At 69.0% G+C, this 457,928-nt stretch carries 415 protein-coding genes, 1 tRNA gene and 1 pseudogene (1 of these 417 cut by a window edge); 153 read left to right on the top strand and 264 right to left on the bottom strand.

Going from position 1 to position 457,928, the window contains the following annotated elements:
• The 9 genes from hemB to hemE all read right to left on the bottom strand — a co-directional run.
• Positions 1 to 403, bottom strand: the beginning of a protein-coding gene (hemB, locus tag ASD65_RS14685; RefSeq protein ID WP_082561800.1) for a porphobilinogen synthase. 575 nt of this gene lie to the left of the window's left edge; 403 of the gene's 978 nt are visible here — the first part of the coding sequence; it begins with the start codon at positions 401 to 403; its stop codon lies beyond the left edge, outside the window.
• An 8-nt stretch (positions 404 to 411) separates the two neighbouring features.
• Positions 412 to 1,212 (bottom strand): uroporphyrinogen-III synthase, encoded by an 801-nt coding sequence (locus ASD65_RS14680; RefSeq protein ID WP_056223776.1) that lies wholly within the window; start codon positions 1,210 to 1,212, stop codon positions 412 to 414.
• Positions 1,209 to 2,207, bottom strand: a complete 999-nt coding sequence (gene hemC / locus ASD65_RS14675; RefSeq protein WP_056223775.1) for a hydroxymethylbilane synthase — start codon at positions 2,205 to 2,207, stop codon at positions 1,209 to 1,211. The genes ASD65_RS14680 and hemC overlap by 4 nt, the downstream gene beginning before the upstream one ends.
• A gap of 37 nt (positions 2,208 to 2,244) precedes the next feature.
• Entirely contained in the window at positions 2,245 to 2,922 is a 678-nt protein-coding gene (hemQ, locus tag ASD65_RS14670; RefSeq protein WP_056223774.1) for a hydrogen peroxide-dependent heme synthase, read from the bottom strand.
• Positions 2,923 to 2,979: 57 nt separating this feature from the next.
• The gene (locus ASD65_RS14665) at positions 2,980 to 3,264 is read right to left on the bottom strand and encodes a hypothetical protein (protein WP_056223773.1); all 285 of its coding nucleotides are present in this window, start codon (positions 3,262 to 3,264) and stop codon (positions 2,980 to 2,982) included.
• Complete coding sequence (locus ASD65_RS14660; RefSeq protein WP_056223772.1) at positions 3,248 to 3,655, bottom strand: phage holin family protein; 408 nt, start codon at positions 3,653 to 3,655, stop codon at positions 3,248 to 3,250. The genes ASD65_RS14665 and ASD65_RS14660 overlap by 17 nt, the downstream gene beginning before the upstream one ends.
• A gap of 1 nt (position 3,656) precedes the next feature.
• Complete coding sequence (locus tag ASD65_RS14655; protein ID WP_056223771.1) at positions 3,657 to 4,052, bottom strand: hypothetical protein; 396 nt, start codon at positions 4,050 to 4,052, stop codon at positions 3,657 to 3,659.
• Positions 4,053 to 4,153: 101 nt separating this feature from the next.
• A complete protein-coding gene (locus ASD65_RS14650) occupies positions 4,154 to 5,626 on the bottom strand; it encodes a protoporphyrinogen/coproporphyrinogen oxidase (RefSeq protein WP_056223770.1) in 1,473 nt (490 codons plus the stop codon).
• A complete protein-coding gene (gene hemE / locus ASD65_RS14645; RefSeq protein ID WP_056223769.1) occupies positions 5,623 to 6,672 on the bottom strand; it encodes a uroporphyrinogen decarboxylase in 1,050 nt (349 codons plus the stop codon). Before hemE ends, ASD65_RS14650 begins: the two co-directional genes overlap by 4 nt.
• A 73-nt stretch (positions 6,673 to 6,745) precedes the next feature.
• Between hemE and ASD65_RS14640 the strand changes: the two genes are divergently transcribed.
• Positions 6,746 to 8,080 (top strand): glutamyl-tRNA reductase, encoded by a 1,335-nt coding sequence (locus tag ASD65_RS14640; protein ID WP_056225002.1) that lies wholly within the window; start codon positions 6,746 to 6,748, stop codon positions 8,078 to 8,080.
• A 7-nt stretch (positions 8,081 to 8,087) separates the two neighbouring features.
• Here the strand turns inward: ASD65_RS14640 and ASD65_RS14635 are convergent, their stop codons facing one another.
• Genes ASD65_RS14635 through ASD65_RS14620 form a run of 4 tightly spaced genes read right to left on the bottom strand, consistent with a single transcriptional unit; the run spans position 8,088 to position 15,380 of the window.
• Positions 8,088 to 8,909: an ABC transporter ATP-binding protein gene (locus tag ASD65_RS14635; protein ID WP_056223768.1), complete on the bottom strand. Its 822-nt coding sequence runs from the start codon at positions 8,907 to 8,909 to the stop codon at positions 8,088 to 8,090.
• On the bottom strand, positions 8,906 to 9,877 hold the full coding sequence (locus tag ASD65_RS14630; RefSeq protein WP_056223767.1) for an ABC transporter ATP-binding protein: 972 nt from the start codon (positions 9,875 to 9,877) through the stop codon (positions 8,906 to 8,908). The genes ASD65_RS14635 and ASD65_RS14630 overlap by 4 nt, the downstream gene beginning before the upstream one ends.
• A complete protein-coding gene (locus ASD65_RS14625) occupies positions 9,874 to 12,630 on the bottom strand; it encodes an FtsX-like permease family protein (RefSeq protein WP_056223766.1) in 2,757 nt (918 codons plus the stop codon). Before ASD65_RS14625 ends, ASD65_RS14630 begins: the two co-directional genes overlap by 4 nt.
• Positions 12,627 to 15,380 carry an FtsX-like permease family protein gene (locus ASD65_RS14620; protein ID WP_056223765.1) on the bottom strand — a complete coding sequence of 918 codons (2,754 nt, stop codon included), beginning with the start codon at positions 15,378 to 15,380 and terminating at the stop codon, positions 12,627 to 12,629. The genes ASD65_RS14625 and ASD65_RS14620 overlap by 4 nt, the downstream gene beginning before the upstream one ends.
• Before the next feature lie 271 nt (positions 15,381 to 15,651).
• On the opposite strand from ASD65_RS14620, the gene ASD65_RS14615 reads away from it, so the two are divergent.
• Positions 15,652 to 16,218, top strand: coding sequence for an HhH-GPD-type base excision DNA repair protein (locus tag ASD65_RS14615; protein ID WP_056223764.1), 567 nt, complete (start codon positions 15,652 to 15,654; stop codon positions 16,216 to 16,218).
• 3 nt (positions 16,219 to 16,221) lie between these two features.
• Positions 16,222 to 16,650 carry a DUF1801 domain-containing protein gene (locus tag ASD65_RS14610; protein ID WP_056223763.1) on the top strand — a complete coding sequence of 143 codons (429 nt, stop codon included), beginning with the start codon at positions 16,222 to 16,224 and terminating at the stop codon, positions 16,648 to 16,650.
• 74 nt (positions 16,651 to 16,724) lie between these two features.
• Here the strand turns inward: ASD65_RS14610 and ASD65_RS14605 are convergent, their stop codons facing one another.
• Both ASD65_RS14605 and ASD65_RS14600 read right to left on the bottom strand, forming a co-directional pair.
• Complete coding sequence (locus ASD65_RS14605; RefSeq protein WP_056223762.1) at positions 16,725 to 19,445, bottom strand: choice-of-anchor D domain-containing protein; 2,721 nt, start codon at positions 19,443 to 19,445, stop codon at positions 16,725 to 16,727.
• 152 nt (positions 19,446 to 19,597) lie between these two features.
• Positions 19,598 to 22,369: a choice-of-anchor D domain-containing protein gene (locus ASD65_RS14600; protein ID WP_235566727.1), complete on the bottom strand. Its 2,772-nt coding sequence runs from the start codon at positions 22,367 to 22,369 to the stop codon at positions 19,598 to 19,600.
• A gap of 142 nt (positions 22,370 to 22,511) precedes the next feature.
• On the opposite strand from ASD65_RS14600, the gene ASD65_RS14595 reads away from it, so the two are divergent.
• The gene (locus ASD65_RS14595) at positions 22,512 to 25,394 is read left to right on the top strand and encodes an ATP-binding protein (protein WP_056223760.1); all 2,883 of its coding nucleotides are present in this window, start codon (positions 22,512 to 22,514) and stop codon (positions 25,392 to 25,394) included.
• Between the two features lie 7 nt (positions 25,395 to 25,401).
• Here the strand turns inward: ASD65_RS14595 and ASD65_RS14590 are convergent, their stop codons facing one another.
• Both ASD65_RS14590 and ASD65_RS14585 read right to left on the bottom strand, forming a co-directional pair.
• Entirely contained in the window at positions 25,402 to 26,223 is an 822-nt protein-coding gene (locus ASD65_RS14590) for an ABC transporter permease (RefSeq protein ID WP_156378888.1), read from the bottom strand.
• The gene (locus tag ASD65_RS14585) at positions 26,220 to 27,236 is read right to left on the bottom strand and encodes an ATP-binding cassette domain-containing protein (RefSeq protein ID WP_056223759.1); all 1,017 of its coding nucleotides are present in this window, start codon (positions 27,234 to 27,236) and stop codon (positions 26,220 to 26,222) included. Before ASD65_RS14585 ends, ASD65_RS14590 begins: the two co-directional genes overlap by 4 nt.
• 204 nt (positions 27,237 to 27,440) lie before the next feature.
• Between ASD65_RS14585 and ASD65_RS14580 the strand changes: the two genes are divergently transcribed.
• Positions 27,441 to 28,844, top strand: a complete 1,404-nt coding sequence (locus ASD65_RS14580) for a Cpe/LpqF family protein (RefSeq protein WP_162248512.1) — start codon at positions 27,441 to 27,443, stop codon at positions 28,842 to 28,844.
• 90 nt (positions 28,845 to 28,934) lie between these two features.
• On the opposite strand, the gene ASD65_RS14575 is transcribed toward ASD65_RS14580, so the two are convergent.
• The 5 genes from ASD65_RS14575 to ASD65_RS14560 form a co-directional block, all read right to left on the bottom strand.
• Positions 28,935 to 30,320, bottom strand: coding sequence for a glycine--tRNA ligase (locus ASD65_RS14575; RefSeq protein ID WP_056223757.1), 1,386 nt, complete (start codon positions 30,318 to 30,320; stop codon positions 28,935 to 28,937).
• Between the two features lie 206 nt (positions 30,321 to 30,526).
• On the bottom strand, positions 30,527 to 30,943 hold the full coding sequence (locus tag ASD65_RS14570) for a type II toxin-antitoxin system VapC family toxin (RefSeq protein ID WP_056223756.1): 417 nt from the start codon (positions 30,941 to 30,943) through the stop codon (positions 30,527 to 30,529).
• Positions 30,940 to 31,197 (bottom strand): ribbon-helix-helix protein, CopG family, encoded by a 258-nt coding sequence (locus tag ASD65_RS18835; RefSeq protein WP_082561798.1) that lies wholly within the window; start codon positions 31,195 to 31,197, stop codon positions 30,940 to 30,942. The genes ASD65_RS14570 and ASD65_RS18835 overlap by 4 nt, the downstream gene beginning before the upstream one ends.
• Positions 31,198 to 31,236: 39 nt before the next feature.
• Complete coding sequence (locus ASD65_RS14565) at positions 31,237 to 32,565, bottom strand: alpha-hydroxy-acid oxidizing protein (RefSeq protein ID WP_056223755.1); 1,329 nt, start codon at positions 32,563 to 32,565, stop codon at positions 31,237 to 31,239.
• A gap of 9 nt (positions 32,566 to 32,574) precedes the next feature.
• Positions 32,575 to 33,807 carry an FAD-dependent monooxygenase gene (locus ASD65_RS14560; protein ID WP_056223754.1) on the bottom strand — a complete coding sequence of 411 codons (1,233 nt, stop codon included), beginning with the start codon at positions 33,805 to 33,807 and terminating at the stop codon, positions 32,575 to 32,577.
• Between the two features lie 70 nt (positions 33,808 to 33,877).
• Between ASD65_RS14560 and ASD65_RS14555 the strand changes: the two genes are divergently transcribed.
• The 4 genes from ASD65_RS14555 (at position 33,878) to ASD65_RS14540 (ending at position 36,306) form a co-directional block, all read left to right on the top strand.
• Complete coding sequence (locus tag ASD65_RS14555) at positions 33,878 to 34,774, top strand: TetR/AcrR family transcriptional regulator C-terminal domain-containing protein (RefSeq protein ID WP_056223753.1); 897 nt, start codon at positions 33,878 to 33,880, stop codon at positions 34,772 to 34,774.
• A gap of 76 nt (positions 34,775 to 34,850) precedes the next feature.
• The gene (locus ASD65_RS14550) at positions 34,851 to 35,189 is read left to right on the top strand and encodes an ArsR/SmtB family transcription factor (RefSeq protein ID WP_056223752.1); all 339 of its coding nucleotides are present in this window, start codon (positions 34,851 to 34,853) and stop codon (positions 35,187 to 35,189) included.
• Position 35,190: 1 nt separating this feature from the next.
• The gene (locus ASD65_RS14545; protein ID WP_056223751.1) at positions 35,191 to 35,835 is read left to right on the top strand and encodes a dihydrofolate reductase family protein; all 645 of its coding nucleotides are present in this window, start codon (positions 35,191 to 35,193) and stop codon (positions 35,833 to 35,835) included.
• 9 nt (positions 35,836 to 35,844) lie between these two features.
• A complete protein-coding gene (locus ASD65_RS14540) occupies positions 35,845 to 36,306 on the top strand; it encodes an SRPBCC domain-containing protein (RefSeq protein ID WP_056223750.1) in 462 nt (153 codons plus the stop codon).
• A gap of 36 nt (positions 36,307 to 36,342) precedes the next feature.
• Here ASD65_RS14540 and ASD65_RS14535 read toward each other — a convergent pair whose 3' ends face one another.
• The 4 genes from ASD65_RS14535 to menC form a co-directional block, all read right to left on the bottom strand.
• Complete coding sequence (locus ASD65_RS14535; protein ID WP_235566726.1) at positions 36,343 to 36,696, bottom strand: cupin domain-containing protein; 354 nt, start codon at positions 36,694 to 36,696, stop codon at positions 36,343 to 36,345.
• 28 nt (positions 36,697 to 36,724) lie between these two features.
• Positions 36,725 to 36,883, bottom strand: a complete 159-nt coding sequence (locus ASD65_RS19085; RefSeq protein ID WP_156378887.1) for a hypothetical protein — start codon at positions 36,881 to 36,883, stop codon at positions 36,725 to 36,727.
• Positions 36,884 to 37,115: 232 nt separating this feature from the next.
• Positions 37,116 to 38,030 (bottom strand): hypothetical protein, encoded by a 915-nt coding sequence (locus ASD65_RS14530; RefSeq protein WP_056223748.1) that lies wholly within the window; start codon positions 38,028 to 38,030, stop codon positions 37,116 to 37,118.
• A gap of 3 nt (positions 38,031 to 38,033) precedes the next feature.
• Entirely contained in the window at positions 38,034 to 39,167 is a 1,134-nt protein-coding gene (gene menC, locus ASD65_RS14525) for an o-succinylbenzoate synthase (protein WP_056223747.1), read from the bottom strand.
• A gap of 470 nt (positions 39,168 to 39,637) precedes the next feature.
• Here menC and ASD65_RS14520 point away from each other — a divergent pair, with 470 nt between their 5' ends.
• Complete coding sequence (locus ASD65_RS14520) at positions 39,638 to 42,115, top strand: helix-turn-helix transcriptional regulator (protein ID WP_162248511.1); 2,478 nt, start codon at positions 39,638 to 39,640, stop codon at positions 42,113 to 42,115.
• 20 nt (positions 42,116 to 42,135) lie between these two features.
• Here the strand turns inward: ASD65_RS14520 and ASD65_RS14515 are convergent, their stop codons facing one another.
• The 3 genes from ASD65_RS14515 to ASD65_RS14505 form a co-directional block, all read right to left on the bottom strand.
• The gene (locus ASD65_RS14515) at positions 42,136 to 43,086 is read right to left on the bottom strand and encodes a class C sortase (protein WP_200948678.1); all 951 of its coding nucleotides are present in this window, start codon (positions 43,084 to 43,086) and stop codon (positions 42,136 to 42,138) included.
• Between the two features lie 4 nt (positions 43,087 to 43,090).
• On the bottom strand, positions 43,091 to 45,262 hold the full coding sequence (locus tag ASD65_RS14510) for a DUF6923 family protein (protein WP_162248510.1): 2,172 nt from the start codon (positions 45,260 to 45,262) through the stop codon (positions 43,091 to 43,093).
• Between the two features lie 132 nt (positions 45,263 to 45,394).
• On the bottom strand, positions 45,395 to 46,912 hold the full coding sequence (locus tag ASD65_RS14505; protein ID WP_056223744.1) for a SpaH/EbpB family LPXTG-anchored major pilin: 1,518 nt from the start codon (positions 46,910 to 46,912) through the stop codon (positions 45,395 to 45,397).
• A 406-nt stretch (positions 46,913 to 47,318) separates the two neighbouring features.
• On the opposite strand from ASD65_RS14505, the gene ASD65_RS14500 reads away from it, so the two are divergent.
• Complete coding sequence (locus tag ASD65_RS14500; protein WP_056223743.1) at positions 47,319 to 47,906, top strand: hypothetical protein; 588 nt, start codon at positions 47,319 to 47,321, stop codon at positions 47,904 to 47,906.
• Between the two features lie 162 nt (positions 47,907 to 48,068).
• Here ASD65_RS14500 and ASD65_RS14495 read toward each other — a convergent pair whose 3' ends face one another.
• The 3 genes from ASD65_RS14495 to ASD65_RS14485 form a co-directional block, all read right to left on the bottom strand.
• Positions 48,069 to 53,696, bottom strand: coding sequence for a DUF5979 domain-containing protein (locus ASD65_RS14495; RefSeq protein WP_056223742.1), 5,628 nt, complete (start codon positions 53,694 to 53,696; stop codon positions 48,069 to 48,071).
• Positions 53,697 to 53,918: 222 nt separating this feature from the next.
• Positions 53,919 to 54,827 (bottom strand): cyclase family protein, encoded by a 909-nt coding sequence (locus tag ASD65_RS14490; RefSeq protein WP_056223741.1) that lies wholly within the window; start codon positions 54,825 to 54,827, stop codon positions 53,919 to 53,921.
• Between the two features lie 74 nt (positions 54,828 to 54,901).
• A complete protein-coding gene (locus ASD65_RS14485; RefSeq protein WP_056224990.1) occupies positions 54,902 to 55,615 on the bottom strand; it encodes a GNAT family N-acetyltransferase in 714 nt (237 codons plus the stop codon).
• A 106-nt stretch (positions 55,616 to 55,721) separates the two neighbouring features.
• On the opposite strand from ASD65_RS14485, the gene ASD65_RS14480 reads away from it, so the two are divergent.
• Both ASD65_RS14480 and ASD65_RS14475 read left to right on the top strand, forming a co-directional pair.
• Positions 55,722 to 57,125 carry an MFS transporter gene (locus tag ASD65_RS14480; RefSeq protein WP_056223740.1) on the top strand — a complete coding sequence of 468 codons (1,404 nt, stop codon included), beginning with the start codon at positions 55,722 to 55,724 and terminating at the stop codon, positions 57,123 to 57,125.
• Between the two features lie 43 nt (positions 57,126 to 57,168).
• Positions 57,169 to 58,764, top strand: a complete 1,596-nt coding sequence (locus tag ASD65_RS14475) for a peptide MFS transporter (RefSeq protein ID WP_082561795.1) — start codon at positions 57,169 to 57,171, stop codon at positions 58,762 to 58,764.
• 123 nt (positions 58,765 to 58,887) lie between these two features.
• On the opposite strand, the gene ASD65_RS14470 is transcribed toward ASD65_RS14475, so the two are convergent.
• Positions 58,888 to 59,589 carry a TetR/AcrR family transcriptional regulator gene (locus ASD65_RS14470; RefSeq protein WP_056223739.1) on the bottom strand — a complete coding sequence of 234 codons (702 nt, stop codon included), beginning with the start codon at positions 59,587 to 59,589 and terminating at the stop codon, positions 58,888 to 58,890.
• Between the two features lie 185 nt (positions 59,590 to 59,774).
• On the opposite strand from ASD65_RS14470, the gene ASD65_RS14465 reads away from it, so the two are divergent.
• The 5 genes from ASD65_RS14465 to ASD65_RS14445 all read left to right on the top strand — a co-directional run bounded on the left by ASD65_RS14465 (position 59,775) and on the right by ASD65_RS14445 (position 66,721).
• Positions 59,775 to 61,433: an amidohydrolase gene (locus ASD65_RS14465; protein ID WP_056223738.1), complete on the top strand. Its 1,659-nt coding sequence runs from the start codon at positions 59,775 to 59,777 to the stop codon at positions 61,431 to 61,433.
• Between the two features lie 46 nt (positions 61,434 to 61,479).
• On the top strand, positions 61,480 to 63,120 hold the full coding sequence (locus tag ASD65_RS14460; RefSeq protein ID WP_056223737.1) for an ABC transporter substrate-binding protein: 1,641 nt from the start codon (positions 61,480 to 61,482) through the stop codon (positions 63,118 to 63,120).
• 48 nt (positions 63,121 to 63,168) lie between these two features.
• Entirely contained in the window at positions 63,169 to 64,125 is a 957-nt protein-coding gene (locus tag ASD65_RS14455) for an ABC transporter permease (protein WP_056223736.1), read from the top strand.
• Positions 64,126 to 64,211: 86 nt separating this feature from the next.
• On the top strand, positions 64,212 to 65,042 hold the full coding sequence (locus ASD65_RS14450) for an ABC transporter permease (RefSeq protein WP_235566725.1): 831 nt from the start codon (positions 64,212 to 64,214) through the stop codon (positions 65,040 to 65,042).
• Positions 65,039 to 66,721, top strand: a complete 1,683-nt coding sequence (locus ASD65_RS14445; protein WP_056223735.1) for a dipeptide ABC transporter ATP-binding protein — start codon at positions 65,039 to 65,041, stop codon at positions 66,719 to 66,721. Before ASD65_RS14450 ends, ASD65_RS14445 begins: the two co-directional genes overlap by 4 nt.
• Before the next feature lie 78 nt (positions 66,722 to 66,799).
• On the opposite strand, the gene ASD65_RS14440 is transcribed toward ASD65_RS14445, so the two are convergent.
• The 5 genes from ASD65_RS14440 to ASD65_RS14420 all read right to left on the bottom strand — a co-directional run bounded on the left by ASD65_RS14440 (position 66,800) and on the right by ASD65_RS14420 (position 71,361).
• Positions 66,800 to 67,567 (bottom strand): IclR family transcriptional regulator domain-containing protein, encoded by a 768-nt coding sequence (locus ASD65_RS14440; protein WP_056223734.1) that lies wholly within the window; start codon positions 67,565 to 67,567, stop codon positions 66,800 to 66,802.
• A gap of 30 nt (positions 67,568 to 67,597) precedes the next feature.
• Complete coding sequence (locus tag ASD65_RS14435) at positions 67,598 to 68,767, bottom strand: thiolase family protein (protein ID WP_056223733.1); 1,170 nt, start codon at positions 68,765 to 68,767, stop codon at positions 67,598 to 67,600.
• A gap of 1 nt (position 68,768) precedes the next feature.
• A complete protein-coding gene (locus tag ASD65_RS14430) occupies positions 68,769 to 69,431 on the bottom strand; it encodes a 3-oxoacid CoA-transferase subunit B (RefSeq protein ID WP_056223732.1) in 663 nt (220 codons plus the stop codon).
• A gap of 2 nt (positions 69,432 to 69,433) precedes the next feature.
• The gene (locus ASD65_RS14425) at positions 69,434 to 70,192 is read right to left on the bottom strand and encodes a 3-oxoacid CoA-transferase subunit A (RefSeq protein ID WP_056223731.1); all 759 of its coding nucleotides are present in this window, start codon (positions 70,190 to 70,192) and stop codon (positions 69,434 to 69,436) included.
• A 164-nt stretch (positions 70,193 to 70,356) separates the two neighbouring features.
• Positions 70,357 to 71,361 (bottom strand): acyl-CoA thioesterase, encoded by a 1,005-nt coding sequence (locus ASD65_RS14420; protein WP_235566724.1) that lies wholly within the window; start codon positions 71,359 to 71,361, stop codon positions 70,357 to 70,359.
• An 89-nt stretch (positions 71,362 to 71,450) separates the two neighbouring features.
• On the opposite strand from ASD65_RS14420, the gene ASD65_RS14415 reads away from it, so the two are divergent.
• Positions 71,451 to 72,206: an IclR family transcriptional regulator gene (locus tag ASD65_RS14415; RefSeq protein WP_056223730.1), complete on the top strand. Its 756-nt coding sequence runs from the start codon at positions 71,451 to 71,453 to the stop codon at positions 72,204 to 72,206.
• A 20-nt stretch (positions 72,207 to 72,226) separates the two neighbouring features.
• On the opposite strand, the gene ASD65_RS19240 is transcribed toward ASD65_RS14415, so the two are convergent.
• Positions 72,227 to 72,403 (bottom strand): hypothetical protein, encoded by a 177-nt coding sequence (locus ASD65_RS19240; protein WP_200948677.1) that lies wholly within the window; start codon positions 72,401 to 72,403, stop codon positions 72,227 to 72,229.
• 253 nt (positions 72,404 to 72,656) lie between these two features.
• On the opposite strand from ASD65_RS19240, the gene ASD65_RS14410 reads away from it, so the two are divergent.
• Positions 72,657 to 73,841: a 4-hydroxybenzoate 3-monooxygenase gene (locus tag ASD65_RS14410; protein WP_056223729.1), complete on the top strand. Its 1,185-nt coding sequence runs from the start codon at positions 72,657 to 72,659 to the stop codon at positions 73,839 to 73,841.
• 38 nt (positions 73,842 to 73,879) lie between these two features.
• On the opposite strand, the gene pcaC is transcribed toward ASD65_RS14410, so the two are convergent.
• From pcaC to ASD65_RS14355, 11 genes are all read right to left on the bottom strand, one after another.
• Positions 73,880 to 74,281, bottom strand: coding sequence for a 4-carboxymuconolactone decarboxylase (gene pcaC, locus ASD65_RS14405; RefSeq protein ID WP_056223728.1), 402 nt, complete (start codon positions 74,279 to 74,281; stop codon positions 73,880 to 73,882).
• On the bottom strand, positions 74,278 to 75,039 hold the full coding sequence (locus ASD65_RS14400; RefSeq protein ID WP_056223727.1) for an alpha/beta fold hydrolase: 762 nt from the start codon (positions 75,037 to 75,039) through the stop codon (positions 74,278 to 74,280). Before ASD65_RS14400 ends, pcaC begins: the two co-directional genes overlap by 4 nt.
• Complete coding sequence (locus tag ASD65_RS14395; protein WP_235566723.1) at positions 75,036 to 76,430, bottom strand: lyase family protein; 1,395 nt, start codon at positions 76,428 to 76,430, stop codon at positions 75,036 to 75,038. Before ASD65_RS14395 ends, ASD65_RS14400 begins: the two co-directional genes overlap by 4 nt.
• Positions 76,420 to 76,980, bottom strand: coding sequence for a protocatechuate 3,4-dioxygenase subunit alpha (gene pcaG / locus ASD65_RS14390; RefSeq protein WP_056223726.1), 561 nt, complete (start codon positions 76,978 to 76,980; stop codon positions 76,420 to 76,422). The genes ASD65_RS14395 and pcaG overlap by 11 nt, the downstream gene beginning before the upstream one ends.
• Entirely contained in the window at positions 76,980 to 77,795 is an 816-nt protein-coding gene (pcaH, locus tag ASD65_RS14385; RefSeq protein ID WP_056223725.1) for a protocatechuate 3,4-dioxygenase subunit beta, read from the bottom strand. Before pcaH ends, pcaG begins: the two co-directional genes overlap by 1 nt.
• 94 nt (positions 77,796 to 77,889) lie before the next feature.
• Positions 77,890 to 78,657: an IclR family transcriptional regulator gene (locus ASD65_RS14380; RefSeq protein WP_056223724.1), complete on the bottom strand. Its 768-nt coding sequence runs from the start codon at positions 78,655 to 78,657 to the stop codon at positions 77,890 to 77,892.
• 111 nt (positions 78,658 to 78,768) lie between these two features.
• Positions 78,769 to 80,034: an ABC transporter substrate-binding protein gene (locus tag ASD65_RS14375; protein WP_156378886.1), complete on the bottom strand. Its 1,266-nt coding sequence runs from the start codon at positions 80,032 to 80,034 to the stop codon at positions 78,769 to 78,771.
• A gap of 2 nt (positions 80,035 to 80,036) precedes the next feature.
• Complete coding sequence (locus tag ASD65_RS14370; RefSeq protein WP_156378956.1) at positions 80,037 to 81,131, bottom strand: branched-chain amino acid ABC transporter permease; 1,095 nt, start codon at positions 81,129 to 81,131, stop codon at positions 80,037 to 80,039.
• A gap of 17 nt (positions 81,132 to 81,148) precedes the next feature.
• The gene (locus ASD65_RS14365; protein ID WP_056223721.1) at positions 81,149 to 82,030 is read right to left on the bottom strand and encodes a branched-chain amino acid ABC transporter permease; all 882 of its coding nucleotides are present in this window, start codon (positions 82,028 to 82,030) and stop codon (positions 81,149 to 81,151) included.
• A gap of 3 nt (positions 82,031 to 82,033) precedes the next feature.
• Positions 82,034 to 82,744 (bottom strand): ABC transporter ATP-binding protein, encoded by a 711-nt coding sequence (locus ASD65_RS14360; protein ID WP_056223720.1) that lies wholly within the window; start codon positions 82,742 to 82,744, stop codon positions 82,034 to 82,036.
• Positions 82,731 to 83,513 carry an ABC transporter ATP-binding protein gene (locus ASD65_RS14355; protein WP_056223719.1) on the bottom strand — a complete coding sequence of 261 codons (783 nt, stop codon included), beginning with the start codon at positions 83,511 to 83,513 and terminating at the stop codon, positions 82,731 to 82,733. The genes ASD65_RS14360 and ASD65_RS14355 overlap by 14 nt, the downstream gene beginning before the upstream one ends.
• Positions 83,514 to 83,847: 334 nt before the next feature.
• Between ASD65_RS14355 and ASD65_RS14350 the strand changes: the two genes are divergently transcribed.
• The 3 genes from ASD65_RS14350 (at position 83,848) to ASD65_RS14340 (ending at position 86,758) form a co-directional block, all read left to right on the top strand.
• Complete coding sequence (locus ASD65_RS14350; RefSeq protein ID WP_082561792.1) at positions 83,848 to 84,714, top strand: IclR family transcriptional regulator; 867 nt, start codon at positions 83,848 to 83,850, stop codon at positions 84,712 to 84,714.
• A 42-nt stretch (positions 84,715 to 84,756) separates the two neighbouring features.
• Positions 84,757 to 85,875: a 5-methyltetrahydropteroyltriglutamate--homocysteine S-methyltransferase gene (locus tag ASD65_RS14345; RefSeq protein WP_056223718.1), complete on the top strand. Its 1,119-nt coding sequence runs from the start codon at positions 84,757 to 84,759 to the stop codon at positions 85,873 to 85,875.
• Positions 85,876 to 86,092: 217 nt separating this feature from the next.
• The gene (locus ASD65_RS14340) at positions 86,093 to 86,758 is read left to right on the top strand and encodes a GntR family transcriptional regulator (protein WP_056223717.1); all 666 of its coding nucleotides are present in this window, start codon (positions 86,093 to 86,095) and stop codon (positions 86,756 to 86,758) included.
• Positions 86,759 to 86,815: 57 nt separating this feature from the next.
• Here ASD65_RS14340 and ligM (ASD65_RS14335) read toward each other — a convergent pair whose 3' ends face one another.
• Complete coding sequence (ligM, locus tag ASD65_RS14335) at positions 86,816 to 88,222, bottom strand: vanillate/3-O-methylgallate O-demethylase (protein ID WP_056223716.1); 1,407 nt, start codon at positions 88,220 to 88,222, stop codon at positions 86,816 to 86,818.
• Positions 88,223 to 88,445: 223 nt separating this feature from the next.
• Between ligM (ASD65_RS14335) and ASD65_RS14330 the strand changes: the two genes are divergently transcribed.
• From ASD65_RS14330 to ASD65_RS14310, 5 genes are all read left to right on the top strand, one after another.
• Positions 88,446 to 89,201, top strand: coding sequence for a PIG-L deacetylase family protein (locus tag ASD65_RS14330; protein WP_056223715.1), 756 nt, complete (start codon positions 88,446 to 88,448; stop codon positions 89,199 to 89,201).
• Positions 89,198 to 89,920: a 4-carboxy-4-hydroxy-2-oxoadipate aldolase/oxaloacetate decarboxylase gene (locus tag ASD65_RS14325; protein WP_056223714.1), complete on the top strand. Its 723-nt coding sequence runs from the start codon at positions 89,198 to 89,200 to the stop codon at positions 89,918 to 89,920. Before ASD65_RS14330 ends, ASD65_RS14325 begins: the two co-directional genes overlap by 4 nt.
• Entirely contained in the window at positions 89,907 to 90,986 is a 1,080-nt protein-coding gene (locus ASD65_RS14320; RefSeq protein WP_235566722.1) for a 4-oxalomesaconate tautomerase, read from the top strand. The genes ASD65_RS14325 and ASD65_RS14320 overlap by 14 nt, the downstream gene beginning before the upstream one ends.
• Before the next feature lie 43 nt (positions 90,987 to 91,029).
• Entirely contained in the window at positions 91,030 to 91,983 is a 954-nt protein-coding gene (locus ASD65_RS14315; protein WP_056223713.1) for a VOC family protein, read from the top strand.
• Between the two features lie 122 nt (positions 91,984 to 92,105).
• Positions 92,106 to 93,311, top strand: coding sequence for a CynX/NimT family MFS transporter (locus ASD65_RS14310; protein ID WP_082561790.1), 1,206 nt, complete (start codon positions 92,106 to 92,108; stop codon positions 93,309 to 93,311).
• A gap of 5 nt (positions 93,312 to 93,316) precedes the next feature.
• Here ASD65_RS14310 and ASD65_RS14305 read toward each other — a convergent pair whose 3' ends face one another.
• Positions 93,317 to 94,249 (bottom strand): LysR family transcriptional regulator, encoded by a 933-nt coding sequence (locus ASD65_RS14305; protein ID WP_056223712.1) that lies wholly within the window; start codon positions 94,247 to 94,249, stop codon positions 93,317 to 93,319.
• 83 nt (positions 94,250 to 94,332) lie between these two features.
• Between ASD65_RS14305 and ASD65_RS14300 the strand changes: the two genes are divergently transcribed.
• From ASD65_RS14300 to ASD65_RS14290, 3 genes are all read left to right on the top strand, one after another.
• On the top strand, positions 94,333 to 95,373 hold the full coding sequence (locus ASD65_RS14300; RefSeq protein WP_056223711.1) for a YeiH family protein: 1,041 nt from the start codon (positions 94,333 to 94,335) through the stop codon (positions 95,371 to 95,373).
• A gap of 80 nt (positions 95,374 to 95,453) precedes the next feature.
• Positions 95,454 to 96,371 carry a MarR family winged helix-turn-helix transcriptional regulator gene (locus tag ASD65_RS14295; RefSeq protein ID WP_056223710.1) on the top strand — a complete coding sequence of 306 codons (918 nt, stop codon included), beginning with the start codon at positions 95,454 to 95,456 and terminating at the stop codon, positions 96,369 to 96,371.
• Between the two features lie 117 nt (positions 96,372 to 96,488).
• The gene (locus ASD65_RS14290; protein WP_056223709.1) at positions 96,489 to 98,414 is read left to right on the top strand and encodes an FAD-binding monooxygenase; all 1,926 of its coding nucleotides are present in this window, start codon (positions 96,489 to 96,491) and stop codon (positions 98,412 to 98,414) included.
• 127 nt (positions 98,415 to 98,541) lie between these two features.
• Here ASD65_RS14290 and ASD65_RS14285 read toward each other — a convergent pair whose 3' ends face one another.
• Positions 98,542 to 99,012: a MarR family winged helix-turn-helix transcriptional regulator gene (locus ASD65_RS14285; protein WP_056223708.1), complete on the bottom strand. Its 471-nt coding sequence runs from the start codon at positions 99,010 to 99,012 to the stop codon at positions 98,542 to 98,544.
• A gap of 105 nt (positions 99,013 to 99,117) precedes the next feature.
• Between ASD65_RS14285 and ASD65_RS14280 the strand changes: the two genes are divergently transcribed.
• The 5 genes from ASD65_RS14280 (at position 99,118) to ASD65_RS14260 (ending at position 104,274) form a co-directional block, all read left to right on the top strand.
• The gene (locus ASD65_RS14280; RefSeq protein ID WP_056223707.1) at positions 99,118 to 100,065 is read left to right on the top strand and encodes an SDR family oxidoreductase; all 948 of its coding nucleotides are present in this window, start codon (positions 99,118 to 99,120) and stop codon (positions 100,063 to 100,065) included.
• A gap of 28 nt (positions 100,066 to 100,093) precedes the next feature.
• The gene (locus ASD65_RS14275; RefSeq protein WP_056223706.1) at positions 100,094 to 100,981 is read left to right on the top strand and encodes an amidohydrolase family protein; all 888 of its coding nucleotides are present in this window, start codon (positions 100,094 to 100,096) and stop codon (positions 100,979 to 100,981) included.
• Position 100,982: 1 nt separating this feature from the next.
• Positions 100,983 to 102,152, top strand: a complete 1,170-nt coding sequence (locus ASD65_RS14270) for an acyl-CoA dehydrogenase family protein (RefSeq protein WP_056223705.1) — start codon at positions 100,983 to 100,985, stop codon at positions 102,150 to 102,152.
• Positions 102,153 to 102,189: 37 nt separating this feature from the next.
• The gene (locus ASD65_RS14265; RefSeq protein WP_056223704.1) at positions 102,190 to 102,642 is read left to right on the top strand and encodes a MaoC family dehydratase; all 453 of its coding nucleotides are present in this window, start codon (positions 102,190 to 102,192) and stop codon (positions 102,640 to 102,642) included.
• A gap of 108 nt (positions 102,643 to 102,750) precedes the next feature.
• A complete protein-coding gene (locus ASD65_RS14260) occupies positions 102,751 to 104,274 on the top strand; it encodes an acyl-CoA synthetase (RefSeq protein ID WP_056223703.1) in 1,524 nt (507 codons plus the stop codon).
• Between the two features lie 6 nt (positions 104,275 to 104,280).
• On the opposite strand, the gene ASD65_RS14255 is transcribed toward ASD65_RS14260, so the two are convergent.
• From ASD65_RS14255 to ASD65_RS14230, 6 genes are all read right to left on the bottom strand, one after another.
• Entirely contained in the window at positions 104,281 to 105,090 is an 810-nt protein-coding gene (locus ASD65_RS14255; RefSeq protein ID WP_082561788.1) for a PaaX family transcriptional regulator, read from the bottom strand.
• A gap of 41 nt (positions 105,091 to 105,131) precedes the next feature.
• On the bottom strand, positions 105,132 to 105,932 hold the full coding sequence (locus ASD65_RS14250; RefSeq protein WP_056223702.1) for an ABC transporter ATP-binding protein: 801 nt from the start codon (positions 105,930 to 105,932) through the stop codon (positions 105,132 to 105,134).
• A complete protein-coding gene (locus ASD65_RS14245; protein ID WP_056223701.1) occupies positions 105,925 to 106,749 on the bottom strand; it encodes an ABC transporter permease in 825 nt (274 codons plus the stop codon). The genes ASD65_RS14250 and ASD65_RS14245 overlap by 8 nt, the downstream gene beginning before the upstream one ends.
• Positions 106,746 to 107,546: an ABC transporter permease gene (locus tag ASD65_RS14240; protein WP_156378885.1), complete on the bottom strand. Its 801-nt coding sequence runs from the start codon at positions 107,544 to 107,546 to the stop codon at positions 106,746 to 106,748. The genes ASD65_RS14245 and ASD65_RS14240 overlap by 4 nt, the downstream gene beginning before the upstream one ends.
• A gap of 79 nt (positions 107,547 to 107,625) precedes the next feature.
• Positions 107,626 to 108,615 (bottom strand): ABC transporter substrate-binding protein, encoded by a 990-nt coding sequence (locus ASD65_RS14235; protein WP_056223700.1) that lies wholly within the window; start codon positions 108,613 to 108,615, stop codon positions 107,626 to 107,628.
• Between the two features lie 222 nt (positions 108,616 to 108,837).
• Positions 108,838 to 109,824: an ABC transporter substrate-binding protein gene (locus ASD65_RS14230; RefSeq protein WP_056223699.1), complete on the bottom strand. Its 987-nt coding sequence runs from the start codon at positions 109,822 to 109,824 to the stop codon at positions 108,838 to 108,840.
• A gap of 144 nt (positions 109,825 to 109,968) precedes the next feature.
• Between ASD65_RS14230 and ASD65_RS14225 the strand changes: the two genes are divergently transcribed.
• The 5 genes from ASD65_RS14225 to ASD65_RS14205 all read left to right on the top strand — a co-directional run bounded on the left by ASD65_RS14225 (position 109,969) and on the right by ASD65_RS14205 (position 114,066).
• Positions 109,969 to 110,781, top strand: a complete 813-nt coding sequence (locus tag ASD65_RS14225; protein WP_056223698.1) for an IclR family transcriptional regulator — start codon at positions 109,969 to 109,971, stop codon at positions 110,779 to 110,781.
• Positions 110,782 to 110,854: 73 nt separating this feature from the next.
• Complete coding sequence (locus ASD65_RS14220; RefSeq protein WP_200948675.1) at positions 110,855 to 112,057, top strand: cytochrome P450; 1,203 nt, start codon at positions 110,855 to 110,857, stop codon at positions 112,055 to 112,057.
• A 10-nt stretch (positions 112,058 to 112,067) separates the two neighbouring features.
• The gene (locus ASD65_RS14215; RefSeq protein WP_056223697.1) at positions 112,068 to 112,391 is read left to right on the top strand and encodes a 2Fe-2S iron-sulfur cluster-binding protein; all 324 of its coding nucleotides are present in this window, start codon (positions 112,068 to 112,070) and stop codon (positions 112,389 to 112,391) included.
• Positions 112,392 to 112,393: 2 nt separating this feature from the next.
• Positions 112,394 to 113,626 (top strand): NAD(P)/FAD-dependent oxidoreductase, encoded by a 1,233-nt coding sequence (locus ASD65_RS14210; protein WP_162248509.1) that lies wholly within the window; start codon positions 112,394 to 112,396, stop codon positions 113,624 to 113,626.
• Positions 113,623 to 114,066, top strand: a complete 444-nt coding sequence (locus tag ASD65_RS14205) for an HtaA domain-containing protein (protein WP_056223696.1) — start codon at positions 113,623 to 113,625, stop codon at positions 114,064 to 114,066. The genes ASD65_RS14210 and ASD65_RS14205 overlap by 4 nt, the downstream gene beginning before the upstream one ends.
• Positions 114,067 to 114,139: 73 nt before the next feature.
• On the opposite strand, the gene ASD65_RS14200 is transcribed toward ASD65_RS14205, so the two are convergent.
• Genes ASD65_RS14200 through ASD65_RS14170 form a run of 7 tightly spaced genes read right to left on the bottom strand, consistent with a single transcriptional unit; the run spans position 114,140 to position 121,531 of the window.
• Positions 114,140 to 115,081, bottom strand: a complete 942-nt coding sequence (locus tag ASD65_RS14200; protein WP_056223695.1) for a PDR/VanB family oxidoreductase — start codon at positions 115,079 to 115,081, stop codon at positions 114,140 to 114,142.
• Between the two features lie 25 nt (positions 115,082 to 115,106).
• Positions 115,107 to 115,925, bottom strand: coding sequence for an ABC transporter ATP-binding protein (locus ASD65_RS14195; RefSeq protein ID WP_056223694.1), 819 nt, complete (start codon positions 115,923 to 115,925; stop codon positions 115,107 to 115,109).
• Between the two features lie 5 nt (positions 115,926 to 115,930).
• Entirely contained in the window at positions 115,931 to 116,698 is a 768-nt protein-coding gene (locus ASD65_RS19080) for an ABC transporter permease (RefSeq protein WP_056223693.1), read from the bottom strand.
• A gap of 2 nt (positions 116,699 to 116,700) precedes the next feature.
• A complete protein-coding gene (locus ASD65_RS14185; protein ID WP_235566721.1) occupies positions 116,701 to 117,531 on the bottom strand; it encodes an ABC transporter permease in 831 nt (276 codons plus the stop codon).
• Positions 117,528 to 119,249: a dihydroxyacetone kinase family protein gene (locus ASD65_RS14180; protein ID WP_056223692.1), complete on the bottom strand. Its 1,722-nt coding sequence runs from the start codon at positions 119,247 to 119,249 to the stop codon at positions 117,528 to 117,530. Before ASD65_RS14180 ends, ASD65_RS14185 begins: the two co-directional genes overlap by 4 nt.
• A 29-nt stretch (positions 119,250 to 119,278) precedes the next feature.
• A complete protein-coding gene (locus tag ASD65_RS14175; RefSeq protein ID WP_056223691.1) occupies positions 119,279 to 120,274 on the bottom strand; it encodes an ABC transporter substrate-binding protein in 996 nt (331 codons plus the stop codon).
• Between the two features lie 51 nt (positions 120,275 to 120,325).
• A complete protein-coding gene (locus tag ASD65_RS14170; protein ID WP_056223690.1) occupies positions 120,326 to 121,531 on the bottom strand; it encodes a cytochrome P450 in 1,206 nt (401 codons plus the stop codon).
• 153 nt (positions 121,532 to 121,684) lie between these two features.
• On the opposite strand from ASD65_RS14170, the gene ASD65_RS14165 reads away from it, so the two are divergent.
• Positions 121,685 to 122,236 (top strand): MarR family winged helix-turn-helix transcriptional regulator, encoded by a 552-nt coding sequence (locus tag ASD65_RS14165; protein ID WP_056223689.1) that lies wholly within the window; start codon positions 121,685 to 121,687, stop codon positions 122,234 to 122,236.
• A 10-nt stretch (positions 122,237 to 122,246) separates the two neighbouring features.
• On the opposite strand, the gene ASD65_RS14160 is transcribed toward ASD65_RS14165, so the two are convergent.
• The 11 genes from ASD65_RS14160 to ASD65_RS14110 all read right to left on the bottom strand — a co-directional run bounded on the left by ASD65_RS14160 (position 122,247) and on the right by ASD65_RS14110 (position 133,502).
• Complete coding sequence (locus tag ASD65_RS14160) at positions 122,247 to 122,708, bottom strand: HtaA domain-containing protein (RefSeq protein ID WP_156378883.1); 462 nt, start codon at positions 122,706 to 122,708, stop codon at positions 122,247 to 122,249.
• A gap of 21 nt (positions 122,709 to 122,729) precedes the next feature.
• Positions 122,730 to 124,214: an aldehyde dehydrogenase family protein gene (locus ASD65_RS14155; protein WP_056223687.1), complete on the bottom strand. Its 1,485-nt coding sequence runs from the start codon at positions 124,212 to 124,214 to the stop codon at positions 122,730 to 122,732.
• 54 nt (positions 124,215 to 124,268) lie between these two features.
• Positions 124,269 to 125,198: a sugar phosphate isomerase/epimerase family protein gene (locus ASD65_RS14150; protein WP_056223686.1), complete on the bottom strand. Its 930-nt coding sequence runs from the start codon at positions 125,196 to 125,198 to the stop codon at positions 124,269 to 124,271.
• 18 nt (positions 125,199 to 125,216) lie between these two features.
• A complete protein-coding gene (locus tag ASD65_RS14145; RefSeq protein WP_056223685.1) occupies positions 125,217 to 125,999 on the bottom strand; it encodes an SDR family NAD(P)-dependent oxidoreductase in 783 nt (260 codons plus the stop codon).
• 73 nt (positions 126,000 to 126,072) lie between these two features.
• Positions 126,073 to 126,894, bottom strand: a complete 822-nt coding sequence (locus tag ASD65_RS14140) for an SDR family NAD(P)-dependent oxidoreductase (protein ID WP_056223684.1) — start codon at positions 126,892 to 126,894, stop codon at positions 126,073 to 126,075.
• Between the two features lie 14 nt (positions 126,895 to 126,908).
• Entirely contained in the window at positions 126,909 to 127,937 is a 1,029-nt protein-coding gene (locus tag ASD65_RS14135) for a sugar ABC transporter substrate-binding protein (protein WP_056223683.1), read from the bottom strand.
• A 106-nt stretch (positions 127,938 to 128,043) separates the two neighbouring features.
• Complete coding sequence (locus tag ASD65_RS14130) at positions 128,044 to 129,027, bottom strand: ABC transporter permease (RefSeq protein ID WP_056223682.1); 984 nt, start codon at positions 129,025 to 129,027, stop codon at positions 128,044 to 128,046.
• A gap of 1 nt (position 129,028) precedes the next feature.
• Positions 129,029 to 130,561 carry a sugar ABC transporter ATP-binding protein gene (locus ASD65_RS14125; protein ID WP_056223681.1) on the bottom strand — a complete coding sequence of 511 codons (1,533 nt, stop codon included), beginning with the start codon at positions 130,559 to 130,561 and terminating at the stop codon, positions 129,029 to 129,031.
• Positions 130,558 to 131,625: a zinc-dependent alcohol dehydrogenase gene (locus ASD65_RS14120; RefSeq protein WP_056223680.1), complete on the bottom strand. Its 1,068-nt coding sequence runs from the start codon at positions 131,623 to 131,625 to the stop codon at positions 130,558 to 130,560. Before ASD65_RS14120 ends, ASD65_RS14125 begins: the two co-directional genes overlap by 4 nt.
• Positions 131,626 to 131,661: 36 nt before the next feature.
• Positions 131,662 to 132,624 carry a transketolase family protein gene (locus tag ASD65_RS14115; RefSeq protein ID WP_056223679.1) on the bottom strand — a complete coding sequence of 321 codons (963 nt, stop codon included), beginning with the start codon at positions 132,622 to 132,624 and terminating at the stop codon, positions 131,662 to 131,664.
• Positions 132,624 to 133,502, bottom strand: a complete 879-nt coding sequence (locus ASD65_RS14110; protein WP_082561785.1) for a transketolase — start codon at positions 133,500 to 133,502, stop codon at positions 132,624 to 132,626. Before ASD65_RS14110 ends, ASD65_RS14115 begins: the two co-directional genes overlap by 1 nt.
• A gap of 231 nt (positions 133,503 to 133,733) precedes the next feature.
• Between ASD65_RS14110 and ASD65_RS14105 the strand changes: the two genes are divergently transcribed.
• The 8 genes and pseudogenes from ASD65_RS14105 to ASD65_RS14075 all read left to right on the top strand — a co-directional run bounded on the left by ASD65_RS14105 (position 133,734) and on the right by ASD65_RS14075 (position 140,736).
• Positions 133,734 to 135,209: an aldehyde dehydrogenase family protein gene (locus ASD65_RS14105; protein ID WP_235566720.1), complete on the top strand. Its 1,476-nt coding sequence runs from the start codon at positions 133,734 to 133,736 to the stop codon at positions 135,207 to 135,209.
• Between the two features lie 160 nt (positions 135,210 to 135,369).
• Positions 135,370 to 135,912, top strand: coding sequence for a MarR family winged helix-turn-helix transcriptional regulator (locus ASD65_RS14100; protein ID WP_056223677.1), 543 nt, complete (start codon positions 135,370 to 135,372; stop codon positions 135,910 to 135,912).
• A gap of 282 nt (positions 135,913 to 136,194) precedes the next feature.
• Positions 136,195 to 137,070 carry a methylenetetrahydrofolate reductase gene (locus ASD65_RS14095; protein WP_056223676.1) on the top strand — a complete coding sequence of 292 codons (876 nt, stop codon included), beginning with the start codon at positions 136,195 to 136,197 and terminating at the stop codon, positions 137,068 to 137,070.
• Between the two features lie 11 nt (positions 137,071 to 137,081).
• A pseudogene (locus ASD65_RS19455) lies at positions 137,082 to 137,194 on the top strand (formyltetrahydrofolate deformylase); the annotation flags it as partial.
• 8 nt (positions 137,195 to 137,202) lie between these two features.
• Positions 137,203 to 138,012: a formyltetrahydrofolate deformylase gene (gene purU / locus ASD65_RS14090; protein WP_082561784.1), complete on the top strand. Its 810-nt coding sequence runs from the start codon at positions 137,203 to 137,205 to the stop codon at positions 138,010 to 138,012.
• 60 nt (positions 138,013 to 138,072) lie between these two features.
• Complete coding sequence (ligM, locus tag ASD65_RS14085; RefSeq protein WP_056223675.1) at positions 138,073 to 139,482, top strand: vanillate/3-O-methylgallate O-demethylase; 1,410 nt, start codon at positions 138,073 to 138,075, stop codon at positions 139,480 to 139,482.
• Positions 139,483 to 139,564: 82 nt separating this feature from the next.
• A complete protein-coding gene (locus ASD65_RS14080) occupies positions 139,565 to 140,146 on the top strand; it encodes a PadR family transcriptional regulator (protein WP_056223673.1) in 582 nt (193 codons plus the stop codon).
• A 53-nt stretch (positions 140,147 to 140,199) separates the two neighbouring features.
• Positions 140,200 to 140,736, top strand: coding sequence for a MarR family winged helix-turn-helix transcriptional regulator (locus ASD65_RS14075; RefSeq protein WP_056223671.1), 537 nt, complete (start codon positions 140,200 to 140,202; stop codon positions 140,734 to 140,736).
• A 25-nt stretch (positions 140,737 to 140,761) separates the two neighbouring features.
• On the opposite strand, the gene ASD65_RS14070 is transcribed toward ASD65_RS14075, so the two are convergent.
• The 10 genes from ASD65_RS14070 to ASD65_RS14020 form a co-directional block, all read right to left on the bottom strand.
• Entirely contained in the window at positions 140,762 to 141,952 is a 1,191-nt protein-coding gene (locus tag ASD65_RS14070) for an MFS transporter (protein WP_056223665.1), read from the bottom strand.
• A 3-nt stretch (positions 141,953 to 141,955) separates the two neighbouring features.
• On the bottom strand, positions 141,956 to 143,203 hold the full coding sequence (locus tag ASD65_RS14065) for a 2-hydroxyacyl-CoA dehydratase family protein (protein WP_056223663.1): 1,248 nt from the start codon (positions 143,201 to 143,203) through the stop codon (positions 141,956 to 141,958).
• Positions 143,200 to 144,252 carry a 2-hydroxyacyl-CoA dehydratase family protein gene (locus ASD65_RS14060; RefSeq protein ID WP_056223661.1) on the bottom strand — a complete coding sequence of 351 codons (1,053 nt, stop codon included), beginning with the start codon at positions 144,250 to 144,252 and terminating at the stop codon, positions 143,200 to 143,202. Before ASD65_RS14060 ends, ASD65_RS14065 begins: the two co-directional genes overlap by 4 nt.
• Positions 144,249 to 145,493 carry a CaiB/BaiF CoA transferase family protein gene (locus ASD65_RS14055; protein WP_056223659.1) on the bottom strand — a complete coding sequence of 415 codons (1,245 nt, stop codon included), beginning with the start codon at positions 145,491 to 145,493 and terminating at the stop codon, positions 144,249 to 144,251. The genes ASD65_RS14060 and ASD65_RS14055 overlap by 4 nt, the downstream gene beginning before the upstream one ends.
• Entirely contained in the window at positions 145,490 to 146,623 is a 1,134-nt protein-coding gene (locus ASD65_RS14050) for a CapA family protein (RefSeq protein ID WP_056223658.1), read from the bottom strand. Before ASD65_RS14050 ends, ASD65_RS14055 begins: the two co-directional genes overlap by 4 nt.
• Positions 146,620 to 147,420, bottom strand: a complete 801-nt coding sequence (locus ASD65_RS14045; RefSeq protein ID WP_056223656.1) for an amino acid ABC transporter ATP-binding protein — start codon at positions 147,418 to 147,420, stop codon at positions 146,620 to 146,622. The genes ASD65_RS14050 and ASD65_RS14045 overlap by 4 nt, the downstream gene beginning before the upstream one ends.
• The gene (locus ASD65_RS14040) at positions 147,417 to 148,328 is read right to left on the bottom strand and encodes an amino acid ABC transporter permease (protein WP_056223654.1); all 912 of its coding nucleotides are present in this window, start codon (positions 148,326 to 148,328) and stop codon (positions 147,417 to 147,419) included. Before ASD65_RS14040 ends, ASD65_RS14045 begins: the two co-directional genes overlap by 4 nt.
• Before the next feature lie 31 nt (positions 148,329 to 148,359).
• The gene (locus tag ASD65_RS19335) at positions 148,360 to 149,259 is read right to left on the bottom strand and encodes a transporter substrate-binding domain-containing protein (RefSeq protein WP_082561781.1); all 900 of its coding nucleotides are present in this window, start codon (positions 149,257 to 149,259) and stop codon (positions 148,360 to 148,362) included.
• 264 nt (positions 149,260 to 149,523) lie between these two features.
• The gene (locus ASD65_RS14025; protein ID WP_056224930.1) at positions 149,524 to 150,438 is read right to left on the bottom strand and encodes a serine hydrolase; all 915 of its coding nucleotides are present in this window, start codon (positions 150,436 to 150,438) and stop codon (positions 149,524 to 149,526) included.
• 180 nt (positions 150,439 to 150,618) lie between these two features.
• The gene (locus tag ASD65_RS14020) at positions 150,619 to 152,601 is read right to left on the bottom strand and encodes a M13 family metallopeptidase (protein ID WP_056223650.1); all 1,983 of its coding nucleotides are present in this window, start codon (positions 152,599 to 152,601) and stop codon (positions 150,619 to 150,621) included.
• Positions 152,602 to 152,697: 96 nt separating this feature from the next.
• Between ASD65_RS14020 and ASD65_RS14015 the strand changes: the two genes are divergently transcribed.
• Together ASD65_RS14015 and ASD65_RS14010 are read left to right on the top strand one after the other, a co-directional pair.
• Positions 152,698 to 154,038 carry an MATE family efflux transporter gene (locus ASD65_RS14015; protein ID WP_056223648.1) on the top strand — a complete coding sequence of 447 codons (1,341 nt, stop codon included), beginning with the start codon at positions 152,698 to 152,700 and terminating at the stop codon, positions 154,036 to 154,038.
• A 74-nt stretch (positions 154,039 to 154,112) separates the two neighbouring features.
• Positions 154,113 to 154,646: a hypothetical protein gene (locus ASD65_RS14010; protein ID WP_056223646.1), complete on the top strand. Its 534-nt coding sequence runs from the start codon at positions 154,113 to 154,115 to the stop codon at positions 154,644 to 154,646.
• On the opposite strand, the gene ASD65_RS14005 is transcribed toward ASD65_RS14010, so the two are convergent.
• The gene (locus ASD65_RS14005; protein WP_082561933.1) at positions 154,637 to 155,338 is read right to left on the bottom strand and encodes a TrmH family RNA methyltransferase; all 702 of its coding nucleotides are present in this window, start codon (positions 155,336 to 155,338) and stop codon (positions 154,637 to 154,639) included. The two genes, ASD65_RS14010 and ASD65_RS14005, sit on opposite strands and share 10 nt — an antisense overlap.
• Before the next feature lie 205 nt (positions 155,339 to 155,543).
• Here ASD65_RS14005 and ASD65_RS14000 point away from each other — a divergent pair, with 205 nt between their 5' ends.
• Together ASD65_RS14000 and ASD65_RS13995 are read left to right on the top strand one after the other, a co-directional pair.
• A complete protein-coding gene (locus ASD65_RS14000) occupies positions 155,544 to 156,866 on the top strand; it encodes an Nramp family divalent metal transporter (RefSeq protein ID WP_082561780.1) in 1,323 nt (440 codons plus the stop codon).
• A 38-nt stretch (positions 156,867 to 156,904) separates the two neighbouring features.
• The gene (locus ASD65_RS13995; RefSeq protein ID WP_056223645.1) at positions 156,905 to 157,540 is read left to right on the top strand and encodes a metal-dependent transcriptional regulator; all 636 of its coding nucleotides are present in this window, start codon (positions 156,905 to 156,907) and stop codon (positions 157,538 to 157,540) included.
• Positions 157,541 to 157,569: 29 nt separating this feature from the next.
• On the opposite strand, the gene ASD65_RS13990 is transcribed toward ASD65_RS13995, so the two are convergent.
• A complete protein-coding gene (locus tag ASD65_RS13990) occupies positions 157,570 to 157,866 on the bottom strand; it encodes a helix-turn-helix domain-containing protein (protein ID WP_056223643.1) in 297 nt (98 codons plus the stop codon).
• A gap of 66 nt (positions 157,867 to 157,932) precedes the next feature.
• Between ASD65_RS13990 and map the strand changes: the two genes are divergently transcribed.
• Positions 157,933 to 158,709, top strand: a complete 777-nt coding sequence (gene map / locus ASD65_RS13985) for a type I methionyl aminopeptidase (RefSeq protein WP_056223641.1) — start codon at positions 157,933 to 157,935, stop codon at positions 158,707 to 158,709.
• Positions 158,710 to 158,741: 32 nt separating this feature from the next.
• Here the strand turns inward: map and ASD65_RS13980 are convergent, their stop codons facing one another.
• Entirely contained in the window at positions 158,742 to 159,713 is a 972-nt protein-coding gene (locus ASD65_RS13980; protein ID WP_056223639.1) for an SDR family NAD(P)-dependent oxidoreductase, read from the bottom strand.
• A 75-nt stretch (positions 159,714 to 159,788) separates the two neighbouring features.
• Between ASD65_RS13980 and ASD65_RS13975 the strand changes: the two genes are divergently transcribed.
• Entirely contained in the window at positions 159,789 to 160,598 is an 810-nt protein-coding gene (locus tag ASD65_RS13975; protein ID WP_056223637.1) for an HAD-IIA family hydrolase, read from the top strand.
• Between the two features lies 1 nt (position 160,599).
• On the opposite strand, the gene ASD65_RS13970 is transcribed toward ASD65_RS13975, so the two are convergent.
• Complete coding sequence (locus tag ASD65_RS13970; protein ID WP_082561779.1) at positions 160,600 to 161,577, bottom strand: winged helix-turn-helix transcriptional regulator; 978 nt, start codon at positions 161,575 to 161,577, stop codon at positions 160,600 to 160,602.
• 132 nt (positions 161,578 to 161,709) lie between these two features.
• Between ASD65_RS13970 and ASD65_RS13965 the strand changes: the two genes are divergently transcribed.
• From ASD65_RS13965 to ASD65_RS13955, 3 genes are all read left to right on the top strand, one after another.
• Positions 161,710 to 163,434: a class I adenylate-forming enzyme family protein gene (locus ASD65_RS13965; RefSeq protein ID WP_235566719.1), complete on the top strand. Its 1,725-nt coding sequence runs from the start codon at positions 161,710 to 161,712 to the stop codon at positions 163,432 to 163,434.
• Between the two features lie 65 nt (positions 163,435 to 163,499).
• Positions 163,500 to 164,681 (top strand): thiolase family protein, encoded by a 1,182-nt coding sequence (locus ASD65_RS13960; protein ID WP_056223633.1) that lies wholly within the window; start codon positions 163,500 to 163,502, stop codon positions 164,679 to 164,681.
• A gap of 14 nt (positions 164,682 to 164,695) precedes the next feature.
• Complete coding sequence (locus ASD65_RS13955; RefSeq protein WP_056223632.1) at positions 164,696 to 165,925, top strand: acetyl-CoA acetyltransferase; 1,230 nt, start codon at positions 164,696 to 164,698, stop codon at positions 165,923 to 165,925.
• Positions 165,926 to 166,002: 77 nt separating this feature from the next.
• On the opposite strand, the gene ASD65_RS13950 is transcribed toward ASD65_RS13955, so the two are convergent.
• A complete protein-coding gene (locus ASD65_RS13950) occupies positions 166,003 to 166,965 on the bottom strand; it encodes an NAD(P)H-dependent flavin oxidoreductase (protein WP_056224915.1) in 963 nt (320 codons plus the stop codon).
• Between the two features lie 129 nt (positions 166,966 to 167,094).
• On the opposite strand from ASD65_RS13950, the gene ASD65_RS13945 reads away from it, so the two are divergent.
• From ASD65_RS13945 to ASD65_RS13935, 3 genes are read left to right on the top strand one after another with little or no spacing between them, the layout of a single operon-like run.
• Positions 167,095 to 167,868, top strand: a complete 774-nt coding sequence (locus ASD65_RS13945; protein ID WP_056223631.1) for an SDR family oxidoreductase — start codon at positions 167,095 to 167,097, stop codon at positions 167,866 to 167,868.
• Positions 167,868 to 169,088, top strand: coding sequence for an acyl-CoA dehydrogenase family protein (locus tag ASD65_RS13940; RefSeq protein WP_056223628.1), 1,221 nt, complete (start codon positions 167,868 to 167,870; stop codon positions 169,086 to 169,088). Before ASD65_RS13945 ends, ASD65_RS13940 begins: the two co-directional genes overlap by 1 nt.
• Positions 169,085 to 170,134 (top strand): phosphotransferase family protein, encoded by a 1,050-nt coding sequence (locus ASD65_RS13935; RefSeq protein ID WP_056223627.1) that lies wholly within the window; start codon positions 169,085 to 169,087, stop codon positions 170,132 to 170,134. Before ASD65_RS13940 ends, ASD65_RS13935 begins: the two co-directional genes overlap by 4 nt.
• 6 nt (positions 170,135 to 170,140) lie before the next feature.
• Here the strand turns inward: ASD65_RS13935 and ASD65_RS13930 are convergent, their stop codons facing one another.
• Both ASD65_RS13930 and ASD65_RS13925 read right to left on the bottom strand, forming a co-directional pair.
• Entirely contained in the window at positions 170,141 to 171,061 is a 921-nt protein-coding gene (locus ASD65_RS13930; protein ID WP_156378880.1) for a winged helix-turn-helix transcriptional regulator, read from the bottom strand.
• Between the two features lie 9 nt (positions 171,062 to 171,070).
• Positions 171,071 to 172,543: a class I adenylate-forming enzyme family protein gene (locus ASD65_RS13925; protein ID WP_056223623.1), complete on the bottom strand. Its 1,473-nt coding sequence runs from the start codon at positions 172,541 to 172,543 to the stop codon at positions 171,071 to 171,073.
• Between the two features lie 106 nt (positions 172,544 to 172,649).
• On the opposite strand from ASD65_RS13925, the gene ASD65_RS13920 reads away from it, so the two are divergent.
• The 4 genes from ASD65_RS13920 to ASD65_RS13905 are packed head-to-tail and all read left to right on the top strand — an operon-like array spanning position 172,650 to position 176,921.
• The gene (locus tag ASD65_RS13920; RefSeq protein WP_082561777.1) at positions 172,650 to 173,102 is read left to right on the top strand and encodes a PaaI family thioesterase; all 453 of its coding nucleotides are present in this window, start codon (positions 172,650 to 172,652) and stop codon (positions 173,100 to 173,102) included.
• Between the two features lie 53 nt (positions 173,103 to 173,155).
• Positions 173,156 to 174,847 carry an aldehyde dehydrogenase family protein gene (locus tag ASD65_RS13915; protein WP_056223621.1) on the top strand — a complete coding sequence of 564 codons (1,692 nt, stop codon included), beginning with the start codon at positions 173,156 to 173,158 and terminating at the stop codon, positions 174,845 to 174,847.
• Positions 174,844 to 176,295 carry a carotenoid oxygenase family protein gene (locus ASD65_RS13910; RefSeq protein ID WP_056223619.1) on the top strand — a complete coding sequence of 484 codons (1,452 nt, stop codon included), beginning with the start codon at positions 174,844 to 174,846 and terminating at the stop codon, positions 176,293 to 176,295. Before ASD65_RS13915 ends, ASD65_RS13910 begins: the two co-directional genes overlap by 4 nt.
• Positions 176,296 to 176,348: 53 nt before the next feature.
• Complete coding sequence (locus tag ASD65_RS13905) at positions 176,349 to 176,921, top strand: YdeI/OmpD-associated family protein (protein WP_056223618.1); 573 nt, start codon at positions 176,349 to 176,351, stop codon at positions 176,919 to 176,921.
• A 115-nt stretch (positions 176,922 to 177,036) separates the two neighbouring features.
• Here ASD65_RS13905 and pyrE read toward each other — a convergent pair whose 3' ends face one another.
• Complete coding sequence (pyrE, locus tag ASD65_RS13900; protein WP_056223613.1) at positions 177,037 to 177,615, bottom strand: orotate phosphoribosyltransferase; 579 nt, start codon at positions 177,613 to 177,615, stop codon at positions 177,037 to 177,039.
• An 80-nt stretch (positions 177,616 to 177,695) separates the two neighbouring features.
• Here pyrE and ASD65_RS13895 point away from each other — a divergent pair, with 80 nt between their 5' ends.
• Positions 177,696 to 178,541, top strand: a complete 846-nt coding sequence (locus tag ASD65_RS13895) for an exodeoxyribonuclease III (protein WP_056223611.1) — start codon at positions 177,696 to 177,698, stop codon at positions 178,539 to 178,541.
• Between the two features lie 9 nt (positions 178,542 to 178,550).
• On the opposite strand, the gene ASD65_RS13890 is transcribed toward ASD65_RS13895, so the two are convergent.
• Positions 178,551 to 179,216: a winged helix-turn-helix transcriptional regulator gene (locus ASD65_RS13890; RefSeq protein ID WP_162248508.1), complete on the bottom strand. Its 666-nt coding sequence runs from the start codon at positions 179,214 to 179,216 to the stop codon at positions 178,551 to 178,553.
• Positions 179,217 to 179,276: 60 nt separating this feature from the next.
• Between ASD65_RS13890 and ASD65_RS13885 the strand changes: the two genes are divergently transcribed.
• The gene (locus ASD65_RS13885; RefSeq protein ID WP_056223608.1) at positions 179,277 to 180,008 is read left to right on the top strand and encodes a DUF899 family protein; all 732 of its coding nucleotides are present in this window, start codon (positions 179,277 to 179,279) and stop codon (positions 180,006 to 180,008) included.
• A 33-nt stretch (positions 180,009 to 180,041) separates the two neighbouring features.
• On the opposite strand, the gene ASD65_RS13880 is transcribed toward ASD65_RS13885, so the two are convergent.
• The 3 genes from ASD65_RS13880 to ASD65_RS13870 are packed head-to-tail and all read right to left on the bottom strand — an operon-like array spanning position 180,042 to position 181,792.
• Positions 180,042 to 180,608 (bottom strand): hypothetical protein, encoded by a 567-nt coding sequence (locus ASD65_RS13880; protein WP_056223606.1) that lies wholly within the window; start codon positions 180,606 to 180,608, stop codon positions 180,042 to 180,044.
• A gap of 26 nt (positions 180,609 to 180,634) precedes the next feature.
• Entirely contained in the window at positions 180,635 to 181,348 is a 714-nt protein-coding gene (locus ASD65_RS13875; protein ID WP_056223604.1) for a winged helix-turn-helix transcriptional regulator, read from the bottom strand.
• Between the two features lie 6 nt (positions 181,349 to 181,354).
• Positions 181,355 to 181,792, bottom strand: coding sequence for a VOC family protein (locus ASD65_RS13870; RefSeq protein ID WP_056223598.1), 438 nt, complete (start codon positions 181,790 to 181,792; stop codon positions 181,355 to 181,357).
• A 150-nt stretch (positions 181,793 to 181,942) separates the two neighbouring features.
• Between ASD65_RS13870 and ASD65_RS13865 the strand changes: the two genes are divergently transcribed.
• Complete coding sequence (locus tag ASD65_RS13865; RefSeq protein ID WP_056223595.1) at positions 181,943 to 183,229, top strand: sensor histidine kinase; 1,287 nt, start codon at positions 181,943 to 181,945, stop codon at positions 183,227 to 183,229.
• Positions 183,226 to 183,888 carry a response regulator gene (locus tag ASD65_RS13860; RefSeq protein ID WP_056223593.1) on the top strand — a complete coding sequence of 221 codons (663 nt, stop codon included), beginning with the start codon at positions 183,226 to 183,228 and terminating at the stop codon, positions 183,886 to 183,888. Before ASD65_RS13865 ends, ASD65_RS13860 begins: the two co-directional genes overlap by 4 nt.
• Before the next feature lie 73 nt (positions 183,889 to 183,961).
• On the opposite strand, the gene ASD65_RS13855 is transcribed toward ASD65_RS13860, so the two are convergent.
• A complete protein-coding gene (locus ASD65_RS13855) occupies positions 183,962 to 184,540 on the bottom strand; it encodes an NADPH-dependent FMN reductase (RefSeq protein ID WP_056223592.1) in 579 nt (192 codons plus the stop codon).
• A 179-nt stretch (positions 184,541 to 184,719) separates the two neighbouring features.
• Between ASD65_RS13855 and ASD65_RS13850 the strand changes: the two genes are divergently transcribed.
• Both ASD65_RS13850 and ASD65_RS13845 read left to right on the top strand, forming a co-directional pair.
• Entirely contained in the window at positions 184,720 to 185,604 is an 885-nt protein-coding gene (locus ASD65_RS13850; protein WP_056223589.1) for an ABC transporter ATP-binding protein, read from the top strand.
• Complete coding sequence (locus ASD65_RS13845; protein ID WP_056223587.1) at positions 185,601 to 186,734, top strand: ABC transporter permease; 1,134 nt, start codon at positions 185,601 to 185,603, stop codon at positions 186,732 to 186,734. The genes ASD65_RS13850 and ASD65_RS13845 overlap by 4 nt, the downstream gene beginning before the upstream one ends.
• 54 nt (positions 186,735 to 186,788) lie before the next feature.
• On the opposite strand, the gene ASD65_RS13840 is transcribed toward ASD65_RS13845, so the two are convergent.
• The 3 genes from ASD65_RS13840 to ASD65_RS13830 all read right to left on the bottom strand — a co-directional run bounded on the left by ASD65_RS13840 (position 186,789) and on the right by ASD65_RS13830 (position 188,356).
• Positions 186,789 to 187,166: a VOC family protein gene (locus ASD65_RS13840; protein ID WP_056223585.1), complete on the bottom strand. Its 378-nt coding sequence runs from the start codon at positions 187,164 to 187,166 to the stop codon at positions 186,789 to 186,791.
• Between the two features lie 69 nt (positions 187,167 to 187,235).
• On the bottom strand, positions 187,236 to 187,703 hold the full coding sequence (gene rraA, locus ASD65_RS13835) for a ribonuclease E activity regulator RraA (protein ID WP_056223583.1): 468 nt from the start codon (positions 187,701 to 187,703) through the stop codon (positions 187,236 to 187,238).
• Between the two features lie 104 nt (positions 187,704 to 187,807).
• Complete coding sequence (locus ASD65_RS13830; RefSeq protein ID WP_082561776.1) at positions 187,808 to 188,356, bottom strand: ArsR/SmtB family transcription factor; 549 nt, start codon at positions 188,354 to 188,356, stop codon at positions 187,808 to 187,810.
• 57 nt (positions 188,357 to 188,413) lie between these two features.
• Here ASD65_RS13830 and ASD65_RS13825 point away from each other — a divergent pair, with 57 nt between their 5' ends.
• Genes ASD65_RS13825 through ASD65_RS13810 form a run of 4 tightly spaced genes read left to right on the top strand, consistent with a single transcriptional unit; the run spans position 188,414 to position 192,838 of the window.
• Entirely contained in the window at positions 188,414 to 189,844 is a 1,431-nt protein-coding gene (locus tag ASD65_RS13825) for an MFS transporter (protein ID WP_056223581.1), read from the top strand.
• Between the two features lie 57 nt (positions 189,845 to 189,901).
• Complete coding sequence (locus ASD65_RS13820; protein WP_056223579.1) at positions 189,902 to 191,026, top strand: type III polyketide synthase; 1,125 nt, start codon at positions 189,902 to 189,904, stop codon at positions 191,024 to 191,026.
• On the top strand, positions 191,023 to 191,718 hold the full coding sequence (locus ASD65_RS13815; RefSeq protein ID WP_056223577.1) for a methyltransferase domain-containing protein: 696 nt from the start codon (positions 191,023 to 191,025) through the stop codon (positions 191,716 to 191,718). Before ASD65_RS13820 ends, ASD65_RS13815 begins: the two co-directional genes overlap by 4 nt.
• Positions 191,711 to 192,838 carry an FAD-dependent oxidoreductase gene (locus tag ASD65_RS13810; RefSeq protein WP_056223574.1) on the top strand — a complete coding sequence of 376 codons (1,128 nt, stop codon included), beginning with the start codon at positions 191,711 to 191,713 and terminating at the stop codon, positions 192,836 to 192,838. The genes ASD65_RS13815 and ASD65_RS13810 overlap by 8 nt, the downstream gene beginning before the upstream one ends.
• A gap of 4 nt (positions 192,839 to 192,842) precedes the next feature.
• On the opposite strand, the gene ASD65_RS13805 is transcribed toward ASD65_RS13810, so the two are convergent.
• The 8 genes from ASD65_RS13805 to ASD65_RS13770 form a co-directional block, all read right to left on the bottom strand.
• The gene (locus tag ASD65_RS13805; RefSeq protein ID WP_056223572.1) at positions 192,843 to 193,250 is read right to left on the bottom strand and encodes a VOC family protein; all 408 of its coding nucleotides are present in this window, start codon (positions 193,248 to 193,250) and stop codon (positions 192,843 to 192,845) included.
• A gap of 22 nt (positions 193,251 to 193,272) precedes the next feature.
• The gene (locus ASD65_RS13800; RefSeq protein ID WP_056223570.1) at positions 193,273 to 193,701 is read right to left on the bottom strand and encodes a helix-turn-helix domain-containing protein; all 429 of its coding nucleotides are present in this window, start codon (positions 193,699 to 193,701) and stop codon (positions 193,273 to 193,275) included.
• Positions 193,702 to 193,779: 78 nt separating this feature from the next.
• A complete protein-coding gene (locus ASD65_RS13795) occupies positions 193,780 to 194,613 on the bottom strand; it encodes a UbiA family prenyltransferase (protein ID WP_235566718.1) in 834 nt (277 codons plus the stop codon).
• A 114-nt stretch (positions 194,614 to 194,727) separates the two neighbouring features.
• Entirely contained in the window at positions 194,728 to 196,935 is a 2,208-nt protein-coding gene (locus ASD65_RS13790) for an ATP-dependent Clp protease ATP-binding subunit (protein WP_082561775.1), read from the bottom strand.
• A 98-nt stretch (positions 196,936 to 197,033) separates the two neighbouring features.
• Positions 197,034 to 198,710 carry a SulP family inorganic anion transporter gene (locus ASD65_RS13785; RefSeq protein ID WP_082561930.1) on the bottom strand — a complete coding sequence of 559 codons (1,677 nt, stop codon included), beginning with the start codon at positions 198,708 to 198,710 and terminating at the stop codon, positions 197,034 to 197,036.
• Between the two features lie 46 nt (positions 198,711 to 198,756).
• Positions 198,757 to 199,761 (bottom strand): GlxA family transcriptional regulator, encoded by a 1,005-nt coding sequence (locus tag ASD65_RS13780; RefSeq protein WP_056223569.1) that lies wholly within the window; start codon positions 199,759 to 199,761, stop codon positions 198,757 to 198,759.
• 232 nt (positions 199,762 to 199,993) lie between these two features.
• The gene (locus ASD65_RS13775; protein ID WP_056223566.1) at positions 199,994 to 201,193 is read right to left on the bottom strand and encodes a glycosyltransferase family 4 protein; all 1,200 of its coding nucleotides are present in this window, start codon (positions 201,191 to 201,193) and stop codon (positions 199,994 to 199,996) included.
• Positions 201,194 to 201,197: 4 nt separating this feature from the next.
• Complete coding sequence (locus ASD65_RS13770; protein WP_056223564.1) at positions 201,198 to 202,427, bottom strand: glycosyltransferase; 1,230 nt, start codon at positions 202,425 to 202,427, stop codon at positions 201,198 to 201,200.
• 125 nt (positions 202,428 to 202,552) lie between these two features.
• On the opposite strand from ASD65_RS13770, the gene ASD65_RS13765 reads away from it, so the two are divergent.
• From ASD65_RS13765 to ASD65_RS13740, 7 genes are all read left to right on the top strand, one after another.
• A complete protein-coding gene (locus ASD65_RS13765) occupies positions 202,553 to 203,158 on the top strand; it encodes a hypothetical protein (protein ID WP_056223562.1) in 606 nt (201 codons plus the stop codon).
• An 87-nt stretch (positions 203,159 to 203,245) separates the two neighbouring features.
• A complete protein-coding gene (locus tag ASD65_RS13760; protein ID WP_082561774.1) occupies positions 203,246 to 205,018 on the top strand; it encodes a SulP family inorganic anion transporter in 1,773 nt (590 codons plus the stop codon).
• A gap of 9 nt (positions 205,019 to 205,027) precedes the next feature.
• Positions 205,028 to 205,699, top strand: a complete 672-nt coding sequence (locus ASD65_RS13755; protein ID WP_056223561.1) for a GAP family protein — start codon at positions 205,028 to 205,030, stop codon at positions 205,697 to 205,699.
• A 30-nt stretch (positions 205,700 to 205,729) separates the two neighbouring features.
• A complete protein-coding gene (locus ASD65_RS13750) occupies positions 205,730 to 206,164 on the top strand; it encodes a DUF6325 family protein (RefSeq protein ID WP_056223559.1) in 435 nt (144 codons plus the stop codon).
• Entirely contained in the window at positions 206,161 to 206,508 is a 348-nt protein-coding gene (locus ASD65_RS13745) for an SHOCT domain-containing protein (RefSeq protein WP_056223557.1), read from the top strand. The genes ASD65_RS13750 and ASD65_RS13745 overlap by 4 nt, the downstream gene beginning before the upstream one ends.
• A 30-nt stretch (positions 206,509 to 206,538) precedes the next feature.
• Positions 206,539 to 206,703, top strand: coding sequence for a hypothetical protein (locus tag ASD65_RS19075; RefSeq protein WP_156378879.1), 165 nt, complete (start codon positions 206,539 to 206,541; stop codon positions 206,701 to 206,703).
• A 5-nt stretch (positions 206,704 to 206,708) separates the two neighbouring features.
• A complete protein-coding gene (locus tag ASD65_RS13740; RefSeq protein WP_200948718.1) occupies positions 206,709 to 207,605 on the top strand; it encodes a formylglycine-generating enzyme family protein in 897 nt (298 codons plus the stop codon).
• A gap of 59 nt (positions 207,606 to 207,664) precedes the next feature.
• Here ASD65_RS13740 and ASD65_RS13735 read toward each other — a convergent pair whose 3' ends face one another.
• The 6 genes from ASD65_RS13735 to ASD65_RS13710 form a co-directional block, all read right to left on the bottom strand.
• The gene (locus ASD65_RS13735; protein ID WP_056223552.1) at positions 207,665 to 209,302 is read right to left on the bottom strand and encodes a SulP family inorganic anion transporter; all 1,638 of its coding nucleotides are present in this window, start codon (positions 209,300 to 209,302) and stop codon (positions 207,665 to 207,667) included.
• Positions 209,299 to 210,258 carry an HAD family hydrolase gene (locus ASD65_RS13730; RefSeq protein ID WP_056223550.1) on the bottom strand — a complete coding sequence of 320 codons (960 nt, stop codon included), beginning with the start codon at positions 210,256 to 210,258 and terminating at the stop codon, positions 209,299 to 209,301. Before ASD65_RS13730 ends, ASD65_RS13735 begins: the two co-directional genes overlap by 4 nt.
• 29 nt (positions 210,259 to 210,287) lie before the next feature.
• Positions 210,288 to 212,384: an ABC transporter ATP-binding protein gene (locus tag ASD65_RS13725; protein ID WP_056223548.1), complete on the bottom strand. Its 2,097-nt coding sequence runs from the start codon at positions 212,382 to 212,384 to the stop codon at positions 210,288 to 210,290.
• Positions 212,381 to 214,108, bottom strand: a complete 1,728-nt coding sequence (locus tag ASD65_RS13720) for an ABC transporter ATP-binding protein (RefSeq protein WP_056223546.1) — start codon at positions 214,106 to 214,108, stop codon at positions 212,381 to 212,383. Before ASD65_RS13720 ends, ASD65_RS13725 begins: the two co-directional genes overlap by 4 nt.
• A 189-nt stretch (positions 214,109 to 214,297) precedes the next feature.
• Positions 214,298 to 215,458, bottom strand: coding sequence for an AI-2E family transporter (locus tag ASD65_RS13715; protein ID WP_082561773.1), 1,161 nt, complete (start codon positions 215,456 to 215,458; stop codon positions 214,298 to 214,300).
• A gap of 35 nt (positions 215,459 to 215,493) precedes the next feature.
• A complete protein-coding gene (locus tag ASD65_RS13710) occupies positions 215,494 to 218,091 on the bottom strand; it encodes a LuxR C-terminal-related transcriptional regulator (RefSeq protein WP_156378878.1) in 2,598 nt (865 codons plus the stop codon).
• Positions 218,092 to 218,227: 136 nt separating this feature from the next.
• Here ASD65_RS13710 and ASD65_RS13705 point away from each other — a divergent pair, with 136 nt between their 5' ends.
• The 4 genes from ASD65_RS13705 (at position 218,228) to ASD65_RS13690 (ending at position 219,937) form a co-directional block, all read left to right on the top strand.
• The gene (locus tag ASD65_RS13705; RefSeq protein ID WP_156378877.1) at positions 218,228 to 218,440 is read left to right on the top strand and encodes a hypothetical protein; all 213 of its coding nucleotides are present in this window, start codon (positions 218,228 to 218,230) and stop codon (positions 218,438 to 218,440) included.
• A 102-nt stretch (positions 218,441 to 218,542) separates the two neighbouring features.
• Entirely contained in the window at positions 218,543 to 218,929 is a 387-nt protein-coding gene (locus ASD65_RS13700) for an SHOCT domain-containing protein (RefSeq protein ID WP_056223540.1), read from the top strand.
• 229 nt (positions 218,930 to 219,158) lie between these two features.
• The gene (locus ASD65_RS13695; RefSeq protein WP_056223538.1) at positions 219,159 to 219,575 is read left to right on the top strand and encodes a DUF6325 family protein; all 417 of its coding nucleotides are present in this window, start codon (positions 219,159 to 219,161) and stop codon (positions 219,573 to 219,575) included.
• Between the two features lie 23 nt (positions 219,576 to 219,598).
• Positions 219,599 to 219,937 (top strand): SHOCT domain-containing protein, encoded by a 339-nt coding sequence (locus ASD65_RS13690; RefSeq protein WP_056223536.1) that lies wholly within the window; start codon positions 219,599 to 219,601, stop codon positions 219,935 to 219,937.
• An 84-nt stretch (positions 219,938 to 220,021) separates the two neighbouring features.
• Here ASD65_RS13690 and ASD65_RS13685 read toward each other — a convergent pair whose 3' ends face one another.
• Positions 220,022 to 222,388: an arylsulfatase gene (locus tag ASD65_RS13685; RefSeq protein ID WP_056223534.1), complete on the bottom strand. Its 2,367-nt coding sequence runs from the start codon at positions 222,386 to 222,388 to the stop codon at positions 220,022 to 220,024.
• Positions 222,389 to 222,519: 131 nt separating this feature from the next.
• On the opposite strand from ASD65_RS13685, the gene ASD65_RS13680 reads away from it, so the two are divergent.
• Positions 222,520 to 222,867: a VOC family protein gene (locus tag ASD65_RS13680; protein WP_056223532.1), complete on the top strand. Its 348-nt coding sequence runs from the start codon at positions 222,520 to 222,522 to the stop codon at positions 222,865 to 222,867.
• A 5-nt stretch (positions 222,868 to 222,872) separates the two neighbouring features.
• Here the strand turns inward: ASD65_RS13680 and ASD65_RS13675 are convergent, their stop codons facing one another.
• Entirely contained in the window at positions 222,873 to 225,227 is a 2,355-nt protein-coding gene (locus ASD65_RS13675; protein ID WP_056223530.1) for an arylsulfatase, read from the bottom strand.
• Positions 225,228 to 225,300: 73 nt separating this feature from the next.
• Positions 225,301 to 226,389 carry an AI-2E family transporter gene (locus ASD65_RS13670; protein ID WP_235566717.1) on the bottom strand — a complete coding sequence of 363 codons (1,089 nt, stop codon included), beginning with the start codon at positions 226,387 to 226,389 and terminating at the stop codon, positions 225,301 to 225,303.
• A gap of 123 nt (positions 226,390 to 226,512) precedes the next feature.
• Here ASD65_RS13670 and ASD65_RS13665 point away from each other — a divergent pair, with 123 nt between their 5' ends.
• Complete coding sequence (locus ASD65_RS13665) at positions 226,513 to 227,337, top strand: mechanosensitive ion channel family protein (RefSeq protein WP_056223527.1); 825 nt, start codon at positions 226,513 to 226,515, stop codon at positions 227,335 to 227,337.
• Positions 227,338 to 227,349: 12 nt separating this feature from the next.
• Here ASD65_RS13665 and ASD65_RS13660 read toward each other — a convergent pair whose 3' ends face one another.
• On the bottom strand, positions 227,350 to 228,066 hold the full coding sequence (locus ASD65_RS13660; protein WP_056223525.1) for a potassium channel family protein: 717 nt from the start codon (positions 228,064 to 228,066) through the stop codon (positions 227,350 to 227,352).
• A gap of 56 nt (positions 228,067 to 228,122) precedes the next feature.
• The gene (locus ASD65_RS13655; protein WP_056223523.1) at positions 228,123 to 229,205 is read right to left on the bottom strand and encodes a DUF998 domain-containing protein; all 1,083 of its coding nucleotides are present in this window, start codon (positions 229,203 to 229,205) and stop codon (positions 228,123 to 228,125) included.
• Positions 229,206 to 229,253: 48 nt separating this feature from the next.
• Here ASD65_RS13655 and ASD65_RS13650 point away from each other — a divergent pair, with 48 nt between their 5' ends.
• Positions 229,254 to 230,624: a DUF2252 domain-containing protein gene (locus tag ASD65_RS13650; protein ID WP_056223521.1), complete on the top strand. Its 1,371-nt coding sequence runs from the start codon at positions 229,254 to 229,256 to the stop codon at positions 230,622 to 230,624.
• Between the two features lie 75 nt (positions 230,625 to 230,699).
• Here the strand turns inward: ASD65_RS13650 and ASD65_RS13645 are convergent, their stop codons facing one another.
• The 4 genes from ASD65_RS13645 to ASD65_RS13630 form a co-directional block, all read right to left on the bottom strand.
• The gene (locus ASD65_RS13645) at positions 230,700 to 232,334 is read right to left on the bottom strand and encodes a fucose isomerase (RefSeq protein ID WP_056223518.1); all 1,635 of its coding nucleotides are present in this window, start codon (positions 232,332 to 232,334) and stop codon (positions 230,700 to 230,702) included.
• A complete protein-coding gene (locus tag ASD65_RS13640) occupies positions 232,331 to 233,848 on the bottom strand; it encodes an FGGY-family carbohydrate kinase (protein WP_056223517.1) in 1,518 nt (505 codons plus the stop codon). Before ASD65_RS13640 ends, ASD65_RS13645 begins: the two co-directional genes overlap by 4 nt.
• 116 nt (positions 233,849 to 233,964) lie before the next feature.
• Positions 233,965 to 234,954 carry a LacI family DNA-binding transcriptional regulator gene (locus ASD65_RS13635; RefSeq protein ID WP_056223515.1) on the bottom strand — a complete coding sequence of 330 codons (990 nt, stop codon included), beginning with the start codon at positions 234,952 to 234,954 and terminating at the stop codon, positions 233,965 to 233,967.
• A gap of 98 nt (positions 234,955 to 235,052) precedes the next feature.
• Positions 235,053 to 237,620: a GH116 family glycosyl-hydrolase gene (locus ASD65_RS13630; RefSeq protein ID WP_056223514.1), complete on the bottom strand. Its 2,568-nt coding sequence runs from the start codon at positions 237,618 to 237,620 to the stop codon at positions 235,053 to 235,055.
• Positions 237,621 to 237,846: 226 nt separating this feature from the next.
• Between ASD65_RS13630 and ASD65_RS13625 the strand changes: the two genes are divergently transcribed.
• The 5 genes from ASD65_RS13625 (at position 237,847) to ASD65_RS13605 (ending at position 244,035) form a co-directional block, all read left to right on the top strand.
• Positions 237,847 to 238,980: a glycoside hydrolase family 172 protein gene (locus tag ASD65_RS13625; RefSeq protein WP_056223512.1), complete on the top strand. Its 1,134-nt coding sequence runs from the start codon at positions 237,847 to 237,849 to the stop codon at positions 238,978 to 238,980.
• Positions 238,981 to 238,993: 13 nt separating this feature from the next.
• Positions 238,994 to 240,163 carry a DUF4185 domain-containing protein gene (locus tag ASD65_RS13620; RefSeq protein ID WP_056223510.1) on the top strand — a complete coding sequence of 390 codons (1,170 nt, stop codon included), beginning with the start codon at positions 238,994 to 238,996 and terminating at the stop codon, positions 240,161 to 240,163.
• Between the two features lie 71 nt (positions 240,164 to 240,234).
• Positions 240,235 to 241,770, top strand: coding sequence for a DUF4185 domain-containing protein (locus ASD65_RS13615; RefSeq protein WP_200948673.1), 1,536 nt, complete (start codon positions 240,235 to 240,237; stop codon positions 241,768 to 241,770).
• Between the two features lie 51 nt (positions 241,771 to 241,821).
• A complete protein-coding gene (locus ASD65_RS13610; protein WP_056223506.1) occupies positions 241,822 to 243,435 on the top strand; it encodes a DUF4185 domain-containing protein in 1,614 nt (537 codons plus the stop codon).
• A gap of 129 nt (positions 243,436 to 243,564) precedes the next feature.
• The gene (locus tag ASD65_RS13605; protein ID WP_056223504.1) at positions 243,565 to 244,035 is read left to right on the top strand and encodes a hemerythrin domain-containing protein; all 471 of its coding nucleotides are present in this window, start codon (positions 243,565 to 243,567) and stop codon (positions 244,033 to 244,035) included.
• Positions 244,036 to 244,045: 10 nt separating this feature from the next.
• Here ASD65_RS13605 and ASD65_RS13600 read toward each other — a convergent pair whose 3' ends face one another.
• The 15 genes from ASD65_RS13600 to ASD65_RS13530 all read right to left on the bottom strand — a co-directional run bounded on the left by ASD65_RS13600 (position 244,046) and on the right by ASD65_RS13530 (position 262,405).
• Positions 244,046 to 245,818, bottom strand: coding sequence for an ABC transporter ATP-binding protein (locus ASD65_RS13600; protein ID WP_082561772.1), 1,773 nt, complete (start codon positions 245,816 to 245,818; stop codon positions 244,046 to 244,048).
• Positions 245,815 to 247,554 (bottom strand): ABC transporter ATP-binding protein, encoded by a 1,740-nt coding sequence (locus ASD65_RS13595; protein ID WP_056223500.1) that lies wholly within the window; start codon positions 247,552 to 247,554, stop codon positions 245,815 to 245,817. Before ASD65_RS13595 ends, ASD65_RS13600 begins: the two co-directional genes overlap by 4 nt.
• 108 nt (positions 247,555 to 247,662) lie before the next feature.
• On the bottom strand, positions 247,663 to 248,529 hold the full coding sequence (locus ASD65_RS13590; RefSeq protein WP_056223498.1) for a carbohydrate ABC transporter permease: 867 nt from the start codon (positions 248,527 to 248,529) through the stop codon (positions 247,663 to 247,665).
• Complete coding sequence (locus tag ASD65_RS13585; RefSeq protein ID WP_235566716.1) at positions 248,529 to 249,467, bottom strand: carbohydrate ABC transporter permease; 939 nt, start codon at positions 249,465 to 249,467, stop codon at positions 248,529 to 248,531. The genes ASD65_RS13590 and ASD65_RS13585 overlap by 1 nt, the downstream gene beginning before the upstream one ends.
• Before the next feature lie 83 nt (positions 249,468 to 249,550).
• Entirely contained in the window at positions 249,551 to 250,903 is a 1,353-nt protein-coding gene (locus ASD65_RS13580; RefSeq protein WP_056223495.1) for an ABC transporter substrate-binding protein, read from the bottom strand.
• A 315-nt stretch (positions 250,904 to 251,218) separates the two neighbouring features.
• The gene (locus ASD65_RS13575; RefSeq protein WP_056223493.1) at positions 251,219 to 252,385 is read right to left on the bottom strand and encodes a DUF4185 domain-containing protein; all 1,167 of its coding nucleotides are present in this window, start codon (positions 252,383 to 252,385) and stop codon (positions 251,219 to 251,221) included.
• A 141-nt stretch (positions 252,386 to 252,526) separates the two neighbouring features.
• Positions 252,527 to 253,393, bottom strand: coding sequence for a dihydrodipicolinate synthase family protein (locus tag ASD65_RS13570; RefSeq protein WP_056223491.1), 867 nt, complete (start codon positions 253,391 to 253,393; stop codon positions 252,527 to 252,529).
• Positions 253,394 to 253,473: 80 nt separating this feature from the next.
• The gene (locus tag ASD65_RS13565) at positions 253,474 to 254,736 is read right to left on the bottom strand and encodes an ABC transporter substrate-binding protein (RefSeq protein ID WP_056223489.1); all 1,263 of its coding nucleotides are present in this window, start codon (positions 254,734 to 254,736) and stop codon (positions 253,474 to 253,476) included.
• Positions 254,737 to 254,805: 69 nt separating this feature from the next.
• A complete protein-coding gene (locus tag ASD65_RS13560) occupies positions 254,806 to 257,487 on the bottom strand; it encodes an alpha-L-rhamnosidase (protein WP_056223487.1) in 2,682 nt (893 codons plus the stop codon).
• Positions 257,484 to 258,305 carry a carbohydrate ABC transporter permease gene (locus tag ASD65_RS13555; protein WP_056223484.1) on the bottom strand — a complete coding sequence of 274 codons (822 nt, stop codon included), beginning with the start codon at positions 258,303 to 258,305 and terminating at the stop codon, positions 257,484 to 257,486. Before ASD65_RS13555 ends, ASD65_RS13560 begins: the two co-directional genes overlap by 4 nt.
• Positions 258,305 to 259,255 (bottom strand): carbohydrate ABC transporter permease, encoded by a 951-nt coding sequence (locus ASD65_RS13550; protein WP_056223482.1) that lies wholly within the window; start codon positions 259,253 to 259,255, stop codon positions 258,305 to 258,307. Before ASD65_RS13550 ends, ASD65_RS13555 begins: the two co-directional genes overlap by 1 nt.
• Positions 259,252 to 259,941, bottom strand: coding sequence for a GntR family transcriptional regulator (locus tag ASD65_RS13545; protein ID WP_056223480.1), 690 nt, complete (start codon positions 259,939 to 259,941; stop codon positions 259,252 to 259,254). Before ASD65_RS13545 ends, ASD65_RS13550 begins: the two co-directional genes overlap by 4 nt.
• 129 nt (positions 259,942 to 260,070) lie before the next feature.
• Positions 260,071 to 260,481 carry an MmcQ/YjbR family DNA-binding protein gene (locus ASD65_RS13540; protein WP_056223478.1) on the bottom strand — a complete coding sequence of 137 codons (411 nt, stop codon included), beginning with the start codon at positions 260,479 to 260,481 and terminating at the stop codon, positions 260,071 to 260,073.
• 71 nt (positions 260,482 to 260,552) lie between these two features.
• Positions 260,553 to 261,410 (bottom strand): siderophore-interacting protein, encoded by an 858-nt coding sequence (locus ASD65_RS13535; protein ID WP_056223476.1) that lies wholly within the window; start codon positions 261,408 to 261,410, stop codon positions 260,553 to 260,555.
• A 2-nt stretch (positions 261,411 to 261,412) separates the two neighbouring features.
• Positions 261,413 to 262,405 (bottom strand): ABC transporter substrate-binding protein, encoded by a 993-nt coding sequence (locus ASD65_RS13530; RefSeq protein WP_162248507.1) that lies wholly within the window; start codon positions 262,403 to 262,405, stop codon positions 261,413 to 261,415.
• 100 nt (positions 262,406 to 262,505) lie between these two features.
• Between ASD65_RS13530 and ASD65_RS13525 the strand changes: the two genes are divergently transcribed.
• Genes ASD65_RS13525 through ASD65_RS13515 form a run of 3 tightly spaced genes read left to right on the top strand, consistent with a single transcriptional unit; the run spans position 262,506 to position 265,395 of the window.
• Positions 262,506 to 263,540 carry a FecCD family ABC transporter permease gene (locus ASD65_RS13525; RefSeq protein WP_056223472.1) on the top strand — a complete coding sequence of 345 codons (1,035 nt, stop codon included), beginning with the start codon at positions 262,506 to 262,508 and terminating at the stop codon, positions 263,538 to 263,540.
• Positions 263,537 to 264,610, top strand: a complete 1,074-nt coding sequence (locus ASD65_RS13520; RefSeq protein WP_200948672.1) for a FecCD family ABC transporter permease — start codon at positions 263,537 to 263,539, stop codon at positions 264,608 to 264,610. The genes ASD65_RS13525 and ASD65_RS13520 overlap by 4 nt, the downstream gene beginning before the upstream one ends.
• Positions 264,607 to 265,395: an ABC transporter ATP-binding protein gene (locus ASD65_RS13515; RefSeq protein WP_056223470.1), complete on the top strand. Its 789-nt coding sequence runs from the start codon at positions 264,607 to 264,609 to the stop codon at positions 265,393 to 265,395. Before ASD65_RS13520 ends, ASD65_RS13515 begins: the two co-directional genes overlap by 4 nt.
• 9 nt (positions 265,396 to 265,404) lie before the next feature.
• Here ASD65_RS13515 and ASD65_RS13510 read toward each other — a convergent pair whose 3' ends face one another.
• From ASD65_RS13510 to ASD65_RS13480, 7 genes are all read right to left on the bottom strand, one after another.
• Positions 265,405 to 266,985 carry an MFS transporter gene (locus tag ASD65_RS13510; RefSeq protein ID WP_056223468.1) on the bottom strand — a complete coding sequence of 527 codons (1,581 nt, stop codon included), beginning with the start codon at positions 266,983 to 266,985 and terminating at the stop codon, positions 265,405 to 265,407.
• A 127-nt stretch (positions 266,986 to 267,112) separates the two neighbouring features.
• Positions 267,113 to 267,589 carry a heat shock protein transcriptional repressor HspR gene (locus ASD65_RS13505; RefSeq protein WP_056223466.1) on the bottom strand — a complete coding sequence of 159 codons (477 nt, stop codon included), beginning with the start codon at positions 267,587 to 267,589 and terminating at the stop codon, positions 267,113 to 267,115.
• 113 nt (positions 267,590 to 267,702) lie between these two features.
• Positions 267,703 to 268,686: a DnaJ C-terminal domain-containing protein gene (locus ASD65_RS13500; protein WP_056223464.1), complete on the bottom strand. Its 984-nt coding sequence runs from the start codon at positions 268,684 to 268,686 to the stop codon at positions 267,703 to 267,705.
• 17 nt (positions 268,687 to 268,703) lie between these two features.
• Entirely contained in the window at positions 268,704 to 269,291 is a 588-nt protein-coding gene (locus tag ASD65_RS13495; protein WP_056223463.1) for a nucleotide exchange factor GrpE, read from the bottom strand.
• Positions 269,292 to 269,298: 7 nt separating this feature from the next.
• Positions 269,299 to 271,164 (bottom strand): molecular chaperone DnaK, encoded by a 1,866-nt coding sequence (gene dnaK / locus ASD65_RS13490; RefSeq protein WP_056223461.1) that lies wholly within the window; start codon positions 271,162 to 271,164, stop codon positions 269,299 to 269,301.
• 168 nt (positions 271,165 to 271,332) lie between these two features.
• Positions 271,333 to 271,983 carry a response regulator transcription factor gene (locus ASD65_RS13485; RefSeq protein WP_056223458.1) on the bottom strand — a complete coding sequence of 217 codons (651 nt, stop codon included), beginning with the start codon at positions 271,981 to 271,983 and terminating at the stop codon, positions 271,333 to 271,335.
• Positions 271,971 to 273,713: a sensor histidine kinase gene (locus tag ASD65_RS13480; protein ID WP_162248506.1), complete on the bottom strand. Its 1,743-nt coding sequence runs from the start codon at positions 273,711 to 273,713 to the stop codon at positions 271,971 to 271,973. Before ASD65_RS13480 ends, ASD65_RS13485 begins: the two co-directional genes overlap by 13 nt.
• 201 nt (positions 273,714 to 273,914) lie before the next feature.
• On the opposite strand from ASD65_RS13480, the gene ASD65_RS13475 reads away from it, so the two are divergent.
• The 3 genes from ASD65_RS13475 to ASD65_RS13465 all read left to right on the top strand — a co-directional run bounded on the left by ASD65_RS13475 (position 273,915) and on the right by ASD65_RS13465 (position 278,236).
• On the top strand, positions 273,915 to 275,360 hold the full coding sequence (locus ASD65_RS13475) for an MFS transporter (protein ID WP_082561925.1): 1,446 nt from the start codon (positions 273,915 to 273,917) through the stop codon (positions 275,358 to 275,360).
• Positions 275,361 to 275,483: 123 nt separating this feature from the next.
• Entirely contained in the window at positions 275,484 to 276,041 is a 558-nt protein-coding gene (locus ASD65_RS13470; RefSeq protein ID WP_056223454.1) for a hypothetical protein, read from the top strand.
• Positions 276,042 to 276,160: 119 nt separating this feature from the next.
• A complete protein-coding gene (locus tag ASD65_RS13465; RefSeq protein WP_056223453.1) occupies positions 276,161 to 278,236 on the top strand; it encodes a vWA domain-containing protein in 2,076 nt (691 codons plus the stop codon).
• Between the two features lie 24 nt (positions 278,237 to 278,260).
• Here ASD65_RS13465 and ASD65_RS19330 read toward each other — a convergent pair whose 3' ends face one another.
• Positions 278,261 to 278,836, bottom strand: coding sequence for a MarR family winged helix-turn-helix transcriptional regulator (locus ASD65_RS19330; protein ID WP_235566714.1), 576 nt, complete (start codon positions 278,834 to 278,836; stop codon positions 278,261 to 278,263).
• Positions 278,837 to 278,957: 121 nt separating this feature from the next.
• On the opposite strand from ASD65_RS19330, the gene ASD65_RS13455 reads away from it, so the two are divergent.
• A complete protein-coding gene (locus ASD65_RS13455; protein WP_056223451.1) occupies positions 278,958 to 279,890 on the top strand; it encodes a MarR family winged helix-turn-helix transcriptional regulator in 933 nt (310 codons plus the stop codon).
• Positions 279,891 to 279,986: 96 nt separating this feature from the next.
• Here ASD65_RS13455 and ASD65_RS13450 read toward each other — a convergent pair whose 3' ends face one another.
• The 3 genes from ASD65_RS13450 to ASD65_RS13440 all read right to left on the bottom strand — a co-directional run bounded on the left by ASD65_RS13450 (position 279,987) and on the right by ASD65_RS13440 (position 282,774).
• Positions 279,987 to 280,964: a hypothetical protein gene (locus ASD65_RS13450; RefSeq protein WP_156378876.1), complete on the bottom strand. Its 978-nt coding sequence runs from the start codon at positions 280,962 to 280,964 to the stop codon at positions 279,987 to 279,989.
• A 61-nt stretch (positions 280,965 to 281,025) separates the two neighbouring features.
• Positions 281,026 to 281,997, bottom strand: coding sequence for an alpha/beta hydrolase (locus ASD65_RS13445; protein ID WP_056223447.1), 972 nt, complete (start codon positions 281,995 to 281,997; stop codon positions 281,026 to 281,028).
• A gap of 126 nt (positions 281,998 to 282,123) precedes the next feature.
• Positions 282,124 to 282,774: a TetR/AcrR family transcriptional regulator gene (locus ASD65_RS13440; protein WP_056223445.1), complete on the bottom strand. Its 651-nt coding sequence runs from the start codon at positions 282,772 to 282,774 to the stop codon at positions 282,124 to 282,126.
• A gap of 68 nt (positions 282,775 to 282,842) precedes the next feature.
• Here ASD65_RS13440 and ASD65_RS13435 point away from each other — a divergent pair, with 68 nt between their 5' ends.
• Complete coding sequence (locus ASD65_RS13435) at positions 282,843 to 283,727, top strand: alpha/beta hydrolase (RefSeq protein ID WP_056223443.1); 885 nt, start codon at positions 282,843 to 282,845, stop codon at positions 283,725 to 283,727.
• A 2-nt stretch (positions 283,728 to 283,729) separates the two neighbouring features.
• Here the strand turns inward: ASD65_RS13435 and dcd are convergent, their stop codons facing one another.
• From dcd to ASD65_RS13400, 7 genes are all read right to left on the bottom strand, one after another.
• Complete coding sequence (gene dcd / locus ASD65_RS13430) at positions 283,730 to 284,335, bottom strand: dCTP deaminase (RefSeq protein WP_056223440.1); 606 nt, start codon at positions 284,333 to 284,335, stop codon at positions 283,730 to 283,732.
• A gap of 175 nt (positions 284,336 to 284,510) precedes the next feature.
• A tRNA-Gly gene (locus tag ASD65_RS13425) sits at positions 284,511 to 284,584 on the bottom strand.
• Positions 284,585 to 284,690: 106 nt separating this feature from the next.
• Positions 284,691 to 285,686, bottom strand: coding sequence for a dihydroxyacetone kinase subunit DhaK (locus tag ASD65_RS13420; RefSeq protein WP_056223438.1), 996 nt, complete (start codon positions 285,684 to 285,686; stop codon positions 284,691 to 284,693).
• A 30-nt stretch (positions 285,687 to 285,716) separates the two neighbouring features.
• Positions 285,717 to 286,361: a dihydroxyacetone kinase subunit DhaL gene (dhaL, locus tag ASD65_RS13415; RefSeq protein WP_056223436.1), complete on the bottom strand. Its 645-nt coding sequence runs from the start codon at positions 286,359 to 286,361 to the stop codon at positions 285,717 to 285,719.
• The gene (locus tag ASD65_RS13410) at positions 286,358 to 287,098 is read right to left on the bottom strand and encodes an HAD-IA family hydrolase (RefSeq protein WP_056223434.1); all 741 of its coding nucleotides are present in this window, start codon (positions 287,096 to 287,098) and stop codon (positions 286,358 to 286,360) included. The genes dhaL and ASD65_RS13410 overlap by 4 nt, the downstream gene beginning before the upstream one ends.
• Before the next feature lies 1 nt (position 287,099).
• Complete coding sequence (locus ASD65_RS13405) at positions 287,100 to 287,960, bottom strand: class II fructose-bisphosphate aldolase (protein ID WP_056223432.1); 861 nt, start codon at positions 287,958 to 287,960, stop codon at positions 287,100 to 287,102.
• 36 nt (positions 287,961 to 287,996) lie between these two features.
• The gene (locus ASD65_RS13400) at positions 287,997 to 288,905 is read right to left on the bottom strand and encodes an SDR family NAD(P)-dependent oxidoreductase (protein WP_056223430.1); all 909 of its coding nucleotides are present in this window, start codon (positions 288,903 to 288,905) and stop codon (positions 287,997 to 287,999) included.
• Between the two features lie 207 nt (positions 288,906 to 289,112).
• Between ASD65_RS13400 and ASD65_RS18830 the strand changes: the two genes are divergently transcribed.
• A complete protein-coding gene (locus ASD65_RS18830; RefSeq protein WP_082561768.1) occupies positions 289,113 to 290,282 on the top strand; it encodes a flavin reductase in 1,170 nt (389 codons plus the stop codon).
• Between the two features lie 34 nt (positions 290,283 to 290,316).
• Here ASD65_RS18830 and ASD65_RS13390 read toward each other — a convergent pair whose 3' ends face one another.
• The 9 genes from ASD65_RS13390 to ASD65_RS13350 all read right to left on the bottom strand — a co-directional run bounded on the left by ASD65_RS13390 (position 290,317) and on the right by ASD65_RS13350 (position 301,021).
• Complete coding sequence (locus ASD65_RS13390; RefSeq protein ID WP_056223428.1) at positions 290,317 to 292,053, bottom strand: helix-turn-helix domain-containing protein; 1,737 nt, start codon at positions 292,051 to 292,053, stop codon at positions 290,317 to 290,319.
• Positions 292,054 to 292,122: 69 nt separating this feature from the next.
• A complete protein-coding gene (locus ASD65_RS13385; RefSeq protein ID WP_056223426.1) occupies positions 292,123 to 293,040 on the bottom strand; it encodes an SDR family NAD(P)-dependent oxidoreductase in 918 nt (305 codons plus the stop codon).
• Positions 293,037 to 294,221, bottom strand: a complete 1,185-nt coding sequence (locus ASD65_RS13380; RefSeq protein ID WP_056223424.1) for a branched-chain amino acid ABC transporter permease — start codon at positions 294,219 to 294,221, stop codon at positions 293,037 to 293,039. The genes ASD65_RS13385 and ASD65_RS13380 overlap by 4 nt, the downstream gene beginning before the upstream one ends.
• Positions 294,221 to 295,126 (bottom strand): branched-chain amino acid ABC transporter permease, encoded by a 906-nt coding sequence (locus tag ASD65_RS13375; RefSeq protein ID WP_056223422.1) that lies wholly within the window; start codon positions 295,124 to 295,126, stop codon positions 294,221 to 294,223. Before ASD65_RS13375 ends, ASD65_RS13380 begins: the two co-directional genes overlap by 1 nt.
• Positions 295,126 to 295,929 (bottom strand): ABC transporter ATP-binding protein, encoded by an 804-nt coding sequence (locus ASD65_RS13370; RefSeq protein WP_056223420.1) that lies wholly within the window; start codon positions 295,927 to 295,929, stop codon positions 295,126 to 295,128. The genes ASD65_RS13375 and ASD65_RS13370 overlap by 1 nt, the downstream gene beginning before the upstream one ends.
• Positions 295,926 to 296,750, bottom strand: coding sequence for an ABC transporter ATP-binding protein (locus tag ASD65_RS13365; RefSeq protein ID WP_056223418.1), 825 nt, complete (start codon positions 296,748 to 296,750; stop codon positions 295,926 to 295,928). Before ASD65_RS13365 ends, ASD65_RS13370 begins: the two co-directional genes overlap by 4 nt.
• 58 nt (positions 296,751 to 296,808) lie before the next feature.
• Positions 296,809 to 298,110, bottom strand: a complete 1,302-nt coding sequence (locus ASD65_RS13360) for an ABC transporter substrate-binding protein (RefSeq protein ID WP_056223416.1) — start codon at positions 298,108 to 298,110, stop codon at positions 296,809 to 296,811.
• Between the two features lie 52 nt (positions 298,111 to 298,162).
• A complete protein-coding gene (locus ASD65_RS13355) occupies positions 298,163 to 299,905 on the bottom strand; it encodes a CocE/NonD family hydrolase (protein ID WP_082561765.1) in 1,743 nt (580 codons plus the stop codon).
• 18 nt (positions 299,906 to 299,923) lie between these two features.
• Positions 299,924 to 301,021, bottom strand: coding sequence for an LLM class flavin-dependent oxidoreductase (locus ASD65_RS13350; protein WP_056223413.1), 1,098 nt, complete (start codon positions 301,019 to 301,021; stop codon positions 299,924 to 299,926).
• A gap of 188 nt (positions 301,022 to 301,209) precedes the next feature.
• On the opposite strand from ASD65_RS13350, the gene ASD65_RS13345 reads away from it, so the two are divergent.
• On the top strand, positions 301,210 to 302,136 hold the full coding sequence (locus tag ASD65_RS13345; protein ID WP_056223410.1) for an alcohol dehydrogenase catalytic domain-containing protein: 927 nt from the start codon (positions 301,210 to 301,212) through the stop codon (positions 302,134 to 302,136).
• A gap of 3 nt (positions 302,137 to 302,139) precedes the next feature.
• Here ASD65_RS13345 and ASD65_RS13340 read toward each other — a convergent pair whose 3' ends face one another.
• On the bottom strand, positions 302,140 to 303,231 hold the full coding sequence (locus ASD65_RS13340) for an LLM class flavin-dependent oxidoreductase (RefSeq protein WP_162248505.1): 1,092 nt from the start codon (positions 303,229 to 303,231) through the stop codon (positions 302,140 to 302,142).
• Between the two features lie 213 nt (positions 303,232 to 303,444).
• Here ASD65_RS13340 and ASD65_RS13335 point away from each other — a divergent pair, with 213 nt between their 5' ends.
• Positions 303,445 to 304,251 carry an SDR family oxidoreductase gene (locus ASD65_RS13335; RefSeq protein ID WP_162248504.1) on the top strand — a complete coding sequence of 269 codons (807 nt, stop codon included), beginning with the start codon at positions 303,445 to 303,447 and terminating at the stop codon, positions 304,249 to 304,251.
• Between the two features lie 66 nt (positions 304,252 to 304,317).
• Here the strand turns inward: ASD65_RS13335 and ASD65_RS13330 are convergent, their stop codons facing one another.
• Genes ASD65_RS13330 through ASD65_RS13315 form a run of 4 tightly spaced genes read right to left on the bottom strand, consistent with a single transcriptional unit; the run spans position 304,318 to position 310,155 of the window.
• On the bottom strand, positions 304,318 to 305,169 hold the full coding sequence (locus ASD65_RS13330) for an alpha/beta hydrolase (RefSeq protein ID WP_056223407.1): 852 nt from the start codon (positions 305,167 to 305,169) through the stop codon (positions 304,318 to 304,320).
• Positions 305,170 to 305,189: 20 nt separating this feature from the next.
• Entirely contained in the window at positions 305,190 to 306,272 is a 1,083-nt protein-coding gene (locus ASD65_RS13325; protein WP_056223405.1) for a phosphotransferase family protein, read from the bottom strand.
• Positions 306,269 to 307,492: an acyl-CoA dehydrogenase family protein gene (locus ASD65_RS13320; RefSeq protein ID WP_056223403.1), complete on the bottom strand. Its 1,224-nt coding sequence runs from the start codon at positions 307,490 to 307,492 to the stop codon at positions 306,269 to 306,271. The genes ASD65_RS13325 and ASD65_RS13320 overlap by 4 nt, the downstream gene beginning before the upstream one ends.
• A complete protein-coding gene (locus tag ASD65_RS13315) occupies positions 307,489 to 310,155 on the bottom strand; it encodes a family 78 glycoside hydrolase catalytic domain (protein WP_056223401.1) in 2,667 nt (888 codons plus the stop codon). The genes ASD65_RS13320 and ASD65_RS13315 overlap by 4 nt, the downstream gene beginning before the upstream one ends.
• Before the next feature lie 93 nt (positions 310,156 to 310,248).
• Here ASD65_RS13315 and ASD65_RS13310 point away from each other — a divergent pair, with 93 nt between their 5' ends.
• On the top strand, positions 310,249 to 311,106 hold the full coding sequence (locus ASD65_RS13310; protein ID WP_082561763.1) for an aldo/keto reductase: 858 nt from the start codon (positions 310,249 to 310,251) through the stop codon (positions 311,104 to 311,106).
• A gap of 93 nt (positions 311,107 to 311,199) precedes the next feature.
• Here the strand turns inward: ASD65_RS13310 and ASD65_RS13305 are convergent, their stop codons facing one another.
• The 4 genes from ASD65_RS13305 to ASD65_RS13290 form a co-directional block, all read right to left on the bottom strand.
• Positions 311,200 to 312,486 carry an ABC transporter substrate-binding protein gene (locus ASD65_RS13305; RefSeq protein ID WP_056223397.1) on the bottom strand — a complete coding sequence of 429 codons (1,287 nt, stop codon included), beginning with the start codon at positions 312,484 to 312,486 and terminating at the stop codon, positions 311,200 to 311,202.
• A 63-nt stretch (positions 312,487 to 312,549) separates the two neighbouring features.
• Positions 312,550 to 313,371 (bottom strand): carbohydrate ABC transporter permease, encoded by an 822-nt coding sequence (locus tag ASD65_RS13300; RefSeq protein ID WP_056223395.1) that lies wholly within the window; start codon positions 313,369 to 313,371, stop codon positions 312,550 to 312,552.
• Positions 313,368 to 314,276 (bottom strand): carbohydrate ABC transporter permease, encoded by a 909-nt coding sequence (locus ASD65_RS13295; RefSeq protein WP_056223393.1) that lies wholly within the window; start codon positions 314,274 to 314,276, stop codon positions 313,368 to 313,370. Before ASD65_RS13295 ends, ASD65_RS13300 begins: the two co-directional genes overlap by 4 nt.
• 194 nt (positions 314,277 to 314,470) lie before the next feature.
• The gene (locus ASD65_RS13290) at positions 314,471 to 315,268 is read right to left on the bottom strand and encodes an SDR family oxidoreductase (RefSeq protein ID WP_056223391.1); all 798 of its coding nucleotides are present in this window, start codon (positions 315,266 to 315,268) and stop codon (positions 314,471 to 314,473) included.
• A 272-nt stretch (positions 315,269 to 315,540) separates the two neighbouring features.
• Here ASD65_RS13290 and ASD65_RS13285 point away from each other — a divergent pair, with 272 nt between their 5' ends.
• The 4 genes from ASD65_RS13285 to ASD65_RS13270 all read left to right on the top strand — a co-directional run bounded on the left by ASD65_RS13285 (position 315,541) and on the right by ASD65_RS13270 (position 319,729).
• Positions 315,541 to 316,218, top strand: a complete 678-nt coding sequence (locus tag ASD65_RS13285) for a FadR/GntR family transcriptional regulator (RefSeq protein WP_235566712.1) — start codon at positions 315,541 to 315,543, stop codon at positions 316,216 to 316,218.
• Positions 316,218 to 316,991 (top strand): hypothetical protein, encoded by a 774-nt coding sequence (locus ASD65_RS13280; protein WP_056223386.1) that lies wholly within the window; start codon positions 316,218 to 316,220, stop codon positions 316,989 to 316,991. The genes ASD65_RS13285 and ASD65_RS13280 overlap by 1 nt, the downstream gene beginning before the upstream one ends.
• Before the next feature lie 88 nt (positions 316,992 to 317,079).
• Positions 317,080 to 318,078, top strand: a complete 999-nt coding sequence (locus ASD65_RS13275; protein ID WP_200948671.1) for a zinc-dependent alcohol dehydrogenase — start codon at positions 317,080 to 317,082, stop codon at positions 318,076 to 318,078.
• 46 nt (positions 318,079 to 318,124) lie between these two features.
• Entirely contained in the window at positions 318,125 to 319,729 is a 1,605-nt protein-coding gene (locus ASD65_RS13270) for an AMP-binding protein (protein ID WP_056224880.1), read from the top strand.
• A gap of 13 nt (positions 319,730 to 319,742) precedes the next feature.
• Here the strand turns inward: ASD65_RS13270 and ASD65_RS13265 are convergent, their stop codons facing one another.
• Entirely contained in the window at positions 319,743 to 320,408 is a 666-nt protein-coding gene (locus tag ASD65_RS13265; RefSeq protein WP_056223383.1) for a GntR family transcriptional regulator, read from the bottom strand.
• Positions 320,409 to 320,527: 119 nt separating this feature from the next.
• Between ASD65_RS13265 and ASD65_RS13260 the strand changes: the two genes are divergently transcribed.
• Complete coding sequence (locus tag ASD65_RS13260; protein WP_056223381.1) at positions 320,528 to 321,499, top strand: C-terminal binding protein; 972 nt, start codon at positions 320,528 to 320,530, stop codon at positions 321,497 to 321,499.
• A 19-nt stretch (positions 321,500 to 321,518) separates the two neighbouring features.
• Positions 321,519 to 322,376 carry a fumarylacetoacetate hydrolase family protein gene (locus ASD65_RS13255; protein WP_056223379.1) on the top strand — a complete coding sequence of 286 codons (858 nt, stop codon included), beginning with the start codon at positions 321,519 to 321,521 and terminating at the stop codon, positions 322,374 to 322,376.
• Positions 322,377 to 322,451: 75 nt separating this feature from the next.
• On the opposite strand, the gene ASD65_RS13250 is transcribed toward ASD65_RS13255, so the two are convergent.
• On the bottom strand, positions 322,452 to 324,035 hold the full coding sequence (locus ASD65_RS13250) for a carboxylesterase/lipase family protein (protein WP_082561761.1): 1,584 nt from the start codon (positions 324,033 to 324,035) through the stop codon (positions 322,452 to 322,454).
• A gap of 116 nt (positions 324,036 to 324,151) precedes the next feature.
• Positions 324,152 to 324,991, bottom strand: a complete 840-nt coding sequence (locus ASD65_RS13245; protein ID WP_056223375.1) for a ribokinase — start codon at positions 324,989 to 324,991, stop codon at positions 324,152 to 324,154.
• A gap of 128 nt (positions 324,992 to 325,119) precedes the next feature.
• On the opposite strand from ASD65_RS13245, the gene ASD65_RS13240 reads away from it, so the two are divergent.
• From ASD65_RS13240 to ASD65_RS13185, 12 genes are all read left to right on the top strand, one after another.
• Positions 325,120 to 326,811 carry an ABC transporter transmembrane domain-containing protein gene (locus ASD65_RS13240; protein ID WP_056223373.1) on the top strand — a complete coding sequence of 564 codons (1,692 nt, stop codon included), beginning with the start codon at positions 325,120 to 325,122 and terminating at the stop codon, positions 326,809 to 326,811.
• A 5-nt stretch (positions 326,812 to 326,816) separates the two neighbouring features.
• Positions 326,817 to 328,568 (top strand): ABC transporter ATP-binding protein, encoded by a 1,752-nt coding sequence (locus ASD65_RS13235; protein WP_156378873.1) that lies wholly within the window; start codon positions 326,817 to 326,819, stop codon positions 328,566 to 328,568.
• A gap of 199 nt (positions 328,569 to 328,767) precedes the next feature.
• Complete coding sequence (locus ASD65_RS13230) at positions 328,768 to 329,709, top strand: LLM class flavin-dependent oxidoreductase (protein WP_082561760.1); 942 nt, start codon at positions 328,768 to 328,770, stop codon at positions 329,707 to 329,709.
• A 177-nt stretch (positions 329,710 to 329,886) separates the two neighbouring features.
• Entirely contained in the window at positions 329,887 to 330,960 is a 1,074-nt protein-coding gene (locus ASD65_RS13225; protein WP_056223366.1) for a zinc-binding dehydrogenase, read from the top strand.
• A gap of 2 nt (positions 330,961 to 330,962) precedes the next feature.
• Complete coding sequence (locus tag ASD65_RS13220; RefSeq protein ID WP_056223365.1) at positions 330,963 to 332,405, top strand: aldehyde dehydrogenase family protein; 1,443 nt, start codon at positions 330,963 to 330,965, stop codon at positions 332,403 to 332,405.
• A 143-nt stretch (positions 332,406 to 332,548) separates the two neighbouring features.
• Entirely contained in the window at positions 332,549 to 333,385 is an 837-nt protein-coding gene (locus ASD65_RS13215; RefSeq protein WP_082561758.1) for an ABC transporter ATP-binding protein, read from the top strand.
• Entirely contained in the window at positions 333,382 to 334,257 is an 876-nt protein-coding gene (locus ASD65_RS13210) for an ABC transporter permease (protein WP_056223363.1), read from the top strand. The genes ASD65_RS13215 and ASD65_RS13210 overlap by 4 nt, the downstream gene beginning before the upstream one ends.
• 46 nt (positions 334,258 to 334,303) lie before the next feature.
• Positions 334,304 to 335,473 carry an acyl-CoA dehydrogenase family protein gene (locus tag ASD65_RS13205; protein WP_056223362.1) on the top strand — a complete coding sequence of 390 codons (1,170 nt, stop codon included), beginning with the start codon at positions 334,304 to 334,306 and terminating at the stop codon, positions 335,471 to 335,473.
• Entirely contained in the window at positions 335,470 to 336,660 is a 1,191-nt protein-coding gene (locus ASD65_RS13200; protein ID WP_056223360.1) for a thiolase family protein, read from the top strand. Before ASD65_RS13205 ends, ASD65_RS13200 begins: the two co-directional genes overlap by 4 nt.
• A gap of 11 nt (positions 336,661 to 336,671) precedes the next feature.
• Positions 336,672 to 337,436, top strand: coding sequence for an SDR family NAD(P)-dependent oxidoreductase (locus tag ASD65_RS13195; RefSeq protein ID WP_056223358.1), 765 nt, complete (start codon positions 336,672 to 336,674; stop codon positions 337,434 to 337,436).
• Positions 337,433 to 338,692 carry an acyl-CoA dehydrogenase family protein gene (locus ASD65_RS13190; protein WP_056223356.1) on the top strand — a complete coding sequence of 420 codons (1,260 nt, stop codon included), beginning with the start codon at positions 337,433 to 337,435 and terminating at the stop codon, positions 338,690 to 338,692. The genes ASD65_RS13195 and ASD65_RS13190 overlap by 4 nt, the downstream gene beginning before the upstream one ends.
• On the top strand, positions 338,685 to 339,857 hold the full coding sequence (locus tag ASD65_RS13185; protein WP_235566708.1) for an acyl-CoA dehydrogenase family protein: 1,173 nt from the start codon (positions 338,685 to 338,687) through the stop codon (positions 339,855 to 339,857). The genes ASD65_RS13190 and ASD65_RS13185 overlap by 8 nt, the downstream gene beginning before the upstream one ends.
• Positions 339,858 to 339,918: 61 nt before the next feature.
• Here ASD65_RS13185 and ASD65_RS13180 read toward each other — a convergent pair whose 3' ends face one another.
• The 10 genes from ASD65_RS13180 to ASD65_RS13135 are packed head-to-tail and all read right to left on the bottom strand — an operon-like array spanning position 339,919 to position 350,849.
• A complete protein-coding gene (locus ASD65_RS13180) occupies positions 339,919 to 341,463 on the bottom strand; it encodes an AMP-binding protein (RefSeq protein WP_056223354.1) in 1,545 nt (514 codons plus the stop codon).
• Positions 341,460 to 342,506 (bottom strand): acyl-CoA dehydrogenase family protein, encoded by a 1,047-nt coding sequence (locus ASD65_RS13175; protein WP_056223352.1) that lies wholly within the window; start codon positions 342,504 to 342,506, stop codon positions 341,460 to 341,462. The genes ASD65_RS13180 and ASD65_RS13175 overlap by 4 nt, the downstream gene beginning before the upstream one ends.
• On the bottom strand, positions 342,490 to 343,740 hold the full coding sequence (locus tag ASD65_RS13170) for an acyl-CoA dehydrogenase family protein (protein ID WP_082561757.1): 1,251 nt from the start codon (positions 343,738 to 343,740) through the stop codon (positions 342,490 to 342,492). The genes ASD65_RS13175 and ASD65_RS13170 overlap by 17 nt, the downstream gene beginning before the upstream one ends.
• A complete protein-coding gene (locus tag ASD65_RS13165) occupies positions 343,733 to 345,661 on the bottom strand; it encodes an acetate--CoA ligase family protein (protein ID WP_056223348.1) in 1,929 nt (642 codons plus the stop codon). Before ASD65_RS13165 ends, ASD65_RS13170 begins: the two co-directional genes overlap by 8 nt.
• Positions 345,658 to 346,467 carry an enoyl-CoA hydratase/isomerase family protein gene (locus ASD65_RS13160; protein WP_082561756.1) on the bottom strand — a complete coding sequence of 270 codons (810 nt, stop codon included), beginning with the start codon at positions 346,465 to 346,467 and terminating at the stop codon, positions 345,658 to 345,660. Before ASD65_RS13160 ends, ASD65_RS13165 begins: the two co-directional genes overlap by 4 nt.
• Positions 346,468 to 346,479: 12 nt before the next feature.
• Positions 346,480 to 347,610 (bottom strand): thiolase C-terminal domain-containing protein, encoded by a 1,131-nt coding sequence (locus ASD65_RS13155; RefSeq protein WP_056223343.1) that lies wholly within the window; start codon positions 347,608 to 347,610, stop codon positions 346,480 to 346,482.
• Positions 347,607 to 348,026 carry a Zn-ribbon domain-containing OB-fold protein gene (locus ASD65_RS13150; RefSeq protein WP_200948670.1) on the bottom strand — a complete coding sequence of 140 codons (420 nt, stop codon included), beginning with the start codon at positions 348,024 to 348,026 and terminating at the stop codon, positions 347,607 to 347,609. Before ASD65_RS13150 ends, ASD65_RS13155 begins: the two co-directional genes overlap by 4 nt.
• Positions 348,023 to 348,988, bottom strand: a complete 966-nt coding sequence (locus tag ASD65_RS13145) for a MaoC/PaaZ C-terminal domain-containing protein (RefSeq protein WP_156378872.1) — start codon at positions 348,986 to 348,988, stop codon at positions 348,023 to 348,025. The genes ASD65_RS13150 and ASD65_RS13145 overlap by 4 nt, the downstream gene beginning before the upstream one ends.
• Positions 348,871 to 349,782 carry an SDR family NAD(P)-dependent oxidoreductase gene (locus ASD65_RS13140; protein ID WP_056223339.1) on the bottom strand — a complete coding sequence of 304 codons (912 nt, stop codon included), beginning with the start codon at positions 349,780 to 349,782 and terminating at the stop codon, positions 348,871 to 348,873. The genes ASD65_RS13145 and ASD65_RS13140 overlap by 118 nt, the downstream gene beginning before the upstream one ends.
• Positions 349,779 to 350,849 (bottom strand): MBL fold metallo-hydrolase, encoded by a 1,071-nt coding sequence (locus tag ASD65_RS13135; RefSeq protein ID WP_056223337.1) that lies wholly within the window; start codon positions 350,847 to 350,849, stop codon positions 349,779 to 349,781. The genes ASD65_RS13140 and ASD65_RS13135 overlap by 4 nt, the downstream gene beginning before the upstream one ends.
• Positions 350,850 to 350,977: 128 nt before the next feature.
• Between ASD65_RS13135 and ASD65_RS13130 the strand changes: the two genes are divergently transcribed.
• Positions 350,978 to 351,895 (top strand): LysR family transcriptional regulator, encoded by a 918-nt coding sequence (locus tag ASD65_RS13130; RefSeq protein WP_056223336.1) that lies wholly within the window; start codon positions 350,978 to 350,980, stop codon positions 351,893 to 351,895.
• Here ASD65_RS13130 and ASD65_RS18825 read toward each other — a convergent pair.
• The 7 genes from ASD65_RS18825 to ASD65_RS13095 are packed head-to-tail and all read right to left on the bottom strand — an operon-like array spanning position 351,778 to position 358,728.
• The gene (locus tag ASD65_RS18825; protein ID WP_082561752.1) at positions 351,778 to 352,737 is read right to left on the bottom strand and encodes a LysR family transcriptional regulator; all 960 of its coding nucleotides are present in this window, start codon (positions 352,735 to 352,737) and stop codon (positions 351,778 to 351,780) included. The two genes, ASD65_RS13130 and ASD65_RS18825, sit on opposite strands and share 118 nt — an antisense overlap.
• A 56-nt stretch (positions 352,738 to 352,793) precedes the next feature.
• The gene (locus tag ASD65_RS13120; protein WP_056223332.1) at positions 352,794 to 353,948 is read right to left on the bottom strand and encodes an acyl-CoA dehydrogenase family protein; all 1,155 of its coding nucleotides are present in this window, start codon (positions 353,946 to 353,948) and stop codon (positions 352,794 to 352,796) included.
• Positions 353,945 to 354,991: a CaiB/BaiF CoA transferase family protein gene (locus ASD65_RS13115; RefSeq protein ID WP_056224867.1), complete on the bottom strand. Its 1,047-nt coding sequence runs from the start codon at positions 354,989 to 354,991 to the stop codon at positions 353,945 to 353,947. Before ASD65_RS13115 ends, ASD65_RS13120 begins: the two co-directional genes overlap by 4 nt.
• On the bottom strand, positions 354,988 to 355,752 hold the full coding sequence (locus ASD65_RS13110; protein WP_056223330.1) for a crotonase/enoyl-CoA hydratase family protein: 765 nt from the start codon (positions 355,750 to 355,752) through the stop codon (positions 354,988 to 354,990). The genes ASD65_RS13115 and ASD65_RS13110 overlap by 4 nt, the downstream gene beginning before the upstream one ends.
• A complete protein-coding gene (locus ASD65_RS13105; RefSeq protein ID WP_235566704.1) occupies positions 355,749 to 356,768 on the bottom strand; it encodes an NAD(P)H-dependent flavin oxidoreductase in 1,020 nt (339 codons plus the stop codon). The genes ASD65_RS13110 and ASD65_RS13105 overlap by 4 nt, the downstream gene beginning before the upstream one ends.
• On the bottom strand, positions 356,765 to 357,508 hold the full coding sequence (locus ASD65_RS13100) for an enoyl-CoA hydratase/isomerase family protein (protein ID WP_268778144.1): 744 nt from the start codon (positions 357,506 to 357,508) through the stop codon (positions 356,765 to 356,767). Before ASD65_RS13100 ends, ASD65_RS13105 begins: the two co-directional genes overlap by 4 nt.
• Positions 357,509 to 357,564: 56 nt before the next feature.
• Positions 357,565 to 358,728, bottom strand: coding sequence for a thiolase family protein (locus ASD65_RS13095; protein WP_056223328.1), 1,164 nt, complete (start codon positions 358,726 to 358,728; stop codon positions 357,565 to 357,567).
• Positions 358,729 to 358,980: 252 nt separating this feature from the next.
• Here ASD65_RS13095 and ASD65_RS13090 point away from each other — a divergent pair, with 252 nt between their 5' ends.
• The gene (locus tag ASD65_RS13090) at positions 358,981 to 360,063 is read left to right on the top strand and encodes an ABC transporter substrate-binding protein (RefSeq protein ID WP_056223326.1); all 1,083 of its coding nucleotides are present in this window, start codon (positions 358,981 to 358,983) and stop codon (positions 360,061 to 360,063) included.
• 348 nt (positions 360,064 to 360,411) lie between these two features.
• Here ASD65_RS13090 and ASD65_RS13085 read toward each other — a convergent pair whose 3' ends face one another.
• From ASD65_RS13085 to ASD65_RS13065, 5 genes are all read right to left on the bottom strand, one after another.
• Positions 360,412 to 361,476 (bottom strand): ABC transporter substrate-binding protein, encoded by a 1,065-nt coding sequence (locus ASD65_RS13085; protein ID WP_056223324.1) that lies wholly within the window; start codon positions 361,474 to 361,476, stop codon positions 360,412 to 360,414.
• Positions 361,477 to 361,719: 243 nt separating this feature from the next.
• A complete protein-coding gene (locus ASD65_RS13080; protein WP_056223322.1) occupies positions 361,720 to 362,337 on the bottom strand; it encodes a J-domain-containing protein in 618 nt (205 codons plus the stop codon).
• 37 nt (positions 362,338 to 362,374) lie between these two features.
• Positions 362,375 to 364,087 carry a long-chain-fatty-acid--CoA ligase gene (locus tag ASD65_RS13075; RefSeq protein ID WP_235566702.1) on the bottom strand — a complete coding sequence of 571 codons (1,713 nt, stop codon included), beginning with the start codon at positions 364,085 to 364,087 and terminating at the stop codon, positions 362,375 to 362,377.
• Between the two features lie 64 nt (positions 364,088 to 364,151).
• Entirely contained in the window at positions 364,152 to 365,027 is an 876-nt protein-coding gene (locus ASD65_RS13070) for an EamA family transporter (protein WP_156378869.1), read from the bottom strand.
• A 30-nt stretch (positions 365,028 to 365,057) separates the two neighbouring features.
• Positions 365,058 to 366,305, bottom strand: a complete 1,248-nt coding sequence (locus tag ASD65_RS13065; protein ID WP_327042349.1) for a serine hydrolase domain-containing protein — start codon at positions 366,303 to 366,305, stop codon at positions 365,058 to 365,060.
• A gap of 131 nt (positions 366,306 to 366,436) precedes the next feature.
• On the opposite strand from ASD65_RS13065, the gene ASD65_RS13060 reads away from it, so the two are divergent.
• Together ASD65_RS13060 and ASD65_RS13055 are read left to right on the top strand one after the other, a co-directional pair.
• Positions 366,437 to 366,748, top strand: a complete 312-nt coding sequence (locus ASD65_RS13060) for a DUF2470 domain-containing protein (protein WP_056223319.1) — start codon at positions 366,437 to 366,439, stop codon at positions 366,746 to 366,748.
• A gap of 42 nt (positions 366,749 to 366,790) precedes the next feature.
• The gene (locus ASD65_RS13055; protein ID WP_056223317.1) at positions 366,791 to 367,444 is read left to right on the top strand and encodes a biliverdin-producing heme oxygenase; all 654 of its coding nucleotides are present in this window, start codon (positions 366,791 to 366,793) and stop codon (positions 367,442 to 367,444) included.
• Positions 367,445 to 367,522: 78 nt separating this feature from the next.
• Here the strand turns inward: ASD65_RS13055 and ASD65_RS13050 are convergent, their stop codons facing one another.
• Positions 367,523 to 368,887 carry an ATP-dependent DNA helicase gene (locus tag ASD65_RS13050; protein WP_056223315.1) on the bottom strand — a complete coding sequence of 455 codons (1,365 nt, stop codon included), beginning with the start codon at positions 368,885 to 368,887 and terminating at the stop codon, positions 367,523 to 367,525.
• 93 nt (positions 368,888 to 368,980) lie between these two features.
• Here ASD65_RS13050 and ASD65_RS13045 point away from each other — a divergent pair, with 93 nt between their 5' ends.
• Positions 368,981 to 370,096 (top strand): hypothetical protein, encoded by a 1,116-nt coding sequence (locus tag ASD65_RS13045; protein ID WP_235566699.1) that lies wholly within the window; start codon positions 368,981 to 368,983, stop codon positions 370,094 to 370,096.
• Between the two features lie 89 nt (positions 370,097 to 370,185).
• On the opposite strand, the gene ASD65_RS13040 is transcribed toward ASD65_RS13045, so the two are convergent.
• Positions 370,186 to 372,162 (bottom strand): cytochrome c oxidase assembly protein, encoded by a 1,977-nt coding sequence (locus ASD65_RS13040; protein WP_056223311.1) that lies wholly within the window; start codon positions 372,160 to 372,162, stop codon positions 370,186 to 370,188.
• A 150-nt stretch (positions 372,163 to 372,312) separates the two neighbouring features.
• Positions 372,313 to 372,600 carry an HU family DNA-binding protein gene (locus ASD65_RS13035; protein WP_056223309.1) on the bottom strand — a complete coding sequence of 96 codons (288 nt, stop codon included), beginning with the start codon at positions 372,598 to 372,600 and terminating at the stop codon, positions 372,313 to 372,315.
• 340 nt (positions 372,601 to 372,940) lie between these two features.
• Here ASD65_RS13035 and ASD65_RS13030 point away from each other — a divergent pair, with 340 nt between their 5' ends.
• Positions 372,941 to 374,230, top strand: coding sequence for an MFS transporter (locus ASD65_RS13030; RefSeq protein ID WP_056223307.1), 1,290 nt, complete (start codon positions 372,941 to 372,943; stop codon positions 374,228 to 374,230).
• A gap of 8 nt (positions 374,231 to 374,238) precedes the next feature.
• On the top strand, positions 374,239 to 375,795 hold the full coding sequence (locus tag ASD65_RS13025) for a carboxylesterase/lipase family protein (RefSeq protein WP_056223306.1): 1,557 nt from the start codon (positions 374,239 to 374,241) through the stop codon (positions 375,793 to 375,795).
• 265 nt (positions 375,796 to 376,060) lie between these two features.
• Here the strand turns inward: ASD65_RS13025 and rpsN are convergent, their stop codons facing one another.
• The 4 genes from rpsN to ASD65_RS13005 all read right to left on the bottom strand — a co-directional run bounded on the left by rpsN (position 376,061) and on the right by ASD65_RS13005 (position 378,418).
• Positions 376,061 to 376,366: a 30S ribosomal protein S14 gene (gene rpsN, locus ASD65_RS13020; RefSeq protein WP_056223303.1), complete on the bottom strand. Its 306-nt coding sequence runs from the start codon at positions 376,364 to 376,366 to the stop codon at positions 376,061 to 376,063.
• A 2-nt stretch (positions 376,367 to 376,368) separates the two neighbouring features.
• Complete coding sequence (rpmG, locus tag ASD65_RS13015; protein WP_018173550.1) at positions 376,369 to 376,539, bottom strand: 50S ribosomal protein L33; 171 nt, start codon at positions 376,537 to 376,539, stop codon at positions 376,369 to 376,371.
• Entirely contained in the window at positions 376,539 to 376,775 is a 237-nt protein-coding gene (gene rpmB, locus ASD65_RS13010) for a 50S ribosomal protein L28 (RefSeq protein WP_056223301.1), read from the bottom strand. The genes rpmG and rpmB overlap by 1 nt, the downstream gene beginning before the upstream one ends.
• Positions 376,776 to 377,020: 245 nt before the next feature.
• Positions 377,021 to 378,418 carry an FAD-binding oxidoreductase gene (locus ASD65_RS13005; protein WP_056223299.1) on the bottom strand — a complete coding sequence of 466 codons (1,398 nt, stop codon included), beginning with the start codon at positions 378,416 to 378,418 and terminating at the stop codon, positions 377,021 to 377,023.
• 171 nt (positions 378,419 to 378,589) lie between these two features.
• Between ASD65_RS13005 and ASD65_RS13000 the strand changes: the two genes are divergently transcribed.
• Positions 378,590 to 379,216: a TetR/AcrR family transcriptional regulator gene (locus ASD65_RS13000; protein WP_082561750.1), complete on the top strand. Its 627-nt coding sequence runs from the start codon at positions 378,590 to 378,592 to the stop codon at positions 379,214 to 379,216.
• Between the two features lie 10 nt (positions 379,217 to 379,226).
• Here the strand turns inward: ASD65_RS13000 and ASD65_RS12995 are convergent, their stop codons facing one another.
• The 12 genes from ASD65_RS12995 to ASD65_RS12940 form a co-directional block, all read right to left on the bottom strand.
• Positions 379,227 to 379,892: a DNA-3-methyladenine glycosylase gene (locus ASD65_RS12995; RefSeq protein ID WP_056224846.1), complete on the bottom strand. Its 666-nt coding sequence runs from the start codon at positions 379,890 to 379,892 to the stop codon at positions 379,227 to 379,229.
• The gene (locus tag ASD65_RS12990) at positions 379,889 to 381,322 is read right to left on the bottom strand and encodes a hypothetical protein (RefSeq protein ID WP_056223294.1); all 1,434 of its coding nucleotides are present in this window, start codon (positions 381,320 to 381,322) and stop codon (positions 379,889 to 379,891) included. The genes ASD65_RS12995 and ASD65_RS12990 overlap by 4 nt, the downstream gene beginning before the upstream one ends.
• Positions 381,312 to 382,154: a TIGR03943 family putative permease subunit gene (locus tag ASD65_RS12985; protein WP_082561749.1), complete on the bottom strand. Its 843-nt coding sequence runs from the start codon at positions 382,152 to 382,154 to the stop codon at positions 381,312 to 381,314. Before ASD65_RS12985 ends, ASD65_RS12990 begins: the two co-directional genes overlap by 11 nt.
• A complete protein-coding gene (locus ASD65_RS12980; protein WP_056223292.1) occupies positions 382,147 to 383,166 on the bottom strand; it encodes a permease in 1,020 nt (339 codons plus the stop codon). The genes ASD65_RS12985 and ASD65_RS12980 overlap by 8 nt, the downstream gene beginning before the upstream one ends.
• Positions 383,153 to 383,569 (bottom strand): Fur family transcriptional regulator, encoded by a 417-nt coding sequence (locus ASD65_RS12975; RefSeq protein ID WP_056223290.1) that lies wholly within the window; start codon positions 383,567 to 383,569, stop codon positions 383,153 to 383,155. Before ASD65_RS12975 ends, ASD65_RS12980 begins: the two co-directional genes overlap by 14 nt.
• A 121-nt stretch (positions 383,570 to 383,690) precedes the next feature.
• Positions 383,691 to 384,557 (bottom strand): metal ABC transporter permease, encoded by an 867-nt coding sequence (locus ASD65_RS12970; RefSeq protein ID WP_056223287.1) that lies wholly within the window; start codon positions 384,555 to 384,557, stop codon positions 383,691 to 383,693.
• Positions 384,554 to 385,366, bottom strand: a complete 813-nt coding sequence (locus tag ASD65_RS12965) for a metal ABC transporter ATP-binding protein (RefSeq protein WP_056223285.1) — start codon at positions 385,364 to 385,366, stop codon at positions 384,554 to 384,556. Before ASD65_RS12965 ends, ASD65_RS12970 begins: the two co-directional genes overlap by 4 nt.
• The gene (locus ASD65_RS12960; protein ID WP_056223282.1) at positions 385,363 to 386,346 is read right to left on the bottom strand and encodes a metal ABC transporter solute-binding protein, Zn/Mn family; all 984 of its coding nucleotides are present in this window, start codon (positions 386,344 to 386,346) and stop codon (positions 385,363 to 385,365) included. Before ASD65_RS12960 ends, ASD65_RS12965 begins: the two co-directional genes overlap by 4 nt.
• A gap of 276 nt (positions 386,347 to 386,622) precedes the next feature.
• Complete coding sequence (locus ASD65_RS12955) at positions 386,623 to 387,954, bottom strand: dihydrolipoamide acetyltransferase family protein (protein WP_056223279.1); 1,332 nt, start codon at positions 387,952 to 387,954, stop codon at positions 386,623 to 386,625.
• A gap of 26 nt (positions 387,955 to 387,980) precedes the next feature.
• Positions 387,981 to 388,946, bottom strand: coding sequence for an alpha-ketoacid dehydrogenase subunit beta (locus ASD65_RS12950; protein WP_056224842.1), 966 nt, complete (start codon positions 388,944 to 388,946; stop codon positions 387,981 to 387,983).
• A gap of 47 nt (positions 388,947 to 388,993) precedes the next feature.
• On the bottom strand, positions 388,994 to 390,124 hold the full coding sequence (locus tag ASD65_RS12945) for a thiamine pyrophosphate-dependent dehydrogenase E1 component subunit alpha (protein WP_056223277.1): 1,131 nt from the start codon (positions 390,122 to 390,124) through the stop codon (positions 388,994 to 388,996).
• A 4-nt stretch (positions 390,125 to 390,128) separates the two neighbouring features.
• Positions 390,129 to 391,271: a histidinol-phosphate transaminase gene (locus ASD65_RS12940; RefSeq protein WP_056224840.1), complete on the bottom strand. Its 1,143-nt coding sequence runs from the start codon at positions 391,269 to 391,271 to the stop codon at positions 390,129 to 390,131.
• Between the two features lie 69 nt (positions 391,272 to 391,340).
• Here ASD65_RS12940 and ASD65_RS12935 point away from each other — a divergent pair, with 69 nt between their 5' ends.
• On the top strand, positions 391,341 to 391,733 hold the full coding sequence (locus ASD65_RS12935; protein ID WP_056223275.1) for a phage holin family protein: 393 nt from the start codon (positions 391,341 to 391,343) through the stop codon (positions 391,731 to 391,733).
• Here ASD65_RS12935 and ASD65_RS12930 read toward each other — a convergent pair.
• Together ASD65_RS12930 and ASD65_RS12925 are read right to left on the bottom strand one after the other, a co-directional pair.
• Entirely contained in the window at positions 391,687 to 393,072 is a 1,386-nt protein-coding gene (locus ASD65_RS12930; protein WP_056223273.1) for a hypothetical protein, read from the bottom strand. The genes ASD65_RS12935 and ASD65_RS12930 overlap by 47 nt on opposite strands.
• A complete protein-coding gene (locus tag ASD65_RS12925) occupies positions 393,069 to 393,362 on the bottom strand; it encodes a hypothetical protein (RefSeq protein ID WP_056223271.1) in 294 nt (97 codons plus the stop codon). The genes ASD65_RS12930 and ASD65_RS12925 overlap by 4 nt, the downstream gene beginning before the upstream one ends.
• A gap of 114 nt (positions 393,363 to 393,476) precedes the next feature.
• Here ASD65_RS12925 and ASD65_RS12920 point away from each other — a divergent pair, with 114 nt between their 5' ends.
• Together ASD65_RS12920 and purB are read left to right on the top strand one after the other, a co-directional pair.
• Positions 393,477 to 393,983 (top strand): low molecular weight protein-tyrosine-phosphatase, encoded by a 507-nt coding sequence (locus ASD65_RS12920; RefSeq protein ID WP_200948668.1) that lies wholly within the window; start codon positions 393,477 to 393,479, stop codon positions 393,981 to 393,983.
• A gap of 14 nt (positions 393,984 to 393,997) precedes the next feature.
• Positions 393,998 to 395,371 (top strand): adenylosuccinate lyase, encoded by a 1,374-nt coding sequence (purB, locus tag ASD65_RS12915; RefSeq protein WP_056223269.1) that lies wholly within the window; start codon positions 393,998 to 394,000, stop codon positions 395,369 to 395,371.
• 130 nt (positions 395,372 to 395,501) lie between these two features.
• On the opposite strand, the gene ASD65_RS12910 is transcribed toward purB, so the two are convergent.
• Positions 395,502 to 395,840 carry a hypothetical protein gene (locus tag ASD65_RS12910; protein ID WP_056223267.1) on the bottom strand — a complete coding sequence of 113 codons (339 nt, stop codon included), beginning with the start codon at positions 395,838 to 395,840 and terminating at the stop codon, positions 395,502 to 395,504.
• Positions 395,837 to 396,526, bottom strand: coding sequence for a hypothetical protein (locus ASD65_RS12905; protein ID WP_056223266.1), 690 nt, complete (start codon positions 396,524 to 396,526; stop codon positions 395,837 to 395,839). Before ASD65_RS12905 ends, ASD65_RS12910 begins: the two co-directional genes overlap by 4 nt.
• A gap of 106 nt (positions 396,527 to 396,632) precedes the next feature.
• On the opposite strand from ASD65_RS12905, the gene ASD65_RS12900 reads away from it, so the two are divergent.
• The gene (locus ASD65_RS12900; RefSeq protein ID WP_056223264.1) at positions 396,633 to 397,364 is read left to right on the top strand and encodes a sulfurtransferase; all 732 of its coding nucleotides are present in this window, start codon (positions 396,633 to 396,635) and stop codon (positions 397,362 to 397,364) included.
• 43 nt (positions 397,365 to 397,407) lie between these two features.
• On the opposite strand, the gene ASD65_RS12895 is transcribed toward ASD65_RS12900, so the two are convergent.
• The 11 genes from ASD65_RS12895 to ASD65_RS12845 form a co-directional block, all read right to left on the bottom strand.
• Complete coding sequence (locus tag ASD65_RS12895; RefSeq protein WP_056223262.1) at positions 397,408 to 397,620, bottom strand: putative acetyltransferase; 213 nt, start codon at positions 397,618 to 397,620, stop codon at positions 397,408 to 397,410.
• Positions 397,617 to 399,089 (bottom strand): SDR family NAD(P)-dependent oxidoreductase, encoded by a 1,473-nt coding sequence (locus ASD65_RS12890; RefSeq protein WP_056223260.1) that lies wholly within the window; start codon positions 399,087 to 399,089, stop codon positions 397,617 to 397,619. Before ASD65_RS12890 ends, ASD65_RS12895 begins: the two co-directional genes overlap by 4 nt.
• Before the next feature lie 54 nt (positions 399,090 to 399,143).
• Positions 399,144 to 400,190: an alpha/beta hydrolase gene (locus ASD65_RS12885; protein ID WP_056223258.1), complete on the bottom strand. Its 1,047-nt coding sequence runs from the start codon at positions 400,188 to 400,190 to the stop codon at positions 399,144 to 399,146.
• Between the two features lie 77 nt (positions 400,191 to 400,267).
• Entirely contained in the window at positions 400,268 to 403,063 is a 2,796-nt protein-coding gene (locus ASD65_RS12880; protein WP_056224834.1) for an FAD-binding and (Fe-S)-binding domain-containing protein, read from the bottom strand.
• Between the two features lie 5 nt (positions 403,064 to 403,068).
• The gene (locus tag ASD65_RS12875; RefSeq protein ID WP_056223256.1) at positions 403,069 to 403,848 is read right to left on the bottom strand and encodes a glucosamine-6-phosphate deaminase; all 780 of its coding nucleotides are present in this window, start codon (positions 403,846 to 403,848) and stop codon (positions 403,069 to 403,071) included.
• Complete coding sequence (locus tag ASD65_RS12870) at positions 403,848 to 404,696, bottom strand: carbohydrate ABC transporter permease (RefSeq protein ID WP_056223253.1); 849 nt, start codon at positions 404,694 to 404,696, stop codon at positions 403,848 to 403,850. Before ASD65_RS12870 ends, ASD65_RS12875 begins: the two co-directional genes overlap by 1 nt.
• Positions 404,693 to 405,637 carry a carbohydrate ABC transporter permease gene (locus ASD65_RS12865; protein ID WP_162248502.1) on the bottom strand — a complete coding sequence of 315 codons (945 nt, stop codon included), beginning with the start codon at positions 405,635 to 405,637 and terminating at the stop codon, positions 404,693 to 404,695. The genes ASD65_RS12870 and ASD65_RS12865 overlap by 4 nt, the downstream gene beginning before the upstream one ends.
• 19 nt (positions 405,638 to 405,656) lie before the next feature.
• Positions 405,657 to 406,973 carry an ABC transporter substrate-binding protein gene (locus ASD65_RS12860; RefSeq protein WP_056223249.1) on the bottom strand — a complete coding sequence of 439 codons (1,317 nt, stop codon included), beginning with the start codon at positions 406,971 to 406,973 and terminating at the stop codon, positions 405,657 to 405,659.
• 43 nt (positions 406,974 to 407,016) lie between these two features.
• The gene (locus ASD65_RS12855; RefSeq protein ID WP_056223247.1) at positions 407,017 to 407,709 is read right to left on the bottom strand and encodes a PIG-L deacetylase family protein; all 693 of its coding nucleotides are present in this window, start codon (positions 407,707 to 407,709) and stop codon (positions 407,017 to 407,019) included.
• A complete protein-coding gene (locus ASD65_RS12850) occupies positions 407,706 to 408,689 on the bottom strand; it encodes a GNAT family N-acetyltransferase (RefSeq protein WP_200948667.1) in 984 nt (327 codons plus the stop codon). Before ASD65_RS12850 ends, ASD65_RS12855 begins: the two co-directional genes overlap by 4 nt.
• 122 nt (positions 408,690 to 408,811) lie before the next feature.
• On the bottom strand, positions 408,812 to 409,672 hold the full coding sequence (locus ASD65_RS12845; RefSeq protein WP_056223245.1) for a MurR/RpiR family transcriptional regulator: 861 nt from the start codon (positions 409,670 to 409,672) through the stop codon (positions 408,812 to 408,814).
• A 146-nt stretch (positions 409,673 to 409,818) separates the two neighbouring features.
• Between ASD65_RS12845 and ASD65_RS12840 the strand changes: the two genes are divergently transcribed.
• A complete protein-coding gene (locus tag ASD65_RS12840) occupies positions 409,819 to 410,718 on the top strand; it encodes a BadF/BadG/BcrA/BcrD ATPase family protein (RefSeq protein WP_056223243.1) in 900 nt (299 codons plus the stop codon).
• Entirely contained in the window at positions 410,711 to 411,655 is a 945-nt protein-coding gene (gene murQ, locus ASD65_RS12835) for an N-acetylmuramic acid 6-phosphate etherase (protein ID WP_056223241.1), read from the top strand. The genes ASD65_RS12840 and murQ overlap by 8 nt, the downstream gene beginning before the upstream one ends.
• Before the next feature lie 6 nt (positions 411,656 to 411,661).
• On the opposite strand, the gene ASD65_RS12830 is transcribed toward murQ, so the two are convergent.
• From ASD65_RS12830 to ASD65_RS12820, 3 genes are read right to left on the bottom strand one after another with little or no spacing between them, the layout of a single operon-like run.
• Positions 411,662 to 412,588, bottom strand: a complete 927-nt coding sequence (locus tag ASD65_RS12830; protein ID WP_056223239.1) for a nucleoside-diphosphate sugar epimerase — start codon at positions 412,586 to 412,588, stop codon at positions 411,662 to 411,664.
• Positions 412,589 to 412,616: 28 nt separating this feature from the next.
• Positions 412,617 to 413,027: a DUF4345 family protein gene (locus ASD65_RS12825; protein WP_056223237.1), complete on the bottom strand. Its 411-nt coding sequence runs from the start codon at positions 413,025 to 413,027 to the stop codon at positions 412,617 to 412,619.
• Positions 413,024 to 413,821, bottom strand: a complete 798-nt coding sequence (locus ASD65_RS12820) for an NAD(P)H-binding protein (RefSeq protein WP_056223236.1) — start codon at positions 413,819 to 413,821, stop codon at positions 413,024 to 413,026. Before ASD65_RS12820 ends, ASD65_RS12825 begins: the two co-directional genes overlap by 4 nt.
• Positions 413,822 to 413,971: 150 nt before the next feature.
• Between ASD65_RS12820 and ASD65_RS12815 the strand changes: the two genes are divergently transcribed.
• Entirely contained in the window at positions 413,972 to 414,943 is a 972-nt protein-coding gene (locus ASD65_RS12815; protein WP_056223234.1) for an AraC family transcriptional regulator, read from the top strand.
• A gap of 104 nt (positions 414,944 to 415,047) precedes the next feature.
• Here the strand turns inward: ASD65_RS12815 and ASD65_RS19235 are convergent, their stop codons facing one another.
• Positions 415,048 to 416,934, bottom strand: coding sequence for an LPXTG cell wall anchor domain-containing protein (locus ASD65_RS19235; protein ID WP_056223232.1), 1,887 nt, complete (start codon positions 416,932 to 416,934; stop codon positions 415,048 to 415,050).
• Between the two features lie 252 nt (positions 416,935 to 417,186).
• On the opposite strand from ASD65_RS19235, the gene ASD65_RS12805 reads away from it, so the two are divergent.
• Together ASD65_RS12805 and ASD65_RS12800 are read left to right on the top strand one after the other, a co-directional pair.
• Positions 417,187 to 418,173 (top strand): aldo/keto reductase, encoded by a 987-nt coding sequence (locus ASD65_RS12805; protein WP_056224829.1) that lies wholly within the window; start codon positions 417,187 to 417,189, stop codon positions 418,171 to 418,173.
• Between the two features lie 137 nt (positions 418,174 to 418,310).
• Positions 418,311 to 418,865 carry a HutD/Ves family protein gene (locus ASD65_RS12800; RefSeq protein WP_056223231.1) on the top strand — a complete coding sequence of 185 codons (555 nt, stop codon included), beginning with the start codon at positions 418,311 to 418,313 and terminating at the stop codon, positions 418,863 to 418,865.
• An 84-nt stretch (positions 418,866 to 418,949) separates the two neighbouring features.
• On the opposite strand, the gene ASD65_RS12795 is transcribed toward ASD65_RS12800, so the two are convergent.
• The 3 genes from ASD65_RS12795 to ASD65_RS12785 form a co-directional block, all read right to left on the bottom strand.
• Complete coding sequence (locus tag ASD65_RS12795) at positions 418,950 to 419,606, bottom strand: cation diffusion facilitator family transporter (protein WP_056223229.1); 657 nt, start codon at positions 419,604 to 419,606, stop codon at positions 418,950 to 418,952.
• Between the two features lie 40 nt (positions 419,607 to 419,646).
• Positions 419,647 to 419,982: a Cd(II)/Pb(II)-sensing metalloregulatory transcriptional regulator CmtR gene (cmtR, locus tag ASD65_RS12790; RefSeq protein WP_056223227.1), complete on the bottom strand. Its 336-nt coding sequence runs from the start codon at positions 419,980 to 419,982 to the stop codon at positions 419,647 to 419,649.
• Between the two features lie 80 nt (positions 419,983 to 420,062).
• On the bottom strand, positions 420,063 to 421,160 hold the full coding sequence (locus ASD65_RS12785; protein WP_056223225.1) for a serine hydrolase domain-containing protein: 1,098 nt from the start codon (positions 421,158 to 421,160) through the stop codon (positions 420,063 to 420,065).
• Positions 421,161 to 421,250: 90 nt separating this feature from the next.
• Between ASD65_RS12785 and ASD65_RS12780 the strand changes: the two genes are divergently transcribed.
• Positions 421,251 to 422,060, top strand: coding sequence for an HAD family hydrolase (locus tag ASD65_RS12780; protein ID WP_200948666.1), 810 nt, complete (start codon positions 421,251 to 421,253; stop codon positions 422,058 to 422,060).
• A gap of 32 nt (positions 422,061 to 422,092) precedes the next feature.
• Here the strand turns inward: ASD65_RS12780 and ASD65_RS12775 are convergent, their stop codons facing one another.
• The 3 genes from ASD65_RS12775 to dnaB form a co-directional block, all read right to left on the bottom strand.
• Positions 422,093 to 423,322: an amidohydrolase gene (locus ASD65_RS12775; protein WP_056223221.1), complete on the bottom strand. Its 1,230-nt coding sequence runs from the start codon at positions 423,320 to 423,322 to the stop codon at positions 422,093 to 422,095.
• Between the two features lie 218 nt (positions 423,323 to 423,540).
• The gene (locus tag ASD65_RS12770; protein WP_056223219.1) at positions 423,541 to 424,788 is read right to left on the bottom strand and encodes an alpha/beta fold hydrolase; all 1,248 of its coding nucleotides are present in this window, start codon (positions 424,786 to 424,788) and stop codon (positions 423,541 to 423,543) included.
• A 61-nt stretch (positions 424,789 to 424,849) separates the two neighbouring features.
• Positions 424,850 to 426,217 (bottom strand): replicative DNA helicase, encoded by a 1,368-nt coding sequence (gene dnaB / locus ASD65_RS12765; protein WP_056223217.1) that lies wholly within the window; start codon positions 426,215 to 426,217, stop codon positions 424,850 to 424,852.
• A 629-nt stretch (positions 426,218 to 426,846) separates the two neighbouring features.
• On the opposite strand from dnaB, the gene ASD65_RS12760 reads away from it, so the two are divergent.
• Both ASD65_RS12760 and ASD65_RS12755 read left to right on the top strand, forming a co-directional pair.
• The gene (locus tag ASD65_RS12760; protein WP_056223214.1) at positions 426,847 to 427,770 is read left to right on the top strand and encodes a hypothetical protein; all 924 of its coding nucleotides are present in this window, start codon (positions 426,847 to 426,849) and stop codon (positions 427,768 to 427,770) included.
• Positions 427,771 to 427,854: 84 nt separating this feature from the next.
• On the top strand, positions 427,855 to 429,141 hold the full coding sequence (locus tag ASD65_RS12755) for an LPXTG cell wall anchor domain-containing protein (protein ID WP_082561744.1): 1,287 nt from the start codon (positions 427,855 to 427,857) through the stop codon (positions 429,139 to 429,141).
• Between the two features lie 115 nt (positions 429,142 to 429,256).
• Here ASD65_RS12755 and rplI read toward each other — a convergent pair whose 3' ends face one another.
• From rplI to rpsF, 4 genes are all read right to left on the bottom strand, one after another.
• Complete coding sequence (gene rplI, locus ASD65_RS12750; RefSeq protein WP_056223211.1) at positions 429,257 to 429,709, bottom strand: 50S ribosomal protein L9; 453 nt, start codon at positions 429,707 to 429,709, stop codon at positions 429,257 to 429,259.
• Between the two features lie 9 nt (positions 429,710 to 429,718).
• Positions 429,719 to 429,976 (bottom strand): 30S ribosomal protein S18, encoded by a 258-nt coding sequence (gene rpsR, locus ASD65_RS12745; RefSeq protein WP_056223209.1) that lies wholly within the window; start codon positions 429,974 to 429,976, stop codon positions 429,719 to 429,721.
• Between the two features lie 77 nt (positions 429,977 to 430,053).
• Positions 430,054 to 430,563: a single-stranded DNA-binding protein gene (locus tag ASD65_RS12740; protein WP_056223207.1), complete on the bottom strand. Its 510-nt coding sequence runs from the start codon at positions 430,561 to 430,563 to the stop codon at positions 430,054 to 430,056.
• Between the two features lie 5 nt (positions 430,564 to 430,568).
• The gene (gene rpsF, locus ASD65_RS12735) at positions 430,569 to 430,955 is read right to left on the bottom strand and encodes a 30S ribosomal protein S6 (RefSeq protein WP_056223205.1); all 387 of its coding nucleotides are present in this window, start codon (positions 430,953 to 430,955) and stop codon (positions 430,569 to 430,571) included.
• Between the two features lie 181 nt (positions 430,956 to 431,136).
• Between rpsF and ASD65_RS12730 the strand changes: the two genes are divergently transcribed.
• Both ASD65_RS12730 and ASD65_RS12725 read left to right on the top strand, forming a co-directional pair.
• Positions 431,137 to 432,174, top strand: a complete 1,038-nt coding sequence (locus ASD65_RS12730) for a hypothetical protein (protein WP_056223203.1) — start codon at positions 431,137 to 431,139, stop codon at positions 432,172 to 432,174.
• Positions 432,171 to 433,346, top strand: coding sequence for a hypothetical protein (locus ASD65_RS12725; protein WP_056223201.1), 1,176 nt, complete (start codon positions 432,171 to 432,173; stop codon positions 433,344 to 433,346). Before ASD65_RS12730 ends, ASD65_RS12725 begins: the two co-directional genes overlap by 4 nt.
• Here ASD65_RS12725 and ASD65_RS12720 read toward each other — a convergent pair.
• The 11 genes from ASD65_RS12720 to ASD65_RS12670 form a co-directional block, all read right to left on the bottom strand.
• The gene (locus ASD65_RS12720; RefSeq protein ID WP_235566697.1) at positions 433,337 to 434,059 is read right to left on the bottom strand and encodes a TMEM175 family protein; all 723 of its coding nucleotides are present in this window, start codon (positions 434,057 to 434,059) and stop codon (positions 433,337 to 433,339) included. The two genes, ASD65_RS12725 and ASD65_RS12720, sit on opposite strands and share 10 nt — an antisense overlap.
• A gap of 81 nt (positions 434,060 to 434,140) precedes the next feature.
• On the bottom strand, positions 434,141 to 435,808 hold the full coding sequence (locus ASD65_RS12715; protein ID WP_056223199.1) for an ABC transporter ATP-binding protein: 1,668 nt from the start codon (positions 435,806 to 435,808) through the stop codon (positions 434,141 to 434,143).
• A complete protein-coding gene (locus ASD65_RS12710; protein WP_056223197.1) occupies positions 435,808 to 436,800 on the bottom strand; it encodes an ABC transporter permease in 993 nt (330 codons plus the stop codon). The genes ASD65_RS12715 and ASD65_RS12710 overlap by 1 nt, the downstream gene beginning before the upstream one ends.
• Before the next feature lies 1 nt (position 436,801).
• A complete protein-coding gene (locus ASD65_RS12705; protein WP_056223195.1) occupies positions 436,802 to 437,890 on the bottom strand; it encodes an ABC transporter permease in 1,089 nt (362 codons plus the stop codon).
• Between the two features lie 92 nt (positions 437,891 to 437,982).
• Complete coding sequence (locus ASD65_RS12700) at positions 437,983 to 439,620, bottom strand: ABC transporter substrate-binding protein (protein ID WP_056223193.1); 1,638 nt, start codon at positions 439,618 to 439,620, stop codon at positions 437,983 to 437,985.
• Between the two features lie 117 nt (positions 439,621 to 439,737).
• Positions 439,738 to 441,069 (bottom strand): glycosyltransferase, encoded by a 1,332-nt coding sequence (locus ASD65_RS12695; RefSeq protein WP_056223190.1) that lies wholly within the window; start codon positions 441,067 to 441,069, stop codon positions 439,738 to 439,740.
• Between the two features lie 157 nt (positions 441,070 to 441,226).
• Positions 441,227 to 441,622 carry a DUF779 domain-containing protein gene (locus ASD65_RS12690; RefSeq protein WP_056223188.1) on the bottom strand — a complete coding sequence of 132 codons (396 nt, stop codon included), beginning with the start codon at positions 441,620 to 441,622 and terminating at the stop codon, positions 441,227 to 441,229.
• A 128-nt stretch (positions 441,623 to 441,750) separates the two neighbouring features.
• A complete protein-coding gene (exaC, locus tag ASD65_RS12685; protein ID WP_056223186.1) occupies positions 441,751 to 443,301 on the bottom strand; it encodes an acetaldehyde dehydrogenase ExaC in 1,551 nt (516 codons plus the stop codon).
• 152 nt (positions 443,302 to 443,453) lie between these two features.
• Positions 443,454 to 444,779, bottom strand: coding sequence for a GAF domain-containing protein (locus ASD65_RS12680; RefSeq protein WP_056223184.1), 1,326 nt, complete (start codon positions 444,777 to 444,779; stop codon positions 443,454 to 443,456).
• Positions 444,780 to 444,857: 78 nt separating this feature from the next.
• Positions 444,858 to 446,285, bottom strand: a complete 1,428-nt coding sequence (locus tag ASD65_RS12675) for a CCA tRNA nucleotidyltransferase (RefSeq protein ID WP_056223182.1) — start codon at positions 446,283 to 446,285, stop codon at positions 444,858 to 444,860.
• Positions 446,286 to 446,322: 37 nt separating this feature from the next.
• A complete protein-coding gene (locus tag ASD65_RS12670; RefSeq protein WP_056223180.1) occupies positions 446,323 to 447,846 on the bottom strand; it encodes a DUF7059 domain-containing protein in 1,524 nt (507 codons plus the stop codon).
• A 101-nt stretch (positions 447,847 to 447,947) separates the two neighbouring features.
• Between ASD65_RS12670 and ASD65_RS12665 the strand changes: the two genes are divergently transcribed.
• The 5 genes from ASD65_RS12665 to ASD65_RS12645 all read left to right on the top strand — a co-directional run bounded on the left by ASD65_RS12665 (position 447,948) and on the right by ASD65_RS12645 (position 453,969).
• Positions 447,948 to 450,293: a DUF6049 family protein gene (locus ASD65_RS12665; RefSeq protein WP_156378868.1), complete on the top strand. Its 2,346-nt coding sequence runs from the start codon at positions 447,948 to 447,950 to the stop codon at positions 450,291 to 450,293.
• On the top strand, positions 450,290 to 451,906 hold the full coding sequence (gene murJ / locus ASD65_RS12660; protein ID WP_056223178.1) for a murein biosynthesis integral membrane protein MurJ: 1,617 nt from the start codon (positions 450,290 to 450,292) through the stop codon (positions 451,904 to 451,906). The genes ASD65_RS12665 and murJ overlap by 4 nt, the downstream gene beginning before the upstream one ends.
• Before the next feature lie 105 nt (positions 451,907 to 452,011).
• Positions 452,012 to 452,965 carry a thioredoxin-disulfide reductase gene (gene trxB, locus ASD65_RS12655; protein WP_056223176.1) on the top strand — a complete coding sequence of 318 codons (954 nt, stop codon included), beginning with the start codon at positions 452,012 to 452,014 and terminating at the stop codon, positions 452,963 to 452,965.
• A gap of 85 nt (positions 452,966 to 453,050) precedes the next feature.
• Complete coding sequence (gene trxA, locus ASD65_RS12650) at positions 453,051 to 453,374, top strand: thioredoxin (RefSeq protein ID WP_056223174.1); 324 nt, start codon at positions 453,051 to 453,053, stop codon at positions 453,372 to 453,374.
• A gap of 178 nt (positions 453,375 to 453,552) precedes the next feature.
• Positions 453,553 to 453,969 (top strand): YciI family protein, encoded by a 417-nt coding sequence (locus tag ASD65_RS12645; RefSeq protein WP_056223172.1) that lies wholly within the window; start codon positions 453,553 to 453,555, stop codon positions 453,967 to 453,969.
• 1 nt (position 453,970) lies between these two features.
• On the opposite strand, the gene ASD65_RS12640 is transcribed toward ASD65_RS12645, so the two are convergent.
• Positions 453,971 to 454,318 carry a hypothetical protein gene (locus ASD65_RS12640; protein WP_056223170.1) on the bottom strand — a complete coding sequence of 116 codons (348 nt, stop codon included), beginning with the start codon at positions 454,316 to 454,318 and terminating at the stop codon, positions 453,971 to 453,973.
• 44 nt (positions 454,319 to 454,362) lie between these two features.
• Between ASD65_RS12640 and ASD65_RS12635 the strand changes: the two genes are divergently transcribed.
• The gene (locus ASD65_RS12635; protein ID WP_056223168.1) at positions 454,363 to 455,637 is read left to right on the top strand and encodes an RNA polymerase sigma factor; all 1,275 of its coding nucleotides are present in this window, start codon (positions 454,363 to 454,365) and stop codon (positions 455,635 to 455,637) included.
• Here the strand turns inward: ASD65_RS12635 and ASD65_RS12630 are convergent.
• Both ASD65_RS12630 and ASD65_RS12625 read right to left on the bottom strand, forming a co-directional pair.
• Positions 455,634 to 456,581 carry a ParB/RepB/Spo0J family partition protein gene (locus ASD65_RS12630; RefSeq protein WP_056223167.1) on the bottom strand — a complete coding sequence of 316 codons (948 nt, stop codon included), beginning with the start codon at positions 456,579 to 456,581 and terminating at the stop codon, positions 455,634 to 455,636. The genes ASD65_RS12635 and ASD65_RS12630 overlap by 4 nt on opposite strands.
• A complete protein-coding gene (locus ASD65_RS12625) occupies positions 456,581 to 457,531 on the bottom strand; it encodes a ParA family protein (protein ID WP_056223165.1) in 951 nt (316 codons plus the stop codon). Before ASD65_RS12625 ends, ASD65_RS12630 begins: the two co-directional genes overlap by 1 nt.
• Between the last annotated feature and the right edge of the window lie 397 nt (positions 457,532 to 457,928).

Below are 457,928 nucleotides of genomic sequence, written 5' to 3'. Positions count from 1 at the left end.
CGAGCACTCCGCAGTGTCCGTGGTCGGTGAATTCGTCCAGACACAGGTCGGTCTGCACGACGAGCGCGTCGCCCACCTCGGCGACGAGCGCCTCCGTCGCGACGTTCAGGATGCCGCGGGGATCGTCCGCGCCCGACCCGCGCGCATCGCGCACGGCGGGCACGCCGAACAGCATGATGCCGCCGATGCCGGCGGCCGCGGCATCCGTCGCCGATCGACGCAGCGAATCGAGGGTGTGCTGCTGGACGCCGGGCATCGAGGAGATCTCGACGGGCTCGGCGATGCCCTCCCGCACGAACGCGGGAAGGATCAGCTGCGCCGGATCCAGGCGCGTCTCTCGGACGAGGCGACGCACGGCGGGACTCTGCCGCAGGCGCCGCGGTCGATGGGTCGGGAAGCTCACCGTGGACCTCAGACCGAGAACTCGTCCGACGCGTGCGGCAGCGAGAAGCTCGAGACCGCGTGGATGAGCGCGTCCACGGTCTGTCGCTCGGCGACGACGTCCACGCTGAGACCCGCACGGCGCGCATCCTTGGCGGTGCGGGGTCCGATCGCAGCGATCACGGTGGATTCCGGGATGTCGGGGAACTGCTCGTGCACCTGCTCGGCGACGGATCCGCTCGTCACCAGGATGGCGTTGATGCGCCCCGAGTTCACGTCGTGCGCGATCTTCTCGGTGACCGGCACCCCCACCGTCCGGTACGCGACGACGCTGCGCACCCGATGGCCGGCGTCGATCATCATGCGCGTCAGCACCGGCTTGGCGATCTCACTGCGCAGGGTCAGGATGTCGCGGGGCTCCGGTTCGAGGGCGATCAGCTGCTCGGCCATGCCGGCCGCGGAGTTGTCGCGCTCGGGGATGAGGTCGACGCGGTAGCCCATCGACTGCAGCGCGGCGGCGGTCGTCTCGCCCACGGCGGCGACACGGGTCGTCGGCGGCACCACCGCGCGATACGCGTAGAGCACGTCGGCGGTGGTCGCGCTGGTCACGGTGAGCCACTGGAACGCGCCGGCCGCGAGGTCGGCGAGTGCCTGCTCGAGGGAGGCCTGATCGTTCGTCGGCGCGAAGTTGATGAGCGGGGCCACGACCGGCACGGCTCCTTGCGAGCGCAGCGTGGCCGCGACACCGTCGCCCCATGGTCCACCGCGTGGCACGAGGACGCGCCAGCCGGCGAGGGGCTTGGGTACTGCGTTGTGGGGTGCTGTGTTCATGGGGTCGACTCTCGTGGCACGATGTCGGCCGCCCCACGTTCGAGCAGCCGACGGGCGACATCGGACCCGGCGCGCGCAGCACGCGCGATCGGGTTCGCGCCATCGGCAGCATTCGCGCCATTGCTGCTGCCTGGTTCCCGAGCATACCCCGGGCCGAGAGCGAACGTCCTGTCCGCTGCGATGCGGTGCAGACCGTCCAGGGTGTAGACGACCGCCTGCAGGTGAAGTTCCTCTCCGATCACCTCTGCGTGGGCGCCGACCGGTGCATGGCATCCGGCCTCCAGGACCGTCAGGACCGTGCGCTCGGCCGTGATCGCCACCCGGGTCGGCTCGTCGTCCAGCAGGGCGACGGCTGCGGCGAGCTCGGCCGGGGCATCCTCGCGGATCTCCACCGCCAGCGCGCCCTGTCCCGGCGCGGTCGGCCAGGCCGCCAGCTCCAGCGACTCGAACCGCAAGTCGTCGTGGGCGACGCCGAGCCGCGCGAGTCCGGCGGCCGCGAGGATGACGGCATCCAGCTCGCCGTCCCGCACGCGCCCCAGCCGCGAGTCGACGTTGCCGCGCAGATCCTGCACGACGACCCGCGGGTTGCGGCGGCGCAGCTGTGCCGCCCGGCGCGGAGAGCCGGTGCCGACGAGGGCACCCTCCGGCAGAGCATCGATCGGCGTCCCGTCGCGCGTGACGAGCACGTCGCGGGCGTCCTCACGAGTCGGGGTCGCGGCGATCACCAGTCCGGGCGGCTGCGCCGTGGGCAGGTCCTTGAGCGAGTGCACCAGCAGGTCGCACTCCCCCGCCAGCAGCGCCTCCCGCAGCCGCGTCGCGAACACGCCGGTGCCGCCGAGCGAGGCGAGGGAGGCACGCGACACGTCGCCCTCGGAGACGATCGGGACGAGCTCGACAGGACGTCCGGATGCCGCAGCCAGAGCATCCGCGACATGGCCGGACTGCGCCATTGCCAACGCGCTGCGACGCGTGCCCAGGCGGAGCGCGCTCGTCATCGCCGCACCGGGGGCCGGGAGTCCCGTCGCGAGGTCGTCACTGGAGCACCTCGGGGATCTCGTGCAGCTCGAGGCGGCGGCCGGTGTAGAACGGGACCTCCTCGCGCACGTGGCGGCGCGCGTCGGTGTAACGCAGGTCGCGCATCAGGTCTACGAGGTCGCCGAGGTCATCGGCTTCCAGCGGAAGGATCCACTCGTAGTCGCCGAGCGCGAACGATGCCACCGTGTTGGCGGTGACGGTCTCGAACGCGGCGCCGCGGCGGCCGTGCTCGGCGAGCATGCGGCGGCGGTCCTCCTCGGGAAGGAGGTACCACTCGTAGCTGCGCACGAACGGGTAGACGCACAGCCACTCCCGCGCCGGAACCCCGCGCAGGAAGCCGGGGACGTGCGCGCGATTGAACTCGGCGTCGCGGTGCACGCCCATCGCGTTCCACACCGGCAGCAGGTGCCGCAGCAGTTCGGTGCGACGGAGCCGGCGCAGGTCGCGCTGCAGCTCGTCGGGGTTCGGACCGTGCAGCCAGATCATGAGATCCGCATCCGCCCGCAGACCGCTCACGTCGTAGAAGCCGCGCACGGTGACGCCGCCTTCTTCGATCAGTGCCGTGATCGAAGCGAGCTCGGTCTCGTCCGGTTCGGTGACGGGATGCTGCGGATCGCGGCGCAGCACCGCCCACAGAGTGAACGCGGCGGGAGCAGGGTCGGTATCGGGAGCCATGTCTCCAGTCTCCCCCTGCGGCGCGCAGGCGGCAAACGGACCCGGACGGCGGCCCGATCAGCGCGTGTAGGCGCGCACCGCTCCCCACACCAGGAGTCCGATCGCGGCAGCACCGACGACCACGGCAGCCGCGGCAGCCGCGGGGCTCTGTCGCGAGAACGCACGCGCCTTGGCGACGTTGCGCTCGGTGGAGTTGGCCACGCGCCGGGGGAGGTTCCCCTTGACCTCGATGGCGGCGAGGGTCGCCTTCAGCTCGGCACGAGCCTTCTCGACGGGGTCGGTGATCCCGAGGGGGACGGCGGTGCGCGGCACGGGTACGGGCGAGCTAGAGCTCAAGCTCATCGCGCACCTCCTTCACGTCTCGGGCGATGGATTGGGCGGGGTTCTCGTCCTTCGCTACCTTGCGGAACCGCATGACGCCGAGAAGGGCGAGGACGGCTGTGAGCACGAGCATGAAGAGGAACACGACCAGCGCCGACAGCCACACCGGCCACCACGAGGACAGACCGGCGATGACGAAGGTGCCGAGCGCCGGGACCGTCCAGAACAGCACGAACAGCGCGCCGACGATCCAACCCGCGCCGACTCCGGCGTCCTTGGCGGTGCGACGAACCCAGGCCTTGGCCGAGTTGACCTCGGCGATGACGAGGTTGCGGACGAGCTCGGGGACTTCGCCGATCAGAGTGAACAGGCTGTCATCCGCGCGATCGCGGAAGCCACGGGGGCTGGACACGTCAGGCCCCGTTGCGGCCGGCGGTGTCGGCGATGTCGTCGATCGCCTTGTCCGCAGCCTTCTTGACGGCCGACACAGTGGTGTCTGCCGCGTTCGCGACCTCGTCGATCGAGTCCTTGCCGGCGTCGATCGCGGCGTCCAGCTTCTGGCCCGCGGTGCCGCGCGAGGACGTGGCCGCCTTGGTGACCTTGACGGCACCGTCCCACAGCGCGTTCGGCAGCGCCATGGCGCTGGTCTTGGCGAAGTCCTTGACCTTGCTGACCTGCGCCTGCACGGGATCGAGGTTCCACACCTTGAGCCACTGCGTCTTGATCTGCTCGTAGCGTTCGCGACCGGCACGAGTACCGAGCACGTAGCCGACTCCGAGGCCGATGACGAGTCCTGCTTTGCCCCTCATGGGGTCTCCTCACGCTGGATGAGACGGATGGTCTGGTCCCAGGGTAGTCCTGTATGCCGATTCCGGCATCAGTCCTTCCGGTCTCGGCGCCGTCAGACGGTTCAGAGCGTGCTGTCGGCCGGTGGAGCACCGAACAGCGTGGTGCGGCGCACCAGTTCCGCCTCGTTCACGGCGTCCGGCACCACCTGGGCGAGGCCGGTTCCGGCGACCCAGGCGCCGACCACCGCGAGTCCCGGCCGGCGATGCACGGTCGTCCGCGCGGCAGCACTGGCGGCCGCGCGGCCGATGACCGACGCCGGCTGCGACTGTGTGAACCGCTCACGGTGCGCGCCGCGCAGATCGCCGGGCTGCAGCGGCACACCCAGCAGAGCGGATGCCTCGGCCAGAGCCAGCGCTGCGGCATCCGCGTCGTCCAGCCGCGCGGTCGCAGGCTCTTCGCCCTGCGCCCCGAACGACACCCGGACGACGTGCAGGCCATCCGCGGCTCGGGCGACCCAGTCCCACTTGGCGGTCGAGTGAGTCAGGGCCTTCGCGGAGAAGGAGCCGGGCACGGTGAGCACTCCGGTCCCGCGCGGCGCGGCATCGAGGGCACGGGACTCCAGCACGAGGGTCACGATCTCGACCATGGGCGCCTCGCCCGCATCGCCGGAGAGTTCCGGCACGCTCGGCGACAGCAGTGCGCGCGCGATGGCTTCCGGTGTCGCGACGATGACGGCGTCGGCGCGGAGTTCTACGCGCGGATCGTCCTCCGCGTGGATCGACACCGCCCAGCCGCCGCCGTCGCGCGCGGCGACGGCCCGGGCCTCTGTCGAGGAGAGCAGCTCGGCATCGAGGGCGATCAACCGCTCGGTGAGCGCCGCGACGAGCCGCGACATCCCGCCGGCGAGTCCCTCGACGGCCGCGCCCGGAGCGCCGGTGCGCGCGCCGGTCAGCTGGGCGACGGCACCGGCCAGCGAGCCGGTGCGGGTGAGCGCCGAGTTGAGGCCGGGCGCGGCGAAGTCCACGTCGATGTCGTCGGGACGCGCCGAGTAGACGCCGGTCGTGACGGGGGCGACGAGCCGGTCGAGCACGCGCTCCCCCATGCGGGTGCGCACCAGGGCGCCGAGGCTGCGCTCGTGACCGATCGTCAGCGGCGGACGGAGGCGGTCGAGGTAGGCGCGCCAGACGCCGCGCCAGCCGATGATGCGTCGCACGTCGTCGCCCCACGGATTGTCCGGGATGCCGAGCACGCTGCCGGCCGGCAGTGGCGCGGCGCCGACACCTGGGATGCCGGCGACCCACGCGCGACCGGCCGCCGGCCGGACCACGGCATCGCCGAGTCCGAGCTCGTCGATCAGCGCGCGGACGGTACCCCCGCGGGTCGCGTAGCTCTCGGCTCCGGCGTCGACCGTGATGCCGGCCACCTCGGCAGAGCGCACCGCGCCGCCGAAGCTGTCGGATGCCTCGACCACCGTGACCTGCATCCCGACTTTGGCGCACTCCAGTGCCGCGACGAGCCCGGCGACTCCGCCGCCGACGACCACGATGTGCGTATCGCGGGCGTGCGCGGCGAGCTCCTCGACACCGTCGGTCATGCCGTCTCCCCGTGCGCGAGCGCGACGATGCGGGTCAGGACCGCGGGGTCCGTCTCCGGCGGCACGCCGTGCCCGAGGTTGAGGATGTGGGCGCGGGCCGACCGTCCCCGCTCGATGACGTCGAGGACGTGCGCTTCCAGCACGGGCCACGGCGCCTGCAGCAGCGCCGGGTCGATGTTGCCCTGCACGGTCGTGGCGTCGCCGAGCAAGGCGGCCGCCTCATCCAGCGGCATCCGCCAGTCCACGCCCACGGCATCCACCCGTCCGCCGAGCCGCATATCGGCGAGGATCGGGCCGGTTCCGACACCGAAGTGGATCGTCGGCACCGAGCCGAGCATCGGCTCCAGCGCCGAGAGCGAGTGCGGTGCGACGAACGCGCGGTAGTCGGCGGGCGAGAGCGACCCGGCCCACGAGTCGAAGAGCTGCACGGCGGATGCCCCGCCCTCGACCTGCGCTGCGAGGAACGCCGCCGACACGGCCGCGAGCCAGCCCGCGAGCCGGTGCCACGACTCCGGGTCGGCGTGCATCATGGCACGGGCGCGCAGGTGCTCCTTGGACGGCCCGCCCTCGATGAGGTAGGCCGCAAGGGTGAACGGGGCGCCGGCGAAGCCGATCAGCGGGGTGCCGGATGCCGCGAGCTCCGCCACGACGAGCGCGGCGGCCTCCCGGATCGGGCCGGCGGCCTGGGCGACGGCGTCCGGGGAGATCGCGGTGATGCGCCGCACGTCATCGGCGGTTCGCACCGGCTCGGCGAACACGGGGCCGCGTCCGGGCTGGATCTCGACCTCGACCCCGGCCAGGCGCAGCGGCACGACGATGTCGCTGAAGAAGATCGCGGCGTCCACGCCGTGCCGGCGCACCGGCTGCAGGGTGATCTCGGCGGCCAGCGACGGTTCCAGGCAGGCATCGAGCATGCGCGTACCGACGCGCAGATCGCGGTACTCGGGCAGGGAGCGTCCCGCCTGCCGCATGAACCACACCGGCGGGCGGTCGAGGCGCTCACCGCGCAGTGCGCGAACCAACAGGGAATCGGCGGGACCAGGCATTCGTCCATCCTCGCACCCGACGCTGTGCGTCACCGATGGGAAGCGGTCAGCCGCCTCGGGTTACCATGTGACAGTGCTGATGTGCGTGACAGCGAGCCACAAGACGGCCTCCTTCGAGCTCCTCGAGCGCCTCAGCGTGCACACCACCGCGATCGCGCCGCTCATCTCGGCGCATGACGACTGCGTGCAGGGAGCCGTCGTGGTGGCCACCTGCAACCGCTTCGAGGCGTACGTCGAGATGGACGAGCCGGTCACCGCCGCAGGCGCGGTCGGGGTCGAGGCGACGCTGTTGGCCATCGAGGCCGCCACCGGCGTGACACCCGCCGAATTCGAGGGCTCGTACCGGGTCATCGAGGGACGCCCGGTCGCCGAGCACCTGTTCGCTGTGGCCTCGGGGCTCGAATCCGTCGTCGTCGGAGAGGGCGAGATCGCCGGTCAGGTGCGGCGCGCCCTGGCGGATGCCCGGGAGAAGGGCACGACGTCCCGCGAGCTCGAGCGCCTGTTCCAGCGCGCATCCGAGACGCAGCGCGGTGTGAAGAACTCCACGGCTCTGGGCCGGGCCGGTCGCTCGCTGGTGCGGCTCGCACTCGACCTCGCCGACAGCCGCATCGCGGACTGGTCGGCACTGCCCGTGCTGCTGGTCGGCACCGGCTCGTACGCGGCGGCGACGCTGGCGGCGCTGCGCGACCACGGCGCGGCCGACATCAGCGTCTATTCGCCGTCCGGACGCGGCGAGCGGTTCGCCGCGAAGCACGGGATCCGCTCGGTCGCGGCCGACGCATACGCGCAGGTCGCCGCCCGCGCGGAGCTGATCGTGACCTGCACCACCGCGGAGACGCCGGTGCTCTCGGCCCGCACCCTCACCGAGGGCGGCGCAGGCCAGGGCGCGCCGACCGTGGCCTTCGGCTGCCCCGTGCAGCCTGCGCCGCCGGTCACGACGACCCGGCGGCTGATCATCGACCTCGGCCTGCCGCGCAACGTGGACCCGGATGTGGTCGGGATCGACGGCATCGACTTGCTCGACCTCGAGACCATCCGCCTGCACGCGCCGCTGGAGGAGCTGCAGGCGACGGATGCCGCGCGCGCCGTTGTGAAGGACGCCGCGCACCGGTTCGCGGTCGTGGGCGAGAGCCGCGCCGTGGAGCCCGCCGTCGTGGCGCTGCGCACCCACGTGTTCGGCCTGCTCGAAGCGGAGATCGCCCGTGCGAAGGCCCGCGGCGACGACGGCAGCACAGAGCAGTCCCTCCGCCACCTGGTGGGCGTGCTGCTGCACACCCCGACCGCTCGGGCCCACGAGTTCGCCCGCATCGGCCGGGCCGACGAGTACACCGCGGCGCTGACCGCGCTGTTCGGCATCGAGCTCGCCGAGCCCGCGTCCGCCGCCGCGGACGACGAACTCGCCGGCTGAGCCGGGCTCAGCTCTCGCGGTCGCGCAGCGCCCGCGCCTCCGCACGGGTGAGCGGATGCCCGTCACGGGCCCCCGCATCCGCGGTGCCGGTCGGGGCGACCGGGTCTTCCGGGTCGATCGGGTCATCGACGGCCGTCGCGGCATCCCGTTCGCTCACACGCGTGATGCGCCCATCGTGCAGTTCGATGACGCGGTCGGCGCGGGCCACCAGGAGCGGGTCGTGGGTCGACACGATCGCGGCCAAGCCCTGGGTGTGGGCGAGGTCGCTGAGCAGGTCCATGATCGTCGCGGCCGTGCGCGAGTCGAGCTGGCCGGTCGGCTCGTCGGCGATGAGGATGCGGGGACGGGTGACGATCGCCCTGGCGATGCCGACGCGCTGCTGCTGACCGCCGGAGAGCTCGGCGGGGCGCTGCGCCGCGTGGTCGCCCAGTCCGACGAGTTCGAGCGCCGCGGCGACGCGCTCGGCCCGCTCGGCCGGGTCGGTCTTGGCGATGCGCAGGGGCAGTTCGACGTTTTCGGCCGCCGACAGCACCGGGATGAGGCCGAACGACTGGAAGATGAAGCCGAGGTTCTCGCGGCGCAGCTCGGCCAGTGCGTCCTCGCCGAGCGTCGTGGTGTCGACGTCGCCGATCCAGACGGTGCCGGAGGTCGGGCTGTCGAGCACCCCGAGCAGGTTGAGCAGCGTCGTCTTCCCGGCGCCGGACGCGCCGCGGACGACGAGCAGCTCCCCGGGGTGCAGCTCGAGGTCGATGTCGGCGCAGGCGTGCACCTCGCCGGAAGCGGACTCGAAGGTGCGGGTCAGCTTCTCTGCGCGCAGTGCCGTGGTCATGGGGTCTCCTCGGGGGTGGACGTGTCGTCTGAGGATCCCTCAACGTCGGATGCCGCGGGGACCTTCCGCTGACCGGGGAAGACGCCGACGTGGTCGGGCTCCAGTGCCAGGCGCACGCGCTCGCGCAGGTCGAGCGCCTGCACGAAGTCGTCGGGCAGCTGCAGCCGGCCGACGCGGTCGAGCACCGCGTACTCCTCGGCGACGTGCTCCTCGGCGCCGTGCTCGTCGACGCGCGTGGAGCGCAGCACCTCGGTGGAGGTGCGCCCGTCGCGGATCTGCACGGTACGGGCCACGTGCTCCGACACGGAGGGGTCGTGCGTCACGATGAGGGTCGTCACACCGAGTTCGCGGTTGACCGAGCGCATCGCCTCGAGAACGTGAGCGCTGGTGGTGTCGTCCAGCTCACCGGTCGGCTCATCTGCCAGCAGCACGCGCGGGCTGTTGGCGATGCTCACCGCGATCGCGGCGCGCTGCTGCTCCCCGCCCGACATCTCGGTGGGGCGGCGTTCCGCGCAATGCGACACCTCGAGCAGGTCCAGGAGTCCTGCGACCCGGTCGGCGCGCTCCTTGTGCCCCTTCGGCCGACCGGTGATGGCAAGGGCCGCAGCCACGTTCTCGGCCGCCGTGAGATACGGCAGCAGGTTGCGCGAAGTCTGCTGGAAGACGAACCCGACGGCCTCGCGGCGGAAGATCACCCGCTCGCGGGCGGTCATTGTGAGGAGGTCGCGCCCGGCGACGCGGGCGACACCGGCGGTGGGGACGTCGAGGCTGGACAGGATCGACAAGAGCGTGGACTTGCCGGAGCCGGAGGCCCCGACCACGGCGACGAGTTCGCCGCGCTCCACCCGGAGGTTCAACCCCTGCAGTGCTTGGACCTCGACGCCTTGCGTCGTGAAGATGCGGACGAGGTCCGTGCACAGGATGTCGGGCTCGACGGTCGATGCCGGAGTGACGGTGGGAGTGGTCATGACTCCTCCACGGTACGGAGGATCGCCGCGGCGCGGGCGCGCCGGGAGATCGCGAGGGCGATGAGGGTGAAGACGGCGGTCGCCAGCAGGAACCCGCCGATGGCGACGGTCAGTACGAGCGGATCGGCCACGTAGGCGGGCTGCGCGATGCCGCCGGTGAACGGCTGGAGGTCCACGACACGCAGCAGGAGGAGCGGCAGGGCCGCGCCGAACGCGGCACCGGCCACCAGTGCGGTCGCGCAGACCGGCCACAGCTCCCATGCGACCAGCGCGCCGCCGACACGCGGCGGAGCGCCGAGGGTCTCGAGGAGGGCGAGGATGCGGCGCCGCGCCCGCGTGCCGAGCACCAGTGTCATCACGACGGCGATCGCGCTGAGCGCAGCCGCGACGGCGATGCACGCGATCAGCGCGACCCGCAGCCCGGCCGCGGCGGGTCCGCCCTCGACGGTCTCCAGCACCGTCTCGGGGCTGGACCAGCGCACCCCGGGTCCGAGCAGCGCGGTCGCCTCCGCGGCGACGGTCGCAGCATCCGTCCCCGGCGCAAGCCTGACCAAGAGGCTCACCACCGGCGGGGGCGTGTCGTTGACTTCCGGCGCGTAGGCGTCGTCGATGAGCAGCCACGATGCCGTCGACGAGAACGGCGCCTGCTCGTCGATCACTCCGGCGATGGTCGCGGGGGTTCGCTCGAGCTCCAGCTCGCCGGTGTCCGGCTCGATCACGGTGTCGGCGCGCGCGGAGAACAGGATCGGGATCGCGCCCGTGCCGTCGCCGAGATCGACGTCGGACGGGACGAGCGGCGGATGCCCCGCCTGCACTTCGTCGAGGGTGGCACGGTCGACGAGGTAGAGCGGGGCGAGCTTGCGATTCTCATCCACGCTCACCTCGGCGGACGACAGTGCACCGACCGCCGCGACCGCCTCGACGCCGTCGATGCCGGCGACTTCGTCGACAGCGCCCTCGTCGAACCGCGAGGCGCTCAGCTGCAGATCCGCGCCGACGGCCGCGCGGGCGGCGGCGGTCGCGCCGGACTGCACGGTCGAGAGCAGCACGCCGGCGGACACCGCGACCGACACGCCGACGACGAGGGCGAGCACCGGTGCGAGCCCGGTCGCCGGGTCGCGCAGCGCACGGGCGGCACCGAGGAAGCCGACGAACCCGGTGCCGCGGCGCTCCCGCGCCAGCAGCCACCGCAGCAGCACGGGGTACACGCGCAGGGTCAGGATGCAGACGACGAGTGCCAGCAGCAGCGGGGCGACGACCACGAGCGGGTCGAACGGCTCTTCGGGGCGCCCGACGCCCCGCACGATCAGCAGCGCGGTCGCCAGCACCGCGAGTCCGACGACGGCGAGCTCGATCACGACCCGCCACCCGCCACTGTGGGTCGGATCATCGATCCGCTCGCCGCTGCGCACCGACAGAGCGGATGCCGCGAGCGCGACTGCCGGGAGGAGTGCGAGCAGGATCGGCGCGATGAGCAGCGCCGGCGCCTGGATGGGGCCTGCCACCTCGCCCGGGAGAACGGCGGCCGAGACGACGAATGCGATCGCGGCACCGAGCGCGGCGGGGATCACCCCGACCAGAAGCCCCTCGAGCCCGAGCAGTCCGCGTTGCTGCCCGCCCGTGGCGCCGCGTGCCGACAGCAGCCGCAGCGCCGGGCGGCGGCGTTCGAGCATCATGCGGCAGCCGAGCACCAGCACCGCGATTGCGACGCCGAGCGGGCCGGCCGCCAGCATCGCGAGGATGGCGGTGAGGGAGCGGCCCTCGCCGATGCCGGTCTCGAGGGCAGCGATCGCGTCGGTTCGGAAGCCGAGCGGGACGACGGCGCCGAACCCGGCGTCGGCGCCGATGTTCTGGGTTGTACCGGTGAGTCGTCGGAGACCGGCGAGGATGTCCGGCGCGGTATCGGCTGTGACCGCATGGGCCTGGAACGGATACCAGACGGTGGTGAGCATATTGCTGGACACCGCGAGGCGGGCACCCGGCGCCGCGAAGGCCGTGGGCTTGAGGAAGGGCTGACTGAAGGCGTCGAACGCGACCGCCGGTGTCAGGATGCCGGTCGCGTGTTGCCAGTACGTATCGCCCTCGTCGACCGCGTCGAACGTACCCACGAGCGTCAGAGGGAGCGGATACGGCCACGCCGCTTCTCCCGCGACGACTCGCGTCTCACCGAGCGGCCACTCCGCGGCCTCCGCGGAGGCGGTGGAGAGCACGATCTCCACCGGCGGCAGGTCGGCTCCCTCCTCGACGGCGGCCCGGATTCCTTCCTGCCACTCCCCCTCGGTGAGGCCGGCCTCCGGCAGGCGTCCGGTGTCGATCCGGATCCGCGACGCGAACCGCGGGTCGGTCGCGACATACGTAGAGGCCACGGCACCTTTGATGATGCCGAAGCGGGTGAAGTACTGGGCTCTCTCCAGCGCGCCCGACGTCGGTGCGCGGGTGTCTCGGCGCACCTGCTCGAGATCGGCGTCCCAGGCTCCCCATCTGTTCTCGGTGCCCGGCGGGAGGTCGGTCAGCGCCTCATCGCCGGGGCCGACCGTCGGCGGCGCCGCGACGGAGGAATCGACGTCGCGAGCGACCGGACTGACCGACTCCAGACGGTACCGCAGCGACGCATCGCTGAGCGCGGTGAGCGCGAGCGGACCGAACACCGTGATCGCGGTCAGCACGAACACGAGAAGCGCGACCGCGATCGGCGCTCCCGGTGCGGTGCGCAGGTGGCGGCCGATCAGGCCCGCGGTCGAGGTCCGGCTCACGGCGCGGCCTCCTCAAGGCGGGTCGACGCGCCCTGCCGACGCACAGCAGTCGAGCCGCCGATGGAGAACGCGACGAGTGCGACGCCGATGACCACCACGGCGGCGAGGATCGGCCACGGGTCGACGGCGAACGTGGCCTCGACGTCGGTTCCGGGGACGGCCGCCTCGGCGAGGCCGGGGATGACGAGCCACGACAGCACGAACCCTCCGACGGTGCCGAGCGCGGCGGCGAGGATCACGACGACGGATGCCTCGACCGTGCGCATCCGGGCCTGTCGACGCGGCGCGACGCCGACCGCGCGCAGCACCAGCACTTCGCCGGCACGCTGCCCGGTCAGGGCGGTCAGAAGCGCGACCAGCGCGACCCCGGCCAGCAGCGCGCCGCCGATCGCGCACGCCCACCAGGCGGCCACGAGTCCTGCGGTGACGGCGGATGCGGCATCCATCGGCGTCTCGACCGACACATCGAGCACCTCGACGAGGTCCGCCGCCGCGGAGGGGGGACCAGCCGCCCACACTTGATTCGCGAGCGGCGGCTCCAGGGGCGGGTCGACGCGGGGCCCGGTGACCAGCGACGCCGCACTGAGGACGTCCAGTGACGTGAGCATTCCGGGGCCCGACCCGACGCCCGGAATCGCGTCGACGACGGCGGCGACCTCGACGGTGTAGCTGCGCCCGGTCCCGTCGAAGCGGATGCCGGCGTCGTCGCCCACGGTGAGCCCGAGCACCTGGGCGAACGCCGTCGTGACGACGGCGGGGACGACGGTCGCGGTCGCGCCCGTCGAACTCCACAGCAGGGATGTCGAGGGCTGCTCCAGCCCCCATCCGGTCAGCGTCACCGTCTGCGGAAGCTCGATGTCCACGGGTTCGACGACGCCGTCCGCGAGGCTCGCGACGCGCAGCTCCTCGATCCGCAGCTGCTGCAGGCCGTTCTGCCAGCCGCGTCCGCGGGACAGGTCCACCGCGATCAATCGCCACGGCGCGGCGCCGTCGGGAAGGTCCCCCGCCGCGACGAAGCGGCGGCCCTCTCCCTCGGGAGTGGCCGCGATGGTGGTGTCGACGGATACGGTGGCGCCCGTGGCATCCGTCACCCACATGCGCGCGATGAGGTCGCTGCCGGCGTCCGGGTTCGGGATGTCGACGCCGTTGCCGTCGTTGTCGCTCCATGCTTGCGGGGTCGACAGCCCGCCGAGCGCGAGCCCCGTCGACCCCTCGGGCAGCTCCAGCCCGACGGGGTCGCCGGCCAGGGTTGCGGCGAGATCCATCGGCTGCGCGGCACCGGGCACCGCGAGCATGACCTTCGGGATCGCGTCCGCCGGGAGGGCCACGAGCGCCGCCGCGAGCTCGCCCGCGACGATCGGCACGGCGATCGCCGGGGAATCGGCGGTGACTCCGTCGACCGCCCCCGCGGTCGCGACATCCGCGGGCAGCACCGGCCGTGCGGCGAAGTCGGCGCGCAGGTCTGTGCCGGCGGCCAGCTGCGCCGAGTCGGTCGAGGCCGACCGCCAGGTCGCGATGTACGACGCAGCGAGCGTCGCTCCGCACAGGGCGATCGCCACCAGCGCGACCGCCACCGAGAAGGCGACCACGCGCCGCGCCACCTGGCGGGCGGGATACGCCGGAGAGAGTCCGGGCGAACGTCCCGCCACCGCGGCGACCGTGGTCGCCAGCGGAGCGAACAGCAGCACCGCGAGGATCCCGACGGCGGCCACGCCGAACGTCGGAGCCAGGGCGGTGACCCCGACGCGCCACGGGTCGTCGGAGGGCAGGCTGCGCAGCGACACCGACTGCCACACCAGCACGGCCGCCCCGAGCACGACGAGTGCGGCGACACCGATCGAGGCGGCCTGGGCCGCACGCCCGGCGCTCGCGCGTGCGGAGGACGCGATCCGCGCGGCGCGTGCCTGGGCGATGGCAAGGGTCGCGGTCAGCACGACCAGCAGCCCGAGCGCGAGCGGCCAGGTCGTGAGCACGGTGGCCGCTCCCCCGGGTCGGAGAGCGAGCAGTCCGAGCGCGACCCCGAAGCCGACGACGGTCGCCGCGGCCACGATCGCCGCCGATTCCGTGAACGACAGCGACGCCGACTGCCCGCGCGACAGCCCGCGCGCCCGCAGCAGTCCGGCTTCACGCCCGCGCGCCGCGCCGAGCAGGCGGCCGAGCTCGAGCACGGCGAACCAGGCGAGGATCCCGGCGATCGCCACCGGCACCGGGGCGATCGCCGCCGATGCCCGCACCCCTTGCGCCGCCGAGTCGAGACTGACGCCGAGCGACCCGGAAGACTCGCTGCCCTGCACCGCGGCATCCGATTCCCGGAACGCCGTCGACAGCGCGGTGACCCCTTGGTCCAGCCGCAGCACGGCCGCGCCGTCGAGCGTGGCGCGATGCGGCGTGATCCGCCACGCGACACGCTCCGCATCGCTGCCCGGTTCGCCCACCAGCATCCGCTCGATATCGGCCGTGTCGCCGAAGAGCTGATCGAACAGCGCGGATGCCGCGGCATCCTGCGCGTCCGTATCGTCGGCGATCCGCGTCTGCACCTGCGCCCAGCCGCCCACCTCGTCGGCGGCGGGTATCGCACCGTCGAGAGCGTCGCGGGAGTCGAGCGAGATCCAGGCGAGAAGCCCGCAGAGCAGAGCGACCGACACCGCGATCGTGAACGCGATGCTGCCGACCAGACCGAGACGCGCCGTCGTGCGCTTCGCCCCGAGCCGCGCGGCCGACACGAATCGCGCTCGGGCGTTCGGGGACATGGCTCCTCGGGGGTCCGGACAACGGTGTACGCCGCGCCGTCGCTGGCACGTTCTGCCACCATAACCCGACGCCGCGACGGCTCGCACGCAGCCGCGCGGGCCGTGCACCGCTCAACCGCCCGCGCCACAACGCCCCATTTCGCCGAGACTGCAGCGGGACCTCGAGACTTCGGCTATTACCCTCAGTCTCGACGCCCGGTTGCAGTCTCGCGGTCACGGCAGCAGCCGCGCGGGCCGTGCGCGCGGTTCGGACCAGTGGAAGACTGGCGGGATGAGCCTCCACATCACCGCGGACGACGCCGCCGACAGCCTCCTCTCGGAGAGCCCCCTCGCCCTGCTGATCGGGATGCTGCTGGACCAGCAGGTCGCGATGGAAACGGCTTTCGCGGGTCCGCTGAAGATCCAGGAGCGCATCGGATCGGTGGATGCCGAGACCCTCGCCGGCTACGACCCCGAGGCGCTCGCGGAGGTCTTCAAGACGACTCCCGCGATCCACCGCTTCCCGGGTTCGATGGCCGGCCGCGTGCAGGACCTGTGCGCCGCACTCGAGCGGGAGTGGGGCGGAGACGCCGCCGCGATCTGGACGCAGGGATCGCCGTCCGGCGCGGAGGTGCTGAAGCGGCTCAAGGCGCTGCCGGGCTTCGGCGAGCAGAAGGCGAAGATCTTCCTCGCACTCCTCGGCAAGCAGTGCGGGTTCGACGGCGACGGCTGGCGCGAGGCATCTGCTCCCTACGGTGAAGAGGGCTCGCACCGTTCGGTGGCCGACATCGTCTCGCCCGAGTCGCTCACGCTCGTGCGCGAGCACAAGCGGGCCATGAAGGCTGCGGCGAAGGGCTGACCGATGGAACCGACATCTCTCGACGTCGTCGAGTTCGTCGCGCACGTGCAGCCGGAGCGACGCCGTCGCGACGCCGAAGTGCTGCTGCCGCTGTTCCAGCGGGCGACCGGGGAGCAGCCCGTGCTGTGGGGATCGATCATCGGGTTCGGCGAGTACCACTACAAGTACCCGAGCGGCCATGAGGGCGATACGGCTGCGGCCGGGTTCGCACCGCGCAAGGCGGCGACGAGCATCTACCTCGTCGACGGCGTCGGCGCTCACGAGGACCGCCTCGCGCGGCTCGGGCCGCATACGACGGGCGTCGGATGCCTCTACATCAAGGACGCCGCGAAGATCGACCTCGACGTGCTGGAGGAGATCGTGCGCACCTCGTACCGCACCGTGACATCGGGCACATTCGGCCAGCGCGCCCGAGACGGCGGCGCCTCCTAGACTGCGCAGCAGGACGGGGCGTCACCCGCCCACCGGCTCGGCCGGCGGGCTGTGGTGACGCCCCGTTCGCCGCGTCAGCGCTGCGCGCTTCCGCCGGCTCGGCGGCGCAGCATCCAGAACAATGCGAACCCGCCGGCGAGCGCGAACGCACCGCCCGCCGCGATGCCGAACGTCGTCGGGCCGAGTCCGGTCGCCGGAAGTGCGGCGGTGGTCGGAGCGGGGCTGGGTGTCGGCGGGACGACCGCGGCCTCGCCCTCACCTGTCAGGTCGACCAGGACTTCCTGCGCATCGACTGCCGTGACCGCCAGGCGAGCGGTCGCCGCTCCGATTTCGGTCGGCGCGAACGTCACGGTCGCGGTGCACGTCGCACCGCCGGGCAGGGACTCCGGGCAGTCCGTCTCGACACCGAACGGGGAACCGGCGGGTGCGGCCGCGCGAGCGGATGCCGCGGCCAACCCTACCGAGACCGGCACCGGCGTCCCACTGAGGTTGGTGATCGTCACCGTCTTGGCCGCGGTGTCGCCGATCGCGACGGCGCCCAGGTCGAGGGCTGCCACGTCGATCTGCAGCGGCAGGCCATTGCCCTCCAGCGCGACCGTCGTCGTCGACACCCCGCCGACGGCGGTGAGCGTCCCGGACGCGGCACCACCGGCCAGGGGCGAGTAGGTCACCGCCACGTCGCAGGACGCACCCGGTGCCAGCGACGCGGCACAGGCCGCGGCATCCGCGGTGAACCGACCCGTCGCCGTCACGGTGACCGGTGCGGCCGCCGACCCCGTGTTCGTGATCTTCACAACCGTCGGTGCAGAGCTCTCGTTCACCACGACATCGCCGAAATCGACCGATGCCGGGTCAGCCTCCAGCTTCGGAGCCAGTCCCGCTCCTGCGAGCTCCGCCGTGACCGTCTTGGCGTTCGAGGTGATCGACAAGGTACCGGTGCGGTCGCCGGCCTTCGTCGGCGCGAACGTCGCGGCCACCTCGCACGTCGCACCGATCACAAGCGTGCCCGTGCACGTCGTGCTCTCTACCGAGAAGTCGCCATTGGCGGAGACGGCATCGAACACGATCGGCATGTTGCCGTTGTTCTTCACTACGAACGGCACCGTGGGCGAGGTCTGACCGACCTCTGTCGACGCGAAGGTCGACGACGGGGGCGTCACGCCGAGCAGGAAGATCGGATCGAACGCCGAGCCCGTCAGTGCCACCGTGAGGTCGTCCGCCAGCGGGCTCGAGACCACAAGGCTCGACGTCGCTGCACCGGCCTTGGTCGGATCGAACGTCACCGTGACCTCGCACGACGTGTGTGCCGGCAAGGTCGCCGGGCAGTTCTCCGAGAGGGAGAACGGCGCATCCGGCTGCGGAACCGTCACCGGCACCGCCGCGCCACTGACGTTCGTGATCATCGCGGTCGCCGTCGCCGACGACCCGACCGGGACGACTCCGAGATCCAGCGATGCCACATCCACGCGCAGCGGCTGACCGGTTCCCTCCAGCGCGACCGTTGTCGTGGAGGTCCCGCCCACCGCAGTGAGCGTGCCCGACGCGGCACCACCGACCACCGGCCGATAGGTCACCGACACATCGCACGACGCACCCGGTGCCAGCGAACCCGCACAGGCTGCGGCATCCGCGGTGAACTGACCCGTCGCCGTCACGGTGACCGGCGTCGCCGCCGACCCTGCGTTCGTGATCTTCAGCGAGGCCGAGCGGGAGATCTTGCCCACCTCGACGTCGCCGAAGTCCAAGGTGCTCTCGCTCGGCACCAGCTGGGGGGCGATGGCGATCCCGTCGAGCGTGGCGGTCGCGCTTGCACCTGTGCCCGACTCCACACGGACACTCCCCGTCGCGGCCCCGACCTCGGTCGGGGAGAAGATGAGCGAGTAGACACAGGTGGCCCCGGGCGCGAGCGCGCCCCGACACGTCGTCGATGCGACGGAGAACGGGCCCGAGACGCGGTCTGCGGTGGGGGTGGTCGGCACATTGCCGGTGTTCGTGACGGTGAGGCTCTGGGTGGGCGACGTCGCGCCGACGAGTGTGTCGGGGAATCCGGTGGCGGTCGGAGCGATGGTGAACGACTCACTCGGAACCACGCCCAGTGCCGAGAGAGACGCCGTCACTGTGCCCACCTGCGACGTATCGATCGCCAACCGATACTGATACCCGATGTACGCGTAGGGCGTGAAAGTGACATCGATCGTGCAGGTGGCGCCGGGAGCCAATGCCCCGACAACGCACGTGCCACCCGTGATCACGAAGGGAGCCGATACGTGGAAGCGGGTGAGATCGACCGGGATGTTGCCCGTGTTGGCGACCGTCGCGGTCCGTGTGGCCGAACTTCCGATGACCACCGTGCCGAACTCAACCGAGGACGGCGTCACGGTGATCCCCGCTTGTGTGCCGATGCCGGTCACCGGCACGGTCACGCCGTCGGCGAGACCGAAACCACTGATGGCGATGACTCCGGACAGGATCATCGGCGACGTCGGAGCAAAGCGCACTCGGATCGTGCACGTCGAGCTGCACGAGGGGGAAGAGTATTCGACGTTCTGCGGGAGAGAGACCGAACCACCATTCCCGTCTCCGAACGACAACGTGACCCACTCGCTCGTCTCCCCCACGGGCACTGCACCGAAGTCGATCGATGTCGGCGTCACCGGCAGCAGGCCGGCTGCCTGCGTCGGCTGCGGGGTGAAGACCACCGCCGAGGCGACCAGCGCCATCGCGACGGCCGCGATCGCCGTCCACCGCTTCGTCCGGCCCGATCCTGCGTTGCGTCGTGCTGACGCCCACCCCATTGAACTCACGGCGACTTCCCCCACTGCTTCCTTCTTCGAATACATTTCACGACAGTCCAACTGCGATTCGCCCGGCGAGCGCTCGGTCGTCGAGCACGGATGCGACGACTGAGGCGAAACGTCCGCCTCGGTCGCCGCCGCGCTCCGTGTGCTCAGCGCCCGCCGTCTCCCGCGGCGCGTCGCCGCAGCATCCCGAACAAGGCGAATCCGGCGGCCAGCGCGAAGGCACCGCCGAGCGCGATGCCGAACGTCGCCGGAGCGAGTCCGGTCGCCGGGAGCGCTGAACCGGCGCCCGCACCCGTCGGCGCCGGGCTCGGCGTGGGCGGCACGATCGCCGCCGCACCCTCACCGGTCAGTTCGACGATGGCTTCCTGCGCATCGGCGGCGGTGACCGCCAGACGCGCCGACGCCGAGCCGACCTCCGTCGGGGCGAACCTCACCGTCGCGGTGCACGTCGATCCGCCGGGCAACGATGCCGGGCAGTCGGTGTCGACGGCGAAGGGCGAAGTCGTCGGTGCGGCAGCACGAGCGGATCCCGCAGCCAGCCCGACCGAGACCGGCACCGGCGTCCCACTGAGGTTGGTGATGGTGACCGTCTTCGAGCCGGTCTCCCCGATCGTCACAGTGCCCAGGTCAAGCGTTGTGACATCGATCCCCAGGGGAAGCCCATTGCCCGCCAACGCGACCGTCGTCGTCGAGATCCCGCCGACCGCGGTCAGGGTGCCGGCAGCGGCACCACCGATGGTCGGCGTAAAGGTCACCGCGATGTCACACGACGCACCCGGTGCCAGCGATCCGGTACAGGCGGCGGCATCCGCGCTGAACGGACCCGTCGCCGTGACCGTGACCGGGGTCGCCGCCGACCCGGTGTTCTGAATCGTCACCGTCATCGGAGCCGAGCTCTCGTTCACCACGACGTCGCCGAAGTCGGCCGATCCGGGATCGACCTCCAGCTTGGGAGCCAGGCCTTTCCCGGTGAGTTCCGCGGTGACCGTGTCGGCGTTCGAGACGATCGACAGGGTGCCGGTGCGGTCGCCCGCCTTGCTCGGTGCGAATGTCACCCCGATCTCGCACGTCGCGTCGACTGCAAGCGTGCCGGTGCAGGTCGTGCTCGCAACGGCGAAGTCGCCAGTCGCCGAAACCGTTCCGAGTGCGACGGGCGAGTTGCCCTTGTTCTTCACCACGAAGGGCAGCGCGGGCGAGGTGGCACCGACTTCGATCGACGCGAAGGACGACGACGTCGGCGTCACACCGAGATCGAAGACCGCCTCGATTGCCGACCCGGTCAGCGCCACCGTGAGGTTGCCCGCCGAAGGGTTCGAGACCACCACGTTCGACGAGGACGCGCCGACCGCGGTCGGCGCGTATGTCACCGTCAGCGTGCACGTCCCGTTGGCCGGCAGGACCGCCGGGCAGTCGTCCGCAAGACTGAAGGGCGCCGCAGGCTCCGCGATCGTGACGGGCGCGTCTGCCGCGCTCAGGTTCGTGACCGTCGCCGTCGCCGTGGCGGACGACCCGACGGGAACCGATCCGAGGTCGAGGGAGGTCACATCGACCCGCAGCGGCTGGCCGGTGCCCGTCAGCGTCACCGGGGCCGTGGAACTACCGGCCGTGAACGTCACGGCACCCGTCGCAGCCCCGCCCGCGGTCGGAGCGAAGGTGACGAGCGCGTCACAGTCTGCGCCCGGCGCCAGCGAGCTGCTGCAGGCCGAGGCATCCACCTGGAACGGGCCTGTCACCGTCGCGGACACCGGCGCCGCCGACGAACCTTCGTTGGAGATCGTCACCGGCATCGGTGCGGCAATCGCCCCCACCTCGACCTCGCCGAAATCGACCGAGCCCGGGGTGGGCACCAAGTCCGGTGCGACCCCGATACCGCTGACATCCGCGCGCCGGATCAGCCCCGAAGCCAACGCCACGTAGACCGGACTCGTGGCGGCCCCGCGTACCGTCGGCATGAATTTCACGCGGACAGTGCAGGACGAGCCCGGCTTGAGCGACCAAGAACACGAGATCCCTGCGAACGTGAACTGCCCGGAAACACCGTAGGAGCTGAACGTCACCGGAACATTGCCCGTGTTCGTGACCGTGACGTCGATCTCCGCCGAAGTCGCCCCCACCTCGGTCGCGGGGAAGACCACCGACGACGGAGTGAGGCTGATGTCCTCCCGCGGCGCGACTCCGGTGCCGCTGAGCGCGACGAGGTGATCGCCCGTCTGTGCCGTCGATACTGTCAGCGTCGCGGAGGCAGGCCCCGGCGCCGTCGGCGTGAACCCGACGATGATCGTGCAGTCGGCGCCCACCGCGACGGACGTGGCGCACGTGCCGCCGGTGCGCGCGAACGGAGCGCTCACCGTGATCGCCGTCAGATCCACCGGCACGCTGCCCGTGTTCGAGAAGGTGAGGGTCTTGCTGCCCGACTGACCGACGACGACGTCGGAGAAGTCCGTCGCGCTCGGAGAGACCGAGGCTCCGGCAGCCGGGGGCACGCCCTGGCCCGTCCAGGGCACTGACACTTCGAAGCTGTCGCCAGCCCTCCAGGCCACCACGCCCACGGTGTCGGAGAATGCCCCGACGGACGTCGGAGCGAACCGCACCAGCAGCGAGCACGTGGGCGTGTTGCAATTCAACGCGGGCGTGTGGTCCAGTTGGATGCCCTCGCCATTGTTGGTCGAGGTGAGGCGGTACGCGGCATCGTAGGTCACGGCGATCCACGGACTCATCTGCCCCACCGCCACCGCGCCGAAGTCGATCGATGTCGGCGTCACCGGCAGCAGGCCGGCTGCCTGCGCCGGCTGCGGTGTGAAGACCACCGCCGAGGCGACCAGCGCCATCGTGACGGCCGCGATCGCCGTCCACCGCTTCGTCCGGCCCGATTCTGCTGCCCCATTGCGCCGCGACGACGCCCACCCCGAAGAAATCAAGCCGAGTACCCCACTGTCCCGTCTTTTCAGACCCTACTACGTCAGGTGGGCTGAAATTATTGGACGGAGTCCGCAAACGACGGATGCTCGGTCGCTGTCAACGGCACCTGCTGCTTCTCCGGCGCGCTCTAAGGTTGACGACGTGCGGCTGAGGTTCTTCGGAGGGTTCGCGGCAGAGGCGGACGGCGAGCCGCTGGCCGTGCGCGGCCGCGGGCAGGAGGCGCTGCTCTTCCGCCTCGCACTGGACACCGGCACCACCGTCTCGTATCGCTCGCTGGCGGAAGACGTGTGGCCGAACGATCCACCTGAAGACCCTCGTTCGTCACTGCACTCGCTCGCATCGCGCCTGCGGCGAGCGCTCCCGACCGGGGCCCTGGAGGCCGTCCCGGGTGGCTACCGCCTCGCGGTCGAACGATATGACGTCGATGTGGCGCTGTTTCAGGATCTGGTGACTCGGGCGCGGAGCGCGGCGGACGCGGGAGCCGCGGCGACGACCGCTCGCGAGGCGCTCGCACTGTGGATCGGTGACCCGTGGGTCCCGGATGCCGGCTTCGACTGGGTGGTGCGAGACCTGTGGGAAGACCGCGCGCACGCCGAGCGCCTCGCCCGAGCGGACACTTCTCCTGCGGCTGCTCCCGTGTCTGCGGCAAGTGTGGTGCCTGCCGCCCTCACCCCGCTCGTCGGTCGCCTGCGCGAACTCGATCTCCTCGAGTCCCAGCTCTCGACGGAGCGACTGGTCACGCTCATCGGTCCCGGTGGTGCCGGCAAGACGACGCTCGCGTTCGAGACGGCGCGGCGCCATCCGGGCGCGATCCTCGTGGAGCTCGCTCCCGCGGCCCCCGGGGAGGTCTGGGCCGCACTGGCCGGCGCCGTCGGCCGCAGCATCCGCATCTCCGACGCGACCGCCGCTCCGACCGGTGCACGCGACCGCGTCCTGGAGAGCCTGGCCGGGCGATCCCTGCTGGTCGTCCTCGACAACTGCGAGCACGTGTCGGCCGAAGCCGCTGTCGTGGCACTCGAGCTGCTGCGCGGAGCACCGGGAACGCGCATCCTCGCCACGAGTCGTGAGCCCCTCGGCCTCGCCGGCGAAGCGTTCGTCGACCTCGGGCCGCTCCCCGAGCGCGATGCGCTGGAACTCTTCGAGAAGCGCGTGCGGGCGGCGCGCGGAACAGCCCCGGCGTCCGCAGACGCCGAGGCCGCCGCGCGGATCGTGCGGCGGCTCGACGGTCTCCCCCTGGCTCTCGAGCTCGCCGCGGCCAAGGCCCGGACCCTCACCCTCGCCGAGATCGACGAGGGTCTCGACGACCGATTCGCGCTACTGGGCACCGGTCCGCGCGGGATCGAGGCGCGGCACCAGACCCTGCGCGCACTCATCGACTGGAGCTGGGAGACCCTCTCCGCCCCCGAGCGCACCGCCCTGCTCGCCACTGCCGTGTTCCCCGACGGCATCGGCAGCGTCGACCTCGGAGAGGTCGCCCGCCGCTACGGGGTGGGAACCGCGGCTTTCGACGCCCTCGTCGACAAATCGCTGCTGCACCGCGCGGACCGGCGCCTGCGGATGCTGGAGACCGTGCGCGAGTACGGGATCGGACGCCTGCAGGATGAGGGAGCCCTCGAGGCATTCCGCGCCACCGCGGCCGAGGCGATGGCATCGCTCGCGGCCGCGCACGATGCCATCCTGCGCGGGCCCGCCGTACGCGACGGACTCGCCTGGTTCGACGCGAACGAGGAGAACCTGTCCGCGGCGCTGCGCACCTGCGCCGACCAGTCAGACCTGCACGAGGCCGGCATCCGCCTGGTGCGGTCGAGTATCTGGACGTGGCTGATGCGCGAGCGATTCGAGGAGATGCACGCCGCCGTGGCCCGCTTCGCCGGGGCCACGGAGGCGCCCGACTCCGAGGCGGCCGTCGTCGTCGAGGGCGTCGGACTTCTCTTCGTCGCGTTCGTGGCCGCCGACGGTACGCAGCAGGTGGAGGGCATCGACCCGGGCACCGCATTCGCCCGGTTCGAAGAGCGAGCGCAGACCGTCGCAGCGGCGGCGCGTTCCTACCCGTCCGAACTCACCGCCGCGCTCATCCCGCTGCTGCACGCGATGGCCGCCGCCGTGCGCGCACACGAGCCCGGCGCGCCGTGGTCGCGCGGCTTCACACTGCCCGAGGTCGACCTCGTCGATGCGCCGGACTGGACGCGCGCCTTCCTGAGCATGCTTCGATCCGCCCTCGCGCAGAACGGCGGAGACATCGCGACGCTGGGGGCCGAGAGCGAGAAGGCGCTGGACCGCTTCACGGCCCTCGGCGACGTGTGGGGCATCGCGTTCGCCAGCCAGATGCGATCCGAGTGGCTGCAACTGGCGGGGCGGCTCGAGGAAGCACTCGCGGTGGCGGATGCCTCCACGGTGGGCCTGACTGGGCTGACCTCGGTGAGCGACGTCGTCCAGCAGCACTCGCAGGGCATCGGGCTGCTCACCCGTCTCGGACGCATCGACGAGGCACGTGCCCGCGTCGCCGAGATCGACCTCCTCGCCCGTTCGGACGGATCGCAGCGTGCCCTCGCGCAGTCGCACATGAACGCCGCCATGGTCGAGATCGCCGTCGGCGACGGCACCACCGCCTTGCAGCATCTCGATGCGATCGCGCTCGAAATGGGGCCCGGCTTTCCCGAGCAGATCATCGCGTGGGCGCAGTCCAAGCGCGCGCAGGCGCTGGTGCTGCTCGATCGCCTCGACGACGCCCGTGCAGCGTTGGCCGAGGCGCTGCCCTCGGCCGCACGCAGCGGGGACCAGCCGATCATCGCGGATGTCGCCCTCTCACTCGCCGGGTGGCTGGCCGCATCGGGGCGGTCGACGGACGCCCGTCGCGCGATCGCCGCGTCGGCGCGACTGCGCGGCGGCGATGATGCCTCCGACCCGTTCCTGCAGCGCATCCGCCCGCTGCTCGGGACGGACGCCACAACGGGCGGGGATCCGGAGGAGGATCCCACGCCCGAAGTGGATGACATCGCCACGCTCGTCGCCCTGCTGGGCTGACGCGGCGCTACGCCTTACGCATGTAGGCCTTGACCGTGAGCGGCGCGAAGATCGCCACGATGACAGCGGCGCCGACCAGGGTCACGAGCACATCCGACCCGACCGTGCCGTTGTTGACGAGGTCACGCACCGCGGTCACCAGGTGCGACACCGGGTTGATGTCGACGAACCACTGCAGCCACGGCGGCATCGTGTCGGCCGGCACGAAGGCGTTCGAGAGGAACGTCAGCGGGAACAGGATGAGCATCGAGACGCCCTGCACGCTCGAGGCCGAGCGGGCGATGACGCCGAAGAACGCGAAGATCCAGCTGATCGCCCACGAACTCACGATGACGAGGGCTCCCGCCGCGACGACCGCTCCGATGCCGCCCTCGGGACGGAATCCCATGATGAACCCCATCGTGAAGGTGAGGGTGGTGGCGATCAGGTAGCGCACGGTGTCGGCCAGCAGCGCTCCGGACAGCGGTGCGATGCGCGCGATCGGCAGCGAGCGGAACCGATCGAACACACCCTTGTCCATGTCCTCGCGCAGCTGCACACCCGTCACGACCGAGGTCGTGATGACCGTCTGCACGAGTATGCCCGGGATGATGATCGGGAGGTAGCTCTGCACGTCACCGGCGATCGCGCCGCCGAAGATGTAGGTGAACATCAGCGTGAAGATGATGGGCTGCACCGTGACGTCGATGAGCTGCTCGGGCGTGCGCCGGATCTTCAGGAGGCCACGCCATGCCATGGTGAACGTGCTCTGCAGCGTCTGGGCGAGGCCGGAGCGATTGGTCAGGTTCCGGTCGGCGACCGGCGTGATGGGGACGGCGAGCACGGTCATGCGCGGGCTCCTTCCAGTTCGAATGCGGTCTCGTGGGCGGGTGCGTCGTCGGCCGGCACACCTGTGCCCGTCAGGGTGAGGAAGACCTCGTCGAGCGTCGGCTGCTGCACGCTGAACTCGCTCAGGTGCAGGCCGGCGGCGCGGAACGCGACGAGAAGGTCGGTGACGCGGTCGGGGTCGCTCATGGGAACTGTGAGGCGTGCGGCCTCGGGTGACACGACCGCCTGGACGTCCAGGACGCGGCCGATCACGGCCTGCGCCTCGTCGAGGTCGGACCCCGGCTGCAGACGCATGAGAAGGGATGCCTGACCCACCGACGCCTTGAGCTCGAGCGCCGTTCCCTCGGCCACGACGCGGCCGTGGTCGATGACGGCGATGCGATCGGCGAGCTGGTCGGCCTCGTCGAGGTACTGCGTGGTGAGCAGCACGGTCGAGCCGGTCGCGACCAGGCGGCGGATCGTGTCCCACATCTGGCCACGCGTGCGCGGGTCCAGGCCCGTCGTCGGCTCGTCGAGGAAGATGAGCGGCGGCTGCGCGATAAGGGATGCCGCGAGGTCGAGACGGCGGCGCATGCCGCCCGAGAACTTCGCGAGCGGACGCGACGCCGCCTCGCTCAGCCCGAACTCCTCGAGGAGTTCGTTCGACTTGCGGCGGGCATCGGCCCGGGAGAGGCCGAGCAGCCGGGCGAAGATGATGAGGTTCTCGGTCGCCGACAGCTTCTCATCGACAGAAGCGAACTGCCCGGTCAGCCCGATGAGCTGCCGGACGATCTGAGGATCCCGGGCGACGTCGTAGCCGAAGATTTCGGCGCGACCGGCGTCGGGCTTCAGGAGCGTCGCGAGCATCGAGATGGTCGTGGTCTTGCCGGCGCCGTTCGGGCCGAGCACGCCGTAGACCGTGCCGGCCTCGACGGTGAGGTCGACGCCGTCGACCGCGCGATTGCTGCCGAAGGTCTTGACGAGCCCCTCGGCGCGCACCGCGGGCGTCCGCGATGCGAGAGTTGATGAAGTCATTGGTGCCTGCCTTTCGTTGGCTGACACCACACTGCGCTCGGGTCGCTGTCGCTTCGCTGTCATGACCGCGACAGCGCTGTCACGGTCCTGTCGTCTCGCACGGTCTGCACTCCACCGTGCGAAGAAGCACATCTCCCCCCATGGTCGGAGGTGCTCGGCGCCGCGATCCGATTGGCTGGAGGCATGGATGCCTCACGATCACCCTTGACCGCGACCACCCGACCGACCCGCTGCCGATCTCGCATCGTCGCTGCGCTTGCCACCGCCGCCCTCGCCACCGGACTCCTTGCCGCGTGCGCCCCGGCAGGAGGCGATCGACCTTCCGCCGGTGCGAGCGCGAAGGCCGAGGTCGCATTGCCCGACACCGTGCTCGGCGCGCACGCGCGCTGGGTGATCGATGCGATCAACGGCACGGAGGTCACCCCCGCCGAAGCCGCATCGCACCTGTCCGCCGAGATGCTCGATCAGATCACGGCCGACCAGCTGATCGAGGTGTTCGCCCAGCTCGAGCCGCAGAGCCCGTGGGTTCCGACGGCGGTTCAGGACGCCGGAGACCAAGCCGTCATCACCATCACCCCGGCCTCGGGGGATGCCCTCGATCTGCAGATCGTGGTCGACGGCGACGATCTGATCGCGGGCCTCCTCTTCACGCCGTCGGCGGGAGACCGGACACCGTCGGCGTCGTGGTCGGAGCTGGAGAAGACCGTGAACGGCTTCGCCGCGGACACCACGCTGACAGTGACCGATGTCGCCTCGGGCGACCGCCTCGCGGCAGCGGGCGAGGGCAGCGCGGCGGGCGACGAGCGATCACAGCCTTCCGGCTCGATGTTCAAGCTCTATGTGCTGGGCGCCGTGGCCGACCGGATCGCGGCCGGCGAGCTTGCCTGGGACACCGCTCTCACGGTGACCGACGACGTGAAGAGCCTGCCGTCGGGCGAGCTGCAGGACGTGCCTTCCGGAACCACGGTGACGGTGCAGGATGCGGCCGCCAAGATGATCGCGATCAGCGACAACACCGCCACCGATCTCCTGATGTCGGCCGTCGGACCGGCTGCGCTGGAGAAGGCCCTCGCCGACATGGGCCATCACGACCCGACGCTGAACACCCCCATGCTCACCACGCGCGCGCTCTTCCAGCTCGGCTGGGGCAAGGACGCACAGGCCCGCGCCGCGTGGAAAGCAGCCACCGCCGCCGAAAAGCGCAAGGTGCTCGACGCCCTCCCCACGGGGTTGCCCGATGTGGCCGCCACCGATGTCATCACGCCCGTCTGGGAGGACGGCCTGGACTGGTTCACCACGCCCGACGATCTCGTCGCCGCGCACCTCGCGCTGCAGAAGATGGCGTCGACGGATGCCGGAGCCCCGCTCCGCGGCATCCTGTCCGCCAACAGCGGCCTCGGGGATCTCGGCGCCACGTGGAGCTATGTCGCCTTCAAGGGCGGCAGCTCCGTCGGCGTGCTGGGCGGATCGTGGTACCTGGAGCGAGCGGACGGGCGCGCGTTCGCGATCACCATCCAGGGTTCGACGGGTGAGCCGGCCGAACTCGCGGACCAGGCCACCTTCTTCGGCCAGGTCCAGGACGCGATCGCGCTGCTCGAGAAGGAGTAGTCCTCGGTTCGGACCACCCGCGAACCGACGCAACGAACGACGGATGCCCCGGCCACAGGCCGGGGCATCCGTCGTTCACGGGGTTCGGGGCTAGGCGCCCTTGAGGCGATCCGCGAGGTAGTCGTGCAGCTTGTCCAGCGGCACGCGCTCCTGGTTCATCGTGTCGCGGTCGCGCACCGTGACGGCGCGGTCCTCGAGCGAGTCGAAGTCGATCGTGACGCAGAACGGCGTGCCGATCTCGTCCTGGCGGCGGTACCGGCGGCCGATGGCGCCGGCGTCGTCGAAGTCGATGTTCCACTCGCCGCGCAGGTCGGCGGCGAGCTCGCGTGCGATCGGCGACAGCTGCTCGTTGCGCGACAGCGGCAGCACGGCGACCTTGACCGGAGCCAGGCGCGGGTCGAGCTTGAGCACCGTACGGGTGTCGGTGCCGCCCTTCGCGTTCGGCGCCTCCTCCTCGTGGTAGGCGTCGACGAGGAACGCCATCATCGCGCGCGTCAGACCGAACGACGGCTCGATCACGTACGGCGTGTAGCGCTCTCCGCTGGCCTGGTCGAAGTAGGTCAGGCTCTGACCGGATGCCTCGGAGTGGTTGTTCAGGTCGAAGTCGGTGCGGTTGGCGATGCCCATGAGCTCGCCCCACTGCTTGCCCGGGAAGCCGAACTCGTACTCGACGTCGATGGTGCCGGCCGAGTAGTGCGCGCGGTCCTCCTCCGGCACGTCGAAGCGACGCAGGTGCGACGGGTCGATGCCGAGGTCGATGAACCAGTCCCAGCACGCCTCCACCCAGTGCTCGAACCACTCCTGCGCCTCGGCGGGCGGCACGAAGTACTCGATCTCCATCTGCTCGAACTCACGCGTGCGGAAGATGAAGTTTCCGGGTGTGATCTCGTTGCGGAACGACTTGCCGACCTGGCCGATGCCGAACGGCGGCTTCTTGCGCGATGCGGTGAGGACGTTCGAGAAGTTCACGAAGATGCCCTGCGCCGTCTCGGGGCGGAGGTAATACAGCCCCGACTCGTCGTCGACGACGCCGAGGTAGCTCTTCACGAGGCCGGAGAACGCCTTGGGCTCGGTGTACTGGCCCTTCGTGCCGCAGTTCGGGCACGGGACATCCGCGAGCCCGTTCTCGGCCGCACGGCCCTTGCGCGCCTCGAAGTCCTCGATGAGGGTGTCGGCGCGGAAGCGCTTGTGGCACTGCAGGCACTCGACCAGCGGGTCGGTGAAGGTCGCGATGTGGCCGGACGCCTCCCACACGCGCTTGGGAAGGATGACCGAGGAGTCCAGCCCCACCATGTCGCCACGGCCGCGGACGAACGTCTGCCACCACTGGCGGCGGATGTTCTCCTTGAGCTCGGTGCCGAGAGGGCCGTAGTCCCAGGCGGAGCGGGATCCGCCGTAGATCTCGCCTGCCTGGAAGACGAACCCGCGGTGGCGGGCGAGGGCGATGACCTTATCGAGGCGGGACTGTTCGGCCATGGTGGCTCCAATGGTCGGAGGAAGCGGGGAAAGTCGCGAGTTCGCGGGGCGCAGCAGCCCCGGAAAGGGGATACCGCTGCATCCGTCAAGTCTAGTCGCGGGCGGATGCCGAGACCCGGCGCTGCGACAGCGCTCTCAGACCCGACGACTCCACCCTCGCGCACCGCCTGCATCGCGTCGATTCGCGGCGCACCCCGATGCGGAGGTCACGCCGGCGACCCGGAAGGGATGCCGAGTTCCTCGGCGGCTTCAGCCATGCGCTGGTCGTACGTCCACAATTCGTCGACGCCGAGAGCGACAGCCGTCGCCAGGTGGACGGCGTCGAGGGATCGTAGGAACGGTGAGCCGATGATGCGAGCGCTCTCGACGATCTCGTCGGTGATGGCCGCCGTCGCGACCCCCGTGAGCGCCTCGACGAAAGCACGCGCGAGGCGGACGGGAGGTTCAGCGTCGCTGCGCCGGCGTAGCGCGCGGGAGACTTCGATACGCGCGAGGGCGGAGGTGACGAATCGGCCGTCGGCCGCGAGGACAGCACTGAGGGCATCCTGCAGCGCATCGGACTCCTTCTCGATGAAGATCCGTTTCAGGACCGCACTCGTATCGAGGTAGACGGTGATGCTCACACGCGGTCCTCGCGGTCGATCAAGTCACGGCTCGTCACTCCGTCGGGCAGGTTGAGGCGGACGGTGGCGCGGCGAAGCGGTTGCGTCGGCGGCTCCACCCAGTCGGGTAGTGGGCGCGATGCTGCCCGCGCGCCGATTCCTAGATGCGCGTCCACCGCACGGCGCAAGATCTCCTGCTGACTGAGCCCGGAGCGTTCTGCTTCTGCCCGAAGCGCTTCCGCTGCATCGTCGCGAAGGCGCAGATTCATTGCCATGACCCCATGGTACCGCTCTTCTGCAGGTTGGTACCACGCTCAGACTTCGCGCAGGGCATCCCGTCCGACGTCGCCGATCGTGGTGTGACCGGATAGCCCGAGCGTGATGTCGAGCTCGGCGAGGACGTTGCGCAGCACTTCGCGCACCCCCGCCTCCCCCGCGATCCCGAGGCCGTAGGCGTACGGGCGGCCGATCGCGACGGCGGTCGCACCGAGCGCCAGCGCGACGAACGCGTCGGCGCCACCGCGCACGCCCGAGTCGAAGACGACCGGCATCCGTCCCCCGACCCGCTCGACGATCTCCGGCAGCACGGCCAGGGTCGGCACCGACTGGTCGATCTGGCGCCCACCGTGGTTGGACACCCACACGCCGTCGACGCCGGCATCGACCGCGCGCGACGCATCGTCGGGATGCACGATGCCTTTGAGCAGGATCGGCAGCGAGGTCCACGCCCGAGCCTTCGCCAGCGCGTCCCAGGTGAGGGCGGGCGTGGAGAACACGTCGAGGAACGTTTCCACCGCGGCGCGGGGAAGTGGCGAACGCAGGCTCTCGCGCAGCCCGGCTCCGGTGAGCGGCGCGCCCTTGCGCGCGATCCGTACGCCCGCGGCGACCGCTTTCGGCGTGAGCTTGACCGGCGGGGCCGGCTCGGCCGCGGCATCCGGGCCCGTCCGCACCCGCTCGCGCACCAGCTGCTGGAACACCGGATCGCTCGTGTACTGCGCGATGCCCATCCCCCGCGTGAAGGGGAGGTAGGCCAGGGCGAGGTCGCGCGTGCGCCAGCCGAGCAGGTGCGTGTCGAGCGTGATCACGATCGCTTCGCATCCGGATGCCTCGGCCCGGCGCAGCAGTGACGCGTTGAGCTCGTCGGAGGCCGACCAATAGAGCTGGAACAGCCGGGAGCCGGCGGGGGCGGCGGTCGCGGCATCCTCCATCGGGAACGACGCCTGATTCGACAGCGTGTAGGGCATGCCGAGGGAAGCCGCGGCCCGCGCGACCGCGAGGTCAGCATCGGCGTGCGCCATCTCCATCACACCGAGCGGCGCGAGCAGCAGCGGGGTCGGGCGGCGGCGGCCGAGGAAGTCGATGGAGAGGTCCCGGGTGGAGACATCGCGGAGTGGGCGCGGCCACACCTGCCAACGATCGAACGCCGCCCGGTTCGCGGCCATCGTGTGCTCGGCTCCCGCGCCGCCCGCGATGTACGCGAACGCCTCACTGCTCAGCGCCTTGCGTGCCGCCGCCTCGAGCGCGTCCGGATCGATCGGCACCAGCGGCCTCGTGCCGCTGATCCCGGCGCGGTAGATCTCGGACTGGGTGCGCCGGGAGATGCCTCGGGCGGCTGCAGGATCCTGCGGAGCGACGGTGGCCATGCCGTCAGCCTAGGAGGCGGCCCCGGCTCCCGCACGGGTCGTTTTCGCGGCCGCCTCGTACTCGGGGAGGACGATCGCGTCCGACTTGTCGAGCATGCGGGCGACGAGTTGGCGCATCGGCCAGTGGTGCATCAGCCGCGCCGAGAGCACCCGCATCCGGAGCATGAAGCGTCCGCGCGGAAGGAAGCCCTCCACGCCACCGGGGGGCAGCGTGTGGGATGCGGCGACATACGGGCGCATCGTCTCCTCGTAGCGCGCGAAAGCCGTCGCGTGATCGCCTCGCGCCCGGCCCAGCTCGCCGGCCAGGACGTACGCACCGACGAGCGCCAGGCTCGTGCCCATGCCCGTGAGCGGCGAGCCGCAGTACCCCGCGTCGCCGAGCAGCGCGACCCGGCCACGCGTCCAGCTGTCCATGTGCACCTGGCTGACCGTGTCGAGGTGGAACTCGTCGTCCGCATCGGCCGCCGCCAGCAGCTCGTCGGAGCGCCACCCCATGCCCGCGAAGACCTCGTGCAGGAGACGCTTCTGGCTGGCGACATCCCGCCGATCCACATCGATTCCGGTGTCGGCGAAGGCGAGCATGGCCCTGGCCGCTCCCCCGCGCTCCGGGCGGAGGGCGAGCATCCGGCCGGGCTCGTTGTACATGTCGAACCAGGCGTCGAGGGGCCCGGCATCGAGGACCGTGCAGTAGCCGAGGTAGGCGCCGAGGTGCACGACGAAGTCGGACTCCGGACCGAACGCGAGCGCTCGCACGCCCGAATGGATCCCGTCGGCTCCCACGACGATGTCGAAGGTGCGGACCAGCCCGCTGCGGAACGTGACGGTGACGCCGTCCGGACCGTCCGCCATGGCCGTGATCCGATCGCCGAAGATGATCTCGGTGTGATCCGCGATGAGCTCGTGGAGGATCTCGGTCAGATCGCCCTTCATGATCTCGATCTCGGTCACCGGGCTGCCGTCGCCGACGAACAGATCGGCGGGCATCGTGGCGAGTTCGCGACCCGCACTGTCGACGTAGCGCAGGCCCTTCTCGTGCACGATGCGCTCCCGCACGCGGGGCATGATCCCCATCCGTTCTGCGACGACCTCGCCGAGACCGCGGAGGTCGACGGCCTGTCCGCCGAGGCGAACGTCGGGCGCCTGCTCGACGATCGTCGAGCGGATGCCCTGCCGGTGGAGCCAATGCGCGAGGGCGGGTCCTGCGATCCCTGCGCCGGAGATGAGTACGCTGTATTCGTTCATGAATTGCACGGTAGTACAGGTGATGTACGGCGTACAAGTGTTCTAAATATGAAGGTGGTGTACTAGTACAGTGCGAGCGACATCCCAGACCATTGCGGCGGAGATCGCGGCGCGGATCGCCTCCGGAGACCTGAACGCGGGCGATCGGGTTCCGTCGGCGCGCGGGATCACCAAGGAGTGGGGCGTCGCGATCGCCACCGCCACGAAGGCGCTCGCGCTGCTGCAGCAGCAGGGCCTGGTCATCTCGACCCTGGGCGTCGGGAGCGTGGTCGCATCACCGACACCGGGCCCGTCGCCGACACAGCTGTCGACCGCACAGGTCGTGACGACCGCCATCGCGATGGCGGATGCGGAGGGCATCGACGCGATCTCGATGCGGCGCGTCGCGGCCGAGCTCGGTACCGCGACGATGTCGCTGTACCGGTACGTCGAGAGCAAGGATGCCCTCGTGCTGCTCATGATCGACTCGGCTCTCGGCGAGGATGGCTTCCCGCCACCCTCCGACGCGGATTGGCGCGGCGACCTGGAGGTCTCGGCGCGGCTGCAGTGGGCCGGCTTCCGGCGGCATCCGTGGCTCGCCGGCGTGATGTCGATCTCTCGCCCGCAGCTCGTGCCGAACGGATTCCGCTACACGGAATGGTGCCTGCGGGCGCTGGCTCCGCTCGGGTTGAGCATGGAGATGATGATGTACATCAGCGTCATCGTGTTCAGCCACGTCAAGGGGATGGCGATCGACATCGCGTCCGAGGCCGAGCAGCAGCAGGACACCGGCCTCACCGCGGACGAATACATGACGACGCGATCCACCGACATCGCGACGATGGTGTCGCCGGCGGAGCTGCCGCTGCTCGCGTCCCTCGTACGATCGGACGACTTCGACCTCGACCTGGACGCACTGTTCGAGTTCGGGCTCCAGCGACTGCTCGACGGCATCGAAGGCTGGCTCGCACGCGAGGACCGCGCTTAGGCCGACTCGAAGAGCGCAAGGACACGCCACATCCGTTCGGTTGACGAATCGCTCCTCTTCGGTAATAGTTAGGCATATGCCTAACTATTACGACGAGCTCGACGCCGTGCTCCGCGCTCTCGCGGATCCGACGCGCCGGGCCGTCGTGCAACGGCTGGCGAAGTCGCCGGCGGTCGTGTCCGAACTCGCGGAACCGTTCTCGATGGCGCTGCCCTCACTCATGCAGCACCTGAGCATCCTCGAGAACGCGGGAGTGGTCACGTCGGAGAAGCACGGACGTGTCCGCACCGTGAGCCTGCGACCGGGCGCCCTCGATGTCTTGCACGTATGGCTCGGCGAGCAGCGCACCCCAGCGGAACACCACGCCGACCGGCTCGGCATCCATCTCGCCTTGACTGCCCCGAAGGAGATCTGACATGACCCGCGTTCGCCTCGACCTGTTCACCTCGCTGGACGGCTACACACCGGCCGACCCGACCCCCGACAATCCGATGGGTGAGGACTGGGGGCGGCTCACAGCCGCGTACGCCGCTACCCGCACGTTCCACGAGTATGTCTTCGGTGACACCAGCGGAAAGGGCACGACCGGCGTCGATGACCGATACGCCGTCGCGTTCTTCGAGGGCGTCGGCACCGAGATCATGGGAGCGGGGATGTTCGGGCTGCACACCTTTCCCGGCGATGCGGATTGGAAAGGCTGGTGGGGTGACACCCCGCCCTTCGGCACCCCGGTCTATGTCCTCAGCCACACCGCACCGCGTCCGTCGATCCATATGGAGGGCGGAACGACGTTCCACTTCCGCAGCGCCGCCATCGAGGACGTGCTCGCCGAGGCGACGGAGGCTGCGGGCGGACTGGACGTGCGCATCGGCGGTGGGTACAGCACGGCGCGCGACTTTCTGCGCGCCGGCCTGGTCGACGACCTGCACCTCATGGTCACCCCGATCTTCCTCGGCCGTGGCCATCGACTGTGGGACGACCTGCGCGGCTTCGAGCTCACCCACGAGGTGACGACGGAAGTGGCCGAAAGCGGTCAGATCCACGTCACCTTGACTCGATAGGACGTCCTCATGACGATCGCACGCCGCCTCGCCCACGCCGGGTTCACCCTCACCCGGGACTACCCCGTTCCTCGCGAACGCGTCTGGGACGCGTTCGCCGACGAGAGCCAGAAGCGGAGCTGGTGGGGCGGAGGCGACACCGTGGAACCCGGTGAGTGGGCGTTCGACTTCCGCGTCGGGGGACACGACGTCGACGAGGCGGCGTTTCACGACGGTCCCGTCTCACGGTACGAGGCCACCTACACCGACATCGTCGAGCACGTCCGCATCGTCACGACGTACGACATGTGGCTCAACGGGGTCCACATGTCGACGTCGGTGGCGTCGTTGGAGTTCGAGTCCACCGACGAGGGCACCCGTTTCACGCACATCGAGCACGGCGTCTTCTTCGACCAGTTCTGGGCCGACGGCCCCGGCCGCGAAGAAGGCACGCGCGGCCTCCTCGAGGCCCTCGGCGCCCATCTCGAGTGACGGCCCAACGGATGCGCAGCAGGGAAGGCGATCGGCTCAGGTTGTAGCGGGACCGATCACGCTCTCATCGAGGGTTCCTGCGGCAGCGCCCTTGAGCTCGATCAGGATCGTGTGCGTGGGGGTGGTGCCGGTGTTCTCGCCGGAGTGGCGCTGGGCCGGAAGCCACAGCACCTGGTTCGCGGTCAATTCGACGTCGCGGTCACCCACCGCCGTACTGAGCCGTCGGTGGAAGTCGGTGAGAGTGATCATCACACTGTTCGGATGCCGGTGCGGGGTCGTGCTCTCCCCGGGCTCGTCGACGTAGTCGAGCACGCGGACGTGGTCGTTCTCGAAGACCGTGCGATAGTGCTCCGGGTTCGTCGTCACCGGGTCGTCATCGACCATGGGCATGAGAGTACTCTCGCCGGCGCCCGGATTCTCAGGCGGCGCGGCTGAGTCCGCGTGCAACGCTCTCCTGACGCACCGGCACGAACGTCGAGCGCCCCACGCGGGGGCGCATGCTGCGGGGCACGCGGGGGAGATCGCGACGGGCGGGCACGGAAAGCGCCCGTCCGATCGAGTCGATGTATGCACGCATGGCGTTCTCCTCCGTTCGTCGCGAGCCCGTCATCCAAGAGACGGGGCCGCACGCGTTCTATGACGCGGGTTCGAGAAGAAGGAGGCTGACGGACGCCGGGAGATACACGCGCCGACAGGCGTCAGCGGGGCATCAACTCAGGCTGGGCACGGTCTTTCGGGTGCGGAAGCGGCATCCGGGCGCATCCTGCCTGCGTTCGTGCTCGCTGCCGCCCACGGCCCGGCCGGCCGGCTCATGACCCGAAGCCGCACCACTTCCCGACCCAGGTGAGGATCTCGCCGCGCATGTCCTCGGAGGCGGCCAGCTCGATCTCGCCGGCACCGTCACCGTCGAGATCGACGATCACCGTGAAGATCGTGCCGCGCTTGTCCTCCTGCACCGCGTGCGCATCGCAGCGCAGCGGCACGAGGGGCAGGTGCACCACGGTGGATTCGGTGTCGCCCTCCGCGACATCGACCCCGATGTCGAACACCTCGGCAGTGGTCCCGGCGCCCGCATCGAAGGTGAGGAGGTTGGTCGTCTCGATGCCGACGATGCGCGCGGCGCCTTTCCCGGTCGGCGCGATCGTCAGGGCGAGATCGGCCGGCACCCCCGGCTCCGACGGCGTGAACGATGAGAGGGTCACGCCCGCGGCGGCGCCGAGCGCGCGGGCACGACATTCGCGCTCGTGCATCGCCGCGATGAACGGCGTCGGCTCCGCCAGCGGAGACACCGCGACCGCGGCGCTCTCGCCGAGCGAGTAGTGCATCGTGACCGTCGGCGCGGCGGACGTCGCGGTCGGCGAGGGTCCGAGCTGAGTCAGGTCGCCCTCGCATGCCATCGGCGGAAGCTGAATGCGGATGTCGACGGTGGCGCCAGGACCGACCGTCGTGGTGTGCGGGAGCGCGCGCGCCGCGGCCCGTGCGAAGCGCGGGTCATCGACCCGGAGCCGCGTGATCGTCACGGGTTCGTCATTGCCGTTGTGCACCCGCACCTGAGCCTCGCGCGCGGCGACGTCCGAACGCAGCTGGATCAGCGAGGCATCCACCCCGGCGGGCAGGCTGGTGGCCGACGGGAGCGGACGGGGCTGCTCGGAACACCCGGCGAACAGGACGGCGACCGCCAGGGCGATTGCCGCGATGCGCGCGGAGCGCCAGGACCCGCGCACCGCCTACCGCCGCACCGTCTCGCGGGCGATCGTGAAATCGTCGAGGGCGACCGGGTCGATCTGCACGCCCAGCCCGGGGCCGGTGGGAACGCGGACATGTCCGTCCTCCAGCACCGCCGGCTCGGTCACGATGTCTCGGGCGTAGAAGCGGCTCGCCGCCGAGACGTCCCCCGGCAGAGTGAAGCCCGGCAGGGCGGCGAGCGCGGCGTTCGCGGCGCGGCCGATGCCGGTCTCGAGCATGCCTCCGCACCACACGGGCACCCCGGCATCCCGGCACAGATCGTGGATCGCGACCGCCTCGAGATAGCCGCCCACGCGTCCCGCCTTGACGTTGATGACGGATGCCGCGCCCAGCGCCATCGCGTCGACCGCCGCCTTCTCCGACACGATCGATTCGTCCAGGCACACCGGTGTGCGCAGCCGGCGGGCCAGGGTGGCGTGGTCGACGAGGTCGTCCTCCTGCAGCGGCTGCTCGATCAGCAGCAGGTCGAACCGATCCAGCTCGGCGAGGGTGTCCAGATCGGCCAGCGTGTACGCCGAGTTCGCGTCGACCTGCAGCGGGATGGCGCCGAACGCATCGCGGACTGCGGCGGTGTCGGCGATGTCCCGTCCGGGTTTGATCTTGATCTTGATCCGCACGTACCCCTCGTCGAGGTATCCGCCCACAGCCTCGACCAGCGCGGCGGGGTCGTGTTGGATGCCGACGGAGACGCCGGACGGCACGTGCGTGCGCACCGCTCCGAGGTACTCGCCGAGCGGGCGGGACTCTGCGCGCAGGGCCGCATCGAGCACGGCGAGCTCGAGGCCCGCCTTGGCCATGCGATGACCGACGAACGGCCGCAGCATGGTGGCGACATCCTCCGGCGCGAGCGTGTAGCGGTCCAGCAATGCGGGGATCATCCAGCGCAGCGCGACATCCCACGCCCCCTGCGTGTACTCGCTCGAGTACAGCGGCGCGGCGCCGGTCACGATCTCTCCCCACCCCTCTCCATCGGAGGTGAGCGCGCGGACGACGATGACCTCGCGCACATGCTCGGTGCCGAAGCTCGTGGTGAACGGAGAGACGAGCGGGATCTGCAGTACCCGCAACTCGACACCTTCGAGGGCGACGGATGCCGCGGGCCGGGCGATGGGCATGCGCTCAGGGTAGCGCGCACGAACGGGAAGTGGCCCCGAGCGCTGAGAACACCGCGAATGGACCGGGAGGAGACCGCTCCCCTAGGCTCGCAAAGCGATCGAGGGCCCTCGGGCCCGACGTCGCTCGTTCTCCGGGGGGAAGAACTGATCGTGGACTCGATGACTGCTGTGACGTCGGCGCTGCCATTCGGCGTGCTCGCCATCGTCTCGTGGCGGCTCGGACGACGATCGCAAGGGACCTGCGCCGAACTCGCGCGTCCGTCTTATCCACCCCCGCGGCGCGGAACACAGCCGCAAGATCCACCAGGGGGTGCCGGTATCCGATGAGAGCCAACTCGGCCATTCACAGCGATTCACTCATCGCGAGAGAACGACTGCTGGAGCGTTTCCATGACGGAACGGGGGGCCTCCTCCCGTTCGTCCTCCTGAACGCGCCCGGGGGTGCAGGCAAGAGCACACTGGTCGCGCAGTTGCTCGAGTCTCCCGCGCTGGCGCAGTATCGCGTGCACATCGCGCACATCGAGGAGGCGGGGGATACGACGTTGTGGCAGATACTCGGCCGAAGCCTGGCCACGGATGCGGACCGACCCGACAGCGAAGACGGATGCTCCCGGGAGTGGGTGCGCGCGCGTGTCGGCGCACTGACCGAGCCGACGCTGATCGTCCTCGAGCACTATCACCACCTCAGCAGCGTCGAGCACGACCGAGCGCTGCTGGAGCTGGTGCGGACCGGGCCCCGATTGCACGTGTGCGTGCTCGCACGATCGGTGCACCTCCTTGACGGCCCCCTCCACACGCACCAGGTTCGCGTGCTCACCCGGGCGGATCTCGCGTTCACCGGCGACGAGTGCCGCGAGATCCTCGCGCACTCCGGCGGCGAGCACGCACCCGGTCGGATCAGCGCGGTGACGCAGGCCGCCGGATGGCCTGTCGTCGTTGCGGCCATCCTTCGTTCGCCCGCGACGCCCGAGGACTCCGCACCGCAGTCCGCATTGCGCCGGTTCGCCATCGACATCCTCGAGGTCGCCACCCACCTCGACCCGCGCTCGCGAGACGTCCTCCTCGGCGCAGCGCTCGTCGAGTCGTTCAGTCTGGACCAGGCCGCCCTCTTCAGCGGTGCATCGAAGGCCTCCGCGCACACGCACGTCCACACCCTGCTCCAGCTCGGCGCACTCGAAGACGGCGCCAGCTCCGATGGGCAGGGCTACCGCCTGCATCCGGCCATGCGCGGCACGATGTCGGCCATCGTGACCCGCGAATTCAGCAGCAGCAGGAGAGAGTCCCTCGCCCTCGGGATCGCGAAAGAACTCGAGACATCAGACCCGTTGGGCGCGCTCCGCATCTACCTCCAGTTCTCCTCGCTCGCAGAGGCGGAGAGCGTCCTCTGGGCGAATTTCACGGCGATCACCGACCAACACGACACGTGTCTGGCGGCGCTGTCGCCACTGACCGACGCCGAGCTGTCCGCCCATCCGACCCTCGCGGCCGCGCGGTTCTTCCTCGAGCTCGAATTGCCGACGGTCGCGCCGAAGCGCCTCTGGCACACGTCGAAGCTGTTCCACACGGGGGCGGTGCGCCGACTCGAGTCGAACCCCGAGCCGACGGATCCGCTGCATGTCGGTCATCGGATGCTTGTCATGATCGGAGAACGCATGTGGGGAGACTCCCCCGCCGCGCTTGCCATCGCTCGGGACATCGAGGCTCAGCTCGCATCCCGCGCGGGTCTCACCGCCTCAGGCCGACACGACGCGGGCCGACGCGACCCGGGCGAGCAGCCGGTGCTCTTGCAGGAGCTCGCGTTCACCGCCTTCATCGGCGGGGACTCGGCGCTGGCGAGACGCGTCTGGCAACGCCTCGACTCCCTCATGGAGCCGAAACCGGGAGCCATCGGCCCCGGACAGACCGGTGACATCTCGCGTGCCACCCTGCGACACGGGCCTTGGCAGCACGCGGCGCTCAGCGGACTGTCCCTGGTCGAATCCAACGAGGGCAACTTCCGGCTCGGAGCGGAATTGCTCGCGCAGGCCGACGCAGTACGCACGAGATTCGGGGCAGCGCCCGCGCTGGCGTGGGTGAACGCGGAGGTCATCCGCGCTCACCATGCGTACGAGTTCGCCCGCCCCGAGATGCTCCGCGAAGCGATCGCCCGCCTCTCCCCGTGGTACGACCGGATCGAGCAGTGGCCCATGGTGATCATGGCCGAAACCGAGAGCGTCCGGTACCAGCGCGGAGTCGACTGGTCGATCCCGCACCTGCGCACCGGGATCGCGCAGATCGAGCGCAAGCGGCACGGCGTCGGCGTGTGGGGCGGGTACCTCGCGCTCTACCAGACCATGCTGGCGACGATATCGGGGAACCTCGTCACCTCGAAGCAGATCGCGGACGCGCTGCCGGCGAAGAACCCCTACGTGCAGATCGAGCGCGCCAGGCGTTCCCTCTTCCAGGGAAATGACGTCCAAGCGCTGCTCATGGTGCAGCGCCTGGGACCTGCAGTCCTGAACCTCCGGCAGCAGATCGACACGCTTCTCATCGCGGCAATCGCCGCATGGGGATGCGACAGACGGGAGGAGGCATTCGTCGCGCTCCACAGCGCCGCCGAGCTGATCGAGCGCTGCGAGCTCTCGATGATGCTGCGGTCCGTTCCGTTCGAGCCACTCGCGGAAATCGCGGCGGCGGCCCGCGACGCAGGTTTCTGCGACGTCTCCGCCCTGATCGACGCCGTCCCCGGCCCGGCGCGCTGCATACGGCGCGAGAGCCTCACCCTCATGGAGCAGAAGTCGTTGGAATCCATGCTCACCCACCCACCGCTCGCGGATGCTGCCGCTGACCTCGGCATCGCCACGGCGACCATGAAGCGCCACCGTCTCGCGGTCTATCGCAAGCTCAGGGTGGGCAGTCGCGAGGAGGCGATCCTGCAGGCCACCCGGATGGGGCTCCTGTCGAATTAGGCCCCCGCAGCACCGGTGGCTCATCCGGCTGGGCGCCGGGTCCTCCGCTGAGACGCGAGCTTCGCGTCGATGCGTCCCTGCCAGGCGACATACGCGCCCACCATCAGCAAGCCGCTGCCGGCGAAGACGGCCCACCAGGGGAAGCCGGGAACGTCCGATTCGCTGCCCGCGCCGGTGACGTCGGCGGCAGGGGTGGGAAGCACCCGCTCACCCGTCACCACGATGCGGTGCGAGTTGATGCCGAGCGGCGTGCACGTGACCAGAGTGACCAGGTCGCGGCCCGGTTCCGCCCGCAGGGTCCCGGTGTCCGCCGGGTCGATCACCTCCTTGGTGCGCACTTCATACGTGAGCACCTCGCCCAAGACGTCCATCGTGAACCGATCGCCTACCTCGACGCCGTCGAGATCGCTGAACATCGTCGCGTTGGCCAGCCCCCGGTGCGCCGTGAGCACCGCGTGAGTCCCGTCGCCGCCGACCGGCAGGTGCGAACCTTCCAGATGCCCGACGCCGCGCAGGAGCACGTCGTCGCTGGTGCCGTGGTAGATCGGCAGGTCGACGTCGATGGCCGGGATCCGGACCCGCCCCATCAGGCCGTCGTCGGAGGCCGTCAGCATGCGCGCGTACTGCAGGGATTCATCCGTCGATGAGCCCTCGCCGACCGGAACGTTCGCGTTCGATTCGAGCGCCACACCGGCGCTCAAAGCGTCGTTGTAGGCGTGGGCGGCCGCAAGTTGCTCCGCGGCGCTCGGAGACACCGCGTCTACCGAGCTCTCGTAGTCGCGGATGATCTGAGACTGGTTGTACGAAGTCAGCCAGGACGCGGTCATGGGATACAGCCCCGCGGTCAGCGCGGCGATCGCGAACAGAGCAACGGCGATGGTGAGCAGGCTGGGACGCCAGCGTCGGCCCCGCCCGCGTGCGCGGTGCGAGCGGGACCGCCGGGTCTCGACCTCGGGTGGGATGTCGCTCACCCGATCAGGACCGCATCCGTCGGCGCTGCAGGATGAGGGCGGTCAGCGCCACGATTCCGAAGCCACCGGTCAGCGCCCAGAACGCGGTGGTCCCCATCCCGCCGGTGAGCGGCAGCATCGGTACCTCGACCTGCGTATTCACGATGTCGCCGTAGCTGACGTTCTGGAAGACGGCGATGTCGCGGGGGGCGATCTGCCGGTACCCCGCAGGCGCGCGCGTCTCGACGAGCTGATAGGTGCCGACGGGCAGGCTGCGCACTTCGAATCGACCCGCGCGGGGATCCTTGTCGGACGCCGTGCACTCCGCAGCGGTGCTCGCGACGCAGTCGATGACCGGGATGGAAGAGGCGGGCACCAGCGCGGGCGTGGGGGCCCGGTCGTACGGAGTGAGAGTCCACTCCGATCCGGAGAGGAATGCCGCCGGGGCGGAGTCGTTCACCTTGTTCCAGGTGAGCGAGCCCACCACCGGGTGCTCGGTACAGAGCACCGTGACCGGATCGCAGCTAGGCGGCGGGGTCTCACCGCGCGTCACGAGGAAGTTGCCGAGCTTTCCGCTCGCCGTCTGCGGGAGCGGAGACTTCACGCGCATCGAATACGTGACCGTGGCGGTGGCACCCGCGGGAAGCGTCCCGGTCACAGCGATCTGGGATGCCGTCGTGGTCGCCGTCAGCGGCGACTGCGCGATGACCGAACCTGCCAGGCTCGCGTCGTCGATCACGTCGGTGAGGAGGTCCACCTTGTCCACGACGACGGGAGAGCGGCCCGAGTTGTGGAACGTGAGCACGTAGCTGACGAGTTGACCCACCGTCACCTGGGTGCCGGATACCGGATCGGATGTCTTGGTGGATTCGAGGATGCCGGGATACGGGTCTGCGGCCGTTATCGACCAGTCGTTGGCCGGATTCGGGTCGTACTCGTTGCCGCGGATGTCTGCGCGGTTGAGTACCCGGCCCCCCGAGTGGGTGATCGCCGTCAGCACCTTCGCGGTCATGGCCACTTGGGTGCTCGCACCGACCGGGAGCGCACCGAGAACGCAGGTCAGGTGTTTCCCGTCGGCCACGGTGCAGCCGGGGGTCGTGGACGCGACCTCGCCCAGGCCCTCCGGCGGAGTGTCGGTCAGGATGCTGCCGCTCGAGTCGTTCGGTCCGTGATTGGTGACCGTCATCGAGTAGTTCATGACCTCTCCGACCGCGTAGTTGGCCGGGCCGGTCTTCACGATGCCGAGATCCACCGGACCACCCGGCGCGCTCGTCCCGTCGTTGTTCTGGGTGGCGGGGCCGCTGAATTTCGCGGCGAGGGAGAAGACGATGCCGGACGCATTCTGTTCCATGTCCACCAGGAAGACATCCCCGGTCTGGTTGTCCGAGAAGCCGAGCAGCCCATTGCCGAGGGTCCACGCCGCGCCGAACTGGCGCCCCGCCCCCCGCATCGCCGAAATGGAGTTGGGAATGGAATCGACGACGAAGCCGACCCCCACCACTTCGCTGATCACGTAGAAATTCGTCGCGGATGCGCCGATCAGGCTGCCCCGGTCGCCGAGGAAGCTCTTCCCGCCCGCCCAGGTGAAGTCAGCGATGGACCCCAGGGTCGCGCTGCGGCTGTCGAACGTGACCCGCTCCGCCGTGAGGGTCTCGATGTTCACGACCCACATCCGGTTGGAGTTGTCCGTGTTGTTGTAGTCGCGGATGTAGAGGAGGTGGCTGTTCCCGCTCGGTCCCGGGATCCCGCCGAAGGCGCCCTGCGTGTACGTGTTCACCTGGCTGCCGCCACTCGGCTTCGGTGTCGGCGCGGGCAGGCCGGTGATGACGCCCAGGTCGGTGACCACCCCACCGTTTCCGACCTTGACCAGCCGATTCGTCCCATTCTGCGTGGCGTTCGGGTTGGCGCGGATCCCGTAGATGAAGCCGTCGTTGACGTTGAATCCGATGGCGTTGTAGCTGATCCCGGTTGTGGAGCCGAGACTGCTCAGCGCAAGCGAGCCGGCGGACTGCTGCCCGCCGAGGAGGGTGGTCGTCGGGAAGTTCTGCCCGATGAAGACCTGGGGATACAGCGGGTCGAAGGCGCTGCCGGGGACAGGCGGCGTCTCGTCGGCGGCCTGCGCCGTCGGGGGAACGAGTATGGACGGCGCCAGGATCCCCAGGACCATCACGCCGACAACGAGGGCGGACCGCACCATCCTGGGCATTCTGGTGCCCGCGTGCCGCGGCGATCTGTTGTGTTGCATGGAACCGACCTCTTCACTTCGCATTTCTTCCCCAGGCCCGAAGCCGTGGGGGCGCGGCATGCGCACCCCACGGTGTGGATCGGGCTAGTCGTTCACCCGAGCGCGACGGCGATTCACCAGCACGAGGCCGACGGCGATCAGTGCCGCAGCACCCCCGGCGGAGAGCAGCAGAAGCTGACCGTTCGCACCGGTGAGGGGCAGCTCGGGCACTTCCTGCTGGGTGTTGGTGACGTCCGCGTTGAACGCATCCGCGACAACCGTCTGTCCGGCCTTCACGCTGATCCCCGTGTAGGGCGCAGCAGGAAGGACGTAACCGGCGGGTGCCGCAGTCTCTTTGAGCACGTAGCAGCGCTTAGCCGCGTTGACGGCGGGGTTCACGGAGTCGCTGACGAACAGACCCGGGATCGCGATGACACCGGCCGACGTGGAGGTGAACGTGCTCGCGGCGCCGATGGTGATCGGGCCGGCGGCCACATCCGCGACCGCCTTGGTGCAGTCGGTGGCGTACGGCGCGACCGCGTTGTAGACCTCGAAGACGGCGCCCTGGAGGCGACCGGTCGTGCCGGTGGTGCCGGATGCCCGCTTCAGGATCTCGACGCTGCCCCAGTTGGTCGTCACCGTGTTCGAGGTCAGTTCCGACGAGGGGTCGTTCTGGAACTTCGCGTCGTTCTGGATGGCGCCGTTGCCGATCGCGATCACTTTCGCCTGGAAGACGACTTCGATGACCTTGCCGGCTTGCGAGTTCGCCGGGGTGGCGTTGAGCCAGGTGAGACCGGCTGCGGTGAAGGACAGGGTGACCTTGTTGCCGACGACCGGACTCACGGTGTAGTAGCCGGCGTCGAGCGCGACGCCGTCGACCTTCACGGAGGCGACACCGGTTCCCACCGGAGCGAGCCGCGTGTCGAACAGGTCCGAGATCGCGAACATCGTCCACGGGTTCGCCTGCGTGGGGATCGTCATCGTCACGGGGAAGTCGAGCGTCGCACCCATCCCGGTGTCGGAGCCCTGGGCTGTAACGCTCTTGACGAGCTCGCCTTCACCGTTCTTCGGGTACGCGTGGACGTCGTAGACCCACCCGTTCGCATGCGGCATCGGCACCGTCAGGATGAAGGGCAACGCACGGTCGACGATGTTCGACGGGGCGAAGGTCTCGCACACCTGGTAGACGCCCAGCGCGAGGCTCTGCGTCGACAAGCCGTCGGCGTCGGTGGCCGGCATCGGGATGCCGGTGCCCCGCGTGTATCCGGCAGGAGCCGCGCATGCGGCGCCCGGCACGATCGAGTTCAGGCTGTCCCAGGTGGCGGGAACCGTCAGATCGAGCGGTGCGGCGTTCTTCAGGAGCGGGTACACCGTGAAGACGACGCCCTCGACCGGATCGGTGAAATCTCCGGGGGCAGGAGCGGCACTGATATCGCCGGTGCTGCCACCCGCTGCCTGGTGAAGGTACTTGTGCACCGTCAGCGACCCTGTTTCGGAGAAGTCGATGTTGCCGTAGCCGGCCGGCGCGGCGACTGCTGCCGTCGTGCCGCCGGCGATGGCGACGACGCTGAGCGCGACCACGCCGAGCGCCGCGGCGATGCGCGAGGATGTGTGTTTTTTCATCGTGAGTATGGCTCCATTCGGGTGGATGCATGCGCACCCCCAGTGGTAATGAGTCCGGCGGCACACGAGGGAGCGAGATTGCTGTGTCGGGCATGCACGCGCAGGCATCGATGTCATTCAAGGAGACCGCCGCAGCGGCCGGCGAATCGTCTGCACCAACATCTGCACCCGCTTCAGATGCCGCGACGCGACCCAATCCGTGCGCGAAGCATGGTCGGTCGACACCCGTCCCGGATGACTCGCAGGCCGGCGTGGCACAATGCCGAACATGCCGCGGACCGCCTCACCCCGCACCGGCACGCGCCGCACCGGCACCCCGCGCAAGTCGTCTGGGACACATCCTGCGAAGACCCGCCACCGCCCCACGGCTGCGCAACGCCGATCCCGGGCCGCACGCGCACGACGCATGCGGATCGCCTTGATCGCGTCGATCGTCGCGGCGCTGACCCTGCCGATCGCCGGCATCGCGATCCTCATCGGCGCCGCGGTTCATGCCTTCGACGACGATCGGTGGGATGCCGTCGCGCCGCCGATCACACAGGCCGAGACGACGGTGTACGACGAGGAGCAGCTGGCGAACGCGTCCCTCATCGTGAAAGCAGGCCAGGATCTCCTGCTCTTCCCTCGCGATCAGGCGATCGCGATCATGACCGCGATGGGCGAATCCTCACTCCGCAACATCGACTACGGCGACTGGGAGACCAGCGGCGTCACCAATCCGGATGGTTCCCAGACCACTTCGATCGGGCTCTTCCAACAGCAGGAATGGTGGGGAACCCGCGAGCAGCGCCTCGACCCGTACACCGCTGCGACGCTGTTCTATCAGCGGATGGCGACGGCGGTGCCGGCCGAAGAGCGACAACTGCTCGAGCCGACCGAAGTGGCGCACCGGACGCAGATCAACACCGACCCGCAGCACTACGCCCGGTATTGGCCGGCCGCGGTGCGGATGCTCGAGACCCTGACGGGCGCGAGCACGGGGCTGGCACCCTAGGCGTCGGCGCCGGGCGACGGCGGACGAGCGCGCACGAACGTGAAGAGGCCCGGAGGTCTCCGCGACGACGCGGGACCTCCGGGCCGAGCGCCAAGTGGGGATGGCGCTCAGTGCGATGCCGCCGACACACTGGGGAGAGCTCGGCGACACCGCGGTCTCGGACTACCCGAGGTTCTTGCGGCGCCGGCGGGCGACCAGGACGAACAGGATCCCGCCGAGCAGCAGCGCCGACGCGGACACGACGATGCCCGCCGACAGCACGCCGCCCGTCACCGCCAGGCCCGGGTATCCCGGATCCACAGGGTGCTCGGTCGTGCAGCCGTCGCATTCGGAGCCGGGGGTTCCGCCGGGCACGACGCTGTTGCGCAGCGTCGTGGCCGGGGAGTCGCCGTCGACACGCACGCGGTACGAGACCGACACCGACTCGCCGACGGCGACCTCCGGAACGGCCCAGGTCAGGGTCTCCCCCGAGACGGTGAGCCCCTCGGAGAGGGTTCCGTCCAGAGCCGCGTGGGTGAGCACGCCGCTCAGGTCATCGGTCGCGATGGCACCCGTCAGGGCGCTCCCACCGAGGTTGCGCACAGTCAGTGTGTAGTCGATGACGTCACCGCGGCCGACGGTCGTACCCGAGGCCGGGTCACTCGTCTTGCGCAGATCCCACTTCGGTTCGAAGTGCGTCGTGACGCACGGGTCGGTGCCGTCCTCGTTGAGCACGCACTCGCCACCCTCACCGTTCGGCGCGACCACGTTGCGCAGCGTCTGCCCATCGGCCTTCGGACCCACCGTGACGCTGTACGTCACCGTCGCGGTCTCGCCCGCCTGCAGGGTCGGGATCGACCACGTGAGCGTCTCGCCCGACAGCGCCAGCGACGCATCCAGCGGGTCTTCCAGGGCAGCAGCCCCGAGGACTCCACTCAGGTCGTCGACGCCGGTCGCGCCGGTGACCGGGGCAGCGCCCGTGTTCGTCGCCGTCAGCGTGTAGGTGACGCGCTGGCCGGGGAGGACCGTGGATCCGGATGCCGGATCCGACGTCTTGCTCATGCTCCACTCCGCCGGCACATGCACGATCGGGTTGTCGACGACGACCGCGTGATCGCCGGTGACGGTGATCTCGGTCGCGGTCTCGCCGTCGATCGCGATCGTCGGGGTGCCCCAGGCGAACGAACCATCCTTGAGCTGCCCGGACACCGGCCCCTCGTTGAGCACGCAGGTCCAGCCGAGCGGCACGCCGTCGATGAGCGTCACCGCCGCGGCGCCGGCCGCGACATCCACACTGCCCTCGAAGACGCCCTCGGCGTCCTCCAGCGAGCACACCACGCCGACCGGGAAGCCGGCGAAGTCCTCGGCGGGGGCGAACCCGTCGACCTCACCGCTCAGGGTCTTCTGCACGGTGATCGTGCCGGTGTGACGCTCGAGCGCGTTCGTCACGGACAGGACGTTGGTCGCCGCATCCGCACCGACGGTGATCCCGGTCGCCACGGGCGTCGCCCAGGCGAAGGACATGTCGGCGCTCGGCGCCTCCAGGCCGTCTTCGGTCACGGTGCAGTCCGAATCCCGCAGCACCCGGTCGAAGGGTCCGGTCAGGACGGCGGGCGTGCCCGCTGCCGAGCCGAGCCCGCTCCAGTCACCGCCGACGGTCGTGTCGCCGTAGGTGCACGACCATGCGCCGGAGTACTCCTGGTCGGCGGGCACGATGCCGGTGAAACCGCCGTCGTCGAACGTCTTGGTGACGCCGATCTGGCCGTAGACGCGGGTGATCGTGTTGGTCACCGCGAGGGTCGAGGTGCCGCCGGGAGTGCCGACCGTCACCGACTCGGGCGCGTAGGTCGGAGCAGACCACTGGAACGACGCGTCCTTGAGGCCTCCGGAGATCGCGAGCTCGCTCACGGCACAGGTCGCGCCGAGTGGCACGTCCGCCCATGTGACCGTGCCTCCCGCGGCGACCGTCTTTGTCGGCAGCTGCTGCGCGTCGCACGTGAGCACCATCGGGAAGATGGCGTTGTCCGCTCCGCTGAACCCGCCGTCGGGGTCGACGACCGTCTTGGTCACCGAGACGGAGCCCGTCTTGGTGCTGATCGCGTTCACGACCGCGACGTTGACGGTTGCGCCGTCATCCGGCGTGGTGAAGGTGATCGACTTTCCCGACTGCGGCTCACTGGAGGCTGCGCCGTCGACGGTCAGGGTGACGCCGTCCCACGTGAACGGGTCGATGGCCGCGGGCGTGGTGCTCTCGGTGACGGTGCATGTCGATTCGCCGGGGATCTGCTCGGTCGGCGCATCCGATCCGCCGGCCGCCATCGACAGGGTTCCGCTGAGCGCGGCGCCCGACTGCGGGGTGCAGGACCAGTCGAAAGTGAACTGTCCGTCGGTGAAGGCGGTTCCGGCCACCCCGCCCTCGACGCTCTTGCTCACGGTGAACGAACCCACCGCGCGGTTCAGCGTGTTGACGACCGTGGAAGACGCGCCGGATGCCGGCACCACCGCTGCTGAAGGCAGCTGCGTCGTCCAGGTGTAGGACGCGTCATCGGGCACGGCGTCGGCGGGTGTGTCCTCGGTGATCGCACACTCCGAGCCGACGAGGACGTCGATGGAGCCGCCACCCGGGGTGAGAGAGGCTGCTCCGCCGCCGGCCGGAGCCGACCACGTGCCCGTCACCGCGGCACTGCCCGCGAAGGTGCAGCTGTAGGTCCCGGTGAAGGGGCCGGCCGGCTGAGCCGACGTGTTGTTGACGACCTGCTTGGCGATCGCGAACGGCGCGAGCACGCGCTCGATGTCGTTGGTCACGGTCACTGCCGCGGGAGTCCCGGTGGCGGGAACCGTGACGTCCTGTGCGGACGGAATCGGCGCCCACGTATAGGAGGGGCCGGGGAGACCGGTGGATCCGGACGGCGCCGCCGTCTCGGTCACGGTGCAGTCCGTGCCGATCGGCAGGTACGGGGTCGTCCGGGTGATGTCGGACGGCCAGGTGATGGCGAACGACTCGGAGTAGTCGGCCGTCTGGCCCTGGGCCGGAGCGGTGCACGACACGGTGAGCTCGAACGCGGTGCCCGGCGTGACCTCGTCGCCGAAGTGTGCGATGGCCTTGGCGACCGAGACACGGCCGAAGCCGATGCTGTTCGGGTTGGTGACCTCGACACGCGCGGTGCCGCCGCCCGGCACGGTGACCGCGCCGTCGGTCAGCCCGACGTAGGTCGGGGTGCCCCAGACGTAGCCGGGGGCCAGGAGCGCGGCATCCGGAGCCGTCTCACTGACCGCGCAGCGCACACCGGCCGGAACCCGGACGGTCTTCTCGCCGCCGTCGGCGAGCGCCACCGAGCCGCTCACATCGCCACAGCTGTAGGCGACCGTGAAGTCTGCCGTGGCGCCGGTGTAGCCGGCGCCGACCACGTCCTTGGCGAGCGTCAGGTCGACGAGGTCGCGGGCGAAGTGGTTGGTCACCGCGAGGGTGCCGACACCGTTCGCGGGGATCGTGGCGGTGGTCGGTGCAACGGTGTAGCCGTCCCAGCGATACGAGGCGTCCACGAAGTCGCCGGTGGCGGCAGTCAGGGTCTCGCCCGTGATGGCGCACACCGCGGTGGCGGGCACTCGGGATACGGTTGCGGAGGTCGCGGTCGTGACCGAGACCGAGCCGCTGCGCACGACGGTGGAGCCGATCGTGCAGGAGTAGTCGACCGGGAAGGCGCGGTCGACGGCCCCGGAGTAGCCGGCGGCCGAGACGCCCTCGCGCGGCACGATCGTCTTGGTGATCTGCAGCTGGCCGGTCTGCTGGGTGGCCGAGTTCGTGATGTTCACCGTCGCCTGAGCGCCGACGGGAATCGTCACGGCCGCGTCGACGACGGGCGCACCCCATGCCCACGACGTGTCCACGAGTCCGGGAGCGCCGGTCGGCGGGTTGGTCTCTGTCACGGTGCAGGTGGCGCCCGCGGGCAGGTTCGGGATGACGGCGGCGGTGCCGGCCGTGCCGTTGGTGGCGTTCGGACGCACGGTCACTGAGCCGGTGATCGGGGTGCCCGTGCCGACGGTGCAGCTGTACGCCGCGGTGAACGGCATGGAGGTGCCCTGGGTGTAGCCACCGGCCGGGGTGGTCGTCACGGTCTTCGTGATCGCGAGAGAGCCGGTCTGGAACCTGTTGGTCACAGCGCAGGTGACGTTCTGGCCCTGGGCGAGTGCCACCTCACCGCCGGTCACGGGCACGGTCGTCGTGGTGCCGGTGAGCACGCACGACCACGCGCCGTCCTGTACATAGCCGAACGTGCGGGTGCCGTCGCCGGCCTCGGCCAGCGCGTAGGTGCCGGCGATGACCGACTGGTTCGTGATCGCCGGGTTGGCTGCGGTGTTGGTCTGGCCCGTCTGACCGGTGCCCTGGATCGACTGGCCGGCGACCGCGCCGGTGCCGGTCGCGCTCAGGTTCCAGTTGAAGGCGGACGCCACGGGTGCCGGCTGGCCGGTGGCGACGACGTTCTTCTGCAGGGTCAGGGTCGCGCGAGGCGTGTAGGTGTTCGTGTACGTGCAGGTGATCGCCACCGCGCCGGGGTCGGTGGTGGACAGATCACCGGTGAGGGTGATCGTGCGGCCGTTCGTCACGTTCATCGTCTGCCCGCGGCCGTCGACGCAGGTGAGGCTGGTGAAGGCCCATGCTCCGGTCGGAGCGGTCTCGACGACCGTCACGCTCTGGCCGACGACGAAGTCGCGTGTGATCGTGGCGGCACCGCCCGTACCGAGGGCGGTCGGGGTGAGCGTGAAGCCGGAACCCCACGGCGAGCCGGCCGTGTTGCTGGTCGAGGTGAAGCCGAAGCCGGGGATCGTCGCCGGAGCCGTGTACGGCGCCTGCGCGACCTTGGTGACGGTGAGCGTGCGCACCTGCTGCACCGAAGCGTAGAGACAGCCGAAGGTCGTGGACTGCTCGACCGTGCTGAACGAGTTGACCACGCCGGACGTGGAGTCGAGGGTCGCGTTGCACGTCGTGCCCGACTGGGGCGCTGTGAAGCCCAGCACCACGAGTGTGTAGCGGTTGCCGTCGGGACCGGTGAAGTACTGGTTGCCGACCTGGTTGATGAAGTCGAGGACGTCGTTGTTCGCAGGGTTCGAGGAGGGGCTCGCATTGTTCGGCGTCTCGTGCAATCGCCATGTGAAGTCGAGGTCCATGCCCATGAACGCGACGTTCATGACACCGCGGAACCAGTCGTTGGTCGCGTTGATGGGGTTGTTCTTGTGAACCATGCGACCGAGGTTGAAGACCGCTCCGGTGTCGAAGCTGGACACCGAGGTCGGCGCGAAGCCGATGGCACTCTGGGACGACAGCGACAGCTGCGAGTCGCAGTTCGACCCCCCGCCGTGGGCCGAGTACGCGGTGGTGCCGGAGATCACGGCGGCGGTGTAGCCGTTCGCCCACGACTGACCCTGCGTGCCGTTTGAGCCGCCGGTGTTCGCGATCGATCCGCTGGCCGTCGCGTTCGGCGCCGAGCCGTAGCGGACGCAGTCGCCCGTCGAAGGGTTGGGTGCGGTGTTGCCGTTCCACCCCGTCTCGGTCTCCATGCGCGCCGTGACGTTCTGACCGACGGGCACCGTCACCGTGGCGGCACTCGCCGCGGTGGCATCGACCACGAGCATCGCCGGGACGAGCCCGACGACCAACGCGACCGCCGCGACGGCGGACAGCCCCCGATGCGCGCGTTCGCGGATGACCGGAACGTATGTCGATCGGTTGTGGCGACCCGGCCGCCCGGTCGCACGACGCGACGGGATGACGGTGTTGAGCGCGCGTGACAGCGCGCCGAATGGCTTCGACACAGGAAGCTCCCCCAAGCTTTTCGGTCGACCCCCAAGGCCCACCAGTTGCAGATGACGGATCTCGCCCCAGCGAGATTCGTCCGTTCAGTAGAGGAGATGCCGCCGCAAGCGATCTATTACGCGGCTTGTCGAAGTTGATCCCTCGGCATAGCGCGGGAATTCGGTGTGACCTGGGGATTTCCGGGCCAAAGTGTTTTCTGGGCGAGCTGCGGGGCTGGGCCGTCAGGCGGGAAGCTCCGCGAAGGCGCGGACGGGGAACGTGCCGAATCCCTCGACGGCCGGCGGAGCCGCGGTGAATCGTGCACCGCGCGCGGGCAGCGCATCGAGGTGGGTGAGGTGCTCGACGACGTGGATGCCCGCCGCCAGCAGCAGCGAGTGCGCGGGGCGCTCCCCGCCGGATTCGGTGTCGTCGATGTTCAGCGAGTCGATCCCGACGAGCATGACCCCCTGATCGACCAGCCACTGCGCGCCCGCTGCCGTCAGGAACGGCGATCCCTTCGCGTACTCCGGCTGCCCGAACCAGCGGTCCCACCCGGTGTGCAGCAGCACGGCGGTCCCGCGCAGTTCGCGATCGGCGAGCGATTCCGGACGGATGCCGCGGCTCGAGGCATCCTGCAGGTGGAACACCTCCGCGGGCAGGCCGACGAGCGTCGCCAGCTCGAGTCCCGCGAGGTCGGCACCCTCGGCGTAACGGTGGAAGGGGCTGTCCAGGTAGGTGCCGGTGTTGCCGATCATCGTGAGGATGTCCATCGCGAACTCGGTGCCGGGAGCGTACTTCGCCCGCGAGTCCGTGCGGGTGAGGTGCGGCGTGATGACGGGTGCCGGCAGCCCCGGGTAGGTGATGAGTCCGGCCCGGATCGGGTGGCTCAGGTCGACGATGCGGGTTGCACGCCCCGCCTCGGCGGGCGCAGGAACACCTCGGCTGCCCTTGTGCGGTTCCGCGACGATCTCCAGCGCCGACAGCGTGACGTCCTCGACCAGGGCGAGTCCGAGGTGGTGCACGAGCAGCATCCCGATCTGCGCGTCGTCCAGGTCGGCCGACGGAAGGTCGAGCCGGAACCCGGTGCCGGTCATCCCTCCGCCGTTGGCGAAGCGGATGACGAAGTCGAAGTGCGCACGGTAGTCGGCCATGCTTCAGCGTAGGCGTCGACGACACGCTGCCGGGCGCTGCGCGACGGTCGCATTCCGGCGGATTCCTGCCGCGGTCAGGGGCGGACGAACAGGTAGCCGCGCTCGTCGTCGAAGCCCCCGACGACGAGGCCTTCGGCGAGCTGGGCGAGGAACTCCTCGCGCACCCGCAGGCGCCAGCCCGCAGCATCCGTGGGGCTCTCTCTCCGGAGCGCCTCGATGTCGTGCGGCACCGCCACCGTCGCCACGACCTGCTCATCGGGCGGCGTCGGGACGGGCGGGGCGGCGAGCGCCCACGACACCATGACCCGGTCGGTCTCGTCGCCGCGGTTCACCCCGTCATCCATCGGTCCGTACTGGTTCACGAGGTACTCGGTGACGCGCGTACCGAGCACTCGGATATTGAAGTGCGCGTTGCGGGCGATCAGCGGATCGAAGGTCCAGGTGATGTGACCGACGTCGCGGGCGAGCGCCCACTCACGCTGATGCTGCTTGAGGAGACGCCCGAGGCCGTGGCTCTGGTGGTCGGGCAGTACCCCTGTGATGTGGGAGTGCATCGAGCGAGCCGCCGGCTCCGCGAAGAACGCGACGGACGCCCCGATCATGCGCCCGTCCGCGTACAGGCCGACCGCGTAGTTTCCCGCTTGGGCCAGCGCCCGCAGCAGGTTCGGCGGCATCCCGGCATGGTCGCCGCCCCAGACGTCGGACAGCACGGCGGATGCCGCGAACACCTCCACGATGTCGTCGAGCGGGCGGATCTGGATGTCGGGGACGACGGGCGGCTCGGCCATGCCGCCCACGGTACTCGCGTCCGCGCCGCGCCGACCCCCTCTGTTCCGCCGATAGCCTCAGGGGATGGGATCACGGGATGAGGACGCACGACGCAGGCTCTCCCGGATGCCCCCGCAGGGCGCGATCATCGCGGTGCTGGCGCTGGCGGGCCTGGCCTCCTCCTTCATGTTCACCCTGGTCGTGCCGATCCAGGCCAAGCTGCCGGAGCTGCTGGGCGCCAGCCGCGAGGACACCGCGTGGGTGGTCACCGCGACCCTCCTCGCCGCCGCCGTCATCACCCCTATCGCCGGGCGTCTGGGCGACATGTACGGCAAGCGCCGCATCGTGCTGGTGCTGCTGGCCGCACTCATCCTCGGCTCCGTCATCGCCGCGCTCTCCCAGGGCATCATCGGGGTCATCATCGGTCGCGCCCTCCAGGGGGCGGTCACCGGTGTCATCCCGCTGGGCATCTCGATCCTCCGAGACGTCCTGCACGAGGACCGCGTCGACTCCGCGATCGCCCTTATCAGTGCCACCCTGGGCGTCGGCGGCGCGCTGGGCCTCCCGATCAGCGCGCTGATCACGGAGTACAGCGATTGGCACGTGCTGTTCTGGATGGCTGCCGGCCTCGGTGTCGTCGTGTTCACGCTCGTGCTGTGGATCGTTCCGGAGAGCGTGCTGCGCACCGCCGGACGCTTCGATTTCATCGGTGCCGCGGGCTTGGCGATCGGCCTCATCGGCATCCTGCTGGCGATCTCCCGAGGCAACGAATGGGGCTGGGGCGCGCCGCCGACACTCGCCCTCGGGCTCGGCGGCCTGCTCGTGCTGTTGGTGTGGGGATGGTACGAGCTGCGCATCGCGGAGCCTCTCCTGGACCTGCGCGTCGCCGCACGACGGCCGGTCCTGCTGACCAACATCGCCTCCGTCGCGATGGGCTTCTCGCTGTTCGCCTCCAACGTCGCCTACCCGCAACTGCTGGAGCTTCCCGTCGAGACCGGTGTCGGGTTCGGACTCTCGCTGGTGGCCGCCAGCCTCATCATCATGCCGGCCGGTCTGGTGATGATGGTGCTCTCCCCCTTCTCTGGGCGGCTCGCCTCGACCGTGGGGCCCAAGGTGCTGCTCGTGCTCGGCGCGATCGCCCTCATCGCGGCGTACGGCTTCACCCTGCTGTTCTCGTCCGAGGTCTGGCACATCTTCGTCGCGAACATCCTCATCGGCGTGGGCATCGGCTTCGGCTACGCCGGTATGCCGATGCTGATCATGCGCTCCGTGCCGCAGAGCGAGACCGGGGCATCCAACGGTTTGAACGCGCTGTTCCGCTCCCTGGGCACGAGCATCGCAGCCGCCGTGATCGGCGCGGTACTCGCGACCTACTCGGTCTCATTCGGTGACACGCAGGTGCCGACGAACACCGCCTTCACGCTGTCGTTCTTCCTCGGGCTCGGTGCGGCGGTCGTCGCGTTCGTGGTCGCGTTGTTCATCCCACGCCACGGCGCCCCGCAGGAGCGCCACCCGTCGCTGCCGGACTGACCCGGCTATACCGACGGCGCATGGCGCCCGGTACCCTGTCCCCATGAGCGGGACCGAGCACGATCAGCCGGCCGAAGTGCCTGTCGGGCCACCGGACGGAGCCACTGCTGGAGGCGAGGAGAGCCTGCAGACGCGGGCCGGTCGGCGGGCGGCGAACGCGAGCGAGACGGATGCCGCGGCATCCGTCTCGCCTGCGGAGAGCCCCGATGACCGTCGGTTCTTCGGGCAGCCGCGAGCGCTGGCGAGCGTGTTCGGCGTGGAGATGTGGGAGCGATTCAGCTTCTACGGCATGCAGGGCATCCTGCTCATCTACCTGTACTACTCGGCCGCCGAGGGCGGACTGGGGATCAACGAGGTCGTCGCGACCGGCATCGTCGGCGCCTACGGCGGGACGGTCTACCTGTCCACGATCCTCGGCGCCTGGGTCGCCGACCGCCTCCTGGGCTCGGAGCGCGTGCTGTTCTTCAGCGCCATCGTCATCATGGGCGGGCACATCGCCTTGGCGCTGCTGCCCGGGATGTGGGGCGTCGGCGTCGGTCTCGTTCTGGTCGCGGTGGGTTCCGGCGGGCTCAAGGCCAACGCCACCGCCGTGGTCGGCACGCTCTACGCCCCGGATGACCCGCGCCGCGACGCCGGGTTCTCGATCTTCTACCTCGGCATCAACCTCGGCGCCTTCCTCGGCCCCCTCCTGACCGGATTGGTCCAGAGCACGCTCGGCTTCCACTGGGGCTTCGCGCTGGCCGCCGTGGGCATGGGCATCGGGCTGCTGCAGTACTCGTTCGGCCGACGCCGGCTGCCGGCCGCGGCGCGCGCCGTCGCGAACCCGCTGCCGAAGAACCGCTACGGGCTGATGATCGGCGTCGCGGTCCTCGGAATCGCCGTGCTCGTGGTGCTCGTCCTGGTCGGCGTGATCCGCGCCGACAACCTCGCCGGTGTCGTGATCCTGGTGACGCTGCTGGCGACGATCGCCTACTTCGTCGTCATCCTGAGCTCGCGCGCGATCTCCGCCATCGAACGCTCGCGCGTGTTCGGCTTCATCCCGCTGTTCATCGTGAGCGTCGGATTCTGGTCGCTGTACCAGCAGCAGTTCACGGTGCTGACGATCTACTCCGACAAGAAGCTGGACCGCTCCCTCTTCGGCTGGGAGATGCCGGTCCCGTGGGTGAACTCGATCAACCCGATCTTCATCATCATCCTGTCGGGCGTCTTCGCCGCGATCTGGACGAGGATGGGCACTCGTCAGCCGTCCACACCGGTGAAGTTCGGCCTGGGCTCGATCATCATGGGCGTCGCGTTCCTGCTGTTCCTGCCGTTCGCCAACGGGGGCCCGAACTCCACCCCGCTGATCGCGATCGTCGGCATCCTGTTCGTCTTCACGATCGCGGAGCTGCTGATCTCGCCCGTCGGGCTGTCGGTGACGACCAAGCTCGCCCCGGCGCGATTCCATACGCAGATGGTCGCGCTGTTCTTCCTGTCGGTGGCGCTCGGCACGTCGATCGCGGGCTGGCTGGCCGGCTTCTACGACCCGGAGAACGAGGTGCCGTACTTCTCGATCCTCGGTCTGATCGCCATCGCGATCGGCGCTGCCCTGCTGCTCGCCGTCAAGCCGGTGCTGAAGCTGATGCGGGGTGTCCGCTAGGACCCGGGGGCCCGGGGCGGAGCCCCAGTGGGTACAGCGCGTTAGCACTCGGGGGTCTGGGGCGGAGCCCCGGTAGGTACCGTGCGTTAGCACCCCGGGGGCCTGGGGCGGAGCCCCAGCGGCTCACTCGACCTGGCGTCGCAGCGTGCGCTCGGCGGATTGGATGACGGCCTCGACACCTAAGGAGAACAAGTCGCGATCCTGGAGGTCGGCCAGTTCGGCGGAGAACGAGGCGATCCGGGGATGCGTGCGCGGATCGGCGAGGATCGGCCCGTCGAACCAGGGTCCGGTCATGGGTGCGTCGCCGCGTTCGCCGCGGGCGCGCGCGATCCCGGCGGCGCTGGAGAGGACGTGCGACGCCAGTAGGGCATAGTGACGCACCACGTCGTCGCCGCTGAGCCCCGCTGTGGAGAATGCCTCGAGCATGATCTCGATGGCATCCAGCTCGCCCGGACCGTGCGTCGTGAGCACGATCGCCTCGGCGCCGATGGCCGGGTGCGCCGTGTAGTACGCGAGGGTGGATGCGGCGAGCTGACGCAGTCGCTCGCGCCAGTCCGACGGATCGGCCGTGACGGAGGCCACGCTGCGCTGGGTGAGCTCGTCCAGGAGCGCTTCCATGAGCTGCTCTTTGCTGCGGAAGTGTCGGTAGATCGCGGTGGGATCGGCGCCGAGGTGGGCGCCCAGCTCGCGCACGGAAATGGTCGAGGTGGCAGAGGTGGCTGCCAGCTCCAGCCCCGCGGCCACGATCGAATCGCGGTCCAATCGGGCACGACCGGCGGAGGCTCGCGGAGTGCGACCCTTCGCAGAACCTGTGGCAGTCGTCATCGCACTCTTTCTCGCCGGTCGAGTTCCATAGTGCCACGCATACAGCGGTTCTGAGAGTCGCCATCACCGGCGCAGCATCGTCAGCATAACGACTCTGTACACGTTGTTGTCAACACGGTTGACTCAATCCCCATGCCTCGCTACTGTCACCTTCACCACCCGTTCAAAGAGGAAGCGAGGAACCTGTGTCCGCTGTCGACGTTCTGTTCACCGGAGCCGCCGTGTTCACCGGAGCCGGCGAGCCGATCCTCGGTCACGCCGTGGCCGTCACCGGCGATCGCATCACCGCCGTGCTCCCCGAGGCCGAGGCCCTCGCCCTCGTCGGCCAAGTGACGCAGGTCATCGACCTGGACGGCGCGCTGTTGAGCCCCGGGTTCCAGGACGCTCACGTGCACCCGATCGGTGCGGGCGTCGAGATGCTGACGTGCAACCTCACCGAGGCGGAGAGCGCCGACGAAGCCGTCGCGCTCGTCAAGGCCTACGTCGACGCGAACCCCGACCGGGCCTGGGTGCTGGGCGGCGGATGGTCGATGGACCACTTCCCGGGCGGCGCACCGGTGCGCACGCTCCTGGACGCCGTCGCGCCCGATCGTCCCGTCGTACTCTCCAGCCGAGATCACCACAGCGCGTGGGCGAACACCGCCGCGATCACGCTGGCCGGGCTGGACGCCTCGACCCCCGACCCCGCCGACGGACGCATCGAGCGCGAAGCCGACGGCTTCCCCGCCGGCACCTTCCACGAGGGCGCCGAGCACCTCTTCGACGGCGTGCGGCCGACGATCAGCGCCGATCTCGCCTATGCCGGACTCCTGCGCGCGCAGGAGGAGCTGATCGCGCTGGGTATCACGGGCTGGCAGGACGCGATGATCGGCAGCCTGTCCGGTGTCGAGGACGCCGACAGCGTGTACCGCCGCGCCATCGCCGACGGCACGCTCCGCGTGCACGTCGTGGGGGCGCAGTGGTGGGCGCGCGACGGCGGCATCGAACAGGTTGCGCAGATGGTGGAACGACGCGATGCCCTCGATGCGCTCGGCCACACCGACCACTACTCGCTCGGCACGACGAAGATCATGGTCGACGGAGTCGCCGAGAACCAGACCGCCGCGATGCTCACGCCCTACCGCGACACGCACGGCCACGACACCGACAACAGCGGGCTCTCCTTCATCGACCCCGACTTCCTGAAGCAGATCGTCACGGACCTCGACGCGGCCGGAATGCAGGTCCACTTCCATGCCCTGGGCGACCGCGCCGTGCGTGAGGCACTCGACGCGATCGCCGCGGCTCGCGCCGCCAACGGCGCCACAGACGGCCGCCACCACCTCGCCCACCTGCAGATCGTCGAAGAGTCCGAGACGGCACGATTCGCCGAACTCGACGCAGTGGCGAATCTCCAGGCGCTGTGGGCCACGCACGAGGACCAGATCGACCAGCTCACCCTGCCGTTCATGCAGGACGGTGCGGAGGCTCGCCAGTACCCGTTCGGCGACCTCGTCCGCAACGGTGCCCGGCTCGCCGCCGGCAGCGACTGGCCGGTCTCCAGCGCCGACCCGATGGACGCGATCCACATCGCGGTCACGCGGATCGCGCCCGGCATCGAGGCCGGACCGCTCGGAGGCGAGCACCAGCGCCTCGACCTCGCCACGGCGATGGCCGCGTACACCTCCGGCAGCGCGTACGTGAACCACCGCGATCACGACACCGGATACATCCGCGAGGGCTACCTCGCGAACCTGGTCGTGCTCAGCCCGAACCCCTTCACCCTCCCCCAGGACGAGATCTCCCGCGCCACGGTCGACTCCACCTGGATCGAGGGCGCACCCGTCTACACCCGCACCGCCTGAACCCGCACCGCCTGAATCGAGGAGCACCATGTCCCACACACCTGCCATGCCCTCTCGGCGCGGCCATCGTCGCGTCGCGACGATCGTCGCCGCCGGACTCGGGGTCGCCCTGGTCCTGACCGGCTGTTCGGCCTCTGAACCGGAGAAGACCACCCCCGCCGAATGGGAGCTGACGACGTCGACGGCCGCTCCTTCCGGCGACATCGACTCGTTCACCTGGGCGAGCTACGCCGAGCCGTACTCCCTGGACTACGCGTACGCCTTCGACTACGCCGACAACCAGGTTCTCGCCAACGTCTGCGAGTCGCTGATGCGGCTGAACCCCGACTTCAGCCTGTCGCCCGGACTCGCCGAGTCGGTCACGCACCCGACCCCGGAGACCTGGGTCTACGAGATCCGCGACGGCGTCACGTTCCACGACGGAACCCCCCTGACTGCGGCGGATGTCGTCGCCTCGATGAGTCGCATCCTCGACCCGGCGGTCGGATCTTCCTGGTACTCCGTGTACCAGAACGTCGTGTCGATCGAGCAGACCGGCGACCTCCAGGTCACCGTGACCATGAACGGCCCCGACTCGCAGTTCAACCTCGGCATGGGCGGCTCCGCCGGTGTCATCGAGTCCGCCGCGACGCTCGCCGAGAAGGGCGCCGACTACGGCAACTCGACCGGCGGCGTCAACTGCACGGGCCCGTTCAGCTTCAAAGAGTGGAAGTCGGGCGAGAGCGTCACGCTCGAACGCTACGACGACTATTGGGACCCCGAGCTGAAGGCCCGTTCCGGTGAGGTCAAGTTCCTCTTCATGAACGACGCCAACGCCCGCGTGAACGCGCTGAAGTCCGGCGACGTCGACGGCGGCTGGATGATCCCGGCCGACGCCGTGCCGCAGCTGCGCACCTCCGACCAGGGCGACATGCTCTTCGGTCTGAACACCGCCGTCTCGAACATCGTCATCTCCAACATGGAGGGCCCGCTGGGCGACCTGCGCGTCCGCCAGGCGCTGCTGATGGCGCTGGATCGCGAGGGAATCGTGGATGCCGCACTCAAGGGCTATGGCGACGTCACTGACGTGATGACCACGAAGTCGGTCTGGGTCGGCGCGAGCGATGACGCCCTCAACGCCGCATTCGACGACATCACCGACTACGACTACGACATCGAGGCGGCCAAGAAGCTCGTCGAGGAGGCCGGCGCGACCGGTGCAGAGCTCACCTATGTCACGGCGCCGATCAGCAGCGACTTCAACGTCTACGCCCAGGCCACGGCCGCGGCGGCCACGGCGATCGGCCTGAAGGTGAAGATCGAGACGGTCACGCCCAACGCATACACCGCTCTGTTCTCCGACCCCAGTGCCCGCGAAGGCGTGGACCTGTTCTACACGTCGTGGTACCTGTCCAGCCCCGACCCGCTCGAGATGTACAGCGTGCTGCGCACCGGCGACTTCAGCAACTACGGCAACTGGAGCGACCCGGAGTTCGACGCGATCGTCAACGAGGCCGCCACCATCCAGGACCCGGCCGAGCGTTCCGCCAAGACCGCGGAGGCCCAGCAGATCGCCAATGCACAGCTCCCCTGGCTGCCGATGCTCGAGGCGCCCACCACGCTGTTCATGGGCAAGCGCATCACCGGTGTCACACCGTCGGTCGCCTTCCTGTATTTCCCGTGGGCGGCCACCATTGGCGCACGCTGACGGTGACGGGCTCGGCCTGATCCACTCCGGCGGAACGGCGGTCATCCGATGACCACGTTCCGCCGGGTGGTCGGCAAGCTCGGCGCCCTTCTTCTCACCCTTTTCCTGGCATCGCTGCTGGTCTTCTTCTCGCGGTTCCTGGTACCCGGCGACCCCGTCGCGTTCCTCCTCCGCGGTCGCAAGCCCAGCCCGGAGGCGGTCGCGCTGGTGACCGCGCAGTACGGCCTGGATCTGCCGCCGTGGCAGCAGTACCTGAACTGGCTCGCGGGCGTGCTGCACGGCGACTTCGGTCGCTCGCTGCAGTACCGCCAGGACGTCACCCAGGTCATCGGCGACCGGCTTCCGGTCACCCTGATGCTGGTCATCATGGCCGGCACGATGATCGCGGTCGTCGGACTCACCGCCGGCATCGTCGCCTCGCTCAACCGCGGCAAGGTGCTCGATCGCTCCGTGCTCATCGGGCTCACCGTGCTCGGCGCCATCCCGTCCTTCGTCGGCTCCATCGTGCTGATCGCGATCTTCGCGGTGCAGCTCGGCTGGTTCCCGTCGTTCGGCTCCGGTGAGGGGTTCTTCGACCAGGTGTACCACCTGGTGCTGCCCTCGATCGCGCTGGCGATCGTGTTCGTGGTGCTCGTCGGCAAGGTCACCCGCTCGTCGATGGTCGAGCAGCTCGGTCGCGAACACGTCGAGGTGGCCACCAGCCGCGGTCTCAAGCGCGGCACCGTCATCCGTCGTCACGTGTTCCGCAACTCGATCGGCCCGATCCTCACCGTCAGCGGCGTGCTGGTCGCGGGGCTCCTGGTCGCGAGCTCCATCGTCGAAGCGGCCTTCGGCCTCGCCGGGATCGGCTCGCTGCTCGTGCAGTCCGTCGACCGCCTCGACTTCCCCGTCGTGCAGGCGATCGTGCTGCTGGTGGTCACGGCCTTCGTCGTGGTCAACGCCGTGATCGACGTCCTCGAACCCTGGGTCGACCCCCGATCCGCAGCAGGAGCTGGTGCCCGATGATCCCCACGACCCCTCCACGCGCCGCTGGCGCGTCGCGCGGAGCCTCCGGCCGCGTGGGCCCAGCCACCACCATCACAATGAAAGTGATGCGCTCCCCCCGGGCGCGCATCTCCAGCACGTCGTTCATGGTCTGCGCGATCTTCCTCGCGATCGTGACCCTGGCCGCGATCTTCGCTCCGTTCGTCGCACCGTACAACCCCGATCAAGTCGATCTGCTGAACATCCAGGCCGGTCCGAGCATGGCCCACTGGCTCGGCACCGACTCGCTCGGCCGTGACACGCTCAGCCGCATGATCTACGGAGCGCGCACCGCTCTGCTCGCGCCGCTGCTGGTCGTGGTCTTCTCGACCGTGATCGGCATCCTGCTCGGGCTGCTCGCCGGCTGGCGGGGCGGCTGGATCGACTCGGTGCTCGGCCGGATCTTCGACGTGGTGTTCGCCTTCCCGTCACTGCTGATCGCCATCATGGCCGTCGCCCTGTTCGGCAAGGGCCTGGTCGCGCCGGTGGTCGCCATGAGCATCGCGTATGCGCCGTTCGTGGCGCGTCTCACCCGATCGCTCGTCGCTTCCGAGCGGGCCCGACCGTACGTGGCGGCGTATCGCGTGCAGGGATTCAGCGGCGCATGGATCGCACTCCGCCGCGTGCTGCCCAACGTCACCCCGATCGTCGGCGCGCAGTCGACGCTGAACTTCGGATACGTGCTGGCCGAGCTCGCGGCGCTCTCCTTCCTCGGCCTCGGCGTGCAGGCGCCGACCGCGGACTGGGGCGCGATGATCAACGAAGCCCAGGCCGGCCTTATCGGCGGCTACTTCCTTCCCGCGCTCGTCCCGGCGATCGCCGTCGTGCTGGTCGTGGTCGCGGTCAACGTGATCGGCGAAGAACTCTCGGATCGCATCGGAGGCGAGCTCCCCGCATGACCCTTCTCGACATCTCCGAACTCACCCTCGACCTCCCCAATGGCACTCGGCTGCTCGACGGCATCAGCCTGACGGTCGCCGAAGGGGAGACCGTCGGCCTCGTCGGCGAATCCGGATCCGGCAAGTCGCTCACTGCGCGTTCGGTGCTGGGCCTGCTGCCGAGCCAGTCCACGACCGGCGGCTCGGTGACCCTGCTCGGCCAGTCGGTGCTGGATGCCAAGCGCAACGACCTGCTCCAGCTGCGGCGCACGCAGGCGTCGATGATCTTCCAGGACCCGCGCGCCGGCATCAACCCGATGCGCACGGTCGGCGACCACCTGACCGAGACGATGCGCCTGTGCGAGAACCGCTCCGCGGCCGACGCCAATGCGGTGGCGCTGTCGCTGCTGGCGGCGGTGCGGATGCCGCGTCCGGCCGAGCACCTGCGCCAGTACCCGCACGAGCTCTCCGGCGGCATGCTGCAGCGCGTCATGATCGCGGGAGCCCTGACCAGTTCTCCGCGCCTGCTCATCTGCGATGAGCCGACGACCGCGCTGGATGTCACGACGCAGGCCGAGATCATCGGCGTCCTCGCCGAGCAGCGCGCCAGCCGCGGCATGGGCATGCTCTTCATCACGCACGACCTGAATCTCGCCGCCTCCATCTGCGACCGCGTGTACGTGATGAGCAAGGGGCGGGTGGAAGAGCAGGGCGACGCCCGCAAGGTCTTCCGCAACCCGCAGGCCGCCTACACGAAGCGGCTCGTCGCAGCGACCCCGACGATCGTCGTGGTGGGCCAGGACGCGGATGCCGCGGCATCCGTCTCCCCTCCCTCGACGCCGGCGGGACCCGAGGTGCCTGTCGCGGAGCCGATGCTCTCGGCGAGCGGCGTGTCCAAGACCTACGTCCGCCGCGGCAAGGAGCCGGTGCGCGCCGTCATCGACGCGACGATCGAGATCCCGCGCGGCGGCGCGCTCGGCGTGGTCGGCGAGTCCGGTTCGGGCAAGTCGACGCTCGCCCGCATGATCGTCGGCCTCGAGCATGCCGATACGGGCGACATCCGCATCGACGGCAAGGAGCGCCGGACGGTCGGCAACAGCCGGGCCGAACGGCTCGCCCGCGCCCGGTCGGTGCAGATGGTGTTCCAGGACCCGTACCTCTCCCTGGACCCGCGCATGACCGCGGGACGCGCGATCGAAGACGCTCTGCGGCTGCACAAGCCGCTCTCCACGACCGATGCCCGCGCGCGCGTCATCGAGCTGCTGGAGCAGGTCGGGCTCAGCGATGTGCACGCGCAGGCGCGCCCGCGCACGCTGTCCGGCGGGCAGCGACAGCGCGTCGCGATCGCCCGCAGCCTCGCCATCGAGCCGGATGTGCTCGTGATGGATGAGGCCACCAGCGCCCTGGACGTGTCGGTGCAGGCGCAGGTGCTGAGCGTCGTGGAGACGATCCGCCGGGAGCGGGGCCTGACGGTGCTGTTCATCAGCCACGACCTCGCGGTCGTGCGGCGCCTGTGCGATGAGACCGTCGTGATGAAGTCCGGCGAGATCGTGGAGCGCGGCAACACGGTGCAGATGCTCAAGGCGCCACAGCATCCGTACACGCGACTGCTCATCGATTCTGTGCCGCGCCCCGACTGGGACCTCGAAGCCGTATCGGCCGAGGCGTCCGCCCTCGAGGATCCGACGACACAGGAGTGAGGTGCGGGGCTGCGCGCGGGTGACGCGCAGCCCCACCCTTGCCCGGTCGTCGACTGAGCGCGGAAGCCGAAACGCTCGTCAGGCCAGGCGAAGCTCCGCGTCGATGTTGGCCGCCGTCGCCAGCAGCGCAGGCAGGTACACGTCCGTGACGCGCTCCAGCGAGTCCCGGGTCGCGCTCGTGGACACGTTCACGGCCGCCACCACTCGGCCGTCACGGCCGCGCAACGGCACCGCGGCGGAGCGGACACCCTGCTCGAGCTCTCCGTCGATGATCGACCAGCCCTGTTCGCGCACGTGGACCAGCTCGGCGCGCAGATCCTCTCCCATGAGAGTCCGGTCGGTCAGGCGCTGGGGGGCGGATGCCGCGAGCACCTCGTCGACCACGGCATCCGGCAGCCCCGCCAGCAGCACGCGCCCCATCGAGGTCGCGTACGCCGGGAAGCGTGTGCCGATCGTGATGCGGACGCTCATGATGCGTCGCGTCGGGACGCGCGCGACGTAGATCATCTCGGTGCCGTCCAGCACGGCCGCCGACACGCTTTCGTCGACCTCGCGGGAGAGCCGCTCGAGGTGCGGCTGCGCGATCTCGGGCAGCGACAGCGACGACAGGTACGAGAACCCGAGCTCGAGCACGCGAGGGGTCAGCGCGAACGTGCGACCGTCCGTGCGGACGTAGCCCAGCGTCTCGAGCGTCAGCAGGAAGCGGCGTGCCGCCGCGCGCGTGATCTCGGCGCGGCGGGCGACCTCACTCAACGAGAGCTCGGGATGCTGCCCATCGAACGCGCGGATGACCGCCAGCCCGCGCGCGAACGACTGGACGAACTCGCCGGACTCGGGGGTACTCACCGACTCATCCTGCCCGACGGCCGCGCGGTCTCAGCGTTCCAGGACGATCGCAAGACCCTGGCCGACGCCGATGCAGGCCGTGACGACGGCGACACCGCCGCCGCGACGCTTCAGCTCGTGCGCCGCGTGGCCGATGAGGCGACCGCCGGACGCGCCGAGCGGGTGGCCGATCGCGAGTGCGCCGCCATGGATGTTGAGCTTCTCTGGGTCGAGGTCGGGCCAGCCCGCCAGGCACGCCAGCGCCTGCGAGGCGAACGCCTCGTTGAGCTCGACGAAGTCGACATCCGCCCACGTCTTCCCGGCACGGGCGAGCGCCTTGTTCGCGGCCTCGACCGGCGCGATCGGGAACTGATCGGGGTCGACGCCGTGCACGCCGCGACCGGCGATGCGCGCGAGCGGCTCGCCCGGCAGCACGCCTTCGCCCGCCAGCAGGACAGCCGAAGCGCCGTCGTTGATCGGCGAGGAGTTGCCGGCCGTGACGCTGCCGTCGGCGGCGAACAGCGCCTTGAGGCCGCCGAGCTTCTCCATCGAGCTGTCGGCGCGGATGCCCTCATCGCGGGCGAGCTCCGCTCCGGGAACCTGCACGATTTCGCCGTCGTAGATCCCGGCGGCCCACGCCTCGGCGGCCAAGTGGTGCGAGCGCACCGCGAAGGCGTCCTGCGCCTCCCGCGAGATGCTCCACTCCCGGGCGGCCTGCTCGGCAGCCTCGCCGTTGCTGACCGTCCAGTGCGTCGGCAACGCTTTGTTGGTCATGCGCCAACCGATCGACGTGTTCCACATCGTCTGGTTGCCCACCGACGGCCACGGGCGCGGCGACTTCTCCACGACGAACGGAGCGCGGCTCATCGACTCCACCCCACCGGCGAGCACGATCTCGGCGTCGCCGGTCTCGATCGTGCGGGCGGCCTGGATGACGGACTCGATCGAGGAGGCGCACAGACGGTTGACCGTCACGCCCGTGACCGTCGTCGGGAGCCCGGCCAACAGCGCGGCCAGGCGGGCCACGTTGCGGTTGTCCTCGCCGGACTGGTTGGCGGCGCCGAAGACGACGTCGCCGATGCGCGCCGGGTCGATGCCGGTGCGCTCGACGGTCGCCTTGATGACGAGGGCGGCGAGGTCATCGGGGCGTACTCCCGAGAGGGCACCACCGGCGCGCCCGAACGGAGTGCGCACCGCGTCGTAGATGTAGCTGCTGGTCATGTCAGTTCTCCTCGCCCAATGCCGCGGCATCCGTCAATGAAAGTCCGGTCAATTCTTCAAGCTGTTCCACCGTGTTCTCGCCGAACGCCTCCCGCACGCGAAGGCCGTCGGGGGTCACGTCGAAGATCGCGTGGTCGGTGTAGACCCGGGTCACGCAGCCGACACCGGTGAGCGGGTAGGTGCAGGCCGCCACGAGCTTGGATTCGCCCTGCTTGGTGAGCAGGTCGGTCATGACGTAGACGTCCTTGGCGCCGATCGCGAGGTCCATCGCGCCGCCGACGGCCGGGATCGCACCGGGTGCGCCGGTCGACCAGTTCGCCAGATCGCCCGACTCCGAGACCTGGAACGCGCCGAGCACGCACACGTCGAGGTGACCGCCGCGCATCATCGCGAATGAGTCGGCGTGGTGGAAGAACGCGGCACCGGTCAGCTCCGAGACGGGCAGCTTGCCGGCGTTGATGAGGTCGGGGTCGACGTCGCCGAGCGCGGGCTTCGGGCCCATCCCCAGCATCCCGTTCTCGGTGTGCAGGATGATCTCGAGCCCTTCGGGGAGGAAGTCGGCCACGAGGGTGGGGGCTCCGATCCCGAGGTTGACGATCGACCCTTCGGGGATGTGACCGGCGATGCGCGCGGCCAGCTCTTCGCGGGAGATGCGGGTGACCATGGTCACGCCTCCTTCTGGGCGGAATCGGATGCCGCATCCAGCGGCGCGCCTTCGAGCGTGACGCCTCCGACGAACTCGCCGTCCGCGAGCCAGGGGCGCTCCCCCACCGCGACGACGCGGTTGACGAAGATCCCGGGCGTGACGACCGTCTCGGGGTCGATCGTGCCGAGCTCGACGACCTCGTCGACCTGGGCGATCGTCGTGGTCGCGGCGGAGGCCATGATCGGACCGAAGTTGCGCGCGGTCTTGCGGTACACGAGGTTGCCCCAGCGATCGGCCTTCAGAGCACTGATCAGGGCGAAGTCGGCACGGATGGGGTATTCGAGCACGTAGTCGCGGCCGTCGATCGAGCGCGTCTCCTTGCCCGCGGCGAGTTCGGTGCCGAAACCGGTGGGACTGAAGAAGGCGCCGATGCCCGCGCCCGCGGCGCGGATGCGCTCGGCGAGGTTGCCCTGCGGCACCAGCTCGAGCTCGATCTTGCCGTCGCGGTACAGGCCGTCGAAGACCCACGAGTCGCTCTGGCGCGGGAACGAGCAGACGATCTTGCGCACGCCGCCGGTGGCCAGCAGTGCGGCGAGGCCGGTGTCGCCGTTGCCCGCGTTGTTGTTGATGATGGTGAGGTCCCGGGCCCCGCGCGCGATGAGGGCGTCGATCAGCTCGACCGGCTGACCCGCACGGCCGAAGCCGCCGATCATGACGGTCGCGCCGTCGGGGATGTCCGCGACGGCGGCCGCGGCATCCGTCAGGGTCTTATCGATCACGCGCAACTCCTGTGTTCGCTGTGCGAACGTCTGTTCGCTCTACGGTGAGAATAGCGCAGCGATCTCGCTTGAGGAAGCCCCACCGACCCATTTACCGACTCGCCTGTCGCAAATCGCTGCTTCCGACCCGTCGTTCGTGACAGGCGGGCGGGCGGGCGGGCGGGCTACGGCTCGAGCGCCAGGGACGCCGCGATGGGGACGATGTCCTCTCGGAGTCGGATGATCTCGCGCGCGTGCTCGTGGAGTCGGGCATCCTCGGGGGAGACCGGCTCCCACTGCGGGACGGGCAGGGCGACGCCCGCGGCTCCCGGAACGACGAAGACGCTCATGCACAGCGTGGTGAGCGTCTTCACGTGCGGTGTCCGCGGGTCGGCCGTCGAGACCCGCGTGCTGATGTGCATGCTGTGCGCACTCGTGTACAGCATGCGCGCATCGACCTCGACGATGTCGCCGATGCGGACCGGAGCGAAGAAGTGGATGCCGCCGGAGTACACGGCGATCGCGTGGTCGGCGTTCTCCGCAACTCCCATCCAGCCGACCGCGCAGGCGTAAGCCGCTTCATCGATCCAGCGCATGACCGTGCCACCGTGAGCCTTGCCGCCCCAGTTGACGACTCCGGGCGGCACAAGGAACCGGAGCACGCTGCGCGGTGCGGCGGAGGCGTCCGTGTACTCCTCCTCGAGCATGAGCCGCTTGATCTCGGTGCGGGCCGGAATGCGCTCGAGGGCGCCGACGGCGAGTTTGCGGTCGGAGCGGGTGCGAGGCTCCCAGGCCGGCACCGCCGTCGGGCGGCCGTCGGCATCCTTCGCGACGAAGATCAGGATGCAGGTGGTCGCCGGGGTGTAGGCGCGTGCACTCACCTCGGCCGAGGAGACCGTCACCACGACGTGCATGCTGCTGCGCCCGGTGTGGACCAGCCGCGCCTGCACCTCGATGAGACCGCCCGGGGCGATCGGGCGCCGATGGCGGACGTTGCCCACGTAGGCCGTGACGCAGTACGCGCCGGACCAGCCCACCGCGCAGGCGTACCCGGCCTTGTCGATCCACTCCATCACACTGCCGGCCGCGACCGAGCGACCGCCGGCGGCGGTGTCGGCGGGTGTCGCGAGGAAGCGCATCGTGATGCGGTCATCACGTGCAGGGGCCGAGACGGAGATCGGGGCGGTCACGGCGCCAGCCTAGGGGGCAGGCGGATGCCCCAACATCCGCCCGTCGTCCATGTCAGGGTGCAGCCGGCGGACTGTGCCACGCTGATTCCATGGCGAACTCGCCCTCCGGGGACTCGGTCACCGACCGCATCGTGCGGATCCTCGACACGTTCACGACCGAGCGCACCGTCCAGTCGGCCACGGATATCGGCCGCCGCGCGGGCCTGCCCTCCGCCACCGCCCACCGTCAGGTCGAGGCCCTCGTCGAGGCCGGCCTGCTCGAGCGCGACGAGGATCGACGGGTGCGCCTCGGCATGCGCCTGTGGGAGCTCGCGCTGCGCGGTTCGCACGCACTGCGACTGCGTCAGGCGGCGATGCCGTACATGGAGCGGGTCCAGGCGACCGTGCGCGAGCACACGCAGCTCGCCGTGCTGGAGCAGAACGAAGCACTGTTCCTCGAACGGCTCTCCTCCCCTGACTCCGGCGCGAACATCACCCGGGTCGCCGGGCGGCTGCCGCTGCACGCCTCGTCGTCCGGCCTCGTGCTGCTGGCCTTCGGCAGCACCGAGCTGCAGGAGCGGGTGCTGACCGCGCCGCTCGCGCGCATCTCCCCCGAGACGATCACGGATGCCGCGACCCTCCGCCGCACCCTCGCGCACATCCGCCGCGTGGGATATGTCGTGGCACCGGGTTCGATCGAGTCGGTCTCGACCGGCGTCGCCGTGCCGGTGCGCGACGGGTCCGGCGCCGTCGTGGCCGCCCTGTCGGTGGTGCTGCCGCGCACAGCCCCGACCGAGGGCGCCATCGCCGCGCTGAGCGATGCCGCGGCCGGCATCCGCTCCACCCTCACCGCCGACCGGCGCTGATCCGGCCGAAACGGGCGTCGCTACCGCTTGGCCAGACGGATGCCGATCAGCACCAGCGCGGCGCCGATGGCAGCGGCGCCGATGGCCATGAGGGCGAGCCCGAAGCCGCCCATCTGGAGCACAGGCGTGTAGACCGTGAAGGCCAAGCCGACGATCAAGAGCACTGCGATGTACCAGAAGGGCGTGCGGGCATCCATGCTCCGACCATACCGACCGGCGGCCCGGAGCCGAGCGAGCACCCGCAAGCCGTACCCAACTGCGGCCCCAGACCGCGACACGCCGCAGGCGTGCACCCATCCAGCGGCGTGTCGCCCGCACTCCTCGCAGTTGAGCGGGCAGCTCAGCCAACGCGGAACCATCTGGGTTCTCATTGAACGGGAATCTTCGACCGAGACCCCCGCCCCGCGCGGCACACTGGTCGAAGCATCCCGAACCGTCGAAGGAGACGTCATGACCGACACCGTCCGCACCCGCGTCGCAATCATCGGCGCCGGCCCTGCCGGACTGCTGCTGGCCCATCTGCTCGCTGACGCCGGCATCGAGTCCGTCGTGATCGACCAGCGCTCGCGCGAAGAGATCGAGCGCACGATCCGCGCCGGCATCCTCGAGCAGGGCACCGTCGAGATCCTCGACGAGTCCGGGGCATCCCCCCGCGTGCGCAGCGTCGGCAGCCGCCACGACGGCATCGAGCTGCGATTCGCCGGCGAAGGCCACCGCATCGACTTCGCCGAGCTCGTCGGGCGCGGCGTCTGGCTCTACCCGCAGCACGAGGTGCTGAAGGACCTCATCGCCGTGCGCCTGGAGGCCGGGCAGGACCTGCGCTTCGGCGTCACGGCCGAGCGCGTCGAGGGCGCCGACACCGATCGACCGCGCGTGATCGCGACGGATGCCGCGGGGCACCGGTTCGAGATCGAGGCCGACTTCGTCGTGGGCGCGGACGGTTCCCGCAGCGTCGCCCGCGAGGCCGTCACCGGATCCTCGACGGGCGGCTACTTCCGCGAGTATCCGTTCGCGTGGTTCGGCATCCTGTGCGAAGCGCCGCCGAGCTCGGACGAGCTGATCTACAGCAACTCCCCGAACGGCTTCGCGCTGATCAGCCAGCGCAGCGCCACCGTGCAGCGGATGTACCTGCAGTGCGACCCCGAGATGGACCCGAACGCGATGAGCGACCAGCAGATCTGGGATGATCTGCAGTCGCGCGTGGATGGGCACACCCTCGCCGAAGGTCCGATCTTCCAGCGTGACGTGCTGCGCTTCCGCAGCTTCGTCGCCCACGAGCTGCTGAAGGGACGTGTAGCCCTGGTCGGAGACGCTGCGCACACCGTGCCGCCGACCGGCGCGAAGGGCATGAACCTCGCCGTCGCCGATGTCATCCTGCTCGACAAGGCTCTCCGCGCGCTGCTGCTCGAGGGCGACGCGCGGCTGCTCGAGGAGTACCCGGAGAAGGCCCTGCGCCGCATCTGGAAGGCGCAGCACTTCTCCTGGTGGATGACGAGCATGCTCCACGTGGCCCCGGATGCCTCGGACTTCGACCGCCTGCGCCAGCTCGGCGAGCTGCGCTCCGTGGTGGAGTCCGAGTCTGGCCGCCGCTACCTCGCGGAGGCGTACACCGGCTGGCCTCTCGACGGCCGGTAGCCGCGGGGTCGCGCTGGTCGAACCGAGCCGCCCCGCGCCTACAGCTCGCCGGCGAAGACCTCGCCGGCGATGCGGTACGCCGTGTTCGCGGCGGGGACGCCGGAGTAGATGGCGCTCTGCAGGATGACTTCCTTGATCTCGTCCAGCGTCAGGCCATTGCGGCGCGCGGCGCTCAGGTGCATCGCGAGCTCCTCGTGATGCCCGTGCGCGATGAGTGAGGACAGCACCGCGATCGAGCGCGAGCGGCGGTCCAGGCCGGGGCGCGACCACACGTCGCCCCACGCGACGCGGGTGATGAAGTCCTGCCATTCCGCCGTCAGCTCGGTCGCGGCCGCCGTGGAGCGGTCGACGTGGGCGTCCGACAGCACGGCGCGGCGCACGGCCATGCCCTGGTCGTAGCGCTCCTCGTCGGAGAGTCCTTCGCCTGCGGGTCGCATCATGCCTCCTGGAAGAAGTCGAGCAGAGCCGCGGCCGTGGCGACCGGCTGCTCGGCGGGGGGAAGATGCGCGGCATCCGCGATCTCCACGATCGAACCGGATGCCACACCCGAGGCGATCTCGACGGATTTGGCCTCGGGGGCCACGGCGTCGAACTGGCCCCAGACGGCGAGCACCGGCATCCGGATCTCCCCGAGCGACGGACGCACATCGTACGCGGCGAGCGCCTCGCAGCACAGCGCGTAACTTTCGTCGTCAGCGTCCTGCAGCGCGTGCAGCAGACGCCCGGACAGCTCCGGCCGCTGCGCGATCGAATCGGGCGCGAACCAGCGCTGCGCCGAACCGACGATGACGCTCGAGGTCGACTGCGCCCGGATCTGCGCGGCGCGCTCGTGCCAACCGGACGGCTCGCCGAGCTGTGCGCCGGAGGCGACGATCGCCGCGCGACGGACGAGCGACGGATGCCGCAGCGCCAGCGTGAGCCCGACGGCACCGCCGAGCGAGACTCCGGCATACAGGAACGGCTCGCCGACCGTGTCGGCGACGGCATCGGCCAGGTCGGCGACCGAGAACGAGTCGGATGCGGCGGGTGACGCGCCGTGTCCGGGGAGATCCCATGCGAGCACGCGGTAATCCGCAGCCAGGGCCGGTGCGACGTCCTCCCAGAGGATCGACGAGGTGCCGAGGGAGGAGCCGAGTACGACGAGCGGCGCGTCAGCGGCACCGCCCAGCGAGGTGAGCGTGAGGGACGGAACGGTCACAGACGAATGCCTTTCTGCACCGCGCGATGGAGCGCGGCATCCACGAGTCGGGGAGCGAGTCCGACGTAGCGCGCCGGGTCGAGGAGGTCGTCGACATCGAGATCGGCGGCTTCGGGCAGCGCGCGCACGAGCACGGCGAGGTCGGTCCCACCGGATGCCTCGGCGATGAGCGCGTCGAACCGCGCCTTGCCGATGCGCGGGACGAGTGCGAGTCCGAGCCGCTCGCTGACGATGAGTCCGTCGGTGAGGTCGAGGTTGCGGCGGGCGCGGGCCGGGTCGAAGGTCAGGCCGGCGGCGAGGTGCGCTGCGCGCGCCGTCGCGCCGAGCGCGACCCGCAGCAGGTCCTGCAGGGCGGGCCATTCGGCGTGCCATGCGCCGTCGGGGCGCTCGTCGACCGCGAGCCCCGCGGCGAGGTGCAGCTGGGCGGCGAGGCCCGGTGCGCGCAGCGCGGCGGAGCGGATCAGCACCGCATCGACCGGGTTCTGCTTCTGCGGCATGGCACTGGATCCACCACCGGCACCGACCGCCGCTTCGCCCACCTCGGTGCGGGCGAGCACCGCGACGTCCGACGCGAAGGTCCCGACCGCTGCGACGGCAGCGGCCAGCGCGTCGCCGAGCTCGGTCACCGGCCCGCGGTCGGTGTGCCAGGGGGCATCCGGCACGCGCAGCCCGAGCTCGTGCGCGTACAGGGCCGGGAGCTCGGCCGCGGCATCCGGTCCGAAGAGCTCGACGAACGAGGCGAGCGTGCCGCCGGCGCCGCCGAGCTGCGCCGGCAGCTGCGTCGCGACGGCCGCGAGCCGCTCGCGCACGTGCACGACGGCGGTGAGCCAGTTCGCGGCCTTCAGCCCGAGCGTCGTCGGCACCGCGTGCTGTGTGAGCGTGCGGGCGGCGGCGGCGTCGTCGCGGTGGGCGCGGGCGAGGACTTCGAGGGCGCCCGCGGTCTGCCAGAGGGATTCCACGACGGATGCCGCGGCCTCCCGCGCGAGGGTCATCAGAGCGGAGTCCATGATGTCTTGACTGGTGGCACCCTTGTGCACCCAGGCTGCGGCATCCGGATCCACCCGGGCGACGTGCGCCTTCAGCAGCGGGATCAGCGGGATAACCGGGTTGCCGCCGGCGACCGAGGCGTGCGCGAGCGCGGCGAGGTCGATCTCGGGCGGGGCTTCGCGCACCGCCGTGACGACTGCGGCGACCGATGCCGGCGCCACGCCGACCTCGACGAGCGCCTGCATCAGCGCCAGTTCAGCGCCGACGAGTTCGCGCACGAAGGCGCGGTCGGATGCCTCGTCCGTCACGCCGATCGACACGGGCGAGAGCAGCCCGACATCGACCGGCTCACGGACCTGCAGCGCCCCGGGGGCCGCCGCCGGCGACCCGTCGTCAGAAGTCAAGGAACACGGTCTCCTTCTCGCCCTGCAGCCGGATGTCGTGCCGCAGGTACCCCTCGGGGGTGCGCGTCGCCACGAGCGTAGCGCGCTCCTCCGGCGTGAGCGAGGACAGCAGCGGGTCGGCCGCGAGCAGCTCGGCGTTCTCCGGGAGGTAGATCCGGGTGTGGAGCTTGTCGGGCAACCCGCGGGCGAACACGACGACGGCGAAGAAGGGCGCCTTGCCGTCGATCGCGCCCGGGTTGCGGGTCCAGAACTCGTAGCCGCCCTCGTCGGTGGTCGCGGAACGGCCGAATCCGGTGAAGGTGTGGTCGTCACGGCGACGCGAGCCGCGGCCGCGCGGCACGGTGCCGTCCGAATCGGCGCCGAAGATCTCGACGATCGCGTCGGGGATCGGTGCACCGTCGCCGTCGTAGACGATGCCGCCGAGCACGATCGCGCCGGGCGAGTGCGGGAAGGCGGCTTCGTGCTTCTTGTCGTAGTCCAGACCGAACGCGAAGAACGGGCCGATGGTCTGACCGGGGGTGCCGGCGTGGGTCTTCTGGGGCGCGGGCATCAGTGCTCTCCCTCGGGCTCGAACCACGTCGCATCCGGGCCGTCGACCACGATGTCCCACTCGTAGCCCATGGAGAACTCGGGCACGGTGAGGTCGTGGTTGTAGGCGCCGATGAGCTGGTCGCGGTCCTTCTGGCGGTGGATGGAGTTGTAGATCGGGTCCAGCGCGAACAGCGGGTCGCCGGGGAAGTACATCTGCGTGATGATGCGCTGCGTGAAGCTCGCACCGAAGACGGAGAAGTGGATGTGCGCGGGGCGCCACGCATTGACGTGGTTCTTCCACGGGTACGGACCGGGCTTGATGGTCGTGAACTTGTACTCGCCGTTGTCGTTCGTGACCATGCGACCGGCGCCCGTGAAGTTCGGGTCCAGCGGCGCGGGATGCTGGTCGCGCTGGTGGATGTAGCGGCCGGCGGCATTGGCCTGCCACACCTCGATCAGCTGGTTCGCGACCGGGCGGCCCCAGGAGTCGAGCAGTCGCCCCTGCACCGTGATGCGCTCACCCTGAGGCTCGCCCGTGTGCTGGAGCGTGAGGTCGGCCTCGATGGCGGCGACATCCCGCTGCCCGAACGCCGGCGACCACAGTTCGATCGTCTCGGGGTCGACCAGGCGCAGGTTCTTGGTCGGGTGGCGCAGGATGCTGGAGCGGTACGGCGGGAAGTCGTGGGCGGTCGCACGGACGTGCTCGCCCGCGGCCTCACGCGCTTCGGCGGCGGCGTGGTAGTGCCGGATCTCCGCGGTGATCTCGTTCTGCGATAGCTGATCGGGCGAAGCGAGGAGGGACTCCGGCGCTGCGGCGGTCGTGGACGTGCTCATGGGTCTCCCTTGACGGATGCTCAGATCAGCGTGACACGCTGGACCCTCCGCACAGGGGGTTTCGTCTCACCCAGTGGGATCCTCAGGGTGCGGCTCAGGGCGCGGCGAGGTCTTTCGCGATGTCTCGCGCGGCGGCGGACACGAGGGCGCCGAGGCGGCGCTCGTCGGCGCGGGCCAAGTGGGTGACGACGCCGACCGCGGTGGGCGGCAGGCCCCAGACGCGCGGGAGGGATGCCGCGACCGAGACGTTGCCGAGGGTCATCTCCTGTCGCGTGGTGGAGAACCCGCGCGACCGGGCGAAGCGGATCTCCTCGCGCAGCTGGCGCTCGTCGGTGATGGAGTGGACGGTCTCGCGCTCGAGGGTGCGCTGGAAGAAGACGTCCAGCCATTCGTCGTCGCGCTGCGCCAGGAGTGCCTTGCCGACGCCGGTGGTGTGCAGCGGGTGCCGACCGCCCATGCGGCTGAGGGTCGGGATCGAGTGCGGGCCGGTGACACGGGCGACGTAGAGCGCCTCGGCGGCGGCCGGGTCCTCGCTGCTCAGGACGGCGAGGTGCACGTTCTCACCGCTCGCCTCGTACAGGCGCAGCATGTGCGGCAGGGCGCGCTCGCGCAGTCGCACCGAAACGGGGGCGAGCTCGCCCACCTCCCACAGCCCGGTGCCGATCGTGTACGCGCCGTCGGGCAGCCGGTCCAGCATCCCGAGCGCCATCATCTCGCCGGCGAGGCGGTGCGCCGTCGAGCGCGGCAGGCCGGTGCGCACGGCCAGCTCGGCCGCGGTCAGCCTCTCGTCGTCCTCGGAGAAGGCGCGCAGCATCCGCATCGCGCGCGAAAGGAGTCCCTCGCCGCTCGTGTCATCCGCCATCTCGCCCTCCCTTGCCGAGGCTAACCCGTCCGTCTCTCCGACCCCGAGCACACAGGCCGGGGCGGCCCGCACGTGCGGACCGCCCCGGTCTGTCGGATCAGCTCGCGCCGATCAACCGAAGGTCTCGGCAGTGGCGTAGCCCTTGCCGTTGTACTTCTGCACCTGCACGCTCGAGACGGCGGGCTTGCCGTCGACGGTCGTGTTGATGTCGGAGCCCTCGAGCATGAACGGGGCCTGGAAGTCCTCGATGCTCATGAGTGCTGCCATGAAGCTCTCGCGGGTCGGCTCTTCCATCTTCATGAAGGCCTGCTCGAGCGTCGCGGCGCCGATCCAGCTCCACACGCAGTGCGGGAACGCCGGGACGCCGTCCTGGTTGGTGTACTCGTCGATCGCCGCGAGGAACGCCTTGCCCTCTTCGCTCTCCTGGAACGCGGGGCTCGCCGCGGACTGCGAGAACGCGACCGAGTAGATGCCGGGGAATGCCGACGCCCCACCCGGCTCGAGGATCGCGACCGGGCTCGACGTGTTGGACGGCAGGAACCAGCTGGGCAGCCAGCCGATCTGCTGCGCCTTCTGCAGCGACGAGATCACCAGCGGGGTGATCGACATCGCGTTGAAGAAGACGTCCGCACCGGTCGCCGCCAGCTCGGTGAGCTGTGCGTCGACGGAGGTGTCGGTCGCCTCGTACGTGAGCTCGCCCACGATCTCGATGTTGTCGGCATCCGCGATGGCGTCCTTGAGACCCTCGACGTAGCCCTTGCCGTAGTCGTCGTTCTGCGACAGGATCGCGACCTTGTGCGGCTCGTCCGAGCTGGCCAGCAGCTCGCCGAACGCGGCACCCTCCTGCTGGTAGATCGGCACGAGACCGATCTGCTCGGGGCTCTCCTCGCGGTCACTGAACAGCGGGTCACCGGTCTGGACGAGCACCTGCGGCACGCCCTCGTCGATGGCCGCCTCACGCCAGGCGCGGTTGGTGGGCGTGCCCAGGCCGAGTCCGGCGGCGAAGACGCCGTCCGAGACCATCTGCTGGAAGTTGGCGAGCGCCTTCTGCGGGTCGTAGCCGTCGTCGTACGCCTTGATCTCGACCGTACGGGTCTTGCCGTCGCCGAACTCGATGCCGCCCTCGGCGTTCTTCACGCCGAAGTACGCCAGGGCGCCGTCGACAGTGCAGTTGCCGGGGCCGGCGGTGGCGCCGGTCAGCGGGCTGGTGATGCCGAAGGTGATGCTGGTGTCGGTGATGCCGGGGCTGGCCGGGGCAGCACTGCCGTCGGTGCCACCGCCGTCTTCGGTGCCCCCGCGGGAGCACCCTGCCAGGGCGACAGCGACGATGGACGCCATGGCGACGACGCCGACGATGCCCCTTGCTCTCTTGCGCATGTTCATGCTTGGCCTTGCCTCTCTGTCTGTTGCGGTCCCTCCTCGGCGGCACCCAGCTCAGGGCCCGACGAAGGAGTGGTCTGTGGAGCGGGCGCAGTAGGACCGGCCGAAGGGCCGGAGCGCCGCATCATGCGCTTGATCCTGCGCGGGAGGCTCACGAGCCCGCCGGGGAGGACGAACAGCACGACGAGCAGGATGACGCCCTGGATGATCGCCGTCAGGTTCGGGTCGATCGCATTCGTGGCCTGCGGGACGAAGACGTAGTACGCGCCGCCGATCAGGGATCCGACGATGCTGCCGGCGCCGCCGATGACCATGGCGGCCAGCAGGCTGATCGAGTGGTGGAAGCTGAGCGTCTCCGGCGACGTGTACTGGACGGCCACCATATAGAGGAACCCGCTCGCACCGCCGAACAGCGAGGCAACGGTGAAGGCCAGCACCTTGTAGCGGTAGGGCGAGATGCCCATCGACGAGGCGACCGACTCGTTCTCCTTCACGATCGCGAGCGCCCGCCCGAACTTGCCCCGGACGAAGTTGCGTCCCAGCACGAAGGCGACCACCGCGATGAGGGCGACGATGTAGAACTGCCACTGGTCGTTGTAGAGACCGGTCCACTCGGGGGCGTCGGAGAAGCGCGCCGAGATCCCCTGCGAGCCGCCCGTCACATCGGAGAAGCGCTTCGCGAGCGGGACGCCGACGATCGGGAGGGCGATGGTGACCATGGCGATCGCGAGACCGCCCAGTCGTGCGGCGGCCAAGGACACCAGCAGTCCGACCACACCGGGGATCACGATCGCGGCGGCCAGCACCAGGACGATGTTCCACTCGTTAGCGACGCCGTAGGCGGTGACATAGGCACCGAGACCGAGGAAGAAGATCTGTCCCAGGTTCACCTGCCCGCCGTAGCCCATCACGATGTTCAGGCCCAGCACCGCGACGGCGTACACGCCGATGCGGATGAGCGTCTGGTTCGCGAACTGCGGCAGGACCAGCGGCGCCACGATGAGCACCACGCCCAGCAGCACGATCAGGCCCCAGCGCACCCAGGACTTCTGGAAGAAGCCGGATGCCCCGGCTCGCGGCATCCCGTACGTCATGTCGTTCACGCCGCCCATCAGACCCGCACCACGACTTTCCGGCCGAACAGGCCCTGAGGACGAACGATCAGGATCACGAAGATCAGGATGAACGGCACGGCGATCTTGAGGTCATGCCCGATGAAGGGCACGTAGACGGCGGCGAGGTTCTCCAGCACGCCGATCGACCAGGCGGCCACGATCGCACCGATCGGGCTGGTGAGCCCGCCGAGGATCACCGCGGCGAGGGCGTAGACGAGCGCCGTGTCCAGCATCCCGGGTGTCAGCGTGAGCTGCGGGGCGACCAGCGATCCGGCGATCGCGCCGAGCGAGGCGGCCAGACCCCAGCCCGCCATCAGCAGACGACCCACGGGCAGACCCGAGAACGCCGCGGACTGCGGGTTGATGGCGACGGCGCGCAGCGCGAGCCCGAACTTCGTCTTCATGAAGAGGAGCTGCAGCACGATCATGATCAGCACGATCGCGAGGATCGTACCGAGCGAGCGGACGCTGATCACGGCGCCGAACACGTTCACGCTGGTGAGCGGGAACAGGGACGGGAACTGGCGGTTGTTGTAGCCCCAGATCCACGCGCAGATGCCGGTGACCAGGGTCAGGATGCCGATGGTCACGACGACGGCCGTGTCGGGGTCGCCCCGCTCGAACTTTCGGACCAGGAACCGCTCGACGATGGCTCCGATGAAGAAGGAGATCACGACCGAGATCAGGATCGCGACGAGCACGGGCAGACCCAGCTGGGTGAACACGTACGCGATGTAGGCGGAGAGGACCGCCATTCCGCCCTGTGCGAAGTTGATGAGGCCCGTCGCCTGGTTCACGAGGACGATCGCGAGCGCGAGCGCGCCGTAGATCGATCCGGTCGAAAGTCCATCGATGACGAGCTGGATGAAGGTGCCCATCGGTCAACCCCCCAGGTAGGCGCGTCGGATCTCGTCCATGCCCTTGAGCTCGGCAGAGGTGCCGGTCAGCGCATTGCGACCCGTCTCCAGGACGGTCGCGGTGTCGACGAGGGAAAAAGCGAGGTTGGCGTTCTGTTCGACGATCAGCATCGCGATGCCGGACTCCTTGCGGAGCCGGCCAATCGCTTCGTAGACCAGCTTGGCGGTGCTGGGCGCGAGCCCGAGCGACGCCTCGTCCAGCAGGAGCAGCCGCGGCTTGGCCATGAACGCGCGGCCGACGGCGAGCATCTGCTGCTCTCCGCCGGAGAGCGCAGCCGCGCTGGAGCCGATCCGGGCCTGCAGGTTCGGGAAGAGGTCGAGGCAGTAATCGATGTCCGCCGCGATCGCCTTGCGGTCCTTGCGGAGATAGGCGCCGACGCGGAGGTTCTCGCGCACGGTGAGCTGGCCCAGCGTGCCGCGCCCTTCCGGGACGTGCGCGATGCCGAGGGCGGCGACCTTGTCCGGACCGAGGCCGCGGATGTCGCGACCGTCGAACGAGATCTTCCCGCCGGTGCGCACCGTGCCGCTGATCGCTCGCAGGGTGGTGGTCTTGCCCGCGCCGTTGGCGCCGAGGATCCCGACCGCGCCCCCTTCGGGGACCTCGAGCGAAACGCTCTCCAGCACCTGCACCGGACCGTACGCCGCCGTGACGTCGACGAGTTCAAGCAGCGTCATCGACCGCGTCCTTTCCGAGATAGGCCTCGATCACTCGTGGGTCGGACTGCGCTTGTGCGGCGGTGCCTTCCATGAGCTTGCGCCCGTGATCGAGCACGACGACCTGGTCGGTGAGTGCGGAGATCAGGCCCATGTGGTGCTCCACGATGATGACGGTGATGTCGTCTTCGGCGCGCAGGCGCTTGACCGTGGCGATGAACTGCTCGACCTCGCCGTGCGAGAGACCGGCGGCCGGCTCGTCCAGCAGCAGCAGCGACGGCTTGGACAGCAGTGCGCGGCACAGCTCGATGCCCTTGTGCAGACCGTGGCTCAGTTCGTCGGCGGGCAGGTCGGCCGCCCAGCCGAGGTTGGTGCGCTCGAGCAGCTCGAGCGCTTCGGCGCGCAGCCGGCGCTCGGCACGCCCTGTGAAGGGGAGGCGCAGCGACCATGAGAGGGGTCCGCCGGGCAGTTCGGTGTGCCCGCCGAGCAGCACGTTCTCCAGCACGGTGGCCTTCAACTGCAGCGCCGGATGCTGGAACGTGCGAGCGAGCCCGTGACGGGCGAGCTTGGAGGGAGCGAGCCCGAGCACTTCCTCGCCGTCGATCGTGATCGATCCCGAGCTGGGCTTGTAGTGGCCGCTGATGCAGTTGAACAGCGACGTCTTGCCGGCGCCGTTGGGGCCGACCAGGCCGTGGATGGATCCCGGCTCGACCTCGAAGCTCACGTCTTCGAGGACTTTGATGCCGCCGAAACGGAGGTTCACGTCTCTCAGGCTCAGGCGCGCGGCCATGGGCAACCTCTCCTGGGTGCGTCATTGCTCTCGGGTATGCGGACCGTGACGGATCGCACCTCGTTGACGCTAGAGATCGACAACGAGATTGTCAACGATTTTGGAACGAGTTTACGCAAAGGATTCCGCTTCGTGATCTTGAGGGGTCACGGAGACGGAAATCGTGCTCTTGCACGGACTCCGTCGTCCGAATGTGAGAGATCCACAGGCTACGATCGCCACCGGCGTCCACTGCCGATCACTTCCGTTCAATGGAACTATGGAGCATAGGATATCCAGTCAGAGCAGGCTGGACACGGCGGCGAGGGTGCCGTCCGAAAGCGGAAGGCGCATCGTGGCGCGAGCATCCGGGGGCGAATCCGTCCTCAGTAAACACCTGAGAGTACTCGGCACGTTCGAGGCGGCCGTGCCGTTCCTCACGCTGACCGAGATCTCCGACCGCGCCGGCCTCGCCCCCTCCACGGCGCACCGGATCGTCGCCGAGCTCGAGCACGAGGGCCTCCTCGAACGCCTCCCCGATCGCACCTATCGCCTCGGGATCCGACTGTGGGAGCTCGCCTGCCGCACCCCCGGCGCCCTGGGCCTGCGCGAGCTCGCCCGCCCGTACCTGCAGGCCGTGCACGCCCGCGTGCGCCAGCACATCCAGCTGGCCGTGCTGAGCGGCACCGAGGTGCTCTTCCTCGACCGCCTGTCGGTGCGCGACGCGGTCGTCAACGCCACCCTGATCGGCGGCCGCATTCCGGTGCACGCGTCCTCCAGCGGGCTGGTGATGCTCGCGCACGCCGGTCCGGCCGTGCTCGAGGAGGTGCTGTCCAAGCCGATGCATCGATTCACTCCGCACACGATCACGACGGAGCGGGAGCTGCGGGCGATGCTGCGGAGGGTGCGCGCGGACGGCTGGGCGGTCACCGACGGGCACATCCACGAGGAGTCCCGCGGCATCGCCGTGCCGGTGTACGGCGCACACAACGACGTGATCGCCGCGATCGGACTCGTCGTCCCCAACGACGACGTACCCGTGCTCGGACACATCGAACTGCTCTCGCACGCCGCGCGGGAGATCTCCGTCGCGCTGCGGGCCGCCTATCTCCCGACCGGTCACCCGTCGGCCACGCCGGGCGGGCGGTTCCGGCCGCTCGTGAACTCGTCGCTCAAGTCGATGGAGTACCTCGAATCGATCTCCGTCAGTCGCGGAGCGTAATGCCGCCAGGGGCCCGATCCACGCTCAAGTAGGGTTGTCGGCATGTCTGTGAACCCGCCGTTCCGCGCCGATATCGTCGGCAGCTTCCTCCGCCCCGACGCCGTCAAGGCGGCCCGCGTGCGTCTCGCCGCGGGCGAGATCGACGCCGCCGAGCTGCGCGCCGTCGAGGACGAGGCGATCACCTCGCTGGTCGCCCGCCAGGCGCAGGCCGGCCTCAAGGTCGCCACCGACGGCGAGTTCCGCCGTTCGTGGTGGCACTTCGACTTCTTCGGGATGCTGGACGGCGTGAACGTGGTCGAGCTCGATCACGGCATCCAGTTCCAGGGCGTGCAGACCCGCCCGCTCGGCCTGCACATCGACGGACCGGTCGGCTTCCCCGCCGATCACCCGATGCTCGAGCACTTCCGCTTCCTCAAGCCCGTCGCCGAAGCAGCCGGCGTGACGCCGAAGATCAGCATCCCGGCCCCGACGGTCCTGGACTTCCGCCTCGAGCGCGACGCCCTCGCGGGATCGTCCTACGGCGACCACGACGACATCCTCGAAGACCTCGCGGCGACCTACCGCTCCGCCGTCCAGGCGTTCTACGACGCGGGATGCCGCTACCTGCAGTTCGACGACACCGCATGGGCGTACCTCTGCTCGGAGGACGAGCTGAAGAAGGCGGCCGAACGCGGCATCCGCACCGATCACCTCGCCGAGCGGTACGCGGCACTGATCAACGCGTCGCTGCGCGACAAGCCCGCCGACATGGTCGTCACGACCCACGTCTGCCGCGGCAACTTCCGCTCGACGTGGATCTCCTCCGGCGGGTACGAGCCGGTCGCCGAGCAGCTGCTGGGTGAGACCACGTTCGACGGCTACTTCCTCGAGTACGACAACGAGCGCGCCGGCGGCTTCGAGCCCCTGCGATTCCTGCCGCAGGGCGACAAGGTCGTCGAGCTCGGCCTCATCACGACCAAGTCCGGTGAGCTCGAGGACGCCGACGCGATCAAGCGTCGCATCGACGAGGCATCCGCCGTCGCGCCGCTCGCGCAGCTGGCGCTGAGCCCGCAGTGCGGCTTCGCCTCGACCGAGGAGGGCAACGTGCTGTCCGAGGACGAGCAGTGGGCCAAGATCGAGACCACCGTCGCGATCGCCGCGGACGTCTGGGCCGACGCCTGACGCGTAGCGACATGACGACGGGCCCGGGCGATCGCCCGGGCCCGTCGTCGTTGTCCTCGATCGGGAGAATCCGCGGCGTCGACCCACTGGATCCCGGCGGCTCAGCACCGAAATGCGCCGAGATTGCGCTGCAGGCTATGCATCCCGCACCTATATTGTGAACAATAGTGGCTTGAACTTGTGGCGGGTCACACCGGCCGCTCACAGAAGGAGTCTCATGTCGATCAGCGTCGAAGTCGACGAACCAGGGGCACCGGAGAGCGCGGGGACGCGCGTGGTCGATGGCATCCGCGATGCGATCATCCAGGGCGACTACGCCCCGAATCAGCGGCTCATCGAGGCCGACCTGAGCGACACGTTCGCCGCGAGCCGCGCAACGGTGCGCACGGCGCTGCTGGAGCTCGCCAACGAGGGCCTCGTCGAGCGCCTGCCGAACAAGGGGTCGCGCGTGCGCGCCATCTCACTGGATGAGGCGATCGAGATCCTCGAGGTGCGCAGCGGTATCGAGGAGCTGTGCGCGGCCAAGACCGCCGAGTCGATCACCGATACCGAGATCGCCGAGTTCACCCGACTGCGGGTGCGGCTGCTCGACTCGGTCGCCGAGGGCGACCTCGCCGAGTATGCGCGGCTCAACCGGCTGCTGGACCAGCGGATCCGCGAGATCAGCCGCCATGCGACCGCGTCGGATGTGCTCGCCCGCCTCCACGCCCAGAGCGTCCGCCACCAGTTCAAGCTGTGGTCGCGCGTGTCGCGCGCGAAGGTGTCGGTGCTGGAGCACATCGCGATCATCGACGCCATCACGGCGCGCGACCCGGAGGCCGCGCGCGAGGCCGTGCGCGTCCACCTGCTGAGCGTCATCGAGGCCCTCCGCGAGCTCGCCTGAGCCCGCGCAGCGCACGCGAAAGGGCCCCGGGAGTCGCCTCCCGGGGCCCTTTCGGAACTAGGCCGAGGCGCCGGCGGTGCGCCAGCCGCCCTGGTACTCGTTGCGCGCGGTGACCGCGTAGGGCACCGGGCTGACCACGGCGCGGACCGCGAGCTGGTTGTGCGGCTGCACGGTCGTCTTCTTCGAGCCGCCGTTGGGCTCGCCCCAGACCACGCGCACCTCTTCACCCACGGGCAGGTCGGCGTCGACCGTCGCGAGCGACAGTCCGCGCTTCTCGTTCGCCGTGACTCCGGTGAACAGCGACAGGCCGACGGTGTTGCCGTCGCCGTCGATCACGGCGTCGTAGTTCGACGAGCCGTAGTTCGCGTTCGGCAGGTCGAAGAACTGGTAGCCGACACCGTCGCGATCGATCGGCGTGGTGAGCAGCTTGGCGAGGTCCTCGTCGTTCCAGGCCAGCGTGACCTTCTTGCGCTGGGCGGCCGGGTCGATCTTCTCGAGCGCGTCGCGACCGATGAAGTCGTGGTCGAACTTGACGAACGAGCCGTAGCCGAGCTCCCACGGGTTGAGGTAGTAGTCCTCGATGTTCTCCGACACGAACGAGCCGGCGAGGGCGTTGATCGCCTCGTAGCTGTTCGCGGGCAGCCACTCGCGGTAGGAGCGCTCGGCCTCGCTCGAGTAGATCGCCGGCAGCGGCGACGGGATCCAGCCCGACTCGAGCGTGTTCGACGAGTAGGCGCGCGACCCGCAGGGCTCGATGCCGAACTCGCGGCCGGCCTCGAGGATCGCGTCGCGGATCTTGCCGTGCTCCGCGTACGGGCCCCACAGCTCGAGTCCGGGTGCGCCGGCCATGCCGTGGCGGAGCGTCCGCACCTTGGAGCCCGCGATGGTCAGCTCGCCCATGTGGAAGAAGCGGACCTTCTCGACGGGGCCGCCGGCGAGCTTCTCGATGACCTGCCAGGCGTTCGGGCCCTGGATCTGGAAGCGGTAGTACTCGCGGTGCACGGCCTGGCCGTACGGGCGCGACGGGGAACGGTCGTCGTAGCGGACCTCGACGTTGTACCCGCCGGTCTCGGCGTGGAACTGCAGCCAGTTCGCTCCCGGGGCGCGTCCGACGTAGACGTACTCGTTCTCGGCTTCGTGGAACAGGATGCCGTCACCGATGACGCCGCCGTTGGAGGCGGTCGGCACGAACTGCTTGGCGGTGTTCAGCGGGAAGTTGGCGAAGCTGTTGATGCCCGTCTCGGACAGCAGCCGCAGCGCGTCGGGGCCGGACAGGAACAGGTTGACCATGTGGTGGGTCTGGTCGAAGAGCACCGCGGAGTTGCGCCATGCGGCCTGCTCGCGCCGCCAGTTGCTGAACTCGGCCGGCACGACCGGGTAGATGTAGGTGCCCAGCTGCGAGTTGCGCAGGTGGTCGACCGTGCTCCCCGTCTCGTCGAGCAGTTCCTGGAGGTTGGAAGCCATGTCGTTCCCTTCAACATCGTCGTCGTGAGTGTGTCGCCCGCCATCGTACGGAGATTATTTACCTATGTACAGAGTGATTTCGGGGTTGACAGAATTGTAACCATAATCTTGACCAATGCACCAGAGGTGTGGTTGCCTGAGGGATCGAGACGGGCCGCAGTCCTCGACGCAGAGACGCGCGCCCCGGCGATTCCCCATTCGGTGGCAGACAGGATCCCTTCCCTTGGCGCAGACATCCCCCTCCCTTCTGGTCGTGAGCGCCCACGCGGGCGACTTCGTGTGGCGGGCCGCCGGGGCCATCGCGGCGGCGACGATGCGCGGCGAGCGCGCCACCGTGGTGTGCCTCTCCTACGGCGAGCGCGGGGAGTCGGCCAGCCAGTGGCTGCAGGGCAAGCCGCTGGATGAGATCAAGGCCATCCGGCGCGACGAGGCCGCCGCGGCCGCCGCCGCGCTCGGCGCCGACATCGAGTTCCTCGATCTGGGTGACTACCCGCTGATCGAGTCCCCCGAGGCCGTCGCGAAGCTCGTCGACGTCTACCGTCGCGTGCAGCCGACCGTCGTGCTCACCCACCCGCTCGAAGACCCGTACAACGGCGACCACCCGGCTGCGGCGCGCATGGCGCTGCAGGCCCGCGTGCTCGCACAGGCCATCGGCGTCGCGAACTCCGACGGTTCCTATCCCTCGCGCGACGAGATCATCGGGGCTCCCCCGGTCTTCTTCTTCGAGCCGCACCAGCCCGAGCAGTGCGACTTCAAGCCGAACGTGCTGCTGGACATCACCGAGGCGTTCCCGCTGAAGCAGAAGGCGATGGAGTGCCTGCCCGCGCAGAAGCACATGTGGGAGTACTACACCTCCCTCGCGGTCCGCAGGGGCGTGCAGGTCAAGCGCAACGCCGGCCCCAACCTGGGACTGCCTGTCGACACGATGGGCGAGGCGTACATGCGCTACTACCCGCAGGTCACGGACACCCTGGCATGAGCGTCGGACGCACCGGATTCGTCGTCACCGACATCGAACGAGCGGATGCCGCGACCATCGACGCCCTCGGCGTGCACGGTGTCGCCACCGTCCACGAGGCCATGGGCCGCCGCGGACTCGTCGGCGCCGCACTCCGCCCGCTCCAGGACGGCGCACGCATCGCGGGCTCCGCGGTCACCGTGCTCAACTGGCCCGGCGACAACCTGATGATCCACGCCGCCGTGGAGCAGTGCCGGGCCGGCGACATCCTCGTCGTCACCACCACGTCCCCCTCGCTGGACGGATCGTTCGGCGAGCTGTTCGCCACGGCCCTGCAGCAGCGCGGCGTGCTCGGGCTGGTCACCACCGGCGGGGTCCGCGATGTCGTGGACCTGCGGGCGATGGGCTTCCACGTCTGGTCGGCCGCGGTCAACGCGCAGGGCACGGTCAAGGCCACCGCCGGCAGTGTCAACGTGCCGATCACGGTCGGCGACACGGTCGTGTGCGCAGGTGACATCATCGTGGCCGACGACGACGGTGTGGTGTGTGTGCCCAGGGCCGAGGCATCCGCCGTTCTGCTCGCCTCCGACGCGCGCGTCGCCAAGGAAGCGGGCTCGCGCGCGGCGTACCAGGCGGGCGATCTGAGCCTCGACCGCAACAACCTTCGCCCGCTGCTCGCCGACCTCGGCGTCACCTACGTCACCGCACAGGACTTCGAGGCGGAGCATGGGCGCGGCTGAGCGGATGACGGTGCACGGCGTCCGCTGCATGCTGATGCGCGGCGGCACGTCCAAGGGCGCGTACTTCCTCGCGTCCGATCTGCCCGCCGACCCCGCCGAGCGTGACGACCTGCTGCTGCGGATCATGGGCAGCCCCGATCCGACGCAGATCGACGGGCTCGGCGGCGCGCACCCCTTGACCAGCAAGGTCGCGATCGTCTCGACGTCCACGACGCCCGGCATCGATGTCGACTACCTGTTCCTGCAGATCGTCGTGGATCGCCCCGTCGTGAGCGACGCGCAGACGTGCGGCAACCTCCTGGCCGGCATTGGGCCGTTCGCCCTCGAGCGCGGCCTGATCTGCGCCGACGGCGCCGAGGCGAGCGTCCGCATCCGGCTCGTGAACACCGGCGATACGGCCACCGCCGTCTTCCCCGTCGCCGAGGGCCTCCCGGTCTACGACGGCGATGCCTCGATCGACGGCGTGCCCGGCACGGCCGCGCCGATCGAGCTCGAGATGTCCGCCGGCGACCGTCCGCTGCTGCCCACCGGCAACGCCGCCGACGACATCGCCGGACACCGGGTCACCCTCGTCGACAACGGGATGCCCGTCGTGCTGCTGCGCGCAGACGAGTTCGCGGTGACCGGCCGGGAGAGCCCCGAAGAGCTCGAGGCCGACGCGGATCTCACCCGCCGCGTCGAGGAGATCCGCCTGCGCGCGGGCGAGATCATGGGCCTCGGCGACGTGAGCGCGCAGACCGTCCCCAAGATGTTCCTGATCTCACCGCCGCAGGGCGACGGCGTGGTCGGCACCCGGGCTTTCATTCCCGCGCGCGTGCACACCTCGATCGGCGTCCTGATGGCGGCATCCGTCGCCGCCGGCGTGAGCATCCCCGGCGCCGTCGGCGCCGACTTCGCGCGTGTGCCGAGCGACGGTCCGTACCTGATCGAGCACCCGACCGGCACGTTCCCGGCTCGGGTCCGCGTCGCGCAGGACCCCGACGGCACATGGCGGGCTTCCTCCATGTCGCTTCGCACGGCCCGCAAGATCTTCGACGGCACGGTCTTCCCGCGCCCTCGCCTCTGACCCATCTGAACGACCGAACCCGACTGTCGGAGAGGACAGCACTGTGACCGATTACACCTCCTTCGACGTGGCCCACCTGGGCAACGTCGAACTTCTCACCGCGACGTTCGACAAGAGCCTGTGGTTCTTCCAGGACCTGCTCGCCATGCGCGTCGTCGAGGAGAAGGGCGACTCCGTCTACCTGCGCACGTGGGACGAGTACCAGCAGTACACGATCAAGCTCACGGCATCCGCCGACGCCGGCGTGGGCCGCACGTCGTTCCGGGCCTCGAGCCAGGACGCCCTGGAGCGTCGCGTCGCGGCGATCAAGGAGACGGGTCTCGGCGAAGGCTGGGTGGACGGCGAGGTCGGCACCGGCCCGACGTTCGAGTTCCGCGACCCCGACGGTCACAAGATGGCGATCTACTACGAGTCCGAGCGATATGTCGCGACCGATGACAAGCCGGCCCTGAAGAACCAGGCGTCCGCCTTCCCGGGCCGCGGAGTGAACGCGCGCCGCCTCGATCACATCAACTTCCTCGCGAAGGATGTCGTGGCCAACGGCGAGTTCATCGCCAAGGCCCTCGGCGGCCGCGAGAGCGAGCGCATCGCGCTGGATGACGGCGGCTACGCCGCCTGGTGGTTCCACTTCAACAACAAGTCGTACGACGTCGTGTACTCCGATGACTGGACCAAGCACGGCGACCGCCTGCACCACATCGCCTTCGCTCCGGACACGCGCGAGGACATCCTCAAGGCCGCCGACATCTTCCTGGAGAACGGCATCCACATCGAGTCCGGCCCGCACAAGCACGCGATCAACCAGACGTTCTTCCTCTACGTGTGGGAGCCCGGCGGCAACCGCATCGAGTTCGCCAATGCCGGCGCCCGCCTGCTGCTGGACCCCGACTCCCCCGTCGTGGAGTGGACTTCGGAGGAGCGCAAGAAGGGTCAGGCGTGGGGCATGAAGACCATCGAGACCTTCCACACGCACGGCACGCCGAACGTCACCTCCTGAAGCGGGTCCCGCCCAGTGGGTGGGATCCCGTCGGTCCTCCGCGGAGGATCGATGCTGGAATGGCCGGGTGGGAGACCACCCGGCCATTGATGTCGTATCGGCGCCGGAACACTGGAGGACCCATGGACGGCCGCAAGGCTGAGCGGCCGTCGCGGCTGCTCCTTTTCGTCGCCGTATGCCTGGTCGCCGCGAACATGCGACCGACCATCACGGCGGTGGGTCCGTTGCTGGACCAGATCGGCACCGACACCGGCATGGCCACGGGTGCGCTCGGGCTGATCGCCTCCGTCCCCCTGGTGGCGTGGGCGCTCTTCTCGCCGATCGCGCACGATCTGACCCGCCGGTTCGGGATGTCCCGGGTCATGCTGTGGTCCCTCGTGCTGCTCACGGTGGGCACCGTCGTGCGCTCACTGCCCGGCCCGGTCGCCAGCCTCTGGATCGGCACCGCCCTGCTGGGCATCGCGCTGGCCATCGTCAACGTGCTCATGCCGGCCGTGGTCAAGCGCGACTTCTCCGGCAACGTCGCCGGCATGACCGCGCTGTACTCGGCTCTGCTGGGCGGCTTCGGCGCGATCGCCTCCGGCGTCGTCGTACCCATCTCGAACCTGTCGTGGCCGCAGGACCCGGCGGGGTGGCGCTTCGCCCTGCTCGTGGTCGGCGGCGTACTGCTGCCGTTCGCGATCGGCGCATGGCTCTGGGCGCACCGCGGCGAACGCGCACCGGTCGCCGCAGCCACGACCGGCCGCCGCGCCCGCACCGGCATCTGGACCGACCGCACGGCCTGGCTGGTGGCCGGGTACATGGCGTTCCAGGCGACGATCTTCTACATGGTCGTCACGTGGCTCGCGACGATCTCCACGTCGATCGGACGCACTCCGGTCGTCGCCGGCTTCGACGTCATGCTCTACCAGCTGTTCTCGATCGCGGGCTCCCTGACCCTGCCGTTCCTGCTGCGCGGTCGCGCGCGTCGGTTCATTCCGGCGCTGCTCCCGATCGTCGGGATCATCGGCGTCCTCGGCCTGATGCTCGCCCCGCAGGCGATCATGCTGTGGGCCGCGTGCATCGGCTCGACGTCCGGGGCATCCCTCGGAATGTCGCTGACGCTGATGGCCCAGCGCGCCCGCGACCACGACACCGCGGCCGCCCTGTCGGGCATGTCCCAGTCGGTCGGTTACATCATCGCCGCGATGGGCCCGGTCGCGTTCGGCTGGCTGCACGCTGCCACCGGCGGATGGGCCCTCTCCCTCGGTCTCATGCTGCTGGTGCTGATCGCGCAGGGTGTGGTCGGCATGCTCGTGGGGCGCGACCGCTTCGTCCTCGAGCGCTGACGCGGCTAGCCCGCGGCGCGTCGACTGGCGCGGGAGGCCGCGTCCACGAGCTCGCGGGCTGAGCCGAGCAGGTCGCGTGCCCCGCCGCGCCACAGGGCGGTGAGCGGCCGGGTGATCGCGTGCCCCTGGATCTCGAGCGGATGGATCCTCCCGAGAAGGATGTCGTCGGCCACCGCGAGCTCGCTGAGCATCGCCGGTGCGATGCCCTCGGCGACCGCGGAGCGCACGGCGGCGGTGCTGGAGAGGACGAGACACGGCTCGACCGCAGCACGGGTGAGGATCAGCCGCACGGCGCGCTCCCATGCCTCGCGGGTGCCCGATCCTTCTTCGCGGGCCACCAGCGGAGTGTCCGCGAGCTCGGCGATGTCGACCTCACGGCGCCCCGCCCACGGATGCACGGGCGAGACGACGGGGATGAGGCGGTCCACAGCCACCGTGGAGTGCCCGAGTCCCTGCGGAAGCACGGGCGTCTCTATGAAGCCGAGGTCGATCTCGCCGGCATGCAGCAGCTCGACGACCTGCGCACTGTTGCCCGTGCGCAGCTGCGTCTGCACCGGCGTGCGATCGGAGGCGAGCTGCTGTCGCCGCAGGCCCATCACCCAGCCGGGGAGCAGATGCGCCGCCACCGTCTGACTTGCCGCGACGCGCAGGACCCGATCGGGCGAGTCGCGCAGCAGCTCGGCGGCAGTGCCGAAGCGGTCGACGGCCGCCAGCACGTCGGCGGCCCACGACAGCACCGCTTCGCCGTCGAAGGTCGGAACGACCCCGGAGGGCGAGCGCACGATGAGCTCGACCCCGAGCAGTCGCTCGAAGGATCGCACCCGCGCCGAGACCGACTGCTGACTGACGCCGAGCTCCCGCGCCGCGGCGGAGATGCTGCCGGTGCGGATGACCGCCTCGAGCACCTTCATCGCGGCGACGTGCGGCGTCCAATCCATCCATCCAGGATACAACTGCCAGTTGTACCCCTGCAGGCAGCGACCGGGTTCCCGCGCCGGAGCGCCGCTGACAGCGTGGAAGCATGCCCGCTGCGACCCTCACCACGCTCTCCGCCCGCCTCGTCCACCGGGTCACCCAGGTCACGCCGGGCGCCGCACTGTGCCTGGCGATCGCGGCGGTCGCCACGATTATCGGCAGGCTCGTCCCGGTCGTCGGCTCCGCGCTGCCCGCCGTCGTGATCGGGGTCACCATCGCCGTGGTTCGGCGTCCGGCTTCTCGCCTGGGCGCCGGCATCGCCTTCTCCGCCAGGTTCCTGCTGCAGTGCGCGGTGGTGCTGCTCGGCTTCCAGCTCTCGCTGCAGAGCATCTTGGAGGTGGGCCTCGAATCTCTGCCGGTGATGCTCTCCTCGCTCGCCGTGTGCCTGCTCGCGGCATGGGGGATCGGACGGATGCTGGGCGTCGCGGAGCGCCTGCGCACCCTGATCGGGGTGGGCACCGGCATCTGCGGGGCGTCCGCCATCGCCGCCGTGGCGCCCGTCATCGGCGCGGCCAGCGCCGAGGTCTCGTACGCCGTGTCGACGATCTTCCTGTTCAACATCCTCGCGATCGCGGTCTTCCCGGCGATCGGCCATCTGCTGCACATGGACCCGCATGCCTTCGGCCTGTTCGCCGGGACAGCCGTCAACGACACGAGCTCGGTCGTGGCCGTCGCGAGCATGTACGGCGCCGCGGCACTGGGATTCGCGGTGGTCGTGAAGCTCGTGCGCACCCTCATGATCGTCCCCATCAGCGTCGGGCTCGCCGTGGTCGAGGCACGGAAAGGCGCCACGCCTCAGCGCCTGACACCGGGGCGCGTCGTGAAGCTCGTGCCGTGGTTCCTGGTCGGGTTCCTCGTCGTGGCGGTCGCGAACTCGTTCGTGGATCTGCCCGGCGGCGCACGCGACGTGCTGGTCGAGGGGAGCGTCTTCCTGATCGCGACCGCACTGGCCGGCATCGGCCTCTCCACCGATCTCCGGGCGGTCCGCCGCGCAGGATGGCGGCCGCTCCTGCTCGGCGCGATCCTGTGGGTCCTGGTGATGGGCACGTCCCTGATCGTGATGTGGGTGACCGGCGCGCTGTCGTGATCCGATCGTGGCCATCCGCCCGCTCCTTTCCGGGTCGGCGCGGGTATCCTGGGCGACGCGGCGAGCAGAGCGGAGGTCGCATGCCATCCACCGATGCCATCGATATTTCGGCGGCGCTGCGCGCGGATCCGGCACTCGAAGCCGCCTGCGGCCACCTGCTGCGGCGTTCGCAGCAGGTGCACAACGCCATCTGGGCGGAGGAGCTCGGTTCGGAGCTGACCAGCCCGCAGTACTCGCTGCTCGCCTCCGTGGCCGCGTGGCCCGGCATCGATCAACGTCGTGCCGGCGAACTGGCATCGCTGGACAAGTCGAGCACGATGGAGGTCGTCGCCCGGCTCGTGCGCAAGGCCTGGATCACCCGCCATCGGGATCCCCGGGATGCGCGCCGCGACGTGCTCGCGCTCACCCCGGCGGCGACACTGGCCCTGGAAGACCTCACCCCGCGGGTGCAGCATGTCCAGTCCCGTCTCCTCGCGCCGCTGCCGAGCGACGAGCGAGATCGTTTCGTGGCGGACCTCGCGGTGATCGCGCGCCTGGACACCGTCAGCGACGACGATCCGAACGGGGACGGTGCATCCTCGTCACCGCTGTGGATTCCCGGCCACCTGGTCCGACGGGCGCAGCAGGTGCACACCGCGCTGTTCGCCGAAGAGTTCGACCACGAGCTCACCGGTCCCCAGTTCGCGACGATGTACGTGCTCGCGCGGCATCCCGAGATCAGCCAGCGGAAACTCGGCGCCCTGGCCGCGCTCGACAAGTCGACGGCGGCCGACATCGTCGATCGGCTGGCCCGGCGCGGGTGGCTGCTGAGCCATCGCGACCCGGCCGACCGCCGCCGGAGCGTGCTCTCCCTCACCGACGACGCCCAGCGCGCGGCGACCGCGTACGCACCGCGGGTGGAAGCGGTGCAGCAGCGGGTGCTCGAGCCCCTTCCCGCTTCCCGACGCGCGGTGTTCCTCACCGCCCTCACGCAGGTCGCGATCCCCTCCGCCGACTGACATGGTCGTCCCGCGAGTGAGCTCGCGGCATCCGCTCCTGGCGGTCTCGGCACACGTGAGGCTATAATCGTCCGTACACGTATTAATGCGCGGAGATGCACGAAGGAGAGGACGCCGATGCAGTCGTACCTGAACGGGTTCCGCCCTGGAGACCCCGAGAAGCACCCGGTCGACCCGACACAGGCCGACACCGGCCTTCCCGACGAGGTCGACGTGCTCATCGTCGGCACGGGACCCGCCGGACTCGTGCTCGCCGCCCAGCTGGCCGCCTTCCCCGACATCCGCACCCGCGTCGTGGAGCGCCGCGACGGCGCACTCCAGATGGGCCAGGCCGACGGCCTCGCGTGCCGCAGTGTCGAGATGTTCGACGCCTTCGGCTTCAGCGCGCGCCTGCTGCGCGAGTCGTACTGGGTCAACGAGACCGTGTTCTGGCGTCCCGACGCGCAGGACCGCAGCAGCATCACGCGCAGCGGTCGCATCCAGGATGTCGAGGACGGGCTGTCGGAGTTCCCGCACGTCATCCTCAACCAGGCCCGCGTGCAGGACTTCCTGCTCGATTCGATGCGTGACTCCGCGAGCCACCTCGAGCCCGACTACGGCCTCGACGTCACCGACGTGCAGGTCGCGGACACCGGCTCGCACCCGGTGACGGTGACGATGCAGGCCGCGGACGGCACATCGCGCGATGTCCGCGCGAAGTACGTCGTCGGCTGCGACGGCGCGCGCAGCGCGGTCCGCCGCTCGATCGGGCGCGAGCTCAAGGGCGACTCCGCCAACCAGGCGTGGGGCGTCATGGACGTCCTCGCCGTCACGGACTACCCCGACATCCGCTTCAAGTCGGTCATCCAGTCCGCCGAGGTCGGCAACATGATCATCATCCCGCGCGAGGGCGGTTACATGGTGCGCCTCTACATCGAGATGGACGAACTCCAGCCCGGCGAGCGGGTGGCCGAGCGCGCCCTCACATCCGACGACGTCATCGCCGCCGCGCAGCGCATCCTGCATCCGCACCGCTTCGACGTGCAGGAGATCGTGTGGTGGTCGATCTACGAGATCGGACAGCGCCTCACCGACAAGTTCGACGACGTCCCCGAGGACGAGATCGAGACGCGGCTTCCGCACGTCTTCATCGCCGGCGACGCCTGCCACACCCACAGCCCCAAGGCCGGGCAGGGCATGAACGTCTCGATGCAGGATGCGTTCAACCTGGGCTGGAAGCTCGCCGCGGTGCTCGAGGGGCGCAGCGCCCCGGCGCTGCTGCACACGTACTCGGCGGAGCGCCAGTCGGTCGCGGGCGACCTCATCCGCTTCGACAAGGAGTGGGCGGCCATGATGAGCGCCAAGCCGCTGGACACGATGACCGGCGAGGGCGTAGACCCCGACGCGCTCCAGAACCACTTCCAGAAGCAGGGGCGCTACACGGCCGGCATGGCCACGCAGTACCAGCCGAGCCTGCTCACCGGCGGGGGCGCCTCGCAGCATCTGGCCGCGGGGTTCCCGATCGGCGAGCGCTTCCACTCCGCGCAGGTGATGCGCCTCGCAGACGCCAAGCAGATGGAGCTGGGGCACGTCGCCCAGGCCGACGGCCGCTGGCGGCTGTACGCGTTCGCGGACCGCCGATCGATCGATGACCCGCAGTCGCGCCTACGTGCGTTCTGCGCGGCCCTCGCCGAGGGGCCGGACTCGCCGATCGCACGGTTCACGCCCGCCGGGGCCGACCTGGACGCCGTCCTGGACGTCCGCGGCATCCTGCAGCAGCCGCACACCAGCGTCGAGCCGACGGCGTTGCCCGAGATCCTGCGGCCGCACAAGGGCCGCTACGGTCTCGCCGACTACGAGAAGGCGTTCACCGCGAACGCCGGCGTGGACATCTTCGACGCACGTGGCGTCGATCGCGAGAGCGGATGCCTCGTCCTGGTGCGTCCGGATCAGTACGTGGCGCACGTGCTGCCGCTGGACGGCATCGAAGAGCTCACCGACTTCCTCGGCCGGTTCATGCTCCCGGTAGGCACCACCGCAGCGGCGAACAGCTCCGCCCGCTGACGGCGCCGGCCGGCGCCGACCAGTCGGCGTCGGGCGCGCTCGCCAGGGTCCGCAGCGCGGTGGAGAGCGTGTCGATCTCGCCGGCGTCCGGCGCCGCTCGTGTCGAGCGTGCGCACGTCGAGCGCGATCAGGCCGGGAACGCGAGCGCCCTCAGCAGTGCGCCGAGCTCCTCGCGCGCCTCCGAGGTGAGACCGCGGTGCAGTCGCTGCTCGGCGTCGCGGGCCGACACACTCGCGCGCCGGTAGATCTCGCGGCCCTCGTCGGTTGCGACCACGACGTTTGCCCGGCGGTCGGTCGGATCGGGTTCGCGCCGCACGAGCCCCCTGGTCTGCAGGCCGTCCACGAGCGCGACGACCTGACTCGGGTCGAGCCGCAGATACTCCGCGAGATCCCGCTGCGAAGGCCGGAAGTCGCCCGCAGCGAGTGCCAGCACCGAGTACGAGCGTGCCCGCAGGCCGTGCTCGGCGAGCGCCGCGTTGCCCGCGGCCAACGACAACGCGTTCGCACGCGCGAGCAGGAAGCTGAGATCGTCCGCGAGGGGAGACTCACGCATCGCGTCGCCCGCTTCCACGGGTGAGTCATCCCGCTGCTTCACCATGGGCCGATCATAGCAAAACCTCTCGTTTTCAATAGTTGACTTCTTCAACGATATTCACTTCAATGGGGGAAGGACGATCCGTGAGCCTGCAACGAAGGAGTTCCCATGACCAACACCGAGACCCCGCTGGCCGGCAAGGTCGCCATCGTCACCGGATCGGGCCGCGGCCTGGGTCTGGCCTACGCCGCCGAGCTGGCACGGCAGGGAGCATCCGTCGTCATCAACGACGTCGACGCGCAGACCGCGGCCGACGCGGTCGCGACGATCGAGTCCGCCGGCGGCAAGGCCGTCGCCGTGGTCGCTCCGGTCGGCCCGACCGACACGGCGAAGCAGCTCGTGGCCGCAGCCGTCGACACGTTCGGACGCCTCGACATCCTCGTCACCAACGCCGGCGTGCTGCGCGACACCGTCCTGTGGAAGATGAGCGACGACGACTTCGACACCGTCATCAACGTGCACCTGCGGGGCACCTTCACGTGCGTGCGCGAAGCAGTGCTGCACATGCGCGAGCAGGGTGAGGGCGGCCGCATCATCACGATCGGCTCCCCGACCGGGCAGCGCGGCAACTTCGGCCAGACCAACTACGCCGCCGCCAAGGCCGGCATCGTCGGCATGGTGCGCACCTGGGCGCTCGAGCTCAAGCGCGCCGGCATCACCGCGAACGCGGTCATCCCGGTCGCCGCGACCGCGATGACTGCCACGGTCCCCTACTTCGCCGCCGCCGTCGAAGCGGACGCGCAGGGTGAGCCGATGCCGGCGTTCTTCCGCCACGACCTCGGCTTCGGCACGTCCGACGACGTCGCCGGCGTCATCGCCTACCTTGCCTCGGATGCCGCAGCCGACGTCACCGGTCAGGCCATCGGCGTGGGCGGCGACCGCCTGCAGCTCTGGTCGCACCCCGAAGCCGTCGTCACCGAATACCACGACGGCGGCTGGTCCTACGAAGCCCTCGAGGCCGAGTTCCCGGCCAGCGTCGGCAGCTCGCTGCAGTCCGTCGGCGAGAGCTTCCCTCCGCTGCCCGAAGACCTGCAGCGCCCCGCGCCCACCGCGTAGCGTCCACTCGCTGACGAACGGACCGACCATGACCCGCTACGAACCCGCGATCGATGTGTCCGCGCTGACTGCCATCGACATGCACGTGCACATCGAGGTCGATGCGCACGGCCACGCGTCGCTGCCCGCCGACCTCGTCGAGGCCGCATCGAAGTACTTCAGCGCCGATGCCCCCCGTCCCGACCTCGACAGTGTCGCGGCGTACTATCGCGAACGCTCGATGGCGGCCGTGGTCTTCACGGTGGACGCCACCACGCGGCTCGGCCACCCGGCGATCTCCAGCGCGGAGATCGCCGAGGGGGCCGCTCGCAACAACGACGTGCTCATCCCGTTCGGCTCGGTCGACCCGCTCTCCGGCGCAGCGGCCCCCGAGCAGGCACGACGGCTGGTGGAGGAGCACGGCGTACGAGGGTTCAAGTTCCATCCGACCGTCCAGGGCTTCGATCCCAGCAACGAGGCCTACTACCCCCTGTACGGGGCGATCCAGGAACTCGGTGCGGTCGCCCTCTTCCACACCGGACAGACGGGCATCGGCGCCGGCATGCCCGGCGGGTACGGTTTCCGCCTCGGCCTGTCCAATCCGATCCTGCTCGACCCCGTGGCGGCGGACTTCCCTGACCTCCAGATCATCATGGCCCACCCCTCGGTGCCGTGGCAGGACGAAGCCCTGAGCGTCGCGACCCACAAGCACAATACGTGGATCGACCTGTCCGGCTGGAGCCCCAAGTACTTCCCCGAGACGCTCGTGCGCGCCGCGAACTCGTACCTGAAGACACGGGTGCTCTTCGGCTCGGACTTCCCGCTCCTCACTCCCGATCGGTGGATCGCGGATGCCGCCAAGACAGCACTGAAGCCCGAGGTCATGCCGGGCATCATGCGCGACAACGCCGCCCGCCTCCTCGGCCTGTCGAGCTGACATGGATCTCATCAGCGATGCATACGGCTTCGCCGAACATCTCAGCCCCGCAGCCCGTGGCGTGCTGGCGGATCTCGACGACACCCTGACCCGCGACATCCGCCCTGTCCTGACCGACGCGTGGGAACGCGCGGAGCTGCCCGATGCGTTCGGCGACGCGCTCATCCCACTGGATCTCATGGACCCCGTCGAGCTGCGCGGCACCGGCGAGGCCGACACCACCCTGTTCGCCGGGTTCCGCAACTTCGTCCTCGCGCGCACTGACGCCTCGCTGGCGACCTGGTACAACGCGCAATCCGGTCTCTTCCGCACCACGGTGGGAATCGGCGGGTCCGCGGCACAGGCCGCACGGCTCGACCCGCTCATCCGCTCGTTCACGCTGAAGGGCACCTTCGCCTTGACCGAGCCCGAGCACGGCAGCGACATCGCCGGCGGACTGGCCACGACCGCCCGCCGCGACGGCGACACGTGGGTCCTCGACGGCGAGAAGCGCTGGATCGGCGGCGCGTTCGGCGCCGATGTCATCGCGGTGTTCGCACGCGACATCGCCGACGGGCAGATCAAGGCGTTCCTGGTCGCCCGGGACGCTCCCGGCATGACGCTTGAGAAGATCCCCCACAAGACATCGCTGCGCATCATGCAGAACGCCGTCATCACGATCGACGGCGTGCGCGTCGATGAGGCCGATCGACTGCAGAACATCAACTCGTTCCGCGACGTCGGAGGGCTCCTGCGCCGTATGCGCTCCGATGTCGCGTGGATCGCGACCGGCGTGCAGGCGGGAGCGTTCGAAGCTGCGCTGCGCTACGTCACCGAGCGGGAGCAGTTCGGTCGCCCCCTCGGCGGTTTCCAGCTCGTGCAGGAGAAGCTGGCGCGGATGCTCGGAAACGTCACCGCGTCACTCGGGATGGTCGTGCAGCTGTCCCGCCGTCAGGACGCCGGCCACTATCGCGACGAGGACTCGTCGCTCGCGAAGATGTGGACATCGCTGCGCGCCCGCGAAACGGTCGCACTGGCTCGAGAGGTCGTGGGGGGCAACGGCATCGTCCTCGAGAACGACGTCGCCCGCTTCTTCGCCGATGCCGAGGCGGTCTACTCCTACGAAGGCACCCACGAGATCAATGCCCTGATCGTGGGCCGGTCCCTCACCGGACGCTCCGCGTTCCTCTGAACACGTCATCCCTCATTCCCAACGAAAGGCAGCACCCATGACCACCATCGTCGCCTACGCCGACGCCGCAAAGCTCGCCGGCACCGACCTCGGCTGGACCGAGTGGCTCGAGGTCACTCAGGACCGCGTCCAGCTGTTCGCCGACGCGACCGACGACCAGCAGTGGATCCATGTCGATCCCGCACGCGCCGTCGAGGGCCCGTTCGGCGCCCCGATCGCCCACGGCTTCCTGACGCTCTCGCTCGCAGTGAAGTTCTGGTCCGAGCTGTTCGACGTCACCGATGTCAGCACCAAGGTCAACTACGGCCTCGACAAGGTGCGCTTCGTCTCGCCCGTCAAGGTCGGCGCGAAGGTGCGCATGAACGCCGTCATCGCCGAGGTGACCGAAGTCGCCGGCGGTCTCCAGTTCGCCGTCGACCAGACCATCGAGATCGAAGGCGGCACGAAGCCGGCCGTCGTCGCACGCGGCCTCTACCGCTTCTACGCCTGACACCTTCGTCTCGCCTCGCTCGCTCAGTGCCCGCTGGTTCCACCCCGGGTCGTTGAGCGGGCGAGGCGAGACGGAGCGCACCCGAACACCGCCTCAACGGAGAGAACGATGCACAACCACGGACTCGGTGCCTGGATGGCCAAGCGGCGACTGAAGTCGCCCGAGAAGATTGCGCTGATCTACGGGGACGATGAGCGCCAGACCTATCGCCAGCTGGCGGATCGCGCCGACCGCGTCTCGGCGCTGTTGTGGCTCCGCGGCGTCCGAAAAGGCGATCGCGTCGCCTTCATCGGCGAGAACAGTCCTGAGTTCCTCCATGTGCTGTTCGGAGCGGCGCAGCTCGGAGCCGTCTTCGTGCCGGTCAACACGCGGCTCGCGGCACCGGAGATCGCACACGTGCTGACCGATTCCGGCGCCCGGGTCCTGATCCACGACGCCGAGCTGACCGACCGGGTCGGCAATGGCATCGCCGCTGCCACGATCGCACACGTGATCGTCACCGGCGAGGGCACGGACGAGCGTCCCGGGCTCTCACGTCTGATCCGCTCGAGTACGGGCGGGCACACCGACGTCGAGGTGGCTCTGAGCGACCCCGCGGCGATCCTGTACACCTCGGGCACCACCGGCAAGGCGAAGGGTGCCGTGCTCACGCACGAGAACCTGACCTGGGTGTCGCTGAACTGCCTGGTGGACTACGACATCGTCTCCACGGATGTCGCGCTCATGATCTCGCCGCTGTTCCACGCGGCATCCCTCGGCATGGGGGCACTCCCGATCATGCTCAAGGGCGCCACGATCGTGCTCGAGAAGGGGTTCGAGCCCGGCCGCGCGCTCGAGCTCATCGAACGACACGGCGTCACCATGCTCAGCGGCGTGCCGACGACCTACCAGCTCCTGGCGGATCACCCGAACTGGGCCCGCACCGATCTGTCGACACTGCAGAAGCTGACATGCGGCGGGTCCGCCGTGCCCACCCGTATCCTCAACGCGTTCGAGGAGCGCGGGCTGTCGTTCTCGCAGGGCTACGGCATGACGGAGACCTCGCCGGGAGCGACGTCCCTCTCCCCCACGATGACGCGGCAGAAGCAGGGGAGTGTGGGCCTCGCCCACTTCTTCACCGACGTGCGCATCGCCGACGAGCACGGGGAGATGGTTCCGCGCGGCACCGTCGGCGAGATCGAGATCTCGGGGCCGAATGTATTCCCCGGGTACCACCAGCTGTCCGAGGCCACCGCCTCGGCGTTCTCGCCGGACGGGTGGTTCCGCTCCGGCGACATGGGCTATCTCGACGCCGACGGATACCTCTACATCTCCGACCGCCTGAAGGACATGATCATCTCCGGCGGCGAGAACATCTATCCGGCCGAGATCGAGAACCTCATCAATGACATCGACGGGGTCACCGGTGTGGCCGTGATCGGCGTCGTCGACCCGCAGTGGGGCGAGGTGCCGTGGGCGATCGTGACGGTGCGCGACGGCGCCGCAGCGACGACGGAGTCCGTCCGTGCCGACCTGGACGGCAAGCTCGCCCGGTTCAAACTTCCCAAGAAGGTCATCGTCGTCGACACCCTCCCGCGCACAGCGTCCGGCAAGGTGCGCAAGGCGGATCTGCGGGCCCGCTACGGCGGCTGACGCGCCTCAGACTCCCACGCGAGGCGCGACCAGCTGGGCGAACTGCTCAGCGGATCCCGCCGCAAGCGTAGTTCGACAGTGGTGGTAGGTCGCGACAGATCGGGCGGACGGCCAATCGTCGTCCATGAACTCGCGCGGTAGGCGCGGGTCAGCACGAAGCAGCGACAGCCAGTCGGCGACGAGTGCGGTTCTGACGGCCAGCGCCGCGCCGCTGAGCGCAGCGGGATCGGTCCACGTGGCGATGAAGTCGAGGTGGGCCTGACGGATCGCCTCGATGTCCCAGGCGGCGCGGACGGCGCCCGCGATGGAGAATGTCGGCAGCTCTCGGGCATGGAACGCCACGACGCTGTCGGCCGGCAGATCCGTGCGCAGCGGCTCCAGCGACGCGTCCAGGTCGACTGCACCGGGCGCGAGCCACAGGCCGTCCCGGATCGAGGCGAACCCCTCCCACGCCAGTGTCGAGCGCAGCCGGTGCCGCAGGGTGCGCTGCTCCTCGGGGATCGTGAACGTGACCAGCGTCCATCCCGTCCCCTGCGGGTCGAAGGGGTGGAGCCCTCGCACTCGGGCCGTCGCTTCGCGCAGCAGCACACCGCCGGCCTCCGTGAGCGAGAACAGGATCTCGCGGCCACTGCGCTCACGCGAGATGAGGCCGGTCTGCTCCAGCCGGTCCAGCGTCGCTCGCGTTGCGGGCGCCGCGATGCCGGCGCCCTCCAACACATCGATGAAGGCACTCGCCCGGATCGGGGCGACGTCCGCATCGACGACGAACTCTCCGAGGAAGGCGAGGAGAAGCTCCTTGGGTGCGCGCTTGCGCATGCCTGCCCTCTCCTCGGCACGTCGCACGCGAACTGCCGGTGTCATGCCGTCGGGCGTACGGCCTCGCCGCGCTTTGCTCGCTGAATCTGCTCGTACACGTGGGTGCGCAGCTCCGTGAAGCGCGGCAGCGCCCTCGTCGTGATCTGGTCTCGTTCGGGTGCCAGATCGATCGCCAGGTCTTCTTGCACCCAGGTCGGTGATTTGGACAGGACGACCACCCGTTCGCCAAGGTACACCGACTCATCGATGTCGTGCGTGACGAAGAGGATCGACATGCCCCGTTCGCGGTGCAGCGTGCGGACCAGGTCCTCGAGGTCGGCACGCGTCTGCGCATCGACCGCCGCGAACGGCTCGTCCATGATCAGGACTTCGGGCTGATACGCCACCGCGCGGGCGATGGCGACGCGCTGCTGCATCCCGCCGGACAGCTGCCAGGGATAGCTCTTGGACGCGTGGTCCAGGCCGACCGCCGTGAGCGCGTCGTCCACCAGACGGTCCCGGTCGGCGCGGGGCAGCTTCTTGTGCCGCAACGGCAGTTCGACGTTGCCGCGCACCGTCAGCCACGGGTACAGGCTTCGCCCGTATTCCTGGAAGACGAGCGCCATGTTCGGCGGCGGCCCGGTCACCTTCTTGCCGTCGAGCTCGACGAGACCGGACGTCGGTCGCAGCAGACCGGCGATGCACTTCAACAGGGTCGTCTTGCCGCATCCGGACGGACCGACGATGCAGACGAGCTCTCCGGAACCCATCGAGAAGCTGATGTCGCCGATCGCCTCGACATTGCCGGTCGACGATTCGTAGACCTTGTTCAGATGTTCGACCTTGAGCAGTACGTCAGGCACGTTCGACCTCCTTGATTCCGTGGTACCAGCGCAACACTCGACGCTCGGCGAATCCGAAGATCGCCGCGAGCAGCACACCGATGAGACCGAGGAGCAGGATGCCGCTCCACATCTCGGCGATGAGGTAGTTGCGCTGGTAGTAGAAGATTTGAAAACCGAGACCGGACGAAGATCCGAACATCTCGGAGATGACCATCATGATGAGCGCGATCGAGATCGATTGCCGCACCCCCGCCATGATGCGCGGGCTCGCAGCCGGAAGCACGAGATAGCGGATGCGTTCTGCTCGGGTGAGTGCGAATGACCGCGCTGTCTCGGTCATGACCGAATCCGTCGATCGCACGCCGTCGATGGTGTTCAGCAGCACCGGCCACACCGCACCGGCCACGATGACCGCGACCTTCATCGTGTCGGTGATACCCATGAGCAGCATCGCCACCGGGATCAGCACCGGTGGCGGGATGGCGCGGAAGAACTCCAGCAGCGGCTCGAGCAGCTCGCGCAGCCAGCGGACGAGACCGATCACCGCGCCCGCGGCGATACCGATCACGATGGACAGGATGATCGCCAGCGCCAGGCGGCCCAGGCTCGGAAGCACGTCGGTGAAGAACGCCGGCCCGATCCACGTGTCGACGAAGGTCTGGATGATCACGACTGGGGAGGGGAAGAACTTCGCCGGCGCGATCGTGGACCAGATTCCCCAGATCACGAGCAGCAGGAACGGCAGCCCGATCGCGTACGCGGTCGATTCGCCGACCTTGGCCCAGACGCGCGACGGACGACGCGGCGTGACGACGGTGCTGGTGTAGAGCGTCATAGGACCTCCTCCCCACGGACGGACTGATGCCAGGACAGTGACCGGCGCTCGATGAAGCGGAATACGAGATTGATGACCAGGCCCAGCAGACCCGTGACCACCACGAGCGCGTACAGCGCCACGGTGTCGCCGGCGTTGCGCGCGGTGTTGATCAGGCGTCCGAGGCCGGGGTTGGTGATGACCATCTCGGCGGTGATCGCAAGGATCAGCGCCACGGATGCGGCCAGCCTCAGCCCGGTCATGACGTACGGCAGCGCGGTGGGCAGCACGAGGTTGAACAGCCGCGATCCGCGGCCGAGACCGAAGCTGCGGGCCGTGTCACGAGCGACCGTATCGACATCGGCCACCCCGTAGAGCACCTGCACGAACATCTGCCAGAAGCTCGCGAAGACGATGATGACCAGCGCCGCCTGCATCTGCAGGCCGTAGACGAGGATCGCGAGCGGGATCAGGGCGACGGATGGGATCGGCCGGAGGAACTCGACGGTGGTGTGGGTCGCCCGGCGGAGGAACGGCACCAGGCCGATGACGGTGCCTAGGGAGACGCCGAGGACCGTGGCGATGAGCAGACCGATCCCCCACGAGGTCATGGTGTAACCGACGTTGCGCCAGAACTCGAGGTCGGTGAGCATCTGTGCGAGCCCGGCCAGGGTGTCCGTGGCGTATGGGAGGTACTGAGGACTGATGATGCCGAGCGTCGGAATCAACTGCCAGACGACGAGGAAGCCGACCAGTCCGGCAGCGCCGAGCGCGGCCTTGCGCAGGGTGCGCCGCGTGCGGGTCGCGGTGCGAGGCATGAGCATTCCGATCGGGTGGGGGCGGATGTTTACGGTGGCGTGCGGGATGCCTCGGTCCGAGGCATCCCGCACGGACGAATTACTGCAGCTGGATCAGCCGGTCGAAGTCCGGCACGGCCGGCAGGACGCCGTAGCCGACGGCGAGGTCGGCCAGTGTCTTGAGGTTGTCGACGTCCAACTCGGCGGTGAAGATCGGCAGGGTGATGCCGGCGGCCCCCGCCTCGGGGATCTTCATGTAGGTCACGATCGCGGCGCGCACGGCGTCCTCATTCGCGGCCGCCCAGTCCAAGGCCTCGGCCATCGCGTCCGCGTACGCCGTGACGAGCTCGGGATCGGTGTCGATCTTCTCCTGCGTCGTGATGTTGGTGAGCAGCGCAAGGCCGGGGATGGTCGCCTGGTACGGGTAGACGACGATGTTGCCGCCCGCGCCCGCGATCATCGACATGAACGGGTCCGGCACCCAGGCAGCGTCGATGTTGCCGGCATCCAGCTGTGCCTGCGCATCGGGGAACGCCACCTCGACGAACTCGATCGTCGAGGGGTCGCCGCCGTCGTCTTCCACGGCCTTCATGATGGTCACGTCGCCGGCGGCACCGAGGCTGTTCACCGAGACGCGCTTGCCTGCGAGGTCCTTCGGGCTCACGATGCCGGAGTCGGCCAGCGCGACGACAGCGTTGACATCCTTACCCGCGCTGACAGGCAGCGCGCTGGCGTAGTTGCTGATGATCGCGACGCCGAGGTCTTGCAGATCGGCGCGGAATGGGCCGAAGGGCTGGCCGATGGCGAAGTCGATGTCACCGCTGAGGAGGGCGGGGATCGCCTGCGCCCCTCCCTGGGCGGGGACGATCTCGACGTCGAGACCATGCTCTTCGAAGATGCCTTCGTCGATCGCGGCCCACAGGGCACCGGTCTCGGCGATGGGGAGTGCGGCGACGCGGATGCTCGTGAGTTCCGTGGGTCCGGCGTCGTCGGTGGGACTGGTGGAGGGCGCAGCACCGGAGTCGGTGCAGCCGGCCAGGGTCAGTGCGGCAACCGCGCTCAAAGCGATGGCGGCAAGAGCTTTCTTCATCGAATGGCCTCTCGTGGTGGGGATTTTCACACGTCGACAGCGCGACGATGAAGCCCCTTCCGTAACCACGGAGAAGAAGTCGGCACGCCAGTGTGTTGACCTAGTCAGCATGAGTCACCGTCCGCTCATTGTCAAGAAAACTGTGACGCTCGTCACGATTACTGTGAATAACAGTGGGGCCGCCGGGCCGCGAGTACACACCGTCACGACCCGGTCGCCCGACTAGCGCTGCTGGATGATCCGGTCGAAGTCCGGAGTCTCCGGCAGCACCCCGTAGGTCACTGCAAGCGCGGCGAGCTCTTCGAGGTCGGAACGCTTCAACTCGAAGGAGTACACCGGGAGCTTGATGCTGTCGGCGACCGCGTCGGGCAGCTTCAGGTTGTCCTTGATCGCCTGGCGAAGAGCCGGTTCATTGGTGTTCGCCCACTCCAGGGCCTCGGTCATGGCCGCAGCGAAGTCGTCGACCAGCTCCGGATCGGACTCGACGAGGGCATCCGTCGTGATCGTCGTCAACGTGGTCAATCCGGGGACCGTTTCCTGGAACGGATGCATGACGAAAGTGCCACCGGAGGCGACGTATCCCGACATGAACGGCTCCGGGACCCAGGCCGCGTCGATGTTCCCGGCATCGAGTTGACCGGCCGCATCAGGGAACGCGACCTCGACGAACTCGATCGTGGTCGGGTCACCGCCGTCGGCCGCGACTGCGCCCATGATCGTCACATCGCCGGCCGCGCCGAGACTGTTCACCGATACCCGCTTGCCGCTCAAGTCGGCAGGTCGAGTGATCCCGGAGGCCGCGGAAGCCACCACGCCACTGGTGTCCTGCCCGTCCGCGAAGCTCGGGGCGTAGTTGCCGATGATGACGACACCGAGATCTTGGAGGTCCGCGCGGAACGGGCCGAAGGGCTGCCCGATCGCGAACTGAATGTCGCCACTCAGCAGCGCGGGGATCGCCTGAGCGCCGCCCTGAGCCGGCACGACCTCAACCTCAAGGCCATGGTCCGCGAAGATGCCCTCGTCGATAGCGGCCCACAGCGCCGCAGTCTCCGTGATCGGGAGGGCGGCGACCCGTACCGAGCGCAGTTCCCCGTCTTCGCTCGACTCCGTGCTCGGGGCGGCAGTGCCGCCTGAGTCGGTGCACCCGCTCAACACCAGCGCAGCAGCGGCAATGGCCCCCACGGCCGCAAAAGCAAGACTCTTCTTCATTGATGTGCCTCTCGTCCTCGTGCACGCCGTTATGCACGAGGACGAGCTTCGGGGAATGTGAACCGACCCGATCGCCGACTCCCTATCATGAGTAGAAATTGACGACGACGGGCGACCGCGACCCCGCAGATCCTGGAGGATGGCATGGCCCGTTCATCGGCCGGAGAGTCATCCCTCAGCCGCGCAGTGCGCGTCTTCGAGACCTTCGACACAGGTGTCCGCGACCTCAGCGCGACACAGATAGCCGAAAAGTCGGGCATGCCGTTGTCCACAACGCATCGGCTGCTCGGCGAACTCGTCGAGCTCGGCCTGCTGGAGCGTCTCCCCACCCGCCGCTACCGGATCGGCCTGAGAATGTGGGAGTTCGCGGTCCGCACGCCCGGAGCGCTCGGGATCCGAGAGATCGCGATGCCCATCCTCCGCGCGACGCACGCGGCGATCGGTCAGAACCTCCAGCTCGGCGTCCTGCACGACGATGAGGTGCTCTACCTCGAACGACTGTCGGCACCGCGCTCGGCCGTGAACTTCGTCGTGGTCGGCGGCCGCATGCCCTTCTACAGCACGTCGAGCGGCCTGGTCCTGGCGGCGTTCAGCGACCAGGAGACGCGCGAGAGCATGCTCCGCCAACCCCGCGCGCCGTTTGCGTTCGCCCCGCTGCGCTCGCCCGCAGAGATGCGGCAGGACCTGAAGACGATCCGTCAGCAAGGCTACGCGGTGACCAAGGGATACATCGATCCAGCCGCGACGGCGATCGCAGTGCCGGTCCTGGGAATCATGGGCAATGCCGTCGCCGCCATAAGCGCGATCGTGCCGAGCGAAGACCCGCGTGAAGAGCAGGTTCTCTCGGTGCTGCTGCCTGCGGCCCGGGCGATCGGGTCCGCGCTCAAGCGGCACTATTCCGGATACGGGGATTCGGTCGCGCGCGCAGCGGGTTCTCCGCATCAAATGGAGAACTGACCCGGGGGCCACGGCCGCGTTCTAGCGTCTCACTGTCGCACCGCCGCGACACGGACACAGAGTGGAGTCCACCGTGAGCATCACCATCGAGTCGGTCGCAGCAGGTCTGCCGACGGTCACCGGGATCGACCCCGTCGAACTGCGCGCGGACCCGTATCCGATCTACGCCGCACTGCGGCGAGAGGCTCCCGTCGCCTGGGTCCCGTCCGTGCGGAAGGTGCTCATCAGCGACTTCGCCGGCTGCGTGTTCGGCGAGCAGAACCCCGAGATCTTCTCCTCCCACGTCACCAACGCGCACATGATCCGTGCGATCGGCTCCCGGCCGATGGTGCGCAAGGACGACCCCGAACACGCAGCGGAGCGGGGTGCAGTCAATCCGACGCTGCGCCCGAAGAAGATCAGCGCACTGTGGAACGGGATGTTCGCCACCAACGCGGACGCGGCCCTGGACCGACTCGCCGACGTCGACGCGGCGACACCCGACCTCAACCGCGACTTCGCCCGCCCGCTCGCTGCCAAGAACCTCATCGATCTCATCGGGTATCGCGACGTCGACGTCGACACCTTCGCGCGGTGGTCCGCCGACTTCATCGCCGGATCGGGCAACGTTCTCGAGGAGCAGTCCATCTGGGATCGCTGCGACCGGTCGCGCACGGAGGCGGACGCCGTCCTGGACGACCTCCTCCCCTACTTGCTGCGGCATCCGGACGACTCGATGGCGTCGCTGCTGCTGCACGGTGGAATGTCCGAAGAAGCCGTACGCGCGAACATCTATCTCACGATCTCCGGTGGGGTCAACGAACCCCAGCACATGGTGACGAGCATCGCACTCCTCCTGGACCGCCACCCCGAGATGCGCCCCGCCGTCGATGCCGACCCCGCCGAGTGGGGAGCCGTGTTCGACGAGACCGTGCGGTACTACACCCCGATCGGCATGGTCACCCGCGAGACGAAGCGGGATGTGACCGTGGCGGGGGCGACGATCCCCGCGGACAGTCAGATCGGGCTGATCCTCGCATCGGCCAACCGCGACGGCAACGTCTTCCACGATCCCGACGCGTTCCGGGTCGGTCGCGACGAGCACCGACACCTCGGGTTCGGGAGCGGCACCCACATGTGTGCCGGCAAGTGGGTCGCCGAATCATCCATCGGCCGCATCGCGATGCCGGCACTGTACCGACGGTTCCCCGGTCTCCGGGTCGACGAATCGCGCGACGTCACATGGGACGGGTGGGCGTTCCGCGGAATCACCGCCCTGCCGGTCACCTGGAACTGAGAGGTCGACGATGACACGCGTTGAATATGTTCACCCCGACGGCACGCGGACGGTGCTGGATGTCCCCGACGGCACCAGCCTGATGCGCGCAGCAGTCACCGCCGGTGTCCCAGGCATCGTCGGAGAATGCGGTGGCCAGGCGATGTGCGCCACATGCCATGTCTATGTGAGCGACCTCTTCCGCAATCAGCTCCCCGTGGTCAGCGAGGACGAGGACGAGATGCTCGACAGCGCCGCCGCAGAGCGCACCGAGCGCTCGCGACTCTCCTGCCAGCTGCGCGGATCTGCGCAATGCGATGAGCTGGTGGTCGAGATCCCGTCCGTGCAGGTGTGATCGTGTCCTCGGAGAACTCCACCGGGATTGTCATCGTCGGCGCGGGACACGCCGGCGTCGAGGCGGCGGATGCTCTGCGACGACAGGGCTGGCACGGCGCGATCACCCTCCTCGACGAGCAGGAGGATCTCCCCTACCAAAGGCCTCCGCTGTCAAAGGAAGGCCTCATCTCATCGGACGAGGCGTTGCCGCTGCGTGCGGAGAGCCACTACGCCCAGGCCGGCATCGAGCTGCGCCGGGGAGCCTCCGTCGGAGCGATCGATCGTCTCCGCCGCGAGGTCGTGCTGAGCGACGGGACGCGGCTGCCGTTCGGCCGGCTGATCCTGGCGACCGGATCCGAGCCCGCTCGATTGCCGTTCGCCGCACAGGACAACGATGTGCGCATCCTCCGGTCGCTGGCTGATGCCGCCACCCTGCGGACGCGACTCGCCGGCTCGCAGAGCGTTCTGATCATCGGCGCGGGGTTCATCGGTCTCGAGATCGCGGGGGTGGCGCGCGGCATGGGTGCAGCCGTCACCGTCATCGGTCGCGGAGCGCAGGTGATGCCCCGATCGCTCAGTGCGGCGATGGCTTCGGTGATCGCCGACCGACACTGTTCCGCCGGCATCGACGTGCGCCTGGACACCGAAGCGTTGAGCGTCGCATCCCTCCCCGACGGCAGTACCGCGGTCATGTTGAGCGATGGATCCACAATCGAGGTCGACACCGTAGTCGCCGGCGTCGGCGTCGCGCCACGCACACGGCTCGCGGCGGAGGCCGGACTCCACGTCGAAGATGGAGTCATCGTCTCGACGGAACTGCGCACGAGCGATCCGCACATCTTCGCGATCGGAGACTGCGCCGCGATCGCCTCCGCGTCGGGTCGGCCGATGCGCCTCGAATCCGTGCAGAACGCCACGGACCAGGCGCGCCACGTCGCCGCCGTCATCACGACGGGAGCAGGCGACTACGACGAGGTGCCGTGGTTCTGGTCCGTGCAGGGGGGCATGCGCCTGCAGATCGCCGGGGTGGGCGGCGCCGACGATCGGTGCGTCCTGGTCGGCGATCCGGCTGGTCGCCTGTCGGTGCTGCGCTTCGCGGAGGGTGCGCTCGTGTGCGTCGAGTCGGTCAACGATGCGGCATCGCATCTGGCCGCGCGGCGGCTCCTGGCCTCGAACACGGGTCTGCGGGTGGAGGACGCCCTGGAACCCGACTTCACCCTGCGCGACCGCGCGCGCACCCTCGTCGACCGATGACCGGCATGCTGCGGTGGGGGATCAAGCGGAGCCTGCTCGACTACGTTCGCCGATTCGACGGCGGCATCGTCCACGCCGGTGCGCACGCCGGTGCTGATGGCCGGACGGTGTTCCCTGCGGACCCATCGGCACCTGAGGAATGGGACGGATGCGGCGTCCTGGCAGCGTTCTCCGGCGCCGTGCAACTGCGCGCCCACGGCGGGCTGCTCGCCCTGGACATCGCCGAACCCTGGATCGTCCTGCGCGGTGACACCTCGCTGCTGACGATCGCGGACCCGGATGATGCTCGCGGCCGGAGCGGATTCGTCGTCCTCGTCGATGCCGCACCGTCCGTCGAGTGGCGGGGCGTGAGCGCGACGGTGCTCACCGCCGACGGTGCCGATCAGTTCCTCGGCACCTACCGCGCGGGCACCGGGTTCGACCCGGTCGAGATCGGCTGACCTCGACCGGGAGGGGAACAGAGGAAGGCCCCGGCGATTCGCCGGGGCCCTCCTCTCGTCGTCCGGTGAAGTGTCAGAGCTCGAGCACCAGCCTCTTGCCCTTGCAGCGCGAGACGCAGATCATCATGACCTCGGACTCCTCGCGCTCCTTGGCGTTGAGCACGGCGTCGCGGTGATCCGGCTCACCCTCCAGGACGAACGTCTCGCACGTGCCGCACGTGCCGCCGCGACACGAGGACGGCGCCGCGACGCCGGCCTCGGCGACACGGTCGAGGATCGACTCGCCCGGCAGGATCGTGATGGTCTTGCCGAGCAGCGACAGCTCCACGTCGAACGCGTGGTCGGCCTCGGTGGCGACGATGTTGTCGTTCGTGAAGCGCTCGACGTGCAGCGTCACATCGGTGCCCTCCACCGCGGATTCGAGCGCATCCAGCAGCCGCGACGGCCCGCATGCGTAGACGGCGGATGCCGCGGCATCCGCGACGATCCCCGGCAGCGCCATCCGCTCGCCTTCCGAACTGACGTACATGTGCACGCGGCTGCCGTAGCGCTGCAGGTCGGCGCCGAAGGCCATGGTCGAGGGCTCGCGTCCGGCGTAGTGCAGCTGCCAGTCCGCTCCGGCGGCCTCGGCCGCGGCGACCATCGGCAGGATCGGCGTGATGCCGATGCCCCCGGCGACGAAGGTCATCCGTTCCGCCACCCCGTATCCGAACAGGTCGCGCGGCGCCGACACACGCACCAGCTGCCCCGGACGGACGTGCGCATGCAGGTGCGCGCTACCGCCCTCGCCGTGCTCCTCGAGCAGCACCGCGATCCGGTAGGCCGAGCGATCGCCCGGATCGCCGCACAGCGAGTACTGCCGCACCAGCGGCGACTCCCCCGGACGGTCGATGTGCACGTCGATGTGCGCGCCGGGCGCCCACTCCGGGAGCGGGAGTCCCTGCGGATCGGTCAGGACGAGCCCGGCGATGCCCCGCGCCTCATCGACCCTCGACGCGACCTGCAGCGTCAGCATCCGTCTGTCCTGTCGGCTGCCGCACTCATGACGGGACCTGCGCGGTGCGGTAGGTGATGTGCTTGGCCTGCTGGATGAGCTCGTACACCTCGGTGCGGAGCGCGGCGAACTCGGGGAGCGCCCGGGTGGAGAGCTGGTCGCGCTCGTCGGGAAGGTCGATCGGCACCTCCTTGAGGATGAAGGTCGGGGCGTGCGAGAGCACCAGCACGCGCTGCGCGAGGTAGACCGACTCATCGATGTCGTGCGTGACGAAGAGCACGGTGACGCCGAGCTGCTTCCACAGGTGACGGACGAGGTCCTCGAGCTCGGCGCGCGTCTGCGCGTCGACGGCCGCGAACGGCTCGTCCATCACGAGGATGTGCGGCTCGTACGCGATCGCCCGGGCGATCGCGACGCGCTGTTGCATGCCGCCGGACAGCTGCCAGGGGTGCTTCTTGCCGGCGCCGGCGAGCCCCACGGCCTCCAGCGCCTGCGACACCAGCCGGGCGCGCTCCGCCTTCGCCAGACCCTTGGCCTTCAGCGGCAGCTCGACGTTGTCGTGCACCGTGAGCCACGGGTAGAGGCTCCGCCCGTACTCCTGGAGCACGACCGCCATACCCTCAGGGGGTCCGGTGACCGGCTCGCCCTCCAGCAGCACCTGCCCGGACGTGGGGGCGAGCAGCCCCGACACGCAGCGCAGGAACGTCGTCTTGCCGGCACCGGACGGGCCGACGATGCAGACCAGTTCGTTCTTGCCGATCGTGAAGTCGAGGTTGCCGATGGCTTCGACGGCGGTGTCGCCCGATCCGTAGACCTTGCGCAGTTTGTCGACGTGCAGGATGACGTCGTTTTCGTTCTGGGCCACGGCCCTCACCTCTCCTGGGTCTGCATGCCGACGTACCAACGCAGCACACGACGCTCGATGAACTTGAAGATGACGTTCGCGACGACGCCGACGATGCCGAGCAGGATGATTCCGCTCCACATCTCCTTGAACTGGAAGAGTCGCTGGAACTGGATGATGTTGAAGCCGATGCCGTCGGTGGAGACGAACATCTCGGAGATGACCATCATGATGATGCCGATGGACAGCGCCTGGCGGGCTCCGACGAAGATCTTGGGGGATGCCGCGGGCAGCACGACCGTGGTCAGGCGCCGCCATCCGGAGATCCGGTACGACTTCGCCGTGTCGAGTTGGGTCATGTCGATGCCGCGCACGCCCTCGACCGTGTTGATCAGGATCGGCCAGAGGCAGCCGAACGCGATGACCGTGATCTGCATGCCCGCACCGCGACCGGTGAACAGCATCACGATCGGCACCAGCAGCGGCGGCGGGATGGCGCGGAACAGCTCGAACACCGGCTCGAGGTACAGCCGCAGGCGGCGGAACGATCCGACCACGATCCCGAGGATCAGCGCGATGACGACCGCGCAGATGTAGCCGATCGCGAGGCGCGTGAGGCTCGGGAGCACGTCTGTGCTGAGCTGGCCGTCCAGCCATGTCTGGGGGAAGACCCCGACGATCTTGACCGGCGACGGCCAGTAGAGGCTGTTCGCGATCTCGGCGAACAGGGTCCACAGCGCGATCAGCACGACCGGCACGGCGAAGGTGACGAAGATCCAGCGGAGTGCCTTCATGCTCACACCACTTCCGATCGGACCGAGGCGTGCCAGAACAGGGCACGGCCCTCCACCAGACGGGTGCCGACGTTGATCACGACGCCCAGCAGGGCGGCGACGAGCACCAGGGCGTACATGTTGGCGTACGCCGCGGACGACTGCGCGGTGGCGACGAGCTTGCCGATGCCGGGCGAGCCGATCACGAGCTCGCCAGTGATCTCGAGGATCAGCGCGACGGCGGCCGAGAGGCGGATGCCGACGATGAGGTAGGGCATCATGCTCGGCCAGATCACCTGCCGGATGGTGCGGGAGCGGCCGAGCCGGTAGCTCTTGGCCGTGTCCAGGGCGACCCTGTCGACATCGCGCACCCCGTAGATGACCTGCAGCAGGACCGGCCAGATGCTGGCGAACACGACCAGCAGCAGGGTCGCCTGCATCGTCGTGCCGAACATCAGCGCGGCGATGGGGACGAGCGCGACCGAGGGGATCGGTCGCAGGAACTCGATGGTGGAGGCGAGCATCTTGTCCACGACCGGGACGCTCGCGATGATGACACCCAGGATGACTCCGGCAATGGTCGCGATCGTCAATCCGATGAGCCAGCCGGCGACGGTCGCGCCGAAGGCCGCCCAGAATACGGGCGACTGCAGCTGCGCGCCGAGCGCCTGCAGGATCTCGTGCAGCGGCGGGAAATAGGTCGGGTTGACGATCCCCATCTGCGGCAGGATCTCGAGCAGCACCGCGAGGGTGGCGATGCCCGCGACGCCCCACAGCAGCGGCTCGAGGCTGACGGACGTGCGGCGGCGACGACGACGGCGCACCGACGTTGCGATCACGGTGGTCGCGGTCACTGTGAGGCTCCGTCCGCGCCGGCGAGCACACGGGCGATCGCTTCGAACTGCAGTGCGACCGCGATCGCGCCGGGGTCGGGGATTCCGACAGCTCGCTCACCGACGTAGCTGCTGCGGCCGAGGCTGGGTGTGAGGACGGCGGTGGACTCGGCGCCGGCCCGTGCCGCGAGAGCGGCGTCGGCGGAGCGCTCGGGGCCGAACGCCGTGGCGGCGGCGAGCGACTCCGCGGCCGGGTGCAGGGCGTCGACCATCGTGCTGTCACCCGGGGCGGCCCCGCCGACCAGGCGTACGCGAGCGGAGCCGGCGACCAGCGCGGCCGACCATTCCGCCGGGCTCGGGGCGCCGTCGATTCCGGAGAGACTCTCGGCCATCGCCAGCAGCAGCAGGCTGTAGAGCGGGCCGGAGGTGCCGCCGACCTCGCGGCGCACGATGTCCGACACCGCGGTGAGGTAGCGGGCGGCATCGGGCTGGGTGCGCAGGCGAGCGGATGCCGCCACCACGGCAGCAGCGCCGCGCGCCAGGTTCGTGCCCAGGTCGCCGTCGCCGACCTGCCGATCGAGGTCGGTCAGGTCGCCCTCGGCCGCGATCAGGGCGTCGAGCACCTGCAGGGCGACGCGATGGATCGCCGCGACCGCAGGCGATGACGCACCGCCGTCGGTGTCGGCGACGAAGAGATCGGGTGCCGGAACCGCGAGCTCGCGATCGGCGTCCAGCGACGCCGTGGTGCGCGGGAAGGCGGCGACGAAGGCGTCGTCGGCCAGCAGCTCGAGAAGCTCGGCGTCGACCGCGCCGACAGTGAGCGAGGCGCCGGGCATCTCGAGCGAAGTGAGGAAGGGGCCGGCCCATGTCATCCGCACCCGCAGGCCGCGGGCCGACAGAGCCGCGAGCACATCGCCGTGCAGGATGCGCAGGTCGAGGTCGGGCGTGCCGCCGAGCGAGTTGACGAGGGCGACGACCTCGGTTCCGAGAGTGAATGCACGGTCGGCGACGATCGTCTCGACGAGGCGCTCGGCGATGTCGGCGGAGGGGACGAGGGTGCCCAGTTCGCTGCCGGCCTCGCCGTGGATGCCCAAGCCCCACTCGATCTCGGTGTCACCGAGGGTGAAGTTCGGGGTGGTGGCGCCGGGGAGGTAGCAGGGGCCGAGGGCGACGCCCATCGTGGCGGTGCCGGCGAGGAAGCGCTCGACGACGGCGACGATCTGAGGGATGCTCCAGCCGCGCTCGGCGGCGGCACCGGCGATCTTGTGCACGAGCACAGTCGCGGTCAACCCCCGGCGACCGGCCCTGGAGGAGTCCCCCAGGGCCGCGTCGTCGGCGACGACGATCATCTCCACCGGAATGCCGTCCGCTCGCGCCATCTCGGCGGCCAGGCCGAAGTTCAGCCTGTCCCCCGTGTAGTTCTTGACGATGAGCAGCACCCCCGCGGTCGTGGCCGAAGCGACGATCGCGGCGTACACGGCGTCGACGGACGGCGACGTGAACACGGGGCCGAGCACCGCGGCATCCAGCATCCCTCTCCCCACGTACCCGGCGTGCGCCGGTTCGTGGCCCGACCCGCCGCCGGAGACCAGGGCGACACGGTCGTCCTGCTTCTTCGACGCGGCGGAGCGCACGACGATGGGGAGTCCCTGCACCCGCGCCAGGTGCGGGGTGGCGGCGACGAGGCCCGTGATGTAGTCCTCGATGACCGCCGCGGGGGCGTTGATGATCTTCTTCATGGTGATTCTGTTCTCTCGAACGGGAGCGACTACTCGCTGTCGATGAAGGCGGCGGCGCGCTCGGCGGCAGCCTCGGGGTCCTCGAGCGAGTTGGCGTCCGCGGCGAGGTTCGCGATCAGCAGCAGGTCGGCGTCGGTGAGGCCCCACTTGAAGTTCGTGAGGATCATCGTCTCGATCAGCGCCGGGTCGATCTGCGTGAAGTTGCCCAGCTGCGCACGCACGGCGTCGGGGTTCTCCGTGCTGTACGCGAACGACTTCTCCAGCGCGCGGTTGAAGCGCTCGATCATGTCGCGGTCTTTCTCGGCCTTCTCCGCCGTGACGAAGTACAGCGCGGTGACGAAGTCGGGGTCGGCGTCGACGTACAGGCTGGTGACCAGTCGAGCGCCCTCGCCCTGCAGCACGCCGAGGAACGGCTCCGACGTGGAGGCGGCGTCGATCTGACCACTCTCGAGGGCCGCACCCATGTCGGGCAGCGCCATCTCGACGAAGTTGACCTTGGTCGGGTCGCCGCCGGCCTTGCGGATCGAAGCCCACAGCGCGACCTCGTGCAGGCCACGGAGGGCGTTGACCGCGACGGTCTTGCCCTCGAGGTCGGCCGCGGTCTGGATCGGGCTGTCTTCGAGCACGAGCAGACCACCGTGGTCTTCGCCCTGCACGCCCGTGGTGCGCCCGCCCGCGGCGATCGCCACGACCGGAAGCTCGGCGTCGACGGCCTGGAGCATGTTGACCGAGCCGCCGTACTGGATGTCGTACTGGCCGTTGATGAGCGCGGGGATCATCGCCGCGGTGCCCTGGCCGAACTCGATGTTCAGCTCGAGGCCCTCCTCGGCGAAGAATCCCTGGTCTTCGCCGACGTACAGCGCCGCCATGTCGACGACGGGAACGCCGACGATGTTGACGGTCTGCAGCTCACCGTCGGCGGCGGGTGTGGACTCCGCCGATTCGGGCGTTCCCGAGCTGCACGCGGTGAGGGCGAGCGCGACGACGGCGCCGAGCCCGAGCAGCATCTTCGCTGATCGCTTCATGTGATGTGTCTCCTGGTGAGTGAGGTGGTGCAGTGCCGCGGCCGAGTGCCGCTAGCGAAGGGTGACCCGCACAGGCAGGTCTTCGAAGCCCCGAAGCCAGTTCGAGAAGAACGGGACGGGTTCGCCGACGAGTTCGATCGTGTCGACTCGACGTGCGAGCGCTGACAGAAGGCACGTGGCCTCCATCCGCGCCATCATCTGGCCGACGCATCCGTGGATGCCCGTGCCGAATGCCATGTGCCCGCTCGGGTCGCGGGTGAGGTCGAAGGCGTCGGGGTTCTCCCAGCGACGCGGGTCGCGGTTCGCGGCGGCGAGCGCCGTGATGACCTTCTCGCCCGCGCCGATGCGCGTGCCGGCGAGCTCGGTGGCGCGCGAGGTCGTGCGACCGATGTAAGGGCTCGAGGGGCTCCAGCGCAGTGCCTCTTCGAAGACCTTGCGGGCCAGGCCCGGGTCATCGCGCAGCGCTGCCCATGCCTCGGGATGCTCGGCGAGCGCCTTGAGGGCGAACTGGATGGCGAAGATCGTCGTGTCCACACCGGCGGAGAGGAAGGTGCGCACCAGCATCCCGGCGTCCTCCTCGGTGATCTCACCCTCGTCCACATAGCCGTAGATCGTGTGGCCGAGGCCGCCCGGGGCGAGTGCCTCGCGGCGCATCTGCCAGTTCACGAAGGTCGAGGCCTCCCCGGCCGCGGCGACGGCCGCGTCGTAGAACTCGTTGCGCGGACCCATCGACTGGAAGTTGAGGTTCGAGTACGGCAGCAGGTGCTCGCGCCCCTCGGGGTTGAAGCCGACGGCATCCGGAAGCACCTGAAGCGGGAACGCCTCGGCGAGCTCGGTCGCCGCGTTGAACTCCAGCTTCGGGACCACGCTGTCCACGAGGGCGTCGGCCTGCTGCTGGAAGTCCTCGGTGAGGCGGCGCACGACACGCTGGCTCAGCACCGACGACATGATCCGGCGGTACTTGGTGTGGCCCGGGGGGTCGTTCTCGAGGATGACGCTGGGCTTGCGCCAGTTCTCGGACTTCTTCGTGTTGGTGATGCCGGTGCCGGCGGAGGACTCGAACGTCTCGTAGTCGCGGAAGACCTGTTCGACGACCTCGTAGCGGCCGGTGAACCACACGCCGTACTGCTCGCTCCAGACGACCGGGGCGGTCTCGCGGATCGCCTCGTCCACGGACAGCGGCGCACTCAACCCCTCGCGGGAGAAGGGGTCGATGTCCAGAACGGCGACATCGCCGGTGAGCATCGGGTCACTCATGAAAACTCCATTGTTCGAACCCACAGCACATCTTGCGTACTGAGATTGCGGCAAGATTACATGTAATCAGGTTCAATATCAATCATGATCAGTTTGCAACCAGTAGACTGCCGATGAACGGGCGGAATCGCGCCTATGGAGGGATGCCTACTCATGGTCGAGGGCACACGAGCCTCGCTCGAAGTCACGGCACGCGCCGTGCAGCAAGGGCTGGTCACCGAGCGACTGGCGCACACGATCGAGCGCGACGATTACACCCCCGCGCTGCTCGGGCTGCTCTCGAACGTGCTCGTCTGGGGCGGATCGCGCGTCTTCCACCACCTGCACGGCATCGGCACCAACGAGTGGCGCATCGTGAGCGCGCTCGGCAACCACCCGGGGGCGACCTCGGGCGAACTGTGCGACATCCTCGGCATCAACAAGTCGATCGCGTCCAAGAGCGTCAACGTGCTGCTCGATCGCGAGCTCATCGCGCAGCTGAACGGCCCGCGCGGCTCACGGCATCTCTTCCTGACCGCCGAGGGCGCGCGCATCCACGACGACCTCATGCCTGTCGCACTCAAGCGGGACGAGATCCTGCGCGAAAGCCTCTCCCCCGAGGAGACCGTGGAGCTCAACCGCCTGCTGGTGCGGATGCTGAGCTCGGCCGACGCGATGCAGCGTTACGAGGCGGACGTGCTGGCCGGACGCGCCGCCGCCTCCTGATCCCCGCGCCTCACTCCGGGGCGAACGCGATCCGAAGCGGGTCGAACGGCGAGCCGGGCAGGTAGTTGTACATGAAGAGCGCGTCGGCTCCGCTCGAGAGCTTCGTGGCGAAGACGCGGGTGCCGTCGGCATCCTGAGCCGTCTCGTCGAGCGCGACGAGCGTCACCCGCTCGACCTCGTCATCGGGTTCGCTGCCCGGATCGTCGACGCTCAGGGCGTCGGCGGTCACCGTCACGGCGATCAGCGGCACGGTCAGCGCGCCGCCGTGGGCGCGCAGGACGACGGATCCGTCGAGATGCAGGATGCCGGCGGCATCCGTCCGTCCCGTCATCCGGGCGCCGCCCTCGGCGGTGAAGCTCGCGCCGCCCGTCGCCTCGACCTCGAAGTCGGAGCTGCGCGTCATGTAGGCGAGCAGAGTGTCGCGGATGCCCCAGCGGAGCACGGCATCCCGGTTCGGAGTAAATCCAGTCACGGACAGACCCTATCCCGCAGGTCAGAGCGGGTAGGCCCCGGGCTCCCGGCGCATCGTGATCCACCGCGTCTCGGTGAACGCGTCGATGTTCGCCTGCGCCCCGCCGTGACGCGAGCCCGTGCCGGACGACCCCACGCCGCCGAACGGCGAGTTCGCCTCGTCATTGACCGTCTGGTCGTTGATGTGCACGATCCCGGTCGGGATGCGTCGCGCCATCTCGAGCCCTCCGAACACGTCGGCGGTCACGATGCCGAGCGCCAGCCCGTACTCGGTGTCGGCGGCGAGGGCGATCGCCTCGTCGTCGGTGGCGTACGAGACGACCGAGGCAACAGGCCCGAAGACCTCCTCGCAGTAGGCCGCGGCATCCTTCGGCGTGTTCGCCAGCACCGTCGGCCGGTAGAAGAGCTGGTCGTACGTCCCTCCGGCCCGCAACTGAGCGCCCTGGGCGACGGCATCCTGAACGAGACTGTGGACGCGGTCCCGCTGCACCTCGTCGATGAGCGGTCCGAGGTGCACCTGACCGGCGGCCGGGTCGCCGACGTGCATCGAGTCGGCCTTGGCGGCGAGCTTCTGCACGTACTCGTCGAACAGCGACTCGTGCACGATGTGCCGCCCCACCGTCATGCAGATCTGCCCCTGGTGCAGGAACGATCCCCACGTCGCGAGGTTGACGGCCTTGTCGACGTCGGCGTCGGCGCGGATGATGTACGCCGAGTTGCCGCCCAGCTCGAGATGCGCGCGCTTCAGGTGCCGACCCGCGAGCTCGCCCACGGCGCGACCGGCTCGGGTGGAGCCGGTGAACGCGATGACGCGCACGCGCGGGTCGGCGACCATGGCCTCCCCCACCTCCGCGCCACCGGGCACCAGCTGCAGGAGGCCCGCGGGCAGGCCGGCCTCCTCGAAGATGCGCACCATGGCGACGCCGCCGGTGATGACGGTGCGCGGGTCGGGCTTGAGCAGCACGGCGTTGCCCAAGGCCAGCGCCGGCGCGACGGCCCGGATGCCGAGGATGAGCGGCACATTGAAGGGCGAGATGACGCCGACGACACCGACGGGCATCTGCTGCGCGAGCGAGAGCCGCGGCTCCTCACTGGAAAGGATCGACCCGAGCGGGGCGGACGGCAGAGCGGATGCCTCGTAGCACTCGGCGGCACTGACGTGCAGCGCGAAGCCGGCCAGCGGCGGGATCGCACCGACCTCGCGGATGTTCCAGCCGCCGATCTCCTCGGCGTACTCCTCCCACAGTGCACCCGCCTTGCGCAGGACCGCGGCGCGGGCCGGGTGCGGCAGCGCCGCCCATTCCTTCTGCGCGCGAGCGGCGCCCTCGGCGGCGCGGGCGACGTCGGCGGGATCGGCCATGCCGACCATCGCGAGGGTCGCGCCCGTGGCGGGCTCGATCGAGGGGATCTCTCCCCCACCTCCGACGACCCATTCGCCGTCGATGAAGATCCGGCCCGCGAAATCGGCGGTGCGCAGAAGGGGCTGTGCCTGCGTGAGAGTGGTCATTTCGATTCCTTGCCTGTTGTCATCGACCGGTCCCCACGTCGGGACCGTTTTCGGCTAGATCGCGGCGCTGCGCGAGAGGCGCTGCGCGCGGCGACCGACGGTGCTCATCGACCATCCGCGCTGGATGACGCGCATGGCATCGATCGCCAGCTCGGCTCCATCGTCGTACGGCGCGCGCCAGATCGCCAGCATGTCGGCGCCGGGTTCGGACAGCACGGAGCGGGAGAACGCCTCCACACCCCAACGTCCTTCGTATCCGTCGTCGAGGGCGGCGCTCACGACGGCGGGGATGTCGACGGCGCCGGTGCTGAGCAGGCCGCGTCCGGACTGGCCGAGTTCGAGGTAGCCGAGCTTCGGGAGGGCGAGCCGGATCGCTTCGGACATGTCGGCCTCCTCGATCGCCATGTGGAACGTGTCGAGGTGGATGCGGAGGTGATCGGACCCGCTCAGCGCGACGTACTCGACGGCCTGGGCGGCGGTGTTGAGCATCGACGTCTCGTAGCGGTTGAGCACTTCGAAGGTCATCGCGACGCCCCGCTCGTGCGCGTAGTCCGCGACGCGACCGACCTCGAGGGCCGAGCGCTCGACCGCGTCGCGCGGCGTCGCCCGCGTGGAGGGACCGAACGGGCCGTACGGCACGCCGTTGAGCTGGTCGCTGCCCAGGGCGATCGCAAGATCGACGGCGCCGCGCAGCCTGGCGGCACCCGCGGCGCGCACGTCCGGGTCGGGAGAGGACACGTCTGCGGCACCGCCCTGACCTCCGCCCATCGCGATGGGCGCGATCCCCCGCTCGGCGAGGATGCGACGCAGAGTCGCCGCATCCGTCGCCGCAGGATCCATCGGAGGCAGCACGACCCGCGAGTACCCGGCCGCGACGATCGCATCCAGCGCCGCGGGAAGCGTCCCCGGATCCACCGTCGGCCGCAGCACATTGATGTGGAAGGCCACGTCGAGGTTCGACGCCACCGGCATCTCGTCAGTCATCTGCTTCTCCTGAGGGATCTAGAACGTGGGCAGGTCGAGACGCTGCTTGAACACCGAGTAGCCGTCGTCCACGTGCACGACCGTACCGTTGATGACGTTCGACTCGTCCGACGCGAGGAACGCCACGACGTTCGCGATCTCGGACGGCTCGGTCATCTTGTTGCGCAGCTGCTCGGACGCGAACGTGCTCTTCAGCTCGTCGCTGAACTGGTTGATGATCGGTGTGCCGACGCGCCCAGGCGTGATCGCGACGGCCCGGATGCCGTACTCGGCGAGCTCGTAGGCGGCGGAACGCGTGAAGGAGATGACGGATGCCTTGGCCGCGCTGTAGGTGAAGGACAGCTCGGCGGCCTGCTCTCCGTAGATCGACGACGTGCTGATGATGACACCGCCGGTGCCCTGATCGCGGAACTGTCGGCCCGCGGCGAGGATGCCGTAGTAGACGCCGTCCTGATCGATGCGCATCATGGGCGCGTAGTCGACGGCGGGGTCGTGGTCCAGCAGCGGCTTGCCACCGGCGATCCCCGCGTTGTTGAAGATGACGTCGAGCTTGCCGAACACCTCGACCGCGCGGGCGACGGCGGCTTCGACATCCGCGTACACCGACACGTCGGCCTGCGCCGCCGCGGCTGCGCCCGCGAACCCGGCGGCCTCGACCTCGGCGACGACCGCCTCGGCCTGCGCCAGGTTGAGATCGGCGATGAGCACCTTGGCGCCCTCCTGCACGAACTTCATGACGGTCGCGCGACCGATTCCGCTCGCGCCTCCGGTGATGACGGCGACTTTTCCTTCAAGCCTCATTCTGAGTGCTCCTTCATGATGGTCTGCCGGCGGGGAGCAGGGCTCCCCGCCGGCAGAGATGGGTGGACTCTTGTCAGAATCCGGTGTGCGAGAGGGCGAGCGCCCCGCCGTCGACGGCGAGGGTCGCCCCCGTGACGAACGATGAGGCCGGCGAGACGAGGAACAGCATGGGCCCCTGGATCTCGGTCATTGTCCCCATCCGCCCGAGGGGGATGGTCTCCCCCCACCGCGCCTCGTCTTCGGGCGCGATCTCGGTCTTGCCGTCGCCGATGCGCGTGCCCTTGAACGGACCGGGTGCGATCGCATTCACTCGGATGCCGCGCGGCGCCAGCTCGAGGGAGAGCTGGCGGACGAGGTTGAGGATGCCCGCCTTGGTGGTGACGTAGGCGTAGGAGACCATCGGATCGGTCCGCAGCCCCGCCGTCGACGCCGTGACCAGGATCCTGCCACCGGATTCGAGCACCCGCGCCGCAGCGCGGACCGTCTCGAACGTTCCGGTGAGGTTGGTCGCGAGGACCTCGTCCCACTCGGCGTCCGAGTAGTCCGCGAGGCGCCCCTCACCCAGGTAGCTCGCACCACCGGCGATCCCCGCATTCGCGACGACCACCGTGGGACGACCGACCTCGGAGGCGATCCGCTCGAACACGGCATCCAGCGCGCCGCGCTCGGCGATGTCCACCGCGTACCCATGGGCCTTTCCTCCGGCGGAGACGATCTCCGCTGCGACATCGGCCACGCGTCCCGCGCTGCGTCCGAGGACGACGACGGTCGCGCCGGCGGCGGCGTAGATCTCCGCCGCCGCCTGCCCGATGCCACTGGAGGCACCCGTCACGACGACGATGTCCCCGCTCAGGTCGAACAAGGCCGACAGGTCGGCCGAGGTTGCAGCGCTCATCGTGGCAGCCCCGATCAGAGGGTGGGCTTGTAGGTCGCGACGTTGCTGCGGTCGATCAGCTCGCCGTCCAGCGGGATGAAGTTGACCTCGGGCAGCGTCGCCGAGTCGCGGTACTCGTTCATCAGGGCGATCATCTGGTCCACGACCTTGATCCAGTCCTGCGCGACGGACGCGTACATCGGGCCGTTCTTCGCGATCTCGACCGCGGTCTCTCCCAGGGCGTCGACTCCGGTGACGAAGATGTCGTCGCGGCCGGCCTCCGTGATGGCACGTGCCGCGCCGAGAGCGGCGTCATCCCATCCGACCCAGACCCCGTCCAGACCCTCGGGGTTGGCCTGCAGGTAGTCGGTGACGAAGTTCAGCGCCTCGGTGCGACCGGTTCCCGGGTCCAGCGCCTGCTTCATGCCGCCGCCGGCGATGATCGCTCCGGCCGCCTCGAGCTTGTCCAGGGCCAGGTTGGACCGGGTCTGGATGCCGATGTGCGGGTCGTGCCCGATCACCATGACGTTCTTGCCCTGCAGGCCGCCCATGGCCTCCTCGAGCGCGCCGACGGTGAGGTCCGAGATCTGGTCCTGGCTGAAGGTGATGTCCACGACGAAGTCGTCGTTGGGCTCCACGCCGCCGTCGATCGAGAAGATCGGGATGCCCGCCTCGTTGGCCGCCTGCACGAGCGGCGCGATCTGGCGCGGGTCGGGGAACCCGGCGAGGATGGCGTCCGCGCCCTGTTGGATGGCGGTCTGGACGTCGCTGTTGATCTTGTCGTAGTCGAACGCGCTGGTGTAGAGCGTCACTTCCCAGTTCTCCTGGGCGTTGCCCTCCTCGACGAAGGCGTCCAGCGTGAGCTTTCCACCGGGAGTCGCGTAGCCCGCGGTGAACGCCGCCACCTTGAAGACGCCGTCGTCGCCGAGCCCGTCGGTCTTGCCTTCGCTGCTCGTGCCGCCGGCCGAGGCGCCGGTGGTCACCGAGCATCCGGCGAGAGCCACCACCGCGGCGATGGTGAGTGCGGCGGCCGAGAGGCGACGCTTCGTGTTTACAGTGTGCATGAGCGAACTCCTTTGTCGTTTTTCATGTGATGCGGGTCGGATTGCCGGGGACGGGTACCCCGGCGTAAGGGATCTGTCTGTCTGGAGGCGAGGCGCCGACGCCTCGCTACGCGTTCTTCTGCTTGAGCCCCGACAGGAGGACGGCGGCGATGATGATCACGCCGATGAGCACCTGCTGGATGTAGGTGTTGACGCCGACGATGTTGAGTCCGTTCTGGACGACGCCGATGATCGCGACGCCCACGATGGTCCCGCCGATGTTCGCCTGGCCCGACCGCAGCAGGGTCATGCCGAGGAACACCGCGGCGACGGCGAACATCATGAGGTCGTTGGCGCTGGAGGAGCCGGCGCTGCCGAGGCGGCTGACCAGGACGATGCCGCCCAGGCCGGAGAGGAAGCCGGCGACCACGAACGCGAGGAAGCGCGTGGAGCGGACGCTGACGCCCGAGAGCCGGGCCACTTCGGCGTTGCCGCCGATCGCGTACCAGCGACGCCCGATCGTGGTGAAGCGCAGGACCGCCCAGGCGATCAGGGCGATGACGATCGCGTAGATGACCGGGAACGGGATGCCGTTCACCCGCGACTGCCCGAGGAAGCCGAACTCCTCCGGCCAGCCGTAGAGCGTCGTTCCGCCCGTCACGATCAGAGCGAGCCCGCCGACGGTGGTCATGGTCGCGAGGGTCGCGACGAACGCGGACAGGTTCAGGTAGGCGACGAGGATGCCGTTGACCACGCCGACGAGCGCACCGACGACCAACGCCAGGAGGATCGCGAGCGGCACGGGCACGCCGGCGATCATGAGAGCGGCAGCCGACGCGCCGGAGAGCGTCGCGGTCGTACCCACGGACAGGTCGAAGTCCCCGACGACCATGACGAAGGTCTGCGCGACCGCGATGATCGTCAGGATCGCGACCTGGTTGAGGATGTTCGTCATGTTGCCGGCGGTGAGGAACACCCCGTTGCCGGCGATCGTGAACACGATGACGAGCACGGCGAGCGCGATGACCGTGCTGCCCTGCCACACCCACTGCATGGGCGAAGGACGGTCGCGCTCCACCGCGGCGATCGTGAGGGTCTCTGTCTGCGCCATGTCAGGCGTCCCTTCCATATGCGTAAGTGAGGATGAGTTCGTCATCGGCGCCGTCCGCTTCGACTTCGCCGGAGATGCGGCCCTCGTGCATCACGAGGATCCGGTCCGAAAGCCCGATGAGTTCGGGTAGTTCGCTGGAGACCGCGACGACCGCGGTTCCGGTGGCGGCGAGCTCGCGGATGAGGCGGTAGATCTCCGCCTTCGTCCCCACGTCGATTCCTCGAGTGGGTTCGTCCATGAGCAGCACCTTCGGGTTGCGCGCGAGCATCTTCGCGAGCACGACCTTCTGCTGGTTCCCGCCGGAGAGCTGCCCGACGGGCTGGCGGACGCTTCTGGCCTTGATCCGCAGGTCGGAGAGCGCCTGTTTGGCCAGCTGCACGATGCGTCGCTGCGACACGATGCCGCCGGGGCTGACCGACTTCAGGTTCGCGATCGCGATGTTGTCGGCGATCGGTGCGGAGAGGATCACGCCCTGCGCGCGGCGCTCCTCCGGGACGAGGGCGATGCCCGCGTCCAGCGCACGACCGACTCCGCGGCCCACGACCGCGGTCCCATCGACCTGCACGATGCCCGCCGAGGTCTTCTGCGCTCCGGCGAGGAGACGGAGCAGCTCGCTCCGGCCCGACCCCGCGAGACCTCCGACGCCGACGACCTCGCCCGCCCGCACCTGGAAGGACACGTCGCTGACGCGCCGGCCGGAGAGTCCGTCGACGGACAGCACGACCTTGCCTCCGCCGGTGCCGCGCTCGGGGTACAGCTCGTTCTGCTCGCGACCGACCATGGTCGAGATGACGTCGTCGATCGACGAGTCGGACACGTCCTTGGTCACGATGGTGCGGCCGTTGCGCATCACGGTGAGGCGGTCGCACAGGGCGAACACCTCTTCGAGGCGGTGCGAGATGTAGACGATGGCCACACCTTCATCGCGCAGACCTCGCAGGACCGTGAAGAGGCCCTCGATCTCGGTGTCGGTGAGGGCCGCGGTCGGCTCGTCGAGGATGAGCACCTTGGCGTCGATCGTCAACGCACGGGCGACCGCGACCATCGTCTGCTGGACGGGCGAGAGCCCGCCGGCGAGGCGCCGCAGGTTGATCTGCTGGCCGAGGCGGTCCAGCTGGGCCTGAGCGTGCTTGCGGAGTTCCTTCCAGCGCACGATTCCGAGGGTCGAGGGCGCGTCCTCGCCCAGCACGATGTTCTCGGCGACGCTGATCGTCGGCACGATCGAGAGCTCCTGGTAGAGCGCGACGACACCGGCGCGGTGCGCGGCGCGCACATTGGCGAAGTCGACGGTCTCCCCGGCGACGAGCACCTCTCCCTGATCCTGCTGATAGAGCCCGGTGATGATCTTGATGAGCGTCGACTTGCCCGCGCCGTTCTCGCCGAGGAGGGCGTGGATCTCTCCGGGCCGCACCTCGAGGTCGATCCCGCGCAGCGCCTGGACGCCGTCGAAGTGCTTCGTGATGCCGCGGACCTCGAGGATCGGCGCGACGGTCGACCCCGCCGTGGCGGCATCCACATCGATGACAATGCTCATCGCTGCGCCTCCTCTTCGATCTGATTGCAGCGGATGACGACCTTCGGGAAGCGTCCGCTGACGTGCATGGCGAACGCCTCCGCGGCATCCTCCAGGTCGAAGACCGACTGCGTCAGCTCGTCGACGTCGAGGTGGGGCAGCACCTGCAGTGCCCGGGGGAACGCGTACGGCGAGACGAACACTCCGGTCAGCGTCAGCTCCTTCAGGTACAGGTAGTCCGACAGGTTCAGCGGCATTTCGAAGTCGTGCGGGTACATCGCCCCGTAGACGACCGTCCCGCCCTTCGCCGCGATGTCCAGCAGGCCGCCGACGGCACGCGGAGAACCGGATGCGTCGATCACGACGTCGTAGCCACGGCCGCCGGTGATCTCGTCCGCCCGCTGACCCTGGTTCTCGCCGACCGGATCGATCACGTGCTCGGCGCCGTGACGGAGCGCCATCTCCCGACGCTCCGCGATCGGCTCGATGAGGGTCAGCGAGGTCGCACCGCTCATCTTCATGACCTGCAGCACGAGCTGGCCGATCGGACCGCCGCCGCAGATCGCGACGCGGTCGCCGACCTTGATGCCGGTCTTGTCGGCGATGCGCACGGCGACGGAGGTCGGCTCAAGGATGCAGCCCTTGAGCAGCGAGACGTCGTCGGGCAGCGGGTAGACCTGCGACTCGTGCCACGTGACCGTCTCGGCCATGCCGGGGCGGTTGTACTCCTGCACGTGCTCGCAGAACTGCTGCTGCCCGGCGCGGCACGGCGTGCAGGTCCCGCAGAAGCGCAGGAAGTTGCCCGCGACCCGGTCGCCGATCCGCAGCCCGTTGCGGTGCGCACGCTCCCCCAGCGCCTCGACGACGCCGGAGAGCTCATGACCGAGCCCGATCGGCACATCGGTGCCGAAGAAGCCCTCGGCCAGGTGCGGGTCGGACCCGCAGATGGCCGAGTACGCCACGCGGATGCGGACATCCTCGGGGCCGAGTTCGGGCTCGGGCAGGTCGACCAGCCCGATGATCCCGCGCGTCGTCTCGTCGGGGTCGCGAAGACTCCCGATCCTGGTGACTGCGACTGTTCTCATTCGTCTCTCCGTTGAGGGATGCGGTGGTGCGTGGGTTCAGGCGTGCGCGATGACGCGGCGGGTGGCGGCGAGCGTCGCGGCGAGTCCGTAGCCGTGCTTGTCGCGCAGCTCCTCGTCGTCGCCGAAGCCGGCGTAGACCTGTGGGATGCCGAGGCGCTCGAACGCGGTGAGGTGGATGCCGCGGTCGGCCACGACATCGGCGACGCGCGAGGCGAGGCCGCCGTAGGCGAGGTGGTCCTCGAGGATCACGAAGCGCCCGCCGGTCTCCTCGGCGCAGCGCGCGATGAGCTCCTCGTCGATGGGCTTGAGCGTGAACATGTCCACGACCCGCACCGAGTGACCGTCCTGGGCGAGCTCCTCGGCGGCGTCGAGCGCCTGCGCGACCACGGTCCCGTGCGTGAAGATCGTGGCATCCGTGCCCTCGCGGGCGATGATGCCCTTGCCGATGCGGATCTCGTGCTGCCCGGGCTCGTAGAGCACCTTGTCCTTCTTGCCCACGGCCAGACGGATGTAGATCGGGCCCTGCATGTCCATCGACTGGCGGATGATCTCGCCGACCATCAACGGGTCGCCGATCGAGGTGACCGTCATGTTGGTCAGCGCGCACATCAGCGCGAGGTCCTCGACGGCGTAGTGCGTGGACCCGCCGTTGCCGACGAGCCCGCCGTGGGTGCCGATGATCTTGACCGGCAGGTTCGGATAGCAGACGTCGGAGCGGACCTGCTCGAGCGCGCGCATGGAGAGGAAGGGCAGCATCCCGGACACGACCGGGATGTTCCCGTCGTAGGCGAGCCCGGCGGCGATGCCGACGCAGGCCTGCTCGGCGAGGCCCACGTCCACGAACCGGTCCGGGTACTTGTCGCGGAACTCCACGAGCGTCGCACCGATATCGGGCGTGAGCACCCACAGGTTCTCGTTCGTCTCGCCGAGCTCGGCCAGGGTCGTCCCGATGACGGAACGGGCGGAGAGCATCTCTCCGAAGGTGAATGTTTCAGGCATCAGACGGACTCCTTCTCACGGGATGCTTCGAGCGCGGCCATCGCGCGCTCCAGGTCGGCGGCACCCAGCGAACCGGCGTGCCAGGCGAGGTTGCGCTCCATGAAGTCGACGCCCTTGCCCTTGACGGTCTCGGCGATGATCACGGTCGGCTTGTCGCTGTCCGTGGCCGGCAGGCCGTCGAGCGCGGCGACGAGCGCACCCATGTCGTGGCCGTCGATGTGCACGACGTTCCAGCCGAACGCGGCCCACTTGTCGGGGTACGGCTCCAGCACGACGCGCTCCTCATCGAAGCTCGTCATCAGCTGGCGGTTGCGGTCGATGAAGGCGACCAGGTTGCCGAGCTTGTTGGAGTTCGCGGCCATCGCCGCCTCCCATACGGAACCCTCGCCGGTCTCACCGTCGCCCATCAGGGTGAAGACGCGGTGCGATTCGCCCCGCCCGCGGGCGCTCAACGCCATGCCCACGGCCAGCGGGAGACCGTGACCGAGTGAACCGGTGGATGCCTCGACACCCGGCAGCTGCACCTTGCACGGGTGCATCCCGTAGGCGCTGTCGAGCTGGCCGTACGTGTCGACGATGCCGTCGTACGAGAAGAAGCCGCGCATCGCCATCGCGATGTACATGCAGACCGCCGCGTGGCCCTTGCTGAGCACGAACCGGTCCCGCGCCGGGTTGGAGATGTCGCTCGGATCGACGTGCAGTCCGTAGTGGTACAGGGCCGTGAAGATGTCCGCGGACGACAGATCGCCGCCGATGTGGACCGCGCCCTCGTACGTTCCGCAGAGGTGCAGCAGCTTCGCCCTCAGCTCGAACGCGAGGTCTTCCAACTCCGCGACGGTGTGCGGATCCTCAGCCGCTGACAGGGTCACCTGGCCCATCTCATGCCTCCTCATTGAATGACACGGAGACCGATGTGCGTGCGCCAGTGGGCGTCATCATCGACTCTCGCTCTGCGGTCGGATCCCGATGTGGGATCTCGACGTGGCGACAGTAACACGAACTGATTTACATGTAAACCAGAATGGACGTAAACTTGTTTGAGGTGCAGAATTGCACTCATCGCGCATTCCCAAGCCACAGAGAGGTGCTTGATCGCTATGACTGAAACAGTGAACGCAGTCCGGACGGGACTGTTCATCGGAGGCGTCCCGCGAGAGACGACGGACACGCTGGCCGTGGCCGATCCGGGCAAACCGGGGGTCGTCGTGGGGTATGCGGCATCCGCTTCGCCCGAAGACGTCTCGGACGCCGTCGCCGCCGCCAAGGCCGCCTTCCCGGCGTGGTCGGCCCTGTCCGCCAAGGAGCGCGCGGCCATCATGGCCGACGCGATCGCCGGCATCGCCGACGAACGGGACGAGGACGCCGCGATCCTCTCGCAGGAGAACGGCAAGGTCCGCTTCGAGGCCTGGGTCGATGCCCTGGTGTTCGAGATCCGCTGGAACCTCGCCCTGATGCTCGCCGACGAGGTCGACAACGACAAGGTGCTGCCCGTCATGCCCGGCATCCCGGTGGAGACCACGGTCGCCCACCAGGCACTGGGTGTCGTCACCGTGATCGTGCCGTTCAACTGGCCGATCGCGATCCTCGGCGCAGCCCTGCCCCAGGCACTGTTGGCCGGCAACACGTCGATCGTGAAGCCGCCGCCCTCGGCACCGCTGGCCACGACCCGCGTGGTGCAGCGTCTCGCCGAGAAGCTCCCCGCCGGCGTGCTGAACGTGATCACCGGCAAGGACGAGAACATGTCCGGCCTCATCCAGAACACCGACGTCGCGAAGGTCTGCTTCACCGGCTCGGTGGGCGGCGGCAAGCGCATGATGCAGATGGCGTCGCAGACCCTCACGCGCGTCACGCTCGAACTGGGCGGCAACGACGCGGCGATCGTGCTCGAAGACGCGATCATCGACGACACGCACCTGGACCGCCTGTTCGCCGCGATCTACGACACGACCGGGCAGATCTGCATGAACGCCAAGCGCGTCTACGTGCACGACTCGCGCCTGGACGAGGTCGTCGCCGGCCTCACGGCCCGACTCGAGAAGACCGTGATCGGATACGGCCTGGATGAGGGCACCACGATGGGGCCGCTGCACTCCCCCGTGCAGAAGGCGTTCGTCGAGACGCTGATCCAGGAGGCGAAGGATGCCGGCGCCGACGTGCGCGAATTCGGCGAGCTGCCCGGCGGCGAGCTGGCCGGCGGCAACTTCCTGCGTCCCGCGATCGTGGTCGATCCCGATCCGAGCCTGCGCGTGGTCACCGAGGAGCAGTTCGGTCCGGTCATCCCGATCCTGCCCTTCTCCACCGAGGAGCAGGCGATCGCGGCGGCCAACGACTCGTGGGGCGGCCTCGGCGGCTCGGTGTGGACGGCGAGCGTCGACACCGCCAACCGCGTCGGCGGTCAGCTCGAGTGCGGCTACGTATGGGTCAACGACCACGGCGCGACCCGCCTCGACCTGCGCGCGCCGTTCGGCGGCATGAAGCAGTCCGGAATGGGCCGCGAGCAGGGCATCGAAGGCATCCGCGCCTTCCAGGACACCCGCTCGATCGCGCACATCGACGCCGCGGCCCTCGCCGCCCAGGCGCACTGATGTCGTGCCGTGGCCGGCATCCTCGGCTCCCCGAGCCGGAGGTGGCGGCCACGGCCGATGGCGCCTTCTGTGCCCCGTCGGCGCGCGCAACAGCGTTGACTCGCGTCGCTAGACTCGCCTCACGGAATCCCTCGTGATTCCCCGCTGGAACGGAGCACGGTTGGCAGGCGACCTCGACGCAGAGGCCGGGCCCCTCTTCGTGGACTCGGTCGAGATCATCACGTCGCCATTGCCCGACGTCATCGACAGCGAGAACTTCACTCCGCGACTGCTCGCTCTGCTCTCGAACGCGCTCGTGTGGCGCGAATCGCGGCTGCTGCGCCAGGAGTTCAACCTCGGCACCAACGACTGGCGCGTGATCTCCGCCCTGTCGATCTGGCCGGGCGCGACCTCCAGTGACATCTGCGATTTCATCGCGATGAACAAGGCCGTCGTCTCCAAGAGCGTGAACACCCTGATCGGTCGCGGCCTCATCGTGCCCGCCGACGGCGCACGCGGCTCCCGACACCTCTACCTGACCCGCGACGGCGCCGAGATGCACGATCGCATGAAGCCCATCTCGCTGCAGGGCCAGGACATCGTGCTCTCCGATCTCAGTCCCGATGAAATCCGTCAGCTGAACAGCCTGCTCACGCGGCTGCTCCAGAAGACCCCCGAGCTCTCCGCGACGCCTCTCTCTGCGGACGTCACCGACGCGGAGTGAGCGGATGCCGTGGCCTTCTGCCGCGCCAGACCGCACGCAGACCGTGCCCGCGTCGGACAGCTCGCGCCACCGGCGTCGCCCGGCCGTGACCGCTCTCCCGCGGCCACCGCGCGGCGAACGGCGCGCGCGAGTGACGGCCTCCCCCTGCCCGCCCGCCGGCCTCCCAGTGCCCCCATCCATACTCCGATAATTTACCTATAGACATTCCCTATGGATATAGGTAATGTCGCATCCGGAAGCACGACGACGCGCTCCACCTGAAAGCGGAAAGGACCTCGATCAGTGGCACACTCCACCCCGGCGGCGAACAAGGCGGCTGCGCTTGAGCTCGTGAGCGACTACTCGCTCGAGATGACGGGCAAGGACGTGCCCGGACTGATCGAGGCCAAGGACTCCATCCCGGCCGGTACGCGCATCAACGTCACCTTCCTCGGCAACGAAGATCTCGAGATGCGTGTCGCCGCGGCCAAGGCCGTGCGCGAACTGGGCTTCGTGCCCGTGCCGCACATCTCCGCCCGCCGCCTGGCATCGCAGGAGCAGCTCGAGGAGTTCCTCGCAGCCCTGCAGGCGGTCGGCGCGACCGAGAACGTCTTCGTCGTCGGCGGCGACCCGTCCACTCCGGAGGGCCCGTACGAGGACTCCTACGACGTGATCCGCACCGGGCTGCTGCCCAAGTACGGCGTCAAGCACGTCAGCATCGCCGGCTACCCCGAGGGGCACCCCGACATCACCGATGACCAGCTCTGGTCGGCACTGGTGAACAAGTCCGCCTCGCTCAAGGAGCAGGGTCTGGACGCCACGATCCTGACGCAGTTCGCGTTCGACACCGACCCGGTGATGAACTGGATCGACCAGGTCCGCGCCAAGGGCATCGATACGCAGATCCGCATCGGCACGCCCGGCCCCGCCGGCATCAAGCGCCTCCTCGGCTTCGCCCGTCGTTTCGGCGTCGGTGCGAACGCGATGATCGTGAAGAAGTACGGCTTCTCGCTGACCAACCTGCTCGGCACGGCCGGTCCCGACACGTTCGTCACGGACCTGTCCGCCCTTCTCGCGGCCGACCCGAAGACCGGTTCGGTGAAGCTGCACTTCTACACGTTCGGTGGCCTGAAGGCCACTGCTGACTGGGCCGATAAGTACGCGGCCGCGCAGTCCTGACGGGTTCGATCATGACTGTTCACACTGAGGCCCTGCGTGACCATGCGTGTCTGATCGTGCATGGCCCGGATCAGCCCGGGATCGTCGCGGCCGTCACCGCCCTGATCACCCGCAACTCCGGGAANCGAGGCCCTGCGTGACCATGCGTGTCTGATCGTGCATGGCCCGGATCAGCCCGGGATCGTCGCGGCCGTCACCGCCCTGATCACCCGCAACTCCGGGAACATCGTGTCGTTGGATCAGTACTCCGATGACGCGAACGGGGGCGCGTTCTTCCAACGCGTCGTGTTCCACCGCCCCGACCTGACCGCCGCACTCCCCGATATCGAAGCCGACCTGACCGCGACCATCACCGCGCTCGGGCTGGAATGGACGTTGACGGATCAGTCGGTGCCGAAGCGGATGGCGATCCTCGCCTCCACCAGCGACCACTGCTTGTTGGAGCTGCTGTGGCGGCACCGCCGCGGCGAACTCCCCGTCACGATCCCGATGGTCATCTCCAACCACACCAACGTCGCCGAGGATGTCCGCTCGTTCGGGATCCCGTTCTTCCACGTCCCCTCCCAAGGCCCCGACAAGACCGCCGCCGAAGCGAAGATCCTGGAACTGCTGACCGGCAACACCGACTTCGTGGTGCTGGCCCGGTACATGCAGATCATCTCCGAAGACTTCCTCGACAACGTGGGCGTCCCGGTGATCAACATCCACCACTCCTTCCTGCCCGCGTTCATCGGCGCCGCCCCCTACCGCAAAGCCAAAGACCGCGGCGTGAAACTCATCGGCGCCACCTCCCACTACGTCACCAAAGACCTGGACGAAGGCCCGATCATCGAGCAGGACGCCCGCGGCGCCTACGTCGAACGCGCCGTCCTGTCCCGCGCCGTGCAATGGCACGCCCAAGACCGCGTCATCCGCCACGGCAACCACACCATCGTCTTCTAGACCCACGCCCCCGCCGACGGCGTCCGCCCGAGGCATCCATCGAATACAAAGAGGTTCACAATGGCAGCGAAGAATCTGCAGGAGCTGATCGACCAGACCAACCCGGTCGAGATGCTGCGCAACTCGCAGATCGGCTCGTACATCTATCCGGTCGTCCCCGCGGACTTCCAGAACTGGATCAAGGAGCAGACCGCCTGGCGTCAGACCGCGGTGCTGTACGACCAGTCCCACCACATGGACAACGTGTTCCTCAAGGGCTCGGACGCCATCAAGCTCATCTCGGACACGGCCATCAACTCGGTCGCCAACTTCGCGGTGAACAAGGCCAAGCAGTACGTGCCGACCACCGCTGCCGGTCACGTCATCGGTGACGGCATCCTCTTCCGCGAGGCCGAGGACGAGTACGTGTACGTCGGCCGCGCGCCCGCGTCGAACTGGCTCCTGTTCCACGGTGAGACCGGCGGCTACCAGAACCTCGAGATCACGGCCGACCGTCGTTCGCCCTCGCGTCCGTACGGCCACGCCGTCTCGCGCCAGTACTACCGCTTCCAGATCCAGGGCCCGAACGCCTGGGCCGTCATCGAGAAGCTCAACGGCGGACCGCTGGAGAAGCTCGGCTTCTTCAACATGTCGACCATGCTGATCGCCGGCAAGAAGGTCAACACCCTGCGTCACGGCATGGCCGGCGCACCCGGACTCGAGATCTGGGGCCCGTACGAGGAGCACGACGAGATCCGTGACGCGATCGTCGCCGCGGGCGTCGAGTTCGGTCTGGTTCCGGTCGGTTCGCGGGCATACCCCTCGAACACGCTCGAGTCGGGCTGGATCCCGTCGCCGCTCCCCGCCATCTACACCGGCGAGGCCGAGCGCGCATACCGCGAGTGGCTCGGCGTCGACAGCTACGAGGCCACCGGCACGCTGGCAGGCTCGTTCGTCTCGGACAACATCGAGGACTACTACCTGACCCCGTGGGAGCTCGGCTACGGCTCGTTCGTGAAGTTCGACCACGACTTCATCGGTCGCGACGCCCTCGAGAAGATCGACCCGGCATCGCAGCGCAAGAAGGTCACGCTGGCCTGGAACGCCGAGGACCTCGGCAAGGTCTGGACCTCGCTGCTGAACGTCGACGGTCCCAGCTACAAGTTCTTCGACCTGCCGCTGGCCAACTACGGCTCGGCGAACTACGACTCCGTCGTGGACGCCGACGGCACCGTCGTCGGTCTGTCGATGTTCACCGGCTACTCGGCCAACGAGCGTCGCGGCCTGTCGCTGGGCCTCGTCAACCCCGATGTGCCCGAGGGCACCGAGCTCAAGGTCGTCTGGGGTGAGCCCAACGGCGGCACCTCCAAGGCGAGCGTCGAGCCGCACGAGCAGACCGAGGTCCGCGCGGTCGTCAGCCCGGTGCCGTACTCCACGGTCGCCCGCGCCACCTACCAGGGTGGATGGCGCACCGGCTACGAGTCCAAGTAGTCGGCACCCCTAGGCTCGAGGGGGTTCGGGGTTTCACCCCGGGCCCCCTCGCACCATTTCTCCAGGACGGAAGGAGTCCGGCATGAGTCTGCGATACGCGCTGCTCGCCCTCCTGCGGGTCGGCCCGCAGTCCGGCTATGACCTGCAGAAGCAGTTCACCCAGTCGGTCGGGCACGTGTGGCACGCCCCGGACTCGCAGATCTACCCGGAGCTTCGCAAGATGGAGTCGCTCGGACTCATCAACGGCGAAGAGCAGGCGCGCGGCGAACGCGGCACGCGGCGGCTCTACCACGTGACGGATGCCGGGGATAAGGCCTACCTCGACTGGATGGAGTCGCCGCTGGACTACCAGCGCGTGCGCGACCCCGCCCACCTTCGGGCCGCCTACCTCGAGAACACCACTCCGGAAGCCGCCCGCGCTTTCCTGCGCGCACACATCGCGCAGTGGGAGGGCGAGCTCGCGCAGTGGGAGGGTGAGCTCACGCACATCGAGAAGCTCAGCAACCCGATGCTCGTGCGCCGCCTCAACGCGACCGCGCCCGACCAGGTCGAGCGGACGATCGCCTACAAGCGCTTCGCGTACGAGGGCCTCGTGGCCCGCGCGCATGTCGAGATCGAGTGGGCCAAGCGCGGCCTCAGCCTCGTCGACCGGCTCGACTCCTAGTCTGTCGGCGTTCGGGACGTGTCGAGTCGCGATCGCGAACTACAGTGAATGATGTGGACGACGTCCGACAAGACCCGCGGGGCACCCCTGCAACGGAGCGGCTCAACTACACCGCTTACCGACTGTCTCGCGCACTCAACAGGGCCGCAGAGAACTCCGCCCTCGCACGAGGAATCACCCAGCCGCAGCTGCTGATCCTGCAGGTGCTCGGCGAAGGCGTGCCTCTGTCCAATGCGCAGGTCGCTCGACGCACGTTCGTCAGCTCGCAGGCCGCGCACGTGATCTCCGAAGAACTGCTTGCCGCGGGGTACATCGAGAAGGTCGAGCATCCCACCAACCGCCGGGTCCGCCTCGTCATGCTGAGCGAGATGGGATGGGCCGAACTGGAGGCGTGCACGGCCGAGCTCCGGGAACGGGAGGATCGACTCTCGGCTGAACTCGGCGAAGGGCTCGGGGACTCTTTGCCGGAGATCCTGGAGCGCGCTGCCGCCGTGCTCGCGGGCGGCTATTTCGGCGACAAGAACGCCGAGGCCGAGGCGGTGGCCAGACGCCGCCGCCCCGAACGGCCCGGTGGACGACGCACGTCCTGACCGCAGCACGCGATCGGTCCCAGCCTCACCCTCCGCGGGTGCGAGACCACACGAACACGGAGCATCCCACGGCGGCGACGCCTCCGATCAGCAGCGCGACCGGGCCCGAACTGGCGTCGATGACCCATCCCATCAGCAGAGCGCCGAGCGGCGCCATCCCATAGCTTCCCAGCGTCACGAACGACATCGCGCGCCCGAGCTGCGCGGGAGGCACGCTTGCCTGCGCCGCCGCCTGGAGCACGCCGTGGTAATAGCCGACCCCGAGACCCAGGAGCGGTGCCAGCACGAGGAAGACGGTGAGATTCATCGACGCCGCGTTCGCGAGCAGCGCCGCGCCGAGGCCGGCGCAACCGAGGATGAGCGAACGCACCGACACCCACGATGGCACGGCGGCCAGCACCCCTCCCACGATCGCTCCCACGGCGTTCAGTGCGTGCGCAGCGCCGACCTGGAGTGCATCCCCTTCGAAAGTGAGCGACACGGTCGAGGTGATCACCAGCATCAGATTGAGCGAGAGCAGCGCGATGACGATCGTGACGACGAGGATCGTGACGAATGAGCGGTTCTGCAGCAGTGCGACAGGCGCGACCCCTGGCGCTCGATCCACACGGGGCCGCGGATGCAGCCGAGAGGGTCTGATCAGGGCGATCGCGACGAACACGACGACGTAGGAGCCCGCGTTGATGACCATGCACCACCCGGCGCCCAGCGCCGCGAAGGCGATACCGGCCAGACCTGGCCCGATCGAACGCGCGGCGGCGAGCGCGATGGTCGAGATCGAGACGGAGCGGGTGAGCGTGGCGGCGCCGACGATTTCGAAGATGATCGCCTGCGCGGCGACACGGTCGAACGTGTTGATGCACCCCAGCACGAACACCAGCGCGTAGACGACGCGAAGGTCCGGTACCTGCGACATACCGATGACGACCGCGAGGCCCACCCCCACCAGCGCTGATAGGGCGGACGTCACCAGCAGGATCGTCCGAGGACGGATGCGGTCGGCAAGCCGTCCCGCGGGGATGCCGAGCAGCAGCAGCGGCGTGAACTGCGCGATCGTGACCGCGCTCAGCGCCTGTGCACTCCCGGTCAGTTCGAGGACGACCAAGGAGAGCGCGAGGTTCTGGAACCAGGTGCCGGTATTGGAGACGACTTGACCCGCGAAGTACAGCGAGAACCGCGGATTGCGGAACGGCTGCAGCGCGTCGAAGCCCCGCACGACTCAGCCGCGAACAGGTACGCGGGTGCGCAAGAACTCCGCGATGCGCTCGGATACGCGCGCGTTCTCCGTCGACCGCGAATCGGCGTTGTTCGCCCTGATCTCCAGGACCGGAATACCGTGTTCCTCCAGGGCGGCACTGATGAAGGATGCACCGGGAGTGTCGTCGGCGACGAGGTGCACGACGCCGTCGACGCCGTGCGCGAGCGCTTCCTTCAGATACCAGCTCGACGAACTCGGGGGCACGTACAGCAGGTCCGTGAGGCCGACGAATCGAGCAGCCAGCGCCCGAACGGGATCCTCGCCATGGCGGGCATAGCCGTCTGCGGCGATGGCCAGGTACATCGACCAGACGAAGACCGCACCGAACTCCTCCTGGAACGACCGATACATCTCGAGATCGGACCAGAGTCCCCGCCCGATCCACATGAGTCGGCGACGCTCGCCGTGGCACACCGCGTCGCCGTGTTCGATCCGTGCGGCAACCTCGTCGTGCAGACGCTTCGCCGCCGACACCGCCCACGTCGTGCCGCGGTGCCATTGGGGCACCATGACGCTCGGGATCGAGTCGGTCACCGCGATGGGCGTCGGGCGAGCGAGCGCCAGCATGTCGCGCGTCCGACGGTTCCACTGCGCCTGTTCGTTGGCCAGTGCCATGATCTCGGCGAGCCGATCATGGTCGAGAACTCGTCCCGTCCGCTCTTCCAACCAGCCGATGAGGTCGTGGATCTCGGCGGCGAGGAGGTCGATCCGATCGCTGCCGAACACCTCCTCCCACCCGTGATCGACGTTCTCCCACCATCCCTCCGGTGCGGGATCCGCCCCTGTTCGGGAGAGGAGGTATGTTTCCGTCTCTGCTCGATGGCCCCACAGCTCGAAGATCTTGTGGGTGACATCACCTCCGCGTTCGGCGATCGCGAAGGCGGGTTCGGGCAGCCCACCCCACGGAGCGTCGGCGACCGGAAGGTCCTGCGCGCCCAAGGCGAGCGCGTCGTACTGGCGACTGTCATCCGGCAGACCGAGCTCGACAAGACGAGCCAGGCTCGCCGGGCCTTTCCGCTTGGCCGCGATCACCGATGCCCACCACTGGTTGACCACGTACGGGATTCCCATCGCGCGCAGAACTTCGTGCGGAGCGTCGGCGTTCACGAAAGCGATCGGTGTCTCCGTCGTCGTCGCACGCAGGCTCTGGAACCACTCGCGCTGATATCCGGTCGCGGCGACAGCGCTGTCGAGTCTGCCCTCACTCATCTCTGCGCCTCTCCTGAACTCCGCAATTCCTGAACCGCGCCGGCGATCGCCGTCTCGAGGTTGGTGGGGTCGATCCCGACCCGACGGACCATGGGGACACCGTCGTCGGCAAGGGCGTCCGCGCACGCGGCGAGATCCCATAGCGGGGCCTCGTCCGCCGAGCGCACCCACGCGAGTGCGGCGTGCGCCCCCGCGGCCGCCGCGAGTGCGCGACACGTCGAGGCGCGTTGTGCGATGGTCGCCACGGCCGAGCCTGTCGCACGCACGAAGTGCGCGTCGACAAGCTCGTCGCACACGGCGGCCGCATCGTCCCCATCGGCCGCGACCCCGATCCACGACAGCTCGCCCGTGTCGTGATCCTCGCCGACGATGGTGATGCCCCGCTCCTCCAACGCCGCGTAGACCGTGGGATCAGGGTGACTGCTCCCTGTCACGTGCACGCGCAGGAAACTCGCATCGGTGGCGCCGTGCGCGCCGTCGAGCGTCTCGACGGCCTCCGACCAGGGAAGGCTGGCTGCGGCGAGGGTCGCTGCCAGTGCCGCGGTGCCGGGAACCTGCGCAGGATGGGCGTGTCGCCTACGGCGGAGACGCTCAAGCGCCTCGCCGACCGCACGTTCCTCGTCGCGCGCGCGGCGCCAGGCCGCGGCATCCGGCGTCGTCCCCGTGGTCTCGACGCAGAACGCGAGCAGTCGATGCAGCTGCGCGCGCGCAAATCGACGCGTCGCCACGCTCTCCTGCCGCGGAACGTCCAGGAGGTGGACGGGCGGAAGACCGCGGTCGCGCAGCATCCGCAGGACGTAGAAGAGCCGCAGGTGCGCCTGGGAATCGTTGCACACCACGATCGCGTCCAACGCGGGCGCTCCCGGAGTCAACAGTTCGGTCAGGATGCGGGCGGCAGGCAGATCGACGGCGCCGAGGTGATCGGCGGCCTCGGGGGCGACGGCACCCGACCACGTTCCGGTGAGCCGCCGAGCCACGGCACCCGCCGCAGAAACGATCTGTCGGGGAACGTCGTTGCCGATGACCCCGACGATCGGGGCGGGCGTCACAACACCCCTTCGCTACGGAGCTCCGCGATGGTCGCCTCGTCGAGGCCGAGCATGTCGGTGAGCACGTGCTCGGTCTGCTCACCGAGTCCCGGGGCGGGCCGCGACAGATCCGTGCGACTGCGCGAGAACGTCACCGGGAGGCCGCTGCCGTACAGCCCCTCGACGAAGCCGAAGTCAGGGTGGATGAGGGGCACCACCTCCTTGCGCGCGAGGACCAGTTCGTCGCGCACGGCCTCGGCGGTGTCGCGCACCGGCGCCGCCGGTACGCCGTTGCCGCTCATGGCCGCGAGGATCTCGGTCAACGGCTTGCGTGCCGCCCACTCCTGGATCCGCCCGTGCAGCTCGTCGGCATTCCTCACCCGCGCGTCCCTGGTGGAGTACCGCGGATCATCGACGAGGTCCTCCCGTCCGAGCGCGCGCAGCAGTCCTCCGGAGAAGGCGTCCGTCGGTGCGCAGATCGCGAACCAACCGTCGACCGCGCGGAAGGTGCCGAACGGCGCGAGTCGCGGGACGACCGCGCCGGTGCGCAGCGGGATCCCGACCGACTCGAGTGCGTCGAACGGTTCGCAGGCGACGAGGGAGGTCAGGCTGCCGAGCATCGAGACGTCGACGTGCTGGCCCTCGCCCGTGGCGTTGGCGTGGATCACGGCGGACAGCGTTCCGATCACGGCGAACAGAGGCGCGACGAGGTCCCCCACGGGTAGCCCGAAGCGCACCGGGGCATCCCCCGGCTCGCCGGCCGTCATCATGACTCCGCTGAGAGCCTGGATGATCGTGTCCATGGCCTTGCCGTCGCCGGGCACTCCCTGGGCGCCGAACCCGCTGATGGAGGTGTACACCACGCGGGGGTTCACCTCGCGGACGGCGGCGTAGTCGATCCCGAGCCGAGCGGTCACCCCGGCGCTGTAGTTCTCCACGATGATGTCCGCCTCGCGTGCGAGGTCGAGGAAGAGCTCGCGACTGCGGGCGTGCTTCAGGTTGAGTGTGATGCTCTCCTTGTTGCGGCCGCGCACCATCATCGAGACCGACATGTCCCGCGACGACGTGCGCTGCATGCTGAGCCCGTCTGCGGTGACGTACGGCGAGTTGTTGCGCGAGGAGTCTCCGCCCAGCGCCGGGTTCTCGATCTTGATCACCCGCGCCCCGAGACCGGCCAGCAGCAACGTGGCATACGGACCCGCCAACGCCGTGGTCAGGTCGAGCACCGTCTTACCCTCCAGGGGTCCCCTTGCTTCGCTCACGACGCCGCTCCTTTCCTCGCGACCGCCAGGCGGTCGCCTTGCCATTCGAATTCGGTGTCGAATCCCGCTTCAGCGGTGATCCGACGGATGTACTGGGCCACGGCCTCGCCGCGATCGGTCGCGCCGGTGGGCACAGGGCGGGCCGTCTGGTCGATCTCGCACGGGAGCAGGGACGCCGTCACCGTCCCTTCCTCCGAGATGTCCACGCGGGCGATCGCGGTATGCCGGCTCTCGGGATGGAACGGGTAGTCCGGCATCTGCGGGTCGGGGACGAACCCGAACAGCCGCACCCGCTCTCGTGCCCACGCGGCGCGTTCGACCGCGTCGCCGGGTTTCGCGGAGAGTGCGCGGGTGACGGTGGCGAAGTTGCCCAGCCCGTGGAAGATCGGACGGTCACGGTAGACCTCGACGCCCTTCATGATGTGGGCGTGATGCCCGATCACGACGTGCGCTCCGGCATCGATGACGGCATGCGCGATCTCGCCTTCGTAGTCGGCGATCTCGACCGGCACGTGCACGAGACCCTTGTGCAATGACACGACCACGACCGCCCCCGTGGCGGCGGTCTCCCGCACAGCATCGAGCGCCCGCGCCATCGAGCGGGGCTCGGCGAAGGTGAAGATCCGGGGCGGACCCCCCGGGTTCGCTCCCCGAGGCTCATAGTGCGTGATGACGTCGATGTAGGCGGCACCGGGCTTCAATGACGTCGCCCACGACTCACGCGGACCGACGCAGTTGATGCTCAGCACCGCGACCGGACGTTCTCCTCGCGCAACGACGGCCGGAGCCAGTGCGGCGTCGAGATCGACGCCCGCGCCGGCCGTGAGCATCCCGCGATCGGCGCAGTGACGCTGGGTCTCCTCGATACCCTCCGGACCGAAGTCGTAGATGTGGTTTCCGGCCAGTGTCAGCACATCGAATCCTGCGGCGGCGACCGCATCGAGAGCGCTCGGAGGAGCGGGAAGTGCCGGCACATCGGTCGTCAGTATGCGAGCCGTCTCGACATGGGGAACCTCGAGGTGGCCGATCAAGACATCGCCCCCGGCGAGGGCCGATGCGGCGGCAGAAAGCAAAGCAGTGGCATCCGGCGTCTCGAGAACGAGGTCGCCGGTCGCGAGCAGAGTGATCACGGCGCCGGAGTCCCCGACCTCGACGAACGGGTCAGGAATGCCTGCAGCCGGGTCGACCGCGGCGAATCGAAGAACTCCGCCGCGGGACGATCCTCAATGACCTTTCCTTCCGCCATGAAGACGCACCGATCCGCGACGCCGCGCGCGAAGTCGAGCTCGTGCGTGACGACGACCATGGTCATGCCCGTCGTGGCGAGGTCCTTCATCACGTGCAGCACCTCGTCCACCAGCTCGGGATCGAGCGAGCTGGTCGGCTCGTCGAACAGCAGCACGCGCGGATTCGCGGCGACGGCGCGCGCGATCGCGACGCGCTGCTGCTGCCCACCGGAGAGCTGACGGGGATGCGCCTGCGCCTTGTCGGCAAGACCCACCCGATCGAGCAGTTCGAGGGCGCGCTTCTTCGCCTCGGTCGGCGTCATCCCGTGGACGGCGATCGGCGCCTCGGTGACGTTGCGCAACACGGTCCAGTGCGGGAACAGGTTGAACTGCTGGAACACCATGCCCATCCGTCGACGCTGCCGTTGGATGTCGACGTCACGGAGGGGGCGAATGTGGCCATCATGCCGCTCGTAGCCGAGCAGTTCGCCATCGAGATACATGGCGCCGCCGTCGATCGACTCGAGCTGATCGATGCATCGCACGAGGGTGGACTTGCCCGACCCCGAGGGTCCGAGGATCGCGACGACTTCGGAGTCCTCGACGCGGAAGTCGATACCGTCGAGGGCCGCCTGATCGCCGAAGTACTTCTTCAGCCCGACGACGTCCAGTACGGGGATGGCGGTCTTATAGATACTCATTCCGCGACCTCCAGTCGCTGCACGGTTCTGCGGGTGCGGGTGTCGCGTGAGAGACCCCGGCTGAAGTGACTTTCGACCCGACGCTGCACGAGCGTCAGAAGGGTGACGACGACGAGGTACCAGATCACGGCGACGATCAGCATCGGCACCACCTCGTAGGTGCGGTTGTAGATCACCTGCACCGAATGCAGCAGATCACCCATGGCGATCACGCTGACCAGTGACGTGCCCTTGAGCAGCCCGATCACCTGGGAGCCGGTCGGTGGGATGATGACCCGCATGGCCTGGGGCAGGATGACCCGGCTGAAGGTGTGCCAGGGCGAGAAGCCCATGGCCTTGCCGGCATCGCGTTGGCCCTGGTCGACCGAGGTGATCCCGGCGCGGATGATCTCGGCCATGTAGGCCGACTCGTGCAGGGACAGCCCGATGATCGCCGCGGTCAGTGGGGTGATGACGTCGTTCGTGTTCCAGGCGAACAGCTCCGGTCCGAACGGGACCCCGACAGCGATCTTGGGGAGCACGTAGGCGAGGTTGTACCAGAAGATCAGCTGTACGAGGGGCGGGACGCCGCGGAAGACCCCGACGAACGCGATGCATGCCCAACGCACGGGGGCGAAGTCCGACAGTTGGCCGGCGGCCAGCGCCGTTCCGAGGAGCGACCCCAGGATCATGCCGACCGCGGTCAACACCAGCGACATCATCAAGCCGAGCAGCACGCTCGGGTGAAACAGGTACTCCGCCACGACATCCCACTCGAAGCGCGGATTCGTGATGAAGAAGATCGCGAGCTGGACGACGACCAGCGCAAGGAGCACACCGACCACCCACCGCCACGGTCGGAAACGGGGGCGGGCGTCGGCGACATCCACAAGGCCCGCTTTCGGCGATGTGATGATCGGGGTGGTCACGGCGTGCTCCTCTTTTGTCAGCGGTCGTCGATCAGGGGGCGGTGTTCGGGTTGAGCACGGGCTTGTCGACCTCGGCCTCCGAGATGCCGTACTCGGCCATGATCTTCGTGTACTGCCCGTCGGCGAAGATCGCCTCGAAGGCGGCCAGCATCGGCTCGGCCAGCCCATTGCCCTTGGGGAGGAACATGGCGAGCTTGTCGACGCCGGCGCCCTGCTCATCCGTCTGCATCACGTAGCCGTATTCACCGGGCTTGGAAGCGATGAGGTCGATGGCCGAGGCCTGCGTCGTGCCGACGAGGTCCGCGCGGCCGGAGTTGAGCGCGAGGATCGTGGAGTTGGTGTCTTCCAGCCCGATGAACTCGGCGGGATCCAGGCCCTCGGCGACGCACCACTCGTTCAGGCGCTGGAGCTGCGTCTCGGTGACCGAGCCCACGACACCGGCGACGCGCTTGCCGCAGACGGCCTCGCTGTCGGGGAAGTCGTCTTCGCGGTCGACCGTGTACACGTAGCTCGTGCGCGTGGTCATCCAGACGATGGCATCGAATTGGGCCTCGCGCTCGGCCGTCGCGCGGACCGGGCCGTTGAATCCGTCGTAGCGACCGGAGAGCATACCCGTGAGCATCGCATCGAGGCCGGACGAGGTGACGATCTCGAAAGGCACTCCCAGCTGGGCGGACAACGCCGCCTGCAGGTCGGGGTCGATACCCGTGAAGGAGCCGTCCGCTTCGATCGTGCGGTAGGGCGGGTGGGTGTCGCCGGCCATGGTGATGACCCCCGCCTCTTTGATCTCGTCGGGCAGGAGGTCATAGAACGGTGCATCTGCGCCGACGGGGGCGCTCTCGGTGGGCTCGGCTTCGCCGGCGGATGCGGCGCATCCGGTGAGGGCGAGCGCAGCGGCCACCATCGAGACGAGAGCGATCTTTGCACGCATGGCTTCTCCACATCGTTGTGAGGGTCAGGGTCCGGTGTAGGACACTCAAGGAATATCATAAAGATTGATATTTGTGAAGTTCAACGATTCGCGGATCGCGCTCGCCCTCGACAATGCTCGAGAGCGCGGGCCCCGAGGGCAGAGGCGCCTCGAGGCGCTGCTGACGCGGTCCGCTGCGGGCGAGACTCAGCAGGTGACGGGGTCCGTGGCATGCACGTGGTGCGCAGCGATCGAGCGAACGCCCCGCCCGAAGACGCGCTCCGCCTAGAAGACGTACTCCATCAAGTCCGTACCGAGAATGCGGAAAGCCTCGTGCGCGCGCAGCCGATGCGTGATCGACAGGTCGTCGAAGCAGACGATCAGGGCGTACGAGACACCTGCCCGTGGACCGGCGAGCACGCCCGCCTCGACGCGGATGCCGGCATCCCGACCCGTCTTGTTGATGAAGAGCAGCCCGTGCTCGTCGTTCTCGTGCGCGAACGGGTCCAGCCCCGTCGCGGAGGCGACCAATGACAGATCGTGGTTGAGGCTCAACCACTCCGCGACCTGAGCGCTCACCCCGGCCGACACGACCTGCGAGTTCACCAGCGCGGCGAACACCTCGGCGAGTTCGCGCGCGGAGCCCAGTGCGAAGTGCGGTGCGTCGTCGGGACCGCGCACGTCGCGCACCCGATCCAGCAGCGCCGACCGTGCGAGCCCGAGCTGCTCGATGCGCGCACGCACCGCCGGCAGCCCGACGCGTGCCAGCAGCGCGTTCGCGGCCAAGGCATCGCCCGACGCCGCGGTCAGCACTGCGAGATCGCACAGCGGCAGGGCCGGCGCCTTCAGGTGCTGCCATACGCCCGCCACCGAGACCGGCTTGACCGAGCCGCGCTCGATGATCTCCAGCGGCTCCAGTGTGCCGTCCTCGAACGCCGCGGCCAGCTCGATGAGCAGCGGCACGATGCCCAGACCGGCGATGGGCAGCGTCACGAAGTCGTCGCCCGACAGCACGGCCGTGCCGCGATCCAGGTCGTTGATGCGGACCGAGATGCGCGCGCCGGACGCGGCGAGCTCATCGAGCGCTTTCAGCGTCGATGCGAACGATCGGCGACCGACCGCCGCCCGCCTCGGCAGTCTTCTATTGCTGCGTCGCGACCCCCGTAGCGACTCAGTGTCCCGTTTGGGCTCAGGGGGCATGCCCACGAGCGGGGTTCCTTCCGGTGGAGTGAGAGAACAGGATGTGCAGGCGCCCCCAGAGGCGCATGCGGGTACATCGGATGGGGCTTTGTGTTCAGTTTTCAGTGAAGCTCAATGCGGCGCAGACCGCAAGGAGCCGTGCGTGATCACCGCGGCTGGCCCCATTGCCCGCCGCCGTGATCACCAGATCGTGACGCGCTGATCCTCGTCGAGCCAGAGCTCGTCGGTCTCGGTGACCTCGAATGCCTCGTAGAACGCGTCGATGTTGCGGACGATCTGATTGCAGCGGAACTCGTTGGGCGAGTGCGGATCGATCGTCAGCAGACGGATCGTCTCGGCATCCCGTCCCTTCTGCTGCCAGATCTGACCCCACGAGAGCAGCAGGCGCTGCACGCCGGTGAGACCGTCGATGACCGGGGCCTCGACCGGGTCGCCCTCGGGCGTGGTGCCGAGCGACAGCGCGTACGCCTTGAGCGCGATGCTGAGACCACCGAGGTCGCCGATGTTCTCGCCGATCGTGAGCGCGCCGTTGACCTTGTTCTCCTCGGGCAGACCACGCGGAACCAACGCGTTGTACTGCTCGATGAGCGACTTGGTGCGCTCCTCGAACGCAGCGCGGTCGTCGTCGGTCCACCAGTCGCGCAGCGATCCGTCGCCGTCGTAACGGCTGCCCTGATCGTCGAAGCCGTGACCGATCTCGTGGCCGATGACCGCACCGATGCCGCCGTAGTTGGCCGCGGCATCCCGATCCGCATCGAAGAACGGGTACTGCAGGATCGCGGCGGGGAAGACGATCTCGTTCATCAGCGGGTTGTAGTACGCGTTGACCGTCTGCGGCGTCATGAACCACTCGTCGCGATCGATCGGCTGGCCGACCTTGCCCAGCTGACGATCGTGCTCGTGCACGTGTGCGCGGCGGACGTTGCCGACCAGATCGGATGCGTCGACCTCGAGCGTGGAGTAGTCCTTCCACTTGACCGGGTACCCGATCTTCGGGGTGAACGCGTCGAGCTTGGCGAGCGCGCGCTCGCGGGTCTCGGGCGTCATCCACTCCAGGGAGCGGATGCTCTGGCGGTACGCCTCGATGAGGTTCGCGACCAGCTCGTCCATGGCGACCTTGGCCGCCTCCGGGAAGTGGCGCTCGACGTAGACGCGACCGACGGCCTCGCCCAACGCCGCCTCGACCAGTCCGACGCCGCGCTTCCACCGCTCGCGGTTGACCGGGACGCCGGTGAGCTGCGTGCCGTAGAAGCCGAAGTTCTCCTCGACGAAGGCATCCGGGAGGAACGCCGCGGCGGAGTGGACGACCTTCAGCCGCAGCCACGCCTTCCAGTCTTCGAGGCGCTCCGGGGTGAGCAGCGCTCCGAGACCCTCGAGGAAGCTCGGCTGGTAGACGACGACCTCGCCGAACACGTCCGGGTGGTGCGGCGCGATGCCCTCGAGCCAGGGCGCGAGATCCACGCCGGCGAGCGCGACAGTCTCGTCCCAGCTCTTCAGGTTGTAGGTGGCCATCGCGTCGCGGCTGCGCACGTTGTCCCAGTGGTGGGTGGCCAGCTCGGTCTCGAGTGCGAGGATCCGCTCCGCGGCATCCGTCACATTCTCGATGCCGGCCAGCCCGAGGATCCGCTCGACGTGCGCACGGTACGCGGTACGTGTGTCGGCGAAGTTGTCGAGTCGGTAGTAGCTCTCATCCGGCAGCGAGATGCCGCTCTGGATCAGGAACGGGACGTACCGCGTCGGGTCGCCCGGGTCGGGCTCGACGTAGAGGTCGATGAGTCCGCCGATGCCGTCGCGCTCGAGCGTGCCGACCGTGCGCAGCAGCGCGGGGATGCTGTCGATCGCATCGACGGCGGCGAGATTCGCGGCCAGCGGGGATGCCCCGCGCTCGTCGATCGTCGCGGTGTCCATGAAGCTCGCGTACAGGTCGCCGATCTTGCGGGTCTCGGTGCCGGGCTCGGCATCCGGGGACTCCTCGATGATCGTGCGGACGTCCTTCTCAGCCTGCTCGGCGATGAGATGGAAGGAACCCCAGCGCGCCTTGTCTTCCGGGATCTCCGTGCGTTCGAGCCACAGTCCGTTGACATGGCGGAACAGGTCGTCCTGCGGGCGGATCTCGACGCTCAGCTCGTCCAGCGCGAGACCGGATCGGGGGGAATCGGTCATGCGGTCCAGGATATGTCCCCCCGCCCCCACCCGGTCACACCCTGGGGAGACTCGGTGACAACACCCGGGGAACGTTCGCCGCCCTAGGCTCGATGGGTGGCATCCGACGGCACCGCACCGCGCGACACGGTCAATCGCGACATCCTGCGCCTCGCCGTCCCGGCGCTCGGCGCGCTGATCGCCGAGCCGCTGTTCCTCATCGTGGATTCGGCCCTCGTCGGGCACCTCGGCGTCGTGCCGCTGGCCGGACTCGGCATCGCCTCGGCGGTGCTGCAGACGATCGTCGGGCTGATGGTGTTCCTCGCGTACTCCACGACCCCCGCCGTCGCTCGGCGGTTCGGCGGCGGCGAACCGGGGCGCGCGGTCTCGGCGGGCATCGACGGGATGTGGCTCGCGCTCGGGCTCGGCGCCATCCTCGCGCTCGTGGGGTACGTCACGACCCCCTGGCTCGTCGGGCTGTTCGGCGCCGGCCCGGAGGTCGCAGCACAGGCCGAGATCTACCTCGGCATCTCGATGTGGGGACTGCCGGCGATGCTCGTGGTGTTCGCCGCGACCGGGCTGCTGCGCGGTATGCAGGACACCGTCACACCGCTGTGGATCGCGGGGCTCGGGTTCGCGTTGAACGCCGGACTGAACTGGCTCCTGATCTACGGTCTCGGCTGGGGCATCGCCGGTTCCGCGGCCGGGACTGTCGTCGCGCAGTGGAGCATGGTGGCCGCGTACGTCGTCGTCATCGGACGCCTCGCGCGCCGGCACGAGGCATCCGTCCTCCCGCAGCGAGAGGGGGTCGGCGGCACCGCGCGCTCCGGTGGCTGGATGTTCCTGCGGACCCTGAGCCTGCGCGCGGCGCTGCTCGCGACGGTGGCGGTGGCGACCGGGCTCGGCACCGCTGAGCTGGCCGGGTGGCAGGTCGTGTTCATCATCTTCTCCACGGCGGCGTTCGCCCTGGACGCGCTGGCCATCGCCGCGCAGGCGCTCATCGGCAAGGCTCTCGGCGCTCACGACCGAGGCACGGTGAAGCGCGTGCTGCGCCGTACGCTCGCGTGGGGAGCGTGGTTCGGCGTGATCGTGGGCGCGATCGTCGGAGCGTTCTCCGGCGTGATCGGACTGCTGTTCACCGGGGATCCCGAGCTCGCCGCGCTGATCCAGCCCGCGCTGATCGTGCTCGCGGTGGCCCAGCCACTGGCCGGCGTCGTGTTCGTGCTGGACGGCGTGCTGATCGGGGCGGGCGACGCGAAGTACCTCGCGATCGCGGGCGGGCTCAACCTCGTGGTGTTCGTGCCGGCGCTCGTGATCGTGGCCGTGGTCGGCGCAGGGGATGCCGCTGGGCTGGCGTGGCTCGCGTTCAGCTTCTTCGGCGTCTACCTGCTCGCGCGGCTGGCGACGCTCGGCTGGCGCGTGCGCGGCGATGCCTGGATGCGCGTCGGCGCGGTCTGAGCCTCAGCGATCTCCCATCTCGCGGTGACGCAATCGTGACTGCGGAATCGCGCGTGGCGACGTACCGTGGAGAGATGACACGTCGACGAATCGGTGCGGTCGCGGCATCCCTCGCCGTGGCGGTCGCGCTGCTCGCCGGCTGTTCGGGCGGAAGCACACCGACCACTCCGTACGGTCAGCCGACGCTGAGCGCGCCGCCGTCGAAAGAGGCCGACCCCGGTGCGCTGCCGGCCGGCGCCGCCATCGACGACTGGGCCGCCGCCGTGCTGCCCCCCGATCGTGCCGGCGGTGCCAGTGCGGTCGCGCGAGTGAGCGGCGAGGTCTCCCCCGACATGGACGCCGTGATCGACCTGACCCAGCCCGAAGGCGTCTGGGACGTGACGATCATCTGCCAATCCGCAGACGGATCTGCGCTCACCCTCACGCCCGCACCGAACGAGCTGAACGAGCTGAAGCCGCTCGCGTGCTCCTCGCCCGCCGCCCCGGACGGCGGCGACCACCTCACGATCACGTTCGACGGCGGCAGCGAGGGCACACTCACCCTCAGCGCCGACGCGGCCGCCGTGTACGTCTACGAGATCCGCGCGCACACCGCGGGTCAGGACTGATCCGCCCAGCGGCGACACCACTCGTACATCACGACAGCGGCGGCGGCGCTGGCGTTGATCGACCGCGTCGAGCCGTACTGGGTGATCTCCACGACCCCGGATGCCGCGACCAGCGCCTCGGGTGAGAGCCCCGGGCCTTCCTGCCCGAACAGCAGCACGCACCGCTGCGGCAGGTCGGCGCGATCGACCGCGACCGAACCGGGCACGTTGTCGACGGCGACGATCGGCAGGTCTTCGGCTTGCGCCCACGCGGCGAAGGTCGCGACATCCTCGTGGTGCACGACGTGTTGGTAGCGATCGGTCACCATCGCCCCGCGGCGATTCCATCGGCGACGCCCGATGATGTGCACGGTATCGGCGAGGAACGCGTTGGCGCTGCGCACGATCGACCCGATGTTCATGTCGTGCTGCCAATTCTCGATCGCGACGTGGAAGCCGTGCCGATGCTGGTCGAGGTCGGAGACGATCGCGTCCATGCTCCAGTAGCGGTAGCGGTCGATGACGTTGCGTCTGTCGCCTTCGGCGAGCAGTACGGCGTCGTAGTGCGGGTCCGTCGGCCATTCGCCGGGCCAAGGCCCGACGCCGTACGGCAACTGCGGCTCGTCGGTCGCAGCCGAGTCGGTCGCAGCCGAGTCGGGCGCGGCCGTGTCGAGCGCGGCCGAGTCCGGCGCAGTTCCGTCCGCAGGAGGCATGTCGGTCACCCCGCAAGGCTATCCGGGCTCGGCGCGGCCCCTGCCCGTCGCTCGGTCTGTCTGCCACCGGCCCGTGTCGCGAGTCCCGCTCGCCCGTCGCAATCGACTCCATCTGCCAACAGATCGCGACAGGGGGACGGAGCCACGACGCGAGAGTGAGGCATCAATCTTTCGGTTCACCGAAATCTCCGCTAGATTTTTCGGTATGCCGAAATCAGCGGGGATCGACGTACAGACCACGGGGGCGCCACAGCGCCTCCACGCGACGGATGCCGCGAGCACGACGGGTCGCCGGCCGGGGCGACGCCGCGCCTCCACCCCGCGCGTCGCGTGGCTGCTCGGGCCGGCGCTGGTCGCCGGCGTCGCCTACCTCGATCCGGGCAACGTCGCCAGCAACATGACTGCCGGCGCCCGGTTCGGCTACCTGCTCGTGTGGGTCGTCGTGCTCGGCAACATCATGGCCTGGCTGATCCAGTACCTCTCCGCCAAGCTCGGCATCGTCACGGGGCAGAGCCTGCCGGAGGTGCTCGGTGCGCGCATGCGCAACCGCTGGGGGCGTCGCGCGTACTGGCTGCAGGCCGAGCTCGTCGCGATGGCGACCGACATCGCCGAAGTCATCGGCGGGGCGGTCGCGCTGAACCTGCTGTTCAACGTCCCGCTGCTGTGGGGCGGACTGATCACGGGGGTGATCTCGCTCGCCCTGCTCATCGTGCAATCCCGGCGCGGCGCGAAGACGTTCGAGTTCGTCGTGATCGGTCTCATCGCCATCATCGCGGTGGGCTTCACGTTCGGCGTCTTCATCGGACCGCCCGACCCGGCGGGCGTGATCGGCGGGCTCGTCCCCCGCTTCGAGGGCACCGATTCGGTGCTGCTGGCGGCATCCATCCTCGGCGCGACGATCATGCCGCACGCGATCTACGCGCACTCCGCGCTGGCACGCGACCGCTTCGTCCCCGACGGTGTCCGCGGCATCCCGACCGGCAGGCTCCTGCGCGCCACACGCTGGGACGTCAGTATCGCGATGCTCATCGCCGGCACCGTCAACCTCTGCATCCTGCTCCTGGCCGCGGCCAACCTCGCCGGCGTGCCCGGCACCGACACCCTCGAGGGCGCCTACCACGCGCTGTGGAACGGCATCGGGCCGGCCGTCGCAACCCTCTTCGCCGTCGGGCTGCTGGCCAGCGGACTGGCGTCGACCTCCGTCGGCGCATACGCCGGGGCGGAGATCATGCACGGACTGCTGCACGTGCGCATCCCGCTGATCGCGCGGCGACTGGTCACCCTGATCCCCGCCCTGATCATCCTCGGCATCGGGTTCGACCCGACCCTCGCCCTGGTGCTGAGCCAGGTGGTGCTGTCGTTCGGCATCCCGTTCGCGCTGATCCCGCTGGTCTGGCTGACCGCCAAGAACGAGGTGCTCGGCACATTCCGCAACCGCTGGGGAACGACCGCGGCCGGAGTCGCGGCATCCGTGTTCCTGATCACCCTGAACGGCGTACTGCTGTGGCTGCTGCTCAGCGGGGCCTAGACATGCAGCGCGCGGGCAGTCGCGGGTAGCCTGTCTGCGTGCCCTCCCCCGCTGTCGATGACTACCTCAAGACGATCTACCACCACACCGAGTGGCAGACCGAGAAGATCACGCCCTCGCAACTCGCGGTCGTGCTGGGGCTCGCTCCGTCGAGTGTGACCGAGATGGTGCAGAAGCTCGCGGCCCAGGGTCTGGTGACCCACCGCCCGTACGGTCCGATCTCACTGAGCCCCGACGGCGAGCGCCGCGCGGCCGCCGTGATCCGCCGCCACCGGCTCATCGAGACGTGGCTCGTCAGCGAGTTCGGCTACACGTGGGACGAGGTGCACGACGAGGCAGAAGTGCTCGAGCACGCGCTCAGCGACCGGCTGCTGGAGGGCATCGACGCGCGCCTCGGACACCCGCGGTACGACCCGCACGGCGATGCGATCCCGGATGCCTCGGGGTCGGTGCAGCGGGAGCCGTTCGTCCTGCTCGCCCAGGCCGGCGCCGGGTACACCGGTCGGGTGCTGCGCGTGAGCGACCGCGATCCCGAGCTGCTGCGCGTCCTGGAGGACGCCGGCGTGCGCCCCGGCGCCACGATCGAGGTGCGGGAAGCCGCAGCCCTCCTGATCGACGGCGCTCCGCTCGCGCTCCCCGACGAGGCGATCGATGCCGTGTGGCTCACGGCCTGAGGGGCTGACGCGTCGGCTTGTACTGGGACCTAGGACGCGAGTCCCGCTCGTGCGCCGGAGTCGACCGGCTCGCCACGACGCTCTGCCGCGTTGATCTCACCCCACACCGCGTCGAGGGAGAGCCCGAGAACCTCCGCGATCGCGGCGATGGTCGGGAACGCCGGGGTGGCGATGCGTCCGGTCTCGATCTTGCGGAGCGTCTCCGGCGAGATGCCCGCATCGAGGGCGGTCTCGAGCATGGAGCGCTCACCTCGGGCGCGGCGCAGCAGCGATCCGAGACGCTGCCCGCGCTCGACCTCTGTCGGCGTCAGCGGCAATCGGACCATGCGTCCGATTGTAGTACCGGGATGATATGGCCGGTATAGTTATTGGATGCCTGAGACGAGCATCGCATGATCGAGATCCTGAACGCCACACAGCTGGACCGCGCCAGGCGGTCGGGCGCACTGGTCGCGCACATCCTCCAGACGCTGAAGACGCGCAGCACCGTGGGCACCAACCTCCTGGACATCGACCAGTGGGCACAGAGCATGATCGCCGAGGCAGGCGCGGTGTCCTGCTACGTCGACTACGCGCCGTCGTTCGGACGCGGCCCCTTCGGCCACTACATCTGCACCGCCGTCAATGACGCCGTGCTGCACGGGCTGCCCCACGACTACGCGCTCGCCGACGGCGATCTGCTGACGCTCGACCTCGCGGTGGCCCTGGACGGCATCGCCGCAGACTCGGCGATCAGCTTCATCGTGGGCGAGTCGCAGCCGCCGGAGAGCATCGCACTGATCAGCGCGACCGAGCATGCCCTCAGCGCGGGCATCGCGGCCGCCAGGCCCGGTGCGCGGGTCGGCGACATCTCCCGTGCCATCGGCACGGTGTTGCGAGAGGCCGGCTATCCCATCAACGTGGAGTTCGGCGGCCACGGCATCGGCTCGACGATGCACCAGGATCCGCACGTCGCGAACACCGGCCGTCCGGGTCGCGGCTACATCCTGCGCCCGGGGCTGCTGCTCGCGCTCGAACCGTGGGTGATGGCGGATACGGCCTCGCTGCGCACCGACCCCGACGGATGGACGCTCCGCAGCGCGACCGGATGCCGGACCGCGCACAGTGAGCACACGATCGCCATCACCGACGACGGGCCGGAGATCCTCACCCTGGCGGCATCGACGTAGGCCGCCCGCGCAGGCCCGCGACGACGCCCCGCTCAGGCTCGGGACGACTTCGGGACGGCGGACACCGCCTCGAACGGCCAGCGCATCCGCGCGGCGTTCTCGCACACGGTCCACAGCCGCTCCGCGATCTCGGTGTTGCGCGTGATCTTCGAAGGCTTCGCGAGTACGGGTGCTCCGTGCGAGACGTACCGCGGGCCCCAGAACTGGCCGCTCTCGACCTGGCGGTCCGTCAACGCACGCACCAGCGTCCAGGCGCCGCGCTCCTTGGACTGTGCGAACGCGGCCTGCAGGTTGTCGGCGAACCGCGTCATGCGGCTCGGCTCGTTCACCCCCACGATGCCGCGCGTGCGCCCGCTGGCGGAGTACCCCGGATGCGCGACAACGCTCTGCACCGGGACGAAATGCGCGCGCAGCCGCCGATCGGCCTCCAGTCCCAGTGCGGCGGTGGCAACCTTCGACTGCACGTACGCCCGCCAGGGCGTGTAACCCTCGACCAGCTGCGGGTCGACCGGGTCGTACGGGGTCAGCGCGGTGGACATGCTCCCGACCCACACCATGCGCCCAGCCGCCGCGGCCAGCGCGGGCAGGAGGGCGCCGGCCAGCGCGTAGTGGCCCAGCACGTTGGTCGCGAACACGATCTCATTGCCGTCCATGGTGGTCTCGCGCGTACGCGGCGGATGCACGATGCCGGCGTTCAGCAGCAGTCCGTTCAGGCGTCCGCGTGCTTTCACGGTCGCCGCGGCCGCACGCACCGAGCCGAGGTTGCTGGTATCGAGCAGCAGCGTTTCGAGCGAGGCATCCGGCACCCGTCGCAGCACCGCGGCGCGAGCGCCAGCCAGCCGATTCGGGTTGCGGCCGGTCATGATGACGTGAGCGCCGGCACCCGTGAGCTGCTCCACCGCGAAGTAGCCCAGACCCCGCGTGGCGCCCGTGACGAGGTACTTGCGGCCGGTGAGATCCGGCGGATTCGTCGGGTCCCATACCGGCGCTGGATCAGGGGTCACGCTCGCGAGCCTACCCCCGCCCCCCGGGCCCCGCGGCCCCCACGCCGGGCAGGGTGCGGGGCCTAGGCTTGCCGCATGCGTACCCGTGCAGAGATCGAATGTTGGCTCACCGATATGGACGGCGTTCTGGTGCACGAGAACACCCCCGTACCGGGGGCGGCCGAGCTGCTGGAGCAGTGGCGGGAGGACGGCACGCCGTTCCTCGTGCTGACGAACAACTCCATCTTCACGCCGCGGGATCTCAGCGCACGGCTGCGCCAGTCGGGCCTCATCGTGCCCGAGGCGGCCATCTGGACCTCGGCACTGGCGACCGCCGACTTCCTGCGGGGCCAGGCTCCCGGTGGGTCCGCCTTCGTCATCGGCGAGGCCGGGCTGACCACTGCCCTGCACGAGGCCGGGTTCATCATGACCGAGACCGAGCCCGACTACGTCGTGGTCGGCGAGACCCGCAACTACTCGTTCGAGGCGATCACCAAGGCCATCCGCTTCATCGGCGCCGGTTCCCGCTTCATCGCCACCAATCCCGACGCGACCGGGCCCTCGACGGATGGCGTGCTGCCGGCGACCGGTGCCATCTCGGCGCTCATCACCAAGGCCACCGGCATGGAGCCCTATGTGGTCGGCAAGCCGAACCCGATGATGTTCCGCTCGGCCCTGAACCGGATCGGCGCGCACTCCGAGACGACCGGCATGATCGGCGACCGCATGGACACCGACATCGTGGCCGGCATCGAGGCGGGGCTGCACACGGTGCTCGTGATGACCGGCATCAGCGACCTCGCCGAGATCGAGCGGTACCCTTTCCGCCCCGACGAGGTGCTCGACTCGGTCGCCGACCTGATCCGTCCGGAGCCGGTCGAGAGCGACCTGCCCGAAGTGCTCTGAGTCAGTCCGGTTCGCCGACTTCGATGTCGGGGCCGTGCAGGCCCACTCCGCACTGATCGCAGACGAGCTCACCGCGGAACGGCGCTCCGCAGACAAGGTGCATGCGTTCGAGTACCGGCCCCTCGTCGGACACGTACCAGCGCTGCGCCCAATCCACGACCATGTCGATCACGGGGAACAGTGCTCGCCCCTTGCGCGTCAGACGGTACTCCGACCAGTCGGCACGATCGCTGCTGGCCACCGGCTCCAGGACATCGTGCTCGCACAGCGAGGTCAGCCGCTCGGCGAGAACGCTCGGCGGGCAGCCGAGGACGTCCTGGTAGTCACTGAACCGGCGGATGCCGCGGAAGGCCGCGCCGACGATCGCCGCCGACCAGCGGTTGCCGAGCACCGCCATCGTGCTGGGATAGAACACCTTCGCACCGCTCGTGGCAGAACGTCGGCGGGTCGTGGCTCCGGGCACGGTCCGCTGCCAGCCGCCGCTCGGCCCCCACACCACGTGCAGGTGCCGCGCATCCACGGGCTGGCCGCAGTGACGGCAGCGGTACGACGGTGTCATCTCCTGGCCGCAGACGCGGTGGCGCATGGGCGGGGTGCGGATGGGATCCGTGGAAGCCATCCGGCGCTCCCAGCTCCAGATCGCGATCAGCACGGGCCAGAGCGACCAGCCGCGCGGGGCGAGCCGGTACTCGGAGCGGGGCGGATGCTCCTGGTACTGCCGGCGGTCCATCAATCCCTCGGAGACGAGCGTCTCGAGCCGTTGCGAGAGCACGGCGTGCGAGATCGGCAGCACCGCCTGGAACTGCGAGTACCGGGTCGCCCCGTCGAGCGCGGCGCGCACCAGGAGCAGCGTCCATTCGTCGCCGAGCAACCCGATCGCCCGGGCCAGCGCGTTGGGGCCGTCACCGTGCAGGATCGTCGCCCGATCGCGCGGGTCCGCTTGCGCGGAATCCGCCTGCTCGGTGGCCTCGACGTTCATTTTCCGAGCTTATCGAGCATCTCTGCTTGAAGTCACTCTGCTAAGTGCAGTATGGTCGCTCCCACATCCCCCACACTCCGACGTCGACGTCGACGTCGACGTCGCGGGATCTCAAACGGCAAGGAGGCCACCGTGATTGAACGTCGAGACCGTCTGCACCCGGATGCGCGGGTCAGCGAGTACACCGACAAGGGATGGTGGACCGCCGAGACCATCGACGGGATCTTCCGCGGGCAGGTCGCCGAGCGCGCCGACAAGCTCGCGATCGTCGACCCCGCCAACCGCGTCGATCTCGACGGCAACGAGCCCCGCCGCCTCACCTGGGGCGAGTTGGGCAGCGAGGTGACGGCGCTGGCCGCACGTCTGCTTGAGCACGGCGTCGGACGCGGCGACCTCATCGGCGCCCAGCTGCTGAACTCGATCGAACTCGCCGAGCTGTACCTTGCGGCCTGGACGATCGGCGCCGCGGTCTCGCCGCTGGCGATGCAGTACCGCGAGAACGAGATCGGCCAGATGAGCCGCGGGGCGGCCTTCGACGTCGTCGTGGCCGCGCGCCGCTTCGCCGATCGCGCACCCGCCGAAGACATCGCGCGCCTCACGCGCGGCACCACCGTGCGCACCGTCTTCTGCTTCGACACGGGCGACCAGCCGCTCGGCGAGGACGTCATCGACCTGACGCCGGCTGCGGCCACCGCAGCGGATGCGGCCGCCGTCGAGGCCTACCGCGCCGCGCACCCGAACGACCCGAACGACTGCGTCACCATCTGCTGGACCTCGGGCACCGAAGGCCTGCCGAAGGGCGTCATGCGCGCCCACTACGACTGGCTCGCATTCAGCTGGGCGACGCTGGATGCCCCGCGCGTCATCGCCGAGGACGTGCTGCTGAACCCGTTCCCGATGATCAACATGGCCGGCATCTGCGGCATGATGCTCCCGTGGCTGCGCTCGGGTGCGGCCCTCGTGCAGCACCACCCGTTCGACGCACCGACCTTCTTCCGCCAGATCGCCGTGGAGCGCGTCACGTACACGCTCGCTCCCCCGGCGATGCTGTGGATGCTGCTGAACAACGAAGAGCTGCTCAGCCGGATCGACCTGAGCAGCCTCACCCGGATCGGCTCCGGGTCCGCGCCGCTGCAGCCCGCGATGGTGCGCGGCTGGCAGGAGCGGTTCGGCCTCAGCGTGATCAACTTCTTCGGCTCGAACGAGGGCGTCGCACTGCTCTCCAGCTCCGAGGACTTCCCCGACCCGGACGAGCGCGCCCTGTTCTTCCCGCGCTACGGCGCCGAGGGCGCGCACTGGTCCTCGCGCGTGGGCGACTGGATCAAGGTCAAGCTGGTCGACCTCGAGACCGGCGAGGTCATCACCGAGCACGGCCGGGCGGGCGAGCTGCACATCGCGGGACCGCACGTGTTCCCCGGCTACGCGGACATGGCCAACCTCAACACCCCGTTCGACGAGGAGGGCTACCTCAAGACCGGCGACATGTTCGAGATCGCCGGCCAGACGGGGCAGTTCCTGCGCTACGTCGACCGCGCGAAGGACATCATCATCCGCGGCGGGATGAACGTGGCTCCGGCCGAGCTCGAGGCGCACATCTCCGATCACCCGGACGTGATGGACGTCGCCGTCGTCGGCTACCCCGACGACGCGCTCGGCGAGCGGATCGCGGTGATCGTGGTGCCGCGTCCGGACACCGCGCCCACGCTGGAGTCGATCGTGGAGCTGCTCCGCGGCCACCAGCTCGCCTCGTTCAAGCTGCCGGAGCGCCTCGAGGTGCGCGACGTGCTGCCGCGCAACCCCGTGGGCAAGGTGCTCAAGCGCGACCTGCGCGAGTCGCTGACCGCGCCCGTCGCCTGAGCCGCGGCATCCGACACCGCACGACCCGCACGACGCACGACGCATGAACAAGGAGCTGTGAATCAGTGAGTGAGGCATTCATCTACGACACCGTCCGCACGCCGCGGGGACGGGTCAAACGCGGCGGGGGAACACTCGCCGGAGTGCCGTCGTACGAACTGCTGGCACAGCTCCTTCGTGAGCTCGGCACGCGGGGGCTTCCCGCGGAGCGCGTCGACGACGTGGTCATCGGGGTCAACACCCCCGCTGCCGAGCAGGCTACGGACCTCGCCCGCGTGGCGATCATGGCGGCCGAGTGGCCCGACACTGTGCCCGCGGGCATCGTGTCGCGGATGTGCTGTTCGGGACTGGATGCGATCGCGTCGGCGTCCGCGCAGGTGCGCTCGGGCCAGGCCGACCTCGTCGTCGCGGGCGGCGCCGAGTCGCTCTCGCGGGTGCCGATGTTCAGCGACAAGCCGACGCTGGCGACGGATGCCGAGCTCGGCGAGCTGACCGGCTTCGTCACGATCGGCGTCTCGGCCGACCTCACCGCCGCCGAGCACGGCTTCAGCCGCGAAGAGCTCGATGCCTACGCCGTGCAATCGCATCTGCGCGCGGCCGCGGCGCCGGAGTGGGAGTCGATCGTGCCGGTGCGCGTCGACGGCGAGGTGATCCTGCGCACCGACGAGGGCGCCCGTCCCGACACGACCGCGGAGGGCCTGGCCGCCCTCGCCCCGCTCTTCGGCGACGACCCCCTGTGGGCGCGCGTGGAGGCCCGCTTCCCGGGGTTCAGCCGCCCGAGCGCCGGGCTGCACACCGTCGCGACGGCGCCGCAGCTGAGCGACGCGGCATCCGCCATCGTGATCGGCTCGGCCGAGGCGGGCCGCTCCATGGGACGCGAACCGCTGGGTCGCGTGGTGTCGTGGGCGCACACCGCCGCCCGCTCGCCGCGCCTGGACGGTGCCGCCGAGGCGGCCCGCCGCGCGCTGGCGAAGGCCGGCATCGGCATCCAGGACGTCCGCGTGGCGGAGTTCAACGAGTCGTTCTCCGTGACCCCGCTGCTACTCATGCGCGAGCTCGGCATCTCCGCCGACAAGGTGAACGTCCACGGCGGCGGCGTCTCGGTCGGGCACCCGCTCGGCGCCACCGGCGGCATCCTGCTGGCCAACGCGATGGACCTGCTGCGGCGCTCCGGCGGCGGTTACGGACTCCTGGTCATCCCGGCCGCCCTGGGCGTGTCGATGGCCGTCGTCATCGAGAGCTTCTGAGGCGAGGAACGCACATGACCCGCGAGAACATCTGGATCCTGGGCGGCTACCAGTCCGACTTCGCCCGCAACTACACGCGCGAGGGCCTCGACTTCGCCGACCTGACCCGGGAGGTGGTCGACGGCACGCTCCGCGACGCCGGCACCGCGGGCAACGGCATCGACGTGGTGCACGTCGGCAACGCCTTCGGCGAGCTGTTCGCGCACCAGGGGCACCTCGGCGCGATGCCGGCGACGGTGCACGACGAGCTGTGGGGCACCCCCTCGTCGCGGCACGAAGCCGCGTGCGCCTCGGGCGGGATCGCCCTGCTGAGCGCGATCGCCGACCTCCGCGCCGGTGACTACGACTCCGCGCTCGTGGTGGGCGTCGAGCTGGAGAAGACCGTGCCCGGCGACGTCGGAGCCGGCCACCTCGGTGCGGCCGCGTGGACCGGACACGAGGGCCAGGACGCGAAGTTCATGTGGCCGTACATGTTCGCCCGCGTGGCGGACGAGTACGACCGCCGCTACGGCCTGGACGACCGTCACCTGCACATGATCTCGCAGCTCAATCTCGACCACGCCAAGCGCAACCCGCTCGCGCAGACGCGCGGGTGGGACGTGCCCGATCTCATCGCCACAGGATCGGATGACGCGGTCAACCCTCTCGTCGAGGGACGCCTCCGGCGCTACGACTGCAGCCAGATGACCGACGGCGGTGCCGGCGTCGTGCTGGTCACCGACCGGTACCTGCGCGCCCACCCGGACGCCCGCCCCATCGGCGTCATCCGCGGCTGGGGTCATCGCACGGTCGGCATCGGGATCGACGCGAAGCTGGCCCGCGATGCCGAGAACCCGTACGTCATGCCGCACGTGAAGCAGGCGCTGGACGACGCGTTCGCGCGCGCACACGTCGGCCTCGAGGACCTCCACGGCCTCGAGACGCACGACTGCTTCTCGGCGAGCGAGTACCTCGCGATCGACCACATCGGACTCACGGCGCCGGGGCAGTCCTGGCAGGCCGTCGAGGAGGGCACCATCCGCCTGGGCGGCGCTCTCCCGATCAACCCCAGCGGCGGCCTCATCGGCGGCGGACACCCGGTCGGCGCGAGCGGCGTGCGGATGCTGCTGGATGCTGCCCTGCAGGTCTCGGACCGTGCCGGCGAGTACCAGATCGAGGGCGCCAAGACGATGGCGACCCTGAACTTCGGCGGCTCGACCGCCACGACCGTCACCTTCGTCGTGGGCGAGGCCGCCTCGGCCTGAGCCGCGCACGCCGCGGGAAAGGCCCGGTCCGACGATGAGTCGGACCGGGCCGTTTCGGGCTGCGGGCGGGGTTCGGGCTACGCGCGCGGCGCGAGCACCCCGTACCGGGCGGCGGTCCGGTCGAGGGCGGCGGTGAACTCCTCGGCGAGCCGGTCGACGACGTCAGCGACCGGCTCGACGGCACGGATGACCTCGATGCTCTGGCCGGCGGCCCAGATGTCCTTCCAGCGCCCCTGCACATCGGTGGCGCCGTCGTAGTTGCGCTCGGCCGGAGCTGCCAGGACGGCCGGATCGTAGCCGTTGGCGATCAGGCTCGGCTTCAGCCACGAGGCATCCGTCCCGGTGACGGCGGGCGTGACGACGAGGTCGTCCACCCCGTACTGCACGACCATGTCCTTGTACTCGGTCGCCGCCATGCTCTCGGTCGTCGCGAGGAAGCGCGTACCGACGTAGACGAGGTCGGCACCGGTCGTCACGGCACCCGCGATCGAGGCGCCGGATCCGATGCCGCCCGCGACCACGACGATGCCGTCGAAGAACTCGCGCACACCCGCGACGAACGCGAACGGCGACAGGTGCCCGGTATGGCCACCGGCACCCGCCGAGACGCACGCCAGTCCGTCGGCACCGGCGGCGACGGCCTTGCGCGCCAGTCCGATGCTGACGACGTCGGCGATGACGATGCCGCCGTAGGCGTGGACGGTCTCGATCGCCGGCTTCGGCGACCCCAGTGCCGTGATCACGATGGGCGGACGGTGCTTCGCGACCATAGCCAGGTCGTCGGCGAGGCGTCCGTTGGTGCTGTGGGTGACGAGGTTGACCGCCCACGGGGCGACGTCCTCCCCGGCGGCCTTGGCCGCATCCAGCTCTTCGACGATCTGCGTCATCCAGCGGTCGAGGTCTTCCACCGTGCGGCAGTTCGGCGTCGGGAACGATCCGACGATGCCGGCGCGGCAGGCCGCGATGACCAGCTCCGGTCCCGAGATCAGGAACATCGGCGCCGCGATGACGGGCACCCGCAGATCAGTCAATGAAGTCATGTCGATCGTCCTCTCATGCGCTTCGCCCTCGATGCGCAGAACCATTATGCTACAACTAGCAGAGTCAGTCGGGTTCGCGCGTCGCTCTGCAGGTTGCCCGCGACGACGCGGCGCAGAGAGGATCGATCCATGACAGCTCCCACTCCTCCGACGGCGAGGTTCGCGAAGCGCACCGCCGTGCTCACCGGAGCCAGCCGCGGCATCGGCTTCGCCGTCGCCGAGCGGCTGGTCTCCGAGGGCGCCCGAGTCGTGATCACCGCCCGCCACGAAGAGGGTCTGGCCCGCGCGGTCGATGCCCTGGGCGGCGAAGAGTACGCGATCGGCATCGCCGGGCGGGCGGATGACGCCGAGCACCGCGCCGCCGTGGTCGCGACCGCGATCGAACGCTTCGGCGGCATCGACATGCTCGTCAACAACACCGGCATCAACACCGTGTACGGACCCATGATCGACCTCGACCTCGCTGCTGCGCGCAAGATCGTCGAGGTCAACTGCCTCGCGACACTCGGGTGGGCGCAGGAGGTGTACCGCGGCTGGATGCGCGAGCACGGCGGCGCGATCGTGAACGTCTCGTCGGTCGCCGGCCTGCGCCCGGCGCAGGGCATCGGCTTCTACGGGGCGAGCAAGGCGATGCTGCGTCACATGACCGAGCAGCTCGCGGTGGAACTGGCGCCGGGGATCCGCGTCAACGCCGTCGCCCCCGCGGTGGTCAAGACGCAGTTCGCGGAGAAGCTGTACGAGTCGGGCGAGGAAGCCCTCGCGGCCGGGTACCCGATGCGCCGACTGGGCGTCCCGGAGGATGTCGCGTCCGCCGTCGTCTACCTGCTGTCCGACGAGGCGTCCTGGACGACGGGGCAGACCCTCGTCGTCGATGGCGGCATCCTGCTGAGAGGAGGCGTGTGATGTCGGCATCCGATCTCGCATCTTCGACCCCTGCCCGCTCCGTCGCCGAGATCACGGCGGCCACAACGGCGTTCGTCCGCACGACGGTGCTGCCGCTCGACGACCTGCACGACGGCGACATCGCTGCTGCGGGCGGAGATGAGCTGCGCGTGCGACTGCAGGGCGCTGCGAAGGATGCCGGCGTGTTCGCGCCGCACGCCCCGGTCGCACTCGGCGGCCTCGGGCTCAACATGCTCGACCGCGCCCCCGTGTTCGAGGCCGCGGGGTACTCGCTGTTCGGGCCGGTGGCGCTGAACATCCAGGCCCCGGACGAGGGCAACATGCACCTGCTGGAGAAGCTGGCGACGCCGCCTCAGGCGGAGCGCTTCCTCGGACCGCTGGTGCGCGGCGAGCTGCGCTCGGCGTTCGCGATGACCGAGCCCTCCCCCGGTGCCGGCTCGGACCCCTCGGCGTTGCGCACGCGCGCCACGCGGGTGGACGGCGGCTGGCTCGTCAACGGGCGCAAGCAGTTCATCACCGGCGCGGATGGCGCGGGGTTCTTCATCATCATGGCCCGCACCGCAGGCGAACCCGGGGATCTGTCCGGCGCGACCATGCTGCTCGCCGCCGCGGACACCCCCGGCATCACCGTCGTGCGCCACATCGCCACGATCGACCGCGCCTCGCTCGGCGGTCACTGCGAGGTCACGTTCGAGGATGTGTTCGTCCCGGACGAGGACGTCCTCGGCGGCGCGGACGAAGGCTTCGCGTACGCGCAGGTGCGTCTCGGACCGGCGCGGATGACACACGTGATGCGGTGGCTCGGCGCCGCCCGCCGCGCGCACGACACCGCCCTGACCTACGTGAACGAACGCGAGATGTTCGGGTCGCGTCTCGGCGACCTCGGCATGACGCAGCAGGCGATCGCCGACAGCGAGATCGATCTGGCCGCCACGCGCGCACTGCTGCGCGAGGCGTGCGCCGAGCTCGACGCGGGCGGACGCGGGGCGACCTCGACGTCGATCGCGAAGACCTTCGCGGCCGAAGCGCTCGGCCGCGTCGCCGACCGCGCGATGCAGATGTGCGGTGGCCTGGGGGTCTCTGCGGAGCTGCCCATCGCCCGGGTCGCCCGCGAGTTGCGGCCGTTCCGCATCTACGACGGCGCCTCCGAGGTGCACCGCTGGTCGATCGCACGTCGGGCACTGGGGAAGGCCCGTCGGGACGCGGAAGCGGCACGATGACGGAACTCACCCCTACCGAACTCGGCCGCATCCGGGAGGTCCTCGAGGCGAACGGCACCGAGACGGCGGGACCGCTGGCGGCGACGCTGATCACCGGCGGCCGGTCCAACCTCACCTTCCGCCTCGACGACGGCGCGCGCGCCTGGGTCCTGCGGATGCCGCCGCGGAGCGGACGGACCCCCTCCGCGCACGATGTCGGCCGCGAGTTCCGGGTCACCCGTGCGCTGCAGGGCACGCCCGTGCCGGTGGCCGAGGCCGTCGTCTTCTGCACCGACGAGACGGTGGTGGGCGGCCCCTTCGCGGTCGCGGCCTTCGTCAGCGGTGCGTCCATCCAGACCGAGGACGACCTCCTCGCTCTGGATGAACCGACCCGCACCGCGGCGATGACCGAGCTGGTGCGCACCCTGGCGGCGCTCCACCGGGTCGACCATGTCGCCGCCGGTCTCGCCGACTTCGGCCGCCCCGACGGCTACGCCCAGCGCCAGCTGCGACGCTGGAGCGGCCAGTGGGAGCTGGTGGCCACTCCCGACGCCGAGACGACGGATGCCGCCGCCGCGCTGATCGCCCGGTTGCAGCAGGCGATGCCCGGCCGACAGCGCTCGACCGGGATCGTGCACGGCGACTACCGCGTCGACAACACGCTGCTGCAGCTCGGCCCGACCCCGCGCGTGCTCGCGGTCGTCGACTGGGAGCTGTCGACCATCGGCGACCCCGTCGCCGATGTCGCGATGATGTGCGCGTACCGGCATCCCGCGCTCGATCTCATCCTGGGCAGTCCGACCGCCTGGACCGCCGCGACCCTGCCTTCGGCCGGGGCGCTGGCCGCCGAGTACGAGGCCGAGGGCGGCGCACCTCTGGAGGACTGGGCGTTCCACTTGGCGCTAGCCCGGTTCAAGATCGCGGTGATCGCGGCCGGCATCGACCATCGTCGGCGCGCGGGCTCGGGCAGCGGTCCCGGCTTCGACAGCGCCGGCGATGCCGTGCTCCCGTTCCTGTCGGCCGGGCTCGAGGCCGCCGCCGAGATCCGGAGCACGCCGATCGGCTGACCCCGATCAGGCCGCGGTCGGCTCGAAGCGGATGTCGGTGCGCTCGATCCGGTCGCCGCACGACGGGCAGAACAGGGCCGGCTGCAGCTGGCGGCCGCATCCGCGATGCACGATCAGCAGGTCGCGCGCCTCGGTGTCCTCGCCGAGCCACGTCTCGGCCCAGTCGACCATCATCGCGAACACCGGGAAGAACGCGCGCCCCTTCTCGGTGAGGCGGTAGTCGCGCTCGCGACGGTCCTGGCCGACCTGCACCTGCAGCACGCCGAGCTCGACGAACAGCCGCAGGCGCTCGGACAGCACCGAGCGTGCGATCCCGAGCGTCTCCCGGAATGCCGCGAAGCTGCGCACCCGCAGGAAGCACGAGCCGAGCAGGAGCGTGCTCCATCGGTCGCCGATGATCGCGAAGGTCTCCTCGTGATAAGTCCACGGGATCTGTGCGTCCGGCGCGCGCACCGCGCGGCGGTGGTGCCGACCGCGCGGACCGGCGACGATCTCGCCTGCCGAACGGTCGGTGCTCTCGGTGTCGTGCGCGGTCACCGGATGGGTACCGCACGCGCCGCAGCCGAACTCCGGCACCATGCTCGCTCCGCAGACCTCGTGCCGCAGCATCCAGGTCGCCTCGTGGGCCTGGGCCCACTGCTGCTCCCACGACCACAGCGTGACCAGCAGGCCCCACAGCGCGAGGCCACGGTCGGTGAGGAAGTACTCCTCGCGGCGACGCGTGGCATCGCTGTACTCCTGCTGGCGCAGGATCCCGGCAGCCAGCAGTTCCTTCAGTCGATCCGAGAGCACGCTGTCGGACAGACCGAGAAGATCCCGCCACTGCGAGAAGCGGCGCGCCTTGCCGAGCATCGCCTGCTGGATGATCAGCAGATTCCACTGGTCACCGAGGGTGAGCATCGCCTGGGCGAGCGGTGGAGTGGTCACGGAGGCATCCTATGCGGACTCGACTGGCCGGGCTTCGGCGCGCTCCGCGAGCAGCACGGCGACCGCACGACGGTCGATCTTGCCCGTCGCGCCGAGCGGCAGGGCGTCAAGGCGGGTGATCGCCTTGGGCTGCTTGTGGCGCGGCAGATCACCGAATGCGGCGGCGATGTCGTCGACCGCCGCATCCCCGGAGTAGGCCAGCTCGAGCCGCTGCCCCCACACGGGGTCGGGAAGACCGACGGCGGCGCATCCGTCCACGCCCGGCACCGCGGCGGCGACCACATCGAGCTCGGACGGATAGATGTTGTACCCGCCGCTGATGATCATGTCGGAGCGGCGGTCGGTGAGCCACAGACGGTCTCCGTCGATGCGGCCGACGTCGCCGGTGTGCAGCCATCCGTCGCGGACGCTCTTGCCGAGATCGGTGCGGGTCTCCGCATTGCGGTAGCCGGGGGTCACGGCATCCCCGCGCACGAGGATCTCGCCGTCCTCGCTGCGCATCTGGACGGACGGGACGATCCGACCCGCCGAGCGCAGCAGCTCGGGGTGCGCCGCCAGGCCCGCCGCGTGATCGGCCGCCGACAGCACCGAGAGCGGCGGCATCGCCTCGACCAGGCCGTAATACTGCACCAGCGCCGGCGTCAGCCGCTCGTAGGCGAGCGCGAGCTGGGCCGGCGGGATCGGCGAGCCGGCGTAGGCGAGCATCCGCACGCTCGCGAAGTCCGCGCGGCTCACGCCGTCGACGGCGGCGAGCGCGCTCAGCACCGTCGGTACGACCGCGAGATGGCTGACCCGCCGGGTGCGGATGGTGTCGATGATCTGGGCGGGTCGCGCGTGGTCCAGCATGAGCTGCGGCACGCCGAGCGCGAGCATCGGCAGCACGAACAGCCCGGAGGTGTGGATCGCGGGACCGGCGTGCAGATAGACGGATGCCGCGGCATCCGCGTCGTCCGTGATGCCGGCGCCGATCACGCTGTCGCGCATCGCGGCGGCGGAGGCCAGCCGCATCCGGTGGGTGCGCACGGCGCCCTTGGGCAGCCCTGTCGTCCCGGACGAGTACGCCAGGCCGGCGATCTCGCTCGGCGTCGGGCGGAAGCCGACGGGCGGCGCGGCGGGCGCCGCCGCCATCTCGATCAGGGGCACGTCGACGCCAGTGGGATCGATCGCCGTGCCGATCAACGCGCGTGCTCCGCTGTCGGCGGCGATCGCACGCCACTCGCGCAGACCCAGCCGCGGATTCAGCGGCACGCGCACGAGCCCGGCCAGAGACAGCGCGAAGTCGCTGACCAGCAGTGCGGCGCTGTTCGGCAGCGCCTCCAGCACGACGTCCCCGGGGCGCAGCCCGGTCGACTGCAAGTGGGCGGCGAGCCCCTCAGCGCGGGCCCAGAGCTCGGCGAAGCTCAGCGACCCATCGGGTCCTTCGACGGCGAGAGCGTCGGAGTGGTCGGCGGCGGCGCGGGCCAGGACATCGTGCACGTACATGGGAGAGCCCTTCTGCGGTACCGTAAAAAGGTACGGTAAACATAGCAGCGAAGGTCAGTGCTGACCGCCTTCTCGGCCAGGACATCGCCTTCCCTTGGAGGTTGGCATGCCCCTGAACGACGACCGCTCGCCGCGCGCGACCCCGGGCACCCGCGAGAATCCGCCGACTCCCGCCGAGCTCACCGCGCTGCTGGCCGGCCGGCTTCCCGGAGTGCTGGGCATCGAGGTGACCGCGTGGGAGCCGCCGCGCCTCACCGCCACGATGCCGGTCACCTCCGCCCAGCTCGCACCGAACGGGCGCCTGCACGCCGGCAGCGTCGTGGCCCTCGCCGACACGGCCTGCGGCCTGGGCTGCCGCCTACTGCTGCCCGCATCGGCGACCGGCTTCGCGACCCTCGAGCTGAAGACGTCCTATCTGGGCACCGCCCGCGAGGGGACCGTCACCGCAGTCGCCGAGTTGGTGCACGGTGGGCGACGGACGCAGATCTGGGATGCCACCGTCGCCGACGAGGCCGGACGGACGATCGCGCTGTTCCGCTGCACCCAGCTGCTGAGCTGACGCCCCGTCGTCGGCACTTGCCTTTCGACCTGACTCGGTTTACAGTACCGATCATGACACAGCGCGACGACGCGTCCCCGAGCGGCGACCTCCTCGGACAGGCCCTGGCAGCCTTGCGCACCCGCGAATCGTGGAGCGCCTTCACCGGAGCCGTCCCCGAGGGTCCCACCTGGGACGAGGCCGTGGCCGAGTTCACCACCCTCCAGGGCAGCACCCTCGAGCTCGTCGGGCACCCCGGCATCCCGACCCTGCAGACCGACGAGGTCTCGCCGTACACGCGGGAACCGCTGCGGATCTCGTACCCGCGCGCCCGCGTCGAAGAGCTGCTGGATGCTGCACAGCAGGCGTCACCCTCGCTCGCGCGGCTGGACCCCGAGACGCGCATCGCCCTGTGCGTCGCGATCATCGAGCGCCTGTTCGCCCAGAACAACCTGCTCGGCGTCGCCGCCATGCACACCACCGGCCAGGGGCGCGGCATGAGCCTGTCCGGCAGCGGAACGAACGCGCTGGACCGCGGACTCGAAGCCGTCGCGATGGCGCACGAGGCCCTGAGCCGCGCGCCGCGGACGGCGGAGTGGACCGGCGTGTTCGGCGATGCGACCGTCGCTCTGGAGAAGAGCTACCGACTGGTGCCGCTGGGCACGGCCGCGGTCGTCGCCTGTGCCAGCTTCCCGGCCTGGAACGTGTACCCCGCCGTCCTGGCCAACCTCGCCACAGGCAACCCCGTCGTCCTCAAGCCCCACCCCAGCTCGGTGCTGCAGATGGCCCTCGCGGTGCGCACGATGCGCGAGGTCCTCGTCGCGTACGGCGTCGATGCGGATGCCGTCCTGCTGGCGACCGACTCCATGGAGACGCCCAACACGCAGGAGCTGGTCACCGCCCCCCGCACCCGCATCGTCGATTTCACCGGATCCGCCGGCTTCGGGTCGTGGATCGAGGCGAACGCCACCCAGGCCCGCGTCTACACCGAGACCTCCGGCGTCAATGCCGTCGTGATCGACTCGTTCGAGGACGAAGGGCGCAGCATCCGCGCCATCGCCGGCGCGGTCGGGCTCTTCTCCGCCCAGATGTGCACCGCACCGCAGAACATCTACGTGCCCGAGACGGGCATCCGCACCGCGGACGGCATCCTCTCCCCCGACGAGTTCGCCCAGCGCCTCACGGCCGCGATCAGCGACATCGCCGACGCACCGCGTCGCGCCGGCGCGGTGATGGGGGCCATCCAGTCCGACCGCACGGTGACCGACGTCGCCGCCCTCGCCGGCAGCCTCGGCGACGCGGTCGTGCGCCCGGCCGTCCCGTACCCGCACGCCGACTTCCCCGCTGCCCGCACCCTGACGCCGCTGGTCGCCTTCATCGACCAGGACGACCAGGAGCGCCGCGGCGGCGAGTGCTTCGGCCCCGTGGTCTTCCTCATCCGCACCCCCGACGCGCGCGCCGGACTGCAGCAGGCCACGAGCGACGCCCGCACCCACGGCGCCATCTCGGCGTTCCTGTACTCCACCGACGAAGACCTCATCGACGACGCGATCGACGCCTACGCCGAGGCCGGCGCCGCCCTCACGATCAACGTCACCGGCGCGATGCCGATCAACTTCTCGGCGGCGTTCAGCGACTTCCACGTCTCCGGCCTGAACCCGGCCGGCAACGCCACCCTCACCGACGAGTCATTCATCGCCGGACGGTATCGGATCACGCAGTCCCGCCGCCCAGCCCGAAACAGCAAAGGACCGGTCCTGAAATGACCAACCCCGACACGCCGATCGCCGTCGCGATGCCGGCATCCGACATCGACAACCCCTACCTGCTCGGGATCTACGCGCCCGTCGCCACCGAGCTCACGCTCGATGACCTCGAGGTCGTCGGCGAGGTCCCCAAGGACCTCAACGGCGTCTACCTCCGCAACGGACCCAACCGCCAGTTCGACGCCCCCGGGCGGTACCACATGTTCGACGGCGACGGCATGATCCATGCGGTCCACTTCGAGAACGGGCGCGTGCGCTACCGCAACCGCTACGTGCGCACCAAGGCATTCGAGGCGGAGTCCGCCGCAGGCAAGTCGCTGTGGACAGGGCTCATGGAGAACCCGGCCGGCAATCCGTTCGGCAACGGCCACGGCCTGGGCATCAAGGACTCGGCCAACACCGACGTCATCTTCCACCGCGGGCAGGTGCTGGCCACGTGGTACCTGTGCGGCGACCCGTACGCCGTCGATCCGCTGTCGCTGGAGACCCTCGGCGCGCAGGACTTCCTCGGCACGTTCGCCGGCGACATGATGGCGCACCCGAAGGCCGACGAGCGCACCGGCGAGCTGCTGTGGTTCGACTACGGCCCCGACATGGACTTCATGCGGTACGGCATCATCGGTCCCGACGGCACCCAGACGCACCTCGCCCAGATCGACCTGCCCGGCCCCCGCCTGCCGCACGACATGGCCATCACGACCAACTACACGGTGCTGATGGACCTCCCGCTCGTGCAGGACCAGGATGCCCGCCGTGCCGGCAAGTACCGCATCTTCTACGACCGCGAGCTCGTGTCGCGCTTCGCGGTGCTGCCCCGCTACGGGCAGAACGCCGATGTGATGTGGTTCGAGGCCAAGCCCTGCTACATCTACCACGTGATCAACTCGTGGGAAGAGGGCACCAAGGTCATCATGGACGTGTGCCGCGTCAAGAACCCGCAGCACCAGTCGAGGTTCGATCACCCGCTGGCCAGCATGCTCGCGTACATGCGACTGGACGCGCAGATCTACCGCTACGAGTTCGATCTGGCCACGGGCCAGACCACCGAGCGTGTGCTGGATGACCAGAACATGGAGTTCCCCAGCATCGACAGCCGCATCGTCGGGCAGAACCACCGCTATTCGTACAACATGCGCCTCGCCAACGTGCCGACGCTGGCGTTCGACGGCATCGTCAAGTTCGACTCGTCGACCGGGCAGAAGCTGACCCACGAGTTCGGTGCGGGACGCTACGGCTCCGAAGCGCCCTTCGCTGCGCGCGACAATTCGAAGGGCGAGACCGACGGCTACCTGGTGACCTTCGTGACCGACGAGATCGAGGGCACGTCCGAGATCCTCATCATCGCGGCCGACGACATCGAGGCCGCACCGGTTGCGCGCGTCAAGCTGCCGCAGCGCGTGCCGTCGGGCTTCCACGCCACGTGGGTGCGCGCCGACCAGCTGCGCTGATCCCGGTTGCACTACCCCGGCGAGTCCTTCTCGCCGGGGTAGTCTGACTCGTCATGGGCGCACTGGACGACGGCGAGCGGGTCTTCGCTCCGGATGCCGCGACCTGGCGCGCATGGCTCGACGCCCATCACGCGACCAGCTCCGGCGCCTGGCTGCTGCGCGGCCGGCCGGGCTTCACCGACCGTCACGTCGACTATGAGGACGCCATCCTGCAGGCGCTGTGCTTCGGGTGGATCGACGGCCCGGTGCGCACCTTCGACGACGAGTTCGGCGGACTGTGGTTCGCGCCGCGCCGACCGAACAGCGGCTGGGCCGCGACGAACAAGGCGCGTCTTGCGCGGCTCGAGGCCGAGGGGCTGCTGATGCCGGCCGGACTGCGGGTGATCGAGGTGGCCAAGGCCAACGGCTCCTGGACGGTGCTGGACGGGCCCGAGGCCGGGATCGAGCCGCCGGAGTTCACCGCCGCGCTGGATGCCGCGCCCGCGGCGCGCGCGAACTGGGATGCGTTCCCGGCATCCGTCAAGAAGCTCGGACTGACACTGATCGCCACCGCCAAGCGGCCCGAGACCCGGGCCGCCCGCATCGCGAAGATCGTGGCGGATGCCGCGGAGGGGAAGCGCCCATGACCGAGGTCGAACAGAACCTGCTCTTCGCCGTGACCGGGGTCATCCTGCTCGGCACGCTGATCGCGTTCGTCGTGCAGTACTTCCGCAACAAGGACCGCTGAGCGGACGCGCTGCTCTACTGCGCGTCGAGGCCCAGGTCGTCCAGGTCGATCGCGGCGAGCCACTGCAGGCCGGCGGCCTCGACTGCCGCCTGAGCACCGGTCTTGCGGTCCACGATCACGGCGACGGCCACGACATCGGCGCCGTCGCGGCGCAGCACCTCGACGGCCTTGAGCGCGGACTGGCCGGTGGTCGAGGTGTCCTCGACGACGATGACACGCTTGCCCGCGACATCCGCACCCTCGATCTGCCGACCGCGGCCGTGGTCCTTGGGCTCCTTGCGCACGACGAAGGCGTCGAGCGGGGCATCGGTGCGTGCGGACTCGTGCATGACCGAGTTCGCGATCGGGTCGGCGCCGAGCGTGAGCCCGCCGACCGACGAGATGCCGGGCACGTCGCGGATGAGGTCCAGGATGATCCGGCCGATCGCGGGCGCCGCACGGTGGTCGAGCGTCAGCTTGCGCATGTCGACGTAGTACGTCGCCTTCTTGCCGCTGGAGAGCGTGAAGTCGCCGTGGAAGACGGCCTCCTCCTTGATCAGCGCGATGAGCGCCTGACGGTCGGCTTCGAGTTCGGGTGTGGAGGCGGCGGTCATGGCTTCGATTCTACGGATGCCGCGTCCTCGGCCGTGCGCGCACGCGTTCGGCGTCCGCCGCCCGGCCTAGGCTGGATTCCATGCGCCTCGCCACCTGGAACGTGAACTCCGTCCGCGCCCGCGTCGACCGGATCGTCGACTTCGCGGTGCGCGAGCACATCGACGTGCTCGCCATGCAGGAGATCAAGTGCAAGGCCGAGCAGTTCCCGTTCGAGGCGTTCGAGGATGCCGGGTTCCACGTCGAGGCGCACGGCTTCTCGCAGTGGAACGGCGTCGCGATCGCGAGCCGTGAGCCACTCACGGATGTGCAGACCGCCTTCCCCGGGATGCCCGGGTTCGCGAAGGACCACGAGGGTCCGGATGCCCCGCTCGAGGCCCGCGCGATCGGCGCGACCGTCGGCGGCGTGCGTGTGTGGAGCCTGTACGTGCCCAACGGCCGCGCGCTCGGCGACCCGCACTACTACTACAAGCTCGAGTGGCTGAGCGCGCTGCAGCAGTACGTGCAGGATGAGCTCGGGCGCAACCCCGACGAGGCACTCGCCCTGGTCGGCGACTTCAACATCGCGCCGACGGATGCCGACAACGGCGATCCGACGATCGTGCAGGGCTTCGCGACCCACGTCTCCCCGCCCGAGCGCGAGGCGTTCGCGGCCCTGGAGGCCGCCGGGCTGCAGGATGTCGTGCGCCCGCGGATCCCGACCGGGTTCACGTACTGGGACTACAAGCAACTGCGCTTCCCCCGCAACGAGGGCCTCCGCATCGACTTCATCCTCGGCTCGCACTCGTTCGCCGCGGCCGTCACGGGCGCCGCGATCCACCGCGAAGAGCGCAAGGGCAAGGCCCCCAGCGACCACGTCCCGGTCGTGGTCGACCTCGACCTCACCGGCCCCGAGGACGACGACGACCGTCCGATGATCTTCGGCTGACGGCCGACCTCACCCCTGGATCAGCGCGACGATCCGCTCGATGAGCGCGACGTCGCCCTCGACCTCGACGCCGGAGCCGGCGAGCGGCTGCGCCGCGTGCAGGATCATGGCCCACTCCGAGGAGTCCGCGCGCAGCGTCGTGGTCGCGAGCGGGTTCCGCCCTCGGATGATCCGCAGCCCCGCTGGATCCCACGACAGGGCGTAGTCGTACCCGACGGGCCGCTCGAGGCGCGCGTCGAAGAGATGCAGCTGCATTTCGATCGCGGGCTCGACCGGGACCCGGGGGGCCATGCTCGTCATCGACTGCACCGCGCCGTCGGGCGTGAGCCCGGCACCGTCGATCGTGCGTGTCGGGGATCCGTGCGCCCAGCGGCCGAGCGCGGCGAGCGTCGGTTCGAGCTCGCGCGCCCAGTCGGTCAACTCGTACACCGCGACGTTCGACGGCGGCGGGATGGTCGCGCGCCGGACGAGTCCGGTCGTCTCGAGCGTCCGCAGGCGCGCCGTGAGGACGGCCGGGGTGATGCCGCGCAGCCCCGACTCGAGTTCGCCGAAGCGCTTGGGGGCGAGCATGAGCTCGCGCACGATCGGATAGGTCCACCGGTCGCCGAGCAGCTCGATGGCGTGCGCCGTCGCGCAGGCGTCCCCCTGCTCTGCGTACGTGCGTCTGGCCGGCATGTTCCCCATTCTGCCCGATGATATGGACGAGCTAGTGCAAGCTATGTTATACATAGCATCATGTCGGATGCAGAATCTCGATTCCCCCTCCCCGAGATCGTCGAGGCGGACGAATGGCGGCGACGAAGGGACGAGCTGCTGGCCCGCGAGAAGGCGCATACGCGTGCGGGCGACGCGATCTCCGCCGAACGTCGAAGACTCCCCGTGACCCCGGTGCCGCCGGTCACGCTCGTCGGCGCCGACGGTCCGACAGCTCTGGCCGATGTGTTCGAGGGGCGCCCACTGCTGGTGGCCTACGCCTTCATGTGGCATCGCGGGATGCCGACGGCCCAGCAGTGCGAGGGATGCACGCTCACGATCGCAGACCTCGCCGCGACATCCCCTGCCTACCTCGCCGGGCGGGACATCACGTTCGCCGTGTTCTGCGAGGGGCCCTGGGATGAGGTCGCCGCCTACCGCGACTTCATGGGCTGGACGATGCCGTGGTACTCGACGGAGTTCGTCCAGGATGTCCCGGCCCTGGCCGAAGGCGGCATCATGCGCTCGTATCTGCGCAACGGCGACGACGTCTACCTGACGTACGACACGACCGATCGCGGCACCGAGTCGTTCGCGCCCGTCTTCCACCTGCTCGACCTGACCCCTTACGGTCGCCAGGAGGTGTGGGAGGACTCACCCGCCGGATGGCCGCAGGACCGCCAGGGCTCGTGGTGGCGGCGCGACGGACGTCCCGTCGCGCAATGGCTGCGCACCGACGCGCCGGCTGGCTCGGCACACGCGCATTCGCACTAGCAGCGGCGACTCCGACCCGCTGGCGGCCGCGGGTCAGGGCGAGTCGACCGGCTCGGGCGTACACCCGGGCGGCTGCGAGTTGCCGCTGATCTCGAAGTCGCCGCACGTGAGGAACCGCGACTGATTGAGACCGAGCACGAACGACACAAGCGCCACTCCCAGCACCACGAGGACGATGAGGCCCTTCGTCCGGCGGCTCGTCGACGCGCTGAAGTCGGGCCAGACGATCCGCACGAGCACCCACAAGGTGAACGGGATGCCGATCAGCACGGCGACGATGCCCGCGAGCGTGAGCAGGAATTCGAACAGGTCCGCGCTCTCGTCGTTGAGTGCGAACATCAGCAGGATCCATGCCGAGGGCAGGAGCAGGACGAAGGCGCGCCAAATTCGGGCACCCGCCGGGCGTCGTTCGGTGAGGACGTAGACGAACGCGGCCGTGGAGGCCGCCCAGACGGTCAGGATCTGCTCGAAGAACAGCTGACCCCATGCTCCGAGGGTGAACGCCGGCCACCACACGGCGATCGCCATGCCGACCATCACCACGCCACTCGCGATGTCGCGGCGCCGCGGGCCCTCGACCGCAGAAGTCGTCTCGCTCACGCGCCGCACGCTATCACGGCGCCTCCTCACGCCGCGGGAGCAGCCCCTGCCGGATCCCCCGCGATATCGATGAAGAACGTCGCCGCGAACGGCTCGAGCAGCGTCGCGTCCCCGCGCAGCACGGCCAGGATGTCTTGGTCGATCGCTTCGCCGGGCGTCAACTCCCCGGAGATGACACGACGGATGCCGGGACCCGCAGCGAAGACGAGCTCCGCTTCCCCGTCCGGAAGCCGGCCCCCGATGGGAGGAGCGGGCGGCCCGAGCTGCGCGATCCGGAGCGCGGCGCCCTCGACCTGGACCCGCAGCGCGACGTCTCCGACGTGCACCTCGTAGTCGGACGGCGCCAGCGTCGCGGCCACCTCCGGGCGGAATGCCGTCCGCAGCGCCATCGTCAGCGAGTCTGCGGTGACGACATCGTCCGGGCCGGGATCGCCCATCTGCGCGAACCCCCACCGACCGAGCGCGAGCACGATGGGCTCGAGGCGGCGACCGTACTCGGTCAGCTCGTACACGAGGCCCGTTCGGTACAGCGGCGCACGGCGCACGACACCCCCCGCCTGCAGCTCCTTGAGCCGCGCGGAGAGGATGTTGGTGGGGATCTTCGGGAGTCCCTGCTTGAGGTCGGTATACCGCCGCGGCCCGACGAGCAGGTCGCGAACGATGAGCATCGCCCACCGCTCGCCGACCAGCTCGACGGCCGTGGTGACCCCGCAGTACTGCCCGTAGCTGCGCGATGCCACGACGGCCTAGGCCTGCGCCTGCTCCGCCGCGTAGGCTCCGGGCCCCTGTTCGGCCGCCACCGGGTCCATGTAGAGGAATCCGAGGATGTTGCCGTCCGGGTCTTCCAGATCACGGCTGTACATGAAGCCGTAGTCCTGCGCCGGTCGGGGCTCGCTGCCGCCGTGGGCCAGTCCCGCGGCAACGATCGAGTCGACGTCCTCGCGCGAGTCGCGACTGAGTCCGATGCTCGTCTGCGCGTGAGTCCGGGGGTCGATGATCTGCTTGTCGGTGAAGGTCGCGAAGTACTCCGTGGTGAGCACCATGAAGTAGACATTCTCGTCCCACACGATGCACGCGGCGTTCTCGTCGGTGAAGGCCGGGTTGATGTCGGCTCCGAGCGAGAGATAGAACTCCTTGGCGCGTTCCAGGTCGCTCGTGGGGATGTTGACGAAGATGCTCGTCATGGCACTGCTCCTTCGGATGCTCCGCTCGGGTGGGCACGATGCTCGCGGACGAGAAAATACTTGCAAATAACAAGCATGCTTGTCAATAGCAAGTAACCACTCCGTCGGGCGAGGGATCCCGCACCCCGCTCTCCCCCGTAGCGTGGAGGCGTGGCCACCTTCGAGACACCCTCGCCGCGCCCGGCGCCGACCCCGCGGCAGCTGCGCGCCGACATCGTGCTCGCCGCCGTCCTGCTGGTCGGCGCGATCCTGAGCGCCACCCTCAGCTCGATCTCGGGCGTCTACGGCGACGAGCAGGGGTCGATGCAGCTCGCGCTCGTGTACGCGGTCGTGCTGGCGGTTCCGCTCGCGGTCCGGCGCCGCTGGCCGTCGATCGTGGCCGTCATCGTGTGCACCGCGTACTTCGCGGCGGTGAGCCTGCGGATCCCGGAGATCTTCGTCGGCAACATCGCCATGTTCATCGCGATCTACACCGTCGGCGCCTGGTCGACCGACCGCCGCCGCGCCGCGATCGTCCGCGGCGCGATCATCGTCGGCATGTTCACGTGGCTGCTGATCACGATGTACCGGGAGGCGCTCGCCCAGGCCGAGGATGCCGACGTCATCGCCGGCGCGTTCAGCCCGTACATCGCGGGCGCCCTGCTGAGCGTGCTGGTCAACGTCCTGTACTTCGGCGGCGCCTACTACTTCGGCGAACGGGCCTGGATCTCGGCCGGACAGCACGAAGCGCTCGAGCAGCGCACCGCCGAGCTCGAGCGCGAGCGGGAGGTCACCGCCGCACAGGCCGTCGCGCTGGACCGCGTCACCATCGCCCGAGAGCTGCACGACGTCGTCGCGCACCACGTGTCGGTGATGGGTGTCCAGGCCGGCGCCGCGGGGGCAGTGCTCGACACCGACCCGGCCGTCTCGCGCCAGCTGCTGGCCGGGATCGAGGCATCCGCCCGCGAAGCCCTCGACGAACTGCACCACCTGCTCGACACGCTGCGCACGCCCGGCGCACCGGATGACGCGGACGCCTCCACGATCGGCTTGGACTCGCTGCCGAGCCTGGCGGCCGCCTCGGATGCCGCGGGCCTGCCCACGACCTTCACCCTGGTGGGCGAGCCGAGCCCCGTGCCCCCGGTCACCCAGGTCAACCTGTACCGGATCGCGCAGGAGGCGCTGACCAATGCGCGCCGGCACGGCGGCAGCGGAGCCGTAGCCGATCTGCGACTGCGGTACACCGACACGTTCATCGAGCTCGAGGTCGTCAACACGGGACGCACCGTGCGCGAACCCCGCGCCGGCCTCGGCCAGCTCGGCATGCGCGAACGCGCCGCGGCCTCCGGTGGCACGGTGGAGATCGGTCCCCGCGAGCGCGGCGGATTCCGCGTGCGTGCGACGGTGCCGGTCGGCGCGGCGACGCTGAGCGCGTCCAGTCCGGCGGGAGCCTCGTGATCCGGGTCCTCCTGGTCGACGATCACGCCGTGATGCGCGCCGGATTCCGCACGATCCTGGAGGCCTCGGGCGACATCACCGTGGTGGGCGAGGCGTCCACCGGCGTCGAGGCGGTGGACGCGGCATCCGCTCTGCATCCGGACGTGGTGTGCATGGACGTCCAGATGCCTGACATGGACGGGCTCGAGGCCACGCGCCGCATCGTTGCCGATCCGTCGGTGGACTGCGGGGTGATCGTGGTGACGACCTTCGACCGCGACGAGTACCTGTTCGCCGCGCTCGAGGCGGGCGCGAGCGGGTTCCTGCTGAAGAACGCCGGCGCCGCCGAACTCGTGGCCGCGGTGCGCGTGGTCGCGGCCGGCGACGGGCTGCTGGCGCCGGAGGTGACGCGCCGGGTGATCGAGCGGTTCGCCTCGGCGCCGCCCGACGTCGCGCCCGCGCCGTGCGCCGACGCGTGGCCCGAGGGCGACGCCCTGACCGACCGCGAGGCCGAGGTGCTGCGCCTGGTCGCCCTGGCGCGCAGCAACGCCGAGATCGCCGCCGAGTTGTACATCGGCGAGGCGACGGTCAAGACGCACGTGTCGAACGTGCTGCAGAAGCTGAACGCCCGCGACCGGGTGCACGCCGCCGTGCTCGCGCATCAGCGCGGCTTCGCCTGAGCCCGGCTACAAAGAGAACCGCCCCTCCGCGCTGCCGAAGCGGCGGGAAGGGGCGGTGAGCTCGAGCGTCGCGCTACGCGGCAGCCTGAGCGGACTCGTCCTGGACGTAGCGACCGATGAGGTCCTCGAAGGCGTCGAGGTAGGACACCAGGAACGCGGCGGTGTTCTCGTTGGTGACCTCGCCGTCCTCGGCGAACAGGCCGGGAGTGGACTGGATGTAGCCCTCGGGCTGGCCGAGCGTCGGTGCGTTGTAGTGACCGAGGATCGCACGGAGGTGCTGCTGCGCGGCGGCCGTCGAGATCGGTCCGCCGGACGTGCCGATGATGGCCGTCGGCTTGCCGTTGAACGACGCCTGACCGTACGGGCGGGCGGCCCAGTCCAGGGCGTTCTTGAGCACGCCGGGGATCGAGCGGCTGTACTCGGGCGTCACGATGATGACACCGTCCACATCGGCGATGGCCTGCTTGAAGTCGAGGGCGACCTGGGGGTAGTTGCCGTCGACGTCGGGCGAGTAGAAGGGCAGGTCCTTGATCGGGATCTCGACCAGCGTCGTGCCGGCGGGCGCGAGACGCTCGAGCGCCTTGGCAAGGCGACGGTTGATGGACGTGCTGGAGATGCTGCCGACGATGTAGCCGATCGTGCGCGTGCTCATGTGTTCTCTTTCTTCATACGAATCGAGGCGAAGCCCCGCGGTCCATTCACGTGAACGCATCCGCATCCCCGACCTATTCCCGCGAATGCGTTTTATTACTTGTGAAACCCACCCCCGGTCGCGGGATCTCCGTCGCGAGGGGGATCCGCTCGCGCGTCCTCCTCCGTACGGTGGGAGACATGCTGCAACTGACAGGACTCGAGAAGAGCTACGGCACGCACCGCGTGCTGCACGGCGTCTCCTTCGACGTGCGCCCCGGCCGACTGACCGGCTTCGTGGGCGGCAACGGCGCGGGCAAGACCACCACCATGCGGATCGTGCTGGGGGTGCTCGCCGCCGATGCCGGCACCGTCTCGCTCGACGGCGCCACGCTCACCACCGACGACCGCCGCCGGTTCGGGTACATGCCCGAGGAACGCGGGCTCTACCCCAAGATGAAGGTCCTCGAACAGATCGTGTACCTGGCGCGTCTGCACGGGTATTCGAAGCCGGATGCCACGACCGCCGCCACGACGCTGCTCGAGCGGCTCGGACTCGGCGAGCGCCTGAACGACAACGTCGAGACCCTGTCGCTGGGCAACCAGCAGCGCGCCCAGATCGCCGCCGCGCTCGTGCACGAGCCCGAGGTGCTGATCCTCGACGAGCCGTTCTCCGGGCTGGACCCGATCGCGGTCGACGTCGTCGCCGGAGTACTGCAGGAGCGCGCCGCGGCAGGCACCGCCGTGCTGTTCTCCTCGCACCAGCTCGACCTGGTCGAGCGCCTGTGCGACGACCTCGTGATCATCGCCGGCGGCACGATCCGCGCCGCCGGAGAGCGCGAGACCCTCCGCGCGCAGCACTCCACGCGCCGCTACGAGCTGGTCTCCACCGGCGACGCCGGGTGGCTGCGTGCCGAGGCGGGCGTCGAGATCATCGACTTCGACGGCGGCTACGCCGTATTCGACGTCGACTCCGAATCGACCGCGCAGCGCGTCCTGCGCGAAGCCGTCGCGCGCGGCGATGTCGGCAGCTTCTCGCCGCAGCATCCGTCCCTCGCCCAGATCTTCCGAGAGGTCATCCAGTGAGCACCGCAACCCGCACCCGCTCCAGTGTCCCGAGCCGCAAGGCTCCCGCCGCGCCGAGCGAGGCATCCGCCATCTGGCTCGTCGCCGAGCGCGAGATCGCCTCGAAGCTGCGCAGCAAGGCGTTCGTCATCTCCACCGCGATCCTGTTCCTCGTCGCCTTGGCCGGGCTGATCTTCGGCGGCCTCAGCGCGCAGAACCAGACCGGCACTCCGGTCGCGATCACGGCGGACGCCGTCTCGCTCGTGCCCTCGACCGAGGGCCTCGAGGTCACCGAGGTCGCCGACCGCGCCGCCGCCGAGAAGCTCGTCACGGAAGGCACCGTGGATGCCGCGATCGTGGCGGACCCGTCGGCCACGCCGTTCGGCTTCGCGATCATCGCGGACTCATCGGCACCGTCGAGCCTGCTGCTCAACTTCGCGCAGGTCCCGCCGGTCGAGCTGCTGAACCCGTCCTCGACGGACGCGGGGATCCGATACTTCGTCGCGATCGCCTTCGGCATCGTGTTCCTGATGGCCGCCAGCCTGTTCGGCTCGACGATCGCGCAGAGCGTCGTCGAGGAGAAGCAGACGCGCGTCGTGGAGATCCTGATCTCGGCGATCCGGGCGCGGACGCTCCTGGCTGGAAAGGTGATCGGCAACACGATCCTCGCAATGGGGCAGATCCTCGGGCTCGCGGCGATCGCGATCGTCGGGCTCACGGTGATCGGGCAGAGCCAGCTGCTCGGGCTGCTCGGCGCGCCGATCCTGTGGTTCGCCGTGTTCTTCCTGTTCGGCTTCGTGCTGCTGGCCGCGCTGTTCGCGGCGGCCGGGGCCATGGTCTCGCGTCAAGAGGACATCGGCTCGACGACTTTCCCGATCACGATGCTCATCATGGCGCCGTACTTCCTGGTGATCTTCTTCAACGACAACCCCGTCGTGCTGACGATCATGTCGTACGTACCGTTCTCGGCCCCGGTGGGGATGCCGATGCGCCTGTTCCTCGGCGAGGCGCAGTGGTGGGAGCCGATCGTCTCGCTGCTGATCCTCATCGCCACGTGCATCGCGGCGATCCTGGTGGGCGCGAAGATCTACCAGAACGCCCTCCTGCGCATGGGCGCCCGCGTCAAGCTCGGCGAGGCGCTGCGCGGCTGAAATCTGGGCGAGAAGAAGGGGAGGGATGCCGCGGCATCCCTCCCCTTCTGCGTGTCAACGGGCGAGCACCGACAAGACGTTGCCGGCGGGGTCGCGGAACCACGCGATGTCGGGCCCCTGACCGCGGACGATGCCCTTGGGATCAGAGGGGAACTCGTCGTCGGCGTAGATCTTGGTCACGACGCCGCGCGCGTTGAGGTCGTCGACCGCCGCCTCGACGTCGGCGACCGGGAAGTTCAGGATCGTGAACGACGCGGGCTCGTGGTTCGGCTTGCCGTAGATCAGGATGTCGGCGCCCGACTCGAGACGGAGGTTGAGGAACCCCATCGGATTGGGCGTGACGGTGAGACCGAGCACGTCACCGTAGAACGTGCGCGCCGCGTCGATGTCATCGACGGCGAACCCGCTGAATGCCGCGTCGGTCGTGAACATGGGATCTCCTCGCCGGCGGTGGCTCCACCTCGGCTCCCACCTTGCGCCGATCTGGATCCGATGTCCAGATCAGCGCTCGACGAGCACGCCGTCCGCGTCGGCCCAGACATGCACGCCGGGGCGGAAGTGCACCCCGGCGATCTCCACGGCCACATCCACTTCACCTATCCCGTCCTTGGCGCTCTTGCGCGGGTTCCAGCCGAGCGCTTTGACGCCCAACGGCAGCGCGCCGATCGCGACCCGGTCGCGGATCACGCCGTGCACGATGATGCCCGCCCAGCCGTTGCGGACGGCGGATGCCGCGATCAGGTCGCCGACCAGGGCGGACTCGAGCGAGCCGCCACCGTCCACGACGAGCACGGCCCCGTCGCCCGGCGTCGCCAGGATCGCCTTGACGAGCGCGTTGTCGCGGTGGCAGCGCACGGTGCGCACGGGTCCGTCGAACGCGGTGTTCCCCCCGATGTCCTGCAGCTGCAGGGAGAGCGAGTCCAGCTCGTCCCCTCGTTCGTCGTAGAGGTCGGCCGTCGCAATAGTCATGGGGTCAGGCTAGAACGCCGGGCGGCACGGTCACCCGGTCGTTCCGCCGGAAGAATCCGTAGTCTTCCGTCCACGGAATCTCTGGCGACGGTTTCCCCTGCAACTCAACGAGGCGCGGGCGGGTTCTCGTCGGGGTGCAGTGCGGTGAACAGCGAGTACGTGTCGCCGCCGGCGTCCGGACCACGCTCCTTGAACTCGCTCACGAGGGCGTACAGGCGGTCCTCGAGCTCGGCCTTGTGCTCGGGGCTGAGCTTGAGCCCGAGCCATGTGATGTTGAGCTGCTCCGACGGCACGCCCTCGATCTGCTGCAGGAAGGTCTCGACCAGCACCGGCGCCCCCTCCGGGATCGAGGTGCGCCAGGAGAGCCCGGTCGCCCGGTACGGCACCTCCCTGGCACCCTGCGCTCCGGCGCGCTCCGGCTCGGCGGCGAGGTAGCCGGTCTGCACGAGGGTGCGCACGTGGTGCAGCATCGTGCCCGGGTTGGTCGAGAGCAGGCCGGCGAGTTCCTTGTTGGTGCGCGACTCGAACGCGCACAGCCGCAGCACGCGCATCCGCAGCGGTGAGCTCAGCGCCCGCGCGCGGGCCTGCATCTCGGCATCCGCATCATCCGCCCGGATGACCATCCGTTCTTCGCCGCTCGTCTCCCCCGTCATGCCCTCACCCTAGGCCACCGATTGACATTATTCAATCAGTAACAGAGACTGATCGACATGTCTCAATCACTCGACCCGGATGCCGCGCCCAGCGGCGCTGCGACGGCATCCGGCACGCGGGACGAAGCCTTGGCCGAGGCCCGCGCCGAGTCCGCCTTCGCCGGCTCGCGAGGCTCGGTCGACGACGCCGTCGAAGCCGATCAGGCGCTGAGCGCCGCGACTCCCCCGGCCGACTCCCCGCGCGGTTCGCTGTGGCGCGACCGCAACTTCCTGACGCTGTGGAGCGGTCAGGCCCTCAGCCAGTTCGGGGCGCAGTTCACCGAACTCGCGATCCCGGTGTTGGCCGTGCTCGTGCTGAACGCGACCGAGTTCGAAGTCGGCGTACTCACGGCGGCCGGTGTCGCGGCCTTCCTCGTGGTCGGGCTCCCGGCCGGCGCCTGGATCGATCGGATGCGCAAGCGACACGTCATGATCTGGGCGGATGCCGTGCGCGCCCTCGCCCTGGCGACACTGCCCGTGCTGTGGATGTTCGGCATGCTGCAGATGTGGCACCTCTACGTCGTCGCCCTCGTGGTCGGCATCGCGACCGTCTTCTTCGACGTGTCCTACCAGAGCATCATCCCCTCTCTGGTGCGACCCGGTCAGATCGGCGAAGCGAACGGCAAACTCGAGTCGACCCAGCAGCTCGCGGGATTGACCGGTCCCGCCGTCGGCGGCTGGGTGATCAGCGCATTCGCCGCGCCCCTCGCCATCATCGCCACGGTCTTCACCTACATCGCGTCCTTCATCGCGCTGCTGCTCACGCGCGACCACGAGCCGCCGCACGATCGCGCCGACCGCCGCCCGATCATGCACGAGATCGGCGAAGGCCTGCGCTGGGTGTTCGGCAATCCGCTGCTGCGCCGCATCGTCGGCACGACCGGCGTCTCGAACTTCTTCAACACCATCTCGTTCACCCTGCTGCCGATCTTCCTGCTGCGGGAGCTGGGACTGAGCCCCGCCTCGATGGGCGTCATCTTCTCGCTCGGCGCGGTCGGCGGGCTGGTCGGGGCCGCCGCGACGCCGCGCATCGTGGCGCGCATCGGCGAGGCGCGCGCCATCCCGGTCGCGGCGATCGGGTTCAGCATCACGCCGATCTTCCTCCCGGTCGCGGCCATGATGCCCGCCTTCGCGTTCCCCCTCCTGGTCGTCCAGGGGTTCCTCGCGAGCTTCACGGTGCTGCTCTACAACATCACCCAGGTCACGTTCCGGCAGCGCATCACCCCGCCACGGCTGCTCGGCCGCATGAACGCCTCGATCCGCTTCTGCGTGTGGGGTGTCATGCCGATCGGCGCCCTGCTGGCCGGCGTGCTGGGCACCTGGTACGGCGTTCTGGCGACCATGTGGATCGCCGCGATCGGCCAACTGCTGTCGGGACTGTTCGTCGTCACGGGCCCGTTCTGGAAGATGCGCGAACTGCCGGATGCCGCCGCATCCGGCGCGCCGTAGCGCGACGCGACCGTCGATCCTGCCGCTCGCCCGGGTGGGGAGACTAGTGTGAACGCAATGTCCGCGCACATCCTGTCGATCGGCACTGCGGTGCCCGAAACGACGCTGGCGCAGCACGAGGTGCGCGACTTCTTCGCGCGCCAGCCCGGGTATGACCGACTCGCGCAGCGGCTGGTGCACGCGGCGTTCGACGCTTCGGCGATCGACACCCGCCACACGGTGATCGCCGAGCTCGCCGACGGCGGATCGGGCGGCGCCGACGGAGTCTTCGTCGATGCGGACGGATGCCTCGTCCCAGCCTCGACGGGCACCCGCAACGCGTTCTACACGGAGACGGCTCCGGCACTGTTCGCCGCCGCCGCACGGGCGGCGCTCCGCGACGCCGGGGTGGCGGCATCCGATGTCACGCACGTCGTGACCGCGTCGTGCACCGGCTTCTTCGCCCCCGGTCCGGACTTCCGCCTCGTGCGCGACCTGGGCCTGCCACTTACAACCGAGCGCTACCACCTCGGCTTCCTCGGCTGCGCGGCGGCGTTCCCCGCCCTGCGCGCAGCCGATCGCATCTGTGCCGCACAGCCCGACTCGATCGTGCTGGTCGTATGCGGCGAGCTGTGCACGCTGCACGTGCGCGCCTCGCCCGACCCGGAGCAGATCGTCGCCTCCTCGGTGTTCGGCGACGGCGCGGCCGCCGCGGTGGTGTCGGCTCGTCCGGATCTCCGGCGCGGCGACTCGTTGGCCCTGGAGCGCTTCGGCACCGCCATCACCAGCGAGGGCGAGTCCGACATGGTGTGGGTGATCGGCGACCACGGCTTCACCATGACCCTGACCGCGGAGGTGCCGCGCATCATCGGCCGCGAGATCCGCGGCGCGGTCGCGGACTTCCTCGCGACGGACGGAACGGATGCCGCCACCATCGCCGCGTGGGCTGTGCATCCGGGCGGACGCAGCGTGCTGGACCGGGTCGAGGCCGGCCTCGACCTCCCCGATGTCGCACTGGAAGCCTCGCGGCAGGTGCTGCGCGAGCACGGCAACATGTCGAGCGCCACGATCCTGTTCATCCTGCAGGCGATGCTGCGCGACCCGACCCTGGCGGACGGCGACCGTATCGCGGGACTCGCGTTCGGTCCGGGTCTGACGGTCGAGTCGGCACTGTTCACGAAGCGTATGCCGGATCGGGCATGAGCCTGTCGATCCGCGACGAGCAGGTGCTCGAGCTGATGGACGATCCCGCCTGCGACCCGGCGCGGCTGCACGCGACGCTGCGCCGCTTCGGGGTGGTGAACCGGCTGGTGTCGGGGTGGGGCACGGTCTACCGCACGATGCTCGCACCCCGTCTCGCGGCGCTCGGCCGCCCCGCGCGGGTGCTGGACCTCGGCTGCGGCGGCGGTGACGTCGTCGCGCGTCTCGCCGACGCGGCCCGCCGCGACGGGCTCGAGGTGTCGTGGCTGGGCGTGGATCCGGACGAACGGGCGCACGCCGTGGCGCGCGAGCGGGCGCGAGCCGGCGTGGAGTTCCGCATCGCCGACTCGCGCGACCTCGTCTCCGCGGGTGAGCGCTTCGACGCCGTGCTGTCCAACCACGTGCTGCACCACCTGACCGCGGACGAGCTGGCCGGTTTCGCCGCGGACTCGCGGGCGCTGACCAATGGGATCGCCCTGCACGCCGACATCGCGCGCGGGCGGATGGCGTACGGGCTCTACGCGGTCGGCATCACGCCGTTCGCGCCCGGCACCTTCCTGCGCACCGACGGGCTCCGCTCGATCCGCCGCAGCTACCGCCCGGCCGAGCTCGCGGCGGCATTGCCCGGCTGGCGCATCACCTCCCCGGCGCCGTTCCGCCTCGTCGCCGCCGCAGAGGGTGCCCCCGATGCCTGATGTGATCGTGGTGGGCGCCGGTCCGGTCGGCCTGCTGCTGGCCGCGGAGCTGACGCGTCGCGGCGTCGCGGTGGACATGCTCGAGCGCCGTCCCGAACCGGGCGCCGGCACTCGGGCCATCGGCATCCACGCTCCGGTCCTCGCCGCGCTGGAGGCGTCCGGACTCACCGACGCGCTGCTCGCCCCGGCCCTGCGCGTCGGCCGCGGCGAGGCGCGCGCGGACGGACGCACGCTCGGGGTCGTGCGGTTCGACCGCCTGTCGGCGCGCTTCCCGTTCGTCGCCACCCTGCCGCAGGCCGCGACCGAGGCCGTGCTCGCCGCACACGCCCCGGCACCGGAGCGGGGAGCCGAGGCGGTCGCGGTGCACGACGACCCACGGCACGCGACCGTGCGCATGGCCGACGGCGAGGATAGGGTCGCGCCGATCGTCGTCGTGGCGACCGGCTGGACCGGCCGCCCGCTCGTCTACCGCCGCGTTCCGACCCATGTATACCCGGATCGGTATCTGATGGCCGATGTCGCTGTGGGTGAGCGCCCTGACGCCGACGTGGCGGTCGTCAACCTCGACCGCGAAGGCGTGCTCGAGTCGTTCCCGCTGCCCGGCGAGCGGCGGCGGGTGGTCGCGTGGGACTTCCCACCGGCCGACGACAGCGATGTCGCTCGCGCCGCACGTCTGGCCGAGGCCGTGGCCCGGCGCGGCGAGCCGGAGGCGGCCGCGGCGATCGTCGAGGCATCCGCCTTCGGAGTCCGCCGCGTGGTCGCGCCCCGCCTCCGCCGCGGACGGATCCTCGTGGTCGGCGATGCCGCGCACGAGGTCAGCCCCATCGGCGGGCAGGGCATGAACCTCGGGCTGTTGGACGCCGCGACCCTCGCTCCGCTGCTGGCGGAGTGGATCCGCACCGGCGCCGCCCCCGAGGCCGCGCTGCGGCGCTGGGAGCAGCGCCGCGTGCGGTCGGCGACCACGGCCGCCCGGCTCGCCGCGGTCAACACGGCACTCGGCCGCCCGCGCGGACCCGTGACCGGTGCGATGCGCAGCACCGCCGTGCGGATCATGCTCGGCCCGCTGGCCGGTGCGGCGTTCGCGTCCGCCTACGCGATGGGCCTCGACGCCGACGGGTGACGCGTCAGGCGGCCGGTGTCTGCGAGATGCGGACCATGTTGCCCGAGGGGTCGCGGAACGCGCAGTCGCGCGGCCCCCAGCCCTGGTCCATCGGCTCCTGGAGCACCTCGGCGCCGGAGGCCCGCAGGGCCTCGAACGTGGCGTCCACGTCGCCGGTGCGGAACACGAGCATCGGCAGGAGCCCCTTGGTGAGCAGCTCCTGAAGGGCGTCGCCGTCGGCCTGCGAGCGGCCGGCGTGCGGCACCGAGACGACGATGCCCAGCTCGGGCTGGGCATCGCTGCCCAGGCTCACCCAGCGGTAGTCGCCGGACGCGACGTCGTTGCGCACGTCGAGCCCGAGCACGTTGTAGAACGCGATCGCCTCGTCGACGTCGTTGACGGTGATGTTGCAGTACTGCAGTTCGATGGTCATGCCGCCGACTCTATGCAGGCCTCTACGCGGCCGCTTCTTCGATCCTGCTCGATGCCTTGCGGCGGGGCCGCGTCTGCGTCTTCACGACACACGCGGGCATGGCCTTCAGCGCGGAGTGCTCGCGGCGCCGGTACGCGGTCGGCGATTCGCCGACGATCTCCGTGAACCTCGAACTGAACGAGCCGAGCGACGTACAGCCGACGGCCATGCAGGCATCCGTCACGCTCGCGCCCTCGCGCAGCAGGGTCATCGCCCGCTCGATCCGCCGCGTCATCAGGTGGTTGTACGGCGTCTCGCCGTACGCCGCGCGGAACTGCCGGGCGAAGTGCGCGGGCGACATGAGCGCCTTCGCCGCCATCGTCGGCACGTCGAGCGGCTTCGCGTAGTCCCGGTCGATCAGGTCACGAGCACGCCGCAGATGCGCGAGGTTCTCCAGCTCCTGAGGGGTCATGCCTCGACGGTAGCACCGCGCCCCGACAGGAGACCAGAGGCCTCGGATGCGGCCTCCACCCACCGCGAGGGCGGCGGGTCAGCCCACCAGCGACTGTCCCGCCGCCGCCAACTGCACGCACACCAGCAGCGCCGCCCCCATCACGAGACGGAAGACGATGCGCCCCGGCGGCCGCGCGAGGGCGAGCACGAGTCCGATCACGGCGGTCACCACGACCGCCGCGAACACGCACCACCCGAATACCCCCGGATCGCCCTGGCCGACGAGCACCGCGACGGCTCCTCCGGTCAGGGCGACCGCGGCCAGCACCGCCGAGGTGCGTCGACCGAGCCGGTGCGGCAGCCCCCGCACGCCGGTCTTGGCGTCGTCGTCGAAGTCGGGCAGCACGTTGGTCAGGTGCACCGCGACCCCGAGAGAGGCACCCGCGATCCAGGCCCACGGAGCAGCCGGACGCGGGTCCGCCGCGGCCAGGGTCACCAGGGACGGCAGCAGCCCGAAGCTCACCATGAACGGCACGACCGAGAACACCGTCGACTTTAGCCCCAGGTTGTACGCCCACGCCGAAGCGAGGGCGACGGCGTGGGCCAGCAGCATCCATCCGCTCAGCACGGCCGAGAGCACCAGGGCGCCGGCGAGGGTCGCGAATGCGGCGATCCAGGCGGAGCGGACGGATGCCTCCCCCGAGGCCAGCGGCTTGTCGGTGCGCCCGGCCGCGGTGTCGCGGGGGGCATCCACCGCGTCGTTGGAGAGTCCGACCGACAGCTGACCGAGCAGGATCGCTACCGCCAGCACCGCGACCCGCCAGGCCGGTAGGGCCGAGGCGACGCCGAGGGCGACGGCTATCGCGGTCACGACCAGGCTCGGCCCCGGGTGCGTCGAGCGCCACAGGGCCGTGAGCTTCATCGCCGCCATGCTCCGACCGTAGTGGCAGGAGCTTCAGCCCCGGCGATCAAACGAGACTCGCCCGTCACAATCTGCGCCTTGCAAACTGCAGATCGTGACGGGCGAGCCCGATTTTGGTGTGCGTCAGTCGTCCTCGAGGACGGCCTCGATGACCTCGTCCTCGTCGTCCACGGCGGGTGCCGCAGCCGGGCCGTCGCTGGTGAGCACCAGCGAGGCGCCGTCGGAGGCCACATCCACCCGGACGACATCGCCGTCGCGCACCCCGCCCGCCAGGATCGCCATCGCGAGGCGGTCCTGGATCTCGGACTGGATGAGGCGGCGCAGCGGCCGCGCACCGAAGGCCGGGTCGTACCCGCGCTCGGCGAGCCAGGCACGGGCATCCGGCGTGACGGCCAGCGTGAGCCGGCGGTCGCGCAGGCGCCGCTGCAGAGCGTCGACCGAGAGTTCGACGATCTGCGCGAGGTCGTCCTGGCTGAGGGCCTGGAAGATCACGATGTCGTCGAGGCGGTTGATGAACTCGGGCTTGAAGGCCTGGCGCACCAGTCCCTGCACGGCTTCGCGCTTCTGCTCGAGCGACAGCGTCGGGTCGATCAGGATCGGCGAGCCGAGGTTCGAGGTGAGGATCAGGATGACGTTCTTGAAGTCGACGGTGCGACCCTGGCCGTCGGTGAGACGGCCGTCATCCATGACCTGCAGGAGCACGTCGAAGACCTCGGGGTGCGCCTTCTCCACCTCGTCCAGCAGCACGACGCTGTACGGACGACGCCGCACGGCCTCGGTCAGCTGACCGCCCTGCTCGTAGCCGATGTACCCCGGAGGGGCACCGACCAGTCGCGAGACGGAGTGCTTCTCGCCGTACTCCGACATGTCGATGCGCACCATGGCGTGCTCGTCGTCGAAGAGGAACTCCGCGAGCGCCTTGGCCAGCTCGGTCTTGCCGACACCGGTGGGTCCGAGGAACAGGAACGAACCGGTCGGACGGGCCGGGTCGCTGATGCCCGCGCGCGAGCGACGGACAGCGTCGGACACCGCCTTGACGGCGTCCTTCTGCCCGATCAGGCGCTTGCCCAGCTCGGCCTCGAGGTGCAGCAGCTTCTCGGTCTCGCCCTGGAGCAGACGCCCCACGGGGATGCCGGTCCACGCCGCGATGACCGACGCGATGTCCTCCTCGGTGACGTGATCGCCGACCATGCGGTCTTCGGAGCTCTCGGCCCGCTCTGCCTCGATCAGCTGGCGCTCCAGCGCCGGGATGTCGGCGTAGAGCAGCCGCGACGCACGCTCGAGGTTGCCCTCGCGCTGTGCGCGCTCGGCGTCCATGCGCGCGGCGTCGAGCTTGGTCTTGAGGTCACCGACGCGGTTGAGCGATGCGCGCTCCCGCTCCCAGCGAGCCTGCAGGTCATCCAGGCGAGCCTGCTCGCCCTTCAGGGTCTCGCGCAGCGCCGCGAGCCGCTCCTTGGACGCGTCGTCCTTCTCCTTCTTGAGCGCGAGCTCCTCCAGCTTCAGCCTGTCTACGTGGCGGCGCAGCTCGTCGATGGCGAGCGGCGCCGAGTCGATCTCCATACGCAGGCGCGACGCGGCCTCGTCGACCAGGTCGATGGCCTTGTCGGGCAGCTGGCGGCTCGGGATGTACCGGTTCGACAGGGATGCCGCGGCCACCAGCGCCGCGTCGGCGATGGCGACCTTGTGGTGCGCCTCGTAGCGCTCCTTGAGTCCGCGCAGGATCGCGACGGTGTCCTCGACCGAGGGCTCGCCGACGTAGACCTGCTGGAAACGGCGCTCGAGCGCGGCATCCTTCTCGATGAACTCGCGGTACTCGTTGAGCGTGGTGGCGCCGATCAGGCGCAGCTCACCGCGGGCGAGCATCGGCTTGAGCATGTTGGATGCCGCGACCGATCCCTCGCCGCCGCCCGCGCCCATGAGCACGTGCAGCTCGTCGATGAACGTGATGATCCGGCCGTCGGACTCGGTGATCTCCTTGAGGACGCTCTTCAGCCGTTCCTCGAACTGGCCGCGGTACATCGCACCGGCGACCAGCGCCGAGATGTCGAGCGAGATGAGCTCCTTGTCCTTGAGGCTCTCCGCGACGTCTCCGGCGACGATGCGCTGGGCGAGGCCCTCGGCGACGGCGGTCTTGCCGACGCCGGGCTCGCCGATGAGGACGGGGTTGTTCTTGGTGCGTCGGGTCAGCACCTGGCTGACACGACGGATCTCGGCATCCCGCCCGATGACGGGGTCGAGCTTGCCCTGACGGGCGCGGTCTGTGAGGTTGATCCCGAACTGCTCGAGGGCGCTCTTCTGCTCCTCCTGTCCGGGTGCTTGCGTGGCGTTCATATGTCTCCTGAAATCTGGGATGGCTCAAACTTGAGCCGTGTTGACTCAAGTTTACCAGAGGACGGATGCCGCGGCAATGCGGGGCCGCTGTGAGGCGCCTACGCGCCGTTGCCGCGGGCGATCTCGTCGCGGGCGTCGGCGTAGGCCCGCCGCACCGTCGCTCCGACCCATTCGGTGCTGCGGTAGAGGTTGCGCTCCCCGATGTCGTCGAGCAGTCCGCCGGCATCCAGCTGGTCGATGACCCGCTGCTCGGTGACCACCAGCTTCAGGCTCGACTCCGCATCGCGGAGCTTGTGCGCGAACCGGCGCAGGACGTCGACCAGGGACAGTCCGATCTCGTCAGTGCCGCGCAGCCGCACGATCACCACCGCGCCACTGGATTGCCGGCTCACCTCAGGCAGCTGCTTCTCGAAGATCGGCGCGCTGCCGAAGAACAGGCTGCCATAGGGCTGCAGCACGAGCACGTCGCCTGCCGGCACCACCGGCGGAGGGTCCGACTCGCGCAGGCGCCCGTCGTCCTCGACATGGATGGCGCGCACCCGGACGTGGTTGGACTGCTGCGCGACGAACAGGATGATGCCCAGTCCCACTCCGGCCAGCACGGCGTACTGCAGCGGGACGAGGAGCGTGAGCCCGAACGTCACTGCCATGATCGCGGTGGGCAGCGGACCGGACTTCACCACCGAGTACACCCGACTCGGCTTGATCGCTCCGAACCCGATCACGATGAGCAACCCGGCCAGCGCCGGCATGGCGACGAAGGCGACGATGTCGGCGGCCAGGAAGATGACCAGGGCCATCACCACCCCGGCGACGAAGAGGGCCATGCGCGACTTCGCCCCCGCCTGCACCACGAGCGAGGAGCCCGACATCGAACCGCCCACGGGCATCCCGCGGAACAGCCCGGAGACGATGTTCCCGACCCCCTGGCCGATGAAGTCGCGGTTCAGGTTCGCGGGGCGACCGTCTTTGGTCGGGATCCCGGCCGATACCGCGGCGCCCTGGATGAGCCCGATGAATGCCAGCGACACCGCCGGCACGATCAGATACGGGACATCGGCCAGGTTCGGGAGCACGGGCGCCGGCAGGCCCCGAGGCACGTCCACGATGTCGCGCAGCAGCACCACCGGATCCGGGACCCACAGGTTCAGCAGCACGGCGCACACCGACCCCACCACCACGGCGATGACCAGCCCGAGGCTGCCGACAGGAGTCGAGCGGAGCACGATGATCAACAGGATCGTGATCGAACCGGCGACCAGCGATGCGATGCTCCACTGCCCGATGTGGACGACGAGATCCACCGTCTTGAGCAGTCGATTGGCGCCCTCCGAGGGGTAGCCGGTGAAATTGGAGAGCTGGCCGAGCACGATGTTCATCCCGATCGCGGTGATGAACCCGGTCATCACGGCAGTCGGCACGAAGCTCACGAGACGTCCGCCCCGGAGAAGCCCGGCGATCACCATGATGATGCCGGTGAGCATCGCCAGCGTGTACAGCGCGCGGTCCGGGTCCGGCGCCGACCCGAGGTCGGCGTCCGAGACGACGAGGGCCATTGCGCCGGTGGCCTGAACGGCCATGAAGACACTGCTGGTGGCGCAGGCGGCGCCCATCATCCCGAACAGGAACGCGTACAGGCCGGCGAGCGGGTTCACGCCCGCGAGGAGCCCAGCGGCCAGCCCATCGGGCACCGCTTCGATCCCCAGCACGAGCCCGGCCACAGCGTCCTTGCCGAACGTCTTGCGGGAGAACCACGTCCTCGGATCGATCCGCACCGTCACACCGTAGCGAGGACCGGGCCAACCCGACAGCGTCTTGCGTTCAGGCGACGAGCTCGACGGGCGCGCCCACCGGCGCCTCCGCGCGCATCATGTCCCGCGTGCAGCTGAAGGTGGTGCGGTACGCGGTCGGGGTCGTGCTCAACGCGCGGGCGAAGTTCTGCCGCAGCACCGCAGCCGAGCCGAACCCGCTCTCCCAGGCGATGCGGTCCAGGCCGAGGTCGGTCTTCTCCAGCAGTCGCTGGGCGTGGATGAGTCGCTGCCGCGCGAGCCAGGCGGCCGGAGTCGCGCCGAAGTCGGCCTTGAAGCGACGGGCGAACGTGCGCGGCGACATGTGCGCCTTCGCCGCGAGCTGGTCGACGGTGAGGTCGTCGCGCAGGTTCTGCACCATCCAGTCCGTGACCGGCGCGAGCGAGAGCGACGCGACCTGGGGCAGGGGCTTGTCGATGAACTGCGCCTGCCCGCCGTCGCGCTGCGGCGGGACGACCATGCGGCGGGCGATGCGGTTGGTGAGCTCGGCGCCGAGCACCTGACGCAGCAGGTGCAGGCACGCATCAAGCCCCGCGGCGGTGCCGGCGCTCGTGATGATCCGGCCGTCCTGCACGTACAGCACGTCGGGGTCGACGTCGATCTTCGGGTACATCGCGGCCATCGTGTCGGCGTACATCCAGTGCGTGGTGGCGCGGCGTCCGTCGAGCACGCCGGAGGCGGCGACCACGAACGACCCGCTGCACACCGTGAGCACCCATGCATCGCGGGCGACCGCCCGCCGGATCACGTCGGTGACACGGGGATCGATGTCGCCCCACGTCGAGCGCGGGATCGGGGTGACCACCACCAGATCGGCCTCGTCGGCGAACGCCAGGTCGTCGGTGACGTTGATCGTGAAGCCGAGGTTGCTGCTGACTGCGCCCGGATCGGGCGTGACGATGCGGAAGTCGAAGGGGGTGATGCCCACCTCGGACCGGTCCAGCCCGAACGCCTCGCACGCGAGGCCGAACTCGAAGGGCGCGAACCCTTCCTGCACGATGACGGCTACGGTCTTCATGACTCTCCTGACGACGGATGCCGGGACTGGCAGTTTTCTGTCGATGCGTGGCCATTCTGCCACTCGTGGCAGGACATGCGCAAGCGTAGCGTTACTGCCATGTTCATGGTGATTGTCATTTCAGCGCTTTCCGTCTACGCGGTCGCAGCGACGATCGCCGCCCTCAAGAAGGACGGCTACCACCGCACGCCGACCGACTGGACGCGCCTCCCCTGACCGGGGGTCGTTCCGGCTACCGGCCGCCTAGTGCGCGCCGGTAGACCTCGACCATCGCCGCCGTCCGCGAGGACTGGCGGAACTTCTCCGCGATCTCGGGATCGGGCGACACCGCAGTGCCGGCAGTGATGTCGGTGGCCGCGGTGCGCAGAGTCGCGGCGAGCGCCGCGGTCGAAGCATCCGCCACCTGCCAGAAGCCCGAGCTCAGCTCGGCGGCAATGTCAGGGTCGCTGATGATCGACGGCGTGCCCAGCGAGGCCGCCTCGAACACGGTCATGCCCTGGGTCTCGAAGCCGATCGAGGTCTGCACGACGGCGTCGGCCATCCGGATGCGCCGCAGCGTCTCGGCGTACGAGAGCCGCCCCGCGAAGTGGACGGATGCCGTTGGTCCCCGTCGCGCGACGAGCCGACGCGCCGCCGCCAGCTGTCCACCACCGCCGATCACCTCGATGTCCGCGGCGATCCCCGACACCGCGACCGCCTCCAGGAACGGCAACAGCCGCTTCTCGGGACTCATCCGGCCGAGCCAGACGAATCGCGGTAGCCCCGGCATCCGCTCGGCGGGCGCGGCCAGCGCGGCGTCGAGCACCTCGTCGTCGATGCCGTTCCACACGACGTCCACCGCACCGGCGGCGGGCACGGCGCCGTGCGCCTCGAGGCGATGGGCGAAGTGGCTCGACGGCGCGGTCACGGCCTGCGACCTGGTGGCGAACCGCCGCAGGTACGCCCAGCCGTCCCGTCCGGGCGATTGCTCCGCGATTGCGTGGCGTTGCCAGGCGTTGAGCACATGCAACACGAGTCCGGGGAGCGGCGCCGTCGCCTCGATGCCCACGTCGACGCGGTTGTGCATCGTGTGCACGACCGGCAGCCCGTGGCGCCGGGCGAAGCGGTGCCCGAGGTAGGCGCCCCAGAAGTCGGCCTGCACGTGCACGAGATCCACCGGAGCCCGCTCGGCCATCGCGGCATCGATGAACTCGTCGGCGCGACGACCCGGCCACGACATCGCGTACTCGCGGTCGAGCGTGATCGGGATCGACGGGATGTCCAGGTAGGCGTCCGAGCGCGGTGCCGCGGCCGCCCTCGGCCCGTGCATCGCGGGCGCGACGATGGTGACGGTGTGTCCGGCCTTCTCCAGGAACCGCCGCTGCAGCCGCATCGAGACCTGCGCTCCGCCGAGACTCTCGACGTGCTGATCGCCGAACATCACGACGTGCACGCGGCTACTCCGGCAGCGGTTCGTCGCGGTAGAGCGCCTCGAAGGTGTCGAGCGTCCGGTTGATGTCGTGCACGCTGACCATCTCGAGGGAGGTCTGCTGCATCCGCAGGCGCGTCTCGGGAGTCGCGGTCAGCACATCCGTGAGGCGCGCGGCGAGCTCTTCGGCGTTGCCCGGCTCGAACAGGTACCCGTTCTCGCCGTCGTGCACGAGGTGCGGCAGGGCGACGGCGTTGGCCGCGACGATCGGCAGGCCGGAGGCCATCGCCTCCATCGTCGCGATCGACTGCAGCTCCGCGATCGAGGCGATCGCGAAGACGCTGGCATGCGAGTACAGCGCGCGCAGGTCCTGCTCGGACGCGTGACCGTGGAAGGTGACGCGATCGCCCAGGCCGAGCTGGGTGCACAGCTGCTCGAGGTTCTTGCGCTGGTCACCGCCGCCGACGATGTCGAACGTGACATCCAGTGCCGGGTCGAGCCGGGCGAGGGCCTTCAAGACGACGTCGATGTGCTTCTCGGTCGTGAGACGCCCGACGAACAGCACGCGGTTCGCGTCGCGCGGGGTGAGATCCGGCGTGTAGTTGGACCGGTCGATGCCGCAGCTGATCGGGATGACGCCGTGGATGTCGATCGTCTGCTCGAGGAAGTCGGCGGCCTTGCGCGTGGGGGTGGTCACGGCGCGCGTCAGATCGAACGTGCGCTTCGCGTCGGCCCATGCCAGGGAGATGACGGCCTTGTCGAACACGGGCGGGAGCGTCGTGAAGTCGAGGACGTTCTCGGCCATCACGTGGTTGGTGGCGATGATCGGGATGCCGCGCTTGCGCGCCTCGCGCGCAAGGCCCCGGCCGAGCACGATGTGGGACTGGATGTGCACGACGTCAGGCTTGACCTCGTCCAGTACGCGGCGCGCGTAGTGCTTCGACATCCACGGCAGCACGAACGTCAGCCAGTCGTGCGGGAGGTACCGCCACGCCGGGATGCGGTGCATCGTCATCGGCTGGTCCTCGATGACCTCGGTGAAGACGCCGTGCTGCTTGTGCGTCGCACTCGGGGCCATCACATGCACGATGTGTCCGCGCGACACGAGTCCCGCGGCCAGGCGCTCCGCGAAGCGGGCGGCGCCGTTCACGTGCGGGGAGAAGGTGTCGGCGCCGATGAGCACCGTGAGCGGGGGCCGCTCCGAGGCGGGCGTGACGTCGCCCGTGTTCGGGGCATCGGGCGTCGCGGGGGGAGTCACGGGGTGGTGTGGCCTTTTCTCTGCGGCGGGGCTCGGCACGGGTGGTGCAATCGCCCCCCAACTCTACCCGAGGCGTGTTTCGGGCCTCCCTGCGTCGCCGCAGGTAGGCCCCGTACCCTGGGGGCATGCCACGCCTGCAGGCCGATGCCGCACCCGACCGCTGGGTTCCCGTGACCGAATCGCTGGGCTTTCGCGGTCGACGACACCGCAAGGCCGCGATCAAGATGCTGCTGACCCAGGCGAACCGTGCCGCGGGCGCGACCGAGCGCCCCGGGAGCGGCGTGATGGCCTGGGCGATGAGCCAGGCGGCGCCGATGTTGATGAAGCGCGCCGCAGGCCGCGTGCTGGTCTGGGTGTGGAAGGACGACCCCGAGCTCCTCGTCGTGATGGCGCAGGTGCAGGAGGCCACAGCGCAGCTGCGCACGGCACGGGCGATGATGCCGATGGAGTACGACGACACCGAATCGTTCCGCAATCCGCACCTCGGGGTTGGCGAGAAGCTGGCGATGGCGCTGCCGACCGATGAGCGCACACCGCCGTTCGTGACCTACACGTGGGACACCGGAACGCATTTCGTCACCGTCACCGCCGTGTGCTCCGACCGCGAGCGCTTCGGAATCGTCATCGACGCGGTGGATGCGCTGGCGCGCACCGTGCGAGTGGTCGAGGACCTCACGCTGGGCGAGTCGGCGGAGTTCCTCCGGATCGACCCCTCCCCACCGCAGAAGTAGCGCGACGCGCGGCGCGGCGACGCCGCCACGTATGTCACCGAGCGGGCTGGCCGCGCTAGCCTCATCCTCAGACCCCGGAGGATGACAGTGCAGAAACCTCTCGCCGGACTCACGCGCAAGAACGTGGGCCGTGAGCTGCTGGCAGGCGTGACGCTGCTGGCGATCGCAATCCCGCTGAACATCGGCTACGCACAGATCGCCGGGCTGCCCGCCACCGCGGGCCTCTACGCGCTGATCGTCCCGACCGTCATCTATGCGCTGGTGGTGTCGTCCCGGCAGCTGGTCGCCTCCCCGGATGCCGCAGCCGCCGCGCTGGTGGCGTCCTCGATCGGCGGCCTGGCCGCTGCCGGCAGCGCGAACTACGCGACGCTCGCGCTGGCACAGGCGATCATCTGCGGAGTGATGTTCCTCCTCCTCGCCGTCTTCAAGCTCGGGTTCCTCGCGAACTTCCTGTCCAAGCCGATCCTCGTCGGCTTCGTCGGCGGACTGGCGCTGGACATCATGGTCAGCCAGGTCGCCAAGATGCTCGGCATCAAGATCGACTCCGGCGGCGAGTTCGTCGACAAGATCGGCGGGCTCATCAGCGGCCTGCCGACGACGAACCTGTGGTCACTGCTGATCGCCGCCTGCTCGGTCGCGATCCTGATCCTCGGTCGCCGCCTGCTGGCCGTCGCGCCGTGGGCGCTCGTCGTCCTCATTCTCTCCACCGTCCTCATCGTGGTGACCGGCCTGGACAAGCAGGGCGTCGACGTGCTCGGCGAGGTCCCCGCTGGACCGCCGACCCTCACCTGGCCGGTCATCGAGTGGTCGATGTGGGCGGCGCTGATCCCCTCGGCGATGGCCCTGACGATGGTCACCACCGCCGAGGGCCTGCTCGTCTCCCGCTCGTACGGCGAGAAGCGGCACTACCCGACCAGCCCCAACCGCGACCTGTTCGCGTTCGGGCTGAGCAACATCGCCGCCGGCACCCAGGGCAGCTTCGCGGTCGGCTCGTCCACCAGTCGCACCGCGGCGATGGACCAGTCCGGTTCCCGCACGCAGCTGCCGTCGCTCGTGCTGGCCGTCGGCACCCTCGTGCTGCTGATCTTCGGCACCGCACTGCTCGCGGACATCCCCTCGCCGGCCATCGGTGCGATCGTGGGCGTCGCGATCATCCCGCTGCTGGGCATCAAAGAGTTCACCGCGCTGTGGAAGCTCGACCGGTTCGAGTTCTGGATCGGCGCGGTCTGCTTCCTCGTCACCCTGTTCGTGGGCTCGATCCCCGGCATCCTGGTCGCCTTCGTCCTCGCGCTGATCAACCTCGCCAAGCGGGCGGCCGCCCCGGCGATCGACGTCCTCGCCCTCAACGACAACCCGGCCGACTCCCTGCTGGAAGAGGCCCCGCACGGCTCCGTCACCGCTCCCGGCGTCATCGTCGTGCGGATGGCGGCACCGCTGTTCTTCGCGAACGGCGACGTCTTCTCGCAGGCCGTCAAGTCCGCCGTCACGAGCGCCGGCGGCGCCGCGCACGTGCATCACGTCGTCATCGACATGGAGGCCGTCACCGACGTGGACGTCACAGCCAGCGAGTCGTTCGCTGCGCTACGCGAATGGCTGGGCTCCGAGGGCGTCGAGCTGTCATTCAGCCGTGTGCGCTCCGGCGCGCGCGAGCGTCTGACGCGTTTCGGCGTCCTGCAGCACGAGACCGTCTACGTGACCAACCGCGCAGCCGTCGCCGCCCTCACCCCGCCCGTCGGATGGCGCGAGAAGATGCGCATGCGCCTCTTCGGCGACACCCACCAGGACAGCGAGTCCGGCATTGCCAGCACGGATGCCGCGCCCCTGACCGGACCGATCAACATCACCAAGAGCAGCAACTAGGAGTTCCCCATGGGTTCAGTCATCGGGGAGATACTCCCCCTCGCCCTCGGAGTGGCGATCAGTCCCATCCCGATCATCGCCGCCATCCTCATGCTCCTCTCGCCGAAGGCGCGCGTCACGAGCGTCGGGTTCCTGATCGGCTGGGTCGTCGGGATCGTCGTCGCCGTCACCGTGTTCACGCTGCTCGCCGCCATCATCCCCGCCGCAGACCCGGACGCCTCCAAGCCGATCCAGGCCGTGATCCAGCTCATCCTGGGCGCTCTGCTGCTGCTCCTCGCGATCCGCCAATGGCGCGGTCGCCCGAAGGCCGGCGAAGAGGCTGCCCTGCCGAAGTGGATGCAGGCGATCGACAAGGTCAACTTCCCGCTCGCGCTGGGCCTCGGCTTCCTGCTGTCCGCGGTCAACCCGAAGAACCTCCTGATGGCCGCCGGTGCAGGGCTCGACATCGGTGCCGCCGCTCTGCCCACCGGCCAGGTCGTACTGGTCATCGCGATCTTCACACTGATCGCGGCATCCACCGTCCTGGTGCCGGTGATCGGCTACCTGATCGCCGCCGACCGCCTGCGTGCTCCGCTGGACGCGCTGCGCGGATGGCTCGCGAAGGAGAACGCGATCATCATGGCCGTCCTGCTGCTCGTCATCGGCGTGTCGATGATCGGCAAGGGCATCGGCAGCTTCTAGATCACTACCGACATCTCAGAGAGGAACACCGTGGCAGCATTCGAATACGGACCCGTCGAGCTTCATCTCATCGGCTTCGAGGGCGATCGCCCCGACCCGCAGGTCATCGCGGCGATCACCGACCTGATCGAAGAGGGCACCGTACGACTGCTCGACTTCATCATCGTGTCCAAGGCCGAGGACGGCGCCATCACCGCGATCGAGATCGAGGATGACACCCACCGGTACGGGTTCGGTGACATCGAACTTGCCGAGCTCGGCATCGCCGGCGACGAGGACATCGAAGAGCTCGCCGAGTTGATCCCGCCGGGCGCCTCGGCGGCGATCATCGCCTACGAGATGGTCTGGGCGAAGCGCCTCGCCGAGAAGTTCGCGGCATCGGGCGGCGTCATGCTGCGCAGCGAGCGCATCCCCGCGCCCGTCGTCAACGCGCTGGTCGAGGCCGCGCAGGAGGAGGAAGCATGATCCGTCGATTCGGACGTCCCGGACTGCTCGGGCTCGCCGCCCGCACCGCCGTCGTGGCCGGCACCGCAACCGCCGTCAGCGGCGCGATGCGCGGCTCGCAGCAGAACAAGGCCGAACAGCAGCAGCAGGCCGCCGCGTACGAGGCCCAGCAGCAGCAGGCCGCGATGGAGGCCGCCGCACAGCAGGCGGTCTACCAGTCGCAGGCCCAGGCCGCTCCGGCTCCCGTCGCCGCAGTGCCCGCCGTCGACATCGTGGGTGAGCTGCAGAAGCTCGCCGCGCTGAAGGACGCCGGAGTGCTGACCGACGCCGAGTTCGCCACCGCGAAGGCCCGACTGCTCGGATGACCGTCCGCACGATCCCGGGGGTGGCCGCGCATGGGTGACCTGATCCTTCAACTCCTCCCGCTCGCCCTCGGGATCGTGCTCAGCCCGCTCGCCATCATGGCGCTGGTCGCGATCCTGGTCTCCAAGCTCGGAGCCGTGTGGGTCTACCGGCGCGGGCACGCTCCGAGCCGGGCGAGCGATAGCGTGAACCCGTGAATGACATGGTCCGGATCATCGGCGGCACTTTCCGCATGGGCTCCGAGGAGTTCTACCCCGACGAGCGCCCGGTGCACGAGCGCACCGTCGGCGATTTCGAGATCGACCGGTACCCGGTCACCAACGAGGACTTCGCCGCCTTCGTCGAGGCGACGGGATACGTCACGGTCGCCGAGCGGCCGATGAACGCTGCGGACTATCCCGGCGTGGCTGCCGAGGACCTCGTCCCGGGCGCCCTGGTCTTCACTCCGACGCCCGGTCCCGTCAACCTCGACGACTGGCGGCAGTGGTGGCGCTGGGAGCCCGGCGCGCAGTGGCGTCAGCCCGAGGGCCTCGGATCCTCCATCGACGAGCGGATGCGGCATCCCGTCGTGCAGGTGTCGTTCGAGGACGCCTCGGCCTACGCCGCCTGGCGTGGGATGCGCCTGCCCACCGAGGTGGAGCACGAGTTCGCCGCGCGCGGCGGGGTCGACGGCGCCCGGTTCGCGTGGGGCGAGGACGCCTATCCCGACGGTGTGGCGCAGGCCAACTCGTGGCTCGGCAGCTTCCCGTACGACAACCGCGGCGCGCACGGCGCCGGCACGGCACCGGTGGGTTCGTACCCGGCGAACGGCTACGGACTGTTCGACATGATCGGCAACGTCTGGGAGTGGACCAGCGACTTCTACACGACCCGGCACCTCGTCCCGGGGGCGACGCCGGTCGACGCCGAGAAGCGCGCGAACCTACTGTCGGTGGCCAGCGCGGAGCCCGGATCCCGCATCCCGCGCCGTGTGCTCAAGGGCGGCTCGTACCTCTGCTCACCGGACTACTGCCTGCGCTTCCGTCCCGCGGCCCGCTCCCCGCAGGCCGACGACACGGCGACCACGCACATCGGCTTCCGCTGCGCGCGGGACGTCTAGTCCGACTCAGAGCCCTGCGGCCGCGGGACCGGGTCGGGCCTTCCCGCACCCGTCCGCGGCTAGGGGAGCCCGGTGGCCGCGAGTCCCGCCTCGGTGGTGTCGTGCACGCGTCCTGCGGCCTGCAACTCGCGGAACCACTCCACCTTCACGGCGACGACGGTGGCGGTGTCGGGCAGCGCCGCCAGATGCAGCACGATGCCCAGCTGCGTGAATTCGCGATCGAGGTCGGTGAGGGCGTCCAGCACGGTGATCGAGAGGATCTCCATGCGCTGCAGGTCGAGCACGACCGCGGTGACGGGTGACTCCTGGCTCGTGGTCAGCGCGATGATCGCCCGTTCGTTGGCAAGCGCGTTGGCCGTGTAGAGCGCGCGCCCCAGATGGATGGCGATGGCGTCGCCGGCACGTCCGACGATCGTGAGCTTGGGGATGTTGAGCTCGCGCAGCACGAGCACGAGGGTCACGACGACCCCGACCGCGACGGCGGCCAGCAGGCCCGCCGTCAGTCCGATGACGGCGACGACGGTCGCGATCCAGAAGTCCACCCGGCTGATGTGCGCCCATCGGATGAGCTCGGGGATGTTGATCAGCCCGATCACCGCCACGAACACCATCGAGGCCAGCGTCGCCTCCGGCAGGAGGCTCAGGACCGGCCCGAGGAACAGCGCCACGAGGATCGCAAGGGCGACCGTCACGAACGTCGACAGCTGCGTCTTCGCACCGGCGCTCTGGTTGACCGCGCTCTGCGAGAAGCCGCCGGCGGCGGGCATCGTCGTGAAGAAGGCTCCGACGACGTTGGCGGCACCGGTCGCCAGGAGCTCCTGGTCGCTGTCGATCTGCGGTTCGGTCGCCTTGCGGATGCCGCGTGCCACCGCGGCGGATTCCAGGAACGCCATCACGGCGATGGCCAGAGCCCCCGGCACGAGGGTGGCGATCTGCGAGAAGTCGGGAAGCCCGAGCACCGGCAGTCCGCCCGGGACGGGGGCGATCAGGTCGACGCCGAGATCTTCGAGTCCGGCGAAGGCGACGAGCAGGATGCCGCCGACCACGACGATGAGCGCGCCGGGCACCTTCGGCGCGAACCGCTTCAGCACGAGCAGGATCGCGATCGAGGACGCCGAGAGCACGACGGTCGGCCAGTTCACGCTCTGGAAGGCCTCGCCGACGGCCGCGAGGGAGCGGAGGAACCCGTGCCCGGAGAAGTTGAACGTTTCGCCGAGGAGCTTCGGGAGCTGACCCACGGCTACCGTCGCCCCGACACCGATCTTCAGGCCGAGCACCGTCGCCCCGCTGATGTTCTCGACCAGCGACCCGAGCCGGAAGAGCCGCGCGAGCAGCAGGATCGCCCCGACCAGCAGGGTGAGCATCATGAGCGAGCCGAGCGCGTCGTCCGACCCGGCGGCGACGCCGGCCGAGACGAGGGTGGTGGCGGTGAGAGTCGCGATCGTCGAGGTCGTCGACACGCTCATGGCACGGGATCCGCCGAGCATGGCGTAGACGAACATCGGCACGATGCAGGTGTAGAGGCCGATCTGCACCGGCAGGTTCGCGATCGTGGCGTACGCCATCGCCTGCGGCACCACCACGGCGCCGGCCGAGATGCCGCCGACGATGTCGGGCATCAGCCACGAGCGCTGGTAGCGGGCGAAGGTGGGCAGCAGCCAGGGCGCGCGCGGACGCGGCGTCGCTGGAGCGGTCACGCCGCGTCGCCGTCAGTGGCGGGGCGAGGGTCGGGGAACACCGTGGACCAGTCGTCCTTGACGCTCACGCGCACGATCGACCCGTCTTGGGCAGCGGCCAGCGCCTCTTCCGCGCCCTTGTCGTAGGGCGAGTCCCCGCGCCCCGTGTCGTCGTCGTGGTGGATCAGCAGGCTCAGACCTTCCCGCCCGTCAGCGTGCGCGAACCGCAGCATGGGCAGGTCGCCGTTGGAGTTGCCGACCGCGAGGAGCGGACGACGCCCGATGCGCGACCAGATCCGCACCGGCTTCTCGGGTCCGTCATCCATGAACGAGAAGGATGCCCCGTACTTCACGGCATTCGCCGCGCCGTCGTACGTGAGCCCCAGCGCGGACCCGATCACGCGCTCGGGAGGGATGCCGTAGTAGTCCTCGGTCATGGGGCGCATGAAGTCGCGGTCGCCGCCCGAGACGATGTAACAGGTGAACCCGTGCTGCTCGAGGTGGCGGAGCAGCTCGAGCATCGGCTGGTAGACCGCTTCGGCGTAGGGTCGGCGCAGCGTCGGATGCAGTGCCTCGCGGTAGAAGTCGGCGACCGCCGTGGCGTACTCGTCGACCGGGACGTCGACGGTAAGGCCGAGCATCGCCCCGATCATGACCTTCAGGTCGGCGTCGTCGCCCGCGTAGTGCTTCTCGATCGCTCCGCCGAGCCAGCTCAGGTCGCCGTCGACGACACCGCGGTAGGGCTGCTGCTCGGCCAACGCCGGATCGGCTTTCGCCGCGGCGGCCCACTGCTCCACGATGTACGCGAGCTGGGTCGGCATCGGCTTCTCTGTCCAGAGCGTGCCGTCATTGTCGAACACCGCGATCCGCTCGGACACGGGAACGGCCTCGGGTCCGTCTCCGCTGACGGCGTCGACGAACTCGATGATGCGGGTGCGCGTCGAGGTGTCGCGCCAGGAGGGGAGAGACGAAGTCATTACGGCATCGTCCCACCCCTCCGGCCCGATCAACCGGCGGCGCCTCCGGTGTCGCCCGATTCTTCGGCGCCGCCCGCGCCCGCGAGTGCGGGTTCGGTGCCCTCCAGATCACGTTCGAGCTCTCCGACGACCGCATCCAGATCGGTCGCGGCCTGCTCGAACTGCGACTGGTAGAGGCGCCAGTAGGCGCCCTGCGCGGCGATGAGCTCCTCGTGGCTGCCCTTCTCCACGATGTCGCCGTGCTCCATCACGAGGATGAGGTCGGCGTCGCGGATCGTGGACAGGCGGTGCGCGATGACGAACGACGTCCGCCCCTCGCGCAGCGCCGCCATCGCGTGCTGCAGGAGCAGCTCGGTGCGGGTGTCGACCGACGAGGTGGCCTCGTCGAGGATCAGCACCGACGGCTGCGCGACGAACGCTCGGGCGATGGTGATGAGCTGCTTCTCTCCGGCCGAGACGTTGGAGGCGTCCTCGTCGAGCACGGTGTCGTACCCCTCGGGCAGCGAGTGCACGAAGCGGTCGACGCGCGTCGCCTTGGCGGCATCCACGATCTCCTCGTCCGTCGCCGACTCGCGCCCGTACCGGATGTTGTCGCGAATCGTTCCGGCGAACAGCCACGGATCCTGCAGCACCATTCCCGTGCGCATGCGCACGTCGTCGCGGGTGAGCTCGGCGATGTCCTGGCCGTCGAGCAGGATGCGCCCGCCGTCCAGTTCGTAGAACCGCATGATGAGGTTCACGAGGGTCGTCTTGCCCGCACCGGTCGGGCCCACGATCGCGACCGTCTGCCCGGGCTCGACCCGGAACGACAGGTCCGTGATGAGCGGACGCTCCGGCGTGTAGGAGAACTTGACGTTCTGGAACTCGATGACGCCCTTGCCCGAACCGAGCTCAGGAGCGTCGGGTGAATCCGGCTCCTGCTCCTCAGCATCCAGCAGCTCGAAGACGCGCTCCGCCGACGCGGTGCCGGACTGCACGACCGCCGCCATGCCACCGAGCTCCGAGAGCGGCTGGGTGAACTGCTGCGAGTACTGGATGAACGCCTGCACGTCGCCCAGTCGGAGCTGGCCGTTGGCGACCATGAGCCCGCCGAGCACCGCGATCCCCACGTAAGTGAGGTTTCCGATGAACATCATGCCGGGCATGATCATGCCGGAGAGGAACTGCGCCTTGAAGCTGGCCTGGTAGAGCTCCTCGTTCTCGACCTGGAACTTCTCGCGCGAGTCGGCCTCGCGTCCGAAGACCTTGACGAGTGCGTGGCCGGAGAAGGACTCCTCGACGCGCGCGTTCAGGCGGCCGACCTTGCGCCACTGGATGCCGAATGCCTTCTGCGACTTCGGACCGATGATGCCGAAGATCACGGCCATCAGCGGGAGCGAGACCAGTGCCACCAGGGCGAGTTGCCAGGAGATCGAGAACATCATGATGAGCACACCCACGACGGTCAGCACCGAGGTGACGACCGTGGAGAGCGACTGCTGCATCGTCTGGGTGATGTTGTCGATGTCGTTGGTGACCCTGGAGATCAGCTCACCGCGCTGCACCTTGTCGAAGTACGACAGCGGCAGCCGGTTGATCTTCGCCTCCACCGACTCGCGCAGGCGCCACATCGTGCGCACCATGATGATGTTGATGACGAAGCCCTGGATCCAGGTCAGGAATGCCGAGGCGACGTAGATCGCGAGCACGGCGACGATCACCATGCGCAGCTGGTCGAAGTCGACGCCCGCGCCCACCGCGAAGTTGTCCATGGCGGCGACCATGTTCGCCTGGTCGGTCTGCCCCGCGGCGTTCAGCGCAGCCACGACGTCGGCCTGCGACGTGCCGGCCGGGAACGAGCCCGCCAGCGTGTTGGAGACGACGCCTTCGAAGATGATGTTCGTCGCCTGACCGAGGATCTTCGGCGCGATGACGGCCAGCACCACACCGATCGCGCCCAGGATCGACACGAAGGTGAAGGCGAGGGCGTGCGGCTTGAGCAGGCCGATCATCCGACCGAAGCTCCGACCGAAGTTGTCGGCCTTGCCGGGCTTGACGCTGTCCCAGTCGCCGGAGTTCAGGCGAGCCTGCTCGGCGAGCTCGAGTTCGAGACGCTCTTCCTCTGAGAGGAGATCAGGGGTGCTCATGCTTCCACCCCCAGCTGCGACTCGACGATCTCTTTATAGGTCTCGTTCGTATTCAACAGTTCCTCGTGGGTTCCGAGTCCCACCATCTGCCCGTCTTCGAGCACGACGATGCGATCGGCGTCGGTGATGGTCGACACGCGCTGCGCGACGACGATCTTGGTGACCTCCGGCAGCTCCCGCCACAGTGCCTGGCGGAGCCGGGCGTCGGTGGTGAGGTCCAGGGCGGAGAAGGAGTCGTCGAAGACCAGGATGTCGGGCCGGTGCACGATCGCACGTGCGATCGCGAGGCGCTGACGCTGGCCGCCGGAGACGTTGGTGCCGCCCTGCGCGATGCGCGCCTCGAGCTGCCCCTCCATCTCCTCGACGAAGTCCTTGCCCTGCGCGATCTCCAGCGCGTGCCACAGCTCTTCGTCGGTAGCCTCTTCGCGGCCGAACCGCAGGTTCGACGCGACCGTTCCGGTGAACAGGAACGGACGCTGCGGCACGAGCCCGATGCTCGTCCAGAGGTGATCGAGGTCGGCCTCGCGCACATCCACCCCGCCGACGCGCACACTGCCGCCGGTCACGTCGAACAGGCGCGGGAGCAGGGAGACCAGCGTGGTCTTGCCCGAACCGGTCGAGCCGACGATCGCGACGGTCTCGCCCGGAGCGGCCCCGAAGCTGATGCCCTGGAGCACCGGCGTCTCGGCACCGGGGTAGGTGAACTCGACGTTGTCGAACTGTACCGTGCCGGGAGCGGAGAAGACGGTCACCGGGTTCTCGGCGCGCGTGAGCGTCGACTCGCTGGCCAGCACCTCGCTGATGCGCTCTGCGGAGACCGCGGCGCGCGGGATCATGATCGTCATGAAGGTCGCCATCAGCACGCCCATGAGGATCTGACCGACGTACTGCATGAACGCGAAGAGCGTGCCGATCTCGACATTGCCGGCATCCACCTGGATTCCGCCGAACCAGATCACGCCGACGACGGTCACGTTCAGCACCAGCATCGCGAGCGGGAACATGAGCACGAAGAGCGATCCGACCTTGCGCCCGACGACCATGATGTCGGTGTTGGCTCCGCGGAAGCGCTCCTCCTCGATGTCTTCGCGCACGAAGGCCCGCACGACACGAACACCCGTGAGCTGCTCGCGCATGATGCGGTTGACCGCGTCGAGCTTCGTCTGGAAGCTGCGGAACAGCGGCACCATGCGGCTGATGATCAACGCGACGAGCACGAGCAGCACGGGGACGGACACGGCGATGAGCCAGCTGAGTCCGACATCCTGCTGGAGCGCCATGATCACGCCGCCGATCGCGAGCAGCGGAGCCGTGACGAGCATGGTGGCGCCCATCATGGCCAGCATCTGCACCTGCTGCACGTCGTTCGTGTTGCGGGTGATGAGCGAGCCCGGGCCGAACTGCGAGACCTCGCGCTCCGAGAACCCGCTGACCTTCTCGTAGACGTCACGACGGATGTCGCGGCCGGCGGCCATGGCGGCGCGGGCGGCGAAGTAGGTGGCGATGATCGACGCGGTGATCTGACCCAGCGAGATCACCAGCATGAGGATGCCCGTCGACCAGATGTAGGCGGTGTCACCCTGGGCCACGCCCTGGTCGATGATGTTCGCGTTCAGGCGCGGCAGATACAGCGATGCCATCGCGGACGCGAATTGGAAGACGAGTACGCCGAGCAGCAGCCAGCGATACTCCTTGAGATAGCGGATGAGGAGTTTTCCGAGCACGGGGTCTCCGAGGTTGTGTGATTTTGGCGCTCAACGAGGATCGGATGCCCGGTCCCGGCGTCCGATGGAGCTTGAACAGGGTACGACGAACCCCGGACACGCTCCTACCCCTTTGTGTACGCCGTAAGCGGAAAGATGCAGCTGCATGCAGCTGCTTCCCTCCTTCACGGGAGCCTCGTCGCGTGCGCCTCAGACCTTCAGATCCTGCTTCGGCACGATCACCTCGCGGATGATGAGAAGGATCGACGCCATCACCGGGAGGGCCACGAGCACTCCCATGATGCCCATCAGAGCGCCGCCGATCATTGCTCCGATGAGCACGAGCGCCGCCGGGATCGCGATCGCGCGATTCATGACGCGCGGGCTGACGACGTAGGACTCGAGCTGGATGTAGATGAGGTAGCAGACCGCGAAGATCAGCGCCTGCGTCGGGCTGGTGAACAGCGCGACGATCGAGCCGATGAACAAGAAGATGACCGAGCCGAACAGCGGGATCAGGGTGATGACGAAGGCGATGACCGCCATCAGCGCGGGGAAGGGAAGTCCGATGAACAAGTGCAGCAGGAACACGATCGCGGCGTTGATCGCCGAGAGGATGACGGAACCGAGAAGAGAGCTGCCGACCGACTTGGTGACCCGTTCGGTGAGGTGGGCCAGCTGCGGACGGGCGCGAGCCGGCGCGAGCGAGTAGAGGGCCTCCTTCATGCCGGTGAGCGAGGCCAGGAAGTACAGGGTGAGGGCGACGATGATGAACCCGGCGGAGATGGCGCTGGCCACTCCGATCCCGACGGCGAGCACGCCACCGCTGATGGCGGCGATCGCCTGCGGGTTGCCGAGGGCGTGCGAGGCCTGGTCGAGGGCCGAGGTGACAGCGGCCTGGAAGTCGGCGGGGAGGGCGAGGAACCAGGCGCTCTGCACGGTGTCGGAGATGGCTTGCGGGATCGACGCGATGAACTGCCCGACCTGGGCGAGCACGGGGGGCAGCACGAAGATCAGGAAGCACGCCACGAGCAGCGCGAAGACACCGAAGACGATGCCGATCCCCGCTCCGCGCTTGAGGCCGCGGCGCTGCAGCACCTGCACGATCGGGTCCAGCCCCAGCGCGACGAACAGCGCCAGCACGATGTAGACGAGGATCGAGGTGATCGAGCCGATCGCCGACCCGATCAGCAGCGCGGCGAGCACGCCCAGGGTGCCGACGAACGCGATCGCGAGCGGGCGTTCGATGGCCGCGAGGATGCCCAGGCGGGGCCTCGGTTCGGCGGACGCAGGTTCTTCCGGCGCGGCCGCGACCGTCGCCTGTTCCGTGCCGGCAGGGTCGGGCGGGGAGTCGTCGGATGTGTCGCTCATGCGCCGCACTGTATTGCGGACACGCGTGCGGCGGGTCACCCGATGTGGGCGATATCCCTGGCGTCCAGCAGTCCGAGTTCGCGGGCGCGGGCGATCGCGGCATCCCTCCCGCTCGCGTCCAGCTTTCGATAGATGTGCGCCATGTGGGTCTTGACCGTGTTCACGGATACGAAGCAGCGCGCTGCGAGCTCGGCGTTGGTCAGCCGGCTCGGCAGGTACGCCAGCAATTCCATCTCACGGCCGGTGAGGGGCTCGATGAGCTGCGGCGCATCGACATGCTGCAGTGTCGCGGAGCGATCGAGCACGACGCGCCGGAATCCGGACGGGGTGCCGGGAAGCCGCGCGACGAGATCGAGCGCTTCTGCCCCGGCTCGGAGGAACGGATGCACGAGCTGTTCCGCCTCCGCCGCATCCAGGGCGGCGACGATGTACTCCCGCGCTTCTGACGGACGCTCCTCGACCGCGGCGAGCCAGGCACGCAGGATGCCGCGTTCCACGGTCGATGCGGGCGTCGCCGGATCCGCGGCATCCGCCATGTCCAGCCGATCCCGCGCGCGCGCCGCATCCCCCTTGCTCAGCAGGGCAGCGATGTCCTCGAACGCCATCGGCGACCAAGCGCCAGGTGTCGCCGCAGCGACCACTCCGATGCTGGCGTTGCCCGCCACGCGCTGCTTCCGACGCGCGAGCGCGCGCAGGGCGTCCTGCACGATCGGCGGCGGCGTCCCGGGCGGCGGCACCTTGGCCGGGTCGGACCCGTCCGGATCCACCACCAGCGACTCCGCATGCGCGATCCACATCAGCTGCGTCCTCGAGTTCGCGGAGGCCCGAACATACCCTTCGTGCACAGCGAAGGCACCTGCCTCGGGTTCGCCGCGGAGGATGGCCACCAGCGCGCGCGCGAGGTAGGCATCAGCCGGGCCAGGGTGTGTCAGCAGATCCAGCTCGCGGGCGAGATCGAGTGCCTCATCGGCCAGTTCCGTCGCCAGGGTCAGCCTCCCCGCCCAGGCATGTGCGAGGGCGAGGCTGCCGAGGCCGTGGATCCGGTACGCGCCGTATCGACCACCCTCGGTGGCCAGCGTGCTCTCCAGAAGCTGGACGGCGGCGGTCGTGTCGCCGAGCATGAGGTGCGCACGGGCGACCGCGACCCGCACGAGCACCTGCAGCAGCGCGACGTCGGTGAGATGCATCAGATCGGGCGGGATGACGGTGGGCGACTGCGCGGCCATCTCCAGCGCCAGCATCCCGTCCTGCATGTACACCTCGGGGTGCGGCAGGAATTGGACGCCGGTCGAGACGAACGACCGGGCGACGAGCGCGACCCCGGGTGGCACATCGGGAAGCGCGATGATCGCCCGCAGCAGGTCCTCCGCCAGGGCGGCCCGGCCGGACATGCCCTCCAGGATCGCGTAGAGCAGCTCGGCCTCGACGCGCTGGGCGCGGACGGTGGCGGGCACCCGCGCCAGCCAGCGCGCGCCCGTCGCCGATTCGCCGCGCTCGTAGACCTCGCGGCCGCGCGCGAGGATCATGTCCAGTGCCTGGTCCCAGCAGTGTCCGCGCAGCAGGCACTCGATCGCCGCGCCGACGTTGCCCTGGGCGAGGTACCACTGCGCCGCCGTCTCCAGCAGCGCGGATTCCGCTTTCGGATCGGCCGCCCGCAGGCGGTACCGCAGCAGGTCGCGGAACAGATGGTGGAACCGGTAGTGACCGGGTCGGCCCTCCAGCGCCACGACGAACATCGACTCGTCGCGCAGTTCACGCAGGAACGCATCGCCGTCGGCGACTCCCGCGACCGCCTCCGCCAGCGGAGGACTGATCTCGTCGAGCACCGAGAGATCCAGCAGCGCGCGCCGCCGCATCCCGCTCTGCGCGTCGAGCACCTCCTCGCTCAGGTAGTCGACGGCCAGGCGATCGCTCTCGGCGAGCGCCTCCCACATCTCCCCCGGGTCGTCGCGGAACCTGAGCGTCAGCCCGGTCATCTGCACGCCGGCGGCCCAGCCCTCGGTGCGCTCCACGACGGTGGCCGCCGTGGCGTCGTCGACCGGGAGCCGGGTGATCCGCTCCAGCATCAGCCGCGTGCTGTCCGCGTCGAACGCGAGCTGGGCCTGGCGGATCTCGACGAGCCCGTGCTGCAGACGGTGCCGGCTCCAGCCGAGCTTGAGATCGACCCGGGAGGAGAAGACGAAGTGGACGTGCGGCGGCAGCAGGTCCACGAGCCGCCAGAGGTCGGACACGATCTCGGTGTTGGCGAGGTGATGCAGGTCGTCGAAGACCACGACCACGGTCTGCCCGACCTCCGCGAACGCGGCGGCGAGCGACTCGAGCATCGGCTCGCCCAGTCCGCCACCGGCATTGCCGAGCGCCGCGCCCAGATCCGCCAGGCACGGGTCGAGCTCTGCCAGCCCTTCGACGAACCGCCGGGCGAACCGCACGGCGTCGTCGTCGGCGCCGGTCATCTCGAACCACGCCACCCGTACGTCCCGCAGCGATGCCACCCACTGAGTCAGCAGCACGGTCTTGCCCGAGCCGGCCGGAGCCACGAGGAGGGTCAGCGGCGCTTCGATGCCGATGTCCAGGCGCGAGCGCAGAGCCGGACGGTCCACCGCGTGGGGCGGGACTGCGCGGGAAATCGGCATCGATCACCGCTTTCTTCGCCAGGGGGCCGGGCGAGAACATCAGAATCATCCCATAGGGATGACGCCGAATCGACCCATCGGATCACACGATATCGCTGTCCGTCGATTGTTGAATTCCGCGATGAGGAGGTCCCCGGTGCCCGCACGCGTGATGGAGGTCGTGGTCCGCGGCGGACTGGCTCCGTCGCTCATCGCCGCACTCGACGGATTCGCCATCGATACGGCCGGTTCCGGTCTGACGAGCATCACCGGTCCCGTGACGGATCAGGCGATGCTGTTCGGACTGCTCGGGATGCTCGATGAGGTGCACATCGAGGTCGTCTCTGTGAATCCACGGCAGGACGCGTGACGGAAGGTCTCACCCGGATGGGGTGACGCGCAGCGCTCGCACCCCGCTCTACGTTCGGGTCAGTGGCGAGCGAGCGCGCCCGCCCTCGACGATTGGATTGACATGGACCTCTGGTCTTGGATCGCCTGGTTCTTCTGGTTCTTCGTGTTCATCGCCTACCTGATGGTGATCTTCAGCATCATCGGAGACATCTTCCGCGACCATGAGCTCAACGGGTGGCTCAAGGCGCTGTGGATCATCTTCCTCATCTTCGTACCCTTCCTGACCGCCCTGGTCTACCTCATCGCCCGCGGCAACAGCATGGCGAAGCGATCGACCGCCCAGGCGATGGACATGCAGCAGGCGCAGACGGAGTACATCCGCCAGGTCGCCGGTTCGTCCAGCAGCAGTCCTGCGGATGACATCGCCAAGGCCAAGCAGCTGCTGGACTCGGGTGCGATCACCGCAACCGAATATGACGCGCTGAAGGCGAAGGCGCTCGCCGGCTGAGCCCGTCTGCGCTCGCTGGGCGCGCGCTCGTCCCCAGTGGGGCGGCCCTCGTGATCACCGATCCGGCGATCTCGGAGGCCGCCCCACTCCGTTCTCCCCGTGCGGAACCCCCACGCGGATATCACCCACTCTGGATGACGCTCCCGCACGCGTCGGATATCAGGCTGGGCACAACCAACCCGCCGAAAGGCACCGACGCGGCCGCACGACCGCTGTACCGGAGGTATCCATGACCACATTCGACTACGGCCCGATCGAGTTCTACGCGATCGGCTTCGAGGGCGACCGACCGGGTCCGGGCGTCCTGCAGGCGATCGACGACCTCGTCGCGACCGGTACCGTCAACCTGCTCGACCTCGTCTTCGTGAGACGGGATGCCGAGGGCGATCTCGAGGTGCTGGAGGTCACCGACACCATCGACGACGGCGCCCCCGCGCTGAACCTCGAAGGCCTCGCGGGCGAGGAGGACATCGCGGCGCTCGCGGAGACCGTGCCGGCCGGCGCCTCGGCCGCCATCCTCGTCGTCGAGCTGCTGTGGGCGAAGGCATTCGCCGGGGCACTCTACGACGCCGGAGGATTCGTCGTGGGACGTCAGGGCATCCCTGCTCCCCTCGTCAACGCCTACCTATCCGAACACGTCAGCTGAAGGAGAACTCGATGCTTCGCAGAATGGGACGCCCCGGACTCATCGGGATGGCCGCACGCACGGCCGTCGTGGCCGGAACCGCCACCGCGGTTGCGGGCGGCGTGTCCGCACATCAGGCCAACAAGGCGAATCAGGCCGCCGAACAGCAGGCGTGGGAGGCGCAGCAGCAACAGCAGGCGATGGACGCCGCTGCCGCCCAGGCCGTCGCCAACGCACAGGCGGCGGCTCCCGCTGCCGCTCCGGCGGCTCCGGCCGCCGCTCCGGACCTGATGGCCCAACTCGGACAGCTCGGCACCCTGCACTCGCAGGGCATCCTGTCGGATGAGGAGTTCTCCGCCGCGAAGGCGAAGCTCCTGAGCTGATCCACCACGGAACGGGGAGTCGCGCCCAGGCTTCGGCGGACTCCCCGTTCTTTCGTGCCCTGGAGTAGCGGTTCTCCAACCGGACTACTGCCGGGCCATCGCCACGCGCATCCGTTCGTCCGGGTCGATGAAGTGGTCGTGGTCGTCGCCACCCGTGTCGATCTGCACCCACTGGATCTTGCCGGTGAAGCGGCTGCCCTGCGGCGTGTAGTCGGGGCTGACGGGCGTCCCGGATTCGTAGCCGACATCGGTCGTCTCATCCGCGGAGAAGATCATCGGCTGGGTGAGCTCGACTCGTCCGCTGCCGACGGGTGCGCCGTCGTAGTACAGGGTCACATCCCCGCCCTTGGCGAGACCCCCGCCGTCGTAGGCGAACTCCATCCGCACCTGATGCCGCCCCTCCGGCACAGCGCTTGTCGCGGTCGTCGTGAACAGGTGGATACCGAGGACGTTGTAGACGAACTTCAGGACCCCTTCGTCGACGTACAGACTCCATCCGCCGAAGCGACCGCCCTGCGCGATGATGACGCCGTGTGCGCCGTCCGCCGGAACATCGACGTCCGCGGTCACCGAGAACGACTTGTTCTTGATGCTGACCACGCTGCTCTCCGAGAGTCGACCCATGCCCGCGAACAGCAGCTGGGACGTCCCGTGGATGAGCGTGGGGCGCCCGGCGAGGTCGGGATTGAGCCGCTCCCCCGTGCGATCGTCGAGGGGAAGCACGTTGTACTTGACCGCCTCGATGAGCCAGAGTCGCTGCAGCTCATGCAGACGGTCGGGCTGCTCGGCCGCGAGATCCCTGGCCTGACTGAAGTCCACGCTGCCGTCGTAGAGCTCCCAGACGTCGTCGTCGAATGCCGGGACCGTGCCTCCCACGATGATCCACGGCGTACGGTGCTTGGTGACCGCGCTCCAGCCCTTGTAGTAGATCCCGCGGTTGCCGAACATCTCGAAGTACTGCAGATCGTGGCGCTCCGCGGCATCCGCTTCGTTGAAGGCGTAGAGCATGCTCGTGCCCTCCATCGGCGACTGCTGCACGCCGTTGACCATGGTGGGTTCGGGCAGTCCCGCGGCCTCGAGGATGGTCGGGGCGACATCGATGCAGTGCGTGAACTGCGAGCGCTGCCCGCCCGGCTCGGAGATGCCGGCAGGCCAATGCACGATGGTGCCGTTGCGGGTGCCGCCCCAGTGCGACGCGACCTGCTTGGTCCACTGGAACGGGCTGTCCATCGCCCACGCCCACCCGACGGCGTAGTGGTTGTACGACAGGGGCGAGCCGAATTCATCCATCTTCGACCGCATGAACTCCGGCGTCTCGAGCGCGGCCATGCCGTTGAAGTTCGCCATCTCGTTGAAGGCACCGTTCAGGGTGCCCTCCGCGGAGGCGCCGTTGTCGCCGATGATGTAATAGATGATCGTGTTGTCGAGGATGCCGAGATCCTCGACGGCGTCGATCACGCGTCCGATGTGATGGTCGGTGTGCTCGAGGAACCCCGCGTACACCTCCATCTCACGCTCGAGGACCGGCTTCATCTCGTCGGGCATGTCGTCCCACCCGGGGACCTCCGCATTCCGCGGCGTGAGCTCGGCATCGGCGGGGATGACCCCCATCGCCTTCTGCCGCTCGAACGTGCTGACCCGCTGGGCATCCCACCCGCCCGCGAACTGGCCCTTGTATTTCTCCGGCCATTCCGCCGGCACATGATGCGGCGCATGGGTCGCGCCGGGCGCGAAGTAGACGAAGAACGGCTTCTCCGGCATCAGCGCCTTCTGCGTGCGGATCCAGCTGATCGCGTGATCGGCGAGGTCCTCGGTGAGGTGGTACCCCTCCTCCGGCGTCGCGGGCGGCTCGACCGGGGTGGTCCCGTCATACAGCGCGGGCTCCCACTGGTTGTTCTCGCCGCCGATGAAACCGTAGAACGTCTCGAACCCGCCGCCGGCCGAGGGCCACGCATCGAAGGGCCCCATCGGCGAGGACTGCCAGACCGGGACCTCGTGGCACTTGCCGAACTGCGCCGTGGAGTACCCGTTGAGCTTGAGCGTCATGGCCAGCGGCGCCTTGGTGTTGGGGCGCATCGAGTTCATGCCCGGCGCCGAGGTCGCCGTCTCCGTGATGCTGCCCATGCCGACCGAGTGGTGGTTGCGTCCGGTGAGCATCGCCTGGCGGGTGGGCGCGCACAGCGCGGTGGTGTGGAACCGATTGAACTTGAGCCCACCCGCGGCCAGCTTCTCGGCGTTCGGTGTGCGGCACGGGCCGCCGAACGCGCTGGACGCGCCGAAGCCGACGTCGTCGACCAGGATGATGATGACGTTCGGAGCACCCGCAGGGGGCATCAAAGGCGTGATCGGCGGATACGACGTGTCAGGGTTCTTGGCGTCGTAGGTCGTCAGCCCCGGTGCGGGGCGGTCGGGGATGGGCAGCATGGTCCGTGCATGGCGGTCGACCGTCATTTCGGTTCCTCTCCTCGGGAGTCAGCGTGTGCACGCTATTCCCGAGCACGAGGAGAGGACGTCACCCGTATCGGGTGAACCTGCCATCACGACCTGTGCGCATGTCGGGGATGCGGTGTATCCCTGGAGGTATGCCGACCCACAACCAGATCGATCTCATCGAGTTCCCCGCCGCGACCGCCGAGCTCGCGGCCACGCGTTCGTTCTACGAGCGGGCGTTCGACTGGGCGTTCACCGACTACGGCCAGTACGTCGACACCGCCGACAGCGGCACCGTCGCCGGCATCAACGCCGTGCCCGATGAGCTCCAGCAGAAGATGCCGCTCACCGTGATCTACGTCGACGATCTCGACGCGGCGAAGGCCAGGGTGACGGATGCCGGTGGCGTCATCCTGCACGACACGTACGCGTTCCCCGGGGGTCGGCGGTTTCATTTCACCGACCCCGCGGGCAACGAGCTGGCCGTCTGGTCCGAGTAGTCGGACTACTGCCGCGTCATCGCGATCTTCATCAGGTGATCCGGATCGGCGTGGTGCGAGTGGTCGTCATCGCCGGCGTCCAGTCGCACCCAGCCGATCGAGCCCGTGAATCCGTTGTCGCGCGGGCCGTAGTCGGGTGACACGGGCGAGGCCACGTCCTCGCCGATGTCGACGGTCTCGTCCATCGAGTACATGAACGGCAGGGTCCGCTCGACCTTGCCCTCAGCCACGAGCTCTTCGCCGTCGTAGATCGAGACGGTGCCGCCCTTGCCCACGCCGCCACCTTCGTAGGCGAAGTGCGCGCGCACCTCGTGCTGCCCGGCGTCGAGCTTGACGTCACCCGACACCACATCCGTCTTGATCCCGAGGATGTTGTAGGCGAACCGCAGCCCGCCATCGTGGGCGTAGAAGCTCCAGCCGCCGTACGAGCCGCCCTGGGCGATCAGCACGCCCTCGGCCCCGGCATCCGGAACGGTGATCGCGGCCGTCACTGTGAACGACTTGTTCTTGAGGTTGATCACCGAGTTCTCGCTCAGCCGCTTCATGCCCGTGTAGAGCGTCTGGGAGGTGCCTTTGACGAGCTCGGGGCGTCCGGCGATCTCGGAGTTGAAGCGCTCCGCCGAGCGGATGTCGATCGGCAGCACGCTGAAGCGCGCGGCCTGGATCAGGAACAGCCGCTGCAGCTCGGCGAGCTTGTCCGGGTGCTCCGCGGCGAGGTCGTTCGACTGGGTCCAGTCCTCCTCGACGTTGTAGAGCTCCCAGACGTCGTCGTCGAGCCCGTGCGAGGAGGCGAGCCACGGGTCCTTGTGCTTCGCGCAGGCGACCCAGCCCTTGTGGAAGATGGCGCGGTTGCCGAGCATCTCGAAGTACTGGGTGGTGTGCTGCTCGTCGGCTGCGCCGTCGTCGAACGAGTAGTTCATCGGCGTGCCCTCGTAGGGACGCTGCGTCACGCCGTTCACCGAGGACGGCTCGGGGATGCCGGCCGCCGCGAGCACGGTCGGGGCGACATCGATCACGTGCGCGAACTGGTTGCGGATCTCGCCGCGCGCCTCGATCCCGTTCGGCCACGACACGATCGTGCCGTTACGCGTGCCGCCCCAGTGCGAGGCGACCTGCTTGGTCCACTGGTAGGGCGTGTCCATCGCGTGCGCCCAGCCGATGGCGTAGTGGTTGTACGACTGCGGGGTGCCCAGCTCGTCCTTGTGGGCGATCATGTACGCGTCATCCTCCATCGCGTCCATGTGGTTGATGACGAAGCCCTCGTTCGTGGTGCCCTTCATCGTGCCCTCGGCTGAGGCGCCGTTGTCGCCGATGATGACGTAGACGAGCGTGTTGTCGAGTTCGCCGAGCTCCTCGAGCGCGTCGATGAGCCGGCCGACGTGGTGATCGGCGTACTCGAGGTAGCCCGCGTAGACCTCCATCTCGCGGGCGAGCACGGGGTGCAGTTCGGGGTTCATCTCGTCCCACGCGGGGATGCCGGGGCTGCGCTCGGTCAGCACCGAGTCCGCGCCGATCACGCCGAGGTCCTTCTGGCGGGCGAACGTCTCCCGGCGCACGGCATCCCAGCCCTGGTCGAACTTGCCCTTGTACTTGTCGGCCCACTCCTCCGGGACGTGGTGGGGAGCGTGCGTCGCGCCGGGCGCGAAGTAGGTGAAGAACGGTTTGTCGGGCGTCAGCGACTTGCGCTGCTTCATCCACCCGATCGCCTTGTCGGTCATGTCGCCCATGAAGTGGTAGCCCTCTTCGGGCGTCCCCCACGGCTCGACCGGCGACGTGTTCTCGTAGATCGCCGGGTACCACTGGTTGGTCTCGCCGCCGATGAAGCCGTAGAAGTACTCGAAGCCGTTGCCCGGGCTCGGCCAGTGGTCGAACGGCCCCATCGGGCTCGACTCCCAGACCGGCACCTCGTGACACTTGCCGAACTGCGACGTGCTGTAGCCGTTGAGCTTGAGCGTCTCGGCGAGGGGTGCGCAGTTGTTGGGGCGCAACGAGCTGTAGCCGGGGGCGGAGGTGGCGATCTCGGTGATGCCGCCCATGCCGACGGTGTGGTGGTTGCGGCCGCTCAGCAGGGCGGCACGCGTCGGAGAGCACAGAGCCGTGGTGTGGAAGCGCGTGTACTTGAGACCCTTCGCGGCGATGCGCTCGAAGGTCGGTGTGTGCACCGGGCCGCCGAAGGCGCTGGAGGCCCCGAACCCGGTGTCGTCGATGAGCACGACCAGAACGTTCGGTGCCCCGGCCGGCGGCCGGATCGGCGTGATCGGCGGATAGTGCGTGTCCGGATCTGTCGCGTCGTACGTGACCGTGCCGGTGTAGGCGAGGTCGGGTACCGGGAGCTGGGAACGCTGGACGTCGTCGGGCATGACACTCCTATGAATCAGGGCGGCTGCGACGGCACGCCTCACTTGTCACTCTATGAGTCGAACGGGTGGCTCGTCAGCCCCGAGGGGGCTCGAGCTTCGCGGCATCCGTGTCACCGGAGAGCCAGCGCAGCCATCGCGTCCCCGGGTCGCCTTCCAGGATCAGCGCGCGCACCATGAGCGTGAGGGGGATCGAGAGGATCGCCCCGAGCGGCCCGATGATGAAGGTCCAGAAGATGACGGAGAAGAAGCTCAGGGTCAGGCTGAGGTTGACCGCGTCGCTGACGAACTTGGGCTGGATCAGCACCTGCAGCGTCACGTTGACGATGCAGTAGATGGCCACGACCGCGAGCATCAGCGGCCATCCGCCGACGACCAGCGCGAGCACGGCGGGCGGGATGACCCCGAGCACGAAGCCGATGTTCGGCACGAAGTTGGTCACGAACGCGAGGATCGCCCACACCACCGGCGCGGGCACCCCGAGGGCCCACAGTGCCAGGCCGTCGATGATCGCCACGACGGCTCCGAAGGAGGCGTTGACGATGTAGTAGCGACGTACACCTGTATTGAAGGAGGTGAATCGCTGCACGGTGGGACGGATGCCGGCACCGAACTGCGCCTCGGCCCGGGCGTAGCGCGCCCCGTCCGCGGCCATGAAGATGACGTAGGCCAGCACGAAGAAGAACGCGGTCAGCACGTTGAGCGCCGCCCCGCCGAGCGACGTCGCGATCGCGACGAGGTTCGACGGATCCAGCGCGCCGGCGGCGGCATCCGCTGCCTGCGTATCGAGCCCGACCGACTGCAACCAGGCGATGAAGCTCTGCGCCGAGGCCTGCAGCTCATCGGCGTAGGAGCCGACCAGACGGACGAACTGGGTGCCGGCGAAGAACATCAGCGCGGCAAGGACACCGAGGATCAGGTAGCCCAGGACGATGACGCCGGTCGTCGCCGCCCAGCGCGGCCATCCCCAGCGCAGCAGCGGGTAGCGCAGCGGGTGGCAGATGATGACGATGACGCCAGCCAGCACCAGCGGGCCGACCAGCTCGCGGGCGAAGGACATCCCGGCCAGCGCGATCACGGCCGCGGCGAGGCCGAGGAGCACCCGCAGCATCGGGGAGAGCGCCGGCGCAGCCGCTGGAGGAACCGGAGCAGGGGCGCGTTTCACCTCGCCAGATTAGCGATCGCGAGCGACGCCACTCCGAGGGCGCGCCGCCCGCCCGGGCCGCCCACAGCCGACACCGCGGTGAGCCGACGGCCCTGGCACTTCGTCGCGCCATAGGGTGAGCGCGTGGATTTCTCGCAGTTCGTCCCCGACTCCGTCGACTGGTGGAACGTCGTTCTCGCCCTCATCGTGGTGATCGTGGGATGGATCCTCTCCCGGCTCGCCCGCAGGGGAGTCCTGGCACTGGCGCACCGCGCCAAGGGCATCTCGGAGTCGATGGCCCAGTTCGCGTCTCGGTTCGCGTCGTACACGGTCATCCTGCTGGCGATCGGCGTAGGGCTCGCCCTGATGGGCGCCAACGTGCAGCCCTTGCTGGCGATGGTCATCATCCTGGCCGTCGTGATCGTGCTCGTGCTGCGCGGCATCGCCGACAACTTCGCCGCCGGCGTGATCATCCAGACCCGTCATCCCGTCAAGGTCGGCGACGAGATCCAGATCGAGGCGCTGGACGGCGTTCTGGCGGGGACGGTCATCGAGCTCAACTCCCGCTCCGTCGTGTTCGTCACGGTCGACGGCCGCACCGTGCACGCGCCCAACTCGATGATGCTGAGCAACCCCATCGTCAACGACTCCACTCACGGCGCACGACGCAGCGAGGTGCACGTGCGCACCGAGCGCGGCGACCGGTCGGTCGAAGAGCTCATGACGGTGCTGACGGATGCCGCGGCATCCGTCGACGGCGTGCACCAGCGCGAGCACCCGCGGGGTCTCGCCACCGCGGTGTCGCCCGACCGGCTGACCGCGCGGCTGCAGTACTGGCATCATCCGCTGCACGCGGTTCCGGTGACGGCGGATGTCGTCGTCGCGGTCGCCGCCGCGCTGGAGACGGGCGGGTTGAAGGCCGTGGTCACCAGCGTCACGCCGCCGCTCACGCCGTCCGACGCGGTGTGAGCGGAGACCGGCTCAGCGCTGGTCCGGGGTGTCTCCGAGCCGCGCCGTCAGAGCGGTGATCTGCTGCGACACGTCGCGCACCTGCTTGCGGGTCGCGGGCTCTTCGTCGTCGTGACCGATCGCGGCCCGCTCGATGACCCACGAGGCCAGGGTCGCCGTGACGATGCCGACGACGGTCACGCCGCCGACCATCAGCAGCACGGCGACGGTGCGCCCCCAGCCTGTCACCGGGTAGAAGTCGCCGTAGCCCACCGTCGTCAGCGTGACGAACGACCACCAGATCGCATCCGGGAAGGTCTCGATGTTCGCCCCGGGAGCGCCACGCTCGGCATCGAGCTCCGCAAGGGACGTCATCCAGATCAGGATGACCGCCGCACCGGCGCCGTAGATGGCGATGCGGCTGCGCAGGGCGGTGCCCACGGTGCGGTGCAGCACGCTGACGAGGGTGAGCGCCTTCAGGAGGCGCAGCGGCTTGAGCGCCGGGAGGAGGACCACCAGCAGGTCGAAGATGTGCTTGCGGAACCACGGCCCGCGGGGGTGTGCCAGCTTCAGCCGCGCGATGTAGTCGGCCGCGAACATGAGCCAGGTCACTGCCATCACCGAGCGCGCCACGACAGAGGCGGGGCCGGTGAGGTCGAAGATGACCTGCCACGAGTACGCGACGATGAAGAGCATCGAGGCGACGATCAGCGGCCAATAGGTCGCCTTGTGCCACTCCTCCTCGGTCATTCCCGAACTCTAGGGCCTGACCGAGTACGCACCAGGACGCCTCGCCGCAGGGCCGATCAGGCGTCCATCCTGGCGTCTGCGGCGCCGGAATCGGCGCTGAGCGCGTGCGCGTTGCGGATGAACAGGATGATCCACGTGAAGATCAGGATGCCGGCGACCAGCTCGACCGCGGTCAGCGTGTACACACCGATCGCGAAGTACACGCCGAGCACGACGACGACGGCGAGGAACGCCCAGCCGAGAGTGGCGAAGGCCCGCGGCATCCCCGGAATCCAGCGACGCATCATGACGACCAGGACGCCGTATGCCACGACCATCCCGGTGGCGACGCTGTTGTGGATGGCGAAGAACTGGTCGACGGGGAAGACTCCCACCAAGGCGAGGAAGATGCCGACGATGATCAGGCACAGTCGAACCCAGAACACCCCGCGGGGGTTCGTCGTCGGGACGTCCCGGGTCGCATACCGCGCGAGGGTCGTCACGAGGATGCCGGCGATGATGAGCGTGAGGTTGAACGCGAGCGAGGAGATGTCGTTCGTCATGCCCAGGGCGCTGAGGTTGTCCTTCCACCACTCCGGGTTGCTCGCGGTCAGCATGCTGGCGATGACGCCCTCGACGAGGAACAGCGCGAGCACCACGGCCAGCAGCTGGAGGTCCATGTGCGTGGCGGAGTAGAACACGACGTACGCCGTCACCGCGGCCGAAGCGCCGGCCAGGACCAGGAGCGGGAGCGGGAAGACGTCTGCCCCGATGAATCCGTGCTCGAGGATCACGCCGAGCAGCGTCCACGACAGCAGCGCGATGATGGCGTGCGCGAATGCCAGGGCCGCGACATCCAGGATGTCCAGCACCGTGAGCCGCCGGCCGGGGTGACGAACGACGTACCGGCCCGCGATGAAGGCGAGGACCGCGACGACGGCGGAGGCGATGGCGGCGTACTGCCCGATCGATCCCTCTCCCGAGATGGGTGCGGCCTGCAGCTTGAAGACGGGGAGGGCGACGGCGGCCGCGAGGATGAACGCGATGACCGCGATGGCCAGCGACAGCGACTCGAGCGAGCGGTGCTGCGAGCCGAAACCCTCCGACGAAGCGGGCAGGGGGCGGGCGGCGCGCGTCTCGACGGCGGGAGCAGTGGTCACGGCACGAGGGTACTGCCCAAAGGAGGCGAATGACGGGACAATGAGCGCATGAGTCGCTACCACTCGCAGTCGAAGGTGTCGCAAGAGGAGCGGTCGGCGCTCGGCCGGGCCGCCCGAAAGACCACCCCACGCAGCACGCTGGCCGAGCGTTCGACGGTACCGCGGGACCCGCTCGGGATCATTCGCGCACAGAATGCCGACCGTCTTCCGGAGCTCGTGCCGCTGCGCATGGAGCGCATGCTGACCAGCCCCTTCGCCTTCTTCCGCGGGTCGGCGGCGCTGATGGCGGCCGACCTCGCGAACGATCCGAACAGCGACATCCTCGTCGCCTCGTGCGGCGACGCGCACGTCTCCAACTTCGGGTTCTACGCCTCGCCGCAGCGCACGCTCGTCTTCGACCTCAACGACTTCGACGAGTCGGCCTGGGCGCCGTGGGAGTGGGACGTGAAACGCCTCGTCACGAGCATCGTCGTGGGAGGCATGCAGACCTCTCGGGACGACGCCGTCATCCGGGATGCCGCGATGGCCGCCGTGCAGGCGTATGCCCGCGCCATCCGAGGATTCGTGCGCCTCAGCCCGGTGGACCGGTACTTCTCGCACAGCGACCCCGCCTCGGCCTTCGCCTCGCTCGACGGCGCTTCGCGTCGCGCGTTGAAGGCGGCGATGAAGGATGCCGAGAAGCGCACCTCCGATCGTGCGGTGCGCAAGCTGACCGTCCGGGACGAGAACGACGTGCTGAGCTTCGTCGAGCAGCCACCGACGATGACGCACGTCCCCCCCGAGATCACGGCGATGATCGAGGAGCTGGGGCTCGCGTACGCCCGCACCGCGAACATCGACATCCAAGTGGTGCTCGCGCACTACAAGGCGGTCGACCTCGTGCTGCGCGTCGTCGGGGTCGGCAGCGTCGGCACGCGGTGCTTCCTGATCGCGTTCGAGGACGGCGACGACAACGTGCTCCTGCTGCAGGCCAAGGAGGCCAACCAGTCGGTGCTCGTCGAGTACGGCGGGATCGAGCAGCCGCCGGTGCTGGAGGACATCATCAACTCCGTGGGCCAGGGCGGTCGGATCGTGGCGATGCAGCGGGTGCTGCAAGCGGTATCCGATCCGTTCCTCGGCACCGTCGAGGGGCCCGGGGGCCGCGAGTTCTTCGTGCGGCAGTTCCACGACAAGAAGGGGTCGTTCGACGTCGAGGCGCTCGAGGACGCGCCGTTCCGCCGGTACGCCACGGCGTGTGCGATCACGCTCGCCCGTGCGCACTGCCAGGCGCCGGTGTCGGGGGAGATCGCCGGCTATATCGGCAACGGCCAGATCGCCGGCGAGGCCATCATCGACTGGTCGTACAAGTACGCCGAGGTGTCGCTCGGCGACTTCGAGGCGCTCCGCGCGAGCGACCTCAACCCCCAAGCATCAGCCTGAACCGGGATCTCAAGCCCCGGGCGACGCGGCAGAACGCGGCAAACCGATCAGGGTTTGCCGCGTTCTACGAGTCGGTCAGATCGTGACGTCGCCGGCGAGGTGGACCTTGACCCCGAGGCGGTCCAGCATCGCGGCCTTCGCGATCAAGGCCTTGTCGGCCGTCTCGGCGTCGGGCGCGTACACGAGCTGTGCGTGGTTCGCCTTGTGGCGGGCCATGAACTGGTCGCGGCTGACGCCGTGCAGCACGACGTGGGCGATGGGCCACTCCGGGTTGGTCGCGTCCTTGCGGCGCTGCGTCTCCTCGGCCGGGAGCTCCACGACCGACGCTCGGAAGATGTCGGCCTGCAGCACGCCCTCGGCGATGTAGACGCGGCTGAGGACGATCTCACCCGGGCGCGAGACGCCGTTGATGGTCGACCCGCCGGCCGGGAAGAAGACCGGATGCTGCCGCCATCCCTCCGCCTTGTCATAGCCGCCGAGGTGCGATGCCGGGACGGATCCGGAGATCTCGTAGACCCAGACGAAGTCGCCGTCGTAGTCCTCGCCCCAGCGCACGTCGTGCAGGGTGTTGTCGGGGATCAGACCCATCGCGGTCCACACGCGGTCGGTCACCAGCGCGTCGACGGCGACACCCTCGTCGGCCTCGTTGAAGTGCGGGAACGCGCGGCCCTCGTGCAGCACCCGCGAGCCGTCGCGGCTGGTCACCGGCGGGCGGTCGGTGGCGTTGAGCAGGCCCTCGGCGAGATCGGAGGCCGGGACCAGGTCCTTCAGTCCCTGCTGGTACTGGATGCCCACGGCATCCAGCCCGAAGTCATCGGCGATGCGCAGCGCGGCGATGTACATCTTGTACTGCCACCGCAGCTGCGTCTCGGTCAGCTCGGTCGCCTCGTCGGTGCCGAGCTTGAACGTCATGCCGCGCTCGATGAGCCAGGCGCCGATGGCGTCGGCCTCGGCATCCGGGACCTTCAGCATCTCGGCGTACAGCGCCGACTGCGACAGGCGCTCCTTGTAGATGCCGAGCTGGTTGAGCAGCTCGTCGTCGAAGATCGCGTTGTACATGCCCATGCAGCCCTCGTCGAAGACGCCGATGATGGCCTTCTCCTCGAGCAGCTGGTCGCCCAGCGCGCGACCGAGCGCGACTTCGGGTGAGTCCGGCAGCGCCGGCAGCGGGCGCACGTGCGAGGCGTCGTGCGTGATGTGCCCGGTCTCGACCCACTCGCGCAGGCCGTTCTTGAACCACTCATCGGTGAAGTCGACCGACCAGATGGTCGAGTAGTCCGTGCCCATCTTCGTCATGCCGGCGTTCAGGCCGAGCAGCCCGACGAGCCCCGGCCAGTCGCCGGCGAAGTTCGCGACGGTGAGGATCGGACCCTGGTGGGTGCGGAGACCTGCGAGCACGTGGTGCGAGTACTGCCAGACCGCCTCGGCGACGATGAGCGGAGCATCCGTCGGAATGCCCTTGAAGACCTCCATGCCCATGCGCTGGCTCGAGATGAAGCCGTGCCCGGTCGCCGGGTCGACGCCGTTGGCCCGGATGACGCTCCAGCCGAGGTCGGCGAGCGCCTTCGTGACATCGGCCTCCATCGCCGCCTGGGTCTCCCAACCGGCCGTGTTGGCCGACTCACGCAGGTCGCCGCTCGCGATGAGGTACGCCGTCCGGGGCGCGGTCTCGGGGCGAGTCGCGCGGGTCGGCAGAGTGTAGGTGCTCATGGTGTGTTTCCTTCTGTGCGTTGCCGGGCGGCAAGTTCGTGTGCGACGCGCTGAGTGCCCCGATAGGTCTCGAGGTAGAGCTCGAAGGCGTCGTCGTAGAGCGCGGCCGTCTCGGGTCGCGGATGGACCGTCGTGACGATCGGGTTCCACTCCGCGATGCGGGGCTCTTCGCCGGGCGCGCTGATCGCAGCGGCGGCGAGGAAGGCGGCGCCGTAGCTCGCCCCGATCGTGACGCGCGGCACCTGCTGGGCGACGCCGGTGACGTCCGAGACGATCTGCAGCCAGAGCGAACCCTGGGTTCCGCCGCCGACCGCGACGATCCGGCGGATATCGGCACCTGCGGTGCGCATCGTCTCGATGTTGTGGCGTACGCCGAGGGCGGTGGCTTCGAGGGCGGCCCGGTACAGGTCGCCGCGGGTGTGACTCAGGGTGAGCCCGACGATCACGCCACGGGCATCCGGGTCCATGATCGGCGTGCGCTCGCCGGCGAAGTACGGCAGCATCACGAGACCGTGCGCACCGGGAACGGATGCTGCGGCATCCGCCAGCAGCGTGGAGTAGTCCGAGCCGAACAGGTCCTTCAGCCACGCCGTCAGCGCGCCGGAGGTGGAGAGCCCGCCCGCGAGGTTGCGGGTGCCGGGGAATGCGCCGACCGTGGTCCACATCGACGGTGTGCGCAGCGTGCGGTCGCCGGTGGCGACGAGGAACATCGTGGTGCCGTACATCAGCATGAGATCGCCTACCTCGTGCGCGCCGATGCTGACCGCCTCGGTCCACGCATCGATGGTGCCCGCGATGACGGGGGTGCCGGAAGGAAGACCGGTCAGCGCCGCAGCTTCGTCGGTCACGGTGCCGGCGATCTCGCCCGCCCAGGCCAGGCGGGGCGCCTCGATGCCGGGTGCGTAGCGGTCCCACCACGGCTGGTGCCACGCCTCGGCCTCGACGTCGTAGAGCGGCGAGACCTGGCTGGCGGACTGGTGGTCGAGTACGTAGGCGCCGGTGAGGTGGCGGGCGAGCCACGAGGCGGGCATGAACAGCCGCCGTGCGCGCGAATACGCCTCGGGCTCCTCGTCCGCGATCCACGCGATCTTGGGGCCGCCGGCCTGCGAGGTGAGCGTAGACCCGCCGACCCGCACGATCTCGGACTCGCCGAGCTCGGCCGTCATCCGCTCGCCCTGGGCGGTGGCTCTGGTGTCGACTCCGTAGAGGATCGCGGAGCGCACGGGCACGTCGGCGTCATCGGCGAGCAGGATGCAGGGCCCCATGCCGCTGACACCCACCGCCGCGACGACGGCGCCGCGCGCACGGGCGGTCTCGTCGGCGAGGAGCTCGCGGGCCAGCTGGACGAACTCGTCCCACCAGATGCCGCCGTCCATCTCGACCCAGCCGGCGCGGGGGCGCTCGACGTCGTGCGCCACGGTCGCGGTCGCGATGATCTCGCCGTCGGCCGCGACGAGGACGCCCTTACTGCTGGACGTTCCGATGTCGACACCGAGGGTGCAGCGCATGGCCATCGCATCCTCCTAAATCGATCCGTCGATGGGCTGCGATCACTCTAGGCGAAATCGATTTCATGTTCAACCGAATAAATCTCGCCATTCCGGTGAAACCGGATGAAAGAGACCGCGGATCAGTCGCGCGCGCCCCTGTGGGCGGGCTGCACCTCGTTGCGCAGCACCACCGTGCGGGCGGGCTGGCGGTCGCCGCCGATGCGCTCCAGCAGCATCTTGGCCGCGGTGACGCCCATGTGGCGCGCGGGCAGCCGCACGACGGTCACAGCGGTCGGCGAAAGGGTCGTGAACGGCAGTGAGCCCACGACGGCGACGCCGATCTTCGGCGGCGTCAGACCGTGCTCGGTGAGCACCTGGATCGCGCCCACGCCGAGCAGGTTGTTGGCCGCGACGATCGCGTCGGGCGGCTCGGGAAGGCTCAGCAGGTCTTCCATCACCTCGCGCCCGCCGTCGACGCGGAATGTCGAGTAGCGCAGCAGCTCATCGGCGTCCAGGTCGGGCCAGTGCCGAGTGAGCACGGCACGCCATCCCTGGGCACGTTCGTGCGCGGTCTCGATGTGCTGCGGGCCGGTGATGCAGGCGATCCGCTTATAGCCCGCCTGCACGAGATACTCAGTCGCCGCCTGGCCCGCCGGGCGGTTCGCCATGACGACACCGTCGATGTCGTACCCGGTTCCGCGGTCGACCGCGACGACGGGACGCCCGGTCGCCAGGAGGTCGTCGAGGTTCGTATGGTCGGATGCCGCGGCCAGGATCACGCCCGCCATGTGCTCCGAGATCGCGATCTGCAGGTAGGTCGCCTCTTTGTCGATCTGCGAGTCGGTGTTGCACAGCACGACGGAATAGCCGGCTTCGGATGCGACATCCTCCACCCCACGGGCCATCTCCGTGAAGTACGGATTCTCGATGTCGGGGATGACGAGAGCGATGACCTCGGACGCCTGTTTGCGCAACGTGCGCGCAGTGCGGTTGGGCGTGAAGCGGAGCTCCTTGGCGGCCTCGCGAACGGCGAGGGTCTTCTCCTCGGAGACGCCCATGCCGTTGAAGACGCGTGACACCGTCGCCGGGGACACCCCGGCGAGTTTCGCCACTTCGTAGATCGTCGCCATGTTCCGCCCTCGTCCGCCGGCACGCGCTTTTGCGGTCGGTTCAGCCTATCTTGTTGAAATCGATTTCCCTCGGAAGAGAATTCCCGCGGCTTCTTCGGTCATCCGCGCGCGATCTCCGCGGTGCGCGCCGATGCGCCGGCGACGACGGAGATGCGCCCGATCGGCCGGACCGCATCGCCGTCCTCGCGGACCGCGTCGAGCTCGAGCGTGCCGTCGGTGCACTGCACCTCGATCGTGTCGCCGGAGACCACGACGGTTCCGTAGCCGGTCGATGCGAACCACGGCCACCGCCCGTCGCGCGACACCCGCAGGACGCCGGCGAGTTCGTCGATCAGCACGCCGGTGCGCGCCTGCAGCACCGTCCAGCCGGCCATGGCCCGCGCGTAGTGGTCGCCGCACTCGATCTCGTTGTACGGGTTACGGCGCCGGCCGTCGTGCCGCGTCCAGAGCGCATCGAGGACTGCTTCACCCTCGGCATCCAATCCCTCCCAGAGGCAGTGCGCGGCCACCTGGTACTCGATGCCGCTCCACACCTCGTCGGCGTAGCGGGTCGGGACCTCGGGGCGCCCGCCCTCCGGCCACGAGCACATCAGCAGTCCGCCGTCCTCGGCAGCGTCGGCGTAGACCCGATACGGGTGCACGAAGTCGTCGAACCCGTGGCGCAGGTTCGTCGCCACCACGTGACGGAGCGCACTGCGGACGTGCTCGGCGGGCAGGATGTGCCCCAGCCCCAGCTGGTGCGCCCACCACTGGCCGATGACCTGGTCGCTGAGCGTGCCGGTCAGCCATTGGAAGTCGACCGGGTCGCCCTCGTCGAGCTTCTGAATGAAGTGCGTGCCGTCGAAGAGCTGCTCGTCATACAGTCGGGACCCCGAGTCGAACCGAACGCGCGCCTCCGCCGCCGTCTCGTCATCACCGACGGCCCCCGCGAGTTCCTCCATCGCCCGGAGCGCGGCGAGCCACAGGGTACCCATGAACGGGTTGACGCCGGCGAGGTCGATGTCGTGGGTGCTGGGCTGGATGCCGCGCAGCACGCCGTCGCCGTCGGCATCCCACTTCTCGCAGATGTGCCGGTAGAGCCGCAGCAGGCGCGGCCACCGCTCCGCCACCCACTCGGCACCCGCACCGTGCTGCGCATCGCGCAGCGACTTCAGGATCGTCGCGAGCATGCCGTCCAACGCCGGCTCCTCGGGGCCCCCGATGAACTCGTTCCACATCTGCGGCAGATATACCGGCACCCGGAGCCGGTGCGGGATCGACCCGTCCGGCGCCTGCATGATGTCGAACTCGGTGTCGCGCATGTTCCGCTCCAGCGTGGGCCACAGGGCGGCGAGCGCCGCCTCGTACTGCCACACGTGCGTGCAGTTCATCGGGCACGATCCGCCGAACGTGCCCGACCACATCGTGGTCGAGGCCCCGAGCGAGCCCTCGTAGCCGTAGAAGCGTCCGTCGGCCCCGACGAAGCACGTGGGACTGCGCACGAGCGAGGCCTGCGCCGCCATCCGGTCGACGGTGCGCGCGTCCAGGTCGGAATCGACGAGGGTGCGGGTCCACCCGAGCGTGCTCTCCACGAGCGCGTCCCAGTCCTCGGCGACGCGGGCCTGCGTGTCGAGGGCGTCCAGGAAGCGGCCGGCGTAGTGGTTGCCGACGTAGAAGCGGGATGCGCCCCACTCCGCGTGCGGGCGGCCGAACTGCTCGACGTCGACGAAACGGTTCGCGAAGTGCCACGTCATGCTGAAGCGGATGACGCGGGACTCCCCCGGCTCGAGCCAGAACGGCACGCCGATCACGCCGAGCCAGGAGCGCCCGGGAGCGCTCGGACCGGATCCGGATGCCGGAGCGTTGAGCTGCGGATCCGCGATGGTCGGCGCGGTCTGCAGCTTCATCCTCCCGTCGTTGAGCGCGCGCGACTCGAGGAACGACACGAGGTGATCGACGCCGGCGCAGCGCGGGACGACTGCGGCTCCTTCGTCGTCGGCGGCCAGCACCATCTGGCCGGCGAAGGGCGCGTCCTCGGACAGCGTCGGGTTGTCCATCACGACCCGCGTCCACCCGCGACCGCGCACGAGCCGGTTCACGTTGCCGCCGAGGCCCGCGGTGTAGTCGGTGATCGGTACGACGCCGTCCCAGCCGACGGCGTTCAGGAGCGAGCCGGCCAGCGTGCCGTGCACCGCGATCGGTCCGTCGTTGGTGAGGCGGAACTCGAACATCGCCGCGGGGATGCTGCTGGTCTCGACGTCGCCCGGAGAGAGCGGGTTGAGCACGCGCATGCTCGTGCGCAGCGGGATGCGGTCGTCGTGGAACTCGACGTCGGCGACGGGGTAGGTGCCGCTGAAGCGCGCCTCCTGCATCGTGCCGACGCGCTCGGCGGCCTGCGCCATCCATTCCGGCACCTCGCCGTCGGTGACCAGCGGTGCCCGCGGATCCGGCACCGGCGCGCCCTGCAGCATCGTGATGACATCCAGTGGCGGCTCGATCTGGGTGACCCGCATCCAGAACCCGGTGCCGGGCAGGGCCCCACGATGGTTGGGCATGCCGGAGAGCTGCCACTGTCGCAGCGACCCGTCGGCGTTGACGGCGAACCCGCCGGTGCCGATGCCGCCCACGGGCATGGCGAGCGCGGGCACCTCGGTGTGCGGAAGACTCTGCGGAAGGACGTCGCTCATGCTGCTCCTCGACGACTGCGATGGTGGATGGTGCCGGCATGACGCGCAGCCGACCTCAGGAGAAGTGTGCCAGTGACGCTAGGCGAAATCGATTTCAGTTTCAAGGGACAAGAGCGGCACCAGTCGCGCGGTTGACACCCGCGCGAGTGCTCGATAGCTTAGCTGAAATCGATTGCATTGCCTCCGCACACCGGTCGCAACAGAACACAAGGAAGTGCCTGTTCAGATGAGCACCAGCCCGCTCCCCAACTCCGATCTGTCGTCGATCGCATCGCTGCGCGGCGTGCAGACACGATCGATCTCCCCCGAGAACTTCGACGGCGCCGTGGGTGGCGGCGGCCGAGCCACCGAAGGAACCGGTAAGAGCTGCGCCGTGGATCTCGGCCCCGGCTGGAAGATCTCGCCGAGCGTCGACATCAAGGCGGGTGAGACGTTCGACCTCGCCAACATCGAGGGCGCGGGCAAGATCACGCACATCTGGATCACGACGCACACCGACAATTGGCGCACCCTCGTGCTGCGCGCCTACTGGGACGGCGCCGAGGAGCCGGCGATCGAGGTGCCCTACGGCGACTTCTTCTGCAACGGCTGGGGCGTGTTCTCCCAGGTCAACTCGCAGACGATCGCGGCCAATCCCCACGGCGGGTTCAACTCGTACTGGCCGATGCCGTTCCGCACCGGGGCGCGCATGACCATCGAGAACACCAGCGTCGTCGACGTGCGCGTCTACTACCAGGTGACCTACGAGGTCGGCGGCGACTACTCCAACGACGGCTACTTCCACGCGCAGTGGCGCCGCTCCAACCCGCTCGAGGACAAGACCCCGCACGTGCTCCTGGAGGGCATCGAAGGTCATGGCCAGTACGTCGGCACCTACATCGCGTGGGGCGTCAACTCCAACGGCTGGTGGGGCGAAGGCGAGATCAAGTTCTACCTCGACGACGACGAGGAGTACCCCACGATCTGCGGCACGGGCACCGAGGACTACTTCGGCGGCGCGTGGAACTTCGACATCCCGGGCAAGGGCTACACCGAGTTCTCGACCCCGTACCTCGGCATGCCCCAGGTCATCCGTCCCGACGGGCTCTACATCAGCCAGCAGCGGTTCGGCATGTACCGGTGGCACCTGCTCGACCCGATCCACTTCCGCGAGCGTCTCGGCAAGGTCGACATCCAGGCCCTGGGCTGGAAGAGCGGATGGCGCTACCTGCCGCTGCGCGACGACATCGCCTCGACCGCCCTGTTCTACCTCGACCGTCCCACGGCACGTCGGCCCAAGTCGCCGACCGCCGACGACATGGAGGTACATATAGGCACGGCCCCCGTGCCTGACCTCGGTACGACCCCGCCTCGGGTGTGACGCGGGTCTGACCGTGCGACGCCGTCTGGCCGCTCTCTCGAGCGCGGCCCTGCTCGTGCTGCTCGCCGGGTGCACCGTCGCACCCGGCGAGGAGTTCCCCGACGCCCTGCCGGACGCCGCCTTCCAGGCGCGGGTGCAGGACAAGGTCACGGCGATCGGCGTCTCGGACGGCGACCTGTGGCCGAGTTGCTGGTCGGACGACGACGCCCTCTACTCCGCCAACGGCGACGGGGCGGGCTTCGGCTACGACGCGTCCGACATCGTCGTGAACCGCATCACCGGCACCCCGGGGGCGGACGACCTCGCGGGCACCGCGCTCGCGTTCGGCGACGCGGTGGGGCAGGTCTGGTCGGGCGAGGACTTCACCCGCAAGCCGACCGGCATGCTGTGCGTGGACGGGGTGATCTACCTGGCCGTGCAGGACCTGCGCCGCGACTTCAACGAGGCACCCGCCGCGACGATCGCGCGCAGCGACGACCACGGTGCCACGTGGACGTGGGACACCGGCGCCCCGATGTTCGACGACCACGTCTTCACGACCGTGTTCTTCACCGACTTCGGGAAGGATGCCACCCACGCCCCCGACGGATACGCCTACGCCTACGGACTCGATGGCAATTGGCGCGACTCGTTCGATGACTCGGTGCCCGACCCGACCGAGCTGTTCCTCGCGCGCGTGCCGACCGACTCGGTGCAGGACCGCTCGACGTGGGAGTTCTACGCCGGTGCACCCGGCGATGCCGAGGCTTCTTGGACCCCCGACATCGCGCAGAAGCAGCCCGTCCTCGTCGACGACCGCGTGGTCCACCCGAGCGAGGGCGCCTCGGGCGATGCCGGCCAGACTGTCGGCGCGCAGAACCTGTCGGTCCTGTCGCAGGGCGGCGTCACCTACCTTCCCGCACAGGACCGCTACCTCTATACGTCGTGGACCGAGCTCACCTTCGAGTTCTACGAGTCCCCCACCCCGTGGGGGCCGTGGACGCTGTTCCTCTCGGAGGACTTCGGCCCGTACCCGTGGACCGACGCACGATTCGGCGGCTACGGCACCAGCATCCCATCGAAATTCGTCAGTGAAGACGGCTTGTCGATGTGGGTGCAGTCCAACGTGTGCCCCTGCGCTCCGGCGGGCATGTCCTCCTACTGGTTCGGGCTGCGCCTGCTCGAACTCCAACCCGTGAACTGAAGTGCCAGACCCGACTGACGCTCCGATGACACACCCGCCGCAGGGGCGGGGTGAGTAGGGAGAAGGCAATGATGCCTCTGAAGAGAGCGACCGCCGCCGCCGCGGTCGCCGGGATGGTCCTCGCGGGTTCGATCGTCGGTGCGGTCAGCCCGGCGATCGCGACGGATGCGGCCACCCCGGTGACGATCGTGGAGAAACTCACCGGACCCGATGCCCCGAACAACACGTGGGGGCGGTGGGACATCAAGGCCACCGACCTCGGCATCATGTGGGACGACGGCGATGGCCGCATCCTCACGGCGTTCGGCGACACGTTCGGCAACGCCTGGACCGGTCCGGGCGGGGGTTCCGGTCCCAACGGGAACTGGCGCAGCAATGTGCTCGTCCGCTCGAGCGATCGCGATCTGAGCGACGGGATGCTGTTCGAGAGCGCGGCGAAGAACCCGTCCGGCATGGCCAAGGAACTGATCCCGTCGAAGAAGGTCAACGGCGACGAGATGACGACGATCCCCACCGCGGGAATCGCGGTCGGCAAGCGGCAGTACATGAGCTTCATGTCGGTCAAACAGTGGGGTGCACCCGGCTATTGGGACACCAACCGCGCCGGGATCGCGTACTCCGACGATGACGGCGAGAACTGGGCCGTCTCGCCCACGACGTGGGAGAACAACGCCGACGGCACCGATCCGTTCCAGATGCAGGCGTACGCACGCAAGGGCAAGGGCGGAGACATCTTCGTCTTCGGCACGCCCAACGGCCGCAACGGCGCCGCCCACGTGGCCCGGGTCTCGGCGAACAAGCTCCTCGACAAGGCCGCCTACCGCTACTGGGACGGAGCCAAGTGGGTCAAGGACGAGTCCCAGGCCGTGCCCGTCGTGGAGGGCCCGGTCAGTGAGCTGTCGGTGCAGTACGACGCGTTCAGCAAGCGATTCCTGATGATGACGCTCGCCGGTCCGGACATCGTCCTGCGCACCGCCGAACGCCCCGAAGGCCCGTGGACCGCGCCGCAGACCGTCGCGAGCTCATCCGACTACCCGGGCCTGTACGGCGGATACTTCCATCCGTGGAGCGAGGACGGCGTCATCCACTTCGCCATGTCGCAGTGGAGCCCGTACAACGTCTATCTGATGCAGATGCAGATCGACACCGAGGGCAACATCGTCAACCCGAACCTGGTCTCCGACCCCAGCTTCGAGCGGACCACCGAGCTGGGCGACGGAACGAACGGCACGTGGGGCTGCACGCCGAACTGCGGCGTGGACGTCGCGCCGGCGAGCGCGTTCTCGGGCGATCACAACGCGTTCGTCCGCAACGACAACGGATGGCGCAACATCTGGCAGGACGTCGCCGTCGAGCCGGGGGTGGACTATCGCCTCACGGGGTACGTCCGTACGTCGATCAACAGCGACGCCGGCTTCTTCGGCGCTCGCACCCTCGACGGCACCGTGATCGGCGAGGCGCATTTCGTCTCTGTGGGCCCCTGGACCAAGCTCACGGTCGACTTCAACAGCGCGCAGAACAGCGCGGTGCAGGTCTTCGGCGGAGTCTGGACCAACAGCGGCGACATCTGGATGCAGCTGGACGACGTCGCCGTCGTCCGCAGGTAGTGAACCGGTGGCCCGGGGCATCGTGCCCCGGGCCACCACCAGACAAGAGGGATGACGATGACCGACCCGATGTTCTCGATGGTGGACGGCGTACCGATCGCGCGAGACCGGCAGCCGCTCCGCCTCCGCGTCGCGCACGTCGACCAGGCGAACACGGTGCTGACCGCCAGCGACGGCGACCTCTGGCCGGCGGCGTGGGCCGACGACGGCGCCCTGTACGCCGCGGCCGGCGACGGCACCGGCTTCGCGCGGCACGACTGGAGCGACATCCTCATCAACCGCATCGACGGGGTGCCGGCGGCGGGGCTGACCGGCGAGCGCCTCGCCGACGGCGACACGGTCGGCCCGATCTGGGAGCCGGAGCGGTTCAACCGCAAGCCCACCGGAATGGTCGCGGTGGACGGCGACGGCGACGGACGCGACGAGCTCTACCTCGCGGTGCAGGACCTGCGCTCCGGCGAGACCGACGACACCTTCAACGAGGCGCCGACGGCGACGATCGTGCGCAGCGACGACTACGGCCGCACGTGGTCGTGGCCGGAGCATCCGATGTTCTCCGATCACGTCTTCACCACCGTGATGTTCCTCGATCTCGGCCAGTCCAACGGCGGCAGTGAGTGGGTCTACGCCTACGGCATCGACGGCAACTGGCGCACCTCGTTCTCGCACGTGGTGCCCGATCCGACCGAGCTGTTCCTGGGGCGAGTGCACCGCAGCGCGATCCAGGATGCCGCGCAGTGGCGGTTCTTCGCGGGTTTCGACGCCGACGGCAGTCCGACCTGGACCGCCGACATCGGGCTCAAGCATCCCGTCCTCGTCGATGAGCGCCGCTTCTACCCGACGCCGGCGAACCCGGCCGAGCCCCGCAACTTCACCTGCATCGCGCAGGGAGGGGTCGTGTGGAACCCCGGGCTCGGCCGCTACCTGTACTCGTCGTGGAGCGAGTACACCTTCGAGTTCTTCGAGGCGTCGACTCCCTGGGGTCCGTGGCGGCACCTGCACAGCCAGGACTTCGGTCACTTCCCCTGGCACGGACCGCGCTCGCCTCTCGCGAAGCACGGCGGCTACGCCCCGACGATGCCGTCGAAGTTCATCTCGGACGACGGCCGCGACCTGTGGCTGCAGAGCAACTGGTTCGTGCCCGCCTCCTCGGTCGGCCGCCGCGCGTACTGCTTCGGCCTGCGCCGGGTGCGGTTCGATCCGGGAACGGATGCCGCGACCGAAGGCTCCGGCAACCTCGCGCTGTCGCCCGACACGTACCCGCTCGTCTCGCGCGTACGGGAGGGTCAGCAGTCTGTGCTCAACGACGGTGACCGCGACCGGGCCGAGGACTCGGCCTACGGCCCGGGATCGGGCGAGGACGTGTGGGGCTACGAATGGCCGTCGCCGCGACGCTTCTCGCGCGTCGTCTACGTTCCCGGGCCGCAGGACTCGCTCGGCGGCTGGTTCGCGGACGGCCCCCGTGTGCAGGTGCGGATCGACGGAGAGTGGATGCCGGCATCCGCCGTCGCCATCTCGCCCGCGTACCCGAACGACTACACGGCGCTGGAATACGACGAGTACGTCTTCGACTTCGAGTCCGTGGTCGCCGACGGCGTCCGCTTGGTCGGGGAGCCCGGCGGCGGACTGCGGTACACCTCGATCGCGGAGCTCGAGGTCTGGTGACGATGACCCGCCTGAGCGGTGACTCGGCTAGCCTGTAATCAGCGTCGCGTGCTGGTGGCAGACCGTGTCAGGCATGGAGGCGCCGAACCGAAGGAGTGACGATGATCTCGTTCCCCCTTTCGTTCTCGCGTGTCTGAGCGCGAGACGACCAGGCTCATCGCCTGGAGCCATGAACTGCGCCAGGTGCATGCCCGGCTCCGCGACGCCCTGCGCCTCACCCGCCAGGCGGTGAGAAGCGGTGAATCCGGGCAGGAGGCGAGTCGAGACCTCCTCCTCTACTGCTACGGATTCTGTGCCGCGCTGGATGGACACCACCAGGGCGAGGACCGCGCGCTGTTCCCGGCGATCGAGGCGGAGCATCCGCACCTGGCCCCCGTGCTGCGCGCGCTCGAGCGCGACCACACGATGCTCTCCCACCTCCTCGGCGGGCTCCGCACCGTCGTGGAGAGCTCCGGGACACCCGACGAGCTGGACCGCCACCTCGACGGCATCGCCGCCCTGATGGAGAACCACTTCCGCTACGAGGAGAAGCAACTCCTCGCAGTGCTCGAGGAGCTCGAACTGGACGCCGCTGTGCAGGACGTGCTCGGACCGCTCTGAGTTCGCGCCGCTACGGCGCGGTCGAATCCCGCACGACCGCGCCGTCGTCGCTCCACGCGTTCCACAAGTTGGCGTAATGGCTGCCGCGCGCGACCAGCTCCTCGTGCGTGCCGAGCTCGACGATGCGCCCGGCGTCGACCACGGCGATGCGGTCGGCGTCGTACGCGGTGTAGAGCCGGTGGGCGATCGCGATGACGGTACGGCCGCGCATCGCGGCGCCGAGTGCGGCCTCGAGGTCGCGCGCGACACCGGGATCCATGGCGGAGGTGGCCTCGTCGAGGATGAGAGTGTGCGGGTCGGCCAACACCACACGCGCGAGCGCGAGCTGTTGCTCCTGCGACCCGGTCAGGGGGTGGCCGCCTGTGCCGACAGCCGCGTGCCAGCCGTCTTCCAGCGCCTCCACCCACTCCAGGGCGCCGGTGGTCGCGAGTGCCCGGCGCACCCCGTCCTCCCCCGCCTCGGGTCGGGCCAGGAGCACGTTCTCGAGGACGCTGGTGGCGAAGATGTGGCTCTCCTGCGACACCAGCAGGATCTCCTGGCGCCGGCGATCGATCGCGATCCGCCCGACATCCACCCCGCCGACCATCGCCCGTCCGGAGCTCGGCTCGTCGATGCCGGCGAGCAGCCGCGCAAGGGTCGACTTGCCGGCACCCGAGGTTCCGACCACCGCCAGTCGCTCGCCCGGCACGAGGCGCAACGACACGCCGTGCACGACTTCGCGGCCGGCGCGGTACGAGAAGTGCACGTCGCGCAGTTCGACGTCGGTCGAAGCGGGAACCTGCGGATCCACGACGCTGGCCTCCTTCGCCTCGCTCACACCGAGGATGCGGGCGAAGGAGACGAACCCCTTCTGCAGCTCATCCGTCCAGCCGATCAGCGCCTCGAGCGGAGCGACGAGCGCCGACGCGTAGAGCGTGGCGGTCACGACGGTTCCGATCGAGACCTGCCCCTGCGTGGCGAGCCATCCACCCCACGCGAGGGAGGCGAACACCGGGATGGCGAAGGCGAGGTTCGACCACGGAAGCATGACCTGCCGCAGGTGGATCCGTCCGACCGCTGCCAGCCAGTGGCCGTTCATGGCGGTGTCCATCGCTGCGGCGCGCGTGTCGGAGAGACCGAGCGCCTCCACCGTGCGGGCCCCGTTCGCCGTCTCGTTCGCCGCCGCGAAGACCGGGCCGTAGCTGGCACCCATGCGTCGGTAGACATCGCCGGCCCGCTTGACGTACCACCGCATCACCAGCACCAGGATCGGCACACCGAGCAGGAACACCGGCGCGATCAGCGGAGAGGTCCACACCGCGGCGGCGAGAGTGAGCACCACGGTGACCACGGCGATCAGCGACTCCGGCAGCGCCCTGCGCACCAGGTTCGAGACCGACGAGATGTCCTGCGTGGTGCGCGTGACCAGTTCGCCCGTGCCGCCCTTCTCCAGCAGGGTCATGGGCATCGCGAGGGCGCTGGCCATGAATTCCTCCCGGAGTCGGCTGAACACGTCCTCTCCCACGACGAACGCCTTGCGCGAAGCCAGGAGGATGAACGCGCCCTGCGCGAAGGCGCACAGCAGCATCCCCCCGCCGTACAGCGCGACCTCAGCGGCGCCGGCACCGGCCGTCAAGCGGTCGATGAGCAGACCGACGAGGCGTGGCGGAGCGATGCCGGCAAGCGCGGCCGCGCCGAACAGGGCGATGATCCCGAGCAAGGCCGGTCGACGCTCGCGCCAGATGACACCGAGCGCGGCACGTACACGGGCCGTGCTGGCCACAGGCAGAATCGTCGAACTCATCGCAGTCCCTCCGCGCGCAGAACGTTGGACCGGTAGATCGGATTCGTCTCCAGGAGCTCCTCGTGCGGACCCTCGTCCGCCACGACGCCGTCGACGAGGAAGGCGACGTTGTCGGTGTTGGCCAGCACGAGCGGGCTCGCGCTGACGATGACGGTGGTCGCGCCGGCGCGGTGCCGGCGGATGCCGGCCGCCATCCGCTCCTCCGTGGGAGCGTCCACCGACGAGGTCGGATCCAGCATGACGAGTACCTCGGGTTCGCGCAGCAGCGCCCGGGCGATGCCGAGCCGCTGGCGCTGACCACCGGAGAACTCCACGCCTCGCTCACCGACGAGCACATCGAGGCCGCCGTCGACCGAATCGACGATGTCGGTGGCGTCGACCGCGGCGACCGCCCGCAGGATCTCGGCGTCGTCGTGGCGACCCCACGGGTCGAGCACCTCGCGCAGCGTGCCGCTGAAGAGGAAGGGAACCGGGTCGGAGACGGCGACCCGTGCGCGCACGTCGCGGATCGGGAGGGCGTCGAGGCGGCGGCCGCCGAGGCGCACCACATTCGCCGGATCGTCTGGCGCGAGGCGACTCACCCGGTCGACGAGATCCCGCGCCTCGGGGGAGTCCGCGGTCACGACGCCGCGAAGCTCTCCTGCGTGGACGCGGAGTCCGGTGCGCTCATCCTTCAGGAGCACGGATGCCGCGGCATCCGTGTCGTCCATATCTCCGGCGGCGGATGCCGGGGTGTCCGGCCAGAGCGGCTCGACGCCGAACAGGGCGACGATGCGCCGAGCCGCAACGCGCGCCTCGACCACGACGGTCATCGCCTGGTTGATGAGCGCGACCGGCAGTACCAGGAAGCCGGCGTAGCCGTAGAACGCGACCAGGGCTCCGACCTGCAGCTGCCCCTCGGCGACGAGCACTCCGCCGATCCAGGTCAACACCGCGACGAAGGTCCCGGCGATCAGCAGGTTCAACGCCTCGGCCGCCGCGCGGGGCCAGGCAAGGCGCACCCCGGCGATGCGCAGTTCACCCGAGCGCTGCTGGAAACGACGGAGGAAGCGCTCCTCCCCGCCGATGCCGCGCAGCACGCGCAGACCCTTCACACTGTCCATGGCCACGACGTTCATGGCTTCGCGCGCCTCCCACGCCGCCTCGCCCCGCGCGTTGAGCGAGCGCACCAGCAGGAACGAGATCGCCGAGAAGAGCGGAACCCCCACGAGCACGAGCGTGCCCAGCAGGACGGAGTCGCGCAGCAGCAGGACGGCGACCGTGATGAAGGCGACGGTCGCCGACGTGATCGAACCGACGTTGATCGTGACGAACGGGATGCTCCACGACTCGGCGACCATCGTCACCACGGCACCGGGGTGCAGCGTGCGGTCGGCAGCGATGGTGACGCGCGCCGAGGTGCGGGTGACGACCTGGTCCACCCGGGACATGCCGCGCACGTAGTTGATGGAGCCGGCACGGTCACGCAGACCCTGGATGAGCGAGTGCTGCAGCTGCAGCCACACCACCACGGCGAGCCAGAGCATGAACGCGCCGTAGTCACCGGCGACCAGACCTTCGTCGATCGCGCGCCCGATCGCCCACGGCGTGAGCGCCAGACCGAGCAGCCAGATGATGTCGCAGACGACGCCCTGCAGCACGGTGGTCCACTGCCGTGCAGTGACCCACACCAGGAATCCGATCGGCGTCACGCCGCGCGGCGGCTCGACGTACGGCTCGGGGATGCTGCGACGCATCGGGGCTCCTCACGAGGTGTCAGATATGCCTGACACCACGGATCGGGAGACAAGCCTTCCAGGATAGGGGGCTCGTGAATTCGATTTCAAGGCGCCGTTACCGGATCGCTACTTGAGGCCCGCCATCTTGATGTTGCCGATGATCTGGCGCTGGAAGATGAGGAAGATGATGACCACCGGTGCTGCCGCGAGCACCGATCCGGCCATCAGCAGACCCAGCTCCGTGCTGCGCTCGGAGCGGAAGGTCGCCAGATACTGCTGGACGACGTACCTCTCCGGGCTCGTGATCGTCAGGATCGGCCACACGTAGGAGTTCCAGTACGCCAGGAACGCGGTGATGCCCATCACGACGAACGGAGGCTTGGACAGCGGCACGAACAGGCGCCAGAAGATGGAGAGCCGGTTGCAGCCGTCCAGCATGGCCGCCTCCTCGAGGGAGGCCGGGATGCTCAGGTAGAACTGCCGGATGAAGAACACCATGCCGGCGCTGGCGGCACCGGGGATCACCAGGACGGCGAGGGTGTCGAGCATCTCGAGGCGCGTGACGACGATGAAGCTCGTGAGCAGGATCGTCATGCCGGGGATGAACAGGGTCGTGATGACGATGACCCACAGCGTGCGCTTGAACCGGAACTCCAGTCGCGCGAAGGCATAGGCCGCGAGCGAGTTCACCGTCAGCGCGATCAGGGTGAACAGGACGGCCCCGAGCAGCGTCCATGCGAACGTCGTGAGGAACGCCGGATCCGCGAGGATCTGGACGTAGTTCTGCCACAGCCACACGTCGGGGAAGAACTGGAACGGCGTCGAGATGACCTCGGTCTTCGCCTTGAAGCCGGCGATGACCATCCACGCCAGCGGGAACAGCGCCGCGAGCAGGAAGACGATGCCGACGACGACCTTGCCGATCCCGTACAGCCACCACTTCAGGTCGTGCTGCGCGCGTCGTGCGGTTTCGAACTCCTGGGCCCGGGCCATCAGTCCACCAGCCTCTCGGAGTTGACGAATTTGAAGATCAGCGCGGAGATCGAGCCGAGGACGACGAACAGCAGGAGCGCCGCCGCGATCGAGTACCCGACGTTGATGTCGTTGCGGAAGTGATTGAAGATGAACAGGTTCGGCAGGGTCGTGGAATCCAGCGGCCCGCCCTGGGTCATGACCAACGGAAGCTCGAACTGCTGGATCGCGGCGACGAAGCCGGTGATCAGCAGGTACAGCAGGATGTTCTTCATCTGGGGCAGCGTGATGAAGAAGGTCTTCTGCCACCAGTTGGCGCCTTCCATGGCCGCCGCCTCGTAGTACTCGGTGGGGATGTCGACCATTGCGGCCACCATGATGAGCGAGGTGAGCCCCATGCCGAGCCAGATCGCCGGCACGGCGATGGCGACGAGCGCCCACGCGGGATCGCCGAGCCAGGCGATGGGCTCGACGCCGAACGGCGCCAGCGCCCAGTTCAGCAGGCCGCCGGAGTAGTCGTAGATGAGGATGAAGATGATCGACGTGATGACACCGGAGATGATCGTCGGGATGTAGATGCTGACCTTGAGCGTGCTCGCGAAGCGGCGCGAGACGCTGACGACGAGGCTCGCGAAGAAGAACGCGAGGATGAGCATCGGCGGCACGGTCAGGAAGACGAACACGAACCCGCGGCCGATGGCCCGCCAGAACAGCGGATCCTTCAGCACATTGGCGTAGTTGTTCCATCCGACGAAGACCGGATCCTTGTAGAAGCTCCAGTCCTGGAACGACAGGAACACCGCGTAGATCGCGGGCCAGATCACGAAGATGCCGAGCAGCACCAAGACCGGCAGCAGGAACCAGTAGGCGACCTTGTCGTCACGGTACTTGTACTTGTTGCGGCGCTGACGCTGCGCCTTCTTGATCTCACCGTCGAGCAGAGCTCGAGGCTCGCCCACCATCTGTACCGTCAACTGCCTGTCCCGTCATCCGTTCCGGACGTTCGGGGGCTGGACCAGCCAGCCCCCGAACGAATCGAGCACTAGTTCTTCGGCGCCTTGGCGGGAAGACCGTCGCGGTCGATGACCACCTGAATCGCCTGCTCGGCGGTGCTGATGGCATCATCCGTGGATGCTGCGCCCTTCATCACCGACTCCATCGCGGTGCCGACGGCCAGCGAGACGTCCCACGGGTAGGTGGGCTCGGGGATCGCCGTCGGAGCGATCTGCGTGGTGATGATGCTGGACCACGGTGCGTCGGCGGCGGCCGCGTCATCCGCGACGGCGTCCTGCACGGACTGGCGCACGGAGACCTTGGTGAACTGCGTGTTCACGAAGAAGGGCACCAGGTTGTCGGGGTCGCCCGCGATCGCCCAGGAGAGGAACTTTCCGGCGGCTTCGGCGTTCTTGGTCTTCGCGTCGACAACCCACTTGAAGTTGCCGAGCGTCGTCGCGGTGCGGCCGTCGGCGTCTGCGGAGTTCGGGAAGGTGCCGATGCCGGTCTTCATCAGAAGGTCGGGGTAGTCGGAGCCGATCTCGGACATCATCCACGAGCCGGACACCTTGAAGGCGACCTTCTCCTGGCCGAAGTCCTTGCCCTCGACGTAGGCGGCGAGCGCCTGCTTGGGCATGTAGCCGCCGTCCCACAGCGACTTGTAGGACTCCATCAGGCCGCGGTAGCCGGCGTTGTCGATGTCGGGTGCGGTCCAGTCGGACGTCAGCGCGAGGTGATCGGCGAAGTTGAACTGCTGACCGACCGTCGACCACGCGAAGGTGACGGCGTCAGAGGCCGGCGAGATGCAGTACTGGCCGTCGGTGAGGGTCGGCTGGATCTTGGCGCAGGCGGCGAGCAGGTCATCCCACGTCTCGGGACCGACCTCGGGGTCGAGGCCTGCCGCGGAGAGCATGTCCTTGTTCCAGAACAGCACGGCCTGGGGCTCGAGCAGCAGCGGGTAGGCGTAGTACTTGCCACCGATCTCGGAGACGGGCTTGGCGGCATCGATGATCTCGGCGAGCGCATCCTCGGGCACGATGCCGTTGAGCTCGTGGAGCTGGCCGGCGTTCACGCCGTCCTGGATCGAGCCGGCGTGCGTGTAGACGTCGGGGGCCTTGCCGGCGGCCTGAGCCGCCTTCATCTTCTGGTCCCACGCGTCGCCGGGAACCTCGGTGTCGACGACCTTGATCTCGTCCTGCGACGCGTTGAACTCCTTGACGATGTTGGCGTACCACTCGTTCTCGACCGGCGTGAAGGTGCGGTGCCAGAACTGGATGGTCGTCGCACCCCCCGACTCGGACGTGTCCGGGCTCGCGCCGCAGGCGGCGACCATGGCACCGACGCTGGCCAATCCGATCACTGCGACGGCGATGCGCCGTCCGCGTGAAGTAGTCCTCTTCATGAGCTCCTCCTCAGGAACACGACTCTGCGATGAGTCGTCACTGTGTGCTGGTCATGCGACCGGTATTCGATGCTGAGCCGCCGGCACTCGCAGGAAACCTGCGGATCGCCCTCGATCTCGTCAGGGTCAGACTAGGCGAAATCGATTTCATACGCAACGCGTTCACCGCGGCGCCTGAGGCGGGCGCAGCGACGCTCCCGTCGCGCAGGCTCCGACCAGATGCCCGAGGAAGCCCGGAATTCCGCGGCGATCGGTGCGGACTGACGGGCGCGTCGATTTGTATCGATTTCACAACGACAAGGTGATCGAGGGTGGTCACGGCGCCTTCTCGAGGTCGACCGAGAACCAGAAGACGTTGTACGGACCCCACAGCGACATGGTGAAGTAGATCTTCCTTCCTCCATCTGCAACATAGCGGGGGTTCAGATAGGGCGAATACAGCCCGGGATACTCGGATGCGCCGGCCACCTCGATCGGGTCGCCCCACGGGCCCCACGGGGTGATGCCCTCACGGATGTAGGCGTTCCCGGCGTCGGAATACGTCATGATCCACCGATCCAGGTAGGTGGACCACATCACGGAGAGCTCTCCGATCGTGCCCTCCAGCACGGTGGCGGCATCCGTCATCTCGGCACTCCACTCGGGTGCGCCGTCCGCGCCGACGCCGGCGAAGTAGCTGTAGGCGTCGGCGTCCTCCACCGCTTCCACCGTCGCGGGCACCCGCATGAGCTCCACGTTGCCGAAGCGGCCCGAGGGGATGGACCAGAAGTAGAGGTACGGGGCACCCGCATCCTGCACCTCGGCGACGGCGACCTGGATGAAGTTCGAGTCCCCCGGCCACCGCGGGCTCTCCAACGGCGTCCACGTCTCGCCCTGGTCGGTGGACTTCGCCAGACCGGCGTAGTTCGCGTCCCACGCGCCCGCTTCGCCCCAGAACTTCACGGACATGTACTGGATGTAGAGGGTCTCGCCGACCGCGAAGCCGTATGTCGGGATCTTGGTCACCTCACCGGTCCCGTCGTTGGCGTCGTGCTCGCCCTCGACCATCGGCATGGCCCAGCCGAGGTCGTCGGAGGGCGCCCAGCCGTCGAATGTGATCCCGTCGGAGGGGTCGGAGTCGGTCGTCCAGGCCGATACGTTGGAGCGCCAGTTTCCGCCCTGGCCGCCGATCGATTCGGGATCTCGCTCCCCGAAGGTGTCGCCGAAGATGAAGTAGGTGCGGTCGCCGACGTTCACCATCGAGCCGAGGTCGGTGCCCGCGACGGCCGCGGTCTCGGTGTCATTGATCGCCCCCGGCCCGGTGAGCTGGGCGATCTCCTTCAGCCCGGAGACCCCGGTGAGGACGAACGGCTTGTCTTGATTCGGATCCACGGTCACGGCAGCACCTCCCGAACAGCCGCCGAGGACGGCGGCGATGGCGAGGATCGAGCCGGCCGCGGCCACCCGGAGTCGACGGGATGACGGGGTGCGTGCGCGGAACATGATCCTCCTCGATCTGTTCCCCACACCATACGATGATGGAAGCATCATGCGAAATCGATTTCAGTCCCGAATCGCGGAAAAGAGGATCGCCCTCCCCCCTGTGGGGAAGGGCGATCCTCGTGCAATCAGATGTGCCGATCGTCAGTGGAATCGAGGCACGGCCCGCGCCAGCCGCGCGAGCACGTCGGCATCGGGTTCGGGCAGTGGCATCCGGCTGCCGCCGACCCGACGCCCGGCCAGACGGTGGCCGGCGCGCATTCTCGCGGGCGATCCGTCCACGGCACCGACCACCTCGTCGATGTCGGCCTGCAGTTCGACGACGGCATCCGGCGAGCCGCCGAGAAGGGCTTCGCGCATGGCGACGAAGGGCCGGGCGAATGTGGACGCGACACCGGAGATCACTCCGTCCGCCCCCGCGGCACCAGCCTGAGCGAAGTCTCCATCGGCTCCGGTGTAGATCCGGAAGCCCTCCGGAAGTCGCGACCGGAATGTCGTGATGAGGTCCAGCGACTCTCCGCTGACCTTCACGCCGACCACGCCGGGAAGCTGGGCGAGGCGCACGATGAGGTCTTCATCGACGGCGATGCCGGTGCGCGCCTCGAACATGTACACGTAGACATCGAGGCCTTCCGCCTCGGCCGCGACCTGCCGGAAGAAGTCGAAGACCTCCTCGGTCGGAGCGGGCAGGTAGTACGGGGTGAGAACGGCGATCTCGGTGGCGCCCGCCGCCCGCGCGCCCGCGATGAGCTGCGACACCTCGAACCGGCTCGCTGCACCGACGTGCACGATCACCCGGATATCGGTGAGGACCTCGACCGAGAGTGCCGCGACGGCGTTGCGCTCCTCGATCGACAGGGCGGGGAATTCGCCCGTCGTGCCGAGCACGAGCGCGCCCTGCACACCCGACGCGGCGACGTACTCGAGGATCGCGCGGCTGCCGTCCAGGTCCAGGCCACCGGCGTCGTCGAAGGCGAGGGGGACGGCGGTGATGATGTCGTGCGAGGGCATGAATGTGGGTCTTTCAGAGAAGAGTGAGAAGGGACAGCCGGGTGCGCGGCCCGCAGACCGCGCACCCGGCGTAAGGACGATCAGTTGGAGAACGCCTCGTCCATCGAACGGAGCACGCCGTCCACATCGGACTGTCCGGAGAACAGTTGCTGCGTGCCGATGAAGAGCGCCGACTGCGGCTTGGCGTTCGGCCAGCCCTGGTCGGGCATCGGAGCGGTGTTGCCGGCCGCGATGATGTCGGCCGCGGTCTGCATCACGGTGTCGAGCTCGACCTCGGTGTTGGTCAGTGCGGGCAGTCCGGGAGCGGTGCCGAACCAAACGTTCGTCGCCTCAGGTGTGGTCAACCAATCGATGAAGTCCAGCGCGTTGGCCTTGTTCTTCGCGGTTTCGTTGACCGCGAAGCTCACGCCGATGCCTCGTGCGATCGAGGTCGTGCCCGAGTCGTCGCCCGGCAGCGCGAAGAACCCGAACTCGGTGCCTTCGGGCGCGGTGGAGGCGATCTGCGGGTACGAAGCGAGCACCTGCACGACGCCGACGGCCTCGCCGGAGTTCACGAGGTTGTACGCAGCGGTGACATCTGTGCCGAGCGGGTCGGCGTTGAAGCATCCGGCCTCGTTCATCTCGAGGTACTTGTCGAAGGCGTCGCCCCAGCCGGAGCCGGCGAAGGTCTCCGAGCCGTCGGCGAGCTTCGCGTCGAAGTCCGGCGCATCCGCGTAGACGGTCGAGGCGACGAGTGCGTATGGAATGAGCTGTGTGACCCAGTCGGTCTGGATGCCGAGAGCGAAGGCGACCTTGCCGGCGGCCTTCACATCGGTGCAGTACGCGAGCAGTTCGGTGTAGGTCGTCGGAACCTCGAGGCCGAGCTCGTCCAGGGTTCCGACGTTGTAGATGGTTCCGACTGCGTCGAGCTTCGACGGAAGCCCGTAGGTCTTGCCATCGATCTGCAGCGTCTCCGCGGTTCCCTCGTCGACCGTGTCGACCCACTCGCGATCCGAGAGGTCGGCGAGATAGCCGGCGCCCTGAAGCACGTTGATGGCGCCCGGGTTTCCGCCGCCCGCCCACACGGTGAAGACGTCGGGTGCGGTGCCGCTGGAGAGCTGGGTGCGGATGGTCGTCTGGAACTGAGAGGTATCGGCGACGGTCAAGTTGACTTCGACGCCGGTCTTCTTCTCATACGCCTCGATCACGGCCTCCATCGGGGCCTGGTTGTTCGAGGTGGTGGCGATGGTCAGGGTATCGGTCGGCTCTGTGGATCCCGACGTCGACGGCGACGACGAGCAGGCCGCGAGGCTGACGGCCACGCCGGCGACACCGGCGACGGCGGCGATGCTGCGAAAATTCATGGTGGATAGACTCCAATGCAGGGAGGGGGCGGGAGCCCCCGGTACGGGTAATACGGCGGACGAGAAGTGCTACCGGGTCGGGAACCGGAATTCGTAGGTTCCTGGTTCCAACCGCAGTCGGCTGCTCTTCTCTCCGTCCATCAGGGTGACGCCTTGTGAATGCGTCGCGTTCTCGCCTCCTTCCGTGATCTCGTTCCCCGCGACGGGGAGATCGACGGTGGCGGGCGCGCCCGGAGGCACGGTGACCGTCCACTGGATGTGGTCGGCTTCCCGGATCCACGCGCTCTCGATACGGCCGCGTGGGGTCTCGAGCGCGCCGGCGGCGTGCTGCAGCAGGTGGTCGAAACGCGGAGCGAGTGCGATCTCGCGGTACCCGGCGGAGTCATCGGGTTGGGTGATCCCGAGGATCCCCGACAGGAACCACTGGCCGACCGAGCCGAGCGAGTAGTGGTTGAAGCTGTTCATGCGGGCCGACTGGAAGCCGTTCTCCGGCGTCCACCCGTCCCATCGCTCCCAGATGGTTGTGGCGCCGTTGCGGACGGAGAAGAGCCACGACGGGTACTGGTCGTTGTGCAGCAGTCGGAAGGCGAGGTCCTCGCGGCCGATCTCGGCGAGCACGGGGCAGAGCAGTCCGACAGTGACGAATCCGGTCGTCAGCGAGACATCGCGACGGAGCACCGCCTCGACGAGCCTCTCGGCGATCCGGTCCCGTTCCGAGGCATCCGCGTAGAGCCGGAAGGCCAGCGTCAGCAGATACCCGCCCTGGGTGTCGCCCGCCACCGTGCCGTCGCCATCGATGAACGACGAGCGGTAGACCTGGATGATGCGTCGATGCAGCTCCGCCAACTCCTCCGCCTCGGAGGTGCGACCGAGGATCGCCAGCGTCCGGACGGTGAGATCGGTGCTGTGCGCGAAGTAGGCCGTCGCCAGGACGTCCTTGCGTGTCTCCTCGCCGATCTGCAGCCAGTCGCCGTAGTCGTTGCCCACCTGCGTCCGCCAGATCAGCGACGGGTTGTGTCGCTCGATATGCCGCACCCAGGCGACCATCGAATCGGCGGCCTCCTCGAGAACGGCGGTGTCGCCGCCGGCGCGATAGATGTGCCAGGGAATCGTCACGCCACCATCGCCCCAGGCGGGTGCGCCCTCCCTCAGATGGATGAGATGCGGAGCGATGTCGGGGAATGCGCCGTCATCGTTCTGGGCGCTCCGCACATCGTGCAGCCAACGACGCAGCAGCGGTCCGACATCCGCGATCGCCAGCGCGGTCGGCGCGAACACCTGTGCGTCGGCCAGCCAGCCGAGCCGCTCGTCGCGTTGCGGGCAGTCGGTCGGGATCGACACGAAGTTGCCGCGGAGCCCCCACGAAACGTTCTGGAAGAGCCGGTCCAGCGCGCGGTCGGACGAGGTGAACTCCCCCACGAACTCGACGTCGTTGTGCAGCGCCACTGCCTCGATATCGGTCGGGAGCAGGACGCCGGGAATCCCCTGGACCTCGGCGAAGCGGAACCCGTGCAGCGTGAAGCGCGGTTCGAAGACCTGGGTGTCCTCACCGTTGGTCCAGAACACGTCCGTCGGCTCGGCGGTGCGGAGGTTCGCCGTGTGGAGCTCGCCGTCCTCCAACACTTCCGCGTGGTCGAGCTGCACGCGGGTGCCCGCGGCGAGTCCGCGCAGCGTCAGGCGGACGCGGCCCACGAGGTTCTGACCGAAGTCGACGATGTGCCGGCCGTCGCCGCGAGGAGTGACCGAGACCGCGGGGAGACGGACGGTCGCCCGCACGCCGGGATCGGATTCGGGCACGAGCAGAGCGGTGTCGCGATCGACCACGACCGCGTCGGACCAGTCCGCGAGGTCCTGTTCCGGCTGGTGCCAGCCCGGCAGTTCGCGGCGGGAGTCCTCGTACTGGCCCATGAGCAGATCGGCGTAGAGGATGTCGCTCGGCGACTCGCTCCACGCGTCATCCGTTCCGATGACCGATCGGCCGCCGCGTGCGTCATCCAGCACGAGCTGGGCGAGCAGCGCGGGCTCCTTGCCGTAGTGCTGCGCCTGGTGTCGACGATCCGTTCCGATGAACCCCACGTACCAGCCGTCGCCGAGAAGCGCCGCGATGCTGTTGCGGCCGGGGTGCAGCAGCCCGCTGACGTCCCACGACTGGTAGGTGATCCGGTCGCGGTACTCGGTCCAGCCGGGCGCGAGCTCGTCGGTGCCGACCTTGTGACCGTTGACGTACAACCGATAGATCCCCTTCGCCGACACGTGCACCTTCGCGGTGTCCGGAACGGCATCCAGATCGAAGTGGCGGACGAACCGCCGCACCGGCTGAAGCTTGTTGACGGTGTAGCTGATGTCGGTGTCCTGCGGAGGCAGCGCGACGTGGCGATAGACCGGGTTGCGCCCGATCCACGCGGCGCTCCACTCGTCGGCATGCACGATACCGGTCGCGAAATGGCCGAGCGCGGCGGAGATCTCTCCGCGCTCGTCCTCGACCTCGAGCTCCCATTCGTAATCCGCCGAGCTCGCGAGCGGCGCACCTCCGTACCGGACACCTGTGGTCGAGGTCGTCTCGATCCGGCCGGAATCCCACACTCGGGCGATGACAGCACCGGGCATCCTGACGGTCACGGTGATGCGGTACGCGGCCTGCCGCGCACCCTTCCTCGACGAGCGCAGGCGCCACGAGAAGGACGGATGCTGCACGATGCCCTGCGGCCGATCCTGCCCGTCGGCACGCAGCGAGTATGCCTCGACGGTCATCCCTTCAGACCTCCGGCGAAGCCCTTGATGATCTGCTTCTGCATGAGGAAGTACGCGAGCAGAACCGGGATGACGGTGATCACGAGGCCTGCGAACACGACCGGCCAGTTCGAGACGAACTGCCCGACGAACGCGTAGAGCGCGACTGTCACAGTCTGCTGCGGCGTGCCGCTGAGGTAGAGCAGCGGAACGAGGAAGTCGTTCCAGACCGTGATCGCGTTGAGGATGATCACCGTGCCGGTGATCGGGCGGAGCAGCGGGAACACGACGCTGGTGAACGTGCGGAATGTGCCGGCGCCGTCCAGCGCCGCCGCCTCCTCATAGTCGCGGTCGAGCGTGCGGAGGAAGCCGGTGTAGAGGAAGATCGAGAAGGGCACCTGACTGCCGGTGTAGAAGAGGATCAGCGACGCGAGCGATCCCAGCAGGCCGAGGTCGCGCATCGTCTGGTACAGCGGGATGAGCGCGACCTGGAACGGGATCATCATGCCGACCAGCACGATCCAGAACATCGTCGTCGAGAGCTTCGAGGTCACGCGGGCCAGCGGGTAGGCGGCCATCGAGGAGATCGCGACGATGAGGACGACGCTCGTCACCGTGACGATCGCGCTGTTCAGCAGCGCCGACCCGAGGCCCGCCTGGGTCCAGGCCTGGATGAAGTTGTCGAAGGTGGGCTGGGATGCCGGGACGAGCGGCGACGACGCATCGTTGGCGGGACGCAGCGACATGTTCACCAGGACGTACAGCGGGAAGACGAAGACGAGCGCGATGCACATCATCAGGACTTCGCGCGCGAACGTCCCCTTGGAATACCGGAACATCAGTTGTTCCCCCTCTTGGACATCCGCTGCTGCGCCACCGAGAAGATGACCACGACGACGGCCAGGACAAGCGCGAGCGCGATGCCGTAGCCGAACTCGCTGAACTGGAACGCCGACTTGTACAGCAGCGTGGAGAGCGTTTCGGTGGAGCCGCCGGGGCCGCCGCCGGTCAGGACGAACACCTCGGTGAACATCTTGAGTCCACCGATGATGGTGAGCATGAGGTTGATCGCGGTGGCGGGTGCGAGCAGCGGCCACGTGACCGACCAGAACCGGCGCCACGCTCCCGCGCCGTCCACGGCCGCCGCCTCGTTGAGTTCGGGCGGGATGGACTGCAATCCAGCGAGGTAGATGACCATCGAGAACCCGGCGTGCTGCCAGACGATCATCATGACGACCGAGGTCGCTGCCCAGAACGGGTCGCCGAGCCAGCTGGGCGCGATGTCGCCCAGCCCGATCGCCGCGAGCACCGTGTTTACCGCGCCGTCGGGCGTGAGCAGGAACTTCCACAGGTACGACACCACGACCGGCGTGATCACGACGGGCGCGAAGAACAGCACACGCAAGAAGTTCTGCGACTTCAAGCCGCTGTTCACCCCGAGGGCGAGGAGGAGCCCGAAGAGGTTCTGCAGCACCGTCACTGCCAGCGCGAAGACGAGGGTCATCCGGAGTGCATCGAGTGAACTGTCCGTGGTGAAGATCCGGACGAAGTTCTGGATGCCGATGAAGTCGTACGTCTGGGAGAGCCCGTCCCAGTTGGTGAAGGCGAGCACGCCACCACGGATCGCCGGAACGACGACGGCGAACCCGTAGAACAGCAGCGCCGGGATCGCGAGGACGAGGAGGACCTTCGACTGGGCGACGCCGACGAAACGGCGACGCCTGCGCGGCGCCTCCGGCTCGACGGGCACCGTCTCGACAGGTCGCGTCAGTTCTGCAACACCGGTCACGACGCGACCTCGCCGGACTCGTCCTGGATGAGCGCATGCACGGCGCGACCCATCCGCGCGCGGGCGCCGTCCAGGTGGTCGCTCATCTCGGCACGAAGCTTGTCGGCATCGCCCTCCTCGATCAGATCGAGGAGCTGCCCGTGATCGTGAGCGGACGGATGCAGGTCGACATCCTCTTCGACAGTGAGCTGCATGAGGCTGGCGAAAACGGGCTCGTACGCGTCCCACACATCGAGGAGGCGACGATTCCCCCCGGCGCGATAGAGCAGCGCGTGGAAGCGCATGTCCGCCGCGGCGAAGCCTGCCGCATCGGCGCGGTCTGCACAGGCGATCATCTCGGCGACGATGTCGCGTCCTTCGCGCATCTGCAGGTCCGAGACCTGGGAGATCGCGCGGGTCACAGCGACGAGCTCGATCGACTCGCGGAGCTCGTACAGATCGTTGATGTCGTCCTGGCTGAGACCGATCACGAAGAAGCCGCGGCGGCGCGATTCGACGAGACCCTGCGATTCCAGCTGGCGGAGTGCGTCACGGACGGGACCACGGCTGACGTCGTACTCGGCGGCGAGCGCGTCTTCGACCAGGTGCGTGCCCGGCTGGAGTTGGCGGCGGACGATCAGGTCGCGCAGGACCGCAGCGAGCTGGTCGCCCAGCGCCGGGGCGCGGGCGGGTAGCATCGGCACCATTTTGCACTCCTTTGTGTTCCGTTAACGAAATACAGTTAACCGATACCCATGAGGAACGTCAAATCGTCGGCAACGCGCGCCGAAGCGATCCGGCGCGACACGGCAGGGAAAACAGCCGACCCCGGGGCGTCAGGAGTCGCCGTGCTGCGCGAGCCACTCCTTCGCGAGGCGGCGCGGCGCCTTCACCAGCCAGGCGTCCGTGATGACCTCGCGCAGGTGCTCGACCTCGATCGATTCGAGGATGACGAGCACGGCGGGGTATCCGTCGAAGTGCGGGATCGTGAAGAACAGATCCGGGAAGGTGCCGAGCAGTGCCTCCTTGCCTTCTGCGCCATCGGTCCGCACGCCGACCACCGGGCCCTCGGGCCACGAGCGGCCGAGGGCATCGAGCTGACGCAGGTCGGTGGCGCCGGGTCCGCGCTCCCACACGAACAGGCCGTCCTTCACCCGCCAGCTCGCGCCGCCGCGATGACCCTCGATCTTCTCGAACGTCTCCGGAAGAGCGAGGGCGATCGCGCGCACATCCTCGATCGTCGCCATGCCGACATCATCCACCGGTCCCGGACATGAAGCGACCCCCCACCGTGTCGGTGAGGGGTCGCGCGCCGCGGTCAGTGATCGAGGCGGAGAAGGTGCTTGAGGGCGTGCACGACCCCGTGGTGGTGGTCTTCCTCATCTCCCACTGCGCCGCGTTTCCAATAGCCGACGAAGTCGAACTCGTGCTTGCCGAGCCCCGCTCCCTTCGCCCATGCCCGCAGGGGTTTGATCGATCCGCTCTCTCCCGCGAACCACACGTACGAGCGCCCGTCGCGGGGAATGGAGATCCGCCCCGCGGCGTCTGCGAGCAGCGATGTCGTTCCCGGCGCCGCCGAGCCACGGTGCAGCCAGGTGACCGCGAAACCGGGCGGCGGGTCCAGCGGCTGCTGCTCGGCGACGTCCTGCACCTCGATGACCGCGACCCCCTCGATGTGCCGAGGCAGCTCGGCCAGCCGACGCGCGATCGCAGGCAGGGCGGTCTCGTCCCCGAGGTATGCCTGCCAGGTGAACGCATCGGGGATGAACACGCCGCGTGGTGGCCCTGCCACCCAGATCTTCGAGCCGAGCGGAGCGTTTTCCGCCCAGTCCGACGCCAGTCCGCCCTTGTGGACGACGAAGTCGAGGTCGACCTCTCCCCGCTCGGAGTCGTACCGGCGCACGGTGTAGTCCCGCGTCGTCGGGTTCGGGCGCGGCCAGGCGAGGACGTCGCCGTCCTGCGTCGGCACCCGGAGATCTCCCGTCTCGTCGGGGAAGATCAACTTGACGTGTTCGTCCGCGATATGACTCTCGAACCCGACATGGTTCGCCCCGCCGAGCGTCAGCCGGAGCATCCGGGGCGTGACGTGTTCACGATGCACCAGATCGAGCTCGCGGATGCGGATCGGCCAATTGCGCAGCTCCGCCCGCGGCGGAGTCGTGGATTCCTCACCCATCGTCAGCGTCCCGTGAAGGCCTTCGCCGCAGCGGCGAGATCGTCGACCTGCAGGTTCGCCGCGGTGAACGTGTAGACCGTGGCGCCGCGGATCGGATACAGGTGCCCGGCGACGACGGCCGGGAGCTCCTGGAAGGCGGGCTCGTCGAGGATGGCCTGCACGTCAGCGGGGGTGCTGCCGTCGAGCTCGGCGTCGAAGAAGATGATGTCCTGATCTGCCAGGGTCGGGATGTTCTCGCGGGTGAGTTCCTCCACGTACCGCTCCGGGTTGTCGGTGTACGCGGGGTTGTAGCCGAAGCCCGCCGCCGTCAGCCGGTCATAGGCGAGCGACTTGCTCGTGTCGACCCAGATCTGGCCCTCGAGGCCGCCCAGGATCGTCGACTGCGTCGCGCCGAGCTCATCGCCGTACTCGGCGTTCAGCGCATCGAGTCGTTCGGTCAGCGCTTCGTGCTGCGTGGTGAAGTCGGCGCTCTTGCCGACCAATTGAGCCACCGTCTCGTAGTTGCGCCACACGTCCGTGGGCTCGGCGATGGAGAGGATCGCCACGGGGAAGAGCTCCGCGAGCTCTTCGTAGTCGATGCTCAATCCCCCGTTGTCCATGCCGATGATCAGGTCGGGGTCCAGCTCGATGATCTTCTCGATGTCGACGCCTTCGTAGGTGCCGACCACGGGAACGTCGGACACCGGGGCGAACTGCTCGGGCGTGAGCTCGTTCTCGGACAGCTCGCCCTCCAGAGCACCGACCGGCACGACACCGAGCTCGGCGAGCGAGGAGCCGGTGCGCCACAGCACCACGACACGCTCGGGATCGGCGGGGATGTCGCCCTCCTGGAAGAAGAAGTCCGCGTCGATGTCGACGGTCGGCGCGCTGCTGGTCTCCTCCGCCACGGGGGCCTGGCCGGCGCATCCGGCGAGTGCGAAGGCCACGGCGGCTGCCGCGACGGCGGCGATCCAGGGGCGGCGTCCACCGCGGGAGAGCAAGCGATTGTCAGGCATGAAGGTCACTCCGATGTCGTGTACTGGTTGTTTCATTGCGTCCGCGCGAGGCTGTCGCTCGATTGGCACAGCCGAGCACAGTTAGCATAGCCTTACCTAAATGAGGCCCGTCAAGTCGACCGCGTCACACCCCGCCGCCGGCGCCGCGCGGCCCCTTCTCGCGCTCGCGATCGTGTCCCTCGCGTTGATCGTCGCGACCGCGGCCAGCCTCCTCGTCGGGTCGAACCGCATCCCGCCGGCCGAAGTGTGGGGCGCCCTGTTCGCCGACGCGATCTCCCCCGAAGCCACCGTCATCCGCACTCAACGCCTGCCCCGCACGATCCTCGGACTCGCCGTCGGACTCGCTCTCGGCGCCGCAGGCGCGCTCATGCAGGGCCACACCCGCAACCCGTTGGCCGAACCGGGCCTGTTCGGGGTGAACGCCGGAGCCGCGTTCGGGGTCGTCATGCTGACCTTCGCGTTCGGCGTCGATTCCGCACTCGCGACGGTGCTCGCGGCGCTCGTCGGCGCGTTCGCTGCCACCGCCATCGTGGTCGCCATCGCGTGGTCGGGTCGTGCGCGAGGCACTCCCGTCACACTCGCCCTCACCGGGGCCGCCCTGGGTGCGCTGCTGGCGTCGGCGACCACAGCGGTCGTGCTGCTGGACAAGCAGACACTCGACGTGCTGCGCCATTGGGCGGTCGGGTCCCTCGCCGGCCGGCCGCCCGAGGCGATGCCGTTCATCCTGGCGCTCATCGCGGTGGGTCTGGTGCTCGCCGTATCGAACGGTCCGGGCGTCACTGCTCTCGGGCTGGGCGACGACGTCGCCCGCAGTCTCGGCAACCGAGTCGCCGGGATCCGCATCGTCGGAGTGCTCGGCATCACCGTCCTCGCCGCGGCCGCCACCGCCGCGTGCGGGCCGATCGCCTTCCTCGGGCTCGTCGCCCCCTATGCCGTGCGCGGCGCCACCGGCCCGCGCTACACCTGGCTCATCCCGCTCGCAGCCCTCGTCGGAGCAGTGCTCCTGCTGCTGGCCGACGTCGTCGGCCGCGTGGCGGTGCCGTCCGGCGAGCTCCCCGTCGGATTCGTGCTGGCCGTCGTCGGCGCACCCGTGCTCATCGCCATCGTCGCGCGACCCAAGCTGGTGAGACTGTGACGGCGCGCGCCCTGTGGCCGGTGCAGCCCGCGATCGTTCCCGGGCGGCCGGGGTGGGCCGTCGGCCCGGGATCCGGCGTGCTGCGCCCGCGCTATCTCCTCATCGGCGCCTTCGTGTGCATCGCCCTTCTCATCGTGCTCATCGTGGCGGTCACCACCGGCACGATCGGCCTGTCTCTCGATCGCGTGTGGGCGGCCCTGACCGGCGTCGGTGACAAGGTGGAGACCCTGATCACCGGCAAGCGGCTGACTCGCGCACTCCTCGCGGCGCTGGTGGGGTTCGCGTTCGGCGCCGCCGGCGGCATCACCCAGTCATTGACCCGCAACCCCCTCGCGAGCCCCGACATCCTCGGCGTCAGCGCAGGTGCCGGCGTGGCCGCGGTCGCGGTGATCACGAGCCCACTCGTCGGGGTCGCTGCATCCGTCGCGGTTCCGATCGCCGCTCTCATCGGCGGGCTCGCGGTGACGGCGCTCATCGTCGGCCTGTCCTGGCGGCGCGGCCTGGATCCATTGCGTCTGGTGCTGACGGGCATCGGAGTGACGGCGCTGGCTGCGGCGCTCACCGAATGGATGCTGCTGCGCGCAGAGCTCGAGGACGCCGCGGTGGCGACCCGCTGGCTCACCGGGTCGATCGTCGGGGCGACATGGAGCGACGTCGCATTCGTCGGAATCGTGTGCGTCACGGCGCTGGTCGCCATCGCGGCGCTCGCCCGGCCGGTCGCGACGCTGCGCCTCGGACCGGAGGTCGCACGCGCGATCGGCACGCGCACCGGACCGGCCCAGGCGGCGCTCCTCCTCGTGGCCGTCGCGCTCGTGTCGTTCGCGACCGCCGTCGTCGGTCCGATCGGGTTCGTCGCGTTCGTTGCACCGCAGGTCGCCTTGCGCCTGTTCGGCACCGACGGTCCGCCCGTGTTCGCCGCCGGACTGTTCGGCGCGCTGCTGGTCTCCACCGCCGACCTGTCCACCCGCTGGCTTCCCGTCGAGCTGCCCGTCGGTGTGATCACATCCTTGGTCGGCGGGCCCGTTCTCATCGCCTTGCTGTTCCACTACGTCAGGAGGACGAGCGCATGAGCGCTGCTCTGAACGCCACCGGTCTGCGCATCGGCTACGGCCGTCACGTGATCGTCGCCTCGGCCGATCTCCAGATCGAGCGCGGCCGGGTCACCACGATCATCGGGCCGAACGGCAGCGGCAAGTCCACGCTGCTGCGGGCGATCGCCGGACTGTCCAGGCCGATGGCGGGAACGATCGAACTCGACGGCATCCCCTTGACGTCCCTCACCCCGCGCGAACTGGCCGTGCGTCTGTCGATGCTGCCGCAATCGGCGGTCGCACCCGACGGCCTGACGGTTGCCGACCTGGTGGCGCGCGGTCGACAGCCGCACCAGCGCTGGTACCGGCAGTGGACCGCGCACGACGAGTCGATCGTGCTGCAGGCGATGCAGACGATGGACGTCGCCTCCTTCGCCACCCGCCCATTGGACGAGCTCTCGGGCGGACAGCGCCAGCGCGCCTGGATCGCGATGTGCCTCGCGCAGGAGACGCCGCTGATGCTGCTGGACGAGCCCACGACACACCTCGACATCTCGCACTCGGTCGGGATCCTCGAGACGGTGCGCGGGCTGTCCAGCGACCAGGGGCGCACCGTGCTCATGGTGCTGCACGACCTGAGCCTTGCGGCACGCTACAGCGACCGGCTCGTGGTGATGCGGGACGGAGAGATCCAGGCGCAGGGTGTACCCGGCGACATCCTCACCGACGCGCTGATGCGCGACGTGTTCGACATCGATGCCCGCGTGTTCCCCGACCCGGCCGACGGCACGCCGACGATCGCCCCGCGTGCGCGGCTCCGGTAGCCCCGGCGTTCAGCCGAGGGTGGTTTCCGCGGAGTCCGACGGCGCCGGATCCGGCAGTCGCCGCATCCGCAGTGCGTTTCCGATGCCCACGAGCCCGGCGAGGATCGGGATGAAGAGGGCGATCTGAAGTGCCAGCGGCCGCGACTGCTCGTTGATCGCGATGATCTCGTCCTGGACATCTTCGGGCTGTCCGGCAACGACATCCTCCAGCTGGGTGGTCGACATCAGCTGCGCGTCCTCTTCGAGGGCCACCGCGACCGTCTGCTGTTCGGCGGGGCTGAGGACCGTGCTCGCCTCGGCGCGGGCCGTGAAGGTGAACGCGAGCGTGGCGAGCATGATCGCGCCCGCGAAGGCGAGACCGAAGGAGAGCCCGAACGAGCCGGCGGCGGAGTTGACGCCGGCCGCCTCACTGACCCGCTCGTTCGAGATCGGCGAGAGCGTGTAGTTGTTCAGCTGCGACACGAGCAGACCGAGCCCCGCTCCGGCGATGATCAGCGGAATGGTCAGCCACCAGCCCGAGTCGGCGCGGGGCACGATCGGGAGGAGGATGACGAGCCCGACGACCAGCAGGATGAACCCGAGCAGGATGATGTTGGCCGCACGCCCCTTTCCGCGCCGGCCCGCCAGGATCGCGACGAAGAACATGCTGAGGGAGAGCGGAGCGATCGACAGGCCGGCCAGCAGGGCGTTGTACCCGAGCACCATCTGCAGGTACAGCGGGAGCACGATCATCGTGCCGCCGAGCGCGATCTGCTGCAGCAGCTGACCGCTCACGCCCGACTGGAACACCTTGGAACGGAAGAGGTCGGGGTCGATCAGGGTCGCCTTCGCCCGACGCTTGCGGCTGCGCAGCCACCACGCCAGCCCGAGCAGCGCCGCGACCCCCAGGCCGATGAGCAGGCCGACGTATCCGCCGCCTTCCTGCCACACCAGGATGCCGAGGACGATGCCGCCCATGCCGACGACCGACAGCGCGGCACCCACCCAGTCCACGACGCGGGAACCGGTGTACTTCACGTCCTTCACGAGGCCGATCCCCGCGAGGACCACGGCGATGATCACCGCCTCCAGCAGAAAGCCCACGCGCCACGAGAGGAAGGTGGTGATGAAGCCGCCGAGAAGGGGACCGACCGCGGCCGCGATGGCGGCGGATGCCCCGACCAGCGCATAGACGCGCTTCTGTTGCGCACCCTCGAAGTTGCCGTGGATGAGCGACTGCATCGCGGGCAGCAGCAGCGACGCTCCGATTCCGCCGATGATCGCCCAGAACACGATGATCGACGTCAGATTCTGCGCGAGCGTCATCGCGATCGCGCCCACCGCGTACGCGAGGAGTCCCAGGATGTAGGCGAGCTTGCGCCCGATGAGGTCACCGGTCTTGCCGCCGATGAGGATGAACGCGGCGGAGACGAGCGCCTCGAGCGCGATCGCGCCCTGCACTCCGCTGGCGGTCGTGCCGATGTCGTGGACGACCGCCGAGATGGAGACGTTCATCAGTGACGTGTCCACGACGAGGACGAACATCGCCATCGCGAGGAGGATCGCCAGTCTGCCGTTGAAGGGCACGACTTCGGGCGCACCATTGCTCATGGCTCACTGAACCACATGCGTCGTCGCGAGAAAAGACCCCGTGCGTCGCTGTCTGTGCCCGTACGGCCCGACGGCCGGGTGGGTCATCCGTGTCGGCACGCGCGCCGAAGGAGCGGATGCCGCGGAGTCAGTCGTCCGGGTCGGTCTCGGTCGCGGCATCCTCACCCGCGGAGAGCGAGTGGCGCGGACGCCAGAGGACGACGTCGCGGGTGCGCCGCAGGCGCGTGCCGTGGCGGAGGGAGACGACGGCGCCGCTGGATTCGGCTGCGAACACGCGGGCCCCGGGCCGGTTCTCGAGCTCGGCCTGCACGCGCGCCTCGAGGTCGCGCACCCGGAAGCGCAGCTCGCGCACATGCTCTTCGAGCTCGAGGATGCGCGCGATCGCGGGCAGGCTCATCCCGTCGTTCGACAGGCGCCCCACCTCGCGCAGCTGTTGCACGTGCCGCAGCGAGTACCGGCGCGATCCGCCCTGCGTGCGGGCGGGGACGACCAGTCCGAGCCGGTCGTACTGACGGAGCGTCTGCGGGTGCATACCCGCGAGCTCCGCGGCCGCCGCGATCGCGAAGATCGGGGAGTTCTCGTCCAGTTGATCGTGCTCAGCCATTCGTCCCACCCGTCCTTTCGTGTCCGAACGTGCACGAACGCAGGAAGGATGCCGCCGGTGTCCCCGAATCCGGGGTCCGGCCGCGATCTCTTCCTGCGTTCCTGCTCATACTGCTAGCCCCGCGCCTTCGTCATCAGCTCAGCGCGCGGATTCTCCTTGGGCTCGAGCTCCTGGAACCGCTCGAGCGCCGCGCGGGCCTCGTCGTCCAGGTGCGACGGCACAGCCACCTGCACCTCGGCGAGGAGGTCGCCCGTGCCCTTGGTGGTCTGCACCCCGCGGCCTTTGACGCGCAGCACGCGTCCGGACGGCGTCCCCGGAGCGACCCGGAGCTTGACCGGGTCGGCACCCAGCGTGGGCACCTCGATCGTCGCGCCGAGCGCCGCCTCGGTGAAGGTCACCGGGACGGTCACCCGAAGGTTGAGACCGTCACGGGTGAACACCGGATGCGGCCGCACCGTGATCTGCACGACGATGTCGCCGTTCTCGCCGCCGTCGGGCGACGGGCGCCCGCGACCGCGCAGCCGGATCTTCTGGCCATCGGCGACCCCCGCGGGGATCTTCACCTTGAAGGGCTTGCCATCCTCGCCCTGCAGCGTGATGGTCTCGCCCTTCGTGGCGGTGATGAAGTCGATCGTCGTGCGCGCGGTGACATCCGCGCCGCGCGTCGGTCCGCCGTACCCGCGGAATCCTCCGCTGGTCTGGCCGAATCCACCGGAGCCGAAGCTCCCGCCCTGATTGAACATCGAGAAGATGTCGTCGAAGTCCTCGGGGCTCTGCGTGCGAGCGCCACGCCCCTGCCCGAACCTGCTGAACACATCCTCGAAGCCGGCGCCTTGGCCGCCGGAGGTGAAGCGTGCACCCGAGCCCATCGCGCGGATCTGGTCGTACTCGGTTCGCTGCTCCGGATCGGACAGCACCGAGTAGGCCTCGCTGATCTCCTTGAACGTGGCCTCGGCCTGCGCGTCCCCGTGGTTGGAGTCGGGGTGGTACTTACGCGCGAGCTTGCGGTACGTCTTCTTGAGATCGGCCTCGCTGACGCCCTTGGAAACACCGAGGACCTTGTAGAAGTCCTTGTCGAACCAGTCCTGACTCGCCATGCGTGCTCCTTCCGGCGTCAGTCGACGGGAACCGCGACGACGACCTTCGCGGGCCGCAGCTCCACGGAGCCGAGGCGATACCCGGTCTCGACCACCTCGAGGATCGTCGATTCGGTCACACCAGGAGTCGGCGCCTGGAAGATCGCCTCGTGCTGCTGCGGGTCGAACGCTTCGCCGGCCTCGCCGTAGGCGACGACCCCGAGACGCTCGGCGAGCGCGCGCAGCTTCTCGGCGATCACGGAGAACGGCGTGCCGTCCTCGAGGTCACCGTGCTTCGCGGCGCGGTCGAGGTCATCCAGCACCGGGATGAGGCCCTTTGCGGCCTCGCCCTTGGCGCGCTCGATCTCGACCTGTCGCTGCTCCTCCGTGCGACGACGGTAGTTGGCGTATTCGGCCTGCAGGCGCTTGAGGTCGTTGAGCAGGGTCGACTCGAGGTCGGCCAGCACGGCGTCCTCCGCCGCGGCATCCGCGTTCTGCGTGGTCCCCAGAATGTCGTCGATCGTGAGTTCCTCCTGCGACGCGGGGTCGGAGGCAAATGCCTCCGACCCCTCGTCACCGGACGGAACCTCGTCGCCGTGGGGCTCTTCGAAGTTCTTGTCCGTCATGAGTTTCCTACTTCTTCTCGTCTTCGTCCTCGACGACCTCGGCGTCGATGACATCTTCCTCAGGGTTCGGCACTTCGCCGTTGCCCGGGTCGGTGACCGTCGGGTCGCCGGGCTCGCCGGCAGACTGGGATGCGGCGTAGATGGCCTCGCCCAGCTTGCCCTGGCTCTGGTTCAGCGTGTCGAACGCGGCCTTGACCGCGTCGTCGTCATCGCCGGCCAGCGCCGTCTTGAGCGCGTCGACATCGGCCTGGACCGATTCCTTCACGTCCACGGGCAGCTTGTCCTCGTTGTCCTTGATCAGCTTGTCGATCGAGTACGAGAGGGTCTCGGCCTGGTTGCGGACCTCGGCCGACTCACGGCGCTTCTTGTCCTCGGCTGCGTGCTCCTCGGCCTCGCGCACCATGCGCTCGATGTCTTCCTTCGCCAGCGACGAACCGCCGGTGATGGTCATCGACTGCTCCTTGCCGGTGCCCTTGTCCTTGGCGGACACGTGCACGATGCCGTTCGCGTCGATGTCGAAGGTGACCTCGACCTGCGGGATGCCGCGGGGCGCCGGCGCGATGCCGGTCAGCTCGAACGTGCCGAGCGGCTTGTTGTCGCGCGTGAAGTCACGCTCGCCCTGGAAGACCTGGATCGCGACCGACGGCTGGTTGTCGTCGGCGGTCGTGAAGGTCTCGCTCCGCTTGGTCGGGATGGCCGTGTTGCGCTCGATGAGCTTGGTCATGATGCCACCCTTGGTCTCGATTCCGAGGCTCAGGGGGGTGACGTCGATCAGCAGCACGTCCTTGCGCTCACCGCGCAGCACACCGGCCTGCAGGGCGGCGCCGACGGCGACGACCTCGTCCGGGTTGACGCCCTTGTTCGCGTCCTTGCCGGTCTCCTGCTTGACGAGCTCGGCGACGGCGGGCATGCGGGTGGAACCACCCACGAGCACAACGTGGTCGATGTCGGCGACCTTGATGCCGGCTTCGCGGATGACATCCTCGAACGGCTTCTTGGTGCGGTCCAGGAGGTCCTTGGTGAGGTCCTCGAACTTCGCGCGCGTGATCGTCTCGGACAGCGAGACCGGTCCGTTCTCCGTCAGGGAGAGGTAGGGCAGGTTGACGCTGGTCGACGCGGAGCTGGAGAGCTCCTTCTTCGCCTGCTCCGAGGCCTCCTTGAGGCGCTGGAGGGCGATCTTGTCACCCGAGACATCGACACCGGTGGTGTCCTTGAACTGCTTGATGAAGTACTCGACGAGGCGCTGGTCCCAGTCGTCGCCACCGAGGCGGTTGTCACCGGCGGTGGAGCGCACCTGGATCGTGGAGAAGTCGTCGTCCTTGCCCACCTCGAGGAGGGAGACGTCGAACGTTCCGCCACCGAGGTCGAAGACCAGGATGAGCTCGTCTTCCTTGCCCTTGTCGAGGCCGTATGCGAGGGCCGCGGCGGTGGGCTCGTTGATGATGCGCAGGACGTTGAGGCCCGCGATCTCACCGGCTTCCTTGGTGGCCTGACGCTCGGCGTCGTTGAAGTAGGCGGGGACCGTGATGACCGCGTCGGTCACTGCGTCGCCGAGGTACTCCTCCGCGTCGTGCTTCAGCTTGCCGAGGATGCGCGCCGAGATCTCCTGCGGCGTGTACTTCTTCGTGTCGACGTCGAACGTCCAGTTCGTGCCCATGTGGCGCTTGACGCTCGCGACGGTGCGGTCGACGTTGGTGACGGCCTGGCGCTTGGCGGTCTCACCGACCAGCACCTCGCCATCCTTCGTGAAGGCCACGACGGACGGCGTCGTGCGGAAGCCTTCCGCGTTCGCGATGACCTTGGGCTCGCCGCCCTCGAGCACGGCCACGACGGAGTTCGTCGTACCGAGGTCGATTCCAACAGCACGTGCCATGTGTTCTCTCCTTTTCGATGGCCACGACGGATGCCGCGGCCCAGGTTTGTCTGAAGTCTGGATCGGCTCGACCGAGGGTTGAGCCGGTATGACTCAAGGTTACCCGAGGCCCCGTCGACCTGTCAAATGAACTTGATATGAACCGACTCAAGTTTCAGGTGAACGATTTCAGGCGCGGTTGAGGAACTGCACCACGGCCTGCACGCGTCGGTGCGCGTCGGCATCCTGCGTCAGGCCGAGAGCGTCGTAGATGCGGGAGACGTGCTGCACCACGGCCTTCTCGGTGAGGAAGAGCGCGGCGGCGATGCTCGCATTGCTGCGCCCCTCCGCCACGAGCGAGAGCACCTCCTGCTGGCGCGGTGTGAGCTCGCCGATCGCGCGCTCGGAGTGCCGTGCACGGCCGACCATCACGGCCACGACCTCGGGGTCCAGGGCCGTCCCCCCGTCGGCGACGTGGACGAGGTCGGCGAGGAAACTGTCGACACCCGCGATGCGCTGCTTCAGCAGGTAGCCGACGCCGCCGGTGCCGAGCGCGAGCAGCTCTTTGGCGTACCGCCGCTGCACGTGCTGGGACAGCACGACGACCCCCGTCCCGGGGAACGACTTGCGCACCTCGAGTGCGGCGATGAGCCCCTCGTCGGTGTGCGTCGGCGGCATCCGGATGTCGGTCACGACCAGGTCGGGCTGCAGCTTCGCCACCGCCTCGAGCAGTCCGCTCGCGTCGGCGGCCGTGTCGATGACATCGTGGCCCCCGTCGCGCAGCACCAGCTCAAGTCCGCGCCGGATCAGGGCTTCGTCTTCGCAGATCACAACGCGCACGGCAGCTCCATCGTCAGACTCGTTCCTATTCCCCGGGGCGAGGAGAGGTGCAGGACCCCGCCCATCGCATCGACGCGGTCCGACAGACCGCGGATACCGGTGCCCGCGACATCCGATGCCCCGCCGATGCCGTCGTCACGCACTTCCAGCCGCAACGTATCCTGCGACCGCGCCAGGACCACTTGCACCGAGTCGGCTTCGGCGTGCTTGACGACGTTCGCCAGCGCCTCGGCCAGCACGAAGAACGCGGTGCTCTCGACGGACTCGGCCAGTCGCGCGTCGGTGATGCCGATGGTGAGCCGCGTGGGAACCGGCATCCGATCGACGAGATCCTCCGCTGCGGCGGAGAGTCCGCGCTCGATCAGGGCTGCGGGTACCAGGTCGTGCACGAAGTTGCGCAGGTCGCGGGCGGCCGCGTCGATGTCCAGGCGCAGGCTGGTGGCGCGTTCGGGGAGGTTCCCGACCTCGCCGGCATTCGCCAGCTGCTGGGCCTCGAGCGCGAGCATGACCAGCTGCACCTGCAGGCCGTCGTGCAGGTCGCGCGCGATGCGGCGGCGCTCCTGGTCGGCGGCCATCACCAACCGCTCGCGCGATCGCAGGACCGCATGCTGCGACGCCCGCAGCTGCGCGGTGAGCCGGTCGCGGTCCACCGCGATCGCGACGACGTTGCTCGCTGTTCGCACGAGCTCGGAGTCCGAGAGCAGCGCGGCATCGAAGTCGATCGCCCCGATCGTGCGGCCGTCGAGGGTGATCTCATGCCAGCCACGCGTGCTGGGCGCCGCCGCGCGCCCCTCGGCATCGACGTAGGCGTTGCGGTCCTCCGCGCGGAAGTAGAGCTTGAGGCTCGGGTCGCCGAGTGTTCGGGCGAGGGCGGCTTCGATCGGCTGGCGCGCGGATCCGGCCGTGCCGAGCCAGGTGCCGAGCTCTTCGAGTTCTCCGGTGCGGGCGAACCCTCCACGCAGGATTCCCAGAACGAAGGCGATCGGCACGAACCCGACGACGGCGAACTGCAGGTAGCCCCGCACGTACTCGTCGCCGCCGAAGAGACGAGCGACCACCAGAGCACTGAACGGAATGAAAAGGAGCGCGAAGATCCCGTAGGTGAAGAGCGGGATCAGCACACGGCGATGCGTGGCATCGGCACGCACCATGCGGCGGATCAGGATGACGGCGGTCGCGGTCATCATGATCGCCCCGCAGATGCCTTGGATCAGTCCGGAGAGGGCGAGCGCCTCGGGAGCATCCGCGACGGCGAACGGAGGATAGGGTCCGGTCGGGTCCCAGAGGTACACGGGCGCCTCCAGCACGAGTGCGACGAAGTAGGTCCCCGCGACCACGATGCGGGTCGAGCGCGATTCCAGGCGACCTGCCGGGAACGCCAGCAGCAGGTGCACGAGCACCGGCAGCACGAGCGTCGCGCACACGGCCCCGACCGCCTGGAGGGCAGGGATGGTCGTGTTGCTGAGGCTGCCCAGGTAGAAGGCGATGCCGGCGAGCAGGAGGAGGAGACCCATCCGATTGCTGGGGCGTCGCGACCAGGCCAGCAGCGCAGCACCGGCGTAGACCCAGAAGATCATCGGAAGCATGATCAGCAGCGGCGCACCGGGTCCGGTCAGCGGGAGGATCGCCACCTCGAGGAGGCCCAGCAGCACGGCGAAGATGCCGATCGCCAGCAGGGCGCGATTGAGGGATCGCGCCAGGGCGGAACGCACTCGGACGGAGTAAGGCATGGATGGCCGTTCGGGCAGGTGGTGCGGGACTCTTCCCGCCATTCTCTCCACCCTGCCGCCCAGAGGCCGGGAACACTAGCGACCCACGTCGCCAGTGCGTCGCGCCGGGGCGGTCGATGTACCCTGAGCGCATGTCGCAGTGTCGCGGCACACCGGCTTGGCGCAACCCGCCGTTCACCGAAGGACCCTAGCGTGACGAACATGTCTGTGCCCGACCGTCCCGCGTCCGAACCCGAGATCGCTCCGCCGCCTCCCACCGTGAACACCGGTGCGATCGGCCCGATCGGTGCGATGTTCCAGGACGTCGGCGTGGAGCGCCCCATCCCGCGCAAGCAGGTCGCGTCGTGGGCGATGTGGGACTGGGCGACGCAGCCGTTCAACTCGGTGCTGCTGACGTTCGTCTTCGCCTCGCTCTATCTCGTGTCCGACAGCTTCCTGCCCGCGAACATCGCCGGACTCGCCGACGACGACCCCGTGCGCGAGCGCGCTCTGGCCGACCTGTCGAGCGGGTACGGCCTGGCCACGACGATCGCCGGGCTGCTCATCCTCCTGCTGGCGCCGGTGCTCGGGCAGACGGCCGACCGATCCGGCCGGAAGAAGCGCTGGCTGCTCGTGTTCACCGGGCTGCTCGCCCTGATGCAGTTCGCCCTCTTCTTCGTCCGGGCCGATCCGACCTACTTCTGGTACGGCGCCATCGTGCTCTCGGTCGGCGCGGTCGTCTCGGAGATCGCGGGCGTCAACTACAACGCCATGCTCGTGCAGGTCTCGACACCGAAGACCATCGGCCGGGTGAGCGGGCTCGGCTGGGGGCTCGGGTACATCGGCGGCATCGTGGCGCTCGGCATCGTGATCGCGCTCACGCAGCTCGACTGGTTCGGCATGGACACCTCGGACGGCATGGCCTACCGCCTCATCGCCGTCGGCTGCGGCGTGTGGACGATCATCTTCGCGCTCCCCCTCTTCTTCAACGTGCCCGAGTCGGAGCCCTCCGCGCCCGGGGTGAAGGTCGGCTTCTTCGCTTCCTACGGCGTACTGGTGAAGGACATCGTCGGGCTGTTCCGCACCCACCGGCCGACCTTCTGGTTCCTGTTGGCCAGCGCGGTCTACCGCGACGGCCTGGCCGGAGTCTTCGCGTTCGGCGGCATCCTGGCGCACGTCGCATTCGGCTTCTCCACGAACGAGGTCCTGATCTTCGCGATCGCCGCGAACGTCGTGGCCGGTATCTCCACCATCTTCGCCGGGCGCGCGGACGACCGCTTCGGTGCCCGCGCCGTGATCATCACCGCGCTGTCGGTGCTCATCGCCATGGCGGTGCTGGTGTTCGCGCTGCATGACACCGGCAAGACGGTGTTCTGGATCGGCGGGCTCGTGCTCTCGTCGTTCGTCGGCCCGGCACAGGCCGCGAGTCGTTCGCTGCTCGCGCGCGTGACGCCGGAGGGCATGCAGGGCGAGATCTTCGGCCTTTACGCGACGACCGGGCGGGTGGCGAGCTTCATGGCGCCGGCGATGTGGACCATCTTCATTGCCGCGTTCGGCGCGACCATCTGGGGTGTGCTCGGCATCGCGATCGTCCTCGTCATCGGCCTGGTGCTGCTGCTGCTCGTGCGGTTCCCGAAGCCCCAGCGCTCCGCCGCGGGAAGCGCCTGACACACCGCACCGGGCACGGTTCCGCATCCATCCACAGGGTGTCCGGGGCGGCTGGGGAGATCCACTACTCTCACAGGCGGGGGGAATCCAGCGCGCCCACACCCGACCGGAAGTCCCCGTCCTGTGACGATCCCCCTGACCGAGCAGTACCGGCGAGCCCGCCACAACCGGGCGACCGCGTACTGGTGCGTCGTGCTCGCGATGTACCTGTCGCTCGCCCTCGGCACCGCGCTCCAGCCGGCGGAATGGCTGCACTACGGCGCACTGATGGTCCACCTCGGGTCGGTCATCGTCGGCCTCGGTGCTGCCGTGCTGCTCGAGCTGTGGGGGCTGGCCTGGGCCCGGGGACGTTCGAGTCTCGACGACCTGCGCCGCATCGAACCCTCGGTCTCGAGCCTCGCCTGGCTGGGCATCATCGGCCTGCTCGCCAGCGGTGCCTTCCTCGAGCCGAATCTCGATGATCCCCTCACCGATCTGAAAATGCTGGCCGTGCTCATCGTCGCCCTGAACGGCGTCGCGATGACACGCCTGACCCGCGAGCTCGGCCGGCTGCCCGGCGGCATCGCGTTCGCGCGCATCCCGCCGCGGCTGAGGACCTGGTGCGTGTGGAGCGCGCTGGTGTCGCAGGCCGGCTGGTGGACCGCGGTTCTCGTCGGAATGCTCAACACGGCGTCGCACTGATGCCGCGCCCGCCACCCTCGCCCCGCCGACACGACGCAGCTAGGATCTTGACCCATCGCACGACCTGACCGGTAACCCCCCACCGGCCACCATGGCCCACCTACCCCCCGAGGATGCCCATGCGCGATCGCACGCGCGGCGACGAAGACGTGCCCGGCCCCCGCCGCGGCGGAGCCTCACAGCCTTCGACGACCCCCCTGCCCATCACACCGGATGCTGCGCCCCCGCGCGCGACCAGCGCACAAGCGCCGCCGGCCGGGCCGCCTGCGGCGCCGAGCGCGCCGACAGCGACGGCTGCACTCACCGCGACCGATGCGAGACGCGAGCAACGCCGCAAGCGCCGCCGACGGGTGCTGATGGCGACCACGATCGTCGGCATCGTCGTGCTCGTCGGGTCGATCGGCACGGTCTCGTACGCCATCGTCTCCAACATGGCCGACCCCGGCAGCGCAGCCGCTCCGCCCGACTCGGCCCCCGCGCCCGAAGCCGAGCTCGCCAGTTTCCCCGAGGACGAGCCTGCGACGACGCCCGGCGCGCAGCCGTGCACCGTCGTCCCGGTGATGTCCTCCTTCGAGAACGCCGACATGGTCGCCGATCTCGCTGCCGCGTACAACGCCCAGCCGCGCAACGTCGCCGGCAACTGCGTGACGGTGACCACGACCCGGGACAAGTCCGGCATCGCGGCATCCCACGTCGCGGCCGGCTTCCCCACACTGTCACCCGACGCGAAGCCCACCGTGTGGCTTCCCGACGGTTCCACTTGGCTCAGTGTGGCGCGCGACGAGGGGGCGACGACGCTGGCCTCCGGCACCAGCGTCGCGTCATCGAACGTCGTGCTGGCCATGCCTGCCCCCCTCGCCGAGGCGGTCGGCTGGGATCAGAAGCCGCCGACCTGGGCAGAGGTCTTCGATGCCGCTGCGGACAAGGAGCTGTGGAACGAGCTCGGCCACCCGGAGTGGGGCACGTTCAAGCTGGGCAAGACCAGCCCACTCGTCGCGACGTCGGGCGAGGCGGCGATGTTCGCCTCTTTCGGCGCCTCCGCCGGGTCCGTCGCAGACCTGTCCGCTGCCGAGGTGGCCGACTCCGCCGTCGTCGAGCAGGTGCGCGAGCATGAACTGGCCACCAGCCACTACATGGCCACGCCCGAGCACTTCCTCTGGCACGCCCGTCAGGCCGAAGACAGCGGCGGATCATCGGCGGATTTCCTCTCCGCCGTGATCGTCGATGAGAAGTCGGTATGGGACTACAACCGCGGCATCACGAGCCGTGACGGCGTCACGCGCGTCGAGGCCGAGCCGCCGCACGAGAAGCTCCTGCCGATCTACCCGTCCGACGGGTTCTACTCGGCCGACAACCCCGCGATCGGGCTCACCGGTGAGTGGGTCGATCCCGTCGAAGCGCAGGCCGCCACCGACTTCATCCGCTTCGCCGGGACGGCGCAGGGCCAGTCCGCCGTGCGCGCGGCGGGGTATCGCGACCTCAACGGGGTGATCGATCCCGCGATCGCAGGCGTCTCAGACGCCACCGCCTCACCCGCCGGCGGGATCGCCCTGCCCGAGGCGGAGGTCGTGACCGCCGTGCACGCGGCCTTCCCCGAGGTGCGCAAGCGCGCCAACGTCCTATTCCTGATCGATGTGTCGGGCTCGATGGACGAAGCGATCAGCCCGTCGCAGACGAAGCTCACCGCTGCCAAGAACGCGATCGCTCTTGCGCTGGACCACTTCACGGCCGGCGACCGGGTCGGTCTCGCTGCGTTCGCGCAGGCGCCCGACGGCGCGATGATCCCGGGCCAGGTCTCCGCCGTGGGCGACATCGGCTCGACGCGACCGCAGCTGATGGCCGCACTGAACGGCCTCACGTCGATGGGCGATACTCCCCTGTTCCAGGCCGTCGACACCTTCACCGCACAGCAGGCGGCCGCGTGGTCGTCGGACCGCATCAACGCGGTGGTGGTGCTGAGCGACGGCGAGAACGATACGCCGAACGCGGCGACGATCGGGGCGGAGCAGGTGCTCGAGAATCTGCGCGCGCTGCACCACACGACGCCCGTGCTCGTGTTCACGCTCGCCTACGGCGCGGATGCGGATGTCGCCACACTGCAGTCGATCTCGAGCGCGACCGGTGCCCACTACTACGACGCCACCGATCCGACGAAGGTCGAGGCGGTCCTGGGCGACCTGGTCACGAGCTTCTGACGCGGAGCACCGAGCTCGTCGAGGTCAGGCCTGCGGCCAGGCCTCGGCGAGTTTCGTGAGCAGGCGTGCGAGGTCGGCGCGCTCGTCCGCGCTGAAGTCGGCGAGCGCCGATTCGACGGCGCCGCGTCGCTCGCCGCGGAATCCACGGGCCAGGGCGGTGCCGGCATCCGTCAGCACGATGCGCGTCCGGCGTGCGTCTTCGGGGTCCGCCTCACGGCGCACCAGCTCCAGCTCGACGGACTGCTGCACCAATCGCGACGCGCGGGGCTGATCGACTCCGATGGCTTCGGCGATCTCCCCCACGGTGAGGGGGTGGGATGCCGCCGCCAGCGCCTCGAGCATCCGCAGGCGTGCCGGGCCGCCGAATCGCTGCTGCGGTCCGCCCGACCAGCCGGGCATTCCGTGGCGCCCGGGCATGCCGTGCGGACCGCCGTGCCCACGCGCGCCATGACTGTGTACGCCGTGCGCGTCGGTGTGCCCCCACCCCTGCCCTTCCGGATCCCACGGCGGTCGCGGCATCCGTCGGCCGCGCAGCCGCGCGAGCGCGGCCACGATCTCGTCGGCGTGGTCGGACGAGGGCTCACCGGGAGGGGAAGTCATGCATCAAATTTACATGCGACTTGACATGTTTCCTATTTGCATGTCACACTACATATGCATGTCGAATAGCATGCACTCACCGATCGGAGAGCCAACGCCCCGGTCCACGAAAGGACTTCCCATGGAAATCAACGACAACACTCAGCCCCCCGAGGGCACGAACCCCACCGACGGGGTCCCCACCGATCGTCGACCGCTCGGCTTCTGGCTGCGCCTCACTGATCGACAGCTCACCGCCGCATTCGCCGACGAGTTCGAGGCCGATGGCCTGGACCGTCGCGACTGGATGCTGCTCAACCTCCTCGCCGGTGACGCCGACGACGAGCGGCTCGCCCGCATCGTCGAGCGCGCGTCGCAGCGCGGAGGCAAGCGGCTGCGCCGCCTGGCCGACCGCGGCTGGATCACCCAGACCGACGGGGCCTGGACACTCACCGAGGCCGGTCGCGCCCAGCGCGACAGCCTGAAGACCCGGGTCGACGCGATCCGCGAGCGGGTCGCCGCCGCGATCTCCCCCGAGGACTATGCGACCGTCGTCGCCTCGCTCGAGGCGATCGCCCGCGAGTTCGGCTGGGACGGCAGCGAGCGGATGCCGCGTGGCCCGCGCGGACGGGGCGGTTTCGGCCGTCGCTCCGAGCGCGGCGACTGGCACGGTCGCCGGCACGGAATCGGATTCGACTCCCCGGCCGCGTTCGATCGCGGCCTGCCCTACAACGCCCACCGCGGCTTCGCTCCGGGCTTCGGCCCGCGCGGCGGTCACGGATTCGGACCCGAGGATGCTCCGCGCGACTTCGGCCCCGAGGCTCACGGTCACCCCTACGGCGACCGCGGCTACGGCCGCGATGCGCACGGCGGGCATGGCTACGGCCACGGCTCGTACGACGAGGCGCGCGGACGGGAGTGCGGCCACGGCCACCCTCACCACCGCGGGCACGACGGTCACCGTCACGGCGGTCGCGGTGCCGGTCACGGCCGGCGCGATCACGCGTCCGACGGCGCGTACGAGCGCGGCTTCGTCGCGGGCTTCTCCGCGGCACGCCCCACTCCTGAAAGCTGAGCCGACCGGCTCTGCGAACGGCGCCCTCGCTTCGGCGGTGGCGCCGTTCGGCGATTCAGCGGCGGCGCGGTGTCCGCAGGTGCCGCGAGCCGTCGGTCAGCGCGGCGCGGTCAACCGCAGCAGCAACGCGGCCACCGCGTACCGTGCGCGGCCGATCGAGCTGCGCGGGTCGTAGCCGAGCTCACGCGTGAACGCCTCGCGTCGGGCCTGCAGCGTGGAGTGGTGCATTCCGAGCGCGTCGGCCGCCGCGCGCACGCTCTCCCCCTCGACGAGGGCGGCGAGCGCACGGGCCGCGCGCGCATCGAGCGCCGCGAGCGCATCGACATCCGGATGCCCCACCCCCTCGCCCTCGAGGGCACGGACGGCGGGAAGCAGAAGTCCGAGGGCGGCGGCGTCCACGACCGGATGCTCGGCGTCGGTCAACCGCAGTGCGAGCAGAGCGTCGGCCCACGATCCGGCCAGATGCGCGACATCCCCTTCCGTTCCGATGCCGGCGGGTCCGGCATCCGTCGACGAAGCGGCCGTGACGAGCGTCGCGCGCACCACTCCGTAGGTCGTGGCGACCAGAGTGCTCGGGCCGTCGACGCGGGAGGTCGGCGGGGTCGCGCGCACATGCGAACGCAGGCCGTCCAACCGCAGCCGCGCGGCGGCGACCACGCGCTCCGATTCGGGTCGGGTGCCGTCGATCACGAGCCGTACGGGGTCATCGGCGACGCTGCGGCGCCGGGTCCGCAGCACCGCGACCGCGAGCGCGAACCGCTCGAGCACCATCGCATCGTTCGCATGCGCGGCACCGGAACGCTCGATCCACACCCGCTCGTCGACCGAGACGTCCACGCCCGGCCAGCCGTGCGACGAACCGTCGTCGACCGCACGGGCCCCGTCGGGCGAGACCCGCAGGCGCTGCGACGCAGACTCCACCCCGGCCACGACACCGCTCAGCAGAGCGGCTGCGCGAGCCAGGGCTTCGACCCCGACATCGCCGGCGACGAGCGCGTCGAAGTACGCGATGACCTTGAGGCCCGCGCTGGCTTCAGGGTCCAGCGAGGTGAGCCTGCCCACGAGTTCTTGCATGTCCGCTCCGATGCGCGCCGTCGCGCCCATCCTAGGCAGGTGGGCGCGACGGCGGCACGGATCAGGAGCCGAGGATCCGGCGGACCCAGTCGTTGCGGGCGGCCACCATTGCGCGCGAGAGCGCGGCTTGCGGGGCGAAGCCTTCGAAGGCGTGGAAGCCGCCGGGCCACACGTGCAGCTCGGCCTGGCCGCCGGACGCCCAGATCGTGCTGGCGTAGGCGACGTCCTCGTCGCGGAACACCTCGGCGCTGCCGCAGTCGATGAATGCGGGAGGGAGCTCCGAGAGGTCGGTGGCGCGCGCGGGTGCGGCGTAGATCGAGACGGCGTCCGTTCCGCGGCGATCGCCGAGCAAGGCGTCCCATCCGGTGATGTTACTGCCGCGGTCCCACACCCCGATGCCGTCGATCTGGGTCGTCGAGACCGACTCGTCGCGATCGTCGATCATCGGGTACATCAGCAGCTGTCCGCACAGCGCGGGGCCTTTCCGGTCGCGCGCGAGCAGCGCGACACCGGCCGCCAGCCCACCGCCCGCGCTGCCGCCCGCGATGAGCAGCCGGTCGGGCTCGATGCCCAGCTCCTGTGCGTGCTCCGCCGTCCACACGAGACCGGCGTAGCAGTCCTCCACCGGGTACGGATCGGGGAACTCGGGGGCGAGGCGGTACTCGACGCTGACGGCCACGGCGTTGTACTGCACGATCCACTCGAACAGTGCCGAGACGCCGGTCCAGCGGTCGCCGATGATCATGCCGCCGCCGTGCGTGTGGTAGATCCCGGGGCCGGTGCCGGTGCGCCCGACGGCCTGCAGGATCGTCACGACGATATCGGCACCCTCATGCCCGGCGATCGTGACGTCGCGCGTCTCGATCCCCGCGTCGGCCAGGGCCTCCTCGGTGATGCTGAGCATCGGCGTATCCCGCATCGGGGCGATCATCTCGGGCGTGAGCGTCGTCGGCATGAACTCGGCGAGCGTCGTCAGCGCCGCCTCGAGCTCGGGATCGAAGGGCGGACGCGGGATGGATGTGGTCGCGGTCATGAGAACTCCTTCGTTCGGCGCCACTTCGCTGTGGCGGCTGACTCCAGCCTCGGCGCGTGGAGCGGATGCGGCATCCGCCGTTTGCGTCCGCTTGGCGCCCCGGCACCCGCCATCCGGCGGGGCGGCTCAGTCGCCAAGGGGCTTCAGGGATGCGGGATCGGCTCCGGCCTCCCGCAATCGCCGATGCATCGCGGCCGCCGCGAGGGCGTACGGGCGGTCCGTGCCCATCAGCAGCGACCGGGAGTTCGCCTCGTTGTTGAGGGCGATCAGCTCGAACGCGAGCTGATCGGTGGCGACCGCATCCGTCTGGAGCTCTCCGGCATCGCTCGCATGCCGCAGTTGGACCTCGAGGTAGCCGTACCAGTCGCCCATCCACGTGCGAACGGCGTCGCGGACGGGGCCCGGCTTGGAATCGACATCGGCGGCCGTGGCGGCGAAGAAGCAGCCGCCCGTGAATACGCGCTCGCGCGAATAGTCGAGGGTGTTGCGCAGCAGCGCGGCGACGCGCGCGATTCCGCGCGGCTCCGTGCGTGCCGGCTCGATGACGATGTCGCGGAATCGGTCCGCGGCGGCGGCCACCGCCGCCAGCTGCAGACCCTCCTTGCCGCCGAACAGGGTCGCGATGCTGCTCTTGCTGTGCCCCGACTCCTCCGCGAGCCGCCCGATCGTCAGCCCGTCGAGGCCCTCGACCGAGGCGATGTCGGTCGCGCGCTCGATGATGGCGCGGCGCGAGGCATCCCCTCGCGCGCGGCGTCCGTCGATCACGGCATCGGTCATTCTCCTAGTGTACGAACGATCGTTCGTGTAATCTACGAACGATCGTTCGCATAGATGGAGGATGCCTCATGGCCGGCTCATTCGACACGCTCCGCTCGCTCGTGAACGGGGTGGGTGCGGTCTCTCCTCGACTCGGCGGAGAGGTCGCTCTGCGGCTGTTCTTCGAGACGCGCCCGCGCATGCCCGTACGTTCGGACGACGCGGAGACCCACGCTGCGGCCGAACGCGGGACGGTGAACGTGCGGGGGCTCGAGCTGGCGACCTACGGCTGGGGGTCGGGCGAGGACACCGTCCTGCTCGTGCACGGATGGCGCGGCCGCGCGTCGCAGTTCGCTCGCCTGGTGCGCGGCCTGGTCGCGGCCGGTTTCCGCGTCGTGGCCTTCGATGCCCCCGGGCACGGTGCATCCCCGGGGCGCCACACCGACATCCGCGACTGGCTCGCTGCCATCGACGGGTTGCAGCGCACGCACGGCCGGTTCCACACGGTCGTCGGGCACTCGTTCGGCGCGCTGGCCACCCTCACGGCGGCGCGCTCCGGCGTCGACGTCGGCTCGGTCGCGACCTTGGCCGGGGCCGCGAGCCCGATGCCGTTCCTCGACGAGTTCTCACACGGGATGGGCCTGAGTCCCGCGACCGATGCACGGTTCCGGACGGCATTCCGCCGCCGGATGGGTGTGGATAAGACATCCCTCATCGCCCGGTACGACGCGGTCGCCGACCCACTGCCCCCCGGCATCGAGCTGCTGGCGCTGCACGACGACGGCGATCGTCAGCTCTCGCCGACCGAGTCCACGCGCCTCGTCGCGGCGCATCCGGGGCGGTCGCGGTTGATCCGCACGCAGGGGTTCGGACACAACCGGCTACTCTCAGCCGATCTCACGGTCGGGGCGGTCACCGCCCTCGCGACCGGCGGGCTCGCTGCGGTCGACGACGTCGCGAACGCTGCGGCGTAGTTCTACTGCCCCTGGGATCCGGCCTCGGAGGTGCCGACATCCGTCCGGTGGAAGTTCTGGAACGAACGGGATGCCGTCGGCCCGCGCTGTCCCTGGTACCGGTTGCCGTAAGGGCCCGAGCCGTACGGCGACTCGGCAGGCGAAGACAGCCGGAAGAAGCACAGCTGACCGATCTTCATGCCGGGCCACAGCTTGATCGGGAGGGTCGCGACGTTGGAGAGCTCCAGCGTGACGTGCCCGGTGAACCCGGGATCGATGAAGCCGGCAGTGGAGTGCGTGAGCAGTCCGAGACGACCGAGGGAGGACTTGCCCTCCAGACGCGCGGCGACGTCGTCGGGGAGCGAAACCTGTTCGAACGTGGCCCCGAGCGCGAACTCGCCCGGGTGCAGGATGAAGGCCTCGTCGGGCTTGACCTCGATGAGGTGCGTCAGGTCGGGCTGGTCCTCGGCAGGGTCGATGAACGGGTACTTGTGGTTGTCGAACAGCCGGAAGTACCGGTCGAGGCGCACGTCCACGCTCGAGGGCTGGACCATCTGTGGATCCCAGGGATCCAGGCCGATCCGGCCGGCGTCGAGTTCGAGGCGGATATCGCGGTCCGAGAGCAGCACGCGTTCAGCCTATCGGCGCGGTCCGGTGCGATTGCGCCGTGCCGTGGAGGTTTGGAGGATGGCGGAACAGGCCACTCCGCCGCTCTGCCCGAGCGGGACCCCTGAAACGGGTGAATTTCGAGGGCAACCAGCATGCAAGCTCCGCTGCACCGACTGCGTCGGCACACCGGAGCTGTGGAGGGGATGACGGGAATCGAACCCGCGCTATCAGCTTGGGAAGCTGAAGTTCTGCCATTGAACTACATCCCCGGCACGCCTTGCGGCGTTCGGCAAGCATAACAAAGTCATGCGCACCGCTTGAAAGCGCGGCGGAGCATTCGTTATGGATGCCGGACCCGACCCGCCCCGCCCGCTCTCAGAACACCCGGATCGCGATCTCTGCGGGAGCGGCGAGCAGTTCTGCGATCTCATCGTCGAGCCGCACGATCGTGACCGATGCCCCGGCCATGTCGAGCGACGTGCAGTACTCGCCGACATAGGAGCGTGCGATGGAAGCCCCGCGCTCGGTGAGTGCCCTGTGGGCGATGCCGTAGGCGAGGTAGAGCTCGCTGATCGGCGTGCCACCCAGCCCGTTGATCATGAGCGCGAGTCGGTCACCCTCGGCCAGGACGAGATCGACCGCGACGGCATCCACCAGCCCGGTCACCATCTCGGTCGCCGTGCCCAGTGGTATCCGGTCACGGCCCGGCTCGCCGTGGATCCCGACGCCGAACTCGACCTCGTCGTCGCTGAGATCGAACAGCGGGGAGCCCTTCGCGGGCGGAGTGCACGCGGTCAGCGCGACACCCATCGTGCGTGTCATCGCGTTGACCTTCTCGCCGATGCGCACGAGTTCGTCGAGCCCTGCGCCCGCCTCGGCCGCGGCACCGACGGCCTTCATCACGAAGAAGTTGCCGGCCACGCCACGTCGCCCCACCGTGTACAGCGAGTCCTGCACCGCGACATCGTCGTCGACGAACAGCGTGCGCGCATCGATGCCCTCAGCGATCGCGAGCTCCTGGGCCATCTCGAACGCCATGCGGTCGCCGGTGTAGTTGTTGACGATGAGCAAGACGCCCTTCGCCGATGCGAACCTGCGGATCGTCTCGTAGATGTAGTCGACAGGAGGCGCGGCGAAGACATCACCCGGGCAGGCCGCCGTCAGCATGCCCGGACCGACGGTCATGACATGAGCCGGCTCGTGCCCGGAGCCCGAGCCCTGGATGATCGAGACGCGCTCATCACTGGGCGCATCCGCACGATGGATGATGTTGTATTCGGGGATGTAGCCCAGCGAGTCGGGATTCGCGAGCGCGAGCCCCTCGAGCATCTGCGAGACGAAATCCTTGGGGTCGTCGACGAACTTCTTCATGGTGTCCTCTTATTCGGGGCGTCGTGCGGATCACGCACCGGGCCGGTCGGCCCAGCGCTGAGACAGGTCTTCGGCAATCACGGCGAGCGCGATCGCGCCCGCATCGGGCGAGCCGATGCTGCGGACGCCCGAGTAGCTCGCCCGGCCGCGCATGGCCTGCAGGTCGCTGGTCTTCTCGGCGGCATCCCTCATCGCCACCGCGAACCGTTCGACGAGTGCGGGAGAGTCGAGGCCCTCGGTCGCGGCATCGGCGAGGGCATCCGTCGCCGGCACGAGCGCGTCCAGCAGGGTCTTGTCGCCGATCTCGGCCTTCCCTCGGGCCTGGATCCCTTCGACGGAGGCGCGCAGCATACGCACGACGACCTCGGCATCGATCTCCGTCGTGCCGCGCGCGGCGAGCGAGGCGCGCAGGAAGGCGGTGCCCCAGATCGGCCCCGATGTTCCTCCGACCCGGCTCGAGATGGTCATCGCGGCAGCCTGCAGGATCGCGGACGCGCTCTCATCCGGATACGTCGCGACCTCCTCGAGCACCCGCTCGAACCCGCGTGCGAGCGAGAATCCGAAGTCGCCGTCCCCGACGACGGAGTCCAGCTCGCCGAAGTAGTCCTCGTTCTCCACCACGGTCCGGGCGATCGTCTCCACCACGTATCGGGTGCTGTCCACAGATGTGCTCATCGTTCCTCCTCGTGCGCGATCGCGCGTCCTGATCGCAGGTCATCGAGGTCACGCAGGGCGACCTCGCTCAAATCCGTGAGCACGCGCGCTGCTCCGTCGAAGTCCTCGTCCGCGGTGTATGTGCTGACCGTGACGATGGTCGTGATCCCCGCCGCACGCGCCGCGCGCAGGCCGATCGCGCTGTCCTCGATGACGACGGCGTCGGCAGCGTCGACGTGCAGCTGCTCCAGTGCGTGCAGATAGATGTCCGGCGCCGGCTTCTTGCGCGGCACGACATCGCCCGCGAACACCGCGAACCGCGCGGCCAGCTCGGCGCCGACGGCGCTGCGCAGCACCGCACGTACCGACGGCTCGGCCGATGTCGAGGCGACGGCGAGCTGCCAGTCGGCCTCTGCGGCCTCGGCGGCGAGTCTGCCGATGCCGGGGCGGGGCGCGATCCGCCCCCCGTCGATGAGGGCGGTGTACAGCTCCGTCTTGCGCCGGTGCAGTGCGGCGATGAGTTCGTCCCGGGCTGCGTCGTCCGCAGGGAAATCGTTCCACCGAGCCGCCAGCTCCGGCGTGAACTCGCTCCGCATCCGCTCCTTGCCGCCACCGATCCGGACCTTCTCGCCGTACTCGGTCACGGCCCACTCGATGGGCACGCCGAACTCTCGGAAGGCCTGATTGAAGGCGGGCAGATGACCGAGCATCTCGGTGTCGGCCAGAACCCCGTCGCAGTCGAAGATCAGGGCGGGCACGTCAGTGGCCCTTGCCCGCGCTGCCGAAGACCTGGGCGTAGCCGACGACGAGCTCGATGACCTGCGCGCGGGTGTCCCGGAACAGCGACGGCGGGTCCCACGAGTCGCGGTCCCTGGCGCCCTCGAGGAACGCGAGCTCGCTCTTCATGAAGCGCTCCTTGAGCGCCGTGGAGATGTTGACCTTCGCGCAGCCCCGGGCGATGAGATCGCGGAACTGGTCGTCGCTCAGTCCACTGCCGCCGTGGAGGGCGATGGGCACCGGGTGCGCATCCACGATCTGCGTGATGCGCGCGCCGTCGAGCACGGGCGTGGTCTTGTAGCTTCCGTGGGCGTTCCCGATCGCCGGCGCGAACACGTCGACTCCGGTCTCGCGCAGGAAGGCGAGCTGCACATCCAGGCTCTGCCGCACGCTCTCCTCATCGGAGCCGTGGTCGTCCTCGACACCCGTGATCGACTCGATCTCGCCCTCGACGTGGGCGCCGTGGCGACGCGCCTCCGCCACGACCTCGATCGTCTGACGCTGATTCTCGGCGACCGGGAGTTCCGATGCGTCGAACAGCACCGAGTTCCAGCCGTGCTCCAGGCACTCCGTGATGACGGCGCGGTCCGGGCAGTGGTCCAAGTGCAGCGCCACGGGAACGGGGATGTCGCGTGTCAGCTCCCGCCACATCGCGGCGATCAGCCCTGCGCCCATCGTGCGCACGGTCTTGACGGATGTCTGGACGATCACCGGGGACGATGCCTGAACGGCGCCGGCGAGTACGGCTTCGAGGGTGAGGTCGTTGAACACATTGATCGCCGGAACGCCGTAGCGCTCCGCGAACGAGCGATCGACGATCTCTTTGAGCGAGACGACGGGCATGGAGACTCCTCGTTGTGGGTGGGAGGGAGGTGTGTGTCAGCGGACGTCGGCGCGAAGCGCGGCCGCCTGATCCCGATAGACCTCGAAGGCGTCGGCGCGCGCCTGGGCCGCGGCCGGATCGGTGTCGTAATCGTCATAGGCCGCGAGGATGCCCTCGAAGTACGCCCGCAATCCTTCGCGGGTCTCGGTGAACGGCAGCACCCAGAACCGCTCGTCCTCGATGGCGGAGCGGACGTGGTGCGCAAGCTCGACAGGCTCCATGCCCCCGCTGTACAGCTGTTGCTGCAGCGCGATGAATCGAGGGTCCTCGGTGAAGCTGGACTTGCCGGACAGATCGGCCGGACGCCGGTCGAGGGCCTTCGCGATGTCGGTGCGCGCACTCGCCGGGCACAGGAGGGAGACGCCGATGCCCTGAGCGGGGAGCGTCAGCGCGTAGCTCTCCATGAGGTTGATGACGGCCGCCTTGGATGCGGCGTAGATCGCCGCGGCCGGGCTGCCCTGGAATCCCGCCATCGAGGCGACGGAGACGATGTGACCTCCCCCGCCATCGGCGAGCATGCGCGGGAGGAGGGTCACGATCCCGTTGACCACGCCCTGGAAGTTCACCCCCATGACCCAGTCGAAATCCGCGTAGGTGGCACTCTCGAGCGCGCCGAATCCGTTGACTCCGGCGGTGTTGAACAGCAGCGAGACCGGCGCGCCGAAATGGGCCTCGACGTCGTCGGCGGCGTGCTCCCAGGCGGCGCGGTCGCGGATGTCCAGGCGTACCGGCAACGCATCGATGCCGGCCGCGGCCAGCCGGACGACTGCGTCGTCCAGGGCGTCCTGCCGGACATCGGCGATCGCGATGCGACAGCCGAGGCCGCCGAACACGAGCGCCTGACCGAAGCCGATACCCGACGCGCCGCCGGTGATGAACGCCACCCGACCCTCGAAGTCCTTCACGACCGTCCTCCTCGACTGCCTCGATTCGGCGCTGCCGTCGCGGCGGGCCGTGGTCTCAGCGTGCCGCGCGCGGACCGGACGGGCGGGTCTCAGTGTGAGACCACCAGGAGCCGGACGTCCGGCGACAGCCTCCTCGTCTCACCGTGAGACCCCGCACCGCGCCGCAGCAGGCTTAGCGTGGCGGCAGGTGCTCGACGAGGAGGAACAATGACAGGCAACAGCGTCACGACGGTCGCGTACGGCGCCGACCTCGGGCTTCCCGTCGTCGATGAAGCCGTCTTCCGCAACGTCGTAGGTCACTTCGCCTCCGGGGTGACGGTGATCACGACGGCCGACGGCGAGGATCTGTTCGGCACCACCGTGTCGGCGGTGTCGTCGTTGTCCTCCGATCCGCCGATGATGCTGATCTGCCTCAACCGATCGAGCGTCACCCATGACGCCGTCCGACGCACCGGGCGCTACGCGATCAACATCCTGTCGGCGGTCCAGGGCGAGGTCGCGCGTGTGTTCGCCCGCAAGGGGGACGACAAGTTCGCCGGCGTCGATCACACCGTCACCGAACACGGGCTCCCGCTCCTGGGCGACACGCTCGCGTCGATCGAGTGCGTCGTGGAGGAGACGGCCGCCGGCGGCACGCACACCATCTTCATCGGCCGCGTGGTCTCCGCGACCGCCCGCGACGGCGAACCGCTCGCCTACTACCGGGGCACATTCGGAAAGCTGGAACAGGCTCTCGAGACGGCCGCATACGAGGGAACACGCGACTGGGTCCTGCGCCGCCGCACGAGACTGCACGAGACGATCGATGTCGTCGAGGTCGCGGCCGCGCTGCGGCTGGACCCCACCCTCATCAACAACGCGCTCATCCGCCTCGCCACCGAATCGCTCGTGAACACCACCGAGGGCGGCGCCTACGAACCGACGCCCATGACACCCGCGCTGGTCGAGAATCTCTACGGCGCGCGCGTCACCATCGAGGTCGGCGTGCTGGAGTCGTACCTGGCGAGCGTCTCGGACGAGCAGATCGGCTCGATCGTGCGACTCGCCGACGAGCTGCTCGCCGCCCGTCCGGCGACGGCGGAGGAGCTGGACGGCTTCCTCGATCGCAACCTCGACTTCCACGCCGCCATCGTCGACATCGCGGGATCCCGCCAGCTCACGGCGAGCTACCGGGCGCTCAATGTCTCGACCGTGTGGCGCGAGACCTATCAGCCCGACGACTGGCAGCGTCAGGCCGGACCTTCATTCATCCCCCGGATCACGCAGGCGATCATCGAACGGGATCTCCCGACGGCGCTGGCCGCGGTCCGTGCGCAAGTGGAGTTCGTCACCCAGGGCGCGATGCAGATCCTCTCGGAGCACGGCGGACGGATCTAGAACCGCACACCGGAGCCCCCGCGGGCTGCGGTGCTCAGCGGCTGCTGGGCAGCTGGAAGCCGAACTGGCGGATGCGTCGATACATCGTCGCGCGGGACACTCCGAGCGCCTGAGCCGCGACATCGCGATTCCAGTCCGCGTCGCGGAGCGCGTCGAAGTACAGCTCCCGCTCCGTGCGGGCCAGCAGTCCTTCGCCCGTGCTGCGCCGGCCGCTGTCCGCGATCTGACGCGGAAGGTCGCCGATCGCGATCACCGGGCCGGTGCAGCGCACGAGACTGCTCGCGAGGACGCGACGCAGCTGCGCGATGTTCCCCGGCCACGGGTGGCGGATGAGGATGCTCATCACCTCGGGCGAGCAGCGGATGCCGTCCGCCCCCAACGACGCGAGCAGACCGTCGACCAGAGCGGGGATCTCCGGGACACGATCGCGCAGCGGTCGCATCTCGATGACGACGTCCCACTCGGCCTCCAGCTCCGCGGTGGCGGCCGCGGCCGTCGCACCGAACCAGTGACCGCCCTCACGGACGACCTCGAGAGTCCTGCGCCGCAGGTCCGCCGGGAGTACATCGATGTCGCGCACGAGGACCGAACCGGTCTCGGCGAGGGCGCCCACACGGGTGACCCATTCCGCCGGATCGGCGGTCGCGGTCTGGGCATCGACATCCGTGACGCTCGTCACCGAATGCGCTCGGTGCGCGCGGCCGGATCCCGCTTCGCCGCAGATGAGGGCAGGCAGGCCCAGCTCGATCGCGCGGGCGAGCGGGTCCGTCTCCACGCGCGGCAGCGCGCGTCCCCCGCCGATCGGCCGCGGCTCGGCGACGCGGCTGAGCGAAGCGACCGCCCCGAAGCGTCCGCGGGAGAGCTCCACCACGCGGCAATGGACCCGGTACCTGTCCGACCCGAGATTGACGGTGAGCAGCCGCGACTGGCCGCCCTGACTCGCGTCGAGGACCGTCTTGCGCAGCTCGTCGTTCTCCTCGCCTCCGCGCAGCAGCTGCTGTGCGGCGTTGTTCGCGACGAACACCTGTTCGTTCATCCCGATCACGGGGAGCGACGGCCGGCGGGAGTGGCGCGAGAACGCCTCGAAGAGCGCCCGCTCGTCGCCGTCGGTCGCGAGCGCGAGCTGTTCATCGATGGACTGCGCGACGTTCTGGGCGTAGGGGACGATCATGTGATTCGCCGAGTTGATCCGCTGGCACATCACGAGGAAGCCGACCAACCGGCCGAACGGGTCGCGCAGGGGGACACCAACGGAGGCGAGGCTGTGCTCGGCTTCGCGGAAGTGCTCCTCCCCCACGACAAGGAAGCTCTCCAGCCGCTCGGCCGAGATGCCGGCGCCGTTGGTGCCGACCAGCGACTCCCGGAAGGTCGCCCCGACGCCGCCGCCGCGTTCTTCTCCGGCACGCACGAGCCGCTCGTCGCCGACCGTGCGCGAGACCTGCACGCAGTCGCGATCCAGCAGCATTGCCCAGGCATCCGAGTCGCGGCACTGTTCGGCGAGCGCGCCGAGGATCGGCCAGGCGGCCTCGGCCAGACGCTTGGCACGCAGCGGGCCGGGTTGATGAGTCGGCAGCGCCGCACTCGTCGGATCCACCCCGAGGTCGCGCGAGCGTGACCAGGAACTCAGAATCTCCAGCGAGACATCGCCGTCCCGCGCCACATCCGTCGAACCCGCGAGGAACGCCTCACGGGCCCGGCCGACCCGCATCCTGACGCTGTCGTCGAAGCGTGCGGCGACGCTGGGATGGTTCGCTACGGTGGCAGATGCCATGTCGACTCCTTCGTTGACACGCCCGCACGATTGTCGCCAAAAATGGTGCAATCCGCGGTATCGATGATCCTACGGGACGCGCGTCTCCGCCTCCACCCTGCGGCGGGACCCCGCACGGAAGGCTTCCAGCGCCTCCAGACGCTGCTGCGCTCCGTGGGGAGCGATCTCGTCGATGTCAGGTACCGCGTCGAGGATGTTGCCGAACGTGCGCTCAAGCTGCTCGCGCACCTCGGGGTACGGGATGGCGTACAACTCGCCGGCCTCGATCGCCCGCTTCAGGTGCATCGCCAAATGCTCGGGATCCATGCCGTGCGAGTACACCTCGCGCAGACTCGCGACGAACCCGTCGTCGACGAGCACGCCGGACTCGGCGCCGGTCTCCGGGCGCGTCTCATGCGCCTCGGCGATCCCGGACCGGATACTCGCGGGGCACAGCACGGTCACGCCGATGCCGTGCTCCGGCAATGCCTGTGCGTAGCTCTCCATCAGTGAGATCACCGCCGCCTTCGCCGCCGAGTACGGTCCGACCATCCGCCCGCCCTCGAAGCCGCCCACCGAGGCGACCGAGGTGACGTGTCCGCCGCGGCCCGCGGCGATCATGCGGGGAACGAAGGTGACCATGCCGTTCACGACGCCGCCGAAGTTCACCCCCAGCATCCAGTCGAAGTCCGCGTAGGTCATGGTCTCGATCGAGCCGAACCCGTTGACTCCGGCGGTGTTGAAGAGCAGCGTGACGGGGTCGCCGAAGTGGTCCTCGACGTCGTCGGCGGCGCGTGCATAGGCGTTGCGGTCGGTGACGTCCAGGGGAACGCCCCACGCATCGATGCCGGCCTCGCGGAGCCGCGCGACGGCATCATCGAGGCTGTCCCGCCGGACATCGGCGATGGCGATGCGCGCGCCGGCGCGGCCGAAGACGGTCGCCTGGCCGAATCCCGCTCCCGATGCCCCGCCGGTGATGAACGCGACCCGATCGGTGAAGTCGATCATGGAGCCCACTCCGCGTCCTGCGCGCTGCGCTCTCTGCGGGCCTGCGTCAGGCTGATCCTTCGCAGCGGCCGTGTGATCCAGAGCGCGAAGACCTTGAGCATGTGGGTGAGTCCGCGCGGCTCGAACATCAGGACGAGGACGAGCAGCACGCCGTAGACGATGATCGGGAACTGACCGACGGGGATGCCCCACGTGCCGTCGGGAGTCGACGAGCTGGGCTTGAGGAAAGGGATGTACTCCGCGTAGCGGCTGGCGAGGACGGGCACCGAGCAGATGACGAGGCTTCCCAGTACCGGCCCCCATGCGGTTGCGAGACCACCGACGGTGACGATGATGATGAAGTTCAAACCCATCGCGAGGTTGAACTGCTCAGGACTGACGAAGCGCAGCTGCGCCACGAAGAAGGCACCGCCGAGCGCACCCATCGCGCTGGAGATCGCGAAGACGCCGAACATGCTGCGCGCCGGGTTGATGCCCACCACGCGCGCGGCGAGCTCGGAGTCGCGCAGGGCGACCACGTTGCGCCCGGCGGGCGACTTCATCAGCAGATGCACCAGGAACATGCAGACGGCCACGAAGACCCACACCACCATGAACAGCCCCTGCTGGTAGCTGTAGGTCATCCCGCCGAGCTGCAGCGCGGCGAAGTCCAGCGGGCCGACCGTGAGGTTCAGCGGCGCACGGCGTCCGCTGACACCCCCGGTCAGCGACGTCCAGTTCACGAAGATGTAGTGACCGATGAAGATCAGCCCCAGGCTCAGAACGATCTGGTAGACGCCCTTCAGGCGCAGCGCGAGCGGTGCGACCGCGAGACCGGCGACAGCACCGATCACCACGACCGCGAGGATCCACACCGGCATAGGAAGGTTCATGTCCGAACCGAATGCCACGGCGGTGAAGGCCCCGATCGCCAGGAAGAACGGCTGGCCCATCATGATCTGGCCGGCGTAGCCGTTGACGACGTTCAGACCGATCGCGGCGATCGAGAAGAAGCCCACCGTGATGCCCAGCGACAGCAGGAACGAATCCGCCGTGCTCAGGGGAAGCACGATGGCGAGCGCCACGAGGAGGATCGCTCCGTACCGTGTGACCGGGCTCTGGAAGACCCGCACCTCCCGGCGGATCGGCGAGGCGAAAGCACCCTTGGTACGCAGGGTTCCGGTGCTTGCGATGGCAGTCATCATGCCCTCCTGAATTCACGACTGGCGAAGAGGCCACTGGGGCGGACGAGGAGGACGACGATCATGATGATCCACGGCAGCACCGAGGAGAATCCCTGTCCGAGCGCCGGCGGCGCGTATCCCAGGGCGAGTTGTTGGACGATGCCCAGCACGAGCCCGCCGACCACGCACCCCGGCAGGGAGCGGATGCCGCCCAGGATCAACGCGGGCAACGCGGTGAACGCGACGATGTCGAGCGTCGGCTTGAGCCCGCCGCCGGCCTCGGTGGCCATCAGCACACCGGCGATCACCGCGGCCGCCGAGCTCATCAGCCACGCGTACGGGGCGACGCGACGCGGGCTGATGCCCTGCACGAACGCCGCCTGGTGGTCGGAGGCGAGGGCCCGCATGCCCACCCCGATGCGGGTGTGCTGGATGACGAGCCAGAAGATCAGCAGAACGAGGAGGCTGAGGAGGATCACCCAGATGTCGCGTTGGGAGATGCTCACGTTGCCGAGGCGGAAGGTGGTGAGCCCCCACGGGTCTCCGAGCAGGAGCACGTCGGCTCCCCAGCTCGACACGGCCGTCGCCTGGCTGAGGCTCAGCAGCCCGATCGTGACGAGGAGGATCGCGAGCCCCGCCGCATGCTGCGAGGCGCGTCGGTCGATCCGCTGGAAGATCACGTAGTGGATCACGAGCCCGAGCGCGGCGATGATGACGATCGCGAGCAGTAGCGCGACCCAGAAGTTCAGCCCCATGTTCTGGTGCAGCTGATACGTCGTGTAGGCCCCGAGGAGGACGAACGAGCCGGGCAGCAGGTTGAAGTGCCCTGTCGCCTTGAGCAGCACCACGAAGCTCAGCGACACGAGCGCGTAGAGGAATCCGAGCGCGATGCCCGAGATGAGGATCTGGATGAAGGTGTCCATCAGTCGGTCCCTCCCGATCGTGCGCCGACGACGTCCTCGGCGGGGGTGCCCAGGTACGCCTCGACGACCTTCGGATTGGCCTGGGTCTCGGCCGGTGTTCCCAGGCCGATCCGCTGGCCGAAGTTCAGTGCCAGGATGCGGTCGGCCACATCCATCACGAGGAACGTGTCGTGCTCGATGAGCACGATCGTCAGGTTCATCGCCTCCTTCAGCGCGAGAACGGAGCCGATGAGCTCCTCGGTCTCGGAATGATTGAGTCCGGCGACGGGCTCATCCAGCAGCAGCAGCTGCGGGGCGCTGACTGCGGCCTTGGCGAGCTCGACCCGCTTGCGCGTGCCGTAGGGGAGGCTCGCGATCGGCGTGTGGGCGAGGCGGGAGAGCCCCATGACCTCGAGCACCTCGTAGGCGTGCTCGCGGGCGTCGATGTCCTGACGGCGCGCCTTGCCCCACCAGATCAGTCCCGACGGGATACCGGCCGTGATCTTGCTCGAGCGGCCGACGAGGACGTTCTCCAGCACGGTCATCGTGGAGAAGAGTCCGAGGTTCTGGAACGTGCGCGCTATGCCGACCTGCGCGATCTGGTCGGCGCGGCGGCCCGTGAGCGACACCCCGTCGAAGGCGATGTCGCCGGAGTACCGCACGAGTCCGCTCAAGCAGTTGAACAGGGTCGTCTTCCCTGCGCCGTTGGGCCCGATGATCGCGAAGAATTCGCCGCGCTCGACCTCGAACGACACCGAAGAGACGGCGGTGACGCCGCCGAAGCGAACCGTCACGTCGGTGGCGGACAGCAAGGGGGTGCTCATTGCGATGTTCCTCTCGCTTGGTGCTCGTGTGCGGCACGGAACGACTTTCGTCCGTCTCCCGCGATACCCAGGTACAGCTCCTGCACCGACGTGTCCGCGAGCAGTTCGGCACCCGTCGCCTGGCGTGCAACGGTCTTGCCGTCCAGGACGTAGGCGTAGTCGGCGATCGACAGCGCCATGGCGGCGTTCTGCTCGATGAGCAGGACGCTCGTGCCCTGCGCGTTGATCTCGACGATGAAGTCCTTGATCTGCTCCACGATGAGCGGCGCGAGCCCCAACGACGGCTCGTCGAGCATGAGGAGCGTCGGCCGCTGCATCAGGGCGCGCCCGATCGCGAGCATCTGCTGCTCGCCGCCGGACATGAGCCCCGCGAGCTGCTTGCGCCGCTCGGCGAGGATGGGGAACATCCCGAGGACCTGGTCCTTCGACGTGCGTGCTTCGGCCGCGCTGCGGGTGAAGCCGCCGGCGGTGAGGTTCTCCTCGACGGTGAGGTCGGGGAACACGCGCCTGCCCTCCATCACCATGGAGATGCCGCGCTGCACACGGGCGGCCGGGTTCTTGCCCTTGAGGTCCTGGCCGTCGAACAGCACCGCACCGGAATCGAGCGATCCGCCGGTGTAGGGCAGCAGGCCGGAGATGGCCGCCAACGTCGAGGTCTTGCCGGCGCCGTTGACCCCCAGCAGCACGACGATCTGGCCGCGACGGACCGTGAGGTTGACGTTCTCCAGCGCGCGCACGGCACCGCCGGAATAGGTGACCGAGACGTCGGTCAGTTCGAGAAGCGCTCGCTCGTGCGAGGGCGCGGGGACTTCGGATGCCACGGGGCACCTCCCTGTCGGAGCGGGCGGCAGAGCGTGGTGCTCTGCCGCCCGCAGCGGCTTACGGAGTGACGGATTCGATGTACTTCTTCGCGACCTCCGAGTCGAAGTAGTACTCCTCGAGCGCGAGTCCGGTCGGGACATCGGGGTTGATGCGGAACATCGAGAGCTTGTACGGCGGCACGCGGTCGCTCGGGTTCTCTCCGATGACGACGTCACCACCGACGAGGCCGAGCTCATCCTCCCATGTGCCCAACTGCGTGGCCGCGGTAGCGATGCCCTCGCGGCTGAGGTCGCCGTCCTCGATCGCCTTGGCGAGCAGCTTGGCGGTGAACAGGGCGTTCACGTAGCCCGTCAGGTGTGCGTTAGCGGTCGGGACGAAGTCGGGGTTGATCGCTTCGAGGTCTTCGATCATCTCCGCCTGGCCGGGGGCATCCGTCCCCAGCCATTCGTCGCCGGGAACCGAGATGATCGCGTTCTCCGACAGCCATGCAGCGCCGGGTCCCGTCGCCAAGGTGATGTTGTAGGCGGAGTTTCCGGCGAGCACCATCGGCGAGTAGTCCTGCTGGACCGACTGGACCGCGAGCGTCTGCAGGAACGCTCCCGTGCCGCCGGTCATCACGACGTCGCAGCCCGCACCCTTGAGCGCGGTGATCTGGGGAGTGAGCTGGTCTGTGTTGGGGGCGAAGGTGGTGTCGATGCCCTTGGTGAGGTTGAGCTCCTCGACCGTGAAGTCGAAGTTCTCCTGCACGTACTTGCCGAGGGTGTCTTCGACCGTCATCGTGCAGAAGGTCGCGTCGCCCTTGTCGTACTCCTCCACCACGTAGGGGATGAGGCTGGAGGCGTGCGCGCTCGTCATCGGCAGCGTGGGGAGGATGTGCTCCTCGAACATGAGGTTCGGGGTCGTCCCGCCGGGGATGAGGGTCACGTTGTCGGCCTCGACCGATGGCAGGAGCGCGTCGATGATGGTCGATCCGAGGACGAGCGAGATCACGGAGACGTCGTCCTTGAAGCCCTCGTAGAGCGGGATCGCGGTGGCAGCGTCGTATTTCGTGTCCTGGTTGACGACTTCGACGGTCCATCCTTCGAGGGCGCCGCCGGCTTCGGTGGCGCGGTGGAAGCCGGCCTCCATGCCCTCGATGTTCGTGATGGCTCCGGCGAAGACGCCGGACACCGGGACGAGCGCCCCGACGCGGATGGTCTTGGCGTCGAGGTCGACGCCGGGGCCGCCGACGAGCTCCTCGCTGGCGCCGCTGTCGTCGCCGCCGGCGCCGCCGTCGCTGGGGGTGCCCGCGCATCCGCTCAGGGCGATGCCGGCTGCCGCGACGAGCGCGATCCAGCCTGTTGCGTGCGTCTTCTTCATCGAAGCTCTCCTTGCTGTGTGTGTATCGGGGTGGGAAGAGGTGACCCGGTGATCAGGCCGGGGTCGCGGAAGGGATGATCGGGAGGATGACGTGGGAGGGGTGCAGCCGGCTATGCAGGATCCGCTGCGTCGCCGGTCGCTTTTCGTCGGGTTCCAGCATGGCGTTGTTGTGCGCACTGCCACCGTTGACGTCCCAGTTGGGGTACGAGGAGCTGGCGATGTCGAGCCGGATGCGGTGTCCCGCACGGAACAGCCAGCTCGTCGCCCACAGATCGATACGGTATTCGGTGGTCTCACCGGGTTCGATCGGGCGTGCGGCATCCTGACCGTCGCGGAACTTCGCGCGGACGATGCCGTCCACGACGCCGAGTGCTCGGCCGTCCGGATGGACGTCGATCAGACGCGCGACGAAATCCGTGTCGTCCGCGGTCGTCGCTGCATACAGCACCACGCTGACGGGTCCGGTGACCTCGAGGTCGGCCTCGAGCGGCGTCCCCGAGAAGCGCAGGATGTCGTCCCGGCCATCGAGCGGGCGCTGGTCGCGCGGACCGGCGGTCCACTCGCTTCCGCCGTCGATGCCACCGGCGAAGATGCCGGATTGTCCTCCGCGCATCGGCACAGGGCTCGCCGGATCGTGCACGTACGTGCTCTCGCCGTCGTTCGCGGTCGGTGCGACCGGTGCGAGCGAGGCATCGGGCTGCAGGTACCAGGGCGTCCAGGAGGTGCGCGCGAGCGGCCATTCCTGCTCGTCGCGCCAGGTTCCCGCCTGCATCACGTAGAGCCGCACGGGTGCTCCGGGGATCTCGTCTCCGGCCGCCGAAGCCGCCGCGAATGCCGCGATCGCCGGCTCGAGTCCCATGCCGGCGGCGGAGGCGGGGGCACCGAAGCTGAGGTCCCCGATCGTTCCGCTCTGATCGACGTGCTGCCACGGCCCGATGATGAGGCGCTGGCCGGTACGGGCGCGCTCGGTCGCGGCGTGCGCGCTGAGGAACTCGAAGTTGGCCAGGGTGCCGCCGAGGAACAGGTCGAACCAGCCGCCGATGTGCAGCCCGGGGACGGCGATCCCGCCTCGACGATCGCGATAGCTCACGCGCGGCCAGTAGTCCCCGGTGGTGTCGTTCTCCATCCAGCGACGCCACGTCGGCAATACTTCGCTGAGCGACGGCGCGTCCGCGAGCGGCCGGGCTTCGATCGAGGCCCACGGATTCGCGGCGTGCCGCCGGAAGGCCGCGAGTTCGGCGCCGACGTCTTCACCGAGCTGCGCCCGGTACAGCAGCGTCTGCAGCGTCTTCATCGTGTACCAGCCGGTGAGCTGGCCCATCTGGACCGCCCCGCCGCGATAGGCGAGACGCGTCTGGTAGTCATCGGGAGTGACGACGGGGATGATGCCCGCCAGCGCCTCCGGGGCCTCACTTGCCGCCGCGATCTGGACCATGCCCGAGTACGACGCCCCGTAGGTGACGACGTGACCGTTGGAGTAGGGGAGCTGCCCGCACCAGGCGATCGCGTCGATCGTGTCGGGCGCCTCCTCTTCGAACGGGACGAAGACTCCGTCGGAGTCGCCCGTGCCGCGGCAGTCCTGCACCACGATCGCGAAGCCTGCGGCCAGCAGAGCGTGGATCGGCAGGTTGCGGGTCAGCGGCTCGCCATACGGGTTGCGCACGAGCACGATCGGCTGCTGCTCCCGCCCGGCCGTGCGGTGCACGACCGAGCGCAGCACGACGCCGTCGCGGGCGGTCATCGGAACGCCGCTGTCGACGATCCGACGCGTCTGCCCCACCGATTCTCTGATCATCGTCTTTCCCGTCGCGCGTCAGCGCGCCAGCTGCCCGTCGAAGATGCGGACGTCGTACTTCTCGCGCACGACGGGGGCGACCTTCTCGGCGAACAGCCGGAGGCTCTCCTCGGCCATCGCCTGCGGCATCCCGCCGAAGCACGGGGCCACGATCAGCTCGTACTGGCCCATGATGTCCTGGATCCACTCGAGCTTCGCGATGAGCTGCTCCGGCGTTCCGTAGAGAGCGGCGTCGGCGTAGTCCCGCCCGGCCTGCTCGACGCCCTTCTCGCGCAGCGCGTCCGCCTTCTCGGCGTAGCGCTCGTAGCCCTTCTGGGTCGCGAAGTGGCTGCCGAGGAACTCGTAGTGCTCGATGTTCTGATTCCAGAAGTTGCCGAGGTACTCGTACATGCGCGACTGGGCGAGATCGGCGTCTTCGTTGCAGTACATGTTCACGTTGATGCAGATCGGCGCCGGCTCGTCGTCCCAGGTCTCGCGCCACAGGCTGTTGTAGACATCGAACGTCTCGACGAGCTTGTCGACGGGGCGGAGGATGAACGACATCACGCTCACGCGGTTCTTCACGGCCGCGATGATGGAGTCCTGCGACCCCGCGACCGTATACGTGCGGTCCTTGAAAGTGCGGATGGGGCCGGGCTTGAGCTGCATCCGCGGCTGCGGGTAATGCGGGCCGGGGCCCTCGATGAAGCCTGTCTCGAGCGCCTCCAGGATCATCGGAATCGACTCGTCCATGCGCTCGCGCGACTCCCCGACGGGAATCCGCAGGCCCTCGAACTCGATGCGGGCCACTCCGCGTCCCATGCCGAAGATCGCGCGACCATCGGACAGGTTGTCCAGCAGCAGCAGCTTCTCCGCCACGCGCAGCGGGTCGTTCCATGGAAGGATGACGGCGCCGGTGCCCAGCTTGATCCGCTCGGTCTTGGCGGCGATGTGCGACAGCCACTGCAGGTTGTCGGGCATGAACGAGTAGTCGGTGAAGTGGTGCTCCACTGCCCAGACGCTGTCGTAGCCGAGGGCCTCCGACAGCACGGCGAGCTTCGTCTCACCCTTCACCACGTCGTACTCGGACACGCTCGTGTCGAACCGTCCGAAACCGAAGTTCACTCCGATGTGCATTTCGCCGATGCTCCTTCGCGATCGTCATGAGCACCGACTTCGTAGTCGTGCGCTCCAGGGTTCGACCAAGGTAACGAGCGGTGTCCGATCCGCCAGGTCTCAAGCTGAGACGGACGCCGTCCTGGCCGCCGGCATCGACCATCAGGTCGATACGCTCGCCCCGTCCACCCACAGCCCTCGGGAGTGCCATGTCCGACACCATCGCCGTCGTCTTCACGGAACACGGGCCTGCGGAGGTGCTCCATGTTCACGAGCTGCCGCTGGACCGTCCAGGCCCGCGGGAGGCGCGTGTCCGCGTGGCGGCGGCCGCAGTGCACCCCACCGACCTGGTGCTGCGCTCCGGCGCCCGGCCACCCACCGGCGCACCGCCGTACGTCCCCGGCATGGCGGTCGCCGGTGTCGTCGACGAGTCCGGCGAGGGGAGCGCGTGGCGCCCGGGCGACCGCGTGATGGGGATGACGCTGCCCTCCAGCCCCTTCGGCGGTGGATGCCGCGCGAGCATCGTCGTCCCGGATGAGACGCTCGCCCGGGTACCGGCCGACATCGACCTGCATCAGGCGGCGACGCTTCCCATGAACGGGCACACGGCGCTGCAGGCACTGCGGCTGCTCGAGCTTCCTGCGGGCGCGACCATCGCCGTCACCGGGGCCGCGGGCGCACTCGGAGCGCTCGTCGTCCCGCTCGCCGTCTCCCGCGGGCTGCGGGTGGTCGGCGTCGCGCGCTCCGGGGACGAAGCGCTGGTCCGCTCCCTCGGAGCGCACTCCTTCGTGTCCGCGGGTCCGGAACTCGCCGGGCTCATCGTCGCCGCGGCGGGCGGGCAGGTCGACGGCGCGATCGATCTGGCGATCCACGATGACGAGGTCGTGCCGGCGGTGCGTGCGGGTGGCGCGCTCGTCTCGCTGCGCGGCTGGACCGGACCGTCGGAGGCGGAGATCCGCGTCCTGCCGGTCGCGGTGCCGAAGGAGTGGCGCGCCGGCGGACAGCTGGACGAGTTCGCGGACGCGCGCTACCTCACTCGGCCTGTGCGCCGATTCGCGCCCGCGGATGCCGCGCAGGCCCACCTCCTGCTCGAAGAGGCGGGCCTGCGCAGCAGTGTCGTGATCGACTTCGCCTAGTCCTCAGACCAGGGCGAGCTTCGCTCCGTAGCGCTCGCGCGCGACCGGGGCCACTTCGCGGGCGAACAGTTCGATGCTCGCCTTGGCGGCCTCGTGACTCATCCCGCCGAAGCTCGGCTGCAGGATGAGCTCGAACTGGCCCATCTGCTCCTGGATCCACTCGAGCTTCTCCAGGATCATCTGAGGCGTGCCGTAGAGGGCGGCGTCGGCGTAGTCCTTGCCAGCCTTGCTGACGCCCTTCTCCCGGATCAGGGCCGCGTTGTCGCCATAGCGCTCGTAGCCCTTGGTGTTCGCGAAGTGGACGCCGTCCATCTCGTAGTGCGCGACGTTCGCCTCGAAGAAGTTGCCGACGTACTCGTACATCCCGTCCATCGCCACCTTCTCGTCCTCGTGGCAGTACATCGCCACGTTGAGGCACACCGGGTGCGGCTCGGCGTCCCAGGTCTCTCGGTAGAGGTCGAGGTAGGAGTTGAAGGTCGGCATCATCTTGTCGACCGGGCGCAGCACGAACGACATCAGCCGCGCCTTCAGGTTGACGCCCGAGACCATCGAGTCGTGCGAGCCGGCGACCGTGTAGATGCGGTCGTCCCAGGGCGCGAGAGGGCCCGGCTTCAGCTGCGTGCGCGACTGCGGGTAGAACGGCCCGTCGCCTTCGATGAATCCGCTCTGGATCGCCTTGACGACCATCGCGGCCGACTCGTCGAACCGCTCCCGGGTCTCGTCCAGCGGGACGCCGAAGGGCTCGAACTCCTTGCGGGACAGGCCGCGTCCCATCCCGAAGATCGCGCGCCCGTTGGAGAGGTTGTCGAGCATGAGCAGCTTCTCCGCGACACGCAGCGGCTGCGCGTTCCACGGCAGGATCACCGCGCCGGTGCCGAGCCCGATGCGCTCCGTGCGTGCCGCGATGTGCGCCAGCCAGAGCAGGTTGTCCGGGCAGAACGCGTAGTCGCTGAAGTGATGCTCGACCGCCCAGACACTGTCGTATCCGAGGGACTCCGCCATCACGGCGAGTTCGGTCTCGCTGCGATAGAGCTCGTGGTCGCTGATCGCAGGATCGTGCTTTCCGAATCCGAAGTTGAGGCCGATGTGCAGCATGTACATGCTCCTTCTGGTTGGTTCCGAGTCGCGGAGCGCACGTTGCACGCCCGATTCTGAGCCCACGCTAAGGAACGGGGAACACAGCCGAGCTATCACCTTGAGACAGAGCATTCTCCGACGTCGGATCCCCCACAGACTGGAAGTCGCCGACGGCGTGGTCAGCGGCGAGAACGGTTCGGGGCGGAGCGGCCCTGCGGAATGGAGGACGTCATGTCAGGCATCGAGGACTGGAATGGGCGAGTGGCCGTGGTCACCGGCGGTGCGAGCGGCATCGGACGCGGCGTCGTCGATGCGTTCCGCGGAGCAGGGGCCACCGTCGTCATCGCCGATCGCGACCCGGTGGCGCTCGCTCGGGTGCGCGAGGAGGGCTTCACGGCCATCGAGACGGATGTGACGGATGCCGCGAGCGTGGCCGCTCTCGCCGATCAGGTGATCGCCGATCACGGACGGGTCGACCTCGTCGTGAACAACGCCGGAGTCGGGCCGAAAGGTCTCGTGCGGGAACTGACGCTGGACGATTGGCGCTGGGTGCTCGAAGTGAACCTGATGGGCGTGATCCACGGCGTTCACCACTTCCTCCCTCACCTCCGCTCGAACCCGCACGGCGCATGGATCGTCAACACCGCGTCGATGTCGCGCTTCTTCACCCCTCCCGGATACGCGCCGTACGTCGCGAGCAAGGCGGCCGTCGAAGGCCTGAGCCTCAGCCTCGCTGCGGAGCTCGCCGCAGATGGCGATCAGGTCGGCGTCACGGTGCTGCACCCGGGAGCCGTGCGCACCAACATCAAGGAGAGTCTGCGCAACCGTCCTGCGGGCACCGCCGGCGGGCTCGTCGACTTCGACATCGCGCAGAAGATCCAGGAAGACGAGATGTGGATCTCGCCTGCCGAGGCCGGCGAGATCGTTCTGCGCGCCGTGCGTGCGGGCGACCGATACGCGTTCACACATCCCGGGATGCTCACCGACGTCGACACCATGTTCGACTCGGTGCGCGCAGCCATGACGACCTACGCCTGAGGAGCGACGGACCGCGCGAGGTGAGTCCTGCGGCTTGGATCGCCCTCGCGACGATCCAATCGATGATCACACTCGGCGCAGAAACTGCGCGATCTGCGCCAGTACCTCGCGTTGCCCTGGCACAGTCGGGGTGTTCAAGAATCCGTGGAGCGTACCTGTCGGCTTGCGGTACTCGACGTCGACGCCGCCACGCGCGAGGTCGCCGACGTACGCCTCTGCCGACGGCCGCAGCTCGTCCGTCTCCGCCGAGATGATCAGTGCAGGCGCCGACCCGCGAAGGTCGTGACCCCCGGGGAATGCGTAGAGCTCGTCGGGTGACGCGTCGCCGAGATAGTTCCGCGTGACGACGAACCCGAAATCGGGTGGGAGGTTCGCCGTGGCGGGCAGCGCCGCGAGGAGCTCGGCGAGGTGAGCGTCCGGGGCGAGGACAGGAAGATGCAACGCGGGATACACCAGCACCTGCGTGAACGGCTGCGTCTCTCCGCGATCTCGCAGCCGCAGCGCGGCACCCGCCGCCAGGTTCGCACCCGCGCTCGCGCCACCCAAAGACACTCTCGCCGGATCGCCGCCGAGGCTGGCCGCGTTCTCCACTGCCCAATCGAACGTGGCCACCACCTGCAGCGACGCCACGGGGTATGCCGCCCGCGGACGAGTCCCGATCGGTCTCGACGGCACATAATCCTCCGCCCCGTCGAGCGGAGCGAGCGTGTAGTCGACCGAGATCACCGTCACGCCATGGCCCGTCAGACCGCGAGCCGTAGCGTCTGCCTCCGGCATCTCCAGGTCGCCGAAGAGGAAGGCGCCCCCGTGAAGCCAGATCAGAACATCACCGGTCGGCTCCGAGGCCGGATACACGCGCAGCCGGAAATCATGACCGGCCGCCGACAGGTCAACGTCGTGGATGCTCGGAGTCGCCATGTGCTTCCGCCAAATCGTCGTCAGTTGGGAGTGATGAGGGCCGCCGCCTGCCGGACGAGCGCGGGCACGCCCTCGGCCAGGCTCGGTGCGAACTCGTCACCGGGCCGCTCGCCGTCCAGCCATCGCGTGTAGATCGCCTCGCAGAAGATAGCGGCCTTCCACAGCGCCAGCGCCTGGTACCAACGCAGCTCGGACAGGTCGAGTCCGGTGGCCGCCCCGTAGCGCTCCGCGAGCTCCGCACGGCTCGGATAGCCGTCGTAGCGCGTGACCGGGGTGAGTTCGAGCGGCGTCGGGGTCGATTCTGCCTCGGCATAGGTCGCGAGGAAGTAGCCGAGGTCGGCGAGCGGATCTCCGACCGTCGCCATCTCCCAGTCGAGGATGGCGAGCACCCGCGGTGGCGCGGCCCTCTCGAACATGAGGTTGCCGATCCGGAAGTCGCCGTGCACGACGGACGCGCGCTGGCTCTTCGGTGTGCGCGCTGCGAGTCCGGTCGCGACCGCCGCGATCTCCGGCACCGACCGCCGGGTCGCACCATCCCACAGTACGGAGAACAGGGCCACCTGGCGTTCCAGATATCCGTCGGGCCGACCGATGCTCGCCAGCCCGCCCGAGGCGACGTCCACACCGTGCAGCGCGACGAGTGCATCGACGGCGGCAAACGCCGTGTCTCTGCGACGCTGTGCCGTGTCGAAGCCGGTCGGCTCCGCATCCGTGATGACGACGCCATCGAGGTAATCCATGACGTAGAACGGCACGCCCAGGACTGACGCATCTTCGCAGACGGCGACGATGTTCGGCACCGGGATGCCTGCGGCCTTCACGAGCAGTTGGATGCGCGACTCGCGCACCATGTCGTGCGTGGATTTCGGCAGTGGTGGCCGCGGGCCGCGGCGCAGCACGAGCGAGCGCTCTCCCCGGCGGAGCAGGTAGGTCAGGTTCGAGTGTCCCTCACCGATGCGGTGCCACGTGATCGGGCCGTCCCCGAGCCCCTCGGCGTCCAGGAATCCGATCAGTGCGTCGAGCACCAGCAGAGGCGGACGATCCAGGGTCGCGGCATCCGCTCGGGTGGCGACGACCTCCACGCCATCCGGCGTCGAGATCACGACCCCCCACCCCCGACGATGTCCATCCGCTCGGCGCCCGACGCGACCTCCTTGCGGCGGCGCGACGTCGCGCGACGCGAGATCGCCCACTTGTGCGTCTCGTTGGAGCCGTCGTAGATGCGGAACGGACGCACTTCGTTCATGAAGGAGGCCAGGGGAAGGTTGTCCGTGACCCCGTCGCCGCCGCAAAGCTGGATCGACCGGTCGATCACCCGGAAGATCGCCTCCGAGCAGTGCACCTTCGCGACCGATGACATGGCGGAGCCTGCCTTCGGGTCCGTCTCCAGCAGGGCAGCGGTCTTGGCGATGATCGCATCCGAGGTCTCGATGTCGATCACCGACTGCGCGATCATCTCCTGGGCGATGCCCAGCTCGCCGAGGCGGTGCCCGAAGATCTCGCGCTCGTTGACCCGGTCCAGTGCGATGTCGAGGGATCGGCGGGCGAGACCGAGCCAGCGCATGCAGTGCGTCAGCCGGGCGGGCCCGAGCCGCACCTGCGCGTAGCGGAAGCCCTCCCCCGGCGCCCCCAGCACGGCGTCGTCGGCGACGAAGCAGTCCTCGAAGTGGACGTGCGGGTGCCCGCCGGCGATGGCTCGATCGATCGCATGGATCTGCTCACCGATACGGATGCCGGGATTGTCCATGTCGACGAGCAGCATCGTCGCGCCGGCCGGCACACCCTCGCTCGCGTCGTTGCGCGCCATCACGATCGAGAAGGCCGCCACCTCGGCACCACTGATGAACCGCTTGTGCCCGTTGATCACCCATCCACCCTCGACCCGCACGGCCTCGGTCAGCAGGGCGTCCGGATCCGATCCTGCGCCGGGATGCGGTTCGGTCATCGCGAAGCACGACCGCACCTCACCGGCCACGAGCGGCGCGAGATACCGCTGCTTCTGCGCAGCCGTCGCGATGATGTTCAGCATGTGCATGTTGCCCTCGTCGGGCGCCATGCAGTTCAGCACGACCGCACCGATCGGCGAATACCCGGCCTCCTGGAAAATCGCCGACCAGTGCTCGATCGGCACACCCTGACCGCCGTACTCACGGGGGGCGTGGGGCGCGAACACGCCCGCCTCCTTCGCCGCCGCCATCAGCGTCGCGCGCAGCTCTTCACTCAAACGCAGATCCGGGCCCGGCTCTGCCGGCACGACGACATTCCGGATGAAGTCGCGCGTGCGTGCACGGAGCGCCTCCACTTCGGGCGGGAGGGCGCTCACTCGGCGCCTCCCGTCTTCCGTGCGCCGGTGACACGGCGGACGGTGACCCGGGATGACCCAGAGCCGAGCACCGAGTCCGGGCCGACCACCTCGTAGCCGGCGGGCGCCGCGTACACCGCGGTCAATCCGGGAGCGACGGTCACATCGTGGTGCACAAGGTCACCCTCGCGCGCCCAGCGCGTGGCCACAGGTCCGGCGACCGTCAGGTGCTCGGCCTCGGCCCACTCCAGGGACTCCAGGTAGATCGGCGCGATCCGCACCGATCCCGTGCCGGCCACCGATCGAAGGTCCAGCCCGGCGACGCCTTCATAGAGGAACTCGCCGATCGCGCCGAGCGCACAGTGGTTGAACGAGTTCATCTCCGCTGTCGACATCGTGCCGTCGGCGAGGATGCCGTCCCACTTCTCCCACACGGTCGTCCCTCCCATCGACACCATGTGCTTCCAACTGGGCATCTCCTCGCGCATGAGCAGCATCTCCGCGAGGTCGGCGTGGCCGTTGCGGGCGAGCGCCGGGACGATGTGCTCGGAACCGTGGATCCCGACGGTCACGTGGCCGAGTTCGCGCACCTTCTCGGCCAGACGCGCGACCGCCCGTTCGCGGTCGGCCCCGCGCAGGATGTCGTAGCCGAGGGCCTGCGCGTAGACGGTCTGCGTGTCGCCTTCGATCCATCCACGATCGTCGAGGAAGTTCGCCGCGTAGACGAAGCGCAGCTCGTCGGCGCGGGCACGGGCCCGGGCCGCATCGTCGGTACGACCGAGAGCCGCGGCGATGTCCGCGAACTGGTCCCACGAGTGGATCGTGTGAGCTGTGGCGATGACCCGCCGTGAGCTCGTCGACCGCGCGCCGGTGTACGCGTAGCCGGGATGAGTCGGCTCGTTCGGGTCCTCGGGCAGCGACAGCCAGTCCGAGAAGTCGGCGCCGACGCGCTCCGTGCGGATGCCGTCCGGGTTCGCCTCATCGACGAAGGCGAGGTAGCGGGCGATGTGGTCGAAATGCTCCGCCGCGGTGGCCACATCCCCGTAGCGGGTCAGAGCAAGGTGAACGAGACGCACATAGCCGTCCGCCCATCCGGGTGCTCCGTCCCGATCGGTTCCAGGAGGAACGGGAGGGACGTACGAGCGGATGACGCCGTCTTCGCCTTGCGAGTCCGCGGCATCCCGCACGAACTTCGCGACGAAGGCGGCCGTGTCGTATTGATACGCGGCACTGTTCGCGATGACGCCCGCGTCGCCGAGCCACCCGAGACGCTCATCGCGTTGCGGACAGTCGGTGATCACCTCGAGGAAGTTGTCGCGCACGGTCCAGCCGACCATCTCGGCGACCGCATTCAGCTGCGGATCGGAACTCTCGAAGCGCCCGACCTCGGGAAGGCCGGTGATCGCCAGGGCCGTGACCGTGAAGTCGTCGGGAACCTCCAGAGCGCCGAACTCGACCTCGGGCGCGAAGTTCCAGACCTCCGCGTAGCGGAATCCGTGCTGGGTGTGGCGCGGTTCGAGGGTATGCCGAGCCCCATCGCCGGTCGTGTACCGGTCTTCCTGGAAGGCTCCACGCAGGTTGTCGCGCCAGACCAGATCGTCCACGGTGAGCTTCTCGCCGTGCCGGACGATGAGGTCGGCCTTCGGCAGGGTGCGCCCCTCGATGCGCGTCCAGCCGATGAGATTCTGGCCGAAGTCGTAGACGGCGGGACCGCGCGCGTGTGCGCGCACGAGGGTGCCGTCGAACTCCTCGATGATCCAGGGGGATTCGTGCGGCTGCGGCGTGATCGTCACATCGACGTCGTCGCGGACGAGTGCGTTCGCCCACGCCGAGTCGTCGAACCCGGGAGCGTTCCAGCCCGGCTGCGCCTGGCGCGCGTCCTGGATCTCGCCGGTGAGAAGGTCGCTGGCCATGATGTCGCCGAAGCTCTGCGTCCACGAGCCACCGGTGGCCGTGAGCGTGACACCGTCGTCGCCCTCGACCTGCATCCGTACGGCGGGCTGCTCGCCGTAGAGCGCCAGTTCGCGTTGGAGACCGAGGCGCCCGGCGTACCACCCGCGGGCGAGTTCGACCGCGACGACGTTCTCACCCTCGTGCAGAAGTCCTGCGAGGTCATAGGTCTGGTGCAGCACGCGGAACCGGTAGTCGGTCCATCCGGGTCGCAGCAGAGACTCGGCGCTGAGTTCGGTGCCGTTGACCCAGACGCGGTAGATGCCGAGCGCCGTCGCGTAGAGGCGTGCGCGGGACGGGACGGCGGCGAGAGCGAAGCTGTTGCGCAGCAGTGGCACGGGGTCCCAGGTCTCGCGGCGGAACTCCTGGAGGGGCGCGGAGATCCAGTCGCCGCTCCAGTCTCGTTCGTCTTGGAGACCGACCTCGAATCGAGTGGCGTCGGCCGTCACCAGACGACCGTCGACGCCACGAAGGGACACGGTGAACCAGGCCTCATCGCGAGAGACGAGCTCCGGACCGGCGTAGAGGATCGTGTTGCCGGGGACGGCAGACGCCTCCCACAGCACGTCGGATGCGCCGTCGCGCCCGCGACGGAACACGACGACGTCTGCACCCGCGGCGGAGTCGATTGCCTCGTCTCCGTCGACCTGCCATGAGAGCATGACTCCGCGCCGCGCGGGAATCCCGAGAGCGTCATCGCGGTAGGCGGCCCTGAGCTGAACTTCGATGGTCAATTCTCCTCCTTGAGTACAGGGTCATCATATAAGTGATCGCCTTAACTCGGAAGATCCGTCACTTTTCCGTCGAATGCTGGGAACATATATGACATGTCCCCCACATTGACGATGACCATCGGCGACCGGCACATCGGACGCGTCAGCCTCGGAGGAGCCAGGTGGTCGATCACGGATCCTGCCGACGACGCACCTGCCGAGGCGATCCTGGAGCGCGCACTCGACGCCGGCGTCGACCTGATCGACACCGCCAGGGCCTATACGACACGCGATGAGGAATCCCACAACGAACGACTCATCGCCCGGGTGCTGAAACGGCGGGGCGAGTCCCGCGTGCTGGTGGCGACGAAGGGCGGGCACTTCCGGGACGGGGACGACTATCCGATCGATGCCTCGCCGGCGGCGTTGCGTCGCGATTGCCAGCGCAGCCTCGACGCCCTCGGACGCGAGGCTCACGACCTCTACTACCTGCACCATCCCGACCCCCGCGTGCCCTTCGAGGACAGCGTGGGCACGTTGGCCGAGCTGCGTACGGCAGGCCTCGCCGTGCGCATCGGATTGTGCAATGTCACGGTGGATCAGCTGCGCTCAGCGCGGGAGATCACGAGGATCGATGCCATCCAGAATCGGCACGGGGTGCTCGCCCCGGCCGATGCGGGACTGTTGCAGGAATGCACAGACGCGGGCATCGCCTTCTTCGGCTACTCCCCTCTCGCGGGCGTCGATCTCACCGAACCGGGATCGACGGTGCTCTCGGCGGCCGCGCTGCGCGGGATGCAACCGACGAGCATCCTGCTCGCCTGGCTGCTGAGTGCGGGTGAGAACGTCGGAGTGCTCACGGGCGCTCGTCGCGCCGCCACGCTCGACGCTTCGCTCGCGGCCGCAGCGGTGCAGCTCGACCCGACTGAGATCGACGCGATCGGCGTGGAACTCGCATCGATCGCCCGTTGAGGAGCACTCCGGCGTTCCGTTGATCGCAAGAAAGAGGTGTGCCCGGGCGATCGAGGCACCCGGGCACACCTGGTCTATGCGGTCAGCTCCGCGTCAGGAGCCTTCGGCGAATGCGACATCCATCGCCTGCAGGAGCTGATCCACGGTGGTGCCGCCTCCGATCAGAAGCTGAGCCTGCTCCATCAGCACCGCCGACACCTTCGCGTTCGGCCACAGCTGATCGTCGTACGGGTGGATGCGGCCCGCGTCCACGTAGGTCATGATCTCGGCCAGCGACGCCGGCGTCTCGAACTCATCCGACGCGATCGCCGGAAGCGTGTTCTGCAGCTCCGCGATCTGAGCCATGGTCGCGTCGGATCCGAGGAACTCCATGAACTTCTTCGCCGCGACCGGGTTCTTGGCCTTGGCATTGATGGAGTACGCGCCGGAACCTCCAGCGGAGATGTTCGTCTCGTCGGGGTCGTCCGTCGCCGGAAGGGCGTGGAACATGAACTCCGTGTCCGCGGGGGCGGTCGCCGCCAACGCGGCGAAGGTGGAGGTTACGGATGAGATCGCGAGCGCATCGCCCTTTGCCACCATGCCCGTGGCGACCTCGTAGGCCGTCCCCAGAGGCTCCGGCTGCCAGCAACCGGCATCCTGCATCTCGAGCACTCGATCCCAGACCTCGGTCCAGTCCGAGTCGGCGAACGTCGCCTTGCCCGCGGCCTGATCTTCGGTGAAGGTGGATCCTTCGCCGTACACCAGGGTCGCCGACAGCGGGAACGCGAAGAGCTGGTTGTTCCATGTCGTCTGCGCCCCGTAGGCGTAGGCGACCTTGCCCGCGGCCTTCGCATCGCCGCAGAACTCGAGGAGCTCGGTCCACGTCGTCGGAGCGGTCAGGCCGACCTCTTCCATCGCGGTCTCGTTGTAGATTCCACCGATCGCACCGAGGGACAGCGGCAGCACGTAGCGCTTGCCGTCGACCATGGTGGTCTCGTCCATCGCTGCGGGGAGCCGGTCGTTGAAGTTCAGATCGGACAGGTCGGCGAGGAACCCGCCCGGAACGAGGTTCTCCATCGCGGTCGGGGTGCCGTTGCCGGGGTACGTGGTGAAGATGTCCGGCGCGGTGCCGGCCGAGAGCTGCGTCCGGATCTGCGTGTGCAGCGCCGCGACGTCGACGAACTCCAACTCGACCTTGATGTCCGGGTTGGCCTTCTCGAACTCCTCTACGACGGCCGGCAGCGAGTTCTGGTAGTTCGGGATGCTGGCGATGGTGAGGACACCCGCACCGTCTCCTGTCTCTTCCGGCGCGGCGCTTCCGCCACCGGTCGTGCAGCCGGACAGCACCAGGGCGGCGGCAACGGCGCCGACGCCGAGGACGACGAATCGTCGCTGTGTCATTTCGTGCTCCTTATGTAGGTGACTGCAGGGTGCAGTCTCGGGTGGGGTGGCTTCGCGAAGGTCTCAGCCCTTGAGCCCGCTCGCGAAGCCCTTGATGACAGACCTTTGGAGGATGAAGAACGTGATCAGGATCGGGGCGACTCCGATGACGAGCCCGGCGAAGATCATCGGCCAGTTCGTGACGTACTGGTCGACGAATCCCATGATCGCGACCGGCACCGTCTCGTTCGACGTGCCGCTGAGGTAGAGCAGCGGGGTGGCCAGATCGTTCCAGATCGCGATCGCATTGAGGATGATCACCGTGCCGGTGATCGGCCGAAGCAGGGGGAACACCACGTTCCAGAAGGCGTAGTTCACGCCTGCACCGTCCAGCCAAGCGGCCTCTTCGTAGTCCACCGGGACCGAGCGGAGGAAGCCCGAGTAGAGGAAGATCGAGAACGGCATCTGCGACCCGAGGTAGAACAGCACGAGCGCCCACAGGTTGCCGAGCAGCCCGAGGTCGCGCATCGTGAAGTACAACGGAATCATCGCGATCTGGAATGGCAGGAGCAGTCCGACGAGAAACACCCAGAACAGCGTGTTCGACACTCGCGACAGCACGCGCACGATGGCGTAGGCCGCCATCGCCGACCCCACCACGAGCAGCGCGACGCTCACGACGGTGATGAAGAGGCTGCTGACCAGCGCCTCGCCGAGCCCGGCCTTGCCCCAGGCGGTCACGTAGTTGTCGAGGGTCATGTTCTCGGAGATCAGAACCGGTGAGGCCTGATCGCTCTGCGTGCGCAGCGAGATGTTGATCATGACGTAGAGCGGGAACGCGAAGAGGGCTCCCACGAGGATCATCAGGACTTCGAGGATCCCGGTGCGCCAGGTGTAACGGTTCATCGCTGCTCCCGCGAGATCAGGGCTCGGTATTGGACGACGGAGACAGCCGCCACGATCACGAGCAGCACGAGGCCGAGCGACACCGCCTTGCCGAAGTCGCCGTAGGTGAAGGCCTCGCGGAACATCAGCGTGGTCAAGGTGTTCGTCAGGCCTCCCGGACCGCCGCCGGTGAGCGACCAGACCTGATCGAACAGCTTCAGCGAACCGATCATGCTGAGCATGACGTTGATGGTGATCGCGGGCGCGAGCAGGGGAAGGATGACGTTCCAGAACCGGCGGATCGGGCCGGCACCGTCGACGGCGGCGGCCTCCAGCAGTTCCTCGGGAATCGCCTGCAGGCCCGCAATGAAGATCACCATCGAATAGCCGGCGAACTGCCAGATCAGGATGAAGATGATCGAGCAGACCGCGAGGGTGGGATCACCCAACCAGGTCTTCGCGAAGGCGCCGAGACCGATGGCACGCAGCACGGTGTTAACGGGTCCATCCGGCGCGAGCATGTACTGCCAGAGGTATCCCACCACTACGGGCGTCATCACCGCCGGAGCGAAGATCAGCACCCGCAGGAAGTTGCGGGACTTGATCCTGGAGTTCACCGCGAGGGCGAGGAACAATCCGAGGATGTTCTGGATGACGGTGAATGCGATCGCGATCACGACGGTGTTGATCAGCGCGCGCTGGGACTGCGGGTCCTGAAGCACCGCGACGATGTTCTGGAACCCGACGAACTCGTAGTCGGGGTTCAGACCGTCCCAGTCCGTGAAGGCGTAGATGCTGCCCTGCAGCGTGGGCACGATGACCACGAACGCATACACAACGAGCGCCGGGAGCGCGTAGAGCAGGAGCGTCCTGGGGAGGAGACGCCGACTCCTGCGCTTTCGCGCGGTCGGGGCGGTGGTCGTCATCCAGAACTCCTCGTCGAGTGTGCTGCCGCTGCTACGGCTGAGATCAACATCTTTGCCAACTTGTATGAACAGTGTCAACGCAAAAAGGCGAAACCATCCATATTTCCCCGCATGAGGGGGTTCATATCAGATCTGTTTGTCTCGACAGGGCGCGTGAAAACGACTTGTCGGACAGGATCTCCGGGCTGTACGGGTCAATCGCTGCCGGCGAAGTGCGCGGTCTCGCCGAGCCCCTCGGGGCCCATCCCGCTGTAGCCGCCGTCGACCATTAGCTCGGTTCCGGTGATGAAGGATGCTCCGTCACTGCTGAGGTAGAGCACGGCATCGGCCACTTCGCCGGCCTCCCCGAGGCGCCGCAGCATGTGGTAGTTGCCCCACACGGGCTCCCACCTGGCCCGATCACCCCCGGCCGCCTTGGCGACCTCGGCGGTCCAGATCCACCCCGGGCTGACCGCATTGACGCGGATTCCCCTCGGGGCCAGATCCATCGCCTGGCCGCGGGTCAGCGAGACGATGGCCGCCTTGGTGGCGTTGTACGTCCACCTCGCCGGCTGTGCGACATGTGCGGAGATGCTGGCGATGTTCACGACAGTGCCGCCCCGGGGCATGTGGTCGGCAGCGAATGCCGTGAGCATCGACGTCGCCGCGACGTTGACCCCGAGTGAGCGATCCCAATCCTGGCGCGTGGCATCGGCCCCGGCCGCGACGAAACTCGCCGCGCAGTTGACGAGGTGGTCCAGCCCTCCGAGTTCGCCGATGAGCGGCGCCAGAGTCTCCCGCAGCCCGTCGGTGTCGGAGATGTCCGCGGCGATCGGGCGGATGCTCTGCGACCCGCCGGCGACCTGGTCTCGCTGTCGAGCTAGGCCCTCCGCGTCGAGGTCGACCGCAATCACCTGCGCGCCGGCGGCGTGGAATGCCGACACCGTCGCAGCGCCGATTCCCGAAGCGGCTCCGGTCACCAGAGCGACATGTCCGTCAAAGTCCCATTTCATGGCTGTGTCCTTCGTCGATCACGGAAGCGGAAAAGCCCAACCGTTCATACATGTTCAAGAGAAATCTGGTCTAAACATGCCCAAAACGCAAGCTTGGCTTGACACTTGTCTGATCTGTCAATAATCTCGACGCCACGACCTGCCCTCAAATGCTCCTACCTTCCAGGGTCTCAGCGTGCGGGCACGACAATCAGTACATGACGACACCTCGACGAACCCCCAAACCAGAGAAGGGCACCGCAGTGGCAAAGGCGCGACTGAGCAATGCCATCGTGACCGACTACCTCCACCGAATCGGCGCAGGCGAGATCGAACCGGGGGCTCCGCTACCTCCCGAGTCGGTGCTGTGCGAGCAGTACGGAGTGGGCCGAAGCGTGGTCCGCGAGGCGTTGCAGGCGCTGGACGCCAAAGGCTTCATCGTCGTGCGCCAGGGCAGTGTGGCCGTCGTAGCCCCGCGCTATCACTGGCATGTGCTCGACCAGGACTTCCTCGCGGTGACCAACCCGAAGGAGTACTACTCACTCCTGCAGGAGGCGCGCGAGATCCTGGAGCCCCCGCTGGCAGCCCTGGCAGCCGCGCGAGCGACAGACGAAGCCATCGATGAGATGGAGCAGGTGAATCGGCGACTCGAAACCGTGCTGGATGACCCGTCGCAGCACGCCGAACTGGACATCGCGTTCCACGATGCCGTTGCCCGCGCCACCGACAACGCGATCCTGGTCTCGATGCACAGCTCGATCACCGGCCTCGGCCAGCGTACCCGCGAGGCATCCTCGGCGATCCCGGGGGCCATCGAGCGCGCGGTGACCTGGCACGACCACGTCATCGCCGCCATCCGTGCGCGCGACGCCGTCGGCGCATCGGCGGCCATGCACCTGCACCTGCGCCAGGTGCGGGAAGAGCTCGGCCGTATCGACACGGAACCCGAAGCAGCCGAGGAAGGATCATGATGACCCAGTACCGCGTCACCACCCTCGCGATGGGCCGAAGCATCATCCCCGGCCCCGAGCTCTACTGGATGAACGACTTCGATCAGTGGCATCCGCTCACTTTTCAGGCCGTCCTGATCCAGGGCGACGGGGTGACGGCGATCGTGAACACGGGGCCCGCTGCCGATCTCACGCCGATGAACGACGGCTGGGCATCCTTTCTCGGGGAGAAGGCCCGCATGGAACGCGCCGACGGCGAGTTCATCCTCGATCAGCTGGCCGCGCACGGAGTGCGCCCGGAGGACGTCACCCACGTCATCCTGACCCCGCTGCAGCTGTACACGGTCAGCAACGTCCTGGCGTTCCCCCAGGCGCAGATCTGCATCGCGAAGCGTGGCTGGGAGCATTTCCACACCACCCACGAGCACCCGCACGACAATCGCTCGACGAGCATTCCCGATGACATCCTCGTCGAGCTCGTCACCACGGCCTGGCCGCGCGTTCGCCTCCTCGAGGACGAGGACGAGATCGCCGCAGGCCTTCGCACCTGGTGGTCCGGCGGCCACCACCGTGCCTCCGTGGTCGTCGAGGTGGACACCGCCCGCGGGGTGGTCGCGATCTCCGACAGCTACTTCCACCTGCGCAACGTGGAAGAGAACATCCCGCTCGGAATCAACGAGAACATGTACGAGATCTTGGACTGCTACGAGCGTGTGCGCCGCACCGCGGATGTGATCGTTCCTCTCTACGACCCCGCAAACTTCGAGCGCCACCCCGGCGGAGTCATCGCCTGAGCGCTCGCTCTTCTCGCCGGATCGTCCGGCACCTGCTGATTGAGAGTTGGAGCAGATGCACGCACTCGCGTACCTGAAACCTTGGGAGATGTCGATCATCGACCGTCCCGAGCCGATCGCCACCGTCGATGAGGTTGTGATCGATGTGCTGGCAACAGGGATCTGCGGGTCGGATTCGCATGGCTACAGCGGAGAGAACGGCCGTCGCGTCAGTGGCCAGGTCATGGGGCACGAGACGGTCGGGCGCGTCAGCGCCGGGGGTACGATCGCCGCCGGCACCCTGGTCACCTTCAACCCGATCATCTCCTGCGGCGTGTGCGAGTTCTGTCGCGCCGGAGACACCCAGGTGTGCCCCGACGCGATCGTCATCGGCGTCGATCCCTCACTCGACGGCAGCTTCGCCGAACGTGTCGTCGTGCCGGCACGCAACGTCGTCGTGCTCTCCGACGAGATGCCGATCACGCACGGAGCCCTCGTCGAACCGCTTGCGGTCGGCTACCACGCCGTGATGCAGGGCAATCCGTCCTCGGATGACATCCTCCTGGTCATCGGCGGAGGGCCGATCGGCCAGGCCGCCGCGATCGGCGCGCGACGCGCCGGAGTCGAGCGTGTCCTGGTCAGCGAGCCCAACGATCAGCGCAGGGCTCTGCTCGAAGACCTGGGATTCGCGACCACGACGCCGGACGCGGTCGCGGAGGACCTGACGGCGAAGTTCGGTGGCAAGGCCACACTGGTCGTGGATGCGGTGGGACTCTCGGCCACCTTGGGCTCCGCACTTCGCACTTCCGTGACGCGGGCCCGCATCGTGCTGGTCGGCATGGGCGAGCCGCAGATGACCGTGCAGCCGTATGACCTCACCGTCGGTGAGCGGAGCCTCATCGGCAGCTACTGCTATTCGGAGGCGCATTTCCGCAGCACGGCCGAATGGGTCAGTCAGGGGCGTCCCGAGCTGGATGCCCTCATCGATCGACTGGTGCCGCTGCGCAATGGCCCCGATGCGTTCCACGATGTCGCAAAGGGGATCGGCGGAGTCAACAAGACGCTCGTCGTGTCCGGTGAGGCGCTCGCGCAGATCAGCACTCGATGACCCCCGGGATGCATCGACGCCCGGTGCATCCTGAAAAAGGACGATGATGTCTCAGCAGGACCCGAATCGCGTGGAGAACACTCCGCTCGTCTTCCTGGACCGTGCCGCTCGCGCGTTCGCCGGCCGCGCAGCCATTCAGTTCGGCGAGCGCGCTCGCACCTACGGCGAGTTCGCGGCAGATGCGCAGACGATGGCTCGCGCGTTGGCGACCGTGGTGACACCCGGCCAGGCGGTGGCGACCCTTTCCCCGAACGCTCCGGAATTGCTCACCGCGCACTACTCCGTGCCGCTGGCACGCGCCGCCCTCGTGACCGTCAACACACGACTTGCGGCGGACGAGGTCGCGTACATCCTCGAGCACAGTCAGGCTCCCCTCCTGTTCGCGGACAGTTCCCTCGCCGCGACGGCGCTTCAGGCCGCCGCGGCGTGCGACCACGAGGTCCGCGTCGTCGTCTGGGGCGGGGAAGCTCCGGATGGCGCCGAGCCGTACGACACGTTCCTCGCCGGCGGCAACGGGACTCCGGACCTGCCGTGGGAGGTGTCCGATGAGGACGCCGTCATCGCGATCAACTACACCTCCGGAACCACCGGACGCCCCAAGGGCGTCGAGTACACCCACCGTGGCGCCTATCTGAATTCGCTCGGTGTCCTGCACCACGCCGGCTTCGACGCCGACACGCGCTATCTGTGGACTCTGCCGATGTTCCACTGCAACGGCTGGTGCACGCCGTGGGCGGTGACCGCCGCGGGCGGACTGCATCTCATCATCTCCGCCGTGCGCACCGACCTGGTCATGAGCGCGATCCACGACGACGGGGTGACCCATCTCTGCGGAGCTCCGACGGTGATGGACACGATCGTGACCGGCGCGGGCGCCACTCCCTTCCCCCAGCGGATCAGGATGATCGTCGGTGGGGCGCCGCCATCGCCGAGCCTGCTCGCCCACATCGAAGAGCTCGGGGCCACCGTCACGCATGCCTACGGCATGACCGAGGCATACGGGCCGTTCACGATCTGCGAGTACCAGCCCGAGTGGGACGACCTCGAGCCGTTGGAGCGGGCGTGGCGGATGTCGCGGCAGGGGGTCGCCATGCTGCAGTCCGGAGGTGTCCGGGTCGTGGACGAGCAGATGCGCGACGTGCCCGACGATGGAACGACGATCGGCGAGATCGTGATGCGCGGGAACAACGTGATGCGCGGCTACCACCGTGACCCCGAGGCCACCGCGAAGGCGTTCACCGGCGGATGGCTGCACTCCGGAGACCTGGGGGTCATGCATCCCGACGGGTACATCGAGCTGAAGGATCGCACGAAGGACATCATCATCTCCGGCGGGGAGAACATCTCATCCATCGAGGTGGAGAACGCTCTGCTGGCCTATCCCGACATCGAGGATGCCGCCGTCGTGGGCGTGGCCGACCGCCGCTGGGGCGAGCGGCCGTGGGCGTACGTCGTGGCCAAAGGCGACCTCGATCAGGCGGCCTTGATCGAACACCTGCGCCGGCATATCGCCGGGTACAAGGTTCCCGATGCGATCCAGGTACTGGAGTCGCTGCCGCGAACTTCCACGGGAAAGCTGCTCAAGCGAGACCTGCGTCTGCGCGCAGCCGAGGAGGCATCGCGCACCGCTCCGGGTATCGGGGCGGCCTGAATCCCGCAGCGGCTCAGGTCGCCGTCGGCGAGCTGGCGAGGGGGATGATCCGGTCGAGCGCCCTGGACACATGCTCGGCGATCACCGCGCGCGCGGCATCGGGATCACCGCTGGCGATCGCTTCGAGGATGAGGCGGTGGCTCTGCACATGCTCGGCCTGATCGGCGGGAGGCAGGGCCGCGTTGGCGGCGCTGATGAATCCGGCGATGCGGCTGCGCAGCTGGGCGGTGACTTCGGTGAGGAAGCGATGTTCGGCGAGTTCTTCGAGCGCCTCGTGGAATTCGCGATCCAGCCGAAGCACCTCCCCCATGTCGCCCGGCGCAGCCGATTCCATGGCGTAGACGATCGTCTCGAGACGGATTGCGGATGCCTCGGACCAGCGCTCCTGAACACGGATGACCATGAACTGCTCGAGGACGATCCGCAGGCTGGAGATCTCCTCCAGGTCGCCCGCCGTGAGCTCGGCCACCCGCGCGCCACGGCGCGGTTCGTGGGAGATGAGTCGCTCTTCGGCGAGGCGAGTCAGTGCCTCGCGCACCGGGATGTGACTCACGCCGAGACGTTCGGCGAGCCGGCGCTCGACGAGGCGTTCACCGGGGAGGAACTCTCCCGAGTGGATCGCCGCGCGCAGCTGATCAGCGACCTGCTCGGCGATGTTCTGATCCGAAACGCTGCGCATCCGTGTGCCTCCCCCGGCCCGCCCGGCGGAATCGAGTCGGTCCCGCCGCCCCGATGCTATGGCATTCGATGCATGGATCCGGCTTGAGCGTGTTTGCTACATGCTATAGCGTTTCCTCTATGACTCTCCCCCGCATCCTCGTCACCGATTGCGACCTGCCCGGCGACGCCGCCGAGCAGACCCTCCGCGCTGCCGGCTATCCCGCCGAGCGCGCGTCGGACACCTCCTTCGACACACTCGCCGAACTCGGCTCCGATGCGGAAGGGCTCATCGTGCAGTGGCATCGCATCGACGGCGCCCTCATGGATCGGATGCCGAAGCTCAAGATGATCAGCCGCCTCGGCATCGGCTACGACATGGTCGACGTCGCGGCGGCGACCGAGCGAGGCATCGCCGTCGCCAACACGCCCAGCTATTGCATCGAAGAGGTCGCCGCGCACACCATCGCGATGATCATGACTCAGGCGCGCGGCCTGCCCGCGTATGACCGCGCCGTGCGCACGGGCGAGTGGAAGGCCGTCGCCGCAAAGCCCATGGCCGTGCGGCCGTCGCGCACCACCGTTTCGGTGCTCGGCTTCGGCCGCATCGGTTCACTGGTCGCCCGCGGATGCCGCGCGCTCGGGTTCCGCGTGCTGGTCGCCGATCCGTATGCTCCGACCGCCGCGGTGGAGGCCGCCGGATGCGAAGCCGTGAGCATCGAATCGGCCATCGCGTCAGCCGACCTGCTCACGCTCCACGTGCCGCTCACCGACGCCACCCGCCACCTCATCGACGCCACGAGCATCGCCACGATGAAGCCGGGAGCGGTCATCGTGAACACGTGCCGCGGACCGCTCATCGACGAGACGGCCCTCGTCGATGCGCTGCACAGCGGGCAGATCGGCGCGGCGGCCCTCGATGTGTTCGAGGTGGAGCCGCTCGACCTCGGCGCGGCGCTGCGCGATGCGCCGAACGTGCTGCTCACGCCGCACGCCGCCTGGTATTCACCCGAGGCGCTGGAGGATCTTCCGGTGCACGCCGCCGAGAACCTCATCCGCTTCTTCGGCGGAGAGCAGGTCACCGCGATCGTCAACCCCGACTACGCACGCTGACGCGAAGGAGCACGCACTCATGGAACTCATGCGACTCGGCGCCCCCGGACACGAGCATCCGTTCGTCCGCGACGATGCGGGTGTCATCCGCGATCTGGGGCCGATCACCACCGACATCGACGGCGCCTTCCTCGCCGCCGACGGCATCGCCCGTGTCCGCGCGGCGCTGGAGCGGGGCGAGCTCAGAGAAGCCGCGACCGACGGCCTGCGCATCGGCGCACCGATTACCCGTCCCACGGCCGTCGTCTGCATCGGCCAGAACTATGTCGCGCACGCCGCCGAGTCCGGATCGGAGCCCCCCACACACCCGGTGGTCTTCTTCAAGCATCCGAACACCGTGGTCGGGCCGAACGATGTCGTGCTGCTGCCCCCGGGGGCGGAGAAGGTCGACTGGGAGGTCGAACTGGCCGTCGTCATCGGCAAGACCGCCCGCTACCTGGCCTCGCCCGAGGCGGCACGCGACGTCATCGCCGGCTACACGATCTCGAATGACGTGTCCGAGCGCGCTTACCAGCTGGACGTCTCCGGCGGGCAGTGGTCTAAGGGCAAGTGCTCGGAGACCTTCAATCCGTTGGGCCCGGTCCTGGTGCCGGCCGACGAGGTCGATCCCCAGGCGCTGCGACTGCGCTCCTTCGTCAACGGGGAGCCGCGTCAGGATTCGTCGACGGCCGACATGATCTTCCCCGTGCTGCAGATCGTCCACGAACTCAGCCAGTACATGGTGCTCGAGCCCGGGGACGTCATCAACACCGGGACTCCGCAGGGCGTCGCCCTGTCCGGGCGATTCCCCTACCTCGACGACGGCGACGAGATGACGATCGAGATCGATGGCCTCGGCCGCCAGCACCAGCGCACCGAGCGCGTGCGCCTGGCCTGACGCCGCCGTAGCAGCCGAAACGAAAGAGGCGGAGCGACCACCCGGTCGCTCCGCCTCTTCACCTCGTGCCTCGGGCTATCCGAGTCCGTTCCAGAATCCGCAGTTGTGCGCGGTCTCGAACGTGTCGACCATCTCGAGCCCACCGGCATCCGCCGTCTTGAGCTCCATGACCTCACGGCCTTCGGCGAACGTGGTCCATTCCGGACCGCCTTCGACGCTCGGCGTACCGGTCTGCACGAATGACAGCCACAGGTCGACCATCTGGTCGGCGAGCGCGCGCTGCTCCTCGTTCAGCGATCGCTGTGCCGCGGCGTAGTTGAACAGGTACTGCAGCTCCGTGGTGTGCGTCGCGCCGAGGGCGATCGTCGACGGCGGGAACGGGTCGCCGAGCGAGCGCCATCCGGGGGTCGTCTCGTCCGCGAACTCGTAGAAGTACACCGAGCGGCCGGCATCCGCAAAGGTATCGGCTCCGGCGACGGACGGGCACGCGAACATCGAGTCGCCACTGAGCCATCCGGAGGCGAAGATCGGGTCCTCGCCCGCGTCGGCCGGGTAGAGCTCCAGCACCTGGGGCGCCAGCGGTCCGAACTGGGCGGTGACGCCGGCCTCGTACTCGACCGGATCGAGCGGGTACTGCGCCGACGCGAAGCCGAGCCACTCGTCGCGGGTGACACCCATCATGATCGGCACGTCCGCGAGGGTTCCGTCGGCCGCTGCCTCGAGCGGGCCCACGGGCTGGTCCGGTCCGCCACTGGCGGGGTAGACGTCGCCGAATCCGGCGGGCGTCCCCACGATCGTGGCGGTCGGCACCGCGCGGAGGCAGTCGGCGTCATCGGCCGCACAGCCCCACTGGGTCGTGAACTCGGTCGTGTCGGCCGCCGGCGCCCCGGGACCGCAGCCCATGGACTGGATCACGGCCTTGTCGAACAGGCCTTCCGCCGTCGGGGAGGCGAGCTGGAAGCACACCGCGCCGCCACCGGCGGACTCGCCGACGATCGTGACGTTGTCGGGGTCTCCCCCAAAGGACTCGATATTCTCCTGCACCCAGCGCAGTGCCTGCTGCTGGTCGAGCATGCCCCAGTTGCCCTGGGCGCCGTACTCCCCCTCCGCGGCGGTCGCCGGAGTGGCGAAGAAGCCGAACAGGCCGAGGCGGTAGGCGGGGATGACGGTGACGGATTCTCCGGTGGCGGCGAAGTTGCGGCCGTCGTAGATGTTCGGCGTGCCGGCGGTGTACCCGCCGCCGTGCAGGAAGACGACGACCGGCAGCTTCTCGTCTTCCGCGCCCTCCGGCGCATAGACGTCGAGGTACAGGCAGTTCTCGCTGAGTGATCCGTCGGAGTCGCCGTTGACGGTCTGGGCGCAGTCGGGACCGGGCTTGGACGCGTCGAGCACGCCCGCCCAGGGCTCGGGCGCCTCGGGCGCGCGCCAGCGGAGGTCGCCCACCGGGGGTTTGGCGAACGGGATGCCGAGGTATTCGACGCCCGCGGCGGTCGCGACGCCGGTCAGTTCTCCCTGTGCGATCTCGACCTGCGGCTGGGCCGCCGGTGCGCTCTCATCGACCGCGTCACCGGGCCCGGCGAAGCAGCCGCTCAGCATCAGCGCCGTGGCCGCGATCACCGCCCCGACCGAGGTGACCGTGGCGAATCTCCGTGCTCTCATGTGCGCTCCCTTGTGCTGTTATGCGGAGCCTATGAGTCGCGCAACGTCGTTGTCAAAGGCGTTGACATTCGGATGCCGCGGCTCTGCCCGGCATCGGCCGGAGGGGGGTGGAAGGGTCAGAGATACGCGTCGAGCCGCCGCAGCGGAGGCTGTCCGCTGGGGTGGGTGACCGCATCCGCCCCGGCCCCACATGCGGCGCGCAGGGCGTCCTCTCGCGACCAGCCTGCGTGGAGGGCGAGCGTCAGGGCCGCGCAGAACACATCGCCCGCCCCCACCGAACTCACCACGCGCACAGACGGCGCCGCGACGTGTGCCACCTCGCGGCCGTGCTCGCGCAGCGCGGCGCCGTTCGCACCGTAGGTCACCGCCACCATGCGCGCCGTCGCCAGCTCGGGGATCAGCGCGAACTCCGACTCGTTGACGATGATGAGGTCGGCACGCGCGATCAGCGCCGCCGACAGTGCGCGAGCGGGCGCGGCGTTGACGGCGAGGAATCCCGGAACGGCCTCGACGAGGGCCTCCACGATCTCGAACGGGATCTCCAGTTGCGCGAGGACTGCCTCGCCGGGACCGAAGTCGATGCCGTCGATCGACACGTCCGCGTTCGCAGCGGGACAGACGACGATCTGGTTCTCGCCCTGCCCGTCGACCGTGATCAGTGCCGTGCCGGTGGCCGCATCGCCCAACCAGATCGGACCGGTGTCGACGCCCGCATCGCGCAGGGACTGCAGCATCCACTGGCCGTCGGAATCGTCGCCGACGGCGCCGACCATCCGCACGACCGCTCCCAGCCGCGCTGCGGCGGCGGCCTGATTCGCACCCTTGCCGCCCGGCAGCCGTCGCAGTGCTCCGCCGAGCACGGTCTCGCCTGCGGAGGGCAGCCGGTCGACGGATGCCGTCAGGTCGACGTTGATGCTGCCGACCACGGTGAGCGGGCCGAGCTTCGGCTGATCCATACGCACATTCCACCACGGGAATGTCGCGGGCTCGGCCGCACTCCGCGCGGCGGGCGGATTCGGCCCTCGGCTAGCCTGTGGCATAACGAACCCGACACTGCCGAAGACGACCAGCGCGGAGAGAGACATTGCACCGGGAGCATCCGTATCCGACGACTCCATGGCGCTATCTCTGGTTCCTGATCCGCCACCAGCTGTCCCGGGTCATCCTCGGCGCGGTGCTGGGAACAGCATGGATGGTCGGCCTCACGCTGCCGCCGCTGATCCTCTCGCGGGCGATCGACGACGGCATCCGCACCGGCGAATTCGCCAAGGTGTGGATGTGGGCGGGGATCCTCCTGGTCGTCGGGCTCACGATCGCCCTGCTCGCCATCCTCCGGCACCGCACCATGACGAGGGTCCGCCTGGAAGCGGCCCTCCAGACCATCGAGCTCACCACGCGGAAGTCGGTCCAGCTCGGCTCCTCCCTGGGGAAGCTCGCCACCACCGGCGAAGTCGCGACGATCGGCGTCGGCGACGCATGGACGATGGCACGGAGCCTGACCGCGACGGGGCCGGGCGTCGGCGCCGTGGTCGCCTACCTCGTGATCGCGATCGCGCTGCTGCGGATCTCCCCGCTGCTGGCGGGGATCATCGTGCTCGGGATGCCGCTTCTCATGCTCTCGCTGGGCCCGCTCCTGAACCACTTCCGCGCCCGCGGCGGGACCTACCGCGAGGCGCAGGGCCGGATGTCGGGGCGCGTCGTGGACATGGTCTCGGGGCTGCACGTGCTGAACACCCTCGGCGGCAAGGACCTCCTCGCCGAGCGCTGGGAGGCCGATTCCGATGACGTCCGTCGTGCGGGCTATCGCGTCGCCGCCACGGAGAGCTGGATCCGCGGGATCGCGGTCGGGCTGCCCGCGCTGTTCCTGGCGACGATCGTGTGGGTCTCCGCGAGGCTCGCAGTCCAAGGCGAGCTGACGATCGGCGACCTCGTCGCCGTCTACGGGTTCGTCGCGGTCACCGTCGTGCCGATCGCGTCGTTCATCGAAAGTGCGGTGGACATCAATCGCGCCCTCGTCTCCGCCCGGCGCACCGTCGACTTCCTCCGTTCCGAAGCCCCTCCGCGGGGCACCGAGGAGGTCCGGGACTCCGCAGGCCCTCTGATCGACCCCGCCACCGACGTCTGCCTCCGGCAGGGCGAGTTCGCCGTGATCGCCACCGACGACCGCGTGCAGGCGACGGGCATCCTCCATCGTCTCGCCGGGCTCGAGCCGTCCGACGCCCGCTGGGGCGCGCAGCGCGTGGCCGACATCGACCCGACTCTGCTCCGACGCGCGGTGCTGCTGCTCGACGACGGAGCGTTCCTGTTCGGCGGGACGCTGCACGACGCGGTCTTCTCGGGGACGGCGCCCAGCGAACCGCACCGGGAGAGCACCACTCTCGCCAGCGGGATGGACGACATCCTCCGCGGCGCGGATCGTGGCTGGGACAGCGAACTGCGCCCTCGCGGCGCCAATCTCTCCGGCGGGCAGCGGCAGCGCGTCCGGCTCGCGCGCGCGCTCGCCCGCGACCCGAAGGTGATGCTGGCCCTGGACCCGCTCTCCGCGGTGGACGCCATCACGGAGGGGCAGGTCGCGCAGCGCATGTATGACCGGCGCCGCGGCGCGACCACCCTGATCGCGAGCAATTCCTCCGCCGTTCTGGCGCTGGCCGACGTCGTGATCTTCGTCGATGAGGGAAGGGTCGCGGCGTCCGGGAGCCACGACGATCTCACGCGCGCGAACCCGCGCTACCGTTCGCTCGTCTCCCGCGGCTCGTGGGGCGAGGAAGGGGAGTGATGCGGATGGAGGAGGAGCCTCTCGCCGGCGGACTGCCGGTCGCCGACACGCGCGACGTGCGCCGGGCGGCGGCGCGACTGATCCGCGGCGACGGGTGGGGATTCACCCTCACCGTCGTGCTCGGCGTGTGCGCGGCGGCACTCGCGCTCGCGCCCCCGCTGCTGGTCGGCGTGATCATCGACCGCCTGCAGCACGGCGCCACCCTGGAGGAGATCGATCGACTCGGCCTCGCCCTGACGGCGTTGGCGATCCTGCAGGTCGTGGTCTCGCGGTACTCGTTCCTGGTCACCGCGCGGTTCGGGGAGCGCACGTCGCAGCGTCTTCGTCGTTCGATGGTCCAGCGCGTGCTCGGCCTCCCGCCACGCGTCGCGGATCGCGCCGACACGGGCGATCTGCTGGTGCGCGCGACCTCCGATGTGCAGCGCGTCACCGGCATCCTGAGCAATGCAGCACCGGAGATGCTGGTCGCCATCGTGCAGGTGGTGCTGACCTTCGCCTTCATCGTCCTCCTCAGTCCCCCGCTCGCGCTGACGACGGTGCTGTCGATGGTCGGCATCGTGGTCGCGACGCGCTGGTACCTGCGCCGGGCGAATGCCGCGTACCTCGTCGAGGCCTCCGCCGGCGCCGAGCTCGCGCAGTCGCTCTCGGCGACGACCGCCGGAGCGCGGACGGTGGAGCTGTACGGCCTCCAGCAGGCCCGCCTCGAGGAGGGCGCACGACTGTCGGACCGTTCGCGCCGCACGCAGATGGCGACGCTCCGCCTCCGTACTGTGCTGTTCCCCGCGGTGGACTCCTCCTACGTCGTCGCCCTCGTGATGGTGATGCTCATCGGCACCGCCCTCTACGCCGACGGCGCCCTCGGGCTCGGCGCGCTCGTCGCGGTGCTGCTGTACGTGCGACAGCTCGGGGCACCGATGGACACGGTCCTGCTCTGGCTCGAGTCGCTGCAGAGCGGGATCGCCTCATTCGCACGCATCGAAGGTCTCGCCCAGGCACCGACAGGCGAGCCGGCGACGGCGAGCCCGGCGGGCTCGGCGATCGCCGTCGAGGATGTCTCATTCCGCTACGGGCATGGCCCCGAGGTGCTCCACGCGATCGATCTCACCATCGAGCCCGGCGAGCACCTGGTCATCGTCGGCCCCTCCGGCGCGGGCAAGTCGACGTTGGCGAGGCTCCTCATCGGCTACGAGAAGCCGACCCACGGCCAGGTCACGGTGGGTGGCGTCGAAGCATCCGATCTGCCCGTCGAGACGCGCCGTTCGCATCTCGCCCTGGTGACCCAGGAGCAGTACGTCTTCCGCGACAGCCTGCGCACGAATCTGCAGCTGTCCCACCCGGCGGCCACCGACGACGAGGTGGGTGCGGCGCTGCGCACCGTCGGCGCGCGATGGGTCGGCGACCTCCCCGACGGACTCGACACCGAGCTCGGCGACGCGCACGATCTCTCCGGCGCGCAGGCACAGCAGGTGGCGCTGGCACGGGTGCTGCTCGCCGATCCGCAGACGCTCGTGCTGGATGAGGCGACCTCGCTCCTGAACCCCGGCACCGCGCGGGATGCGGAGCGCGCGCTCAACGCGGTCCTGCACGGCCGCACGGTCATCACGATCGCGCACCGGCTCGCCAGTGCGAGCGAGGCGGACCGCATCGCAGTCATGCACGAGGGCCGGATCCGCGAGATCGGCCGGCACGACGACTTGCTGCGCCGGCAGGGGCTCTACGCCTCGCTCTGGCGCGCCTGGCAGTCCGACGCGCCCTGAGGCCGTACAGCCCAGCCAGATCGCGGATAGCCCCCAGCGATAGGTGATATCGGCGATCGTTGTCGCGATCATCTTGCTCGCGATGCGGGCACAAAGTTGACTGGACACAAGCCTCGCTCCGACCCCCGGCAGGCGACACTCGGCCGCCCGGTCGTTTTCGCAGAAGAACTGGAGGTGCGAGGTGCTCGATCGAAAGAGCATGCGCATTTGCGTCAATTGGCTCCCCCGAAGCCTGCCCGAGACCGCGGAAATCGCGCGCGCCGCGGAGTCAGCAGGGCTGTGGGGAATGGGAATAGGCGACTCGCCCCGGTATGCAGAGTTGTATTCGTCATGCCACGCAGCGCTGGAGGCAACATCGGCGCTGACTGTCACCACGTGCGTCACCAACCCGGTCACCCGTCACTGGTCGGTGCACGCGAGCGCCGCCCGGTGGCTGGATGACTCCGCTCCCGGTCGGTTCAGGCTCGGCATGGGCCGCGGCGACTCTGCGGTGCATAGTTTCGGAGTATCGCCAGCAACGCTGGGCGGTCTGCAGCGCACGCTTCAGGATCTCGGCGAGGCGACAGAAGTACCGCTACTGCTCGCCGCCAGCGGCACCAAGACCGCGCAGCTGGCCGGTCGGTACGCGGATGGCCTGATCGCCGGCGTGGGCAGAGCTCCCACCGACCTCGCCCGGCTCGCCGATTCCGCGCACCTGGTCCGGGAGGCCGGACGACCGCCCGTCGAGCTGTGGGCGACGGTGCGCTTGGCGGTCGCGACCGACGATGAGGATGCCGCTGCACTGCGTCGCACGCTTGTGCCGCGAGCGATCAGCGCCGCGCATTTCGCCTTCGCGTCGACGTTCGAGTCCAAGAGCGTGCCGGAACAGTTCAAGCGGGTGCTGTCGGATCGTTTTGGACGCTACGACTACGGCTCACACGGCAGTTCCGGTGCGACCAGCAACGCCACGATGTTCGCAGACCATCCCGAGATCGAGGATTACCTCGTTGACCGCTTCGCCATCGTCGGCCGGATCGACCAATGCCAAGACGATCTCGCAGCGCTTGCGGCGCATGTCGACGGGGTCTTTCTCTCCTTGATCTTCGAAGACGCTGTCGAGCAGATCCACCGACTCGCTGACGTCATCCGTCCCCTCGACTGAGGCTCAGCGGCCGCGGAGGTCGGACAGTGACACCGCAATGGAAATCGCTAACGACCCGATAGGCAGCCGCGGGGGAACCCGCGAAGGGATGACTGATAGGACTGACAATGACGACGACGTCGATACCAGGCGTCGCGTCGCTCACTGTCGGAACTCAACGAAGGCGGTACGGCGCACATGCTCGGACTCGTGTGGGATGGACTCGAGCTCGCACCTCAGGAGGCGATCGAGCTTCGAACCCCTGTCGGTGACGATGTGGTCGTCGAGGTGGACGTCGCCGGATTGTGCCACAGCGACCTGAAGCCTATCGACGGCGACATCCCCCAGGAGCTGCCCGTGATCCTCGGGCACGAGGCTGTGGGGCGAGTCGTCGCCCGCGGCCCGTCGGCCACCATCCCGCTCGGGCAGCGCGTGGTCATGACGGTGCTCCGACCGTGCGGCCAGTGCGCGGACTGTCTCGCCGGTCGACGCATCCGGTGCCGGGCCACGGCGACACCGCCCGCCAGCCCATTCAGCCGCGACGGTCGATCGATCGCGCAGTTCGTGCGTCTCGGCGCATTCGCCCGCAGAACGCTGGTGTCCGAATCGCAGGTGATCCCGGTCGGCGATGACCTCAGCGACGAGATCATGGCGATGATCAGCTGCGCCACCGTCACCGCATTCGGCGCCGTGGAAGAGCGCGCCCGTGTCGAGGCGGGCGAGAGCGTGATGATCACGGGCGCAGGGGGCATCGGGCTCAATGCCATCATCGCCGCCCGCGCAGCGGGCGCTCGTCGAGTGGCGGTGTTCGATATCAACCCCCGCAAGGAGGACATCGCTCGCCGCTGCGGTGCGACTGACTTCGTGTTGAGTTCTGACCGTCCGATCAGCGATGTCGCGCTCGAGCTGGAGCCCGATGGCTTCGACGCCGTCCTGGAATGCGTCGGTATGCCGGCTTTGCTCGAGCAGGCGGTTCGATCGCTCGCCTGGGGCGGACGGGTCGTCATCGTCGGGCTTCCCCCGCACGGGGCCGTCCTGCCTCTGGAGATCCGATCGCTGTTCAACGATCGATCGATTCTCGGATGCAGGATGGGCTCGGTCGACCCGTGGACGATGATTCCGCGTCTGGTCGAGCGATGCACCGCCGGCGAGCTCGATCTTGGCCCGCTGGTCTCCAAGACCGTAATCCCGTCCGAGATCCAGGAGCTCGTTGCAGAGCTGCGATCCGGCTCGCTCGAACGTGGGTTCATCGACTTCCGACAGGAGAGCTAGCGATGCACACTGCGACGAGAGTAGCCGCGATCATCGATGGCGCGCACGCCACGGACGACGCATACGAGGTGACCGACCCGAACGACGGATCCGTCATCGCGGTGGTGGATGATTGCGGGACCGAGGCGGCCGCGCTCGCCGCGGAATCGGCCGCCGTCGCGTCCACGTCGTGGCGTACCACGACGATCGACACGCGCCGGGAGGTGCTGCGGGTGGCGGCCGACCACCTCGCCGCGCGCGAGAGCGAACTCATCGAGTTGGCCATAGCCGACACCGGCTCGCGTCGCAGCGTCGCCGGAGACATGCAGGTGCGCGCTGCCATCGAGCGGCTGCGGGCGTGGGCCGACGCACCCGCGGATCTCCTCGACCTTCAGTCGCCGCATCCGAGCGGTCGAGTGTCCGCCCGCGTCCGCCGCCAGCCCGTCGGCGTCGTGGCATGCATCAGCCCGTACAACTTCCCTCTGCTGGCAATGGTCGCAAAAGTGGCACCGGCGCTGTTCTCCGGCAACGCAGTGATCATGAAGCCCGCACCCCAGGACCCCCTGCTGGTCGGTCATCTCGCCGAGGGATTGGCTGCGGGGCTGCGAACGGTGAGGGCGGATACGGGAGTCGTGAGCTTCGTCCCGGGGGCCTCGCCTGCACCCGGACAAGAGCTTGTCGAGCATCCCGCTGTAGGGGCGGTCAGCTTCACAGGCAGCACCGCTGTCGGCACCGAGATCTATCGATCCGCCGCACCGCATATGAAACGCCTCCTGCTCGAGCTCGGGGGAAAGGGGGCGCTGATCGTTCGAGCGGACACGTCATTGGACGCCGTCCTTCCCGCCGTCACCCGGGCGTGGACCTATCACGCCGGACAGGTCTGCCTCACGCCATCCCGCATCCTCGTGCATTCGTCTCGATACGCCGAGGTCGTCGCGGCACTGAAGGACGTGCTGAAGCAACTGCGCCACGGCGACCCGCGCGACACTGCGACAGACGTCGCCCCCATTATCACCGCCGCCCAACGCCACCGGATCGGGGGCATGGTCGAGCGGGCACGAGAAGCCGGAATGGACGTGCATCAGAGCGCCGGGGTTCCCGGCGGGGGATTTCACTACCCGGCCACGCTGGTCAGCAATGCACGACCGGACGCGGAGATCATGCGCGAGGAGGTGTTCGGCCCGGTCATCAGCGTCATGGCGGTGGACAGCGACGATCACGCGGTGGAGGTCGCCAACGCAACGCGCTACGGCCTGTACGACTACGTGTTCTCGGCGGATCGTGCGGCCGCCGAACGTCTGGCCGGCAGGTTGGAATCCGCGCAGGTGGGAATCAACACCATACGGCGACACCCCGGCGCACCGTTCGGCGGCAACAAGATGAGTGGAATCGGACGGACCGGCGGGACGTACGCACTCGATACGTACACAGACCTTCAGGCGCTCGTGTCGGAGGATCCTGAGTGACGCCCTCAGTTGTTCCAATGGCGTCCATCGGCCATTGAGTGGGTGGAAATCTTGATTCCCACTACGCCGCGAACTTAGCTTCTTAACAGACCACAACGCCCACTAGACCTCGTCAACGACGACACGAGAGGCTCCCCGTTCCGATGAATCAGGTTCACGCAGACGACAGAAGTATCGGCACCGCCATCGATGAGAAGCCCGCCAAGATCTCAATCGAACACATGTCGTTCTCGTATCGCCACGCGCGTCGCGCAGAGGTCCAGGCGCTCACCGACATCGACCTCACGATCCGCGAAGGCGAGTTCGTCTCGGTCGTCGGACCGTCGGGCTGCGGCAAGTCGACGCTCCTGCGCATCTTGGCACGGCTCCAGCGACCGACCTCCGGCGCGGTCTACATCGACTCGACCGGGTCCGGCCGCGCACTCGTGGCTCCGGTCTTCCAGGAGTACAGCATCTTCCCGTGGCGGACGGTGAAGGACAATGTGGCGCTCGGACTTCAAGCCGCCCACGTGCCGAAGGCCGACATCGAGCGCCGGGTTGCGGATTGGATCGGCCGTGTGGGACTCGCGGGCTTCGAGGACTCCTATCCGTCCAACCTCTCCGGTGGCATGAAGCAGCGGGTGGCTCTGGCGAGAGCATTCGTCATGGAGCCGGAGATCCTCTTGATGGACGAGCCGTTCGCCGCGCTCGACGCGCAGCTACGGCAAGTGCTCCAAGACGAGCTCCTCGCGATCTGCCAGGAGCAGTCCTACACGGTGTTCTTCGTCACGCACAACATCGATGAGGCGATCCTGCTCTCGGACCGGATCGTCCTGATGAGCGCCCGCCCCGGCCGCGTCCGCGGGACGTACGACGTCCCGTTCGGGTATCCCCGTGGCCCTGAGCTGCGCAGCGATCCGCGGTTCGTCGCACTGGAGGAACAGATCTGGGGCGACCTCCGCGGCGAGGTCACGACCGCAATCGAGCAGGAGACGAAATGACCACGACAGTGCCGACGCACGCCCCCGTGGCGTCCCCCGCCGAGCGCATCAGCATCCTTCCCGATCCGGCACTCGCGGATGTGGACAAGAAAGCACGCATCGACCGGACCACCCAGATCCTCTTGGGACTCTCTATCCCGATACTCGGCCTCGTGCTCTGGGAGGTCGCTGCCCAACTGGGCTGGATCGATCCGCGCTTCTTCAGTCAGCCGACGGCCATCGCCACACGATTCATCGAGGACATGCAGGCGAACCTCATCGTCGGAGAACTGCTCATCACCGTGCAGCGACTCCTCTTGGGCTACGTGATCGGCTCGATCAGCGGAATCATCGTCGGTCTCGTCATGAGCCAGATCAAGCTGGTGCGGTGGGCTCTTGAGCCGCTCATCCGCGCACTGTACGTCATCCCGAAGCTTGCCCTGCTGCCCATCTTCCTGCTCCTGTTCGGCCTGGGTGAACTGCCGAAGGTGGTCTTCGTCGCGCTCGGTACGTTCTACATCGTCGCGTTCACCACCCTTGCTGCGGCGATGATGATCCCGACTTCGTATCACGAGGTTGCACGCTCGTATGGACTGAGCTGGTTCCAGCGCTTCCGCTGGCTGATCGTCCCCGCGAGCATGCCGCAGATCATCTCGAGCCTGCGACTGGCGTCGGGCATCTCGATGCTGCTCGTGGTCGCGGTCGAGTTCGTACAGGCACGCGAAGGGCTCGGGTTCTACACCTGGCACGCGTGGGAGCTGTTCATTCCTGACCGGATGTATGTCGGGATCATCCTGATCTCGATGGTCGGCGTGCTGTTCAGCCTCCTTGTCGGTGCCCTGGGCGCTCGCGCCGTGCGGTGGGCCGAGAGCGAATACAACCAGACCCGATAGACCCCACCACGCATTCCGCGCTGCTTCCCTAGAAAGGGGATTACTTATGGTGCCCGCCGACGAACTCGTCCAACTCCGCGAAGAGGTCCGCAGATTCGCCCACGCCCGCTATGCGGATCGTGCGCGGGAGTGGGACGCCGCCCGCCAGCCTGTCACCGCCGAGGAGCGGCTGTTCCTTGGCCAGCAGGGATATCTCGGCATCGCCATCCCCGAAGCGTACGGCGGGAGCGGAGGCAAGTATCAGGAGGCTCTCGTCGTGGTCGAGGAGCTCGGTCGGGTCTATGCATCCGCCGCATTCCAGGTGTTCGAGGCCAACACCGGCCCGGCCCAAGCGATCCTCGCGTGGGGCACCGAAGAGCTGAAGCAGCGGTACCTCCCCGCGATCGCGCGTGGCGAGGTCACCATGGCCGTGGCCATCTCCGAGCCCGACGCGGGTTCGGCGGCGACCGACATGCGCACCAAAGCCGAGATCAAGGGCGACCGGATCGTCTTGAACGGCAGGAAGCGTTGGATCTCGAACGGCGGGGAGGCTGACGCCTACCTCGTGTACGCCCGCATGAGCGATGCGCCGGGGTCTCGCGGCATCGGTGCCGTAGTCGTGGATGCCGGAACACCTGGCCTGTCTTTCGGGGAGCGGGAGCGCCTGATGGGGTTTCGCACCGTTCCGAGCGCGGACGTCGTCTTCGACGATGTCGAGGTCCCGCTCGAGAACCTCGTCGTGCGTCCACCAGACGGATTCAAGAAGCTCTTCGGGGCATTCTCCATCGAACGCCTCGGCAATACGACGATGAGCATCGCCCTCGCCCAGGAGGCACTCGACCGCACGGTCCGCTACGTCCAGGAGCGCGAACAGTTCGGTCGTCCGATCGCCGACTTCCAGGCCGTGCAGTTGACGCTCGCCGACATGCTGATCGCCGTGGAGTCCGCGCGACTGCTTCGCGACCGGGCCGTGGAGAGCCTGGATCGGGGAGAGCTCAGCGTTCTGGAGGTGTCGCTCGCGAAGTGCGCCGCCAACGAGATGGCTCGGGTGGTCACGGCCAAGGCCATCGAGCTGCACGGAGGCAACGGGTACACCGAGGAGTTCGAGTTGGAGCGATTCCACCGAGACAGCCACGGTTGGGCCCTGGCTGGCGGAACGCCGGCCATTCAGAAGATGCGCATCGCCTCCGAGCTCCTCGGTCGCAGCGTGAGCCAGCGCCCGGCGGTGGCCGGATGACCGGCTTGGCCGATGTCGTCATCGTCGATGCGGTGCGCTCCCCCATGGGCCGTGGCCGATCGAGCGGTGCGTTGACCGGGCTTCACCCGGCCGAGCTGCTCGGACAGGTACTGCGCGCCCTCATCGAACGAACAGACCTCGACCCCACCAGCGTCGACGACGTCCTCGTCGGATGCGTGACCCAGGCAGGTGAACAGGCCGCCGGCATCGGTCGGATGGCCTGGTTGTCGGCGGGGCTGCCCGTCGAGGTGCCCGCGGCGACGATCGAGCGCAAGTGCGGGTCCGGCCAGCAGGCGATCGTGTTCGCCGCACAGGCCATCGCGTCGGGCATGCAGGACATCGTCATCGCCGGCGGCGTCGAATCGATGAGTCGGGTGCCGATGGGTGCGGCGAAGCTGGATCAGGACGGGTACGGCGATCGACTGCGCTCACGTTTTCCCGCGCTGGCCCCGCAGGGCGTGGCCGCGGAGCGGGTCGCAGCGCTCTACGGTATCGATCGGCGCGCGATGGACGAGTACAGCGTCCGTTCACACCAACGCGCTGCGCGCACAGCTGAGACCGGCGGATTCGCCGACGAGATCGTGCCGATCACCCTTCCGGACGGCACAGTCGTCACAGAAGACGAGACGATTCGCGCCCAGTCGAGTGTGGATGGCCTCTCCGCGCTGGCGCCGGCATTCGCGCAGGAGCCGTGGTTGTCACGCTTCCCTGACATCCCGTGGGGCGTCACCGCGGGCAACTCATCCCAATTGACCGACGGCGCCAGCGCCGTGCTGGTGATGTCGCGCCGCCGCGCCGACGAACTGGGGTTGCGACCGCGGGCCACGATCATCGATGCCGTCGTCCGCGGCGACGATCCGGAACTGATGCTCACGGCTCCGATCCCCGCGACGCAACGCCTCCTGGAACGCACCGGGCTCTCCATCGACGACGTGGATGCGTTCGAGGTGAACGAAGCCTTCGCGTGCGTCCCTCTCGCCTTGGCGAACACTCTCGGAGTGGACCTGGACCGCGTCAATCCACGGGGTGGCGCGATCGCGCTGGGACACCCGCTCGGGGCGTCAGGAGCACGCCTGTTCACGACGCTGCTCAACCACCTCGAGCAGACCGGCGGCGATGTCGGAATTCAGACGATGTGTGAAGCGGGCGGCATGGCCAACGCCTTCGCCGTCGCCCGCGAGAAATGAAGGGAAAGTACATGGATATCTCAGGCAATGCCGCGCTCGTCACCGGCGGCGCATCCGGACTGGGGAGGGCGACTGCAGAGGCGCTGATCGCTGCCGGTGCGCACGTGACCCTGTTGGACCTCCCCACCTCCGCGGGAGAGCAGGTCGCCGCGGAGCTCGGTTCGGGAACACGCTTCGCCCCGGCCGACGTCGTCGACCCGGACGCGGTCGCACGAGCCGTCGAACTGGCCGGATCGGAGGCGCCGCTGCGCGCCGTCGTCCACTGCGCCGGTCGTGGGGGTGCGATCCGACTCGTCGATCGTGACGGCAACCCCGGCTCTCTGGAAACTTTCAACGCCGTCGTGGGCGTCAATCTGGTGGGGTCGTTCAACGTCCTTCGGTTCGCGGCAGCTGCGATGGCCAAGAACGAGCCCGTCGACGGCGAACGAGGAGCGATCATCCTCACGGCATCCGTTGCCGCGTTCGAGGGTCAGATCGGACAGATCCCCTACGCGGCTTCCAAGGCGGGCGTGGTCGGCATGACGATCGTCGCGGCACGCGACCTCGCCAGCAAGGGAATCCGCGTCTGCACCATCGCCCCCGGGCTCTTCGACACTCCCATTCTGGGAAGGCTCGGCGACGAGGCCCGACAGCGACTGGCCGACTCGGTCCCGCATCCACATCGCCTCGGATCGGCCGACGAGTACGCCGCACTGGCGGCACACATCGTGGCCAACCCGATGCTGAACGGCGAGACGATCCGGCTGGACGGCGCACTGCGGATGGCTGCACGATGACCGGGGCAGACCGCTTCCTGGACATCGAACGCGACTCGTGGGAGCCGGTGCACCTCGACCCTCCCGCACCGGAGACCGGGATGTGGGCGGAGCTCACCGACGATCAGAACGAGCTTCGCCGTCGGGCGCGCGATGTGGCCGTCCAAGAGCTTCGGCCGTGGGCTGCGCACTGGGACGAGACCGAGGAATTCCCGCGTCGCTCCCTCGAGGCGGTGCGGGATGCCGGGCTGCTGGACCTGTGCATCCCGGAGGAGTACGGCGGGCAAGGGAAGTCCCTTCTGGAGGGATGCATCGTCGTGGAGGAACTGGCACGCGTATGCCTTTCGAGCGCCATGGCAGTGCAGCCCTATCTCAACGGTCCGTGGCGGGCGATCCACGAACTCGGTACTGACGAGCTCAGCCACCGCCTGCTGCCGGGCGTGGCAGACGGATCACGCCACTTCGCGATCGGCATGAGCGAACCCGGCGCGGGGAGCGCGGGGACGGACCTGCGAACGGAGATCCGTCCCGACGGAGACGGGTTCCGCCTGACCGGTTTCAAGGCCTGGATGACGGGTGGGTCCGTTGCCGACACGATGATCGTGTTCGGGCGACACCCCGACAGCGAAGGCCCCTACGGCATCGGTGCCGTCGTGATCAACGGACGCCCCGAGGGCATGAGGGAGCCGGAAACCGACTCGAAGATGGGTATCCGGGGAGTGCCGGAGGCCGCGATCCGGTTCGACGATGTGTGGATTCCGCGTGAGGACGTACTGATCGACCCTGTCGCCGACAGCAAGAACGGAGCGCGTATCCTGGTGCAGCAGTTCAACCCGGAGCGGTGCGGCAACGCAGCGATGTGCATCGGGCTCGCCCAGGGGGCACTCGACGCGTCGACCGGCTACCTACGTACTCGTCAGCAGTTCGGACGCCGCCTCTCCGAGTTCCAGGGCCTGCAGTGGAAGGTCGCCGATATGGCGCTGGACATCGAAATGGCGCGCATGCTTATGTGGCGGGCCGCCCGCTCAGGCGTGGACGGGTTCCCCGACCAATGGTCGACCATCACGGCGAAGCTCCACAGCAGCGAGATGGTGCAGCGGGTCACGAACAACGCGATCCAGATGCTCGGTGCGCGCGGGTACTCCCGTCGCTGGCCCGTGGAGCGTATGTTCCGCGACGGTCGCGGGCTCGCGATCGGCGGCGGCACCGCAGAAGTGATGCGCAACATGATCGCCGGTACCGTCTTGGGCACGAGGACGAGTCAGCGGCGTGGCTGAGCAGCCATCGGTCCTCGCCTGGGAGGACCGCGATGCCTATGGCGAGGAGCACCGCGACTTCGGCGAGAGCGTCGCCGCGATGCTGCGGCGCGACGTCGTGCCGTTCCAACGTGAGTGGACGGACGCCGGCGCGGTGCCACGCTCGGCCTACCGCGCCGCCGGAGCGGTCGGGCTCATCGGACTCTCCGTCCCCGAGGAGCATGGCGGTGGCGGAGCTCCGTTCTCGTACAACTGCGTGGTGACCGAGCAGGTCGCCTATGCCCTGGCGTCCTTCGGGTCTCTACGGGTGCACATGGACGTGGTGCTGCCGTACATCTACCGCTTGGGCACGCCCGAACAGCGCGACAGATGGCTCCCCGCCTTACTCACGGGCGAACGGATGGCATCGATCGCGATGACCGAGCCGGCGACCGGCAGTGACCTCGCAGGAATCCGCACCTCACTGAAGCGGGGTGCCCATGGGTGGGTACTGAACGGCTCCAAGACCTTCATCACGGGCGGCACGCAGAGCGACCTCATCATCGTGGTTGCACGCAGCGGATCCGACGGCGATCGGCGCCGGGGGCTGGCGCTGGCTGTCGTCGAGCCGGGCATGGCGGGCTTCACCCGCGGGACGGCGCAACGCAAGCTGGGACTGCACTCCCAGGACACGTGCGACCTCTTCTTCGAGGACGTGCGCGTCCCCGACGAGAACATCCTGGGCGACGTAGGGCGCGCCTTCGACTACCTCAGCGAGAATCTCGCTCAGGAGCGGCTGTCGATCGCGGTGAATTCACAGGCGCAATCCGTCGCGGCGCTCGACGTCACGATCGCGCACGTGCGTGACCGCGATGTGTTCGGAAAGCCGCTCGCCACGTTCCAGAACACCCGATTCGTGCTGGCCGGACTGGCGGCCCGGATCTCGGCTGGACAGGCCATGCTCGATCGCGCGATCCGACGTCACGATCGCGCCGAGCTCCACCCGTCGGAGGCCGCGCAGGTGAAGCTGTTCACCACCGAGCTGCACGGTGAGGTCGTCGACTCCTGCCTGCAGCTCTTCGGCGGGTATGGCTACATGCAGGATCACCCGATCGGTCGCCTCTATGCCGATGCGCGGGTCGCTCGCATCTACGGGGGAACGAGCGAGATCATGAAGACGATCATCGCGAAGTCCATCGGTCTCTGACTCGGCGGCAAGATGAAGAGCGGGCCGCCACGGCGGCCCGCTCTTGTTCGTCTCGTTGATGTCAGCGCTGCAACACGGTGACGCCGGCGCGGGCATCGCGGACGACCTTCCTGAGCATCTTGCCCGCTTCCGAGTAGGGAATCTCGTCGGCATACTCGAAGGATCGAGGCACTTTGAAGCCCGCGATGCGGGTGCGCAGTGCAGCAGTGAGTTCCTCCGTGCGCTGTTCCTCGTCTGCTGGCGCGTCTGCACTCGTGACCACCACGGCGTGCAGGGACTCGCCCCATCGCTCGTCGGGGACGCCGATGACACACGCATCGAGAACCCACTCGATCTCTTTCAGCGCGTGCTCCGTCTCAGCGGGGTAGATGTTCACGCCCCCGCTGATCACGACGTCGGCCTTGCGGTCGCACAGGAAGAGATAGCCGTCTTCATCGATGTACCCGATGTCTCCGAGCGTGACAGCAGACCCGACACGCGTCGACGCCGTCTTAGCGTCGTCGTTGTCGTAGACGAACGCCGCCGCCTCGTTCTCGAAATAGATGTGACCGATCTCTCGGGGCGGCAACACGTGGCTGTCGTCGTCGCGGATCTCCATCCGAACGCCCGGCCGCGCGCGACCGACGCTCCCAGGGTGATCCAGCCATTCGTCGGAGCGGATGACAGTGGCACTTCCTTCAGTCCCGCCGTAAAGCTCGGTCAGGATCGGGCCGACCCACTCGATCATGGCGCGCTTTACCAGGGGCGGGCACGGTGCGGCGGTGTGCACGATGGCACGGAGTGTGCCCACGCCCGATCGCGACTCCGAGGGCAGCGCGAGCATCTCTTGGAACATCAGCGGCACCATGTAGGTCCATGTCACGCCGTATTGCTCGATCGCAGCGATGGCGGTTTGGGCCCCCCATTTGGGCATGATCACGACAGTGTGCCCGAGTTCGAGGGCTTGGTCGGCATACGAGAGCGGGGCAGCGTGGTACATCGGCGCAACACTCAAGTACACGCCCTCCTCGTGATCGACGCCGTACAACGCAGCCCTGGTGACGTGGGCTGCAGCAGCCGTTTCGGGAGAGATTCCTGCGAGCGGACGGCGGACGGCCTTCGGCCGACCGGTCGTGCCGGACGTATAGAGGCGTCGAGTGCCGGCCTTCGCACTATGCAGTCGTTCGGCCGGGAGGTCCGCGATAAGCGCGTCGAGCGATCGAGGATCGTCCTCGGCACCGTCGACGATGACGATGACGTCCGCGCTGATGCCGGCCAGTTCCATGGCTGCACGTGAGGTCTCCTCCAGCGCCGACGTCGTGAAGAACAGGCGAACGTGGGAGTCCTGAAGGATGTATGCGGCTTCGGGGGGGGTGAGGTGCCAATTGATCGTCGAGAAGTAGACCGGCAACTGCAGGATGCCACGCTGCACGATCAACATGTCGGGGCCGTTCGGCAGCAGCGCGCAGACGACATCGCCCTCGATGTATCCGACCTTCTCAAGGAGATGGCCGATCTTGTTGGCCCGGATGGCCACATCGCGATAGGTGTGCACCCGGCCACCGTCACTGATGATCGCGGCACGTTCGGGGAACGCGTCTACATAGTTCGGGAACGACCGAGTCATTTCTTCTCCATCAGTGTTGTGAACAGGCGATCTCGATGCAACTCGTCGCCGCCGAAGATCAGGCGTGACGCAATCGCGCGTTTGAAGAGGAGGTGCAGATCGTGTTCCCAGGTGAACCCGATCCCCCCGTGGATCTGGAAGGACTGCTGTGCGGCGGCGTCGACAGCACGGCTGCTGGCCAGTCGCAGGAGGGAGATGGCGCGCGGCCAATCCTCGCCATCCGGATCGACGTCTACAGCGGCCCACAGCGCGGATCTCGCTGATTCGATCAGCATCAGCAGGTCCGCGCACTTATGGGTGATCGCCTGACGCTCCCCGATCCGCATCCCGAACTGCACCCGTTGGCCGGCGTAGGTGACTGCCATATCGAGGAGCTGCTGGGCCGTGCCGATCTCCCCGGCCGACAACCACAGCGCGCCGATCGCCTCGGCATGGGCAATGCTGCGCTGCGCAACGCCCGAGGTGCAGACGGCGAGTACCCGCGAGGAGGCGCTGTCGAACTCGACATCCGCGAACGGCAGCGTCGTGTCCAGAGCTGCTCGAGGACGCACTCGCACGCCCTCTTGACGCAGGTCGATCGCACGGACGGATGATCCGTCTGCATCCACGGTGATCACGGCCTCCGCCCACGCCGCGCCCAGTGTGAGCGGCAGCATCCCTGTGACGCGACCGTCCGGCTCGATCGTCAAGGGCGAACGCGACAGCCGCCCCGCCTCATCGAAGGGGCCGACCGCCCAGGTCGATCCGGAAGGCAGCTCGAAGCCGGCGCTCTGCGCGAGCGCGGGCGCAAGGACCGCCGTAGACAGCGCCGGTACATTCGCCGGATGGCGTCCGAGCGCGTCGGCCACCGACAACGCCGCGCCGAGCTCACCCTCGGCCAAGAGTTCGGCGACGCCCATCTGCTCGAGGTCACGCCACAAGGCCTCGTTCCACGCCTCGGCGCGATCCGCACCGGCCCTCGTGGCGGCCACCGCACCGCGTTCGGCCAGGAGATCCGTGACCGTCGCGCCGAACACGGCTTCTTCTTCACTGGGGAGCCACATCGGTTGCACCTTCCGTTCGACCTGCGCCGGACACGAACTCGTCCCACGCGACACGTCGACTCGGGTCGACGGACCGCGGCATCCCCAGCCCGCGCTCGGCGATCTGATCCCGCAGCACCTCGCTGGTGCCGCCGGCGACGGTCTTGGGCTGGGCCCGCAGGTACGCCCACTGATCGCGGACCGCCACCTCGTCCTCGAGACCGGGCGCCACGGCGGCCAGGCCTCCGAGCTCCATCCGCAGCGCTTGCAGGCGCTTGGTATGTTCGGCCTGCAGGACCTTGTTGACCGGAGATCCGCGTCCGAGAAGCTCGCGACCGGCCGCTGCCAAGGCCGCGTTGCGTTCGTTGTTCAATCCGATCAGCGTCGCCTCAACCCACGTGTCGATCAAGCGGGTACGCGCCCAGGGACCTGCTGTCGGCAGGTGTCGGTCGAGGAGCTGCTCGACACCCCGTCCCACCACGGATCCGGGAGTGGCCGCCCCCGCACCCGAACCGGCACGCCGCTCGAACGCCAGAACGGCCCGGACGATCTCCCACCCCTGCCCCTCCGATCCGATGCGGTCGCTGTCCGGCACACGCACGCCGTCGAGCCTGACCTCGAAGAACTCGGCGTCCCCCGTCATCTGACGAATGGGTCGGATCTCCACTCCTTCAGCTCCCATGGGAATGCAGAAGCACGTGAGACCCGCGTGCTTGCGCACAGAGCCGTCCGTGCGCGTCACCGCCAATCCCCAGGACGCAAGGTCGGCCCGGCTTGTCCAGATCTTGCCCCCGTCGATGACCCACGAGTCCCCGTCGCGGCGCGCCGTCGTGCGAACGGAGGCGAGGTCGCTCCCCGCTTCGGTCTCGCTGAACAGCTGGCACCAGAGGTCTTCGTTGCGAGCGATCCGAGGCAACAGCCGATCGCGCTGATCGTCGTTGCCGAACTGCAGGATCGCCGGACCCAGCCATCCGGCCCCGATGGCGCTCTCCACGAGTCCGACCCGCCACCGCGCGAGGGTCCGGCGCACGTGCACAGCGGAGTCGGCATCCAGCTCACGCCCGCCGTAGCGTCGTGGCCATTCGGGGGTCAGCCACCCTTCGACGGCTGCGGCTGCGGCAGCGGCCCGCGCGGTCTGCTGATCGGCGGACGCATCCGCCAAGGCCTCGTCATCCTGCGTGCGCACCGCGCGCACCCACTCGACCGGGAGCGCGCTCGACAGAAGTTCGACCAGTGGTTGGGTCACATCACTCATCGTGACCGACCACCCTCGCGTCCAGGGCGATCAGTGCGCCGTCGACGACACCGATCGGATTGGCCTCGACCAGTGCATACCCCTGCCCGGCAGTCTCCACCATGCGCGCAGCGATGCGGGCCAAGCCTTGTCCGAGTCCGCGATACCGGTCGCCGCCGCGGTCGAAGACGACCTCGGCGAGTCGCGCCGCCAGCTTCTCAGACGAGACTCCGGCGGGCACCGTCACCGTGCGCCCCGTCAACTCGACGTGCGATCCTCCGAGACCGGCGGTCACGACGAGACCGAATCGCTCGTCGTCGCGGACGCCAACGAAAAGCTCCAGAGATGCCGACAGCTGGGATGCGACGATGATGCGCCCGCTCGCGGCGAGGAGTCGCCCGGCTTCCGCCGCGATGTCGTCAGGCCCGACGTTCAGGCGCACACCGCCGGCGAGTGCTTTGTGCGTCGACGCGTCGCCGTCGATCTTCAGGACGACCGGCCATCCGAGCCGTTCAGCGTGGATGCGCGCCTCGTCGACGGTGCCCGCACCGGCCCAGGGCGCCGCGTCGATGCCGGCTTCAGCGAAGATCCGGAGACTGTCACTCGCGGTCGGAACGGTGCCTCGGAGCGCAGGTGTCGGCCGAACCAGCCGAAAGTCTCCGGACGGATCGCCCCCGTCGGCGACGACGGCCGCGACGGCCACCGCAGCGCTGTCGATATCCCCGACGACGGTCACGCCATCCCCTCCGGGGCCGACATCCATCCCGTCGAGCAGACCCAGGACCATCGGGATCCCTTCGTTGCCGCGGAGCTCGGGCTCGAACTCAGCTCGGCCGATGCTCAGGACCGCGTCGACCTCACCGCTGCGCGCGATCACTCGGCAGACCGCACCGATCAGCGCCGCATCCCCAACCGCTTGTGCCGTGACATCCACAGGGTTGCCCGCCGAGGCGAACGGCGGCAGCAGCGCCATGACTTCCGCCTGCAGACTCGGGCTGAGAGGCGGCACGATGGCCCCGATCTCCTCGAGTGCGTCCGCGGCGACGACACCCGCCCCACCGGAGCCCGTTACGACGGCGACGCGCCGTCCCGCCGCGACGCCAGCGTGGGCACGGGCCCGCGCGGCGATCAGCAGTTCGCGATCGGTGCGCACGAGGTGGGCACCGAGCGAACGCAGCAGCTCGGCGAGCACGTCGAAGTCGGTGGAGAGCGCACTTGTGTGCGAGGCTGCGGCCGCGGCGCCGGCACGAGTGCGCCCGCCGTACAACACCACCACGGCCACACCGGCCGAGCGCGCCTCGATGAGGAGTTCGACGAGCGACTCGACCTCGCGCACGGTTTCCAGATACATCATCAAAACCTTGGGCCGGCGGGCGGACGCCAGTAGCGCACGTCCGAACTCGGTCGCGTTCACGGACGTCTCGTTGCCCGTGGCGACCAGCCCGTCCAGCGCGAACCCACTCGCGCGGGCCGCGCGTGCGATGCGTACGCCGAAGGCGCCGCTCTGCGAGATCAGGAACGCGCCCTGTCCGGGAGCGCAGTCCACGAGGTCGTCGAACGCCTGCGCGAACGTGAGGACGAGCCGGGTCTCGGCGCAGTACACGCCGACGGAGTTCGGACCAATCAGCGAGACGCCTTCGGGAGCGCGGAGCGCGGCGCGTCCGGACTCTTCGAATCCCGAGCTCATCACGAGCGCGTGGCGAGCATGGCCTTCGAGCCGGTCCAGTACGCCCTGAACGTGCTCAGCAGGCACCGCGATGGCGGCGACATCCACCACCGCCTCCAACGGAACCGTCGGGTCCGCCACCACGATCTCGCCGGCGAACGCTGCGACCTCTAGATGGCGGACGACACGACGACCGAGCCCCGAGTCTTTGGAAGTCGAGCCGATGATCGCGACGCGCGCCGGGGCGAGCAGGGTCTCCACATTCACGTTCGTCATCGCAGCTCCGAGGGGAGGCGCACCTTCTTCGTCGAGCCCCACTCAGGTCGAGAGCGCGTCTTGAACGCCTCGATCCCGCGGAGGGTCTCGCCCAGCGTACGGACCCAGTTCAGAGTCCGGCGTTCCCGGTTGTACGCCTTGAGTCGGTCGGTCTCTTCAAGGAATTCGTACATGAGGCGCTTGGTCACTGTGACCGACGCGGGCGCACAGCGCTCGGCGATCTCGTGCGCCATCGCCAATGCACGGGTGAGGACCTCCTCCCGCGGCAGCGACTCCGATGCCATCCCCCACTGGGCCATGCGCTCTCCGGAAATCGTCCTCCCCGTAAGCAGGAGGTCCATGGCCGGCCCGAATCCTGCCAGCCGTGGGAGAAGCCACATCGAGTTGCGATCGGGAATGATCCCCACTCGGTTGAAGGAGAAGGCGATGCGCGCGTCGTCGGCGACGAGACGGATGTCGGACTGCATCGCCCACGTCAGGTGCACGCCGATCGCATCACCGTTGATGGCCGCGATGATGGGGGTGTCGAGATTCCACGGGGCTTCCTCGGGGCGGCTCATCGATTCGACTGCGTGCGCTTCGGGGTCACGCCAATCGATTCCGAAGTCTGCGCCGACGCCGAAGTTGTCGCCGGCTCCGGTCACCACGATCGCGCGAATCGACTCGTCGCGGTCGCTCTCCACCAGCGCGCGCTGAAGGCGCACCGCCATATCGGGCGTGTACGCGTTGCGCTCCTCCGGGCGGTTCAGCCAAACGACCGCGATCGGCCCCTGGTGCTCTATACGGATGGACTCATCAGTTGTCATGCTTTCCTCATTTCAGATTCGACCGAGTACCAGCACGCCGGCAGCGGACTGCATGCCGCCCAGGCCCAGGGCGAGGCTTACGCGAACTCCCGGTACTTGGGCCGCTGCTTCACCACGGACTTGCCGCACTGATTCCTGGATCGCGAACATTCCGTACATTCCGGTGTGGGTGTATGCCAACCCGCCGCCGTTGGTGTTCAGGGGGAGCGTGCCGCCAGGCGACGTCGCGCCGCTTCGGATCAGTTCCGCCGCACCGCCGGGTGCCACCAGGCGCATACTCTCCAACCCGATCCATGGCAGGTGGGCGAACGCGTCGTAGGACATCACGTGCTGGATCTCTTCGCGCCGCAGTCGCGCCTCCGCGAACGCGGAATCAGCAGCGGCTCTGATCGCTCTGGATACACCGGGATCACGCTGTTCGGAGATGAGGAGTGAGTCCGTTCCCTCCCCCGTGCCGAGAATGTCCACCGCCCGACCGCGCGTCGACGGCGGTGCGTCATCCCTCGCGGTGACCACGAGCGCGCCGCCCCCATCGGTGAGCATGCACACCTCTGGCGCGCGAAACGGGTACGCGACCAGCGGCGCGGCGAGAACCTCCTCGGTCGTGAGCAAGCCCTTTCGGCCCGCGCGCGGGTTTCGATGCGACCATCGACGCTGCGCCACGGTCACTTCGGCCAGATCGGTCTCGTCCAGGCCGTGCTGGTGCATGTACCGCAGCGCCGGCAGTGTGAACTTCGTGTAGGGCGCCCGTGCCCCGTAGGGCTCCTCGAACTGACCCGTCATCGAAGCCGGATCGCGCGGACGCGGTGGGACCCCGACGCGCGATCGGCCGGACTCGCCGTGGGTGATGAGCACCCGGGTCGCGTAGCCCGCGCGGATCGCAGCGACCGCATGCCGGACGTGAATCATGAACGAGCACCCACCGACGTTCGTCGAATCGACCCACGTGGGCGAGATTCCCATCGCGTCAGCGACGCCGTGCGGCGAGTAGGCCCCGGCGATGCCGTCGATGTCCGCGATGGACAGCCCTGCATCCTCGAGCGCACGCCAGCCGGCCTCGACGTTCAACGCCAGCACCGACCGGTCGGGCACGACGCCGATCCGGTCTGTCTCGGCAGCGCCGACGATCACGCACCCGGTCATGATGCTGCCTCGTCCACGCGCCACACGGGAACGAACATCTCGCCGCGCGGCTCGAAGTCGACGACCACCGGCATGTCGATCCGAAGTGACTCCGGCGTCGGATCGACCATCGCGAGCGAGCCCATCAGATGAGGCCCCTCTGCGAGTTCGATGATGCCGAGGGCGTAGGGTGCACGATCCTCGAACCCTGGCTCGGGCCGGTGCACGATGATGTAGGACCACAGCCGACCACGACCGGATGCATCCGTCCACACCAGCGCGTCACATCCGCAGCGATCGCAGCGCAGACGCGGATGGAACACCCACATCGAGCATTCCGCGCACTGCTGGATCACGAGCTTGCGCTGCGCCGTGCCGTCCCAGAACGGCTGCGTCTCGGGCGTCGGGTGGGGCACCGGCAACAGGACCGCGGTCATCGGTCGGCCAATCTGAGCAGCCCGGCCTCGATGACCACGCGATCGTCGACACGCACACGGAAGTGGATTTCGGCGTCCGACGAGCGCCACGCGTCGATCCTCAACTCATCGCCAGGAAGCACCGGGCCCCGGAAGCGACCCCCGAATGCGGCGATGCGCGAAAAGTCACCGTCGGTGGCCGCGCGCCCGAGTACTCGCGCAGTGATGCCCCACGTGCACAGACCGTGCAGAATCGGGCGAGGGAACCCTGCGCGTTTCGCAAAGCCGGGATCCGAGTGGAGGGGGTTGCGGTCGCCGCACAACCGGTAGAGCAGCGCTTGGTCCGTCCTCGTAGAAGCGGCGAGGACGAGGTCGGGCTCGCGATCGTGCCCCGCCTTGGGCAGAACACTGGAGCCGTGCGATCGTGACCCGCCGAAACCACCTTCGCCACGGATGAACAACCCAGTGGTGGAGGTGAACAAGGATGCACCGGTCGCCGCATCCACTGCTCGCGACTCGATCTCCACCAGCGCCCCTGTGCCCTTGTCCTCGACGGCCGCCACGCGACCCACGATCTCGATGTCGCCGGAGACCGTCAGCGGCGAGTCGAACTCGATGAATTGCGTGCCGTGTACGACCGCGCCGGGCGCCCACGAGCCGAGGCGCGATCGCAGCTCTCCGGCGCCTCCCCCCAGGACCGCCGCAAAGGTGGGGATTGCGATGAGGTCGACGCCGTCCGTGTTCTCAGTCGTCAACTCGAGTTCGTCGGCGCCGGCACCGACCGCAAGTGCGTACAGAAGCGTGTCATCGGCGGACCAGGAGTGTCGGCGAGGCTCTGTCGTTTCCCCGACCGCGTCGGCATTGATCACCAAGTCCCGCCTCGCATGGCCGAGTTCGAACGCGCTTCCGCCAAGAGTCCACGCAATGCGGTGTCGACATCGGCGACGTCTTCGACCGGTGCCGTCGACGGGCCGCGCTCCCATCCCTGCGCGATCCCCAGGCTTCGGCCGGATGTCATGAACACCCGCCCCGTCACGCCGGCGGACATCGGGGAGGCGAGCCATTCGACGATCGCCGCCGGCCACCGTGGGGAGAACGTGTCATCCACCGACATCGCCTGCGCGTCGCGACCGGGGATCGACGCTGTCATCCGGGTCGCCGCTCCCGGGCTGATGCAATTTGCTGTGACACCGTGCTGGGACAGCTCGAGGGCCGCTACCAGCGTCATCGCGACGATGCCTGCCTTCGCCGCGGCATAGTTCGTCTGACCGGGATTGCCGAATAGGCCCGCGACCGATGTCGTGTTGATGATGCGGGCATCCAACGGATGCTCGTCGTCCGAGGCAAGGCTGCGCCAGTGCTCTGCAGCGTGGTGCATGGTCGCCGCTGTCCCCTTCAGATGGACCGCAATGACGGCGTCCCACTCCGCCTCCGTCAGGCGGGCAAGTGAGCGATCACGCAGAACTCCCGCATTGTTCACGAGGATGTCGAGTCGTCCGAATGCTTCGATCGCCGTGCGCACCAATTCGCCAGCCTGGTCCCACCGGGAGACGTCGTGTGCGCTCAGCACCGCTTCCCCGCCGTCCGCACGGATCTCTTCGACGAGGCGCACGGCCGGCTTGTCGGCATCCTGGCCGCCGTCGAGCAGGACACCGAGGTCGTTCACGACCACCATCGCTCCCGCTCGAGCCAGACGCCGCGCATGGGCAGCACCGAGGCCCTGACCCGCTCCGGTGACAATCGCCACCCGGCCTTCGCAGTGTCGATCCGTCGTCATCGAATTCCTCTTCTCGTCGTCATCACATCGGCCGCCCACCAGGTCGTCGGCGGCCCGATTCGTGCTGATATCCGCCCCGCGCCCTGCATGTGCACCAAGTGGGCCAGGGTCTCTTTCACCGCCATCCGCGCCTGATCCGTCGGCATCCGCACCAGCGGATCCCGCCAATCCAGGGCGTGCGCGAGGTCGTAGCAGGTCAGTCCAGGCGAGCGCGCGGCCGCGTTCTCAAGCAGCGCGAAGCGGCGCTCGTGATGTGCGAGCAGCTCATCTATGCGCTCTACGAGGCCGGTGAAGCGGTACTGATGCGCGGGCAGCACTTCGACCACGTCCAGCGATCGCAGAGCCCGCAGGGAGGAGAGGTAGTTGCCGAGAATGTCATCCGCGGGATCGGACAGCTGCGTCACCTGCGGAGTGATCGTCGGGAGGATGTGGTCTCCGGAGATCAGCAACGCATGATCCTCCACGAGGAAGCAGAGGTGGCCCGGGGTGTGTCCCGGCGTCCACAACGCGCGAATCGACCAACTGCCCAGCGTGATCACCTGGTCGGGCGCCAGCGTGACAACCTGGGATGCTATGTCGTCGTCGACCCGGTTGGTCACCATGGCGCGGGTCGTGATCTCGTAGGAACCCGGCGCACCGACGGAGACCATGAGTTCCTGCCAGCGAGGAGTTGTCCGCTGGCGCAGCGCGTCTGATCGCCCGTCCACAAGCCGCAGATCCGCGTCGTGCATGAACAATCGGCAATCCGGATTCGCCCGCAGGATCCTCGGAACCAGACCGAAATGATCAGGGTGCATGTGGGTGATGAGGATGGCGGAGATGTCGGTGATGGAGTAGCCGATGGCCGCCAGTTCCTTCGCCAGTGCGGTAGCGGACGCCTCCGTGGCCCAGCCTGTGTCGACCAGGGCGATCCCGTCATCGGTGATGAAGACATAGTCGATCGTGTACGCGATCGGGTTGCCCCCGGCGGGTAGGGCGATGGCCCACAGCCCCGGCCGGACCTCTTCCGGCGCCGGTGCGATCCGTCGAGCCCAGGCTGTCGCCTGCCGTTCGCTCGTTGCCTTCACCGGGTCATCTCCACATCGTCGTCGGGCCCTGGTTTCCACCATGACCGGTACGAGGTGACCAAACAATGTCCCACTGCCACTCGGGGTCTTCGACGCAACCTATCGAGCGCAACCGCTATCGTGAGGGCATGGAGCTGCGCCAGATGCGCTACTTCCTGGCGGTCGTCGATCACGGGGGGATTACTCGTGCAGCCCGCGAGCTTTTCATCTCCCAGCCATCGCTTTCGCAGGCGATCAGGACGCTCGAATCCCAGTTCGACACCCTCCTCTTCGACCGTGTGGGACGTGAGCTGCGACCCACGTCCGAGGGCCTTGCGCTGGCGGAGTCGCTTCGTGATGTTCTGGCACTCGTCGACGATGCATCGGATCGTGTGCGCAACGTCGTCGAGCTGCGCGCCGGACGGCTGACGATCGCCGCGGCATCCACGCTCGCCATCCATCCGCTCGCCGGTCTGGTCGACGCCTTCCTCCGGTGCCACCCGCGGGTGAGCGTGCACATCGAGGATGTCGGAACGTCATCGCACGCGATATCGCTGTTGCGCTCCGGTGCCGCCGATGCCGCTCTCGTGGAACTCCCGGTCGCGGAGTCCTCGATCATCGCCGAGCGGTTCGGTGTCGAGGAGCTGCTCGTCGCCGGGACCGTGACAGCCCTCGCCGGGTACGGAGGTCGCATCCCCGCGTCGGCGATCTCACGGCTGCCAATGGGGATCGTGTCCCGGGACGAGGGCGGCCACACTCCCAGCCTCCGCACCATCGCGGGATTGCTCGGCGACATCCGCGCCACCTGCATGGACCGCCAGCTCCTGTGGGAACTCGTGCAGGGCGGCGCGGTCGCCACATTCATCCCCGAACGCGTCGCCGATGTGATGCTTCCCGGCGTGCCGCTCTACAGGGTCGATCCGCCAGTCATGCGCGAGATCGGGATCGCCTATCGGGACGGTCCACCGTCACCGGCCGCCGATGCATTCCTGTCCCTCGCATTCGCCTCAGAACGAACCACCGCGACGAAGGCCGCAGCGACGTCGGACAGGCCTGCCGCGTCGTAGACCATCCCGATCCGATGGATCAGCGGCGGCTCCATGGTGCGGACCCCGACTCCGTGGCGCCGTGACGTCGAAGCCAGTGACGCGCCGATGTAGGTCGCGCCGACCCCGGCGGCCACCAGCGCGAGCCGCGTCTCGCGACGCGCCGCCACGACGGGCGGAAGATCACCGACGCCGAGCGCGGAAATGGGTCCGTTCAGCGCGGAGTTCGCGTAGTCGGACGGCGGTGCGAGGATCCTGCGCGACGTACCGCGGCCGTGCCAGGGAACGGGCTCGTCATCGAGTGGGTCCGGCGGCGAGTCCCCGGGCGGCTCGGCGAAGAGCACCTCGCTGGAACCGACTTCCAGAACGGTCAAAGGATGCTGGTCCTGTCCCAGAGCGGGGTCCGCGGTCAGAGGAAGACGTGTGAAGACCACGTCCGCCAACCGCTCATGCAGGACAGCGGGGATCTCCGCATCGCCAACGAGTGCGCGCGCATTCAGAGTGACGCCCTTATTCCCGCGAAGGAATGTGGACAGCATCCGCGGAACGACGCCGGCGAGCGCGGAAGGTGACATGGAGACATCAAGGCGACCGGCCAATCCTCGGCCCCGATTGTTGAGGGTGTCTCGTGCGGCGCCAGACGCACGAAGAACCCGACGTGCGGGCCCGAGGAGCGCGTAGCCGGCGGAGGTCAGCACCATCCCGCGTCCGACGCGAGCGAACAGCTGGGTCTTCATCTCATGCTCGAGACCCTGCAGCGCCTGCGAGATCGTGGGTTGGGTCACCCCGACCGCGGTCGCACCGGCACTAATGCTCCCATGCGTGGCGACCGCTGTGAAGTACCGCAGCTGCTGCAGGTCCATTCGATGGGCTCCTCTGCCGGGGACGCGAATGCACGCCTGCCCAGGATGCTACCGGGTCACAGGCCGAGCGACTTGGCGATGATGCCTCGCTGAACCTCGTTGGTACCGCCGTAGATACGGCTGATGCGCGCGTCGGTATACATCTTGCCGATGCGGTAGTCCGACATGAATCCGTAGCCGCCGTGCAGTTGCAGGCAGACATCGATCACACGGTTCTGCAGCTCCGTGCAGTAGACCTTCGCCATAGATGCCTCGACGGCGGTGAGCTCCCCTCGTTCGTGACTCAGCATGTACAGGTCGATGAGTGCCCGGCCGGCCGCGATCTCCAGTCTGCAGGTCGCCAGCTGGAACTTGGTGTTCTGGAACGAGCTCACCGGCTGCCCGAAAGCTTTGCGCTGGGTCACGTAATCGACAGTGATCTCCAGGGCCGTCTCGGCGGAGACCTGCGCGCCGAGGGCGATGCCGAGCCGCTCCTGAACGAGGTTCTGCGCGAGGTAACTGAATGCCTTGCCCTCCTCACCGAGGAGAGCATCATCACGGAGCTCGACGCTTTCGAAGAAGAGTTCCGCGGTGTCGGTCGCTTTGAGCCCGATCTTCTCGAGGTTTCGTCCTCGAGCGAAACCCGCTGCGGTCCCCTCGACGACGAACAGGGAAAGCCCGTCCCTCCGGTTGTCGTGATCGCTCGTCCGGGCCACGACGACGATGAGGTCCGCGTTGATGCCTCCCGTGATGAAGGTCTTCGCTCCATCGAGGATCCATCGGTCGCCCTCACGCCGTGCGCGCGTCTTCATCCCGGCGAGGTCGGATCCCGTCTCGGGCTCGCTCATCGCGATCGACCCCATCAGCCTGCCTTCGACCATCGGTGGGATCCATCGCTGCTTCTGCTCCGCTGTGCCCAGCGCGAGGATGTACGGCATCACGAGATTCACGTGCGTTGCGGCTCCACCGAGAGAAACCCCGGCGCGGGAGCATTCCTCGGTCCAGATCGAGGAATAGAGGAAGCTCCGCTGCCCCAGGTCGGAGCCGCCGAACTCTTCCGGTGCGCGCAGCCCGAAGAATCCGAGCTCCCCGACTGCAAGATAGAAGTCGTGAGGGACGAGGCCCTGCTTCTCCCACTCCGGGAACCGCGGGACCACCTCGCGCTCCAGAAAACTGCGGACGAGCGTCCGGAACTCGTCGTGCTCGGGACGGTAGATCGTGCTGCGGGTCATCGTGGCGAAGTCTCCAAGATCGGGGTCAGTGTCTGCGGTAGGGGCGCGAAGTGGGGCGACGGAGCCGGAGCCATGCCACCTGGTATCGGCGTAAATGTTGCTCGCGCCGCGTTGTGGGGATGGTGCGCGGTTTCGTCCACGGCAAGGACGGGTGTCACGCACGCGTCCACATCGGCGAACAATGCCGCCCAGTGATCTCGTGGTCGGGTGAGGAACGCGTGTTCGAGCAGGTCGCGCAGTTCCGGCCAATAGCGTCGATCGTCCTGCCTGCTCACATCGACCTGTTCCCGCAGCCCGAGTCCGTGCACGAGAGTGAGGAAGAACTCGGGTTCGAGAGCTCCCACTGCGATGTGACGCCCATCAGCGCATTCGTAGGTCTGGTAGTAGGGCGCGCCGCCATCGAGCAGATTCGTTCCTCGCTCAGTACTCCAGCGTCCGAGAGCGTGGAAGCCGTAGATCATGCTCATCAGGAGCGCCGAGCCATCCACCATCGCAGTGTCGACGACTTCCCCTTCACCCGTGACTCGACTGCGCAGCAGGGCTGAAACGACGCCCAGCGCGAGGAGGAGCCCTCCGCCACCGAAGTCGGCGACGAGGTTGAGTGCTGGCACCGGTGGGCCGTCCTTCGGTCCCATCACCCCGAGCGCACCGGACAGCGCCACGTAATTGATGTCGTGTCCCGCGCGCAGCGCAAGCGGGCCCGTCCGGCCGAATCCCGTGATCCTGCCGTAGACGATCGCCGGGTTCCACCCGGCGACGTCCTCGGGACCGAAGCCCAGTCGTTCTGCAACCCCGGGCCGAAATCCCTCGATGACCGCATCGGCCGATGCGATGAGTGCGCGCACGCGTGCGGCATCCGCTTCGTCTTTGAGGTTGGCTGAAACTACTGTTTTACCTCGATCCAGAATCGGATGCTGCGACCGGCCGGCACGCGCGATGACCGTGACCGACGCGCCCAGATCGGAGAGCATCATCCCGCAGAACGGTGTCGGGCCGATCCCACCGAGTTCGACGACGGTGATCCCCTCCAGCGGGCCGCTCACGACGCCGTCCACTGCGGCTGGCGCTTCTCGGCGAATGCCTTCGCGCCTTCCTGGGCATCGTTGGAGGCGAAGACGGGGTCGATGATCGGACGCTGCAGCACAAATCGATGCTCGACCGGCCACGACTGAGCGCGAACGAAGACGTCCTTGCTCGCTTGAACCGCGAGAGGCCCGTTCTGCGCGATCGTTCGAGCGAGTTCGAACGCGGCATCCAGCGCCCCACCATCGACGGTCAACCTATTGACCAATCCGACCTCGAACGCGCGCCCCGCAGTGATCGGTTCCCCGGTCAGCACCGCTTCGAGCGCGATCTGCCGCGGAATGCGGTCGGCCAGCCGGAACAGACCGCCGGCGGCCGCGACCAGTCCACGCTTGACCTCCGGGACCCCGAACTTCGCCGTGGCTCCGGCAGTGATCATGTCGCACGCCAGCACGAGCTCACACCCTCCAGCGAGCGCCCACCCCTCCACGGCGGCGATGATGGGCTTGCGGGGCGGCGTCTGCGTCATTCCGCCCAGCCCGCGTCCGGGAATGCTCGGACGCTCGCCGCGCAGGAATCCCTTGAGATCCATCCCCGCGCAGAACGTTCCCCCGGCACCGGTCAGCACCGCGACGGAAAGCGTCGGGTCGGCGTCCAACTCGTCGATAGCCTGCGCCATCCGCTGGGACATGCCCAGCGTGATCGCGTTGCGCGCCTCGGGTCTGTTCATGGTGATGATCAGCACGCGACCATCCCGCTCGATAAGGATCTCGTCGGTCATGCCATGCTCCGCTCTGCGGCGTCGGCCACCACGAATGATGCGAGCTTTCGGGAGATGATCTCGACCGCGTCCCGCACGATCCGGTCCACGAGGTCTCCGACAGCGGGGATGTCGTCGATGAGACCCTGCACGAGGCCGACCGTCCAGATGCCCACATCCGGGTCGCCGAGTTCATACACCCGACGCCCGCGGGCACCGGCGACAAGCTCGCGCACATCCTCGAACTGGCCACCTTCGGCGAGGATGCGCACGACCTCTCTGCTGACCTCATTGCTGGCCACACGAGCCGTGTTGCGCAGCGATCGGAAGATCAGTTCCGTGTCGGTCTCACTCTGGCGGACGATCTTCGCCTTGATGTCCTCGTGGATCGGTGATTCCTGAGTACACATGAACCGCGTCCCCATGTTGACGCCGTCCGCGCCCAGCGCGAGGGCTGCCGCCAGGCCGCGTCCATCGGCGAACCCGCCCGACGCGATCACCGGCACGTCGAGCACGTCCATCGCTCGCGGGATCAGCACGAGCCCGGGGACATCGTCTTCGCCCGGGTGACCGGCGCACTCGAACCCATCGATGCTGATCGCGTCGGCGCCCATCCGCTGCGCCGTCACCGCGTGCCGGACACTCGTGCACTTGTGGATCGTCTTGACCCCGTGCGGTTTGAGCATCTCGTATATCGCCTCGGGCACGCTCCCGGCCGTCTCGACGATCTTCACCCCGCCCTCGATGATCGCCGTGCAGTACTCCATGTACGGGGGAGGGGTGATCGAAGGCAAGATCGTGAGGTTGACGGCGAAGGGGCGGTCAGTCATCGCCCGCGTCCGCTGAATCTCGTCATAGAGCGCATCCGGTGTCGGCTGCGTCAGAGCTGTGACCGTGCCCAGCGCTCCGGCGTTGGACACGGCGGCCACGAGTTCGGCGCGACCGACCCACTGCATTCCCCCTTGGACGATCGGATGATCGATCTCGAAAAGGTCAGTGAATCTGGTGCGCAGGCGCACCTCGGATGTCGTTGTCATAGTTGCCATTTCCCTTCGAAGACTGGTTGCTCACCGCTGGCGATAGCCCGACGGGCGATGGGTCCATCCGTCGCGAAATTGACCGCCTGAGCGGCGTTCTCCCGCAGCAGTTGCTCGGAGAAGCTCATGCCCCACGTCGCGTTGATGAGTTCTTTGTCCTGGCTGATCGCCGCCGGTGGGGCGACCACGAGTTTCCCGACGAGCGACTCGACCTCGTCGGCGAATGCCTCCGCCGCGCACACCTTCAGCACCAGACCGAGAGCATAGGCCTCCGAAGCGGAGAGCATCTCGGCGAGATAGAGCAGGCGCTTGGCCTTCTGCATGCCCACGATGCGCGGCAGCAACCATGACCCGCCACAATCGGCCGAGAGCCCCCGACGGGCGAAGATCTGCGAGAACCTGGCCCGATCTGTCGCGATCAGGAAGTCGCACGCGAGTGCGAGGTTCCACCCCGCCCCGACAGCGACGCCGTCCACCGCCGCGATCGTGGGCACCGGGAGCTCGAAGAGATCCCGGACAACGTCCGAGATGGTTCTCATGCGTTGCAGGGGATGTTCGGTGCGCTGCGACGCCGCACGCACATCGGCGCCGGCACAGAAGTTCGCCCCCGCCCCCCGCAGCACCACGACACGGATGTCCGGGTTGGATTTCACCTCACTGATCGCGCTGTGCAGCAGCCCCCAGGCCTCGCGGTCGAGCGCGTTCATGCGGTCGGGACGGTTGAGCGTGATCCTCGCCACACCGCCCTCCTGCGCGAACTCGACAGAAGCGCCGCTGGGCTCTTGCAGGGACGTCGTCACTCGATCAGCTCCAGGATCGTGGCATTCGCCATTCCGCCGCCTTCGCACATGGACTGCAGTCCATAGCGGGTGCCGTCGGCGACCATGCGATGCACCAGCGTTGTCATCAATCGAGCCCCCGAACCACCCAAGGGGTGTCCCAGTGCGATGGCGCCCCCATCGGGATTGGTCCGCCGCTCGTCCGCTCCGGTCTCGTCGATCCACGACAGCACGATGCTGGCGAACGCTTCGTTGATCTCGAACGTTCCTATGTCCGCGAGGGAGAGCCCTGCGTTGCGGAGCACTCGCGCGGTCGCCGGGGCTGGACCGGTGAGCATCGTGACCGGATCAACGCCGACCACGGCCGACGAGTGAATGCGCACAAGCGGCCTCAGGCCGAGCTCTGCCGCGCGCTCGGAGGTCATGATCAGCATCGCAGCGGCGCCATCCGACATCTGGGATGACGATCCGGCCGTGTGAAGCCCATCGTCTCCGAACGCGGCATTCAGCCCCGCCAGCGCCTCGCGCGTGGTGGTGCGTCGAATACCCTCGTCCGCTGTCGCCCGAATCGCGAGCCCTTCCTTGCTATGGCCGTCGGTCGCAACGATCTCGCGATCGAACCGTCCGGAGTCCGTTGCTTCGGCCGCCCGGACATGCGACTGCTGCGAAAACGCGTCCAGCCGTTCACGGGGTATTCCCCCACGTCGCGCGATCTCGTCCGCGCCCCATCCTTGACTGAACTTGGTGACGCCGTACCGCGCCTCCACTCCCGCGCCGAACGGACTCTCGACATCCATGCGGGCGCTGCCCATCGGCACGCGCGACATCGACTCCACACCACCCGCGACGACCACATCCCGTAGTCCCGACATCACCAGCGCGGCAGCGAACTCGACGCTCTGCTGCGACGAACCGCACTGGCGATCGACCGTTGTGGCCGGCACGGAATCCGGCCACCCGGCGCCGAGCACGGCGCTTCGACCGATGTTGCCGGCCTGCTCACCCGCCTGCGAAACGCATCCCCACAGCACGTCGTCGATGCTCACCGGGTCCAACCCCGTGCGTTCGGCCAGCGAACCGAGCACATGCGCCGACAGATCGGCGGGGTGCACATTTCGGAACTGTCCGCGAACTCGACCGACGGGTGTTCGTACGGCCTCGACTATGACGGCATCGCGCATGGGGACCTCTCCTAGACGGCGTGATCGATAGCTTGATTCAAGGACCTCACCCCCGGATGCGACAATGCGTATTTGCCACTGGGCTCCGAAAGGGGCGCCTATCCTTCTCCGATAAGATGCAGATCAGGGCGCGTTTCTTGAGACGAGTAGGGCCGCGAGGCGACCCGACACGAGCATTGACACCCCCGTACGGGGCCAGCCAGCCTGGCGACATGGCGATCACCGCAGACCGCCATCTGAGGAGGCAGACCTATGGGATTGACGAACAAGGGCGTTCCCGCTCTCGGACTCGCACTACTACTCACGACGCTGGCTGGATGCGCGTCATCCGGCGCCCCGACCGGAGACCCGACACCGGCCCCCACTTCGGGCGACGATCATTGCACCACGACCCTCGCCGGAGACAAGGTCGTGCTCACCGTCAGCACGCTGATCGAAGGCTTCGCCCCGCTCGTCATCGCGATGCAGAGCGGCGCATTCGAGGAGGCTGGACTCGATGTCTCGGTAGAGAAGATCTCGGCGGCTGACTCGCTGGCGCAGATCGGACAGGGGCGACTGGACGGTCAGCTCACGTCCTACAGCGTGGGCAACATGAATGCCGTCGCGAGCGGCGTCGACATGCTGTGGGTCGCACCGTTCTACGAGCTCCCTTCGGCCGACTCCGGACAGCCGCTCCCGGGTTACTGGGCGCGGACCGACCTCGTCGGGACGGGCGCCAAGCCCGATCTCGCCGGGCTGGAAGGGCAGACGATCGCTTCCCCGACCGGAGGCACCGGGGCTGGTGGAATGGTGCTGGACAAGGCGCTCGAGTCGGAGGGCCTGTCGATCGACGATGTGGCATTCACGACCGCCTCGGGTGGAGATGCATTGATCGCCCTTGAGAACGGCGCTGTCGGCGGAGCGTGGCTGTCCGCCCCGTTCAACCAGACGGCTGCGTCGAACCCAGACCTTCGCCTCGCAGCGACTTACGCAACGGGGATCAACGGTTCAGGGATCATCATCGGTCCGAGCCTCATCGAGCGACCCGAGGTTCTCGTGAAGCTGTTGCAGGTGCTGGCAGAGACGAACGAGAAGTACCTCCAAGGCGACTACCACGACAATGCAGAGGCGGTCGCCTACCTGGCGAAGGGCCTCGAGCAGTCCGAAGAGTCGATCAAGGCCGGCGTACCGTTCATCTTCGACCCCACACTGGACATGACGGATGCCGCCACCTATGTCGACGATCTGCAGGAGTTCATGCGCCGCACCGGAGGACTCGACTACGCCGAGAACCTCGCACCGGACAAGCTCATCGCGGCGGAGTTCGCCGCGAAGGCAGCGAGCTGCCTCGGTTAGCGCCGCCTGGGAGTTCGCGATCTGACGATCACGAACGTCGAAACGAGGGTGTCACCGGGAGCTCCGGTGACACCCTCGCTCTTTGCCTGCGTGTGCAGACGCCCTCGTGCGGCTTCCGCAAGACTCGTGCGATCGATGAGAAGGGTCGGGGCATCACCGCCACTGAGCGCGGACGGTCCTCTGCCCCCGGGCCGCGCCACCCCGTTCTCGAGGCCTGCGCTCGCCGGGCGATACCCGCTCACCGGCGGGACGGCGGCCTCGAAGGGCGGCCCCCTACAACGACGAAGGTGCTGCTGGAGGCAACGTCCTCCAGCAGCACCTTCTGCGTGCTGAGCGCGCTGTGATCGACTACTTGTTCATCCAGTCCGTCGAGCAGGTGAGCGCGGCCTCGACGTACTGAGGCGAGAAGAGGTCGTTCACGTCCTGCGGCTCGGTGTAGTCGAGCTGCCCCTGATCGATCTGGAACGTCTGAAGATCGGTGAGGAACTCTCCCACGCCGTCCATCGTCATCGGGTCGAAGACCAGCAGGGGCGAGTTGCGGATGATGTCTTCGCTCGTCTCGAGGATCCCCGAGAGCTGCGCGACGACCTCATCGTCCTCTCGCCAGTCACCGGTGAGGTACTCCTGGATCGCCGCGTTCACGACCTGGATGAACCCGACCAGCAGCTGCTCGTCCTTCATACCGGTAGGCCCGGCGATGATGGCCGTCCCCGTAACGCCCGGCGCATAACCGGCGATCGGAACGAGCGAGGGGTCCTTTGCTGCTTCCGCTTCGAGGGGGGCGGCGATCCATGCGGCCGACACAGCACCGTTCTGCAGGCCGAGCAGTGCGTCGGGGCCGCTCAGGCGTGTCATGACGACATCCTCGAACCCGATCCCGTCTTCCGCGAGTGCATTGTCGAGGATCATGCCGGCGACGCCTGTACCCGCCGTCGGCGAGCTGACCGTCTGACCCTTGAGCGCCGACAGGTCCATGTCATCAGCATCCCCGACGACATCCACTCGCCCCCAGAAGCCCGGCACGGGCGCGTTGGGGTCGGTCTCCTGACCGAAGTCGAAGGGCATGACCCACTGGAATTCGACGCCCTGCTCGACCCCGTTGAACTGCGCCGCGGAGTACGACGTCATCAACAGGTCGACCTGCCCCTGTGCCAGCAGCGGGAGCGCGTCAACGGACGGCAGCTTCTCCATCTGCACGTCGATGCCGGCGTCCTTGAACATGTCGTTGTAGTACGCCATGTAGACGGAGGCGAAGACTCCGAGGTTGGCCGGGTTGACCAGCTTGATCGTGCCCGCGGTCTCGGGTGTCGGGCACAGCGCATTGGTCGCATCCCCCGAGCCTTCCGGTTCCGGGGCGGCCGCCGTAGGCGCACCTCCTGCGCAGCTGGCGAGCAGGACAGCGAGCGTAGCCACGACAGCTGCTGCAGCTGCGCGGGTACGAATAGGTTTGAGCATGAAAAGAACCTCCTGATTGCGGGAACACTTCGTCGTGCACGAGCATCGCCATTGCACGCCAGGCGGGATATGCCCGTCAATGGAAAACGCAGTCGATCTGGCTAACCGAACGATAGGCACGATGTGCCAGGTGGGCGCCGCACTCCTGTCAGGCTGAGGTGCGTGGCCAGGGGCCGGACTGTGCCGCGCCAGCACGCAAAGTCACGGTGCCGTGCGCCGCCACCACCGTCGCGTGCGGGTGTGCTCCTGCTCCGCCTCGAGTCGGTCGCGCTCCTCGGCTGCGGCCCGCGCGGTGCGCCGCTCGCGCCAGGCGATGACCTCCGCCTCGACGGCCCGCGTCGGCGTCACGACCGGCGGGCCGCCCTGCAACTGCATACGCGCCTGGATGACGCGCTTGTTGAAGTCCTCGATGCACTGCCGGACCTCCTCCTCGCGACTCATCTCGTCGAGTCGATCCGGCAGCTCCGCGGCTTCCACACGGAGCGTCAGCGCCGGCGGACCGAGTCCGGTGAGCTGCTCGGTCTGGATCTTGCGGCGGATCCACCAGTCGGGATCGTGATGGTCGCCCAGATCGGGCAGCGGCTTGCCCGCGCCCGGCAGGTCGTCGAACTCCCCGCGCCGGATCGCCTGCTGGATCGAGGTCTCGATGTACGCGGACCGATCCGTCGCGACGAGATGTCGGGGAGGAGCGGATGCCGGGGGCTCCGGAGCGGTCTCCGCATCGGGCGCGGCATCCGACTCCGGCTCATCACCGGGGTTCTCACGGGCGAGGCGCTCGACCAGGTACCGCGCGGCCTCGAGCCGGGGGTCTTCCGTCACGCGCTACCTCCTGCCGACGCACGATATCGCTTTCACTCTACGACGGAGGCGCCGCCACGAGCTCGTCGCGCACCATGCGGCGCTGCACCTTGCCGACCAGGGAACGTGGCAGCTCGTCCAGCTGCACGACGCGCTTGGGCACCTTGTACGCCGTCAGGCGCGTGCGGCAGAAGTCCCGCAGCGCCTCGGCGTCGAAGGCGGAGCCCGACTTGAGCACGACGGCCGCCGTGACGTCCTCGCCGCCGGAGGCCCGCGGCAGCCCGACGACCGCCGCCTCCACGACGTCCGGGTGCGTCATGAGGACGTCCTCGACCTCGGACGGACTGACGTTGAAGCCGCCGGTGATGATGAGCTCCTTGATGCGGTCGACGACCGTGACGAAACCGTCGTGCGACTCGGTGACGATGTCGCCGGTGCGCAGCCAGCCGCCCGGGAGCAGCACGGCGCGGGTCTCGTCCGGACGCCCCCAGTACCCCTGGAAGACCTGCGGCCCCTGGATGAGCAGCTCGCCGGGTTCACCCTGCGCCACCTCGACCGTGGGGTCATCGACCGTCACGACGCGGATCCGCGTGCTCGGGAACGGCACGCCGACGGTGCCCGGCCGCCGCGAGTGACCGATCGGGTTGCCGAGCGCGACAGGTGAGGTCTCGGTCATCCCGTAGCCCTCGACGAGCAGTCCTCCGGTGGCCTCCTCCCAGCGCGTGACCGTCTGCACGGGCAGACTCATCGCGCCGGAGATGGCGAAGCGGATGCTGGTGAGGTCGACGTCTTTGCGGGTCGAGGCCCGGGCGAGGGCGTCGTAGATCGGCGGCACCGCGGGCAGGAACGTGGGCGGAGACGTGCGCGCGGCCTTGAGGACCAGCTCGAGATCGAACTTCGGGAACAGCACGAGCCGCGCACCGATGCTCATCGCGAAGGTCAGGCACAGCGTCATCCCGTACGCGTGGAACAGCGGGAGCACGCCGTAGAAGACTTCCTCGCCCTCGCGCAGCCCCGGCACCCAGGCACGCCCCTGTGCGGCGTTCGCACGCAGGTTGCGGTGGGTGAGGATGGCGCCCTTCGGATGCCCCGTGGTGCCGCTGGTGTACTGCAGCAGCGCGATGTCATCCAGCCTTGGCCGCGGCATCCGCTTCGAGATCCGCTTCGCAGAGACCACGGTGTCCCAGGAGACCAGCCCCTTCGCCTTCGGCCGCGTCGTCAGCGCCTGTCGGGACGAACGGGCGCGCGAGACCGGCAGGCGCAGCGCGACGCGCGTCACGAAGGGCATCGCCTCGGTGAGGTCGACCGACACGATCTTCGCCGGCCGCACGTCCTGCGGGAAGTCGGCCACGACGTCGGCGGTCTTGTCCCACACGATCGCGACCTTCGCACCGTGATCCTCGAACTGGTGCCGAAGCTCGCGCGCCGTGTACAGCGGGTTGTGCTCGACGACGATGGCGCCGAGCCGGAGCACCGCGTAGAACGCGATGACGTGCTGCGGGCAGTTCGGCAGGACCAGCGCGACGCGGTCACCATGCGAGACGCCGAGTCGGCGCAGTCCCTCCGCGGCGCGGGCGACCCGATCGCCGAGGTCGCGATACCGCGTCTCGGAGCCGAAGAACTCGAGCGCGACGTGCGAGTGGAACTTCTTCACCGACGCGTCGAGCATGTCGACCAGGGTCTCGGTCACGTCGTCGATGTCGGCGGGCACGCCCTCGGCGTACGCCGAAAGCCAGGGACGCTCGTCTGACCGGTCGATCTCGTGGTTCACAAGGGTCTCCTTTCGGCACATCCAGCCTACGTCTGCTCGCTCGGCGCAACCTGGGTGGCGCCTTTCAGCCGAGCGGTTCGGCGGTCTCCCGTGCGGCCCGGCCGGACGCCCGTACGGCGCCGATGCTCGCCGCGATGACCAGCGCGATGCCGACCAGTTCGATCCAGGTCAGGTGCTGGCCGAGCAGGAGGAAGCCGGCGAGCGCCGCCGTCGCGGGGGAGATGGCCATCAGGATGGCGAACACCGCGGCGGGCAGGCGCCGCAGGGCGATGAGCTCGAGCGCGTACGGGACCGTCGAGGACAGCACCGCGACCGCCGCGCCGAGCGCCAGCAGGTCCAGCCGGAGCAGCGATTCACCGGCGTCCAGGATGCCCAACGGGAGCGAGAGCACAGCGCCGGCGACCATCGCGAGCGCGAGCCCGTCGAGCTTGGGGAACTCCCGACCGACGCGGGCGGCGGCCAGGATGTAGAACGCCCAGCTCGCCGCCGCGCCGAGGGCGAACAGCACTCCGAGCACATCGAGGTTCTCCCAGCCGCCGCCACCGAGGGCGAGCACTCCGGCGAACGCGAGCAGCGCCCAAAGCCAGGCCGATGCGCGCCGACTCGCGACGATGGACAGCACCAGCGGACCGAGCACCTCGATCGTCACGGTGACGCCGAGCGGCAGCCGCTCCAGGGCCAGGTAGAACAGCGAGTTCATCGCGAACAGGACCGCGCCGAACAGCACGACCGCGCGCCATCCGGCAGCGGTGTGCCCGCGCAGCTTCGGCCGCGCGATCAGCAGCAGGATGACGGCCGAGAAGACCAGGCGCAGCATGACCATGCCGAGCGGCCCGAGGTACGGGAACAGCAGAACGGCGAGGGATGCCCCGACCTCCTGGCACGCGAGTCCCACCACGACGAGCACGATGGCGGGGGTCGTCCCCGAACGAGTCGTCACCGCAGCACGGCGATCAGCCGCTCACGGCACTCAGGGAGCGGGTGCAGCACAGATCGCGCGTCCGGCGATCAGGTCGTGCTGCTGCGCGGCGGTCCACGGCAGTCCGGCTTCGGGGGCGGTCTGGCCCGACGCCGCCGGCGCCTTGGACGCGATGGCGGCGAGCTCCCACGCGAGGTAGGCGGCGACATCCGCCCCGATAGCGGAGTTGTTCAGCACGACGGCGACGGTGAGTCCCGTCTTCGGGTCGGCGAACGTGGCGGTGAGGTAGCCGGGGATCGACCCGTACTGACCGATCAGGGAGCCTGCCTGCACGGCACCGCCCGTGGTCGTGAGCCACGACGGGGCACCCTCATACGCGGGCAGCGGATTCGCGAACCGCTTGGTGTCCTTCGGCATGAGCGTCCCGGCGGCGAGCGCCTGCGCATACCGGCCGAGGTCGGTGATGTCGGAAACCACGCCGGAGTCGGTGTACCCGACGCTGGCGGAGAGGGTGGTCAGATTCAGCGGTTCGACGCAGTTCAACGCGCCGCCCTCGCCGGGCATCGACTGGTAGCCGTCGAGCGCCGGACGCTTCGCCGGTGCGCGGCCGGCCGGCTTGGCGGCCTTCTCTCCGGGGAGGGCCATCGAGCTCAGATCCAGCGGGCCGAACACGTACTGCTGCAGCAGCTGCGCGGCGCTCTGTCCCGTCGCGCGCTCCAGGGCGAGTCCGAGCAGCACGTAGCCGGCATCCGAATCCCTCCAGGCGTCGCCGGGAGTGCCGGTGCGGGGCTGGCCGAGTCCGTAGCTGGCGAGCTCGCGGGGGTTCCACACGCGCGTGGGGTTGGTCAACCACATGCCGGTGAGCTGACTGCCGTACGAGCCGATGCCGGAGGTGCCGTCGCACAGGTCGTCGAGGGTGACGTCGCTGAGGTCGGGGACACCGGACACCCACGTCGTGACGGGGTCGTTCAGCTTCACCGTGCCCTGCGCGGCGACGGCGTACAGGACATCGCACGTCATCGAACGGGTGACGCGGGCGACGCGGAACTCGGAGTTCGCGGCGACCTCGGTCGATCCTCCGACCGATTGCGTGCCGAGGCCGGTGACCCACGTGCCGCTCCAGGGAGCCCACACGCCGACGACGGCACCGGATGCCCCGGCCGCCGTCATCGCGGAGGTCACGGCATCCTGCAGCTGCTGCACGGTCTCCTCGGGCAGCGCTTGGTCCACCTGAGTGGGAACGTCGATCGCGATCTCGCCGGTCGGACCGCACGCGGTGAGGGCGAGAGCCAGTATCAAGGCACCAGAAAGTGCCGCGATGGCGCGGTGTCGTCTGGGTCGGGCCCGCATGCTCACCCCCCGATGATTGTGCAATGCATTCAAACACACCCGGCGCGCCCGCTGCGACGCGACGTCCCTAGGCTGGAGGAATGACTCACCTCTTCGACGATGCCGCACGTGCCGGAGTGCTCGGGCACATGAACAACGACCACCCCGAGGACAGCCTGCTGATCGCACGCGCGTTCACGACCGATGCGGAAATCGTCGCGGCGTCGATGACCGCCTTCGACGGCGACGGCGGCGAGTGGGTGGCCGAGCTGGCCGACGGCTCGACCCTGCCGGTGCGCGTCCCGTGGCCAGGTGGCGCGATCACCGAGCGCCGCGAAGTGCGCCGCGAGATCGTCGCGCTGTACGACGAATCCTGCCGCCGACTCGGCGTCGAGCCCCGCCCGCACGAGTAACAGGTACTTAGGCAGGCCTTACCTTGAGCTAGTATGAAGGTTATGGCCGACCCGATCTCCTTCTCCGCAGCGCTCCGCGAGCGCTCCAGCGGCGCGCACTCCGGCAGCGAGCACTCCGGATTCATGGCAGACCTGATGCAGGGCAAGGGCACCCGCGACGACTACGTCGCGCTCGTGGTCCAGCACTGGTTCATCTACGAGGCGCTGGAAGCGGCCGCCGAGCGGATGCGACTGGACCCCGTGGCATCGCCGTTCATCAGCGACAAGCTGACCCGGCTGCCTGCGCTCGAAGCCGACCTCGAGTTCCTCATCGGACCCGACTGGCGCGAGAGCATCACGCCGCTGCCGACCACGCAGCGCTACGTCGACCGCATCAACGCCGTCGGCGCGACATGGGCGGGCGGCTTCGTCGCGCACCACTACACGCGCTACCTCGGCGACCTGTCCGGTGGCCTGTTCATCGGACGCCTGATGGCGCGCCAGTTCGGCTTCGAGACCAACGGGATCGGGTTCTACATCTTCGGCGACATCGCCGACCCGAAGGCGTTCAAGGAGGTCTACCGCGAGCAGCTCGACGCTGCGCCGTGGGATGCCGCGGAGCAGGAGCGCGTCATCGACGAGGTCCTCGTGGCGTACCAGTTCAACACCGACCTGTTCACCGACCTCGCTGCCGCGAAAGCTGCCCAGGTCGCCTGAGTCTCACCAACGACGACGCCGCGACTCCCTCCGCCGAGGGGCTCGCGGCGTCGTCGTCGCCCCCGTGCGGCGCCCGGATCAGGAGCGCATCGAGCCGGCGCGGACGGCGGCCATGAACCGCTGCACGTCGGGGTCCACACGGATGTCGCTGGGTCGCAGCGGACGCGACAGGTACAGGCCGTCCAGCGAGGTCAGGCGCGACAGCGCCACGTACGTCTGCCCCGGGGCGAAGGCACCCGAGCCGAGATCGACGACCGCGCGGTCGTACGTCCTGCCCTGCGACTTGTGGATCGTGACGGCCCAGGCGAGGCGGAGCGGGAACTGGGTGAACTCCGCCACGATCTCGCGCGACAGCGACTTGGAGCCGGGGTTGTAGGCGTACCGGTACCTCTCCCACACGGCGGGCTCGACCTCGTGCGTCTCGCCGTCCACCTCGACCCGGACCGTGTCGCCGGCGATGCGCGTCACCGTGCCGATCGTGCCGTTCACCCAGCGCGGCGGTTCGCCGAACGAGCCGGTGTCGTTGCGCAGGAACATCACCTGTGCCCCGACCTTGAGCTTGAGCTCGGCGTCGGCCGGGTACGAGGCATCCCCCCGCCCGAAGTCGCCGCTGATCTCGGCGTTCGCGGTCTGCTCCCGGCCGACCAGCTCGGCCAGGTGTCGGCGGTTGATGTTGTTGACGATGTCGTTGCGCGTCGCGAGCGTGATGATCGGGTGCTCGCCGTCCACGGGCGGCGGCGGTGTCCGCGCCCCGGCCTCGTTGAGCATCCCGGCGATCTCGGCCGTCACCGCGCCGTAGCGCACGGCGTTGAGCATCGCCTTGAACCCGGGATCGGCCTGACGGTGGATGTCGATCAGTTCGCGGATGTGCAGGTCGGCGCCGTATCGGCCGACATCGATCAGGCCGTCCTCGTCGGCGGCCCCGGCCCACACCTTCGCGTCGAAGAACCAGAACGAGCGGTAGTGGTCGTTGATGTACCGCAGCTCGTCGCCGCGCGGCGGCACCGGGGCGAGCTGGTACGGGTCGCCGAACATGACGATCTGCGCGCCGCCGAAGGGCTCGGACTTGCGCCCGCGCGCCTGCCGCAGCGAACGGTCGATGCCGTCCATCAGGTCGGCGTTGACCATCGAGATCTCATCGATGACGAGCGTGTCGATCGCATTGAGGATCTTGCGCGTCGCGTCCGACTGATCGATCGTGCCGCCGGCGATGAGCCCGATCGGGAGCCGGAACAGCGAATGGATCGTCTGACCCTCGACATTCAGCGCCGCGACGCCGGTCGGCGCGCACACCGCGATCTGCTTCGACGTGTTCCAGGCGAGGTGCTGCAGCAGCGTCGACTTGCCCGTTCCCGCCCGTCCGGTAACGAAGACGTGCTCCCGCGTGTCTTCGATGAGTCGGAACAGCGCCTCCTGTTCGGCAGAGAGCGGCGGCGTGATCACTGATTCATGCTAGTTCGCGCGCGCGCCGGACGGGACATCACGGTGGATGACGCACTCGGGAGTCTCTCGGGCGGGGTTTCCTACACTGGAACGGTGAGCCAAGGCGCAGTGGGCACGGTTCCGAGTCGCGCAGCGGCGACTCCGGTCTCATCGGAGACCGTTCAGCCGCCCCGCCGCCGCGGACGTCTCGCCTCCGACCTGACGATCCTCGCCGTGGTCGGCGTCCTGCTGATCGCCGCGCTGGGCGCCGGCGCTGCGGCCCTGTACCGCGAGTTCTACAGCGCCTCGGCGTTCGTCGAGCGATATGTCGGAATGCTGGCCGACGGCCAGGCGGCCAACGCGCTCGCCCTGCCAGGGGTGTCGGTCGACTCCGCCGAGCTCGAGTCGGCGGGCATGCCCAGCACGGCGTCCGACGCACTCCTGCGCCAGGTCGCGCTCGCGCCGCTGAGCGACATCAAGGTCGTGTCCGAACGCGTCGACGACGGCGTCACGCACGTGACTGTCGCGTACAAGGCCGGCTCCTACCCGGGGACGACCACCTTCGCGGTGGAGCCGAACGGCATGGTGGGCGTCGCCCCGACCTGGCGGTTCGCGAAGAGCCCCCTGGCCGTCGTGGACCTGACGGTGCTCGGCTCGATGACGTTCGACGTCAACGGGTTCCAGATCGACAAGCGCCAGGTCTCGCCCGACGGGGTGGACGCCGACCCGGCGGCGGCGGTGCCGCTGCTGGTGTTCTCCCCCGGGGTGTACTCGGTGACGGTCGACTCGCTGCTCGCCTCGACGCAAGGCGTCGCGGTGCTCTCCGACAGCCCGCTGACGACGGTCCCCGTGTCACTGCAGGCGCTGCCGACCGAGCAGTTCGTCTCGGTCGTGACCGAACGCGTCGAGGGCTTCCTCAACGAATGCGCGACGCAGGAGGTGCTGCAGCCGACGGCGTGCCCCTTCGGCTTCCCCGTGCAGGACCGCATCGTCTCGCCGCCGACCTGGTCGATCATCTCGCAGCCGGCGATCTCGATCGTCCCCGACGGAGCCGCCTGGCGCATCCCGGCCGCCGATGCCGTCGCGCACATCGAGGTGGAGATCCGCTCCCTGTTCGACGGCTCGGTCCGCCAGGTCTCCGAAGACGTCCCGTTCATCGTCACCGGCAAGATCGCCGTCCTACCCGACGGTACGGCTTCCATCACGGTCAGCGGTCCCGAGCCGGACTGACGGACGCCGCGGCCGCACGCCCGGCATCCGCTCGACCCGCCGACACCCGCGCACCGGTACGAGCACAAGCCCGACCCGCCGGCCCAGCCTCAGAGTCCGGCGCGGGCGTCCCGTTCGGCGAGGGCCGCGAGCTTCGCGTTGTACTCGTCCAGCTCGGCGTCGCCGGCCCGATCGATGTGCCGGTCACGGCGGCGCTGGATCCGGTCGTCGCTGCGGCTCCACTGGATCGCCACAGTGATCGCGACGATCAGTGTCGGGATCTCGCCGACCGACCACGCCACACCGCCGCCGATGTACTGGTCCTCCATGGGCGTGACGCCCCATGTGCGCCCCATCGCCCCGAACCATTCGGACACCATCAGTCCGGACTGCATCATGATGGCGATGCCGAAGAAGGCGTGCATGGCCATGACGGCGATGAGCAGGACCAGCCGACCCGGATAGGGCAGGCGATACGGCACCGGATCGATGCCGATGAGCGACAGCACGAACAGGTAGCCCGTGATGAGGAAGTGCGCCACCATCCATTCGTGCCCGATGTGGTCGTACAGCGACCAGCGGAACAGATCGGTGAAGTAGAAGATCCACAGCGAGCCGACGAACAGCCCGGCCGCGACGAACGGGTTGGTCAGGACCTTGCTGACCGGTGAATGCACGGCCCACAGGATCCACTCACGGCCACCGCGGGTGCCGTCATCCCGTTTGCGGATCGCACGGGCGGCGAGCGTCACCGGTGCGCCGGCGACCATCAGCAACGGGATCGCCATCGTCAGCAGCATGTGCCCAACCATGTGCACGCTGAACAGGTAGTCCTGGTACGCGTTGATCGGGCCGCTCGTGACCCACAGCAGCAGGATCATGCCGAGCACCCAGAAGACGGTGCGGTAGATCGGCCACTTGTCGCCACGACGGTGCAGACGCCACACGCCGACGAGGTAGAAGAACACCCCGAAGCCGACGGCGAAGGCCCACAGCAGGTCGATGTCCCACGCGGTGAACCAGCGGTCGAACGTGAGCTCGGGGGGCAGCGGTGAACCGGTAAGGCGGATCGCCGGGGTCCGATCGCTCAGCACGTTCTCGACGGGTGGAGGGGTGCGCGCGAGGGCGACGGCGGCACCGCTCGCGATCCCCATGAACGCGAGCTCGAGGGTGATCAGCCCCCAGAAGCGGCCGGACGATTTGTCCTCCCGCATCCGTCCGATCAGTCGGCGGCGATACCAGGCGCCCAGGGCGCCGATCGCCAGCAACGCGCCGACCTTGATGAGCAGCAGCACGCCGTAGGGCGAGGCGAGCGCGCTCCAGTCGCCCAGGCCGATGACCGCGCGCACCGTGCCGGAGATCGCCACCACGACGAAGGCGACCAGCGCGATGCTGGAGTACCGCAGCATCGTCGCCGTCATGCGGTCCCGGTCGAGGATCGGACGGAGGATCACCATGAGCAGGAGTCCGCCGAGCCAGACGGCGGCCGCGACCATGTGCAGCAGGAGCGCCATCACGGCCGCGTTGTGATTCGCCTCTTCGCCGGAGTGGCCGAGGGTCGCCATCGGGACCAGCGCGGCCGCCGCGAGGATCGCGACGAAGAAGGTGGCGGTCCACGACCGCACCGCGAACGTCAGGACGGTGAGCGCGGCGCCGGCGACGGTCGTGATGAGCCAGCCGCGGCCCGGTTCGGTGTCCACGAGGAATCGCCCGAGCTGCTCGCCGAAGGCGGCGTCCAGGGTGACGGCCGCCGGGATCACGTTGAGGAACGTCAGGAATCCGGTCGCGCCGGCTGCGACGGTGAAGATCGAGGCCGAGACGGATGCCGCATCCAGTGCCGCGTCGAACTCGCGCTCGCCCGCACGCAGGGAGTACAGCGCCACGACGAGGCAGCCGAGCATCCCCGCGGCGGACAGGTTGACGACGAGCGTGGCGGTGGGCAGTCCCCAGCGCACGAAGGCCCCGGGGTCGGCGAGCGCGAGCGGCGCCGCGCCTCCGCCGAAGGCCAGTCCCCACACGAGCACCGCGAGCGCGACCCCCAGCAGGATCAGCGGCCCGACGACCCGCAGTGCGCGGGGAGAGCCCATGCGCCCCGCGGCCGGGCTCAGCGGCGCGCCGGTGGCCTGTGACGAGGAAGAGGGGATCACCCTCTAAGCCTAAGCGGGACCGGCTGCGCACCCGCCCGGGCACGAAGAAGGGGGGATGCCGTGGCATCCCCCCTTCTGTGACGAACGGTCTTACTTGACCGCTGCCTTCAGCTTCGAGCCGGCGGTCACCTTGACGCGCTTGCCCGCGGGGATCTGGATCTCGGCGCCGGTCTGCGGGTTGCGGCCGGTACGAGCCGAAGTCTCGACCTGCTCGAACGCGATCCAGCCCGGGATCGAGACCTTGCTGCCCTTGGCGACTGCCTCGGAGACGGTGGCGAAGAGGGAGTCGAGCACACCGGACACAGCGGCCTGGCTCTGGCCGGTCGCGCTCGCGATGCTCGCGACGAGCTCGGTCTTGGTGATGGACTTGTCAGCCATGTGGTTGTCCTCCAAGGCGGCCGAATCGCCGCCTTTTCATTGCTCGGACCGGATGGCGTGTGCCCCCCGGCTGGTCGGATCGACCGCCTTGAATATACCCAGATTCCGCAGAAATCCGCGGATCTATGGCCAACTTCGACGAAATCGACGGCGTGTCGGGGTAACTGGAGTGATTCGTGGTGCCGAAGTGACCCCCGTGCACGGGATTCTCACTTGCCGATTCGACCGTGTGGTTACATACTCATTACCTATCGCCGCTTGGTTTTGACTGTCCTGCGGCGCGGGTGGCTACATCCCGTTCCCCCCGTTTCACCACTGTTTCTCAATGAAGAGGAGAGTCGTGTCCATTCCATCCCCCACTCCTGAGCTCGACGACGACGGCCGCACCGCGACGATCGCCACGGCGATGCGCAGCCCCATCGCGAACAAGCGGCTGCTGCCGTCGATCGCGGTGCTGTCGATGTTCCTGTTCGCCACCTACAGCGGCCTGATCGGCATCCTGCTCCCGGCGCAGGTCGCCGCCATCGACGCCGACAACAAGATCGCCAACCTCGCGATCGTGAGCACGGTGTCGTTCATCTTCACGCTGTTCACGCAGCCGATCGTCGGCGCATTCAGTGACCGCACCCGTTCGCGCATGGGGCGTCGCGCTCCCTGGATGCTGATCGGCGCCGCCGTCGCGATGATCTTCCTGCTCGGTCTCGGCGGCATGCAGAACATCGCCTTGATCACGGTCTTCTGGGTCATCATCCAGGTGTCACTGAACGCCCTCCAGGGGCCGCTGACCGCGGTCGTCCCGGACCGCTTCCCGCGTTCGCGTCGTGGCATCGCCTCAGCCATGTCGGGCATCGGCGCCATGGTCGGCGGCGTCGTCGGCACGATCATCGCCGCGCAGTTCGTCACCAGCGTCGGCATCGGCTACACGATCTTCGGCGTCGGCGTCATGGTCGCCGCGGTCCTGTACGTGCTGTTCAACCGCGACTACTCGAGCGTCGGCGTGAGCATCGAGCCGTGGAGCTGGAAGCGCTTCGCCACAGGATTCTGGATCAACCCGAAGAAGGAGCCCGACTTCGCGTGGGCCTTCGCCGCACGATTCCTCTTCATCCTCGGCTACTTCGTGATCTCGGCCTTCAACCTGTACATCCTCACCGACTACATCGGCATGGACATCACGGAGGCCGCCGGTTCCGCGGCGATCATCGCCGCGGCCGGTCTGATCCCGATCCTGCTGTCGATCTCGCTCGCCGGCTGGTGGAGCGACAAGATCGGTCGCCGCAAGGTGTTCATCTATGCCGCCACCGTCATCATGGTGCTCGCCTTGGTCTTCCCGCTGATCATGCCCACCTTCACCGGCATGCTCATCATGAACATCATCAGCGGCTTCGGGTTCGGCCTGTACATGGCCTGCGACGCCGCGCTCATGACCGAGGTGCTGCCCGGCGGCGGTGCTGCGGCCGGCAAGGACCTCGGCATCCTGAACGTGGCGACCAACATCCCGCAGGCGCTGAGCCCGGCCGTCGCCGGCCTCATCATCACCTACGTCGGCGGCTACCCCGGACTGTTCGTCTTCGCGATGATCTCGGTCACGGCGGCGGCGTTCGTGCTGATGCCCATCAAGAGCGTTCGATAGGAGAACACATGACCACGCTCACCCCTCCCGAAGTCCAGACCACTGCCGGCATCGTGCGCGGCTTCTGGCGCGAGCCCACGGACGCCACGGGCTCGCCCTCGGCCGCCTTCCTCGGCATCCCGTTCGCCGAGCCGCCGGTCGGCGACCTGCGCTTCGCCGCCCCGGTGCCGCACGGGCCTTGGGAGGGGGTGCGTGACGCCGTCGAGTTCGGCGCGACGCCGCATCGCGCGGTCGTCGGCGAGATGACGCTCATCCCGGAGCCGGCGTTCCCCGGCGAGTCGACGCTGAACGTGAACGTCTTCACGCCCGCGCCGGTGACGGCGGGAGCGGATGCCGCGGCATCCGCCGGTCTCCCCGTGCTCGTCTACATCCACGGCGGCGGGTACGTCTCGGGGTCGCCGTCCAGCCCCTGGTACGACGGGGCCGCATTCAACCGCGACGGCGTCATCGTCGTGTCGGTGTCGTACCGCCTCGGCTTCGACGGGTTCGGATTCATCGAGGACGCCCCGATGAACCGCGGCGTGCTCGACTGGCTGCTGGCCCTGGAGTGGGTGCAGCAGAACATCGCCGCGTTCGGCGGAGACCCGAGACGGGTCGCGCTGTCCGGCCAGTCCGCCGGTGGTGGCGCGGTGCTCACCCTGCTCGGCATTCCTCGCGCCCAGCACCTGTTCCGGGGCGTGTGGTCGATCTCGGGCGTGCCCACGGCGGTCACCCTCGAGGCGGCGGAGGCCGCCGGACGCGCGCTCGCGGAGCGTGGCGGTGTGGCACCGACGCTGGCTGGACTGCGCTCCCTGCCGGAGGCGCGCATCCTCGAGCTCCAGGCCGAGGCCTCGCCGATGAACATGGCCGGCGATCCGTCAGACCCCGTGGCGGGGCTCGTCTCGCTCGTCAGCGGCGGGCTGGTCCTGGGGCCAGTCGTGGACGGCGATCTCATCCCGCTGCCGAGCCGTGAGGCGTACGCGGCCGGGATCGGCGCCGACAAGGCACTGGTCCTGGGCGCCACCGACCAGGAGTTCAACATGGTGCTGGCCGGCGCCAAGGAGTCGCTGGCCGAGGTGCCGCCCGCGGCCCTGCTCGGCCGGCTGGCCACCTCACCCGAGGTCGTCGACAGCTATCTCGCCGCACACGAAGGGTTCGACACGGCCGATGCGGTCGGGCAGTACCTCACCGACCACATGTTCCGTGCCCCGGCGGTGGACGTGGCCGAGGCGCGGGCCCGGTTCGCCGTGGAGGATCCCTCGGCGGCGAGGACCTGGCTGTACCGGTTCGCCTGGGCCTCCCCCACGATGGGCAGCGCATGCCACTGCCTCGACGTGCCGTTCTTCTTCGACACGCTCGACGCCGAACGCGTCGAGGGCGTCACCGGGCCCACGCCGTCGCAGGTGCTCGCGGACGACGTCCACGGCGGCGTGCTGGCACTGGTGCGGGATGCCGCGGCGGACTGGCCCGCGTGGAACAACACGGATCGCGAGGCCCGCGTGTTCGACGACCCCGCCTCATCCGTGCAGTCCGACGCATTCGCGGACGTGCGGATGCTGCTGACCACGGGCGTGAGCGTCAGCTAGCCGCCGCAGCCCGGCCGCGCCGGGAAAGTCGGCCAGGGTTCGCTCCCGCGTGAGTTCGAGCCGGCGCGGTAAAAGCCGGCGCGGTTCGAACCGGCGCGTGGTTCGAACCGGCCTGACGTCGAGACTGCAGTGGGAGGTCGAGACTGCGGGGATTACCCGCAGTCTCGACCTTCACGTGCAGTCTCACGGCCATCGAGGTGGCGCCGGGGAACGAGAAAGGGCGGGAGTTCCGAGGAACTCCCGCCCTTTCGACGTCTGCTATGGGTTACCAGCTGGACTTGGTCACACCGGGCAGCTCGCCACGGTGGGCCATGTCGCGGAAACGCACACGGGAGATGCCGAACTTCGTGAGGACACCGCGGGGGCGTCCGTCGATGACGTCGCGCGAGCGCACGCGCACCGGCGAAGCGTTCTTCGGCAGCTTCTGCAGGCCGATGCGAGCGGCTTCGCGCTCTTCGTCGGTCGAGGTCGGGGCGATGAGCGCCTTCTTCAGCTCGGCGCGCTTCGCGGCGTAGCGATCGACGATCACCTTGCGCTGCTCGTTGCGCGCGATCTTGCTCTTCTTGGCCATGCTTAGCGCTCCTCTCGGAAGTCGACGTGCTTGCGGATGACCGGGTCGTACTTCTTCAGCACGATGCGGTCGGGGTTGTTGCGACGGTTCTTGCGCGTGACGTAGGTGTAACCCGTGCCTGCGGTCGAACGAAGCTTGATGATCGGACGTACGTCCTGAGCCTTCTTCGCCATTAGAGCTTCACACCCTTCGCGAGGAGGTCCTTGACGACGGACTCGATGCCGCGTACGTCAATGACCTTGATGCCCTTCGCCGAAACGTTGAGCGTGATCTTCCGGCCGAGCGACGGCACGAAATAGGTCTTCTTCTGCACGTTCGGGTCGAAGCGACGCTTCGTCCGGCGGTGCGAGTGCGAGATGCTGTGACCGAAGCCGGGAATAGCTCCAGTCACCTGGCACACTGCTGCCATAGTGATTTCTCCCTAATACCGTGAGGCCGGACGGCCTCACCCAAGATCCCTTGTCTGCACCCCGCGCACAGCAGAAAGACTCTGTTGTGCGGTGTGGGATGCGAACTGCACGCTGGGGTGCGCGCAGACAAAGAGTCAGTCTAGCACGGGCGGCGTGTCGCCTTGACGGAGTGCGCATGGAGCGGGCCGGGGCATCCCCCGCCGCTCATGGCGGTGCGGATGCCTCGGCCCGCGTCGCGGCGTCGTCAGTCGATCGGGTGCCCGAAGCAGATGATCCGCTCCGGGTCCCAGGCCCCGATGACCCGACGCAGCCGCTCCGCGTCTTCCCCATAGAGCGCGGATGCTGTCACCGGCCGTTCGGTGAAGTTCTTGACGAGGGTGGGTGCCGCGTAGGGACGCAGCGCGTGCGACAGTGCGTCGGCGGCCGCTTTCACGGCCTCGAGCGCCTCCGGCACCGGCGCGATCCCCACGGCGAAGACGAGGCCGGCACCCGCGATCGCGGACACGGCGCCGCCTTCCACGCGCCCCGGCGTGAGCTGACCGCCGAGATGGCGCAGCTCGACCGAGACCAGCGGGGCCGACGACGGGGCCAGCGCGGCGTCCAGCAAGGCACCCATCGACGCGACCGAGATCTCGGACAGGACCACTGCGGTGCCATACCCCGGGGACGGCTGCGGCGGGTCCCCGTGCAGTGCGCCGAGCTCGTCGGGTGAGAGCGGGCGCACGGTGTCCATCTCGGGCCCGAGCGCACGCAGCGGATGCAGCAGCTCGGCAACGGTCGCGGCATCCGCCTGCATCGCCGCCTCGACGGCCACGAACGAGCGCCCGCGCAGAGGCTCGGGGATCTCGGGGATCGGCGGGAACCGCAGCACCCGGGCCAGCGAGGTGACGCTGTCGGGTACGCCGGCGATCCATTCCCGCCACGCGTGCGCCACATCGGCCGCGCGGTCGATCGGCCACATCAGGGCGCCGCCGTGCAGGTCTGCCGCGGAGTGGAGCTGGATCAGCAGCTCCGTGACCACCACGGGCGCCGCGCCCCCACGTGCCGCCCAGAACAGGTCGCTGTGGTTGTCGGCGTCGACGGTCATCGTGCGCCCCAGCGCGTCGACGACCTCCAGGGACAGGATGCTGTTGGCACCCACGCCGTGCGAACGGGCGAACCAGCCCAGTCCGCCGCCGAGCAGAAGTCCTGCAACGCCGACCGTGGACGACATCCCCGCCACGGCGGCCAGGCCGTGCTCGGCCGCCAGAGCCGCGACATCCCCCCAGACCGCCCCGGACCCCACCCGCGCCGTCCGTGCGTCGGGATCGATCGTGACGTGGTTCAGGCGCCCGGTGCGCAGCAGGATCGTCTCGGACAGCGACGCGATAGCCCCGGCGCCGTGGCCCGTGGACTGCGGGGCGACGTGCAGTCCGAGCTCGCGCGCGGCGCGCACCGTGGCGACCACGTCGTCCACGTCCACGGCCACGACCACGGCGACCGGGTCCTGGTCGACCAGGAGCTGCCAGGGCCGACGGGCCGCATCCCAGCCGTCATCACGAGGAAGCAGGAGATCGCCGTGCAGGGCGGCGCGCAGGCGTTCGAGGTGTTCACCGGGAAGAACCGTGGCCGACACCGACGGTCGGGGTGAGGAAATAGTCATAGGAAGGTCGTTCTCTTTCACATGGAAGGGATTCGGCAGTGCGGAGTCAGATGGCCGCGACGGTCATGAGGTCGCTCAGTGTCGGGCTGATACCGACCGTGGCCAAGACCGCTGGGTGTGTAGGATGTTGATGACACTCTGGAAGTGTTCACTACCCTGTGAGGAAAGTCAATGGCCCCTCCCTATGTTTCTCCGTTGCGCGAGGCGCAGGCGGCGCAGACACGTCGCCGCATCCTCGACGCCGCCGGCAAGGTCTTCGGCGAATCCGGCTACGCGGGAGCCTCCCTGGCGGCCATCGCCAAGGAGGCCGGTGTCTCGCTGGAGACCGTCAAGCAGAACGGCCCCAAGTCCTCACTGCTGCTCGCCAGCTTCGACATCGCCTTCGCCGGGCACGTCGGTGAAGGGCCGCTGCACCACCGCGAGCTCGGCGCCGAGGCCGCGGTCCTGGAGGGCGAGGAGATGCTGGCCTTCCACATCGACTTCGTGGCCTCCGCGAACGCGCGCGTCGGACGACTGTGGCCGCGCCTGCTCGAGGCGGCCGCGAGCGACGCCGATGTGGCGCGGAGACTGCACGAGATGCAGGGCAATCGGCGCTACGACATGCTCAGCTCGATCGCCGTGTACCGCGAGAAGGGCCTGTGCCACAGCGCTCGTACGGATGCCGAGCTGGCCGAAGCGCTCTCGTTCCTGATCTCGCCGGAGAGCTACACGCAGCTCGTCACGGATGCCGGATGGACGATGTCCGCCTACCGGACCTGGCTGACGCGGGCCGTCCACCGGCTGATCCTCGAGGACTGAGCCGACAAGTTCAGTCGATCGGCCCCGCGCCGCGTCCCCAGCGGAACGCCGACACCGTCGGATCGCCGGTGATCCAGAACCGCCACGGGAACTCGGCCGTGCCGGCTGCGCCCGCGACACCGACGCGCGGGCCGGTCGAGATCGTCGGCAGGGGCGACGCGCGCAGCACGAGGCGGGCCGAGGCACCGTGCAGCACCGCACCGGTGATGGCGTCGATGCCGTCGTGACGCGGATGCCGCAGCCCGACGGCGTCGCCGAGACGCCCCGGCCCGCGGGCCAGGTCGCGCTGCCGCTGCGCGGCGGGGCGACGGCGGGTGGCGGCATCCGTCCCGTCGATCACCTCGCCGGCGCGCAGCAGGATTCCTCCGGCGACGCCCTCGGGGCCGCAGACGACGTTGACGCAGGAGTGGATGCCGTGACTGAGGTAGACGTACAGATGCCCGGGTTCACCCCACATGGTGGCGTTGCGTGCCGTCTGCCCCATACGGGCGTGCGAGCCGGGATCGGCCACCGGCCCGGTACCGAGGCCGTGATAGGCCTCCACCTCGGTGAGGCGCAGGGTGACCGACTCGCCGTCCACGAGCGTCGTCAGGTGCGCACCGAGCAGGCGCGGAGCCACCTCCACCGGCAGGCCGGCGAGGTCCTCGCGCGTCGCCGGGCGCAGCGCGTCGTTCATCGCGGGGGCACCTGGCACCACGAGATGTCGAAGCCCGTCATCGCGACGACTTCGCGCTCCGCCTCGGGCACGTCGCCCAGTTCGACGACATGCGTCTGCACCTTCCGCGGGATCGGCAGCATGTAGGTGTCGTAGCGGTTGTCGACGATGTCGGGGGCAACCAGGATCGCCGCGTAGCGCCCGCTGGGCGAGGTGCACGTCTGCAGCACGGCATCGGCAGGGTCGACCTCGAAGACGGGGGTGGTGGTGCCGTCGTCCGCGACGAGTGCGACGGTCGTGGACAGCACGGCGGCATTCTCGTACACGAGGGAGAACGTGCGGAGCGTCCCCGCGCCTTCGCCCGGGAGCGGCGTCACCGCCCGAGGAGTGCCGAGGTCGCTCACCGGATCGACCAGCGGCGTCTCGGTGCCGTCGGTGAGGTCGAGCACGAAGAGTCCATCGGCGCGTTGGATCACCGCGTGCGAGGATCCTCGGGCGATGCCGTCGATCGCGACGGCGGCTCCGAGCGAGACCGGGTCCGCCCCGGTCGCATCGGTCAGCAGCAAGGCCCCGGCGAAGTCCAGGAGCAGGATGCTGTCGGTGTCGGGCACGAAACGCCATTCGGCGACCCGCGGCTCGGCCCCCGTGATCGCCACGGAGGTGGGCGCGTCGTCGGCCGCGGCATCCTTCAGCGATGCGGTGTACAGCGCACTCTCCCGGCCTCCCGCGTCGCTGAGGTCGGCATCCGAGTAGGTGTACCCGATGAGCTCGCCGCGGTCGGCGCTCTGCAGGTTCGTGATGACGCCGTCGCCGGGCAGCGGCAGGGTGCGCTGCCCGGTGCCGTCGAGGTCGGTGACGATCAGTTCGGCGATGTCGTCGGGGGTCCGGACCGACACCACGAGATGGCTGGAGGTCGCCCGGAAGTCTTCGATGTGATCGTCGGTGAAGACGGGGATGGCGCTCTCCCCACTCAGATCCGTGCGGAAGATCGTGTCGCTCTGTTCACCGCGGGTGAGCAGGAACACCTCGATGGGCGGAGTGCGGAACGACTCGGAGAGCGTCGCGGCGGGCCCGCCGCCGAGGCCTTCGACATCGTCGATGCGCACCGTGTACGCGGTGTCGTCGTGCAGCGGCAGCAGGAACCGCACGCCGACGCTGCGCCCGGAGGTGTCCACGGTGAAGGGTGTCGCGGGACTCACCGTCACCTGGCTCGCGTCCACCTCGTGCAGCGACTGGGTCGTGGTGAGGATCATCCGAGAACCGGATGCCGCGACCGCGGCTGCCGGATCCACCTGCACGTCCGTCACGCGGGGGCCCTGCGCCGTGGTCGCCGCGGCTCCCGCGAGTCCGACGACGGCGAGCGCCACCGCGACGACCGCGAACGACAGCACGAACGCGCGCCCGCGCCGCTTCCGCGCAGTCGTGCGGCGGGTGGGGGCGTCAGTACTCATACGGGTTCTTCGGCTCGGGGACCGACTCGACCGAGGTCGCGTCGATGTACAGCGCGCCGTCCGGGTCGGAGCGGACCGTGCCGGTCACCGTCACCCATTCGCCGGTGCTCGGAGTCGCACCCGCGACCACGACGGGGATGCTCGCGGGCTGCGCGTCGATCACGCAGTGCGTGATCACCAGGCGCGTCAGCTGGAATCCGTCGGCGCCGTCGGCGGCGGGCGTCGCGAATCCGGTCAGGGTCACGGGGTCGCCGGCAAATGCATCCGGGTTCGTCGCGGTCGCGAAGACGCCGGCCCAATCGCCCACCCCGAACGACGAGGTATCGCCCGTCGAGGCGAGGATGACGGCATCCTGCCCCGCGAACAGCGGCGCGGCGCCGGTGTCGCGCGACATCGCGAGCTCGGCCGACAGCGACGCGGGCGGGAGGACGAGGATGCAGACCACGACGGTGGAGGCGACGACCCCGCCGGCGACGGCCGCGACGAATCCCGGGGTGATCCGTGGGTGCGTGTCGTGCTCGTGCACGGCCCCGCGCAGAGCGCCCGTGGTGTCGGCCGCGGCGTGCGTGTCCAGCTCGGCCGCGGCGTGGATGTCCGGCTCCGCCGCGCCGTGGTCGTGTCCGTGATCGGCCTCGGCGCCGAGCGGCAGGGCGAAGCTCGCGACCGTGCCGATCAGCACGAGGATCGACATGCTCACCGCGAACCACGTCGATTCGGGGTTGATGTAGAGCCCGAGCCGGCCGGTGACGGCCAGCCCGAGGGTGACGACGGCGAGGATCGCGGCCAGCCCCACGCCCAGCCACCGGGTGCCGATCCATCCCGCGCTACGCAAGGAGATTCACCACCACTCCGATGGCGAAGGCGGACAGCACCACGATCACGACAAGCCCGACCAGCACGCGGGTGCGGAAGGTCGTGCGCATCAGCGCGAGCATCTTCACGTCGACCAGTGGCCCGACCAGGAGGAACGCGACGATCGCGCCGGGGGTGAAGGTGGAGGCGAACGACAGCGCGAAGAACGAATCGACGTTGGAACAGATCGACACGACCATCGCGAGGGCCATCATCGCGACGATCGACAGGGCGGGGTTCGAGCCGATCGCCAGGAGGGCCTCGCGCGGCACCAGCACCTGCACGGCCCCGGCGAGCGCGGAGCCGATCACGAGCGCCGGCATGACCGCGCGCAGCTCGATGACGAACTGGGCCAGGCTGCGGCGGCCGCGGCTGCCCGGTTCGTGCGTGACGATCTCGCACGTCGCGCGGAACCGGTCGGTGAGCAGTCCGTCGGGGTCGGGGTGGCGGCTGTACAGCCAGCCGATGAGGTTCGCGATGAGGAACCCGCCCACGAGACGGGCGATCAGGATGCCGTCCGAGAAGCCGAAGGCCTGATGGGTCGTGATGATCACGATGGGGTTCACGATGGGCGCCGCGATCAGGAACGTCATCGTCTCGGGCACGGTGAACCCACGGATCATCAGCCCGCGCGCGAACGGCACGTTGCCGCACTCGCACACCGGCACGACCATGCCCAGGAGCGACAGCACCGCGCGTCGCGCCCACGCGCGCCGCGGCATCCATCGTTCGATCACTCCCGGTGGCACCCACACCTGCACGACGATCGACAGCACCACCCCGAGCGCCACGAACGGCATCGACTCGATGAGCACGCTGATCGCGAGCGTCAGACCGTCCTGCGCACGGGTGGGGAGGGATGCCTCGAACAGCGACGGCGCGACGGCGTCGATGACGAACAGCCCCACCACGACGGCGGCACCGATGACCACTGCTCCGATGACCCGCCCCGGCCCGGAGCGCGTCGGGGCGAGCGTGCTATCCCGCGTCACGCTCACTGGCCCGCGCCCGCGCGCACGGACTGCACAGCCCGAAGATGTCGACAACGTGCTCGGCCTCGCTGAACCCGTGGGTGGCGGCCGTCCGGCGCGCCCACTGCTCGACGTCGGAGGCCTCGATCTCGACGGTCAGCCCGCACGAGCGGCAGATCAGGTGGTGGTGGTGGCCCGGACTCGCGCACGCGCGGTAGAGGCTCTCGCCCTCGGGACTCTGCAGCGAATCCGCCTCGCCCTGGGCGGTCAGTCCGGCCAGGGCGCGGTAGACGGTGGCCAGGCCGATGCCGGTGTTCTCGTCGCGGAGGGTCGCGTGCAGGCTCTGCGCGCTGACGAAGCCGCGCGCGTCGGCGAGGGCTTCGCGCACCCGCTCGCGCTGCCACGTGTTCCGCTGAACGACCATGCCCGAATCCTACCCGCGGGGCCTGAGTGCGGCCCCGACGCGGGCCCTCGCACCGGCCGTGCCCCGTACCGAGACCCCGACCCCTGCCGAGAAACGGCAGACCGTCCGGGAATCGCGTCTCTCACTCATGCGCCGACCTCGTGACGCGGTCGCGGCGGTTGCCGATGAAGCGGCACACCAGGTAGATGACGAACGACACGGTCGTGATGTACGGGCTCACCGGCAGCGTGCCCATGATCGCGAGCAGGATGCCGCCGACGCCCGACACGAAGCCGAACAGGGCGGCCCACAGCGGCACCGCCAGGGGGCCGGAGGCGATGCGCATGGCCGCGGCGGCCGGCGTGACCACCAGCGCCATCACGAGCAGCGCGCCGATGATGTGCACGCTGACGGCGACGATCAGGCCGAGCAGCAGCATGAACACGAGCGAGACCGCGGTCGTCGGCACGCCTCGGGCGGCGGCGGACTGCGGGTCGAGGGAGTCGAAGCGCAGCGGGCGCCAGATCAGCAGCATCCCGATCATGACGAACGCGCTGATCGCGATCAGCCAGCCGAGCTGGTCGTTCTGCACCGACACGATCTGGCCGGTGAGCAGGCTGAAGCGGTTCGCGCTGCGTCCGTCGTAGAGCGAGAGGAACAGGATGCCGAGGCCGAGACCGAAGGGCATCAGCACGCCGATGATCGAGTTGCGATCGCGTGCCCGCGCGCCGAGCACCCCGATCACGGCGGCCGCGATGAGCGACCCGATGATCGATCCGGTCACGACGTCGACGCCGATGAGGAGCGCGGCTGCCGCGCCGGCGAACGAGAGCTCGCTGATGCCGTGCACCGCGAACGCCATGTCGCGCTGCATGACGAAGACGCCCACGAGTCCGCCGACAAGTCCGAGGACCGCACCGGCGATGACCGAGTTCGACACCAGCGCGAGGATCGCGCCGTAATCGGAGAGCCCGCCGAACATGGCGTCCCAGACATCGGGCCAGTTCACGCGGGTTCCCCCTCGTGATGGTGATGGGATGCCTCGGCATCCGGTGCTCCGACGACCACGAGCCGGTCGCCGGCGCGCAGCACGAAGACGGGTGCCCCGTAGAGGTCGGTGAGCACGCGCGAGTTGAGCACCTCGTCGGGGGTGCCGAGGGTGAACCGGCCGTTGGTCAGGTACAGGATGCGGTCGACCTTGCCCAGGACGGGGTTGATGTCGTGGGTGACCAGCAGCACGGCGGCGCCGGTCTCCTTGCGGTGCCGGTCGATGAGCCCGACGACGGCCTGCTGGTTGGCGAGGTCGAGGCTGGTGAGCGGCTCGTCGCACAGCAGCAGGCGCGGGTCGTCGGCGAGGGCCTGACCGGTACGCAGTCGCTGCTGCTCGCCGCCGGAGAGCAGCCCGACCGGGCGGTCGGCGAAGCCCCGAGCCCCGACCGCGTCGATCAGTGCGTCGATGCGCTTCTTGTCGCCCTTGCGCGGGATCGGGAAGCCGAAGCGGTGTCCGTCGACGCCGAGCGCGATGAGGTCGCGGCCGCGCAGCGCAGTGTCGCGCGGCAGTGGGCGCTGCTGCGGGATGTACCCGATGCGGCGGTTGCCGGCGGCCTTGACATCCTCACCGAGAGCGACGATGCGCCCCGCGCTGAGTCGCTCCAGACCGAGGATCGCGCGCAGCAGGGTCGTCTTGCCCGACCCGCTGGGCCCGAGCACGGCGATGAGCTCGCCCGGCGCGACGGTCAGGTCCAGGCCCGACCACAGTTCGCGGTCGCCCCGGCGCAGGGCGGCGCCGGTGATCTCGAGGGGGTTGTCGCCGGTCACGGGGCCGGCTGCGCCAGCGCCGTGGTCAGCGCGTCGATGTTCTGCTGCATCCATTGCAGGTAAGTCTCGCCGTCCGGGAGGGTCTCTGTGAACTCGAGCACCGGAATCTTCTGCGTCTCGGCCTCGTCGATGACCTGCGTCGTCTCGGCTCCGCCGGTCTGGGCGTTGGCGATCAGCACGTCCACGTCGCCCGAGCGCAGCAGGTCGAGCGCGGCCAGCAGCGTGGCCGGAGGCACGTCCTGCCCCTGCTCGACCGACTCGCTGAACGCGGGAGGGGTCAGATCCGTCAGCCCGGCGGCGAGCAGGAGGTACACGGGGGCGGGTTCGGTCACGAAGACGCCGGCACCCCCGGCGGATGCCTCTACCTTCGCCAGCGCGGCGGCGAGGCCGTCGATCCCGCTCTGGAAGGTGGCGGCGTTCGCCTCGAATGTGGCGGCGTTGTCGGGGTCGAGCTCGCCCAGCTCGTGCGCGATCTCGGTCGCGAGCGCACCCATCGTCGCCGGGTCGTACCAGACGTGCTCGTTGAACCCCTCGATGTGGTCGTGGTCATCGTGACCGTGATCGTCGTCGGCGTGGTCGTCATGCTCGGCGTCGTCGCCGTGGTCGTCCGCGGGCCATTCGGGCGACAGCTCGGCCGCCGTGATGACCGGGGCATCCGCCGCGCTCGACTCGATCAGGGCATCCATGAACGCGTCGTAGCCGGCACCGTTCTCGATGATGAGGTCGGCGCGGTTGACGCTGAGCTGATCGCGCGCGCTGGCCTCGAACGAATGCGGGTCCTGCGCGGCGGACGAGACGATCGCCGAGACGTCCACGAGGTCGCCGCCGACCTCCTGCGCGATCTGCCCGTAGACGTTGGTCGACGCGACGATCGAGATGCGTCCGTCGTCGGCCCCGGCATCCGTCGACGCGCATCCGGCCAGAACGACGGCGGATGCAGCGGCGAGAGCGAGCACGGGAAGGATGCGACGGGAGGTCATGCCTCCACCCTAACGCTATTGATAATCGTTCTCAAGCTCGCAGGGTGGTGGCAGTTGCTACGCGCCGTCTGCGCGGCGCCTCACGTCATCCCGCGCGGTGCCGTGCGGCGTGCGGGCCCCCGTGTGCGCCCGGCCACACCCCGCCGAGACTGCAGTGGCACGTCGAGACAGCGGGTAATACCCGCAGTCTCGACTCTCCGTTGCAGTCTCGCGGTCAAGAGCGGTCTACGCCAGCGCGGAGCGCCCGCCCACGCCGGAGGGCATCCCGAGTGCGCCTCAGTCGAGGAGGAGCGCGGGCTCTTCGAGGATCGAGGCGACGTCGGCGATGAACCGGCTCATGCCGTCGCCGTCCACGACCCGGTGATCGAACGACCCGGCGACCGTGGTGACCCAGCGCGGGCGCACCTCGCCGTCCACGACCCACGGCTTCTGCTTGATCGTGCCCAGCGCGATGATGCCGGCTTCGCCGGGGTTGATGATCGGGGTGCCGGCATCCATCCCGAACACGCCGATGTTGGTGATCGTGATGGTGCCGCCGTGCTGATCGGCCGGGGTCGTCTTACCCTCGCGCGCGGTCAGCGTGAGCTTCTCGAGCGCGTTGGCCAGGCCGCGCATGTTGAGGTCCTGGGCGTCCTTGATGTTCGGCACGAGCAGCCCGCGCGGCGTGGCCGCGGCGATGCCGAGGTTGACGTAGCGGCGGACGCGGATCTCTGCGCCACCCTCCCCGTCGACCCAGGCCGCGTTCACCATCGGCGTGCGACGCGCGGCCCAGATCACGGCGCGGGCCATGATGAGCAACGGCGAGACCTTGACGTCGGCGAAGTCGGGCGAGGCCTTGAGTCGCTTGACGAGCTCCATCGTGCGGCTCGCGTCCACGTCGGTCCACACCGTGACGTGCGGTGCCGAGTATGCGCTCTGCACCATGCCGGACGCCGTGGCCTTGCGCACACCCTTGACCGGGATCGTCTCTTCACGCTCGTCCGCCGAGACGGAGGCGGAGGATGCGGCCGCAGGACGCGGCGTCACGACGGCGACGGGGGCCACGGGGATGGTCTGCTCGCGCGCACCCCACTCCGGCGTCTCGATGTTGCGGAAGACGCTGGCCTGCGAGGCGTGCTTGACGACGTCGTCGCGCGTGATCTCACCGGCGGGACCGCTGGGCGTGACGTCGGCCAGGTCGACGTCGAGGTCGCGGGCGAGCTTGCGGATCGGCGGCTTGGCGACGACACCGACGGATGCCGCGACCGGGCGTTCCGCCGGCTTCCGGCGGCGCGACTGCACGTGTCCAGGGCTGCCGTATCCGACCAGCACCGAGCCGCTCGCGTCCGCCGCGGGCTCGGCCGGTTCGGGCACGTCGGTGACGACGCCCGCTCCGGCGATGGTGATGATCGGTGCACCGACCAGCACCGTGTCGCCCTCGGCCGCGAGCAGTTCGCTCACGACGCCGTCGAACGGCGACGGCAGCTCGACGAGCGACTTGGCCGTCTCGATCTCGACGACGACATCGTTGACCGCGACCGTGTCGCCGGGCGCGACGCGCCACGACACGATCTCGGCCTCGGCGAGGCCCTCACCGACGTCGGGGAGGTGGAAGGTCTGGGTGCTCATCCGGTGTCCTTTCGGAACGGGTGCCGTCAGTACGCGAGGGTGCGGTCGACGGCTTCGAGGATGCGGTCCGCGTCCGGGAGGAAGATGCCCTCGAGCTTGGCCGGGGGGAAGGGGGTGTCGAAGCCCGACACCCGCAGCACCGGGGCCTCGAGCGAGTAGAAGGCGCGCTCCATGACCGTGGCGGCCACTTCGCTGCCGAGCGAGGTGAACCCGGACGCCTCCTGGGCGTAGACCATGCGTCCGGTGCGGCGCACCGAGTCCAGGATCGGCCCGTAATCGATGGGGGAGAGCGAGCGCAGGTCCACGACCTCGCAGCTCGTGCCCTCGGCCTCGGCGAGCGCCGCGGCCTGCAGTGCGGTGGCGACCATCGCGCCGTGCGCGACGATCGTCACGTCCGTCCCGCGCCGGACGACCCGGCTCGCGTGCAGCGGGAGCGCCCGTGCCGAGGCATCCACTTCGCCCTTCTGCCAGTAGCGGCTCTTGGGCTCGAGGAAGATGACCGGGTCGGGGGAGCTGATCGCGTCCTGGATCATCCAGTACGCGTCGTTCGGCGTCGACGGGCTGACCACGCGCAGGCCCGGCGTGTGCGTGAAGTACGCCTCCGGGCTCTCCTGGTGGTGCTCGACAGCGCCGATGTGTCCGCCGTACGGGATGCGGATGACGACGGGCATCTGCAGCGCGCCCTCGTGGCGGTACGTGAGCTTCGCGAGCTGCGAGGTGATCTGGTCGAATCCGGGGAAGACGAAGCCGTCGAACTGGATCTCGCACACCGGACGGAACCCGCCCATCGCCAGTCCGATAGCGGTGCCGATGATGGCGGACTCGGCCAGCGGCGTGTCCAGCACGCGACGTTCGCCGAACTCCGCCTGCAGCCCCTCGGTGACGCGGAACACGCCGCCGAGCTTTCCGATGTCCTCGCCCATGAGCAGGACGCGGTCGGAGTCGGCGAGCGCCTTGCGCAGTCCGGCGTTCAGCGCGCGGCTGAAGGGCATCGTCGTGACGGCCTCGGCCGTCGGGACATCAGTGGTCGACACGTCGCTCACGAAGGGTCCTCCTCGAAGGATGCCTCGTACCCGGCCAGCCACGCGCGCTGCTCATCGACGAGCGGATGCGGGTCGCTGTACACGTTCGAGAAGATCAGGTCGGCCGGGATCGTCTCCAGGGCCGTCGTGCGCGTCCGGACGTCCTCGGCGAGGGCACGGCCCTCGGCCTCGACGTCGGCGAAGAACGCGTCGGATGCCCCGCGGCCGCGCAGGAACACGCGCATGCGCTCGATCGGGTCGCGCTCGGCCCAGGAGCGCTCCTCGTCGCTCGTGCGGTACTTGGTCGGGTCGTCGCTCGTCGTGTGCGCACCCATGCGGTACGTCAGCGCCTCGATCGCCCGCGGTCCGCCGCCGGCGCGCGCCTCGTCGAGCGCGACCTTCGAGACCGCGTAGCTGGCCAGGACGTCGTTGCCGTCGACCTGGACGCTCGGGATGCCGATCCCTTCGCCGCGCAGGTACAGCGGCGAACGGGACTGGGTGGAGACCGGGACCGAGATCGCCCACTGGTTGTTCTGCAGGAAGAACACCTGAGGCGTCTGGTAGCTGGCGGCGAACACCATCGACTCGTGGACGTCGCCCTGGCTGGACGCGCCGTCGCCGTAGTAGACGATGACGGCTTCGTCGCGCTCGAGGTCGCCGGTGCCGCTGCGGCCGTCCAGCGTGATGCCCATCGCGAGTCCGGTCGAGTGCGGCGTCTGGGCGCCCAGCACCAGCGTGTAGACGTGCGTGTTGCCGTTCTTCGGATCGAACGGGTTCCAGCCACCGTGGGTGAGCCCCCGCATGACCCGGATGATGTCGACCGGATCGACGCCGCGGATCGTGCACACGACGTGCTCGCGGTAGGACGGGAAGAGGTGGTCCTGGGGGCGGGCCGCACGTGCGGAACCGACCTGCGCGGCCTCCTGGCCGAGGCTCGGCGGCCACAGCGCGAGCTGCCCCTGACGCTGCAGGTTGGTGGCCTCGCGGTCGAACGCGCGGATCACGACCATGTCGCGATAGAAGGTCTCGAGCTCGGATTCGGCGAGCGCGTCGATCAGCGGAAGGTAGCGTTCAGCCGCCGCCGTAGGGGCCAGCGACCCATCGGCCGCCAGCACGCGCACAAGCGAGGTGTCTTCAGACGGAGTCACTTTTCTACGCTAACCCTCGCCCCGCGTGGCCTTCTGGGAGAGTCTGGACAACGGATGCCGCGATCCGTAGGACCTTCTCAACAGACTCTTCCTCGCCGACCGAGATACGCACACCGTCACCGGCGAAGGGGCGGACGATCAGCCCCTCCTCCTCGAATGCGGCTGCGATCGGCAGTGTCTCGGCGCCGGCGGGCAGCCACACGAAGTTGCCCTGGGCGTCCGGCACGCGCCATCCGCTCTCCCGCAGCCCCGCCACCAGGCGGTCGCGGCGGGCGGCGATGACCCGCACCCGTTCGAGCAGCTCGGACTCGGCGGCCAGGCTCGCCAGCGCCGCCTCTTCGGCCTGCGCCGTGACGGACAGGGGGATGCTGGTGCTGCGGGCGGCGTCGAGGATCCGCGGGTGACCGATCGCGTAGCCGACCCGGAGGCCCGCCAGGCCGAACGCCTTCGAGAAGGTGCGCAGCACGACGACGTTCTCGTGGCCGGAGACAGCGAGCACCCGCATCCCGTCCACGGCGCTCGGGTCGGTGACGAACTCGACGTAGGCCTCGTCGAGGATGACCAGGACATCGCGAGGCACGGCCGCCAGGAACTCGTCGAACTCGACCTGGGTGACGATCGGGCCGGTGGGGTTGTTCGGGCTGCACACGATGATGGCACGGGTGCGGTCGGTGACGGCTGCGGCCATGGCGGGCAGGTCGTGGCGGGCGTCCTGGGTGAGCGGCACCTGCACCGGCGTCCCGCCGGCGATCAGGGCGAGCCCCGGGTAGGCCTCGAACGACCGCCACGCGTAGATGACCTCGTCGCCGGGACCGGCCGCGGCGAGCATCAGCTGCGCGAGGATCGCGACGCTGCCCGAGCCGATGTGCACGCCCTCGGGCGTGACGCCGAAACGCGCGGCCAGGCGGTGCCGCAGGCGGCTGGCCGTGGCATCCGGATACCGGTTGATCTCGACGGTGCGCTGGAGGGCCTCGACCACGCTCGGCAGCGGGTCGAACGGATTCTCGTTGCTCGACAGCTTGAACGCGTCTGCACCGGCCTGCTTGCCCTGCTTGTACGGCGGGAGGGCCGCGATCTCGGGGCGGATGCGGACGGGAGCGTCGGATCTCTCGGTGGCGTCGGTCACCCGACCGAGTCTAGGAGGCATGCGTCGCACGTCGCCCACACGCGGCGGATTGCCTTCCTCCGCTGTGAGCGGCGTGTCAGACTGACCGACATGCGCTTCCTCATCCGCGTCGTCATCAACGCCTTTGCGATCTGGGTGGTGACCCTGATCCCCGCACTGATGGTGTCGGTGATCCCGTTCCCGCCCGGAGAGACGTTGCAGTTCGTCCTGACACTGCTGATCGTCGCGGCCATCTTCGCTCTGGTGAACACGCTCATCGGCACCGTCATCAAGGTGCTGGCGTTCCCCCTCTATGTGCTCACGCTGGGCCTCATCTCGCTCATCATCAACGCGTTCCTGCTGTGGCTGACGGCCTGGCTCACGCACTGGTGGAACTGGGGTCTGCGGGTCGAGGACTTCTGGTGGGGCGTGGTCGCGGCGCTCATCATCTCCCTCATCAACTGGGTCTTCGGGCTGATCCTCCGCCCGCAGCGGAAGGACTGACCGGCTCGGGTCCCGGAGTCGGCGCCGGGAGCGCCGTGACCCGTTCCGCCGAGTATTCGACGCTCTCGACGGATGCCGCGGCCCCCAGCTCGTCCAGCAGCGCCCGCACCGGATCCATCCGCGGATCGGTCGAGGCATCCAGCATCCGGGCCGTCTCGGTGTACGCGGCGATGCCGTGCGCGGGCAGGCGGACGTCGTGCAGCCCTGGGTCGGGGTCGGCCACGCGCTCCGCGACGAAACTCCCGGGCGCGCCCACGGGATAGTCGTGACCGCCGCCCTCCAGGGCGACGACGGGGTCGTCCGTGTGCCGCAGGGAGACGCTGAGGGTGTCCGCTCCGATGTCGGCCTCGACGGGTGGGCCGAACGACACGAGCGTGCGCGTGTCGAACTCGCCCTCCAGCGCGATGTGCGCGGTGACCATCGCCCCCTGGGAGTGGCCGAACGCGTGCACGGCATCGCCCGGCCGGGCTCCCGACTCGCGCAGGGCGGCGAGGGTGGCGTCGTACGAAGCCGAGGTCGACCCGGAGTACAGCTGCACGTTCGAAGTCATGTCGAACGGGTCCTTGCTCACCGGAGCAAAGGACTGCGTGCCGGTGACGTAGACGGCGAACTGCCGGGATCCGTCGGCCATCGTGTACTTCTCGACGCGGATGCGGGAGCCCTCGCCGCCCGGGATGCGCGCGGCCGCCGCAGCGAGCGTCGTCGGTGCCGCCGTTCGGGTGTCGCGCCGCACGGGCGCGACGATGATCGCGGTCGACGCGACGCGCAGCCTCGCGTCCTGCGGGACCGTTCCGGCGCCGACCAGCCGCGCCAGCTGCGCCGTCCCGAACATCCCGACCCCGGCGGCGACCGCGATGCCCGGTGGCGCCCACCACAGCGCCGCGCCGGCCTGAGCGGTCAGCTCTGCCGGCCAGGCCAGCCCCCACGCCAGGGGACCTCGCGATGCCGTCTCCAGGACATCGGGATACTCGTCGGCGAGCACGGCGATCCGCGCCTCGATCGCCGCGAGCGTGGCCGTCTCGCCCGCCGCCTCCGCCACCCCGTGCGCCGCGCGGAGCTCGACGACCTCGTAGACGGCGGCCGCCGCGCGCAGGTCTGCGTCGGCACGCTGCGCGTGTGCCACGGCGTCGCCTACCCGGCGGCGCAGCTCCTCGACCCGCGACGAGACGTCCCAGGCGATCCGCGGGAGAGCGAACAGCTGCGCACCGGCCGAGCCGACCAACCCGACGATCGCCTCGAGCTCGCGCCCCAACCGCGCGAATCCGCCCGCCGCTTCGCGAAGCGTCTCGGTGTCGACGGCGACCACGCCGCCGCTGCGGATGTCGAGGTCGTCGCTCACCCCGCGGCATCCCCCATCAACAGCGCCACGCGATGATGCAGCCGACTCACGTCGTCGCCGACCTCGGCGGCCTCGGCGGCGAGCGCCGCGACATCCTGACACCACTGCGCGGTGACGTCGCGGAACCGGCGCGCGGCCTCGGTCTGCCACCGCGTCGCGTCGGCCAGGGCGAGTGCATGGGCGTGCGCGGCCTGCAATCGGACGGCGGCGTCGTCCACCTGTCGGCGCACGCGCGCGAGCGTGTCGAGGCACGCGATCGCGGTCGGGTCGCACGACATCAGCAGGGACATGCCCCCACTCTGACGCCGTCGCGCAGCCACGGGGACACCCGCACCGGGGCTGTGGATCGGCCTCGTGGAGGCAGACGGTGTGCAGGAGCCGTCGCTCGGCGCAAGAATAGAGAGATGACCGCGAGCGCCGACGAGCCGTTCCGCGTGGTCTTCGTATGCACCGGCAACATCTGCCGCTCCCCGATGGCGGACGTCGTGTTCCGCTGGTTCGCGGATGCCGCCGGCCTGCGAGACCGCGTGGCTTCGACGTCGGCGGGCACCGGCGACTGGCACGTCGGCGAGCGCGCCGATGTGCGCACACTGGAGGCCCTCGAACGGCGCGGGTACGACGGCGCGCGGCATCGGGCCCGCCAGTTCACCCATGCCGACTTCGCCAACAACGACCTCATCGTGGCGCTCGACCGCAGCCACGAGCGGATTCTGCACGGCTGGGCCCGCAGCGAGGCGGACGCCGACAAGATCGCGCTGCTCATGTCGTTCGACGCGAGCGCACAGACCCTCGACGTGCCCGACCCCTACTACGCGGGGCCCGGGATGTTCGATGACGTGCTCGGTATGATCGAGAGTGCGAGCCGTTCGCTCTTCCGACAGCTCGAACCCGCGATCCGCCCCGCGATCTGACAGGACGGCCCCTCGTGCCTTCTCTTCCCCCCCAGCCCCTCAGCCCCCTCGACGGCCGCTACCGCGCCGCGGTGACGGGGCTCGCCGACTATCTCTCCGAGGCGGGCCTCAACCGCGCCCGCGTCGAGGTCGAGGTCGAATGGCTCATCACCCTCACCGACCGGTCGCTGTTCGAGACCTCGCCGCTGTCCGCGGAGGACAAGGAGCGCCTGCGCGCCCTGTACCGCGACTTCGGACAGGCCGAGATCGACTGGCTCGCCGACAAGGAAGCGGTCACCCGCCACGACGTCAAGGCCGTGGAGTACCTGGTGCGCGATCGGCTCTCCGCGCTCGGACTCGACGGCATCGCCGAGCTCACGCACTTCGCCGCGACCAGCGAGGACATCAACTCCGCGTCCTACGCGCTCACCGTGCAGCGCGCGATCGTCGAGGTGTGGCTGCCGAAGCTGCAGACCGTCATCGGCACGCTGCGCACCCTCGCGGTGCAGCACAAGGATGCCGCGATGCTCTCGCGCACCCACGGCCAGCCGGCGACGCCCTCGACCATGGGCAAGGAGCTCGCGGTGTTCGCGTGGCGCCTGGAGCGGGTCGCGGCGCAGGTCGAGGCATCCGAATTCCTCGCCAAGTTCTCCGGAGCCACCGGAACCTGGTCGGCGCACGTCGCCGCGGACCCGTCCGTGGACTGGCCCGAACTGACCCGCACGTTCATCGAGGGCCTCGGCATCGGGTTCAACCCGCTGACCACCCAGATCGAGTCGCACGACTGGCAGGTCGAGCTGTACGACCGCGTCCGTCATGTCGGCGGCATCCTGCACAACCTCGCGACCGACATCTGGACCTACATCTCGATCGGCTACTTCACGCAGATCCCGGTGGCCGGCGCCACCGGATCCTCGACGATGCCGCACAAGATCAACCCGATCCGCTTCGAGAACGCCGAGGCGAACCTCGAGATCGCCGGCGCGCTGCTCGCCTCGCTCGCGCAGACGCTGGTCACCAGCCGCCTGCAGCGCGACCTCACCGACTCGACCACGCAGCGCAACATCGGCGTCGCCCTCGGTCACTCGCTGCTCGCGCTGGACAACCTCCAGCGCGGACTCGGCGAGATCTCCCTCGCCGAAGACGTGCTGCTGGCCGATCTCGACGTGAACTGGGAAGTGCTCGCCGAGGCGATCCAGACCGTGGTCCGCGCCGAGATCGCTGCGGGCCGCTCGTCGATCACCGACCCGTACGCGCTCCTGAAGGACCTCACGCGCGGACGCCGCGTCGGCGCCGAGGACCTCGCCGAGTTCGTGCGCGGACTCGACATCGGGGATGCCGCGAAGCAGCGCCTGCTGGCGCTCACGCCGGCAACCTACGTCGGGCTGGCCGCCAGCCTCGTCGAGTAGGTCGAGGCGCCGGGATCGCCTGACGCCTGTCTTCTGACGGGCTCGGTCAGCCGAAGCCCCGTCGCCTGACGGGCGCGGCCGGCGCGCTCGGTCGCGCCGCGAGGTCGCGTCAGCGCCGTGGTCGGACGCGTCAGGCCTTCGGGTCACCGGATGCCGCGGCATCCGGTGCGTCGTTCTGGCCCTTGTCGTCGTCCTTCGGGTAGAGGACCGGACGGTCGACCGTCTTCTGCACGTCCGTCGGGTCGACGACCAGGATCAGGAGCGCGAGGCCGACGAGCATGACGATGAAGACGATACCGAACATGACTCCGGCCACGACGAGCGCACGCTCGGCCTCACCGGCCTGACGCTGCTGGAAGAAGCCCATCGAGACGAGGGTGACGATCCCGGCGAACAGGGCGGCGCCGAAGGCGAGCCCGAGCAGCTGCAGGGGCTTCATCAGGGCGCGACGGGTGGGCTTTTCGGTCATGCGGTGCCTCCAGGCGCCTCATCGACGGGCTGTGCAGCCGCGTCTTCGCGTGGGTTCACGGCGGGTGTGCGGCGCGGCGAGAATCCGGCGATCGCGAGGTAGACGGCGACGATGGCCGCGTAGCCGCCGAAGATCCCGACACCGATCGTGATGCCGGTGAGGATGAACGAGCGGCCGGCCTCTTCGATGTAGTACTGCAGCGCGTACTGCGTCGGCACGACCAGCAGCGCGAGGCCGAGCACGATCGTGATGATGCCGACGGTGAGCGCATCGCGCGCGGCGGTGCGCTCGGCCTCATCGGGCGCGGCGACGGTGCGCAGCGCGCGTCGGGCGCGCCAGCCGACGATCGTCTCGATGAGTCCGCTCAGCAGCGCCCACGTGACGACGACGGAGAAGAACAGGGTGATCGAGCGGAGGCCGACGAGACCGGCGATCATCCCGGCGAGCATCGCGAGGATGCCCATCAGCACGGAAGGCCACCGCTCGCCGGCGGGGAAGACCAGCCAGACCGACAGCAGGAACGACAGACCGGTCGCGATCGCGAACCCGCTGAAGACGGCGAGTCCGACCTGCGAGGAGTGGTCGGGGGAGAACGTGATCATCGCCGCCGCGATCGCCGCGAAGGCGGCACGGGCGAGCTGAAGATGCCGCGGCTCGAGGGCGCGGGCGGAAGTAGCTGCGGTCACGACGATTCCTGGAGGGAAATGGGGATGCCCCTAGTCTAGGTCGTCGCGTCGGATCGGCCTCCCCGCACAGCGCTCGCGCCCAGGACCGGCCGGTAAACTCCCCTCGATGGATCGCGTACTCAATGTCTCGGCCTACCTGTTCGTCCCGTTGGACGACCGGGAGACGCTGCGACCCCTGCTACGCGAGCGCGCGAACGACCTGGGGCTGAAGGGCACCATCCTTCTGGCCGAAGAGGGCATCAACCTCTTCCTCGCCGGGGATGCGGCATCCGTCCGCTCGTTCCTCGCCGAGCTCCGTACGGACGAGCGCTTCGCGTCGCTGACGACGAAGGAGAGCTGGTCGACGGATCAGCCCTTCCAGCGGATGCTGGTCAAGCTCAAGCACGAGATCATCCGCATGGACCACCCGACGATCCGCCCCGCCGCCTCGCGGGCACCCGCGGTCGATGCCCCGACGCTGCGGCGCTGGCTCGATCAGGGCCACGACGACGCCGGTCGTCCGGTCGTCATGCTCGACACCCGCAATGCGTTCGAGGTGGAGTACGGCACGTTCGCGAACGCGATCGACTGGGGCATCACGAAGTTCAGCCAGTTCCCGGATGCCGCGACCGAGCACGCCGCGCAGCTCGAGGGCAAGACCGTCGTGAGCTTCTGCACCGGCGGCATCCGCTGCGAGAAGGCTGCGATCTACCTGCAGGAGGCCGGCCACCCGAACGTGATGCAGCTGGACGGCGGCATCCTGACCTACTTCGAAGAGGTCGGCGACGCCCATTTCGAGGGCGACTGCTTCGTCTTCGACGAGCGCGAAGCGCTCACCCCGGAGCTGGTCGCCCGCTAGCGTCGCGACGTCGCCGTGCGTGGCATCGGTCCGACGCCGCGGTTCAGTCGGCGCGGCGGATCCGCGGCGCCGGCGGCGGAGGGACTTCCTTCGCGGCGATGATGTCGGCCACCCGGATGCGCTCGATGCCGCGGACGCCGTCGACCACGATCGTGGTGTCATCCGCGCTCAGCAGCTGGCCCAAGGCATCCGTCGCCTGCCCCGAAGGAAGCAGGTAACGCACGACGACGCGCGCGCCGGGAGCGGGAAGCGTCACCAGGAGCCCTTGCTGTAGTCCTTCAGGAACACGCCGAACACGTCTTCGCCGGCCTCGCCGCGCACGATCGGGTCGTACACGCGCGCGGCGCCGTCGACCAGGTCGAGCGGGGCGTGGAAGCCCTCTTCGGCGAGGCGCACCTTGGTCGGGTGCGGACGCTCGTCCGTGATCCAGCCGGTGTCGACGCTGGTCATCAGGATGCGGTCGGTCTCGAACATCTCGCGGGCGCTGGTGCGGGTGAGCATGTTCACGGCGGCCTTGGCCATGTTGGTGTGCGGATGCCCCGGACCCTTGTAGCCGCGGCCGAACACGCCCTCCATGGCGCTGACGTTCACGATGTACTTGCGGCGGGCCGGGCTGGCGGCCATCGAGGCGCGCAGCTTGGAGACGAGCAGGAACGGCGCCGTCGTGTTGGCCAGCTGCACCTCGAGCATCTCGAGCGGATCGACCTCGTCGACGTGCTGCGTCCACGAGTTGACGTCGTGCAGGTCGGGCACGAGCCCACCGGCGTCGATGGCGGTGCCGGCGGCGAGGCGCTCCAGCGAGCTCGACCCGGGGGCCATGGCCAGCTCGGTGAGCTCGTCGGCGCGCGCGGCCGCGGCGGCCAGGACGGGGTGGGCGGCGACGGAGCGCTCCAGCGCCTGGGGGTGCGGGTCGTTGGTGTGACCGAAGGTCACGAGCTCCGGCAGCGGGCCGTCCGGGAGCGGCGCAAGCTCGGCATCCACCAGCGGCTGGTAGGCGCCCGGCGAGCGCCGCACCGTCTGGGTCGCGTTGTTGATGAGGATGTCGAGCGGGCCGGCGGCTGCGACATCCTCCGCCAGACCGATCACCTGGGCGGGATCGCGCAGGTCGATGCCGACGATCTTGAGGCGGTCGATCCACTCGGGGGAGTCGGGAAGGCTGGAGAATCGGCGGACCGCGTCGCGCGGGAAGCGCGTCGTGATCGTGGTGTGCGCCCCATCGCGCAGCAGTCGCAGCGCGATGTACATGCCGATCTTCGCGCGGCCGCCGGTGAGGAGCGCCCGCTTGCCGGTGAGGTCGGCGCGCGCGTCGCGCTTGGCATGGCTCATCGCCGCACAGGTCGGGCAGAGCTGGTGGTAGAACGCGTCGACGAGCTGGTACGGCTGCTTGCAGATGTAGCAGGCGCGGGCCTTGATGAGCGTGCCGGCCGTCGGAGCGGTCGTGGCCGTGCTGATCGGGATGCCGCGCGTCTCGTCGTCGATGCGGTCCGGGGCGCCCGTCGCCGTGGCGGCGATGACACTGCGGTCGGCCTCGGCGATGCCGGCGCGGATCTCGCGGCGTCGCTCCTTCTTGACGGCCTTGAACATCGCGGCCGTCGCGCGGCGCACGGCGATGTAGTCCGGATCCTCTTCATCCATCCCGGACATGCGCGCCAAGACGTCGAGCGTGACGGCGAGTTCGGCGGGGTCGATGCCGCTGTCGCGCGGGGTGGGGTTCTCGGAAGGCACACCCGAGTTTACGCCGGGCCGCCTGAGGGCAGCCTCAGAGCCCCCAGCTGGTGGCTACTTGGTCGTCGTCGCGTCCAGCCAGTCCAGGGTCGCGGTCAGCGCGGTCTGGGCATCGGGCATGTCGAGGTGGAACTGATACTCATGCGGCAGCGCGGGCTCGTGCTGCGCGGGCCAGAACAGTTCGGTGACGTCGACTCCGGCATCCTGCAGCGCACTGCTCATCGGGATCGACTGCAACCAGGTGAGCCCGTCGCCGTTGCCGCCGCTGATGTAGGTGGCCGGGAAGTCCTCGGTGACGAAGTCGATCGTCGACATCGTTGCGCCCTCATAGCTCGCCGACCAGCTCTTCGTCCCGGTGTATGCCCACAGCGCGATCTTGAAGCCCCACGCGACGATCCCATCGAGCTCGGCCATCGCCGTCATGTCGTAGACGCCGCAGTTGAGGATGATGCCGGCCAGCTGGTCGGGCTGCAGCGCCGGGGTGAGACCCATCAGATGGGCGTACCGGTCGTTGGTGGTCAGCACGGCCAGCTGGCTCGCGAGCTGCGCACCCGCCGAATCGCCGGCGAGCACGATCTGGGTGCTGTCGATCCCCAACTCGGCGGCGTTCTCGTCGAGGTACTTCAGCGCGGTGTTCAGCTGCGTCACGGCGGTCGGGTATGTGCCCTCCGGACCCAGCGTGTAGTTCAGGCCGACGGCGGTGTACCCCTCACCGGCGAGGATGCGCAGGTACGGGTCGACGTTCGCCGATTCGCCGGAGATCCAGGCGCCGCCGTGGACCCACACGATAGTGGGGAGCACGTCGCCCGCAGCCGCCGTGGTGAACACGTCCAGTGTCGTGTCCGGGTCGTTGCTCTCGCCGTATTGGATGCCGAGCTGGGCGTCGACCGCGGTGTCGGGGATGTGCCGCTCCATCTCCTCCGCTGTGGCCGTGCCGCCCTGTTCGAAGACGGCGCGGATCAGCATTGCCGACGGCCACGGGGTGATCGCGCCGACGAGGGAGACGATCAGGATGATCGCGACGATCGAACCGCCGATCCAGCCGAAGATGCGCCATCCGCGATGCCGGCGGCGCGGCCGCTCGGAAGTGTCCGTCGTCATGCCGACCCTCTCGTCTTTCCCTCATCCTGGCAGGACGACGACGGATGCCTCGGCACGGGGTCGCTCGGTCGTGTCGGCTACCGCGTCGCTTCCTCGAGCAGCTCGAGGACGTGCCGGTACGACTCGCCGGTCGCCCGGCTCATGCCGATCTCGCACGTGCGGTTGCACGATGCGTGGGCCAATGCGCCGAGCGAGGCGACCTCCGCGGCTTCGGGCGCGGTCGCGGCGGCGGTCAGCTCGGGATGCAGCATCCCGCGGTCTCCGGCGAATCCGCAGCAGTTCCAATCGTCGGGGATCTGCACGGTGAGGGCGGCCGTCTCGGCGATCGCCACGAGGTCGTCATCGAGTCCCATCTGCCGTGACGAGCAGGTCGGGTGCAGCACCAACGATTCCACGGGCGCGCTCACCGACAGCCGCGGCAGCAGCTCGCGCCGCGCGAACGCCACCGCGTCCTCGACGTGGATGCCCTCGTCGCGCAGGATCCGCTCGAAGCCCTCGCTGCAGCTGGCCGCATCACTGATCACGGGCAGCGCGCCGTTGCGCGTCGCTGCGCGGACTCCGTCGACGACCCGACGGGACATCACGTCGTAGCCGCCGCTGAAGCCCTTCGACGACCACGGCGTCCCGCAGCACATCGACTCGACGCCCTCCGGCACGAGCACGCGCACGCCGGCACGCTCCAGCAGCCGTCGGAACGACACCGCGACGCCGTCGCCGCCATCGGCCGGGCCGAACATGCTGTTGACGCACGCCGGCACGTAGACCGCGATCGGATCGCCTTCACCGCCGCCCATCACTCCGACGGCCGTTCGACGCGCGCCGCCTCCTCCGGGGAGGTCGGCGCCGTAGCGCGGCACGGTGTCGGCGCCGAGCACGGCCCGTGCCGCGTCGGTCACCGCGGTCACGAGCGGCGCGGGCACCGCCTTCGCCGCCGACAGCGCCATGGCACCGCCGCGGGTGGCCGCGCTCCATCCGGATGCCGCCACCTTCCAGCCGGCGGCCAGGACGGGGTTCGCCTCCTCGCGGCGCAGACGCTTCACGAGAGCGCCGGTGTTGATGAGTACGGGGCAGGCCGTCTGGCACATGCCGTCGACTGCGCACGTCTGCACGCCGGCGTAGTCGTAGTCGCGCTCGAGCTGCATCACCGCGGCATCATCGCCGCGCCCTCGGGCTCGTTCGATCTCGCGTCGGACGACGATGCGCTGTCGAGGGGTCAAGGTCAGGTCGCGACTGGGGCAAACCGGCTCGCAGTACCCGCACTCGACGCACCGGTCGACCTCTTCCTCGACGGTCGGGGCGAGCTTGATGCTGCGGATGTGCGCGTCGGGATCCTCGTCGATGATGACGCCCGGATTCATGATCCGCGCCGGATCGCAGAGGTTCTTCAGGTCGCACATCACGCCGTACAGCTCGTCGCCGTACTGTCGTCGCACGTAGGGCGCCATCGCACGGCCGGTGCCGTGCTCGGCCTTCAGATTGCCACCGGCGTCAAGGACGAGGTCGACCATGTCGTCGGTGAATCCGAGGTACCGGGCGATCGCGTCGTCGCCCTCGAAGCGGTCGGTGAGCATGAAGTGGATGTTGCCGTCCTTGGCGTGTCCGAAGATCACGCTGTCGGCATACCCGTACTGATCGAACAGCTGCTGCAGCCCGCCGCAGGCGTCGGCGAGCGCGGGGACGGGCACCGCCACATCCTCCAGCAGCGCAGTCGTGCCGCTCGGTCGCGCACCCGCGACCGAGGCGTACAGTCCCTTCCGGAACGACCAGGCGGCCTTGCGTGCGGCCGCATCCGTCGAAAGGACCGCCGGGGCGCGCAGCGGAGCCTCGGCGAGCACACGGGTGCCGCGCTGCGCCGCCGCGACGAGTTCCTCGTCGGTGTGCGCGTGATACTCGACCAGCAGCGCGGCATGGTCCTCGACCTCGAAGCCCAGGATCTGCGCCGGCGCCCCGGGCAGGCGCTGCCCCACGCGCAGCGAGGTCGCGTCCATCAGCTCGAGCGTCGCGGCACCGGTCGCGGTCAGGCCGGGGAGCGCGACGGTCGCGGCGTGCAGTGATGGGAAGACCGCGAGCGCGGTGGTGACCTTGGGGGCGATCTGCACGGTGCGGAAGGTCGCCTCGGCGACGAAGGCGAGCGTGCCCTCGGACCCGATGACCAGGTGCAGCAGCAGCTGCACCGGAGACTCGAAGTCGAGGAAGGCGTTGACGCCGTAGCCCATGGTGTTCTTCAGAGCGAACTGGCGACGGATCAGTTCGACGGAACCAGGAGAGTCTGTGACGCGGCGGCGCAGCCGAAGGAGCCCCTCGGCAAGCTCCGGTTCCGCCGTACGCAGATGGGTGTCGGCGTCCGGGGCCGCGGTGTCGATGATGGTACCGGACGGAAGCACCAGCACCGCGGATTCCAGGGTGCGATAGGTGTTCTGGTCGGTGCCGCAGGCCATCCCGCTGGAGTTGTTGGCGACGACGCCGCCGATCGTGCACGCGGCCTCGCTGGCCGGGTCGGGCCCGAGACGGTATCCGTGCCGAGCGAGCCGGGCGTTCACCTGACGAACCGTCGCGCCCGACTGGACCCGCACACGGCGGCCGTCGTCGAGGACGTCGATCTCGCGGAATCGCTGTCGGACATCGATCATGAGCCCGGCACCACTGCCCTGTCCGGACAGGCTCGTGCCGCCCGAGCGCAGGGTGACCGGCGTGCCGCCGCGCGCCGCCGCCTGCAGGATCGCCGCGACCTCGGCCGCGCCCGCCGCCACGACGACGGCCTCAGGGGTGAGCAGGAAGTGCGATGCGTCGCTCGCGTACGCGACTCGATCGATCAGACGCGTCTTGATGCGCGTCGGATCCGCCACCACATCGGCGATGCTCGAGGGGAGCATGTGCGTCACCAGCCTTGCCACTCCGGTTTGAACCGTTCTACGTCGCGATAGTAGCGGGTGTGCGCGAGGGCGCCCGCTGCGTCCTCGTCGAGGATGACGGTGACATGCGGATGCAGCTGCACGATCGTGGCGGGCACGGCGGCTGACAGCGGCCCCTCGAGCGCGGCCGCGACCGCGGAGGCCTTCTGCGCGCCGAACGCGAGCAGCAGCAGATGCCCGGCGTCCCGGATCGTGCCGAGCCCCTGCGTGACGCTGTGCCGCGGCACCTCCTCGACCGGGCCGAAGAACCGCGCGTTGTCGCGCCGCGTCTGCTCGGTGAGGGTCTTCACGCGTGTCCGGGAGGCGAGCGAGGACCCAGGCTCGTTGAAACCGACATGACCGTCACTGCCGATGCCGAGGATCTGGAGACCGACTCCTCCGGCCGCGGCGATCGCCTCCTCGTAGTGCTCGCCGGTCCTGGGCAGCAGGGCGGGCTCGACGGATGGCACGTGCACTCGTGCGGGGTCGAGGCCGAGCGGCTCGACGATCTCGCGCCGCAGGACCTCTCGATACGACTCCCGGTGGCCGGACGGCAGCCCGACATATTCATCGAGCGCGAATGCCTGCAGCTCCGCGAGATCCCGGCTCGCGCGGGTGCGCGCCATGGCCAGATAAAGGGACTCCGGGGTCGATCCGGTCGCCACACCCAGCACAGGCGCGGTCGCGGCATCCACGTACTCCCAGACGATCCGCGCACCGAGCTCGCCGCCCGTCGCGCGGTCGGGGACGATGACGATCTCGGCCATCAGCCCTTCACTCCGCTGCTGGCGATCCCCTGCACGAACACGCGCTGCGACACCAGGAACACGATGAGCGTCGGCAGCGATGCGATGAGCGCACCCGCGATGACCACGTTCTGGTACTCGAAGCTCATCGTGTACGACATGAGGCGGTTCAGCGTGAGCACGACGGGATACATCGCCTCGGTGCGCAGAATCGTCAGCGGCCAGATGAAGTTGTTCCACGAGAAGACGAACATGAAGACCGCGAGGGTCACTACCGCGGGCTTGATCAGCGGCACCACGAACTGCCAGACGATGCGGAACTCGCTCGCGCCGTCGAGGCGCGCGGCCTCGATCAGCTCGTCCGGAACCTCCATGATGAACTGGCGCATCAGGAAGATGCCGAAGGCATTGGCCAGCCACGGCAGCAGGACGCCGATGTAGGTGTCGCTCAGCCCCATCGAGGAGACCAGGTAATAGAGCGGCACGAGGGTGACGATCGGTGGCAGGAACATCGTGGCGACGATGCCCCAGAACATCAGGTCCTTCCCGCGGAAGTTGTACTTGGCGAAGACGTACCCCGCGAGGACGCTGGTGACCAGCACCGACAGCGTCGATGCTCCGGCGATGATGATGCTGTTGAGCATCGACTGCAGGAACGGCACCTCGGTCAGTGCCGAGACCATCGGGTCGAGAGTCGGTGCCGCGGGGAACCACGTGGGCGGGATGGTGACGAACTCGGCGGGCGTCTTGAACGCCGAGATCACCAGCCAGTAGAGCGGGAACAAAGGCACGACGGCCACGACGATGAGCAGGGCGTAGAGCAGCACGCGCTGCGTCAGCGCGCGGGGTCCGATGCGGCGACGGGTCATCGCTTCCTCGCCTTCGTGAATGCGCCGAGCACGACACCGACCAGAACGATGAGCATGAACAGCGACACCGCGAGGGCGCTGGCGTCACCGGCCTGTCCGTACTGGAACGCGGAGCGCTGGATCTCGAACGAGACGACGTTGGTGGAACCGGCCGGACCGCCCTGGGTCAGCAGGTAGATCGGATCGAACACCTGGATCGAGTTGATGACCGTCATCAGCACGACGAATACGAGAGACCGGCTCAGCATCGGGATCGTGATCGACCAGGTCTGACGCCAGAGACCGGCACCGTCGACCTTCGCGGCCTCGTAAAGCTCCTCGGGGATCTGGGTCAGACCGGCGACCAGCAGGATGACGTAGTAGCCGAGCATCTGCCACACGTTGAAGATGACGAGGGACAGCAGCGCCCACGACGGGTCGCTCAGCCATCCGGGTGGAGTGAGTCCGACCGCCTGGATCATCGCACTCAGGGGGCCGTAGCCGGGTGCGTAGATGTTGCTCCAGATGATCACGATCGCGATCGTCGGGATGACGTAGGTGGCGAACAGGATGACGCGCACGACATTGCGTCCGCGAAGCTTCGGGAAGTACAGCAGCATCGCGATGATGAACGCGAGCGGCACCGTGATGAGCACGCTGAGACCGACGTACACGCCGGTGTTGGCGATGGCCTGCACGCGCGCGCTGTCGGCGAACAGGCGCTCGTAGTTGCTGAGGCCGACGAAGGTCATGTCAGTGATCGGAGTGAACATCGACCAGCGGTGGAAGCTGATCACGATGGTCATGATCATCGGCACCACGGTGAACAGGCCGATGATCAGCACCGTCGGGCTGAGGAAGACGGCCGCCGTCCAGCCGCGGTGACTCGCGTCGGTGCGGCGGCGACGTGGCCGGGGGAGGCCAGTGATCGGGCCTCCCCCGGCTGTTGACGTGAGATTCACGAATACCTTTTCGTTGACGTCAGCGTGCGGCGGTGAGTGCCGCATCGACGTCGACGGTCGCCGTCTTCATCGCGGTCGCGGCATCCGTCTGCCCGTTCAGCAGCAGCTCGATCTGACGCTGCAGGGCGTCGGCGCCGGCCGTCGCACCGAGCACGGTCGGGAACGGGGTCGCCGTCTCCATGGCGGTGACGTACGAGCTCAGGAAGTCGGAACCGAGTGCCTCGGCATGCGCCTCGACGTCGGAGATACGGCTGGGCAGGATGCCCATCGAGATGAGCATGTCGCCCATCGCCGAGGAACCGTTCTCACCCGAGTCCGGGCCGTTCAGCCACGTGAGGAACTTCCATGCGGCTTCCTGCTTGCCCTCGGACGCGTTGCCGTTGACGATCGTGTCCCACGAGTAGGAGATCGAGCTGGAGACGTCACCGCTGGGGCCGACGGGGATCGGCGCCGTCGCGACGTTCGCGAAATTGTCGCCCATCGCGTCCTTCAGCGAGGACTCCCACCAGTTCGCCATGATGATCATCCCCGTCTTACCGTTGACGAAGTTGTCGAGGTAAGGCCCGGTGGTGTTGGCGTTCGCGCCCGACATCGACGGGTCGGTCAGGCCCTCGTCGACGAGCTGCTGATACAGCTCCGCAGTCTCGAGCGCCTGCGGGCTCTCCAGGTCGGCCGCGTCGCCGGCGGCGTTCAGGAAGGTGCCGCCGTTGGAGGCCAGCAGCGAGAGGAACGGGTGCACGGCGCCGGAGTTCCAGCTTGTGATGAACCCGATGCCCTGACGGCCTTCGCCTGTGCCCGTGATGGCCTTGGCGGCTGTGACGAGCTCGTCCCACGTCGCCGGCGGCTCGGTGATGCCGGCCTCTTCGAACAACGCGGTGTTGTAGTTCAGCTGATAGAGGTCGACCTCGTTCGGGATGCCGCGGATCGCGCCCTCCTGCGTGGCCGCGTTGACCACACCGGCCGGCCAGTTCGCCTCGACGTCGGCAGCGACGTCGGCCGGAGCCTCGGCGGCGAGCCCGTCACGGGCGAGTTCGGGCAGCCATGCGTCGTAGACGCCCGCGATGGTCGGGCCGTCGGGGGACGCCCCCTGCGTGCGCAGTGTCGACAGCAGGTTGGCGAACGGCACCGCCTGCACCTTCACTGTGATGTCCGGGTTCTCCTCGGTGAAGGCCGCTGCGGCCTCTTCGAGCATGGTGACCTGCTCCGGTCCCCAGTGGGTGAGGAACGTGATCTCCTGCGAACCGTCTTCGGGAGCGGCGGAGGACGAGCAACCGGTCGCGACGAGTGCGACCGCGGCCGCGACACCGAGGCCGGCGAGCAACGAGTGCTTCTTCATGGTTTTCCTTCCAGATGTGATTGCGGGTGTGTTCGGGTCGGGTTCAGGGGCCAGCGAGGGCGAACTGCTCATGCCCTGCGGACTTGAATGCCGCGGCGCGCTGGTGGCCGACGAGGCAGCCCTTCACCTGCATCAGCGCGGAGTAGTAGTCGATGAAGCGGAAGCCGTAAGTCTCGCCGCGGGCGAAGGCATGACGCTCGATGCCGGTACGCCAGCGGTCGTATGCGGCATCCGGGATCTCGAAGAACGTATCGGCCTCGAAGCCCTCCATGTCCTCCCAGTTCTCGGCGTGCAGGATGGTCGGCACCGAGTGGCGCTCGGCCGCGATCTCCTCGATCGGGATGGAGGCGAGGAATGCCGCCCGCAGTGCGGCCTGAGCCGCACGCTCGTGGTCGCGGTGCATCGAGTGCAGCCAGTGGGTGATCAGGATGTCGGGCTTCGCCTCGCGGATGACTTCGGCGATCAGTTCGGCCACAGCCTCGTCGTCGGGCAGGAAGCCATCGGAGTAGTCCAGCGTGACGAGCTCAGCGCCGATGGTGTCGGCGAAGAACCGGGCCTCTTCGAGCTTCTGCTCGCGATACTTGCTCGGCACGATCGTGGGGTGGCCGCGCTCCCCATACGTGCAGTCGATGATGATCGCGCGTCCACCCTCGAGCACCACCTTGGCGAGCGTAGGACCTGCGGTGAGTTCCATGTCGCCGATGTGTCCACCGACGGCGATGACGGTCTTGCTCATGCGTTCTTCCCTTCCCAGGAGATGTCGGCTCGCAGGATCGTGAAGGTGCGTGTGATCTCGAAGCCGGTCTTGACGTAGAGGTTGGATGCCGCGGACCCCTCGTCCGCCCAGAGGAACCATGCCGCGTGGGCCTGCACCGCGGACATCCGCTCGAGGGTCAGATGCAGCAGTAGGCGACCGAGCCCGGTTCCGCGGCTCTCCGGCAGCACACCGAACGGGCCGAATCGATCGATGACGTCGTCGTAGGTGCCGTGCATCGCCCAGCCGATGAGACGGCCGTCCGGGTTGCGGGCGACCATGATGCGCTCCAGCGGCAGTCCGCTGACGATCCCCTCGCGGATGGCGCGGGCCCAGTCCGAGTTGAACTCGCGGCCGGCGAGCTCGATGAGCGGGACGATGTCCTCGTCGAGCAGGGTGCCCAGGTACCAGCCCTCGGCGCGCAGGCGCGCGGCGTGCTCGGATGCGGACTCCGGCAGACGGTACCCGCGCAGCGACATCTCCATCGAGCTGGGCTGTTCGATGATTTCGAAGCCGAGCGAGGCGAGCAGCGCGGCCGCCTCGGGATAGCGGTCGGCATCCAGACCGGGCAGCACGTAGTTCGGGGTGTAGCTGGAGAACACGACCTCGGTGACGCCCTCGTCGCGCAGCCACTCGAGCCCGCGGTTCAGGAGTTCACGGCCGAGGCTCTGTCGGCGCGCGTCCGGGCGCACGAAGAAGAACGGGATCCAGCCACGGCCGGGTTCGAGGTCATCGCCGTCGTGCGCGACGCGGCGACGCACGACGTAGGCGGCGCCGACGACCTCGCCGTCGCGGTCGGCCACGAAGAGACCCTCGGGGTCGAAGTTGCGGTCGAGCAGGATCAGGTCGCGGAAGCGGGTGGCCGTGATCGGGTCCTGCGGCGCGGCGGCCGTCCATGCATCGGCGATGCGGGGACCGTCGCCGGGCTGGAACGCCCTCACCTGCACGGTGGCATCCATCATCCGGTTCCTCCTCAACCTCGAGAGCCGCCAGTCTACGGCACTCAGTTTCATCTTGCAGTCTTAGCTTGGAGCATTGTTACACATGCGGGCACACGACTCCACCTGACCGTCAGGAGGCGGATTCAGACGCCGCGTGCGCCCCTGGTGACCTCGCGCGTGCGACGCAGCGCTTCCACGGTGTAGTGATAGCGGCGCTGCGCGATACCGGCGAAGAGGCAATCGACGAGCGCGAGCTGCGCGATGCGGCTCACCATGGCCCCCGCGCGGAACGTCGTCTCGCGGGCCCGGGTGTAGAGCACCTCGTCGGCCGCGTTGGCGATCGCCGAGCCGGGAACGCCGGTCAGCGCGACCGTGAATGCGCCGTTCTCCGCGGCGATCCGGAGGAACTCGAGCGTGTCCTTCGTCTCACCGAGGTGGGAGATACCCATCGCCACGACCCCGCTCACGGGGAGCGCCGCCGCGGCCCATGCCTCATGCGGATCCGACAGCACGAAGGCATCCCGGCCGATGCGGAAGAGCTTGTGCTGCAGGTCTTCCGCGACGAACTGGCTGGCGCCGACGCCGTACAGCAGGATGCGGCTCGCGTTCTCGAATCGCCCGACCACGCGCTCGAGCACGTCGAAGTCCAGCGAGCCGATCGTCTCGTCGATCGCCATGAGTTCCAGCGACGCGATCTTGCGTGCGATCTCCTGCAGCGTGTCGCCCGGGGAGACGTCCGCGCCGTAGGCGGCCGGCATCCCGAACTGCGCGGATTCCTTGCCGAGCTCGGTCGCCAGTGCGACGCGCAGCTGCGCGTAGCCGGCCATTCCGATCGCCTGGCAGAAGCGCACGACGGACGCGACCGAGGTGCCGCATTCGGCGGCCAAGTCGCTGATCGTGCTGTCCAGCACGATCGTCGGACGCTCCCGGATCGTCTCAGCGATCCGCCGCAGCGAAGGCGACAGCGACCCTACGGCCGCCTCGATGTCCGACTGAATGCTCATTCGCGCTCCTGGCGTCGTTCGATCACTCATCCCAGTATGGTCTCGACGACGCACGTGCCCCACTCCAATACCCTGTTGCTGAAACATTGTTACGGTCATGTTAACAAGTACGTATACTTGTTCCAGCCTGCACTGTGAGGAGAACCGTGAGCACTGAAGACGTCGTCGCCTGCGTCGACCTCGGCAAGACCCGCTGCCGCATCGTGGTCAGCGGACCATCCGGTGAGATCGCCGCCGCGACGCGCGAAGGCCTCCCCGGCCTGGCCGTATCCGGCGCCCCGGCACGCACGGCCGAAGTCCTGCGGACCCTGCTCGACGATGTCGCGCCGCACCTAGGGCCGACGTCGTTCGGTATCGGAGCCGCCGGCGCACTGACCTCTCCCGCTGGCGCTGAGGAACTCGCGCGCCTGCTCGCCGCGACCTATGCCGTACCCGTCGCGGTCGCCTCCGACATCGTCACGGCGCACGCGGGCGCCTTCGATGGCACCCCCGGCGTCTGCCTCGTGGTGGGTACGGGTGCCGTATCGCTCGGTGTCGCGGCCGACGGCAGACACGCACGCCACGACGGCCTCGGCCTCCTCGCGGGCGACGTCGGCTCCGGTGCCTGGATCGGCCGCGCCGGCATCCGGGCGGCCGCGATGGCGGTCGCCGGAGCCGCCGCTCCCACCCGCCTCGTCGACCTCATCGCCGTGTCAGGCGTCGGCGCCGCGCCGACCGGTGGTGAGGATGCCGCCAGGCTGGCGCGGTACGCCCCCGCCGTCCTCGCCGCCGCTGCGGACGGCGATGCCGCCGCGCTCGCAATCGTCGATGCTGCGACCACCGAGCTCGCCGCCACTGCGCAGGCTGCTGCACTGGCCACCGGCCAGCGGATCGTCGGCGTCCTGGGCGGGTTGACCGGGTCGGACTGGTTCATGGCGAAGCTCACCACCGCCCTTTCAGCCCGCGACCTGATCACCCGTGCCCCCGCCGGCACCGCTCTGGACGGTGCGCGCATCATCGCGACCCGCGACGACCTACCTCTGAAGGGGCTCATCCACCGTGCCTGACACTTCGCCCGCGAACCGGATGAGCGAACTCATCGATGAGCTCGCCGCCATGACGACCGAGGCCGCCCGCGACTCGATCGATCTCGACACGCTGGAAACGCTCGAGCTCGTCCGGCTCATGAACCTCGGCGACCAGAGCGTGCCTCTCGTCGTCGCCCACCACGCACCTCAGATCGCCCAAGCCGTCGACGGCATCGTCGAGCGGTTCCGGCGCGGTGGAAGACTCATCTATCTCGGCGCAGGGACGGCCGGGCGCATGGGCGTGCTCGATGCCTCCGAGTGCCCGCCGACGTTCGGCACCCCGCCCGAGATGGTGCGCGGGCTGATCGCCGGTGGGCCGACCGCACTGATGACCGCCGTCGAGAACGCGGAGGACGACGATCGTGCCGCGGCCGTCGAACTGGCCGAGCTCGGCCTGACCGACCGGGATGTCGTGGTGGGGATCTCCGCCTCGGGACGCACCCCCTACGTCGTCGGCGGACTCCGCTACGCGCGTGAGATCGATGCCCTGACGATCGCTGTGGCGCAGAACGCCGACTCGGTGATCGGTCGTATCGCCGATATCCCCATCGAGGTGGTGGTCGGTCCGGAGTTCGTCGCGGGGTCGACGCGGCTGAAGTCCGGTACCGCTCAGAAGCTCGTGCTGAACATGCTCAGCACCCTTGCGATGGTGCGGCTCGGCAAGACCTACCGCGGAATCATGGTCGACCTGCTCGCCACAAACGAGAAGCTCCGTGCCCGCTCCATCCGCACGGTCATGACGGTGAGCGGCGTCGGAGCCGAGCAGGCCGAAGCGGCCCTGGATGCCGCCGACGGACGCGTGAAGGAGGCGATCCTCGCCTTGCTGACCGGGATCGCACCCGACACCGCCGGTCGACTCCTCGACGAGGCCGACGGGCTGCTGCGCGTCGCCGTGGAACGCGCCTCCGCGGCGTAGTCGGGCCTACGTTGCCCGCAGAACCGCGGCAACCCAGTCGACCTCGTCGCTGAGGAGCTCGAGCGCCGATCCCTGGGGGACGTACCCGAGCTGAGCCGCGGCCGTCATGTCGAGCACGATGGGATTGGCTGCACTCCACGGATTCATGCCATCCTCGGCATGAACGACCTCCAGGGTGCCGTTCCATCCCAGCCGCGACGCGATCGACCGAACGATGTCCCCGGCCGGCGGCGCATCAGGATCGGCGCTGTTCAGGATGCGGCGACCCGGGGAGTGTGCCACAACCTCGATGAGCGCGGCCGTGTTGACCGCCGCCGTCAGATGGTCGACGGCTTCCGCGTGTGGCAATGGGATGACCCGGTCACCCGCAAGCATCCGCTCGACGAACGGACGTGTCCGAGCGTTACGGGCCCAGCGCCCGTGCACCTTGGACGGGCGGATGACCGTGACCGGCAGTCCGCTGTCCAGCGCTGCCCGCTCGACAGCAACCTTGCCCGGCGCGTACCCCTCCCGGCTGAACGGATCGACGTCGGTCGCGGGCGCGACAGTGGGGTTGGTCTCGGGTAGCGGCACTGCGAACCTGGGCGGCTCCTCACCGTTGATGTGGCGCCCCTCGTCATCGACATAGACAGCGCGACTGGAGATCACAACGCAGGACGCGGCATCCGCCATCACCGGCAAGAGCCTGCGAACATCGGATCCGCAGTAGGACACCGCGTCGACGAGCAGGTCGACTCCAGTCCCCGCGAGTCCACCGATGCCCAAGACGTCGGCGCGCTCGATCGTGTGGAACCGCACGCCGGCCGCGATGAGCTCGGCGGGCACGGACGCCACGTCCCGGCCCGTCACGTCGACATCCCAACCCGCAGACCGCAGCCGCATCGCGGTGGCTCCGCCGATGGCACCCGTCCCGCCGAGTATCACTGCACGCATCTGATTCCTCCCGTCGAGCCAGTCGAGCCTAGTTCGCCGGCTCCGCCCGGAGAGCAGTCCGCGTGCGCACTGCCACCCATACTGCCGCTATCCCCAGCACGAACTCGACGGCGCCGGCCGCGAGCACGGAAGCGGGCGGTGTTCCGTCGACCGCCCATGACAGCGACCGGCCGATGGCGTAGCCGAGCAGCACGAGCGCAGCGACCACGGCGGCCGCGAAGGTGAGCCTGCGCACGAACGCTCCCGCGACCACGCCGATCCCGAGCAGGAGAAGCGCCACCCCGGTCGCCCGCAGCTCGCTCAGCAAGGCCGGGTCGGTGGCATCTATGCCGTAGGGCGCATAGAAGGCTGCGGGGGCGAACGCCGACCCCGCTCCGACGACGGCGAGCACCAGCCCCGCCGCGACGAGCACGACCTGTTCGACGACGCGGCCGATCACGCGGTCACCACTGCGCGTGCGAGCACATCACGCAGCGAGCGCGGCGCGCGCCCCAGTGCCTGCTGCACGCCGTCGGTGAGGCTCTCATTACGCCCGTCGAACACTTCACGGCAGAGTTCCGTCAGCATCTCTGCCGTCTCTGCTCCGGCCTCCTCGGCGACCGCCGCACGGAACGTGGCATAGTCCAGCGCTACGTAGACCACGGACTCGCCGGTCACCTCCGCGACGAGGGCGGCGGCATCCGCGAACCCGAGCAGCTCGGGCCCGGTCACCTCGTACACCCGGCCCGCGTGCCCGTCCTCGGTCAGCGCCGCGACCGCGACCTCCGCGATGTCGTCGACGTCGATGAAGGGCTCCCGGCGATCCCCGGCGGGGAGAGCGATGACGCCGTCGACCGGTGCGAGCATGCCCTCCGTGAAGTTCTGGCTGAACCAGGACGCGCGCACGATCGTCGCCGGGATACCTGAGCCCAGCGCGATGTCCTCCGCCCGCCGGGCGCCGTCCTCGCCACGGCCGGAGAGCAGCACGACCCGCTCCACGCCGGCCGCGTCCGCGCCCTCGAGCAGGGCCGCGATCGCCGCATCCGCACCCGGCGCCGCGAGGTCCGGAACATAGGCGACGTAGAGCCGACGCACACCGGCCAGCGCATCCGACCACTCTTCGGGCTGCGTCCAGTCGAAGCCGGTCCCGCGCGCCAGACGGCGCACGTCGTGTCCCGCTCGTTCGAGGCGCTCGGCCACGCGTCGTCCGGTCTTGCCCGTCGCGCCGATGACGCCGATCGTTCCGATGTCCATGATCCTGTCCTTCCACCGCGAGGTCGGTCCTCGTCGGCGCCTCCACTCTCAGTGTCGACACCCAGCGGCACAATGAGCGTTCGGCCACTTCTCTATGCAGATCGTCCAGGAACGGCGACGGACGGCATCTCGACATGCGATCGTGGACGCATGGTCAATCCACGCGGTGTCGTCGGCGAACCGGACGGGCTCGGCGATGCCCTCCACATGCTGCGCCTCACGGGTGCGCTGTACTGCCGCGCGGACGGCGCCGCTCCATGGGGCGTCGAACTGCCATCCCTTCCCGGCTACCTCACACTCCCTGTGGTCCTCTCCGGTGAGGCGGTCCTCGAAGTCGACGGCGCACGGCACGTCCTCGGCGCGGGCAGCGCGGCACTGCTCACCCGCGGCCATGTGCACGGGATGCGCAGCGCGGACGGCGTGCCGGTCATCCCGCTGTTCGACATCCCCGCCGACCAGGTGAGTGAGCGCTACGAGCGCATGCGGTTTGGGGCCGCTGGGCCCGTGACGCGCATCGCCTACGCCGCACTGCGCGCCGACGACGTGCTCACCCAGCGCCTCGTCGCCGAGCTGCCCGACGTCATCGTCGTCGATGGGTGGGACGACGACGATGCCGGCACTTTCGCGACAGTGCTGCGCCTGCTCGCCCGAGAGGCGACCACGCCCCGCATCGCGGGCGAGACCATGATGACGCTCCTGGCCGATGCCCTCGTCGTCCAGGTGATCCGCTGGTGGCTCACCCACACCCCCCGCGCGACCGACGGATGGCTCGCCGCACTCGAGGACCGTCACGTGGGGCGGGCGCTCGCTCGGATGCACACGGATGCCGCGCACCCCTGGTCGATCGCCGAGTTGGCGGCGACGGCGAACCTCTCCCGCTCCGCGTTCGCCGAGCGCTTCACCGCACTCGTCGGCACGCCGCCGATGGGCTACCTGACGACCTGGCGGCTTCTGCAGGCCCACGCTGAACTGCAGCGCTCGGCGACGCCGATCGCCACCGTCTCCGCCCGCGCCGGCTACGCCTCCGAAGCCGCGTTCAGCCGCGCCTTCAAGCGCCACCACGGCATGACCCCCGGCGAGGCACGGCGAGCGCGGCGCGAGGAGCCCGCGCTGCACCGGTAGGCCGGGAGCGGGGTGGAGCTTCTCGCCGTCCAGGAAGAAGGACGAGCCCACCGCCACGACCGGCCTTGATCCGGTCGTGGCGGTGCGTCTGGGTTCGCTCGTCGTCAGCCTTGGCCGCGGACTCCGCGCCGGCGCCTCACAATGAGCAGCACGCCGCCCCCGAGCAGGACGACTGCGGCGCCAACCAGTCCGACCAGAGTGGCCGAAGACTGCCCCGTCGCGGCCAGGGTGCCGGCGGAAGAGGTTGTCGACGCACCGGGGGTGATCGGCGCCAGCGGCTCGCCGGCGGGGTCTTCGGGCTGACCGACCGACGTCAGCGGATCCAGGACGGTATCCCATGACCACATCGCGCCCGGTGTCGCATCGGGGAACTCAGCAGAGACCCCCTGCAGCTCGAAGTATCGATCGCCCTTCTTCACGATGACGGTGCCCTCGGTGTGAATCATCGGCGGCGTCGTCACCAGGTAGCCGCGGTGCATGTTGGGGATCTTCAGCGGCACGGACATCGAAGTGGAGGTCGTCGCCGCGACGGAGCGGCTGTAGTTGTACTCCATCGAGACCTCGAACTTGCCCCCCATCGCGTCGAAGCCGGCCTTGCTCGTGAGCTTGAATCCGCCGGAATTGGTCACGGTCTGCGACTTCGAGATGGTGACGGGGATGCTCATCTCCGATCCCGACCTGTTGTTGACGGCGTCGGACGCGACTTGGGGTTTACCCGCGTCGATGGTCACGGTCGCGAGGTTCACACCGCAGTTCTCCGGCGTCGTGCCGCAGACCTGGTCGACGAGTTCGCGCTGCTGGAAGGGCTCGGTGACGACGGTCATCTGACGCTTGGAGACCGTGAAGGTGGCTTCGTAGGCGCCGTTCCCGGCCGGCCACTGCTGGTTGGTGCGTTCGCACGAGTACGGCGCGACATCCGCGTGCTCCATCTTGTCGAGCGCCGGCGACTTCGAATTCTGCGGGTCGCGGTCGACGACGAAGCACGTGCCGTCCCAGGCGAACGCCCCTCCTCGGTAGTTGGCCGACCAGCCTACGATCCAGAACGTCGTCTGCTCGCCCGCGTCGAGGACGCGGTAGGAGAACATCGTCCGCGCGGTGTCGTGGTTGAACGGATCGTCGCCCTCCCGCATGACCGATTCGAATCGTGTCGTGCCGTTCTGGGCCACCGTGTCGCTGCCGTAGACGTGATAGGGCAGGTCCGACTCGAAGTGGCCTGCGGTCAACGCGATCGGTCCGGTCGTGTTGATGATTCCGGCCGCTTCGACCCAGCGGTTCAGCGACAGAGAGAAGGTGAATCGAACGTTGGGGTCTCCCTGTGTCTTCTTCGCGGAGCAGTTGAAGCCCTTGAACGTGGAAGGCGTTCCCCCCGCGCTCGGGTCGCCGTCGAAGATCGAACAGGATGCGAAGGAGCCTCCGCTTGTGACGTACAGACGCATCTCGACCCAGTGGCCCGACTTCTTGCCGAGCATCTCGATCTCGTACGCCGCCGTGGCGTCGACCGGGGTGCCGAAGAGGGAGTACTCCCCGTTGACGTAGAACAGGCCGCGCTCGGAGCCGCCGGCCGTGGGCCTCACCGCCGAAGGATTCCCGGCGGGCGCGGCGACCAGATGGCCGCTGGAGAGCGTCACGCGGGAGAGGTCGACGTCGGCCCACAGCGCCACATTCGCCTCCGCCACTTCGAGGTCATCCGCGGCGTCGAGCGCATCCGCCGATCGGGTGTCATCCACGGCCTGCGCAGGTTCTTCCGTCGCGGCCTCGGATGCCGCGGGTTCAGGCTCGGCCGCCGCGATCTCCTCGACCTCCCCGGTCTCGGAGGGGTCGGGCGTCTCGGCTTCGGCAGACTCGCTCTGGGACGGCTGCGCCGTGCTCGCCGTAGCGTCGGTCACGGGAGTGTCGGGTGCGACCTCCCCGGCGGAAGCAGGCATGACGGTGCTCAGAAGCAGCGAGACTGCGAGCGATGCGGCCGCGAGCGCGGCGGTGGTCTTCTTCATGTCGGAGAATCACCTCGGTCGATGGGGACTCGACGGATGCCGGGTCCACGCCTCTGCGTCGCGCTTTCGCGCGCGCCCCCCACGGCGATCGCAGAGCGTTGCATCCAGCTTCAGCGCGCGGGGATTCGCACGGAATGGGCCTACGTCGCCTTTCATCGGGGTCCAGACAGGCCCTGACAGACCCTCCCGCGGTGCTCATTGGAGGAGTTGGATGGACTCAGGCCGCACGCCTCGCGAATGAAGGAGAGCACGATGCACACACGCACCCTCGGTCAGGGACTGACCGTCTCGGCCATCGGCCTCGGCGCCATGGGCATGTCGCAGAGCTACGGCCCGAACCCGGGCGACCGTGACGACATGATCCGCGTTCTGCGCGAGGCGGTCGAGTCGGGCGTCACCTTCTTCGACACCGCCGAGGTCTACGGCCCGTTCGTGAACGAAGAGCTCGTGGGCGAGGCGCTCGAACCGCTCCGCGGCGAGGTCGTCATCGCGACCAAGTTCGGGTGGCGCATCGAGAACAACACCTCGGTCGGACTGGACAGCCGGCCGGAGCAGATCCGGCGGGTGGCCGACGCCTCCCTGCGCAGCCTCCGCGTCGACGCGCTCGACCTCTTCTATCAGCACCGGGTCGACCCCGAGGTGCCGATCGAGGACGTCGCCGGAGCCGTCGCCGAACTCGTCGCGGCCGGCAAGGTCCGGCATTTCGGCCTGTCCGAGGCATCCGCCGCCACCATCCGCCGCGCGCACGCCGTCTTCCCGGTGACCGCCGTCCAGAGCGAGTACTCCCTATGGACGCGCGACCCCGAACCTGAGGTCCTCCCCACGCTCGCTGAGCTCGGCATCGGGTTCGTCCCGTTCAGCCCGCTGGGCAAGGGGTTCCTGACGGGCACGGTCGACACGGCGACGACCTTCGCGGCCGGCGATATCCGCGGTACGATCCCGCGCTTCGAGGCCGAGAACCGCGCCGCCAATCAGACCCTGGTCGACCACGTCCGCGAACTCGCGGCCGTTCGCGGTGCCACTCCCGGCCAGATCGCCCTGGCGTGGCTGCTGGCGCAGCAGCCCTGGATCGTCCCGATCCCCGGCACGCGGCGCCGCGCCCGCGTCGAAGAGAACGCCGGCGCGACCCAGGTGGCGCTCTCCGCGGACGACCTCGCCGATCTCGACGACCTCGCCGCCCGCATCGGTGTGCAGGGCAACCGCTACAACGACACCCACTTGGGCCTCGTCGGGCGCTGACGCCCCGCACTCGCGCCCGTTCTCGCGGTGCGACCGGCGGGGCGCCACACGCGACGAAGCGCTGCATCGACGGGGTGAATAGGATGAGGAACCCCGATCGAGTTCTCTTTTGAGACTGTCGGTGAAGGGAGATCCGCATGCGCGTGATGCGAGCAGTCGATCGACTCGTCGTCCCCTGGCGCAACGGACAAGGAACCACGACCGAGGTCCTGCGGCATCCCGCCGACGCCGACTCGCCCTACTGGAGAGTCAGCATCGCGGTCATCGACCGGTCCAGCGCCTTCTCGTCCTTCCCCGGCTATCAACGCCTGCTGATGCCGCTGACGGGCGAAGTCACTCTGGTGGTCAACGGTGAGACCGAGCGGCTGGCGCGGCACGAGGTGCTGGCCTTCTCCGGCGATGATGCGGTCGCGGCGCAGGACGTCGTGTCCGTCACCGCCGACCTGAATGTCATGGTGGATCGCGCGTGGGGGTCAGGCGAACTCGCCGCCACCGCCGTCGACGCGCGTCTGGATGTGCACGCCGACGCCCACGAGACGGTGCTGCTCGTCTCCCTCTCCGCGACGCTGCGCTGTGAGGGGCAGACTCTCGATGAGGGCGACTGCGTGGTGCTCGCACCGGGTGAGAAGGCGGTCGTTCGCGGACCCGGGCAGGTGGCCGTGGCACGGGTGACATCGCAGGGCGGCGCCTGACGCACTGAGCTCGTGCAGTCGTGACCACGCCGGATGACGGAATGCTCCTGGTGGAGGACATGCGCTCGATACGACCGCGACACGTCAGTCGTCGTGGAGTCCGTCCTCCTCGAGGAGCATTCCGACCGAGGTCGCGCAGGCATCCCCTCGCCACGCCTCGATGCCCTCGCGGACTGCGAACGCGGCGATGACCAGACCCGCGATCGGATCGACCCACCACCACCCGAGCAGACTGTTGAGCACCAAGCCGACAAGGACCGCGGCCGACAGATACGTGCAGATGAGCGTCTGCTTCGAGTCGGCCACGGCGGTCGCCGAGCCGAGTTCGCGTCCTGCCCGGCGTTCGGCGAGCGACAGGAAGGGCATGATCACGACGCTGAGCGCGGTGATCAGGATCCCGACGGGCGAATGCTCCACCTCGACACGGGTGATCAGGGCTAGCAGCGAGGTGACGGTGACGAACACGGCCAGCGCGAAGAAGGCCACCGCGATCACCCGCAGGGTGGGCTTCTCCCACCGCTCCGGGTCGCGGCGCGTGAACTGCCACGCGACGGCCGCGGCCGAGAGCACCTCGATGGCCGAATCGAGGCCGAACGCGAAGAGCGCACCCGACGAAGCCACCGTGCCGGCGGTGATCGCAACGATCGCCTCGACGATGTTGTAGGCGATCGTGACGGAGACGATCAATCGGATGCGGCGCTGCAGCGCGGCGCGTCGACGCAGCTCGACGACCTCGATCATGCGGAACCCTCGACGCAGCCGCGGGTCTGCGAGATCTCGATCATGCGCAGCATCCGCAGTTCTCCCTCTCGCACGGTGCGCCCTCATCGACCGCGACCACGGCATCCAGTAACTGGCGCAGCCCCAGCGCGAGGTGCGGATCGGAGATCTCGTAGCGGGTGCGGCGGCCCTCCGGCGTCGCGACGATCAAGCCGCAGCCGCGCAGGCACGCGAGATGGTTCGAGACGTTGGTCCGCGTCAGCTCCAGGTCCCGCGCGAGTTCGGCCGGGTAGCCCGGCTGCTCGAGCAGGACGAGCAGAATGCGCGATCGGGTCGGATCCGCCATCGCTCGCCCCAACCGGTTCATCACATCGAGTCGTGAGGCAAGAGTCAGCACACGCTGACTATACAGCGATCAGTGACCTATCTGTCTCCATGCCACATGCCTGCGTTGTGCGGGTAGCGCCCGCGACGCCGTCACTGCACGTCGGCGAAGAGCGCCATGACCGCAGGACCCATCTCCACCTGCGTCAACACGACCCGGAACGAACCATCCGGGTCGATGAACATGTCCGTACCGAGACCGCCCGACCACCCGAATCGACCGGCGTGCTCTCCCTCGGTCACCACGGCGACACCGAAGCCCCACCCGGTACCGTCCCAGAAGCCGGGGAAGAAGCTGTCGGGGGCCTTCGCCTCAGCCGGCACCTGGTCGGTGCGAAGCAGGTCCAACAGCTCGGACTCGACGATTGGCTTCCCCTCGTGCGTCCCCCCGCGTGCCAGCATCCCCGCGAAGGCCGCGTAGTCGGATGCCGTGGACACCAGTTCGGCATGGCTGAGGTCGAACGGCGCCGGTGCGACGTAGAAGCCGGCAGCCGCCGGCTCGATCTGCACCAGTTCTCCGCGCTCGTCATGGCGGAACGCGGCCGGGAGGCGATGCGCTTGCTCCCTCGGGACGGTGTACCCGGTGTCGACCATGCCGAGCGGAACGAACAGGTCCTGAGCGAGATAGTCGTCCAGCGACCCGCCGACCACACGGGAGAGGAGGATCCCGAGGATTCCGAAGGAGTGGTGGTAGCGCCATCCGGCGCCCGGCTGGAAGGCCAACGGCAGTGCGGCGAGCGCCTCGAGCCAGGCCCGCGCGCCCAGTTCGACGGGCTCCTGTCCGGCTTCCGTATGATTGGCGATCATCGCCTCCCGCAGCGGCGACGGGACGGTCGTCATGCCGTACCCGGACGTGTTGGTGAGTAGGTGACGCACCGTGATCGGCCCGGTCGCCGGCACGATGTCATCGAGGGGCGACTCCGGCGTCCGCAGCACCTCGCGGTCGGCCAGTTCCGGCAACCACGTTTCCACCGAGTCATCCAGACCCAGGCGACCGGCCTGAACCAGGCGAAGCGTCGCAACGGCGAGCACGGGCTTGGTCATGGACTGGATCCTGACGATCGCGTCGAGCGGCATGTCTCCCGCGCTGTCGAACTCGAGGCGTCCATCGGCGCTGCCGGTGACGGCCACGATGCCGGGAGCGGCTCCCCGCGTCACATGCCCGTCCAAGATCTGCGACAGCGCGCTCATCAGTCCTCGCTTCGGTCATCTCCACGCACGACGAGGAGTCGTGCCCTCACGCTGGAATCGTATCGTCGGGCAGCGTGAGAGCCTGGTGCCGTGACCTCACCCTCAGACAGGATGCTGATCGCCACCGATCTCGATGGCACGCTCGTCGCCAACGACAGCGCGACGGTTCCCCCCTACACGGCGGCGGTGCTTCGACGAATGGATGACGCGGGCATCCCGGTCGTGTTCGTGACGGCGCGCCCGCTGCGGTGGATGGACGCGTTCTGGCCGCACGTCGGTGAGCACGGACTGGCCGTCGTGTCGAACGGCGCCATCACCTTCGACGTGCACCGGCGCCGCATCCGCTCTCTCATCGGCATCGACGCGCCGACCGGTCTGGGGCTCACCGCCGACATCGCGGATGCCGTCCCCGGTGCATGGTTCGCCATCGAGTGCGCGGACGGAATGCGGTTGGACCCGGCGTACGTCGAGCAGTATCCGGTGCCGGCCGACACCCCGCGCGGCGTCCTGTCTGACATCTGGGATCAACCCGCCGTCAAGCTGCTGGTGCGCGCGCCGTCGACCGACGCCGATGACCTGCACGGCCGTGTCGTCGCCGCGGTCGGCGAGCGGGCGACCGTGACCTGGTCGGTGTCCGGCCTTGTGGAGATCAGCGCCCTCGGCGTCACGAAGGCAAGCGCCCTGGCGGCCCTGTGCGCGGAGGTCGGCGTCGCGGCCGACGAGGTATATGCCTTCGGAGACATGCCCAACGACATCCCCATGCTCTCCTGGGCAGGCACCGCGTACGCCGTCGCCAACGCGCACGACAGCGTGCGCGCAATCGCCGACCACATCGCCCCCGCGTGCACGGAGGAGGGCGTCGCCCAGGTGCTGGCTGAGTTGCTGGATCAGCGCGGCTGAACAGCCTCACCCCGGCGAGAGGTGATAGCCGTTCAGCTCCAGGAGGTGCGCCCGAAGCGCTCCCAGCGTTCAACGACGCGTGAGCCGCCGTCGGTGGGCTCGTAGACCGCGCGACCTTCGATGAAGACGCGCTGTACTCGTGAGTCGATGGCGAGCGGGTCGCCCGACCACACGACGATGTCGCCGTCGCGTCCGACCTCGAGCGCGCCCACGCGTTCCTGAAGGCGCAGGATGTCGGCGGGGTTCGTGGTGAGCGCCTCCAGGGCGGTCGTCGCAGGCAGTCCATCGCGCACGGCCAGGATCGCCTGCAGGCGGATCTGGTCGATCGGCACGACGGGGTGGTCCGTGGTGATGGCGACCTTGACGCCCGCCGCCGCGATGAGCGCGAGGTTGCCGATGGCGCGGTCGCGCAGCTCGACCTTCGAACGCGAGGTCAGCAGCGGCCCGAAGATCACCGGGATCTGCTTCTCGGCCAGCACGTCGGCGATCTTGTGCGCCTCGGTGCCGTGGTTGACGACGAGCGTGTAGCCGAACTCCTCAGCGAGGCGGATGGCGGTCGCGATGTCGTCGTGGCGGTGGCAGTGCTGGTCCCACAGCAGGTCGCCCGCGAGCACGGCGGCGAGCGTCTCCTTGCCGAGGTCGCGCTCGAACGGTTCGCCCTTCTCGGCGGCCGCATCGCGATTGGCGGCATACGCCTGGGCCGCGGCGAAGGCGTCACGGAGAACGGATGCCACACCCAGACGCGTCTGCGGCGTCTTGCCCTTGTCGCCCCAGACGCGTTTCGGGTTCTCGCCGAGCGCCGACTTGACCGACACGTCGGCGGCGAGGATCTGCTCGTCGACGGTGCGGCCGCCCCACGTCTTGATCGCCACCGTGCGGCCGCCGATCGGGTTGCCCGAGCCGGGCTTGATGACGGCCGTGGTGACACCGCCGCGGAGGGCGTCGCGGAACCCCTCCTCCTCGATGTCGATGCCGTCGAGCGCCCGGAACCGTGCGCCGTTCGGGTCGGTCATCTCGTTGGTGTCGTTGCCCGACCACCCCTCGCCCTCCTCGTGCACGCCGATGTGCCCGTGCGATTCGACGAACCCCGGGACCACCCAGCTGCCGGATGCCTCGACCACCTCGGCACCGTCCGGTACCGGCGTATCGGGTCCGCCGACGGCGGTGATGACCCCGTCGGTCACGATCACGGTGCCACCCTCGATCGGGTCAGAGCTGACAGGAACGACGTAGGCGCCGGTGACGGCGAGGATGCGAGCCATGCCCTCCAACCTACGCCGCGTGGTCGAGCCGCCGCCTGGGCTGCGGGTACTGCCGGTACCCCCGGCACCCACACCGCAACGTCGGAGATAACCACGACGTCGGATGAATCGCGGTCGCACGTTCCGACATGGTGCAGATCTCCGACGTTGTGGCGCGCCATCCCGTCACGCACCTGCTCCACGCACCTGCTCGCTGGATCAGCGCGTCGGAACCGCGGTCACCGTACCCGGCGACCGTGCGCGATGTCGATGAGCCGCGAAAGGACATCGCCCGACCGCAGGCCGTTGTGCTCGTGCTCGCTCGTGATCCACGGTGTCACTCCCGGGAGGAGCCCGGCGGTCTCCATCGAGAACTCGAGGGGGACGAACACGTCGTTCGCGTAGACGGCGGCTGCTCCCCGGGCACCGGATGCCGCGATGGCCGCGGCGTCGTACAAACGCGGCCATTCGAAGTCCGCCAGCGCCAGGGTCACGTCGCGCCAGGGCTGGAACCCCGGCACGGTGTCGAGCCACTCGAGACGCACGTGCTCCCCCGTGAGGAGGGTCGGATCGGCTGCGAAGTCGGCCGGCTCGACCCGGTCGGCGGACCACCGCGTCGCGTATCCGTCGGCGAAGCTCGACTCGTGGAACACGTAGTACAGCGGGTTGCGCGTACCGAACGGCATCGCCGCGGCGAAGTCATGGCGGAACGCGTTGGTGTGCGGCTCCAGCTCGAGCAGCGACCACAGCGTCTGCCAGCCGTCGTTCGTGCCGAGCAGCGACCCGAGCGAGCGGACGCGCGACACCGATACCACCTCGCCGCCGGGGAGCGTCAGCCCACCGGCGTCCGCAAGGTCGATGACTCGGCGGAGGGCATCCCGGTGCGCGGGGAAGCGCCGGTAGTACTTCGCCGACTCGGTGCGCATCTTGTCGTAGGTGAGGGAGTAGATGTCGTCGGGATGCCGCCCCACCGCACTGAGGCCGCCCGTGATGTAGACGTGCTCGAGGGACACGGCATCCGTCGACAGGTAGGCCAGAGTGGTGAACCCGCCGAAGGACTGCCCCAGCACGCTCCACGTGTCGGCGCCGAGGTGTGCGCGTACGGCCTCGCAGTCGCGCACGATCGCGTCGGCGCGCAGGTGGGTGATGTACTCGGCGAGCGCCGCGGTGCCGCGCTCGAGGTCGCCGTCGCCGACCGGCGTGGAGAGGCCCGTGCCGCGCTGGTCGAGCATGACGACGCGGTAGTGCTGCAGCGCGGCGTCGAGCCAGAAGGGTCCGGACGGCGAATGGAACGGGCGCGGGGCCTCGTGGCCGGGCCCGCCCTGCAGGAACACGAGGAACGGCAGGTTCTCGCCGCCCTCTCGGGTGACCACCGCGGCATGGATGTCGATCGTGCGGCCGTCCGCCGGATCGGACCACACGAGCGGAACCGTGAGGATGTGGTCGTGGACGGTCAGATCCTGCATACGGCGCGTCGTCACGGTCATGGTTCGAGCCTATGCGGCTGATCCGACGTCCGCCGCTCCTCATCGCAGGAGGTGCGTGCGACTAGACCCCGACGGCCATATCGGTGAAGCGCGAGAAGTGGCCCTGGAACGCGACCGTGATCGTGTCGGTCGGACCGTTACGGTGCTTGGCGACGATCAGGTCTGCCTCGCCGGCGCGCGGGCTGTCCTTCTCGTACGCGGCCTCGCGGTGCAGCAGCACGACCATGTCGGCGTCCTGCTCGATCGAGCCGGACTCACGCAGGTCGGACAGGGCCGGCTTCTTATCGGCTCGCTGCTCGGCGCCACGGTTCAGCTGCGACAGGGCGATGACCGGCACCTGCAGCTCCTTCGCGAGGAGCTTCAGTGCACGGGAGAACTCCGAGACCTCCTGCTGGCGCGACTCCACGCGCTTGCCGCTGGTCATCAGCTGGAGGTAGTCGATGACGACCATCTTGAGTCCGACGCGCTGCTTGAGGCGTCGGCACTTCGCGCGGATCTCGACCAGCGTCATGTTCGGGCTGTCGTCGATGTAGAGCGGTGCGTCGTTGATGCGACCGCGCGTCGAGGCGATCGTGGTCCAGTCGCGGGAGTCGAGCGTGCCCTTGCGCATGCTCTGCAGCGGCACGGCGCCCTCCGCGCTCATCAGACGCATCGCGATCTCGCTGCGGCCCATTTCGAGGGAGAAGAAGATCGTCGGGAAGTTGTGCTTGACGGCCGCGGTGCGGGCGAAGTCGAGCGCGAGTGTCGACTTACCCATGGCGGGTCGGGCGGCGATGATGATCATCTGACCGGGGTGCAGGCCGTTGGTGAGCTGGTCGAGCCCGGAGAAGCCGGTCGGGATGCCGGTCATCTGACCATCGCGGCCGCGGGCGGCCTCGATCTCGTCGATGGCGGCACTGACGGCCACCTCGAGCGGCACGTAGTCTTCGGTGGCCTCGGCGCCCGTGACCGAGTAGATCTCGGCCTGGGCGTTGTTCACGAGGTCGAGTGCCTCGCCCTGGCCGGAGTAGCCCATCTGCACGATGCGGGTCCCGGCCTCGACCAGTCGACGCAGCAGTGCGCGCTCCTGCACGATCGTCGCGTAGTACCCGGCGTTCGCCGCGGTCGGCACGATCGAGGTCAGGGTGTGCAGGTAGTCGGCACCGCCGGCGCGCTGCAGCTCGCCCGACTTGATCAGCTCATCGGTGACGGCCACGACGTCGGTGGGCTCGCCGTGCGAGTAGAGGGTGAGGACCGCTTCGTAGATCAGCTCGTGCTTGGGCACGTAGAAGTCGGCACCGCGCAGCGTCTCGATGACATCGGCGACGGCATCCTTCGACAGCAGCATGCCGCCCAGAGCGCTCTGCTCGGCCAGCAGGTCATGCGGCGGCGTCCGCTCAGGGGGACGAGAGCCGCCGAAGCGCTCCTCGGGGATGTCGACGATCGACATAGGCGATTGTCCTCCTGTCATCCCATCGGGTTGCAGCGTCCGCTGCGTGCGCGCGCGGACACGCGTCGGCAGGATTGCGGATGCCGCGGCATCCGTTCACCCGCCTCAGCAGATCACGCACCTCCGACATCGGCTCGAAAACCGGTCGTGACGCTGTCCTTCGATGGGCCGCACCCCACGCTAGAGAGCACCCTTCCCATCCGCAACTGGGCCTGTGGATAACTCTGTGGAGAGATTGCGGGAAACGCCGCCTGGCCTGTGTACAACCACTGTGGATAACATTCGCGGTTCGGGCGTGTCGAGACTTTTTTATCGCGCATGACCTGGGCTTTGTGTTTCCACACCCTGTGGAGGGGGATGTGGTTGAAGTCCGGCTTGAAGGTTGGAATGCGCTAGCCGGGTTGTGCACAGATCCGGACAGCCTCCGCTGCCGACGACCCCGGATTCCGCGCCCGATCGGCGCCTCGGGCGCGGAATCGTCGCAAAGGCACTGGACACGGCACCGGACGGCGCGATAGCGTCGGCATTCCAGGCACCCCCGGTCGCATTCCACTCGGAATGTGACGGCGTTTTTCGTCGTGGAGGTTGACGTGGTTCCGGCTCAGACAAGACCCCTTTCGCGGGTCACGATGCTCGCAGCAGCGGGCGTCTTCGTCGCGCTGGGATGGATCCTGCTCACGGCGGCGCTCGGTTGGGGTGCCTCTTTCGCACACGCAGACGACGACACGGACCGTGGCGGACTCCTCGGCGCCGTGACCGGCCTCGTCGACGACACGGTATCGGCCGTGACCGGCGTGGCCACCGGTGCCGTGCAGACGGCCACCACGGCCGTCGTCACCCCGGTCGTGCAGACCGTCACCACCGTCGTCCCGCCCGCCGCGCCGTTGGTCTCGACGGTCACCGACACCGTGCGGGCCGTCACCGCTCCGGTGCGACAGCTCGTGGACACCGGGGTCGTCTCGGACATCGTCGACCCGGTCGTCGCGGTCGTCGGAGCGGTGCCGGTCGTGGGCAAGCTCGTCACGACGCTGGGCGTCGACAACGCATTGACGGATGTCGCCGGCACCGTGGACGGCACCCTCTCCGGTGTGGTCGGAACGGTGGACGGCTCGGTCGGAACGATCGTGCCGCCCATCACCGGCATCCCGGGCGTCGTCGTGCCGGGAAGCCCCTCGGACGGCACCGTCACGGCGGGCGTCCCCACGGGGGTCGCGCTCGCCATCGGCAATGCGCCCACCTTCGTCGGTGGTGACGCCGGCGCGCCCGGTCACCGGCGCGATGCGTGGTGGCCGTCGACGGCCGGTGTGGCTGTGACCGCAGTTTCCGCCGCGACCCCACTCGGGGGAGCGGCGCACAGTTCTTCCTCGCCTCCCGGGCTCTGCGCCCCCTGGGGCGGGTCTTCCACGGGTTCCGGTGGCACGGGACCCGGCGCTGCCGCGCTGCTCGCCTTCGGGCCGTTCGTCGCACACCGTGCCTGGGTGCGTCGACGCGGCTGGACGGACGACGACGCGCCGACGGCGCCCACTCTCGCCACAGACGTCTCTCCCGACTGACGGATGCTCCGCCGCGCTCTCGCGCGGCAAGAGCTTCGGCGCGCACCCGCGCGCATCCATTCGTCATTGCAAGGGAGTATCACCATGCGTAGTTTCGTCATGCGCGCCCTCTTGGGCACGCTCTTGGCCGGGGGCATCACGCTGCTCGGCGCAACGGTCGCGAACGCGGCCGAGACTTCGGGGGATGATGGGCTGCTCTCCGGCACCCAGGCGCTCCTGAATGTTCAAGCCCCGCTCACCATCGTGGGCAACGCCCTCTCTGTACTCGGCGACTCGTCGTCGACGCAGGCTGTCGCTCCGGCGCCGGCGCCCGCAGCGGCTCCGGCCGCGACATCCACCTCCGGCGCCGACGGCGTCGGTTCGGGCACCCAGGCCGTGATCGGCATCAATCTGCCGGTGACGGTCAGCGGGCTCGCGGTCGCCGTACTCGGCGACTCGTCGTCCACCGGTGCGACGGCAGCACCGGCTGCCGCACCGGCCGCTGCTCCGGCACCGGCCCCGGTGACCACGTCCGGCGTGGACGGTCTCCTGTCCGGCACGCAGGCGCTGATCTCGGTCAACGTCCCGATCACCGTCACGGGCAACGCGATCTCCGTCCTCGGAGACAGCAGCTCGACCGGCGGAGCGACTCCTGCGGCACCCGCCGCCGGAACCTCGACGACGGCGGGACCATCCGGCACCACCACCGGCGAGGACAGCATCCTCGGCGGCACACAGGTGATCCCGAACGTCGTCGCCCCGATCACCGCGGTCGGCAACGCGATCTCGGTGGTCGGCGACAGCACGAGCACGGGTGCCACGGCGCCGGCAGCACCCGCTGCGGGCATGGCAGGACCGACAGGCAACACCACCGGCGAGGACGGCATCCTCGGGGGCACCCAGGTGCTCGGCAACATCGTCGCCCCGGTCACCGCGGTCGGCAACGCGATCTCCGTCGTCGGCGACAGCACGAGCACGGGTGCCACGGCGCCGGCCACCTCAGGCGGCACGGCGACACCGGGCGCGACGACGAGCGGTCTGGGCGGTCTCCTCGGCGGCACGCAGGTGTTGCTCGGCCTCACCGCCCCGATCACCGTCGGCGGCAATGCCGTCTCGGTCATCGGTGACAGCACGACCGAGACCCCGGGCATCGTGCCCACGGATCCCACCGACCCGGTCGACCCGACCGATCCCACAGACCCGGTCGACCCGACGACACCGACCGTGCCCGGCACCACGCCGGGCGGCACCACGGGCGTCGGGTCGGCCGCAGTGACGAGCTCCACCGAGCTCGCCGCGACAGGGGGGACGAGCGCACTCGCGGCGCTCCTCGCGGGCCTGGCGCTCGCGGGGGTCGGCGGCGCGCTCGTGTCGCGGCGCCGCACGGCGTGAGGTGAGGGGCGGGCCGGCAACGCCTGGATCGGTCCGCCCCCCATCCGCACGTGCGGAAACGACGGATGCCGCGACCCCGAAGGGTCGCGGCATCCGCTCTCGCGTGAAGCGAGTACTACTTGGCGGCGACCACCTGAAGGGTGATCACGGCGGTCACGTCGTCGCGCAGACGGATCGTGGCCTCGTGCTCGCCCACCAGCTTGATCGGCGTGGTGATGTGGATCTTGCGCTTGTCCAGGTCACCGAAACCGGCGGCCTTGACCGCGGCGGCGACGTGATCGGTCTTGACCGATCCGAACAGGCGACCCTCGGCGCCGGCCTTGACGGCAAGCTTGACCTTGTTGGTCTCGAGGGTGTTTTTGAGGGCAAGGGCCTCATCGTGGTCGTGGATCGCGCGCGCCTCGCGGGCTGCGCGAATCGACGCAACCTGCTTCTCGCCACCGCGGGTCCAGGCCACTGCGTAGCCCTGGGGGATGAGGTAGTTGCGGGCGTACCCGTTCTTGACCTCGATGACGTCACCGGCGCTACCGAGCCCAGCGACCTCGTTCGTGAGAATCAGCTTCGACATGAGGGCTCCTTAGCGGCCAGCGCCGGCGTAAGGCAGGAGCGCCATTTCGCGCGCGTTCTTGATCGCACGGGCGATCAGACGCTGCTCCTGCACCGAGACACCGGTGATACGACGGGCGCGGATCTTCCCACGCTCCGAGATGAACTTGCGAAGCGTGGGGACGTCCTTGTAGTCAATGACGCCAACACGGATCGCCTTCGCCGGGGCGGCGTTCTTGCCACCCTTGGCGCGGGGCTTGCGGCGGTCGCCGCTCGACTTTCCAGCCATGTTTTCTTCCTTGGGTATGTGCTCGGATGCCGCGGCTCAGCGCAAGCGCTCAGAATGCAGCATCCGAAATCTGTGAATCAGAACGGGGTGTCGTCGCCGTAAGCGCCCGGGGCGCTCCATGCGTCGGCGCCGCCGGCAGCAGCTGCCGGTGCGGCCGACCCGGGGGTCGACCACGGCTCGTCGGCAACCTGGCCACGGGGCTGTCCGCCGCCGCCACCGCTGGATGCCGCACGCGTGACCTGAGCCGTCGCGTACCGCAGCGAGGGACCGATCTCATCGACCTCGAGCTCGATGGAAGTGCGCTTTTCGCCTTCCTTCGTCTCGTAGGACCGCTGCTTCAGGCGACCGGTCGCGACGACACGGGAGCCCTTCGTCAGCGAGCCGGCGACGTGCTCCGCGAACTCGCGCCAGACCGACGCGCGGAGGAACAGCGCTTCGCCGTCCTTCCACTCGTTCGCCTGACGGTCGAAGTTGCGGGGCGTCGACGCGATCGTGAAGTTCGCGACGGGGAGTCCACCCTGCGTGTAGCGCAGCTCAGGATCAGCCGTGAGGTTTCCCACGACGGTGATGATCGTCTCGCCGGCCATGAGGGTTACGCGTCCAGCTTCGCAGCGGGCTTGGCGGGACGGGCAGCCTTGCGGGCGGCCTTCTCCTCGGAGCGCTTCTGCTCGGCGGCGACCTGCGCGATGGCCTCTTCTGCGCGAAGGACCTTGGTGCGCATGATCTGCTCGTTGAGCTTCAGCTGACGGTCGAGTTCCTGAGTGGCCTCGCTCGTAGCGGTGAAGTTGACGACGGCGTAGATGCCCTCGTTCTTCTTCTGGATCTCATACGCGAGACGGCGCTTGCCCCACACGTCGACCTTTTCGATCGAGCCACCATCGTTCGTGATGACTTTGAGGAACTTGTCGAGGCTCGGGGCCACAGTTCGCTCATCGATCTCAGGGTTCAGAATGACCATGAGTTCGTACTGGTGCGTCACTAACCCACCTCCTTCGGACTAGAACGGCTGCCGGGCATTTCCCGGGAGCAGGAGGGTGTGTGCACGTCATCCTGGACTTACGCGGGCTGGGCCGCCACCGGACAACCTTCATAGTGTAGCGGATGCCTGATCCGGGCCCCAATCCGCATGCTCCGGGATCGTCGGCGGGTAGCGTGGCGACATGGAGTGGACGGATGAGGTCGGGTACGGCGAATGGATCCGCGAGGGTCTCGACGATCCCTGGCGCGGCACGATGCACGACATGGTGCCGCGGGGGTTCCCTGCGTACATCCGCATCTTCCACCGCCCGCATGTCGCCTGGCTGCCGGATCGGCCGGTGCCCTCCGCAGAGGAGTGGGTGCGCATGCCGGAGCGCGACCGTCAACGACTCAGCGCCGGGATGCAGTACGCCCCGACCACATGGCGCGAAGCGGCGAGCGCGTTCGGCACCACGCTGCACGCCTCCGCGCAGTGGGGCCGCATCGTGCGCACGCCCATGGACGCCACCGGATGGCAGCAGACGATCGCACCTGACGGCCGACAGTACGACGCTCCGCCCGAGGGCAACCTCGATGGCGACCTCGTGGCGGCGGCCGCGCAGCACCTGGTCGCCCACACCTCGACACCGGATGACGGGTTCGTCGCGGTGTGGGAGGGATGGGGCGGACTCGTCGGCTTCTTCGGCGAGACGCCGTCGCGGACCTTCTTCCAGATCGGTACCGGTGGCGACACCGATACCGACGGCCCTGACGACGGCGCACGGCGCGCGGCGGAGGCCGCGATGTACGACCAGCACAACACGATGCTGGGTCGCAGCATCCATGACTCCTTCAATACAGTGCTCGGGCGCCCGACCTGGCAACCCGGCATCCTCTCGGACGAGATCTCGCGCGGTGAGCGCCTGCGGCTCCCGGGTCGCGACTACCTCCTGTTCCGCGGAGGGATCTCCGAATTGACGGACACCGACTGGATTCGCCAGGTTCCGTGGGCCGGCGGCGAGAGCGGGACCGAGGGGCTCGCCCCGGATGCCGAGTCACCCAACCTCATCTGGCCCGCCGACCGTGCGTGGGTGATGGTGTCCGAGATCGACTACGACTCGACGATCGTGGGCGGCAGCTCCGAGCTGATCCGCGCCCTGCAGGCCGACGAGCGCCTCGAGACCTCACCCGTTCGCGAGGGCACAGCCCTCACCTGGGACGCCGACGAGGTGAACCGTTGAGCGGGACCGTCTCCTCGTTCGATCCGACACCGCTGGTCGAGCCCGTGGATCGGGCTGCCGTGCAGGAGTACACGCGTCGCCTGCGGGCACAGGGCGGCCCCGGCTCCGCAGGCGGCCTCGTCACGGCCGCCGCCACCGTGTTCGCCGTGGTGCTGTTCCTCTTCGTCTTCATCTCGGTCGCGACCTCGGTGATCGGCACCACCAGCTTCGGCGCCAGCGGCACCGGGCCGCGGCTGACGACCTTCCTTCCGGTCGTCCTCATCGCGCTCGTCGTCGGATACCTCGGGTGGCGACTGCTCCGCTTCCGCGGGGGCGTGGGCGTCCGCCGGTACCGGCTCGACAGGTTCGCGCGCGCCAACGGCATGACCTATGTCCCGGTCCTGAATGATCCGTCCTTGCCGGGGATGATCTTCGGCCAGGGCGGCGGACGACAGGCTGTCGACCTGGTGCGCGGCACCAAGCCGCGCTTCGTCGAGTTCGGCAACTACCGGTACACGACCGGCTCGGGGAAGAACCGCACGACTCACCGCTGGGGGTACGTCGCCGTCAGGCTCGACGTCCCGCTGCCGCACATCGTGCTGGACGCCCTCAGCAACAACAGCCTCTTCGGCTCGAACCTGCCGATCCCGTTCGATCGCGATCAGCGTCTGAGCCTGGAAGGCGACTTCGACAAGAGCTTCGCGCTGTACTCGCCGCGCGGGTACGAAGGCGATGCCCTCTACCTCTTCACGCCCGACATCATGGCCCGCTTCATCGACAACGCCGCCGCGATGGACGTCGAAATCGTGGACGACTGGCTGTTCCTCTACGCCAAGCGCGACTTCTCCACGCTCGATCCGGCGACATGGGCCTGGTTGTTCTCGGTCGTGGGCGCGCTGCTGGACAAGCTCGCGCAGTGGGGCCGCTGGCGGGACGAGCGGCTCGAGACGGAGGCCGCAGCCCGCGCGCGGATCGGCCGCGCTGTCGGCCCGACGGATGCGGCAGGTCCGGCCGCGGCATCCGCTCTGCCCTTCTCCGCCCCGACCGCGTCGCTGCGACCGCCGCCCGGCGTCGCCGCCGAGGGTCGCAGGCTGCGTCGAGGGATGCCCGTGATCACCATCGTCATCACCGTGCTGTTCGTCGCCGTGTGGCTGTTCATCCAGCTCGGCGGCTTCACCCTGCTCTACCGCTGAGTCACCGAATCGGCTCCGCGCTCCCGCCGACCCAGCACTCCCAGCGCGACGCGATGAATCGGCACGACCAGGAACATCAGGAAGAGCGCGGAGTAGCTGATCACGGGCGACGCGACCGCGACCACCAGGCACACCAGGAACATCACCGGGATGATCACGTCCGCGAGGAGCCCGCGACGCAGCCGGTCGGGCGGGATGCTGTGCAACTCGGGGTGCGCGCGCAGATACAGCCGGGCGACCAGGAGCAACGTGCTGCTGAGTGCCATCGTGCCGATGTACAGCACCTCCTGGAGCGGATCGGTGTCCATCTGCCCTGTCATCGCGGTCGCGACCGGCAACCACACGATCGTGAGCATCCACGCGATCGTGATCCAGAGCAGACCGTTCGACACCAGGTCGACACGGGCGAACAGCCGGTGATGACTCACCCAGAAGTTCGCGATGATCACGAAGCTCAGCACGAAGACGATCAGGGCCGCCGAGTTCTCCTGCAGCCAGTCGAGTGTGGTCAGCTTCTGGGCGGCTGCATCGCTGATGGTGTCGAGCAGCGGCAGAATCAGCAGGGTCATGGCGATCGCGACGACGGCGTCGGTGAACGCCTTCACCCGCTCGGCCGAGGCCAGGCTTTCCAGCGTGGACGCCGCGTCGCCCGTCTCCGCAGCGCCGCCGCCCGCACCGTCGGTGCGCGCGGCGCGATCGTCGTGTTCTGACACCGCGCCTCCTCGCTCCCGCCTCGCCGTGACGCCATCCTCCCGCGCCGGACCGGTTCTCACCAGACCAGCGGGGTCGAGGTGCTACTGGCGCGTGCTGCGCCAGAGCTCCCGGCGAGCCGCCTGTTCGAGCGGGTCCGGCACCGGCAGCGACGCGATGAGGCGACGGGTGTACGGATCCTGCGGATTCCCCAGCACGCTCGCGGTAGTACCCTCTTCGGCGATCTCGCCCTTGTGCAGCACCACGATGCGGTGGGCGAGCATGTCGACCACGGCCAGATCGTGCGTGATGAACAGGGTCGCGAATCCGAAGCGCTCCTGAAGCTCGGCGAACAGCTCCAGCACGCGCGCCTGCACCGAGACGTCCAGCGCGCTGGTCGGCTCGTCCGCGATCAGCAGCTTCGGATCCAGGGCGATCGCTCGCGCCAGTGAGGCGCGCTGCCGCTGCCCGCCGGACAGCTCGTGCGGGAATCGGTCACCGAACGCACGGGGCAGTTGCACCGACTCGAGGAGGTCGTCGACCTTCGGGCGTGCCGCCGCGGCATCCTTGGCCCCGCCATGGACGATCAACGGCTCGGCGACGTTCTGCGCGATCGTCAGCAGCGGGTTGAAGCTGGTGGCGGGGTCCTGGAAGACGAAGCCGAGCTCTTTGCGGCGCTTGCGGAAGTCGCGTTCCTTCACCCCGAGCATCTCGGTGCCGAGCACCTGCAGCGATCCGCCCGCGACGGGCGTGAGTCCCGCGATGGCTCGACCGATGGTCGTCTTCCCCGATCCGCTCTCGCCGACCAGCCCGAGCACCTCGCCCGGGGCGATCGTGAAACTCACGCGGTCGACGGCGCGGAACGCGGAGCGTCCGAAGCGTCCGGCGTATTCGATGACGAGCTCGTCCGCCGCAACCACAGGCGCGACCGCGGTGGGCGATGCGGCGAGCTGCCGATCGGCGATGGTCAGGCGCGGGACGGCGGCGAGCAGCTTCTGCGTGTACTCGTGTTGCGGAGCCGAGAACAGCTCGGTCGCCGTCGCGGTCTCGACGATCTCGCCGTCCAGCATCACGGCGACCCGGTCGGCGAGGTCGGCGACGACGCCCATGTTGTGGGTGATCAGCACGATGGCGGTGTTGTCCTCATCGCGCAGCCTGCGCAGCAGGTCGAGGATCTCCGCCTGCACCGTGACATCGAGCGCGGTCGTCGGTTCGTCCGCGATGATCACGGTCGGCTCGAGGGCGAGCGCCGTCGCGATGACGATCCGCTGCTTCTGGCCGCCCGAGAACTGGTGCGGATAGTCGTCGACCCGTTTGTCCGGTTCTGGGATGCCGACGCGACGCAGCATCTCGATCGCACGCGTCCGCGCCTGCGACTTCGTGTACTTCCCGTGGGCGCGCAGACCTTCCGCAAGCTGCCAGCCCACCGTGAAGACCGGATTGAGGGCGGTTGAGGGCTCCTGGAAGATCATCGCGGCCTTCGTGCCGCGCACCCGGCGCAGCTCGTCCTTGCCGAGGCCCACGATGTCGGTGCCATCGAGGACGACGGTCCCCTCCAGCAGCGCCGTCTCGGGCAGCAGCCCCAGGATCGTGCGGGCGGTGACGGTCTTTCCGCTGCCGGACTCGCCGACGATCGCGAGCACTTCGCCGCGTCGAACGTCGAGTGTCACGCCGCGCACCGCGCGGACGTCACCGCCGTCCGTCGCGAACGTGACATCGAGGTCGCGGATGTCCACCGCGAGCTGCTCGGATGCTGCGGGCACGGCGGCCATCACTCCACCTCTCCCATGAATTCGCGTGATACCGGCTGGGTCGCGGCGACGGCGTCGGCGGGCGTCTGGCTCACGGCGCGACGACGGGCCCGCAAGCGGGGGTCGGCCAGGTCGTTCAGGCTCTCGCCGATGAGGGTGATCCCGAGGATCGTCAGCAGGATCGCCACACCCGGGGGAATCGCGGTCCACCAGATTCCGGCGGAGACGTCGCCGATCGAGGCCTTCAGGTCGTATCCCCACTCGGCGGCGGCCGTCGGCTCGATGCCGAACCCGAGGAAGCCGAGAGCGGCGAGCGTCGAGATGGCCTCCGACGCGTTCAGGGTGACGATGAGCGGCAGCGAGCGCGTCGCGTTGCGCAGCACATGGACGAACATGATGCGGGGCGTCGAGGCGCCGATCACCTTGGCGGACTCGACGAACGCCTCTGATTTGATCCGCACGACCTCAGAGCGCACGACCCGGAAGTACTGCGGGATGAAGACGACCGTGATCGAGATCGCGGCGGCCATGACGCCCGGCCAGAGGCCCGATTGCCCTCCGCTGATGGCGATGGCGACGACGATCGCCAGCAGCAGCGTCGGGAACGCGTAGATCGCGTCGGCGATGACCACGAGCACGCGGTCGACCCATCCGCTCAGGTAGCCCGAGACGAGACCGATGAGGATGCCGATGAACACGGACGCGATGAGGGCGACGACGATGACCAGCAGTGCCGTCTGGGCGCCCCAGATCGCTCGCGAGAGCACGTCGTACCCGCCGACGGTCGTGCCGAGCCAGTGCTCGGCGCTGGGCGGCTGCTGGGCACCGAAGTTGCCGTCCGGCCCCCGCAGCTGGTTGTAGCGGTACGGCGCGATCCACGGGGCGAAGACTGCGAGCACGAGGAAGATCGCCGCGAGGACGAGACCGGCCACGAGCATCCCGCGCTGCAGGCCGACGCTTTGGCGAAGCTGATGGACGACGGGGAGACGATCGCGCAGACGACGCTTCGCCATGTCAGTACCTCACCCTCGGGTCGAGGAACGCGGCTATGACGTCGACGAAGAAGTTGGTCAGCGCCACGATGATGGCGATCAGCGCCACGATGCCCTGCACGGCGACGAAGTCGCGCGAGGCGAGGTACTTCGTGAGCTGGAAGCCGAGCCCCTGCCATTCGAAGGTCGTCTCCGTCAGCACCGCGCCGCCGAGCAGGAGCGCGACCTGGAGGCCGATGACGGTGACGATCGGGATGAGCGCCGGCTTGTACGCGTGCTTGCGCACGAGGCGGTATTCGCTGATGCCGCGGGAGCGAGCGGCGTCGATGTACGGCATGTTGTGCGTGCCGATGACGTTCGTCCGGACGAGCCGGAGGAAGATGCCCGCCGTCACCAGACCCAGCGTCATCGCGGGGAGCACGGCGTGCAGGAGAACGTCCTGCACGTACGCCGGGTTGCCGGATGCGATGGCATCGATGAGGTAGAGACCCGTTCCGCCGTCCCGATTGAGGGCGATCTCCGTGCGGACGCTCGCGCGGCCGCTGACCGGGAACCAGCCGAGCCAGACCGAGAACACGAGCTTGGCGACGAGGCCGGCGAAGAACACCGGGGTCGCGTAGAAGAGGATGGCGCCGACACGCAGTCCGGCATCCGCGGGGCGATCCCGCTTCGCTGCGGCGACCATGCCGAGCGGAAGCCCCACGATGAGTGCGACGAGCATCGCGTAGATGACGAGCTCGAGCGTCGCCGTCCCGTAGTTGATGAGGACCTCGGTGACGGGCCGGTTGTCGGTGAGGCTGGTGCCGAAGTTGCCGGTGAAGATCTGGCCCAGGTACTCGATGTACTGCACGAACACGGGCCGGTCATAGCCCGCCTCGTGGATGCGCTCCTGCAGCTGATCCGCGGGCAGGCGTCCTCCGAGGGCCGCCGTGATCGGATCGCCGGTCAGGCGGATCAGGAAGAACACCAGCGTGACGAGGATGAACACCGTCGGAATGATGAGCAGGAACCGCACCAACAGGTACCTGCCCAGCGTTCCCCCGCTGGAGGGGCGGCGGCGTGCCAGCATCGGTGGTGGCTGTTCGACGGACGCGACTTCGCTGGACGTCATGGGTGGGGCCTAACTGTGGGGTGCTCGGTGCCCGGAAGCGCGGATGCCGATGGGACGGCCCGACATGCAGGCCGCCCCATCGAGCTCATTCGCTACTTCTCAAGGGGAGCGAAGCGGAACTTGAACGACGCGTCGAGGATGACCCCGTCGACGTCGGTCCCGCTCACCGCAACCTGTGCACCCTGCAGCAGCGGCACGGTCGAGAGCAGCTCGGCCACGCGTGCCTGGATGTCCTCGATCTCCTGCGTGCGCTTCGCCGGGTCGGTCTCCACGGCCTGCTGGAGGATGAGATCCTCCGTCTGCTGGTCGCTGAAGTGGTTGCCCAGGAAGTTCTTCGTCAGGAAGAACGGGGTCAGGTAGTTGTCGGCGTCCGAGTAGTCCGGGAACCAGCCGAGCTGGTACGCCGGGTAGACGTCCGAGGTGCGATCCTTGGCGTACTGCACCCACTCGGTCGACTTCAGGTCGACCTCGAAGAGGCCGTCTGCTTCGAGCTGCGACTTCACCAGGGCGTACTCATCACCCGAGGAGGGGCCGTAGTGGTCCGGGCTGTACTGCAGGCTCAGCTTGACCGGCGTCGTGACGCCCGCGGCCTCGAGGGTCGCCTTGGCCTTGTCTGCGTCCGGGCCGCCGTCGCCGTCGCCGTACAGACCCTTGAGCGCGTCGGTGGCACCGGCGAAGCCCTCGGGAACGTAGGAGTACAGCGGGGTGTAGGTGCCCTTGTAGACCTGGTCGGCGATCTCCGCGCGGTCGACGAGGTCGGCCACGGCCTGACGGACGGCGAGCGCCTTGGCGGCGTCGGCCTCAGGGGTGGTGGCGCCGTACGGCTGCGTGTCGAAGTTGAACACGATGTAGCGGATCTCGCCGCCGGGGCCGTCGGTGACGGCGACCTTGTCGTTGGTGCGCAGGTCGGCGACGTCCGTGGCCGACAGGCTGCGGTACGCGACGTCGACATCGCCTTCCTGAACCGCGAGCTTGAGGTTCGAGGACTCGGCGAAGTAGCTCAGGATCACACCGCTGTTGACGGGGGCATCCAGCAGGCCGCTGTAGTTCTCGTTCGGGACGAACTCGACGGCCTTGTTGAAGTCCCACGACGTGATCGCGTACGGGCCGCCGAACGCGTTGGCGTCGACGATGTCCTGGTCGGCGGTGAGCGCCGTGGCGTCGAACACCTCGTCGTCGACGATGGCGCCGGGGAAGCTGGTCAGGATGAACGGGAACACCTGGTCGTTGGCCGTCTTCAGCGTGAAGACCACGGTGGTGTCATCCGGCGTCGCGACCGAATCGAGGTTGTACAGCAGGCTGGAGGCGCCGTTCGGGTCGGCGATCGCGATGTTGCGGTCGAACGAGAACTTGACGTCCGCAGAGGTCAGGTCGTTGCCGTTGGCCCACTTGAGGCCTGCGGGGAGCTTGACCGTGTACTCGGTCGGCGAGGTGAACTCGGCCGACTCGGCGAGGTCGGGAACGACCTCGTTGCTGTTGTAGTCGGTGTTGACCAGGTACGGGAAGACCTGGGTCTGAACGGCGAGCGAGCCGTTGTCGTACGAACCGGCCGGGTCGAGCGTGGTGACCTTGTCGGTCGTGCCGACGACGATCGGGTCGCCCGAGGCGTCTCCGCCGCCGGATTCCGTGCCCCCGCCGCCGCCGGAGCAGCTGGCCAGAAGGAGGGCCGAAACCCCGATGGCGCCGATGGCGAGACCGAGACGGCCACGCCGATTGTGGTGCAGTGACATAGTGCTTCCTCCGCTGTATGGAGCCGGTTGCGTCTCAGTCGCGCAACTCTGTCGGCAATCCTTATCCCGGCACCCTCTCGCGCCAAGCATCTTCGCGATTCGTAATGAGACCGAAACTCACGCGCGATGGGTCTGGGTGCCTGCAACGGGGTCCGTCGAAGCCTCGCCCGCGGACCCGAGGCCCTGCAGGACCGTGCTCACACCCTCCAGAGCGGATGCCGCGGCGATCTCCGCGGCCAGCACTCCGGCCCGCGCGCGGAAGGAGTCCTCACGCAGCACACGGTCGGTCGCGGCCGCGACCTGCGCTGCAGTGGGACGGTTGGTGCGCAGGTTCAGCCCCGTGCCGCTCCATCCCACGCGGGCCGAGACCTCGACCTTGTCCTCGGTCTGACCGGCGACCACGAGGGGCACACCGTGGGCGAGCGCCTGCTGCACCCCGCCGTACCCGCCGTTCGTGACCATCACATCGACGAGCGGCAGGAGCTGGTCGTACGGGAGGTAGTCCGCGACGCGGACGTTGTCGGGGAGGCCTTCGGCCGGCTCCGGCAGGGCGCGGCCGCCAGTGGCGACCACAACGAGCACATCGCGGTCGGCCAGGCCGCGGATCGTCGGCAGCACGAGCTGCTCGAAGTCGGTGTTGGCGATCGTTCCCTGGGTCACATGGACGACGGGTCGATCGGCCTCCAGGTCGGCCCACCAGGCGGGGCGTCGCGCGGTGCTCGCGCCGGGACGCAGCGGCCCGACGAAGTGCACGGTGGCGGGAAGGGTGGGGCGCGGATACTCGAAGCCGGCGACGGTGAACTGGATCACGGCATCCGCTGCGCTGTGCCAGTCCAGGAAGAACCGGCCCAGCGGCTGCCCGAGTTCGCGGCGACTGAGCGCGTCGGCTTCGCGCTGGATCGGGCCGAAGATGACCTTCACGGCCACCGTCGACAGCAGCGAATTGCGGAGCCGGCCGATCGGTCCGGGCAGCGGCGCGATCCCCAGCCCGAACGGGGCGACATCGGGATCGGCGATGCCGAGCGGGAAGATGCCCAGCACCACCACAGGCGGGCGCTCGGCACGCGGCATCCGATTCAGCAGCGCGGCACCGATGAACAGCGGCTCGGTGAGCACGGCATCCACCGGCCACGCCGCTAGTTCGGCGCGCACCGCCGCGAACTGCGCGGAGGCAGGACGCAGGAAGAGGTTGAGCATATCGAACCGCAGCGCCGCCGGCCCGCGCAGGCCGACGCGGGCGGGGAACGCGGCATCCGCGTCGTCGAGGTCGACGTCCGCCTCCGCGGGCAGCGCGACGAAGGTCGCGCCGCTGGCCCGGACACTGTCTGCGTAGCGACGGGAGGTCAGGAACCGCACCTCGTCCCCCTGGTCGACGAGGTGGCGGGCGATCTGGAGCAGCGGCATGATGTGCCCATGCGCCGGGGTGCTGGTGATGAGATACGTCGACATACGGTGTTCCTTCATCTGGGTTGATCGTACCGTGAGAGTATTCACCACACCAGAAGGCTAGTCAATAGGCGGAGCGCGCGGTCGAGTCCGCGTCCTCGGGGAGGAGGGCGCAGAGCCAGCCGGTGATACCTGCGTCGCCGACGACGTTCTCGCACAACTACCGCGGGCCCAGGCCGAAGAAGTCCAACTCCGCGTCATCGAGCATGCGGGAGCGGATGAGGAAGCGGTTGCCCGTCGGGCCCTCGACCGAGAAGCCGGCACCACGGCCGGGGACGACGTCGATCGTGAGGTGGGTGTACTTCCAGTACTCGAACTGCGCCGCCGAGATATAGACCTCGATCGGGTCCAACCCGATCGCAGTCAAGGTGCCGAGGTGCACGTCGCCGGGTCCGGTGAGGAACATCCCGACGGGGAAGCACATCGGCGCACTGCCGTCGCAACAGCCGCCCGACTGGTGGAACATCAGGGGTCCGTGGACGAGCGTGAGGTCCCGCAGGAGGGATGCCGCGGCATCCGTCAGTTCCACGCGGCGATGGGTCTGCGTGTGTTCCATACGTACTCCTCGGGCGCTCGAATGACCGCGAGACTGCACCGGGCGGTCGAGACTGCGGGTAGTGCCCGCAGTCTCGATGCCCCTGTGCAGTCTCGCGATCGGGGGGGGTGGGGTGGGACAGGTCGGGATCAGAAGAAGCCCATGGCTCCGTCGGCATACGACACGAGCAGGTTCTTCGTCTGCTGGTAGTGATCGAGCATCTTGAGGTGGTTCTCGCGCCCGATACCGGACTGCTTGTATCCGCCGAACGCCGCATGGGCGGGGTACTGGTGGTAGGTGTTCGTCCAGACGCGCCCCGCCTCGATGGCCCGTCCGGCGCGGTATGCGATGTCGCCCGAACGGCTCCAGACGCCGGCTCCCAAACCGTAGAGCGTGTCGTTGGCGATGGAAATGCCGTCGGCGAAGTCGTCGAAGGAGGTCACCGAGACGACCGGACCGAAAATCTCCTCCTGGAAGATCCGCATGTCGTTGGTGCCCTCGAACACCGTGGGGGCGACGTAGTACCCACCACTCAGATCTCCGCCGAGGTCGACCCGCTCGCCGCCCGCGAGCAGTCTTGCCCCGCCCTGCTTGCCGATGTCGATGTAGCTGAGGATCTTCTCCAGCTGGTCGTTCGAGGCCTGTGCACCGATCATCGTCGCCGGATCGAGCGGATTGCCCTGCACGATCTTCGCCACGCGGTCGAGGCCGTCACCGAGGAAGCGGTCATAGATGGACCGCTGGATGAGCGCCCGCGACGGGCAGGTGCACACCTCGCCCTGGTTCAGCGCGAAGAACGTGAAGCCCTCGAGCGCCTTGTCGTAATAGCTGTCTTCGGTGTCGCGGGCGACATCCTCGAAGAAGACGTTGGCGCTCTTGCCGCCGAGTTCCAGAGTCACCGGGATCAGGTTCTGCGACGCGTACTGCATGATCAGGCGCCCGGTGGTGGTCTCGCCGGTGAAGGCGACCTTGCGGATGCGCTTGTGCTGCGCCAGCGGCGCCCCCGCCTCGATGCCGAAGCCGTTGACGATGTTCACGACGCCGGCAGGGAGCAGGTCGCCGATGATGTCGAAGAGGAAGAGGAGGGATGCCGGCGTCTGCTCGGCCGGCTTGATCACGACGCAGTTGCCGGCGGCGAGCGCCGGGGCGAGCTTCCAGGTGGCCATCAGGATGGGGAAGTTCCACGGGATGATCTGCCCCACCACGCCGAGCGGCTCGTGGAAGTGGTAGGCCACCGTGTCTTCGTCCAGCTGGCTGAGCGAGCCTTCCTGCGCGCGCAGAACCCCGGCGAAGTAGCGGAAGTGGTCGACGGCGAGCGGGATGTCGGCGGCCAGGGTTTCGCGGACCGGCTTGCCGTTCTCCCACGTCTCGGCGACGGCGATGCGCTCGAGGTTCTGCTCGATGCGGTCGGCGATCTTGTTGAGGATGTTGGCCCGCTCGGCCGGGGTGGTCTTGCCCCAGCTCGCGAACGCCTTCCACGCGACATCCACCGCGCGGTCGATGTCTTCGACGGTGCCGCGGCCGACCTCGCAGAACGGCTTGCCGTTGACCGGACTGATGTTCTCGAAGTACTGGCCCTTCACCGGCTCGACGAACTCGCCGCCGATGTAGTGGCCGTAGCGCGAGCGGTAGTCGGCGACGGCGCCGCGGGTGTTGGGGGCGGCGTACACGCTCGAGACGCCCTCTTCGACGATGGTCATGATGTCTCCTTCGACAGGTCATGCGGTGCGACGGGTGAGGCCGCCTCGGATGCCCCGACGCTAGGCCGCGCAACGTTGCATTCCGTTGCGCCCGTGTCCTCGTGGAGTCGCATCCGGGGGGAGTGGGGAAGGTGTACCCCGCTCTGCGGGGGCTATTCCTGTTCGAGCCGCTCGATACGGGCCACGAGTCCGGCGCGGCGCGGCGAGCGCGCCGGAAGCGCCTGCAGGCACAGCCGGAGCAGCTCGCCGTCTTCTGCACCGTCAGCCGTGTCGGCGAAGGCGAGGAGCACATCGATCCTCGCCTCGGCCATGAGGGCCTCGCGCAGCGCGATACGCACCTCCTCACGCAGCTGCTCGACGCCGGGAGAGACTGATTCGGGCAGCACGGGACCGCGGTACGCGGCGAGTGCGACCCGATGCGCGCCGCGATCCAGCAGTGAGAGCACATGCTGTGCGTCCGTCTCCAGCGCGGCCGCGAGCCGGTACGGCCGAGACTCCGGCACGACTCCGGGTGCATGGGATGCCAGCACCCGGCGCAGTCGAACGATTTCCGGCCGCAGGGTGTCGACCGCATCGGGTCCGCCGTAGACCAGTTCACCGAGACGCTCGGCCGACAGTCCCTGTCGATGGACCGCGAGCATGAGGAGGATCTCCGCGTGTCGGGCGGTGAGTTCCACCACCGTTTCCACGCCCTCGGAGGCCGTCTCCAGCAGGGCCCGGTCTCGACCGAGCACTCGCAGCGTCGTGCGCGTCGCCTCCCGTGGGCGGGCGGTGCGCCGCCGAGGCGGTGACGGTTCGGCGCGGGCCCGCAGCCGCGCGACCAGGAGTTCACCCTCCATCGCCCGGGCCGCGGCATCCACCAGCAGCTGAGCCTGCGGCGTCACGGCCTCGACGCCGCCGGTCACATCGATCACGCCGAGGATCCGACGGGTCTCGGGATCGTGCACCGGCGCCGCCGTGCACGACCACGGCTGCACGAGACGGTTGAAGTGCTCCGCGCCGTGGATCTGCACCGAGCGACCGAGGGTGAGGGCGGTGCCGGGTGCCGCGGTGCCGACCGCGCCTTCCGACCAGTTCGCGCCCTCGACGAAGCCGAGGTCTGCCGTCAGGGCACGCACGCCATGGTCGCCCTCGACCCACAGCAGGCGTCCGGCCGCGTCGCCGACGGCGACCACGACTCCCGACTCCCGCGCGTCGCCGGGAAGCAGCAGTCCCCTGATCATGTCCATGACCGAGGCGAGCGGGTGCGCGCGACGGTACTCCTCGAGTTCTGCTGCAGCGAGGTCCAGGGGCGGCGCGGTGTCAGCGCCGACCAGGCCGGCCCTGGACCTGCGCCACGAGTCGCGGATCAGGGGCCTGACGTCCCCCAGCCGCTGGTCGGCGTGGTTGCCCCCCACGAACTCCTCGTGCGCGCGCTCGATCAGCAGCCGTGAGGTCTCGGGAGACACGTCGCGGCGCTGCGACCAGGGCGAGGACACTCGTTCTCCGATCGGGTCGAAGGAGTGGACGCGTCAAGTGTAGATCCGCCGGTCACAGCGCAGCGGGTGAAGCGGCCCTCAACCGCGGGCAGACCACCACTCGCGCAGGCGGCGCTCGGCCTCATCGGCACCGAGGATGCCGGCGTCCAGACGCAGATCGAGCAGGAAGCGGTACGCCTCGCCGACCTCGCGCCCCGGCGGGATCCCGAGAACCTCCTGGATGCGGTTGCCGTCGAGCTCCGGGCGCATCGCGTCCAACTCCTCCTGCTCGCGCAGGACGGCGATCCGCTCCTCGATGTCGTCGTAGGCGTGAGCGAGGCGCGATGCCTTGCGCTTGTTGCGCGTCGTCACGTCGGCACGCGTGAGGATGTGCAGGCGCTCGAGCTCGGGTCCGGCATCCCGCACGTACCGGCGCACCGCGGAGTCGGTCCAGGCGCCCTCCGCATAGCCGAAGAACCGCAGGTGCTGCTCGATGAGCTGGCTCACCGACGAGGTCGTATCGGAATCGAAGCGCAGCGCCTGCAACCGCTTGCGCGCCATCCGCGAGCCCTTGACGTCGTGGTGGTGGAACGTGACCGCACCGCCGGGCTCGAGCTTGCGGGTGGCCGGCTTGCCGATGTCGTGCAGCAGCGCCGCGATGCGCAGCGCCACATCGGGGGCCGCGCCGGGGTTGCGTTCCTGTTCGAGCTCGATCGCCTGGCGCAGCACGGTGAGGGAATGCTCGTAGACGTCTTTGTGGTGGTGGTGCTCGTCGACCTCGAGGCGCAGTGCCGGCACCTCGGGCAGGAACTCGGCCATGAGTCCGGTGTCGACGAGGAGACGGATGCCGCGCACGGGATCGTCGGTCTGCAGCAGCCGCACGAGCTCGCCCTGGATGCGCTCCGGGCTGATGATCGCGAGCGTTTCGCGGAGCGCGGTCATGGCCTCGACCGTCGCGTCATCGACGTCGAACCCGAGCTGCGCGCTGAAGCGTGCGGCGCGCAGCATCCGCAGCGGGTCGTCGCCGAAGCTGACGGCGGGGTCTGCGGGCGTGCGCAGGACGCGGGCGACGAGGTCTTCGACGCCGCCGGTCGGGTCGACGAGGGTGCGACCGGGGACGCGCAGCGCCATCGCGTTCACGGTGAAGTCGCGGCGGGCGAGGTCGGCCTCGAGCGTGTCGCCGAACTCCACTGTGGGCTTGCGGGTGAGTCCGTCGTAGCTGTCGGCCCGGAAGGTGGTGACCTCGACCTGCTCGCCGGCGATGCGGGCGCCGATCGTGCCGAAGTCCCGGCCGATGTCCCACTGCGCCGTGCTGATCGGCTTGACGAGGCGCAGGATCTGGTCGGGACGCGCGTCCGTCGTGAAGTCGAGGTCGTTGACCGGCCGACCGAGCAGTGCATCGCGGACCGGGCCGCCGACGATCGCGAGTTCATGTCCGGCATCGGCGAAGGCACGACCCAGTGCCGCCACGACCGGTGATCGGGTCAGGGCGTCCAGGCGCGCGAGACCTTCGGCCATGTTGAGCATGGGTTCCAGCCTACCGAGCGTCGCGTGGGCGATCAGGTCAGGCGAAGTGCAGGAATCCGGTGAAGAGGAGTTCGCGCACGCGGGGGAGGAGGTCGGCGCGGAGGGCCGCGGCATCCACTTCCAGCAGATCGGCGATCGCACCGATCAGCACGCCGACGGTCAGGTCGCCGTCGCTCGCGCCGACCAGCGCCGCGAGTGCCGGATCGCTCGTCAGGGTGCGGGCGAATCCGCCGCCCTGACGCAGCTCGATGACGCTCGGATCCGCAACCCCCGGCATGTGATGGCGCGCCTCGGTGACATCGGACGAGACGGTCAGGACGGATGCCGCGACCGCCGCGTCATCCATCAGCGCGAGTCGATCGTGGGCGGCCAGGGCCTCCGCGAGGTGGGTGCCGAGCGGCCCCTCGCCGAGGCTCTGCCCGACGCGCTCGTACCGGGCGAGGGTGGGCGCGTCGCCGGATGGTGGCCGCCGAAGCAGGACGTAGCCGAAGCCGATCGCGGTGACGCCGCGCGCGGCGAAGTCGTCGAGCCACGCCTCCACGAGGTGCGTGAACTCCGGGCTGCCGGGCAGCGTTCCGCCGTCGCGGATCCACAGCTCGGCGTACGCCAGCGGGTCCAGCACCTCGCGTTCGATCACCCAGGCATCCAGCGGCACGGGTGCAGCCTCGACCCAGCCGCGCACCCGATCGAGTCCGTCGATGCCGTCGCGGGTCTCCCAGTTGCCGAGGTACTGCGCCACGCCGCCGGTGCTCAGATGCTCGCCGACGCCGTGCGTGAACGCCTCGACGAGGCCGTCGCCGACCATGCCGCCGTCGCGGTACTCGTAGGCGGGCACCCCCTCGGCGCGAGGGGTGATCACGAACGGCGGGTTGGACACGATGCGGTCGAACCGCTCACCGACGACCGGCTCGAACATGCTGCCGAAACGCACCTCGATGCCATCGACGCCGTTGAGCAGCGCGTTAAGGCGGGTGAGGTGCAGGGCGCGCTGCGAGATGTCGGTGGCCACGACGTGCGCGGTCGACCGGCGGGCGCGCAGGGCCTGGATGCCGCAGCCGGTGCCGAGGTCCAGCGCGGTCGCCGCGGGAGTGGGCAGTTGCAGCGCGGCCAGCGTCAGCGAGGCCCCGCCGACGCCGAGCACGTGGTCTTCGGGCAGCGGCCCGCCCACGGCGGCTTCGTCGAGGTCGCTGGCGATCCACCATTCGCCGTCGCCCAGGTCGTCGGCGAACGACTGCGGCCGGATCAGGGCGAGGGGACGGATGTCGTCGCCCTCGGCCTGCGCCACGCCGAGGGCCTGAAGCCCGGCGACGCCGGTGCGGGGGAGTGCAGCGGCGACGGCGGCGGCGGACTGCGGAATGCCCAGTACGAACAGTCGCGCAAGCACGGCGCGCGCATCCTGCTGGGTGCCGAGCGCCCGCAGCGCCACGGCGCGCAAGCCGCGCACGATGGCGTCATCCGCGACCGGACCCCACTGCTGCCGGAGTGCAGCCGACGTGAAGTCGACGGCGCGCAGGTCGTCGGCAAGAGCACGACAGAGGTCGGGTGAGGGGTCGGCAAGCACGGAACCATTCAAACACCGGCGACGGATCCCGCCGCGCCCACCAGCGTGGGACCAGGGGCCTCCAAGGCGCGAACCGTAGACTCGCTGCTGATCGTGCGGTCATGAATCGCACAGGAGCAGATGCCTACATGACCGTGAACTCCCCCCGAACCTCCGCGCCCCGGCAGATTGCGCCCGCTTCGCGCGGCCGCCTTCGTGCCCGGATCAGCGCGGTCGTCGTCGCCGCGATCCTCGCTGTCGCCCCCGCGACCTCCGCCGCTTCGGCAGCGACGCCGTCCCCCTCACCGACCTCGCCGACGGGAACCACGACGTTCACCCTGTCGCCCGTGTCCAACGGAGTGGTACGGCCGGGCGACACCCTCAGCGTCGCCCTGACATTGCAGAACGACACGGTGGCCGAGGCATCCGCCGCGCACGTGACGCTCTCACTGGGCGACGCGGCCTTCGCGGATCGTGCCGCGCTGGCCGCCTGGCTCGCCACGCAGACCCCCACCGTCGAGCTCCCGATGATCGGCTCGACCGACCTGCCGCCCGTCCCGGCCCAGTCGGAGGAGACCCGCGGCATCCAGGTCGCCGCCGACAGTCCCGCACTGGTCGGGCGCGCTCCCGGCGTGTATCCCCTCGTCGCGTCTTATCCCGGCCCGACCGGCACGGTGTTCTCGACGAGCGCGCTGATCGTTCCCGATGACGCGGCCCCGCAGGTCGGCATCGGCGTGGTCGTGCCGATCACAGCGGGTCCGCTCACCGGCGGGCTGCTCACCGCCGCCGAGCTGAGCGAACTCACCGCACCCGACGGCTCCCTCACCGCCCAGCTCAACGCCGTCACCGGCACGGACGCGATCCTCGCCGTCGATCCCGCGATCCTTGCGTCCATCCGCGTGCTGGGCACGTCCGCCCCCACCAGTGCCTCGGCCTGGCTGGAGCACTACGAGGCGCTCACCAACACCCGCTTCGCCCTCCAGTTCGGCGACGCCGACGTGGCGGTGCAGCTGCAAGCCGGTCAATCCCGGCCGCAGCAGCCGACGTCACTGCAGGCGTACATGACCGCCTCGAACTTCCCGCCCTCCACCGCCACCCCGACCGCCTCGCCGGATGCCTCGCCGACCCCTACGCCCACGCCGTCCGCGACGGGTCCGGCCTACCCTTCGCTCGCCGAACTCCTCGACGTCGATGCGACCCGGACGGCGATGTACTGGCCGGCCACCGGCACGACCACCCCCGAGGTCGTGGATGACCTCGGCGGGCTCGTCTCCGAGGATGTGTCGTCCCTGACGCTGATCCCCTCCACGGCGACCACGCGCGGCGCGACCGGCGCAACGGTGTCCGCGCGCTCCATCGGCGATGAAGCGGGCCTCCTGGTCTACGACGCCGACATCTCGGCAGCGCTGCACAAGGCATCCCTGCTCGGCACCGCGGTGCGCGGCGCTTCGCTCACCGCCGCCACGGCGTACCTCGCCTTCGCGGTGGAGGAGACGGACGGCCGGCCGCTGCTGGTGACCCTCGACCGCGGCACCGACCGGTCGCCCGTCAGCCTGGGAACGTCACTGCGCGCCGCGACACAGGCTCCCGGCGTCGTTCCCGTCGGCCTCAACGCACTCGTCGACGCGACGCCGCACGCCGTCGAGGTGGCCGATGCCGCACCGAACGACACACGGGTGGCCGCGGCGTCCGCTCTGTTCGAGGACGAGACCGCGATCGCCGACTTCGCGACCGTGCTCGATGACTCCGCATTGCTCACCGGCCCCGAGCGCGCCTCGATCCTGCAGCTGCTGGGCGACGGCTGGCTCGGCGCTGCAGCCGAGACCGACCCGACGTCCTGGCCGACCGCGATCGCGGATCACCGCGCCGCGACGACCCAGACCCTCGCCGCGGTCGGCATCCTGCCGCCGAGCACCATCCAACTGATCAGCGCGGGCGCCGATCTGCCCGTGTGGGTACGCAACGAGCTCCCGTACCCGATCAACGTCGTCCTCTATTCGAGCCCCGACGACCTGCGCCTCGAGGTGCAGCCGCAGGTCGAGGTGCAGGTGGCTCCGTCCAGCAACACGAAGGTCGAGGTGCCGGTGCAGGCTCGCGTCGGCAACGGTGAGGTGACGGTGGCCCTGCAGCTGCGCAGCCGCACATTCGAGCCGATCGGCGACCCGCAGTACGCCGACGTCAATGTGCGCGCCGATTGGGAGAACATCGGCCTGATCGCGATGTCGATCATCGTCGGCGGACTGCTCACGATCGGCGTCGTCCGGACGATCCTGCGCCGCCGTCGCGGCAGTGCGGACGCTCCCGAGGCCGACATCGACGAGGAGACGTCGGATGCCGCGGCGCCCGCGGAGAACGACGCTCCGGATGCCGCGACCGACGCGGAGGTCCCGGATGCGGTGACCGACGACGGCGAGACTCCGGACCCCGACGACGGTCCGGGTGACACGACCCCGGCTGATTCCCGATGAGCGGCATCGGCAGAGCCAGTGCCATGATCGGCGCGGGGACCATCGTTTCGCGCCTGACCGGGTTGTTGCGAACGGTCGTCCTGGTCGCGCTGATCGGGTCGGTCAAGAGCCCGGCGTCCGATGCCTTCGCGCTGGCCAACCAGCTCCCGAACAACATCTACGCCATCATCTCGACCGGCATTCTCACCGCCGTGATCGTCCCTCAGATCGTCAAGGTCGCCGCGCACGACGACGGTGGTCGTGCCTTCATCTCGAAGCTGTTCACGCTCGGCACGATCATCCTGGTGGCCACCACCGGTGTCGCCATGGTCGCGGCCCCGTGGTTGGTCCAGCTGTATGCGGGCGATGCCGCACCGGACCAGATTGCGCTGGCCACGGCCTTCGCCTACTGGTGTCTACCGCAGGTCTTCTTCTACGGTCTGTACGCGCTGGTCGGCGAGGCGCTGAACGCCCGAAAGATCTTCGGGCCGTTCACGTGGGCGCCGATCGTCAACAACCTCGTCTCGATCGTCGGCTTCGTGTTGATCATGGTGCTCTTCGGTTCCGACCTCACTGCGATCGATGACTGGGACTCGACATCCATCGCTGCGCTCGGCGGCACCGCGACGCTCGGAATCGTCGTGCAGGCTGTGATCCTCCTGCTCTTCTGGCGCCGCACCGGACTCCGTCTCCGCCCCGATTTCCGCTGGCGCGGCGTGGGGCTGCGCAACATCGGGCGCCTCGCCGGGTGGACCTTCCTCATGGTGCTCGCGGGGCAGCTCGCGGGCATCGTCCAGAGCCGGATCGTCATCGATGCGTCCGGTGAAGGGCCCTCGATCTTCGCCATGCAGAACGCATGGCTGTTGTTCATGCTGCCGTACTCGATCATCGTGCTCTCCATCGGGACGCCCTACTTCACGCGTCTGAGCGAACACGCCGCGGCAGGGCGCGATGCTGACGTCAAGTCCGATGTGGCGAACAGCATCCGGACCCTGGGACTGTTCATCGTGATCGCCACGGCTGCTCTCGCGGTCGCGGCGGTGCCCGCATCCCGCATCTTCACGAACTCGCGCAGCGCAGCAGAAGAGGCGGCCGCGGTCCTGCTGTGTTTCCTGGTGGCGCTCATCCCGCTGGCCGTGCTGTTCGTCGTGCAGCGCACGTTCTACGCGTACAACGACACGCGTACGCCGTTCTACTTCACGCTCGTCCAGTGTGCGCTGGTCGTCGTCACGGCGGTCATCGCGTCCGCGCTGGTCGACGCCGACGTCCTCCCCCTCTCGCAGCTGGCCGCGGGCGTCGCCCTCGGGCAGTCCTTCGCGAGCGTCGTCCAGGTGATCATCGCGACCTGGCTGCTGAACCGGCGGCTCGGCGGCATCGGCGTCGGGTCATGGATGTTCTCGCTCGGTCGGTTCGCCCTCGCGGCGATCCCGGCCGCGGGCGCCGGATGGCTGACCTTCCAGCTGCTCGGCGGCGTCGAGGGGTGGACCGTCGCAGACAAGCTGCTGGGTGCCCTCGGGGCCGCGATCATCGGGACCGTGAGCCTCGTGGTCTACGCCGGATTCCTCGCGCTGCTGCGCGCGCCCGAACTCACCCCGGCGCTCGGGATCGTGCGCCGCTTCCTCCCGAAGCGCTGAGATCGGCTTTCTACCCAGCGGATAACCAGCCAGCCGTGGAATGTCGCGCGGTTACCATGTGTTGTGGCCCTTGCAGGCCATCAATTGCCATCGAGGGGACACGCAGTGCGTCAGGTCATCATCATCGGGTCAGGTCCGGCGGGCTACACCGCCGCCATCTACGCCGCGCGCGCCAACCTTGAGCCGCTCGTCGTGGCCAGTTCGGTCGAGGCCGGCGGTGAGCTGATGAACACCACCGAGGTGGAGAACTTCCCCGGCTTCCCGGATGGCATCCAGGGTCCCGAGCTCATGGAGAAGATGCAGGCCCAGGCCGAGAAGTTCGGTGCGGAGGTGCTCTACGACGACGTCATCGAGCTCGACCTCGCCGGCCCGGTCAAGACCGTGAAGCTGGGCAGCGGCGCGGTGCACGAGGCATCCGCCGTGATCTTCGCGACCGGTTCCGCGTACCGCAAGCTCGGCCTCCCCGGTGAAGAGCGCCTGTCCGGCCGCGGCGTCTCGTGGTGCGCCACCTGCGACGGCTTCTTCTTCCGCGACCGCACGATCGCGGTCGTCGGCGGCGGCGACTCGGCCATGGAGGAGGCGACCTTCCTCACGCGCTTCGCGTCGAAGGTCTACGTCATCCACCGCAAGGACTCGCTGCGTGCCTCCAAGATCATGCAGGAGCGCGCATTCGCGAACGAGAAGATCGAGTTCATCTGGAACAGCGAAGTCCTCGACGTGCTCGGTGAGGATGCCGTGAACGGCATCCGGCTGCGCGACACCGTCGACGGCACGACACGCGATCTTCCGCTGGACGGGCTGTTCGTCGCGATCGGCAACGACCCGCGCACCCACCTGGTGCACGACAAGCTCGAGCTCACCCCCGAGGGCACCATCTGGGTCGATGGTCGATCGTCGCGCACCTCGGTCTCCGGAGTGTTCGCGGCCGGTGACGTCATCGACCCGACCTACCGTCAGGCGGCCACCGCCGCCGGCAGCGGCACCGTCGCGGCCCTCGACGCCGAGCACTTCCTCGCCGCTCTGGGCGAGGCCGACCTCGCCGAAGCAAGCGTCGCGTAGCACCGTCCGTTCTGTCACCAGGAACAAACCGGCGGCCTCGCCGGTTATCACAATCAATACGACTTCCGATCTAAGGAGAAATGACATGACCGCCAAGGCGACGAGCTCGAGCACGTGGGACCAGGACGTCCTGCAGGCCGAGGGACCTGTACTGGTGGACTTCTGGGCCGAATGGTGTGGCCCGTGTCGCATGGTGGCTCCCGTCCTGGATGAGATCCAGAGCGAGCACCCCGAGAAGATCACGATCCTCAAGCTGAACGTCGACGAGAACCCCGATCTCGCGATGAAGTACCAGATCACCTCGATCCCGGCCATGAAGGTGTTCCAGGGTGGCGAGGTCAAGACCACGATCATCGGCGCGAAGCCGAAGTTCGCGCTCGAGAAGGACCTGGCCGCGTTCATCGGCTGATCTCCGTTCCGCTTCACATGGACCCCCGCGACCTCGGTCGCGGGGGTCTTTTGCGTGCGATTCATGGCGGATGCGGCATCCGTCGAAGAATTTTCCGGAGAAGTGTCGATCTGGGCCCTTTTCGTTCGACGCCATGAGTGAGAGGGTCGAACGGGCCCCATGACCGGAAGGAAGAACCATGCGTTACATGCTCATCATGCAGGTGTCCCCCGAAGCTGCTGCCGCCAGCGAAGACCTCGATTTCGCGGAGATCATCGCCGCGATGGGTGCCTACAACGAGGATCTGCAGAAGGCCGGTGTCTTCCTGTCGGCCGAAGGCCTGTCAGATGCCAGCGAGGGCTTCCGCGTGGACTTCTCCGCGACGCCCCCGGCCGTCACCGACGGCCCGTTCGCCGAAGCGCGCGAGGTCTTCACCGGATTCTGGATCCTCGAAGTCGCCAGCCGCGAAGAGGCCGAGCGTTGGGCGCTGAAGTGCCCCCTCGGTCCCGGTACCGCGTTGGAGGTGCGACGGGTCAACGAGCTCTCCGACTTCGACCCGGAGGTCGGCGGCGAGTGGCTCACCAAGGAACAGGAGTGGCGCGCCGCTCAGGCGTGACTCAGGCGGAGTCGGCACGCACCACCGCGTCCCAGCGGCGGTGCGTGTTGGCATCTCCGAGCAGCTTCCACACGGCCTCGGTCAACGGTGGGTATTCCAGCGCGATCTGGCGCAGCACACGGTAGTGGCGGGCGGCATTCGGCGTCGACCCGCCGTTCTCCATGATGTTCTCGGCGCGCAGCATGAACACGACGAGTTCATCAACGGAGGGAAGGTCTTCCATGAATTCCCACGGATCTTCACCACCGCGCAGTCGCTCGTGCACGACGGTCGCCAGTTCATCGGATGCCTCGGCCCGCAGCAGTTCGAGACTCGCCCGTCGTCGCATCGTCTCGTCGTGCCGTGCCATGCCTCCACCCTACGTCGGGTCACCCCCACCCCTACCCTGGACCCATGAGCGACACGACGACCGATGACCACGCCCGCCGGGCGGTCGAGGCCGTCTGGCGCGCGGAGTCCGCCCGGATCGTCTCCGCGCTGACGCGGCACACCGGCGACTTCTCGTGGGCGGAGGATCTCGCTCAGGAGGCGCTCGTCGAAGCGCTCGCCTCCTGGCCGCGCACCGGCATCCCGGACAACTCAGGGGCGTGGCTGCTCTCCGTCGCGAAGCGTCGCGCGATCGACGGATGGCGTCGGCGCGAACGCCTGACCGAACGTCAGCGCCTCCTAGCGCACGATGTGCTCCTCGCGGAGCAGGATCATCCGGTCGAGGAGGCCGGGGATCCGGATCGCATCGACGACGACGTCCTGCGGCTGGTCTACATCGCCTGCCACCCGCTCCTTCCCGCCCAGGCCCGGTTGGCGCTGACCCTGCGCACGGTCGCAGGCCTCACCACCGAGCAGATCGCGAGGGTGCTGCTGATGACGGTGCCCACCGTGCAGCAGCGCATCGTGCGGGCCAAGCGGACGCTGGCCGATGCCGAAGTGCCGTTCGAGGTCCCCTCCCGCGAGGAGCGCCCGGCGCGGCTCGCCAGCGTGCTCCAGGTGATCTACCTCCTCTTCACCGAGGGGTACGCCGCGGCCGGCGGCGAGCACCCGATCCGCCCGGAGGTGGCACGCGAGGCGGTGCGGCTGGCCCGGCAGGTGGCCGCCCTCACTCCGTCCGAACCCGAGGTGTTCGCGCTGATCGCACTGATGGAGTTCCAGTCGTCCCGGTTCGCCGCGCGCACCGATGCGGAGGGGCTACCCCTCACCCTCGCCGAGCAGGATCGCCGCCGGTGGGACCGCTCTGCCATCAGTCGGGGTCGCGTCGCCCTCGAGCGCGCCGCCTCGTTCGATCGAGGGCTCGGGTACTACGGACTCCAGGCCGCCGTGGCCGAGTGCCATGCGCGGGCCGAGACCGACGACGACACCGACTGGGACCGCATCGTGCAGCTGTACGACGGTCTCGTGCAGCTGGCGCCCTCACCGGTCGTGCGTCTCAATCGTGCGGTCGCAGTGGCGATGGCGGCTGGCCCCGCACCTGCCCAGGTGCTCGTCGATGAGCTGGAGCCGGAACTCGCCGACTTCCGCCCGTTCCACGCCGTCCGCGCCGAACTGTGGGAGCGATTGGGAGACACGGATGCCGCGGCGACGGCGTTCGATCGCGCGGCGGCGTTGCCCGGCAACGACGCGGAGACGATCGTGCTGGAGCGACGCGCGGCGGCGTTGCGAAGTGGTCTCGCCTAGAGCGAGCCGTACCCCGTCTCGCCGATCTCATCGAGGATACGATTGAGATCCTGGATCGTCGCGAAATCGATGCTGATCTGGCCTTTTCGTGCACCGAGAGCGATCTTGACCTTGGTGTTCAGACGGTCGCCGAGGCGTTCCGCGACCTCGTCGAGGTGAGCACGGCGGGCGCCGGCCTTGGGTGTGATGCGGCGCTTGTCCGGGACATCCGTGCCCTTGGCGATGGCCTCGGCGGCACGCACCGAGAGGTCCTCGTTGACGATCTTGTCGGACAGGCGAGCCATCGCCTCGGGGTTCTCGAGCGACAGGATCGCGCGCGCGTGACCGGCGCTCAGTACGCCCGCGGCGACGCGCTGCTGCACGGGCACGGGCAGCTTGAGAAGGCGGATCGTGTTGCTGATCTGCGGCCGCGAACGGCCGATGCGGGTGGCGAGCTCTTCCTGCGTGATCCCGAAGTCCTCGAGCAGCTGCTGGTAGGCCGAGGCCTCTTCCAGCGGGTTCAGCTCGGAGCGGTGCAGGTTCTCCAGCAGCGCGTCGCGCAGCAGGTTCTCGTCGGCGGTCTCGCGCACGACCGCGGGGATGGAGGTCAGCCCTGCCTCACGGGCGGCGCGCGTGCGGCGCTCACCCATGATGAGCTCGTACTTGCCCTCACCGTTCGCCCGGACGACGACCGGCTGCAGGACGCCGAACTCACGGACACTGTGCACCAGCTCAGCAAGGTCGTCCGCATCGAAGTGCGTGCGCGGCTGACGGGGGTTCGGGACGATGTCGTGCGGGTCGATGTGCGCGAGGTGCGCGCCGGGAACCACGACGAGGTTGTCGTCAGCGACCGCCACCGGCGCCGGGGCGCCGGGGAAGAAGACGTCGACGGGACGTGCTTCGGTCTGTTCCGTCGTCGGGATCAGAGCGCCGATGCCTCTACCCAGGCCTGTTCGCTTGGCCATCAGGAGCCCTCCTCGGTTTCGCGGACGCCCGGTTCGGCGTTGTCGCGCTGAATGATTTCGATGGCCGCTTCGCGATACGCGATCGCGCCGGCCGATTGCCCGTCGTATGCGATGACGGTCTGCCCGAAGCTCGGGGCCTCGGAGACGCGCACGGAACGCGGGATGACGGTGGCGAGCACTTCGTGCGGGAAGTGCTCGCGCACCTCTTCCGCAACTTGCTGCGCGAGACGGGTCCGTCCGTCGTACATCGTGAGCAGGATAGTCGACAGATGCAGCTTCGGATTGAGGTGCTTCTGGATCATCTTCACGGTGCCGAGCAGCTGGCTGAGACCCTCCAGCGCGTAGTACTCGCACTGGATCGGGATGAGCAGCTCGTGCGCGGCGACGAACGCATTGATGGTGAGAAGTCCGAGCGACGGCGGGCAGTCGATGAGGACGAAGTCGAGGCGCTCTTCGAGTCCGGCGAGGTAGTCCTCGAGCGCGGTGCGCAGTCGGTGCTCACGGGCGACCTGCGAAACGAGCTCGATCTCGGCGCCGGCGAGGTGGATCGTGCTGGGAGCGCAGAGCAGGTTCGGAGACTCCGGGCTGACTTGGATGATGTCGGCGAGCGGGAACTCGTCGATCAGCACGTCGTAGACGCTCGGGATGTCGGCGGTGTGCGGGACGTTCAGTGCGGTGGAGGCGTTCCCCTGCGGATCCAGATCGATCACGAGGACCCGCGCCCCCACAGAAGCGAGGGATGCCGCGATGTTGACAGCGGTCGTCGTCTTGCCGACTCCGCCCTTCTGGTTCGACACCGTCATGACGCGTGTCTTGCCGTTCAGGCGCACATTCGTCGTTTCCAATGCGCGGCGGCGAGCCGTGAGGTCTGCCAGTTCGCGAGCGAGCGGCGTATCGTCGCCGTGGAGGGAGAATGGGGCGGTTGTGCCCGCGTTCTCGGGTTGTTTCACGTGAAACACTCTCCCTCTCGCATGGCTGGAACTTGTCTACTCTAACCGCCCTCACCGACGATCCCGGCGGTCAGACGCCTTATCTCGCACCCAATGTGTGATCTCGTGTGGATGTGTCGCGCGAATGGCCCGCGGCAGCCTGAATCGGCCCTGTTTCGCGGCCTGGAGGGCTATTCGTCCGGATACCGCGGTGCAGTGTTTCACGTGAAACACTGCGGGTGGCGGGGCGAAGGCCACGCGTCACGGCGTGAGAGGTGGCCTGGTCCCCGTGCCCCGCCGCGCATGCGGTGAGGTGGGACCAGGATGCGCGGATCGGGGCGGAGACGCCGGGTGATCGCAGCTGAACCACTCTCTTTCAGAGCATTCGCGGGACTCAGCGGCCACGGTCCGCGGAGAC

This window comes from Microbacterium sp. Root61 (assembly GCF_001427525.1).
Classification (GTDB): domain Bacteria; phylum Actinomycetota; class Actinomycetes; order Actinomycetales; family Microbacteriaceae; genus Microbacterium.
This window is presented reverse-complemented; position numbering and strand designations above follow the sequence as displayed.

Excerpts from the sequence above, each read along its gene's own strand:
- ASD65_RS14680 (WP_056223776.1), bottom strand. The coding sequence starts at position 1,212 with ATGAACACAGCACCCCACAACGCAGTACCCAAGCCCCTCGCCGGCTGG.
- hemC (WP_056223775.1), bottom strand. The coding sequence starts at position 2,207 with ATGACGAGCGCGCTCCGCCTGGGCACGCGTCGCAGCGCGTTGGCAATG.
- hemQ (WP_056223774.1), bottom strand. The coding sequence starts at position 2,922 with ATGGCTCCCGATACCGACCCTGCTCCCGCCGCGTTCACTCTGTGGGCG.
- ASD65_RS14665 (WP_056223773.1), bottom strand. The coding sequence starts at position 3,264 with ATGAGCTTGAGCTCTAGCTCGCCCGTACCCGTGCCGCGCACCGCCGTC.
- ASD65_RS14655 (WP_056223771.1), bottom strand. The coding sequence starts at position 4,052 with ATGAGGGGCAAAGCAGGACTCGTCATCGGCCTCGGAGTCGGCTACGTG.
- ASD65_RS14650 (WP_056223770.1), bottom strand. The coding sequence starts at position 5,626 with ATGACCGACGGTGTCGAGGAGCTCGCCGCGCACGCCCGCGATACGCAC.
- hemE (WP_056223769.1), bottom strand. The coding sequence starts at position 6,672 with ATGCCTGGTCCCGCCGATTCCCTGTTGGTTCGCGCACTGCGCGGTGAG.
- ASD65_RS14635 (WP_056223768.1), bottom strand. The coding sequence starts at position 8,909 with ATGACCACGGCACTGCGCGCAGAGAAGCTGACCCGCACCTTCGAGTCC.
- ASD65_RS14630 (WP_056223767.1), bottom strand. The coding sequence starts at position 9,877 with ATGACCACTCCCACCGTCACTCCGGCATCGACCGTCGAGCCCGACATC.
- ASD65_RS14620 (WP_056223765.1), bottom strand. The coding sequence starts at position 15,380 with ATGTCCCCGAACGCCCGAGCGCGATTCGTGTCGGCCGCGCGGCTCGGG.
- ASD65_RS14615 (WP_056223764.1), top strand. The coding sequence starts at position 15,652 with ATGAGCCTCCACATCACCGCGGACGACGCCGCCGACAGCCTCCTCTCG.
- ASD65_RS14610 (WP_056223763.1), top strand. The coding sequence starts at position 16,222 with ATGGAACCGACATCTCTCGACGTCGTCGAGTTCGTCGCGCACGTGCAG.
- ASD65_RS14605 (WP_056223762.1), bottom strand. The coding sequence starts at position 19,445 with ATGGGGTGGGCGTCAGCACGACGCAACGCAGGATCGGGCCGGACGAAG.
- ASD65_RS14590 (WP_156378888.1), bottom strand. The coding sequence starts at position 26,223 with ATGACCGTGCTCGCCGTCCCCATCACGCCGGTCGCCGACCGGAACCTG.
- ASD65_RS14585 (WP_056223759.1), bottom strand. The coding sequence starts at position 27,236 with ATGACTTCATCAACTCTCGCATCGCGGACGCCCGCGGTGCGCGCCGAG.
- ASD65_RS14575 (WP_056223757.1), bottom strand. The coding sequence starts at position 30,320 with ATGGCCGAACAGTCCCGCCTCGATAAGGTCATCGCCCTCGCCCGCCAC.
- ASD65_RS18835 (WP_082561798.1), bottom strand. The coding sequence starts at position 31,197 with ATGGCAATGAATCTGCGCCTTCGCGACGATGCAGCGGAAGCGCTTCGG.
- ASD65_RS14565 (WP_056223755.1), bottom strand. The coding sequence starts at position 32,565 with ATGGCCACCGTCGCTCCGCAGGATCCTGCAGCCGCCCGAGGCATCTCC.
- ASD65_RS14560 (WP_056223754.1), bottom strand. The coding sequence starts at position 33,807 with ATGAACGAATACAGCGTACTCATCTCCGGCGCAGGGATCGCAGGACCC.
- ASD65_RS14550 (WP_056223752.1), top strand. The coding sequence starts at position 34,851 with ATGCCTAACTATTACGACGAGCTCGACGCCGTGCTCCGCGCTCTCGCG.
- ASD65_RS14545 (WP_056223751.1), top strand. The coding sequence starts at position 35,191 with ATGACCCGCGTTCGCCTCGACCTGTTCACCTCGCTGGACGGCTACACA.
- ASD65_RS14540 (WP_056223750.1), top strand. The coding sequence starts at position 35,845 with ATGACGATCGCACGCCGCCTCGCCCACGCCGGGTTCACCCTCACCCGG.
- ASD65_RS14535 (WP_235566726.1), bottom strand. The coding sequence starts at position 36,696 with ATGCCCATGGTCGATGACGACCCGGTGACGACGAACCCGGAGCACTAT.
- ASD65_RS19085 (WP_156378887.1), bottom strand. The coding sequence starts at position 36,883 with ATGCGTGCATACATCGACTCGATCGGACGGGCGCTTTCCGTGCCCGCC.
- menC (WP_056223747.1), bottom strand. The coding sequence starts at position 39,167 with ATGCCCATCGCCCGGCCCGCGGCATCCGTCGCCCTCGAAGGTGTCGAG.
- ASD65_RS14510 (WP_162248510.1), bottom strand. The coding sequence starts at position 45,262 with ATGGTGCGGTCCGCCCTCGTTGTCGGCGTGATGGTCCTGGGGATCCTG.
- ASD65_RS14505 (WP_056223744.1), bottom strand. The coding sequence starts at position 46,912 with ATGAAAAAACACACATCCTCGCGCATCGCCGCGGCGCTCGGCGTGGTC.
- ASD65_RS14500 (WP_056223743.1), top strand. The coding sequence starts at position 47,319 with ATGCGGATCGCCTTGATCGCGTCGATCGTCGCGGCGCTGACCCTGCCG.
- ASD65_RS14490 (WP_056223741.1), bottom strand. The coding sequence starts at position 54,827 with ATGGCCGACTACCGTGCGCACTTCGACTTCGTCATCCGCTTCGCCAAC.
- ASD65_RS14485 (WP_056224990.1), bottom strand. The coding sequence starts at position 55,615 with ATGGCCGAGCCGCCCGTCGTCCCCGACATCCAGATCCGCCCGCTCGAC.
- ASD65_RS14480 (WP_056223740.1), top strand. The coding sequence starts at position 55,722 with ATGCCCCCGCAGGGCGCGATCATCGCGGTGCTGGCGCTGGCGGGCCTG.
- ASD65_RS14475 (WP_082561795.1), top strand. The coding sequence starts at position 57,169 with ATGAGCGGGACCGAGCACGATCAGCCGGCCGAAGTGCCTGTCGGGCCA.
- ASD65_RS14470 (WP_056223739.1), bottom strand. The coding sequence starts at position 59,589 with ATGACGACTGCCACAGGTTCTGCGAAGGGTCGCACTCCGCGAGCCTCC.
- ASD65_RS14460 (WP_056223737.1), top strand. The coding sequence starts at position 61,480 with ATGCCCTCTCGGCGCGGCCATCGTCGCGTCGCGACGATCGTCGCCGCC.
- ASD65_RS14455 (WP_056223736.1), top strand. The coding sequence starts at position 63,169 with ATGACCACGTTCCGCCGGGTGGTCGGCAAGCTCGGCGCCCTTCTTCTC.
- ASD65_RS14450 (WP_235566725.1), top strand. The coding sequence starts at position 64,212 with ATGCGCTCCCCCCGGGCGCGCATCTCCAGCACGTCGTTCATGGTCTGC.
- ASD65_RS14445 (WP_056223735.1), top strand. The coding sequence starts at position 65,039 with ATGACCCTTCTCGACATCTCCGAACTCACCCTCGACCTCCCCAATGGC.
- ASD65_RS14435 (WP_056223733.1), bottom strand. The coding sequence starts at position 68,767 with ATGACCAGCAGCTACATCTACGACGCGGTGCGCACTCCGTTCGGGCGC.
- ASD65_RS14430 (WP_056223732.1), bottom strand. The coding sequence starts at position 69,431 with ATGGTCACCCGCATCTCCCGCGAAGAGCTGGCCGCGCGCATCGCCGGT.
- ASD65_RS14415 (WP_056223730.1), top strand. The coding sequence starts at position 71,451 with ATGGCGAACTCGCCCTCCGGGGACTCGGTCACCGACCGCATCGTGCGG.
- ASD65_RS19240 (WP_200948677.1), bottom strand. The coding sequence starts at position 72,403 with ATGGATGCCCGCACGCCCTTCTGGTACATCGCAGTGCTCTTGATCGTC.
- ASD65_RS14410 (WP_056223729.1), top strand. The coding sequence starts at position 72,657 with ATGACCGACACCGTCCGCACCCGCGTCGCAATCATCGGCGCCGGCCCT.
- pcaC (WP_056223728.1), bottom strand. The coding sequence starts at position 74,281 with ATGATGCGACCCGCAGGCGAAGGACTCTCCGACGAGGAGCGCTACGAC.
- pcaG (WP_056223726.1), bottom strand. The coding sequence starts at position 76,980 with ATGCCCGCGCCCCAGAAGACCCACGCCGGCACCCCCGGTCAGACCATC.
- pcaH (WP_056223725.1), bottom strand. The coding sequence starts at position 77,795 with ATGAGCACGTCCACGACCGCCGCAGCGCCGGAGTCCCTCCTCGCTTCG.
- ASD65_RS14380 (WP_056223724.1), bottom strand. The coding sequence starts at position 78,657 with ATGGCGGATGACACGAGCGGCGAGGGACTCCTTTCGCGCGCGATGCGG.
- ASD65_RS14375 (WP_156378886.1), bottom strand. The coding sequence starts at position 80,034 with ATGCGCAAGAGAGCAAGGGGCATCGTCGGCGTCGTCGCCATGGCGTCC.
- ASD65_RS14370 (WP_156378956.1), bottom strand. The coding sequence starts at position 81,131 with ATGACGTACGGGATGCCGCGAGCCGGGGCATCCGGCTTCTTCCAGAAG.
- ASD65_RS14365 (WP_056223721.1), bottom strand. The coding sequence starts at position 82,030 with ATGGGCACCTTCATCCAGCTCGTCATCGATGGACTTTCGACCGGATCG.
- ASD65_RS14360 (WP_056223720.1), bottom strand. The coding sequence starts at position 82,744 with ATGACGCTGCTTGAACTCGTCGACGTCACGGCGGCGTACGGTCCGGTG.
- ASD65_RS14355 (WP_056223719.1), bottom strand. The coding sequence starts at position 83,513 with ATGGCCGCGCGCCTGAGCCTGAGAGACGTGAACCTCCGTTTCGGCGGC.
- ASD65_RS14345 (WP_056223718.1), top strand. The coding sequence starts at position 84,757 with ATGTCTGTGAACCCGCCGTTCCGCGCCGATATCGTCGGCAGCTTCCTC.
- ASD65_RS14340 (WP_056223717.1), top strand. The coding sequence starts at position 86,093 with ATGTCGATCAGCGTCGAAGTCGACGAACCAGGGGCACCGGAGAGCGCG.
- ligM (WP_056223716.1), bottom strand. The coding sequence starts at position 88,222 with ATGGCTTCCAACCTCCAGGAACTGCTCGACGAGACGGGGAGCACGGTC.
- ASD65_RS14325 (WP_056223714.1), top strand. The coding sequence starts at position 89,198 with ATGAGCGTCGGACGCACCGGATTCGTCGTCACCGACATCGAACGAGCG.
- ASD65_RS14320 (WP_235566722.1), top strand. The coding sequence starts at position 89,907 with ATGGGCGCGGCTGAGCGGATGACGGTGCACGGCGTCCGCTGCATGCTG.
- ASD65_RS14310 (WP_082561790.1), top strand. The coding sequence starts at position 92,106 with ATGGACGGCCGCAAGGCTGAGCGGCCGTCGCGGCTGCTCCTTTTCGTC.
- ASD65_RS14305 (WP_056223712.1), bottom strand. The coding sequence starts at position 94,249 with ATGGATTGGACGCCGCACGTCGCCGCGATGAAGGTGCTCGAGGCGGTC.
- ASD65_RS14300 (WP_056223711.1), top strand. The coding sequence starts at position 94,333 with ATGCCCGCTGCGACCCTCACCACGCTCTCCGCCCGCCTCGTCCACCGG.
- ASD65_RS14295 (WP_056223710.1), top strand. The coding sequence starts at position 95,454 with ATGCCATCCACCGATGCCATCGATATTTCGGCGGCGCTGCGCGCGGAT.
- ASD65_RS14290 (WP_056223709.1), top strand. The coding sequence starts at position 96,489 with ATGCAGTCGTACCTGAACGGGTTCCGCCCTGGAGACCCCGAGAAGCAC.
- ASD65_RS14285 (WP_056223708.1), bottom strand. The coding sequence starts at position 99,012 with ATGGTGAAGCAGCGGGATGACTCACCCGTGGAAGCGGGCGACGCGATG.
- ASD65_RS14280 (WP_056223707.1), top strand. The coding sequence starts at position 99,118 with ATGACCAACACCGAGACCCCGCTGGCCGGCAAGGTCGCCATCGTCACC.
- ASD65_RS14275 (WP_056223706.1), top strand. The coding sequence starts at position 100,094 with ATGACCCGCTACGAACCCGCGATCGATGTGTCCGCGCTGACTGCCATC.
- ASD65_RS14270 (WP_056223705.1), top strand. The coding sequence starts at position 100,983 with ATGGATCTCATCAGCGATGCATACGGCTTCGCCGAACATCTCAGCCCC.
- ASD65_RS14265 (WP_056223704.1), top strand. The coding sequence starts at position 102,190 with ATGACCACCATCGTCGCCTACGCCGACGCCGCAAAGCTCGCCGGCACC.
- ASD65_RS14260 (WP_056223703.1), top strand. The coding sequence starts at position 102,751 with ATGCACAACCACGGACTCGGTGCCTGGATGGCCAAGCGGCGACTGAAG.
- ASD65_RS14255 (WP_082561788.1), bottom strand. The coding sequence starts at position 105,090 with ATGCGCAAGCGCGCACCCAAGGAGCTTCTCCTCGCCTTCCTCGGAGAG.
- ASD65_RS14245 (WP_056223701.1), bottom strand. The coding sequence starts at position 106,749 with ATGACGCTCTACACCAGCACCGTCGTCACGCCGCGTCGTCCGTCGCGC.
- ASD65_RS14240 (WP_156378885.1), bottom strand. The coding sequence starts at position 107,546 with ATGCCTCGCACCGCGACCCGCACGCGGCGCACCCTGCGCAAGGCCGCG.
- ASD65_RS14235 (WP_056223700.1), bottom strand. The coding sequence starts at position 108,615 with ATGAAGAAAGCTCTTGCCGCCATCGCTTTGAGCGCGGTTGCCGCACTG.
- ASD65_RS14230 (WP_056223699.1), bottom strand. The coding sequence starts at position 109,824 with ATGAAGAAGAGTCTTGCTTTTGCGGCCGTGGGGGCCATTGCCGCTGCT.
- ASD65_RS14225 (WP_056223698.1), top strand. The coding sequence starts at position 109,969 with ATGGCCCGTTCATCGGCCGGAGAGTCATCCCTCAGCCGCGCAGTGCGC.
- ASD65_RS14215 (WP_056223697.1), top strand. The coding sequence starts at position 112,068 with ATGACACGCGTTGAATATGTTCACCCCGACGGCACGCGGACGGTGCTG.
- ASD65_RS14205 (WP_056223696.1), top strand. The coding sequence starts at position 113,623 with ATGACCGGCATGCTGCGGTGGGGGATCAAGCGGAGCCTGCTCGACTAC.
- ASD65_RS14200 (WP_056223695.1), bottom strand. The coding sequence starts at position 115,081 with ATGCTGACGCTGCAGGTCGCGTCGAGGGTCGATGAGGCGCGGGGCATC.
- ASD65_RS19080 (WP_056223693.1), bottom strand. The coding sequence starts at position 116,698 with ATGAAGGCACTCCGCTGGATCTTCGTCACCTTCGCCGTGCCGGTCGTG.
- ASD65_RS14180 (WP_056223692.1), bottom strand. The coding sequence starts at position 119,249 with ATGAAGAAGATCATCAACGCCCCCGCGGCGGTCATCGAGGACTACATC.
- ASD65_RS14175 (WP_056223691.1), bottom strand. The coding sequence starts at position 120,274 with ATGAAGCGATCAGCGAAGATGCTGCTCGGGCTCGGCGCCGTCGTCGCG.
- ASD65_RS14170 (WP_056223690.1), bottom strand. The coding sequence starts at position 121,531 with ATGAGTGACCCGATGCTCACCGGCGATGTCGCCGTTCTGGACATCGAC.
- ASD65_RS14165 (WP_056223689.1), top strand. The coding sequence starts at position 121,685 with ATGGTCGAGGGCACACGAGCCTCGCTCGAAGTCACGGCACGCGCCGTG.
- ASD65_RS14155 (WP_056223687.1), bottom strand. The coding sequence starts at position 124,214 with ATGACCACTCTCACGCAGGCACAGCCCCTTCTGCGCACCGCCGATTTC.
- ASD65_RS14150 (WP_056223686.1), bottom strand. The coding sequence starts at position 125,198 with ATGACTGACGAGATGCCGGTGGCGTCGAACCTCGACGTGGCCTTCCAC.
- ASD65_RS14145 (WP_056223685.1), bottom strand. The coding sequence starts at position 125,999 with ATGAGGCTTGAAGGAAAAGTCGCCGTCATCACCGGAGGCGCGAGCGGA.
- ASD65_RS14140 (WP_056223684.1), bottom strand. The coding sequence starts at position 126,894 with ATGAGCGCTGCAACCTCGGCCGACCTGTCGGCCTTGTTCGACCTGAGC.
- ASD65_RS14135 (WP_056223683.1), bottom strand. The coding sequence starts at position 127,937 with ATGCACACTGTAAACACGAAGCGTCGCCTCTCGGCCGCCGCACTCACC.
- ASD65_RS14130 (WP_056223682.1), bottom strand. The coding sequence starts at position 129,027 with ATGGCGCAGACAGAGACCCTCACGATCGCCGCGGTGGAGCGCGACCGT.
- ASD65_RS14125 (WP_056223681.1), bottom strand. The coding sequence starts at position 130,561 with ATGAGCATTGTCATCGATGTGGATGCCGCCACGGCGGGGTCGACCGTC.
- ASD65_RS14120 (WP_056223680.1), bottom strand. The coding sequence starts at position 131,625 with ATGAGAACAGTCGCAGTCACCAGGATCGGGAGTCTTCGCGACCCCGAC.
- ASD65_RS14115 (WP_056223679.1), bottom strand. The coding sequence starts at position 132,624 with ATGCCTGAAACATTCACCTTCGGAGAGATGCTCTCCGCCCGTTCCGTC.
- ASD65_RS14110 (WP_082561785.1), bottom strand. The coding sequence starts at position 133,502 with ATGGGCCAGGTGACCCTGTCAGCGGCTGAGGATCCGCACACCGTCGCG.
- ligM (WP_056223675.1), top strand. The coding sequence starts at position 138,073 with ATGGCAGCGAAGAATCTGCAGGAGCTGATCGACCAGACCAACCCGGTC.
- ASD65_RS14080 (WP_056223673.1), top strand. The coding sequence starts at position 139,565 with ATGAGTCTGCGATACGCGCTGCTCGCCCTCCTGCGGGTCGGCCCGCAG.
- ASD65_RS14065 (WP_056223663.1), bottom strand. The coding sequence starts at position 143,203 with ATGAGTGAGGGCAGACTCGACAGCGCTGTCGCCGCGACCGGATATCAG.
- ASD65_RS14045 (WP_056223656.1), bottom strand. The coding sequence starts at position 147,420 with ATGAGTATCTATAAGACCGCCATCCCCGTACTGGACGTCGTCGGGCTG.
- ASD65_RS19335 (WP_082561781.1), bottom strand. The coding sequence starts at position 149,259 with ATGCGTGCAAAGATCGCTCTCGTCTCGATGGTGGCCGCTGCGCTCGCC.
- ASD65_RS14025 (WP_056224930.1), bottom strand. The coding sequence starts at position 150,438 with ATGCCCCCTGAGCCCAAACGGGACACTGAGTCGCTACGGGGGTCGCGA.
- ASD65_RS14020 (WP_056223650.1), bottom strand. The coding sequence starts at position 152,601 with ATGACCGATTCCCCCCGATCCGGTCTCGCGCTGGACGAGCTGAGCGTC.
- ASD65_RS14010 (WP_056223646.1), top strand. The coding sequence starts at position 154,113 with ATGACACGTCGACGAATCGGTGCGGTCGCGGCATCCCTCGCCGTGGCG.
- ASD65_RS14005 (WP_082561933.1), bottom strand. The coding sequence starts at position 155,338 with ATGCCTCCTGCGGACGGAACTGCGCCGGACTCGGCCGCGCTCGACACG.
- ASD65_RS14000 (WP_082561780.1), top strand. The coding sequence starts at position 155,544 with ATGCCGAAATCAGCGGGGATCGACGTACAGACCACGGGGGCGCCACAG.
- ASD65_RS13990 (WP_056223643.1), bottom strand. The coding sequence starts at position 157,866 with ATGGTCCGATTGCCGCTGACGCCGACAGAGGTCGAGCGCGGGCAGCGT.
- map (WP_056223641.1), top strand. The coding sequence starts at position 157,933 with ATGATCGAGATCCTGAACGCCACACAGCTGGACCGCGCCAGGCGGTCG.
- ASD65_RS13975 (WP_056223637.1), top strand. The coding sequence starts at position 159,789 with ATGCGTACCCGTGCAGAGATCGAATGTTGGCTCACCGATATGGACGGC.
- ASD65_RS13970 (WP_082561779.1), bottom strand. The coding sequence starts at position 161,577 with ATGAACGTCGAGGCCACCGAGCAGGCGGATTCCGCGCAAGCGGACCCG.
- ASD65_RS13955 (WP_056223632.1), top strand. The coding sequence starts at position 164,696 with ATGACCCGCGAGAACATCTGGATCCTGGGCGGCTACCAGTCCGACTTC.
- ASD65_RS13950 (WP_056224915.1), bottom strand. The coding sequence starts at position 166,965 with ATGACTTCATTGACTGATCTGCGGGTGCCCGTCATCGCGGCGCCGATG.
- ASD65_RS13945 (WP_056223631.1), top strand. The coding sequence starts at position 167,095 with ATGACAGCTCCCACTCCTCCGACGGCGAGGTTCGCGAAGCGCACCGCC.
- ASD65_RS13940 (WP_056223628.1), top strand. The coding sequence starts at position 167,868 with ATGTCGGCATCCGATCTCGCATCTTCGACCCCTGCCCGCTCCGTCGCC.
- ASD65_RS13935 (WP_056223627.1), top strand. The coding sequence starts at position 169,085 with ATGACGGAACTCACCCCTACCGAACTCGGCCGCATCCGGGAGGTCCTC.
- ASD65_RS13925 (WP_056223623.1), bottom strand. The coding sequence starts at position 172,543 with ATGTACGTGCACGATGTCCTGGCCCGCGCCGCCGCCGACCACTCCGAC.
- ASD65_RS13920 (WP_082561777.1), top strand. The coding sequence starts at position 172,650 with ATGCCCCTGAACGACGACCGCTCGCCGCGCGCGACCCCGGGCACCCGC.
- ASD65_RS13915 (WP_056223621.1), top strand. The coding sequence starts at position 173,156 with ATGACACAGCGCGACGACGCGTCCCCGAGCGGCGACCTCCTCGGACAG.
- ASD65_RS13910 (WP_056223619.1), top strand. The coding sequence starts at position 174,844 with ATGACCAACCCCGACACGCCGATCGCCGTCGCGATGCCGGCATCCGAC.
- ASD65_RS13905 (WP_056223618.1), top strand. The coding sequence starts at position 176,349 with ATGGGCGCACTGGACGACGGCGAGCGGGTCTTCGCTCCGGATGCCGCG.
- pyrE (WP_056223613.1), bottom strand. The coding sequence starts at position 177,615 with ATGACCGCCGCCTCCACACCCGAACTCGAAGCCGACCGTCAGGCGCTC.
- ASD65_RS13895 (WP_056223611.1), top strand. The coding sequence starts at position 177,696 with ATGCGCCTCGCCACCTGGAACGTGAACTCCGTCCGCGCCCGCGTCGAC.
- ASD65_RS13890 (WP_162248508.1), bottom strand. The coding sequence starts at position 179,216 with ATGCCGGCCAGACGCACGTACGCAGAGCAGGGGGACGCCTGCGCGACG.
- ASD65_RS13885 (WP_056223608.1), top strand. The coding sequence starts at position 179,277 with ATGTCGGATGCAGAATCTCGATTCCCCCTCCCCGAGATCGTCGAGGCG.
- ASD65_RS13870 (WP_056223598.1), bottom strand. The coding sequence starts at position 181,792 with ATGACGAGCATCTTCGTCAACATCCCCACGAGCGACCTGGAACGCGCC.
- ASD65_RS13855 (WP_056223592.1), bottom strand. The coding sequence starts at position 184,540 with ATGAGCACGCGCACGATCGGCTACATCGTCGGCAGCATCTCCAGCACG.
- ASD65_RS13850 (WP_056223589.1), top strand. The coding sequence starts at position 184,720 with ATGCTGCAACTGACAGGACTCGAGAAGAGCTACGGCACGCACCGCGTG.
- ASD65_RS13840 (WP_056223585.1), bottom strand. The coding sequence starts at position 187,166 with ATGTTCACGACCGACGCGGCATTCAGCGGGTTCGCCGTCGATGACATC.
- rraA (WP_056223583.1), bottom strand. The coding sequence starts at position 187,703 with ATGACTATTGCGACGGCCGACCTCTACGACGAACGAGGGGACGAGCTG.
- ASD65_RS13830 (WP_082561776.1), bottom strand. The coding sequence starts at position 188,356 with ATGACGGGGGAGACGAGCGGCGAAGAACGGATGGTCATCCGGGCGGAT.
- ASD65_RS13825 (WP_056223581.1), top strand. The coding sequence starts at position 188,414 with ATGTCTCAATCACTCGACCCGGATGCCGCGCCCAGCGGCGCTGCGACG.
- ASD65_RS13820 (WP_056223579.1), top strand. The coding sequence starts at position 189,902 with ATGTCCGCGCACATCCTGTCGATCGGCACTGCGGTGCCCGAAACGACG.
- ASD65_RS13815 (WP_056223577.1), top strand. The coding sequence starts at position 191,023 with ATGAGCCTGTCGATCCGCGACGAGCAGGTGCTCGAGCTGATGGACGAT.
- ASD65_RS13810 (WP_056223574.1), top strand. The coding sequence starts at position 191,711 with ATGCCTGATGTGATCGTGGTGGGCGCCGGTCCGGTCGGCCTGCTGCTG.
- ASD65_RS13805 (WP_056223572.1), bottom strand. The coding sequence starts at position 193,250 with ATGACCATCGAACTGCAGTACTGCAACATCACCGTCAACGACGTCGAC.
- ASD65_RS13800 (WP_056223570.1), bottom strand. The coding sequence starts at position 193,701 with ATGACCCCTCAGGAGCTGGAGAACCTCGCGCATCTGCGGCGTGCTCGT.
- ASD65_RS13795 (WP_235566718.1), bottom strand. The coding sequence starts at position 194,613 with ATGGCGGCGATGAAGCTCACGGCCCTGTGGCGCTCGACGCACCCGGGG.
- ASD65_RS13790 (WP_082561775.1), bottom strand. The coding sequence starts at position 196,935 with ATGAACGCCACGCAAGCACCCGGACAGGAGGAGCAGAAGAGCGCCCTC.
- ASD65_RS13780 (WP_056223569.1), bottom strand. The coding sequence starts at position 199,761 with ATGAAGACCGTAGCCGTCATCGTGCAGGAAGGGTTCGCGCCCTTCGAG.
- ASD65_RS13765 (WP_056223562.1), top strand. The coding sequence starts at position 202,553 with ATGCCACGCCTGCAGGCCGATGCCGCACCCGACCGCTGGGTTCCCGTG.
- ASD65_RS13755 (WP_056223561.1), top strand. The coding sequence starts at position 205,028 with ATGGGTTCAGTCATCGGGGAGATACTCCCCCTCGCCCTCGGAGTGGCG.
- ASD65_RS13745 (WP_056223557.1), top strand. The coding sequence starts at position 206,161 with ATGATCCGTCGATTCGGACGTCCCGGACTGCTCGGGCTCGCCGCCCGC.
- ASD65_RS19075 (WP_156378879.1), top strand. The coding sequence starts at position 206,539 with ATGGGTGACCTGATCCTTCAACTCCTCCCGCTCGCCCTCGGGATCGTG.
- ASD65_RS13740 (WP_200948718.1), top strand. The coding sequence starts at position 206,709 with ATGGTCCGGATCATCGGCGGCACTTTCCGCATGGGCTCCGAGGAGTTC.
- ASD65_RS13730 (WP_056223550.1), bottom strand. The coding sequence starts at position 210,258 with ATGACTTCGTCTCTCCCCTCCTGGCGCGACACCTCGACGCGCACCCGC.
- ASD65_RS13725 (WP_056223548.1), bottom strand. The coding sequence starts at position 212,384 with ATGAGCACCCCTGATCTCCTCTCAGAGGAAGAGCGTCTCGAACTCGAG.
- ASD65_RS13715 (WP_082561773.1), bottom strand. The coding sequence starts at position 215,458 with ATGAGCGACACATCCGACGACTCCCCGCCCGACCCTGCCGGCACGGAA.
- ASD65_RS13710 (WP_156378878.1), bottom strand. The coding sequence starts at position 218,091 with ATGCCGATTTCCCGCGCAGTCCCGCCCCACGCGGTGGACCGTCCGGCT.
- ASD65_RS13700 (WP_056223540.1), top strand. The coding sequence starts at position 218,543 with ATGGACCTCTGGTCTTGGATCGCCTGGTTCTTCTGGTTCTTCGTGTTC.
- ASD65_RS13695 (WP_056223538.1), top strand. The coding sequence starts at position 219,159 with ATGACCACATTCGACTACGGCCCGATCGAGTTCTACGCGATCGGCTTC.
- ASD65_RS13690 (WP_056223536.1), top strand. The coding sequence starts at position 219,599 with ATGGGACGCCCCGGACTCATCGGGATGGCCGCACGCACGGCCGTCGTG.
- ASD65_RS13685 (WP_056223534.1), bottom strand. The coding sequence starts at position 222,388 with ATGACGGTCGACCGCCATGCACGGACCATGCTGCCCATCCCCGACCGC.
- ASD65_RS13680 (WP_056223532.1), top strand. The coding sequence starts at position 222,520 with ATGCCGACCCACAACCAGATCGATCTCATCGAGTTCCCCGCCGCGACC.
- ASD65_RS13675 (WP_056223530.1), bottom strand. The coding sequence starts at position 225,227 with ATGCCCGACGACGTCCAGCGTTCCCAGCTCCCGGTACCCGACCTCGCC.
- ASD65_RS13660 (WP_056223525.1), bottom strand. The coding sequence starts at position 228,066 with ATGACCGAGGAGGAGTGGCACAAGGCGACCTATTGGCCGCTGATCGTC.
- ASD65_RS13650 (WP_056223521.1), top strand. The coding sequence starts at position 229,254 with ATGAGTCGCTACCACTCGCAGTCGAAGGTGTCGCAAGAGGAGCGGTCG.
- ASD65_RS13645 (WP_056223518.1), bottom strand. The coding sequence starts at position 232,334 with ATGAGCACCTACACTCTGCCGACCCGCGCGACTCGCCCCGAGACCGCG.
- ASD65_RS13640 (WP_056223517.1), bottom strand. The coding sequence starts at position 233,848 with ATGGCCATGCGCTGCACCCTCGGTGTCGACATCGGAACGTCCAGCAGT.
- ASD65_RS13635 (WP_056223515.1), bottom strand. The coding sequence starts at position 234,954 with ATGGCGACGATCTACGAAGTGGCGAAACTCGCCGGGGTGTCCCCGGCG.
- ASD65_RS13630 (WP_056223514.1), bottom strand. The coding sequence starts at position 237,620 with ATGAGCGACGTCCTTCCGCAGAGTCTTCCGCACACCGAGGTGCCCGCG.
- ASD65_RS13625 (WP_056223512.1), top strand. The coding sequence starts at position 237,847 with ATGAGCACCAGCCCGCTCCCCAACTCCGATCTGTCGTCGATCGCATCG.
- ASD65_RS13615 (WP_200948673.1), top strand. The coding sequence starts at position 240,235 with ATGCCTCTGAAGAGAGCGACCGCCGCCGCCGCGGTCGCCGGGATGGTC.
- ASD65_RS13610 (WP_056223506.1), top strand. The coding sequence starts at position 241,822 with ATGACGATGACCGACCCGATGTTCTCGATGGTGGACGGCGTACCGATC.
- ASD65_RS13600 (WP_082561772.1), bottom strand. The coding sequence starts at position 245,818 with ATGAGTTCGACGATTCTGCCTGTGGCCAGCACGGCCCGTGTACGTGCC.
- ASD65_RS13595 (WP_056223500.1), bottom strand. The coding sequence starts at position 247,554 with ATGCGTCGCAGCATCCCCGAGCCGTACGTCGAGCCGCCGCGCGGCGTG.
- ASD65_RS13590 (WP_056223498.1), bottom strand. The coding sequence starts at position 248,529 with ATGGCCCGGGCCCAGGAGTTCGAAACCGCACGACGCGCGCAGCACGAC.
- ASD65_RS13580 (WP_056223495.1), bottom strand. The coding sequence starts at position 250,903 with ATGAAGAGGACTACTTCACGCGGACGGCGCATCGCCGTCGCAGTGATC.
- ASD65_RS13575 (WP_056223493.1), bottom strand. The coding sequence starts at position 252,385 with ATGTTCCGCGCACGCACCCCGTCATCCCGTCGACTCCGGGTGGCCGCG.
- ASD65_RS13570 (WP_056223491.1), bottom strand. The coding sequence starts at position 253,393 with ATGCCCTCGCACGACATCATCACCGCCGTCCCCCTCGCCTTCGACGAC.
- ASD65_RS13565 (WP_056223489.1), bottom strand. The coding sequence starts at position 254,736 with ATGAATTTTCGCAGCATCGCCGCCGTCGCCGGTGTCGCCGGCGTGGCC.
- ASD65_RS13560 (WP_056223487.1), bottom strand. The coding sequence starts at position 257,487 with ATGACCGTCGAGGCATACTCGCTGCGTGCCGACGGGCAGGATCGGCCG.
- ASD65_RS13555 (WP_056223484.1), bottom strand. The coding sequence starts at position 258,305 with ATGTTCCGGTATTCCAAGGGGACGTTCGCGCGCGAAGTCCTGATGATG.
- ASD65_RS13545 (WP_056223480.1), bottom strand. The coding sequence starts at position 259,941 with ATGGTGCCGATGCTACCCGCCCGCGCCCCGGCGCTGGGCGACCAGCTC.
- ASD65_RS13540 (WP_056223478.1), bottom strand. The coding sequence starts at position 260,481 with ATGGCGACGATCGAGGATGTGCGCGCGATCGCCCTCGCTCTTCCGGAG.
- ASD65_RS13535 (WP_056223476.1), bottom strand. The coding sequence starts at position 261,410 with ATGGGTGAGGAATCCACGACTCCGCCGCGGGCGGAGCTGCGCAATTGG.
- ASD65_RS13530 (WP_162248507.1), bottom strand. The coding sequence starts at position 262,405 with ATGCCTGACAATCGCTTGCTCTCCCGCGGTGGACGCCGCCCCTGGATC.
- ASD65_RS13525 (WP_056223472.1), top strand. The coding sequence starts at position 262,506 with ATGAGGCCCGTCAAGTCGACCGCGTCACACCCCGCCGCCGGCGCCGCG.
- ASD65_RS13515 (WP_056223470.1), top strand. The coding sequence starts at position 264,607 with ATGAGCGCTGCTCTGAACGCCACCGGTCTGCGCATCGGCTACGGCCGT.
- ASD65_RS13510 (WP_056223468.1), bottom strand. The coding sequence starts at position 266,985 with ATGAGCAATGGTGCGCCCGAAGTCGTGCCCTTCAACGGCAGACTGGCG.
- ASD65_RS13505 (WP_056223466.1), bottom strand. The coding sequence starts at position 267,589 with ATGGCTGAGCACGATCAACTGGACGAGAACTCCCCGATCTTCGCGATC.
- ASD65_RS13500 (WP_056223464.1), bottom strand. The coding sequence starts at position 268,686 with ATGGCGAGTCAGGACTGGTTCGACAAGGACTTCTACAAGGTCCTCGGT.
- ASD65_RS13495 (WP_056223463.1), bottom strand. The coding sequence starts at position 269,291 with ATGACGGACAAGAACTTCGAAGAGCCCCACGGCGACGAGGTTCCGTCC.
- dnaK (WP_056223461.1), bottom strand. The coding sequence starts at position 271,164 with ATGGCACGTGCTGTTGGAATCGACCTCGGTACGACGAACTCCGTCGTG.
- ASD65_RS13480 (WP_162248506.1), bottom strand. The coding sequence starts at position 273,713 with ATGCCTTACTCCGTCCGAGTGCGTTCCGCCCTGGCGCGATCCCTCAAT.
- ASD65_RS13475 (WP_082561925.1), top strand. The coding sequence starts at position 273,915 with ATGTCTGTGCCCGACCGTCCCGCGTCCGAACCCGAGATCGCTCCGCCG.
- ASD65_RS13465 (WP_056223453.1), top strand. The coding sequence starts at position 276,161 with ATGCGCGATCGCACGCGCGGCGACGAAGACGTGCCCGGCCCCCGCCGC.
- ASD65_RS19330 (WP_235566714.1), bottom strand. The coding sequence starts at position 278,836 with ATGACTTCCCCTCCCGGTGAGCCCTCGTCCGACCACGCCGACGAGATC.
- ASD65_RS13455 (WP_056223451.1), top strand. The coding sequence starts at position 278,958 with ATGGAAATCAACGACAACACTCAGCCCCCCGAGGGCACGAACCCCACC.
- ASD65_RS13450 (WP_156378876.1), bottom strand. The coding sequence starts at position 280,964 with ATGCAAGAACTCGTGGGCAGGCTCACCTCGCTGGACCCTGAAGCCAGC.
- ASD65_RS13445 (WP_056223447.1), bottom strand. The coding sequence starts at position 281,997 with ATGACCGCGACCACATCCATCCCGCGTCCGCCCTTCGATCCCGAGCTC.
- ASD65_RS13440 (WP_056223445.1), bottom strand. The coding sequence starts at position 282,774 with ATGACCGATGCCGTGATCGACGGACGCCGCGCGCGAGGGGATGCCTCG.
- ASD65_RS13435 (WP_056223443.1), top strand. The coding sequence starts at position 282,843 with ATGGCCGGCTCATTCGACACGCTCCGCTCGCTCGTGAACGGGGTGGGT.
- ASD65_RS13420 (WP_056223438.1), bottom strand. The coding sequence starts at position 285,686 with ATGAAGAAGTTCGTCGACGACCCCAAGGATTTCGTCTCGCAGATGCTC.
- dhaL (WP_056223436.1), bottom strand. The coding sequence starts at position 286,361 with ATGAGCACATCTGTGGACAGCACCCGATACGTGGTGGAGACGATCGCC.
- ASD65_RS13405 (WP_056223432.1), bottom strand. The coding sequence starts at position 287,960 with ATGCCCGTCGTCTCGCTCAAAGAGATCGTCGATCGCTCGTTCGCGGAG.
- ASD65_RS18830 (WP_082561768.1), top strand. The coding sequence starts at position 289,113 with ATGACAGGCAACAGCGTCACGACGGTCGCGTACGGCGCCGACCTCGGG.
- ASD65_RS13390 (WP_056223428.1), bottom strand. The coding sequence starts at position 292,053 with ATGGCATCTGCCACCGTAGCGAACCATCCCAGCGTCGCCGCACGCTTC.
- ASD65_RS13385 (WP_056223426.1), bottom strand. The coding sequence starts at position 293,040 with ATGATCGACTTCACCGATCGGGTCGCGTTCATCACCGGCGGGGCATCG.
- ASD65_RS13380 (WP_056223424.1), bottom strand. The coding sequence starts at position 294,221 with ATGACTGCCATCGCAAGCACCGGAACCCTGCGTACCAAGGGTGCTTTC.
- ASD65_RS13375 (WP_056223422.1), bottom strand. The coding sequence starts at position 295,126 with ATGGACACCTTCATCCAGATCCTCATCTCGGGCATCGCGCTCGGATTC.
- ASD65_RS13370 (WP_056223420.1), bottom strand. The coding sequence starts at position 295,929 with ATGAGCACCCCCTTGCTGTCCGCCACCGACGTGACGGTTCGCTTCGGC.
- ASD65_RS13360 (WP_056223416.1), bottom strand. The coding sequence starts at position 298,110 with ATGAAGAAGACGCACGCAACAGGCTGGATCGCGCTCGTCGCGGCAGCC.
- ASD65_RS13355 (WP_082561765.1), bottom strand. The coding sequence starts at position 299,905 with ATGATCAGAGAATCGGTGGGGCAGACGCGTCGGATCGTCGACAGCGGC.
- ASD65_RS13350 (WP_056223413.1), bottom strand. The coding sequence starts at position 301,021 with ATGCACATCGGAGTGAACTTCGGTTTCGGACGGTTCGACACGAGCGTG.
- ASD65_RS13345 (WP_056223410.1), top strand. The coding sequence starts at position 301,210 with ATGTCCGACACCATCGCCGTCGTCTTCACGGAACACGGGCCTGCGGAG.
- ASD65_RS13340 (WP_162248505.1), bottom strand. The coding sequence starts at position 303,231 with ATGCTGCACATCGGCCTCAACTTCGGATTCGGAAAGCACGATCCTGCG.
- ASD65_RS13335 (WP_162248504.1), top strand. The coding sequence starts at position 303,445 with ATGTCAGGCATCGAGGACTGGAATGGGCGAGTGGCCGTGGTCACCGGC.
- ASD65_RS13330 (WP_056223407.1), bottom strand. The coding sequence starts at position 305,169 with ATGGCGACTCCGAGCATCCACGACGTTGACCTGTCGGCGGCCGGTCAT.
- ASD65_RS13310 (WP_082561763.1), top strand. The coding sequence starts at position 310,249 with ATGTCCCCCACATTGACGATGACCATCGGCGACCGGCACATCGGACGC.
- ASD65_RS13305 (WP_056223397.1), bottom strand. The coding sequence starts at position 312,486 with ATGACACAGCGACGATTCGTCGTCCTCGGCGTCGGCGCCGTTGCCGCC.
- ASD65_RS13300 (WP_056223395.1), bottom strand. The coding sequence starts at position 313,371 with ATGAACCGTTACACCTGGCGCACCGGGATCCTCGAAGTCCTGATGATC.
- ASD65_RS13295 (WP_056223393.1), bottom strand. The coding sequence starts at position 314,276 with ATGACGACCACCGCCCCGACCGCGCGAAAGCGCAGGAGTCGGCGTCTC.
- ASD65_RS13290 (WP_056223391.1), bottom strand. The coding sequence starts at position 315,268 with ATGAAATGGGACTTTGACGGACATGTCGCTCTGGTGACCGGAGCCGCT.
- ASD65_RS13280 (WP_056223386.1), top strand. The coding sequence starts at position 316,218 with ATGACCCAGTACCGCGTCACCACCCTCGCGATGGGCCGAAGCATCATC.
- ASD65_RS13275 (WP_200948671.1), top strand. The coding sequence starts at position 317,080 with ATGTCGATCATCGACCGTCCCGAGCCGATCGCCACCGTCGATGAGGTT.
- ASD65_RS13270 (WP_056224880.1), top strand. The coding sequence starts at position 318,125 with ATGTCTCAGCAGGACCCGAATCGCGTGGAGAACACTCCGCTCGTCTTC.
- ASD65_RS13265 (WP_056223383.1), bottom strand. The coding sequence starts at position 320,408 with ATGCGCAGCGTTTCGGATCAGAACATCGCCGAGCAGGTCGCTGATCAG.
- ASD65_RS13260 (WP_056223381.1), top strand. The coding sequence starts at position 320,528 with ATGACTCTCCCCCGCATCCTCGTCACCGATTGCGACCTGCCCGGCGAC.
- ASD65_RS13255 (WP_056223379.1), top strand. The coding sequence starts at position 321,519 with ATGGAACTCATGCGACTCGGCGCCCCCGGACACGAGCATCCGTTCGTC.
- ASD65_RS13250 (WP_082561761.1), bottom strand. The coding sequence starts at position 324,035 with ATGAGAGCACGGAGATTCGCCACGGTCACCTCGGTCGGGGCGGTGATC.
- ASD65_RS13245 (WP_056223375.1), bottom strand. The coding sequence starts at position 324,991 with ATGGATCAGCCGAAGCTCGGCCCGCTCACCGTGGTCGGCAGCATCAAC.
- ASD65_RS13235 (WP_156378873.1), top strand. The coding sequence starts at position 326,817 with ATGGAGGAGGAGCCTCTCGCCGGCGGACTGCCGGTCGCCGACACGCGC.
- ASD65_RS13230 (WP_082561760.1), top strand. The coding sequence starts at position 328,768 with ATGCGCATTTGCGTCAATTGGCTCCCCCGAAGCCTGCCCGAGACCGCG.
- ASD65_RS13225 (WP_056223366.1), top strand. The coding sequence starts at position 329,887 with ATGCTCGGACTCGTGTGGGATGGACTCGAGCTCGCACCTCAGGAGGCG.
- ASD65_RS13220 (WP_056223365.1), top strand. The coding sequence starts at position 330,963 with ATGCACACTGCGACGAGAGTAGCCGCGATCATCGATGGCGCGCACGCC.
- ASD65_RS13215 (WP_082561758.1), top strand. The coding sequence starts at position 332,549 with ATGAATCAGGTTCACGCAGACGACAGAAGTATCGGCACCGCCATCGAT.
- ASD65_RS13210 (WP_056223363.1), top strand. The coding sequence starts at position 333,382 with ATGACCACGACAGTGCCGACGCACGCCCCCGTGGCGTCCCCCGCCGAG.
- ASD65_RS13205 (WP_056223362.1), top strand. The coding sequence starts at position 334,304 with ATGGTGCCCGCCGACGAACTCGTCCAACTCCGCGAAGAGGTCCGCAGA.
- ASD65_RS13200 (WP_056223360.1), top strand. The coding sequence starts at position 335,470 with ATGACCGGCTTGGCCGATGTCGTCATCGTCGATGCGGTGCGCTCCCCC.
- ASD65_RS13195 (WP_056223358.1), top strand. The coding sequence starts at position 336,672 with ATGGATATCTCAGGCAATGCCGCGCTCGTCACCGGCGGCGCATCCGGA.
- ASD65_RS13190 (WP_056223356.1), top strand. The coding sequence starts at position 337,433 with ATGACCGGGGCAGACCGCTTCCTGGACATCGAACGCGACTCGTGGGAG.
- ASD65_RS13180 (WP_056223354.1), bottom strand. The coding sequence starts at position 341,463 with ATGACTCGGTCGTTCCCGAACTATGTAGACGCGTTCCCCGAACGTGCC.
- ASD65_RS13175 (WP_056223352.1), bottom strand. The coding sequence starts at position 342,506 with ATGTGGCTCCCCAGTGAAGAAGAAGCCGTGTTCGGCGCGACGGTCACG.
- ASD65_RS13170 (WP_082561757.1), bottom strand. The coding sequence starts at position 343,740 with ATGAGTGATGTGACCCAACCACTGGTCGAACTTCTGTCGAGCGCGCTC.
- ASD65_RS13165 (WP_056223348.1), bottom strand. The coding sequence starts at position 345,661 with ATGACGAACGTGAATGTGGAGACCCTGCTCGCCCCGGCGCGCGTCGCG.
- ASD65_RS13160 (WP_082561756.1), bottom strand. The coding sequence starts at position 346,467 with ATGACAACTGATGAGTCCATCCGTATAGAGCACCAGGGGCCGATCGCG.
- ASD65_RS13155 (WP_056223343.1), bottom strand. The coding sequence starts at position 347,610 with ATGACCGGGTGCGTGATCGTCGGCGCTGCCGAGACAGACCGGATCGGC.
- ASD65_RS13150 (WP_200948670.1), bottom strand. The coding sequence starts at position 348,026 with ATGACCGCGGTCCTGTTGCCGGTGCCCCACCCGACGCCCGAGACGCAG.
- ASD65_RS13145 (WP_156378872.1), bottom strand. The coding sequence starts at position 348,988 with ATGGGAGCGCGGCCCGTCGACGGCACCGGTCGAAGACGTCGCCGATGT.
- ASD65_RS13140 (WP_056223339.1), bottom strand. The coding sequence starts at position 349,782 with ATGACGACGGATCGACACTGCGAAGGCCGGGTGGCGATTGTCACCGGA.
- ASD65_RS13130 (WP_056223336.1), top strand. The coding sequence starts at position 350,978 with ATGGAGCTGCGCCAGATGCGCTACTTCCTGGCGGTCGTCGATCACGGG.
- ASD65_RS18825 (WP_082561752.1), bottom strand. The coding sequence starts at position 352,737 with ATGGACCTGCAGCAGCTGCGGTACTTCACAGCGGTCGCCACGCATGGG.
- ASD65_RS13120 (WP_056223332.1), bottom strand. The coding sequence starts at position 353,948 with ATGACCCGCAGCACGATCTACCGTCCCGAGCACGACGAGTTCCGGACG.
- ASD65_RS13110 (WP_056223330.1), bottom strand. The coding sequence starts at position 355,752 with ATGACCGACGAGATCCTTATCGAGCGGGATGGTCGCGTGCTGATCATC.
- ASD65_RS13105 (WP_235566704.1), bottom strand. The coding sequence starts at position 356,768 with ATGACAACGACATCCGAGGTGCGCCTGCGCACCAGATTCACTGACCTT.
- ASD65_RS13095 (WP_056223328.1), bottom strand. The coding sequence starts at position 358,728 with ATGCGCGATGCCGTCATAGTCGAGGCCGTACGAACACCCGTCGGTCGA.
- ASD65_RS13090 (WP_056223326.1), top strand. The coding sequence starts at position 358,981 with ATGGGATTGACGAACAAGGGCGTTCCCGCTCTCGGACTCGCACTACTA.
- ASD65_RS13060 (WP_056223319.1), top strand. The coding sequence starts at position 366,437 with ATGACTCACCTCTTCGACGATGCCGCACGTGCCGGAGTGCTCGGGCAC.
- ASD65_RS13055 (WP_056223317.1), top strand. The coding sequence starts at position 366,791 with ATGGCCGACCCGATCTCCTTCTCCGCAGCGCTCCGCGAGCGCTCCAGC.
- ASD65_RS13040 (WP_056223311.1), bottom strand. The coding sequence starts at position 372,162 with ATGGGCTCTCCCCGCGCACTGCGGGTCGTCGGGCCGCTGATCCTGCTG.
- ASD65_RS13035 (WP_056223309.1), bottom strand. The coding sequence starts at position 372,600 with ATGGCTGACAAGTCCATCACCAAGACCGAGCTCGTCGCGAGCATCGCG.
- ASD65_RS13025 (WP_056223306.1), top strand. The coding sequence starts at position 374,239 with ATGACCACGCTCACCCCTCCCGAAGTCCAGACCACTGCCGGCATCGTG.
- rpsN (WP_056223303.1), bottom strand. The coding sequence starts at position 376,366 with ATGGCCAAGAAGAGCAAGATCGCGCGCAACGAGCAGCGCAAGGTGATC.
- rpmG (WP_018173550.1), bottom strand. The coding sequence starts at position 376,539 with ATGGCGAAGAAGGCTCAGGACGTACGTCCGATCATCAAGCTTCGTTCG.
- rpmB (WP_056223301.1), bottom strand. The coding sequence starts at position 376,775 with ATGGCAGCAGTGTGCCAGGTGACTGGAGCTATTCCCGGCTTCGGTCAC.
- ASD65_RS13005 (WP_056223299.1), bottom strand. The coding sequence starts at position 378,418 with ATGACTATTTCCTCACCCCGACCGTCGGTGTCGGCCACGGTTCTTCCC.
- ASD65_RS13000 (WP_082561750.1), top strand. The coding sequence starts at position 378,590 with ATGGCCCCTCCCTATGTTTCTCCGTTGCGCGAGGCGCAGGCGGCGCAG.
- ASD65_RS12995 (WP_056224846.1), bottom strand. The coding sequence starts at position 379,892 with ATGAACGACGCGCTGCGCCCGGCGACGCGCGAGGACCTCGCCGGCCTG.
- ASD65_RS12990 (WP_056223294.1), bottom strand. The coding sequence starts at position 381,322 with ATGAGTACTGACGCCCCCACCCGCCGCACGACTGCGCGGAAGCGGCGC.
- ASD65_RS12975 (WP_056223290.1), bottom strand. The coding sequence starts at position 383,569 with ATGGTCGTTCAGCGGAACACGTGGCAGCGCGAGCGGGTGCGCGAAGCC.
- ASD65_RS12960 (WP_056223282.1), bottom strand. The coding sequence starts at position 386,346 with ATGACCTCCCGTCGCATCCTTCCCGTGCTCGCTCTCGCCGCTGCATCC.
- ASD65_RS12955 (WP_056223279.1), bottom strand. The coding sequence starts at position 387,954 with ATGAGCACCCAGACCTTCCACCTCCCCGACGTCGGTGAGGGCCTCGCC.
- ASD65_RS12950 (WP_056224842.1), bottom strand. The coding sequence starts at position 388,946 with ATGCCCTTCAGCCGCGCGCTGAACGCCGGACTGCGCAAGGCGCTCGCC.
- ASD65_RS12940 (WP_056224840.1), bottom strand. The coding sequence starts at position 391,271 with ATGCCTCCTAGACTCGGTCGGGTGACCGACGCCACCGAGAGATCCGAC.
- ASD65_RS12935 (WP_056223275.1), top strand. The coding sequence starts at position 391,341 with ATGCGCTTCCTCATCCGCGTCGTCATCAACGCCTTTGCGATCTGGGTG.
- ASD65_RS12925 (WP_056223271.1), bottom strand. The coding sequence starts at position 393,362 with ATGTCCCTGCTGATGTCGTGCGACCCGACCGCGATCGCGTGCCTCGAC.
- ASD65_RS12920 (WP_200948668.1), top strand. The coding sequence starts at position 393,477 with ATGACCGCGAGCGCCGACGAGCCGTTCCGCGTGGTCTTCGTATGCACC.
- ASD65_RS12910 (WP_056223267.1), bottom strand. The coding sequence starts at position 395,840 with ATGACCGAAAAGCCCACCCGTCGCGCCCTGATGAAGCCCCTGCAGCTG.
- ASD65_RS12900 (WP_056223264.1), top strand. The coding sequence starts at position 396,633 with ATGGATCGCGTACTCAATGTCTCGGCCTACCTGTTCGTCCCGTTGGAC.
- ASD65_RS12885 (WP_056223258.1), bottom strand. The coding sequence starts at position 400,190 with ATGACGACGGACACTTCCGAGCGGCCGCGCCGCCGGCATCGCGGATGG.
- ASD65_RS12880 (WP_056224834.1), bottom strand. The coding sequence starts at position 403,063 with ATGCTCCCCTCGAGCATCGCCGATGTGGTGGCGGATCCGACGCGCATC.
- ASD65_RS12875 (WP_056223256.1), bottom strand. The coding sequence starts at position 403,848 with ATGGCCGAGATCGTCATCGTCCCCGACCGCGCGACGGGCGGCGAGCTC.
- ASD65_RS12870 (WP_056223253.1), bottom strand. The coding sequence starts at position 404,696 with ATGACCCGTCGCCGCATCGGACCCCGCGCGCTGACGCAGCGCGTGCTG.
- ASD65_RS12860 (WP_056223249.1), bottom strand. The coding sequence starts at position 406,973 with ATGAAGAAGCACTCGTTGCTCGCCGGCCTCGGTGTCGCGGCCGCGGTC.
- ASD65_RS12855 (WP_056223247.1), bottom strand. The coding sequence starts at position 407,709 with ATGAGCAAGACCGTCATCGCCGTCGGTGGACACATCGGCGACATGGAA.
- ASD65_RS12850 (WP_200948667.1), bottom strand. The coding sequence starts at position 408,689 with ATGATGGATGCCACCGTGCAGGTGAGGGCGTTCCAGCCCGGCGACGGT.
- ASD65_RS12845 (WP_056223245.1), bottom strand. The coding sequence starts at position 409,672 with ATGAGCATTCAGTCGGACATCGAGGCGGCCGTAGGGTCGCTGTCGCCT.
- ASD65_RS12830 (WP_056223239.1), bottom strand. The coding sequence starts at position 412,588 with ATGCGTGCAGTGATACTCGGCGGGACGGGTGCCATCGGCGGAGCCACC.
- ASD65_RS12820 (WP_056223236.1), bottom strand. The coding sequence starts at position 413,821 with ATGGACATCGGAACGATCGGCGTCATCGGCGCGACGGGCAAGACCGGA.
- ASD65_RS12815 (WP_056223234.1), top strand. The coding sequence starts at position 413,972 with ATGGTCAATCCACGCGGTGTCGTCGGCGAACCGGACGGGCTCGGCGAT.
- ASD65_RS19235 (WP_056223232.1), bottom strand. The coding sequence starts at position 416,934 with ATGAAGAAGACCACCGCCGCGCTCGCGGCCGCATCGCTCGCAGTCTCG.
- ASD65_RS12805 (WP_056224829.1), top strand. The coding sequence starts at position 417,187 with ATGCACACACGCACCCTCGGTCAGGGACTGACCGTCTCGGCCATCGGC.
- ASD65_RS12800 (WP_056223231.1), top strand. The coding sequence starts at position 418,311 with ATGCGCGTGATGCGAGCAGTCGATCGACTCGTCGTCCCCTGGCGCAAC.
- ASD65_RS12795 (WP_056223229.1), bottom strand. The coding sequence starts at position 419,606 with ATGATCGAGGTCGTCGAGCTGCGTCGACGCGCCGCGCTGCAGCGCCGC.
- ASD65_RS12785 (WP_056223225.1), bottom strand. The coding sequence starts at position 421,160 with ATGAGCGCGCTGTCGCAGATCTTGGACGGGCATGTGACGCGGGGAGCC.
- ASD65_RS12775 (WP_056223221.1), bottom strand. The coding sequence starts at position 423,322 with ATGGCTCGCATCCTCGCCGTCACCGGCGCCTACGTCGTTCCTGTCAGC.
- ASD65_RS12770 (WP_056223219.1), bottom strand. The coding sequence starts at position 424,788 with ATGACCGTGACGACGCGCCGTATGCAGGATCTGACCGTCCACGACCAC.
- dnaB (WP_056223217.1), bottom strand. The coding sequence starts at position 426,217 with ATGTCGATCGTCGACATCCCCGAGGAGCGCTTCGGCGGCTCTCGTCCC.
- ASD65_RS12760 (WP_056223214.1), top strand. The coding sequence starts at position 426,847 with ATGCTCGCAGCAGCGGGCGTCTTCGTCGCGCTGGGATGGATCCTGCTC.
- ASD65_RS12755 (WP_082561744.1), top strand. The coding sequence starts at position 427,855 with ATGCGTAGTTTCGTCATGCGCGCCCTCTTGGGCACGCTCTTGGCCGGG.
- rplI (WP_056223211.1), bottom strand. The coding sequence starts at position 429,709 with ATGTCGAAGCTGATTCTCACGAACGAGGTCGCTGGGCTCGGTAGCGCC.
- rpsR (WP_056223209.1), bottom strand. The coding sequence starts at position 429,976 with ATGGCTGGAAAGTCGAGCGGCGACCGCCGCAAGCCCCGCGCCAAGGGT.
- ASD65_RS12740 (WP_056223207.1), bottom strand. The coding sequence starts at position 430,563 with ATGGCCGGCGAGACGATCATCACCGTCGTGGGAAACCTCACGGCTGAT.
- ASD65_RS12730 (WP_056223203.1), top strand. The coding sequence starts at position 431,137 with ATGGAGTGGACGGATGAGGTCGGGTACGGCGAATGGATCCGCGAGGGT.
- ASD65_RS12715 (WP_056223199.1), bottom strand. The coding sequence starts at position 435,808 with ATGGCCGCCGTGCCCGCAGCATCCGAGCAGCTCGCGGTGGACATCCGC.
- ASD65_RS12710 (WP_056223197.1), bottom strand. The coding sequence starts at position 436,800 with ATGGCGAAGCGTCGTCTGCGCGATCGTCTCCCCGTCGTCCATCAGCTT.
- ASD65_RS12705 (WP_056223195.1), bottom strand. The coding sequence starts at position 437,890 with ATGACGTCCAGCGAAGTCGCGTCCGTCGAACAGCCACCACCGATGCTG.
- ASD65_RS12700 (WP_056223193.1), bottom strand. The coding sequence starts at position 439,620 with ATGTCACTGCACCACAATCGGCGTGGCCGTCTCGGTCTCGCCATCGGC.
- ASD65_RS12695 (WP_056223190.1), bottom strand. The coding sequence starts at position 441,069 with ATGTCGACGTATCTCATCACCAGCACCCCGGCGCATGGGCACATCATG.
- ASD65_RS12690 (WP_056223188.1), bottom strand. The coding sequence starts at position 441,622 with ATGGAACACACGCAGACCCATCGCCGCGTGGAACTGACGGATGCCGCG.
- exaC (WP_056223186.1), bottom strand. The coding sequence starts at position 443,301 with ATGACCATCGTCGAAGAGGGCGTCTCGAGCGTGTACGCCGCCCCCAAC.
- ASD65_RS12675 (WP_056223182.1), bottom strand. The coding sequence starts at position 446,285 with ATGCTCAACATGGCCGAAGGTCTCGCGCGCCTGGACGCCCTGACCCGA.
- ASD65_RS12665 (WP_156378868.1), top strand. The coding sequence starts at position 447,948 with ATGAATCGCACAGGAGCAGATGCCTACATGACCGTGAACTCCCCCCGA.
- murJ (WP_056223178.1), top strand. The coding sequence starts at position 450,290 with ATGAGCGGCATCGGCAGAGCCAGTGCCATGATCGGCGCGGGGACCATC.
- trxA (WP_056223174.1), top strand. The coding sequence starts at position 453,051 with ATGACCGCCAAGGCGACGAGCTCGAGCACGTGGGACCAGGACGTCCTG.
- ASD65_RS12645 (WP_056223172.1), top strand. The coding sequence starts at position 453,553 with ATGCGTTACATGCTCATCATGCAGGTGTCCCCCGAAGCTGCTGCCGCC.
- ASD65_RS12640 (WP_056223170.1), bottom strand. The coding sequence starts at position 454,318 with ATGGCACGGCACGACGAGACGATGCGACGACGGGCGAGTCTCGAACTG.
- ASD65_RS12635 (WP_056223168.1), top strand. The coding sequence starts at position 454,363 with ATGAGCGACACGACGACCGATGACCACGCCCGCCGGGCGGTCGAGGCC.
- ASD65_RS12630 (WP_056223167.1), bottom strand. The coding sequence starts at position 456,581 with ATGGCCAAGCGAACAGGCCTGGGTAGAGGCATCGGCGCTCTGATCCCG.